General features: G+C 53.5%; 396 protein-coding genes, 1 tRNA gene, 3 rRNA genes, 4 pseudogenes and 5 riboswitches (2 of these 409 running past the window's edge). Of the genes and pseudogenes, 131 read left to right on the top strand and 273 right to left on the bottom strand.

Annotated features, from left to right (window positions below):
• The 11 genes from ilvA to NST08_RS04225 form a co-directional block, all read right to left on the bottom strand.
• Nucleotides 1-962: the 5' portion of a threonine ammonia-lyase IlvA gene (gene ilvA, locus NST08_RS04275; RefSeq protein ID WP_028407068.1), read on the bottom strand. It extends 307 nt beyond the left edge of the window; the window shows 962 of its 1,269 coding nt (coding positions 1-962); it begins with the start codon at nucleotides 960-962; its stop codon lies off the left edge, out of view.
• Between the two features lie 484 nt (nucleotides 963-1,446).
• Nucleotides 1,447-3,459, bottom strand: coding sequence for a DUF2264 domain-containing protein (locus tag NST08_RS04270; RefSeq protein ID WP_210095590.1), 2,013 nt, complete (start codon nucleotides 3,457-3,459; stop codon nucleotides 1,447-1,449).
• 163 nt (nucleotides 3,460-3,622) lie between these two features.
• Entirely contained in the window at nucleotides 3,623-4,759 is a 1,137-nt protein-coding gene (locus NST08_RS04265) for a glycoside hydrolase family 88 protein (RefSeq protein WP_210095588.1), read from the bottom strand.
• Between the two features lie 26 nt (nucleotides 4,760-4,785).
• Nucleotides 4,786-6,609, bottom strand: coding sequence for a heparinase II/III domain-containing protein (locus tag NST08_RS04260; RefSeq protein WP_007132701.1), 1,824 nt, complete (start codon nucleotides 6,607-6,609; stop codon nucleotides 4,786-4,788).
• Nucleotides 6,610-6,672: 63 nt separating this feature from the next.
• Nucleotides 6,673-8,307 carry a response regulator transcription factor gene (locus NST08_RS04255; protein ID WP_341341482.1) on the bottom strand — a complete coding sequence of 545 codons (1,635 nt, stop codon included), beginning with the start codon at nucleotides 8,305-8,307 and terminating at the stop codon, nucleotides 6,673-6,675.
• Complete coding sequence (locus NST08_RS04250) at nucleotides 8,300-10,300, bottom strand: sensor histidine kinase (protein ID WP_341342607.1); 2,001 nt, start codon at nucleotides 10,298-10,300, stop codon at nucleotides 8,300-8,302. The genes NST08_RS04255 and NST08_RS04250 overlap by 8 nt, the downstream gene beginning before the upstream one ends.
• 89 nt (nucleotides 10,301-10,389) lie before the next feature.
• Nucleotides 10,390-11,760, bottom strand: a complete 1,371-nt coding sequence (locus NST08_RS04245) for an ABC transporter substrate-binding protein (RefSeq protein ID WP_341341481.1) — start codon at nucleotides 11,758-11,760, stop codon at nucleotides 10,390-10,392.
• Between the two features lie 85 nt (nucleotides 11,761-11,845).
• On the bottom strand, nucleotides 11,846-12,685 hold the full coding sequence (locus NST08_RS04240; RefSeq protein ID WP_007132705.1) for a carbohydrate ABC transporter permease: 840 nt from the start codon (nucleotides 12,683-12,685) through the stop codon (nucleotides 11,846-11,848).
• Between the two features lie 16 nt (nucleotides 12,686-12,701).
• The gene (locus NST08_RS04235; RefSeq protein WP_341341480.1) at nucleotides 12,702-13,673 is read right to left on the bottom strand and encodes a carbohydrate ABC transporter permease; all 972 of its coding nucleotides are present in this window, start codon (nucleotides 13,671-13,673) and stop codon (nucleotides 12,702-12,704) included.
• A gap of 106 nt (nucleotides 13,674-13,779) precedes the next feature.
• Nucleotides 13,780-14,394 carry an alpha/beta hydrolase gene (locus NST08_RS04230; RefSeq protein WP_341341479.1) on the bottom strand — a complete coding sequence of 205 codons (615 nt, stop codon included), beginning with the start codon at nucleotides 14,392-14,394 and terminating at the stop codon, nucleotides 13,780-13,782.
• 212 nt (nucleotides 14,395-14,606) lie between these two features.
• Nucleotides 14,607-14,948, bottom strand: a complete 342-nt coding sequence (locus tag NST08_RS04225; protein ID WP_341341478.1) for a winged helix-turn-helix transcriptional regulator — start codon at nucleotides 14,946-14,948, stop codon at nucleotides 14,607-14,609.
• A 105-nt stretch (nucleotides 14,949-15,053) separates the two neighbouring features.
• On the opposite strand from NST08_RS04225, the gene NST08_RS04220 reads away from it, so the two are divergent.
• The gene (locus tag NST08_RS04220) at nucleotides 15,054-15,968 is read left to right on the top strand and encodes an arginase family protein (RefSeq protein WP_340897355.1); all 915 of its coding nucleotides are present in this window, start codon (nucleotides 15,054-15,056) and stop codon (nucleotides 15,966-15,968) included.
• Nucleotides 15,969-16,355: 387 nt separating this feature from the next.
• On the opposite strand, the gene NST08_RS04215 is transcribed toward NST08_RS04220, so the two are convergent.
• The 3 genes from NST08_RS04215 to NST08_RS04205 all read right to left on the bottom strand — a co-directional run bounded on the left by NST08_RS04215 (nucleotide 16,356) and on the right by NST08_RS04205 (nucleotide 19,599).
• Nucleotides 16,356-17,066, bottom strand: coding sequence for a PIG-L deacetylase family protein (locus NST08_RS04215; RefSeq protein ID WP_244152791.1), 711 nt, complete (start codon nucleotides 17,064-17,066; stop codon nucleotides 16,356-16,358).
• A 29-nt stretch (nucleotides 17,067-17,095) separates the two neighbouring features.
• Entirely contained in the window at nucleotides 17,096-18,055 is a 960-nt protein-coding gene (locus tag NST08_RS04210) for a GNAT family N-acetyltransferase (RefSeq protein ID WP_341341477.1), read from the bottom strand.
• Nucleotides 18,056-18,213: 158 nt separating this feature from the next.
• The gene (locus tag NST08_RS04205) at nucleotides 18,214-19,599 is read right to left on the bottom strand and encodes a serine hydrolase domain-containing protein (RefSeq protein WP_341341476.1); all 1,386 of its coding nucleotides are present in this window, start codon (nucleotides 19,597-19,599) and stop codon (nucleotides 18,214-18,216) included.
• A 461-nt stretch (nucleotides 19,600-20,060) separates the two neighbouring features.
• Between NST08_RS04205 and NST08_RS04200 the strand changes: the two genes are divergently transcribed.
• Entirely contained in the window at nucleotides 20,061-22,202 is a 2,142-nt protein-coding gene (locus tag NST08_RS04200) for an alpha-amylase family glycosyl hydrolase (protein WP_007132713.1), read from the top strand.
• Between the two features lie 1,320 nt (nucleotides 22,203-23,522).
• Here the strand turns inward: NST08_RS04200 and NST08_RS04195 are convergent.
• From NST08_RS04195 to NST08_RS04045, 31 genes are all read right to left on the bottom strand, one after another.
• On the bottom strand, nucleotides 23,523-25,559 hold the full coding sequence (locus NST08_RS04195) for a methyl-accepting chemotaxis protein (protein WP_213617273.1): 2,037 nt from the start codon (nucleotides 25,557-25,559) through the stop codon (nucleotides 23,523-23,525).
• A gap of 285 nt (nucleotides 25,560-25,844) precedes the next feature.
• Entirely contained in the window at nucleotides 25,845-26,687 is an 843-nt protein-coding gene (locus tag NST08_RS04190) for a sugar ABC transporter permease (RefSeq protein WP_007132715.1), read from the bottom strand.
• Nucleotides 26,687-28,000, bottom strand: a complete 1,314-nt coding sequence (locus NST08_RS04185; protein ID WP_007132716.1) for a sugar ABC transporter permease — start codon at nucleotides 27,998-28,000, stop codon at nucleotides 26,687-26,689. Before NST08_RS04185 ends, NST08_RS04190 begins: the two co-directional genes overlap by 1 nt.
• A 100-nt stretch (nucleotides 28,001-28,100) precedes the next feature.
• The gene (locus NST08_RS04180) at nucleotides 28,101-29,411 is read right to left on the bottom strand and encodes a sugar ABC transporter substrate-binding protein (protein WP_341034398.1); all 1,311 of its coding nucleotides are present in this window, start codon (nucleotides 29,409-29,411) and stop codon (nucleotides 28,101-28,103) included.
• Nucleotides 29,412-30,014: 603 nt separating this feature from the next.
• Nucleotides 30,015-30,749 carry an ABC transporter permease gene (locus NST08_RS04175; RefSeq protein WP_341034399.1) on the bottom strand — a complete coding sequence of 245 codons (735 nt, stop codon included), beginning with the start codon at nucleotides 30,747-30,749 and terminating at the stop codon, nucleotides 30,015-30,017.
• Nucleotides 30,750-30,763: 14 nt separating this feature from the next.
• A complete protein-coding gene (locus tag NST08_RS04170) occupies nucleotides 30,764-31,471 on the bottom strand; it encodes an ABC transporter permease (protein ID WP_341034400.1) in 708 nt (235 codons plus the stop codon).
• Nucleotides 31,468-32,388 carry an ABC transporter ATP-binding protein gene (locus tag NST08_RS04165; protein ID WP_341034401.1) on the bottom strand — a complete coding sequence of 307 codons (921 nt, stop codon included), beginning with the start codon at nucleotides 32,386-32,388 and terminating at the stop codon, nucleotides 31,468-31,470. Before NST08_RS04165 ends, NST08_RS04170 begins: the two co-directional genes overlap by 4 nt.
• A gap of 91 nt (nucleotides 32,389-32,479) precedes the next feature.
• Nucleotides 32,480-33,610, bottom strand: a complete 1,131-nt coding sequence (locus NST08_RS04160) for a sensor histidine kinase (protein ID WP_341341475.1) — start codon at nucleotides 33,608-33,610, stop codon at nucleotides 32,480-32,482.
• Nucleotides 33,607-34,323 carry a response regulator transcription factor gene (locus NST08_RS04155; RefSeq protein WP_341341474.1) on the bottom strand — a complete coding sequence of 239 codons (717 nt, stop codon included), beginning with the start codon at nucleotides 34,321-34,323 and terminating at the stop codon, nucleotides 33,607-33,609. The genes NST08_RS04160 and NST08_RS04155 overlap by 4 nt, the downstream gene beginning before the upstream one ends.
• Before the next feature lie 494 nt (nucleotides 34,324-34,817).
• Complete coding sequence (purD, locus tag NST08_RS04150) at nucleotides 34,818-36,086, bottom strand: phosphoribosylamine--glycine ligase (protein ID WP_341034404.1); 1,269 nt, start codon at nucleotides 36,084-36,086, stop codon at nucleotides 34,818-34,820.
• 200 nt (nucleotides 36,087-36,286) lie between these two features.
• Nucleotides 36,287-37,834, bottom strand: coding sequence for a bifunctional phosphoribosylaminoimidazolecarboxamide formyltransferase/IMP cyclohydrolase (gene purH, locus NST08_RS04145; protein WP_007132724.1), 1,548 nt, complete (start codon nucleotides 37,832-37,834; stop codon nucleotides 36,287-36,289).
• 624 nt (nucleotides 37,835-38,458) lie between these two features.
• Nucleotides 38,459-39,091, bottom strand: a complete 633-nt coding sequence (purN, locus tag NST08_RS04140) for a phosphoribosylglycinamide formyltransferase (RefSeq protein WP_007132725.1) — start codon at nucleotides 39,089-39,091, stop codon at nucleotides 38,459-38,461.
• Complete coding sequence (gene purM / locus NST08_RS04135) at nucleotides 39,091-40,131, bottom strand: phosphoribosylformylglycinamidine cyclo-ligase (RefSeq protein ID WP_341034405.1); 1,041 nt, start codon at nucleotides 40,129-40,131, stop codon at nucleotides 39,091-39,093. The genes purN and purM overlap by 1 nt, the downstream gene beginning before the upstream one ends.
• Nucleotides 40,132-40,592: 461 nt before the next feature.
• Nucleotides 40,593-42,071 (bottom strand): amidophosphoribosyltransferase, encoded by a 1,479-nt coding sequence (gene purF / locus NST08_RS04130; RefSeq protein WP_007132727.1) that lies wholly within the window; start codon nucleotides 42,069-42,071, stop codon nucleotides 40,593-40,595.
• Entirely contained in the window at nucleotides 42,056-44,299 is a 2,244-nt protein-coding gene (gene purL / locus NST08_RS04125; protein ID WP_007132728.1) for a phosphoribosylformylglycinamidine synthase subunit PurL, read from the bottom strand. Before purL ends, purF begins: the two co-directional genes overlap by 16 nt.
• Complete coding sequence (gene purQ, locus NST08_RS04120; RefSeq protein ID WP_007132729.1) at nucleotides 44,277-44,966, bottom strand: phosphoribosylformylglycinamidine synthase subunit PurQ; 690 nt, start codon at nucleotides 44,964-44,966, stop codon at nucleotides 44,277-44,279. The genes purL and purQ overlap by 23 nt, the downstream gene beginning before the upstream one ends.
• Before the next feature lie 4 nt (nucleotides 44,967-44,970).
• Nucleotides 44,971-45,216 (bottom strand): phosphoribosylformylglycinamidine synthase subunit PurS, encoded by a 246-nt coding sequence (gene purS / locus NST08_RS04115; RefSeq protein WP_007132730.1) that lies wholly within the window; start codon nucleotides 45,214-45,216, stop codon nucleotides 44,971-44,973.
• A gap of 50 nt (nucleotides 45,217-45,266) precedes the next feature.
• Complete coding sequence (locus NST08_RS04110) at nucleotides 45,267-46,157, bottom strand: phosphoribosylaminoimidazolesuccinocarboxamide synthase (RefSeq protein WP_144869532.1); 891 nt, start codon at nucleotides 46,155-46,157, stop codon at nucleotides 45,267-45,269.
• Nucleotides 46,158-46,416: 259 nt separating this feature from the next.
• Nucleotides 46,417-47,712: an adenylosuccinate lyase gene (purB, locus tag NST08_RS04105; RefSeq protein WP_007132732.1), complete on the bottom strand. Its 1,296-nt coding sequence runs from the start codon at nucleotides 47,710-47,712 to the stop codon at nucleotides 46,417-46,419.
• Nucleotides 47,713-47,715: 3 nt separating this feature from the next.
• Entirely contained in the window at nucleotides 47,716-48,903 is a 1,188-nt protein-coding gene (gene purK / locus NST08_RS04100) for a 5-(carboxyamino)imidazole ribonucleotide synthase (protein WP_007132733.1), read from the bottom strand.
• A complete protein-coding gene (gene purE, locus NST08_RS04095) occupies nucleotides 48,900-49,385 on the bottom strand; it encodes a 5-(carboxyamino)imidazole ribonucleotide mutase (RefSeq protein WP_007132734.1) in 486 nt (161 codons plus the stop codon). The genes purK and purE overlap by 4 nt, the downstream gene beginning before the upstream one ends.
• Before the next feature lie 297 nt (nucleotides 49,386-49,682).
• A riboswitch (purine riboswitch) is annotated at nucleotides 49,683-49,784 on the bottom strand.
• Between the two features lie 367 nt (nucleotides 49,785-50,151).
• Nucleotides 50,152-50,586 (bottom strand): universal stress protein, encoded by a 435-nt coding sequence (locus NST08_RS04090; RefSeq protein ID WP_007132735.1) that lies wholly within the window; start codon nucleotides 50,584-50,586, stop codon nucleotides 50,152-50,154.
• Nucleotides 50,587-50,720: 134 nt separating this feature from the next.
• Nucleotides 50,721-50,984: a DUF1294 domain-containing protein gene (locus NST08_RS04085; protein WP_007132736.1), complete on the bottom strand. Its 264-nt coding sequence runs from the start codon at nucleotides 50,982-50,984 to the stop codon at nucleotides 50,721-50,723.
• A gap of 342 nt (nucleotides 50,985-51,326) precedes the next feature.
• Complete coding sequence (locus tag NST08_RS04080; RefSeq protein WP_007132738.1) at nucleotides 51,327-51,464, bottom strand: hypothetical protein; 138 nt, start codon at nucleotides 51,462-51,464, stop codon at nucleotides 51,327-51,329.
• A gap of 102 nt (nucleotides 51,465-51,566) precedes the next feature.
• Nucleotides 51,567-53,705, bottom strand: a complete 2,139-nt coding sequence (locus NST08_RS04075) for a DNA topoisomerase III (protein WP_007132739.1) — start codon at nucleotides 53,703-53,705, stop codon at nucleotides 51,567-51,569.
• A gap of 267 nt (nucleotides 53,706-53,972) precedes the next feature.
• Nucleotides 53,973-54,797: an MBL fold metallo-hydrolase gene (locus tag NST08_RS04070; protein ID WP_210095581.1), complete on the bottom strand. Its 825-nt coding sequence runs from the start codon at nucleotides 54,795-54,797 to the stop codon at nucleotides 53,973-53,975.
• A gap of 85 nt (nucleotides 54,798-54,882) precedes the next feature.
• The gene (locus NST08_RS04065) at nucleotides 54,883-56,814 is read right to left on the bottom strand and encodes an ABC transporter permease (RefSeq protein WP_210095580.1); all 1,932 of its coding nucleotides are present in this window, start codon (nucleotides 56,812-56,814) and stop codon (nucleotides 54,883-54,885) included.
• Nucleotides 56,789-57,559, bottom strand: coding sequence for an ABC transporter ATP-binding protein (locus tag NST08_RS04060; protein WP_007132742.1), 771 nt, complete (start codon nucleotides 57,557-57,559; stop codon nucleotides 56,789-56,791). The genes NST08_RS04065 and NST08_RS04060 overlap by 26 nt, the downstream gene beginning before the upstream one ends.
• Before the next feature lie 270 nt (nucleotides 57,560-57,829).
• A complete protein-coding gene (locus NST08_RS04055) occupies nucleotides 57,830-58,816 on the bottom strand; it encodes a sensor histidine kinase (RefSeq protein ID WP_028406387.1) in 987 nt (328 codons plus the stop codon).
• Nucleotides 58,813-59,511, bottom strand: coding sequence for a response regulator transcription factor (locus NST08_RS04050; RefSeq protein ID WP_028406388.1), 699 nt, complete (start codon nucleotides 59,509-59,511; stop codon nucleotides 58,813-58,815). Before NST08_RS04050 ends, NST08_RS04055 begins: the two co-directional genes overlap by 4 nt.
• Nucleotides 59,512-59,585: 74 nt before the next feature.
• On the bottom strand, nucleotides 59,586-60,323 hold the full coding sequence (locus NST08_RS04045; protein WP_028406389.1) for an acyl-[acyl-carrier-protein] thioesterase: 738 nt from the start codon (nucleotides 60,321-60,323) through the stop codon (nucleotides 59,586-59,588).
• Nucleotides 60,324-60,533: 210 nt separating this feature from the next.
• Between NST08_RS04045 and NST08_RS04040 the strand changes: the two genes are divergently transcribed.
• On the top strand, nucleotides 60,534-60,791 hold the full coding sequence (locus tag NST08_RS04040) for a GlsB/YeaQ/YmgE family stress response membrane protein (protein WP_007132746.1): 258 nt from the start codon (nucleotides 60,534-60,536) through the stop codon (nucleotides 60,789-60,791).
• Between the two features lie 186 nt (nucleotides 60,792-60,977).
• Here the strand turns inward: NST08_RS04040 and NST08_RS04035 are convergent, their stop codons facing one another.
• Nucleotides 60,978-61,871 carry an SDR family oxidoreductase gene (locus NST08_RS04035; protein ID WP_007132747.1) on the bottom strand — a complete coding sequence of 298 codons (894 nt, stop codon included), beginning with the start codon at nucleotides 61,869-61,871 and terminating at the stop codon, nucleotides 60,978-60,980.
• Between the two features lie 134 nt (nucleotides 61,872-62,005).
• On the opposite strand from NST08_RS04035, the gene NST08_RS04030 reads away from it, so the two are divergent.
• Nucleotides 62,006-62,956, top strand: a complete 951-nt coding sequence (locus NST08_RS04030) for a helix-turn-helix transcriptional regulator (protein ID WP_028406390.1) — start codon at nucleotides 62,006-62,008, stop codon at nucleotides 62,954-62,956.
• Between the two features lie 100 nt (nucleotides 62,957-63,056).
• On the opposite strand, the gene NST08_RS04025 is transcribed toward NST08_RS04030, so the two are convergent.
• The 29 genes from NST08_RS04025 to bcp form a co-directional block, all read right to left on the bottom strand.
• On the bottom strand, nucleotides 63,057-64,028 hold the full coding sequence (locus NST08_RS04025) for a ring-cleaving dioxygenase (RefSeq protein WP_007132749.1): 972 nt from the start codon (nucleotides 64,026-64,028) through the stop codon (nucleotides 63,057-63,059).
• A gap of 454 nt (nucleotides 64,029-64,482) precedes the next feature.
• The gene (locus tag NST08_RS04020) at nucleotides 64,483-66,081 is read right to left on the bottom strand and encodes a response regulator transcription factor (protein ID WP_007132750.1); all 1,599 of its coding nucleotides are present in this window, start codon (nucleotides 66,079-66,081) and stop codon (nucleotides 64,483-64,485) included.
• A gap of 22 nt (nucleotides 66,082-66,103) precedes the next feature.
• On the bottom strand, nucleotides 66,104-67,447 hold the full coding sequence (locus NST08_RS04015; RefSeq protein ID WP_028406391.1) for an extracellular solute-binding protein: 1,344 nt from the start codon (nucleotides 67,445-67,447) through the stop codon (nucleotides 66,104-66,106).
• Between the two features lie 14 nt (nucleotides 67,448-67,461).
• On the bottom strand, nucleotides 67,462-69,183 hold the full coding sequence (locus tag NST08_RS04010; protein ID WP_007132752.1) for a cache domain-containing sensor histidine kinase: 1,722 nt from the start codon (nucleotides 69,181-69,183) through the stop codon (nucleotides 67,462-67,464).
• 78 nt (nucleotides 69,184-69,261) lie between these two features.
• A complete protein-coding gene (locus NST08_RS04005; protein WP_007132753.1) occupies nucleotides 69,262-70,125 on the bottom strand; it encodes a carbohydrate ABC transporter permease in 864 nt (287 codons plus the stop codon).
• Nucleotides 70,122-71,081 (bottom strand): carbohydrate ABC transporter permease, encoded by a 960-nt coding sequence (locus NST08_RS04000; protein ID WP_007132754.1) that lies wholly within the window; start codon nucleotides 71,079-71,081, stop codon nucleotides 70,122-70,124. Before NST08_RS04000 ends, NST08_RS04005 begins: the two co-directional genes overlap by 4 nt.
• A gap of 133 nt (nucleotides 71,082-71,214) precedes the next feature.
• Entirely contained in the window at nucleotides 71,215-72,579 is a 1,365-nt protein-coding gene (locus NST08_RS03995; protein WP_007132755.1) for an ABC transporter substrate-binding protein, read from the bottom strand.
• A 238-nt stretch (nucleotides 72,580-72,817) separates the two neighbouring features.
• A complete protein-coding gene (locus NST08_RS03990; protein WP_007132756.1) occupies nucleotides 72,818-73,882 on the bottom strand; it encodes a PhnD/SsuA/transferrin family substrate-binding protein in 1,065 nt (354 codons plus the stop codon).
• 319 nt (nucleotides 73,883-74,201) lie between these two features.
• Nucleotides 74,202-75,182 (bottom strand): ketoacyl-ACP synthase III, encoded by a 981-nt coding sequence (locus NST08_RS03985; protein WP_007132757.1) that lies wholly within the window; start codon nucleotides 75,180-75,182, stop codon nucleotides 74,202-74,204.
• A 124-nt stretch (nucleotides 75,183-75,306) separates the two neighbouring features.
• Entirely contained in the window at nucleotides 75,307-76,050 is a 744-nt protein-coding gene (locus NST08_RS03980; protein ID WP_007132758.1) for a GDSL-type esterase/lipase family protein, read from the bottom strand.
• A 425-nt stretch (nucleotides 76,051-76,475) separates the two neighbouring features.
• Nucleotides 76,476-76,592, bottom strand: a 5S ribosomal RNA gene (gene rrf, locus NST08_RS03975).
• Between the two features lie 220 nt (nucleotides 76,593-76,812).
• A 23S ribosomal RNA gene (locus NST08_RS03970) occupies nucleotides 76,813-79,740 on the bottom strand.
• A 388-nt stretch (nucleotides 79,741-80,128) separates the two neighbouring features.
• Nucleotides 80,129-81,682: ribosomal RNA gene (locus tag NST08_RS03965) — 16S ribosomal RNA — on the bottom strand.
• The 16S, 23S and 5S rRNA genes sit together here, the layout of an rRNA operon.
• Nucleotides 81,683-82,469: 787 nt before the next feature.
• Nucleotides 82,470-83,336: an IS3 family transposase gene (locus NST08_RS03960; RefSeq protein WP_244152659.1), complete on the bottom strand. Its 867-nt coding sequence runs from the start codon at nucleotides 83,334-83,336 to the stop codon at nucleotides 82,470-82,472.
• Nucleotides 83,337-83,371: 35 nt separating this feature from the next.
• Entirely contained in the window at nucleotides 83,372-83,803 is a 432-nt protein-coding gene (locus tag NST08_RS03955; RefSeq protein WP_007127449.1) for an HTH domain-containing protein, read from the bottom strand.
• Nucleotides 83,804-83,943: 140 nt separating this feature from the next.
• Complete coding sequence (locus NST08_RS03950) at nucleotides 83,944-85,314, bottom strand: NCS2 family permease (protein ID WP_007133020.1); 1,371 nt, start codon at nucleotides 85,312-85,314, stop codon at nucleotides 83,944-83,946.
• A 213-nt stretch (nucleotides 85,315-85,527) separates the two neighbouring features.
• A riboswitch (purine riboswitch) is annotated at nucleotides 85,528-85,626 on the bottom strand.
• A 274-nt stretch (nucleotides 85,627-85,900) separates the two neighbouring features.
• Nucleotides 85,901-87,439, bottom strand: a complete 1,539-nt coding sequence (gene guaA / locus NST08_RS03945; protein ID WP_007133021.1) for a glutamine-hydrolyzing GMP synthase — start codon at nucleotides 87,437-87,439, stop codon at nucleotides 85,901-85,903.
• Nucleotides 87,440-87,517: 78 nt separating this feature from the next.
• On the bottom strand, nucleotides 87,518-89,890 hold the full coding sequence (locus NST08_RS03940) for a transglutaminase-like domain-containing protein (RefSeq protein ID WP_007133022.1): 2,373 nt from the start codon (nucleotides 89,888-89,890) through the stop codon (nucleotides 87,518-87,520).
• Nucleotides 89,865-91,172, bottom strand: a complete 1,308-nt coding sequence (locus NST08_RS03935; RefSeq protein WP_007133023.1) for a DUF58 domain-containing protein — start codon at nucleotides 91,170-91,172, stop codon at nucleotides 89,865-89,867. Before NST08_RS03935 ends, NST08_RS03940 begins: the two co-directional genes overlap by 26 nt.
• Entirely contained in the window at nucleotides 91,169-92,176 is a 1,008-nt protein-coding gene (locus NST08_RS03930) for an AAA family ATPase (protein WP_085978431.1), read from the bottom strand. Before NST08_RS03930 ends, NST08_RS03935 begins: the two co-directional genes overlap by 4 nt.
• A gap of 323 nt (nucleotides 92,177-92,499) precedes the next feature.
• Nucleotides 92,500-93,333 carry a carbohydrate ABC transporter permease gene (locus tag NST08_RS03925; protein ID WP_007133025.1) on the bottom strand — a complete coding sequence of 278 codons (834 nt, stop codon included), beginning with the start codon at nucleotides 93,331-93,333 and terminating at the stop codon, nucleotides 92,500-92,502.
• 29 nt (nucleotides 93,334-93,362) lie between these two features.
• Nucleotides 93,363-94,316 carry a carbohydrate ABC transporter permease gene (locus NST08_RS03920; RefSeq protein ID WP_007133026.1) on the bottom strand — a complete coding sequence of 318 codons (954 nt, stop codon included), beginning with the start codon at nucleotides 94,314-94,316 and terminating at the stop codon, nucleotides 93,363-93,365.
• 29 nt (nucleotides 94,317-94,345) lie between these two features.
• On the bottom strand, nucleotides 94,346-95,665 hold the full coding sequence (locus tag NST08_RS03915; protein WP_007133027.1) for an ABC transporter substrate-binding protein: 1,320 nt from the start codon (nucleotides 95,663-95,665) through the stop codon (nucleotides 94,346-94,348).
• A gap of 154 nt (nucleotides 95,666-95,819) precedes the next feature.
• Nucleotides 95,820-97,376, bottom strand: a complete 1,557-nt coding sequence (locus NST08_RS03910) for a response regulator (RefSeq protein ID WP_007133028.1) — start codon at nucleotides 97,374-97,376, stop codon at nucleotides 95,820-95,822.
• A complete protein-coding gene (locus tag NST08_RS03905) occupies nucleotides 97,354-99,129 on the bottom strand; it encodes a cache domain-containing sensor histidine kinase (protein ID WP_007133029.1) in 1,776 nt (591 codons plus the stop codon). The genes NST08_RS03910 and NST08_RS03905 overlap by 23 nt, the downstream gene beginning before the upstream one ends.
• Nucleotides 99,130-99,680: 551 nt before the next feature.
• Nucleotides 99,681-100,859 (bottom strand): NAD(P)/FAD-dependent oxidoreductase, encoded by a 1,179-nt coding sequence (locus NST08_RS03900; protein WP_007133031.1) that lies wholly within the window; start codon nucleotides 100,857-100,859, stop codon nucleotides 99,681-99,683.
• Nucleotides 100,860-100,892: 33 nt separating this feature from the next.
• Nucleotides 100,893-101,351, bottom strand: a complete 459-nt coding sequence (locus NST08_RS03895) for a DUF1641 domain-containing protein (protein WP_007133032.1) — start codon at nucleotides 101,349-101,351, stop codon at nucleotides 100,893-100,895.
• Between the two features lie 271 nt (nucleotides 101,352-101,622).
• Nucleotides 101,623-102,963, bottom strand: coding sequence for a polysaccharide deacetylase (locus NST08_RS03890; protein ID WP_007133033.1), 1,341 nt, complete (start codon nucleotides 102,961-102,963; stop codon nucleotides 101,623-101,625).
• Between the two features lie 183 nt (nucleotides 102,964-103,146).
• A complete protein-coding gene (gene bcp / locus NST08_RS03885) occupies nucleotides 103,147-103,617 on the bottom strand; it encodes a thioredoxin-dependent thiol peroxidase (protein WP_007133034.1) in 471 nt (156 codons plus the stop codon).
• Nucleotides 103,618-103,758: 141 nt separating this feature from the next.
• On the opposite strand from bcp, the gene NST08_RS03880 reads away from it, so the two are divergent.
• The 5 genes from NST08_RS03880 (at nucleotide 103,759) to NST08_RS03860 (ending at nucleotide 109,158) form a co-directional block, all read left to right on the top strand.
• The gene (locus tag NST08_RS03880) at nucleotides 103,759-104,835 is read left to right on the top strand and encodes an LCP family protein (RefSeq protein WP_007133035.1); all 1,077 of its coding nucleotides are present in this window, start codon (nucleotides 103,759-103,761) and stop codon (nucleotides 104,833-104,835) included.
• A gap of 86 nt (nucleotides 104,836-104,921) precedes the next feature.
• A complete protein-coding gene (locus NST08_RS03875; RefSeq protein WP_007133036.1) occupies nucleotides 104,922-106,238 on the top strand; it encodes a glutamate-1-semialdehyde 2,1-aminomutase in 1,317 nt (438 codons plus the stop codon).
• Nucleotides 106,239-106,422: 184 nt separating this feature from the next.
• Entirely contained in the window at nucleotides 106,423-107,295 is an 873-nt protein-coding gene (locus NST08_RS03870) for an aminoglycoside 6-adenylyltransferase (protein ID WP_007133037.1), read from the top strand.
• Nucleotides 107,296-107,624: 329 nt separating this feature from the next.
• Nucleotides 107,625-108,224, top strand: coding sequence for an RNA polymerase sigma factor (locus tag NST08_RS03865; protein WP_007133038.1), 600 nt, complete (start codon nucleotides 107,625-107,627; stop codon nucleotides 108,222-108,224).
• Nucleotides 108,225-108,300: 76 nt separating this feature from the next.
• Entirely contained in the window at nucleotides 108,301-109,158 is an 858-nt protein-coding gene (locus NST08_RS03860; RefSeq protein WP_244152808.1) for a DUF4367 domain-containing protein, read from the top strand.
• A gap of 141 nt (nucleotides 109,159-109,299) precedes the next feature.
• On the opposite strand, the gene NST08_RS03855 is transcribed toward NST08_RS03860, so the two are convergent.
• The 8 genes from NST08_RS03855 to NST08_RS03820 form a co-directional block, all read right to left on the bottom strand.
• The gene (locus NST08_RS03855; protein ID WP_341341473.1) at nucleotides 109,300-110,559 is read right to left on the bottom strand and encodes a stalk domain-containing protein; all 1,260 of its coding nucleotides are present in this window, start codon (nucleotides 110,557-110,559) and stop codon (nucleotides 109,300-109,302) included.
• An 86-nt stretch (nucleotides 110,560-110,645) separates the two neighbouring features.
• Nucleotides 110,646-110,978: a hypothetical protein gene (locus tag NST08_RS03850; RefSeq protein ID WP_007133041.1), complete on the bottom strand. Its 333-nt coding sequence runs from the start codon at nucleotides 110,976-110,978 to the stop codon at nucleotides 110,646-110,648.
• Nucleotides 110,979-111,202: 224 nt separating this feature from the next.
• Entirely contained in the window at nucleotides 111,203-111,496 is a 294-nt protein-coding gene (locus tag NST08_RS03845) for a hypothetical protein (RefSeq protein ID WP_007133042.1), read from the bottom strand.
• A 206-nt stretch (nucleotides 111,497-111,702) separates the two neighbouring features.
• On the bottom strand, nucleotides 111,703-112,566 hold the full coding sequence (locus tag NST08_RS03840) for an inositol monophosphatase family protein (RefSeq protein WP_340897432.1): 864 nt from the start codon (nucleotides 112,564-112,566) through the stop codon (nucleotides 111,703-111,705).
• A gap of 261 nt (nucleotides 112,567-112,827) precedes the next feature.
• Nucleotides 112,828-113,829 carry a UV DNA damage repair endonuclease UvsE gene (uvsE, locus tag NST08_RS03835; protein WP_007133044.1) on the bottom strand — a complete coding sequence of 334 codons (1,002 nt, stop codon included), beginning with the start codon at nucleotides 113,827-113,829 and terminating at the stop codon, nucleotides 112,828-112,830.
• Nucleotides 113,826-114,143, bottom strand: a complete 318-nt coding sequence (locus NST08_RS03830; RefSeq protein ID WP_007133045.1) for a hypothetical protein — start codon at nucleotides 114,141-114,143, stop codon at nucleotides 113,826-113,828. The genes uvsE and NST08_RS03830 overlap by 4 nt, the downstream gene beginning before the upstream one ends.
• A 97-nt stretch (nucleotides 114,144-114,240) precedes the next feature.
• A complete protein-coding gene (locus NST08_RS03825) occupies nucleotides 114,241-115,335 on the bottom strand; it encodes a D-alanine--D-alanine ligase (RefSeq protein WP_007133046.1) in 1,095 nt (364 codons plus the stop codon).
• Between the two features lie 46 nt (nucleotides 115,336-115,381).
• Complete coding sequence (locus tag NST08_RS03820) at nucleotides 115,382-116,404, bottom strand: amidase domain-containing protein (protein WP_007133047.1); 1,023 nt, start codon at nucleotides 116,402-116,404, stop codon at nucleotides 115,382-115,384.
• A gap of 299 nt (nucleotides 116,405-116,703) precedes the next feature.
• Between NST08_RS03820 and acnA the strand changes: the two genes are divergently transcribed.
• Nucleotides 116,704-119,421, top strand: a complete 2,718-nt coding sequence (gene acnA / locus NST08_RS03815) for an aconitate hydratase AcnA (RefSeq protein WP_007133048.1) — start codon at nucleotides 116,704-116,706, stop codon at nucleotides 119,419-119,421.
• Nucleotides 119,422-119,605: 184 nt separating this feature from the next.
• Nucleotides 119,606-119,767, top strand: a complete 162-nt coding sequence (locus NST08_RS03810; protein ID WP_007133049.1) for a hypothetical protein — start codon at nucleotides 119,606-119,608, stop codon at nucleotides 119,765-119,767.
• A gap of 242 nt (nucleotides 119,768-120,009) precedes the next feature.
• Here the strand turns inward: NST08_RS03810 and NST08_RS03805 are convergent, their stop codons facing one another.
• Nucleotides 120,010-120,750, bottom strand: a complete 741-nt coding sequence (locus NST08_RS03805) for an IclR family transcriptional regulator (RefSeq protein ID WP_007133050.1) — start codon at nucleotides 120,748-120,750, stop codon at nucleotides 120,010-120,012.
• A 334-nt stretch (nucleotides 120,751-121,084) separates the two neighbouring features.
• On the opposite strand from NST08_RS03805, the gene NST08_RS03800 reads away from it, so the two are divergent.
• The 5 genes from NST08_RS03800 (at nucleotide 121,085) to NST08_RS03780 (ending at nucleotide 125,718) form a co-directional block, all read left to right on the top strand.
• Nucleotides 121,085-122,086 (top strand): alpha/beta fold hydrolase, encoded by a 1,002-nt coding sequence (locus NST08_RS03800; RefSeq protein WP_251535922.1) that lies wholly within the window; start codon nucleotides 121,085-121,087, stop codon nucleotides 122,084-122,086.
• Nucleotides 122,087-122,223: 137 nt separating this feature from the next.
• Entirely contained in the window at nucleotides 122,224-123,438 is a 1,215-nt protein-coding gene (locus NST08_RS03795) for a Fe-Mn family superoxide dismutase (protein WP_028406128.1), read from the top strand.
• A gap of 377 nt (nucleotides 123,439-123,815) precedes the next feature.
• A complete protein-coding gene (locus NST08_RS03790; protein ID WP_007133053.1) occupies nucleotides 123,816-124,112 on the top strand; it encodes a hypothetical protein in 297 nt (98 codons plus the stop codon).
• Nucleotides 124,113-124,135: 23 nt separating this feature from the next.
• On the top strand, nucleotides 124,136-125,410 hold the full coding sequence (locus NST08_RS03785; protein WP_007133054.1) for a lipase family protein: 1,275 nt from the start codon (nucleotides 124,136-124,138) through the stop codon (nucleotides 125,408-125,410).
• Nucleotides 125,411-125,445: 35 nt separating this feature from the next.
• Nucleotides 125,446-125,718: a hypothetical protein gene (locus tag NST08_RS03780; protein ID WP_007133055.1), complete on the top strand. Its 273-nt coding sequence runs from the start codon at nucleotides 125,446-125,448 to the stop codon at nucleotides 125,716-125,718.
• 176 nt (nucleotides 125,719-125,894) lie between these two features.
• Here NST08_RS03780 and folE read toward each other — a convergent pair whose 3' ends face one another.
• From folE to NST08_RS03755, 5 genes are all read right to left on the bottom strand, one after another.
• On the bottom strand, nucleotides 125,895-126,488 hold the full coding sequence (gene folE / locus NST08_RS03775) for a GTP cyclohydrolase I FolE (RefSeq protein ID WP_007133056.1): 594 nt from the start codon (nucleotides 126,486-126,488) through the stop codon (nucleotides 125,895-125,897).
• Nucleotides 126,489-126,684: 196 nt separating this feature from the next.
• Nucleotides 126,685-126,921, bottom strand: coding sequence for a YneF family protein (locus tag NST08_RS03770; protein ID WP_007133057.1), 237 nt, complete (start codon nucleotides 126,919-126,921; stop codon nucleotides 126,685-126,687).
• Between the two features lie 147 nt (nucleotides 126,922-127,068).
• Entirely contained in the window at nucleotides 127,069-128,937 is a 1,869-nt protein-coding gene (gene queG, locus NST08_RS03765; protein WP_007133058.1) for a tRNA epoxyqueuosine(34) reductase QueG, read from the bottom strand.
• 41 nt (nucleotides 128,938-128,978) lie between these two features.
• Nucleotides 128,979-129,581 (bottom strand): signal peptidase I, encoded by a 603-nt coding sequence (gene lepB, locus NST08_RS03760; RefSeq protein ID WP_007133059.1) that lies wholly within the window; start codon nucleotides 129,579-129,581, stop codon nucleotides 128,979-128,981.
• Between the two features lie 385 nt (nucleotides 129,582-129,966).
• Nucleotides 129,967-130,395, bottom strand: a complete 429-nt coding sequence (locus NST08_RS03755; RefSeq protein WP_007133060.1) for a GNAT family N-acetyltransferase — start codon at nucleotides 130,393-130,395, stop codon at nucleotides 129,967-129,969.
• Between the two features lie 403 nt (nucleotides 130,396-130,798).
• Here NST08_RS03755 and NST08_RS03750 point away from each other — a divergent pair, with 403 nt between their 5' ends.
• Nucleotides 130,799-131,596: a nucleotidyltransferase domain-containing protein gene (locus NST08_RS03750; protein WP_007133061.1), complete on the top strand. Its 798-nt coding sequence runs from the start codon at nucleotides 130,799-130,801 to the stop codon at nucleotides 131,594-131,596.
• Between the two features lie 146 nt (nucleotides 131,597-131,742).
• On the opposite strand, the gene NST08_RS03745 is transcribed toward NST08_RS03750, so the two are convergent.
• The 4 genes and pseudogenes from NST08_RS03745 to NST08_RS03730 all read right to left on the bottom strand — a co-directional run bounded on the left by NST08_RS03745 (nucleotide 131,743) and on the right by NST08_RS03730 (nucleotide 137,777).
• The gene (locus tag NST08_RS03745) at nucleotides 131,743-132,828 is read right to left on the bottom strand and encodes an efflux RND transporter periplasmic adaptor subunit (protein ID WP_007133063.1); all 1,086 of its coding nucleotides are present in this window, start codon (nucleotides 132,826-132,828) and stop codon (nucleotides 131,743-131,745) included.
• A gap of 36 nt (nucleotides 132,829-132,864) precedes the next feature.
• On the bottom strand, nucleotides 132,865-134,193 hold the full coding sequence (locus tag NST08_RS03740; protein ID WP_007133064.1) for an ABC transporter permease: 1,329 nt from the start codon (nucleotides 134,191-134,193) through the stop codon (nucleotides 132,865-132,867).
• Nucleotides 134,194-134,474: 281 nt separating this feature from the next.
• Nucleotides 134,475-135,167, bottom strand: a pseudogene (locus tag NST08_RS03735) (ABC transporter ATP-binding protein); the annotation flags it as partial.
• A 36-nt stretch (nucleotides 135,168-135,203) separates the two neighbouring features.
• Entirely contained in the window at nucleotides 135,204-137,777 is a 2,574-nt protein-coding gene (locus tag NST08_RS03730; protein WP_007133066.1) for a hypothetical protein, read from the bottom strand.
• Nucleotides 137,778-138,061: 284 nt separating this feature from the next.
• Between NST08_RS03730 and NST08_RS03725 the strand changes: the two genes are divergently transcribed.
• The gene (locus NST08_RS03725; RefSeq protein ID WP_007133067.1) at nucleotides 138,062-138,670 is read left to right on the top strand and encodes a superoxide dismutase; all 609 of its coding nucleotides are present in this window, start codon (nucleotides 138,062-138,064) and stop codon (nucleotides 138,668-138,670) included.
• Nucleotides 138,671-138,881: 211 nt separating this feature from the next.
• Here the strand turns inward: NST08_RS03725 and NST08_RS03720 are convergent, their stop codons facing one another.
• The 6 genes from NST08_RS03720 to NST08_RS03695 form a co-directional block, all read right to left on the bottom strand.
• Nucleotides 138,882-140,114, bottom strand: a complete 1,233-nt coding sequence (locus tag NST08_RS03720; protein ID WP_341341472.1) for an MFS transporter — start codon at nucleotides 140,112-140,114, stop codon at nucleotides 138,882-138,884.
• A 31-nt stretch (nucleotides 140,115-140,145) separates the two neighbouring features.
• Nucleotides 140,146-141,483: an A/G-specific adenine glycosylase gene (mutY, locus tag NST08_RS03715; RefSeq protein ID WP_341341471.1), complete on the bottom strand. Its 1,338-nt coding sequence runs from the start codon at nucleotides 141,481-141,483 to the stop codon at nucleotides 140,146-140,148.
• A 19-nt stretch (nucleotides 141,484-141,502) separates the two neighbouring features.
• On the bottom strand, nucleotides 141,503-141,904 hold the full coding sequence (gene acpS / locus NST08_RS03710) for a holo-ACP synthase (protein WP_028406117.1): 402 nt from the start codon (nucleotides 141,902-141,904) through the stop codon (nucleotides 141,503-141,505).
• 558 nt (nucleotides 141,905-142,462) lie between these two features.
• Nucleotides 142,463-143,272 carry an ammonia-dependent NAD(+) synthetase gene (gene nadE / locus NST08_RS03705; protein WP_007132425.1) on the bottom strand — a complete coding sequence of 270 codons (810 nt, stop codon included), beginning with the start codon at nucleotides 143,270-143,272 and terminating at the stop codon, nucleotides 142,463-142,465.
• A 111-nt stretch (nucleotides 143,273-143,383) separates the two neighbouring features.
• Nucleotides 143,384-143,818 carry a BrxA/BrxB family bacilliredoxin gene (locus NST08_RS03700; RefSeq protein ID WP_007132426.1) on the bottom strand — a complete coding sequence of 145 codons (435 nt, stop codon included), beginning with the start codon at nucleotides 143,816-143,818 and terminating at the stop codon, nucleotides 143,384-143,386.
• Nucleotides 143,819-144,140: 322 nt separating this feature from the next.
• On the bottom strand, nucleotides 144,141-145,868 hold the full coding sequence (locus tag NST08_RS03695; RefSeq protein ID WP_007132428.1) for an ATP-binding protein: 1,728 nt from the start codon (nucleotides 145,866-145,868) through the stop codon (nucleotides 144,141-144,143).
• 211 nt (nucleotides 145,869-146,079) lie between these two features.
• Here NST08_RS03695 and NST08_RS03690 point away from each other — a divergent pair, with 211 nt between their 5' ends.
• Nucleotides 146,080-147,348 (top strand): NAD(P)/FAD-dependent oxidoreductase, encoded by a 1,269-nt coding sequence (locus tag NST08_RS03690; protein ID WP_144878044.1) that lies wholly within the window; start codon nucleotides 146,080-146,082, stop codon nucleotides 147,346-147,348.
• 166 nt (nucleotides 147,349-147,514) lie between these two features.
• Here the strand turns inward: NST08_RS03690 and NST08_RS03685 are convergent, their stop codons facing one another.
• Both NST08_RS03685 and NST08_RS03680 read right to left on the bottom strand, forming a co-directional pair.
• Nucleotides 147,515-148,810 carry an ABC transporter permease gene (locus NST08_RS03685; protein ID WP_341341470.1) on the bottom strand — a complete coding sequence of 432 codons (1,296 nt, stop codon included), beginning with the start codon at nucleotides 148,808-148,810 and terminating at the stop codon, nucleotides 147,515-147,517.
• 14 nt (nucleotides 148,811-148,824) lie between these two features.
• The gene (locus NST08_RS03680) at nucleotides 148,825-149,559 is read right to left on the bottom strand and encodes an ABC transporter ATP-binding protein (protein ID WP_341341469.1); all 735 of its coding nucleotides are present in this window, start codon (nucleotides 149,557-149,559) and stop codon (nucleotides 148,825-148,827) included.
• Between the two features lie 250 nt (nucleotides 149,560-149,809).
• Here NST08_RS03680 and NST08_RS03675 point away from each other — a divergent pair, with 250 nt between their 5' ends.
• Nucleotides 149,810-150,277, top strand: a complete 468-nt coding sequence (locus tag NST08_RS03675) for a MarR family winged helix-turn-helix transcriptional regulator (RefSeq protein WP_007132432.1) — start codon at nucleotides 149,810-149,812, stop codon at nucleotides 150,275-150,277.
• A gap of 187 nt (nucleotides 150,278-150,464) precedes the next feature.
• On the opposite strand, the gene NST08_RS03670 is transcribed toward NST08_RS03675, so the two are convergent.
• The 5 genes from NST08_RS03670 to NST08_RS03650 all read right to left on the bottom strand — a co-directional run bounded on the left by NST08_RS03670 (nucleotide 150,465) and on the right by NST08_RS03650 (nucleotide 155,975).
• Nucleotides 150,465-151,985, bottom strand: coding sequence for a DHA2 family efflux MFS transporter permease subunit (locus tag NST08_RS03670; protein ID WP_028407415.1), 1,521 nt, complete (start codon nucleotides 151,983-151,985; stop codon nucleotides 150,465-150,467).
• A 155-nt stretch (nucleotides 151,986-152,140) separates the two neighbouring features.
• Nucleotides 152,141-153,844, bottom strand: coding sequence for an ABC transporter ATP-binding protein (locus tag NST08_RS03665; protein WP_341342606.1), 1,704 nt, complete (start codon nucleotides 153,842-153,844; stop codon nucleotides 152,141-152,143).
• Complete coding sequence (locus tag NST08_RS03660) at nucleotides 153,841-154,371, bottom strand: ECF transporter S component (RefSeq protein WP_050954094.1); 531 nt, start codon at nucleotides 154,369-154,371, stop codon at nucleotides 153,841-153,843. The genes NST08_RS03665 and NST08_RS03660 overlap by 4 nt, the downstream gene beginning before the upstream one ends.
• Nucleotides 154,372-154,635: 264 nt before the next feature.
• The gene (locus tag NST08_RS03655; RefSeq protein WP_341341468.1) at nucleotides 154,636-155,394 is read right to left on the bottom strand and encodes an energy-coupling factor transporter transmembrane component T family protein; all 759 of its coding nucleotides are present in this window, start codon (nucleotides 155,392-155,394) and stop codon (nucleotides 154,636-154,638) included.
• Nucleotides 155,395-155,396: 2 nt separating this feature from the next.
• On the bottom strand, nucleotides 155,397-155,975 hold the full coding sequence (locus tag NST08_RS03650) for a GNAT family N-acetyltransferase (protein ID WP_341341467.1): 579 nt from the start codon (nucleotides 155,973-155,975) through the stop codon (nucleotides 155,397-155,399).
• 222 nt (nucleotides 155,976-156,197) lie between these two features.
• Here NST08_RS03650 and NST08_RS03645 point away from each other — a divergent pair, with 222 nt between their 5' ends.
• Entirely contained in the window at nucleotides 156,198-157,187 is a 990-nt protein-coding gene (locus NST08_RS03645; RefSeq protein ID WP_144878041.1) for an alpha/beta hydrolase, read from the top strand.
• A 110-nt stretch (nucleotides 157,188-157,297) separates the two neighbouring features.
• On the opposite strand, the gene NST08_RS03640 is transcribed toward NST08_RS03645, so the two are convergent.
• On the bottom strand, nucleotides 157,298-157,603 hold the full coding sequence (locus NST08_RS03640) for a hypothetical protein (RefSeq protein WP_007132439.1): 306 nt from the start codon (nucleotides 157,601-157,603) through the stop codon (nucleotides 157,298-157,300).
• A gap of 186 nt (nucleotides 157,604-157,789) precedes the next feature.
• Between NST08_RS03640 and NST08_RS03635 the strand changes: the two genes are divergently transcribed.
• Together NST08_RS03635 and NST08_RS03630 are read left to right on the top strand one after the other, a co-directional pair.
• A complete protein-coding gene (locus NST08_RS03635; RefSeq protein WP_007132440.1) occupies nucleotides 157,790-158,275 on the top strand; it encodes a GAF domain-containing protein in 486 nt (161 codons plus the stop codon).
• Nucleotides 158,276-158,351: 76 nt separating this feature from the next.
• Complete coding sequence (locus NST08_RS03630; RefSeq protein ID WP_007132441.1) at nucleotides 158,352-158,696, top strand: hypothetical protein; 345 nt, start codon at nucleotides 158,352-158,354, stop codon at nucleotides 158,694-158,696.
• 117 nt (nucleotides 158,697-158,813) lie between these two features.
• Here the strand turns inward: NST08_RS03630 and NST08_RS03625 are convergent, their stop codons facing one another.
• The 4 genes from NST08_RS03625 to NST08_RS03610 all read right to left on the bottom strand — a co-directional run bounded on the left by NST08_RS03625 (nucleotide 158,814) and on the right by NST08_RS03610 (nucleotide 162,039).
• On the bottom strand, nucleotides 158,814-159,392 hold the full coding sequence (locus NST08_RS03625) for a hypothetical protein (protein ID WP_144878040.1): 579 nt from the start codon (nucleotides 159,390-159,392) through the stop codon (nucleotides 158,814-158,816).
• Between the two features lie 281 nt (nucleotides 159,393-159,673).
• The gene (locus tag NST08_RS03620; RefSeq protein ID WP_007132443.1) at nucleotides 159,674-159,871 is read right to left on the bottom strand and encodes a YwbE family protein; all 198 of its coding nucleotides are present in this window, start codon (nucleotides 159,869-159,871) and stop codon (nucleotides 159,674-159,676) included.
• 209 nt (nucleotides 159,872-160,080) lie between these two features.
• Nucleotides 160,081-160,929 (bottom strand): C40 family peptidase, encoded by an 849-nt coding sequence (locus tag NST08_RS03615; RefSeq protein ID WP_144878039.1) that lies wholly within the window; start codon nucleotides 160,927-160,929, stop codon nucleotides 160,081-160,083.
• 345 nt (nucleotides 160,930-161,274) lie between these two features.
• On the bottom strand, nucleotides 161,275-162,039 hold the full coding sequence (locus NST08_RS03610) for a pirin family protein (RefSeq protein WP_007132445.1): 765 nt from the start codon (nucleotides 162,037-162,039) through the stop codon (nucleotides 161,275-161,277).
• 241 nt (nucleotides 162,040-162,280) lie between these two features.
• Here NST08_RS03610 and NST08_RS03605 point away from each other — a divergent pair, with 241 nt between their 5' ends.
• The 8 genes from NST08_RS03605 (at nucleotide 162,281) to NST08_RS03570 (ending at nucleotide 170,847) form a co-directional block, all read left to right on the top strand.
• Nucleotides 162,281-162,967, top strand: coding sequence for a response regulator transcription factor (locus NST08_RS03605; RefSeq protein ID WP_144878038.1), 687 nt, complete (start codon nucleotides 162,281-162,283; stop codon nucleotides 162,965-162,967).
• On the top strand, nucleotides 162,964-164,520 hold the full coding sequence (locus tag NST08_RS03600; protein WP_341341466.1) for a sensor histidine kinase: 1,557 nt from the start codon (nucleotides 162,964-162,966) through the stop codon (nucleotides 164,518-164,520). Before NST08_RS03605 ends, NST08_RS03600 begins: the two co-directional genes overlap by 4 nt.
• A 208-nt stretch (nucleotides 164,521-164,728) precedes the next feature.
• Entirely contained in the window at nucleotides 164,729-165,430 is a 702-nt protein-coding gene (locus NST08_RS03595; protein WP_144878036.1) for a response regulator transcription factor, read from the top strand.
• Complete coding sequence (locus NST08_RS03590; RefSeq protein WP_144867632.1) at nucleotides 165,427-166,422, top strand: ATP-binding protein; 996 nt, start codon at nucleotides 165,427-165,429, stop codon at nucleotides 166,420-166,422. Before NST08_RS03595 ends, NST08_RS03590 begins: the two co-directional genes overlap by 4 nt.
• A 100-nt stretch (nucleotides 166,423-166,522) precedes the next feature.
• A complete protein-coding gene (locus NST08_RS03585; RefSeq protein ID WP_007132450.1) occupies nucleotides 166,523-167,293 on the top strand; it encodes an ABC transporter ATP-binding protein in 771 nt (256 codons plus the stop codon).
• Nucleotides 167,268-169,205, top strand: coding sequence for an ABC transporter permease (locus tag NST08_RS03580; RefSeq protein WP_007132451.1), 1,938 nt, complete (start codon nucleotides 167,268-167,270; stop codon nucleotides 169,203-169,205). The genes NST08_RS03585 and NST08_RS03580 overlap by 26 nt, the downstream gene beginning before the upstream one ends.
• Nucleotides 169,206-169,260: 55 nt before the next feature.
• Nucleotides 169,261-169,872 (top strand): DedA family protein, encoded by a 612-nt coding sequence (locus tag NST08_RS03575; RefSeq protein ID WP_007132452.1) that lies wholly within the window; start codon nucleotides 169,261-169,263, stop codon nucleotides 169,870-169,872.
• 132 nt (nucleotides 169,873-170,004) lie between these two features.
• Nucleotides 170,005-170,847: an undecaprenyl-diphosphate phosphatase gene (locus NST08_RS03570; RefSeq protein WP_007132453.1), complete on the top strand. Its 843-nt coding sequence runs from the start codon at nucleotides 170,005-170,007 to the stop codon at nucleotides 170,845-170,847.
• Nucleotides 170,848-171,409: 562 nt separating this feature from the next.
• Here the strand turns inward: NST08_RS03570 and NST08_RS03565 are convergent.
• From NST08_RS03565 to NST08_RS03550, 4 genes are all read right to left on the bottom strand, one after another.
• Nucleotides 171,410-171,730, bottom strand: a complete 321-nt coding sequence (locus NST08_RS03565) for a hypothetical protein (protein WP_028407405.1) — start codon at nucleotides 171,728-171,730, stop codon at nucleotides 171,410-171,412.
• 106 nt (nucleotides 171,731-171,836) lie between these two features.
• The gene (locus NST08_RS03560) at nucleotides 171,837-172,742 is read right to left on the bottom strand and encodes a helix-turn-helix domain-containing protein (RefSeq protein ID WP_007132455.1); all 906 of its coding nucleotides are present in this window, start codon (nucleotides 172,740-172,742) and stop codon (nucleotides 171,837-171,839) included.
• A gap of 231 nt (nucleotides 172,743-172,973) precedes the next feature.
• Nucleotides 172,974-173,960 (bottom strand): Gfo/Idh/MocA family protein, encoded by a 987-nt coding sequence (locus NST08_RS03555; protein WP_007132456.1) that lies wholly within the window; start codon nucleotides 173,958-173,960, stop codon nucleotides 172,974-172,976.
• On the bottom strand, nucleotides 173,957-174,955 hold the full coding sequence (locus NST08_RS03550; protein ID WP_007132457.1) for a Gfo/Idh/MocA family protein: 999 nt from the start codon (nucleotides 174,953-174,955) through the stop codon (nucleotides 173,957-173,959). The genes NST08_RS03555 and NST08_RS03550 overlap by 4 nt, the downstream gene beginning before the upstream one ends.
• 361 nt (nucleotides 174,956-175,316) lie before the next feature.
• Between NST08_RS03550 and NST08_RS03545 the strand changes: the two genes are divergently transcribed.
• On the top strand, nucleotides 175,317-176,780 hold the full coding sequence (locus tag NST08_RS03545) for a carboxylesterase/lipase family protein (RefSeq protein WP_007132458.1): 1,464 nt from the start codon (nucleotides 175,317-175,319) through the stop codon (nucleotides 176,778-176,780).
• Between the two features lie 213 nt (nucleotides 176,781-176,993).
• Here the strand turns inward: NST08_RS03545 and NST08_RS03540 are convergent, their stop codons facing one another.
• The 5 genes from NST08_RS03540 to NST08_RS03520 all read right to left on the bottom strand — a co-directional run bounded on the left by NST08_RS03540 (nucleotide 176,994) and on the right by NST08_RS03520 (nucleotide 183,295).
• The gene (locus tag NST08_RS03540; RefSeq protein WP_341034463.1) at nucleotides 176,994-177,812 is read right to left on the bottom strand and encodes a carbohydrate ABC transporter permease; all 819 of its coding nucleotides are present in this window, start codon (nucleotides 177,810-177,812) and stop codon (nucleotides 176,994-176,996) included.
• Nucleotides 177,812-178,678, bottom strand: coding sequence for a carbohydrate ABC transporter permease (locus NST08_RS03535; protein WP_040740190.1), 867 nt, complete (start codon nucleotides 178,676-178,678; stop codon nucleotides 177,812-177,814). The genes NST08_RS03540 and NST08_RS03535 overlap by 1 nt, the downstream gene beginning before the upstream one ends.
• 62 nt (nucleotides 178,679-178,740) lie before the next feature.
• A complete protein-coding gene (locus NST08_RS03530; RefSeq protein WP_341341465.1) occupies nucleotides 178,741-179,967 on the bottom strand; it encodes an ABC transporter substrate-binding protein in 1,227 nt (408 codons plus the stop codon).
• A gap of 219 nt (nucleotides 179,968-180,186) precedes the next feature.
• Nucleotides 180,187-181,047 carry a transporter substrate-binding domain-containing protein gene (locus NST08_RS03525; RefSeq protein ID WP_007132462.1) on the bottom strand — a complete coding sequence of 287 codons (861 nt, stop codon included), beginning with the start codon at nucleotides 181,045-181,047 and terminating at the stop codon, nucleotides 180,187-180,189.
• 283 nt (nucleotides 181,048-181,330) lie between these two features.
• Entirely contained in the window at nucleotides 181,331-183,295 is a 1,965-nt protein-coding gene (locus NST08_RS03520) for a methyl-accepting chemotaxis protein (protein ID WP_210094179.1), read from the bottom strand.
• A gap of 388 nt (nucleotides 183,296-183,683) precedes the next feature.
• Here NST08_RS03520 and NST08_RS03515 point away from each other — a divergent pair, with 388 nt between their 5' ends.
• From NST08_RS03515 to NST08_RS03505, 3 genes are all read left to right on the top strand, one after another.
• On the top strand, nucleotides 183,684-183,998 hold the full coding sequence (locus NST08_RS03515; protein WP_341341464.1) for a sigma factor: 315 nt from the start codon (nucleotides 183,684-183,686) through the stop codon (nucleotides 183,996-183,998).
• Nucleotides 183,923-184,435 carry a sigma factor-like helix-turn-helix DNA-binding protein gene (locus tag NST08_RS03510; RefSeq protein ID WP_341341463.1) on the top strand — a complete coding sequence of 171 codons (513 nt, stop codon included), beginning with the start codon at nucleotides 183,923-183,925 and terminating at the stop codon, nucleotides 184,433-184,435. The genes NST08_RS03515 and NST08_RS03510 overlap by 76 nt, the downstream gene beginning before the upstream one ends.
• Before the next feature lie 74 nt (nucleotides 184,436-184,509).
• The gene (locus NST08_RS03505) at nucleotides 184,510-184,920 is read left to right on the top strand and encodes a VOC family protein (protein WP_341341462.1); all 411 of its coding nucleotides are present in this window, start codon (nucleotides 184,510-184,512) and stop codon (nucleotides 184,918-184,920) included.
• Between the two features lie 183 nt (nucleotides 184,921-185,103).
• Here the strand turns inward: NST08_RS03505 and NST08_RS03500 are convergent, their stop codons facing one another.
• The 6 genes from NST08_RS03500 to NST08_RS03475 all read right to left on the bottom strand — a co-directional run bounded on the left by NST08_RS03500 (nucleotide 185,104) and on the right by NST08_RS03475 (nucleotide 191,370).
• Nucleotides 185,104-186,336, bottom strand: a complete 1,233-nt coding sequence (locus tag NST08_RS03500) for a sn-glycerol-1-phosphate dehydrogenase (RefSeq protein ID WP_210094349.1) — start codon at nucleotides 186,334-186,336, stop codon at nucleotides 185,104-185,106.
• Nucleotides 186,336-187,100 carry a glycerophosphodiester phosphodiesterase family protein gene (locus NST08_RS03495; protein WP_210094182.1) on the bottom strand — a complete coding sequence of 255 codons (765 nt, stop codon included), beginning with the start codon at nucleotides 187,098-187,100 and terminating at the stop codon, nucleotides 186,336-186,338. Before NST08_RS03495 ends, NST08_RS03500 begins: the two co-directional genes overlap by 1 nt.
• A 35-nt stretch (nucleotides 187,101-187,135) precedes the next feature.
• A complete protein-coding gene (locus NST08_RS03490) occupies nucleotides 187,136-188,479 on the bottom strand; it encodes an ABC transporter substrate-binding protein (RefSeq protein WP_341341461.1) in 1,344 nt (447 codons plus the stop codon).
• A gap of 96 nt (nucleotides 188,480-188,575) precedes the next feature.
• Nucleotides 188,576-189,316 carry a carbohydrate ABC transporter permease gene (locus NST08_RS03485; protein WP_232239462.1) on the bottom strand — a complete coding sequence of 247 codons (741 nt, stop codon included), beginning with the start codon at nucleotides 189,314-189,316 and terminating at the stop codon, nucleotides 188,576-188,578.
• 127 nt (nucleotides 189,317-189,443) lie between these two features.
• On the bottom strand, nucleotides 189,444-190,322 hold the full coding sequence (locus tag NST08_RS03480; protein WP_007132470.1) for a carbohydrate ABC transporter permease: 879 nt from the start codon (nucleotides 190,320-190,322) through the stop codon (nucleotides 189,444-189,446).
• Nucleotides 190,315-191,370: an ABC transporter ATP-binding protein gene (locus NST08_RS03475; protein ID WP_028407394.1), complete on the bottom strand. Its 1,056-nt coding sequence runs from the start codon at nucleotides 191,368-191,370 to the stop codon at nucleotides 190,315-190,317. The genes NST08_RS03480 and NST08_RS03475 overlap by 8 nt, the downstream gene beginning before the upstream one ends.
• 356 nt (nucleotides 191,371-191,726) lie before the next feature.
• Between NST08_RS03475 and NST08_RS03470 the strand changes: the two genes are divergently transcribed.
• Nucleotides 191,727-192,488: a DeoR/GlpR family DNA-binding transcription regulator gene (locus tag NST08_RS03470; RefSeq protein WP_007132472.1), complete on the top strand. Its 762-nt coding sequence runs from the start codon at nucleotides 191,727-191,729 to the stop codon at nucleotides 192,486-192,488.
• 283 nt (nucleotides 192,489-192,771) lie between these two features.
• On the opposite strand, the gene NST08_RS03465 is transcribed toward NST08_RS03470, so the two are convergent.
• Nucleotides 192,772-193,809 carry a lytic polysaccharide monooxygenase gene (locus NST08_RS03465; protein ID WP_341341460.1) on the bottom strand — a complete coding sequence of 346 codons (1,038 nt, stop codon included), beginning with the start codon at nucleotides 193,807-193,809 and terminating at the stop codon, nucleotides 192,772-192,774.
• 447 nt (nucleotides 193,810-194,256) lie between these two features.
• Nucleotides 194,257-194,556, bottom strand: a complete 300-nt coding sequence (locus NST08_RS03460; protein ID WP_007132474.1) for a hypothetical protein — start codon at nucleotides 194,554-194,556, stop codon at nucleotides 194,257-194,259.
• Between the two features lie 208 nt (nucleotides 194,557-194,764).
• Here NST08_RS03460 and NST08_RS03455 point away from each other — a divergent pair, with 208 nt between their 5' ends.
• The 3 genes from NST08_RS03455 to NST08_RS03445 all read left to right on the top strand — a co-directional run bounded on the left by NST08_RS03455 (nucleotide 194,765) and on the right by NST08_RS03445 (nucleotide 197,427).
• Complete coding sequence (locus tag NST08_RS03455) at nucleotides 194,765-196,180, top strand: NAD-dependent malic enzyme (protein ID WP_341341459.1); 1,416 nt, start codon at nucleotides 194,765-194,767, stop codon at nucleotides 196,178-196,180.
• A complete protein-coding gene (locus tag NST08_RS03450; protein ID WP_341341458.1) occupies nucleotides 196,173-196,778 on the top strand; it encodes a class I SAM-dependent methyltransferase in 606 nt (201 codons plus the stop codon). Before NST08_RS03455 ends, NST08_RS03450 begins: the two co-directional genes overlap by 8 nt.
• A gap of 130 nt (nucleotides 196,779-196,908) precedes the next feature.
• The gene (locus tag NST08_RS03445; RefSeq protein WP_341341457.1) at nucleotides 196,909-197,427 is read left to right on the top strand and encodes a DinB family protein; all 519 of its coding nucleotides are present in this window, start codon (nucleotides 196,909-196,911) and stop codon (nucleotides 197,425-197,427) included.
• 94 nt (nucleotides 197,428-197,521) lie between these two features.
• Here the strand turns inward: NST08_RS03445 and NST08_RS03440 are convergent, their stop codons facing one another.
• The 14 genes from NST08_RS03440 to NST08_RS03375 form a co-directional block, all read right to left on the bottom strand.
• A complete protein-coding gene (locus tag NST08_RS03440) occupies nucleotides 197,522-198,826 on the bottom strand; it encodes an LLM class flavin-dependent oxidoreductase (RefSeq protein ID WP_028407390.1) in 1,305 nt (434 codons plus the stop codon).
• A gap of 50 nt (nucleotides 198,827-198,876) precedes the next feature.
• Nucleotides 198,877-199,470, bottom strand: a complete 594-nt coding sequence (locus NST08_RS03435) for a DUF4825 domain-containing protein (RefSeq protein ID WP_028407389.1) — start codon at nucleotides 199,468-199,470, stop codon at nucleotides 198,877-198,879.
• On the bottom strand, nucleotides 199,467-200,150 hold the full coding sequence (locus tag NST08_RS03430; RefSeq protein WP_232239456.1) for a permease prefix domain 1-containing protein: 684 nt from the start codon (nucleotides 200,148-200,150) through the stop codon (nucleotides 199,467-199,469). Before NST08_RS03430 ends, NST08_RS03435 begins: the two co-directional genes overlap by 4 nt.
• The gene (locus NST08_RS03425; RefSeq protein WP_028407387.1) at nucleotides 200,137-200,499 is read right to left on the bottom strand and encodes a PadR family transcriptional regulator; all 363 of its coding nucleotides are present in this window, start codon (nucleotides 200,497-200,499) and stop codon (nucleotides 200,137-200,139) included. The genes NST08_RS03430 and NST08_RS03425 overlap by 14 nt, the downstream gene beginning before the upstream one ends.
• 222 nt (nucleotides 200,500-200,721) lie before the next feature.
• On the bottom strand, nucleotides 200,722-201,789 hold the full coding sequence (locus NST08_RS03420) for an anti-sigma factor C-terminal domain-containing protein (protein WP_341341456.1): 1,068 nt from the start codon (nucleotides 201,787-201,789) through the stop codon (nucleotides 200,722-200,724).
• 154 nt (nucleotides 201,790-201,943) lie between these two features.
• Entirely contained in the window at nucleotides 201,944-203,356 is a 1,413-nt protein-coding gene (locus NST08_RS03415; protein WP_210094186.1) for an alanine/glycine:cation symporter family protein, read from the bottom strand.
• Between the two features lie 272 nt (nucleotides 203,357-203,628).
• Nucleotides 203,629-204,393: a MerR family transcriptional regulator gene (locus NST08_RS03410; protein ID WP_341341455.1), complete on the bottom strand. Its 765-nt coding sequence runs from the start codon at nucleotides 204,391-204,393 to the stop codon at nucleotides 203,629-203,631.
• Nucleotides 204,394-204,578: 185 nt separating this feature from the next.
• Complete coding sequence (locus NST08_RS03405) at nucleotides 204,579-205,364, bottom strand: hypothetical protein (protein ID WP_144878029.1); 786 nt, start codon at nucleotides 205,362-205,364, stop codon at nucleotides 204,579-204,581.
• A 211-nt stretch (nucleotides 205,365-205,575) separates the two neighbouring features.
• A complete protein-coding gene (locus tag NST08_RS03400) occupies nucleotides 205,576-206,244 on the bottom strand; it encodes a hypothetical protein (protein WP_028407382.1) in 669 nt (222 codons plus the stop codon).
• 369 nt (nucleotides 206,245-206,613) lie between these two features.
• Nucleotides 206,614-207,813, bottom strand: a complete 1,200-nt coding sequence (locus NST08_RS03395) for an acyl-CoA dehydrogenase family protein (RefSeq protein ID WP_028407381.1) — start codon at nucleotides 207,811-207,813, stop codon at nucleotides 206,614-206,616.
• 87 nt (nucleotides 207,814-207,900) lie between these two features.
• Nucleotides 207,901-208,827: a bifunctional helix-turn-helix transcriptional regulator/GNAT family N-acetyltransferase gene (locus tag NST08_RS03390; RefSeq protein ID WP_007132490.1), complete on the bottom strand. Its 927-nt coding sequence runs from the start codon at nucleotides 208,825-208,827 to the stop codon at nucleotides 207,901-207,903.
• 162 nt (nucleotides 208,828-208,989) lie between these two features.
• Nucleotides 208,990-209,487: a pyridoxamine 5'-phosphate oxidase family protein gene (locus tag NST08_RS03385; protein WP_007132491.1), complete on the bottom strand. Its 498-nt coding sequence runs from the start codon at nucleotides 209,485-209,487 to the stop codon at nucleotides 208,990-208,992.
• Between the two features lie 344 nt (nucleotides 209,488-209,831).
• Nucleotides 209,832-210,953, bottom strand: a complete 1,122-nt coding sequence (locus NST08_RS03380; protein WP_007132492.1) for a sensor histidine kinase — start codon at nucleotides 210,951-210,953, stop codon at nucleotides 209,832-209,834.
• Nucleotides 210,944-211,663 (bottom strand): response regulator transcription factor, encoded by a 720-nt coding sequence (locus tag NST08_RS03375; RefSeq protein WP_028407380.1) that lies wholly within the window; start codon nucleotides 211,661-211,663, stop codon nucleotides 210,944-210,946. The genes NST08_RS03380 and NST08_RS03375 overlap by 10 nt, the downstream gene beginning before the upstream one ends.
• Nucleotides 211,664-211,850: 187 nt before the next feature.
• Between NST08_RS03375 and NST08_RS03370 the strand changes: the two genes are divergently transcribed.
• Genes NST08_RS03370 through NST08_RS03360 form a run of 3 tightly spaced genes read left to right on the top strand, consistent with a single transcriptional unit; the run spans nucleotide 211,851 to nucleotide 214,177 of the window.
• The gene (locus tag NST08_RS03370) at nucleotides 211,851-212,582 is read left to right on the top strand and encodes an ABC transporter ATP-binding protein (protein WP_028407379.1); all 732 of its coding nucleotides are present in this window, start codon (nucleotides 211,851-211,853) and stop codon (nucleotides 212,580-212,582) included.
• On the top strand, nucleotides 212,575-213,279 hold the full coding sequence (locus NST08_RS03365; RefSeq protein WP_007132495.1) for an ABC transporter permease: 705 nt from the start codon (nucleotides 212,575-212,577) through the stop codon (nucleotides 213,277-213,279). Before NST08_RS03370 ends, NST08_RS03365 begins: the two co-directional genes overlap by 8 nt.
• Nucleotides 213,280-213,310: 31 nt before the next feature.
• Nucleotides 213,311-214,177, top strand: a complete 867-nt coding sequence (locus tag NST08_RS03360) for a DUF4097 family beta strand repeat-containing protein (RefSeq protein WP_028407378.1) — start codon at nucleotides 213,311-213,313, stop codon at nucleotides 214,175-214,177.
• 23 nt (nucleotides 214,178-214,200) lie between these two features.
• On the opposite strand, the gene NST08_RS03355 is transcribed toward NST08_RS03360, so the two are convergent.
• Both NST08_RS03355 and NST08_RS03350 read right to left on the bottom strand, forming a co-directional pair.
• Nucleotides 214,201-215,175 (bottom strand): phosphotransferase enzyme family protein, encoded by a 975-nt coding sequence (locus tag NST08_RS03355; protein WP_028407377.1) that lies wholly within the window; start codon nucleotides 215,173-215,175, stop codon nucleotides 214,201-214,203.
• A gap of 37 nt (nucleotides 215,176-215,212) precedes the next feature.
• The gene (locus NST08_RS03350; protein ID WP_028407376.1) at nucleotides 215,213-215,776 is read right to left on the bottom strand and encodes an SMI1/KNR4 family protein; all 564 of its coding nucleotides are present in this window, start codon (nucleotides 215,774-215,776) and stop codon (nucleotides 215,213-215,215) included.
• 292 nt (nucleotides 215,777-216,068) lie between these two features.
• On the opposite strand from NST08_RS03350, the gene nfi reads away from it, so the two are divergent.
• The gene (gene nfi, locus NST08_RS03345; RefSeq protein ID WP_028407375.1) at nucleotides 216,069-216,743 is read left to right on the top strand and encodes a deoxyribonuclease V; all 675 of its coding nucleotides are present in this window, start codon (nucleotides 216,069-216,071) and stop codon (nucleotides 216,741-216,743) included.
• A gap of 136 nt (nucleotides 216,744-216,879) precedes the next feature.
• Here nfi and NST08_RS03340 read toward each other — a convergent pair whose 3' ends face one another.
• The 4 genes from NST08_RS03340 to NST08_RS03325 form a co-directional block, all read right to left on the bottom strand.
• Nucleotides 216,880-217,335, bottom strand: a complete 456-nt coding sequence (locus NST08_RS03340) for a DUF6630 family protein (protein WP_007132500.1) — start codon at nucleotides 217,333-217,335, stop codon at nucleotides 216,880-216,882.
• A gap of 14 nt (nucleotides 217,336-217,349) precedes the next feature.
• Nucleotides 217,350-218,324 carry a hypothetical protein gene (locus NST08_RS03335; protein ID WP_341341453.1) on the bottom strand — a complete coding sequence of 325 codons (975 nt, stop codon included), beginning with the start codon at nucleotides 218,322-218,324 and terminating at the stop codon, nucleotides 217,350-217,352.
• 206 nt (nucleotides 218,325-218,530) lie between these two features.
• Nucleotides 218,531-220,789 (bottom strand): dockerin type I domain-containing protein, encoded by a 2,259-nt coding sequence (locus NST08_RS03330; protein WP_341341452.1) that lies wholly within the window; start codon nucleotides 220,787-220,789, stop codon nucleotides 218,531-218,533.
• Nucleotides 220,790-220,955: 166 nt separating this feature from the next.
• The gene (locus NST08_RS03325; RefSeq protein WP_051425257.1) at nucleotides 220,956-223,748 is read right to left on the bottom strand and encodes an OmpL47-type beta-barrel domain-containing protein; all 2,793 of its coding nucleotides are present in this window, start codon (nucleotides 223,746-223,748) and stop codon (nucleotides 220,956-220,958) included.
• A gap of 470 nt (nucleotides 223,749-224,218) precedes the next feature.
• On the opposite strand from NST08_RS03325, the gene NST08_RS03320 reads away from it, so the two are divergent.
• The 6 genes and pseudogenes from NST08_RS03320 to NST08_RS03295 all read left to right on the top strand — a co-directional run bounded on the left by NST08_RS03320 (nucleotide 224,219) and on the right by NST08_RS03295 (nucleotide 229,284).
• Nucleotides 224,219-224,437 carry a hypothetical protein gene (locus NST08_RS03320; protein ID WP_007132504.1) on the top strand — a complete coding sequence of 73 codons (219 nt, stop codon included), beginning with the start codon at nucleotides 224,219-224,221 and terminating at the stop codon, nucleotides 224,435-224,437.
• Between the two features lie 340 nt (nucleotides 224,438-224,777).
• Nucleotides 224,778-225,271 (top strand): annotated as a pseudogene (locus NST08_RS03315) (sigma-70 family RNA polymerase sigma factor).
• Nucleotides 225,268-226,515: an anti-sigma factor gene (locus tag NST08_RS03310; RefSeq protein ID WP_341341451.1), complete on the top strand. Its 1,248-nt coding sequence runs from the start codon at nucleotides 225,268-225,270 to the stop codon at nucleotides 226,513-226,515. The pseudogene NST08_RS03315 and the gene NST08_RS03310 overlap by 4 nt, the downstream one beginning before the upstream one ends.
• 72 nt (nucleotides 226,516-226,587) lie before the next feature.
• A complete protein-coding gene (locus NST08_RS03305) occupies nucleotides 226,588-227,166 on the top strand; it encodes a sigma-70 family RNA polymerase sigma factor (protein ID WP_341341450.1) in 579 nt (192 codons plus the stop codon).
• On the top strand, nucleotides 227,156-228,262 hold the full coding sequence (locus tag NST08_RS03300; RefSeq protein WP_341341449.1) for a DUF4179 domain-containing protein: 1,107 nt from the start codon (nucleotides 227,156-227,158) through the stop codon (nucleotides 228,260-228,262). The genes NST08_RS03305 and NST08_RS03300 overlap by 11 nt, the downstream gene beginning before the upstream one ends.
• A gap of 29 nt (nucleotides 228,263-228,291) precedes the next feature.
• Nucleotides 228,292-229,284, top strand: a complete 993-nt coding sequence (locus NST08_RS03295; protein ID WP_210094189.1) for a hypothetical protein — start codon at nucleotides 228,292-228,294, stop codon at nucleotides 229,282-229,284.
• A 397-nt stretch (nucleotides 229,285-229,681) separates the two neighbouring features.
• On the opposite strand, the gene NST08_RS03290 is transcribed toward NST08_RS03295, so the two are convergent.
• The 11 genes from NST08_RS03290 to NST08_RS03240 form a co-directional block, all read right to left on the bottom strand.
• A complete protein-coding gene (locus NST08_RS03290; protein ID WP_251535962.1) occupies nucleotides 229,682-230,626 on the bottom strand; it encodes a DUF5643 domain-containing protein in 945 nt (314 codons plus the stop codon).
• A 43-nt stretch (nucleotides 230,627-230,669) separates the two neighbouring features.
• Nucleotides 230,670-231,878 carry a DUF4179 domain-containing protein gene (locus NST08_RS03285; RefSeq protein ID WP_341341448.1) on the bottom strand — a complete coding sequence of 403 codons (1,209 nt, stop codon included), beginning with the start codon at nucleotides 231,876-231,878 and terminating at the stop codon, nucleotides 230,670-230,672.
• Nucleotides 231,865-232,401: a sigma-70 family RNA polymerase sigma factor gene (locus tag NST08_RS03280; RefSeq protein WP_223260682.1), complete on the bottom strand. Its 537-nt coding sequence runs from the start codon at nucleotides 232,399-232,401 to the stop codon at nucleotides 231,865-231,867. Before NST08_RS03280 ends, NST08_RS03285 begins: the two co-directional genes overlap by 14 nt.
• Nucleotides 232,402-232,711: 310 nt before the next feature.
• Nucleotides 232,712-233,941 carry a serine hydrolase domain-containing protein gene (locus NST08_RS03275; RefSeq protein WP_040740216.1) on the bottom strand — a complete coding sequence of 410 codons (1,230 nt, stop codon included), beginning with the start codon at nucleotides 233,939-233,941 and terminating at the stop codon, nucleotides 232,712-232,714.
• Between the two features lie 99 nt (nucleotides 233,942-234,040).
• On the bottom strand, nucleotides 234,041-234,709 hold the full coding sequence (locus tag NST08_RS03270; RefSeq protein WP_084047061.1) for a pentapeptide repeat-containing protein: 669 nt from the start codon (nucleotides 234,707-234,709) through the stop codon (nucleotides 234,041-234,043).
• A 115-nt stretch (nucleotides 234,710-234,824) separates the two neighbouring features.
• A complete protein-coding gene (locus tag NST08_RS03265) occupies nucleotides 234,825-235,490 on the bottom strand; it encodes a TetR/AcrR family transcriptional regulator (protein ID WP_007132516.1) in 666 nt (221 codons plus the stop codon).
• 251 nt (nucleotides 235,491-235,741) lie between these two features.
• Nucleotides 235,742-237,547, bottom strand: coding sequence for an NPCBM/NEW2 domain-containing protein (locus NST08_RS03260; RefSeq protein ID WP_007132517.1), 1,806 nt, complete (start codon nucleotides 237,545-237,547; stop codon nucleotides 235,742-235,744).
• Nucleotides 237,540-238,217, bottom strand: a complete 678-nt coding sequence (locus tag NST08_RS03255; RefSeq protein WP_007132518.1) for a hypothetical protein — start codon at nucleotides 238,215-238,217, stop codon at nucleotides 237,540-237,542. The genes NST08_RS03260 and NST08_RS03255 overlap by 8 nt, the downstream gene beginning before the upstream one ends.
• Before the next feature lie 39 nt (nucleotides 238,218-238,256).
• Complete coding sequence (locus NST08_RS03250) at nucleotides 238,257-238,730, bottom strand: DUF3574 domain-containing protein (RefSeq protein ID WP_007132519.1); 474 nt, start codon at nucleotides 238,728-238,730, stop codon at nucleotides 238,257-238,259.
• A 190-nt stretch (nucleotides 238,731-238,920) separates the two neighbouring features.
• On the bottom strand, nucleotides 238,921-239,520 hold the full coding sequence (locus NST08_RS03245) for a TetR/AcrR family transcriptional regulator (RefSeq protein WP_007132520.1): 600 nt from the start codon (nucleotides 239,518-239,520) through the stop codon (nucleotides 238,921-238,923).
• A gap of 291 nt (nucleotides 239,521-239,811) precedes the next feature.
• A complete protein-coding gene (locus tag NST08_RS03240; protein WP_007132521.1) occupies nucleotides 239,812-240,996 on the bottom strand; it encodes a Gfo/Idh/MocA family protein in 1,185 nt (394 codons plus the stop codon).
• A 154-nt stretch (nucleotides 240,997-241,150) separates the two neighbouring features.
• Between NST08_RS03240 and NST08_RS03235 the strand changes: the two genes are divergently transcribed.
• Nucleotides 241,151-242,023 (top strand): AraC family transcriptional regulator, encoded by an 873-nt coding sequence (locus tag NST08_RS03235; RefSeq protein ID WP_007132522.1) that lies wholly within the window; start codon nucleotides 241,151-241,153, stop codon nucleotides 242,021-242,023.
• A 182-nt stretch (nucleotides 242,024-242,205) separates the two neighbouring features.
• On the opposite strand, the gene NST08_RS03230 is transcribed toward NST08_RS03235, so the two are convergent.
• The 14 genes from NST08_RS03230 to NST08_RS03165 form a co-directional block, all read right to left on the bottom strand.
• Entirely contained in the window at nucleotides 242,206-243,423 is a 1,218-nt protein-coding gene (locus NST08_RS03230; RefSeq protein ID WP_007132523.1) for a TraB/GumN family protein, read from the bottom strand.
• Between the two features lie 47 nt (nucleotides 243,424-243,470).
• The gene (locus tag NST08_RS03225; RefSeq protein ID WP_007132524.1) at nucleotides 243,471-244,769 is read right to left on the bottom strand and encodes an ABC transporter permease; all 1,299 of its coding nucleotides are present in this window, start codon (nucleotides 244,767-244,769) and stop codon (nucleotides 243,471-243,473) included.
• Complete coding sequence (locus NST08_RS03220) at nucleotides 244,762-245,664, bottom strand: ABC transporter ATP-binding protein (RefSeq protein WP_007132525.1); 903 nt, start codon at nucleotides 245,662-245,664, stop codon at nucleotides 244,762-244,764. Before NST08_RS03220 ends, NST08_RS03225 begins: the two co-directional genes overlap by 8 nt.
• A gap of 16 nt (nucleotides 245,665-245,680) precedes the next feature.
• A complete protein-coding gene (locus tag NST08_RS03215) occupies nucleotides 245,681-246,583 on the bottom strand; it encodes an ABC transporter ATP-binding protein (protein WP_251535981.1) in 903 nt (300 codons plus the stop codon).
• 3 nt (nucleotides 246,584-246,586) lie between these two features.
• Nucleotides 246,587-246,988: a GntR family transcriptional regulator gene (locus NST08_RS03210; protein WP_007132527.1), complete on the bottom strand. Its 402-nt coding sequence runs from the start codon at nucleotides 246,986-246,988 to the stop codon at nucleotides 246,587-246,589.
• 70 nt (nucleotides 246,989-247,058) lie between these two features.
• On the bottom strand, nucleotides 247,059-247,775 hold the full coding sequence (locus NST08_RS03205) for a hypothetical protein (RefSeq protein ID WP_007132528.1): 717 nt from the start codon (nucleotides 247,773-247,775) through the stop codon (nucleotides 247,059-247,061).
• Nucleotides 247,776-248,862: 1,087 nt separating this feature from the next.
• Nucleotides 248,863-249,327: a DUF420 domain-containing protein gene (locus NST08_RS03200; protein WP_007130408.1), complete on the bottom strand. Its 465-nt coding sequence runs from the start codon at nucleotides 249,325-249,327 to the stop codon at nucleotides 248,863-248,865.
• Between the two features lie 29 nt (nucleotides 249,328-249,356).
• Nucleotides 249,357-250,262, bottom strand: coding sequence for a cytochrome c oxidase assembly factor CtaG (ctaG, locus tag NST08_RS03195; RefSeq protein WP_007130409.1), 906 nt, complete (start codon nucleotides 250,260-250,262; stop codon nucleotides 249,357-249,359).
• A gap of 99 nt (nucleotides 250,263-250,361) precedes the next feature.
• A complete protein-coding gene (locus NST08_RS03190) occupies nucleotides 250,362-250,685 on the bottom strand; it encodes a cytochrome C oxidase subunit IV family protein (protein ID WP_007130410.1) in 324 nt (107 codons plus the stop codon).
• 3 nt (nucleotides 250,686-250,688) lie between these two features.
• Nucleotides 250,689-251,312, bottom strand: coding sequence for a cytochrome (ubi)quinol oxidase subunit III (locus NST08_RS03185; protein ID WP_028407358.1), 624 nt, complete (start codon nucleotides 251,310-251,312; stop codon nucleotides 250,689-250,691).
• A complete protein-coding gene (gene ctaD / locus NST08_RS03180) occupies nucleotides 251,309-253,156 on the bottom strand; it encodes a cytochrome c oxidase subunit I (RefSeq protein ID WP_050954040.1) in 1,848 nt (615 codons plus the stop codon). The genes NST08_RS03185 and ctaD overlap by 4 nt, the downstream gene beginning before the upstream one ends.
• Before the next feature lie 83 nt (nucleotides 253,157-253,239).
• A complete protein-coding gene (coxB, locus tag NST08_RS03175; RefSeq protein ID WP_144869931.1) occupies nucleotides 253,240-254,289 on the bottom strand; it encodes a cytochrome c oxidase subunit II in 1,050 nt (349 codons plus the stop codon).
• Nucleotides 254,290-254,691: 402 nt separating this feature from the next.
• Entirely contained in the window at nucleotides 254,692-255,441 is a 750-nt protein-coding gene (gene map, locus NST08_RS03170) for a type I methionyl aminopeptidase (RefSeq protein ID WP_007130414.1), read from the bottom strand.
• A gap of 298 nt (nucleotides 255,442-255,739) precedes the next feature.
• Complete coding sequence (locus tag NST08_RS03165; RefSeq protein WP_007130415.1) at nucleotides 255,740-255,928, bottom strand: hypothetical protein; 189 nt, start codon at nucleotides 255,926-255,928, stop codon at nucleotides 255,740-255,742.
• Between the two features lie 338 nt (nucleotides 255,929-256,266).
• Between NST08_RS03165 and NST08_RS03160 the strand changes: the two genes are divergently transcribed.
• The 4 genes from NST08_RS03160 (at nucleotide 256,267) to NST08_RS03145 (ending at nucleotide 260,238) form a co-directional block, all read left to right on the top strand.
• The gene (locus NST08_RS03160) at nucleotides 256,267-257,304 is read left to right on the top strand and encodes a serine hydrolase domain-containing protein (protein WP_007130416.1); all 1,038 of its coding nucleotides are present in this window, start codon (nucleotides 256,267-256,269) and stop codon (nucleotides 257,302-257,304) included.
• 92 nt (nucleotides 257,305-257,396) lie between these two features.
• Entirely contained in the window at nucleotides 257,397-257,672 is a 276-nt protein-coding gene (locus tag NST08_RS03155; protein ID WP_007130417.1) for a hypothetical protein, read from the top strand.
• A 166-nt stretch (nucleotides 257,673-257,838) separates the two neighbouring features.
• Nucleotides 257,839-259,794 carry an electron transport protein gene (locus NST08_RS03150; RefSeq protein ID WP_341341447.1) on the top strand — a complete coding sequence of 652 codons (1,956 nt, stop codon included), beginning with the start codon at nucleotides 257,839-257,841 and terminating at the stop codon, nucleotides 259,792-259,794.
• A 105-nt stretch (nucleotides 259,795-259,899) separates the two neighbouring features.
• Nucleotides 259,900-260,238: a DUF4870 domain-containing protein gene (locus NST08_RS03145; RefSeq protein ID WP_007130419.1), complete on the top strand. Its 339-nt coding sequence runs from the start codon at nucleotides 259,900-259,902 to the stop codon at nucleotides 260,236-260,238.
• A 140-nt stretch (nucleotides 260,239-260,378) separates the two neighbouring features.
• On the opposite strand, the gene NST08_RS03140 is transcribed toward NST08_RS03145, so the two are convergent.
• The 6 genes and pseudogenes from NST08_RS03140 to NST08_RS03115 form a co-directional block, all read right to left on the bottom strand.
• Nucleotides 260,379-261,737 (bottom strand): nucleobase:cation symporter-2 family protein, encoded by a 1,359-nt coding sequence (locus NST08_RS03140; RefSeq protein ID WP_341341446.1) that lies wholly within the window; start codon nucleotides 261,735-261,737, stop codon nucleotides 260,379-260,381.
• Nucleotides 261,738-261,780: 43 nt separating this feature from the next.
• Entirely contained in the window at nucleotides 261,781-262,350 is a 570-nt protein-coding gene (locus NST08_RS03135) for a xanthine phosphoribosyltransferase (RefSeq protein WP_007130421.1), read from the bottom strand.
• Between the two features lie 150 nt (nucleotides 262,351-262,500).
• A riboswitch (purine riboswitch) is annotated at nucleotides 262,501-262,601 on the bottom strand.
• Between the two features lie 298 nt (nucleotides 262,602-262,899).
• On the bottom strand, nucleotides 262,900-264,000 hold the full coding sequence (locus NST08_RS03130; protein ID WP_341341445.1) for a metallophosphoesterase: 1,101 nt from the start codon (nucleotides 263,998-264,000) through the stop codon (nucleotides 262,900-262,902).
• A 140-nt stretch (nucleotides 264,001-264,140) separates the two neighbouring features.
• Nucleotides 264,141-264,446, bottom strand: a complete 306-nt coding sequence (locus NST08_RS03125) for a hypothetical protein (RefSeq protein WP_341341444.1) — start codon at nucleotides 264,444-264,446, stop codon at nucleotides 264,141-264,143.
• 476 nt (nucleotides 264,447-264,922) lie between these two features.
• A pseudogene (locus NST08_RS03120) lies at nucleotides 264,923-265,705 on the bottom strand (TrmB family transcriptional regulator); the annotation flags it as partial.
• A gap of 106 nt (nucleotides 265,706-265,811) precedes the next feature.
• Nucleotides 265,812-266,615: a zinc ribbon domain-containing protein gene (locus tag NST08_RS03115; protein WP_341341443.1), complete on the bottom strand. Its 804-nt coding sequence runs from the start codon at nucleotides 266,613-266,615 to the stop codon at nucleotides 265,812-265,814.
• Nucleotides 266,616-266,988: 373 nt separating this feature from the next.
• Between NST08_RS03115 and NST08_RS03110 the strand changes: the two genes are divergently transcribed.
• Nucleotides 266,989-267,357 carry a hypothetical protein gene (locus tag NST08_RS03110; protein WP_341341442.1) on the top strand — a complete coding sequence of 123 codons (369 nt, stop codon included), beginning with the start codon at nucleotides 266,989-266,991 and terminating at the stop codon, nucleotides 267,355-267,357.
• Nucleotides 267,358-267,764: 407 nt separating this feature from the next.
• Here the strand turns inward: NST08_RS03110 and NST08_RS03105 are convergent, their stop codons facing one another.
• The 3 genes from NST08_RS03105 to NST08_RS03095 all read right to left on the bottom strand — a co-directional run bounded on the left by NST08_RS03105 (nucleotide 267,765) and on the right by NST08_RS03095 (nucleotide 272,889).
• Nucleotides 267,765-268,664: a M15 family metallopeptidase gene (locus NST08_RS03105; RefSeq protein WP_007130427.1), complete on the bottom strand. Its 900-nt coding sequence runs from the start codon at nucleotides 268,662-268,664 to the stop codon at nucleotides 267,765-267,767.
• Nucleotides 268,665-268,844: 180 nt separating this feature from the next.
• Complete coding sequence (locus NST08_RS03100; RefSeq protein WP_341341441.1) at nucleotides 268,845-269,570, bottom strand: hypothetical protein; 726 nt, start codon at nucleotides 269,568-269,570, stop codon at nucleotides 268,845-268,847.
• Nucleotides 269,571-269,787: 217 nt separating this feature from the next.
• The gene (locus NST08_RS03095) at nucleotides 269,788-272,889 is read right to left on the bottom strand and encodes a DEAD/DEAH box helicase (RefSeq protein WP_340897570.1); all 3,102 of its coding nucleotides are present in this window, start codon (nucleotides 272,887-272,889) and stop codon (nucleotides 269,788-269,790) included.
• A 190-nt stretch (nucleotides 272,890-273,079) separates the two neighbouring features.
• Here NST08_RS03095 and NST08_RS03090 point away from each other — a divergent pair, with 190 nt between their 5' ends.
• Nucleotides 273,080-273,292 carry a hypothetical protein gene (locus tag NST08_RS03090; RefSeq protein WP_007130430.1) on the top strand — a complete coding sequence of 71 codons (213 nt, stop codon included), beginning with the start codon at nucleotides 273,080-273,082 and terminating at the stop codon, nucleotides 273,290-273,292.
• Nucleotides 273,293-273,466: 174 nt separating this feature from the next.
• Here NST08_RS03090 and NST08_RS03085 read toward each other — a convergent pair whose 3' ends face one another.
• The 3 genes from NST08_RS03085 to NST08_RS03075 form a co-directional block, all read right to left on the bottom strand.
• Nucleotides 273,467-274,759 carry an ABC transporter substrate-binding protein gene (locus NST08_RS03085; protein WP_341341440.1) on the bottom strand — a complete coding sequence of 431 codons (1,293 nt, stop codon included), beginning with the start codon at nucleotides 274,757-274,759 and terminating at the stop codon, nucleotides 273,467-273,469.
• 138 nt (nucleotides 274,760-274,897) lie between these two features.
• Complete coding sequence (locus NST08_RS03080; protein WP_341341439.1) at nucleotides 274,898-275,734, bottom strand: carbohydrate ABC transporter permease; 837 nt, start codon at nucleotides 275,732-275,734, stop codon at nucleotides 274,898-274,900.
• On the bottom strand, nucleotides 275,734-276,615 hold the full coding sequence (locus NST08_RS03075; protein ID WP_341341438.1) for a carbohydrate ABC transporter permease: 882 nt from the start codon (nucleotides 276,613-276,615) through the stop codon (nucleotides 275,734-275,736). The genes NST08_RS03080 and NST08_RS03075 overlap by 1 nt, the downstream gene beginning before the upstream one ends.
• Before the next feature lie 153 nt (nucleotides 276,616-276,768).
• On the opposite strand from NST08_RS03075, the gene NST08_RS03070 reads away from it, so the two are divergent.
• Together NST08_RS03070 and NST08_RS03065 are read left to right on the top strand one after the other, a co-directional pair.
• Nucleotides 276,769-278,550 (top strand): cache domain-containing sensor histidine kinase, encoded by a 1,782-nt coding sequence (locus NST08_RS03070; RefSeq protein WP_341341437.1) that lies wholly within the window; start codon nucleotides 276,769-276,771, stop codon nucleotides 278,548-278,550.
• A 9-nt stretch (nucleotides 278,551-278,559) separates the two neighbouring features.
• Nucleotides 278,560-280,173, top strand: coding sequence for a response regulator transcription factor (locus tag NST08_RS03065; protein ID WP_007130435.1), 1,614 nt, complete (start codon nucleotides 278,560-278,562; stop codon nucleotides 280,171-280,173).
• Between the two features lie 324 nt (nucleotides 280,174-280,497).
• Here the strand turns inward: NST08_RS03065 and NST08_RS03060 are convergent, their stop codons facing one another.
• The 5 genes from NST08_RS03060 to NST08_RS03040 all read right to left on the bottom strand — a co-directional run bounded on the left by NST08_RS03060 (nucleotide 280,498) and on the right by NST08_RS03040 (nucleotide 284,191).
• A complete protein-coding gene (locus tag NST08_RS03060; protein ID WP_007130436.1) occupies nucleotides 280,498-280,878 on the bottom strand; it encodes a RidA family protein in 381 nt (126 codons plus the stop codon).
• 69 nt (nucleotides 280,879-280,947) lie between these two features.
• Entirely contained in the window at nucleotides 280,948-281,622 is a 675-nt protein-coding gene (locus tag NST08_RS03055) for an NAD(P)H-binding protein (RefSeq protein ID WP_007130437.1), read from the bottom strand.
• Between the two features lie 254 nt (nucleotides 281,623-281,876).
• Nucleotides 281,877-282,164 carry a hypothetical protein gene (locus tag NST08_RS03050; RefSeq protein ID WP_232239454.1) on the bottom strand — a complete coding sequence of 96 codons (288 nt, stop codon included), beginning with the start codon at nucleotides 282,162-282,164 and terminating at the stop codon, nucleotides 281,877-281,879.
• 22 nt (nucleotides 282,165-282,186) lie between these two features.
• Complete coding sequence (locus NST08_RS03045; RefSeq protein ID WP_007130439.1) at nucleotides 282,187-282,390, bottom strand: CsbD family protein; 204 nt, start codon at nucleotides 282,388-282,390, stop codon at nucleotides 282,187-282,189.
• A gap of 295 nt (nucleotides 282,391-282,685) precedes the next feature.
• The gene (locus tag NST08_RS03040) at nucleotides 282,686-284,191 is read right to left on the bottom strand and encodes an HD-GYP domain-containing protein (RefSeq protein WP_007130440.1); all 1,506 of its coding nucleotides are present in this window, start codon (nucleotides 284,189-284,191) and stop codon (nucleotides 282,686-282,688) included.
• Nucleotides 284,192-284,898: 707 nt separating this feature from the next.
• Here NST08_RS03040 and NST08_RS03035 point away from each other — a divergent pair.
• Complete coding sequence (locus NST08_RS03035) at nucleotides 284,899-290,622, top strand: WIAG-tail domain (RefSeq protein WP_210094193.1); 5,724 nt, start codon at nucleotides 284,899-284,901, stop codon at nucleotides 290,620-290,622.
• A 471-nt stretch (nucleotides 290,623-291,093) separates the two neighbouring features.
• Here the strand turns inward: NST08_RS03035 and NST08_RS03030 are convergent, their stop codons facing one another.
• Entirely contained in the window at nucleotides 291,094-292,332 is a 1,239-nt protein-coding gene (locus NST08_RS03030) for an MFS transporter (RefSeq protein WP_007130444.1), read from the bottom strand.
• A gap of 529 nt (nucleotides 292,333-292,861) precedes the next feature.
• Here NST08_RS03030 and NST08_RS03025 point away from each other — a divergent pair.
• Together NST08_RS03025 and NST08_RS03020 are read left to right on the top strand one after the other, a co-directional pair.
• Nucleotides 292,862-293,383 carry a sigma-70 family RNA polymerase sigma factor gene (locus NST08_RS03025; RefSeq protein WP_007130445.1) on the top strand — a complete coding sequence of 174 codons (522 nt, stop codon included), beginning with the start codon at nucleotides 292,862-292,864 and terminating at the stop codon, nucleotides 293,381-293,383.
• Entirely contained in the window at nucleotides 293,373-294,221 is an 849-nt protein-coding gene (locus NST08_RS03020; RefSeq protein ID WP_210094194.1) for a hypothetical protein, read from the top strand. Before NST08_RS03025 ends, NST08_RS03020 begins: the two co-directional genes overlap by 11 nt.
• A gap of 199 nt (nucleotides 294,222-294,420) precedes the next feature.
• Here NST08_RS03020 and NST08_RS03015 read toward each other — a convergent pair whose 3' ends face one another.
• The 3 genes from NST08_RS03015 to NST08_RS03005 all read right to left on the bottom strand — a co-directional run bounded on the left by NST08_RS03015 (nucleotide 294,421) and on the right by NST08_RS03005 (nucleotide 300,007).
• The gene (locus NST08_RS03015; RefSeq protein WP_007130447.1) at nucleotides 294,421-295,482 is read right to left on the bottom strand and encodes an NAD(P)-dependent alcohol dehydrogenase; all 1,062 of its coding nucleotides are present in this window, start codon (nucleotides 295,480-295,482) and stop codon (nucleotides 294,421-294,423) included.
• 19 nt (nucleotides 295,483-295,501) lie between these two features.
• Complete coding sequence (locus tag NST08_RS03010) at nucleotides 295,502-297,199, bottom strand: glycoside hydrolase family 13 protein (RefSeq protein ID WP_007130448.1); 1,698 nt, start codon at nucleotides 297,197-297,199, stop codon at nucleotides 295,502-295,504.
• Between the two features lie 558 nt (nucleotides 297,200-297,757).
• Complete coding sequence (locus tag NST08_RS03005) at nucleotides 297,758-300,007, bottom strand: excinuclease ABC subunit UvrA (protein WP_341341436.1); 2,250 nt, start codon at nucleotides 300,005-300,007, stop codon at nucleotides 297,758-297,760.
• Between the two features lie 183 nt (nucleotides 300,008-300,190).
• On the opposite strand from NST08_RS03005, the gene NST08_RS03000 reads away from it, so the two are divergent.
• Entirely contained in the window at nucleotides 300,191-300,745 is a 555-nt protein-coding gene (locus tag NST08_RS03000) for a 5' nucleotidase, NT5C type (RefSeq protein WP_341341435.1), read from the top strand.
• Nucleotides 300,746-300,763: 18 nt separating this feature from the next.
• Nucleotides 300,764-300,994 carry a hypothetical protein gene (locus tag NST08_RS02995; RefSeq protein ID WP_007130452.1) on the top strand — a complete coding sequence of 77 codons (231 nt, stop codon included), beginning with the start codon at nucleotides 300,764-300,766 and terminating at the stop codon, nucleotides 300,992-300,994.
• A 328-nt stretch (nucleotides 300,995-301,322) separates the two neighbouring features.
• Here NST08_RS02995 and NST08_RS02990 read toward each other — a convergent pair whose 3' ends face one another.
• The 3 genes from NST08_RS02990 to NST08_RS02980 all read right to left on the bottom strand — a co-directional run bounded on the left by NST08_RS02990 (nucleotide 301,323) and on the right by NST08_RS02980 (nucleotide 305,642).
• Nucleotides 301,323-301,598, bottom strand: a complete 276-nt coding sequence (locus NST08_RS02990; protein WP_007130453.1) for a phage holin family protein — start codon at nucleotides 301,596-301,598, stop codon at nucleotides 301,323-301,325.
• 487 nt (nucleotides 301,599-302,085) lie between these two features.
• Nucleotides 302,086-303,900 (bottom strand): ABC transporter ATP-binding protein, encoded by a 1,815-nt coding sequence (locus NST08_RS02985; protein ID WP_007130454.1) that lies wholly within the window; start codon nucleotides 303,898-303,900, stop codon nucleotides 302,086-302,088.
• On the bottom strand, nucleotides 303,897-305,642 hold the full coding sequence (locus tag NST08_RS02980; protein WP_341341434.1) for an ABC transporter ATP-binding protein: 1,746 nt from the start codon (nucleotides 305,640-305,642) through the stop codon (nucleotides 303,897-303,899). The genes NST08_RS02985 and NST08_RS02980 overlap by 4 nt, the downstream gene beginning before the upstream one ends.
• Nucleotides 305,643-306,050: 408 nt before the next feature.
• Between NST08_RS02980 and NST08_RS02975 the strand changes: the two genes are divergently transcribed.
• Nucleotides 306,051-306,383, top strand: coding sequence for a hypothetical protein (locus tag NST08_RS02975; RefSeq protein WP_144872333.1), 333 nt, complete (start codon nucleotides 306,051-306,053; stop codon nucleotides 306,381-306,383).
• 148 nt (nucleotides 306,384-306,531) lie between these two features.
• The gene (locus NST08_RS02970; protein WP_341341433.1) at nucleotides 306,532-307,122 is read left to right on the top strand and encodes a hypothetical protein; all 591 of its coding nucleotides are present in this window, start codon (nucleotides 306,532-306,534) and stop codon (nucleotides 307,120-307,122) included.
• Between the two features lie 184 nt (nucleotides 307,123-307,306).
• On the opposite strand, the gene NST08_RS02965 is transcribed toward NST08_RS02970, so the two are convergent.
• On the bottom strand, nucleotides 307,307-308,179 hold the full coding sequence (locus NST08_RS02965) for a LysR family transcriptional regulator (protein WP_007130457.1): 873 nt from the start codon (nucleotides 308,177-308,179) through the stop codon (nucleotides 307,307-307,309).
• 242 nt (nucleotides 308,180-308,421) lie between these two features.
• Here NST08_RS02965 and NST08_RS02960 point away from each other — a divergent pair, with 242 nt between their 5' ends.
• The 3 genes from NST08_RS02960 (at nucleotide 308,422) to NST08_RS02950 (ending at nucleotide 311,387) form a co-directional block, all read left to right on the top strand.
• A complete protein-coding gene (locus NST08_RS02960) occupies nucleotides 308,422-309,537 on the top strand; it encodes a nitronate monooxygenase (protein WP_028407334.1) in 1,116 nt (371 codons plus the stop codon).
• A 190-nt stretch (nucleotides 309,538-309,727) separates the two neighbouring features.
• On the top strand, nucleotides 309,728-310,654 hold the full coding sequence (locus NST08_RS02955; RefSeq protein WP_007130459.1) for a DUF2268 domain-containing protein: 927 nt from the start codon (nucleotides 309,728-309,730) through the stop codon (nucleotides 310,652-310,654).
• On the top strand, nucleotides 310,629-311,387 hold the full coding sequence (locus NST08_RS02950) for a MerR family transcriptional regulator (protein ID WP_210094201.1): 759 nt from the start codon (nucleotides 310,629-310,631) through the stop codon (nucleotides 311,385-311,387). The genes NST08_RS02955 and NST08_RS02950 overlap by 26 nt, the downstream gene beginning before the upstream one ends.
• A gap of 167 nt (nucleotides 311,388-311,554) precedes the next feature.
• On the opposite strand, the gene NST08_RS02945 is transcribed toward NST08_RS02950, so the two are convergent.
• The 4 genes from NST08_RS02945 to NST08_RS02930 form a co-directional block, all read right to left on the bottom strand.
• Complete coding sequence (locus NST08_RS02945; RefSeq protein ID WP_007130461.1) at nucleotides 311,555-311,944, bottom strand: YmaF family protein; 390 nt, start codon at nucleotides 311,942-311,944, stop codon at nucleotides 311,555-311,557.
• A gap of 20 nt (nucleotides 311,945-311,964) precedes the next feature.
• Nucleotides 311,965-312,726, bottom strand: a complete 762-nt coding sequence (locus tag NST08_RS02940) for a DUF2935 domain-containing protein (RefSeq protein ID WP_050954041.1) — start codon at nucleotides 312,724-312,726, stop codon at nucleotides 311,965-311,967.
• 824 nt (nucleotides 312,727-313,550) lie between these two features.
• Nucleotides 313,551-313,691 (bottom strand): hypothetical protein, encoded by a 141-nt coding sequence (locus tag NST08_RS02935; protein WP_341342605.1) that lies wholly within the window; start codon nucleotides 313,689-313,691, stop codon nucleotides 313,551-313,553.
• A gap of 83 nt (nucleotides 313,692-313,774) precedes the next feature.
• On the bottom strand, nucleotides 313,775-314,413 hold the full coding sequence (locus NST08_RS02930; RefSeq protein ID WP_341341432.1) for a carboxypeptidase-like regulatory domain-containing protein: 639 nt from the start codon (nucleotides 314,411-314,413) through the stop codon (nucleotides 313,775-313,777).
• 1,042 nt (nucleotides 314,414-315,455) lie between these two features.
• Between NST08_RS02930 and NST08_RS02920 the strand changes: the two genes are divergently transcribed.
• Entirely contained in the window at nucleotides 315,456-315,986 is a 531-nt protein-coding gene (locus NST08_RS02920) for a dihydrofolate reductase family protein (RefSeq protein WP_210094203.1), read from the top strand.
• Nucleotides 315,987-316,261: 275 nt separating this feature from the next.
• Here NST08_RS02920 and NST08_RS02915 read toward each other — a convergent pair.
• A tRNA-Thr gene (locus NST08_RS02915) sits at nucleotides 316,262-316,333 on the bottom strand.
• A 113-nt stretch (nucleotides 316,334-316,446) separates the two neighbouring features.
• Nucleotides 316,447-316,752, bottom strand: coding sequence for an MTH1187 family thiamine-binding protein (locus NST08_RS02910; protein WP_007130466.1), 306 nt, complete (start codon nucleotides 316,750-316,752; stop codon nucleotides 316,447-316,449).
• Between the two features lie 355 nt (nucleotides 316,753-317,107).
• Nucleotides 317,108-317,347, top strand: a riboswitch (cobalamin riboswitch).
• A 195-nt stretch (nucleotides 317,348-317,542) separates the two neighbouring features.
• Here NST08_RS02910 and NST08_RS02905 point away from each other — a divergent pair.
• Complete coding sequence (locus NST08_RS02905) at nucleotides 317,543-319,876, top strand: ribonucleoside-diphosphate reductase subunit alpha (RefSeq protein ID WP_007130467.1); 2,334 nt, start codon at nucleotides 317,543-317,545, stop codon at nucleotides 319,874-319,876.
• Nucleotides 319,877-320,697: 821 nt separating this feature from the next.
• The gene (locus NST08_RS02900; protein ID WP_210094204.1) at nucleotides 320,698-321,729 is read left to right on the top strand and encodes a ribonucleotide-diphosphate reductase subunit beta; all 1,032 of its coding nucleotides are present in this window, start codon (nucleotides 320,698-320,700) and stop codon (nucleotides 321,727-321,729) included.
• Nucleotides 321,730-322,000: 271 nt separating this feature from the next.
• Here NST08_RS02900 and NST08_RS02895 read toward each other — a convergent pair whose 3' ends face one another.
• Both NST08_RS02895 and NST08_RS02890 read right to left on the bottom strand, forming a co-directional pair.
• The gene (locus NST08_RS02895) at nucleotides 322,001-322,942 is read right to left on the bottom strand and encodes a GNAT family N-acetyltransferase (protein WP_341341431.1); all 942 of its coding nucleotides are present in this window, start codon (nucleotides 322,940-322,942) and stop codon (nucleotides 322,001-322,003) included.
• 152 nt (nucleotides 322,943-323,094) lie between these two features.
• Nucleotides 323,095-323,235, bottom strand: coding sequence for a hypothetical protein (locus NST08_RS02890; RefSeq protein ID WP_007130470.1), 141 nt, complete (start codon nucleotides 323,233-323,235; stop codon nucleotides 323,095-323,097).
• Between the two features lie 280 nt (nucleotides 323,236-323,515).
• On the opposite strand from NST08_RS02890, the gene NST08_RS02885 reads away from it, so the two are divergent.
• The 3 genes from NST08_RS02885 (at nucleotide 323,516) to NST08_RS02875 (ending at nucleotide 325,115) form a co-directional block, all read left to right on the top strand.
• Nucleotides 323,516-323,998 carry a DUF2975 domain-containing protein gene (locus NST08_RS02885; protein WP_007130471.1) on the top strand — a complete coding sequence of 161 codons (483 nt, stop codon included), beginning with the start codon at nucleotides 323,516-323,518 and terminating at the stop codon, nucleotides 323,996-323,998.
• A gap of 10 nt (nucleotides 323,999-324,008) precedes the next feature.
• Entirely contained in the window at nucleotides 324,009-324,227 is a 219-nt protein-coding gene (locus tag NST08_RS02880; protein WP_007130472.1) for a helix-turn-helix domain-containing protein, read from the top strand.
• A 90-nt stretch (nucleotides 324,228-324,317) separates the two neighbouring features.
• Nucleotides 324,318-325,115, top strand: a complete 798-nt coding sequence (locus NST08_RS02875) for a DUF817 domain-containing protein (RefSeq protein WP_050954042.1) — start codon at nucleotides 324,318-324,320, stop codon at nucleotides 325,113-325,115.
• Nucleotides 325,116-325,213: 98 nt separating this feature from the next.
• Here the strand turns inward: NST08_RS02875 and NST08_RS02870 are convergent, their stop codons facing one another.
• From NST08_RS02870 to NST08_RS02855, 4 genes and pseudogenes are all read right to left on the bottom strand, one after another.
• Complete coding sequence (locus NST08_RS02870) at nucleotides 325,214-325,972, bottom strand: AAA family ATPase (protein WP_007130474.1); 759 nt, start codon at nucleotides 325,970-325,972, stop codon at nucleotides 325,214-325,216.
• A gap of 194 nt (nucleotides 325,973-326,166) precedes the next feature.
• Nucleotides 326,167-326,757 (bottom strand): AAA family ATPase, encoded by a 591-nt coding sequence (locus NST08_RS02865; RefSeq protein WP_007130475.1) that lies wholly within the window; start codon nucleotides 326,755-326,757, stop codon nucleotides 326,167-326,169.
• A 96-nt stretch (nucleotides 326,758-326,853) separates the two neighbouring features.
• Entirely contained in the window at nucleotides 326,854-327,399 is a 546-nt protein-coding gene (gene ssuE / locus NST08_RS02860; RefSeq protein WP_007130476.1) for an NADPH-dependent FMN reductase, read from the bottom strand.
• A gap of 390 nt (nucleotides 327,400-327,789) precedes the next feature.
• Nucleotides 327,790-328,605: pseudogene (locus tag NST08_RS02855) on the bottom strand (VanW family protein); the annotation flags it as partial.
• Nucleotides 328,606-328,796: 191 nt separating this feature from the next.
• Here NST08_RS02855 and NST08_RS02850 point away from each other — a divergent pair.
• Together NST08_RS02850 and NST08_RS02845 are read left to right on the top strand one after the other, a co-directional pair.
• The gene (locus NST08_RS02850; protein ID WP_144878261.1) at nucleotides 328,797-329,705 is read left to right on the top strand and encodes an SDR family oxidoreductase; all 909 of its coding nucleotides are present in this window, start codon (nucleotides 328,797-328,799) and stop codon (nucleotides 329,703-329,705) included.
• Between the two features lie 70 nt (nucleotides 329,706-329,775).
• Entirely contained in the window at nucleotides 329,776-330,234 is a 459-nt protein-coding gene (locus NST08_RS02845; protein ID WP_341341430.1) for a hypothetical protein, read from the top strand.
• Between the two features lie 27 nt (nucleotides 330,235-330,261).
• On the opposite strand, the gene NST08_RS02840 is transcribed toward NST08_RS02845, so the two are convergent.
• Nucleotides 330,262-332,007 (bottom strand): NAD(P)H-hydrate dehydratase, encoded by a 1,746-nt coding sequence (locus NST08_RS02840; protein WP_341341429.1) that lies wholly within the window; start codon nucleotides 332,005-332,007, stop codon nucleotides 330,262-330,264.
• Nucleotides 332,008-332,204: 197 nt separating this feature from the next.
• Nucleotides 332,205-332,837: an NAD(P)-dependent oxidoreductase gene (locus NST08_RS02835; protein ID WP_341342604.1), complete on the bottom strand. Its 633-nt coding sequence runs from the start codon at nucleotides 332,835-332,837 to the stop codon at nucleotides 332,205-332,207.
• 356 nt (nucleotides 332,838-333,193) lie between these two features.
• On the opposite strand from NST08_RS02835, the gene NST08_RS02830 reads away from it, so the two are divergent.
• A complete protein-coding gene (locus tag NST08_RS02830; RefSeq protein ID WP_341341428.1) occupies nucleotides 333,194-334,087 on the top strand; it encodes a hypothetical protein in 894 nt (297 codons plus the stop codon).
• 382 nt (nucleotides 334,088-334,469) lie between these two features.
• Here the strand turns inward: NST08_RS02830 and NST08_RS02825 are convergent, their stop codons facing one another.
• Both NST08_RS02825 and NST08_RS02820 read right to left on the bottom strand, forming a co-directional pair.
• Entirely contained in the window at nucleotides 334,470-335,222 is a 753-nt protein-coding gene (locus tag NST08_RS02825; RefSeq protein WP_341341427.1) for a MerR family transcriptional regulator, read from the bottom strand.
• An 11-nt stretch (nucleotides 335,223-335,233) separates the two neighbouring features.
• A complete protein-coding gene (locus NST08_RS02820; RefSeq protein ID WP_341341426.1) occupies nucleotides 335,234-336,217 on the bottom strand; it encodes an alpha/beta fold hydrolase in 984 nt (327 codons plus the stop codon).
• Nucleotides 336,218-336,436: 219 nt separating this feature from the next.
• Here NST08_RS02820 and NST08_RS02815 point away from each other — a divergent pair, with 219 nt between their 5' ends.
• Nucleotides 336,437-337,327 (top strand): hypothetical protein, encoded by an 891-nt coding sequence (locus tag NST08_RS02815; protein ID WP_341341425.1) that lies wholly within the window; start codon nucleotides 336,437-336,439, stop codon nucleotides 337,325-337,327.
• A gap of 208 nt (nucleotides 337,328-337,535) precedes the next feature.
• Here NST08_RS02815 and NST08_RS02810 read toward each other — a convergent pair whose 3' ends face one another.
• The 4 genes from NST08_RS02810 to NST08_RS02795 form a co-directional block, all read right to left on the bottom strand.
• Nucleotides 337,536-337,760 carry a YezD family protein gene (locus NST08_RS02810; protein WP_007130487.1) on the bottom strand — a complete coding sequence of 75 codons (225 nt, stop codon included), beginning with the start codon at nucleotides 337,758-337,760 and terminating at the stop codon, nucleotides 337,536-337,538.
• Nucleotides 337,761-337,931: 171 nt separating this feature from the next.
• The gene (gene cysW / locus NST08_RS02805) at nucleotides 337,932-338,795 is read right to left on the bottom strand and encodes a sulfate ABC transporter permease subunit CysW (RefSeq protein WP_007130488.1); all 864 of its coding nucleotides are present in this window, start codon (nucleotides 338,793-338,795) and stop codon (nucleotides 337,932-337,934) included.
• A gap of 21 nt (nucleotides 338,796-338,816) precedes the next feature.
• Entirely contained in the window at nucleotides 338,817-339,674 is an 858-nt protein-coding gene (cysT, locus tag NST08_RS02800) for a sulfate ABC transporter permease subunit CysT (protein WP_007130489.1), read from the bottom strand.
• 29 nt (nucleotides 339,675-339,703) lie between these two features.
• Nucleotides 339,704-340,798 carry a sulfate ABC transporter substrate-binding protein gene (locus NST08_RS02795; RefSeq protein WP_213613143.1) on the bottom strand — a complete coding sequence of 365 codons (1,095 nt, stop codon included), beginning with the start codon at nucleotides 340,796-340,798 and terminating at the stop codon, nucleotides 339,704-339,706.
• 383 nt (nucleotides 340,799-341,181) lie between these two features.
• Here NST08_RS02795 and sleB point away from each other — a divergent pair, with 383 nt between their 5' ends.
• Nucleotides 341,182-341,841, top strand: coding sequence for a spore cortex-lytic enzyme (gene sleB, locus NST08_RS02790; protein WP_341034508.1), 660 nt, complete (start codon nucleotides 341,182-341,184; stop codon nucleotides 341,839-341,841).
• A 162-nt stretch (nucleotides 341,842-342,003) separates the two neighbouring features.
• Here sleB and NST08_RS02785 read toward each other — a convergent pair whose 3' ends face one another.
• Nucleotides 342,004-343,083, bottom strand: coding sequence for a lactonase family protein (locus tag NST08_RS02785; RefSeq protein ID WP_213613145.1), 1,080 nt, complete (start codon nucleotides 343,081-343,083; stop codon nucleotides 342,004-342,006).
• A gap of 242 nt (nucleotides 343,084-343,325) precedes the next feature.
• Between NST08_RS02785 and NST08_RS02780 the strand changes: the two genes are divergently transcribed.
• The 3 genes from NST08_RS02780 (at nucleotide 343,326) to NST08_RS02770 (ending at nucleotide 345,633) form a co-directional block, all read left to right on the top strand.
• Nucleotides 343,326-344,486, top strand: a complete 1,161-nt coding sequence (locus NST08_RS02780) for a copper amine oxidase N-terminal domain-containing protein (RefSeq protein ID WP_341341424.1) — start codon at nucleotides 343,326-343,328, stop codon at nucleotides 344,484-344,486.
• A gap of 174 nt (nucleotides 344,487-344,660) precedes the next feature.
• Nucleotides 344,661-345,038, top strand: coding sequence for a cytochrome-c oxidase (locus NST08_RS02775; protein ID WP_251536027.1), 378 nt, complete (start codon nucleotides 344,661-344,663; stop codon nucleotides 345,036-345,038).
• Nucleotides 345,039-345,222: 184 nt separating this feature from the next.
• On the top strand, nucleotides 345,223-345,633 hold the full coding sequence (locus tag NST08_RS02770) for a hypothetical protein (RefSeq protein WP_251536029.1): 411 nt from the start codon (nucleotides 345,223-345,225) through the stop codon (nucleotides 345,631-345,633).
• A 226-nt stretch (nucleotides 345,634-345,859) separates the two neighbouring features.
• On the opposite strand, the gene NST08_RS02765 is transcribed toward NST08_RS02770, so the two are convergent.
• The 3 genes from NST08_RS02765 to NST08_RS02755 all read right to left on the bottom strand — a co-directional run bounded on the left by NST08_RS02765 (nucleotide 345,860) and on the right by NST08_RS02755 (nucleotide 348,233).
• Nucleotides 345,860-347,257 carry a DUF4179 domain-containing protein gene (locus tag NST08_RS02765; RefSeq protein WP_341341423.1) on the bottom strand — a complete coding sequence of 466 codons (1,398 nt, stop codon included), beginning with the start codon at nucleotides 347,255-347,257 and terminating at the stop codon, nucleotides 345,860-345,862.
• On the bottom strand, nucleotides 347,250-347,780 hold the full coding sequence (locus NST08_RS02760) for a sigma-70 family RNA polymerase sigma factor (protein ID WP_213613151.1): 531 nt from the start codon (nucleotides 347,778-347,780) through the stop codon (nucleotides 347,250-347,252). Before NST08_RS02760 ends, NST08_RS02765 begins: the two co-directional genes overlap by 8 nt.
• A 264-nt stretch (nucleotides 347,781-348,044) precedes the next feature.
• The gene (locus NST08_RS02755; RefSeq protein ID WP_007130498.1) at nucleotides 348,045-348,233 is read right to left on the bottom strand and encodes a hypothetical protein; all 189 of its coding nucleotides are present in this window, start codon (nucleotides 348,231-348,233) and stop codon (nucleotides 348,045-348,047) included.
• Nucleotides 348,234-348,475: 242 nt separating this feature from the next.
• Between NST08_RS02755 and NST08_RS02750 the strand changes: the two genes are divergently transcribed.
• From NST08_RS02750 to NST08_RS02740, 3 genes are all read left to right on the top strand, one after another.
• A complete protein-coding gene (locus NST08_RS02750) occupies nucleotides 348,476-349,201 on the top strand; it encodes an MBL fold metallo-hydrolase (protein WP_341341422.1) in 726 nt (241 codons plus the stop codon).
• Nucleotides 349,198-349,770 carry a TetR/AcrR family transcriptional regulator gene (locus NST08_RS02745; protein WP_007130500.1) on the top strand — a complete coding sequence of 191 codons (573 nt, stop codon included), beginning with the start codon at nucleotides 349,198-349,200 and terminating at the stop codon, nucleotides 349,768-349,770. The genes NST08_RS02750 and NST08_RS02745 overlap by 4 nt, the downstream gene beginning before the upstream one ends.
• Nucleotides 349,771-349,982: 212 nt before the next feature.
• Nucleotides 349,983-350,474, top strand: coding sequence for a CcdC family protein (locus tag NST08_RS02740; RefSeq protein WP_007130501.1), 492 nt, complete (start codon nucleotides 349,983-349,985; stop codon nucleotides 350,472-350,474).
• 120 nt (nucleotides 350,475-350,594) lie between these two features.
• Here NST08_RS02740 and NST08_RS02735 read toward each other — a convergent pair whose 3' ends face one another.
• Nucleotides 350,595-351,608 (bottom strand): NADP-dependent oxidoreductase, encoded by a 1,014-nt coding sequence (locus NST08_RS02735; protein WP_007130502.1) that lies wholly within the window; start codon nucleotides 351,606-351,608, stop codon nucleotides 350,595-350,597.
• Between the two features lie 149 nt (nucleotides 351,609-351,757).
• A complete protein-coding gene (locus tag NST08_RS02730; RefSeq protein WP_007130503.1) occupies nucleotides 351,758-352,018 on the bottom strand; it encodes a metal-sensitive transcriptional regulator in 261 nt (86 codons plus the stop codon).
• A gap of 431 nt (nucleotides 352,019-352,449) precedes the next feature.
• On the opposite strand from NST08_RS02730, the gene NST08_RS02725 reads away from it, so the two are divergent.
• From NST08_RS02725 to NST08_RS02715, 3 genes are all read left to right on the top strand, one after another.
• Nucleotides 352,450-354,198 carry an alpha-glycosidase gene (locus NST08_RS02725; RefSeq protein WP_007130504.1) on the top strand — a complete coding sequence of 583 codons (1,749 nt, stop codon included), beginning with the start codon at nucleotides 352,450-352,452 and terminating at the stop codon, nucleotides 354,196-354,198.
• Between the two features lie 217 nt (nucleotides 354,199-354,415).
• On the top strand, nucleotides 354,416-355,171 hold the full coding sequence (locus tag NST08_RS02720; protein ID WP_341341421.1) for an alpha/beta fold hydrolase: 756 nt from the start codon (nucleotides 354,416-354,418) through the stop codon (nucleotides 355,169-355,171).
• Between the two features lie 7 nt (nucleotides 355,172-355,178).
• Nucleotides 355,179-355,763, top strand: a complete 585-nt coding sequence (locus NST08_RS02715; RefSeq protein WP_007130506.1) for a TetR/AcrR family transcriptional regulator — start codon at nucleotides 355,179-355,181, stop codon at nucleotides 355,761-355,763.
• A gap of 229 nt (nucleotides 355,764-355,992) precedes the next feature.
• Here the strand turns inward: NST08_RS02715 and NST08_RS02710 are convergent, their stop codons facing one another.
• Nucleotides 355,993-356,127 carry a hypothetical protein gene (locus tag NST08_RS02710; protein WP_260842868.1) on the bottom strand — a complete coding sequence of 45 codons (135 nt, stop codon included), beginning with the start codon at nucleotides 356,125-356,127 and terminating at the stop codon, nucleotides 355,993-355,995.
• Between the two features lie 256 nt (nucleotides 356,128-356,383).
• Here NST08_RS02710 and NST08_RS02705 point away from each other — a divergent pair, with 256 nt between their 5' ends.
• The 3 genes from NST08_RS02705 to NST08_RS02695 all read left to right on the top strand — a co-directional run bounded on the left by NST08_RS02705 (nucleotide 356,384) and on the right by NST08_RS02695 (nucleotide 359,462).
• Entirely contained in the window at nucleotides 356,384-357,316 is a 933-nt protein-coding gene (locus NST08_RS02705; RefSeq protein WP_341341420.1) for an AraC family transcriptional regulator, read from the top strand.
• A 172-nt stretch (nucleotides 357,317-357,488) separates the two neighbouring features.
• Nucleotides 357,489-358,571 (top strand): Gfo/Idh/MocA family protein, encoded by a 1,083-nt coding sequence (locus NST08_RS02700; protein ID WP_028404750.1) that lies wholly within the window; start codon nucleotides 357,489-357,491, stop codon nucleotides 358,569-358,571.
• A gap of 33 nt (nucleotides 358,572-358,604) precedes the next feature.
• Complete coding sequence (locus NST08_RS02695) at nucleotides 358,605-359,462, top strand: hypothetical protein (RefSeq protein WP_341341419.1); 858 nt, start codon at nucleotides 358,605-358,607, stop codon at nucleotides 359,460-359,462.
• 151 nt (nucleotides 359,463-359,613) lie between these two features.
• Here the strand turns inward: NST08_RS02695 and NST08_RS02690 are convergent, their stop codons facing one another.
• From NST08_RS02690 to NST08_RS02665, 6 genes are all read right to left on the bottom strand, one after another.
• Nucleotides 359,614-360,348: an ABC transporter permease gene (locus tag NST08_RS02690; RefSeq protein ID WP_007130510.1), complete on the bottom strand. Its 735-nt coding sequence runs from the start codon at nucleotides 360,346-360,348 to the stop codon at nucleotides 359,614-359,616.
• 1 nt (nucleotide 360,349) lies between these two features.
• A complete protein-coding gene (locus tag NST08_RS02685; RefSeq protein ID WP_341341418.1) occupies nucleotides 360,350-361,066 on the bottom strand; it encodes an ABC transporter permease in 717 nt (238 codons plus the stop codon).
• Complete coding sequence (locus NST08_RS02680) at nucleotides 361,063-361,983, bottom strand: ABC transporter ATP-binding protein (RefSeq protein ID WP_387733350.1); 921 nt, start codon at nucleotides 361,981-361,983, stop codon at nucleotides 361,063-361,065. Before NST08_RS02680 ends, NST08_RS02685 begins: the two co-directional genes overlap by 4 nt.
• A 1,562-nt stretch (nucleotides 361,984-363,545) precedes the next feature.
• Nucleotides 363,546-365,021: a sensor histidine kinase gene (locus NST08_RS02675; RefSeq protein ID WP_210094219.1), complete on the bottom strand. Its 1,476-nt coding sequence runs from the start codon at nucleotides 365,019-365,021 to the stop codon at nucleotides 363,546-363,548.
• Entirely contained in the window at nucleotides 365,018-365,692 is a 675-nt protein-coding gene (locus NST08_RS02670) for a response regulator transcription factor (protein ID WP_007130515.1), read from the bottom strand. The genes NST08_RS02675 and NST08_RS02670 overlap by 4 nt, the downstream gene beginning before the upstream one ends.
• A 146-nt stretch (nucleotides 365,693-365,838) precedes the next feature.
• Nucleotides 365,839-366,783, bottom strand: coding sequence for a helix-turn-helix transcriptional regulator (locus NST08_RS02665; protein WP_210094220.1), 945 nt, complete (start codon nucleotides 366,781-366,783; stop codon nucleotides 365,839-365,841).
• A 173-nt stretch (nucleotides 366,784-366,956) separates the two neighbouring features.
• Here NST08_RS02665 and NST08_RS02660 point away from each other — a divergent pair, with 173 nt between their 5' ends.
• Nucleotides 366,957-369,248, top strand: coding sequence for an excinuclease ABC subunit UvrA (locus tag NST08_RS02660; protein ID WP_341342603.1), 2,292 nt, complete (start codon nucleotides 366,957-366,959; stop codon nucleotides 369,246-369,248).
• A 112-nt stretch (nucleotides 369,249-369,360) separates the two neighbouring features.
• Here NST08_RS02660 and NST08_RS02655 read toward each other — a convergent pair whose 3' ends face one another.
• The gene (locus tag NST08_RS02655; RefSeq protein WP_144867133.1) at nucleotides 369,361-371,103 is read right to left on the bottom strand and encodes an alpha-amylase family glycosyl hydrolase; all 1,743 of its coding nucleotides are present in this window, start codon (nucleotides 371,101-371,103) and stop codon (nucleotides 369,361-369,363) included.
• 625 nt (nucleotides 371,104-371,728) lie between these two features.
• On the opposite strand from NST08_RS02655, the gene NST08_RS02650 reads away from it, so the two are divergent.
• The 3 genes from NST08_RS02650 (at nucleotide 371,729) to NST08_RS02640 (ending at nucleotide 375,960) form a co-directional block, all read left to right on the top strand.
• Entirely contained in the window at nucleotides 371,729-372,763 is a 1,035-nt protein-coding gene (locus NST08_RS02650) for a LacI family DNA-binding transcriptional regulator (protein ID WP_007130519.1), read from the top strand.
• A gap of 142 nt (nucleotides 372,764-372,905) precedes the next feature.
• Nucleotides 372,906-373,565, top strand: coding sequence for a beta-phosphoglucomutase (gene pgmB, locus NST08_RS02645; RefSeq protein WP_341034522.1), 660 nt, complete (start codon nucleotides 372,906-372,908; stop codon nucleotides 373,563-373,565).
• An 88-nt stretch (nucleotides 373,566-373,653) separates the two neighbouring features.
• On the top strand, nucleotides 373,654-375,960 hold the full coding sequence (locus NST08_RS02640; protein ID WP_213613165.1) for a glycoside hydrolase family 65 protein: 2,307 nt from the start codon (nucleotides 373,654-373,656) through the stop codon (nucleotides 375,958-375,960).
• A gap of 304 nt (nucleotides 375,961-376,264) precedes the next feature.
• Here NST08_RS02640 and NST08_RS02635 read toward each other — a convergent pair whose 3' ends face one another.
• Both NST08_RS02635 and NST08_RS02630 read right to left on the bottom strand, forming a co-directional pair.
• Nucleotides 376,265-377,308 (bottom strand): EAL domain-containing protein, encoded by a 1,044-nt coding sequence (locus NST08_RS02635; protein ID WP_028404740.1) that lies wholly within the window; start codon nucleotides 377,306-377,308, stop codon nucleotides 376,265-376,267.
• Nucleotides 377,309-377,520: 212 nt separating this feature from the next.
• A complete protein-coding gene (locus NST08_RS02630; protein ID WP_210094222.1) occupies nucleotides 377,521-379,059 on the bottom strand; it encodes a GGDEF domain-containing protein in 1,539 nt (512 codons plus the stop codon).
• A gap of 302 nt (nucleotides 379,060-379,361) precedes the next feature.
• On the opposite strand from NST08_RS02630, the gene NST08_RS02625 reads away from it, so the two are divergent.
• The 6 genes from NST08_RS02625 to NST08_RS02600 all read left to right on the top strand — a co-directional run bounded on the left by NST08_RS02625 (nucleotide 379,362) and on the right by NST08_RS02600 (nucleotide 384,573).
• Nucleotides 379,362-379,745 (top strand): VOC family protein, encoded by a 384-nt coding sequence (locus NST08_RS02625; RefSeq protein WP_007130524.1) that lies wholly within the window; start codon nucleotides 379,362-379,364, stop codon nucleotides 379,743-379,745.
• A gap of 199 nt (nucleotides 379,746-379,944) precedes the next feature.
• A riboswitch (TPP riboswitch) is annotated at nucleotides 379,945-380,056 on the top strand.
• Between the two features lie 120 nt (nucleotides 380,057-380,176).
• Nucleotides 380,177-381,217, top strand: a complete 1,041-nt coding sequence (locus NST08_RS02620; protein WP_341341416.1) for an ABC transporter substrate-binding protein — start codon at nucleotides 380,177-380,179, stop codon at nucleotides 381,215-381,217.
• 103 nt (nucleotides 381,218-381,320) lie between these two features.
• Nucleotides 381,321-381,614: a thiamine-binding protein gene (locus NST08_RS02615; RefSeq protein WP_007130526.1), complete on the top strand. Its 294-nt coding sequence runs from the start codon at nucleotides 381,321-381,323 to the stop codon at nucleotides 381,612-381,614.
• Nucleotides 381,611-382,366 carry an ABC transporter permease gene (locus tag NST08_RS02610; protein WP_007130527.1) on the top strand — a complete coding sequence of 252 codons (756 nt, stop codon included), beginning with the start codon at nucleotides 381,611-381,613 and terminating at the stop codon, nucleotides 382,364-382,366. Before NST08_RS02615 ends, NST08_RS02610 begins: the two co-directional genes overlap by 4 nt.
• A 187-nt stretch (nucleotides 382,367-382,553) precedes the next feature.
• The gene (locus tag NST08_RS02605; protein WP_251536040.1) at nucleotides 382,554-383,384 is read left to right on the top strand and encodes an ABC transporter ATP-binding protein; all 831 of its coding nucleotides are present in this window, start codon (nucleotides 382,554-382,556) and stop codon (nucleotides 383,382-383,384) included.
• 346 nt (nucleotides 383,385-383,730) lie between these two features.
• Nucleotides 383,731-384,573 (top strand): TatD family hydrolase, encoded by an 843-nt coding sequence (locus NST08_RS02600; protein WP_251536042.1) that lies wholly within the window; start codon nucleotides 383,731-383,733, stop codon nucleotides 384,571-384,573.
• A gap of 135 nt (nucleotides 384,574-384,708) precedes the next feature.
• Here NST08_RS02600 and NST08_RS02595 read toward each other — a convergent pair whose 3' ends face one another.
• From NST08_RS02595 to NST08_RS02580, 4 genes are all read right to left on the bottom strand, one after another.
• Nucleotides 384,709-384,885 carry an aspartyl-phosphate phosphatase Spo0E family protein gene (locus NST08_RS02595; RefSeq protein ID WP_028404736.1) on the bottom strand — a complete coding sequence of 59 codons (177 nt, stop codon included), beginning with the start codon at nucleotides 384,883-384,885 and terminating at the stop codon, nucleotides 384,709-384,711.
• Between the two features lie 270 nt (nucleotides 384,886-385,155).
• Nucleotides 385,156-386,706 carry an extracellular solute-binding protein gene (locus tag NST08_RS02590; RefSeq protein WP_007130531.1) on the bottom strand — a complete coding sequence of 517 codons (1,551 nt, stop codon included), beginning with the start codon at nucleotides 386,704-386,706 and terminating at the stop codon, nucleotides 385,156-385,158.
• An 88-nt stretch (nucleotides 386,707-386,794) separates the two neighbouring features.
• Nucleotides 386,795-387,679, bottom strand: coding sequence for a carbohydrate ABC transporter permease (locus NST08_RS02585; RefSeq protein ID WP_007130532.1), 885 nt, complete (start codon nucleotides 387,677-387,679; stop codon nucleotides 386,795-386,797).
• 30 nt (nucleotides 387,680-387,709) lie between these two features.
• Nucleotides 387,710-388,702 (bottom strand): ABC transporter permease, encoded by a 993-nt coding sequence (locus NST08_RS02580; RefSeq protein ID WP_373872009.1) that lies wholly within the window; start codon nucleotides 388,700-388,702, stop codon nucleotides 387,710-387,712.
• Between the two features lie 338 nt (nucleotides 388,703-389,040).
• On the opposite strand from NST08_RS02580, the gene NST08_RS02575 reads away from it, so the two are divergent.
• The 3 genes from NST08_RS02575 to NST08_RS02565 all read left to right on the top strand — a co-directional run bounded on the left by NST08_RS02575 (nucleotide 389,041) and on the right by NST08_RS02565 (nucleotide 392,863).
• On the top strand, nucleotides 389,041-391,368 hold the full coding sequence (locus tag NST08_RS02575) for a helix-turn-helix domain-containing protein (protein WP_251536044.1): 2,328 nt from the start codon (nucleotides 389,041-389,043) through the stop codon (nucleotides 391,366-391,368).
• Between the two features lie 161 nt (nucleotides 391,369-391,529).
• Nucleotides 391,530-391,961 (top strand): HTH domain-containing protein, encoded by a 432-nt coding sequence (locus tag NST08_RS02570; RefSeq protein WP_007127449.1) that lies wholly within the window; start codon nucleotides 391,530-391,532, stop codon nucleotides 391,959-391,961.
• A complete protein-coding gene (locus NST08_RS02565; protein ID WP_341035036.1) occupies nucleotides 391,958-392,863 on the top strand; it encodes an IS3 family transposase in 906 nt (301 codons plus the stop codon). Before NST08_RS02570 ends, NST08_RS02565 begins: the two co-directional genes overlap by 4 nt.
• Before the next feature lie 154 nt (nucleotides 392,864-393,017).
• Here the strand turns inward: NST08_RS02565 and nfsA are convergent, their stop codons facing one another.
• Both nfsA and NST08_RS02555 read right to left on the bottom strand, forming a co-directional pair.
• On the bottom strand, nucleotides 393,018-393,758 hold the full coding sequence (gene nfsA, locus NST08_RS02560; RefSeq protein ID WP_210094351.1) for an oxygen-insensitive NADPH nitroreductase: 741 nt from the start codon (nucleotides 393,756-393,758) through the stop codon (nucleotides 393,018-393,020).
• A 317-nt stretch (nucleotides 393,759-394,075) separates the two neighbouring features.
• Nucleotides 394,076-394,279, bottom strand: a complete 204-nt coding sequence (locus NST08_RS02555) for a cation transporter (protein WP_007130536.1) — start codon at nucleotides 394,277-394,279, stop codon at nucleotides 394,076-394,078.
• Between the two features lie 315 nt (nucleotides 394,280-394,594).
• Between NST08_RS02555 and NST08_RS02550 the strand changes: the two genes are divergently transcribed.
• The 5 genes from NST08_RS02550 to NST08_RS02530 all read left to right on the top strand — a co-directional run bounded on the left by NST08_RS02550 (nucleotide 394,595) and on the right by NST08_RS02530 (nucleotide 399,850).
• Nucleotides 394,595-395,212, top strand: a complete 618-nt coding sequence (locus NST08_RS02550; RefSeq protein WP_210094224.1) for a DUF5317 domain-containing protein — start codon at nucleotides 394,595-394,597, stop codon at nucleotides 395,210-395,212.
• Nucleotides 395,213-395,474: 262 nt separating this feature from the next.
• Complete coding sequence (locus NST08_RS02545) at nucleotides 395,475-397,331, top strand: bifunctional diguanylate cyclase/phosphohydrolase (RefSeq protein ID WP_144867119.1); 1,857 nt, start codon at nucleotides 395,475-395,477, stop codon at nucleotides 397,329-397,331.
• A 110-nt stretch (nucleotides 397,332-397,441) separates the two neighbouring features.
• On the top strand, nucleotides 397,442-397,672 hold the full coding sequence (locus tag NST08_RS02540; protein WP_007130540.1) for a hypothetical protein: 231 nt from the start codon (nucleotides 397,442-397,444) through the stop codon (nucleotides 397,670-397,672).
• 155 nt (nucleotides 397,673-397,827) lie between these two features.
• Nucleotides 397,828-398,955 carry an ArnT family glycosyltransferase gene (locus NST08_RS02535; RefSeq protein WP_144867117.1) on the top strand — a complete coding sequence of 376 codons (1,128 nt, stop codon included), beginning with the start codon at nucleotides 397,828-397,830 and terminating at the stop codon, nucleotides 398,953-398,955.
• A gap of 268 nt (nucleotides 398,956-399,223) precedes the next feature.
• The gene (locus NST08_RS02530) at nucleotides 399,224-399,850 is read left to right on the top strand and encodes a hypothetical protein (RefSeq protein ID WP_210094225.1); all 627 of its coding nucleotides are present in this window, start codon (nucleotides 399,224-399,226) and stop codon (nucleotides 399,848-399,850) included.
• Between the two features lie 31 nt (nucleotides 399,851-399,881).
• Here the strand turns inward: NST08_RS02530 and NST08_RS02525 are convergent, their stop codons facing one another.
• Nucleotides 399,882-400,061 carry a hypothetical protein gene (locus NST08_RS02525; RefSeq protein ID WP_210094226.1) on the bottom strand — a complete coding sequence of 60 codons (180 nt, stop codon included), beginning with the start codon at nucleotides 400,059-400,061 and terminating at the stop codon, nucleotides 399,882-399,884.
• Nucleotides 400,062-400,252: 191 nt separating this feature from the next.
• Here NST08_RS02525 and NST08_RS02520 point away from each other — a divergent pair, with 191 nt between their 5' ends.
• On the top strand, nucleotides 400,253-402,745 hold the full coding sequence (locus NST08_RS02520; protein ID WP_210094227.1) for a UvrD-helicase domain-containing protein: 2,493 nt from the start codon (nucleotides 400,253-400,255) through the stop codon (nucleotides 402,743-402,745).
• 281 nt (nucleotides 402,746-403,026) lie between these two features.
• Here NST08_RS02520 and NST08_RS02515 read toward each other — a convergent pair whose 3' ends face one another.
• A complete protein-coding gene (locus NST08_RS02515) occupies nucleotides 403,027-404,058 on the bottom strand; it encodes a LacI family DNA-binding transcriptional regulator (protein ID WP_245255846.1) in 1,032 nt (343 codons plus the stop codon).
• 358 nt (nucleotides 404,059-404,416) lie between these two features.
• Here NST08_RS02515 and NST08_RS02510 point away from each other — a divergent pair, with 358 nt between their 5' ends.
• From NST08_RS02510 to NST08_RS02475, 8 genes are all read left to right on the top strand, one after another.
• Nucleotides 404,417-405,730 (top strand): ABC transporter substrate-binding protein, encoded by a 1,314-nt coding sequence (locus tag NST08_RS02510; protein WP_210094228.1) that lies wholly within the window; start codon nucleotides 404,417-404,419, stop codon nucleotides 405,728-405,730.
• A complete protein-coding gene (locus NST08_RS02505; RefSeq protein WP_028404728.1) occupies nucleotides 405,730-406,608 on the top strand; it encodes a carbohydrate ABC transporter permease in 879 nt (292 codons plus the stop codon). The genes NST08_RS02510 and NST08_RS02505 overlap by 1 nt, the downstream gene beginning before the upstream one ends.
• Nucleotides 406,595-407,434 (top strand): carbohydrate ABC transporter permease, encoded by an 840-nt coding sequence (locus tag NST08_RS02500; RefSeq protein WP_210094230.1) that lies wholly within the window; start codon nucleotides 406,595-406,597, stop codon nucleotides 407,432-407,434. Before NST08_RS02505 ends, NST08_RS02500 begins: the two co-directional genes overlap by 14 nt.
• Nucleotides 407,435-407,493: 59 nt before the next feature.
• Nucleotides 407,494-408,441, top strand: a complete 948-nt coding sequence (locus NST08_RS02495; protein ID WP_007130549.1) for an MTP-1 family protein — start codon at nucleotides 407,494-407,496, stop codon at nucleotides 408,439-408,441.
• A gap of 125 nt (nucleotides 408,442-408,566) precedes the next feature.
• On the top strand, nucleotides 408,567-409,628 hold the full coding sequence (locus tag NST08_RS02490) for a BtaManbiosPhlase (RefSeq protein WP_028404726.1): 1,062 nt from the start codon (nucleotides 408,567-408,569) through the stop codon (nucleotides 409,626-409,628).
• 258 nt (nucleotides 409,629-409,886) lie between these two features.
• Complete coding sequence (locus NST08_RS02485; RefSeq protein ID WP_028404725.1) at nucleotides 409,887-410,294, top strand: VOC family protein; 408 nt, start codon at nucleotides 409,887-409,889, stop codon at nucleotides 410,292-410,294.
• A gap of 281 nt (nucleotides 410,295-410,575) precedes the next feature.
• The gene (locus NST08_RS02480) at nucleotides 410,576-412,081 is read left to right on the top strand and encodes an MDR family MFS transporter (protein ID WP_007130552.1); all 1,506 of its coding nucleotides are present in this window, start codon (nucleotides 410,576-410,578) and stop codon (nucleotides 412,079-412,081) included.
• 14 nt (nucleotides 412,082-412,095) lie between these two features.
• Nucleotides 412,096-412,671: a PadR family transcriptional regulator gene (locus NST08_RS02475; protein WP_028404724.1), complete on the top strand. Its 576-nt coding sequence runs from the start codon at nucleotides 412,096-412,098 to the stop codon at nucleotides 412,669-412,671.
• A gap of 84 nt (nucleotides 412,672-412,755) precedes the next feature.
• Here NST08_RS02475 and NST08_RS02470 read toward each other — a convergent pair whose 3' ends face one another.
• Nucleotides 412,756-413,586, bottom strand: a complete 831-nt coding sequence (locus NST08_RS02470; RefSeq protein WP_007130554.1) for an aldo/keto reductase — start codon at nucleotides 413,584-413,586, stop codon at nucleotides 412,756-412,758.
• 193 nt (nucleotides 413,587-413,779) lie between these two features.
• Here NST08_RS02470 and NST08_RS02465 point away from each other — a divergent pair, with 193 nt between their 5' ends.
• On the top strand, nucleotides 413,780-413,971 hold the full coding sequence (locus NST08_RS02465) for a hypothetical protein (RefSeq protein WP_028404723.1): 192 nt from the start codon (nucleotides 413,780-413,782) through the stop codon (nucleotides 413,969-413,971).
• 113 nt (nucleotides 413,972-414,084) lie between these two features.
• Here NST08_RS02465 and NST08_RS02460 read toward each other — a convergent pair whose 3' ends face one another.
• Nucleotides 414,085-414,456 (bottom strand): hypothetical protein, encoded by a 372-nt coding sequence (locus tag NST08_RS02460; protein ID WP_007130556.1) that lies wholly within the window; start codon nucleotides 414,454-414,456, stop codon nucleotides 414,085-414,087.
• 111 nt (nucleotides 414,457-414,567) lie between these two features.
• Entirely contained in the window at nucleotides 414,568-415,152 is a 585-nt protein-coding gene (locus NST08_RS02455) for a nitroreductase family protein (protein ID WP_007130557.1), read from the bottom strand.
• A gap of 531 nt (nucleotides 415,153-415,683) precedes the next feature.
• On the opposite strand from NST08_RS02455, the gene NST08_RS02450 reads away from it, so the two are divergent.
• Complete coding sequence (locus tag NST08_RS02450) at nucleotides 415,684-417,690, top strand: S9 family peptidase (RefSeq protein WP_028404722.1); 2,007 nt, start codon at nucleotides 415,684-415,686, stop codon at nucleotides 417,688-417,690.
• Nucleotides 417,691-417,902: 212 nt separating this feature from the next.
• Here the strand turns inward: NST08_RS02450 and NST08_RS02445 are convergent, their stop codons facing one another.
• The 6 genes from NST08_RS02445 to NST08_RS02420 all read right to left on the bottom strand — a co-directional run bounded on the left by NST08_RS02445 (nucleotide 417,903) and on the right by NST08_RS02420 (nucleotide 425,443).
• The gene (locus NST08_RS02445; protein ID WP_007130559.1) at nucleotides 417,903-419,120 is read right to left on the bottom strand and encodes an asparaginase; all 1,218 of its coding nucleotides are present in this window, start codon (nucleotides 419,118-419,120) and stop codon (nucleotides 417,903-417,905) included.
• A gap of 771 nt (nucleotides 419,121-419,891) precedes the next feature.
• Entirely contained in the window at nucleotides 419,892-420,713 is an 822-nt protein-coding gene (locus NST08_RS02440; protein ID WP_007130560.1) for a hypothetical protein, read from the bottom strand.
• On the bottom strand, nucleotides 420,703-421,245 hold the full coding sequence (locus tag NST08_RS02435; protein WP_007130561.1) for an RNA polymerase sigma factor: 543 nt from the start codon (nucleotides 421,243-421,245) through the stop codon (nucleotides 420,703-420,705). The genes NST08_RS02440 and NST08_RS02435 overlap by 11 nt, the downstream gene beginning before the upstream one ends.
• Nucleotides 421,246-421,386: 141 nt before the next feature.
• Nucleotides 421,387-422,808, bottom strand: a complete 1,422-nt coding sequence (locus tag NST08_RS02430; RefSeq protein WP_007130562.1) for a sucrose-specific PTS transporter subunit IIBC — start codon at nucleotides 422,806-422,808, stop codon at nucleotides 421,387-421,389.
• A complete protein-coding gene (locus tag NST08_RS02425) occupies nucleotides 422,805-424,301 on the bottom strand; it encodes a glycoside hydrolase family 32 protein (RefSeq protein ID WP_007130563.1) in 1,497 nt (498 codons plus the stop codon). Before NST08_RS02425 ends, NST08_RS02430 begins: the two co-directional genes overlap by 4 nt.
• A gap of 149 nt (nucleotides 424,302-424,450) precedes the next feature.
• Nucleotides 424,451-425,443: a LacI family DNA-binding transcriptional regulator gene (locus NST08_RS02420; protein ID WP_213613200.1), complete on the bottom strand. Its 993-nt coding sequence runs from the start codon at nucleotides 425,441-425,443 to the stop codon at nucleotides 424,451-424,453.
• Nucleotides 425,444-425,939: 496 nt separating this feature from the next.
• On the opposite strand from NST08_RS02420, the gene NST08_RS02415 reads away from it, so the two are divergent.
• On the top strand, nucleotides 425,940-426,341 hold the full coding sequence (locus tag NST08_RS02415) for a hypothetical protein (RefSeq protein ID WP_007130565.1): 402 nt from the start codon (nucleotides 425,940-425,942) through the stop codon (nucleotides 426,339-426,341).
• A gap of 195 nt (nucleotides 426,342-426,536) precedes the next feature.
• On the opposite strand, the gene NST08_RS02410 is transcribed toward NST08_RS02415, so the two are convergent.
• Nucleotides 426,537-427,931 carry an MATE family efflux transporter gene (locus NST08_RS02410; RefSeq protein WP_007130566.1) on the bottom strand — a complete coding sequence of 465 codons (1,395 nt, stop codon included), beginning with the start codon at nucleotides 427,929-427,931 and terminating at the stop codon, nucleotides 426,537-426,539.
• Nucleotides 427,932-428,089: 158 nt separating this feature from the next.
• Here NST08_RS02410 and NST08_RS02405 point away from each other — a divergent pair, with 158 nt between their 5' ends.
• A complete protein-coding gene (locus tag NST08_RS02405; RefSeq protein ID WP_007130567.1) occupies nucleotides 428,090-428,959 on the top strand; it encodes an AraC family transcriptional regulator in 870 nt (289 codons plus the stop codon).
• Nucleotides 428,960-429,259: 300 nt separating this feature from the next.
• A complete protein-coding gene (locus NST08_RS02400) occupies nucleotides 429,260-429,412 on the top strand; it encodes a hypothetical protein (protein ID WP_007130568.1) in 153 nt (50 codons plus the stop codon).
• Nucleotides 429,413-429,592: 180 nt separating this feature from the next.
• Here the strand turns inward: NST08_RS02400 and NST08_RS02395 are convergent, their stop codons facing one another.
• From NST08_RS02395 to NST08_RS02350, 10 genes are all read right to left on the bottom strand, one after another.
• On the bottom strand, nucleotides 429,593-431,176 hold the full coding sequence (locus NST08_RS02395) for a response regulator (protein ID WP_007130569.1): 1,584 nt from the start codon (nucleotides 431,174-431,176) through the stop codon (nucleotides 429,593-429,595).
• Nucleotides 431,151-433,082, bottom strand: a complete 1,932-nt coding sequence (locus NST08_RS02390; RefSeq protein ID WP_028404719.1) for a cache domain-containing sensor histidine kinase — start codon at nucleotides 433,080-433,082, stop codon at nucleotides 431,151-431,153. The genes NST08_RS02395 and NST08_RS02390 overlap by 26 nt, the downstream gene beginning before the upstream one ends.
• A 223-nt stretch (nucleotides 433,083-433,305) precedes the next feature.
• A complete protein-coding gene (locus NST08_RS02385; RefSeq protein WP_007130571.1) occupies nucleotides 433,306-434,979 on the bottom strand; it encodes an extracellular solute-binding protein in 1,674 nt (557 codons plus the stop codon).
• A 171-nt stretch (nucleotides 434,980-435,150) separates the two neighbouring features.
• The gene (locus NST08_RS02380) at nucleotides 435,151-436,032 is read right to left on the bottom strand and encodes a carbohydrate ABC transporter permease (protein WP_007130572.1); all 882 of its coding nucleotides are present in this window, start codon (nucleotides 436,030-436,032) and stop codon (nucleotides 435,151-435,153) included.
• Between the two features lie 22 nt (nucleotides 436,033-436,054).
• Nucleotides 436,055-437,053, bottom strand: coding sequence for an ABC transporter permease (locus NST08_RS02375; protein WP_007130573.1), 999 nt, complete (start codon nucleotides 437,051-437,053; stop codon nucleotides 436,055-436,057).
• Nucleotides 437,054-437,328: 275 nt separating this feature from the next.
• Nucleotides 437,329-437,502 (bottom strand): hypothetical protein, encoded by a 174-nt coding sequence (locus tag NST08_RS02370; RefSeq protein ID WP_007130574.1) that lies wholly within the window; start codon nucleotides 437,500-437,502, stop codon nucleotides 437,329-437,331.
• 188 nt (nucleotides 437,503-437,690) lie between these two features.
• A complete protein-coding gene (locus NST08_RS02365) occupies nucleotides 437,691-437,933 on the bottom strand; it encodes a cold-shock protein (RefSeq protein WP_028404717.1) in 243 nt (80 codons plus the stop codon).
• A 175-nt stretch (nucleotides 437,934-438,108) separates the two neighbouring features.
• The gene (gene cspD / locus NST08_RS02360) at nucleotides 438,109-438,309 is read right to left on the bottom strand and encodes a cold-shock protein CspD (RefSeq protein WP_006207896.1); all 201 of its coding nucleotides are present in this window, start codon (nucleotides 438,307-438,309) and stop codon (nucleotides 438,109-438,111) included.
• Nucleotides 438,310-438,646: 337 nt separating this feature from the next.
• Nucleotides 438,647-439,111: a pyridoxamine 5'-phosphate oxidase family protein gene (locus NST08_RS02355; protein ID WP_007130576.1), complete on the bottom strand. Its 465-nt coding sequence runs from the start codon at nucleotides 439,109-439,111 to the stop codon at nucleotides 438,647-438,649.
• 25 nt (nucleotides 439,112-439,136) lie between these two features.
• The gene (locus NST08_RS02350; protein ID WP_210094353.1) at nucleotides 439,137-440,762 is read right to left on the bottom strand and encodes a cellulase family glycosylhydrolase; all 1,626 of its coding nucleotides are present in this window, start codon (nucleotides 440,760-440,762) and stop codon (nucleotides 439,137-439,139) included.
• A gap of 301 nt (nucleotides 440,763-441,063) precedes the next feature.
• Between NST08_RS02350 and NST08_RS02345 the strand changes: the two genes are divergently transcribed.
• Complete coding sequence (locus tag NST08_RS02345) at nucleotides 441,064-441,597, top strand: AAA family ATPase (RefSeq protein ID WP_040738801.1); 534 nt, start codon at nucleotides 441,064-441,066, stop codon at nucleotides 441,595-441,597.
• 152 nt (nucleotides 441,598-441,749) lie between these two features.
• Here NST08_RS02345 and NST08_RS02340 read toward each other — a convergent pair whose 3' ends face one another.
• Nucleotides 441,750-442,937 carry an acyltransferase gene (locus NST08_RS02340; protein ID WP_210094231.1) on the bottom strand — a complete coding sequence of 396 codons (1,188 nt, stop codon included), beginning with the start codon at nucleotides 442,935-442,937 and terminating at the stop codon, nucleotides 441,750-441,752.
• Nucleotides 442,938-443,129: 192 nt separating this feature from the next.
• Here NST08_RS02340 and NST08_RS02335 point away from each other — a divergent pair, with 192 nt between their 5' ends.
• The 6 genes from NST08_RS02335 to NST08_RS02310 all read left to right on the top strand — a co-directional run bounded on the left by NST08_RS02335 (nucleotide 443,130) and on the right by NST08_RS02310 (nucleotide 447,730).
• Nucleotides 443,130-443,858 (top strand): amino acid ABC transporter ATP-binding protein, encoded by a 729-nt coding sequence (locus NST08_RS02335; protein WP_040738845.1) that lies wholly within the window; start codon nucleotides 443,130-443,132, stop codon nucleotides 443,856-443,858.
• Between the two features lie 99 nt (nucleotides 443,859-443,957).
• Nucleotides 443,958-444,767, top strand: a complete 810-nt coding sequence (locus tag NST08_RS02330) for an ABC transporter substrate-binding protein (RefSeq protein WP_007130581.1) — start codon at nucleotides 443,958-443,960, stop codon at nucleotides 444,765-444,767.
• Between the two features lie 132 nt (nucleotides 444,768-444,899).
• On the top strand, nucleotides 444,900-445,553 hold the full coding sequence (locus tag NST08_RS02325) for an amino acid ABC transporter permease (RefSeq protein WP_040738847.1): 654 nt from the start codon (nucleotides 444,900-444,902) through the stop codon (nucleotides 445,551-445,553).
• A gap of 65 nt (nucleotides 445,554-445,618) precedes the next feature.
• Complete coding sequence (locus NST08_RS02320; protein ID WP_007130583.1) at nucleotides 445,619-446,269, top strand: amino acid ABC transporter permease; 651 nt, start codon at nucleotides 445,619-445,621, stop codon at nucleotides 446,267-446,269.
• Nucleotides 446,270-446,569: 300 nt separating this feature from the next.
• A complete protein-coding gene (locus NST08_RS02315; protein ID WP_244152713.1) occupies nucleotides 446,570-447,079 on the top strand; it encodes a hypothetical protein in 510 nt (169 codons plus the stop codon).
• A gap of 216 nt (nucleotides 447,080-447,295) precedes the next feature.
• The gene (locus NST08_RS02310; protein WP_007130585.1) at nucleotides 447,296-447,730 is read left to right on the top strand and encodes a DUF6376 family protein; all 435 of its coding nucleotides are present in this window, start codon (nucleotides 447,296-447,298) and stop codon (nucleotides 447,728-447,730) included.
• 113 nt (nucleotides 447,731-447,843) lie between these two features.
• On the opposite strand, the gene NST08_RS02305 is transcribed toward NST08_RS02310, so the two are convergent.
• The 5 genes from NST08_RS02305 to NST08_RS02285 all read right to left on the bottom strand — a co-directional run bounded on the left by NST08_RS02305 (nucleotide 447,844) and on the right by NST08_RS02285 (nucleotide 454,596).
• Complete coding sequence (locus NST08_RS02305) at nucleotides 447,844-448,956, bottom strand: hypothetical protein (RefSeq protein ID WP_251536077.1); 1,113 nt, start codon at nucleotides 448,954-448,956, stop codon at nucleotides 447,844-447,846.
• Between the two features lie 249 nt (nucleotides 448,957-449,205).
• A complete protein-coding gene (locus tag NST08_RS02300) occupies nucleotides 449,206-449,832 on the bottom strand; it encodes a nitroreductase family protein (protein WP_007130587.1) in 627 nt (208 codons plus the stop codon).
• A 30-nt stretch (nucleotides 449,833-449,862) separates the two neighbouring features.
• Nucleotides 449,863-450,264 (bottom strand): DoxX family protein, encoded by a 402-nt coding sequence (locus NST08_RS02295; protein ID WP_007130588.1) that lies wholly within the window; start codon nucleotides 450,262-450,264, stop codon nucleotides 449,863-449,865.
• 307 nt (nucleotides 450,265-450,571) lie between these two features.
• Nucleotides 450,572-452,974 carry a LamG-like jellyroll fold domain-containing protein gene (locus NST08_RS02290; protein ID WP_007130589.1) on the bottom strand — a complete coding sequence of 801 codons (2,403 nt, stop codon included), beginning with the start codon at nucleotides 452,972-452,974 and terminating at the stop codon, nucleotides 450,572-450,574.
• Between the two features lie 395 nt (nucleotides 452,975-453,369).
• Nucleotides 453,370-454,596 carry a glycosyl hydrolase family 8 gene (locus NST08_RS02285; protein WP_007130590.1) on the bottom strand — a complete coding sequence of 409 codons (1,227 nt, stop codon included), beginning with the start codon at nucleotides 454,594-454,596 and terminating at the stop codon, nucleotides 453,370-453,372.
• 303 nt (nucleotides 454,597-454,899) lie between these two features.
• Between NST08_RS02285 and NST08_RS02280 the strand changes: the two genes are divergently transcribed.
• Entirely contained in the window at nucleotides 454,900-455,268 is a 369-nt protein-coding gene (locus NST08_RS02280; protein WP_210094232.1) for a hypothetical protein, read from the top strand.
• A gap of 97 nt (nucleotides 455,269-455,365) precedes the next feature.
• On the opposite strand, the gene NST08_RS02275 is transcribed toward NST08_RS02280, so the two are convergent.
• From NST08_RS02275 to NST08_RS02255, 5 genes are all read right to left on the bottom strand, one after another.
• The gene (locus NST08_RS02275; RefSeq protein ID WP_251536082.1) at nucleotides 455,366-456,940 is read right to left on the bottom strand and encodes an FAD-dependent oxidoreductase; all 1,575 of its coding nucleotides are present in this window, start codon (nucleotides 456,938-456,940) and stop codon (nucleotides 455,366-455,368) included.
• A gap of 42 nt (nucleotides 456,941-456,982) precedes the next feature.
• Nucleotides 456,983-457,981 (bottom strand): zinc-dependent alcohol dehydrogenase, encoded by a 999-nt coding sequence (locus tag NST08_RS02270; protein ID WP_341341415.1) that lies wholly within the window; start codon nucleotides 457,979-457,981, stop codon nucleotides 456,983-456,985.
• Between the two features lie 27 nt (nucleotides 457,982-458,008).
• A complete protein-coding gene (locus NST08_RS02265) occupies nucleotides 458,009-460,249 on the bottom strand; it encodes a helix-turn-helix domain-containing protein (RefSeq protein WP_341341414.1) in 2,241 nt (746 codons plus the stop codon).
• A 66-nt stretch (nucleotides 460,250-460,315) separates the two neighbouring features.
• Nucleotides 460,316-461,194 carry a carbohydrate ABC transporter permease gene (locus NST08_RS02260; protein ID WP_028406187.1) on the bottom strand — a complete coding sequence of 293 codons (879 nt, stop codon included), beginning with the start codon at nucleotides 461,192-461,194 and terminating at the stop codon, nucleotides 460,316-460,318.
• Nucleotides 461,188-461,373 carry the final stretch of an ABC transporter permease subunit gene (locus NST08_RS02255; protein WP_028406188.1) on the bottom strand. Its footprint extends 780 nt past the window's final position, so 186 of the gene's 966 nt are visible here — the last part of the coding sequence; the start codon falls outside the window, past its right edge; it ends in the stop codon at nucleotides 461,188-461,190. The genes NST08_RS02260 and NST08_RS02255 overlap by 7 nt, the downstream gene beginning before the upstream one ends.

Raw genomic sequence — 461,373 nt, 5'->3', positions numbered from 1 at the left:
ATGTCATTGTTTCCGCCGCTGATGATGCACACAACGGTTTTGCCGCGAATCTTATCCCGGTTCATGTCCAGTGCAGCCACCGCCAGCGAACCGGCAGGCTCAACAACGATTGCATTCTCGTTGTACAGCTCCAGGATGGTTGTGCAGGCTTTCCCCTCCGGTACCATCACGATGTCGTCCACCAGCTCATTGCAAATATCATAGGTCAGCTGCCCGACGCGCTTGACCGCAGCTCCATCCACAAACTTGTCGATTTCGTCCATCGTGACAACCTCGCCCTGCTTCTTCGACTCAAGCATGGAGGCCGCGCCAAGCGGTTCAACACCGATGACTTGTGTCGATGGGCTCACCGTTTTCACATAGGTCGCCACCCCGGCCGCAAGTCCGCCGCCGCCGATGGTCACAAATACATAATCAGCTGGAGCATCAAGGTCCTCCATAACCTCCATGCCGATCGTTCCGTTCCCGGCGATAATCTTCGCTTCGTCAAACGGATGGATAAAGGCCATTCCATGCTCCTCGCAAGCCTTGATCGCTTCATGATAGGCATCATCAAACGTATCCCCCGTCAAAATCACCTCAACACTGTCCCCGCCGAAACGCTTCACCTGCTTCACCTTCTGGTTCGGGGTGGTGCTTGGCATATAAATCTTGCCCTTGATGTTGAGCGCATTGCACGAGAATGCCACGCCCTGCGCGTGATTGCCGGCACTGGCGCATACGATGCCAGCACGACGTTCCTCATCGGACAAGCTGCGAATCATATTGTAAGCGCCCCGGATCTTGAATGACCGGACCACCTGCAGATCCTCTCGCTTCAAATACACATCGCAATTATATTTGGCTGATAATACGGCATCCCGCTGCAACGGGGTGCGGACGATCACTTCGCGAAGCACATGGTGCGCGCGTACGATATCTTCCATGCTGACGGCCTTGCGCTCAGCTTGCAATTCCTTCACTTCTCTCACTCCACTTCACCGTCCGGGCGGCAAAATCGCCTTTATCTCTACCCTTGAACTTTTTTTATTTCTCCTATTGTAACACTTTTCATCGTAATTTCTCGGGTCATTTTACACGAATTTTAGCCCGGAATACGCTGCTCCCTCTAATAATATCCATCGGGGAATACAAGAGACTCCTTGACTCGTTGACTAAGCAGCAATTTTGATCGCCCGCATACGCACGATTCTGACCTAGGCGAAAAACAAGGTGCAGCAGATGCTAAAAACATTTCCAATCTCCCATTTCTCAAAGAACAGATAGCTTCCAAAAAAAAGATAAGGCCGGAGAGTTCCCCGGCCCGATACATACATATTTTTTGCAGGAAGGGTAACCTCACCCGTACTGTAAATAAACGGCCAAGAGGTGAAATGCCTGCAACCCGCTTGAGACGTTGCGCTAATCCATCGTAGTCGTAATCTGGTTTGGACAGTGACACTCCGCCTAATCCATCGCGATCGTAATCGGGATTCCCGACAGAGAAGTGATAATAATGTTCCCCTGCCCGATGCGTACTCCAAGCTTCTCCGCGGCAGCCTGACCCGCACCTTGATCAGCACCTGCAACCAACGAGAAACGTTGCTGCTTCGCAGCAGGATCATTGCCAGCAATAACCTCCGAATGGACACCATGGGAGCGTGGTCCAGGGCACGCTTGCTCGGATGTCGATCCAAGATCCCGCGGTTTTCCGTATACGGCCGAAACCAGCCAATGGGTGCCTCGATCAAGCCTTGCTCTTAACGTTGGGATAACGGTGCGGGGATGCAGCAGATTCGTGTTTGCATGCGGATAGATCAGCTCAGCCGCGTCAAATCCGAGCAGGCCGTGCACGGAGCTTCCGCCCCAGAGGGTAGAGGCCGCAGCCCTTCGACCCTCAACGATAGCCCCCCCGCCTTCCGTCAAGCCCACACCACGCTCGCCAAGCCCTAAGGCAAAACCTCCCTCAGCCGCCTCCAGCGGCCTTTCCGTATGAATCCGGTGAATCCGAATATGCCAAGGCAGTCCCGCCACCAGCCAGGTACGGACTTCAACGTTCGCCCAAGGCTTCCATCTGGCATACAGCACCTGATCCTGAATCCACGCTTCCTCGCACTTTCGCTTCACCCTGAACAGTTGATCCCCTTCGCTGAGGGCGAGCATGGAATCGAAGGCACCTTGGGAGAGCCCCCATTCCGCACGCGGAACGCTGAACGCGAAGGCAGTTGAGTAGGCGAACTTCTCGTACTTGGCCGACGTGTGCGTATGCTCATTGGAGGACAAATGCCCCGTATTAAAAGCCGTCACATGACCGGTCTCCGGCTCCCGGCAGACGACCAGGTGCGCGGGCTCCTGCACGGAGATACGCTCCAGCGTTGGAAGCTCCTCTTCCTCCGCTGTCCAGAACGGGTCATTTTCGGCCAGCGCCAGTACGAGAAAGGTTTTTAGCGACCAGTAGGAGGAGCCTGGCGAATTATAATTTTCGGACATGATCTGGTTCGGGTAGGCATACCCGATCGTTAGGATGCCGCCGCGGTCGAAGATCGGCTGCCGGAACCACCAACGGAGGTTTCTCAGCACGAGGCCTTTGAGCTCGCCCGGCTTGAATCCGTCCATACCTGCGAATGCCGCCGCCGACCAGAAGGCGGATTGCGCGAACCGGTAGGTCAGGCTCCGGCCGTAGGGGATGGCGGCACCGTCCGGCGCATGCCAATAGACAAAGTCCGAAGCAAAGGCAGCGGCCCGCTCCAGATACCGCTCGGCGCGCTTCGGGTCCTCATTTGCCATCAGCCGGGCATAGACCAGACCATAGTAATGGATCGCAAAAGGCCCATAGTAATCGCAGTGTCCACCGACACCGTCACTGTACCACCCGCCTGACAGATAGAATTCGTCGATCCGGTTCAGGTTTCGTTCCACCTGCTCCTCATCGTAAGGAAGGCCCGCCTTCCGGAAGCCGATGTTAACCAGCACGTTGAAGAACAGCCAGTTGCAGTCATAACAAGGGTGCCTATTGATCTGATTCAACCATTGGTACAGATTGGCTTGCTCCCGCTCGTTCAGCGGATGCCAAATCCGGTCCGGCACAAGTGCCAGCGCCAAACCGAATACCGCCATCTCGACAAGCCGCTGATCATAATCGGTGACCTCTCCCCAGTACTCCTCATGTTCCGGGTCCGTGCCTGTGCGGATGCCGTCCAGGCACCGCTCCCACAGCTCCTCATGACCTCCGCCGGCAATGGCTGGTACAAGTCCCCAGAGCACCCTGGAGAAGCCCTCCATCTCGGCGACATTCGCCGAATACCCCGTGCCTGTGCTCCCGATGGACAGTCTCGCGTACCCTTTGCTGTAATACGGCTGCAGGGGTGCAAGGAGCTCGCCGAGAGCACGGTACATATCCTGCCGGGTCTTTAGCGGATTCCCCGCAACAGGGTGCAGGCCAGCGCCGGCTGCAGGCCAGTTCGTCCTATCTATGCTCATATTACCTTGAAGACTCATTTTGCTTCACGCTCCTTCGCCAAGCTTCATCTTTCCGGGCCCGGGACATATGGCCGGGCAGCGGCTTTACTTCAGACCATACACCATACCGTCCACACACCGTACCCATAGGAAGCCGTACGCACGGCGCGGCTACCTAATAAAGCTACTCCCAGTAAAACGGCCCCTGTCCCTGAAGCCGAGCCAAGCCTTCCACAAAGAAGTAGTCCCCATAGATGAGCGGCACGTCGATATTGCGCCCCTCCGGCACATGGCTTGTTCCGTGGAGGATCAAGCCCTCCTCGTTGTCATCGTCCCAAGCACCATAGTTTCGGTACAGCGATTCAAGAATTCGCTGAGCCGGTGTTCGGTAAATGGATGCCTCCACGGCCCCAGCCTTCTCCGCGAGCAGCAGCAGACCGCTGGCCGCGCACGCGCCGGCGGAAGAATCGCGGTAAATCCTCGCTTCATCCGGTGCGCGGAAATCCCAATACGGCACATGATCCTCCGGCAGATTCGCCAGGAAGAAATGCGCGACCGTCTTCGCTGTATCCAGATAAATTTGCTTTCCGGTATGATGATAGGCGAGCGTCAAGCCGTACAGCGCCCAGGCGGTTCCCCGGGACCAGGCCGATTCCGGCGCATAGCCCTGCCCGCCGAGGCCTTCCAGGCGTTCGCCGGTTGCCGGATCGTACCGGATAATATGATAGACCGATCCGTCCGGACGGACAAAGTCACGAACGACCGTATCCATATGCGCTTCCGCCACATGCCGGTACCGCGGATCTCCGCTGATCTCCGAAGCCAGGAACAGCAGCGGCGTGTTCATCGAGCAGTCGATAATCGCCAGCCCGGCGTTGTCCTCCCCTTCTATCCATGGGTTCCACGCCCGGATGTACCGGCCCTTAATATTAAAGCGTGCGGCCAAATAATTCGCCGCCTTCAGCGCCCGAATCTTCGACGTCTCGTTTCCGGTCAGCTTATAGGACGCCATGCTGGTCAGCGTCCACATGAAACCGAGATCATGATCCAGCCGCACGTAATCGTTCAGTACGTCATCCAGCCGTCGTTCGCAGGCTTCCGCAGCAGCGCGCAGCTCCTCGTCCCGGCTGCCGGTGTACAGCAGCCACAGCATGCCCGGCCAGAAGCCGGCAGTCCACCAGTGCGGCGCCTCCAGCTCATACCTTCCGTTCTGGCTTGCATGCGGGAAGCCGTCTCCAATGCGCTTGACGTTCCGCTGCGTCTTCGCCAGCGCCTTCATCCATGCTTCCGTCTTCCAATCCAATGCCGCTTCCGTCTTCATCTTCATTCTCCTTCGCCTATTTTGACTTAAATGAATCGAAACTCGAACGCCAGCGCCATGACCGTTTCGGGCTGCTTCACCTCAAAATCAACCGCATACCACAACGCTTCCTTGCCGTAATGATCACGATACGTACGTGCCTGAACGGCGGCCGTCAGCCGACCATCGTCATATCGGATGACCAATCCGCTTTTCCCTTTACTGCCCCCCAGAACGACCGCATGTTCCCCGTCCTCGAGCCGGATGTCCGGCTTCACCCGCGTAACGATTCGCTCAAGCAGGCTGTCCGGCGGTCGGTTGAAGCGATACTCGTCGATGACGGTCAGTTCGGGCTGCGGCCTCCTTTTGTTCCATACCATCGTCCGTATAAGTCCAAGCAGCTCGGGTTCGCGATATGCCTTCGTCAAATCGAGCCGCAGCCGAGCCTCTTCCGTTTCCAGTGACGCTTCGAGCACGATCGCTTCGCTGTCCGGCCCCTCGCTCTGCCCCCGGCCGTTGATCACCGGCACGGAATGCCCCTGGGAACCGTTGCAATCATAGCCGTACCGCCCTTCGCCGAAGTAGTCGGCCGTATATTCCCCGCATCCCAGATCCGAGCACCATACTTCCCCCGCACCGTACAGGATAAAGTGCCCGAGGTCGTTATGATTGTGAGGCTCGTCATTTCGTCCTCCCTTGGCCGCGAACCCGTATCGCTCATGACCGGACGCGACCCGGGAAATGAGCCACTGGGCGTCTTCCAAATAATAGTCGGCCTCCCCCCACTCCTTTCCCGTTCTCCCGGGATCCAGCCAGATGAGGTTCCGCAGGGCCGGTGCCCAGCGGCTGCAATGATCCTCCCGATACCCCGCCGAAAGGGAGAGGGGCGGAGATTCGAACGCCTCATAGATTCCCGCTAAGTAGTGGGACAAGCCGGTCTGGACGGCAGCACGCGGCTGGGAATCGGAGAAGTTTGCGACCGCCCCGCCGCCAAGGAAGCATTTTTGCTGAAACAAAGCGATTTTCGAAACCTTTTCCTCCCGGAGCCAGTCGATCGCTCCCCGGCTGCGTTTGCGCAGCAGATCGGCATAATAAACGAAATAACCGAAGCCGTAATTCCAGTAGCCGAGACCCTCCAGACAAGCGCCATCCGCACCGAAGCCCTGAAGATAGCAAGCCATGCTCGCTTCTGTACGCTTCAGGATTTGGGTTAGCCGCTCCGAATCCTGCACGAGCAATAGCGCGGCCGAGCCGACAGAGCCCGCACACACGGCGGACCAATTGTGGGTCGCCGTCTCCCAACCGTGCATGTGATCCAGAAAGGGCTTGAACAGCCGCTCGTTCACTTCGTCAGCTATCCTTGAATGAAGCAGCGGTGGCAGCATATCTCCGAGCAGCAGACGGATTTCACTCAAGGCGAACCCGGTCTCGGCGCTGAACAAATCGATGGTCCCCCGGATTTTCTCCGCAGACGAGGCATCCACATGCGCGGGCAGGCACCACGTATATTCGTCGCATATTGCCCACAGGATGTCGTGCAGAGACGTCAAATAATCCTCCCGCTCCGGGTGAAGAAGCGACAGAAGCGCGAACGTGTTCATTCTCCGTCTGCGTTCGAAGTAAACCCGCTCATACTCGAGCCTCGTCCCCTGCCGTTCATACAACGCGAACAGCCCATAGGTCAGCTGGGGGATCGAATCCTGCGACAAGCGCACGCCTTCCTCTTCGATCTCCCGGAGCGCGCTCCGGTATGCCGGATGGCTCAGGACGCCTTGCCAGAAGCGTCGCTGATCTCCGCCCGGGTAATAGAGCCGCAGATCCGCCGGGGCCATCCCGCGAACGATAGAGCCAAGCTCCCGATTCTTCTCCATGTGTACCGTTCCCCCTCCAATTTTCGTCCAGCCTTCATCAAACGCTTAAAATGCTCAAAACAATCAAACGCTCAAGCGGCTCCGATACTCCACCGGGGTTACCCCGGCATGGGACTTAAACGTCTTCGCGAAATGGCTTACATTATCATAGCCGAGGCTCTCGCATATTTCCCCGACGGTATGGTCGGTGCGCAGCAACTGTTCCTTCGCGCGCTCCATCTTCATTCGGGTGACATACTCAATAAAGGTGATTCCCGTCTCCTTCCGGAACATCCGGCTGAAATAGCTTGGATTCAGGTGCAGGAAGCCCGCAACCTCATCAAGCGAGATCCGCTGGTCCAGCCGAAGGGACACGTACCTGCATGCCTCGGCGACCTCGGTTCTTCGGCTTCCTCCCCATCCTCTGCCGGCCTCGCGGGCCGTCGATGCGAGATACGCCTTCAGCCAGACATGCAGCTCGCTCAAAGCATCCATGTCCATCATCTCTTTATGCAGCGTATCGGCCGCATAGGTCTGCGGCATGGATGGCAGCAGATGGAGCCTCAGCTTCAGCTTGAGATCAAGCATGAGCTTAAGTAGCCAGTCCTTGACGGCTTCGGGAGCGTACTCGGCTTCGCGGATGCGCGAGATCCACCGGTCCGCCGGGTCCTCATCGCTCGGCCCGGCTTTGCCAAGCAGCATCTCCAGCAGTTCCCGGCTGGCCTGTTCATAGCAGTCGTACAGGCCGGAGGCGCTGCCCACTTTGGCGCCGCCTTGCTTCGGCTTGATTTTCTCGATCGTCCCGGGCTCCATATAAAACCGCTGATGCTCGCTGCCCAGCAGCTCCCCGAGGCCCAGCTTCAGCGACTGAGGGCTGTCGCAGCCGGTCCCGATGATGAAGGACATGCGGATCTTCAGGATCCGGAAGAGCGTGGACTGCACTTGTCTTAGACAGGCTCCGACCTCATCGTAAACGTTATGCCGGAGACCGGGGCGGTAGGAGAACAGCAACAGCGAGCATCTTGGGTCATACCGGATATGCACGGCCTCCGGCTTCAGACTCCCCAGCACCTCGCGCAGCACATTGCCAAGGGCGAAGTGGAGGGTCTGCTCCGAAGCGAAGCGCTGCTTGATCTGCCGCAGCTCCTCCAGATAGCCGATCACGGGAAGGCAGTGATCATTCCCCCGGAGCACGCCGAATTCCGACAGCTCATGCCGCCATTTTTCCGGGGACAGAAGCGGCTGTTGCACGAAATCCTTCATGCGCTGCTCCCGCCGCAGCTCCTGAGCTTCGGAAGCCAGATGCCGCATCCGGCTCTTCTCCCAGCCCTGCTCGGCTTCCTCATCCATCCCCTGCTTGAACCGCACAAGCAGCCGGGCGAGCTCGCTCGGGTCCAGCGTCTCCTTCAGCAGATAATCCTGGATGCTTAGCCGCATCGCTTGCTGCGCATAATGGAATTCGCTGTGGCAGGACAGAATGGCGATGCGCACATCCGGCTTCACCTCGCGAATCCGTTCCGACAGCTCCAATCCGTTCATCCTTGGCATGCCGATATCCGTGATCAGAATGTCCGGCGGCTGCGTCTTGGCAAACTCCCAGGCGCTTAATCCGTTGTCGTAGCTTCCCATCAGCCGGAGGCCCATTTCCTCCCACGGTATCGTCTCCGACAGCAGCTCGATCACCGGATAATCATCATCGACCAGCATCACGTTATACATCGGCATTCCCTCTTTCCGGTATATACATTTCGATCACCGTCCCTTGACCCTCTTCGCTGTAAACAGCGCATTGAAACCCGGAACCAAACACCATTCGCATTCGTTCCATGACGTTGGACAGGCCGATGCCGGAAAAGCCGCTCCCCGGCGCATCCATGGGAGACGATGTGCGAAGCGCTTGAGAATCCGAATCCGAACCCGCATCCGAACCTGAACCGGCCATATCGCCACCGGCAGCGCCGGAAGAACTCGCAGTCACCGTACGATCTCCCGTCCCTGTCTGCCCTTGCACTTGGGAGCCTTCAGGGACGACCGCGCTCGGCCTGCCCCGTTCGGCATCTTCCGCAGCAGCAATGGCGTCGCCCGCGCCGAGGCGCAAGCTGCGGGCGATCCGCTCCCGCACCGAAGGGTCCATGCCGGCACCGTCATCCTTCACGCGCAGGATGATGCCCCCCGGCTCCACCACAGCCGTGATCGAGATGACCCCTGCCCGCCGGTTCAGCCCGTGGATGAGCGCATTCTCCACGATCGGCTGCAGGAAGAAGCGGGGCACCTTCAGCAGCAGAGCCTCCGAAGCGATGTCAAGCTCAAGCCTGACCTCCTCCTTCTGTCGCAGATTCATAAGCGCCAGATAATGAGAGATCAGCTCAAGCTCTTCGTGGAGGGCGATCTCATCCTCCTGCCGGCTGATCGTCATCCGGAGCAGCATCGACAGCGAGCCGATCATTCTGGCGCTTTCCGGGTCTCCCCGCTTCATGACCTTCATCCGGATCGAATTCAGAACATTGAACAAAAAATGCGGATGAATCTGCGCCTGCAGCATTTTCAGCTCAGCCTTTCGTTTTCTCGATTGATTGTCGGATATTTCGAAAATCATGGTCTGGATGCGGCTCAGCATATCGTCAAACAGATGCCCCAGACGCCCGATTTCGTCGTTGCCCCGAACATGCGAGCGCACCTCCAGGTTTCCCCGCTGAACGGCAGCCGCCGCCTTGCCGAGCCGGACCAGCGGTTTCGTAAACGTACGTACAAGTCCGATCAGCAGCATGAGAAAAACCAGAAAGGAGCCCATTTGAAGCAGAAACGCGCGGCTAAAGATCGCATTGATATTAACGATCGCATCCTTATAAGGCTGCATCAGCACCAGCCGCCACCCGGCAAAGGGGATATCCTGCTCCACCATTAAATGCTTCTCGCCGTCCATCGGCATGATCGCGTAAGGAGCCGATCCGCTCCATTCCTCCACGTACGGGAACTTCGTACCGATACGTTCAGGATGATGGGAGGATACCACCATGCCGCTGCCATCCAGCATCAGCACGTCGCTCCCTTCGGATAGGGAGTCGAAGATCCGGCTGATTTGATCCTCCGTAAAGCTTACGATGACATACCCGTAGATATCCGAATCCGGAAGCCGGAGCGTTCGAACGACGGACAGCTGATACGGATGATCCATCCGGTCGGAGCGAAATACCGTCTCCTCGGGTCCAACCCAGAGCGACTCCAGCCCCTGAAGCCGGTGGATCCGGTCGAACCAGGGCTGGTCCATATAATCAAGCGGATTGTAATCGCTTACGGAATAGTTCATGTAATAGGCGCCGCTGGTCAGCAGCACCGTGACATAGCTGGGCTCGCCTACGACCGTCAAGCTTTCGATATGCTCCAGCACACGGCGGGATTCCACGAACCGATCGTATGGATCGGCCTCCTCATTGCCGGAGGCGACCTGTTTGAAATACGAGTTCAACGTGGAATTCACCTGAATGTAATTGGCGATATTCAGCTTGCTTGAGAGCAGATTCGTCACCGAGCCGCGGATCAGCTGGAGCGCGTCATTCGCATTCTGTACGGCCTGCTCCTTCAAAGCCTCCTTCGTCATCGCATTGTAGAGTATTAAGCTGACGAGTGCCGGCACCGCGATGCAAGCGACCGACGCCCAGATCAGCTTATGGCGGATGGAGCTCGGCACCCACCTCTTCAGCCGGGTCAACATGTCCTTCACCCCGAGATCCTCAAACTTTCTGTTGATGCCAAGAAGGGACGAAGATTTCGCCCCTTTGGTTTTTCTGTCATTATATCAGATCATTTTTGGTTGGATTCGATAATTTTGTTCACACGTTCTTGGGAATTGCGGATCGTCTGATCGATATCCTGATTTCCGAGAATGAGCTTCTCGTACTCCTCATTAATCGCCTCATAGACCTCGGCTTGATACGGAGCCGGCGGAACGATGGCGGAAGCCTTGGAAGCAACCAGGGTATCGATGAGCGATTTCTTGTCGACCTTCTCCGGACTTTTCGTTCCGGCGAGAATGGTGTCGATGATTTTCTCGACCTGCTCGCTCTTGACACCCTGCCATGCCGGAATGTTCTTGCCTTGGACAACCTGACCTTCGGTCGTGTACCAGCGGACGAACTTGTAAGCCTCCTCCTTATGCTTGGACTTGGCGGCAACAGCCACGTAGTCGGTCGTTACCGGCGTAAGTCCGGTCGGATCGCCCTCCTTGTTTTTCGGGAACGCGGCGACGGCGACCTCGAACTCAAGGGGCACTTTATCGGTTCCTCCGATCTCCGTGTTCATCCAGCTGCCGATCGTGATCATGCTCGCCGATTGATTGAAGAATTGGGTCCGGTAATTCAGCTTCTGCGAAATCATGTCCGTGTACGGCACGGAGGATTGATCCTCCTTCTCCATGCGCACCCGAAGCTCCAGCGTCTCACGGAAGGTCGGGTTATCCAGATTGGAGGTGCCGTCGGCTTTCAAAAAGTCGGTGTCCTGCGGCTGGTTCGCCATTTTGAGCTTCAGAAACTCCAGCCATCCGCCGCCCTGCGGCCCGTGAAAATACGTTCCGTAACGCTTGGCAGAGCCCTCGCCTTGGGTCAGCTTTTTCGCGTAATCCGCATAGTCGTCCCAGGTCCAGTCGGTCGGAACGGCAAGTCCCGCCTCCTTAAGATGGTCCTTGTTCAACAGCACGTACCACGGATTGAATTTACCGGGAAGCGCATACACTTTTCCGTCCAGCCGAGTGTCGACCTTGTAGTCCTCCTCCACGCTGAAGCCGTCCTTGGCGATATATTCATCCAGCGGCTCCGCCATGCCAAGCGCCACCCGCTGGGCATAACCGGCCGGGTCGCTGAACATGAGGATGTCCATCTGCGCCGACGATGCCGCTTCGAGATCCAGCTTCTTGAACGCCTCCTGGGTGTCCCCCTTCTCGCTGAGCTGGACGAGCTCGATCGTCACGCCGGGCGTCTTCGCCTCATATGCCGCCAGCGTCTCCTTCCAATTGTAAGCTTCCTCCGTGCCGTACGTATACAGTCTGAGATTGATCTTGTTGCCCTCTTGCCCGCTCTCTCCCTGCGCCGTTTGCTCCTTCGCGCCGCCGCACCCGGACAGCAGCCCGAGCAGCAGCGTGCCGGCCAGCAAGCCGGCTTGCCATTTCTTATTCAACATTCGATTGCAACCTCCCATGTTTTCGATTGGATCCCGTGATGATGGGTCGTAGCTGTTGATCTATTGCAGGCCGGCCGATTCGGCTTTAGCCCTTGACGCCTCCTAAAGCAATGCCTTCAATGACGCTCTTCTGCCCGATGATGAACACGATGAGCAGCGGAAAAATCGCCGAGACCGCAGCGGCCATGATCAGGGAATAGAATTCGCCGCTTAATGACGTGAATTTCTGCATCGCCAGCGGAATGGTGAACAGCCCGTCGGTGCGCAGGAAAATCAGCGGATTCTGATAGTCGTTCCAAGTCCAGATAAACCGGAGAATGGCGTAGGTTGCAACGGCTGGCTTGACCAGCGGCAGCGCGATCGACCAGAAAATGCGCGGATGGCTGCCTCCGTCGATTTTCGCGGATTCGATAAACTCCTGGTGCACGCCCATGAAAAATTGCCGCAGCATGAACGTTCCCAGCACGCTAAAGCTGCCGAGCACGATCAGGCCGAAATGGTTATCGAACAGACCGATATTGCGGTACAAAATAAACTGCGGAATGAGGATTGCCTGACCCGGAATCATATAGGTGAAAAGTACGATCAGAAACAGCCATTTTCCTGCGGCGAACTGGATTTTCGAGAAGCCGTAGGCCGCCAGCGCCGACACCAGCGCCGAAATCGCGGTGGTCAGCAGGCTGACCTTGATCGAATTCCAGTAGTAGAGGTAGAACGGGTAATCGCCGAACCACACCTCCTTGTAATTTTCAATGGCGTTCCATTCCCTCGGGATCCATTGGATCGGGTAAACGAAGACGTCCTTTTCCACCTTGAAGGAAGTGATGAGCATCCAGACAAAAGGGAGCAGGAACAGAATGCTGACCGCGAACATGACCGCCGTCACGAACGCCTTGCGCCAGTCGGCCCGAAGTAACGTGTGCATGGTTTCCTCCTCCTCTCTAGTAGTTGACCCATTTCTTCTGGGCCGCCCACTGCCCGAGCGTGATCAGCATGACGAAGCCGAACAGCACGGCCGCAATGGACGATGCATACCCAACCTTCAAATTCACAAACGCCGTGTCGTACAAATACCAGACCATCATCGTCGTCGATCCGATCGGCCCGCCCTGGGTCATGACAGCGATAATGTCGAACACCTTGAAGGTCGAGATGATTCCCGTTACCAGCAGGAAAAAGGATGTCGGCGACAACAGCGGCAGCGTAATCCGCCTGAATTTGGTCCATCCATTCGCCCCGTCAATCTCGGCAGCCTCGTACAGGTCCTTCGGTATGGATTGCAGGCCGGCGATGTAGATAATCAGATTGAACCCGATCGAGATCCACACCGAGATCATCATGATCGAGACGAGCGCATAGTTCGGATCGGCGATCCATTTGGGCGGGCTCGCGATGCCGATACTTCGCAGCACCTCGTTAATCGGACCGTAGGAAGGCTGGAACAGCACCTGCCACACGACCGCAACCGCGACGATGTTCGAAATGTAGGGCATGAAGTAAGCGACCTTGAAGTATCCCTTCATGTACACATGCCGGTCGATCAGGATCGCAAGCGCCATGGAGATGATCATGTAGATCGGGACCGTCAGCAGAAAGATCATGTTGTTTCGGATGGACTTTAAGAAGATATCATCCTCGAGCAGACTGCGGAAATTCTGCAGTCCGACCCACCGGATGCCGTCCCAGCCCTGCACGAAATTCCAATCGGCAAAGCCGAGCACCAGCGTTGCGATAATCGGGAACAGGACCAGAATCATGACGCCGATCAGCATCGGACTGATAAAAACCATTCCCCATAGCTGCTCTCCCCGCCGGAGACTCCTTCCGAAGCCCCTGCGCCTGTTGGTGCCGGCCCTGTTGGTGCCGGCCTCGTGCAGGCCCAGAGGAGGCGAGCTTTTCATTGTGCGTGCCATGTCTGACCACCTCGATTGTTTCGGATGGTTTCAGTATAAAAAAAATACCGTCAACGCATTGACGGTATTTTGATCAGATTCCCTTTAATTTTTACCTTTGCTCCCCTTACAGGAACTTCTCTTTAAACCATGAGGACGCCATGCCGACCTCGGACCGGCTCAGCTGATGGCCGCCGTTCTCCCAGTGCAGCTTCACGTCGGCGCCCGCTCCGCTCAGGAGCTCATTCAGATCCTCCGTCTCCTGCGGAGGACAGATCGGATCGCGCCGTCCTGCCGCAATGAACACCGGCACGCCGCTCAAATCCGGCAGCGTCTTATCGCGAAGCGGAACCATCGGGTGATGGAGAATAGCCCCTTGCAGTGCATCCCCCCGGTGGAAGAGCAGGCTGGCCGCGATATTCGCGCCATTGGAATAACCGATGGCCACGATCCGGCTGCGGTCGAATTCATACTTCTCCGCCGCCCAGTCCAGAAACGCATGCAGCTCCTGGGTCCGTTTTACGAGATCCTCCACGTCAAAAACGCCTTCGGCCAGACGCCGGAAAAATCTCGGCATCCCGTTCTCCAGCACATTCCCGCGGACGCCCAGCACGTTCGACGCCGGCGACACCATCTCGGCCAGCGGCAGCAAATCCTCCTCGTTTCCCCCGGTACCGTGCAGCAGCAGCAGGGTCGGCGCCTCGGCGGACGTGCCCTTCCGATAAATATGTTGATGCTCCATATGACAAATCTCCTTTCGGTCCATTCAGCTTATTTTCATAGAATACCCATAAAGCATTTACTGATTATCTTTAATTTAAGATTCTTTAATTACATCATACCATGGATTTCATGAATTACAAGTGCGAAATGGACTCGAGGAAGGTCAGGCTCTTATTGCATCCGGTACCGTACGCTGATTATCGTTCTTGAGGCTTCACAGGCCTCCTTGATTCAATGGCTGCGATTCTTCTCTCCCCACTCGCATAATCCTTCCAATACCGGTAATAGCGTTTCCGCCTTAGCAGTAAGACTGTACTCGACTTTAGGGGGAACCTGAGGATACTCCTTCCGGTTCACCAAACCGTCCGCTTCCAGTTCCTTTAGCTGGGAGCTCAATGTTTTATAAGTAATCGCTCCTATTTGCCTTCTCAGATCATTGAACCGGACCGGTTGGTTTTCTGCCAAAAGGTAAATAATAACCATTTTCCATTTGCCGCCAATCACCGACAAGGTGTAACCAAATGGCGTGTCTTGAATATGCTTCACCTTGCCCTTATATTCAGCCATGCTCATCTTCACACTATCCTTTCAGGTAGTACCTATCAAATTTGTGCGTACTACATTTTTATTTGTGCTCATTTTATACTTGCCTTACTTTGAAGTAAAGGAGATAAAAACATGACTCAAAAAACCATTCGTCTGTTAATGCCGCAATGGCAAGGAGGCAATAACCCTAACTACTCTTTTGGAGCAGAGCTGCTTGCCTGGCTGGCTCCCGACAATGACCAGCCCCTTATTCATGTGCCTGTTCAAGCATATGATGGAACTCCGCTTGAGAAGGAGAACGGCATGCATGGAAGAACCCAGCTGCTCGAACAATTAAAATCCGCACAGCATCTCATTGATGCTCATAAACCGGATCGCATTGTCATGTTTGGCGGCGACTGTTTAGTGGAACAAGCCCCGTTTGCCTATTTAAACGAACGATATGGCGGCGAATTAGGTTTAATTTGGATCGATGCTCACTCTGATTTGGTTAATTACGTCGGGTACGATAACGGACATGCGCTGCCGCTCGGAAATCTTTTGGGAGAAGGAGATAAGGATTTCGCACAACATGTAAAAGTCCCGCTAAAGCCTGATCATGTCTTTATCGCCGGATTAGCGGCGCCTACAGAGCAAGAAGCGGAAGTGATTTCAGAGGCATTTCAAAGACTGGGAATAACTACTGCAGAAGCAGATACAGAGGTCATCCAAAGATTAGGTATTCGAACTGCCAGTTCTGAAGAGTTAGCGAACAGTACGGAACCGATCAAAAAATGGATCAAAGAACACGGCATTAAGCACCTGGCGATTCATCTTGACCTAGACGTGCTTGATCCAAAAGCATTTCGTTCTCTATTATTCGCAAATCCTGAAGATCCCTTTGATCTGTCTCCTGCCGGAACCATGCAACTGCCTCAACTGCTTAAACTATTGAAAGAGCTTTCTGAGGAAACGGATGTCGTAGGACTAGGTATAACGGAGCATATGCCGTGGGACGCCATATATTTGAAAAATTTGCTTGGAGAACTACCTATTTTAAACAAGTGAACAAGCGCATGCTCCATTACGGATCCATACGGGCATCCAGTCCCTGAACGGCACCCTGCCGACTTAAAAAGGAAAAGAGGCCTTCCGAAATGGAAGGCCTCCCTTGTTGTATTCTCTATATGATTCCGTACGTGTTCCCCCGTAACAGAGACCATTATACCAGAAGATAAGATCTATGTCAGCGAGTGATTTGTCATTTCTCACAATTTTTTTGCGGTTTTATTAGTTAATCTTCCAGATCGATGGATGGAATAGCATATTTTTTCAGGATTATGCAAAATTTGATTCCAGCCGCTCCCGAGTACGATATATAGACGAATTAAACCGTTTCGCTCAATATATCGCTGATTGAAGTTGCTCTTTGGATTTTTGCAGCATAATCCCCATTTAGAAAAATTGCAATCGTTTTGTTAAAGCCCCTTGCGGTACGGCGAATGCCTGCGCCCGCTTGAAGTTGTTCGGGGCACCCCGAACGATGGTCAGCGCCTTGTAATATTCAATAAACGGAAAGCCGTAGGTTTCTCCGCGCGCATAGGCATATACATTCATGGCCTTGACCCATGTCTCGTAGGCTTCATCCGGAATATCAATAAACACCTCGGGATGAAAATCGTACGGATCCTCCCAGTTGTCGGCGTAGTACAAATGCTGCGCATAATGCGAAGGCAGCTCGCGCTCGATCGTCTTCAGGCCGGCATAAAAGCGGGCGTCCTCCACAATGTAATGCGTATTGGAATGATCTTTATGAATGCTTCCTTTCCAATGGGTAATGATGATATCCGGCTTCACTTCCCGGATGACGTCGGCAACCTGGTACTTGACCTCCTCGTTGAGCGGAAGCTCTGCGTCCTTATAGGCAAGAAACCGGACATCGGCCCCGACGATATCAGCGAATTGGTGCGCCTCCTCTATCTTCTGCTTTGCATAATCTTCGGGGGTCATACGGGGATGCCCCTTTTCTCCAGGTGTCAGATGCAAAAATGTCGCTTTATGTCCTGCCTGCGTATATTTAGCAATAACCGCGCCTGCTGTCAGATCCATATCTCCCGCATGACCACCGATCGCCAGAATGTGTTGCTGCTTCGCTTCCGTCATCATAAGTCCTCCCCTTATCGTTCGCGTACGATCTATTGCAATGACTTGCTCATAATGTCAAACCGGCGTGTGATCTGAAAGCCCGCTCTCCGATACAGATGCCCTGCCGGGCTTTGCTCGCCGGTCCACAAAAACCAGGTGCCGTGGAGTCCCTGCGCCCGCATTAGGGCGAGGCAGTCGTACAGCAGAATTTTTCCAAGCCCCTTGCCTTGCATGGAAGGATCGACGCCAAACGGGCCGAAGCGCTCGGCAACCCCTTCGTACCCGCCATGGAGGCAAAAACCGACCAGCTTCCCCCGGTCCCTCGCAATCAGAATCTGATCCAGCTTCAAGCGCTGAAGCAGTCCTTCGCGGATCGCCCGGCCCCAATCGGGATTAAATACGTCCGTGGCAAAAGATATCAGCTCCACCAGATCGCTGTCGGAAGCCGCTCCAAACGTAAAGCCCTCGTTCTCGCGCTGTCGCTTCAGCTCCGCTACGTCCGGCGGTACGCGGAAATCGATGAGCGAGCGGTTCATTGCAGCCGCCGTGTAGTTTCTTGTGAACCCCGCCGCCTGCAGGAAGGCAAGTCCCTCGGGGTAGCTTTCACCGTCGATCCCCGGAACGATATAATTCGGCGCGTACGAGGAGAAGAACACCTTGCTGCGCCCATGACTGCGAAGAAACGCTTCCGCCTCCTCCAGCAGCCGCTTCGCAATGCCCTGCCTGCGCGACGAAAACGCGGTTCCGAAGAACGTGATCCATCCGTGTGCGGGTTCTAGCTCCGTGCCGATCATCGGCAGCCTTCTCCGCACGGCATACAGCGCACCGGTAATGGTTCCCTCCTCCTCAGCGACCCGCAGCCCCTCCGGATCAAAATTCGGATCGAGCAGGACCAAATTGCGGAACCGCAGCCGGGTAACCGGATCTCCCGTTAAGCAGGCATTCCACAGCGCTATAATCCCTTCCTCGTCTCCAGGCCGGTATGACCGATAAATGATGCCGCTCACCATGCACCGCCTCCATCCCTTAGGTATATCTTATGAACACTTCATTGCCCAATAAGCAAGTATTTGCAGCACAGCGTAATGATTCAGTAACTGACTGCCCCTGACGAATGCCGACCTAAGCACAATCCCGCTTGGTGTATTCGTTGAGCCAGCATACGAGGCTAATTCGGATCGCGAACTGCGCCGGTGATGGCGTTATGCACTTGGACCCGCAGCTCTTTGACGCTGCTGCTCCGTCCGCAGTACACCCGGTTGGTCATCAGCACGACGGCAAGATCATACGCGGGGTCGATCCACAGGCTTGTACCGGTGAAGCCGGTATGGCCATAGGCGCGTTCGCTCATCCAATCACCGGAGGCATCCATGCGGTCGCCCTTGAGGACCCAGCCAAGTCCGCGGTTCGCACCCGGAATCGCTGCCGTATGCGGCTTGATTGCCGTTCGCGCCGCAGCAGGGGACAGGATGCGTGCAGGCGACGATGCTCTTGCGGCAGGCGACTGGATGCGTGCCGATGACGATGCTCCTGCGGCAGGAGACAGGCTGTGCGCCGGTGACGATGCTTCTGCAGCAGGAGACAGGCTGTGTGCCGATGACGATGCTTCTGCGGCAAGTGACAGGCTGTGCGCCGGTGACGATGCTTCTGCAGCTACCGCTGTTCCGGTCTCGGTACTGGATGCTGCCCCCGCATCGGCTTCGATATCCGTGAGAACGGCTGCACCTTCATCAGTCTGGCCACTTGGTGCAGGAACCGCCCCCTCAAGCAGCCACATATGGGCATATCGCAGCAAATCCCCCGCCGTCGCGAATAGTCCGGCATGACCGCATACGCCGCCCAGCGCTCTCGCCTTCTCATCATGCACCACACCGCATAAATGGCCCTGGAATTCCTCGTCATACTCGGTCGCCGCGTACCGGCCGAGCTGCTCCAGGGATGGCGTTAAGGTGGAATCAAGCATGCCGAGCGGTTCAAACACCCTTTGCCTTATCGCCTGGTCCAGCGGCATCTGCAGCAGCTCCTCGGCGATGCGCCCGAGAGTCAGGTATCCCAAATCACTGTATACAACGTTCTTGCCCGTTTCACTTGAGAGCGGGGAAGTCAGCACCGCGTCCCACATCTGATCCCGGCTCCAGCCGCGGGAATGAAGATTCATATCCGCCGCAAGGCCCGAGGTATGCGTCAGCAGCTCGCCTACCGTAATCGCCATCTTACCGGAGGCTCCGAATGCCGGAACAATATCAGCCGCTTTCGTGCTGAGCGTAATCCTTCCCTCATCCACCAGCTGGAGAATCAGCGGAAGCGTGACCGCAACCTTCGTGATGGAGGCGCAGTCATATAGCGTGTCCTTGTGGACAGTTACTGGTTCGCCTTGCTTCGGATCCGGATCGGCAAACCCAGCCGCATAAAACCACGTCTCTCCGCGATGCAGCACGCCCAGTACAGCGCCGGGCATAATCCCTGCATCAATGGCCCGGTTCACGGCCGCGCAAGCGGCCTGAAGACCGTTCATGTCCAGCCCCAAACGCTCCGCGCCCTCGTTTCGATTCACAACGCAACCACTCCTTTCCGTCAATATGCTCTTTTTTGACCAATGCTCCCGACCTTTGTAAATTCAGCCCGCACTCTCACCATTGTAAACGCTTTACAAATCCATTATATGACTTGTGAAATTTTGTATCAACAAAATATATACAATATAAAATTTTATTTCGTGGCAATCATCGATTTTCATAAAGTGGCAATCATCGATTTTCATAAAAATGATATTTTTTTCATCAGAAAGGTTTGTTATATATTGACAGTTGAATTCGCTTTCATTAAAATATGGGTGAATATAACGCTCGCACAAAATAAGGGCCATGCATTCCTTAACCGTACACCCGGTATGGAACAACCCCGGTATCTCAATTCGAGAAGCCGGGGTTTTTTGTCGCCGGATTTCATAAGGAGGTGATGCAATTAACTGCGGACAAGCCTTACCACTTCTAACGATTACATAGGAGGTAGAGTATGAAGAAATTGATGAAAATGACAGCCGCGCTGTCCCTCGCGTTATCCCTGACGCTGGGAATGTTTACCCCTGCCCATGCAGCGCCGGATACCTCGGTATCCAATAAGCAGAACTTTAGCACCGACGTCATCTATCAAATTTTTACGGACCGGTTCTCGGACGGCAATCCAGCGAACAATCCGACCGGCGCGGCGTTTGACGGGACCTGCACGAATCTCCGATTGTACTGCGGAGGCGACTGGCAGGGGATCATCAACAAAATCAATGACGGCTACCTGACCGGAATGGGCGTTACGGCCATCTGGATTTCCCAACCGGTTGAGAATATTTACAGCGTCATCAATTATTCCGGCGTCAACAATACGGCCTATCATGGCTACTGGGCGCGGGACTTCAAGAAGACGAATCCGGCATACGGCACGATTGCTGATTTCAAAAACCTGATTGCCGCTGCACATGCCAAGAACATTAAAGTGATTATCGACTTCGCTCCGAACCATACGTCTCCGGCCTCTTCCGATCAGCCATCCTTCGCGGAGAACGGGAAGCTGTACAATAACGGCACGCTGCTTGGGGGATACACGAACGATACCCAAAATCTGTTCCACCATAACGGCGGCACCGATTTTTCCACGACCGAGAACGGGATTTACAAAAATCTTTACGATCTCGCCGACCTGAACCATAACAACAGCACCGTAGACGTCTATTTGAAGGATGCCATCAAAATGTGGCTGGATCTCGGCATCGACGGCATCCGCATGGATGCGGTCAAGCATATGCCGTTCGGCTGGCAGAAGAGCTTTATGGCCACCGTCAACAACTACAAGCCGGTCTTCACCTTCGGCGAGTGGTTCCTCGGCGTCAACGAAGTCAGCCCGGAAAATCACAAGTTCGCCAACGAATCCGGCATGAGCCTGCTGGATTTCCGGTTTGCTCAAAAGGTTCGCCAGGTGTTCCGGGATAACACCGACAATATGTACGGCTTGAAATCGATGCTGGAGGGCTCCGCAGCCGATTATGCCCAGGTGGATGATCAAGTGACGTTCATCGATAACCATGACATGGAGCGGTTCCACAGCAGCAATGCAAACCGCCGGAAGCTGGAGCAGGCGCTGGCATTTACCCTGACCTCCCGCGGCGTCCCTGCCATCTATTACGGCACCGAGCAGTATATGTCAGGCGGGAACGACCCGGACAACCGGGCACGGATCCCTTCCTTCTCTACGACAACCACCGCCTATCAGGTGATCCAAAAGCTTGCTCCGCTGCGCAAATCCAATCCGGCGATCGCCTACGGATCGACGCAGGAGCGCTGGATTAACAATGACGTGCTGATTTATGAGCGCAAATTCGGCAATAATGTTGCGGTCATTGCCATCAACCGCAATCTGAGCACGCCGGCTTCCATCTCCGGCCTGGTCACTTCTCTGCCGCAGGGCAGCTACACCGATGTGCTGGGCGGCCTTCTGAACGGCAACACCTTAACCGTGGGCTCCGGCGGAGCCGCTTCGAACTTCACGCTCGCCGCCGGCGGCACAGCCGTATGGCAATATACAACGGCCACGACGACCCCAACCATCGGGCATGTCGGTCCGATGATGGCCAAGCCGGGCGCATTGATCACCATCGACGGACGCGGCTTCGGTACCAGCAAAGGCACCGTCTACTTCGGGACGACGCCGGTAACCGGCGCGAACATCACGTCCTGGGAAGATACGCAGATTCAAGTAAAAATCCCTGCGGTTGCAGGCGGCATCTACAATATTAAAATCGCGAACGCCGCCGGAGTGTCGAGCAATGTCTACGACAATTTCGAAGTGCTGTCCGGCGATCAGGTTAGCGTCCGCTTTGTCGTTAACAATGCGACAACCTCCCTGGGGCAAAATGTGTTCCTGACAGGCAATGTCAGCGAGCTGGGCAACTGGGATCCGGCCAAAGCGATCGGCCCGATGTACAATCAGGTCGTTTACCAGTACCCGAACTGGTACTATGATGTCAGCGTACCGGCAGGAAAGACCATTGAATTCAAGTTCCTGAAAAAATCAGGCTCCACCGTCACTTGGGAAGGCGGAAGCAACCATACCTTTACCGCACCAACCAGCGGCACGGCAACCATTAATGTGAATTGGCAGCCGTAAGGGATTGAATTTATACAAAATAAAGCAACAGCAAGCGGCTCTGGAGATTCTCCGGAGCCGCTTTGCTTTTAGCTTGTTTCTACTTTGAGCAGCCTTGAGCCGGTGAAGTCCAGCTTCAACAGAAGCAGACGGAACCCTGCTGCAGACATAAGTGCTTCCCTGTACCTGGCCAAGCGCACGATGTAGTGGAGAGGACAAATCGATTCCGGAAAAGCGGAGCGGTCGCCTTTGTCTCCGATATTCCACCATTAGCAAATTATATTCAGGAATATCGGGGACAACAGCGATTGGAGGAACGATATGTACTCGGAACGTACACCAAAACAAGCTCCGCTGGACTCCTTAGGGAACTGCACACGAAAACAAGCTCCGCAGAATGATATCGCGGAGCTTGTCTATTATCCCTCCCCAGCTTGAGCCGGTGAAGTCCAGCTTCAACAGAAGCAGACGGAACCCTACTGCAGACATAAGTACTTCCCTGTACCTGGCCAAGCGCACGATGTAGTGGAGAGGACAAATCGATTCCGGAAAAGCGGAGCGGTCGCCTTTGTCACCGATATTCCTCCATAGCGAAATATATTTCAGGAATATCGGGGACAACAGCGATTGGAGGAACGATATGTACTCGGAACGTACACCAAAACAAGCTCCGCAGGATGATATCACGGAGCTTGTCTATTATCCCTCCCCAGCTTGAGCCAGTGAAGTCAAGCTTCGACAGAAGCAGACGGAACCCTGCTGCAGACATAAGTGCTTCCCTGTACCTGGCCAAGCGCACGATGTAGTGGAGAGGACAAATCGATTCCGGAAAAGCGAAGCGGTCGCCTTTGTCTCCGATATTCCACCCTTGCGAGTTATATTTCAAGAATATCGGGGACAACAGCGATTGGAGGAACGATATGTACTCGGAACGTACACCAAAGCAAGCTCCGCTGGACTTCTTAGGGGACTGCACACGAAAACAAGCTCCGCAGGATGATATCGCGGAGCTTGTCTATTATCCCTCCCCAGCTTGAGCCGGTGAAGTCCAGCTTCAACAGAAGCAGACGGAACCTTGCTGCAGACATAAGTGCTTCCCTGTACCTGGCCAAGCGCACGATGTAGTGGAGAGGACAAATCGATTCCGGAAAAGCGGAGCGGTCGCCTTTGTCTCCGATATTCCACCGTTAGCAAATTATATTCAGGAATATCGGGGACAACAGCGATTGGAGGAACGATATGTACTCGGAACGTCTCCCGTGCGCAAAACACCCTTCAGAAGCACTATGCACATAAATATTACGTCTGCTCGCAGAGCGAAACTTCAACCGTGCGCAAGACTCACGTTTTGAATTGCACCAACGACTGACGCAGCCGCTCGGACAGCTCCTCCAGCCTTCCGGACAGGGCGACCAGCTTCTCGCTCACCTTAAACTGCTCCGATGACATCGAGGCGACCTCTTCGGTAGCCGCGCTCGTCTCTTGCACGATAGCACTCGCCTCTGTAATGGAACCGGTCAGCGTATGCTGAGAATCCATCAGCTGCTCCACGGCCGAGGCGGAGCCAGCAATCTCCGCAAGCAGCACATCCATCTCCCGGCGCACATTAGCGAATACCTCTTGCGCTTGCTGCACGGAGTGCAGCTGCTCGTCAAACAGAGGCGATGCGGACCTTAGCGCATCCACTGAGCGCTGGACCTCTGCCTGGATTTCCAGGATCATCTTGCCGACCGTCTGAATGGATTCCTTCGACCGGTCCGCCAAGCTTCGAACTTCATTGGCAACGACCATGAATCCGCTGCCAGCGGCGCCGGCCCGGGCCGCCTCGATCGTTGCATTGATGGACAGGATATTGGTCTGATGCGTGATGTCCGACATCAGCTCCAATATTTTATGAATGGATGCGGTATTGGTCTGGAGTTTCTCCGCATTGTGCACGATGCTTCGATTTACCTGGTGGATTCTCTCCGACTGTCCCACGAGGCTATCCATATGGAGAGCACCGTCCCCCGTTACATCAAGGACGCGGTCAGCCGCCGACTTGATGATCCGATTCGATTCCGACACCCTATTCATCTGCATGCCAATATGCTCGGCCAGCTGATTTTCACGCTCCGCCTCCGCGGCGAGGTGTCCGCTGCCCTGAGCAATTTGCTCCATCGCTGCGGCAATTTCGCCGGCGGTGATCGAGGTTCCTCTGGACGCCTCGGCCAGCTCCCCGGCTGTCGCCAGCACTTCACGCGCGGAGACATGGGTCTGTTCAACGAGAGCCGAGATTTGCCCCATCATGCGGTTGAAGCCGTCGCCCAGGCGGCCGATCTCATCGGCCCGCTGAAAGTCGGTGCGAACCATCAGGTTCCCCTTCTCTCCTTCCTCCATTAGACTGCACAGCTGATTTAGAGGACGTCCGACCGTACGCATCATATAATAGCCAATCAGCACCGCAATGACGATCGCTGCTGCGATGACCCCAAGCGTGATGCTGAGCAGCTTGTCCGTAGCCTTTACGAAATCGCTGACCGGCGCGAATCCCACCATATACCAAGGAGCTGTTTTTAACGGCGTGTACACGACCATCTGCGCATCGTCGGTATAATAGGTCCCGCTTGCTTGCGCCCCTTGGGGAACCGTTATGGTTGAAGGCTGCATGAGCTGCGTGAGATCCGCGTCATACACGATTCGGTTATCCGCCGCGACCATTCGCATCCGCCCATGTTCCCCGATCCTCAGGTTGGACAGGACCTCGCCGATCGCCTGCTCCTTAATATCTATCAGCAGCACGTACTGGGCATGAGGCTGCTGGAGATTTTTCAGCAGCCGCCCCATCGTTATGGAGGCCAGCTTCTCATTTCCCATGAACCCTTTCGCCTCCGCCGGGAACCAGACGGGTTCGCCGTCCGCTTGAAGGATGCGGTCAATCTTGGTTTTTACCGTATCGGCCGACGATAAGCCGGAAATCCCCGTGGAGTTATAAGAGCTCTGCACGGTCATAGCCGGCGAAATCAATCGCATGCCGACAAGCCGGCTGTCCGACGAAGCGAAGCCGTTCAGCTTCTCCCGAATCCGATTCTCCGCCTCGGTTTTGGCCCGGATGCCGACGTCCGGCGTGCTGACCGTAACCAGATCTTGGCGAAGCACCGTATCCAGCGCCCATTGCCGGGATACCCCTTCATATTGGGCCAACAGGAAATCAAGCTTGTCCGCCGCCTGCACCATTTGTCCCGACGTCGCCTCGGACACCTGATCCATGACCGTATCCTTTGCTATGGAATACGACAGCAGACCAAGCCCTGCGGACAGCGCAACGACGGTTGTAAAAAAAATGACGAACAGCTTCATGCCAACCGCTTTAAATTGAAAGCGCGTTTTAACATTCATCGTTATGTACCCCCTGCACCCAAATTCATGCAAATGAGAATTTTGCAAAAATCCAAAGAGCAACTCCCATTCTGTAATATATGGAGCGTCGATTTTGCTCGCCCATCGAATACAGCCGGAAGCGACGGAATCGATTTTTGCAGTATCCCAGAAATGAAAAAGAGACACAGCAAGCGTTAACCGGCTGTGTCTCTTCGCTGTGATCCCTCTAAAGTTTGCTTCTTTCTATCTAAAGCGCGAATGGATGTAACGCTTATCATCTGGCTCTTTAGCTTTGGATCCAGCTTAACCTTTGCTCGCGCCTGCCGTCATGCCGTCAACCAGCAATCGCTGCAGGAAGATAAACAGGATCGTAATCGGCAATGCAATCAGAACCGAAGCCGCCGCGAACAGCGTAAAGTTACTGTCCTGGGTGGAGTTGACCAAATCCCATAGACCGACAGCCAGCGTCCAGTTCTCTTTCGTCCGCAGTACGAGACGGGCAAAGATGAAATCTACCCATGGTCCAACGAATAGCGTCAAGCTCATGTACGTAATCATCGGCTTCGACAGCGGCAGAATGATTTTGCGAAAAATCTGGAAGTTGGTCGCACCGTCGATTTTGGCCGCCTCATCCAAGCTGCGCGGAATCGTATCGAGGAAGCCTTTCATGATAAGCGTTCCTCCCAGCGGCGCCCCGGCCGCATACACGATAATCATCGCCGCATGCGTATTCAGCAGGTTCAAGGAGTTGAGCAGGATGTAGATTGCAATCATACTCATGAAGCCCGGGAACATGCCTAGCACGAGAATCGTGGACAGCGCGTTCTTACGGCCTTTGAACCGGAAACGGGAAACCGCATAACTCGTAAGCAGTACGAGGATCGTACCGATCACCATCGAGAAGAGTGCGATTTTGAGCGTATTCATATACCAGGTTTCGAACAGGAAGCTCTGGGACGTGAACAGCTCTTTGTAATGATCCAGCGTAAATCTTTCAGGAATCAGGGACTTGCTATAGAGCGACTTTCCGGGACGGAAAGAGGACAGAACAATCCAGAGCGCCGGGTAAATACAGCAGATCGCGATAATAACCAGCAAAATGTAGCTAGCCGTTAACCGGATCGCGTTTCTCATTTTAATTCCCATTATTGGATCATATCCTCCTCTTTAAATGATCTGGTTCGGCGATAGTTGTAAATCGAGAAGGTCGCGATAATCAGGAAGATAATGATCCCGATCGCCGACGCCATATTATATCGCTGCTGATCCAGTGTCAGCTTGTAGAGCCAGGTTACCAAGAGGTCCGTTGCTCCCGCATATTGATAGTCGCCCACCACCGGGTTCCCGTTGGTGAGGAGGAAAATCAGGTTGAAGTTGTTGATATTACCGGCGAACTGCGTAATGAGCACCGGTGCCGTCGAGAACAGAATCATCGGCAGCGTGATAATTTTGAATTTCTGGAAGCCGGATGCCCCGTCAACGTCAGCCGCCTCGTACAGGTCCTTCGGAATCGTTGTCAGCACGCTCATAACCAGCAGCATGGATACCGGAATGCCGACCCACATGTTAACGATGATGACGGTTACCTTCGCCCAGAACGGATCGGTCAGCCATGGAAGGCCGTCCATACCGAAATATCTTAAATACTGGTTAATCGGTCCGAATTGGCCGTTGAACATGTTGCGCATCACGAGCAAGGAGATCAGCTGCGGAATCGCATACGGAATGATCAGGATGACGCGCCACAGGCCTTTGAAGCGAATGCCTTTTTGCTGAATAAGCAGCGCTACCAGCACCCCGCCGAAATACGTGGTCACCGTGGCAAGCACCGCCCAAATGATCGTCCAGGTCAGTACTCCGAAGAAGGTGTGGCTCCACGTTTTTAAGGCAACGAGATTCGTAAAGGTTTTAAAGCCTACCCAGTCTACCAGATTGGCAGGCGGCAGATTGTTCGGTGCGGAATAGTTCGTGAATGCCAGCAAAATCATGAATATGATCGGCATGATCGTAAAGAACATGATACCGATAGCCGGCAAGGTCAGAAACGACTGCGCAAATTTGATTTCAAAAATATAGTTAAGGGTTTGTTTAAAGTTATTGGGTGCGATCCCCATGTCCCTTTGTTTTCCAGCGTTATATGCGTTCTTGATATTGGCATAGTATCCAACAAGGAATACGGCCAGCATCATGACTGTAATTAGACCTTCAATCAACAGATTGATGGAGTGGTCGCCTGCTACCATTTGGGTTAATCCGTTAACCTTCGCTAAATGGCTTCCCTGGTCCCCCAGCGTTGCCATGCCCCAGATTGCGTCTCCGAGGTTATTGATAAAGTAATACAAGCTGAATACGCCTACGATAAGCAAAAGAATGCCTTTAATCCATTGACGATTGTAAAGCTGACCCAGACCCATGCATATAGCTGACAGTACAGCCGCTATCGTACGATGTTGACGCATGCTCCCTCCAATCTCCTCTACCGTATAATCGAGGAATCACCCGCCGACCATCGGCGGGTGAACTTCTTCATCTTTTTCGTGTTATGAAGCTGTATGTCCCTTACTCGCCGCCTCCGCCGCTGTTCAGGTCTTTAACTTGGTTTACGGCTTTATCAAGCGTTTCTTTAATGTCTTTATCGTTATCCCAAATTTCAGACAGGGCAGCGCCTACAGGAGACCATACGTTAGCCATTTCCGGTACGGAAGGCATTGGCTGGGAAGACTTGAACTGCTCCGTGAATGCCGATACGTACTCGTCATTCTTGATTTGGTCATCTTCTTGCGCTTCGATGTTCGTTGGAACCGAGCCTACCAGGGCGCTCAGTTTCAGTTGAGCTTCTTTGGTCGTTGCAAAATCAGCGAACAATCTTGCAGCTTGCGGATATTTCGTGAACGAGCTTACATACCAAGCTTTGATACCGGAGAACGATACGGCAGGCTGTCCGCCGATGGCCGGGATTGGAGCTACGCCGAGCTTGTCGCCGAGCGCTTCTTTATATCCGCCAAGCTCCCATGGTCCGTTGATATCCATTGCCAGATCGCCGGAAGTGAACAATCCGCGCTTGATGTCAGGCGTGATGTCGCCGGATTTAACCGGAAGGATTTCTTTCAGGCTAGCGTATACTTCCATACTCTTTACGGCACCCTCGTTGTTCAGACCGATGTCATTGACGTCCGTGCCACCGCTTCCAAAGATGTAACCGCCGTTGGATGCGAGGAATGGATAAGCAAAGTACAAGTTACCGGTTTCAAACATGAAGCCGTATTTATTCTTGTTCTTGTCTGTGAAGGTTTTGCTGAACTCGATGACTTCTTCCATCGTTGTAGGAACTTCCTTCACCAGATCCTTGTTATAGTACATCAGGTAAGTTTCAGCCGCACGCGGGTATCCGTACAGCACGCCGTCGTAGCTGACACCTTGGATCGCTGCTTCCGTGTTACTGCTCTTTGTTTTTTCCTCGAATACGTCGTTTGGCAGAACCAGGTTCGTCGTAACGGCTTTACCCAGGTTGTCGTGCGGGAACAATACGATGTCCGCAGCCAGTCCGGATGGTCCGTCCTGCGCAAGCTTGGTTACTTGGTCGGTTGGGGACAATTCTTCGATCGTAACTTCTACGCCGTACTTCTCGGTAAATTCCTTGGCAATCTCATCCGTATAGGCTCTTTCGTCACGGCTCTCCCATACGACCAGCTTCGCGCCTTCTTCAGGCTTCAGTTCTACGGTTTCTGTATTTTCAGCCGGCGTCTCTGTCGCAGGCGGGTTCTCTGCAGGCGCTTCCGCAGCCGGAGTACCCGAGTTTCCTCCGCATGCCGTAATGGAGAATGCCAGCGTGAAGGTTGCAGCCAGCGTCAGAATTTTCTTCATCTTCATTCCATGATTACCCCTCTCAATAATGATCAGAAATGTTGGAAATCTGCGCAAACGATTTCAGAAAATTTTCAGCCTCTCTTTTTCTATGTAACGTTTGGCGAGAAACCAAGGAAAAATTCCGGTGAGAAAGCGCTTCATCCACTGTAGACATCATACAACATTTCGGATTGATTGCAAAAACGTTTGCACAGATCGTTTATCCCCGATTTTCGGCCAAAATCCTATAATATCTCGCTTATTCACCCTATATCGTAGGTTATCGTAAAAATATGTGCGCAAGATCCTGTGCAATTCAGTCATTTTGCTCTCCAAATCGGACAGGTTCGCCCGGAAAATGCTTCATTGTTGCACAAACGTTTGCACATTTGCAAATACCTCTTTTACCGCTGATAAGATGAACCGTGAAACGCCATGGCTATGGCGTTTCTATTCAGTTCGCCCTAGTTTCAGCCAATATTTTTGCCCAAAGCGACTGCGAATAACGATGCAACCGCAGGTCCCAAATGCAACAACCCCTGTCGAAGCGCAGGGGTCAAAGATATATACCAATTATAGTGGTTAGCAAGCTCCGCGGCTTGACGCACGAGACCGAAAGATATTGAACTAGATCCAATCTCTTTTTTCAACAAACCGCTTTCCAAACAGCAGATACACGATACCTGTAAACAACACAATGGACCACAGGCTATAGGGCTCAACCCTTGGCGCATAAATTGCTGCTTGCGGCATCATGACATAGTAGGGAATCGTGAATGGAAGCCAGGCCCCAATCGCCGAGTGAAAGCCTGTCAGCACAATATTCGGCACGACATAACCGAGAGACATCGCCAGGGAGGCTCCAAAATTCCGTATTCTTATTGAGACAATCAGTTGTAATGCAGCGAGCGGCAAAACACCGATCCATCCCCCAATAACTGAATACAGCAGTGTCTCCAACGGAATCTCTCCGGGAGCTTCAACAAGATAACCCGCAACAACATATCCGAGTAAAAATACGACCTGAACCAGCGCCATAATCCCGATTAACACAATGTATTTCGCATAAAAGATTCGGCTGCGGGGAATTGGCATACTCATGGTTATTTTCCAGCCCCCATCCCGATGCTCGTACAAACACAATAAGGAGGCTATAATCCCGCTATACAGAGGAAAGAAAAACATAGAGTGCAGATTGACGCTGTGTATATAGAGCGTAGTCCAGCTAGGCGGGAAAAACTCCTTTAAACTCTGGAGCTGCATCGCTCCCATCGCTGAGTTGATCAGCGTATCCAATACGATGAGCGCAAGGATGACACTCCATTGAAGCTTCATTCCTTCAGCACGAATTAATATTCCCATGATCCGGCAACCCCCTATTCAAATTCTCTTCTGGCAAACAGGTGAGCACCCAGCACCGACAACATCATTCCCATTCCAAGTGAGATTCCGATCCACTGCATATGACCGGGGATAAGCGGGCTGGATAATGCCGGATACGACCAGGGAAGGATTTTAATCATGAAGGAATCGCTTCGTGCTAAAAACAAGCTGGAAATGGAACCGAATATCCCTAAAGCCAGTGGTAATGCCTGGTTGGAAAAAACAGTGGACAGCCAGAGCTGTACAGCCATCATCGGCAGTGTTGATAAGCATGCGAATAGAGGCTGCAACATCATCATTCCCCACGGTATGGGTTCGTTGGAGTATAGGAGCCAGACCACGCACATCCCAACAATCGTGATGACTACGGTACATAACTGCAAAGTAAAGATCCATGCCAATTTTGCCAGGTATACGGAACCTTTCGGAACAGGCATTGCTAGAAGCTGCTTCCAAGCCTTTGTTTCATGCTCGGTACTGGCCATCATGCTGGCAAGAAGCGTAATGCCCAATAAAAAAACGAACGACAAAAACATGTACATGACTGCAAAGCCGGCGTAGATCCCCCCGGGTCCTTGACGGAAATAAAGATACCACTCCAAGGCCGTCATGCTAACCAGAATCATGCCTTGGATAACAGGCATCCACCGGCATAATCTCTTCAGCTTTACTCCCTCTGCACATATCAGCTCCAGCATCATAAGCTGTTCTCCTGACCGGTTAATTCCAGAAAGATTTCCTCAAGGGTCTTCTTCTTCTCCGTTACCCGATAGACATCATATTGCCGGTTTACGAGGAAGCGAATCATTTCCGACGATTGCGGCCGGTTGATCATGGAGGTTCGGATCTGGCCTGTTGCGATGTCCGGCTCCGCATCCCATCCATGGTCATTTAGAGCTGCTGCCGCTTCCAGCGGGCGGTCCATCTCAATCCATACATAAGGCTTACTGCGATCGGTTAATTCCTGAAGCGGCCCTTGAAAAATCATTTCCCCTTGATTAATAATTCCCACCCAGGTTGCAACCTGCTCGATTTCGCTCAATAAATGGCTTGAGAGCAGCACCGTTATATCAAAATCACGGGGAAGTCTTGTAATGAGCTCTCGTATTTCCTGAATGCCCGATGGATCAAGTCCGTTCGTCGGTTCATCCAGAATCAATAATTTGGGATTCGTAATCAGCGCCATCGCGATCCCTAGCCGCTGCTTCATGCCAAGAGAATAACTCTTGACCGGCCGATGGGCTGCCTGGTTCAGCCTCACCCATTCCAACACCTCTTGAATCCTGGATTCCTGTATTCCATGGATTAGGGCCATGATCTTCAAGTTTTTATATCCTGAAAGATGAGCATAGTACGACGGAGATTCTACGAGAGAACCGACATCCTTTAAAATATCCATTCGGTTCTTCTTCAGATCCTTGCCAAGGATCCGAATCTCTCCGGAAGACGAGCGTATGAGTCCCAGAAGCATCCGAATCGTTGTTGTCTTGCCCGCTCCATTCGGTCCCAAAAATCCATAGATCTCCCGCTTGGGGACCTTCAAGTTAATCTGTTTAACCGTTTCCCGCTGCCCGAATCGTCGGGTCAGCTGATGTGTATCGATTGCATATTCGTTCATCTCTGTTTCCTCCTGCTTGGCATCGCTAATACTTCGAGTTTAGCAATGGGAAATAAACAGCAGGTAAACATGAAATGAACGATAGGATAATTCAAGGACGGATCGGTAATATAATGTCAACCTGGGTGCCCTTACGATCAGCCGGCAGAATGTTCATCCGGCCAGAATGGGCTTCGACAAAAGCATTGGCAATCGCTATTCCTTTACCCGACTGATTTAGGATGTGTTTTAATTGCGTTTCTTCGATCCCGATTCCATCGTCCTCGATCTTAATGTAACAATAGCCTTCCTTTACAGAGATATTGCATTGAACCTGGGTGCCTGGCGGGTTATGGCTAACCGCGTTCATGATTACATTTTGAAGGGCTCTGCCTAACAGCCTTCTGTCAAACTCTACCATGCACCCGCTCTCTTCGGTATTAAACATAAAGGAAGTTTGCTCGGCTAACGGATGGTTTGCGATATCGATCATCAACTCGCGCAGAAAATCGACCACATCATCTCTCTTTTTATTCATAGGGAACTGTTCAACAGACCACCGGCCCGTTTGGTTCAAGTCATGGATGAGCTGCTTCATTTCCGCTGTCTTGCCGCTGATCTGCCTGCTAAAATTCTGCTTCTCTTCATCGGTCCATACATAATCGGCAGCCGTGAGCATATGAGCATACCCTTCGATATAGGACAAAGGCGTCTTAAGATCATGGCTAATAGCCGCGATCCATTCCCGCTTCTTGGCCTCCAAATTCAGTCGTTCGGTCTCGCTGCGCTGCAGTTGGATCGACAATAAATGCATTCGATCAAATAATTCTTTATATAGGACATACGGATAACGATAATGGTTATGGTGTAGCGAGCCATCGGAGCCATCGGAGCCATTGATGCCATCGTGGCTATCTGTGCCATCCAGGCCCCGACCACCCTTCGGCTGGCGGAAGTGTTCCAGCGGTAGGCTGTAGTTCCCCTCAGATAATCGGTTGATCCAGCGGATTAAATAGGTGAGCGGTTTGCCCACGCACCAACCGAAAGCAATGAAAAAAATAACCGTCAGCACAAATCCTGTAACAACTAAAAAAGTTTTCATTGAAATCGCGCCTCGGGGATTCATCCAATCCAGAAGATATATATATATCACTGCGCATAAAATAAAACTTAAGATAGACATTATCACCAACATGAGGGTTACCTTGATAAAGCGAAAAGCCATTCTCACCATCGGATTCATTCTTGTTCCTTCCTTGGGAGCAGCATTTTGTAGCCAAGTCCCCGGACATTAACAAGAAACCGGGGGTTTCCGGGGTCGGGTTCCATCCTTTTACGCAGCCGGAAAATATGGATGACCACAGTTTTCTCATCGCCAAGGTAGGGCTCGTTCCACACCGATTCGTATAATTGGCGCGTACTGAAGATCCGGTTGGGATGACGGCACAGGAATACAAGCAGTTCCCATTCGCGTGCCGGGCACTCCACTTCCTTGCCATTTACGATCAGCTCCCCTGCCTCAAGATCCAAACGAAAATATCCAAAATCGAGTTGGGTTATCCGTGACTGGGCAGACCGCTCCTGTTTTAATTTATATTTCAGGCGGGCTTTGATGCGGGCAACGACCTCGAGCGGATTGAACGGCTTCGTCATATAATCGTCTCCCCCGATGCCAAACCCCATCAGCTTATCCAAATCGGTATCCCTGGCGGTAAGAAAAAGAATCGGCGCTTCGGTAATTTTGCGGATTTTTCGGCACACCTCGAATCCGTCTTCATCCGGGAGCATAACATCCAGTATGATCACATCCGGATCAAGCTCCTTTAGCAAGCGCATGGCTTCCTCGCCAGTCCCGGCACTCCTGACAAACCGAAAGCCTTCCTTCTTGAGCACGGCAGTCAACATATCGCATAACCCTTGCTCATCGTCTACAAGCAGAACAGAAATGTTATCCATCGCATTAGTCTCCATGTGATTTGAAATTTCCACAAACTGTTATCTGTATTATATAACAGACTCGTCTGCCAACGCCCCGAATCCCTACGATCATTCTTCTATCACCTCTTCCGTCCCTCTAGCGCCCCTGTGCTCATCATTCTACGATCCACGATATTCCATCATGAACTCTCTATGATCACTATACGGTCCGGCTTTGTTTCCTCCGGGATCTCACTATGATCCCTCTCCCATTCTTCTAGCATTTCTCTGCTATTCTCCTAACATCCATCTGACCGCCCCCTCTCATCCTATCGATATAAAATTAACTTTAGGTAAACAAAGGCTGAACAAAGGGTAAATGATGCTTGATTATTCCATCGCAGCCTCGTCACGCGATCCCCTCTAACGACGCATAAATCAGTACCGCCTACATACAAAAGGAGCCTTCGCGATGAAGACTCCCTTGTTTGTAACCCTGTATTTTTTATAAGCCTTAAAAAGATCTTAGAATCTTAGACCAACGCCTTCAGCGCGATATCCGTCCGGTTATGCTTCCCCTCGAACGCAATCGACTCCGCCCGAGCATAAGCCTTCGCCCGAGCGGCAGCGATATCCGCTCCAAGACCGACCACGCCGAGCACACGCCCGCCATTCGTTCTCCAGGTTCCATCGGCATCGCGGGAGGTTCCTGCGTGAAATACAATCGTCCCTTCCTGCTCATCGTCCAGGCCGGAGATTGCAATGCCTTTCGGATAGGATGCAGGATATCCGCCGGAAGCCAGGATGACGCATACCGCTGCGTCTTTGCTCCATTCGAGCTCCAGATCCGCAAGCTTTCCGTTCACGGTTGCAAGGAACACCTCGAGCAAATCCGTTTGGAGGCGAGGCAGCACGACCTGGGTCTCCGGATCGCCGAATCTTGCATTGAACTCGATCGTTTTCGGCTTGCCGTCCGGCGTAATCATCAAGCCGGCAAACAATACGCCGCGGAACGGACGTCCCTCGGCTACCATCGCTTTCGCCGTCGGCTTGATGATCGTTTCGACCGCTTCCTCGATGATGGAAGGATCGATATGCGGCAGCGGAGAATAGGTCCCCATGCCCCCGGTATTCGGTCCTTGGTCGCCGTCATATACCGGCTTGTGATCTTGGGCGGCAGACATCGGTTTGACGGTTTCCCCGTCGACAAAAGCCAAAATCGACATCTCCTGGCCCTCAAGAAACTCCTCGATCACGACCCGGCTGCCAGCTTCCCCGAACACCTTGGATTGCATAATGTCGCTGAGCGCCTTCTCCGCTTCTTCCAGCGTCCGTGCCACGGTTACGCCTTTGCCGGCTGCGAGCCCGTCGGCTTTCACCACAATCGGCGCCCCTTGGCGGCGCAGGTAGACCAGCGCCTCCTCGTAGTCGTCGAATTTCGCATAAGCTGCCGTCGGAATGCCGTACTTATGAAGCAGATCCTTCATGAACGTCTTGCTGCCCTCGATTTCAGCGGCGTTTTTGCGCGGACCGAATACCGGGATGCCCGTGCTGTCAAACGCATCCACGATGCCATCCGCCAGCGGGTCGTCCGGTCCTACCACGACGAGACCCACCTGCTTCTCCACCGCAAAAGCGGTCAGCTTGTCAAACTCCGAAACGGCGATCGGCACGCATTCGGCCAACTGGCCGATTCCTGCATTGCCGGGCGCGCAATAAATCTTGCCTGCCTTCGGGCTCTTCGCCAGTGCCCATACGATGGCATGCTCCCTGCCGCCGCCGCCGATGACCAGAATATCCATGCTACCCCTCCTCATATTCCTATCCATTTTGGAAAAGCCCCTATCGGTTCACTGGGTAAATCGTCTACTCCGCACGAGTCCGTATCATCTACTACGGTATCGTTATCCCACACAAGTTCGTATCATTTCACTCCGTAAATCGTTTATCCCGCAAATGATGTGAGAACCCGAGCAGCGATGGGCCCGGGCTCCTGGTGTTATTAATGTTTGAAGTGTCTTACGCCGGTGAATACCATCGCGATGCCATGCTCGTTTGCAGCCTTGATGGACTCTTCATCCTTAATGGAGCCGCCCGGCTGAATGATGGCGGTAATTCCTGCTTTCGCGGCCAATTCAACCGTATCTCCCATCGGGAAGAATGCATCCGAAGCCAGGACAGCGCCTTTTGCTTTCTCGCCTGCCTGCTCAACCGCAATGCGCGCCGAGCCTACGCGGTTCATTTGTCCTGCGCCGACACCCACGGTCATATCGTCTGCCGCCAGTACAATGGCGTTGGACTTCACGTGCTTTACGACCTTCCATCCGAAGAGCAGCTGCTTCAGCTCCGCTTCGGTCGGCTCGCGGTCGGTCACAACCTTCAGGTCAACCGGATCCAGGGAATGCACGTCGCTCTCCTGAACGATCATGCCGCCTTCAATCGTCGTAACGGCGAGCGTGCTTTGACGCTCCTTCGCCGAACCGAACTCGCCCATTTTCAGCAGGCGGATGTTTTTCTTCTTCGTCAGAATTTCGAGCGCTTCCGGCGTAAAATCCGGGGCCAGGATAATTTCAAGGAAAATTTCCTTAAGCAGCTCGGCCGTAGGCGCATCGATCGTCCGGTTCGCGGCTACGATCCCGCCGAAGATGGAGGTTGGGTCCGCGTCGTACGCTTTTTTGTAAGCTTCCAATACATTTGCGCCAATTCCGACGCCGCACGGATTCATGTGCTTCACGGCAACGACCGCAGGCTCGTCGAATTCCTTAACGATCTGCAGCGCGGCATTCGCGTCATTGATGTTATTATAGGACAGCTCCTTGCCGTGCAGCTGCTCGGCTGTCGTAAGCGTACCGGCAGGTGCCAGCGGCTTGCGATAAAATGCCGCTTTTTGATGAGGATTTTCGCCGTAACGAAGATCCTGGATTTTTTCATAAGTGACGCTGAAGCGTTCAGGGAGCGGATCGCCGGTTACGTTCGACAAATATTCGGAGATTAATGTGTCGTAAGCGGCCGTGTGGCGGAACACCTTGGCTGCAAGCCGTTTGCGTGTTTCCAATGTCGTATCCCCGCCTGCACGGACCTCCTCGATCACCTGGCCGTAGTCCGCTGCGTCGACAACAACGCTTACGAATGCATGGTTTTTCGCAGCCGAGCGCAGCATCGTCGGCCCGCCAATGTCGATATTCTCGATGGCATCCTCATACTCGACATCCGGCTTGGCAATCGTCTCCTGGAACGGATACAGATTCACGACCACGAGGTCAATGTAATCCAGGCCCAGCTCCTTCATCTGACGCTGATGGTCTTCGCTGTCGCGAATCGCCAGCAACCCGCTGTGCACCGCAGGATGGAGCGTCTTCACGCGACCGTCCAAAATTTCAGGAAAGCCCGTCACATCCGAGATGCCGATGACAGGAACGCCTTCTTTGGCGAGCAGACTCTTGGTTCCTCCTGTCGAAATAATCTCTACACCCAATGAAGACAACTCACGGCAAAATTCCACGATGCCGGTTTTATCCGAAACGCTGACCAATGCTCTTTTGATACCCACGTCCATACCCCCTCATTTGAATGAAAAAAACTCTTACCTTACGACATCCGCCATCTTGCTCGACACTGCTCAATCCCTTTTTCCCCTTGAAAAAGGGATCGTCCGTCGCATCCTAGCCGCACTGCGACTTCGGCTCAACAAGTACTTAAAAGGGAATTGTGCGCCGTACTTCGGCACTTTTCCGGCTCAACAAGTACCTAAAAGGGTCTTGTCCACAGCACTTTGGCTCCTTTTCGACCCAACAAGTACCTAAAAGGGTCTTGTTTGCGGCTACTCTTTACCTCGCCCCGCTGCGCGGTCCGAGAAATGCCCGTCCTACTCAACATAACGTTTTCTGTCGCCTCGTTCTGCAAAAACGGCCTGTCTTGAATCCGTAGATGCTGTCGATACACGATAATTCCAAATTATTTCCCGAGAAATATCGAACATGTCGATTGCCTGTGCAAGCTTGTTCTCTTTTAGAAGAAAACCGTCTGGAAATAATCCATCCATATCCGTCAGCACTCGCGTTAAAGGAACAAATCACCGGCATCGAACCTGCACGAAACTGTAGCGAGCCTACAGCGAACCTGCCAGAATACCAACATACTAGATTTACTAGCCCTAAGTTAGATTTTACGCAACCTAATGTTCGACTTCCTGTACTTTATCAGCTATAGTCACATGCCGCCCGTTCAGCGAAACCCGACCCTCGGCGAACCACGATACGACTTCATAATACAGCTTCTGTTCGACCTCATGGATCCGTTCCGCCAGCGCAGCTGCGTCATCGCCTTCCCGTACTTCGACAGCCCGCTGGGCAATGACGGGACCGGTATCCATGCCTCCGTCTACAAAATGCACGGTTACCCCCGTCATCTTCACGCCGTACTCGATTGCCTGGCCGATGGCATCCTTGCCAGGGAAAGCCGGCAGCAGGGACGGATGGATATTGACGATTCGCCCGCTGTACGTTTCGACAAACGATGGACTGAGCAGCCGCATGTATCCGGCAAGCACGAGCAAATCCACGTCCCGGCGGTCCAGCTCCGTCACAATTTCGCGCTCATACGCTTCCTTCGAGGCATAAGCTTTCGGTTGAAAAACAAACACGTCAACATCCGCTGCCTTCGCCAGCTCTACGACGGGAGCCTCCGGCTTGTCGCAGACTAGCAGCCGGATTTCCGCTCCCAGCAAGCCCTTTCGCTGAGCCTCCACCAAAGCCTGAAAATTACTGCCTCTCCCGGAAGCGAATACCGCAATCCGATTGGCCTTCATTACACTTTAGCCCCCGTAAAGGTGATGACACGCTCGCCTTCCGTAACGCGGCCGATCACGTAAGGCTCTTCACCCGCCGAGCGGAGATACGCCAGCGCTTGATCCGCATCGCTCTCGTTCACGACAAGAACCATGCCGATCCCCATATTGAATGTCGTAAACATGTCTTTATTGGAGATGCTGCCCTTCTCCTGCATCAGCTTGAAGATCGGCAGAATCGGCCAGGTTCCGTACTCAATGTCGACATTGACGCCATCCGGCAGCATACGCGGAATGTTCTCGATGAATCCGCCGCCCGTAATATGTGCCATGCCCTTCACTTCGATCTCTTTCAGCAAGCCCAGCAGCGGTTTGACGTAGATTTTGGTCGGTGCCAGCAGCACGTCGCCAAGGCGTCCCCCCAGTTCGGGAATCTCCTGCTGCAGCGAGTACCCGGAATCCTCCAGAAGCAGCTTCCGCACGAGCGAGAACCCATTGCTGTGCACCCCGCTGGAAGCCAGGCCGATCACGGTATCGCCCGCCGCGATATTCGAGCCGTTAATCATTTTGGGCTTGTCGACAATGCCCACCGTGAAGCCGGCAATGTCATACTCCCCCTCGCTGTACATGCCCGGCATTTCCGCCGTCTCCCCGCCGATCAGGGAGCAGCCGGCTTGGTTGCAGCCATCGGCAATGCCTTTGACGATCGATTCGATTTTGGCAGGAATCACCTTATCGCAGGCCAAATAGTCGAGAAAAAAGAGCGGTTCCGCGCCTTGCACCACAATGTCGTTCACGCACATGGCTACCGCATCGATTCCGATGGTGTCATGCTGGTCCATCGCGAATGCAAGCTTCAGCTTCGTGCCAACGCCATCGGTGCCCGAGACGAGTACCGGCTCTTCATATTGTTCTTTATTCAGCTTGAACAGGGCGCCGAAACCGCCGAGATCTGTCATGACTTCAGGTCTGAATGTCGTTTTGACATGCTTTTTCATCCGCTCTACCGCTTCGTTGCCTGCTGCGATATCTACGCCTGCTTGTTTGTAAGTATCCGACACGCGTCTAACACTCCTTTTCATTTAAAAGAAAGAATCAGTGCACTAATCATTTATGGCCTTAATCAATCATCCGCTAAACGGTGCAACACAACAGCCAAATACGGAGATAAGTCCTGTTCGCCATTCCCCTTGGTCTCAAGTCCCTGCGTCGATACTCAATAGGAATGACGTGACGTATCTTGGGCCTCATACCAGGTATCTCCATGGTTTTGTACGAAAAGTCGGCTCATGAGGTCCCGCTTCCCGAGAACGCCACTAAGAAAGAAAAGACAGGAGGAAGATAGGATTGTTATCGTTGGCCATGAAGGCTAGTGACGCCCCCCTTAGCAACCGCAGTCTGAACACTTAGCTCATAGCTCATAGCTCATAGCTCATAGCACTTGGCCCAAGACTGAGCACTGAGCTCACAGCACTCTAGCTCATAGCACTTAACTCAGCACTTAGTACTTAGCAGCTAACCCTTAACAGCTGCAGCCCATCTTCTCTTCCCCGTCAAAATCAATTGGTGTCGGGTAATCATTGTCGAAGCAAGCAAGGCATAAACCGCCTTTATAGCTCTGCTCGTCGTAACCGCCGATGGCCGAGATCAGCCCCTCCACACTAAGGAACGACAAGGAGTCGGCATTGATCTCCTGGCAAATTTCCTCGATGCTCTTGGAAGAAGCGATCAGTTCCCTGCGGTCCGGCGTGTCGATGCCGTAGAAGCAGGGATTTTTGAACGGCGGCGAAGTAATCCGGACATGCACCTCGGTTGCCCCCGCTTCGCGAAGCAGGTTGACGATCCGGCGGGAGGTGGTTCCCCGCACGATCGAATCGTCAATCATGACGACCCGTTTGCCTTCGACCACGCGGCGCACGGCGCTAAGCTTCATCTTCACGCCCTGCTCCCGCAGCTCCTGGCTCGGCTGGATGAACGTCCGGCCCGTGTATTTATTCTTGATCAGACCCAGCTCATAAGGAATGCCGGTCTGCTCGGCGTAGCCGATGGCTGCCGATATGCTGGAATCGGGAACGCCTGTCACGACGTCCGCGTCGATAAAAGACTCCAATGCCATCCGGCTTCCCATCCGCTTGCGGGCCGAATGCAGATTCGAGCCGTTCAGGTCGCTGTCCGGGCGGGAGAAATAAATGTATTCCATCGCGCACAGCGCTTTGCGGCCCGGCGCCGTATAACGCTCCTCACGCAAGCCTTCGCGGTCAAGAATGAGCAGTTCCCCCGGAGCGACATCGCGAATCGTCTCCGCGCCGATCACTTCGAGAGCACACGTCTCGGATGTGAAAATATACGCGTCGCCGAGGCGTCCCATCGTCAGCGGACGCAGTCCGTTTGGATCGGAGGCAACCAGCAGCTTGTCATTGGTCATCAGCAGGAATGCAAAGCCGCCGACTAGACGCTGCAGCGCGTCCTTCGCCGCTTCGACGAAATCCTTCGGCGAACGCGCGATCAAGTGCGCAATGACTTCGGTATCGCTCGTCGTCTGGAAGATCGAGCCTGCCTTCTCCAATTCGCGCCGGAGCATCGGCTCATTCACGATATTGCCGTTCGTGGCAATCGCCAGATTGCCTTCCCGGTATTTGAAGACAAGGGGCTGTGCGTTGGTAATCCGGCTGTCTCCGCTGGTGGAATAACGTACATGCCCGATCGACATGTTTCCCTTGAGCGATTCCAGCTTATCCTTGTCGAATACTTCCTTCACGAGGCCCATGTCGCGGTGATAATTGAAACTGTCCCCGTCGGCCACGCAGATGCCTGCGCTTTCCTCTCCCCGGTGCTGCAGGGCATGCAGCCCGTAATAGGATAGGGAGGCGGCATCGGGATGACCAAACACCCCGAATACGCCGCACTCTTCTTTTAGTGTATCGAATATATCGCTCTTACCTGTTCCCTCATTGTAGTAATCCCCTGTCCATAATCCTTCGGGTATCAGTTCATGAGACATGGAATGGCATCCTCCCAGACGGATTTCAAAGCCTCCACGGATTCATTCAGCGCAGAAGCACCGTTAATGTTCATGCTGAGCTTGCTTCCGCCAACAACGCCAAGCGCGTGGAATGGAACGCCGGACTCTTGAAGGAGGTTCTCCAGCGCATTTTTATGGTCCGGGGATACGGACAATACGATCCGGGATTGGCTTTCGCTGAAGAGAGCGATATCGCTGCGAAGGTCGGTCGACCATTCGATCGTCGCGCCGACATTGCCGCTGATGCAGCTCTCCGCAAGCGCTGCGGCAAGTCCGCCTTCCGACACGTCATGCGCCGATTGAACGAGGCCGGCTTGGATCGCTTTCAGCACGCCGCTAAGCAGCTTCTTTTCTTTCTCCAAATCGAGCTGCGGCGGCCGTCCCTCGGACACGCCATGCACCACGGCCTGGAACTCGCTGCCGCCAAGCTCGGCATAGGTTTCGCCGAGTACATAAATCAGGTCGCCTTCGTTCTTGAAGCCTTGCGTCGTAATATGATCCGTGTCGTGGATCAGGCCGACCATGCCGACAACCGGCGTCGGGTAAATCGCGCCTTTGGCGTTCTCGTTATACAAGCTAACGTTGCCGCCGATCACCGGCGTCCCCAGCTCGCGGCAGGCTTCCGCCATGCCGTCCACGGCCTTCTCCATCTGCCAGAAAATATCCGGCTTCTCCGGACTTCCGAAGTTCAAGTTGTCCGTGATCGCCAGCGGCTCGGCGCCGGAGCATACGATATTGCGCGCCGCTTCGCTGACGGCGATCTTGCCGCCGAGCTCTGGGTCAAGATATACATAACGTCCGTTGCAGTCTGTTGTCATCGCCAGCGCCTTGCGCGTGCCGTGAACGGTCACGACGGCCGCATCCGAGCCCGGACGAACGGCGGTGCTGGTACGGACCATATAATCGTATTGGTTATACACCCATGCTTTGCTTGCAAGGCTTGGCGAGCCGAGCACTTGCTTCAGCGCTCCTCCCAGATCCTTCACTTCGTCATATCGGAGCGTGTCGACCGAGGCTTGCTCTTTGTAATAAGCAGGCACCTCGGACGGTTTATTATATACAGGGCACTCGTCGACGAGAGCCGTAACCGGCATGTCGCCGACGACTTCGCCGTGGTGGAACAGCTTCAGACGGCCGTCATCGGTCACCTTTCCGACCTTGGCGCAAATCACGCCCCAGCGTTCAAAAATTTCACGCGCCTGCGCTTCATGCTGAGGCTCGACAACGAACAGCATCCGCTCCTGCGATTCCGACAGCATCATTTCGTAAGGCGTCATGCCTTCCTCGCGCTGCGGAACTTGATCCAGATACAGCTCAAGCCCGTTACCCGCTTTGCTTGCCATTTCCGCGCTGGAGCAGGTCAGGCCTGCCGCGCCCATATCTTGAATGCCGAGCACGATGCCGGAGTCGATCAGCTCAAGGCAGGCTTCCATGACGAGCTTCTCCATGAACGGATCGCCAACCTGAACGGCCGTGCGGTTCGCTTCGGACTCCTCCGTCAATTCGACGGAAGCGAACGTTGCCCCGTGAATGCCGTCGCGTCCGGTCGGCGGTCCGACGTAGAAGACCGGATTGCCGACCCCTTTAGCTACACCGCGCTGGATTTTGTCATGATCGATAATGCCGACGCACATCGCGTTGACCAGCGGATTGCCTTCATAGCTCTCGTCGAAGACAACCTCGCCTCCGACCGTCGGAATTCCGATGCAGTTGCCGTAGCCGGCAATCCCGGATACAACATGCTCAAACAAGTACTTCACGCGATCGCTCTCCAGCTTGCCGAAGCGAAGGGAGTTCAGGATCGCAACAGGTCTTGCACCCATGGAGAAAATATCGCGGATAATGCCGCCCACGCCAGTAGCAGCGCCTTGGTATGGCTCAACGGCCGAAGGGTGGTTATGGCTCTCGATTTTGAATACAACCGCCTGGTTGTCGCCGATATCGACGATGCCCGCGCCTTCGCCGGGTCCCATCAGAACGCGTGGTCCGCTGGTCGGGAAGCGGCGCAGCAGCGGCTTGGAGTTTTTGTATGCGCAGTGCTCGGACCACATGACGCTGAACACGCCGATCTCGGTATAGTTTGGCTTGCGTCCCATGAAGGAACAGATCAACTCGTACTCGCTGTCCGAAACTCCCATCTGTTTGTAAATCTGATGCTCTGCAATCTGTTCTGCCGTCGGTTCCTTAACGGACGTTTGCTGCGCCATGAGTATCCCTCCATGCCTGTAATATGGATGTGAACATTGCCTTGCCGTCCTCCGAACCGAGCAGGCTGCTTACCGCCCGCTCCGGATGCGGCATCATGCCGATCACGTTGCCGCGTTCGTTGCAGATGCCTGCGATATCCGCGACGGAGCCGTTCGGATTATCTTGATACGTAAATACGATTTGCCGGTTGTCCCGAAGCTTTTTCAGCGTTTCTTCATCACAGTAATAGTTGCCCTCGCCGTGCGCGATCGGAATGACGATCTCCTGACCTTCCGCATACTCGCGCGTGAACGGCGTTGAGTTGTTGACCACTTTCAGGACACTGTCATGGCAGCGGAATTTCATCGTTTCGTTGCGGCGCAGCGCCCCCGGAAGGAGCCCCGCCTCCGTTAAAATCTGAAATCCGTTGCAGATGCCAAGAATATATTTGCCCTCTTCTGCCGCCTTCGCCACCTCGTTCATAACCGGGGCGAACCGGGAAATCGCACCACACCGCAGGTAATCCCCATAGGAGAACCCGCCGGGCACCAAGATGCAATCGTACGCGGATAAATCCGTTGCCGTATGCCATACATAATCCACCGGCTGCCCGATTGTCTCTTCCACCGCTTTGTAACAGTCAATATCACAATTGGAGCCAGGAAAGACCAGCACTGCAAATCTCATGGTTTTAGCCCTCCAATTCATAACGGTAGTTCTCGACCACCGTATTCGCCAGAAGCTTCTCGCACATTTCCTTGACGCGCTGCTCAGCCTCTTCACGGTTATCCGTATTCAGCTCAAGCTCCATATACTTACCGATCCGCAGGCTCTCCACTTCCTTGTAGCCGATCGAATGAAGCGCCCCCTGCACCGCGACCCCTTGCGGATCCAAAACGCTCTGTTTAATCGTGACGTAGACCTTAGCTTTCAACATGTTCTCCTGCTCCTCCTCGAAATAATAAATGGTATAAAGGACTGCTCGTATTACAAGCTTGCTGCCGTCAGCCGGCGGTAAATATCGGTATAACGGCGTGTCGTCTCCTCCACCACATGCAGCGGAAGCGGATCCGGCTCGCTGTTCTTGTCCCAATCGGAAGAAGCGAGGTACGTGCGTACAGGCTCCTTGTCCATGCTGTCGATCTCAATGTCCAGCGCATAGTTCGCTTCATCCCAGAAACGGGAGGAATCCGGCGTGAAAATTTCGTCGATCAGGACGATCTCGCCGTCGATCAATCCGAACTCGAACTTGCAATCGGCAAGAATGATGCCGTGCTTCCGGCAGTAGTCGCGGGCGAATGTGTAGAGCATCAAGCTTTTGTCCTGCAGCTGCAGAGCCAGCTCCTCACCCACAAGCTCCTTCATCCGGCCGAGCGAGATGTCTTCGTCGTGACCGACATCGTTCTTCGCAGCCGGCGTGAAGATCGGCTCCGGAAACGCCTCGTTCTTGCGCAGGCCCTCCGGCAGCTTAATGCCGTTAACCTCGCCCGTGGACTGATATTGCCGCCAGCCACCGCCGGTAATATATCCCCGGACTACGCATTCGATATCAATGCGCTCGGCCTTGCGGCATACCATGATCCGTCCGTCCAGCAGCGTTTTGTCCTTCACGGCATCCCCGAGCCGGTTCACGTCGGTATGCACCATATGGTTGGCGATCAGGTCCTTCGTCTGTTCAAACCAGAAGGCGCTCAGCTTATTCAGCACGGTTCCCTTAGCCGGTACGGGCGGCTCCAGGACATAGTCAAAAGCGGAAATGCGGTCGGTTACTACGATGAGTACATGCTCACCCAAATCATAAAGCTCACGGACCTTGCCCTTATAAAGCAGCGGTGCGTTGATCAGGTGGGCGGCGGTCGATAATGCCGGTAATGTCATAGGATCCTCCCATTAGACTACAGATTGTCTGCCTGTTTATTACACGATCTTGCAAAATTCGTTTCCAGCGCTTCGGGGCACAGTCCCCGGATTCCCGCAATTGCTCGTTGAAATCCGGGGACGGCCTATGCTTGCAATGCCAGCATTCCGTTTGGAAGGCTTTTATTCAGGAGACTGCTGCACTTCTAAATCATTCTGATTTGCAGAAATCGATCTTCTCCATGCTTATTGTAAAAAGCGGATAAATCCGCGCCTTAAACTATTCCAGGCCGAGCTTGGCAAAAATCGTATCGACATGCTTCAGATGCCAGCTTGGATTAAAGGCATCCTCGATTTCCTCGGGACTGAGCACTTCCGTAATAGCGGGAGTCGCCTCTACGATTTCGCGGAATTGACGCTGCTCCTCCCATGCCTGCATGGCACGCGGCTGTACGGTATCGTACGCCTGCTCGCGGCTGAAGCCCTTGTCGATCAGCTTCGTCAGAAGGCGGCCGGAGAATGGCACGCCGTACGTACGGGCCATGTTGCGCTTCATGTTCTCAGGGAAGACCGTCAGGTTCTTCACGATATTGCCGAAACGGTTCAGCATATAGTTCAGCAGCATCGTGGCGTCCGGCAGGATGATGCGTTCCACGGAGGAGTGGGAAATATCCCGCTCGTGCCACAGCGACACATTCTCGTAAGCGGATACCATGTGGCCCCGGATCACGCGAGCCAGACCGGAGATGTTCTCCGAGCCGATCGGGTTGCGCTTATGCGGCATAGCCGAGGAGCCCTTTTGCCCTTTTGCAAAAGCTTCCTCCACCTCACGCACCTCGCTCTTCTGCAGCGCGCGCACTTCGGTTGCAAACTTCTCCAGCGATGTCGCGATCAGCGCCAGCGTCGCCATATATTCCGCATGGCGGTCACGCTGCAGCGTCTGCGTGGAGATCGGCGCAGGCTTTGTGCCCAGCTTGCGGCAGACGAATTCCTCAACGTACGGGTCGATGTTGGCATAGGTGCCGACCGCTCCGGAAATTTTGCCGTACTGCACGCCGTCGGCAGCATGGCGGAAGCGCTCCAGGTTGCGGATCATTTCCTCGTGCCACAGCGCCATTTTCAGACCGAACGTGGTCGGCTCTGCGTGAACGCCATGCGTTCTGCCCATCATCGGCGTGTATTTGTAGGCAATGGCTTTCTCCTTCAAAATACCGATAAACCGAAGAATGTCCTGCTCCAGAATTTCATTTGCCTGCTTCAGCAGATAACCCATCGCGGTATCCACCACGTCCGTGGAGGTCAGCCCGTAATGAACCCATTTCCGCTCGTCGCCAAGAGTCTCCGATACGGCGCGGGTAAAGGCGATCACGTCATGCCGCGTTTCCTGCTCGATTTCATAGATCCGTTCGATATCAAAGGATGCATTCTGGCGAAGCTTCACCGTATCTTCCTTCGGGATTACCCCGAGCTCGGCCCAAGCCTCGCATGCGCAAAGCTCAACCTCCAGCCATGCTCTGAATTTGTTCTCCTCGGTCCAGATCGCCCGCATTTCCGGTCTGCTGTAACGTTCAATCATCGTTTAATCCTGCCTCCAAATATTAGTTTTCTCTACCCACTCCAAGGCGTCCCTGACATCCCCGCATAACAGGTTGATGTGTCCCATCTTGCGATTGGCCTTTGCCTCGCTCTTGCCGTACAGATGAAGCTTCGGCACGACGCCAAGCGACTCGGCGAGCTCGTCATGTTCGCCGAAGCGCTGCACCGCTGCTTCCAAATGCTGACCCAGCACGTTCACCATGACCACAGGGCTCAGCAATGTCGTATCACCTAGCGGCAGATCGCAGATCGCTCTGACATGCTGCTCGAATTGCGACGTTGCAGAGGCCTCCATCGTATAGTGGCCGGAGTTGTGCGGACGGGGCGCAAGCTCGTTCACGTACAGCTCCCCTTCCTCCGTCACGAACATCTCCACGGCCAGGAGCCCTACCGCGTTCAAGCCCTCTGCCACGCGTTCGGCAAGCTGGCGGGCCCTGAGCTGAATATCGCTTGGCACTCTCGCAGGGACGATGGATAGATGCAGTATATTGTTGACATGCACGTTCTCCGCCGGCGGGAAGCTCTTGACGCTGCCGCTTGGCGTGCGCGCCGCGATAACGGAAATCTCGCAGGCGAACTTCACGAACTTCTCCAGCACAAGCTCAGCCCCGCCGACCGCCAGCGTCTCGTACGCCGGCTGCAATTGCTCCTCGCTGCGAAGAACGGCTTGCCCCTTACCATCATAACCTCCGGTAGCCGTCTTTAGCACGCATGGAAGTCCAAGCTCGGCTGCTGCGGATTGTAAATCTTCCAAACTGTTGATCTCACGATACGGGGCGACCGGCACGCCTGCCGCTTCAATCGCCGCCTTCTCGCGCAGCCGATGCTGCGTCGTATACAGAAGCTTGCTGCCCTGGGGCACGTAAGACTGCTCCTCCAGCAGCTTGGCCACGCCCGCATCCACATTCTCGAATTCGTACGTAATGACATCCGCCTGCTCCGCTAGTTTGCGTGCGGCTTCCACATCGTCATAGCCTGCCGTAATCTGCTCGGAAATCTGTCCGAGCGGCGAATTTGGAGTCGGGTCGAGGGTGACGAACGAATACCCCATTTTGACTCCGTCCAGCGCCATCATGCGGCCCAGCTGGCCGCCGCCGAGGACGCCGATCACCGAGCCCGGCAGAAGCCGTCTCCCGGCAGCCGTCTGCTGCAATGTCTGACGCTCCGTCATAGGCTATCGCCGCTTTCCAGTACTTCGTCGCGAATCCGATCCCGGCGTGCCTGCACTCTGGCACGGATATCCGCATCCGAAGCGCCCAATATTTGCGCGGCGAGCAGCCCTGCGTTGACGGCACCCGCCGTACCGATCGCGACGGTAGCGACGGGAATGCCACCAGGCATCTGCACGATCGACAGGAGCGAATCCAGTCCGTTCAGCGATTTGGATTGCACCGGCACGCCGATGACCGGCAGCACCGTCTTCGAGGCCACCATTCCCGGAAGATGCGCCGCGCCGCCGGCGCCGGCGATAATGACGCGAATTCCCCGGCCCTCCGCCTCTTCGGCGTACCGGAACATCAGGTCCGGCGTGCGATGCGCGGATACGACCTTTTTCTCATACGGAATTTCCAATTCATCTAACACCTTGCATGCCTCGGACATCGTCGCCCAATCCGACTTGCTGCCCATAATGACTCCAACTTGTGCTGCCATGAGTACCCCCGCTTTCTCATGATTAATCTCGGTAACATTGAAATTCCCTGCAAAGCCTCCGGCGCTAACCGCTGTTTCCTCGAAAATCTTTGCGGGAAGCCAGTCACGCGCATTCGATACAGATGAAAAAAGTCCGATCCCGTAAACACAAAGCTGTGCAGGTCTCGGACAATCAAGGAATACGACGCTGCCGCCCGATGTCAAAAAAGACATGGTGGGAAAACGAGCTTAACGATCAAGCTGACCCGCCCAAGAAGCGGTCATCAAGCTTTGAAGCCCTGGCCCGCTCATCCTGCCGCACCGTGTGTACTCCCTCGTAGTCCGAAAATTTACGGTTTCCGGGTAGAGACTTCCGGGCCATATCCCCGGCTTTATACGAGAAATATTTAATTCTAGAATTTTTGTAAAACCCACAATTTCATTAATCTTGCTCAATCATTAATCACACTAAATAAGTTCTTTTGAACCTCAACATCCTCAGTTTATCAATCTCTGACACCCCATGTCAACCTAAACCCGAACATTCTCAAATATTGAAAATATAATGTTCGTATTTAACCAAACATATCATCATGGCTGCGTTAACATGTAAACAGAATCCCTGCGCGGGGATTGAACCATGCATACCGACCACAAGCCATCGGGAGGAACGCCCACATAACAACACTTCGCATCTCAAATGAAAAAAAGAAGGCACTCTCGCAAGATCCATGATCTGCTAGAGTGCCTCTATTATTGTATGTCTCACATTTGATTGAACCAGCCTCTATTTCACAACAAGCACCGGGATGGTTGCATGCTGGACAACATTGTGGCTTACGCTCCCGAGCACGAACTCGCGAATGCCGCCTAAGCCGCGGCTGCCGATCACGATAAGATCGATGTCGTTCTGTTTGGCATATTCCAGAATCACTTCGGCAGGGGCTCCCTGTATCATGTTGACCTGGCCGTTCACACCCGAATGCTCGATGCGCTCCTTGATTTCTTCTGTCGTCTGCACCGCAATATCGTAAACGTCTTTATTCAGTGAAGCCGGAATCGGAGCCAGTCCTTCCCCGACAAAAAAACGCGGAAAATCATAAGCATGAACCACATGCAGCGTAGCGTCCGGATTCGCCTGGGTCAGCTCGACCGCGCGTCCGAGTGCTTTATTTGCCGCTTTGGAGCCGTCGTAAGCCAGTAGAATGTTCGTAAACAGCATACAGGCCACCTCTTTCCTATGTGATAAGACTGAAGACCTACTGTAATATTATTTATTTACCCATAATGCCTCTGTTTGAACCGAGCCGTCTAACTTGCTTTAAGTGTAATCTCGTATGTAGGAACCGACTAAGATTACCTCCAGAAATACCCGTACAGCACCGCGTTCAAAAACAACAGCAGCGGTATGCCGATCTTGAACGATAAATGCCTTGTTTTATGACGCTTCCGATACATCGCTATCCATGCGCCTAAAGCGCCGCCGACCGCAGCCAGCAGAAACAGCGTCCGTTCCGGAACGCGGTCCCGTCCCAGCCTGGCACGCCGCTTGTCCTCGGACATCACCAGATAGGCAACCGCATTAATGAATATAAACCATACAATCAACGCGGTTCTCACGAATGCTCCCGCCCCCCATGACCAGCCGGTTCAATCGGTCTTTTACGCACGACCCCGGCCTGTATACTAACGTTCTCACCATATTATAAATCTGCATGATATAGAAGTACACCGGAAAACTCCCCTCCTTGGTGAGTGAGGGATAGCGTGTGTGACGTTGTGACACGATCGCATGTGTTGAAGATCCATGCCGTCGCAGCGATCGCATAATTCCTTGGCGGGATATGCAGACGAAAAGCGTAAGAAGCCGCCCATAAGAGCGACGCCGGCCGAATAAAGCGCCGGGCCTTCTTATAAGACGGCAAAAAAAGAATGATTAAAGGGTCTGTCCCGTCCCAAAGCTTACGATTCACCCTTCGGAATCTCATTCAGGCTCGGAACATAGTCCGCAGCCTTCTTCGGTTTCAAGGTTTTGCTCTCTTCGAGAATGCTTGCCTTGTTTTGCTGGTTCTCCGTTTTTCTTGCTTTATGGTTCGGCATGCCCTTCACCTCCTGTCCGTAGAATGGGCTATTGTCCCGGAGGTTATGCGGACAGGAGCAAAGATTAACGAAATACGTTTTGCCGTGCCTTGCGCTCCGTACCTATTCCTTCCCCTTCTGCTCAAGCGCAGCCTTCAGCAGTTCGCCGAGGTTCGAGCCGATCGACTCCGGCTTGCTGTATTGCTGGAGCAGCTTCCGTTCCTCGCGCTTGTTCACATGCTTCGCGTCCTTTTTGAGCGTTTCGGTAATGCCGCAGCCAAGGCACTGGACATACATGCCGGCCTTGCCTTCCTTCAGCTCCATCTTCTTATGGCACTGCGGGCAGCGCCGGTTCGACAGCCGCTTCTCGCCGGAGCGCTTGTAGCCGCAGTCCTCGCTCGGGCAGACGAGCAGCTTGCCGCGCTTCGTCTTCTTCTCGAGCAGACGCGTGCCGCAGTCCGGGCAGTGGCTGTTCGAGACGTTATGCGGCTTGTATTCCACATCGCTTCCCTTGACCTCGGTTACCAGCTTCTTCGTCATATCCCGGATGCCCCGCAGGAACGGCTCGGGCTTGCCCTGCCCCTTCGCGATCCGCTCCAGCTCGGCTTCCCAGCGGGCGGTCAGCTCCGGCGTCCGCAGCTCCGGCGCCACCAGCTCGATGAGCTGCTTGCCCTTCCCGGTCGGATGCAGGGACGAGCCCTGGCGCTCGATCGTATCCGAGCTGACCAGCTTCTCGATGATGTCCGCCCGCGTCGCCGGCGTGCCGAGGCCGTGCTTCTCCATCTGCGACAGGAGCGCCGCCTCCGTGTAGCGCTTCGGCGGCTGGGTGCGCCCCGGCTTCAGGATGCAGCGGGCAACCTTCACCGGCTGGCCTTCCTTCAGCTCGGGCAGCAGCTTGCCTCCCGGAGCCGAACCTTGTGCGTCGTCATCCTCGCCATCAGCGTCATCGTCATAATCGCCGCCGTACACCTCGCGCCACCCGCTGTCTTTGACCGTCGTCCCTTTCGCATGAAACGTCTCGCCTTCGATCTGAACGGTGACGGCGACTTGATCGTACCGTGCCGGCGGATAGAACAGGCTGATGAAGCGGCGGACGATAAGGTCGTACAGCTTACGCTCATCCGCCGTGAGCTGGTTCAGCAGCACCGTCTGCTCCGTCGGGATAATCGCATGGTGATCCGTTACCTTGCTGTCGTCTACGACCCGCTTGCCCGGCGACAGGCTCTTGCGGAGCAGCGGACGGGCCAGCGCCGCATAGGGCCCCACCGCGATGCTCGACAGCCGCTCCTTCAGCGTTCCGACCATGTCGGAGGTCAAATAACGGCTGTCCGTACGCGGATAGGTCACGAGCTTATGCTGCTCGTACAGCCGCTGCAGGACGTTCGACGTCTGCTTGGCCGAGAAGCCGAACCGGCGGTTCGCATCCCGCTGCAGCTCGGTCAAATCGTACGCTAACGGATGCGGCTCGTTCTTCTCGCTCTTTTTCACGCTGACAATCTTCCCCGAGGCGCCCTCCAGCTTCTGCTTGAGCTTCGCTGCGCGCTCCTTCTCGAACAGACGGCCGTCTCCCCCGGCTGCCCGCCAGGAAGCCTCGAAGCTGCCGAGATCGACCTGCAGCGTCTCATATTCCTGGGAGCGGAAGTTTATGATTTCCTTCTCCCGGTCCATAATCATGCCAAGCGTCGGCGTCTGAACCCGGCCCGCCGAGAGCTGGGCATTAAATTTCGTGGTCAGCGCCCGCGTCACGTTCAGCCCGACCATCCAATCCGCCTCCGCCCGGCACCGCGCCGACTCGTACAGGCGGTCGAACTGCTGGCCCGGCTTCAGGGAAGCAAAGCCTTCCTTGATCGCCTTATCCGTCTGGGATGATATCCACAGCCGCTTGAAGGGCTTGTTCCACTTCGCCATTTTCAGAATCCAGCGCGCCAGCAGCTCGCCCTCGCGGGCGGCATCCGTCGCAATGATCAGCTCGCCGATATCCTGGCGTTTCATCAGATGCTGCACGTTCTTGTATTGATGGCTGGTCTCTCTGAGCACTTTAAGCCGCATGGAATCCGGCAGAATCGGCAAATCCTCCAGCGCCCAGGTCTGATATTTTTTATCATAGTCCTCCGGCTCCGCCAGGCCGATCAAATGCCCGAGCGCCCAGGTTACGACGTATTTCGGTCCTTCGAAATAGCTCTTATGCTTCTCGCGGCTGCCCATCACCCGGGCAATTTCCTTAGCCACGGACGGCTTCTCCGCCAATACCAATACTTTCATAGCTCTCCCCTTCCTCTGTATCCCTATTATAACCTCCTCCCCGTATTTTCCACAAAAAAAGAGGCGCGCTTTGGCTCCACCTTAAGGCGGCAGCAAAACGGCCTCATATCACTTATCCGATACTTCGCTAACCCCATACTCCTCATGTCCTGCAATCGCAAGGACAAGCTCTGATAACATCCAAGGCTAGCCGATATTACACCAGCCCGTTAACGATTAACCTCATGAAGAGTTAGGTTAGGAGAATTTTTCGTCCTATCGGTTCCTCTATTGCTTCTGATTCTCTTCCACGTAACGCCCTTGCTCCGGCACAGCCAGCTCGTCAAAATCCCGGGCCAGGCGCTTCAGCGATACCGACAGTTCATCTCCCGACATCGGCACCCCATGCCCCGTCACCGCAAGTGCAGGATTCAGCGCTTCCAGCCGGCGCACCGATTCCCTTGCCGCATCCCAATCCGGGGTAAAATACATCGGCGGTCCGTGAAGCTCCTTCTCCTGGCTGATCACCGCCAGCGCGGATTCCTGCTGGACCGTAATGATCGCGTCTCCCGCAATCAGCGTACGGTCCCGTTCGCGGAACAGCGAGATATGCCCCGGGCTGTGCCCCGGCGTAGGAATCCAGCGCCATTCCGGCAAGCCTGGCACCGTGCCGTCCATCGGCAGCGGGTGGATCCGCGAGCCGAGATCGATCGCCCGGTTCGGATACATTGGCGCTAACCGCGCCATCAAGCCGCCGCCTACGCTCGGATCGCCGGGAGGATAGTCTTCGCGCCCTGTCAAATACGGCAGCTCTAGCTCATGGGCATAAACGGGCACCCCCCAGCGGTCCGCCAGCTCCTTCACATTGCCAACATGGTCGAAATGGCCATGCGTTAGCACGATACTTACAGGCGGCCGCCCAAACCGCTTCTCCGCCGCCTCGGCAATCGAGCCTTCAAAATTACCGATGCCGGTATCCACCAGCACCCAGTCGCCCGAGCCGGGCGAACCGACCATCTGAAGATTGACGATCATCGTGCGAAGATTGATAAGATCGGGCAGCACCTCTTCGGTATCCACCGCTCCTGTATTCAGCATGCTGTGTTCGTTCATGCTTCTAACGCCTCCTTTTTTCCGTTAATGCGCTCTTGGTTATAACATACCCGTTTTCGCGCATTTCAACGTGAGAAGGGAGCGGTTATTGAATGATTTTGTTCAATCGTTCCAGATAACGCCAGCGCGTTATAAAGAAATACACGATCTGGACGGTCAGGAAGAACAAGAAAATCTTGAGGCTGTGGCCCACAATCGAGAAATCGACGAGCTGCTGAAGCGCGACGAACGCAACCCCGCTGTGTATAAGCGCGATAAGCATCGGCAGGAAAAACATGATCAGTAACTGCCTGGTCACGATGGTTCCAAGCTCCTTACGGCTCAATCCCACCTTCGCGATCATTTGGTACTGCTGCTCATCCCGTGCCAGATCGGCATACAGACGGAAATAAACAAAGCTTGCCGCAAAGGTGAAGAAGACGATGCCGACCAGGCCGCTGACCATCAGCAAAATGCCGTTTTTCTGCTGGGCGCTTTTCCAATCAATGTACAAGGAGTTCAGGTAATAGCTGTAATCGCCGCTTTCGTTGAACCGCTCCACCATCGCTCTTGTCGCATCCCCGGTATCCTTCCAGTTTTTAACGTAAAACGCATGGAAGATGACGAAGCCGTACTCCCCCTGCTCCTCCTGTGTTTTTTTCACCTTCTCGTACAGGCTGTCCGATACGACAAACTGCTCGCCATAGCCCTGAGGCACGGCGATAAACGTTTCCGCTTTGGCTATCTGAAGCGTGACCGCCTCTTTGCCGGTCTCAAGCTCGATCTCCTCATACGCTGGCCCATGGATTCTGTAGCTGTTTTTTTCCGTAACGGTGCTGGGCGTCAGAATCGCCTCATGCTCGCCTAAAGTCTCCGCCGGGTACCCGAGGGATCGGATCAGCTCATTATACTCGCTAAGCTTGACCAGCTTCATGCCGTTCGCCGAGAAAATCGGCTGCACCGACGTTTCGTTATAGTTGAATCCGCCCTTCTCCAGCTCCTCCCTGATGATCGACAAATGCTGATTCCCAAGCTTCGCTTCCTCCTCGAAATAGGGATACGTATAAGCATATGGATTTTCCATGGCCGACAGCCCCGGATCCCCGATCGCCAGCGTTGTTCCGATTCCCGTAAAGGCTGAAGCCGAGATGATCGACACGAGGAAGAACATGACGGCGTTATCCTTGATCCGGTACATCAGCTCGGAAATGGTCAGCAGATTGGTTTTGCGGAAGAAAAATCTCTCCTTCTTCTGCAGATACCGCATAAAATAAACGCTGAACTGGGTGAAGAGGAAATACGTTCCCAGAATGACCAGCGCTACCCCACCGAACAGGAGCAGGAAGTTGAAGATTTGCAGTACGGCAAACGCCATAACCACGCCGTATCCTGCAGCGATCAGCAGCACCGCCAGGACAGCCAGCCAAGGCGAAGCCTTCGGCTGCGGCTTGGGACTCTCCTCCGCCTTAACCAGCGCAAGCAGCGTTCCCTTTCGAAGCATGACCGAGGAGAACAAGGCGATCAGGAGGAACAGCACCGCATAAGCCGCCGCCGTCAGCAGGAGCGCCTTTAGCGGAAAATAAAACGGCAGCCCGTTATCCACCGCCAGCACCTTGGCGCTAATCAACAGAATGAGCTTGGAGAACAGCACGCCGGTTCCAATACCTGCCACGATCGCCGCCGCCCCGATCAGGAGGTTCTCGATGAACAGCATCCGGTTCAGCTGCTTCCGGGACATGCCCAGGATCAGCAGAATCCCGAACTCCCGCTTGCGGACCTTGATGAAGGCCCCGACGGAGTACAGCAGGAAGAAGAATGAAAAGATGAATACGATATATTGCGACACCGTCATGCCTATCGTTCCGAGCTCGCTCATCGTGCCGCTGGAGGAAACGATCCCGTCCTTGAGCTCGGGGTGAAACGCTAGCAGGCCGTAGGTGAAGAAAATCATCACGGAGAAGGCGCTGCTCAGAAAATGCGCAATATAGGTCCGCTTGCTCCGCAGAACGTTATTAATGGCGAACTGGCGAAAATTCATGTCCCGAACCTCCCAGCAGTGACAGCACATTAATAATTTTCTGATAAAAGGCGGACTGATTGTCCCCGCTCGTTATCTCGTTATACAGCTGGCCGTCCTTGATAAAAATGACCCGATTGCAATAGCTCGCCGCTACCGGGTCATGCGTGACCAGGAGCATCGTGACCTTGTCCTCTTTGTTTCGGCGGTCCATGATCTCCATCACGTCCCGCGCCGACTTGGAATCCAGGTTGCCGGTCGGCTCATCCGCGAGCACCAGCTTCGGCACGTGGATCATCGCGCGGGCGACGGCCGTCCGCTGCGCCTGCCCGCCCGAAATCTCGTAGGTCCGTTTGTTCAGGATGGAGGTAATGCCGAGCTTATCGGCCAGCACTTCGACACGGCGGTTCATTTCCTCAAGTTCGATACCGTCAAGTGCAAGCGGGAGCACAATGTTCTCCTTCACCGTGAGCGTATTGAGCAGATTGAAGGACTGAAAGACGAAACCGAGCTCGCGGCGGCGGAACATCGCCAGCTGATCCTGCGACAGCCGGAACGGATCTTCTCCGCCGATCCGGATCTCTCCGGAGGTAGGCCGGTCGATCGTCGAGATCATGTTGAGCAGGGTTGTTTTCCCGCTGCCAGACGGCCCCATAATGCCGACGAACTCCCCTTCCTCGATGCTTAAATTAATATTCGACAGCGCTTCGTGGGACACGGCCGCCTTATAGACTTTGCCCAGATTGCGCACGGATAGAATTTCCATGAAATAAACCTCGCTTTCAAAAATTGGCTTTCGCTCGTAAGGCTAGTGTAGCGCATGCCCCTCTAAGCTCCTATCGATCCGTCTTTCACGAATCTTACATCGATGTAAGATTCGTTTTTAGTGCCCGTGCATCATCCCGGCACAACGTTCAAGAACGCCTTGCGGACACAAAAAAACCTTATCGCCGGGTTCAAGATGTCCGCAGGGGGATCATCATGATCATCGGGATAAGGTTCGCGGCTGGATCCTTCTTCCGCCTTATAATCCGAATCACTGCAGAAACAGGAGCCTTATGGTCGTCCCCTGCCCGGGCTCGGATTCCAGCTCGATTCGATGGTTCATTTTCCGAACGACCTCGCTGACCAGGTAAAGGCCCATCCCGGTCGACTCCTTCAGCTTCCTGCCGTTCTCCCCCGTATAGAACGGATCGAATACCCGCTTGATATCGGATTTCGGAATGCCCATCCCCCGGTCCGTCACCTCCAACACCACTTGGCGCCGATCCTTGGAGTAGAACGCCTGGACCGTAACCTTTAGCCCGGAACCGGACGAATACTTGATGGCATTGGACAGCAGCTGCATGAGAATGAAGCGGAGCCATTTTGCATCCGTCTGAACAGTGAGAGCGGGATCGATGATCACCTCCGGGTAGACATGGCTGTGAATGAAATAGCGCTTGTTCTCATGCACTGCGTCCACCGCAGCCTGGTGAAGCTTGACCGGCTCCACGCTGAAATCCTGTTCGAAGGTTTCCAGCCGCGACATGTACAGCACCATATCCAGGCCGCGCCGAATGCGGTCGGACTCCTCGGAGATGCTCCTGTAGCCGTCGTTGTCGTCCTCCTGGGTAATCATCTCGATGACGGAGAGCGGCGTTTTCATCTGATGCACCCATTGGTTCATAAATATGAGATGCTCCCGCCGCCGGCGCTCCCATTCCTCCATCTGGTTCCGGTATTGGCGGTATTGCTCCTCCATGAGCTCGCTGAGAGCGGTCGGCAGCGGGGCCGATTCGTTGTGCTTGATGGATTCCTCCAGCGAGATTAGGGGCTGCGATAAACGCTCATAGAAGTCCCGGTGGGTGTAAAACCGGAATGCCAAATATCCCCCCATCACGGAAAGCCCCAGCAGCACCGCGTACGAGGCCGTCACGGGATGATCATAGCCGTCGTACCAGAATACGAGGAGCACCACCAACAGCTCCGCGGCCGTAAACAGGATCAGCGGCAGATGCTCGCGCCAGAACAGCCTCTTCATTGCGGCCTCTGCCAGACGGGATGCAGCCTGTACCCGGAGCCCCGTACCGTTTCTAACGCGCCTTCGATGCCCAGCTCCATCAACCGTTTTCGTACCCGGTTAATGTTTACGCTGAGCGTATTGTCATCCACGAATGTATCGTCCCACAGCTTCTCCAGGATCGTCTCGCGGGTGACAAGGCGCGGGCTCCGGGCCAGCAGCGTCTCCAGCAGGATCGTTTCCTTCTTCGTAAGCGGCGCCGTTTGTCCGTTCAGCTGGAGCTCCATCCGTTCAGGGTAAAGGACCAGCCCTTCCTTCTCCACCGTTCGTTCGCCGGAGCCGGGGGCATAGTCGCCGTATACCCGCCGCAGCTGGCTGTGGATCTTGGCAATGACGATGTCATACGCGAACGGCTTCGTAATGTAATCGTCGGCTCCGTTCTCCAGCGCCCGCAGCTGGTCGGGGGTTCCGTTTCTTGCGGAAATAAATATAATCGGGCACGTGGACATCGACCGGATCTGGCGGCACCAGAAATACCCGTCATAGCTGGGCAGATTGACATCCAGCAATACGAGATGCGGCTTGATTTCCCGGAACCGCTCAAGCACATGATCGAACTCCCGGATGATGATGCCTTCATTTCCGTACCTTGCGATCTGCGATTCAAGCAAACCCGCCAGCTTCGGATCATCCTCCACGATCATGATTTTGTACATCATCCTTCCCCCTCATGGCATGCAAGGCCAGAAGCGTAATTATCGCTTCACCTCGTCTTTTACTGTTTCGTCTTTTACTGTTTCCTTTTAACGAGCGCGGCTTCGAAAAAGTTTGTTCCCTCCGGGGAAACGCCCTGCACAAAAATCCGCCCTCCGGTTTCGCCGGAGCGCCGGACGATGATCGTGTCCTTCAGCCTTGCCTCGTGGTTGTAGGTAATTTTGAATCCGGTGACCTTATCGCCCTGCAGCTCCGGCTCATCCAGCACGTCCATGCACAAGTCGGCATAGCGTGCGTTATTCAAATGACCATTCACGTCGATTCCGCTGTATCGGACCACGGTCGTATAGGCTTCCCCGAGCTCGATGCCTTCCGGCAATACCGCCTTGCTCGGCAGCTCCCCTACGGAATCCTGCCCGATGGGAACGTCATACGGAAACATGGATGGACGCAAAATTTTCCGTTTCTGAATATCCACCAGCGTCCATACCGAACGGGCGCCGCCCACCTGCTCCCCATGATCGTTCATAATCCGGTAATCCCGGTGCCAGAGCACCCCTTTGGAGCCGCGGCTCCAGGTCTCCACATGTATGGTTTCCATATCGCGTGGAATGCTTGTCATATCCGCTTCAAGCGTAATGAGCATCCAGCCGAGTCCCCGCTCAATCATCTCCTCGCGATCGATTCCCAGCGCCTCGATATGCTTGTCCGCCGCTCTTTGCATAATGCTCAGCAGCGACGACCAGCGGCAGTCTCCCCTGAAATCCGCATCCACGGATTGAATCGTATACGTCTCGGTCCATTTCTCTACCATAGCCTTAACTCCATCTCCTTTTATTAGCCTAAGCCCGCTGCAACATTTCAAGGATATCAATTCCCGTCCGTTTTTCAAAGCAGTACTCCCAAAGGTTGAGGCTGCTGGAATAAAGTAATACATTCGAGTTTTGGGGTTACCCGGTTTAAAAGTCACTTCTTTGGTTAATAGTAAGGCACAAACAACTATAACTTATACGAGGTGATAAACATGAGTTTTCTGTGGTCATTAATCGTAGGCGGTATTATCGGATGGATCGCGGGCTTGATTATGGGAAGAGACATCCCTGGCGGTATTATCGGTAACATCATCGCCGGCTTTGTCGGCGCATGGCTCGGCGGCCTGCTGCTGGGCGAGTGGGGCCCTGAGATGGGCGGCTTCTACCTCGTGCCTGCATTGATTGGTGCCGTGGTGCTCGTCTTTATCGTCAGCCTGATCATGGGCTCGATGAGACGTAACCGTTCCTAATCTTTGCCTCGGGTTAAACCCCATTGGCGCGGGCATGGAGAACGTTCCTTTGCGTTCAAACATAAGGGACCAATGAATAGCTCCAGCCCTTCAATATTGGGTATACGTTAAAAGATGCAGAAACAGGGTGCCGCAAGCCTTCAGCTTGCTTGGCACCCTGTTTTGCTGCGATTGAAGTCCACTCCTTTAGGGGAGGGGCAATCCGTGCTTCTTAGCGTAGTTCCCCCAATGAGGCTTGCGGCCGTCGATATCGGAGAAGCCGTATTCATCCGATAAATCCCAGCTGGTCAGCGCTCTCCCGCTCTTCTCCGACACCTTCGGATCTGCGGCAAGCGCCGCCACCGCCTGTCCGATCAAGTAGGGCGTCTCCGACTCGATGAAATGCGGATCCTTCGCCACGGCATCCTGCCAATTATCCTCGCCGACCCCGAAATGCGCAAGCATTTGCTCGGATCGGAGGAACCCCGGGGTAACCGACAACGCCGTCACGTTATAGGGACTAAGCTCGGCCGCCATTGCTTCCGCCAGGTGGATGCCCGATATTTTCGCAAGGCTGTAATATAGATTGCCCCGGTAACGATAAGTGGAGCCGTCCGTGATTTCAATGACAAGTCCGCTCCCTTGCTGGACCATAAGCGGCACACCGTAATAACTGGTCATGAGATGGGAGGTAACGGCCCGCTCCTGCATAAGCAGGCCGTCCGACAGGAACTGCTCCCAGAAGGGAACGTTCCAATGCGTCAGATGCTCGCCGCCCCATACATCGTTCACGAGAATGTCCAATTGACCGTTTTGTTCTTCGCTCACGCGCTCAAACAAAGCCTTTACCTGCGCCTCGACTGTATGGTCGCATTTTACCGGAATGCCGACACCGCCGCGCTCCGTCACCATGTCCGCCGTATCCTCAATGGTCTCGGGACGATTTATGTCCGATTTCTGTCCTCGGACGCTGCGGCCGGTGCAATAAACGGTCGCTCCCGCTGCTCCGAGCATAACCGCAATCGCCCGGCCCGCTCCCCGGGTTGAGCCTGCTACGACCGCAACCTTCCCCTTCAATGGCTTCGTTTCCAAGGTTTCCATGGATAATACCTCCCGCATGTTTGATTTCGAAATTCGCATGCTTACGGCCATTATTTTATCCTTCATATATGACATCCATTGTCTTATATCCATGCTACAATGAATGAAATTATCGAAATCGAGGTGACGCCTTCATGCGAGCTGACCGTCTGCTGTCGATCATGCTGATGCTACAGAACGGGGGGAAAAAGAATACGCGTTATCTGGCCGAGCAGCTGGAGGTATCGGAGCGGACCATCATCCGCGATATGGAGAGCCTCAGCGCAGCCGGCATTCCGGTATATGCCGAGCGGGGCCAGGCAGGGGGATGGATGCTCGAGGAAAGCTATCGGACGAATCTGACGGGGATGACGCGGGAGGAGCTGATTTCGCTTCTCATATCAAGCCACAGCCCGCTGATCGGCGACCTGGAGATCGGCAAGCAATTTGATGCCGCCTATCAGAAGCTGCTGGCGTCTTCTCCACGGTCCATTCGGCAGGACGCCGAGATGATCCGGGAGAAAATCCATATCGATGGCGCTGGCTGGCACTCCTTCAATCAATCGCATCCATACTTAACGGTCATTCAGGAGGCGCTGTGGGAGAACCGCAAGCTGCGGATCCATTATATGAAGGGAGACGAACGGGTGGAGCGCATCGTACATCCGCTCGGCCTTGTCGCCAAACGAAATACCTGGTATCTTGCTGCCGATACGCAGGAGGGACTCCGGACATACCGCGTCTCAAGAATAGCCGATGCCTTGGTGCTTGAGGATACGTTCATCCGGCCGGAGGGCTTCGATCTCGGTCGTTATTGGGAAGAGTCGGTCGCGAGCTTTAAGCGGAACTTGCCCAGCTACACCGCACGGGTCGAGATGACGAAGTCCCTGATCAAGCGCTTTGAAAGAGAGCGGTATGTCAAAATCCTCCATCAAGAGCCCCTCGCACAGGAAGGCTGGATCGAAGCCGATCTGGAGCTTGAAACGCTGGAATCCGCTTCGGCCTTCCTGTTAAGCTGCGGCGCGGAGATTAAAGTGCTCGCCCCTCAGGAGCTCCGCGATCATGTAAGCTCGGCCGCGAAAGCGATATGCCGGCTGTACGAGTAAAGGCATGGGCAAGACGAAAGCCGGCCGACTCTCGATGAACAGAGAGCGGCCGGCGTTTTAAGAGGATCATTTTATGGGGTGAATATGATAGGGCATGAATTTATCGTTTGGTGTTTAACGGCTTTAAATTCGCTTCGATCGCTTCACGCTTCCCTTCGAGGAACGGCGGCAGGGCGAGGGTTTCTCCCAGGTGGTCGACATGCTCATCGGTATCGAATCCCGGGCCGTCGGTAGCCACTTCGAACAAGATGCCGTTCGGCTCCCTGAAATACAGGGAACGGAAGTAGTATCGGTCGACATATCCCGAATTCGGGAAGCCGACGGCGCCGATCTGCTGAATCCATGCCTTCAGCTCCTCCTCGTCCTCTACCCGGAAGGCTACGTGGTGAACGCCCCCGCGTCCGAGGCGCTCCCGAGGGAGGTCAGTCCGCTCTTCCACATGAACCTCGGCACCGGTCCCCCCTTCTCCGGTCTCGAATACGACAATGTCCGGCTGACCCTGGGCCGGGGAGGCGTACTGGCCTTTGCGCCGGAAGCCCATCAGCTCCGTGAGCACCTGCACCGTTGGCTGCGCGTTCGGTACGGTCAGCTGAACGGGACCCAGGCCGATAATCGCGTATTCCGGCGGCACCGGCCCTTTTGCCCACGGACGGCCCCCGGCTACGCCCTCATTGTTCTCATCGGACACAAGTATGATCCGCTGTCCCTCAAAGTCCCTGAACGCCAAGGTAAGCCTTCCGGCGCGTTCCTTCACGTCCTCGCGCTCAACGCCGTGCTGATCCAGACGCTCCGCCCAATAGGTCAGCGCTTGATCGCTCGGCACCCGCAGCGAAGTGGCGGAAATGCTGTTGTTTCCCTCACGCGTCCGTCCCGCCATCGGAATTTCGAAGAAGGTAAGCTCTGTTCCGGGATTCCCCTTCTCATCGCCGTAAAATAAATGATATACCGACACGTCGTCCTGATTGACCGTCTTCTTGACGAGTCTCATCCCCATAATTTCAGTATAAAAGTCAAAATTATTGGAAGCCGACGCGGTCAGTGCGGAAACGTGGTGAATGCCTTTAAACTCCATGATGATTACCTCCTTGGGTGATCTGGCTTGATCTTGATTGCCGTGAATTCGGGACAGGTTCAGCGGTTCTCCTGTTCGTTCAGCCTTGCGGTTCGCGGGACGGAACGACTCCTTGACTCGTAACGATGCCGTTGTAAAATTGACGCCCGGCTCCTTCGAAACAACGCCTTGCTCTTATTTGAGTTTTGAGGTGCTTGTGGAATCAGTTTAGACCCAAAAGGAATGAACGTCAAGTCTTAATTTTAAGATTTATAAAATAAAGATATATTCGGTGTAAAAGGCATCCATATTAACAACATAAACATCAAAACAGGTGCCCCTCCCTTATCGTTAGGAAAAACACACCTGTTAATGCACCCTCGCATTCTATTTCATACCGCACTTCTTCATACCATACTTCGTTACACCATACTTCGTTACACCATACTTCGTTACAGCCGCCTGAAGCCCCGACTTACATAGCCGTTGTGGCCTCCTCACGGTATTCGGAAGGCGTCTTGCCCGTTATTTTCTTGAACACCTGCGTAAAATACCTCGGATCCTGATAGCCGACAAGCGGCGCAACCTGATACACCTTAACATTGGTATTACGCAGGATGCTCTTGGCCTTCTCGATCCGGCACTCCGTCAAATACTCCAGGAAGGTATACCCCGTCGTCTGCTTGAACAGCGTGCAAAAATGGCCAATGCTCAAATCGGACAGCTCGGATACTTCCTCGATGCTGAGATCCTTCTGGTAATGCTCGGCAATGTACGCCTTGGCTTTGCCGATGACAGCCTGGACGTTGTCCCGGGAGTGGCCGGTTCGGCTATCGGTCATCCATTGGCCGAAACGCGATTTCATGACATCCATCAGCTCCTGCAGCGTCTGGGATGATTGGAACTGCTGCAGCAGTTCCTCCAGAGACCATTCGAACGTCACCTTCATATGCTCGAATTGCCGATACAGCACGACGCTCAGCTCAAACAGCAAACGTTCCGCCATTTCGCGGCTGATGGCATGCTCGCCGATATACGCCTTGGTTTCGTCCAAGAGCTCAAGCAGACGCTCCTTGTTGAGCGTACGGATGCTTTCCACCATGAGCGACTCCAGCTGCTTGGGATATTTCAATCCGCCTGACTGCTCCGCTTCGGATTCCCCTCCTCCCGGGAACACGCCCTCCGCTCCCGTATAAAACCGCCGGTACAAAGCCCTCACCGCCGTTTCGTACGCCACGCCGAGCCGGTCGATACCGGCCATGCCGCCGCTGAAGCCGACGGAGCAGGACAGCTTCGTATATCGCTTGATCAGCCCGACCAGATCCCGCCCGATTGTCTCCTGCCGGTCGCGGGTCAAGCTTGGGAGCAGCAGCACCCACTCCCCGCTGCGGAACGGAAATACCGTTAGGCCTCCATTCATCACCGACCATTCCTCCAGCACATTGCGCACCGCAAACAGCCACAGCCGCTTCTCGTCCATCGACCACTGCTGGTTCAGCCGCGGATAGTGATCCAGCTGAATCACGGCCATTGTATAGCCGTCCTCGAGCTCGCTGTCTTCGAGCCACTGCATATGCTGGAGCGGGCTTCGGCTGCCCTCGATGAATTCCGTCAGCATCCGCTCGCGGGCAAGCAAGGACAGAACCTTAACCGAATGCAGCATCCGGTCGTCGGCCATTTGCCGCTCCAGCGTCTTGGCGGCCCTGGCAATCGTCTCGGTCAGCTCCTCATGATCGATCGGCTTCAGCAAGTAATCGAAGGCGCCCTCACGGAGTGCTTCCCTTGCGTATTCGAACTCGCCGTAACCGCTGATGAAGATAATGAGGCGCCTGGATTGGTCGGCCTTCAGCTCTTTCATCAGCGTAATCCCGTCCATGCCCGGCATGCGGATATCGCTAATGACCAAATGCGGCGAAAGCTCTCGCGCGAGCTTCAGCGCACTGTCACCGCTCTTCGCTTCCCCAACGACCTCGAGGTCGAGCTCATCCCAAGGAATCGCCGCCTTCAGGCTGCGCAGTATCATCGGTTCATCGTCGACCAGCATCACTCTGAATTTTCCGTCCGACCCTCCCATAGCCGTCCCCCCTTGCCCCCTATTATTCGATTACCGCATTTCTTCGCAGCTGCCAATACCGCACCGAGGACGCCTGAATTTCCTCCAGCGCCGCCGCAGCATCCATCCGTCCGCCGATCATCTCCTCGACCACTTTAAGAAAGGTCCGCGTAACCTCCGGCGACAGCTGGTTGTCATAAGGTATGAAGGTGCTGGGCGACTGCTCCATCAGCTCGATCACCTGGGCGAAGACCGGCCCCGTCTCGTTGGCGTCAAACGTAATTTTCATCGAAGGGACGCGCAGTCCCTCATACACTAGGCGGGTCTGGACCTCCGGCGTATAGAACATCTGCAGCAGCTCCAGCGCTGCCTGCTTCTTCAGCTCATCCATATTAGAGGACAGACCGATTCCGATCGTATATCCGCCGGCCAAGGAGCGGGCTTCGCCTGGGCGGAGCGACGGAAACGGAATGACGCCGACCTCCTGCTGAAATTCAGGGCGGTCCTCATTCTGAAACAGCGTGATGTCCCAGCTGCCGTTCAAATACATCGCCGCCTTACCTTCGGTAAACAAAGCGATCGCCTCTTCCGTGGAAAGATCATTGGCTCCCTCGCTGAAAGCGCCTTGCCCGATCCACGATTCAAGGTCATGGAACGCCTGAAGATAGGGCTCGTTATGAAAGCTCACCCCATCCTGTCCCTCGACCAGCCTGCCGATCAGCCCGGGACCCGCATGGCGATCCATGAAATATTGCGCGAATATCCCGGCCGGCCAGCGGTCCTCGTTCCCTAGCGCAAACGGAATCAGCCCGTTCTCCCTCAGCACCCGGATCGCCTCGCTCAAGTCGCTCATCGTCTCCGGAGGCTCAAGCCCCAGCTTCCGAAACAACGTCCTGTTGTAATAAATCGGCTCCGCATGGCCTTCAAACGGCAGACCGTACACCCTGCCTTCCAGCGTCCAGTGATGAAGATCCTTAAATTGATCCGCGAGGCCGTTCTCCTTTAAAAAGTCCGTCAAATCCATCAGCCGGTTCGATCTCGCGTAAGGGATGATCTCCGCACCTCCGAACAGCACGAACATATCCGGCGGCGTTCCCGTCACCATCTCGCTCTTCAGCTTCTGCTCGCGGTGGATCGTCTGATCGATGCTCTCGAAGTTTATTTTCACGTTTGGATGCGCTTTCTCATACGTGCGCACGATGGATTCGAAAATATCCAGCACCGGCTTGTCATGCTCCTTGTTCCAGAAGTGGCGGAACGTCAGCGTTATTTTCTCGGGTGCGGCTTCCTGTGCCGGCTCATGCTGCCGCAGCGTAATCCACACGACGGAGAGCGCCAAAAGAGAGGCGTACACAACAATCCAGCCCCAATTCCAAAACCATCTCAAGTGGAGCTCCCCCTTCATGTGAGTATTTTCGGAATCCGAATACGAATCATCGATCCGTAGCCGGCCGAAGAGCAGATCATGAGGCCGTATCGGCTTCCGAACCGAATGCGGAGCCGTTCGTGGACATTCTTGAGCCCGACGCCGTTCTCGCGGTATTTTTTCAGCTGCCCCTGGTCTTTATTCCACAGCTCGATCAGCGTTTCCGGGTCGAAGCCCGGTCCGTTATCCGTGACATCAATGACGATATCGTCCCGCTGCTCGGATACCTTGATGCTGATATAGCCGCTTTCCTCCATCGGCTCAATGCCGTGATACAGCGCGTTCTCGACAATCGGCTGCACGATCAGCTTCTGGGTGACAAAGTGCCTGAGCGAATCCGAAAGCTCGATCTCGTAATCGAATTTTTCCTCAAACCGGAACTTCTGGATCCGCATATAATGCCGGACATGCTCCAGCTCCATGCTGAGCGGAATGAGCTCATGGTGCTCGCTGATGCTGATGCGCAGCAGCTTGCCGAGCGAGATCACCATTTTGCTGATATCTTTGTTTCCTTGCAGAACAGCCATCGAGTTAATCGACTCCAGCGAATTGTATATAAAATGCGGATTGATCTGCGCCACCAGCGCCTGCAGCTCCGCTTCCTTCTTACGTGCCTGCTCGGTCTCCACTTGAGCCAGCAGCTCCTGAATCTGCGTGCTCATCCGGTTGAAGCCGTCGATCAAGAGCCCCGTCTCGTCTTGCGCCCCGTGATGCGGCGGAATCGGGACGAAAATCCCCTGCTTCACCCGCTTCATGCCGTTCACCGCGCTGATGATGCTTCGGACCATGCGCCGGACAAAAAAACGGTCGAATAAAAAAGCCGATACCAATGAAATCAGCCCCAGGATCAGCGCAAGGTTGCGGATGGACACCGATTCGGCGGCGATCAGCTTGCTCGGCGTAATCGCGACCAGAAACCAGTCCTTATTATGGGAAGGCATATACGTGATCAGCGACTTCTCGCCTAAGTAGCGGTCGACGTAATGCCCTTTGCCGTTCACGCCCTCTTCGGCCAGAAAAGGAAACTCCGCCCGTTCCCCGATATGCTCCCCGGACTTGTTGAAGACGATCCGGCCCTGCTTGTTAACCAGCAGGATGTCCCCCTGCTTTAGCGTTGCCGCTTCCCAGAACACCTGATCCAGCAGATCCGGCTTCACGTAAATCACGAAGGTTCCGATATCCTCCAGCGAGTAATAGTCTTTGATCATCCTGGCCTGGATCAAGACCGGGGCACCCGATTCGGCCGAGCCGTTCTCGCCGGGCCCGACCCACAGCGGGCGCCCTTCCGCCTCCCCGACCGCCTTATACCAATCCTGCCCTCTCAGCTCGGCAAGCGGCATGCCTCCGCTTGTATGATAGACAAGCTGTTCGTTCGAATACAGCGCAAACGACGCAATCATCGGATGATTGACGAGGTTATTGATCTCCTGCCGCCGCTCGTATGTGATCGGATAATCCGGCTGCTTCAGCATCTGCTGAACGGTCTGCTGGGTTATCGCCGAATTGGAAATCGTCGTAATCTCGCTTAATGCGAATTTCAGCTTGCTGTCCGTTTCCAAGAGCGATATCGAATAGAAATCGTTCGACTTCTTCTCCATGGCTGCGGAGAAGCTGTAATAGGATACGCCGCCCAGCGCAATGACGGGGATGAAGACAAGCAGAATAATAGCCAGCAATATTTTTCGGCGGAGCTTCATGGCCGGTTCTCCCCCCAATCTCTATCTCTATTATTCTTCGCGCCGGGCGGCATTCCTTGTCGAATGCCCTCTTGTCGATTAACTTTTTATGGCGCCTGATGTCAGGCCGGCGATAACCCAGCGGCTGAACAGCAGGAACACGATCAGCAGCGGCAGCGTTGCCGTGAAGGTCGCGGACATGATCATCCCAAAATCAAGGCCGTCCTTGTTCGTGAACAATTGCTGAAGCGCGATCTGGATCGTATAGTTTTCCCGGTTCTTGAGCACGACGAGCGGCCAGAAGAAGTCGTTCCACACGTTCATGAAGTTCAGAATGCCAAGCGTTGCCATCGCCGGCGTAACGACCGGAATGGCTATGTTCCAGAAGATGCGGAAATGGCCGCCGCCATCGATCCGGCCCGCCTCGATCAGCTCGGTATGGACGGCCGAGGCGATATACTGCCGCATCCAGAAGATTCCGAAGGCGTTGACCATGGCGGGCACGATCAGCGCTTTATAGCTGTCGATCCACTGCAGCTTGGCCATGATGACATATTGCGGCAGGACGCCGAGCTGGGCAGGCACAAGCATGGTCGCGATGACGAACACGAACAGCGTTTTTTTCAGCGGAAACTCATATTTGGCAAAGGCATAGCCGGCCAGCGTGCACAGAAATACGACCGAAAGGGTAACCGCCGTCGATACGACGACCGAATTGAGCAGCGCCCGGAAGAACTCGGTCCGCTCCAGCACGCGTGCGAAGTTATCGAAAAAGGCCGTTCCCGGCGTAAGCAGCGGCGGAATTTGAAAGGCCGCATCCTTGCCGTTGGTTGCGACGACGAACATCCAGTAGAACGGAAATATCGAAACCAGGGCGCCGAGGATCAGGAATACGTAAAATAACGTCTTGGCGACGATACCGGGTTCATCCGGCTTTTTGCGGGTGACTGAAAGTGTGCTCATGCTTTTTTCCTCCCCGTATCTCCGCCCATCCGGCTCGACAGCATCATATTCAGGACGGAGAACACAATCGTTGCGATAAACAAAAGGACGGCCGTAGCAGCTGCGGTTCCGAAGAAGCCGTTCTTGAACGCCTCATTGTATAAATAGGTGACCATCGTGACCCCTTCCTGCCTCGTGGAGCCTGTACCCGATTGCCCCAGGAACACATACGGCTCCGTGAACAGCTGCAGCGCGCCGATCGTGGACACCAGGGTGACGAATAGAATAAAAGGACGAAGCAGCGGCATGGTAATGTATATAAACTGCTGGCGGCGGCTGGCGCCGTCGATCTTCGCGGCTTCGTAAATGTCGGTGGGGATGCTCTGCAGCCCGGACAAGAAAATAATGGCGTTATACCCCATCCAGCGCCACATGACCATGGTCGAAATGGCGATTTTGACGCCCCACCAGCCGGAATTGAACGGAACGCTTTCCATGCCGAACGTGTTCAGCATCCAGTTGACCATCCCGTTGTTGCCGAACATCGTGCTGAAGACAAGCGTAACGGCCACAATGGACGTAATATTCGGCATGAAATATAGGACGCGGAACGTATTCTTGAACTTGTTCAGCGCAGAATTCAGCATGACCGCAACGAACAAGGCCACGATGAGCTGCGGTACGGTACCCATAAGCGCCATAAGGAGCGTGTTGCCGAATGCGATCCAGAACGTTGGATCCCCGGTGACGAACTCATAGTTTTTGAGGCCGACATATTTCATCGGACCCAGCGCGTCCCACTTATAGAATGACAAATAGATGGTAAACACGATGGGATACAATCCAAAGATGGAGAACAAAATAAAGAATGGTGAAATGAATGTATACGCCGTAAAACGGCTGCGCCGGGTCTCGGTCAAAAACCGCCTTTTTTGCGGCAGCGGCTGCGGCCGTTCGGCTGTAGCGGTATCCGCCATGGATGCACCTCCAGGAAGTAAGTGATAAATCCGAATCCGGGAGAGGATGCTTCAGAAGATCCCCTCTCGAATTCGGACGCTTTAAGTTTCATATGGTTGTCATGCGTTGGGAGTGGGTAGCCCTCCCGCTGCCCTAGCTGCGCTCAACCAATGTTTTGATTTGCTGCATGGCGCTCTCCCATTCCTTTTGCGGGTCAGCCTTCTTCTCGAGCACGTTTTTGAGCGCATTTTTAATAATCGTGTCCGTCTGGTCATGCAGCGGTCCGTAGTATACCGGCTTGACGCGCTCCGCGGATTGGGCATAGGCTTCCGCAATCACCTGGCCGCCGAAAAATTCGTCCTGGTCTTCCTTGAACGTCGGTTCGTCGTAAACGGCCGGAATCGATGGGAACAACCCGCTGTCTTTAAACGATTTCAGCTGGTTCTCTTTGCTGACGATCCAAGAGATGAATTCATAGGCTTCCTTCGGATGCTTCCCTTCCTTCGGCAGCGTCAGGAACGAGCCGCCCCAGTTGCCTGCGCCTTCAGGCAATTGGGCGATTTTCCACTTGCCTGCGCTGTCCTCAGCATTGCGAATGGTGCCTGCGATCCAAGCCGGGCCGAGCATGACCCCGAAATCGCCGTCATTAATCGCTTTCTGCCATTCCGGAGACCACAGAATCCAGTTGCCGATCCAGCCTTCCTGGATGCCCTTGACGGTGAAATCATAGGCCTTCTTCACTTGCGGGTTGGTCTCGCCGATAAAGCTGCCGTCTTCTTTATTGAAATAGATCTGATCCGGCGACTGGTCGCGAACGCCGTTATAAACCAGATCCGTCAGGTCGGCAAACGGCTTGCCCGTTTTATCCTTGAACTGCTTCGCCACGGTTGCAAACTTATCCCACGTATCGATTGCGGCACTGAAGGCTTCCGGATCCGTCGGCAGCCCCGCTTGCTCAGCCAGGTCCGTACGGTAATACACGACCGTAGGGCCGATATCCGTTGGAAGGCCGAGCTGGAAGGAGCCGTCCACGGATGTTGCCTGCTTCCATTTCCATTCGAGATAGTTGCCTTCAATGTCTTTCGCGCCGAGATCATAGAGGTTGTGGAACTTGTCCTGGTTGTTAATGAAGCGCTCCATGAAGGCGATTTCAAGCATGAAAATGTCAGGCGCGCCCGAGCCGGCGGACAATGCTGTCGTCAGATTGTTATGATGGGCCGTCTGATCGGACGTGTTCTGGAACTTCACGGTGATGTTCGGATGCTCCTTCGTATACTCCTTGGCCAAATCCTCATAGTTGGTCGTACCCAGCGACCAGAAGGAAAGCTCGATTTTCTCTGTAGAGCTGCCCTCATTCGAGTTCCCTTCGTTTGAGCCGCCTTCGTTCGTGCTGCCTCCTCCCTCTTGGTTGGTACCGCCTCCTGGCGATTCCGCAGAATTGCCGCCACCGCAGGCAGCCAGTGAGAAGACCATGATGATGCTCAGGAGCAAGGCGCTCCATGTTTTGAATCTACTCATGCTTTTACCCCTCTCATGTAACTTATTTTCTTTTTTAGTCTAATGGGAGACGGGCGACATTTTGAGGAGGCAAACTTCCGAATTCAGGTTGAATTTATTACGATTCAGTTCGATAACCGGAAGAAATTCATCCACGACAAAAAAGACCTTATGCACTCTAGAGGCATAACGTCTTGATTGGGTTTCTTGTTTCAACTGCTAATACCGCCCGCTCTGATCGGGACGGCTATACCCTCCCTTAATCAGTTAGCTCCCGAATCGGGTGGAACCATGCATCATCGACGGGAAGAAATCGCTCCATTCCGGATGTTTGCTTGAACAGTCCCGATCCCTCCGCGTCTTCCGGCAGGAAAATGTGCGGATTCCCGCTGACTTCATCGGAAGTAAAGGCATCCAGCAGCTTTTGCTGATCCTCGCTGCTAACGGTATCCGTATTGATCGCAAAGGGAGGATTCAGCACGGGTGTGACCGATATAATCGTAAACGCTTTGCCGGCCAGCGCATGAAGGGGCTCTGCGGCATCTGTCTTGACCTTATACACGGCCCCTGGCATATTCGCCGTTCCGGATGACAGCTCGATATCGTCAGACACGCATCGATCGCAGAAGGCCGCTGCATCAGCTTTACCTGTCAATAAATTCTCAAGCGAGCCCTGATGCGTTCCCCCGTACAGCACTTCACGAAAAACCTGATCCTTACCGCCCTGAAGCAAGTCATCCGTTGTCAAATCCTGATACTTGTCCATCCTGCCCAAAGATCCGATCATTTCATGGGCAGGTATCTTAAACCCGGACATGGAGGTTTCGGACACAAATGATATTTTTTTACCGGCAATAGGCTCCAAAGCATAACCGTTTCCGCGTTTATACGCCCCCTCCTCGCCTTGTCGCACGCTCACCCAGCTAAAATAGAAAGCGTCTTCGAGCGTTCCGGTTTCCCCGCTTGCGACGACCAGCGGCTGGACCATCGGATTTGCGGCGTTCGCTCTGACATAGCCCTCTGTCCCGATGAATGCCAGATCGGCTTGTCCGTTCACAATCGCATCGATGGCATCCGTATCCTCCGTAAAGATGGCATGCTCGACTTGTTTACCCGTCGCTTTCTCGATCACTTTGCCCAGCTCATCACGGGCTTCCTTCACCACGGCCCCGGATTCGCCTTGAAGCCAGGCGATGGTTATCGTGCCCTCGGATTTTGGGCCTGCCCCTGCCCCTGCTACGTGTAACGCACCGCCATTCGTTCCGCAGCCTGTCGCTGCCACCAGCACAACCAGCGAAATCATGAGCAGCCAAATCTTCTTCATCAAACAATCTCCTCTCGGGGACCACCGGTCGTTTGTCTGCCATGCATCAAGACCGGAAAAACGTGCTGTATTCCACAGCTCCGAAGACACTGTTTCCCCAACTTCCCTATATGAAATCAGTCTAGCCTGTTGCTGGGTCGCAAGGGTCAATGCAGTGTAATAATTATGTAAAACCAAGGTAAACATGAGGTTGGGCAAATAAAAAAACAAGCCAGGACCGAATCATCCTGACTTGAATTTTCTTGACGGATTTATGGAAAGCTCTAGCTATTTAACTCTGCGTTTCTCGAATAAAAAAGGTTCACTGTCGGCCATCGCCTTAGATCATCCATCGAATGATGGATCCCGCATAAGTCATGCCGCCGCCAAAGCCGTAGAGCAGCACGTTGTCCCCGCTCTTCAGCCGGCCTTCGTCAATAGCCAGCTGCAGCGCCAACGGGATGGATGCGGCCGATGTGTTCCCGCGGTATTCGACGCTTGTCAGCGTCCGGTCGAGCGGCATCGGCCCACGTTCGCATATCGCTTCGATCATTCGGAGGTTGGCGCTATGCGGGACGAACCAGTCGATGTCTTCCGGCGACATGCCTCCTTTATCCAGAAGCTCGCGGACGCCGTCCGGAATATTGCGGACGGCCCATTTATAAATTTCGCGGCCGTTCTGCACGAGACAGCCGCTCTTTAGCTCCTCGCCGTCCATCTTTTCGGACAGCGCGGTTTTATATAGATGAATGCCGCCTTCGCCGAATGTGCCGGACGTGGACGCCAGAATGCCCGGCCGGCTCTCATCCGCTTCCAGCAGCACCGCGCCGGCCCCGTCTCCGAACAGGACACATGTCGTTCGGTCGGTGTAATCCGTAATTTTGGAGAGCGTCTCGGCGCCAATGACCAAAATTTTCGAGTAGGCACCGCCGGATATAAGCCCGTCCGCCATCTGCAGTGCATAGACGAAGCCGGCGCATGCCGCATTCACATCAAGGGCGCCCGTACTGACGATGCCAAGCTTGGACTGGACTCTCGAAGCCGTGCTCGGGAAGGAATACTCCGGCGTGCTGGTTGCCACAAGAATCATATCCGCATCCTTCACGGTAACACCGTATCGATTGACCATATCTTCCACGGCCTTGATTGCCAGATCGGATACAAATTGATCCTCCGCAGCGATGCGGCGCTCTCTCATCCCCGTCCGCTGAACGATCCATTCGTCGCTCGTATCCACCATCTTTTCTAAATCCGCATTGCTCAGGACGCGGTCGGGAACATACGTCCCGATGGCCGTTATTTTTGACTTGGATTGATTCATGATGACACCTCCATTTTTATTTACGTCTATTATAACACCAAGTATTAGGACTTGGTACTAATTTTATTTGGATAGGCGCCATTAGAACTCCCCTTCCTGAAAATCAAGGTTATCCGCAAGGGCGTCAACCGTCCTTCGGGACGTCGAGATGTTCAAGATATTTCTTCAAATTTTGTAACACGACCGCGTATCCGTCAGGAAACATGTGAATGCCGTCAATGGCATACTCCTTGTACAAATGGCCCTCGGCATCCGTCAACCCGTCATTTACGTCAATAAAGGTATACCCGTGCTTGGCCGCCAACTGCTTGATCGCATCGTTTGCTTCCCGAATCGCCTCATTCGTTCTTCTCTGAAAAATCTCCTCCATCGAAGCTCTGGACACAAACGGAAAGTCGTCTTTGGCATTAACGGGATAGTAGGCCATGACAAATACCCTACAATCGGGCAGCCTTGTAGCGATGCGGGTCAAAATCTCGTCATAGTTTGCAAGCAGACGCTCCAGCTTATAATCAGGCGCGCTGATATCATTGGTCCCAATGTTGATGAAGATGTTGGAAGGCTCAAGGTCAAAAACACAAGTTTCCATCGACGCTAATAATTCCGCAGTGACATAGCCCGCAATCCCGCGATTGTAGATGCAATATGGGAGTGCCAGCGTCTGCTGCAGCTCATTGATCGGGAAAAATTCCATCAGCGATGAGCCCACCATCACCACCTGCCCTTTCAGGGCCAATCGATTGAGCTTCTGGTAGTGCAGCAGCTTCATCTTCTTTTCATCGTTCGCTTCAGGCCATGTGTCTTCCTGAATCCCCGGCTCGCGATCCTCCGCCGTGTGCCACCCTTTATTTTCGTCCGCTGATGCCATTTATATCCCTCCTCTTTCAAAGGTTCAGATTTTGATTTTGTTTACCCTTTCATTCTAAGCCTTTTCACGTTTCCCGCAATGCCCTTGATCGTTTGGAGTGATGTAATACGCTGATATTCACCGAATAAATAAAAAAACAGGACCGGACAAGGCTATGCCCTAAATCCGGTCCTGTCTTCGATACGTCGTCCCCTGCAGCTACGAAATGGTGGCCTGGAGGCTCCATGACGGCCTGCAGCTCCATTATGAGCGGGCGAGCGGGCAGACACCCTCGCTCAACAGCGCGTGCCCAGAGCGTGCACGAGCACCTTATGAGCATTCACACGCTTTTGACGTGGCAGGAATCGCAAACCTCCGATTATGCGTGTAACCATACAAAAAAACAAGCGCGTTATCGACATATCGATAACGCGCTTGTTGGTTGTGCTTGGCGGCGTCCTACTCTCCCGGGACCCTTCGGTCCAAGTACCATCGGCGCTGGAAGGCTTAACGGTCGTGTTCGGTATGGGAACGCGTGGAACCCTTCCGCCATCGCCACCAAACGTGATTTTTGCGCTGCACTTTGCTTCAATGATTGCTCACCAGCAAAATATCAAGCCTTAGAAAAGGCATGCAGCTTCAAAATCGTTTCAAGATTTTTTGAACCTTGAAAACTAGATACGAAACGTCTTTGCGTTGTTTAGAATCCGTAGCATTGTCCCAAAGTACTCCTCCGATGCAAAGCGTAACGCTTCCGAAGTGAGTTTTCCTTTGGAAAACTTTTAGGATAAGCCCTCGACCGATTAGTATTGGTCAGCTCCATGCATTGCTGCACTTCCACCTCCAACCTATCTACCTCGTCGTCTTCAAGGGGTCTTACATACTGGGAAATCTCATCTTGAGGGGGGCTTCACGCTTAGATGCTTTCAGCGCTTATCCCGTCCGTACGTAGCTACCCAGCCATGCTCCTGGCGGAACAACTGGTGCACCAGCGGTACGTCCATCCCGGTCCTCTCGTACTAAGGACAGCTCCTCTCAAATTTCCTACGCCCACGACAGATAGGGACCGAACTGTCTCACGACGTTCTGAACCCAGCTCGCGTACCGCTTTAATGGGCGAACAGCCCAACCCTTGGGACCTACTTCAGCCCCAGGATGCGATGAGCCGACATCGAGGTGCCAAACCTCCCCGTCGATGTGGACTCTTGGGGGAGATAAGCCTGTTATCCCCAGGGTAGCTTTTATCCGTTGAGCGATGGCCCTTCCATGCGGTACCACCGGATCACTAAGCCCGACTTTCGTCCCTGCTCGACTTGTAGGTCTCGCAGTCAAGCTCCCTTATGCCTTTGCACTCTTCGAATGATTTCCAACCATTCTGAGGGAACCTTGGGGCGCCTCCGTTACTCTTTAGGAGGCGACCGCCCCAGTCAAACTGCCCGCCTGACACTGTCCCCGTACCGGATCACGGTACCAGGTTAGAACCTAGATACGATCAGGGTGGTATCCCAACGTCGCCTCCACACAAGCTGGCGCTCATGCTTCTTAGGCTCCCACCTATCCTGTACAGATCGTACCCAAATCCAATATCAAGCTGCAGTAAAGCTCCATGGGGTCTTTCCGTCTTGTCGCGGGTAACCTGCATCTTCACAGGTATTAAAATTTCACCGGATCTCTCGTTGAGACAGCGCCCAAGTCGTTACGCCATTCGTGCGGGTCAGAATTTACCTGACAAGGAATTTCGCTACCTTAGGACCGTTATAGTTACGGCCGCCGTTTACTGGGGCTTCGGTTCACAGCTTCGGGACTAATCCCTAACCGCTCCCCTTAACCTTCCAGCACCGGGCAGGCGTCAGCCCGTATACTTCGCCTTGCGGCTTCGCACAGACCTGTGTTTTTGCTAAACAGTCGCTTGGGCCTTTTCACTGCGGCCCCCTCGGGCTATTCACCCTACCGAGGCACCCCTTCTCCCGAAGTTACGGGGTCATTTTGCCGAGTTCCTTAACGAGAGTTCTTCCGCGCGCCTTAGAATTCTCTTCTCGCCTACCTGTGTCGGTTTGCGGTACGGGCACCTTCACCTGACTAGAGGCTTTTCTTGGCAGTGTGAGATCATGACCTTCGCTACTGTAATTTTCACTCCCCATCACAGCCCAGCCTTAACGATGTGCGGATTTGCCTACACATCAGCCTCACTGCTTGGACGGACATCCATCAGTCCGCGTCACTACCCTCCTGCGTCACCCCATCGTTCATAACGGTTTACGGTGGTACAGGAATTTCAACCTGTTGTCCTTCGACTACGCCTTTCGGCCTCGCCTTAGGTCCCGACTTACCCTGAGCGGACGAGCCTTCCTCAGGAAACCTTGGGCTTTCGGCGGATCAGATTCTCACTGATCTTTTCGTTACTCATACCGGCATTCTCACTTGTGTACTCTCCAGCGCTCCTTACGGTACACCTTCAACGCATACACAACGCTCCCCTACCCCTGATGCAAGCATCAAGCCATAGCTTCGGTGGTGTGTTTAGCCCCGTTACATTTTCGGCGCAGAGTCACTCGACCAGTGAGCTATTACGCACTCTTTAAATGGTGGCTGCTTCTAAGCCAACATCCTGGTTGTCTGTGCAACTCCACATCCTTTCCCACTTAACACACACTTGGGGACCTTAGCTGATGGTCTGGGCTGTTTCCCTTTTGACAATGGATCTTAGCACTCACTGTCTGACTCCCGGATATAAGTCTATGGCATTCGGAGTTTGACTGAGCTTGGTAACCCTTGCGGGCCCCGCACCCAATCAGTGCTCTACCTCCACGACTCTAATTTCCGAGGCTAGCCCTAAAGCTATTTCGGGGAGAACCAGCTATCTCCGAGTTCGATTGGAATTTCTCCGCTACCCCCACCTCATCCCCGCACTTTTCAACGTACGTGGGTTCGGGCCTCCAGTGCGTGTTACCGCACCTTCACCCTGGACAGGGGTAGATCACACGGTTTCGGGTCTACGTCCACATACTAAGTCGCCCTATTCAGACTCGCTTTCGCTGCGGCTACGGCTTCTCGCCTTAACCTTGCATGGGAACGTAACTCGCCGGTTCATTCTACAAAAGGCACGCCATCACCCATAGATCGGGCTCTGACTTCTTGTAAGCACACGGTTTCAGGTTCTATTTCACTCCCCTTCCGGGGTGCTTTTCACCTTTCCCTCACGGTACTGCTTCACTATCGGTCGCTAGGGAGTATTTAGCCTTAGCAGATGGTCCTGCTGGATTCATACGGGGTTTCACGTGCCCCGCACTACTCGGGATCCGTCTCGGAGGGTTCACATTTTCGATTACAGGGCTTTTACCTTCTATGGCCGGCCTTTCCAGACCTGTTCGTCTAATCTAAACCTTTGTAACTCCATGTGAGACGTCCCACAACCCCAGAGAGCAAGCTCTCTGGTTTAGGCTGTTCCGCGTTCGCTCGCCGCTACTGACGGAATCACTCTTGTTTTCTCTTCCTCCAGGTACTTAGATGTTTCAGTTCCCTGGGTATGCCTCCTCGCATCCTATGTATTCAGATACGGGTAACTGGCTATTACACCAGCTGGGTTTCCCCATTCGGACATCCCCGGATCGAAGCTTGCTTACAGCTCCCCGAGGCAGTATCGTTGTTCGCCACGTCCTTCATCGGCTCCTAGCGCCTAGGCATCCTCCGTGTGCTCTTAGTAGCTTAACCTCAAAGTTTCGCTTGCGAAACTAACTTCGAAAGCATAAACTATCGCTCCAGTTTCGTGCCATGTGCTCTGTTGTCCGCTTGTTTCCTAATTGGATAAAACCACTCAATGGTGAAACAAGCTTCCAAAGGATCACCTGTCACGAATCTTTCGCTCTAACGCTACTCTTTCACTTCTTGGTCAATCACTTGACACAAGTCGTTAGAGAAGGATATTTCTAAAACGCAAATTCGTTTCGTTATCTAGTTTTCAAGGATCAAATGAGAGGTTGAACTCTCAAAACTGACCAACGAGTGAGTAGGTCGACTTTACTTCGTAAAGCCTATTTATCCGGCAGCTTACGCTGACCGTATTTGTACCGCTTCGCTACGGAAGCGAGGTACTCCATAGAAAGGAGGTGATCCAGCCGCACCTTCCGATACGGCTACCTTGTTACGACTTCACCCCAATCATCTACCCCACCTTCGGCGGCTGGCTCCCTTGCGGGTTACCCCACCGACTTCGGGTGTTGTAAACTCTCGTGGTGTGACGGGCGGTGTGTACAAGACCCGGGAACGTATTCACCGCGGCATGCTGATCCGCGATTACTAGCAATTCCGACTTCATGCAGGCGAGTTGCAGCCTGCAATCCGAACTGAGACTGGCTTTTTAGGATTGGCTCCGCCTCGCGGCTTCGCTTCCCGTTGTACCAGCCATTGTAGTACGTGTGTAGCCCAAGTCATAAGGGGCATGATGATTTGACGTCATCCCCACCTTCCTCCGGTTTGTCACCGGCAGTCACCTTAGAGTGCCCACCCGAAGTGCTGGCAACTAAGATCAAGGGTTGCGCTCGTTGCGGGACTTAACCCAACATCTCACGACACGAGCTGACGACAACCATGCACCACCTGTCTCCTCTGTCCCGAAGGCCGCCCCTATCTCTAGAGGATTCAGAGGGATGTCAAGACTTGGTAAGGTTCTTCGCGTTGCTTCGAATTAAACCACATACTCCACTGCTTGTGCGGGTCCCCGTCAATTCCTTTGAGTTTCAGTCTTGCGACCGTACTCCCCAGGCGGAATGCTTAATGTGTTAACTTCGGCACCAAGGGTATCGAAACCCCTAACACCTAGCATTCATCGTTTACGGCGTGGACTACCAGGGTATCTAATCCTGTTCGCTCCCCACGCTTTCGCGCCTCAGCGTCAGTTACAGCCCAGAGAGTCGCCTTCGCCACTGGTGTTCCTCCACATATCTACGCATTTCACCGCTACACGTGGAATTCCACTCTCCTCTTCTGCACTCAAGTTCCCCAGTTTCCAGTGCGTCCCGAAGTTGAGCCTCGGGTTTAAACACCAGACTTAAAGAACCGCCTGCGCGCGCTTTACGCCCAATAATTCCGGACAACGCTTGCCCCCTACGTATTACCGCGGCTGCTGGCACGTAGTTAGCCGGGGCTTTCTTCTCAGGTACCGTCACTCTCATAGCAGTTACTCTATGAGACGTTCTTCCCTGGCAACAGAGCTTTACGATCCGAAAACCTTCATCACTCACGCGGCGTTGCTCCGTCAGGCTTTCGCCCATTGCGGAAGATTCCCTACTGCTGCCTCCCGTAGGAGTCTGGGCCGTGTCTCAGTCCCAGTGTGGCCGTTCACCCTCTCAGGTCGGCTACGCATCGTCGCCTTGGTGAGCCGTTACCTCACCAACTAGCTAATGCGCCGCAGGCCCATCCTCAAGTGACAGATTGCTCCACCTTTCATAAATCCGCCATGCAGCGAATTTAATTATCCGGTATTAGCTACCGTTTCCGGTAGTTATCCCAGTCTTGAGGGCAGGTTGCCTACGTGTTACTCACCCGTCCGCCGCTAAGCATCAGGAGTGCAAGCACTCCATCAGCTCCGCTCGACTTGCATGTATTAGGCACGCCGCCAGCGTTCGTCCTGAGCCAGGATCAAACTCTCCAATAAAGATCGTCCGAAGGACGATCGACCTCGCCGGATTTGGGTTCCACTCGGATGAGTGAATCAAATCTGGTGAGTCTTGAAAGAGCGATTAAGCTCATTTAGAAAAACTGACGAGAATTTGTTCAATTCTCTATTGTAACTCCCCGCCGAAGCGGTTCGTTTTACTCACTCGTTGTTCAGTTTTCAAAGATCAACCTTTTCGTTACCGGCAAATCTAGTTCGCATCAGCAACTCTTATAATATACCACATCCATTTGAGTTTTGCAAGCTTTTTTTGAATTTAATTTTTCGTTCATTCATTTCAGCTTGTGATTCAAATGTTGTCCCTGCCTTTTTCTCGGCCGGAAATAGAATATAACACATCTTCAAGAAAGAATGCAAGCATTTTTTTAAAATAATTATAAATGGAGTTTCAATACACCTATACCGATACAAAGTAATCCGCCAACTGGGCTATATGGAGGATCATTAGTAATCGTCCCTCGCTTCATCATACGGCATATAATACAGCCTGACCTCTTCATTAATAATAAGATTTGTTCGTACATCCACCAGCTAAGCTTCTATTTAAATGATGAACGGGCTCGGGGACAGAGCCAACGTATGGTGATGTCTCGGCAAAACAAACGTTTAGGAATCGAACCGCTGCTAATTAATAAACGTGTGAAGAAGCAACCGGTCCTGATGAAAAATTGAAAAAATATAAAAAATATAAAACAAAAAACCGCCTCTATTGAACTGTTGAACTGTGACCCGATTTGTGGACAGTTTGAAATAAACCGCCTAGAGCTTAGCTAGCAAGCAGATGACCTCTGAATTCATCGGGGGTCATCTTTTTTAATGTCCACTGGTATCGTTCTGAGTTGTAGTAGCTTATGTACTCCTTCACTCGCACCCTCACTTCATCAATAGTTTGGCAATCGCTAAAATCAACGTCGTCTTTCAAGTGACCGAAGAATGATTCCATCGGGGCGTTGTCCCAGCAATTGCCTTTGCGCGACATCGACTGCTTAAATCCTGCCTTAGCAATGAGAAGACGGGTTTTAGGATGCGTGTAGTGCATCCCTTGGTCGGAGTGCAGAATCGCTTCTGGATGAATGTTTCCATCTAATCGCTCTAAAAGACGCTGTAGCGTCCGCTCGACAATTGGAAGCTCGAGTGTTGCTGCCACGCTGTCGGCAAGGATCTGCCTGGTCGCCCCGTCCTTCACGCAGGAAAGGTATGCCCAGTGTCCGCTTCCATAGCGCAAATAAGTGATGTCAGTGAGAAACACTTTCTCAGGTTCGCCTTGGTCAAACTTTCGCTCCAGCAGGTTCGGACACGTCTTGTGCTCTTGAGTTGCCTTAGCCATCTTGCGGTAGGGGTTCGCCTGACGGATTACGGCTACCAAGCCTGCCTTTTTCATAAGCCGGCGAATCTTCTTGTGGTTCATGACAACGCCGCTTATCTGTTCCAGCCGCATCTTAATCACAAGCGCACCTGCTTTGCCGCGGAGCGCGTCAAAGTGCTGCTTGATGAGAAGGATGTCCTGCTCGTCGGCGGCAGCACGAAGTTGACGATCTTCTTCCGTCCCCAGCCACCTGTAATAGCCGCTTGGACTTACTTCCACGAGCTCGCATAGATAGCGTGTCATTCGTTTCAGGCCATATGCCCGAATGGTGCGATTTATGATCTCATAGCGCTCGGAGGGCGTCAGCGTTTCTTCTTCTGCCGATCGAGCGCTTCGAGCTTTTTTAGCATGTCCACTTGAGCTTCAAGCAGTTTGATCTGGGCCTTAGCCCGTTTCAATTCTTCTTCGGCTGACAACTGACCAGTTGGCTTGCGCCCTGTACTGCCCTTACCGCGCCGCTCTGTAGCCAAACCTTCCTCACCGTACAGTTCGAAGGTTTCACGCCACCGTTTTAAGCTGTCCTTGGGCTTCTTATGACCAATAACGTCCAGGTCGAAGCCGGCACGAATAAAGATTTCTGAAGGTGTCTGCCCCTGCTTGTAGGCTTTCAGCGCCTCCAGCTTGAATGCAGGTGTGTATGTAATGGCCGCCTCGGTCACATGGTGTACGTTTGGATTCTCCTCCAGCTTCCTCATTTGCTCCTCGGTAAAGAGCACCCGTTTCAACTTCCCCATTCTCGTATCACTCCTCGTCACATACCTTGATTAAAACACAAATGACCCACAAGAAGTCACTTTTTTCAAAGTGTCCATCTTATGGGTCACAGTTCATATATAAATAAGAGACGGTTTTATTATGCGTAATTGACGAATGATTATTCGGCCCCGAGGAACGCGTAACGAACCAAGATGATCACGAACAGAATCCACATCAGCCAGTGCACCTTCGTGTCGGTGCGCCCTGTCAGCTTACCGAATACGGCAAGCACGACGTAAGCAATGATCCCCGCCGAAATCCCGTTGGCGATTCCGCCCGTGAACGGCATCAGGATGATGGTCAGGAATGCAGGGAAGGCTTGCATGAAATCATCCCATTCAATATCACGAACCTGGCTCATCATCAGCACGCCGACAACGACAAGCGCCGGAGCCGTAGCAGCAGAAGGAACAACCAGAGCAAGTGGAGCCAGGAACAGCGCAAGAATGAACAGCACGCCTGTCGTTACGGCCGTCAGACCGGTACGTCCGCCTTCGGCAACACCGGAGGTGCTCTCTACGAATGCCGTAATTGTACTTGTACCAAGGAATGCGCCGGCACTCACGCCGCCCGCATCGACGAGCATCGCTTTACCCAGCTTTTTCTCGCCTTCTTCTTTATTCTTGAGCAATCCTGCACGGCCTGCAGTACCGACCAATGTACCGAAGGTATCAAACAGTTCAACGAACGTGAAGATAAAAATGACCTCGATGAGCCCGATTCCGAGCGCGCCTTTCAGATCCATCTGGCCAACGGCCAAATTATCAAAGGATGGAATCCAGCTTGCGGTGCTAAGACTGGACAGGTCGGTTACGCCCATCGGAATACCGATCAATGTTGTCAGCACGATACCGATCAGCAAAGCGCCCTTCAGCTTCATCACCATAAGAATCGCAATCAGGAACAGCCCGATTAGAGCAAGCAGCGTGTCCTTGTGCTCAACGAAGTTCCCAAGGCCCATATTAAACGCGCCTCCCGGTACCGGCTGGCTAACATCCGTACCCGGGTTGATCGACACGGTAACCAGATTGCCGAGCTTCAATCCGACAATGGTAATAAACAAGCCAATCCCGACCGTAATGGCAATTTTAAGGTTATTCGGAACGGCCGTCAGCAGCATTTGGCGAACCTTCGTTACCGTCAGAATGATGAAGACGATACCTGAAATAAATACGGCTCCGAGCGCAGCCTGCCATGTAATGGCTCCATTCGAGCTCAGCACGACGGTCATGAAATATGCATTCAAACCCATACCCGGCGCCAGCGCAACCGGAATATTAACGAAGAAGCCCATCGCCATCGTTACGAGTCCCGCACCGACCGCAGTCGCGAAGAAGACGCCTTCCTGCGGAATGCCTGCCCCGTTAGGACCGAGAAACAGGTTGTTAACAAGCAGGATGTAGGCCATCGTCATAAACGTCGTAAGGCCAGCGATAATCTCGGTTCTTACTGTTGTTCCGTGTTCCTTTAGCTTAAAGAAACGCTCCATTATAGAGATATCCCCCTTAAAATTAATGACCCGCAACAACAAATAGACCCTAAGGATAAATCCCCAGGGCCGCTGCTTGGAAAAAAGAGCCGCAAAACAATAGCCATCGGAACACAGGCTAACAATCGCTTCGTGAAAACCGGGCGCACTGCCGGAAAGCATCTTTCCTGACAGTGACAGCCGGCTTTAGAAACGCAGTACGTGTCCGCATTATATTGCCGCTCCTCTTTTCGTAGCAAGATCATTACGGTGACCTGTAGAGACTCCCGGGCCCATTCCCGGGATTATACGAAAAAGCTCGTTATTTGTTGTTGTCGTGTCGATTTCTACTCATATTCTAGGACGAGATGCCCAAGCTTGTCAATAACAAAAACGAATATTACACTTGTTAATTTAAAGTAATGTTCGGGATTTGGGGAGAAATCCATAATCATTGTGGGTCGACAGAACTATTTGTAAAAAAACACCCCTGCCATCAAGGCATATCATAACCTGATATCCCCGGTAGCAGAGGTGTTCACTTTCATCCTTTTCGTCTCTCGACTTCAACGAATCGGTTTATATCGTTCGATCTCCCGGAGTACTCCTACTCCCACTCGATCGTTGCAGGCGGCTTGGACGTAACGTCATACACGATCCGGTTGACGTTCTCCACTTCGTTGACGATGCGCACCGAAATCTTCTCGAGCACATCCCAAGGAATGCGGGCCCAGTCAGCCGTCATGCCGTCGATGGAGGTTACGGCACGGATGCCGACCGTGTAGGAATACGTACGGGCGTCGCCCATAACGCCAACGCTCTTCATGTTCGGAAGCGCGGTGAAATATTGCCAGATTTCGCGGTCCAGTCCGGCTTTCGCGATCTCTTCACGCAGGATGTAGTCGGAATCCCGCACAATCTTCAGCTTCTCCTCGGTCACTTCGCCAAGCACGCGGATCGCGAGTCCTGGTCCCGGGAACGGCTGACGGTGCACGATCTCGTCCGGCAGGCCAAGCTCCTCGCCGACTTTGCGGACCTCGTCCTTAAACAGGGCCTTCAGCGGCTCGATGAGCTTGAACTTCATGTCTTCAGGAAGTCCGCCTACGTTATGGTGGGACTTGATGGTATGCGCCGTATCCGTTCCGCTCTCAACGATATCGGTATACAGCGTGCCTTGAGCGAGGAATGCAAAATCGTCGAATTTGCTGGATTCCTCGTCAAATACGTAAATAAACTCGTTGCCGATAATTTTGCGCTTCTTCTCCGGATCATCCACGCCCTTAAGCTTGGACATAAAACGGTTGCGCGCATCGATCTTGACGACCTTCATATCGAACTTGCCGACGAAGGTTTCCATCACGCTCTCAGCCTCGCCCTTGCGCAGCAAGCCGTGGTCAATGAACATGCAAGTCAGCTGATCGCCGATCGCTTTATGAATCAGCATGGCCACAACGGAAGAGTCAACCCCGCCGCTCAGGGCACACAGCACCTTCTGGTCTCCGACGACTTCGCGGATTTCGCGAACCTGGTCGTCGATAAAGGTCTCCATGCTCCAGTTGCCTTCGCACTGACATATTTCATAAAGGAAGTTTTTGATCATTTCATTCCCGTGCACGGAGTGGCGTACTTCCGGATGGAACTGCACGGCGTACAGCTTCTTGTCCTCGTTGCTCATCGCAGCAATCGGAGCGGATTCCGTACCTGCATCCAGCTTGAAGCCGGTTGGCAGTGATACCACATGATCGCCGTGGCTCATCCATACGGTCTGCTTCTGCTCCAGACCCTTAACGAGCGTGGTGTTCGGATTAAATTCCAGCTCAGCCTTTCCGTACTCGCGCTTGGAAGCACGCTCTACTTTACCGTCCAGCTGGTGGGCCATCAACTGCATGCCGTAGCAAATTCCGAAAATCGGAACACCCAGGTCATAAATGGCAGGATCGACATGCGGGGCATTTTCGGAATAAACGCTCATAGGGCCTCCCGAAAAAACAATCCCGCGCGGTGCCAATTCCTTAATCTTCTCCACGGACGTATTATAAGGCAAAAGCTCGCTATATACGCCAAGATCGCGGATCCGTCGTGCTATAAGTTGGTTATACTGTCCACCGAAGTCCAAAACAACGATGATTTCATTAGGCTTATTCATTACCGGGCCTCCCTTGATTAATGAAATTAATTATACGCAACCCGAATTCATACCGTCAAGAAAGAGGCCCCTTCGTTTTCATGCCAGTTTTTTGACAATTCGAAGACACTGGCGTAAAAAGTGTACCTTTTCCGTCCGGGTCCACGGTTCATTTTGAAAAGCCGCCCTCTCCCAGCGCCAGGCAAACTGCATTAATTCAAGCCGGAAAGCCTCATCCGTAACCGATAACGACGAAATATATTGACGGACAGTCTGGCCCCTCTCGAACGCTCCGAACCTGCGCTGGATTTTCTCCCATACGGGAGCCGAGGCAGAGACAAGCCCTTCCCTTGGAGAGACCGCGATCCGGCTTGACAGCATCAGGAAGAAAAGCCTCTCCCGAATGGACGGAATGCAGTAGATCGCTGCCGCAGCCGTCGGAACGAGGATCAAAAGCCCTGCTCCAAAAGAAACAGGCCCAAGGGTAGAGATCAGCATCAGCACGTTGGCGGCGGCATCCAGCATACGATCCCATAAGCCGGACCACGGCAGATGCGAAGCCGTAATCTCGTCCGATGTCGCTGGAGGCGTGGAAGGCTCGGTGCCGAATCCAGGGGTAGGGTCGAACATCACCCAGCCCGTTCCGGGGAAAAATACCTCCACCCAGGCATGGGCGTTCTTTTCGGCAACGCGGTACGTATGCTCCTTCCCCTCCACCGGTTCACCCGGCGCAAATCCGGTCACGTAACGGGCGGGGATTCCTTCGCTTCGCAGCATGACGGTCATCGCCGTTGCAAAATGCGCGCAGTACCCTTCTCTCGACTCAAACAGAAACTGATCGGTAAAGTCGCTGCCCTCCGGGGGGATGGCCGTCTGCAGCGTATACGTATAGTTCCGCTCCAAATAGGATTCGATAGCCTTGACCATTTCATACCTGTTCGAAGCATCCGACGTAACCGTCTTCGCCAAATCACGGACCCTGCCGGGGAGTGAATCAGGGAGCTGCAGATACAGCTCTTTCATATACGACGGATCTTTGCCGGCTGAAGCACGAAGACCTTGCATATCCGGCTGGATATATAGGGATTCCACGGTATAGCGGGATAGTGCAGCCTCCCCTTGCATGGAGACGGTCTCGGACATCCGCTCCACAGAGAGCCCCGGCTCCCGCTTCCCTCCGGCAGTTTGTACATCAGATACCCGGGAAATAATTCCTCCGGCCAGCAGCGGCTTCACCTGGGAAGGCTCCTCAAACTGCAGGGTCTGCACCAGTGTTCGTCCTTCTGACCGCTCCCAGAAGGGGAGCTTGTCCCTTAAATTGTCCCTCAGCTTAGCAGTCGTTCGGATGGCGCGATCCTGGTCCCATTTCCGGCCGTCGTACAAGCTATAGGCTTCGCCCCGCCAATAGGTCGGAATCGGAGACTTCGCCGTGAAGAACACCTCATCGCTCATCGATAGCGGACCTCCCAAATCGCCCATCACAGGTGAGTATCCGATCATTCGCGCGGCAGGCAGTGCATCCTCCGCCGCCTCCCGGACGTGCTCCCCTATGCCCGAGATCCGCTCAGCGAGATCCGTTAACGTCAAGCCTGCGCCTTCATAAGGCTCGTTGAAGGATCCGCCAAGACGGGCTGCCCCGATTGCCAGTACGGCCGTCACGATCACGGCCATGCTCCAGCGCAGCATGGGCAGAGACGCATACTGACCAGATGGCCTCAGGTTTGTACAAGTACCCGAATGAACAGTTCGTCTCTGGTTTGCATCTCCATCAGAATGAACAGCTCGTCTCCGGTTTGCTTCATCATCTGAGGCTTCCCGGCCCAGCCTCACAATATGCATCAGCCCTTGAGCCATCAGAAGGTAGAGCATAGCCAGCCCCATGTCGGAATACAAGCTTCGCTCCGACACGGAGGCAAGCACGGCCAAATAGACCAGCGTCGAGCCTCCGAACAGCCAGACGGACAGGCGGTAAAGGGATAGCATATGAATGGCCGATACCATGATGCCCCAGCCGATCAAGAGAACCATCGTTCTGCTCTCCTCGCTGAGCCCGGTAAACGCCCGCGTGTTTATGACGCCCGCCGCATCCCCTGGAAGGATGACCGAAGCATATTCGTGCAGCCATTCCAGCGGATTGGCGTAGTTAAACAATTGGGCGCACAGCCAAATGACCAGCAAAGCGTTCAGCGGCAGCCACACCCATTCACGCCAGGTGGACAGGCCTTGAAGGAGAAGAATCGCCGCAAGAAGAGCCAGTGCTTGCAGAATCAGGTCCCCGCCCGCCCCGTTAACGGCCTGCAGCGGGAGCAGCCACTCCGACAGCAGTCCTGCTACCGGCAGGGTAATGAGCGCACGCTGAAGCAGGGTCCCGGGAAACGTTCTGGAAACGAGGGAAGAACGGAAATGCCCGGCGGGATGGCTCCCGGGCCCAACGCGTTCTTCCGCCTTATCGTGCAAGCTGACCGGATCCATTCCCATTCCCTCCCTTCAACGATCCATCTGCCGGAGCTTCCGGTATTCCGCCAGCAATAACCAGCCTTCCTCCCAGGCGGTAATACTCCTCGGCCCGCTCCTGTCCCGTCGAACGAAACGGATGCCCGCCATCCCCGGAAATGCGGATGGCTGTCCGCTGCTGCCCGCTGCGCAAGCAGCATATCGTAACGTCCCGAACACCGCTATTCAGCAGTTTGATTCCAAGCAGGGCCGCTTGCTCATTCATGGTCCCTGTTATAATCGTCCAAGCCGTATCCCTCTCCAATACATCCGTCGACATCCGCGCGTATTCCTCATGAGGATCAGCCGCTTCTACCCCGCCCGATATCCGGACAGATGCCAGCGGAAGGAGGATATCCCGCCTTTGCGCAGCGTTATCGCCTCTATATTCGGACACAGGCGTCAGGGATTGGTACGCGCTTGTCCATAGCTTGTAAGGTACTCGGCGGTCATGAAGCTGACAGAGGAACCCGGCTGCGACAGCAACCGTATCCTCGAAGGCCTCCTCGTACGTGCCTCCCTCTCTTCCAAAAACACCTTGGCGCTTCGTATCTAACACGATACCCTGGCGGATGCCGCTCCCTTCCTGCGGCAGGAACGATTGCAGACGCCCCAGCTTGGCGGAATTTTTCCAGTGAATCCGGTTCATCGGATCCCCGGGAATATAATCCCGCAGGCCGCTGCCCCGAATGTCCGTCCGCCTCTTCGCGAAGGTCCGTTCATCCTCCCGATCGGCTGACCCGCCGCGGGGGACAGCTTGAAGCTCAGGGCCAGCCGCCGGCCGGGGAAGAACGGAAATCCCGGTCATTTCACCGGCAAGCTGACGGCTGAACCGGAACCATCCGAACAGGTCCCCCCAAGCAATTTCGCTGGAGGCCTCCGTCCAGATGCCGCGGGGAAGCCGGTCAAGCTGATAGCTGTAAGTGAGATTTTTGCGTAATCCGGGAAACAGCAGTTTCCGATGCGAGCAGCCTCCGATCGTATCCTGAACCATCATCCAAGGCACGGGCAGCACGGTTTTATAATCAATCCGAACTGTGACATGAGCGGAGTCTCCCCTATAGATGTATGCCGGAGTACATGTCCGGCTAACGGTAATCCGGGACGGTCCGAGCAGCCTGAGCGCGGCCCCTCCGATCAGAACCAGCGTGCACGCGAGCCACAGCAGCCGGAGAGCTTCGCCCCCCAGCCACACATAAAGACCCAGCGCTACGAGCCATATGGCCAAAGCTCTCATCCAATCCGCCAGCTCCCGCTTCACCGCGAGCCGCCTTTCCGGCTGCGCTGGCGCGGGAGCTCGAACTGGGCAAGGATGGCGTTCACCATCTCCTGCTGAGTCAGTCCCGCAGCCCGTCCTTCATGATTCATATGAATCCGGTGGGCAAGCACCGGGACGGCAACGCGAAGGCAGTCATCCGGAATGACGTACATTCTCCCATCCATATAGGCTGATGCTTGGGACGCCCGGTACCAGGCCAAGGTGCCCCGCGGGCTGATGCCAAGCGCCACTCCCCGCTGCCGGCGGGATGCATCAGCGACGCTGACCATGTAGCGTTTGATGCTCTCATCAACGAACACCCGCGCCGCCGCCTGCTGCATCGCCATCAGCTCGGAGCCTGCCATTAATGGCTTCAATTTATCCGCCATGGCGCTGCTGCTCCTCCGATCCAGCAGCACCATCTCACCTTCCATATCGGGATAGCCCAGCGACATTCTCATGAGGAAGCGGTCGAGCTGGGCTTCCGGCAGCCGGCTCGTCCCCTCATATTCATAGGGATTTTGGGTTGCAAGCAGGAAGAATGGGGCGGGCAGCGGGTAAGTCCGGCCGTCGACGGTGACCCTGCCCTCCTCCATCGCTTCCAGCAGCGCAGACTGCGCCCTGGGCGATGCCCGGTTAATTTCATCGGCTAACACGATGTTCGCCATGAGAGGTCCGGGGCGAAAGACAAACTCTCCCGAATGCGGATAATAAACGGAGGCACCGGTAATATCCCCCGGCATCAAATCGTACGTAAACTGAATCCGATTGAAATCGCAGCCGATCAACGCGGCCACCGTTTTGACCAGCATCGTCTTCCCAACGCCCGGAACATCCTCCAGCAGCACATGCCCACCGGCCAGCAGTGCGATCATAGTGAGCGAAATCTGTTCCTCATGCCCGACAATGACGCTGCCGATCCGGCTTCTAACTTTACCGAGCAGGTCCGGAGCCCACTCGGGATCCATTCGCTCCTCTTCCATCATGGATGAACGCAGCAAGAACATCACCCTCCAACCTTCCATATTCATAGAACAAAACATAGTTGATAGCCTTAGTTATGAATCTATGAATAGGTTTTCCAAGATGACTCCAAGATAGACATCGGCAATGAGGCGAATAGCGGTGTTAGCAGGAAATTCCGTAAGGTTCAAATCCGGTCTGCCGCTATGAGAAGCATCGATAGTGCATCAGCATCGGAGCATAGCTCGGCTTTATTTTGTGGATAGCGGACAGAAGAAAGCCCGCAAGAAGAAAGCGGCTATCGCTTCCTCTTACGGGCCTGCTCCGGCTCGTGCGTTCGTTTCCTTTATGAACCCCTTGCTGTAATCTACCCCTTAATTCCAGACAGGGTCACGCCTTCGATGATATATTTCTGCCCGATGATATATACGATCAACACCGGAATCAGCGCGATGGAAGCACCCGCCATCATCAGCGTCCAGTCCGTGGAATACATGCCCCGGTACAGGTTCAGCATCATCGGCACGGTAAATTTGTCCGTGCTGCTGAGAAAAATCAGCGGGTTGAAGAAATTGTTCCACATCCCGAGAAAGGTGAAGATTCCAAGCGCCGACAAGGCTGGCTTAATAAGCGGCAGCATGATTCGCGCATAGATGGTCCACCGGTTCGCACCATCCACGATGGCCGCCTCCTCCATCTCCTTCGGTATGCCTCTGAAGAACTGCCTGAGCAGAAACACGCCGAAGGCGTTGAGCAGGGCGGAGGGAACGATGATTGCCAGATGCGTATCCAGCCAACCGATATTTTTCATGATGAGGTACAGGGGGATGATCGTGACTTGCCCCGGCACCATCATCGTGGCCAGGAACAGGATAAACAGCGGCTCCCGGAACGGAAACGATATTTTGGCAAAAGCATAGGCGGCCATCGAACAGGTTACGAGCTGCGATACCACCACGATGACGTTGATATAAAAGCTGTTCAGATAAGCTCTCCCGAAGGGCAGCGCCGTCAGGGAGTCCTTGTAGTTGGACCAGACGAACGGGTCCGGAATCCATTTGGGCGGCACGACGAACACCTGGGATAAATCCTTGAGCGAGCTGAGCACCATCCATACGAACGGCAAGGCCATGATGCAGGCGCCGATGATCAGGACGGTGTGCAGCAGGACGGTCGACGCCCGCAATCCTCGGTACGGCATGTAGCTTCTCCTCCTTCCTCTTACGTCCATTAATCCTCGTAATGAACCCAGCGCCTCGACATCTTCATCTGGAACAGGGTCAGGGACAGAATCATCAAGAACAGGATGACCGCCGCCGCCGTGCTCTTGCCGAAGGTGAAGTCCGCAAAGGCCGTTTCATAAATGTGATAGACAAGGGTATAGCTGGCTTTCGCCGGACCGCCGGACGTCATGACGAAGGATTGGTCGAACACCTGGAAGGAGCCGATAATCGACATAATGGTCACGAAAAAGGTGGTCGGCGACAGCAGCGGAATCGTAATGTGGATGAGCTGCTGCCATTTGCCGGCCCCGTCGATTTCAGCCGCTTCATAATAGCTTCTAGAGATACCCTGTAGCCCGGCCAGGAACAGCACCATGTTGCCTCCAAGCCCCATCCACACGCTTAGCATGGCGATCGAAGGCATGACATATCTCGAATCGGTCAGCCATGACGGCCCCGTAATGCCGAACCACTGCTTCAGATACATGTTGATAAGGCCGAAGTCGGCGTTGAACAGCCACATGAATACGACGGCGACCGCTACCGACATCGTGATGTTCGGCATGAAATAGATCAGCCGGTAAAGGATTTTTCCGCGAACCCGATTCAAGCCGACGGCAACGAGCATCGCCAGCACGATCCCTGTCGGCACGGACAGAATGGTGTAGTACACCGTATTGACGAGCGCGATGCGAAACTCCTCGTCCCGAAGCTGGCCGATGAAGTTCTGAAAGCCGACGAACTGCTTCGTCCCCATCCCGTCCCAATTCATCATGCTGATCACGAAGGCCGAGACGAGCGGAATTAATGAAAAAGCGACCAGTCCTAGCAGTTGCGGGAAAATGAATAAATATCCCCACAATCCTTCGGATGTTTTGCTGCTCAGGGAAGAGCCCCTTCTCTCCGGGAGCCGCTCCGGAGAAGGGGCGGCTCCCGGGCTTCCTGCAGGCTGCACGTTCATGTCTACTCACCCTTCCTCTCGGAGCTGGATTATTTTTTGCTGTTCTTGTAATCCTGGATCTTCTGGTTGGCCATGGTCTGTATATCCTTAAGCGAGCTATCAAGCTCCTGATTCTTCAGCCATAACGCTTCGAACTTCGAAGTAATATCCTGGCTTAGCCCAGGGATGCCGGCCTCGAACGGCGTCAGCGCATAACCGACCTCGCGCGCGTCGAGGAACAACTGGGCATGCTCCGGCAGATTGCCCTCGAGCACGACTTCATCGGTGCCTGCGACGGACGGAACCGCATTGCCGCCGCCCTGCAGGCGGAAACGCTGGCCGTCTTTATTCAAATATTCGGAGAAGAACGTATACGCGGCCTCTTTATTCTTCGAGGCTTTATTCATCACCAGGTATGCCGTAGGAATGCCGGCCGGCTCGATTTTGTTGCCCGTATTGGTCGGCCAGGTAACGACGTCGTATTCAAGGCTCTCATTTTTCTTGAACAATGGGAGATACCAGCGCCCGGCACCCACGAAGCCTACTTGATTGGACATGAACATGGCATCCCCGCCCTGTCCTTTCGGCAGCGTGCCGGAGAACGTGATATTCTTCGACTTTACGTTGTCATACAGGAACTGGAACGCTTCCTTCGCCTTCGGATCGTCGGCCGCGACGAAATTTCCGTTCTCGTCATACACCCGGCCGCCGTTGGAGGTAACCCAGCTGTGGTAGCTGTTCCAGGAGTTATCCAGCACGTAGCCGTACTTATTGCTCGCCCGGATCTTATCGGTCATCTCCTTGAACTTGTCCCAGGTCCATTGCCCGCTTGCCTGCAGCTCCGCCGGCATCTCGGTAATTCCCGCTTCTTTGAGTACTTTCTTGTTGTACCAAAGCACCATCGGGTTGCAATCCACCGGAACCCCGTACGTCTGTCCGTCCCGGACCGCCGCCCCCCATAGTCCTTCGAAGTAGTCCTCTTTCTTGATGAGGCTGTCCGGAGCCTCCATATACGGGGTCAGGTTCTCGATGCTCTGGTTTTCGATCAGCTTAACGATCAGGCCGTCGCCGGCATAGAAAATATCCGGAGCCGTTCCGCCTGTCAGCTGCGTCAAAATCTTCTGGTCATACTCGCCGGGAATCGGAATAAACTCCACTTCGATCTCCGGATGCCGCTTGTTGAAGTCCTTCGTCATCTCCTGAAATCGGGTGAGCTCCCCGGGGTTGCCCCATGTCGCCCATTTGATCTTGACCTTCTCGCCGCTTGCCGAGCCGCCCCCATCCGATTCACCGCCACCGCATGCTTGAAGCAGCATGGACAGCACTAGAATGACAGCAAGCAATGCCCCTCTTTTACGCGTTCTTGTCATTTTCATTTCCTCCGTTTCCGACCGATTTGGACTAACCTGAAAAGACTCTTGTAAACGCTTTAATTATAAAATTTTGGCAAAAAGCTTTGGAACGGATTATGTTCCGAATAAGTGGCTTCTTTTCCGATCCTGCAAGAAACCTGCTGCCGCCTTGTCATTTGCGGTTCAATCCCTGATACTCGGCCGGCGTCATCCCGACCAGCTTCTTGAACAGCTTGCTGAAATACTTCACATCGTTAAATCCTGAAAGCTCCGCCACCTCATACACCCTGAGCGAGGTTGCAGCCAGCAGCTCTTTGGCACGCTTTACCCGAAGATCGATCACGTAGTCGATAAAATTGCTCCCCGTCACCCGTTTGAACAGCTCGCTGAAGTAATTCCGGCTTACGGCGACTTCATCGGCGACCTCCTGAAGGGAGATCGGCTCCGTGTAATGGGCGTTAATATAGGAAATGGCCTGAAGGACGATCCGCTCGTGAAGCGTGGCTTCCGGAAACGGACCGCGATTCGGCTCGTCCCGAACCGCCTGAAACGCGTCCAGCATGACGCTCCGCACCTCTTCGACAGACCGAAGCCGGGTTAGCTCAAACGCCGGGGATACAATCGGCAGGGCGGACAGGCTGTACGTGGACAGCATGCCAAGAAGCTCCTCCGCTTCAACGAGCACCTCCTGCTTCCCCATTCGGGACGGCATCCATCGCTCCATTACCGACTGCAGAAGCACTTCGCACCTCGGCAGGTTTCCGACGGCCAGCGCAGCCCTCAAGGCCTGCAGCTCGGGCTTTGCCTGCTCCGGTCCGCCACGGTCGCCCAAGGCACCAATATCCTCCGCGTGAAAGATGCGCCCCTCCCGGTAAAAGAAAGAGGCTTCCAGGCTTGCACTCGCCTCTACGTAGGCCTCGGCGAGCCGCTGGGGCCCGGCATACCGGCGGCTGAGCCCGATGGTGGCGAAGGCGGCAAGCGGACGGAGGAGATGATCGCAGCGAGGATCCTCTGAACGCTCCATGCCGTCAACGGGCACCCAGACCGCCAGTAAATCCGGTCCCGTTCGGACCGCAAGCGCATCCGGCAGCTGCTCATATAAGCAGCTCTTGAATCGTTCCATTTCTTCTTCTCCGTCCAACGGGGCTGCTCCGAAGCCGTCTGATCTCGGCCCTCCGTCCAGTCGGCAGACTGCCACGACGAATTGGCCGTCACTCCGGAACCCGGCCAAGTTCTCCAGGGCGGCAGCTTCCCCGTGCAATGCCATATACAGCGTCTTCTCATCGGCCCGTTTCCGCTGTTCCCGCTGCTGCCGCTCATGCTCGGTTACGATACGCTCAAGGCGCTTCTCTTCCTCCAGCTTCTGCCGCATCCGCTCCAGCACATCCTTCAGCGACGCTGAATCGAGCGTCGGCTTCAGAATGTAATCGGCCGCGCCGAGCCGAATGCCTTCCCGGACGTATTCAAAATCGCTGTGGCAGCTGAGCAGCAGCACTTTCACCCATGGGCATAGCTGCCTTGTCCGGCGGGTAAGCTCAAGCCCGTCCATGACCGGCATCGCGATGTCCGTAATCAGAATGTCGACCTCTCCCGCCTCGATCCACTTCAAAGCCTTTTGACCGTTCGATGCCTCCCCGACCAACCGATAGCCGTATCCCTCCCAGTCAAAAGTGGTCCGGAGCCCTGTGCGGGCAATCGCTTCGTCATCAACGAGCAGCACTTTGTACATGAATATCCCCTCCGTTCGCCGGAATCAAGATGGTCACCCGCGTGCCTCCCTCTTCCTTCCGCTCGACGTTCAAGCCGTAACGACTGCCGTAATACAGCCTCACGGTTTGATGGACATGCGACAGTCCGATGTGGGTCATTCCCTGCTTGGAGCGGTTGCGCTCATAATCCAGCAGCCCGGCAAGCTTCTCCGGCTCGATTCCGATGCCGTTGTCCTCGATGTGGATCATGGCATCCTCCTGCTGCCGCCGGATGACAACCCGGATGACCCCCTTGTCGTCCAGGGGCGCAATCCCGTGGAAAATCGCATTTTCCACAATCGGCTGAAGCAGCATGCGGGGAATTTGCACGTCATCCATGCCAGCCGGACAGTCGACGACCAGCTCAATCGGATGGTCATAGCGGTATTTCTGGATGATCATATATTGGCGAAGAAGCTCCAGCTCATCGCCAAGGCGTATAAATACCCCGCTGCGCCCCAGGCTGCCTTCAAGAAGATGCACGAGCGCCGCTACGGCCTTGTCGACATCATTGGTGCGGTTCAGCTTGGCCATCCACCGGATGGAGTTCAGCGTGTTATATAGAAAATGCGGATTGATCTGATAGCGAAGAGCCCGGATTTCAGCTTTCTTCTTCTCCGATTCCTCTGCGGCAATCCGCTGGATCAACAGGTCAATCTGCTCGATCATCTTGTTGAAGCTTCTGCCGAGCTGACCGATCTCGCTTGGACCGACATTGCGGCACCGGACGCTCAAGTCCCCGGCTTCGCTGCGGCGCATCAGCCGGCTTAAATGAACGAGCGGATTGCCGATTTTCCGCGTCATGTAGTATCCGATCCCGATGGCCGCCAGCATCGAGCCGAGCACGATCCATACGGTAAAGCTGCGGATGCTGGCCGAATCGGCCGTCAGCTCCTTAAGCGGAACCATTCCTACGACATGCCAGCCGTTATTCAGCCGGGAAGGGATCATCAGCGTTTTCTTGTCGTTCCACTCGTATTCCGTCGGCCCTGTCGGCAGCTCCACAGGGGAGCGCTTCCCGTACATGGCCGGATCTGGATGATAGAAGAAGCGGTTCTCGTCGTTGGCGACATACATGTAACCCGTATCCCCGAACTGGACGTGGTTCAGCTCGTCAATAAGCACATCCCCCATAATTTCGAAGAACATGACGCCGACGATCTCCCCCGTATCCCAGCTGCGGATCGCCCTTCCAAGCCCAAATACCGGAAACCCCATGCTTGTCTGCTTCAGATAGGAGGTGTCGGACAGACCGAACCACACCGTTTGCCCGCGAGCCTCCAAAATCGACTGAAACCACGCCGATTCCCATTGACTCGGAATGGACATCAGCGAGTCGGCGCTGAGGACGGAATTGTTCCGCTTGATATCAAAGACGTACACGTCGATGATTTCCGGCGAGTTGATCATAATGGAGGTCAGCAGATCCTTGCCCTCTTTAACCTTGAGGTTCAGGTCATATTGGCTGAGATCCGGATCCTCCAAAATGCCGTGGACGACTTTGCTGTTCAGCACCATCATCGAGGAATCGTCCAGCTTCTTGAAGAACATATTCAGCTTGTCGCTGACCTGGGTAATCGTCAGCGATGCCACCTTGCCCACCTGCTCCTCCACGATGGATGCCGACTTGTGGAAGGATAGGAAGCCCATCATCAGAACCGGCAATGTCGTACCGATGAAAAAGAACAAAAACAGCTGTGTTACGATTGAATGAAGACGGCGGTATCCCCGCATATGCAAACTCCCTCCTCTACCAGATCAGAACATGAATTACATTTTTTTGACAGCGCTTTCAACTTAAGAGGCTTTTGTGTTCTTGTACATCTGTCGACAAGCTTCCAGGCATATCTGTACCTTATGTTGGTTCCCTCCGGCCCCTCCTTTCCTTGCTTCCCTTCCAATCTTTCCTTCAGCGTCCGTTAGCTTCCGGCTGCTACTGCTCCCCTTCCCTTCCTACCTTTCCTTCCTCGCGTTCGCTTCTGGCTGCTCCTGCTCCCCTTCCCCTACCTCAACCTCCCATGCGTTCGCTTCCGGCTGCTACTGCTCCCCTTTCCTTTCCGCCCATCCTCTTCCCGCTCCGGTCTCCTTCTGGCCCCCCCGCGAAACCTCAACTTCAAGTAAGGTCCGTCCGGAGTGTATTCATCGTAATATGTTTGACAAAGATTGTCCCTATGTCCATCTTCTTATGTTTTTTGCCTTCCCTCACCGCAAACGCAAAAAAGAGACGGACCCCAATATCAGGGCCCATCTCTTGATTTAAATTCATATTCATGCAAGCCTTCGGCTTAGTATGCCAGCGTAAACAATCCATTGATGTGAGAGAGGTAGCGCATGTTGCTCGCTTCCTTCATCAGCGTCGCAGGCAAACCTTTCAATTGCGTTTTGTTCGCGCCGATCGTTCCGATGGCATCCTTGCGTCCCAAGCTGCCCAGCGTACCGGAGAATACCGGCTCGAAGGAAGCTTGTGCGCCGCCGTTCAGATTCGCGAAGATGTTGTAGCCGATCAGCTCGCCCATCTGCCATGCCAGCTGTGCTGTCGGCGGGTATGGACGGCCTTCCGGTCCCATAACAACCGCGCTGTCGCCAGCGACATACACGTCAGGATGGGAAGCGGATTGCAGGTACTCGTTAACGACCGCACGACCGCGGTTCACTTCGATACCGCAGTTCGCTACAACGGAGTTACCCTGTACGCCGCCGGTCCATACCAGCGTGCTTGTTTCGATGGTGCTGCCGTCTTTCAGCTCAACGGTTGTACCGTCCATCTTCGTGATCGGCAAGCCGGTGAGGAAGTTCACGCCGCGCTTCTGCAGGCTTGTTGTAGCACGGTCAACCAGCTCTGCAGGGAAGCCTGGCAGAATGGAAGGAGCCGCTTCTACGCAGTAGAGCGTAATTTCCTGTGGATCGAGCCCGTGCTTGCGTGCAAGCTCGCTGCGCATATCCGCATACTCGCCGACAAGCTCGACGCCGGTCAAGCCGCCGCCGCCGACAACGATCGTTGCATCGGCCTTGTTCTTCGTTTTAGCATATTCCGCGATGCGGGATTCCACATGGGCACGCAGACGATTCGCATCGTTCACCGACTTCAGAATGAAGCTGTTTTCTTGAAGTCCCGGAATGCCGAAGAATGCAGTTTCACTGCCCAGTGCGATAACGAGAATATCATAAGTAAAGTTTCCGCCGTCATCCAAGGATACCGAGCGCTCATCCGGCTTGATCTCCTTGACGTTGCCAATGCGAAGATCCACGTTGGCGTTGCGAAGCAATTTATCCAGCGGCAGGGCCACTGCTTTCTCTGCGATGTTGCCTGCTGCCAATCGATGCAGTTCTGTAATGATCTGGTGAGTTGGGAAACGGTTGACCAGCGTAATTTTAGCGTCGTTGACGCCAAAATGCTCGCGCGCAGAAAGTGCGCTCAGCAAGCCGCCGTAGCCCCCGCCCAATATTAAAATATGTTTAGACATGACCATCCTCCGTTCTTCTTAAGATATATGGAATTAACGCTTGTTCTGTTGGTCGCGCTCGTTCAGAACGTCAAGAAAAGCCTGAGCATAGCGAAGACCCTTTTGAACTTGAGGATCCTTCAGCATTTTCATCAGACCGAATACGCCGATTTGCGCATGATCACCCTGGGCATGAATACGGTCGCCGGCTTCGATTGCGGCAGACGCAATTGCTTTTGCCTTGTCGGTAACAGGCTTCGTGAATCCAGCGAGAGAAGCCATGGTGTCTTCCGCCAGCACCGGATCAGTAGCTACGGACTTGCCGAAATCATAAGCCTTCGTGAAGAATGTGAGCATTTCCGTAAGCTTAGGCAGGTTATCCACGAGCGTAGTCAGCGATTCCTGTACCTCAGGCTTTAGCAATTGTTCGAGCAGCACATCAGGACGGCTGGCCTGGTTTCCTGCAACGTTATCCGGCGTTTCGGACGGTTGCGGGTTAGATGTTTCTGTCATAGAGAATTGCCTCCTTTTCTTTAAGTGAACTCCCAAGATGAACTTGGCGACGATCGAACCGGTTAGCTTTAATTTCGGGATAACCGGTATCTATTATGCATCACTGACATAAAGTGTGAACTTCAAGGTGACTCACTCGCGCCAAAATAAAGGCAGGGGGATGGCTCCCCCCTCCTTTACGAATAACGTTCTCAGGGATTGTGATTATTATCTCTAAGTACTAGTCTATAACTTGTGCAGCATAATTACAAACATAAAATACAAATTCCGACTACAAAGTTATGACTCGAATCTCGCCATCTTCATATGTCACTCTTGTAACAGGGTGCCCGGATGCAGCAAGGGCGTCACGGAGCGGAATCCAGGCCGTGCCGCCGATCAGGCGCACATCGGACGGCAGCGGCCTCCCCCAAGTTTCAGCCGGACTTATCGAGCGTCTCAGCGGGTCCGCTTCCCAGCGTTTCCCTCCGAGGGCCACGCTGACGGTCTTGCTGTGAGCCTTCCAGGAGACCGTCCCCCCGAGCCGCTCGGACAAGGCGCGCAGAGGAACCATCAAGCGCCCGTCCTCCATTTTATACTCGCCCGGCTCGAATGCAGTCTCCATGGCCCCAAACTCGACCGCAAGCGTTCGGCCCGTTTCGAATAGTTTGGCATTGGCCAGAACATGATCCTTGATCCATTGCCGGGAAGGCTGCGAGGCCTTAACCGCGCCTTGCTGCGCCTTGAACTGGACCGGCTGCATCTCCGGCGTAAGCACATCGAACGCATAGCCCTGCTTTTTGTAATAACCGATGATCTCCGGCAATGCCTTCACGCTCTCCTCATGGCCCTTGCTGTCATGCAGCAGCACGATCGCCTCGCTGCCGCTGACCTTTGCCGTTGCGCCTTTTACGATATCCTTGGCCGGAACCCCCCGGCGTTTCGAATCCCCGCTGTCGACATTCCAATCGAATACGCGATATCCCCCCTGCTCCATCAGGTCGAAATACGACTGGTCAAAGTGTCCGGCTGTCCCGCCCGGCGCCCTGACGAGCTGCGGACGTTCGCCTGTAATCAAGCGGATCAGCTCCTCCGTCTTCTTGATCTGCGCCCAGAAATCTTGAAAATGACCGTAAAGCTTGTCATAACGATGATCATATGTATGATTGCCGATCGTGTGTCCTTCCTCATATATGCGGTTGATAATTTCCGGACGGGCTTCAGCCTGCTCCCCAAGCACAAAGAACGTTCCCTTAATGCCTTCCTTATGCAATATGTCCAGCACCTCCAGCGTCAAATCCGAAGGACCGTCGTCAAAGGTAAGATAGACCTTCTTCTCAGCTTTCGGGTCAGCTTTCGGGACCTGGGCTTGCGCTGCTGCAGCGGATGCGGCTTGCTTGCCTGCTGCCGCTGTGTAAACCGCTTGCTTGATTTGCGTTTCACCGCTTTGGCCTAACAGCGCCTTCGTCTGAACCCCCGTGGTGGATGCCGGAGCCAGCAGCGCCTGCTCCATATATACCTTCATATCGTCCGGTTTCGTTTCTCCCTCGGGAAATCCGGCCCAGACCGTTATCAGTAACGCCAACACACCAAAAAACAAGGCAATGGATGCAACTCTCGCTACAATATTCATGATTTCTACCTCCATCATTTCTATGAGTTCGGCTTTCTGCTAGATTATATGGAGGTATTTTCGAAAAAAGACTATCAGCCGATATATATTTTAGCGAGAATTGCGAGAGAAGGACGGGTGAACAAAAATAGCCCCTCGCGGCAAGCCTGTCCAGGCATGCGGAGGGGCAAATCTTCATATAGCTTATGACAGCACAGCTTCGAGGACCGCTTCCACATGGCCCTTCACCTTGACCTTGCGCCATTCGCGGGCGAGCCTCCCCTTCTCGTCGATCAGGAAGGTGGAGCGCACGATCCCCATGTACTCGCGGCCAAACATCGTCTTCAACTGCCACACCCCGAACAGCTCGCTTACCTTATGCTCTTCATCAGCAAGAAGCAAATAGGGCAGGCTATGCTTATCGATAAATTTGGCATGGGATTTCAGCGGATCGGGACTGATGCCGATGACGACCGCCCCCGCTTCCTTCAGTGCGCCGTAGTGATCGCGGAAGCTGCAGGCCTCCTCAGTGCACGTGGGCGTCATATTTTTCGGATAAAAAAACAGCACGACCTTGCGTCCGCGAAAGTCGCTCAAGGATACATTCTCTCCGCTTGAAGCCGGGAGGGTAAAATCAGGGACCGGGCTCCCTACTTCAACATGTGATGGTTTCACGATTAAGCTCCTCCTGCTGAACGGGACCTTAGACCCGTAAAATTGATTGTCTTTTCGAAAAAAATTATAATAGAGTGAATGTCGAATGTTCAAATGTTCTATCGATTTTATTCACCAGCGCAATCCGAAAGGAAGAACACAATGACCAAAAAAACAAAGAAGACGATTATATGGAGCATATGTATCGTACTTGCGGCTGTCATCGCCTACGGCACTTATTATGCAGTTTCATTCTATGACGGCCTGCAAAGCTTGAACAAAAGCGGTGAATCCTCTCCGTTCCATGAAATTGAGAAGGTGGATGCCAAAGTCCCTGCGCCTCCGGAATGGGAAGGCACCGAGCCGGTGAATATCCTGCTGATGGGCGTCGATGCCCGCGGCTTCGAGGAAGGGGAAATCCCCCGCTCGGACAGCATGATGGTAGCCTCCATCGACCCGGTTAAGAAAAAAATGTACCTGTTCTCTATTCTGCGCGATACGTACACGGACATACCCGGACATGACCCGAACCGGATCAACACGGCGATCACCCATGGTCCCAATACCGCGATGAAGGCGGTCGGCGATCTGCTCGGCATCCCGATCCAATACTATGTCTACACCGACTTCCAAGGATTTATCAAGCTGGTGGATTCCGTCGGCGGCGTTGATTTTTACGTTGAGAAGGATATGAATTATTCCAGCAAAGCGGACAAGAATGAATATGACATCAATCTGAAGGAAGGCATGCAGCATCTGGACGGCAACGCCGCGCTCCAATACGTCCGTTTCCGTTACGACGCTATGGGCGACTTTACCCGTACCGAGCGGCAGCGCGAGCTGATTAAGGCGGTCGCCAAGAAAATGCAGACGACCACGTCCATTATGAAGCTGCCGGATATTTTGAAATCCGTCAGCCCTTACATCGACACGAATCTCGAGGTCGAAGACATGTGGAAGCTGGCCACCGTCGCATACAAGAGCAGCATGAGCGGCAGCGAGCAGGTCCCTCCGATGAAGCTGCTGAAGGAAGAAACGATCGGCGGTGCAGCTGTCTTGACGGTCGGCAATCCGGACACCTTAAAGCAGTACATTCAGGATATCATGAGCCCGCCGGATCCTGACCCGGAGACCGAGGAAGGCCAAAGCGAAGGCAAGGAGAGCGATCCTGCCGGCAAAGAAAGTAATCCTTCTGCATCGACGTCCACGTCTACATCCACAGAGACAGACCGCAACTAACTTAGCACACTATATAGCATGCAGGACAGGCAGCTTGGAATCTTGGCGGCCTGTCCTGCTTCATGAAGAAAGGAAGTTTTTACACGATGAACACATCCAGAACCCGTTCCGAAGCCTTATACCAGGAAGCTCTTCAGCATATCGTCGGCGGCGTCAACAGCCCCTCCCGCTCATTCAAAGCGGTCGGCGGCGGCGCCCCCGTCTTCATGAAACGCGCAAGCGGCGCCTATTTCTGGGATGAAGACGGCAATCGCTACATCGATTACTTGGCGGCCTATGGACCGATTATTACCGGCCATGCCCATCCGCACATTACGGCCGCCATTACGGCGGCAGCCCAGAACGGCACGCTGTACGGGACGCCGACCGAGCTTGAAATCAAGCTTGCCAAAATGCTGAAGGATGCCATCCCTTCCTTGGACAAGGTGCGCTTCGTCAATTCCGGCACTGAGGCCGTCATGACGACGATCCGCGTTGCACGCGCATATACGAAGCGCAATAAAATCATCAAGTTCGCCGGCTGCTACCACGGCCACTCCGACCTCGTGCTTGTCGCCGCAGGATCAGGACCTTCCACGCTCGGCATTCCGGACAGCGCCGGAATTCCGACAAGCATTGCCCACGAGGTCATTACGGTTCCGTTTAACGATCTTGACAGCCTGCGTGACGCCTTGGAGCAATGGGGTGATGACGTGGCCGCGGTGATGGTCGAACCGATTGTCGGCAATTTCGGCATGGTAATGCCAAAGCCAGGCTTCCTGGAAGGACTGTGCCGGTTGGCCCATGATAACGGCTCGCTCGTCATCTATGACGAGGTCATCAGCGCCTTCCGCTTCCACTACGGCTCTTCCCAGACATACGCAGGTCTGGCGAATCACGAAGCCATTCAGCCGGATCTGACCGCGCTCGGCAAAATCATTGGCGGCGGTCTTCCGATCGGCGCTTACGGCGGCCGGAAGCACGTTATGGAGCAGGTTGCCCCGCTCGGACCTGCATATCAAGCAGGAACGATGGCCGGCAATCCGGCGTCGATCGCCGCAGGGATCGCCTGTTTGGAGGTGCTGCAAGGCGAAGGCGTGTATGAGGAAATGGAGCGTCTGACGATCAAGCTGACCGAAGGGCTGAAGAGCTCGGCGGACCGCCATGGCATTCCGCTCACGATCAACCGGATTCGCGGCTCCTTCTCCACTCATTTCTGCGATCATCCGGTGACCAACTATGATGAAGCCCAGGATACGGACGGCGAGGCCTTCGCTTCCTTCTTCCGCCATATGCTGGACCGCGGCATTAATCTGGCCCCTTCTAAATACGAGGCCTGGTTTATGACGACTGCCCATACGGAAGCGGACATCGATGCAACATTGGAAGCCGCAGAGGCTTCATTTCAAGCCATGAAAGGTTAATGGCATTGATATTTCATGTAGGGTAAATCCTGGAAAGGGGAACCGGAATATGAAGAAGCTGCTGAACAAGTTATAACATGCTGCGTGTCCATATCCCGCTTCCACGGTTCGCATCCGCGGACCTCCTGCCTTAACGGTTCATAAGATTGACCCATTCCAATGAAAACGAAAGGCGGGAACAACGATGAGAAGCGAGCAAGAAATGATGGATTTGATTCTGGGTGTGGCTAAGCGCGATGAACGTGTTCGCGCCGTGACCCTGGAAGGCTCAAGAACGAACCCTAATGTGCCGAAGGATGTATTTCAGGACTATGATATCAGCTTCCACGTCACCGACATGGACAGCTTCATTCAAGACCCGGGCTGGATTGACGTCTTCGGGGAACGCATCATTTTGCAAACGCCCGAAGATATGGCGATGTTCCCTCCTGATCTGGGGAACTGGTTCTCCTATCTGATGCTGTTTACGGACGGGAACCGGATCGACATGACCCTGATTCCCATCGAGGAAAAGGAATCCTACAGCCAGCATGACAAGCTGATCAAGGTGCTTATGGACAAAGACGGGACGTTTCCCGAAATACCGGAGCCGTCGGATGAGGACTATCGCGTCAAACGTCCGTCCGCCGAATTCTTTGCGGACTGCAGCAACGAATTCTGGTGGGTCACCACTTATGTAGCCAAGGGCTTGTGGAGAGAGGAAATTCTGTATGCCCAGGATCACCTGAACAATATCGTTCGGCCGATGCTGATCAAAATGCTGGAATGGCAGGCCGGGGTTCTGACCGGCTTCTCGCTTAGCGTTGGCAAGAATGCCAAGTATCTGAAGCGATACTTGCCCGAGGACAGCTGGAACGAGCTAATGGATACCTACGCCGGGGGAACCTATGACGAGGTCTGGGACGCCCTCTTCGCCGCCGGAGCACTTTTCCGGAAGACGGCGCTGTACGTCGGCGAGCAGCTGGGCTACACGTATGACATGGGACAGGACGGGCGCGTTACCGGCTTCCTGCACCATGTCCGCCAGCTGCCGCGGGATGCGAAGGAAATCTATTAAAATCATGCGGGAAGCTGCTATGCCCGTAATTCGGGTAATAGGATAAGGCAGCCGCTCTCGGCCAGGGCAGACCGGGGACCCGTTTAACCCGGCTCCCAAGGCTATGGGAAGCAGCAAAGAGAGACGCCATTCGCGGCGTCTCTCTTTTATTTTGTACGCTCCCTGTTTTCCCCCTAGCCTCACTTCAGACCTTCGCTCCATCTGCCGGGGCCTCATATTGATCCAAGCCGTTCTCCTGCAAAGGAAAACTCGGGAAGTTCTGAGAGAGCCTGTTTGTCACATTAGCACCATGCTGATACGTAATACAGATTGTAAAGGGGTGAAACCACTTGGATGAACCAGCATTCCATCAGATCGTTGCTGATGTTTTGAAGGGAGAGATCGACCAATACGAGCTGATCATGAACCGCTGCAACAAAGCCATCTTCAATTACTGCTACCACATGCTTGGCGATTATGCCGAAGCCGAGGATTGCACCCAGGAGGTTTTCTTGAAGGCGTACCGCCACTTGTCCAAATATGAAACGGACAAGCCCTTCGAGGCCTGGCTTTACCGCATCGCCTGCAACCAATGCATCGACTTGCTGCGGAAACGCAAGCTGTATCGGTACCTCCCCTTTCTATACCAGAAAGACCAGGATAACCGGCATGTCGATCAGGTCATCGAGCACAAGTACTACAATCCGTCCGTGCTCCGGGCGCTGGCCAGGCTGACCGCCGAGGAACGAAGCCTGCTCATCCTGCGCTGCGTCGAGGACAAGAGCTATCACGAGATCAGCCTTATTTTGCAACAAAGCACGACCTATCTCAGGAAAAAGTTCGAGCGGGCCGCCGCCAAGTTCCGCAAACATTACGCCATGGCAGAGGGGGAGGAAACGAATGAGCATGGACAGCGACAAAGACCTGAAACCACTCTTTCAAAGGGTTGAGCCGCCCGGAGCCGCCCTCCAGAAACGCGTTATGCGCCAAATTCGGGAAGAACATATTCAAAAGGAGCGATTGTTCGTGAAAAACAAAGTAAGCATTCTCTTGATCGCCGGCATGCTGCTTACCGCATCGACCGGCTTCGCAGCTGTCAAGTACCATTCTTTAACCAACGGCAAGGGAGAAGTCGTCTATGAGGAGAAATCGAGCGCAGTGTCTCCTCCGCTTAAGGATTATTCCAAAGAGGAACTGGATCGCATCCATCTTATGAATACCGTCTGGGATGAGCAAATCAAGCCGGGCGAAGCAGCCGCCATTTATATTGTGCCGAATAATCCGAACCACGTCATCGATATCAAATCCACTCCGCATGCCGTCAAGGATTTCGATAAGCTGACAAGCATGGTGAACGTGCCCGGCGTACCGCTGGCCAAGGAGATCTCCGCTTCCGCCTCGGACAAATATATGTTCAATAATGCCAGCGTGCACATGGAGCGCGAGACTGACGCAAAGCCGCTGACCGAGCAGGAAAAGGCCGACATCGCGAAGAAACTGCTTACGAAAGCCAAGTCTTCGGGCAAGGATTACGCCCTGATGCCGATACAGTTTACGGACAATTTCTGGCTGTCGACGGTTTATTACACCAGCGGCAGCAAGGAGATCGCCCTGACGATTCTGAATAACGGAGACCACGGCAGCGTGACCTCTTACTGGGACGAGAATATGGACATGATCAACCGGAAGATCGAGATCAACGGGCAGGACGTCCTGCAAAAAACATGGAACGATGGAAGCACGACGCAGCTGGACTGGGCTTATGAGGATCCAAGTACCGGACACCACTACTTGTATACGCTCAGCTCCATGGAGGGAGATGTCCCAGCCGAGGAACTGATCCGTATCGCCGAAACGATCATTCCGAAGGCGGCTTCCAAGTGAGCAGCCGGCTCATATATCACTTGACGCTTTAAAATCATAGACAATTAAACGGAGAATTTGAAAAAGGAAAAGAGAGGCGCCAAATCGGCGTCTCTCTTTGGTTCCGCAGCTATGATCAACCTTATCTTAGGGCGGATGCATTTATAAATTAATGAATGCGGTACGCTGTTTGGCGCTGTACTGAACATCAAAGCCAAGACCCGATGCAATGACGGCAAGCGGAACATAGGTCTTGTCTTCCTTGCCTACCTTATGCAGAAAAGCAGGCGTATCGATCGGAACGTTCGTGCCGTTTACTTTCACAAACTTCTTGCCGATCGTGACTACAACCGTTTTATCGCCGTATGTGATGGTGACGCTTGAGGTTTTATTCTCCCACTTCGTCGTTGCCCCCACCGCATTAACGATATCTTGAATCGCCACGTAGTTCATATTGTCGCGAAGAATCGGTTTGTACGGCGTAGTGAGCTCCTGTCCCTTGACGACGATTCGCATCGGCTGACCCTGCTCCTGCACCGGCGGCTGCTTATAGCTGCCCCAGATCGTCTCCGCAAATACGGTTGCCATCGTCTCGTAACCGTACTGGTTCGGATGGATATCATCCTTAAGGATATGCGTCATCGTAATCTCAGATCCCACGAAGGCTTCCGCTACATGCGCTACCTTGATATCCGCGCCTTGGTTCGCGAAGCTCGCAGCGATGTCATCCACGAGCTTGGTGAAATGGCCGGCCGCTTCCAGCAGCTTCGCATAAGCAGCCTCGCCCGCCAGTTTAGGGATCGGATTATACTGGTCCGCGATGACGATGGTCGCATCCGGATTCAGCAGCCGCAGATTACCGATGACGGCGGTGACGTTCTCGGTGTACTGTGCAAACAGCTCCTGCAGCTTGGCTGCGAGCTGCTCCTCACTCAGCTTATCGATCGTGCCGACCAGGCTCATCATATCATTGCCGCCGATGGTAATGGTAATCAGATCCGCTTCGGCGATTGCGGCTTTCGCTTTGGGTGCGTCCGCTCCGATCTGCTTCGCGCGCGGGTCCGCCAGCCCAGGCTGCAGCTCCTCGGCTGTTAGAGAACGTCCATCAACGATGGCCTGGAGGTAATGGTCCAGTCCGTCCGTCTTCAATCCGGCTATCCCTAGATTCGTCACTTCGGTTCTTCCGTAGAAAAGCCCTTGTTCATATAAACGTTCGACGAAACCATACAGCTTGTTCAAATCCACTCCCGGCTCATAACCGACCGTGAGCGAGTCTCCCAGCGCTACAATTCGGTATGTAGTATCCTCCTTTACGCTGCCCCCATCGGCAAACACCGTGGCTGCACCCGGGCCAAGCAGCGTTACGGCCAGCATCAGAAATCCTGTTACCGCTGCCAGCCTCTTCTTCCATTGTTTGAACATGCCTTCACTCTCCCTAGATTTATTCGATACCCTCCTTATTTTACCACCTGCGTCCCTGATTGGGTACAAAGCCCTCCCTTGCAGAACTATCCCTTCCCATTTCTTTTCATGAGCAGGTAAGCAATTAAATAACCTGCGGACGTTACGCCGAACAACGCGAAGATGCCCGGAGTTCCAGCCAAGTACAGACTCGGCAGCACCGACCATAAGAAGGCAATCAGCATTAACGGTTTCCACGGTCCGAACAGCGAGATCAGTGCGATCACACCAGGTAGAAAGAGCATGAGAAAGGTGTTCCGTGCCGCATCTGCATTTACCGTATCCGTATACGGATTGAAAAATATAAGGATGCACCACAACAGCATGGAGCCGATGCCCGATACGGCACCCGCAATATGAAACGTCCGCAGCCCTCTCATCTTCATGCCTCCTCACTATAATCCTGTCCTTGAATACATATCTGCTTTTTTGCTCCTGCAGAAAACGCGTGTGCTTTATGCCCTCCGAAGTTCCGCTACTAAGAACGGTATACAAAAAAAAGAAAATGGACAGCCTCCTTAATCGCGCTGTCCATTCCTGTAATGCTTATGCAGTTGCTTGCCGTATTCACGGCCTCTAACCGGGCAGAGCCTGACTCCATTCATCAAGAGGACGCATCCCCTTGCTCCTTGCGGCCCTTCTCCAGCTCGGCCTTCGGCTCGTTGCTTTTGCCTGCCTGCTCCATGTATTTGTCGTAACGGCCATCGATTTCCTTCGCGATGCTACGGTATTTCAGTGTTTCTTCAACGATGGGGTCGAGCTGGGTCTGAATCCGGATCTCGTATTTCGGAGAGACCTGACGGCGCTCCTCCTGCTCCCGATCCTTCCTCTCCATCTCGCCTTCAGTCAACATCTCGCTAAGCCGGCGTTCCAAATCCTGATCTGATTTCTCATTCATCTCACGCATAACTCCTTTAAGAGGTTGTTCAAAAATTCGCCTGAAAAACCGACTTTTTGAACTCGCACTTTACTCAAGCTGTTGTAGACGCTGCCACCTTCATCCTTGATACCTTCTATCTTACATTACCCTCAACCGCCGGTATCTTATCCGGCCTTTCGTGATTTCCATCTGACCTTCTGCATATTGCTTAGGCCAAGTCAGTCTTAACGAACGGAGCCCTCGCCCGCTTCCTTCAGCGTATCCAGCAAGCCTTGGTGGATCAAGCCGTTGGTCGCCGCTATATTCCGTACGGACAGATCGAACGGACGGCCATCGGTGTCCGTCACCGCTCCGCCGGATTCCTGAACCAGCAGGGCCCCTGCGGCGATATCCCAGGCGCTCAGCCCGTGCTCCCAGTATCCGCTTAAGCGTCCGGCGGCAACATACGCCAGATGAAGGGCGGCGGAGCCCCCGGCTCTTACATTGCGCACCTTCGGCAAGAGGGCGTGAAGCTCGGCCATGTTCAGCGGCAGATTAACCTTGCTGTCAATCGGGAATCCGGTCGCAAGCAAGCTCTCCGACAGCTGGCTCTCCTTGGATACATACGTAGGATTGCCGTGCACATAGGCCCCTTTTCCCTTCTCGGCCACAAACAATTCGTCCCGCGAAGGATCGTAAATCACCCCGACGATCACTTCCCCGCGATGGGCTAGCGCGATGGAGACGGAATAGAACGGGAAACCATGGACGTAATTCGTCGTCCCGTCAACCGGGTCGATAATCCAGAGATACTCCTCTTCCTGGGCCGCCTTCAGCGCCCGTGCGGCAGCTTCGGCCCCAGGCTCAACCCCTTCCTCTCCTAGAATCACGTGGTCCGGGAAGTGAGTGAGAATCAGCTTCCGGATCATCTGCTCGGCCCCTTTGTCCACTTCCGTGACAATATCTTGAGGCGATGTTTTGGTGCTGAGCTGTTTCACGGATCCGAGTCTGCTCTTAATCCACTCCCCCGCCTTCGCGGCACAATTAATCGCAACGGCAGTGTAACTCTTACTGCTGACTACATAAGGAGTCTTGTCATTCTCGTTCAAAGCGCTCACTCTACTTTCTATATCAATCTATTGATTGTTAACATCCCTTTATCCTATTCCGGTATTACGAAACAGGAGCGGGCAGCGTTTCTCAAAATTTCGCCTATTTCAACAAAAGTCCGTTCCTTGCGGAGCAGTGAATGCTTGGCGAGAACGAACTTTTCTGCGTGTATGTCATGGGAATCATCCTCTATCTTCCACTTTCACCGTACCTTAAAATCCCTCCGGATGCAAGAGGACCGTCCGCTCGTTCTACTCGTTCTATGGATGGATCTCCACAGAGGCCCCGTCCAAGATCGTGACGCCCTCATTCTTATACTCTGCCAGCTCCTTCATGAGCCCGAACAGAGCGCCGTCCTTCATCTTCGCCTCGATCATGACATCCACCCGCGGCGTTTCTCCTGCAATGTTCCGTAAAAAGGCCAGCAGCGGCACCACGTCCACCCCATCGGCATGGCTGCGGATGTCCGCCGGGCTTTTCGGACTGGATACATGGATCTTCGGGGGCAGCGGCTGCCCGGGATCCGACCCGGCCTGGGCGAGCGGCGTCTCCCAAGTGCGAAAGATCTCAGGCCACAGCTCCCATGGCGCTTCGCCGTCATTGTTCACCCATTGGTGGTGAATGTCGAGCACCATCGGAACCCCCGTCGCTTTGGATACCGCCAGCGTCTCCTGTGCCGTAAAGGTCTTATCGTCGTTCTCCAGCGTCAGACGCTCCTTGATACGCTGGTCAAGTTCATGAAAGTGCTCGATGAACCGGGAGGCCGCCGATGGCTTGTCCCCATAAGCGCCTCCGATATGGATGTTGTTTTTCATCGCTGCCGGCAGCCCCATCGCTTCAAGCATATCGACATGTGCGTTCAAGTCGCGTATGGAACTAGCGAGCACCTCAGGCCTGGGCGTACTGAGCACCGTAAAATGGTCCGGATGGAAGGATACCCTCATGCCGTGCTTTTTCACGTAGTCTCCGATCGCCCGAAAACCTTCCTGCAAGGCAGGGAACGGATCCCAGTCCCGCATATCGTTATGGGTTGCCAGCGGAATCAGCTTGGAGGAAAAGCGGTACACCATAATATCATGCGCTGCGTTGTGCTTCAACAGGCGAAGCGTATTATGAAGATTTTCATTCGCGATCCGCTCCAGCTTATGTATGCCGGCCTCGCGGTCATTCAGCTTCAGAAAACTCTTCATCGTCATGGTCTTGGAGGGAGAAGCATTCTGAACGACCGTGGACATGGCTACATATCCGAATCTTACGATCATGCATGGTCCCCGAAGAACATTTCGTGAGCCAGCGCCGTCTGGACGCGGGATTCCTCATCCGTCAGCTTGCGGATCAGCTGCAGCTCGACCGAAGTGACTTCGCGTCCTTGGAAATTGATCTCGGATACGCATGCCGTAATCAGCACGATGGCTACCGCTCGGTTATCCGGCGTGTAGGCAATCACCTTCTGTCCTGTCGGAAACACACGAAGGCCGTCCTTCAGCATTTTGCCTCGTCCGTATTCCAGCAGCTCGTAGAGCTCTTGCTCGCTCTTAAACTTGCAGACGGAGTTAAACTCGGTTTGAAATCCCATAAGACCTCTTCCTTTCCTGCTTAAATATTAGACTCAAGGGGAGCCGTGATCAGTTGTTCGCGGACTCCCCCTGGCTATTCATATCCGATTGTAAGTCTTAAGCCTGATTCTCGTAAATCAACGCCTGTTTGCGGTTGTAGCGCTCCAGGCCGAGCTCAATCATCCGGTCAAGCAGCTCGCGGTAAGACATGCCTGTCTCCCGCCACAAGAGCGGATACATGCTGAACGGCGTAAAGCCCGGCATCGTATTGACCTCATTGATCAGAATCGCGCCGTCCGATCGGCGGAGGAAGAAGTCCGCGCGGGTGATGCCGCTGCCCTCGATCGCCTTGAAGGCCGATATGGCCAGCTCGCGCAGCCGGTCGGCCGTATCCGGATCGATATCGGCAGGGATCTGCATCTTGGACTGTCCGCTGATATATTTTGCCGCGTAATCATAGTATTCACTCGAAGAGACGATTTCACCCGGGACCGAAGCCATCGGCTCATCGTTACCGAGTACGCTGACCTCCACCTCGCGGGCATCCACGAATTCTTCAACAATGATCTTGTTGTCGAAGCGAAGCGCGGTTTCAATCGCGGCTTTCAGCTGCTCCCGGTCCTTCGCTTTGGATATGCCGACGCTGGAGCCCAGATTGGCCGGCTTGACGAAGCTCGGGAAGCCCAGTTTGTCCTCAATCCCTTGAAGCAGCTCATGCTGATTGCGCTCCCACTGGGATCTGGTAAAGCTGCAGTATTCGCATTGCGGCAGTCCCGCCTGGGCGAACAGCTTTTTCATGACGACTTTATCCATGCCTGCAGCAGAGGCAAGCACCCCGGTTCCGACATAAGGAATATCCGCCATTTCGAACAGTCCCTGAATCGTTCCGTCCTCACCGAACGTTCCGTGCAGCAGCGGAAACATGATGTCAACTACCGGCTCTTCACTTCCATACAGTCTGCTGAACACCGCATTCAGCGCGGTACGGGTGCCTTCCCCCTCGGCGAGCTTGAGCTCCTCCTGATCGGAGAACGGCGCCGTCAGCTTCGTGCCGATCCTCCATGCTCCCTGCTTCGAAATATAAAATGGCATGATATCATATTTGTCGAAATCAAAAGCGTTCATGACGGCGAAGGCTGTCGACAGCGACACCTCATGCTCCCCCGATTTCCCTCCGTATACCAAGCCGACCGTTAATTTATCCTGTCCCATGAATAACCTCTCTCTTGTACGTTTTGCAGCATGATGCGCGCACGCCTTAAAAATAATCGGGGATATGATAGAACCGGTACTTGGTCTTGTCATTCCACGCATACGAATCGCGATAGTCCCAGTACCGGTGGCGACTGGACACCGTATGGGCATTCACCAGCGGCATGCCGCCTGCGTCAAACGCCGTGACGATCGTGCTGTGCTGGAAGGCGCCGTCGCCGTCCCAGTCGTACACGATCACATCGCCGAGCATAAGCTGCTCCGGCCGTTCGACCAATTCGCCCCGCAGACCCGTCGTGCTGGTGTACAAGTAATTCGCAAAGCTGTTCGAAACCGCCCAGCTGTAGCTCCACCATTCTCGGCCGCCCACATATCCCTTGTACCACCATCCCGATTCTCTTTTACCAGTATAGTGGATTGGGGCTTTGCCTGCAAAGAGGCACTGGGATATATAATTCGTGCAATCCACATCGAATTCGGCGAACTCCGGATTTCCCGAATCCCACCAGCGGTCCGCATAAGCTGCGGCTGCCTCCCGCTCGTAGCGGCCCGATCTCGGGCTCATTCCCGCCGCATACACACGTCCGTTCATGAACGGAAGCGAAGGCTCGCGCCCGGCCGCAGACGGGTCTGCACTCAGGTTCCCAGCCTGCTGCAGCGGATGGCGTTCGTCCTCCAGCCGCTCGATGCCGACGATCAGCCAGGCGTCGCCGTCGCGGATCAGGGTAAGGCGCTCGCGCGTAACGATATCCTCCCGATGCGTCATCCCTCTTTTTTCATAATAAAAGACGCTGCTGAGCCTGACGTCGGCAACGACGTCATCCTCCGTCTCCCTTAGGATGCGCTGAAGCCGGGCCCGGGTTTCGCTCTTGAGCGGCACAACCTCCCGTTCTTCGTACCATGCTTGGAGCCGGAACTGCCTCTCGCCTCTCTCTACCAAGTAATTCAAATCCGCTACAATTTGCTCTTTCAGGCCTGAAGAATAGTCGACCCGGTTTTGGTTGTATTGATTGACATAAATATATAAGCTTTGCTTCCAAGGCTTCTCCGCTTGCTGCAGACTGCTCATACCTCTCTCCTCCTCTTAACCTGGCCTAACGCACGGTTCCCTATCACAACTATATGAAGCAAGGAAGCGGGCTATGAACCCGCTCCAAGAACAGCCCTCCATGACCGCTTCGGCAGACGCTTGCAGGGACGCTGAAAACAGGCGGATTTTCACCGTTTTGAAATACTTTTCTTCTATAAAAAATGCTTTACGTAGCGGCTTGAAATCGTTATACTTAGAGTGTGTGAATTATGAAATTGGGTTTCATCTAGTGAAACAACTGACAGTTGAACTCAGAAATGACTCAAGGAGGTTCAGGTATGCCAGTAAAGGATCAATTCTCCATCTCGCGCAACCTCGAGGTGGGCGGTAAAAACTATCGTTATTTCAGCCTGCAGGCGCTCGAAGAGCAAGGATACGGCAGCGTGTCCAAGCTTCCGTTCTCGATTCGGGTGCTGCTTGAGGCCGCCGTTCGCCAATTCGACGGACGCGCCATTACAGAAGATCATGTAAAGCTGTTGTCCAAATGGAACGAAGGACGTGACAACAACAAGGAAATTCCGTTCATCCCTGCACGCATCGTACTGCAGGACTTCACCGGAGTACCGGTTGTCGTCGATCTTGCAGCTATGCGCGACACCGTTAAGAAAGCCGGCGGAGATCCGAAGCAGATCAACCCGCTCGTACCGGTTGACCTCGTTATCGACCACTCCGTTATGGTTGATGCTTTCGGTACGGACCAAGCTCTTGAATATAACATGAAAGTCGAGTTTGAGCGCAACGAAGAGCGCTACCGCTTCCTCCGCTGGGCTCAAACCGCTTTCAATAACTTCCGTGCGGTTCCTCCTGGAACAGGTATCGTTCACCAGGTTAACCTGGAATACCTGGCTTCCGTAGCGGCCACGAAGACGGTAGACGGCGAAACGCTCGTATTCCCGGATTCCCTCGTCGGCACCGACTCCCATACTACCATGATCAACGGTCTTGGCGTCGTAGGCTGGGGCGTCGGCGGCATCGAGGCGGAAGCCGGCATGCTCGGCCAGCCGCTCTATTTCGTAACGCCTGAAGTTATCGGCTTCAAATTGACGGGCAGCCTGGCCGAAGGCGCAACGGCAACCGACCTTGCCCTTACCGTCACCGAGCTTCTCCGTAAAAAAGGCGTTGTCGGCAAATTCGTGGAGTTCTACGGCCCTGGCCTCGCCAACATCAGCTTGGCTGACCGTGCAACCGTAGCCAACATGGCTCCGGAATACGGCGCAACCATCGGCTTCTTCCCTGTTGACGACGAGACGCTTGCTTATCTCCGCAACACCGGTCGTACCGATGAGCAGGTTGCACTCGTTGAGAGCTACTACAAAGCGCAGAACATGTTCCGTACGGCCGATACGCCGGACCCTGAGTTCTCCGACGTGATCGAGCTCGACCTCGCTTCCGTCGTGCCGAGCCTTGCCGGTCCGAAGCGTCCGCAAGACCGTATCGAGCTGACTGCAATGAAGCAGAACTTCAACGATATTATCCGTACGCCGATCGACAAGGGCGGATACGGCCTCAGCGACGAGAAGATCGAGCAGACCGTTACCGTTAAGCATAAAGACGGCTCCACAAGCGAAATGGGAACCGGTGCGGTTGTCATCGCGGCTATCACAAGCTGTACGAACACCTCCAACCCAAGCGTTATGCTCGGCGCAGGCCTGCTGGCGAAGAAAGCCGTGGAACGCGGCCTCAAGAAGCCTGGCTATGTGAAGAGCAGCTTGACTCCAGGCTCCCTGGTCGTAACCGACTATCTGGAGAAAGCCGGTCTCCTGCACTACTTGGAATCCCTCGGCTTCTATGTAGCAGGCTACGGCTGTGCAACATGTATCGGTAACTCCGGTCCGTTGCCTGACGAAGTCAGCGAAGCGATCGCCGACAATGACATGACGGTTGCGGCCGTACTGTCCGGTAACCGGAACTTCGAAGGCCGCGTGCACGCTCAGGTTAAAGCCAACTACCTGGCTTCTCCGCCGCTTGTTGTGGCTTACGCGCTTGCAGGAACGGTTAATATCGACCTTCAGAACGATCCGATCGGCTACGATCCAAACAACGAGCCGGTATATTTGAAGGATATCTGGCCAACGAGCGCCGAAATTCGTGAAGCGATCGGCTTGTCCGTCAGCGCGGATGCTTTCCGCAAGAAATACGAGAACGTATTTACAGCCAACGAGCGCTGGAACAAGATCCCTGTGCCGGAAGGCGAGCTGTATGAGTGGGACGATCAATCGACGTACATTCAAAATCCGCCGTTCTTCGAAGGCCTGGGCAATGGCCTGAGCGACATTCAGGACATCAAGGAAGCGCGCGTGCTTGCTCTCTTGGGCGACTCCGTTACGACGGACCATATTTCGCCGGCGGGCAACATTGCAACGAACAGCCCGGCAGGCAAATACCTGAGCGAGCGTGGCGTTGAGCGCAAAGACTTCAACTCCTACGGCTCCCGCCGCGGTAACCATGAAGTCATGATGCGCGGAACGTTCGCCAACATCCGCATCCGCAACCAGGTAGCTCCTGGCACCGAGGGCGGCGTGACCACGTACCTGCCTACGGACGAAGTCATGTCCATCTATGACGCTTCGATGAACTATCAAGCCGGCGGACAGAACCTGATCGTTATCGCCGGTAAGGAATACGGTACGGGAAGCTCCCGCGACTGGGCGGCTAAAGGTACCTACCTCCTCGGCGTCAAAGCCGTTCTGGCCGAAAGCTTTGAACGGATCCACCGCTCCAATCTTGTGGGCATGGGCGTACTTCCGCTCCAGTTCCAAGAAGGACACGGCTGGAAGAGCCTTGGTCTGAACGGACGCGAGACGTTCGATATTATCGGCCTTAGCAATGATGTGAAGCCGGGTCAGGAATTGACCGTTGTCGCTACTCGCGAAGACGGGACCAAGTTCGAGTTCCCGGTAATCGCTCGTCTTGACAGCATGGTCGACGTGGACTACTACCATAACGGCGGTATCCTCCAAACGGTGCTTCGTCAAATGATCGCATCGAACCAGTAACACCTCTCTCTAAAGGCACTTAAGTCTCAGGAACAAATCCCCATCTTTCGGTCTCGGAAGATGGGGATTTTCATATTTGCAGTACCATATTCCTGTTTATTGGAAGTCCCGTTTCAAATAGAGCCGGGAAGGTTAATGGGTACAAACATTGCGGATACTCGAGTGATCCAGGAGGTTTGTACCGATGATCAAAATCCATACGATGACCCCGTTCCACCATCAATATCAACGCCCGCAGCCAATGGTTGCGCCTAAAGCAACAACGAATGCCAAGACGGCTACCTTTCAAGAGATCTTGAATCAGAAAATGAGAGAGGCGACGAAAGGACACCAAGCGAAACGATGATCACCAGGCCTGATTTGTGCGTCCATGAACGTATACTGCCAACGTCTACATAATAGAAACCGCAAACATGAATATCCATCGCTTGGAGCTTGGAACTAAAAAAGGAGATGCACCGGATCTAGTCCGGGTCATCTCCTTTTTTAGCGTACAGGCGGTACTGTTTCCCTGTCCACTTTCACACTTGGGACGAATCCTTCGTCCCTTGAACGATATGCGTACGGCTTAAGATTCCTGGGCAGCCATCACATCATCATTCCCATCTCCCGAGCCGCTTCCTTCAGCACAGGCGCATACTCGCGCAGCTTCTCGGCTGACAAGCGGGTGACCGGCCCCGACATCGAAAGCGCCGCTGCCGCCTTGCCGTAACGGTCGAAGATCGGCACCGATACCGCTGCCGCCCCCGGCTCGCGCTCCTCGATACTGATCGCATAGCCCTTCTGCAATATTTCGGCCAGCTGCTTCCGATACGTCTCACGGTCTACCGACTCGGGCCAATCCGGTGCATTCAGCAGCTCCTCCTGATCCTCCGGCGGCGCAAACGCCACCAGAACCTTGCTGGAAGCGCCGACGGACAGCGGCAGCCTCACGCCTACCTGGGCGACCCGCCGGATGGCCTGGTTGCTCTGTACCGCCTGAATGCGCAAACGCTCCGCACCGTCCCGCAGATACAGGCTTACAGTTTCGCCAAGCCGATCCCGCAGCGCCTCCATTGCCGGCAGCAGCCGAATGGCCGGATCATCGCTCTGTGACAAGTGCATGGACAACTCCCATATTTTCAGACCCAGCCTGTATTTCTCCGTCTCCGGATTCCGCACCACGAATCCCTTGTCTTCCAGCGTTGCCAGCAGGCGGTGAACCGTGCTCTTGTGCAGCCCGATCAGCGAAGAAATCTCGGTCAGAGCGAGCTCACTGTTCTTCGTAAAGCATATTAATATATCAAGAGCCCTTTCAACGGCACGTACAGTTAATTTGCGGTCTTCCATCCCCGACCTGCTCCTCTCCTGTTTCATCACATGAAACCTGGTTACAAGAATTATATGAAAAATTACGGCAGAAGTAAACCATTTGCCAGCTTTACAATTATCGCGGGATTTTGTAAAATTCGCTTCCATCGGCTCCCGGGTACAATATGTAGATGAATAAAACGGTTTTGCTATCTATTGCTGATTGAGGGTCGCCCTTTGGATTTTTGCCAAATCCTCATCTAACAAACTTTCGATTTACATTGACATAATAGGCATCCCGGCATACGATTATTATAAAAAATCATCGTTTTTCACTTTCGCGCAATAAAACTATGGTAAGGAGGGGCCATCCATGAGCATGGTAACTGGTCGTAATGCCCCACTCTCCCAAGTCAATGACGCCCCGGCCGAGCTTTCTACAGGCTTGGTACGGTTCAAGCATATTTTGCTAGCTTTGATTTTATCCGTCGTCTTTTTCCTTATCTTCTGCTTTATAGCGCTGCACGCCTATATTGCCTGGGTGCTGTCGAATCCGACGGTGGCTCCCCTTTACTCCAATCCGAAGCTTGCCAAGGAAATGGATTACGAGAGCGTCACCTTCCATTCCATTGACGGCAAACGAAATATGAACGGCTGGTATATTCCTGCGGATCATTCCGATAAGACGATTGTGCTCAGCCATGGATATGGCGCCAATCGTGAGGAGACCTGGGTGCCGATGTATGATATCGCTCATTACGCGCACAGCATGAATTATAATGTGCTGATGTTCGACTATGGCTTTGCATCCCAAACCAGCAAGGAGGTAGCTACCGGCGGTAAGGAGGAGAAGCGTCAGCTGCTAGGCGCGATTGAACATGTGAAGCACCGCGGCGCGAGGCAGATTGTCGTCTGGGGGTTCTCGATGGGCGCGGGCACCGCATTACAGGCGGGGCTCGAGACGAAGGATGTTGACGCGATGATTCTGGACAGCACCTTTTTGCTGGAGCCGGACACGCTTTATCACAATATTCACAACCAGATTGATCTTCCAAGGCATCCTTCCTTGGAAATTCTGGAGCTGCTCTTCCCGGTGCTGAATGGAACGAGTCTCGATCAAATCCCTTATAACGAGGTAAAAAAGCATGATTATCCGTTCCCGATCCTGTTCATCCACGGAACAAGGGACGATAAGGCGCCTTACCCGATCGCCGAGAAAATCGCCGCAAACCAGACCCATGAAGATTCCGATTCATGGATTGTGAAGGATGCGCACCACGAGCTTATCTTCCGAGAGCATCCGAAAGAGTATCTGCGCAGAGTCTCCACCTTCCTTGGCAAGCTCGAGGGCCGGGAAGGGCTGCAAGCCCAATAAGTGCTGTACCTTTATAGTGGATGACCTTCTCCCCTGCTGCCGGAACCGGCAGCGGGGGTTTTTATATTGCCTTACATAATACAAGCCCGTCCCGGAATATAGTGACTATGGTGAATGCTATATGGGGAGGGAAATCGATGTTATATATTTACGGCGCGAAGCTGCCGGCCCGTATTCTGGAGGAGATTGCCTTCTGGAAGCTCCAGGAGATGGAGCATACGGATGTCATTAAAGCGATTGTTCCGGGGCTTGAGGAGCCCTACGTGAACGTTTTGGACCAGTGGGCCGTCGTATTCGATCATACGCAAAAAGCCGCCGATGTCCTGCTGCAATATGTTCTCCGCCATCCGGGGCCGCCATCGCCCGAGGTCATCGCACAGGTCGAGCATCTGCTGCGCGTCTCCTTCGAGCAGTCCAGGGAATTCATCCGCCAGCTGGAAGGCATGAAGGATAACAGCCCTGCCGTTCGAACCGTGCCGCTTGCGGAGACGGTATTGCTTCATATCATCCGCGAATCGGAGTACTTCCTTGGCGTTCTGGACACTTTGAATTCTCCAGGAGCGGTGGAACGGTTCATGGAAGAAGCGGCAGCGCCCCCTCCACCCGCGGAAAATAGGGAGCCTCGAGAAAAACGGGAAGATCGGGAAGAACCAGCTTCATCGGCTTCATCAGCCTCCGCTGGGCCCGAGGCCGCGATCCACGGCTTAGCGGATTCGGGCAGCAAGCCGGTCCCGATCGGCGGCCACCGCCTCCCTCCGCTTCCGTACCCGTACAATGCCCTCGAGCCGCATATCGATGAAGCGACGATGCGGGTCCATCACGATGTTCACCACCAGAGCTATGTGGACGGGTTGAACAAAGCCGAGAAAAAGCTTGAGGAAGCGCGCAAGAGCGGCAACTTCGAGCTTGTGAAGCATTGGGAGCGTGAGCTCGCCTTCCACGGCGCCGGACATTACCTGCATACCCTTTTCTGGAGCATCATGAACCCGAAGGGCGGCGGCATGCCAGAGGGAGAGCTTGCCCAGCAGATCAAGAAGGATTTTGGCAGCTTTGAACGGTTCAAGAAGCATTTTAGCGAGGCGGCTGAGAAGGTGGAAGGCGGCGGCTGGGCCATCCTTGTCTGGAGCCCGCGCAGCCATCGTCTGGAAATATTACAGGCCGAGAAGCATCAGAACCTCTCCCAGTGGGATGTGGTTCCTCTCCTCGCTCTCGATGTATGGGAGCATGCCTATTACTTGAAGCATCAAAGCAAGCGTAAAGACTACATCAGGGATTGGTGGAACGTCGTGTACTGGCCCGAAGTGGCCGAGCGGTTCAAGCATGCAAGCAAGCTGAAATGGAAGCCGTTTTAATGATGAACCGATCCTAACCGCTTCATGGCACCCCGTAAGAATTGAGACTGCTATCAGAGTCCGCCCTCCTTGCTTCGTAACCGAGGCTTAGGGAGGGCTTTTATCTTCCTTCTACCTAATCTGGAAAGCTCAAAAATAGGTATTGCCGCGCGGGCTCGACAGGACTTTATTACCATGTTTCTGGTTATTTAATACGTTGTTTGCTGCAGTCCCCCAGTCTATGATAATACAGTAAGCATTTTACTGGAACTTAGCATGGGTATGAGGATCAAAGAGTCTACTGAAGGGATGAAACGAGGATGGATATGCGTTCCGGATGGAAGATCCTGTTCATTTGTTTTATTTTAGCCACGTTCATGATAGGAGGATGCCAAAGCATGAAATCCGGTAAATCCGGCGATCCGGAGGTTGCGGCGAGCGAGGATCAGCTCATGGCCCAGACGAAGGAGACCGCCATTCAATTTTTCAAGGAGCAATACGGCCTGGAGGTCGAAGTTACAGGTCAGAAGAAGATGCCTTCCTATGTAGCGGATGAGATCGATGTCGAGGGCCACGTCAAAGGGCATAAAGATCAGACGTTCAACATTTCGGTGAACTACAAGACGTTTGAAACCAAGAACTTTGTCATGAGCCCGGAGCTGAAAGAAGTCATTGAAGCCAATAAGAAGAAGTAAACTTCAATTATGGAGGAAGCGTCATGGTCGATGATGAAACGTATAACACGTTATCACGGTTAGCTTATAAGGACTTAAAGGAAGGCGCACAGATCGAGGATCTGCCCGATTGGGAAGTGCTGGAGGATACGAAGAGCCATGCCGTTTCGGGATTCGATGCCGTTACGTTCGTGAACCGGCAGACCGGTGAGGCTGTCATCGCTTACCGCGGAACCGAGGGAGAAGCCGAGTTATCCACCTCCGGTCCTGACCTGCTAAATGATGTTGGGATCGGCCTTGGAGAGCTTGGAAGAAAGGTAGAAATCGAAAGGCCGTTCGATGAGCAGATCACCAAATTCGAGGACGCTGTGGGAATCACAGGCCTGAACGATTGGGTCGGTGAACAATCCAGAAACCTTATGAAAAAAGCCGATGTCCTCGGCACAAACCAAATGTTTCAGGCTGAAGACTATGCCAGGGAAATGCAGGAGAAGCACCCGGACTTAAACTTCACGCTGACCGGCCACTCGCTTGGCGGCGCCAACGCCCAGTATGCGGCAGCTTATACCGGCCTGCCCGCCGTCACCTTCAGTGCCCCCTCCGTCATTGGGAGCCTTTCCCCGGAAGCCCGGAGAATGGCCGAGAACGGCGAGTTTGATTCCCAGATCATTAACTTTGCCCACCCGGGCGATATCGTTGCCAGCGGCACCTTCGGCGGGTATGAGGGTCATGTGGGATCGACTTATTACATCGACTCCAACTATGAGGATGCCAACGACGGGGTCAGCCTGTGGGACAAGATCGGCAACACCTTCGGCGGGCCCAATTACCACCAGCTCGATCGCTATAAATTCGAGAATGGTTACATATCCAACCCGCTCTATGACGGTGAAACCGGTAAGCCTGTCGATTCACCCCGAGTTCCTTCGGACAGCGGGCTCTTCCAATCGCTTCATGGGATGATGAACGGAATGATGGCTGGTATCCACGGCTCGCTTCTGGGCGCAGCCGGAGCAGCCGCAATGGCGGGCCAATCGGCAGGAGCCGGCACCATTGAGGTGACCCCCGCGGAGCTGCGCAGCGTTGCGGAAACGTGGAGGGCCAATGCCCAGCAGAGCCAGAGCGAGCTGGAGGGGATCCGTCAGCGGCTTGCCAGAACGATGTATTCCAGCCACAGCAGACGGCTCCAGCCGATTGTGCAGCAGCTGGATGCTTCGATTATGTCGTTGAGCCAGTGGCATATACAGCATACGACCGACATGGTCCAGTACATTAAGTACAAGGCGGATCTGTTCGAACAGACGGATCGCAGCGGATAACAGCCCATTTACAAGTCTTCTGGAGGGATCAATTGATGAGTCAGGAAATATTGCTAGAGCTGGATGACTTGCTTCAGGCTGAACGCGAGCTGTCCAGGCTGCTTGCCCTCTTTCGGCAGGATGAACAGGAAGCAAGGGCGATGTACGCCCGCCTCTCGGATTGGAGGGGGCAATCGGCCAATGTGCTGCGCGATCAGATCGAGCTCTTCTTCAGTGAGATGTCCAGGCGGATTCATGAGCTGGAGCTGCAGAAAGCGGAGCTGATCCGTTACGTCCAGCATATGAAGCAGGTGGATGGCTCAAGATAGCCGGCCGTGATGCTGTTTAACCTTAAGCGCCAAGACATCCCCTATAGAGCAATCATGGATCTGCCGAATCTAAAAGAACGGAGCATCCCCCATAATCCTTTCGTTTCCTGAAACGGTGGAATAACAACAACGGCTGGACCATCTACGGGTCCAGCCGTTGTTCACTGCACTATGGTTTATTCCTTGATTAATGACAGAAACTCCGAACGCTGTGCAGCATCGCTTTGGAACGTTCCCCGTACGGCAGAGGTCACCGTCTTGCTTCCCGGTTTCTTCACGCCGCGGGCGCACATGCACAGATGCTCCCCTTCCACAACGACCATTACGCCGCTCGGTTGGAGCTCCTCCACAATAATGTTCGCAATTTGCGACGTGATGCGTTCCTGAACCTGAAGACGGCGCGTAACCGCCTCAACCAGACGAGCCAGCTTGCTCAGTCCCGCGATCTTCCCGCTCGGCACATAGCCGATATGAACCTTGCCGAAGAATGGAGCCATATGATGCTCGCACTGGCTGTAATATACGATATCCTTCACGATGACAAGCTCTTCATGCTGTTCATCGAAGGTTACTCCCAGTACATCCTTCGGATCCACGGAATATCCCGCGAAAATCTCCTCATACATCCGGGTGACACGGGCCGGTGTCTCCAGCAGCCCTTCACGCTGCGGATCTTCACCGATCAGCTTCAAAATTTGCTCGATATGGTATTCGATCTGCTCCCGGTTTTCTACAACTTTATCGTTAACATAATCCTTTACACCTGCCACAGTACATCCCCCTTTCCGCCTACAACCAGGTAAACGGTATCCGTATTTTATGCTTGTTCAATCCGTATGCTTACGCTGCCGGGCAGCACCCGAAAGCGATCGAATGAACAGCCACATATAACCGCTGTTAGCAGTCTTCACTAAATAGAAGCGCCCCCTCCGTCAAATGGATAAACGAAGGCGGCCCTCCTATTCATTAGCCTTTGCGTTTGCGGCCTTGCCCTTTGCCGGGCATCGGCTGGTTTTTCATCATTTGCTGAGCGCGCTGCATCTGCTTGCTGTTCAGGTTGTAGCCCATTTGCTTTGCCATTTTTTGCAGCATTTCCGGATCGTTCTGCATCTTCTCCAGCTGCTTACGCAGATAGAATGCCCCGATAAAGAAGCCCGCAACCAGACCCACGATCAGCGTAACAATCGGAATGACGATATTCATGCTTGACCACCTTTAATCATGCTAATATTTACCATTTCATGGCACATACACGAACTTATCATAGCATGTCCCATGAAGGACAGCAAATGAAAAATCCGGATATGCGCGGGCGGCCATACGAGGCATTCCAAGAAGAATGACGCGCGTTTACCGGCCCAGCGTAATGCCCTCGATCGCCAGCAAGGTCCGTTTGATTTCCGGTCCGCCGGCGTAGCCGATCAGCGCACCGTCCGCTCCAACGACGCGGTGGCACGGCACGACGATTGGCACCGGATTTTTGTTGTTGGCCCCGCCGACCGCCCGAACCGCCTTCGGACGTCCGATCGATTCCGCGATGTCCTTATAAGAACATACGGTTCCATAAGGAATGGATTTCAACGCCTCCCATACCTGGAGCTGGAACGAGGTTCCCCGCATATCCAGCGGAAGGGTGAATTCCTTCAGCTCTCCTGCAAAATACCGCTTCAGCTGATCCGTTACCGGAGCCAGGCGGGCTTCATCCCGCTCATAGCCACCGTTGCCGGACCAGGTGCGGCACCACTGCTGAATGACCGCTTCCTTCACATGGAAGCTCCCGAATTCGATAAGGCACAGTCCCTTCTCCGTCGCGCAGACGGTCAGCGTACCGATCGGGGATTGGAGCTCATCATAATACAATACCTCCGGCCCTCCCTCGGGAACGGCCATCGGCTCAACCCCCTGGATAGCAGGCCGCGGCTGCTCCGGCTCGGCGGCTGCATTCCCGGCTGAAGCTTTCCCTGCCGCCGCTCCGGCAGAGCCTTGTTCCTCCGCTGCCTCCGGCACCGGGGCAGCCGATTCGCTCCGTGTATTCTCCGATGTCGCTGCATCGGCATTGAGTTTCGCTAAGGCTTGCTGCAGCATGTCCCGTACTTGGGGATCCCCTTCGGTTTTCATGCTTTTCTCTAAGTTGTTCAACGCTTCTTCGCCTCCAATGCGGCCCAGAGCCCATGCGGCGGTTCCCCGCAGCTCAGGGCGCGGATCCTTCAGCAGCACCTCGCTCAGCTTCGGTACTGCCGAAATGTCTTTAAAATTGCCAAGGGCAATGACGGCATTGCGCTGGATCGGCTTTCTGCCTCTCCAGGCCGCAGCCGTATCGCCGAACGTCTCCTTGAATTCGCGGTTGCTCATATCCAGAATCGGCAGGAGCAGCGGCTTGGCTTTTTCCGGATCGGGCTGGAGCTCCTCATGATGCGTCCAGTTCTTCCCCCGATTCTTCGGACAAACGATTTGACAAGTATCGCAGCCGTACAGACGGTTGCCGATCTTCCGCATCACTTCTTCGCTCAGAAACCCTTTGGTCTGCGTCAGGAAAGAGACACACCGCTGGGCATTCAGCTGTCCGGGTCCGACCAGCGCGCCCGTTGGACAGGCGTCGATGCATTTGGTGCATTCGCCGCAGTCTTCCGTAACCGGCTGATCCGGCGGAAACGGAATATTCGTGACCATTTCGCCAAGATAGATCCATGACCCGAACTTGGGAGAGATGATCGCGCAGTTCTTGGCGCTGAAGCCGATTCCGGCCCGCTCCGCAACCGCCCTGTCGACCAGCGCACCCGTGTCGACCATGCTTTCCAGCACCGCATCCGGCACCCGCTCCCGTATAAAAGCTTCCAGCCGGCTCATCGCCTCCCGAAGCACATGGTGGTAGTCTCTTCCCCAAGCAGAACGGGCCATTATCCCCCGGTACTTGCCGGGTTCGGATTTCGGCGGATTTTCCATCTTGGAGGGGTACGCCACCGCAATAGCGATTAGCGAAGCAGGCTCGGTTCCCGGCAAGGCGGGCGTGACCCGCTTATCCAGATCCGGCTCCTCGAATCCCGATTCGTAGCCCTTGTCGCGATGGTTCTGTAATATGCCTCGCAACGATACGAACGGCTCCGCCGAAGCGAACCCGATATCATCGATGCCCAGCTCCGGTGCAGCAGTCTTAAGCTCCTGCTTGAGCTCCTCCCATACCGAAGGCGGAGGAGCATACGAGCCAAGTGTGTAGGTCATCTCCAGCGCCTCCTTTCGTTAGGTTGAAGCTTTATTTTTGGCTACAGCTTTTTAATTTCCGACAGCGGCCAGAATATGAATTCGGCTCTGCCCACAATATCCGATTCCTTAACGCTTCCGAACATGCGGCTGTCCTTGCTCTTTCCGAGGTGGCGGTTGTCGCCCATCACGAAATACCGTCCCTCTTCCAGCTTCACCGGTTTAAAGCCCGGATCCTCAATGGGGACGTCCGTATACTCCTCGTCCTGCGGGACACCGTTCACATACAGCTTCTGATTCTTCACCTCAATTGTATCCCCGGGCACGCCGACAATACGTTTAACAAGAAACTCTTTCTTATCCGGACCGTCGCTCGGGTCCTTCAGCACGATGACATCACCATGCTTGGGCTCTGCAAAGCGGTAGACCACTTTATTGATAAACAGCCGCTCCGATGCGGTCAGCGTTGGCTGCATGGATTCGCCCTTAACCGTCGACAAATTAAACACAAACATATTAAGAAGCACCATAATAACAAAGGCAATTGCGATCGTCTTGACCCAATCCCATAGCTCGGCGGCCCAGCCGTTCTTTCCGCCAGTCTGCTGGCGCGGCTCGCTGCTTTGTCCGTTCTCGGCTGAATCCGGAGGAATCACTTGTCCCATACTACACCTACTTTACTTCGATTTCACCTTCGAACCTCGACAGGCGGCACCTTCAAAATTGGGGTACATTAATAGAAAAGCATATCTCCCCTCCATTTGCAACGGCTGAAAGATATGCTTCATATAGAGGTCATTCAAAAAGTCCCCTTTTGATCACGAAGAAGATCAGGCGGCGGATTCCTAAGCGAATCCGGCATGCATGCTCGAAAAATCGCTGCTCCTCCGGCGTTCCTGCGATTGCCGCTGCTGTGCTTCTGACGGCCCTTCGCCTTCATTCGCGCTGAAAAGTTGGCTTTTTGAAATCACACACTATGGAAAAATTTAATGATTTATCTCTGTAGAGGTCTTAGGCTGCCGTGTGCCCGCATAGAACGCCAAGAGGCTCTTACCGGGGCCCCACCACAATGCTAAGCTTCTGAAACGACTGCAGAATCTTGCTGGCTCCGTAGCCCATCGCTTCATAAAACGGCATCGCTGCGGCATTATGCTCGTCTCCGGCTACCAGGATCCGGCTTACTTTGCGTGATTGGAAACGCTGCTCCATAGCGGATACCAGGGCTTTGCCGATCCCTCTTCTACGGTAATCAGGATGAATAGCAATGCGATAATAGCAGCCATGATTGCGCTCGATGGTCCCGATTAGGACACCGACAATTTCGCCGTCTTCCTCCGCAACCATGATCAGGTCGGAGTCCCAAGCAAGCTGCCTGGAGAAGGGCTCCATCGTGTTTTCGTAGCATTCTTCCGATAAAGCAATCTGTAATAGCTCGGTTACGGGGTTACAGTCACTCAACTGAAAGGAACGAACATGCATTTCAAAATCTCCCTTTTCGTTAGCATGATGCGGTTTACCCGGTTTACAAAGAACAAGTATTCCGTTTACGCAAACCTGACATTAATGTTTTACTACAAAAAACCCGAAAATCCTGTTTCCTTGTCCATTAAACCACAACTTTCTCCTAAATTCACGAGTTTTCTTCTGAAAGCGCTTCATTTGAAGCGTTTACATTTTACAACTTGGATAAAACTTCTTATATTTGTTAAAAGCATGTTAAAAATTCAAAGGAAAGGATTAGCTTGATATTAAGATTTATGCTATGGACAAGGAATTGAATCTCCTTGTTTTGAAGGATATAATTGACAGTCCGGCCTGGAGGGTGGTAGATTGGCGTAATACCCATTTTGAGGAATGGGTCTTATTTTAAGGAGTGGTTTCAATGCAATTGCCTTTACACGAACAATTCCTGGAACAAGCCAAGGCGAAGCTCAGCCAAGACCATCGACTGCTGGGTCTGCTTGCTGGCGGGTCCATGATGACGGGAACGATGGATGAATACAGCGATTTGGACCTCGTTATCGTGTATGACGCTGCTTACCTTAGTTCAATCATGGAGGAACGGATTCAAATTGCAGAAGGGCTAGGCCACTTGCTATCGGCCTTTACTGGAGAGCATGTCGGCGAACCCCGCTTGGTTATCTGCTTATATGGCCCGCAGCCGCTCCATGTCGATCTCAAATTCATCACCTCGGCGGAGCTTACAACGCGGATTGAGAATCCGCTCATCATATGGGAGCGAACGGGAGAGATCAGCTCGATCCTTCAAGCGACCTCCCCCTCGTATCCAACTCCCGATCCGCAATGGATGGAGGATCGCTTCTGGGTATGGATCCATTACGGCGCCGCAAAGCTGGGGAGAGGGGAGATCTTTGAGGCCATCGACCTGATCACCTTTATTCGCGGCACGGTATTAGGCCCATTGATCCTAATGCAAGAGGGACATTTGCCCAGAGGGGTCCGAAGGCTGGAGGAGCATGCAGAGAGCGAACTGGAGGAGCTTAAGCGAACCCTTCCTGTTCATGACGCCAACAGCTGCTACCATGCGTTGAAAACCACGATCCGCATGTACCAACGCTTGCGGCCAGCCTCGGATACCTTCATAGCCAGATCAGAAGCCGAGCAGATCTCTATTTCTTATTTGGAGCATATTTATGACACGATAATCAAAAATAGTTAATGCATAAATAGAAAAACGCGAGGAGGCTGTCCCAAAGGTCATTAGACCTGGAGCAGCCTCCTGGTATGTGTGGAAGAAGCCGCACATGCGAATCATCTCTTCGCCCGCCTGCTGCTCTTCCTGCTATGAATAGTCGGTCTTTCTTCCTATTGAAGAACCACGGTATCCCCCGGCTTCAGTCCGGACAGTACCTCGATTTTATCCAGCGTCTGCATGCCCGTCTCGATATCCTGCCGTTCAATATGACCGCCGCCCTTATCGACCATCACATAAGAGATGTCGCCTTCGGTCATAACAGCCAGCTTCGGCACGACAACCGCCTTCTCTTTGCGTTCGGTAACGATGTCTCCGGTCAAGGTCAGTCCGCCGATCAAACGGTCGTTTTTTGGCAGGGAGATGATCACTTTGAATTGCGGCGTCTGGGATGTCTGCTTTTCCTGGGAAGTCGTCTCCGCGAATTTGGCCACCTCTTCCACTTTTCCCTTCAGCTTCATGTCCTTAATGGAAGGCATTTTCACTTCAACCTCCATCCCCGGCTTAATGCTGAACACCTCGCTCTCCCCGACATAGGCAGCGAACCGAAGCGAGTTCAGATCAACGATTTTGCCGATATATTGATTGGCCGTCACCGACTGCGGCTGCTTCTGCGAATTGTCGAATAGAAAAATGCCCGCCGACGGCGCCCGGTATATCGATTGCTTCAGACGCTCATTCAATTCTGCGATCGTCTGAGCCTCGATCATCTCGTTGACCCCGTCCAGCTCACTGCTCAGCTTGGCGGTTTCCTGATCGGCCAGCAGCTTCAGGCGCTCTGCTTCCGTCGCTCCAACCGGGGCATTGTCCAAATCCTGATTGAGCGTGAACTCCTTCAGCTCCTGCTCCAGCTTCCGCTTCTTCCGCTCGGCCTCCTTCTGCTGTAGCTGCTGGTGAATGGTCTTCTGCTCTAGACTGAACAGCGTATCGCCTTTCTTGATCTGCTGCCCGTTCGCAACGTTCCAAGATTCCACCTTCGCCTCAAAAGGGGCGTATACATTCGTTTCCTTTCCATATTCCGAGGTACCCTTGACCTGCACAGTGGTCACGATCGTCTCCTCGGTGACAGGAAATGAAATCACCTGCGGCTCTTCCATCATGGGTATCGGCGCTTCCTTAGGCTTTACCTGTCCGTATCCCCAATAGCCGACCAAGCCGATGACCGCTGCAATAACCAACCATTTTATTATTTTTTTCATACCGTATATTAGCGTCCTTTCCGATCCGGTAGTCTCCTAATCCCGCTTGATCGCGAGCAGCGCATTGGTTCTGGCGGCGCTGATCGCCGGATAAATCCCTGAAAAAATCCCCGTCGTCACAGCGAATGCGATGCCGATCGGCAGCGTATTTGGGGTCACCTCAATCTGCAGCCCCGCCATGCCCGCGGAAGCCGTAATGAACGAATTCAGCCCATTAACGATAAAATAAGCGAATACGATACCGAGCAAGCCGCCAAGGAAACCTAGCAGGCTCGCTTCAACGATGAACATGACGCGGATCTGACCCGAATTCGCCCCGAGAACCTTCATGATGCCGATTTGCCGGCGGCGCTGATGCGTCGACATGGTCATGGCCACAATGATCGATATGGACGCCAGCAGCAGAATGAAGACGCCGACGCCGAGCGCAATCGCTTTGAAGGTATTCAGCTGGGAAGCGATCTGATCGCGCGCGGCCAAGTTGTCGCTGGCATTCAAGGCCAGCTTCGATATGAGCTCCTCCAGCTGCTGGATGTGCTGAAGATCATCCACCTTGACCGTTAACGTATCGTACGTCCGCTGTTTCATGGCGGCTCCATTATTGGAATTCAAGGTGTCATTCAGCCAATCCGCCGTTTCGAACGATACATAGGCCTGGCGGTCGTAGATGGCAAACTCGGCATTCTGCCCCTTCGGAACATCGAGCACGCCCCCGATATAAAGGCGCGGGCCGAGCGCTTTCTGTTCGCCTTCCATCCGCTCGGGCTGGATGCTCTTGCCCATCATATCCGTAATGGCGCTGTCGTACATATATAACTCTTCCCATATTTTCGGATTGTTGGGATCGCTGTTCATCATGTTCATCAATCTTTCGCTGGTCTCGGCATCCTTCCAGCCTGACGTTGCGCCATAGTTGAGCACCACCGCACCCATCTGATCCAGCGGCCCGCCCTGCGCGAAACGGTTGCCCTGCTCCTTAAGCTTCGTCAAATCAACGGCCATGATATTGATGCCGTCATGAACCAAATTATCGGAAGAGAGGAACCGGAAGTACCCCATCTGCTTGGCGGCAATGACCGACTTCACATGATGAAAGCCCTCAATCACTCGAACCTTGTCATCGGTCAATAGCCCCCGCTCCGCGCCAGGCCCGCTGCCTCCATCCGAAGAGCCGCCCGAGCCTTGAGGGGTTACCGTAATCTCATCCAGCTTCAAGCCGCCTATGATCTCCTTCTCCAGGTAGCTTTGGGCGCCGTTTCCGATGCTGATCGCTACAATGATCGCCGCACATCCGATCGATATCCCGGTCATGCACAGGGCCGTCACCACTTTGCGGCGCTTGATCTGGCCCCAGGCAAGCCGCATACTGTCTACAAATTTCAGCTTTCGTCACCTGCCTTCTCCGGCCCGGACGGGACGGCTTGCAGCTCTTGGGCAGCATCTGCCGGCTCGGGAGCTGCGGGTTCCTCGGAAGCTGCAGGTACGACGACTTCAGGCTGACGCGCCCCGGGCTCCTCGGTAACCGCGGGTGCGATGACTTCAGGCGAATGCATGGCTGGCTCCTCGCTAGCTGCGGGTGCAACGACTTCTGGCTTATGCACAACTGGCTCCTCGCAAGCAGCCAGTGCAATGACTTCAGGCTGACGCGGCGCTTCCGGTCCCGATCCTTCCCCCGGGGTGACGAGGTAGCCGTCGCGAAGCATGATCGTTTTCTTCATTTGAGCCGCCACTTCCATTTCATGCGTGACGATAACGAACGTCGTGTTCATCGATTGGTTGAGCGTCATCATGATGCGAAGAATCTCCTCTTCCGTCTTGGTGTCGAGGTTGCCGGTCGGCTCATCCGCAAAAATAACGGAAGGCTCCGTGATCAGCGACCGCGCGATGCTGACCCGCTGCTGCTGCCCTCCCGAGAGCTGGGAAGGATACATTTCGGCTTTATCGCCGATCCCCGTAATCTCCAGAAGCTCCATCGCTTTCTTGCGACGCTTCGATCTCGGGACGGATTGAAAGACGAGCGGAAGCTCTACATTCTCCCGCACCGTCAGCGTAGGGATCAATTCATAGGCTTGAAATATAAATCCGATATGCTTCCGCCGAAAGACGGCAAGCTTGTTCTCGCTATATTTGACGATATCCTGGCCGGCGATATAAATATGGCCCTCCGTCGGCTTCATGAGCCCGGCCATCAGGTTCAGCAGCGTGGATTTGCCCGAGCCCGAGCTGCCAAGAAGGGCGATCATCTCGCCTTCCTTGACCTCGAACTCGATATTATGAAGCACCTTTAATACCTCGCTGCCGTTTTTGAAGCTGTGCGATACATTTTCCAAACGCAACATGTTCGCCTTTCCTCTCCCTGGTCCTTGGTTTCCCTCTTACTCTTCCGGCGGCTCCACAACATTCGGATAGAACGTCACATTGTAGCTTTGAGTGCCGAGGGTGATCCGTTCATTCTGGAATTCGTCCGCGAGCGTCAGGGTAAACCATCCGCCTTTCAATTTTTTGTACTGCTCATCCGTCATTTCAAACGAAAGCGTCCTCGTGCCCGGAACCTGGATATCCGTCCCCGGCGTAAGGATGCGCTCCTGCGTCTGTCCCAGGGTGTCCTTGATCGTCAAAATCAGCTTGTGGCCGGCATCCGCAGCGGTAATGCTGTCGCTTCGCTTCACGTCCACCGTCACATTCATGGAGATGCTCGAGCTGCCCTCCTGCAAATGCCCCATCGCTTTCGTCACGGAAATGCTGTACGGATACCAGTCGAGCCCCGTCAGATTGGAGCTTGCGGCCGGACGAACCGGATTCAGCTGCATCTTCTTCACGCCGAGGACGCCGCTCACGTCTTTGCCCGGCTCGGCAAGCTTGCCCCCGGACATCGCAGTGCCCAAGGCAAGTCCCAGGCTTCCGGCCGTCCCCTTCGGCACTCTGGCCCAGAATACGACCGATTGTTTGCCTCCCGGCTGAATTGGCGTTTCCGGCTGCACGGTATCGGCCTCGTAAATTTTCCCGTCCGTACCTTGGAAATATCCTTTCAGCAAAGCCGCTTGTACCCGGCGCGCCTCCCCGCTGGTCAGCGTCAGTTCGGAATAAATGATATCCGAATCCGCTCCTTCGTAAATCAGCGTCCGTCTCTCCTGCGCTTCTGCCCGTTTCCCGGCCGTCGTGACGGTATACGGCTTCCCTTTCTCCAGCAGCTCAATCGACTGCGTATGTCCCGGCGTCGTCAGGGTAAGGAAAGGTGTCTTCACGCTTTCCTGCTGGGCAAACAGCTTGAAGCGAAGCGTGCGGATATCCTTCGTGTACGGAATTTTGGCCAGGACGGACACCTCCGTGGATGCTCCCGGCGCGATCAAGGAGCCCTGCTCCCCGGCAATGACCTCGGGACTTGCGAGTACGGTCTTTTCGTCCGCGGTGACATCCGCCTTCAGCTCAGGCAGCTGCAGGGCGTTCGTCTCATGGGTATTGCGCAATCGCAGTTTGGCTACAATAAGATCCGTATCCTGCCATGGCAGGCGCTGAATGGATTCCAGCGTGTAAGCAAACCCGCCGGCACTCTGGGGCGCATACTCTACCCCGATGGAGGACTGGCGTTCCGTTTGATAAGGTATGCTGAAGTAGGCCAAAGGCAGACTCGCTTTGCTTGGAGCATCCGAGCCTGTGCTTCCCCCCGGCTCCTCCTGACCCGCAGGCGGAGAAGGTGTGCGCTCATCTCCCGATGCTTCGATCATCTGCAGCTTCAAGCGGTCCTGCTTGAGCTCCATCGGCAGGGAGATTTCCATCGTTACGGTCTTCTCCTGCCCGGGCCGAAGCGTCAGCATCAGGCTCCCCGGATCTCCCGGCGCATAAGGATGATAGGAGCCCTCCGACGCCTTGATCGCATACTCATACGCCGGAATCTTGGCGGTTTTCTTCCCCTTGTTCTTGAAAGCCATCTCGATATTCCATATCCCCTGGTCCCCGGAAGAGCGAAGCGTGGCTTGACGGATTCTCGCTTCGACAGGCTGGCCGCTAATCGTCAGGGACTTGGCCGCACCTGCAGGCACGTCCCATTTAGGAGCGGTGGCAGCAGGCAGCCGGAACGAGCCTACAGGCAGGCTCAGCTTCAAGGCTTCATCGGTTTCCGTCCATAAAAAACGCAAGCCCGACGGTTTTAGATACGTTGGAACTTCTGTTATGTAATAGACCAGCTTCCGTTCTTTCGGCTGAATCGGTGTCCCCTCGGGCCCTGCCTCGCGCTGAAGCCGGAAGGAGCTGCCGCTCTTCGTGACCAGGAACGGGTCATAACCGCGGTCCGACCATGCGCTGCTGCCGTTATTCGTCATCGACATGCCTACCCTGGCGATGACTTTGCCGTCATATTTGATGATCTCCAGCGATTCCGATTTTACGGTAACCGGAGTTCCGCTCAGGCTCAGCTTTGCATTCACGCCTGAAGCAACCGCGGCTGAATAATTGGAAGGCAGCCTGTATGACCCGACACGCTCCAAATAGCCTTTAACCTTCGGATTCCATACGTCCATAGCAAGCTTCATGCCAGACAAGGAAGGGGTGTCCGTCTTGACGTAATAGGTTACGGTCAGGCTTTGACCCGGCTCGACCTTCTTCTTCGCAAGGTCTTTGGATATCGGATTGGCGGCCTTGACCGAACCTCCGGGAAGCACCGCTTTGGGGAAGTACGTGACGAGCCTGGCCGCGGCTTTTCCTCCATTTTTGTATTGGAGGGTAAATACGGCCACGCTGTCTCCGTTCTGCTGCCATACGTCGGCTTGCTCAAGCGTCGCCGTGACGCCGCCGCCAAGCTTCACACGCCAGTCGAGAGCCGGACTTTGGGCCGCAGCAGATCCGACAGCCTGCGATGACGCCGTCTTAGACGCAGCCGCATCGGCATGCGGCGCGGCCGCCAATGTTGCAGCCAGCAGAATGGCTGCCGCTGTGTACCTTTTTTTATTCATATTATGAAACTGCTCCTTTCCGCCCAAGCACCCCCGATCGATTCCAATCGACGGATTGTGATGGCTATACTAGAATAACGATAGATTCGCGGAGAAAGTTTGGACTGCCGTTCCAACGAACTTTCAGACTTTTCAAACATAAAAGTTGATTTAATCCCCCCAAACGGTTTAATATAAGTAGTGTAGCCTATGTTACATACTGCAGTGCCCGGATGATAAGGACTTCCTGAACAAGGACGGCCTTGATCATAACCAAAAAACTAATTTACAGGAGGTTTTCATTTATGGCATTCCAATTACCACCTCTTCCTTACGCAAACGACGCGCTCGAGCCTCACATCGACGCACAAACGATGGAGATCCATCACGATCGCCATCATAACACGTACGTTACCAACCTGAACGCTGCCCTGGAGAGCGCTCCAGAGCTTCAAGACAAATCCCTTGAAGAGCTGATTTCGAATCTGGACGCCGTTCCTGAAAGCATCCGCACGGCAGTCCGCAACAACGGCGGCGGCCATGCTAACCACTCCCTGTTCTGGGAAGTTATCGGACCAAACGGCGGCGGACAGCCTACCGGCGCTCTGGCTGAAGCGATCAACAACGAGCTCGGCGGCTTCGATAAATTCAAGGAAGACTTCACGAAAGCAGCTACAACCCGTTTCGGCAGCGGTTGGGCATGGCTCGTTGTGAAAGACGGCAAATTGGCCGTAACTAGCACACCGAACCAAGACAGCCCGCTCATGGAAGGTCAAACGCCTCTCCTCGGCCTTGACGTTTGGGAGCATGCTTACTACCTGAAATATCAAAACAAACGCCCTGATTACATCTCCGCATTCTGGAACGTTGTAAACTGGGAAGAAGTCGGCAAGCGTTACGAAAGCGCGAAGTAATCCAGCGTTCTCGCTCTAAGCGAAGCCGATTATAATAAGGAGCTGTCTCGCAAGCAGATCATTCTGCTGCGGGGCAGCTCTTCTTTATGTTGAATATAAAAAAAAGTGGAGTACAGGCGGGCTCACAAATGAGCAGCTGTTCTCCACTTTTTTAGTGTTTTTATCGAGGTGCGTTCAAGCAGATTGGCTGATCCTCTGCCTCCCTGGTCGATCAGCTTGAAGCTCCGGCGGACGGCTGGGACTCGTAGTGGAGAGCCTTGGACGGGACATAGGCCGCAATAAGCAGGATTATTGAGACCGCGCATGCCGCACCGGCACCGATGAGGCATACCGTCTGCAGGGACCAAAGATCTGCGGCAACGCCGAGCAGCAGCGTCAGCAAAATCTGCACGATTCCTTCCAATAAACGTGTCACGCTGCTGAAACGTCCCATGAGATCGATCGGAACCTGGTTTTGAAAAAACGTCATACAACCGGCATTCGCAAACGATGAGAAGAAGCCGAAAATGACAAATCCCGCTGCCGCCATCGCATATCCGTTCGAGGCATAGAACACGAAATAGCCGGCACTCGACAGCAGCGTTCCCGCTCCGATCAGCATGCGGACCGAAAGCCATTTTACGGTGAACGATGCCGCGGCGGAGCCTGCGAGGTACCCTGCCCCCGCAACGCTCACAAGCAAGCCATAATCCTCGTCACCCAGCTGAAGGACCTGCTTGATAAAAGTCGCTTCCTGCGAGTCCAGGGCGAAGCCCAGCAGCATCGCCGATTGGAACAAGATATAGATGAGCACAAAATAAGCCGCAGCCTTCCCGAAGTCAATCACGGCAATCCAATCCTGGACCAGCGTCTTCAAGGTCATGGCTGCCCGTTTGCCGGCCTTGCTCCCTTGTGCATCCACATTCGGCAGGAAATAAATCGCCAGCGCGCACAGGAAGAAGGAAACGGCGTTGATGATAATGCTGATGCGGATATCCGTGTAGGCGATCAGGACGCCCGAGATAGCCGGACCCAGCAGAGCCGCGCCGGACGAGGCAAAGCTGGACCAGGCGTTAAAGGTCTTTCGCCGCTCAGCCGGGACGAGCTTCGTGACGTACGTAATTGAGGTTGGTCCAAAGAAGGCGCCCGCCACGCTGATTAAAAACATGATCGTATAAATCCCCCACACCGACGTCATAAACGGGATCAGGGCGATGAGCGCGCCACGGATCACGTCCGTCACGATCATCAGCGTGCGCTTGTTGGCCCGGTCGATGATGCTCCCCGCCCAGGAATTGGTGAGCAGCGTAGCAAGCGGACGGATGATAAACAAGCCGGCCACTGCGGCCGGCGATCCCGTCATATTCAACACAAGCAAATTGATAGCAACGAGATAAATCCAGTTCCCCAAGTTCGAAACGCCGATTCCGGCGATATATAACAACGCATGTTTCCAGCTATGCAAGCAGCATCACAGCTCCATTTCGTCTTATCCTCTATCGCGAACCGGCACCATCCATCTTGGAGAAATAGGAAGTAAGGATGCGGATGAACACGTTCGGAAAGGCGTATCGCTCCATATCGCCGGCATCGATCCAGCGAAAATCGTTCGTCTCCCCCGCTTCATACGCAGCAGCGCTCTCAGCGGCCTGCAGCCCGCTGAGTGATTCCGGCTCCTCCTGCCATACACAGCGGTAGACGGACATTTTCCATTGGATATGGCTAAACGTATGCTCGGCATCCATGTAATGGCCGATCGGCCGTACCGGAACCCCTTCCGCAAGCAAGCCATCCGTAAGCCGGATGACCGCGGCCTTCTCAGAAGGCACCGCTACATTGGACGGCACCATGACAGTCTCCGAAGGCACCGTGGTCACCTCTGACCGCTCCGCGACTGCCTTGGAATGAACGGAAGCCGTATCTGATGCCACCGTACCCCCCTTGGTCGATACCGCGCTCAGACCGGACTGCTCCGTGGCTCCCTTGGTTGATACCGCGCTCGCACCGGAAGTCACTTCAATATGCGGAAGCTCCCACATCCCGGCAAGAAGTCCTGACGCCGGCCGTTTGCGGATCAGGATCTTCCCTTCGTGCACCCCGGTTCCTTCCACGATGGCTGCCAGTCGATGCTCGGGACGCGGAGGCTTTGCCTTCGTCTTAACGGGAAGCGACTCTTCCTTCCCTTCAAGCCTGCCTGCACAGTGCTCCATTACCGGACATACCAGGCATTTGGGGGATTTCGGCGTACAAATCAGCGCCCCGAGCTCCATTAGTGCCTGGGTAAAATCCGAAGCCCTCCCCTCCGGAACGAGCGTAAGCACCAGTTCCTCCATCCGGGTTCGTGTTTTTATCTTCATAATGTCATCTTCGATTAAAAAATATCGGGACAGCACCCGCATCACATTGCCGTCCACTGCTGCGGCGGGGATGTTGAACGCTATGCTGCGGATCGCGCCGGCCGTATACGGCCCGACGCCTTTTAGACCGGCGACTTCCTCCTTGCCGCTCGGCATGACCCCGCCGTACTGCTCCGTAATCTGCCTGGCAGCACTCTGCAGATTGCGGGCTCTAGAATAATACCCGAGGCCTTCCCAGCATTTCAACACGTCGTCTTCCGGCGCATCCGCCAGCGCCTCGATGGTCGGGAAGCGCTCAATAAACCGGTGGAAGTAAGGAATCACCGTATCCACCCTTGTCTGCTGCAGCATAATCTCGGATACCCATATATGATAGGGATCCCGGGATCTTCGCCAAGGCAGATCCCTTTTGTTAACGTCATACCAATCCAGCAGCTCGCTGCTGAAATATCTATCGTGATTGCGCTCTGTGTGCATGCTAGTCTATCTCCTTCTGTTATCCTTGCCTGATCCTTTCCACGACTGCGAACGCAGAGGCCAGCTCCGGCTGGTGGGAAATGGTCAAATGGATGGCGTAGTCGGCTGGATCGCCGATCGACAGACGGCTCCACGCTTCAGGAGACAGGCTGGCGATCGGCCGCCCGCCCGGATGCGGGAGCACTTCAATATCCCAGAAGCCGATGAGGCTTCCGATCCCGCAGCCGAAGGACTTCGATATCGCTTCCTTCGCCGCGAAGCGGCCGGCAACGAACTCGGTGCGCTTGGCGCCTTTCTGGAGCGCGATCTCCCGCTCTGCTTCGGTCAACACCCGTTCCACAAATTTCTCGCTATGCGGGCCAGTCATCAAAATTTCCACTCTCCGCATATCCAGCACATCATGTCCGATACCATAAATCACAATCGCTCGCGCCCCTTCTCTGATTTCTAGTCCGACCATTATTCTGCCTCAGACTATTGTATCAGTGCTTGTACCCCAAAAGCGAGATTTTCGTTGCACAATATGATTTATTGAAAAAAATTATCGTTCGAGCGTTTAAGGCCGGGTGCACAAATTAGGGTCGATAGTAAACAAAACAGGGCTGACCCAGCAGTACATCTACTGATGGGTCAGCCCATTGAATGTGGGAGTGTAAAGGAGAGCTCGGGGCCCAAGGTCCGAGCAAGTCCTTAAAAGGGACTTGTTCGCGCTTTTCAGGCCCACAGGCCGCGCAGCAAGCCCCAAAAAGGGACTTATTCGCTCTCTTCAGGGCCCCAGACGCAAAACAAGTCTCGAAAAGGGACTTGTTCGCGCTTTTCAGGCCCACAGGCGCACAGCAAGCCCCCAAAAGGGACTTGTTCGCTCTCTCCAGGGCCCCAGACGCAAAACAAGTCCCGAAAAGGGACTTGTTCGCGCTTTTCAGGCCCACAGGCCGCGCAGCAAGTCCCCAAAAGGGACTTGTTCGCTCTCTCCGGGCTATTAAATGCCCGGGATCGTATTCCGTTTATGCGCCGTTCTGCGATAGTAGCTCTCCAGCTTCTCCTGGACCTCCGGAGCTACCTGCTTGCCCTCCAGATAGTCGCTGTTATCCTCGTAGCTGATGCCGAGCTCCTTCTCGTCCGTCTGCCCTTCCCATAGGCCTGCCGTAGGCGCCTTGTCCAGAATCGATTGCGGCACGCCCAAGTAGGAAGCCAGCTGGCGCACCTGACGCTTGTTCAAGGAGCTAAGCGGCGTTATATCCACCGCGCCGTCGCCCCATTTGGTGTAAAAGCCGGTAATCGCTTCGGATGCATGATCCGTCCCAACGACGAGCAGATTCTGTTCGAACGCAAGCGCGTACTGGACAACCATCCGCACTCTGGCCTTCACGTTGCCTTTGCCGGGGATGCTGATATGCTTGTTGACTCCGATGTTTTTCAAACCATGTTCCACTTCAAGCGCAATCTCGTTGACGGCTTCCTCGATGTTGGTCTCAACCGTATATTTCAGATTAAAAGCCTTCGCCGTCGCATAGCTGTCCGAGATGTCGGCCTGCTCGCCATATGGCTGAAATACACCCAGCGTTTTATATTCCTTGCCGGTCTCTTCCGTAAGCTCATCGGTTGCCCGCTTGCACAGGCCTGCCGCAACCGCGCTGTCGATCCCGCCGCTAATCGCGATAAGCAGCCCCGACGTGCCAGAATTGGTAACATAGCTCTTCAGAAAATCCACCCGCTTGCGGACTTCTTCCTCCACATTGATCGATGGCTTGACGCCCAGTTCGGCAATAATCTGTTCCTGTAGACTCATCGTAAGACTCCTTTCAGAATGGCTTCTCTCTTCTCCAATGACGGCACTTACAACAAAAGCCCCGCGGCTTCGGAATAGGCCGAACGCTTCGGGGGCTTTGTTGCTGCCGGATTACTGGCAGTAGCGATTGAATGCGTCTGTCAGATCAGCTGCGATCTCCTCGGCGGAGCGGTTCTCAACTTGATGACGCTCAATGAAATGTACCAGCTCCCCATCCTTCAAAAGAGCAATCGAAGGCGAGGATGGCGGATATGGCGCAAAATATTCACGGGCCTTCGCCGTTGCTTCCTTATCCTGCCCGGCAAATACCGTGAACAAATGATCCGGCTTCACCTCGTTTTGCAGTGCAAGTGCAACGCCTGGACGCGCTTGACCAGCCGCACAGCCGCAAACGGAATTGACAACAACGAGCGCCGTTCCTTTAGCTGCCTCAAACTGCTCTTCCACTTCCTCCGGCGTTGTCAGCTCGCGGATCCCCAGAACCGTGAGCTCATCGCGCATTGGCTGAACCATGTCGCGCATATATCGGTCAAAAGACATACCCATAACTGCTTCACTCCTTATATAAACAAGATTATTCGATTGATAACAACTCATCGCTATCTATATTATACAATCACGAAGAGTGAAAGCAAGAAAATACAAAACGAGCAGCATCCAAGGTAGGATGCCGCCCGCCGATAAAGAGGTGATGCAAGCCTAGGTGGCCGGGTAATTAATCCCGTCCTGCTTTTTGTCCACGATGGGCTCACCGCGGCGCTCTTTGTTTTCACGCTTTTGCTGCTCTTGCTCCTTGGAATTGTTTTTGCTCATCCGAATCCCTCCTTTACCGTTGGCTCTGTCTTATGATGCCAATCCGTCCATCCGATTATTCGAATGCAGCTGCGCTTTGGGGTTCAATCATCGTCTGCGGAGAGGAGCGGACGGGCAGCGATATGATAAAGACCGTGCCTTGTCCTTCACTGGATTTGACATCAATCGTTCCGTTGTGCCGCTGGACCACGCTCATGCACAGTGCCAGCCCAAGCCCGGTGCCTTTATTCTTCGTTGTAAAAAAGGGCTCGAACAACCGTTGCAGTACATCGTCCGGAATTCCTATCCCGGTATCCTTGACGAATAGCTTGACCTGTTCGCCTTCCAGGCGGGTCTCGATCGTCAGCGTTCCCTTCTCCCCCATCGCTTCCATTCCGTTGCGGCATAAATTCAGGATCAGCTGCTTCATCTCTTTTGGATTCAAAAGAAGCTTCGGCATCATCGATCCCAGCTTGAGCTCGATGGACTGTCCGCGCAAATTGGCGTCCGCCCATAACAGCGGGCTCAGCTCGTGAATGATATCGTGAAGATGACACTCTTCCTTCTCGGCCGTACGATTCTGGGCCAAGGATAGAAAATCGTTAATGATGCTGTTCGCACGGTCCAGCTCTTCCATCACAATACGGTAATAATGATCAAGGGTATCCGGGCTCTTCTCCTGCATCAGCTGCAAAAATCCGCGCACAACTGCCATCGGATTCCGAATTTCATGCGTAATGCCGGCCGCCATCTGACCGACTAAGCTGAGACGCTCCACATTGATAAACTCGGAGCGCAGCTTATCAAGTTCCGTTATGTCTTCAATAATCCCAACCGCCCCCGAAATTTTGCCTGTTTGATTATGTATAAGGGGGTAAATCCCTGTCGAGTAGACTCGGGAGGCGTTACGGACAATTTCTCCCGGCGTTTCGATACCTTGAAGGGCCTTCTCGATCCTCGTTAGCAAATGCTCCTTCTGAAACATACCGTCCAAAGCCTCGTGTAACGGTTTTCCGACGATATCGCTCCTTGACAGATGCGGATAAGCAGCTTTGCTCAAGTCCGTGATCAAATGGTGGTTGGCTGCTATGATATTGCCCTTCAGGTCAACAGCTATAATGCCCAGCGGGATGAGATCCAGAAACGGACTCACGGATTCCTTGCTCATCAAAGGGCTGTTATGTCGATTGGAAGCGAGCCGCTCCGCGTTCATTTCAATCCAGTATACAATCAATCCGGAGTGGAACATGCCGATCAGCATATAGAGAACCGCTACCAGAATCATATCGGGATTCAGGTGATGATTATTGACTTTTCCGTCAACGGCCTCGTGGCCCACAATGAGAAGCATGGATGGAACAAGGGCGCTCCATAGCCAGCATATCTTTTCAAGGATTGAGCCCTTCTTGAAATGAGTCGATACCCGAGGCAGCATTGAGTAGCATATGATTAGCATATTTAACAAGAGGCAGGCCAACGGCAACCCGTAAATCAGCCCATGGGTTGTTATATATACGACTGCAAGACATAACCCGGAAAACCGGCTCCCATATAAAATGCCTAAATACAGGGGAACGACTCCAAGATGAATCGGAACATAATAATCGCTCATTGCCGAGAGCAGGACACATAGAATGATGCTGATTCCGCATGCGATGACGATATGATCGCGGAATCGCAGCACAACATCCGGTTTCTTCTTGTACAGGCAATTTACATGTCTGTCGAGGAGAAGCGGCAGATGAAAGATGAGCGTACCATACAGCAGAACTTGCAGCAGAATATCTTTCCATAGGCTCAGCACAACGCTAAATCACCTCAATTCGACAACGCCTCTAATATTTTTGATTAAATCACAGGCGACACCAGATTACAATATCTTGTAAGTTCATGTTGAAATGACGAAGAACAAAGGCTTTTCGTCCTATGCTGAAGGACTTAGGATAATTCACGGTTACCGTATATAATAAGGATGATCTACTAGTGATATACCCTTAAAGGAGCTAAGAGCAAACATGCCGGATTATGATGTAATTGTGATCGGGGGCGGACCGTCCGGGCTTATGGCCTGCGTGGCGGCCGGAGAGAGAGGAGCCTCCGTTTTACTCGTGGATAAAGGGGACAAGCTTGGCCGTAAGCTCGGCATATCGGGCGGCGGCAGATGCAATGTGACCAACGCGAAAGAACAGGATGAACTGATCGCCAATATTCCGGGTAACGGCCGGTTTCTGTACAGCGCTTTTCAGCATTGGAATAACCGGGATATTATGGCCTTCTTCGAAGGGCTCGGCATTCCGCTTAAGGAGGAAGACAACGGGCGGATGTTCCCGGTAACGGATAAGGCTTCAAGCGTTGTCAACGCCTTGATCGGCAAGGTCCGTGAGCTGGGCACCGATATCCTGACGAACAGCCCCGTGCACCGGGTTCTATTCGAGAACCATCATGCGGCGGGCATAGAATTAAAATCAGGAAGGACCATAACCTCCTCTTGCGTGATCGTTGCGACCGGCGGCCAATCGGTACCGCAAACTGGCTCCACCGGCGATGGCTATCCGTGGGCCGAGGCAGCCGGCCATACCATCACCGAGCTGTACCCGACGGAGGTGCCGATCGTGTCTACGGAGCCATGGATTGCCTCCAAGGAGCTGCAAGGACTCTCGCTGAGGGATGTAGAGCTGTCGGTCTGGAACCCGAAGGGTAAGCGGATCATTGCCCACCGCGGCGACATGCTGTTCACCCACTTCGGCGTATCCGGTCCGATCGCGCTCCGATGCAGCCAGTTTATCCGCCAGGTTCAGCGGAAATTCGATATCGTGAATGTGGACATGGCCATCGATATGTTCCCGGACCGATCCGTCCCGGAAATGGAACGTGAAATTAGGACATACCTTGAGGAGGAGCCGCGGAAAAGCATTAAGAATGCGCTCAAAGGATATCTGCCTGAACGCATGATTCCCCTGCTGCTGTCCAAGGCCGGGATCGACAGCGATACGGTCTGCAGCGGCATCTCCAAAACCGCTGTAGCCGGACTGGCCGCCACCCTTAAGAAATTCATGTTCCGGGCTTCCGGAACGAGATCGCTGAAGGAGGCGTTCGTAACGGGAGGCGGCGTAAGCCTTAAGGAGATCCAACCGAAAACCATGGAGTCCAAGCTGATGCCGGGCCTCTTTTTCTGCGGTGAAATATTAGACATCCACGGCTACACCGGGGGATACAATATCACGGCAGCCTTCTCCACCGGATACACGGCTGGCAAGCACGCTGCAGAGGCCGCTTCCGGATAGTTACCGCCCTCCTTCGGGCGTATCCTAAAAGCCGACGCCCTAACTGCCCCATCAACATGGAAAAGCGCTGGTCAGCTCCTTAAGGACTGACCAGCGCTTATTTTCATTCTCCAAATGCAATCCTACTATTATAAGAAGCGGCAATTCATGGTACCGATCGAACCACTCATGCCGATTCGTCGCCGACTTCTTCCTCGTTCTCTCTTAAAGTCCGTTCCTCCTTGTAGACCGGCAAGGACGTCAGGGTCGGTGCAACGATGACGGCCACAGCCGTACATGCAAGCCCGGCCAACCACCCGGCCGCTCCTGGAAAGAGCGTCAGGCCCGCTACCAACGAATATAGTAACGCCGGCAATACCAGCAGGGTCCGAACCACGACCACGCCTGCCGACCGGTAATGGCGGTTGTTGAACGGAAGGATATGCATGAAATCCGCTTTGGCAAACTGCGCCCAACGGGTATGAAGCCAATACGATATGAGAATGACCATGGCAATGTAGACGATCACTTTGACTACATGCGGCGGCATCCAGATCGCCGGAACTCCGAGCAATGTGATCTGGAGGTACACAGCCAGATTTTCAGACTTGCGCAGGATCGCCTTCAGACCGGCATCCGCCAGCCGCTTCTCTGCGGCCCCCTTAAAAATGCGCCCCGATTTGCGGAACAACCAGGTCTTGCTCCGGATGCTTGGGGGCTTGCCGACCGCTTGGATCATAATCATCTCGGTTAATTGGATGCGCGTGCTCGCATCCTCCCGCGTATCGGAGATGAAGGTTCCCTTCATGCGCAATCGGTGCCTGCCGAGCAGGAGCAGCAGCACGAGAAAAATCACAGCGCCTAACCATAAAACAAGCGGCGTTTTAAGTCCGAAGGTCACGCCTACCATGAACGTGCCGAAGAAGAGCCAGCGGCTGAAATAGCCCGCAAGCCGCCTTGCCCATCCCTTATAACGAGAACGGATCATCCTACCCGCCAGATTGGCGCACCAGGCGCAGGCTGCGGCTGCCAGCAGCAGGGGGATTAATGTCGCTTCGCCAAATCCATAGCCTCTTACAAGAAACGGGAGGGCAAGCCCCGTGAACAGCAGCCCTTTAACCGCGGAAACAGAAATGCTGTATCCCATCCCGCGGACCATCAAGCCCTTGATCCATTGCGGATGCTGGCGGAGGAACAGCACGTCGGCCTCCTCGAGAAACAGCAGCACCCTGCCGAAGAACATCAGCAGCAGAAGCGAAGCAGCTCCCTGCACCGGGATATAATCAACCCAGACGGGAAGCGGTCTTGTCCATAGCTCCCGATAAAGCCCTCCGCCAAGCAGCAGACCCGGCACAATGATGTACAGCATCACTGTCCAATCTGCCACGGTAGCGAGACTTGCACGCTGATGCTTCCAATGGGATCGTACTCTTGTCCAGAACAGGGAGCCCGGGTTCTTCACATGTCGCGACCGTACCATCATGTCCTCCTCCCCGTTCATGTCAGTGCATCGAAGCAGTCAAACAAAGAGGCACCCGGAAGGTCCGCTGCGAGCCGGATGTCATCCAGTGTTCCCTGTGACGCTACTTGACCTTGTGAAATGAGGACAAAGCTGTCGCAGATTCTTTCCGCGGTATCTAGGACGTGAGTGGACATCAGTACGCCTGCCCCGCGCTGCCTCTCCTCCATAAGCAGGTTCAGAAAATCCCTCGTTGCCCTTGGATCAAGTCCGATAAACGGCTCGTCCACAATATAGACATCCGGCTTGGACAGGAAGCCGATCATGAGCATCATCTTCTGCTTCATCCCTTTGGAGAAGCCTCCGGGGAGCTCATGACGTACCGACTCCATGCCAAACTGCCGTAGAAGCGTCTCCGCCTGCTCCTCGAACCGTCCATCGTCGATCCCATATGCGGCCGCAGCCAGGTCCAGGTGCTCCCAAAGCGTCAAATCCTCGTAAAATACGGGCTGCTCCGGGACATATGCGTATCTTGGCGGATCGCCGGCAATCTTGACTTCGGCTTTGCAATCTTTCAGTAAACCAAGGACCGCTTTGATCGTCGTGCTCTTTCCTGCGCCGTTGGGGCCGATCAGCCCGAGCAGCTCGCCGGGAGCGACCCGGAACGAGATATCGCGTATCCGCGGCCGCCCGGGCTCATATCCGGCTTCCTGAATGTTCACGGCGAGAACGGGGTCTGGTTGTGATTCATGATTCTCCCGTATCATTTCCATCTCGTAAATCCCCCATCCATTTGAATTCCTATTTCAGGTAATACGTAAAGGGATGGAATTCGTTGCAAGAGGATCCATTCTGATTGGCCGTTCGGACCGGAGACGTAGCAGGGCACCGGGCCGGATATTGAAAATATTTTTATTGGACTGTGACAAATCGCATGTTTCAACGGCCTGTGATTCGAGTAATCTTAGATTTGAAGGAATTATGGTGGACATGTCATATCCAAGTTAAAGGCGGGGAAAATTAATGAAGGTATCCATGGATCGAAAGACTCAGCTGGCGATGAGCCTGTACAAAGTGCTTGCCAATTCGTTCAAAAGCGTGAGCGAGCATGTCGTAAACGGCGGTAAAACCGAAGGCTTAAACCCGACGTCTTTTGCCGTCATGGAAATATTGCATAATGCAGGCCGCCTGCCTATTCAGCAGATCGGATCCCAGCTGCTCCTGCAGAGCGGCAACGTGACCTATGTCGTCGACCGACTCGAAGAGAAGGGGCTCGTGCGGCGCAGCCCTTGCCCCGAAGACCGACGGGTGATCTATGCCGAGCTGACCCCGCAAGGCGAAGCTCTTATGCAGAGGCTTTATCCTGAGCATGAACGCCAGATCTTATATGCGCTGGAAGGGTTAAATGAAGAGGAGAAGCTCCAGCTCATCCGGCTCCTTCGAAAAATGGGGGAATATGCGAAGCAAGCCCATTCTTCGGCACGTCGGTAGTGTCCTGAAAAAAGGACAACATAGGAAAGAACCCTGTCCTCCATGGGAGACAGGGTTCTTCGTATTTTTCAATGATTAATATAGCCGCATCTTAAAAAGTCCTAACGAACATTTTATGAATACATCCATCGGACATTTCGCTCATGCAAATTCAGTCTGTGTCTATGTTAATGAAACAGCCGCGTGGTCAGTTCCCCGGTGACGCCTCTCCGTCGGTCTCATCCTCAGGCTGAGGAGGCGCATTGCGGAAGGCCGCTACAATCAGCATACAAACAACAGCCATGACGGCCATGCCGATGAACAAAGAGTTCAAGCTTCCTTCCAAAATGCCGCTCAGCAATCCGCCTGCTCCCTCCGGAAGCTCCGCCGTCCCGTGCGGAGAAAGCAGCTTGTTAATATCGTCACTGGTAATGCCGACCGCATCCGGTTCAGCTGCAAGCCGGTTTGCAATCCCGGCATTCACCCATAATCCGAACACCGCAACGCCAACCGTCTGGCCAAAGGTCCGGATAAAGGAATTCAGCGCCGTCGAGGCTCCCCGCACCTGATAACCGACCGATGACTGGGCAATAATCTGAAACAATGTCGAAATATACCCGAAGCCCAGCCCGTAAATGAACGTAAACGTCAGCAGCAGGGCGAGTGCCGTCTCCTTATGCATAAATGCCAGCCCGACGGCCCCGATGATGAGAAAAACGACACCGATCAAAGCGGTTTTGCGGGATCCCGTCTTCACGATCAGGCGTCCCCCGATCACCGATCCGATCAGCCAGCCGATGGACATCGGAGCTAGCGACAGACCTGACAAGGTGGCATTGCCTCCCCTGACGCCTTGAATCCATAGCGGCAAATAAGTGGTTAATCCGATGATCAGTGCGCTTACGAGAATATTCGCCAGCGTGGACACGGAAATATCCCGGATCTTGAATAAATTCAGCGGCAGCATCGGCTCTTTTACGCGGCTCTCTACGATCAAAAAGGCAATGAGAAGCACCACGGAACCTCCGATAAGGCCGAGCATCATCGGGGATGTCCAGGAATAGCCCTCTCCCCCTCCGACAGCCAGCGCGAAGAGAAGCGCCGTCATGCCGACCGCAAACAATGCCGCGCCGGTATAATCGATCGAAACCTGGCGGGTTGTACGCTCTTCCCGGAAATAGCGGAGAATCAACCAGATGGAAACAACGCCGAACGGCATATGGAATACAAAAATCCAGTGCCAGGACAGAAAGTCGACAAAGTATCCTCCAATCAATGGACCGATCAGGGAAGAAATGCCCCATACGGAGCTGATCATTCCCTGAACCTTCCCTCTCTCCTCCAGGTTGTAGATGTCCCCGATAATCGTAAAGGTCACGGGGATAACCGCCCCGGCCCCAATCCCCTGGATCGCCCGGAAAATAATGAGCTGCGTCATGCTCTGCGAGAGGCCGCACAGCAGCGACCCCGCCAGGAATATGAGGGAGCCGTACAGAAATACCGGCTTTCGCCCGTACAGATCGCTAACCTTGCCGAAAATCGGCGTCGTAACGGCCATCGTTAGCAAGAACGCCGTAAAGATCCAGCTCATTAGACTAACACTGCCGAAGCTGCTAATAATCGCCGGTCCTGCAGGACCGACAACCGTTCCTTCGATCGCGGCCATAAAGGTCGACAGCAAAATACCGACCAGGATATAGCCCCGCTTATTTTGTTTCAGTGCATTCACGTATCCTTCGTCCCCTTTACTTTGAACAGCTCTTGACCGCCCGCCCCAGGGCGCCCATCCCCCGGCGATTAAGGATATGCGAAAAAGAGCTGACAACAGTATAAAAAGCGCCTCCCAAAAATGCAGGAGCGCTTTTCGCACATGTAATATTTCTATTATAAATGCTGCTTGGGGATATGCACAGACTCTTCTTGGTTTCTGCCCCGAAGATGAATCACGGAATCGGCGTACGGCCGCATGATGTCCGGATCGTGCGTAATCATCAGGATCGCAGCGCCCTCGTCAATGACAAACCGGCAGAGCTGGACGATGCGCTCCATAGCGGCATAGTCCATGCCGGAGGTCGGCTCGTCCAAAATATAAAGCGGCCTGGCAAGGATCATTTGGCTGATCATGCTGAGCAGCCGCTTCTCTCCTTGGCTAAGCAGGTAAGGGGACATATGAAGGCGCTTGGCTAAGCCTGCCGTTTCAAGCAGATGGTTCGCTCTGCTCCGCTCGGCGTCTGTCAGCTCCGGGCGCTTGGCTGCAGACAGTCCGCCATGCAGGCTGTAGACCAGCTCTTCCCAGACATTCGGAGCCGTAAACATATATTCGGGCTGTTGGAACACATAGCCGATCCGCTCGGCCCGGCGATGCACCGGAATCCCGGTGAGATCTTCCCCCCGCCACAGAATACTCCCTTTCGGCGCCGGCAAAAGGCCCATGATCAAACGGCTCAGCGTCGTCTTGCCCGAGCCGTTCTCTCCCGTCAGAAGCGCCCAGCTGCGAGCCTCCAGAACGGCATCGACAGGGCTGAGCGCCTCCCGCCCGCCGGGATAGCTGTAATGGAGCGAGCGCAGCTCGAGCAGCGGCTCAGGGGGCCTGGCTGCGGGTGCTGCGGCGGGCGCATTTGGCGCGGCCGCGGTGGTGGGCGCAGCCGACGCCGATTGTGACGCGGCGCCTTGCATGCCTGCGGCATCTTCCGCTGGCGCCGTGACAGGCGCGGCGATTGGCGCGGCGATTGGCGCGGCGATTGGCGCGGCGATTGGCGGGGCGGCTCCGCCGCGAGCTACCTGCGGCGCCACGGCGCCCCGCGCGGCCGCGCCGCCAGCTGCCTCCCCTGCGGGGCGAGGCAGCAGCCCCAGCTGCGCCAGCTGCTCCCCGCAGCGGCGCAGCAGCTCCTCCGGCGGCCCGTCGAGCACGACGGTGCCACCGTCCAGGACGATGACGCGCTGCGCGGCGCGCGCGGCATCGTCAAAGCGGCCGGACGCCGTAATGAGCGTCCGGCCCTCGCCCTGCAGCGCTTGGCACAGCTGCAGGAATCTCGCCTGCGCAGCCGTATCCAGGCTCGCGCAGGCGTCGTCGAAGACGTACAGCCGCGGCTGCAGCGCCAGCACCGCGGCAATGGCGGTGCGCTGGCGCTGTCCGCCGGACAGGCTGCGCACCGGATCGGACCGCCGGTCCAGCAGATCGACCGCGGTCAAGGAGGCCGCGATGCGCCGCTCGATCTCTTCCGGCGCAACCCGCAGGTTCTCCGGCCCGAATGCTGCCTCATCCTCGACGATGCCCTGGACAAGCTGCGCATCGGGATCCTGAAACAGCACCCCCATCGCCTCCGTAACATCGGCGAGCGGGGCTGAGGCAGGATCCATCCCGTCCAGCAGCAGAACGCCTTCCCGGGTTCCGCCCCCGCTTCGCGGAAGAAGACCGCTGAGCAGCTGGCACAGCGTGGATTTGCCGCTTCCGCTTGCCCCGATCACGGCCGTCCACTCGCCCGGCTGCACCGTGAAGCTAAGCTGATGCAGGACCGGCCGCTCCTCGCCGTCGTACATAAAACCGACGTCCCGGCACTCCACCTTCGTTCCGATCAAGCGAATCATCCCTTCGCGCTGACGGCAAATCTGCGCAGCAGCCCCGTCTTCGCCAAAGCTTCGCCCAGCACTTTCGTCAGCAGGCCGCACAGGAAGATGCCGCTCAGGATCCGCACAACCAGCGCAATCCCCAGAACACCGATCGGCCATGCCGTGTAGCCGAACATATTCGCGGCAAACACGAACCAGAGCGGCACCATCGCGCCGCCGACCAGCATAAGCACACCCGTGCTCCAATTCCGGTAACGCACAGCCGCAAATATAATCTCCGCGATGACCATGTAGCATGCGGCGGCGACAAAGCATGACGCAATGCCGTAAACCGTTCCCGTCATGGCCTGGATCGTCCCTCCGATCGCATAAGTGACAACCGCCGTTCCGGGTTTACGGATGATGTAATAAGCCAACAGGCCGTACACCATGTAGATGCCCGTGGTCGTCGATGTCGCGATCGGTCCGCCAAGGCTGCTCAGCAGCTTGTTGACCGGCCCGATATACACGGTGATGACGGCGTTGACCGCAGCCAGCATCGCCATCAGAATAATTTCCTGGGTCGTGAATGCAAACCATTTTCGTTTCGTTGATGAATGATTCAAAATTAATCCTCCTTAGGTACCGTCCAAATCGGCCAGCGCGAGCTGATATGGTTCACAGGGGTCCCGCAGCCAACCGAATATGCTAGTCCGAAAATTAAGCTGCTAGACTACAGATTTCGGCCAAGCTGGACGCTTTGCTAAGTCATATTTTGCATATATCCGTGCTTATCGTCAACCACATTTTAATATAATCCGGTTAACAATTTAAACAATCCACCCCAATAATGCCGTTAACAAGACGTAGGCGAATGCAGAAATTACATGCATCGGCGAAATGTTAACCGTCTGGCGAAACGTTCTGTCCGGATTTGCTCCAAAGCCCTTGGCCTCCATTGCGCCGGCTGTCTGCTGAACCCGCCGCAGCGCATTTAACAGCACGGATGATACGAATGCCAGCACATAGCGGATTCGGCTCATGAGCCCCTTGGGAGGCTGGTGTCCCCTAACCTGCTGAGCTGCCCGAATCTGTGCTCCCTCCTGCTCCAAGAGCGGAATAAACGTGAGCGCGGCGGAAATGCCGAAGGCAAAACGGTACGGAACGCCAAGCCTGCGATTCAGCTCTGCCACCAGCTCCCGCGGGTCGGTCGTAACGATATAAGCCATCGAGGATAAAAACAGCGTAAACATCCGAAGCGTCATCGCTCCCGCGGCATTCAGCCCTTCGGTCGTAATCGTCAAAGGTCTCCATTGCATCCACACGGTTTCCCCCTTCACCGTCAAGCCGGTCAAGATGAAATACGGGATAGCCACGACGGCAATCAGCCGGATGCCCAGAAGCAAGCTTCTCCAGGTTAGTTGCCCGGCGAATCGCGCCGTGCCGATGCATAGAAGCAGAAACACCCCCTGCTGCCAGGCCTGGTCCAGCATCATGGCGATGACCGCGGTACACAGCAGAATGACCAGCTTGCTTAACGGATCGTATCGATGAAGGAGAGAGCTTCCCCTCCTGTACTGAATCAACATGCCTATCCAACCTCTCCCTTGCGATGATTCCAATCCCTTTTCAACATTGAAAAAACTACTGCATCTACATATCCCGTGGAGGTATGCCGGTACTCCCGCAATACGCCTTCCAGCGTATAGCCTAAACGCTCAAAAAACCGTACCGCTCGCGCATTGCCCGGTTGAACAAAGGCTTCGATCCGATTCAGGCCCATCTCTTGAAAAGCAAACCTCATCGCAAGCTCGGCTGCTTCCGTCATAAAGCCTTTTCCCTGACAATCGCTAGCCAGCTCGCAGCCGAATTCCCCCCGGTACGCCCCAGCCAGCTGCCATTGGTTCAGTCCGCAGCTGCCAATGACCCGTCCGGAGCCGGTAAGCTCAATGCCCCACCTGAGCGCATCCTCCTCTTCCGACATGGCGTTTAGCCATGCGATGAGCGCCGCCGCATCCGCTGCCGCGTGCATAGCCGGCAGCTCGGTAAACTTCCTCGTATCTGGATCGGACCAGCACCGGAGCATATCCGCAGCGTCATCCTCAGTAAGCCTGCGGAGCCGGACCCGATCGCCCGCGAGCTCCGGAATATGACCTTCACATGCATACACCGCGTCCACCCCTTTACAAAAATGCTGACTTGTATTTAACGTTTTCGGTGATACTAACTGCGTGTATTAAAGATGTATAGCTTTAAGATTCCTTTGGCCCGGGATGTGCAAACATCCGCATGAAGGCTTCGATGCTATCTATATTGATGGATTCGGGAGGCATCCGTCAATATGCGTAGCATCCCCCGTTCATCAGCATAGAACAGAGGAGGGATATTCGATATGTATATTACTTTAGTCGTTCTGATCGTTGTTGCTCTTATCGCCGCAGCCATCACGGAGATCGGATATCTCCAAATCACGCGGATGAAAGTCAAAAATGACCTGAAGCTGTTCACCGTCCTTGAGCAGGCGGGATTGTACACGCGTGAAAAGTATGATTCGCTAAGCAAACAAGAGGTGAACATAACCAGCTTTGACGGGTTGAAGCTGTGCGGCGCATCCATCGAAGCGAATCCCGGCTCTAAGCACTGGATGCTCATCGTTCACGGGTATACCGGTTCCCGGGCGGTATCCACCCAGTTTATCGATATGTTCACGGAGGAAGGCTACAATGTGCTGCTGATTGATCAGCGCCGTCACGGCCTCAGCGAAGGCCGATACACGACGTATGGATATTATGAAAAATACGATATCCAGGCATGGATTCGCTGGCTTACCTCACAATACGGGAAGGATATAGCCGTTGGACTGCATGGGCAATCCCTTGGCGGAGGCACCGTACTGGAATATTTATCGATTGCGGATCCGCAAGTGAAGCTTGTCATAGCGGATTGTCCCTATTCCGACCTGACGGACCTCATCCGCCATCAGCTGTCCTCGCTTAATAAAATCCCGGCCAGACCTTTCCTATCCTGGGTCGATGCCCGAATACGGCGGAAAGCCGGCTTTAGCCTAAATCAGGTCAGCCCGATTCGCGCAGTGCGGGAAAGCACGCTGCCCGTCATGTTTATTCATGGGGCGAAGGACAATTACGTGCCAACCCGGATGAGTCTTGAAATGTATGAGGCGAAGCCTGAGCCGAAGAAGCTGCTGCTTGTCGAAGGAGCTATTCATGCCAATGCCTATCATATTGACCCGAAAGGCTACAGAGACGGAGTCCAATCGTTTCTGCGGGAGTATATGGGTCAACCCCAGGCCAGCCCGCAGCCCCGGCTGCATCAAGCAGAAATGAGCGCCGTACCGATGGACCGTTCGCTTGAAAGCGTGTAGACATCTTGAATTACGGAGCATGCAATCAAAAAAGCAGCCCCGCGTCGGCCTAGGCCTGACCATCATCCAGGGCTGCTTTCATGTTTTTTTCGAAAAAGGGGAGCCGTCCGTTAAGCCATGGTGTCCGCTTTCTTCGCGTTGACCGGCTTCAGCACCTCGTTGCAGAGCTCCTTCAGCTTGCTCTGAAGCTCTTTGAATTCTTCGATGCCAGCCCCCGTCAGACTATATGCATCCCCATGAGCCGTCAGGAAATTTTCCTGCGTCAAGCGTTCAAGCTCATTCTTGACCTCCCGGTCACCAACCTTATACCCGTGGCGTTCGAGCTCGGGCTGCATTTCGCTGACGGTAAGGTCCCGTTCGTGAGCGTGATATAGCATGTGAATACCGATAAACAAATTTTGTACGTCTGCACGCATTCTGATCCTCTCCTCCTTGACATTAGGTTGGCACCTATTCTGTCATTCATTACCCCTCGGAAGGTGCGGGGAATCAGCGGATTCTGATCGATACGGCCCGGACCGGATGCCAATGCTTGACGAATATCTTATACTTATACTATCGTGAGTGAACGATAACATGATTAAGGAAGGACGGGGAACACGATGTTTCAAAATACGCCATACGAGGGTACCCGGAGCGAGCAGTACGCCCAGGTCCTTCAACAATTGAAGGCATTGATTCATGACGAGCCCAATGCGATTGCCAATCTCTCAAACGCCTCGGCCTTGCTGAAGCATTTTTTAACAGATACCAATTGGGTCGGCTTCTACCTCTATGACGGCAAGGAGCTGGTGCTCGGTCCCTTCCAGGGTCTGCCGGCCTGCATCCGGATTCCGATGGGCCGCGGCGTATGCGGAACCGCCGCTGCCAAGCAATCCACCGTCCTGGTAGAGGATGTACATGCATTCCCGGGACATATTGCGTGCGATGCCGCATCCAACAGCGAAATTGTCGTTCCGATCGTCGTTGACGGAGCGCTTTACGGTGTTCTGGATATCGACAGTCCGTTGAAGGGAAGATTCGATCAAGAGGATCAGCAGTTCCTGGAGGAATTCGTCCACATATTGGAAGGCTCTCTATCCCTGTAGACCGGATGTTTCCCCGTGTTGTTCCGCACAATAATCAAGGGTTCATACCTACAAACTCTTGAGGAGGAATACGCGCATGTATTCAACGAACAACACGCAAATTTCGCAGCAAATCCGCCAGTGTGAGCAGTTGCTGCAGCAGCTGACGCAGCAAACGCAGCAAGCTTCCGCCATGTACCAGCAGATGATGCAGCAGGAGCAGCAGAACGCCGCCAGACTGGAAGAGCTTGCACAACGCGAGCGTCAAGCAACGCAAATGATCCAGTCCGCGCTGCAAGGGCACCAGACAGCGATTCAGCAGTTCCAGCAAATCTCTCAGCTGGTGAAGCAAGTGGAATATTCGGCGCGGGCTAATCAAGCCCAGCATATCCAGCCTACCTTCGGCCAAGGCTTCCCGAATACACATCAAGGCTTCCAATAAGCCTTTAAGCACGAGACAAATAAGGGGCTCCCTCAAGGTTCTTCTCGACCCGGGAGCCCCTTATTTTAAGTCTAGACTTCGATATAACCTTCTTCCGGTCCACCCCCGCCGCCTTGCTTACGGGCTTACCTCAAATTCAATCTCCGCCTGAATCTTGTACTTTTCGGGTTCTTCGCCCGTCTCTCCTTCGGCCGGGTGAATCACGAAATCAGCCGAGCCATACACGACATAACGTCCCTCGGGAAATCCATCCTTCAAGGAACGTATGAAATTTTGATAATCCTTCGTATCCTGTTCGCTATAACCTCCGCTGCCTGTATAATCCTCCCGCAACGGCTCCCCCTTCTTCAGGGTCGTTGTAATGTACGGCTCGTTCATCATATAGTCAATGCTGTAATTTCGGGTCAGCTCCTTCATCGGAAAATAGAAAGGAGAGGCGGCATGGCCAATGGTAATCTCATCCTGTTCCCCGACATATTCAAGCTCTGCATAAATCTTTAGCTTCTCTCCTTGACCGTAACGCTCGCTTTCGCTGACCAGTCGGTAGACGAAATCCCCTTCCTTCATTTCGGTACGGCTGGGCCGGACTGCTTGATCTGAGGCAGGCTCAGGCTTGGCAGGCGCAGGTTCTCCTTTCTGGGCGCATCCCGTTATAAATAGCATCACAATAGCCGCAGCTATCAGGTATTTTCGCATATTTGATCACCTCAACCTCCAGACGGCCGAAGCGGGAACAATGTTGCATGCTCAATTAAAAAAAACCGTTTTTGGAAATCCCTCCCACATGGAGGAGCTCCAATAACGGCTTCCAAACTTAGCTTCACATGACCATATCGTGAACTCTATGAGGGACTTTCAAGGACTTTCAAGCGGCAACGCGGGCCTGCACCAAAAACCGGACCACGAATGGCCATCATCGGTAAGACGCTGTGCATCATCGATTTAAAGAATCTTTCTCGGCCCATGGGCCGAGGCGTTTACGGCTCGTAGATATGTTTAACGCGCCCGACTTGTCCATCCTGCAGCCGAACCTTGATGCCGTGCGGGTGGCTGGGAGAATTGGTCAATATGTCCTTAACCACGCCGCGTGTAAGCTTCCCTGTTCGCTGATCCTGCTTCAATACGATATCCACCTCAAGTCCCGGCTTGATGTTGGAACGCTGTCCGCCATTCATTTTCTGATCACTCCTGTTCATGTGGTGTATAGCCTCTGATGCAATGAAAGTTATGTACACCATACTGAATACGGCTTTCAATTGCAAATACCCGTCTTATGCCTTCCCTACGCACAGCAGGGCCGCCCCTTCTTGGATACGAACATCCATTCAAGGAACGGCCCTATTGTCAGACACATATGATAAAGATATGACGATTCATATTGGTGTTACAGTACGCTGCCGCCATAGAGGAAGCGGTTCTTCCAGGAACTGCTGAACTCGCCTACCAGGACGCCTCCGGATTTTTTGGAGTACGTATGCAGCAGCTTGTTATCGCCTAAGTAAATCGCTACGTGCGTAATTCGCTGAGTTGCTTTATTTACACCGGCATACGCGGATGCCGAAGAGCCTCTGTAGCTCATAAAGAACACGAGGTCGCCCCGCTTCAATTGGCTGATGTTGTATACATCGGTTCCTTTATCCTTGATCCATTGGCCTTGAGTCCGGGAGTTGCCCGGGAGTGTAATGCCGGCTCCGTCCATATATGCGCGGCGGACGAATGCCGAGCAGTCAAAGGTCTTGGTTGAGCTGCGGTTGGAGCCGAATTCGTATGGTGTACCCAGGTACTTCATGCCTGCGCTGATGACTTTTTCAACACTGGCATTGGCGGACGGCTTGGCAGCGCTTTCCGAACCGCTTCCGGAATTGGAGTTTGAGGAGCCGCTTTTCTGGGTAATGAACTTGGAAGAAGCATACCCTTGTTTGCCGTCCGAATTTTTAATTTTATACCATCCCGAGCTGACACCCAGAATTTGAACGCTGTCGCCTTTATAGACACGGTCAAGCACTTTGCCCGACGTCGAAGGCTGGCTGCGCATATATACATTCGCATTCGCTACGCCGCTAGCTGCAGACTGCACGCTTGCAGCAGCAACCTCATTCACAGACCCATATCCGTAAGAACCAAGAACAGCTGCTGACAGTAGTGCTCCGGCCATCAATCTTTTAACACTTGTTTTCGAGAAAATATGAATCTCCCCCGTCTCGTTTGATTTTAGGAATGACGAAATTGTCATATTTCGTGATCCCGCAATCATTATAGACAGGCTATGTCTCGGGACGCATGCAACTATTTTCATAAAACAGCATGCCAAGTATTGGTAAAGAGGAGGACTTTAGTCGCTTTTTAGACCTGTATTTTGAATAAATAACACATATTTGAAGAAATAAATGCCAAAATAACCCATGCACCGGAAGCGTCCTAAACGTTCTTCGGTATGCTGGGTCTTTATTCTTACGGTAGTATTCGAATGCGGAAGGGATAAAATCAGAGCTTGTCCGATCGTTTTCCTATCAGACAAACTCTAGTTTATCGCACGACTTATATCTTATTCCACTACAATTTTGTAATCTTTAGGGCTTTATGGCCTCTTGGCGTACAGCCGGTATCCAGGATCTTCCGGCACATCGATAAGAATCATGCGCAGATTGTCCTGAGCCTTAAGGGTCAGCCATTCTCCCTCCTCTGATTTCATGACTACAAAGTCCCGATGATGGAAAACCAGCTCGTCCTCTCCTGAATTGAATTTGCCCTTCCCCCGAACCGTCAATGCGGCAGCATACCTTCCGGGCTTCAATTCATACTTGGCTTCATGTCCGGCTAAAATCTGAATATCCAGCATCCTTGCATCCACCGATACGTCGACCGGGGAACCGCTGCCAATTAACGTCGTCACCGAGCCCCCTTGAATTCGATTCACCGGAAACACGTCCTGCCGATACTGCCGGCTGGCCGGATTCTGCTTCAGCGAATCGCGCAGATAAGGCTCAAGCCAAATTTGAAAGCCTTCCGCATCCGGTCCGGTATAATGCTCCTCATGCTTCAGCCCCGAGCCCGCTCTCATCAGCTGCAGGCCTCCGGCTCCCGTTTCGCCGCGCAGGCCTTGCGAATCCTGATGCACCGCAGTGCCCTGTATCATATAAGTTACGATTTCAAATCCTTGATGAGGATGTTCTCCCACAGTGCCTTCGATAGGCGAACGAAACCAAGACCAGTAGAATATCGGCCCGACACGATTCACGGCTGACCCTTCCCCTGAGAGGCCGATCGGCTTCAGCTCGGCAATTCTTCCTCCGTCTAAAGAGCCTTTCCCATAGTTCTCCGGCATATATACTTTGCCTATCATGTTCAGTCTCCCCCTTTAACCTATCCCGCAAATTCCCTATGAACAGGTGACTTGCCCAGATCATCTCGACTTCAAGATAGCATCGCTGATAACAGATTATATATCAACATCCTATTTTTCCCTGTCTCCGTTTTAATGCAGCAGTCGATTTTTTAGTTTTTTTTCAGGTTAGGTTCAGCTCGGCTTCAGTTAGACTACTTATGATAGGCTTTAGCTAACAGATAGGGGAGCGCTGTAAGAGATGGAATCATTCAACGGAATTCGCGTATTGCTCGTCGATGACGAGCCGCATATCCTGCAATTTTTGGAGCTCGGATTACGCAATGAGGGCTTTGATGTAAAGACGGCGTTTGACGGGGAAAGCGCGCTGGCGGCCGTGCACAGCTATCAGCCGCATGTCATTATTCTTGATGTCATGATGCCCGGAACCGACGGTCTAACGGTGTGCCGCAGGTTAAAGGAGGAAGAAGCGGACATTGCGATCATCATGCTGACGGCGAAGGATGAAATCGATGACCGCGTCAAAGGACTCTCGATCGGGGCCGATGATTATATGGCCAAACCGTTCAGCTTCGAGGAGCTGCTTGCCCGCATCCAGGCGCGGCTTCGAAATCAGTTCCCCAGCCTGCTCGGAGAAATCCGGCTGGGGCCGTTTGTCATTGACGATCGCAAGAAGGAAATCGCTTTTCGCGGAGAGGCCCTCGGGCTATCGCCTACGGAATATAAGCTGCTGAAGCTGCTTGTAACCAAGCACGGCACCGTGCTTAGCAAGACGAATATTTTGAATATCATATGGAACTATGATTTCGGCGGAGAGGATAATATCGTGGAAGTGTACATCCGATCGCTGCGTGAGAAGCTGGGGGACAAGGAGCATCGCATCATCCGGACCCTGCGCGGGGCGGGATACCGCGTGGACCTGCCATGAGCCAGCAAACCAAGCGACGGCTGCGGCTCAAAGGGCCTAGATCGCTGCGCATGCAGCTGCTGTCCAGATCCCTCATTGTCCTCGCGGTGCTGCTGATTCTGATCGGCATGCTGCAATATGTCTGGATGAAGAACGCCATGCTGCAGAACCAGGCGGAAGCGCTGGCCCTGCAGCTTCGCTCGATCCCAAGGGAGCTGTGGGATCCGGATCTTGGGAACGCCGCGCGGCAAGCGATATCCGGCCCCGGCGCCGACAATACGGAGAACGAAATGACAGGCGGTTCGAAGGATACGGCGGATCATGCAGGCAAGGGCTGGACATCTCCGCCGCGTTCGGAGAGACCTCTGATGTTTCTGCCGAACATGTCGCTTGCCCGAATAGAAACGAACGGCAGCCATACCGATCTGTCCTCGGATAGCAGCGGACGGTCCGCTCCCAAGCTATCACCAGATACCTATAGTCAAATCCTTCAGGAGTTCAAGGAGCACCGGCCCGTGAAATACAAGGTTGTCGACGATGCCGATGGCAACGAGCAGCTGATCGTATTCCGGCCGCTGGGAACTCCGGGATCCCCCACCGGCCTGCTTCAGCTCGGGATCGACACGGACGCGCTGCATGCCGTGCTGATGCGGCAGCTGGTCATCTTCGCTCTGCTCGCCTTTCTCGCGATGGCGGGGGGCGTGGCGCTGTATCTGCCTCTGCTTCGCCGGACGCTCCTGCCCCTGAACCGGATCGTGGATACGGTCAAGCGCACCGATGCCGGGAATCTGGCGGAACGGTTTCCGGCAGCCCAAGGCCAGCAGGAAATCGACCGTCTGGCCGAGTCGTTCAACGGCATGCTCGAACGGCTGGAGCATGCTTTCGAAGCCGAACGGGAGGCGAAAGAGCACATGCGGCGGTTTGTTGCCGATGCTTCGCATGAGCTGCGAACGCCGCTTACCTCCATACACGGCTTCCTGGAAGTATTGCTGCGCGGGGCGGCCGATCACCCGGAACAGCTGCATGCGGCGCTGTCCAGCATGCACGGGGAATCCCGGCGAATGAAGAAGCTGGTCGAGGATCTGCTGCTGCTGGCCAAGCTTGACCAGAGGCCGAAGCTTCAGGTTCAACACGCAAGACTGGATCTGCTGCTCCGCGAAATGGAGCCGCATTTGCGAATGCTCGCCCAGAACAGAGCCGTAGCGTTTCAGCCCCTTCCTGTCCAAGGCCGCTGCGACCCCGACAAGTTGAAGCAGGTCATCTACAACCTCTTTCAAAACGCGGTCCAGCACACCGACCCGATCGATGGCGCTATTACCGTAGCCTTGAAGCAGCAAGGAGATCACGCCGTGCTCATCGTAAGCGATAATGGGCCCGGCATTCCGGAAGAGCATCTTCCCCATCTGTTCGAACGTTTTTACCGCATTGACCGATCAAGAGCCCGCATCCAGGGCGGGGCTGGCCTCGGACTGGCCATTGCCCATTCCATCATGACTGCGCACGGCGGGAGCTTGACCGTCGCCAGCACCCTCGGTAAGGGAAGTGCATTTCGCGCGGAATGGCCGGCGGAATAGGGACCGAAGCGAGAGAATCTCCATCGTTCTTCGTATTTGCGCTCGTGAGGCCTGGTGGCCATACTTCGAGCCTGCATAGGGGCTGTCTTCAGGGTTTTTCATTTCCAAAAAATCCGGTTGGACAGTCCCTTTGCTTTTCCCTGTAACCTGACAATTTGGTACAATAACAGACGTTAGTACAATGTCAATTGAAGGGAATTTTATCGATATGTTCAAAATCTTGATTGTTGAGGACGACACCCGTCTCGTCAGCCTGCTGAAAGAGCATCTTCATAAATTCGGATATACGACCCAGTCCGTGGATGATTTCGAAACGGTCCGCGATCAATTCGAGGACTTCGATCCCCATCTCGTGCTGCTGGATATCAATCTGCCCAAGTACGACGGTTATTACTGGTGCCGTCAGTTCCGCAGCCTCTCCACCTGCCCGATTATTTTCATTTCGGCCCGCGACGGCAAGATGGACCAAGTGATGGCGCTTGAAAACGGTGCGGACGATTACATTACCAAGCCGTTCGATTACGAGATCGCCATGGCCAAGATCAAGAGCCAGCTTCGCCGCGCCTACGGCTCCTACGCCGCCGGGCACAACGAACGGACGCTGTCCGTTTCTGGCCTTACGCTGGACGTCGAGCGTCTCTCCCTGTCGCTGGAACAGGCTCATACCGAGCTCAGCCATACGGAGGCTAAAATTTTGGACGAGCTGATGAAGAAGCCCGAGCAGGTTGTCAGCCGTGACCGCCTGCTTGAGAAAATCTGGGATGACCAGGCCTTCGTTGATGATAATACGCTAAATGTGTACATCACCCGTGTTCGCAAAAAACTGGCGGCGCTTGGCATCCAAGAAGGACTCCAAACCGTACGCGGGCGCGGCTATCGCCTCATACCGAACTGGAGGGATGACGCATGAGACTGTTCCTGCAAGAGCAGCGCCCTTTAATCGTCGTCTACATCGCCCAACTGCTGCTCGTATCGCTTATCTACCGGCTGGACGGCTACCGCAACGGCAAGGTCGTCCTATACGCCTACATGATCAGCCTCCTATTGCTGCTGGGCTATTTGGCATTCCGCTATATCGCCAACCGCTCCTTCTACCGCCGGCTTGCCCAGCCGATCGCGGGCGAAGCCGTTACCGGCGAATCCTCGGCCGAATCCTCCCATACGCCGCTTGCCGAAGCCCTGCAGCAGCTTCTGCGCAGCCAATTCCGCCAGTACTCGACCGAACTGCACAACTATAAGCATAAAATCGAGGGACATCTCCACTTTATCAACCAGTGGGCTCATCAGATGAAAACACCGATCTCGGTCATCCACCTGATCCTTCAGGACGATGACGACCCGCGCTTCGCCGCCATCGGCGACGAGCTCGACCGGCTCAAAAAAGGCCTCGACCTTGTCTTATATACTGCAAGGCTCGATACCTTCGAGCATGATTTCTATGTTGAGCAGCTGCCGCTGGAGCAGGTCGTCCGCGGGGTAACCTCCGAACAGAAACGGCTGTTCATCCGGCGCCGAATCTATCCCGCCGTACGGATCGAGAGCGGCTTGACGGCCGCCTCGGACGAGAAGTGGCTGTCCTTCGTGCTCACGCAGATTTTGACGAACGCGGTTCGGTATACGCTAAAGGAGCAAGGCACGGTCCATCTGACCGGCTATGCGCGAGGTGAGCAGGCCGTGCTGGAAATCCGGGACGAAGGCATAGGCATTCCCGCAAGCGACTTGCCGCGCGTCTTTTACCCTTACTTCACCGGAGAGAACGGCCGCCGGTTCCAGGAGTCGACAGGCATGGGGCTTTATCTTGTGAAACAGATACTGGACAAGCTCGGTCATGCTTTGGAGATTGAATCCAAGGTGGGTGAGGGCACCACGGTCCGCATTATTTTTGAACGTTCCGTTTGCTAAAAAAACCTTACAAGGTTGTAAGGAAACTGTAAGTTACGGACATGGCGGAGCCGGATGCAGGTATTTTACAATGATAGCAACGTACACAAGGAGTGAAGTTATGCCGATCCTTAGCGTCAAGCACCTATCCAAAATCTACGAAGGCAAAGTGGCGTTCCAAGCGCTGAACAACATTCACTTCGCGGTTGAAAAAGGAGAGTTCGTCGGGATCATGGGCCCATCCGGCAGCGGCAAAACGACGCTGCTGAACCTGATCGCCACCATCGATCAGCCGACGGCGGGCGAGGTCATCATCGGCGGACGCAATCCCCATCTGCTGAACCGGACCGAGATGGCACTGTTCCGGCGCCGGGAGCTGGGCTTCGTGTTCCAGCATTTCAACCTGCTCGATACGTTGACAGTCGAGGAAAATATCGTGCTGCCGCTAACCATGGAGGGGATGCCTTTAGTTGAAATGGAAGCTAAACTGAAACGAATCTGCGGTCAGCTCGCTATCGAGCCTATCCTGCACAAGCGCACCTATGAAATATCCGGGGGGCAGATGCAGCGGACCGCCATTGCCCGGGCGCTCATTCAAAAGCCGTCCCTCATCCTGGCCGACGAGCCGACAGGGAATCTGGATTCCAAGGCATCCAAGGACGTCATGCAGACCTTGTCCGCCGCCAGCCGGGAGGCTTCCGCCACCGTGCTGATGGTGACGCACGACCCGGTTGCCGCCAGCTATTGCGACCGCGTCTTGTTCATCAAGGACGGGCAATTATATAATGAAATGTATTGCGGCGACAACCGCCAGGCTTTTTTTCAGAAAATTATCGATATGCTCGCCCTGCTGGGAGGAGGAAGCCATGACCTTTCGACAATTCGCTTTTAGAAATGTCTTGAGGAATAAACGGACGTATGCAGCCTACTTCCTGAGCAGTGCATTTTCGGTCATGATTTTCTTTGTGTGCTCCCTGTTTTTGTTTCATCCGGAGCTTTCTCGGCAAATGTTCTATCCGGTTGTTATTCAGGCCATGGTTGGCGCCGAGCTGATCATGTACGTGTTCTCGTTCTTCTTCGTGCTGTATTCAGTGGGGGCGTTTTTGAAGACGCGAAAGCGCGAGTTCGGCATTTTGTTCATGCACGGCATGACTGACCGCCAATTCAACCAGATGGTGTTCCTGGAAAATATGATCATCGGCATCAGCGCCATTGCGACCGGGATCTTGTCCGGCATCATCACCGGCAAGCTGTTCCTCATGGCCGGCTCGGCTTTTCTCGGGGTGCCTCCCCTGCCGTTTCGCCTGTCGCTGCGGGCGCTGGGGCTGACCATCGCCAGCTATGTGCTGCTGTTCATCGTGATTTCAATGTTCACCTCCAGGCTCATGCGGCCCAAGGCGCTCATCGACCTGTTCCAATCCGGGCAGCGTCCGAAGACAGCTCCGAAGACGTCGCCCTGGCTGTCCGTTCTCGCAGCCGTGCTGCTGATCGTCAGCTACACGCTGGCGGCCACGACCACGGCGTCTACGCTTGCTCTGCGGATGTTTCCGGTAACCTTGATGACGATGCTCGGCACCTACCTGTTCTATTCGCAGCTTGGCGTAGCTCTGGTGCGGCGAATGAAGAACAGCCGCCGATTTACCTGGAAACGGACCAAGCTGATCCTGCTGTCCAGCCTGCACTACAGGCTGAAGGACAATGCACAGATGTTTGCCATGGTCACCATCGTGCTGGCCGTCTCATTCTGCTCGGTCGGCGTGTTCGCCTCCATCCCGGTGCTCACCAAGCAATTTAACGAGGATTTCCCTGCCGCCATCGGCTACATCGCCAAGGAAGGAAACACCGCCGAGAGGGAGCATCTTCAGACCATCCGGCAGGAGCTGGATGAACGTAAAATACCGTTTGAAACGTTGTCGTTTCACGTTAAATATACCGAAGCCAATCCCGATTCTTCCCGGTCGGAGGTCCCGCTCACCCTGCTGTCCTTCTCCGACTACAAGGAGGCTGTCCTGATGGCCGGACTGCCGTTTAACGAGCCTCCGCTGGAGGCTGACGCTGCCCTTGTCCTTGTCGCATCGCAGAACGACCGGGCCTATATCCGGACCCGGCACCATGTATCGTACCAGATTCCGGATACGGATATCCGGCTGCGCGAGGTCGGGTATTCGGAGCATGCCGGCGTCCCGGAATATTTGCTTCCGAAGCTGGATGGAGACGACCGCTTTGGCGGTCTGGTCATCAGCGATGACATGTTTGAGCGCATCCCTCCTTCCCGGACAGAACGGTACACCGGCTTTTACATCGAGGATTTCCGGCAGACGGAGGGCGTCGCATCCCAGCTTGCGCCCAGAGGGGCCGTCCGTTATGAAATGAACCGTCCTTACGCGCTTACCGTAAGCGGAACCCTCTTCGCCCTGCGCGATAGCCTGTACAATATGCTGCTTTTTGCCGCTTTGCTCGTCGGAACCGTATTTTTTATCGCTGCCGGCAGCTTCCTGTATTTCCGCCTGTATGCCGATCTTGACTATGACCGCAGGCATTATGCCACCATCTCGCGGCTTGGCATGACGGACAGGGAGTTTCGTCGAATCGTCACCGGACAGCTGGCTCTGCTCTTTTTCGTTCCGATCGGACTTGCGATCACGCACAGCATCTTTGCGTTCATCGCGCTGCAAAGCTATTTCTATCTGTCCATTGCGGCCGAAATGGGTATCGTGCTGCTGAGCTTCCTCATGATGCAGATCCTGTACTTCTACTTCATTCGAAGCCAGTATTTGCGCAAGCTGAAGCAGACCCTGATCTAAGAGGACCAGCGATCGACGTTCCCAGGCCTTTAACTATGTGAAAGAGGTGTAACTTTTGGAAAACTGGATTACGGATATTATGGAGCAATTCGGCTATGTCGGGATCTTCCTGATGATTGCCCTGGAAAACGTGTTTCCTCCGATTCCGTCCGAGGTGATCCTCACCTTCGGCGGGTTTATGACCACCTATACCAAGCTCAGCGTTCCCGGCGTCATTCTTGCTGCGACCCTCGGCTCCGTCGTCGGGGCCGTCATCCTGTACGGCATCGGCCGCCTGCTGGACGTGGAGCGGCTCGAGAAGATTGTGGATCGGTGGGGACATATTCTCCGTGTGAAAAAAGAAGATATCCGCAAAGCGGATGCATGGTTCGATAAATACGGCTACTGGACGGTGCTCTTCTGCCGCATGATTCCGCTGATCCGGAGCCTGATTTCCATCCCGGCGGGCATGTCCAACATGAAATTCGGCATGTTCCTCCTCTTCACCACGATCGGCACCTTGATCTGGAACGTCATTCTGGTCTCGGTCGGCGCCGCGCTTGGCGAATCCTGGGAAGATATCGTCGCCTTCATGGACGTATACTCCAATATCGCTTATGCTGTAATAGCTGTGGCCGTTATCGCATTCCTGATTATCTTTTTCCGCAAGCGGAGAAAATCCGCTTAATCGTATCATGTGAACAATTATGGTACGTGAGGTCCGCGTGACCGGTCGACCTCCGGCTTCTTCATGCGATGAATCATTAACGGCGCTGCATTTTTACATTTTTATTTTTTAGTAAGGGAGAGACTGCAGGTCATGGATTTTATAACTATCCTCAAAGCAATCATTCTGGGAATCGTCGAGGGACTGACCGAGTTCGCTCCCGTTTCCTCTACCGGCCATATGATCATCGTAGACGACATGTGGCTGAAATCCGAAGAGTTTCTTACGAAATACGTAGCCAACACCTTTAAGGTCGTCATTCAGCTTGGCTCGATCCTCGCGGTCGTTGTCGTATTTAAAGATCGCTTTCTTGATCTTCTCGGCCTGAAGCGCAAAAAGCCCGAAGCCGGCGCTCCCGCCGGTACCGGCCGCCTGAAGCTGAGCCAAGTGATCGTCGGCTTGATTCCTGCTGGCGTGCTGGGCGTATTGTTCGAAGACTTCATCGACGAGCATCTGTTCTCGACGGAAACGGTGCTGATCGGCCTTGTTCTCGGGGCAATCTTTATGATCCTCGCTGACAAAATGAGTTCGAACAAGGAAGCGAAGGTCGTAACGGTCGATCAAATTACGTACAAGCAGGCTTTCAGTGTCGGCCTGATTCAATGTCTATCGCTCTGGCCGGGCTTCTCCCGTTCAGGCTCCACCATCTCCGGAGGCGTCATGCTCGGCATGAGTCACCGCGCAGCGGCCGACTTCACATTCATCATGGCTGTGCCGATCATGTTCGGGGCAAGCTTGCTGTCCTTGCTGAAAAACTGGGAGTATTTCACGATGGATGCACTGCCGTTCTTCATCGCCGGGTTCTTGGCGGCCTTCGTGTTCGCGCTGATCTCGATCCGCTTCTTCCTGAAGCTGATTAACCGGATCAAGCTGGTGCCGTTTGCGATTTACCGGATTGTGTTGGCAGCGGTTATTGCGCTTGTGCTTTATCTGTAAGAATACGAGAGTATCACGCGCCGGAGACGCTTCGCGTACGTATCGTTCCTGCGATCGCTGTTGTCGACGAATTTCTCGAATTGTCATTGGTATAGGGGAAATCCGTCGACAGCCTATGCTTCCGATGCGAGCTTTCCTTCGGAAAGCTTTCAGGCGAACACTTCGTTTCTACGGAATCGATTCGTCCGCTCCGCTGGTGCGCACAAGAAGAGCTGCAACATCCCGCTGCCTATGTTTGGGGAAATAAAGGAGGGCAAGATTCCATCTCTTGCCCTCCTTTTTGTTATGCTCCGGATTTCGAGAAGTCAAAAAGCTGTAAGCTGCCCTTGAGGGCGGTACGTAAGGGGAGTCCCTTGTTCCTCTTGTTCCTCTTGTTCCTCTTGTTTCTCTTCTCTCACTTGTCTCCGTACTTTCGCTCCGCAAGTCCTCCGCGTCGTATCGTTCCGCCTATAGCAAGTATGATCCTCACCCAGGTCCGCTTCCTCCTCACGCTCCGCCTACCGTCCTGACTGCACTCCTTCGCCCTTCGAGGACCCTTAACGGCTTCAACTATCACTAATCGTCAGCCCTCTGGCAGGATCAGCGGCTCCTTGGAATAGTAGCGCACCGCTTTCCCCTGCGAGCTTGCGTATTCGATCTCGCCCCGGGTGCTCTCACCGATATATCCGTTCACATCGATGACGTAGATCTCGTCCGACATGTCGATTTTACGGAAGTGCAGCTCCTTAAGCCGCGCCTCCTGCTCCGGCGTGATGTCGATGCCGTCGCTCTGCTCGAAAAAACCGACGCTGAGCACGATATGCCCGCTCAACGTCAGGGCCGCCTCGGCCTCTCGGAATTGAGGCTTGAACCTGGTTGACCCGCATAATGTAATGACCTTCATTGCTGCACTCTCCTTTTCCTTAAAGGTGATTGAGGGAATTATCTAAGCTACCCGCTTTTCGAAAGCTTCCAAGATCCCTTCTCTAGTGCCAATGGGCGCAATCGCCCTACTCTTCAAATGACAGGTTGGACGGTTCGTCCAACAGCTCATAATGTACGTCCAAATGAGTGGTTGGGACACTCAGGTCCACTTCTTCGAATCGGAAGCTGTCCACCCATACCTGGCCCGCTCCCATCAGGAGTACGCCGATCGAGATCGTGGCGCTCTCCTCCGGTACATCCAGCACAATGGCGTAATGGTTCCAATTCGTGCTCCCGGTGATGCGGCGATCATTCATGTTATCGAACTGGAGCACGTCCTCGGCGTGGTTGTCGATACGCATCCACAAGCCGCAATACTCGGCGACGTTGTCGGTTTTGACAAAGCCGGAGAATCTCATCCGCTTCCCCCTGTATTTATCGGCTTTGAACTGCTGCATCATCGTGGCGAAAGCGCCGGGATCCATCGGCGTCAGGGCGCGTAAATAACCGGATGCGCTACCTTGGTGCACGACGGTCCGATCGACTCCCATTTCATAATCCTGCGGGTGGCTTCCGCTCAGGAACCAGCCCTTTAGAGCGGATGGATTGTTTGTTTGTTGATTCATGCTATCATCTCCCTTGGCTTGGATTGAGCTTTGCGCGTGGAGCAAGAAGATTTTCCGGTAGCGTCCGGGCGGAATGCCGTACATTTTCTTAAACGCTCGCGTAAAAGACTCCTGGCTCTCAAAGTGGCAGTGCAGCGAAATATCGATGATCGGCGTCTCGGTGTGGAGCAATAGCTGCGCTGCCAAAGCCAGCCGGCGTCTTCTCAAATAGTCCGCAATATTCAAGCCGATCTCTCGCCGGAACAGTCTGTGAAAATGGTGCGGCGAAAATCCGGCATACGAGGCGATATCCGCCAGCGTCAGCGGCTGCTCCAGATGCTGCTCCATATACGCAATGCTTTTTTGGATGATCTGTTTCGTGTTCAAGGCGGGCCCTCCTTTGCCCCTAAGGATAACAAAACGAGCGTCGTCATTTTTGATCTTTTTTGCCAAAAAAGAAAGACCTCTTCAATCAAAGAGGCCTTTCTTCGAATTTTTAGGGTATGCGGTGCGGTATGCAGCTAAAACCCGTTGATTCGCCTATTTGCCACTGAGGCAGTCCCGGAACAGATACCGCTGGAACTTTAGGTTTCTGTACCGGAAGGTGCGGGGAATCCCTTACTTCAGGCGGACCGTTTGTTTCGAGCTTGCCGATTCATACGCCGCCAGTGCCACCCGCGCCGAATAATATCCGTCTTCACCGGAAATCGCAACCGGCTTGCCGTCCCGAATGCTGTCCACGAAGCTGTTAATGAGCCCTTCATCCATATCGTCCCCCCAGAAGCTCCAGGCGGCTTTGCCCGTGATATCGCTGTACACATCGTTCTTCTGGGCGAACGAATCGATGTTAATCACGCCCTTGGTACCGATAATCTCCAGCGTGACATCCCCCCAGGTCGGGAAGGTCCGGTTTCGGGACCAGCTTGGATCAAGAACAGCCACAACGCCGTTTGCAAATTTGACATGGACCATGCCGGCATCGTCAATATCGGTTTCATGAAACAGTGTTTCCGCATGGGCGTACACTTCCTCCGCGACGCTGCCGGTAAACCAGTGCATCAAATCCATTACGTGAACGGTATGGTCCAGCACCGCTCCGCCGCCGGAATGCTCGCGCTCGATAAACCATCCCCCCGGCATGGTGCCCCGGTTGGTTCCCTTCATCGCCAAGATCTCGCCGATCTGACCGGCGTCGATCGCTTCCTTCGCCTGCCGGACCGACGTAATGAACCGGCACGGGAAAGCCGTCATCAGCTGCACGCCGTTGTCCTTGCAGGTCTGAATCATATCCAGCATCTCGGATTCGGACAGCCCGAGCGGCTTTTCGCAGAGAACGTGCTTGCCCGCAGCCGCCGCCCGCTTCGTGATCTCCGCATGACGGGCATTCTCGGAACAGATCACAACGGCGTCCAAATCTTGTGCCAATAGTTCATCGTAATTCGCATAATACGGAATGCCCCGCTCCACCGAGTAAGGGCGTACCCGCTCCGCATTCTCATCGGCAATGCCGACCACCTCAACGTCTTCCCGTTTCTGCATGGAATTCAAATAGCTGACCGCATGCATATGGGCAAAACTGATAAATCCGACTTTAATTTTGTTCATGATGCATTCCCTCCCATAATCACAGGCTGTCCCGTCCGGGCCGAACGCTCTGCCGCCAAAGCGATTTCTACCGCATAGCAGGCATCCGCCGCGCTGACCCTAGGTTCGCTGCCGTCTTGAATGCACTTGATGAAATGCTGCACCTCATCATAATACGGATCGTGGAGGCTGGGGCTTGAAGGAATCTGAACGGCTGCCTGTTCTCCCGACGGTCCGGCGGCAAGCTTGATATCCAGCGACTGCACCTGATTGCTGTCAAACCGGATGATCCCCTGGTCTCCCGCAATTTCAAACTGGGTTGTAAACGGTCCGGGATAACCCCAGTATCCGGTTAGGTTCGCAATTGCGCTGCTTTTGAATCGAAGCGTGACCTGAGCATATTCCATCTCAGGCTCTTCCCGTTTGATCACGGAAGCGAAGACGGACTCTACTTCGCCGAACAGCCAGCAGGCAAAATCAATATCATGAATCATTAAATCCAGAATGACGCCGCCGCTTTGATCATGATTGCTGTACCAGCCGTCCATTCCCTTCGGATAGGAGCCGTATCGCTTGAAGTGGGCCATCTTCGCCGTTCCGATCACGCCCGAGTGCGCTTGACGGTAAGCATTTGCATAATTCGGGAAGAAGCGCACGACATGCCCGATGAATAACCGGACGCCGTGCTTCTCGCATGCAGCCTTCATTTCAAGCGCATCCTCTAGCGTGAGCGCTGCAGGTTTTTCGCAGATGATATGGAGTCCCTTCTCCGCCAGCTTCAGGACAAACGGTTTATGCAGATAGGTCGGCAAGCAAATCGCAACCGTTTCCAACTCTTCCTGCTGAAGGAGCGTATCGACATCCGTATATGCCTTCGCACCGGACACGGCTGCAGCCTTCTCCGCCCGCCCGGCGTTAATGTCTACAACACCCGTAACCTTGACTCCAGGCATGGCTGCAAGATTGCCCGCGTAAGCCATTCCCATCGTTCCACAGCCTATGATCGCTATGTTCACGTTAAATTACCTCCATTATCCTTGAATGATGATCTCCTCGCACCGTTTTTTTGTTGGTGGCCAGGACGGTAGTGCCTTTTGAAAATATGGCTGACCTACATAACATTCTTCAACGTTCTTCGCATTCCTGCTCAAGAAGACGGATTATGTCATTTTTTGAAACCCGGTCGTTAACTTGGTAAAGTGTATATAGATGCTTCCATAAACACAGAATTTTCGATCCAGGGCAAGAGGTGGGGAGTAACAATGCACGTCGGACTTTTACCGTTCCTCCTTCCGAATTCGGGCGCCGCTTGCCGGATCCTTCATGTTTAGACACAATTACCGATACAAGAAAGAGAGAAAGGGTGTAGAGAACAATATGACGAATCCCGTTGTATCAACCAAGTATGGACGAATTGAAGGCCGTTTGGAGAACGGCGTCCGCATATGGAGAGGCATCCCCTATGCAGAGCCGCCGATCGGCAAACTTCGCTTCCGCCCTCCTGTACCGCCGGCAGCCTGGGAAGGGATTCTGGATGCACGCCAGTTCTCTCCAATGTGCCCGCAGCCCGTGGAATCCTCCTCCAGCATGATGACCGGTGCGGTTACGAAGACGATGTCCGAGGATTGCCTGTACCTGAATGTATGGGCACCCGGGCATCAAGCCGGGGAGCCGCTGCCGGTCATGGTATGGATTCACGGCGGCGCATTTGTAACGGGCTCGGGCAGCCTGCCGACTTATGACGGCCATTCCTTCGCCACGCGAGGAAACGTCATACTGGTCACGATCAATTACCGACTGGGGCCGTTCGGCTTTGTCCATCTCAGCCCTTTTCACGAAGCCCTCTCTTCCAATGTCGGTCTGCTGGACCAGATTGCGGCGCTGACGTGGGTTAAGGACAATATCGCCGCATTCGGCGGGGACCCTGACCGGGTTACCGTCTTCGGCGAGTCGGCTGGCAGCATGAGCATTGCCGCGCTGCTCGCCATGCCGGCAGCCAAGGGGCTGTTTCATCAAGCGATCATGCAGAGCGGAGCTTCGCAGGCGCTGCCTTCGGGACAGGCGCAGCAGATTGCCGACGGCCTGCTCCAGGAGCTTGGCGTAACCGCCGATGGGCTGGATCAGCTGGAGGCCATGACTGCGCAGCAGATTTTCGAGGCCGGTGAACGACTGAAGAAGCGGATCGGGCCCGGCGTGAACATGATCTTCCAGCCTGTCGTCGAGCCGGACACGCTGCCGCTAGAGCCGCTGCAGGCGGTGCAGGCCGGGTCAGCCGCATCCGTGCCGCTGCTCATCGGAACGAATCTCGAGGAGGGAGCTTTGTTCTTCCGGCCTAACTCGCCGCTGATCAAGGAAGAGCATCTGGTGCATGCTGTCGAAGCGATGACCGGGATTCAGGACGCGGGCGCCTTTACGAAGCAATATCCTTACACCATTGATGGCCATGCCCAAATCATGACCGACCTCTATTTCTGGCGCTCTGCCGTTCAATTCGCGGCAGCTCACAGCGGGCAGGCTCCGGTCTGGATGTACCGGTTCGATTGGACGCTCCCGGAGCATCCGGTTCTCGGCAAAGCGATGCATGCTTTGGAAATCCCGTTCGTGTTCAACACGGTACGACTGTTTCGCAACATTGGCGTTGAAGTTGACCGGGACACGCAGTCGCTTGCAGAACGGATGCAGGATGCCTGGGCCGCATTCGCCCGCACCGGATCCCCGGACACGCCGTCGCTGCCTTGGCCACAGTACGACCGGAGCGAACGGTCGACGATGATTTTCAACCGCCACAGCGAGGTTGCCAGCGATCCGGATTCGGACAAGCGCATGATGCTGGGATTGTAGAATTACGGGGCAAGGCGGAATGATTTCCCTAGTCAATCCCGATTTGAGAAGCACCGGGACCGAGACAGCATTCGGGCAGCCGGATCTCGAACAAGCTTTCCAATCGATTAACCGAACAAAAGCTGTACGCCGCGCATGAACCACTTAGCGCGAGGGCGTACAGCTTTTTTTGGCGTACAGCATATTTAATTTTTTATTATCCCATCTCTCCGTCTACTTGACCGCTCCCTGCGTAATACCGTTAATGATCCATTTCTGGGCGAACAGATATATGATGATCATCGGCAGCATGGCCATCAGGTACGAAGCAAAGGCCAGATTGAATTCGGTATTGAACTGCCCTTGGAAAATGTACTGCACCAGCGGCAGCGTGTAGGAATCCGTGTCGCTGATGATGATGAGCGGGAGCAGGAAGTCGTTGTAGGTGGACAAGCAGATCAGGATGCCCACCGTTGCATTGATCGGCGCCATAATCGGGAAGATGATCCTCCAGAACGTGCCCCACGTGGACGTCCCGTCAACCCGAGCCGCTTCTTCAAGAGCAACCGGTATAGACTTGATGTAGCCGACATAGACAAACACGTTGAACGCGAGCGCATAGACGGTGTGCAGAATCGTCAGTCCCACCAGATTGGTCATGTTCAAGCCGGCCGTCAATTTCACCAGCGGCAGCATAATAATCGGAAACGGAATGAACATCGCGCTGATGAAGTAAAAGTAGAGCCCTTTGAAAAACCTCCGGTTCATGTTACGCGCAATCGCATAGGCCACAAGCGAATTCGTAAGCAGCGTCAAGACGACCGTTGCGGTCGTTACCATGGCGCTGTTGCCCAGCGCGTTGAAGAAGTTTGTCATGGCGATCGCATTGGCGAAATTCTCGAAATGAAGCTCCTTCGGCAGGCCGAACACCGATGTCAACATATCCTGGGGCGATTTGAGCGCTATCGTAACCGTCATGTATAACGGAAACAGGATCAGCACGGTGCCCAAGGCGATGAGGATCATGACCGGCCAATTGGTTCTGGTCCGCATTACATCTCCGCCTCCCTTCGCTGTAAAAACCGGATTTGCGCAATGGACACGGCCGCGATCAGAATAAAGTAAATGACCGAGTTGGCGGATTGATACGCGAACTCGCCGCCCTCGAAGCCCCCCGTATAGATAAGATGCGAGATGGACTGCGTCGCACGCCCCGGGCCGCCGTTTGTCAGCGCCACGATCTGGTCGAACACCATCAGGGAATTCTTCATCGCCAGCACCATGTTAATCGTGAAGAACGGGGCGATCAGCGGGAAGGTGATCTTCCAGAATTCCTGCCAGCGGTTCGCGCCGTCCAGGTTCGAGGCCTCATATAACGTGCCCGGAATCGTCTGCAGCCCGGCCAAATACAAAATCGTATTATAGGCGACGCCCTGCCACACTGCCACGATGACGATGCCGATCCAGGCGTGCTGCTCGCTCCCCAAAAGGTTGGTCGAGAGCCAGCCAATGCCGAGGTTCTGCCCCCATATCGTAAAGACGTTCGAGAATAAATAGTTGAAAATGTAGCCGACGATCAGGACGCTGAGAATATTCGGCAGAAAGTAGATGCCCCGAAAAAAATTCCTCGCCTTGATCTTTGCGTTCAGTCCCATGGCGATCAGGAGACTGAGAATATTGATCAGAATCGTGACCACGACCGCGAACTTGAACGTGAACCAATAAGCGTTGCCGACATTGCCGTCTTTGAACAGATTCACGTAGTTTTTGATTCCAATGAAATCATAATGGTCGCCGAATCCGTTCCAGTTTGTGAAGGAATAATACACGCCCTGCAGCGCAGGCAGGGTCAGAAATACGAAGAACAGCACAACTGCCGGTACGGTCATCAAATAGTAAGGCATAAGCCGCTTGTTCATGCTTGAATCCTCCTCAATGTTCATTGGAATGGCGTTGGTCAGGGCTGTCTGTTCCTCAACGTCTAGCGCCTGTCCGCAACCTTGTCCCATTCCGTATCCAGCTTCTTCAGATAGGCGTCAATATCCCGATTTTGAAGAAAGGACTGGATAATGGAGTTCAATTGAACGGCAGCCGGGATGTAGTGGTCGGCAAAATCGACCACTTGTCCTCGCTCCAGGTAAGGCAAAAGCTCAGCCACGGCCGGATCGTCCTGCGCAACGCCCTGGACGGTTGAGAACAGCGTCTGCTCCGAGATGTACTGCTTGCTGTTCTCCGGCTCAAGCAAAAATTCGATAAACCGCATTGCCTCCTCCTTATGCTTGGATTCTTCGGCGACCGCCAGCAAGGTGTCCACTCCCGAAATCAGCTTGTTCGATTCCGGATCGTCGCCGGTCGGCAACGGAAGGAAGCCGATCGGCGCCTCGGGATTGGCCTTCCGGATTTCGGAAATCGCCCAAGTCCCCTGAATGTACATGGCCGACTCGCCTCTGGCGAAGGCGCGGTTGCCGTCGGCGTAGTTTTTGCCGAAGTTGTCCCCATGGCCATACTCCATCAGCTCCAGCTGCTTCTCCGCAATCTCACGGTACCGGTCCGCGAACGTGACCTTCCCTTCCCTGCGATCCAAATAAAACTCGATGCCTTCCAGATTGGAGGCCAAGGCGTTGAACGGAAGCACCGTCTGCCAATCGTCCTTGTATGTGAAGTAGAACGGGATCGTTCCCCCGTTCTTTGCCTTCTTCGCGGTGGCCAGCAGCTCGTCCCAGGTGCGCGGAACGGACAGGCCCAGCTTGCTGAAAATCTCCTTGTTGTACATCACGCCGTTGGCGTTCGTGGAATATGGAATCCCGATGACTTCCTCCATGCCGGAAACGTCCCTCAGCATTTGCACGTAGGTTTCGTCTATCCGGCTCAGCAGCGGACTGCCGGTCATATCCATGAAAATGCCGCTCTGGGCGAGCAGAGAATATGTATCGGTTGCCCCCATGCCGACGATGTCGGGAATATCGTCCTTAACGACCCGTGTCTTCAGGACCGTCTCCGCGTCCGGCGGATTGACTTGAACGACCGTAATGTCGGATTGGGATTCGTTAAACTTCTGAATCAATGCATCGAAGGAGCCCTTGGCTTCAGGCTTGTTCTGGAAAAATTCAATCTGCACGCGCCCGGATGTGTCACTGCCGCCGCAAGCCGTGAGCATGCATATCAACAGGATGCTTACGCTTGCCGCCAACCCTTTTCCAAACTTCATCGTCCGCCCTCCATTTCAATTCCTGATGCTGTAACAGGTACGCTTGCTTCATACCTTGTCTATTTACTACCCTTATCGCTTGGTTGCTAAACGGCGCTAGGGGCGCGACCGGTCATGCGGATCGAGCGGACGAACGCAAAAAAATACCGGCAGATCAGGAGTTTCATCCTGTTCTGCCGGCAGATATTGGTGCCTGTTGCTAATCGGTAAGGCTAAATCCTACTCCAGCCACTTTTTGTGGATTGCGTCGAATTTGCCTTGCAGCTTCATTTCATCGATCCACATTTCCAGGTAGCTTGCGTACTCGAAGTCGCCGCGAGGAATCATGTAGCCCTTCTCGCTGTTAGTGAAAGGCTTATCCGTCAATGCAGCGTACAATCTGGAGTCAGCCTTCGCATAAGTGATCGCTTCGATCGTATCGGTGATCATTACGTCATACGTGCCGTCCGCAACCAGATGCGGGATGTCCAGGTTGTTAGGAACAACGGTTACGTTCGCATTCTTCAGATGCTCGCGCACGAACACTTCGTTTGTACCGCCTGGGTTCACGCCAATACGTACGGAAGGCTTGTTGATGTCTTCAATCGTCAAGTATTTGTCCTTGTCTTCAGCGCGGATCAGAGGCGCTTTACCGAAGGAGATGTAGCCTTGGGAAACGTATGCTGTTTTTTGTCTAGCTGTGTTACGAGTAACTCCGCCTACGGCGATATCGAATTTATCGTTCTGCAGATCCTTCATCATCGTGGACCAAGTCGTGTTCACGAACTGAACGTCTACGCCAAGATCTTTACCCAGCTCTTTCATCGCGTCAACGTCGTAGCCTTCGTACTCTTTGGTCTCCGGATTCAAATATGTAAACGGCTTGTAGTCTCCGGTCATGCCTACCCGAATATAGCCTCTTTCAATAATTTCATCCAATTGGGATTCCGCTTGTTTCTTAAGCTGTCCCGGTGCTTGGGATGAAGCGGATTTTGCGGAAACGTCCGGTGTTCTCAGAACCTCGTTTGCCGCAAAGCCTGTTGCTACGAGGGATAAGCTGACTACCCCTGCCAGTAATACCTTTTTCCAATTCTTAGCCATGGTTTCAATTCCTCCAGTTTTCTTCTTGTTGTAATTCTTGCTTTCTTGCATAGCTAGCTTCTGCTTGCTTGCCTACCTAACTTCTGCTTTCTTGCATACTTGCATCTGCATACTTGCTACATTCTTGCATCTGCATTCCTGCTTCTGCTTTCTTGCCTCTGCATTCTTGCTTCTGCATTCTTGCTTCTGCATTCTTGCCTGTTTTGCCTCGTACCCCTGTTTCCTGCTTGACTCTCTTAACGCTTTCCTACAGGCATCCCCCCTTTCAAGCAGCCCGGGGAGACTACAATTTGAATTTTGCCAGCTCTTTGCTAAGCTCCTCGGCTACGCTCTCAAGCTGCTTAACCGAATTTGAAATCTCCTTGATCGTCACGATCTGCTCTTCCACAGCGTCTGCCACATTCTTCGCATCGCTGGACGTATGGTCGGCGATCGATTTCAGCTCTTCAATGGAAGCGCTGACCTGCTCGGAGCCTGCCGACATCTCTTCGGAAGCCGCCGAAACCTCGAGAATATGATCAGCCACGTTCCGGGTCGCATACAGGATGTTATCGAACTTCTCGCGCACCTCTTCAATAAGCGCGATGCCTTCCTGTACATCCTTACGGCTGACGTCCATCACTTCGACCGCGTTCAGCGTGTCTTCCCGAATCTCGGTGATCAGCTTCGCAATCTGATCGGTGGACGCTTCCGATTGCCCTGCCAGCTTCTTCACTTCTTCAGCGACGACTGCAAAGCCTCGGCCATGCTCCCCTGCTCTTGCCGCTTCAATCGAAGCGTTGAGCGACAGCAGGCGGATGCGGGAAGTGACCTCCGTAATAAAGCTCAAAATCTGCTCGATTTCCGAAGAACGTTCGTTCAAACGCTCGATGGCGGTTCCAACCTTGGATGTCCCCTCGCCGATGTTGCCGATCTGCTTCACGGCCTGCTCAACGACGACAGAGCCGCTCTCCGCCTGCGTTGCCGCTTCCTGCGCAGCCTCGGACACCATGGATGAAGTTTCCGCAATTTTCACGATGCCGCTCGCCATATCGCTCATCGATACAGCGATCTCGGAAGAGCTTGCAGCATGGGCGTTCGCTCCGCTTGCAATTTGGCGAATGGACGTTCCAATCCGGTCGACGCTGTTCAAAGCCGTATCGACTCCGCCTGAGACAACCTCGGTTACGGTCAGCACCTGCTTGGATGAATCGTTCACTCCATCGACCAGATGCTTCAGATGGGATACCGTCTGGTTGAAATCGCCGGAGAGAACCGCGACCTCGTCCTTGCCCTTCACTTGAATCGTCTTGGTCAAATCCCCTGCGGCCACTTCCTTCACGGCCGCATTCAGCTTACGGATCGGCTGCACAATCTGCGACGTCACCCAATATGCTGCAGCGATAGATACAAGCAGCGCTCCTGCCGAGATGGCAACGAGCGTTACCGATAGCTTGGAGATCGGAGCGTTCAGCTCCTTGCTTGGCGCCGTAACGAATACGCCCCAATTTAATTTGGACGGGGCATAGGCTGCCGTATATGCCGTTCCGTCCAGTGCATATTGGAATTCTCCCGGCTGACCTTGGCTCACCTTTTCATAAGCTTTCGTCAGTTCCGCATCGACATCCTGAACCTTGGTTTGCAGGACAAGCTCCTCGGACGGATGCCACATGAACGTTCCGGTACGGCTCAACAAGAAGGCATAGCCGGTTTCGCCGAAGGATTGATCTGATACTTTCTTCTGTACCTCGTTAATCGGAAGCGTCGAGCCCATATATCCATACTGCTTCCCGTCCTTCATGAGCGGAATGATCATCGTCACGATGTTATTTCCGGTCCGCTTGGACAGCACAGGCTCCGACACGACAATCTTGCCCTCGCCCTTTCCGGCTTCCTGGTAATGAACCCGGTCGGACACGTCGGTAACCTCTCCAAGGAAGTTGATTACGTTCTTTCCTGTCAGATCATAGGAGAAGAAGAAGGTTTCGAATTCGGTATTCTGTTCCTGCGCCTTCTGAATCAACTTCAAATCCTGCTCTTTGTCCCCCGTAATGAACTTGCCGACGGTTTCGATCTTCGCAATTTCCGCGTTCAGAAAGTCGTCGATTTGCAGCGCCAGATTCTCGGCGCTCAAGAGCGCTTCCTTGTCCAGACTGTCTCCCAGCAAATTGGATGAGCTGTTATAGGTTACCGCGAAGACAGTGCCGAGACTGACAAGCAGAATCAAACAAATCATCGTTATCATCTTTTGCTTAAGGCTCTTTAGCATGGCTCTAAAATCCTCCCCAAAAATGGTTCCGGGGTCCTACTCATTCCTGTGTCCAAAATTTTTGCGTATGCTCTCTTTTTGTGTTAAGGCGCGCTCACTACAAAAACAAAAACGAACAAGCGGTATCGAAAAAATATTGGTATAAGCTGGACTGTAAGACTCCGCTTAGTTTGTTATCGGCAGCTTAGGAGAGGAATTTAAGAGCTTCATTTCACTTTTTACAAAATTCGACTTCTTCGTTCGCATACGAAACGCATTTGGTGGATTTAGGAAAAAAGGACCAATGTAGTCTATTCATCACATCATCCATAGACCTATGGCAGGTTCGGCAGGACTTATTCCAAGCTTTATGGAATGTTAAAGGCAGGATGATTAGGAGTGAATACATATGGCTTTCGATTCCGAATTTTCAAGCCTCATAACCCCGTTTGTGCCTCTTCTTCGACGCTACTGTCTACAACTTGCATCGGGCTCTAGTTGGGATGCCGAGGAGCTGCTGCAGGAATCCCTGATCAAGCTTCATCGATCGCTATCCCGATCGCAGGATCGCCCGATACCAAGGCGTATTTATACCAGGTCGCCCGCAGCGTCTGGATCGACAGCTATCGCAAGCAGCGCCGTCAGGCCATGCTCTCTGGAGACGACTTACCGGAAAGAGAATACGAGGAGGACGGTTTCCTTATCCGGGAGACGATCGAACTGATCGCCGGCCGGCTTACTGCCAAGCAGACGGTGCTGGTCATTCTGGTGGACATTTTCTTGTTTACGGCCAAAGAGGCGGCTCAGCTTATCGAGAGCACCGAAGGAGCCGTGAAGGAAGCATTGAAACGGGCCCGCAAACGGTTAGCCAAGCTGCAAGCGGAGAACGGAGCATCCGTTCCGCCTTCTCCGCTGCAGGAGCCTTCCGGCTCACCGGCTTGGTTCAAGGCGCTGATTCACGGCTTTCAAACGGCCAACCCGTATGCCATTGCCAATGCCTACCTGTCCATCAGCGCAAACCGCATCACGCTGCGCCAGGTCCAGCGTTCCGGACAGGCGCTGTTCTTTACGTTCCGGGATCCTGACGGACATTTGCTTGCCTTTAGGACAAAATTTTTTTTCGAGCCCGTTTCTTTTTCCGCATCGTCTTCCGTTTCTTAGAGTGATCACACCTATGGGAAGGCGTAGATGAGAAACAAGTTAACCAATTGATATGAGGAGCGTGAAAGTAAACCATGGCAATTACACCGCACCGCGTTGCCGTAATTCAATGGCCGGTCAAAGACGTGGAGAAATCGCTGAAATGGTATCAGGAGCTGCTGGGGGTACAGCTGTCTTTCCCCTATACCCCTGGAAATCCCGCCGCTTGGCTGTGCATCGGCGATGTCGGATTTGGCCTCGTACAGGCCGAGGACATCCCGAGACTCCAATTTACCGATTCGCAGGGCAAGCTGCAGTCCATCGTCCAGCTTCAGGTCGATGAGATCCAGGAGGTGTACCGGCATCTGCAGAATAACGGGGTGGCCGTCAGCGAAATGAGGTATATTGAGGACGGCGGCTACAGCTTCAGCTTCACCGATCCGGACGGCAATCACGTTAGTCTGTGGGGCGGCTGGCCATCAACTGACGAAGAACGGCCCGAGTAGACAACCGGAATTTTAGCCTATCACGACACAAAAAAGCTGTTCTCCATAGCGATTCGTTCGCTAAGGGAACAGCTTTTTTGGTGCGGCTGGCCGCTACCAGGTGACTACTGTCAAGTTATTGAAGACAAGGTGTGAGAAAGACAGGCAGGCGCCCCTAAGGCATAAGCCCGCAGAAGTTTCGTCTTATCGGACATATTCGTTATAGATATGAAGCAAGGTTTTCCTGCTCGAACGAACGTGATGCGCTTCGCGAAGACTCCGCTGGAGCAGATCGCCGGATATCGGAAGCTCCGACACCGATGCCGGGCCGCCGACGCTGCGCATCAGCTCACTAAGCTCGAGCGGACTCGGGATTTGTTCCAGAAGCAGCCGGATGCCGTTCCAGTGCTCGGATACCCGATGACGGATGCGGTCCGCTTCCTGCTCCGCTTTCGTTCCCGTTTCCCCGAAACGCCCCGCGCGGATTTCAAGCCCTTCTTCCTTTATCGCATGATACAGACGCGAGATTTCAATGCAGGCTGCGCCCACCTTGGCGCCGTGGAGCAGCTGTTTCTTGCCGAGCCGGATAAACTCCATCTCCCAATAATGGGACAGATGATGCTCCGAGCCCGATGCGGGATGCGACTGACCGAACAGCAGCATCGCAAGGCCAGACTCGATCAGCGCCTCCATCAAGGTCCGGATTCCCTCCTCGGTCCGTCTCGCGATCATTCCCGCCGCATCCACGCATTTGCGGAGTGCCGCCGCCGTGATGTCCGCGGATCGGTCCAGGTAAGGCTCATCAGCGATCAGGCTGCCGAATCTCCAGTCGAAGAGCGAGGTGTATTTCCCCAGCATATCCCCGAACCCGGCAGCGGTGAGCGGTGCGGGGGCCTGCATGAGAATGTCGACATCGGCAAAAATCGCGCTTGGTCCGATGGCGGGGATCGTCCTTTTTTCCCCCCGCACGATAATCGGCGCTCCCTTGGACGTAAAGCCGTCCACGGATGCCGCCGTCGGCACCGAGACGAACGGAAGGCCGGCTGTATAGGCCGCATACCGGCTAATATCGTGAATCGTTCCGCCGCCCACCGCAAGCACGGCGCCCGCTCGGCTCTGCTGAATATCCAGAATAACCTGGATCAGCGAGGCTTCATCGGCAATGACATCATCTTTGGCATCAGGGCGAAGCAGCGTTACCTGCACCTGAAGCGATGCTCGGACGAGGAGCTCCTCCAATGATTTGCCGGCCTTCTCGTACGTATTGCGATCCGCGACCAAGACGGCCGAGGTCCAGCCTTTCTGCTCCAAGAAACCGGCAACGCCGGACAAAGCCCCGGATTCTATCCGGATCGCCTCGACTTCATCGAGATTGGCGAGATGCTGCGCCGGCAAATCTGCCGTCTGCTTCCTAATGTTCGATAACAAAGAGCTCATCATTGGTCACCCTTCTTTCGGGTTAGCGCAAGCGCCGGAAGCGGATCGTTGCAGGTCATGCCGGTTACGCCGCATTCCAGCGAAGCTTGCACCCCCTCCTCATCGTCAGGGCAGTAGCTCCAGACGAGCAGCCCTTGCTCCTGAAACCGCGCGACGATCGCCGGAGACAAGAGCGACATCTCAATGCCGATGGCCCACATTTTTGCATATGTGCCGTCTTCGCCAGGGACGAAATGCGACATTTTCTCTCCGGGAAAGCCTTGGGTCTTCATTCCGTAAGCATCGTGTATATAAGCAAGCACCTCGGCATCAAAACAGGTAAACACGCAGCGCTCCAGGTATCCGTGCCGGCCTAATATCGCGATCGTCAGATCCGCAGCTTCCTTGGCATCCGGACTTGGCTTAATCTCCACGTTGCACAGCACCTCGGGATATTCTGCCAGCAGCTCGCACAGCTCCTCCAGGGTCGGGATGACGTGGCCCTTGAACGCCTGCCCGAACCAGCCGCCCGCATCCAGCGCCTTCAGCTCCTCCAGCGTAAAGTCGCTTACCTTGCCGGTGCCATTGGTCGTCCGGTCGACGGTTGCGTCATGAATGACGACAACCTGGCGGTCCTTGGACAGCCGGAGGTCGAATTCCAGCATGTCGACGCCGAGCTCCAGCGCTTTGCGAAATGCCGCCAGCGTATTTTCCGGATAGGCCGCTTTGTAGCCGCGGTGTGCGGCCACCATGATGCCGGCTTGTTCCTGCAGTCGTTCGATCATAAGTTCTGCCACTCCTTTTTTCCTGTTGTTATCGATTACTGAGCCAAAATCCGCTCCGTTTCTTTCTTGAACGTGTCCAGCGTGGACGGGATATCCTTACTGTCGTACATGATGGCTTCGATCGCCGAGAAAAACTCATGCATAATTTCAGGCCATGCTACATCCTTGTTCGTATCGACGGCAAACTCCAGCTGATCGTAAGCAACCTTGCGGTTCGGCTCCTTCGCCCACAGCTCCTGCATCTGCTCCGATTCCACCATCTGCTTCGTAAACGGCAAATACCCGGATTGCAAAATAAACTCGAGTCCGCCTTCCTCCTCCATCTCCATCCAGCGGATAAACTCCCACGCGGCGTCCTTATTCTTGGAGGAAGACAGCATCGTGACATTCGCCCCTCCCGTCGGATTGGCGTACACTTCATCCTTCGGCAGGAAAGCCGTCACATAATCGAAATCCACCGTGCTGGCCAGACCGCCGATCGAGCCTGTGGATTGAAAGATCATCCCGACCTTGCCCTCCACGAACATGCTGTTCACAATATTCCCGGAATCCTGGGCCGGCGGATAATAAAGCGCGCCTGTGCTCTGCAGGTCCTTCAGGTAAGAGAATACCTTCTCTCCGGCTCCGTTATCGGCAAAGCCGATCGAAGTATTATCTTCATTGAAGAAGGAGCCGCCGGCCTGCGAAATCATCGCGATCGGGTACCAGGTATCATAAGGCATGCTGACCCCGTACCGCTTAAACTCGTTCCCTTCCTTCACCACAAGCGCGTTCGCGACTTCCTTCATCTCCTCCCATGTCGTCGGAACGGAGAGCCCGAGCTCATCGAGCAAGGTCTTATTCACATGCAAAATCGGAGTGGAGCGATTCAGGGGCAGCGAGACAAGCTTGTCGTTAAAATACGAGTGGCCCATCAGCCCCGGCGTAAAGTCATCGGCGCTGATCCCGGACTGCTCGAGATACGGGGCCAGATCCTCCAAAACTTCAGCATCGGCAAACATCTGCACGTAAGCCCGCTCCAGCATGCTCACGTCCGGGCCCGTGCCCGAAGCAATGGCCTGCTGCAGCTTGGTTACCGTCTCGTCATAGCTTCCCTGGAAGGTGCCGACAACCTCAATATCTTCATGCGATTCATTGAAGCGTTGGATGAGCGCATCCATATACTCCCCGTTCTTGCCGCCCAGCGAATGCCAAAATTGAACGGTCGTAACTCCTTCGCCGCGTGTCGGGGATTCCGCAGCGCCGTTTCCCGGGCTCTCGCCGGTACTGCCGCTACCACCGGTATTGCCGGTATTCGCCGTGCCCCCTCCCCCGCCGCACGCAGCCAGCAAACTGAACAGCACCATGATGGACAACAGCGTAAACCACTTGGATTTCATTTTTTCATTCCTCCATTATGTTTCGATAATTGCATGTAGTTTCCTGTCAAATTTAAGAGATTGTTCAAAAAGTCGCCTTTTGATTTACGAAATGTTTTATTTAATTCCTGAATACACGAACGCCTTCACGATATGCTTCGAGCAGAATAGATACACCAGCAGGATAGGTACGACCAGCATCACGTTGCCGGCCATGATGATATGCCAGTTGCTGATGCCCTCGGTTTCCCGCAGCATCGCGATCCCGAGCGTCAAAGGCCGAACCGCGGCCGAATCGGTCATGACGAGCGGCCAGAAATAATCGTTCCAATGACTGACGAAGCTGAACAGCGCAATGGTTGCGAGTGCGGGCCCCGACATCGGGATCATGATTTTCCGCATAATGTTGAACTCGCTGGCATTATCCAGCCGGGCCGCCTCGATGATTTCTTCCGGAATCTGCATGAAATACTGCCGCAGCAGGAAAATGCCGAATGCATTCGAAACGAACGGGATGATTTGCGGCAGCAGCGTCTTCACAAGCCCCCATTCCGCCATCATGAGGTAGACGGGAATGAATGTGACCTGGCCAGGAATCATGAACGCCAGCAGAATCATGCCGAACAGGACCGTTTTCCCCGGAAATTTATACTTGGCGAACGCATAAGCCGCCGGGATCATGACAAGGAATTGCAAAATAATGATGGAGCCTGTCACGACGACGGAGTTTTTGAAATACGTCAGAAACGGCCCGGCATTCATCGCCTCGACGAAGTTGCCCCACTGCGGCGAAGCAGGGATCCATGTCGGGGGAAACGCCATCGTCTCGCGAAGCGTCTGCAGCGACGTGGAGATCATCCACAGAAACGGAAAAATGAACAGGATCAGTACGGCGGCCTTCAGCACGATGCTCAGTGCTTGCCCAATGCTCTTCCATTCCAGGGTCTTCAAGCTTTTCCTCCTTTCTGCCTTAACGCGGCGGGGATTATTGATAATGGACCTTCTTGGCCAGCAGCCGGAAATAAACGAAGGTAAGAAGCCCGATAACGGCCATCAGCAGCACGCCCGTGGCAGACGCATACCCGATATTGGTCGTACGGAAGCCATAGATGTAGTACACCAGCGTCGTAGTGGCATTGTTGGGCCCCCCGCCCGTCATGACCTGAACGGTATCGAACACCTTGAACGAGCCGATGGTCATAATAATCAGGATGAAGAACAGCTGCGGCGAAATCATGGGCAGCGTGATTTTGTAGAACACCTTGAACTTGCTTGCGTTATCCAGCGCAGCCGCTTCATAGATGCTGGGCGATATGCTTTGAAGAGCCGCCACGATAATGAGCGTATAGTAGCCGATGGCCTGCCATACGGACACGATGATGATCGACATCAGGGCGGTCTTGGAGCTTTGCAGCCAATCCGAAGGCGGGAGCCCGACCAGTTTGAGAACATAATTGAGCAGTCCTTGATTCGGCTCCATCAGCCACAGCCACACGAGCGAGATCGAAACGATCGAGACCACATGGGGCGTAAAAATTCCGGCCTGCACGATGGAATTGAATCGTCCTTTCTTGTTCAGCCATACGGCGAACAGCAGCGACAGCAACATGGTCAGCACCACGACGCCGGCGGTGTAGATCGTGGTATTCCACAGCGCCTTATAGAAATCGCCCCGCCCCAGGATCTGCGTGAAATTATCCAATCCGACGAATCGGCTCTTGTCTTTGTTGAGCAGATTGTATTTGAAGAGGCTCAAATAAATCAGGTAGCCCACCGGATACATGACGAACAGAAAGATGCCCGCCATCGCCGGCGCGATGAGAACGTATGGACGAAATCCTTCCCAAATCCGCTTCTTATCCATGACTTTGCCCCCGCAGCCGCTCCAGGAAATCCAGGTAGCGCGCGTCCCGCTCCTCAATGCGGTTGCCATCCGCCCCGAAGAAGAACAGCTTATCGGCCGGCACGCCAAGGTATACCTCCTGATCGACATGGAATATATCGTCCGGGCACTTCACCATAAAGGACCGCCCATCCCCCGTCTTCACCTGGTAGATCGTCTCGGAGCCAAGCATTTCGCGCGTGGCAATCTCCCCTTTGGCAGAAAAATGGAACGATCCCGGCTCGGCGGCAAGGACGGCATTCTCCGGACGGAAGCCGAATGTGCTCCGGTCTTCGCCGAGCGGAGCGATATTCATCGGCGGCACGCCGATGAACTGAGCGGCGAACAGATTGCTCGGCTTCCGGTACACCACTTCCGGCGGCGCTTCCTGCTGAATGACTCCCTTATTCATCAGCACGATCGTATCGGCCATAGACATCGCTTCTACCTGATCATGCGTCACATAGACAAAGGTGGTGCCCAGCTTCTTGTGCAGCTCGATCAGCTCGATGCGCATCTGCACTCTCAGCTTCGCATCCAGATTCGACAGCGGTTCGTCCATGAGAAAGACGGACGGATTCTTCACCATCGCCCGTGCAAGCGCGACCCGCTGTCGTTGTCCCCCGGACAACGTGGAAGGCTTTCGGTCCAGGTAATCGGCGAGGCCGACCGTTTCTCCGATCGTCTCGACAAGCCGGGTCCGTTCCGCCTTCGGTACCTTGTTATTGACCAGCCCGAACTCAATGTTCTCCCGGACCGACATCGTCGGGTAAATGGCATAATTCTGGAACACCATCGCCACTCCGCGTTTGCCTGGAGCAATGCGCGTCACGTCCTTGCCATCGATGAGCACGGTTCCGGAGGTTTGCGGATCAATCCCTGCAATCATGCGCAGCAGCGTGGTCTTTCCGCAGCCGGACGGGCCGACGAGGACGGTGAACGTGCCGTCTTCGATTTTGAGATCCAGATCCTGTATGACGGGCTGACGGTCGAAGTATTTGCTTACCTTCACGAATTCAATGGATGCCAAATGCGATCCCCCTCACCTGTGTAATAATCTGATCATGCTGTACAGCGTAATGAACAAATCATCATGCATGAAATCCCTTTCAATCCCTGCTTATTTGTACGCATAAAATGAGCAGATAATGATCATTTTTGTTCATTTTTATTCAAATTGATTGTAGATCCGCTTTATTAGGAGAGTGTTAGCTTGGGGTTCGGTTTGTGTAAATTCGCGCGGCTCCTGCAGTTTTAACATTGGCTTAACGTTAGAAGGGTACAATGAGAGGGGACTAAAACGGTGAGCATAAAAGAGCAATAATGCGCATTGTATATAAAAATGCCGTGAGCCTATGCTCGATTCAGGAAGGGAGATATGATCGGTTGCTGGCACATGAAAGAAAGCGAAGAATCATTGATTATGTAAGGCAATATCGAACGGCTACGGTCGCCCAGCTTGCGCAGGAATTCGGCGTTCATACCGCAACCATCCGCCGGGACCTGGCGGAGATTGAACAGGAAGGCGCCCTGAAGCGCACTCATGGCGGGGTCATCATGGAGCAGTGGACGCGGAACGAGCCGTCCTTTAATGAACGTGCCAACGTTCACCGTGAGGAGAAAATCCGAATTGGCCAGCTGGCGGCCTCCCTTGTCGAAGACGGGGAGAATATCATTATCGATTCAGGTACAACAACGCTGCATATTGCTACCCATTTGATTCATCGGTCCGACATTACCGTTATAACCAACGATATGAACGTAGCCGTTGAGCTGCGGGATGCTCCTGGCATTAAGGTCATTCTGACCGGCGGGGAGCTGTACCCCTCCAGCTATATGCTGAACGGCATGTTTACCGATCACGTGCTTGGTTCGCTGCATGTGGAAAAGGCCTTCATCGGAACGCCTGCCTTGCACCCGCAGCATGGGCTGATGCACCCAGAAGCGCTGCTTGTCCCCGCCAAACAGGGCATGATCCGCGCCGCAGGCGAAATCGTCGTTGTTACCGACCATTCCAAGATCGGCAAGCTGTCCCTGCATACCGTAGCCCCAAACAGCGCAATTCACACCCTTGTCACGGGAACCGAAGCGTCCGATGCCGATATTCGGCCGTTCCAGGAACGGGGCATCACGGTGTACCGGGCGTAAGGGGATTAAACTTAAGGCAACGGCCTATCTTGACTGCTCGATGAAAATACAAGAAGGGACCCTGCCGGAGGCCCCTTCTTGTTTCATTATTGTCGCATGGAACGTCCCGAAATGTGTTATGTATGAATCGTTCCTCCCATCGAAGATGGAACGCTAGGGAGTCCTAACGCTTTCGCTTTTCATCACAATCCATAAAAAAGACTGTCCCGCAGTAGAGAAATCTACTTAAGGACAGTTCATTATTCATTCACATTAGAGAATCCTTGATAATCGAAGGAAATGCTTATGGGAGAAGCTTCCACACTTCGGCAGATCCCGGAGTCTCACCAAGCGTCCACCATCTTGCTTCATAGTTCTTCCCGTTGTACGAAACCTTGTCGCCGCCCAGATACACGGTGCTTGCGCTCCAAGCAGGGTAGGTTGCGGAGCTGCCGGATGTCGACACCGAGAGCGGTGCAGATGCCGCGGATTTGCTGCCGTTGCTGCTGACAGCGACCACGGTGTACGTGTAGGACGTTCCAGCCGTCAGGCCCGTATCATTATAAGAGGTTGTTGCGGATGTACCCACAAGGGTTCCATTACGATAAACCTCATAGCTGGAAGCTCCAGTGGAAGCTGTCCAAGCCAGGGAAACGCTGCTGCTTGTTTGAGATGGAGAGGTCAGACCTGTCGGAGCTGGTACGCTCGGGTTCGGGTTACCGTTACCGCCGCCAAAGTCAACATCGATGACGTTGTAGAATGCATTCGCCGTATCAGCTACTTCCCATACAGCCAGAATGACATGATATCCGGATTTTGCCGGAACGTTACAGGTTGATGTGTAATCGGTTGGCGGTTTTACGCCTCCGTAGTTAATCGAGCAGAACGGTGTCAGGTCGAAGGAGGCTCTGCTCAGCGGAGCATTTTGATCCCAGCCGTCCTTCGTAATGTAGTACTTCCAGCTTGCCGACACATGCGGAGCTGTCAAATGCCATTTGAACGTCGTCGTTCCTGGAGAAATGCTGACTTTGCTCCAGCGTGTAGCGGACTGCTCGTCAAGCTTAGGGAATGCTCCGCCTGCACTTGCAATCTTGCCGTCAGCAGGACCTGCTGCAGGCCAGCCTTTAGGAGCTTCCAAGCTCTGCGGCTCATAAACGATCGCGCCGCAATCGGAGTTAACCCCTTGCTTACACAGAAGCGCGCGGCTCGCCGGGGACTCAACATACCCGTGGGCAAATGCCTTATCCGCAAATAAAACCATGAATAAAGCCATCAACAGCATCGTGGAGCCTGCAATGATTACATGCTTGAGCCAAGATTTGTTCGGCAAACTTAATGTCATACAATGTTCCTCCTTTTAATTGTAAAATTCAATCAACTGCCGCAAGCGATTGTCGATCCCCTCTGTCTTGCACCCCTCCTTTGTCCGTAGCTCCGAGCGCAGAGCCGTTCCCTAAGTTCTGTCAAGCTTGGAAGAATCATTATAATGTCCAAGCTTTACCATCCCTATCATCATTTTAATGGATCTGCTTCCGGTATCCCATAATAGAAAACAACGATTTTTTACACAATCCAATGAGAATTGGATAATATTGTATCCCACATCAGACAAGCTTAGCTCGTCCACGACAATAGCTGACAGGTTAGCAAGCAAGAGCGCACGATCCCGGATTCCGTGTTTCGCGTTATAAATCAAAAAAAGAACTGCCCATAGTAGAAAAATCTACTTATGAAACAGTTCTCTTGTACGCTTGCCGCACCGGAAGCGAGCCGGCCGTCTTTTAGGAGATCACTCAACGCCATCCTTGAAGTTCTTCTCGTACCGCTTATCCCCTTTGTGCTCCAGGTCTTCGATCGTCATCTCCAGCGTGTGCACGATCAGCTCCTTCACCTGGTTAAGGGTATCAAAATAGACACTCTCTTCGGAGCCGACGATCCGCACCCCGCTGAGCGCTTGAACCGCTTGGTACCTTCGATGCTCTTCAGCCAGATCGTCCACGGCCTGAAGCGTATGCTTCATTTGAAGAAACAGGTCTTTATGGTGCTTGCTCTCCAGGCGTTTCTCGAGTTCCTCGATTCGGGCATTCATCGTCTTCTCTCCTTCACCGTGTAATGATTTGGATCCAATCCCCGTATACGCTGCTCCCTGCCATTAATTTCTTTATGCGGATCCGGGATTGTTCGATCCGGGAAACAGGAAATTGACCAGCGTTTAGCGAAAGATCTTATTGTTAACATTATACACCGTTACACCCACTAACAATCATGTCAATGATTAAACACACATGGAGGTAGCAATGGAAAAAAACGGACTCGGAGGAAAGAGCATTATTCTCAGACTGGAAATGAACACGCAAGACATCAAATTCGGCCAGGTTGCATCCGCGATTTTCGAAGCCGGGGGAGATATGGTGGCGATCGACGTCATCCAGTCCAGCGGCCATATCACCGTCCGCGATATTACGATTACGGTTACTGACAGCGTCGATATCGGCAAGATCACCGACACCGTCAAAAATTTAAAGGGCGTTCGGCTCGTCAACGTATCCGACCGCACGTTCCTTATGCATCTCGGCGGCAAAATCGAAACTCAGCCCAAAATTCCAATCCAGAACCGCGATGACCTCTCCCGAGTCTATACGCCAGATGTCGCCCGTGTCTGCGCAGCCATACAGGAAGACCCCAAGAAGGCCTATACCCTGACAATCAAAAGAAACACGGTCGCCGTCATCTCCGATGGAAGCGCTGTACTGGGACTCGGCAATATCGGTCCTTATGCAGCGATGCCGGTAATGGAAGGCAAGTCCATGCTGTTCAAGCAGCTGGCGGGCGTGGATTCGTTCCCGATCTGTCTGGACACCCAGGATACAGAGGAGATCATCTCCTGCATCAAAGCGTTGGCGCCTGCCTTCGGCGGCATCAATCTGGAGGACATTTCGTCTCCGCGCTGTTTTGAAATCGAGCAACGACTGCGGGATGAGCTCGATATCCCCGTGTTCCATGACGATCAGCACGGCACAGCCGTCGTATTATATGCGGCGCTCATCAATGCCTTGAAAATCGTCGGAAAATCGATTGATCAGATCAAGGTGGTCGTCTGCGGAATCGGTGCCGCCGGGGTCGCTTGCAGTAAAATTCTCCTCTCGGCCGGAGTCAAAAATCTCATCGGCGTCGACCGCGAAGGGGCATTAGTTGCCGGTGGCAATTACAACAATTCGATGTGGCAGTGGTACGCGGAGCATACGAACCCGGACAAGGTGCAAGGCTCGCTGCAGGAAGTTATTCGCGGCGCCGACGTATTCATCGGACTGTCTGCAGGCGGCCTGCTCCGCCGCGAGGACGTACTGGCGATGGCCGACGACCCGATCGTCTTCGCCATGGCCAATCCAACGCCGGAGATCCGGCCCGAAGAGGTGGAAGACATCGTTGGCGTCATCGCTACCGGACGCTCGGATTATCCGAACCAAATCAACAACGTGCTTTGCTTTCCGGGAATTTTCCGCGCGGCGCTCGACTGCAGAGCGACCACGATTAACGAGGAAATGAAGCTTGCAGCAGCGGAGGCTATCGCGTCGGCTGTACCGGATGATGAACGGAACCCTTCCTACATTATTCCGAGCGTATTCAATCAAAACGTCGTAAAGGCTATCCGTGAGCTTGTTGTAAAGGCTGCGATCAAAACCGGCGTAGCACGGAGAATTCCGCGTGAATAAAGGGGCGCTGATCCGGAAGTTCAACAAGCAAGCCGCCATGTACGAAAGAAACTCCAGGCAGCGTTATATCGGGAGATGGCGGCAGCGGCTGCTTCAGGACGTCTCAGGACAAGTGCTTGAGGTCGCCGTCGGTGCCGGTGCGAACCTTCCGTTCTATCAGCGGGACAAGGTCGAGTTGACCGCGGTCGACTTCTCGCCGGAAATGCTGAGCCGCGCGCGGCAATTTGCGGTGGAGCTTGGCATTCAGGCGACTTTTCTTGAGCATGATATCGAGACGCTGGAGCTTCCGGAGCGGTCTTTTGACTGCGTGGTGTCCACGCTGTCGCTATGCGGCTACGAGGATCCCTTGGAAGCATTGCGCCGCATGAACCGCTGGGCCAAACCCGGCGGCCGCGTCTATCTGCTGGAGCATGGGGTCAGCGCCAACCGGCTTATCGGCCTCGCCCAGCATCTGGCCAATCCTGCAGCCCGGCGGATATCCGGCTGTCACTTCAACCGCGATATCCTTCGCATCGTGAAGGACTCACCGCTGAAGGTGCTTCGATCCGAACGCTATTGGAACGGCATCGTCCACTTGATCTGGGCGCAAGCAACCTAATGGCGCACTGATCATTCTGGCGCTTGATTGAGCATAACATAAGCCTTCCTGACGAATCATCATTCTGGCGGCTCTATCTGCATATGAGTCTATGTATGAGACAGTAAATTCTTAAATCGGGGGAATCGTTATGAATACAAGACCGGATTCAACAGAATATTTGCCTTTGGCTGAAAAGTACATCAGCCTGGTGCCTGACGGAAACATAGTGGATGTGCTGCAGGAGCTGCATGACGATACATTAAAGACGCTGAGCGATCTAACGGAGGAGCAAGCAGAGTACCGGTATGCCGAGGGAAAATGGAGCTTGAAGCAGGTGATGGGCCACATCGCGGATGGGGAGCGTCTATGGAGTTATCGTCTGCTTCATATAGCCCGCGGGGACGCCCGGGAATTTTCCGGCTATGACCGGGAGGCATTCGTTCAAAACTCGCCCTTTGCCAGCCTGCCGCTGAAGGAAGTGCTGCGGGATTACTCCGCGGTCAGGATGTCGACCTTAACGCTCGTGGGAAGTCTGACGGAGAAAGGGATGCTTGCGCAAGGCAGCTTTAACAACTACCCACTCTCCGCCCGAGCAGCCGCTTATATCATTGCCGGTCACGAAATTCATCATATGAATTTGATTCGCGATAAATATTTAAGGTCATGAATGAAAAAGGGCATCGGCACCGGAATCGCCAACATTCCGGTACTGGATGCCCTTTTTTATAAGGATGTACAGGTCAACCCGATCGGTCTTCCGCTTATCTAAGTCTGATCCCCAGATGCTCTCTCAATGTGCGCCCCGAATATTCTGAACGAAATATTCCCCTTTGCTGCAGCAAAGGCACCACCGAATCCACGAATCGCTCCAGCCCGCTTGGCAATAAAGGCGCCATAACATTAAAGCCGTCGCAGGCTCCGCTCCTGAACCAGTCCTCGATCATATCCGCGATCTGATCAGGACTTCCGGTAACGGTCATATGGCCTCGTGCCACAGCATAATGCCGTCCCAGCTCCTGAACGCTCATTCCGCTTCGCTTAGCCGTCTCTATAATCATGACCGCCCGGCTGCTGTTCCCTTCCTTGGGGAGATCCGGTAACGGCCCATCGGCCGGGTATCCGCTCAGATCCGTATTCAATAGCTGTGACAGATATTTAACCGCAGCCTCCGGCAAAATAAGCTCGCTCCACATCTGCCTGGATTCGCGGGCTTCCTCCTCGCTCTCCCCGAGGAATACGAGCAGGCCCGGCATTACTTTTACATCATCCGGTTCACGCCCATATTCGGTCAGCAGGCTCTTAAACCGTTGATAGTACCTGATGGCCTCCGCCTTATCCTCGCATGCCGTAAATACAACATCCGCCGTTCGCGCAGCCAGCCGTTGTCCGGCGGCCGAGGTGCCTGCCTCGATAATCACGGGTCTGCCTTGCGGCGATCTTGGCATGTTCAACGGCCCTTCGATGCGAAAATATTCCCCTTGGTGATGAACCCGGTGGATTTTATCCGTATCGGCAAACACGATTCCTTCCCGATCCACAACTACAGCATCTTCCTCCCAGCTGTCCCACAGGCCGGTAACCGCCCGCATGAATTCTTCCGCCCGTTCATACCGCTTCCCATGCTCCAGCAATGCAGCTGATCCGAAATTCCGCGCTTCCGCATCCTTGGTGGAGGTGACAACATTCCAAGCTGCCCTGCCACCGCTAATATGGTCCAGCGTTGAGAGCCTTCTGGCCAAGCTATAGGGCTCGTTGAAGGTGGTTGAAGCGGTCCCCGTCAGGCCGATATGTGAGGTCACGCCCGCCAAAGCGCTCAGCATCGTCAAGGCTTCAGGCTGAAGAAAGCTGACATTGGTTCTTAAATCCCCTATTAAAGGAATCGAGTTGTTGTCCGCAAGGAATATCATATCGAATTTTCCGCGCTCAGCGGCAAGAGCGCAATCTTTGTAAAAGGCTAAATCGATCGGCCGGACTTTCGACGACTCCGGATGACGCCATGCCGCGATATGATGACCGTAATTCATCAGAAAAGCACCGAGACTCAATCGTCTCTCCTGTTGGCTCATCGTTATTCCTCCATACATTCAGACACTGTGAACTGAGGTCTTACACACTTCTATATCGATGATCTATCCTTCTTTTGCGAACTTGGTCTCACAACACTCGTGACAAAGTCGGTAACTTGGTCTTCATCAGCTATGCGGGATTGGACGTGGGTCCTCCACAAATCGATATCGCGCAGAAGCGCAACGCTTCCTACTTCCCGGTACCATGTCTCAACCTCATCCCGCCGAATCGTAAAGCTTTGATCTTCAAAAGTGAATATCAGCTCCTCGAGGTTATCGATCAATGCAAAATTCGCCGTTGAATTATACATGAACAATGCATTCAGCTTATCAGGGGCAAGCTCCCCTGCTCTAGCCTGATACAGAATCTCGGCTGTCAGCCGGTCAGGGTACATCTGAAAGGTTCTTCCGATGCTGCGAAAAGGCAGGGATGCGTTCAGATTGGCGAAGTTCGCCGCATTCCCCATATACTTGTTCGAATACGGTATCGATTGACGGATGTCATGCGTTAACGGATCGTTTTGCTCAGCCTCGTATCGAACCGCCTGCGCATTCGCCCTGGGCTTGATGAAGCCTTCCAACGCGATGAGGCCGCTGATGCCGATCATCAACAGTACAACGATCCATACATTTTTTCTGCTCATGCTTCCTTCACCTCATGTTTGTCGGTTAATCTGGAGGCCCGATGAACCAGCATCGGGACGATCACCGATGTCAAGGGAAGGGCAAGCTGCATTGCGAGGACATACAGCGAATAGGGCCCATCTACCTTAAGGGGACGGCCAAACCAAATATCACTGCCGAAATGCAAAATAAACGTATACGCGGTAACGACGACCATGAATATCCCCCAGATCGCCCACGCCGTCTTGGGCCAGTGCGACCGTCCGGCCGAATGGACGACAGCCGTTTGCGTGTCATCTCGTTTTAGATGCGAGGACACGACTAAAAACATGATGCCGGCAAGGGCGGCCAAGCACAGCAGAAGGGAATTAATCATCACCCCGCTAGGCATAATCCGTGCAGGCAGAGTCAGTATCCATGCCAGCAGAATATAGATCAAGGCACTTTGCAGAAGCTCATAACGATAACGGGTAACATACATCCTCGGGTTGTCATCGAGCAGGTCATCGATTCCCTCGATGCCATCGATCGCTAAACGGATTGCCGCTTGACGGTCCATTCCATGAGCCATCTCATCGGCAACCTTTGCCTCCAGATTACTAAGAATCTCCTGCTTCAGCTCCAGCGTCTCCCTTGTCTTCCGATGATTCGCAAATAACCGATTAACGTAAACCTCCAATTCATGTTCATTCGACATCATGATCCAGCTCCTCTCCATATCCGATCAAGTCATCGATAACGACCCGCGCAGCCTTCCATTCACTCCTGTTTCTTAAAAAACGCTCACGCCCTTGCGGTGTAAGATGGTAATATTTCCGTCGTCCTCCTTGGGTCTCCTCCCCCCAATACGAGCGTATAAGCTCCTGCTTCTCTAGCCTTCGCAGACTGGAGTACAGCGTTGGCTCCTTAAGCTCGAATCGTTGGCCGCTTCGCCTTGCAATTTCTTTAATGATTTGATACCCGTAATTATCTCCGTCCATGAGCACGCGAAGAATAAACGTGTCGATGTTTCCCCGTATCAAATCGCTGTTATGTAATGATTCAAGCAACGTTTCCGAAGCCTCCTCTGACGGAAAGAATGGGATTAATATAACACACATTACTATGCGTGTCAAAGTAATATCAAAGACATAATAGTTCCTGATTCATGCTTCCGCTGAATGCTGGGACAGAAAAAAGGGGCTGCCGCCGTCCTAGTAGACGCTCTTGCGGCAGACCCTTCGATTCTCTTATTAACATGCTGTCTTTCTCTTCCATTTTGCCGTTGCTCGTTAATCCCAGTTCCATACCTCGATGCGGCCCAGCCGGAATTCGCGAAACTCCGGACGCTCTTTAAGCCGCTGCAGCTCCTTCACCGGCCCCGTGACCGTCGCCCCGTACACCTGAACCCCGTTTTTCTGAATATAGGCAAGCCGCTGTTTATCCTCATCCTCCCCGTTATACGAAGCATTGTTGATCATCCATTCGATGTCCGACTTCATATGCTCCACATGCTCGGACATATTGTGTTGATCTTCTTCCGGCTTAAAATAAATCTGCCACATGGACAGGCTGTTATCCTCCCTAAAGCCGTATCTAGGCTTTAGCGACAAATGCGAAACATAGTAATCCTTGCTGTCGCCCAGCGAATAACCAACCTCAAACTCTTTAAGCTCCCCTGCATATACCGGCATCCCCGTTATGGCAAGATCATAATCCGCAAGAAGCTTGAGCAGCTCCTCCGGCGGCATTAATGTTTTCGTTGAGAATGACAGCTGCGCAACATGACCTTCTCCGATCTGATCCAGAAGTTTAAGATCGCTTTCCGTCTTCGGGTTTGCCTCTATCGTCTCCTCAAACATAACCGAATAGGGGAGGATAAATGCAGGCCGATCATCCTGATTAAGATAGGGACTTGTTCTCGCGACCGAATAGGTCAGCTTGCCGGAGATGCTTAGTTTCGCGTGAACCTCTCCGGTGATCACCTGCCATTTGCCCACATCCCGATACAGTTTCAACGTTGTTTTTTGGGTGAGGAACGGGGTAACCTCAATATTCGGAAAGGCCGGCTTCTCCACCCGAAGGCCATCCTCGTGAAGCTCAATAACCGATAGGACTGCCCGGTTAAATTGCTCACTCCTCCCTGATCTTTCCAAGTAAATATGAATAGCCGAAATATAAATGCTATAAAGCAATAACAACAGGATAGCTGCGCCAAGCACGTTCGTCAGAAACTTCACCCTTGTCGGCCAAATCATGCGGTTACGCCGATCCTTAATCCGTTTTCCGGGCTTCGACTGTCCTTGCTCGTCAACAAAGAGCACCTGCCCCTCCTCATCCGCTCCATTACGATCGCTCATAAAACACCAGACCTCCCTCCTTCTACTCATATAGACAACGGGAGTATTCGCTTAATGTTACGAAAAAACATAAAATAAAACGCTACGGCTGCAGCTTCCCGCTGCAAACCGTAACGATTTAATGCTGAATTTTATATAAAATGAGTAGATCCGTTCAGAGCGAACCGGGCTTTCCATCCCAGCACTCCACATCTTCCAATCCCTTGATGCTCGCTTTGGTAAAGACCGGATCCAGCCCTTCCCGCCGCTGCTTCAAGTAATCCTTCAAGGCGGCAAAAGCCACCTTGGAAAGCAGCGTTATCGCAATCAGGTTTACAATAGCCATCAGCCCCATGAACAAATCGGCAAGATCCCATACCAGCTTGACGCTGGTAACGGAGCCAAAGATCACCATGGCCAGCACACAGGCACGATAGAGCCATATCCAGGCCCGATTCGATTTCAAAAATTCGATATTGGTTTCGCCATAATAATAATTGCCCAGAAGCGTGCTGAACGCAAACAGGAAAATCATGATCGCCAGAAAATCCGACGCCCATGCCCCCATCTCCATGCCGAGCGCCGCTTGGGTCAGGGCAACGCCATCCAGCCCGGTCTCTTTATATGCGCCCGTAAACAAAATGATGAATGCCGTGCTTGTGCAGATAACGAGCGTATCGATCAGCACGCCAAGTGATTGCACGAGCCCCTGCTTCGCAGGATGGCTCGTCGTTGCGGTTGCGGCAGCGTTCGGGGCGCTACCCATCCCCGCTTCATTGGAGAACAATCCCCTTTTGATGCCGTTCATTAGGGCCGCCCCGAGGGTGCCGCCTGCAATCTGCTCATAACCGAACGCGCCTTTCACAATCAGCGTGAGCACCTCCGGCAGCTTCGTAATGTTGGCCAGAATGATATACAGCGCGGCACCGACATACAGAACAGCCAGCACGACGACGATCAGCTCCGACATTTTCGCAATTCTCTTCACACCGCCAAAAATAATAACGGCGAAGATGGCAGCCATCACAAGGCCCACCGTTAAACGGCTCGAGCCGAATGAATTTTCAAAGGCGATCGTGATCGTATTCGACTGAACGGCATTAAACACCAATCCGAAGGATAATGTGATCAGCACGGCAAACAATGCGCCCATCCAGCGCTTCTTCAGGCCTTGCTGAATGTAGTACGCCGGACCGCCGCGGAAGCCTCCTGCGCCGTCCTTTATCTTATAAATCTGCGCCAAAGTGCTTTCAATAAAGCTGGAAGCCGCTCCGATAATGGCAATGATCCACATCCAGAACACGGCGCCCGGCCCTCCGAGCGATATCGCGATCGCAACCCCCGTAATATTTCCGGTTCCGACCCGCGCCGCCATACTGATGGCAAATGCTTGGAAGGGAGAGATGCTTCCTTTGGCTTTCGGTTTGGATTCCCGGATCACCCGGAACATTTCACCCAGCAGACGGAACTGCAAAAACTTGGTGCCGAACGTAAAATACAGCCCTCCGGCAATAAGCAATACAATGAGCAGCTTGGACCACAGAAAATCATTGATGATGTCCACCGCATGTTGAATAAACAGCTCCATAATTCCCCCCGTTTTATATGAGATAAACACCGATTGGTGCAGGATTTGTGAAAATTAGTCCAAAGATCATCTAACCATTTTTACCCTGCGGGTGACAAGGAACAGATTGTGGAAATTGGCCGGCCTTTTGAGCCGGGGGATCAGGGGGAATGGAGCCTATGGCACTGTATATCCGGACATAACGAAAACCCCTCTACTGCGGGTTAACCGCACGCAGAGGGGAGCTTCTCTTGAAGCTGATGACATCAGCCTCGTGTCATGGCGATGGGTCCTTAAGATTTCATGCCGGTGTAAATCAATATCGCGTCGCGCAGAAACGCCGCCGTTCCCGTCTGCTTCGCATCATAATGTGCCGTAAACCGCTCATCATCCACATACATCTGGGCAAGCCCCGCATGGGCCTCCTTGCTGTAATCGCTCCAATAATACGTGAGCCACTGCTTATGCAAATCCGCCGCACGCTGTGCCAGCTCCCCGGCCGGATCCCCCTGTTTGAACGCTTCGGCAAGCGTTGCATACAGATCGTCAGCCAGACGGGTCACTTCCTCGTACTGCTCCTGCGTCATGCCCTTCAATTTCGCATTGGACCGGTCTACCGTCTCGTCACCATATTTTTCACGGATTTCCTTGCCGTATTGTTGCTCATTGTCGTCAATCATCTTCTGCTTAAAGCCTTCGAATTTCTCTTGATCGCTCATGGTTATTCTCCCTTCAGTGGAGGCAATCGACTTCTCCACATTCGCAATCAGCAGATCGAGCTGCCGTCTCTTGTCAAGAAGCTGCACATGGTGCTCCTTCAGCGCCCGGACCCGGTCAAAGGATGGCGAGGCCATGATCGCCTTAATGTCTTCCAGCTGAAGCCCCAGCTCCCGGTAAAACAAAATCTGCTGCAGCCGGTTCACTTCCTCCTCCCCGTAGATTCGATATCCTGACGAGCTGATTCTGGCCGGCTTCAGAATGCCAATCTCATCATAATATCGGAGCGTCCGGGTGCTGATCCCAGCCAGCCGTCCAAGCTTCTGTACGGTATATTCCATGATTTCACCTCCTGACATCCTAAACTGTACACCTTAACGTAACGTTAAGGTCAACAGGATCATTGCAAAACATTCGCCCAATTCGTAAAAAGAAGACTGCGGGACCCATCGCCCCTGCAGTCTCCAGTATATCCGGTCCCCCCGGCTTGTACATTCCATATCTTAAACCATCCATGAGATCTTAACTATTCGGCGGCTGACTCAGCTTCCGTATCCGTCTTCGATGCATCAGATGGATTCGAATCCGTGCTCTTCTCATGGATCCATTGCTTTAAAGGCTCCGTCAATTGCTCCTTCAGCTTCTGCAGCAGCTCTTCCTCCGTCATGCCTTTAGCGTCCGCCAGCTCGGCCAGCGATTGCCCGCCCTCAAGGCCCGCCTTCAATTCGTCCTCCGTCATCCCGAGCAATGCTGCGATTTCCTCAGGCTTGCCGAACTTTCCAAAGCCGCGGCCACCTTTGCCATGCCCCTTCATCAGAAGCTCTTGCGCACTCCCATCAACCGCTTCCGTTAATCGTTCGTTCAGCCCTTCCTTCAGCTCCGCCGCCTTTGTGTCCGATATGCCGTCCTCGCTTAGACGCTCATCCAGCTTCGCGGATTCCAGCGCGACCAGCTTCTGCACAAAATCGGATTTGGACATGCCGTTATTCTCAGCAATCTCTGCTAATGTGCTGCCAGCTTCGAGCGCTGAACGGATATCGCTTTCCGTCATACCAAGCACCTCCGACGCCTCCGTCATCAGATGGCCGCCAAACGGACCGCCGCCCCGGATTCCTAAACGCTTCCCATCGCTGCTCTTCACGGCATCCGTGTCCGTCCCGGCGTTTGTGCCTGCCTGTCCAGCCTCTGTTGCGGAAGCCGCTGCATCCGTGCTTGCTGCGGCGAAGACCTTGCTTTGCAGGTATCCCGCTCCTCCCAAAACTAGAGCTGCCGCCATACTGCTTACCATCACTTTTTTGCTTATCGGATTCATTGCAATCTCTCCTTGTGGGTGATTTAGATTTGCTTACAATCCGAAGTATAGAAGGCGAAGCTGAAACAGGGCTTAGAGCAGCCTTATGCCTGGCTTAGGCCAAGCTGAAGGTTTGCTGAATGCAGCAATGGGGCACGCCATCTGCATATCACGGAGCCGATCTCTATTGCAAAGAGCCTGATCCCGAGCTTCGGGATCAGGCTCTGCCAGCCTAACGAAAGGACCAAGTGCGAGCATTCAAGACTTTGCGAACCGTCAGCCACAAGGTAAGAAGCAACAGCAATTCGAACACGTTCGTCACGACAGAGCTTTCAACCGGGATTGGAATGGCGCTTCCCGCCGCCATCAATATGGTGCCGATGAATAGCAGGGGCGACCGTTCTCTGCGCCATACGGTCACGCCTGCAAGCAGCAGCGGCACAAGGACGATCATGACCATCAGCGGCGGGCCGGACGATTCGGTGGATACGTATCGAAGGGCACCGTATTGATGTGAAGGGGCAAGCGACAGATCCATCGTTACCGTGACAACCTCCAGCACGATGAGAAGGACGGTCACGAGCCAAGCCCCCCAAGCGGCCCCCGGCTTCCGGGCCCAGGCGCTTCCCGACCGCCGGATCAGATCGAAGGACACCAGCGCCAATAAAGGCGTTGCCAAAGCATGCACCCAGTAGCGCGATAGATTCAGCTGCTCAAGCAGCCTCCCTTCTCCGATCCACCTGCCAAGTCCGATAACTCCGTTGTCCCAAACCAGCCCCGCCGTCACCACGAGCAGCAGATACCGCAGCCCGGGCGATGGATCCCGCTTGAACAGCACCAGGCCATAAACGAACAGCGCCATATACAGAGCGGCCAATATCAAGTAGAGTACAGCATCCATACTTGTGTCAGCTCCCTTCCAGTCCATCATCTTTTCGCTTAAGCCTATCGAAATCCGTTACCATTTATACCCTGTAAACCGCCCCGTTAACCGCATCCTCGGGGTTGTTATCGGCTAAGCGGGAAGCGGGCTCTGAGAAATAACGGCTTTATCATCATAATGCCCAATCATTGCCGTCATGCATGTAATAACAAAAAAAGCGCCAGAAGGAGCTCTCCCCCTCTAGCGCTGCATGTTATTCTAATTCTCGCATCACGTTCGGCCTCCGTGGCTGAATACCGTTATATCACGCCAAGCGCCGCGCTCCGGAGCTTAGTACGGTGCTAAATGTGCTTCGCCATAGGCTTCAGATGGTCATTGTCGGCCGGGTCAACCTTGATCCGGCCGTTCCTCCCGCTCTCGAATCGCCTGCTTGGCCAGATTCGTCAGAACCATATCGTCCATCGGCGGATTATGAAGCCCTGCCCGCACGTCCCGGTACATCCGTTCGAGCGGGAGCTTCCGGGACAAGCTGCTTCCGCCGACGATCCGCATCGCCTGATCCACAATGCGGACAGCCGCATTGGTCGCCGTATATTTAGCCAGCCCCAGCTCCGCCTTAAGTGAGGCCCGGTTGTCCGGCTCCCGGTCCCAGCGGTCGGCCACCTGGTACAGATAGGTCCTGGCCGTAATCAAATCGGCCTCGATCAGAGCGATCTGCCTTTGGATATGCGGCAGCTCCGCAATCGGCACCGTCAGCGAATTGGGCCGGTACCGCGCCGCAAAATCTATCGCAAAATTCCGGGCCGCATAAGCGATCCCCAGATAACAAGCCGGAATATGAAGCAGCGTTCCTTCAGTCGGTACGGGAGAGGACGGCATCTCGTAATTCTCGTCCCGAATCACTTCCGAATCCGGTACGAATACGTCCTTCAGGACGACGTCATGACTTCCCGTCGCACGCATGCCCATCGTATCCCAGGTCTCCTCTAGCTCCACGCCGGGACCGCTCCGAACGAGAAACGCCCCCTTACGCTCGCTGCCTTCGATTCCCGCCGTAACGACAAATACCTTTAGAATCGGGCTTAACGTGCTGAAGGTTTTGCGGCCCGTGATGCTCCAGCCTCCATCGACCTTTACCGCCGTCGTCTCGGGCCGGCCTCCCCGGCTCGGGCTTCCGGTAGCCGGCTCGCTGGCCAGCTCATTGATCACGATGCCTTCCTTGACAATCGATTCGCACAGACTTTCAAACAATGCCTCGGGCCATGCCCGGGTCAGACGCTGCTTAAGTATGAGGCTGATATGCCAGCCGACAGCCAGTGCGGTGGAGCCGTCTCCGCGCGCCAGCCGTTCCTGGGCCAGCACCATTTCATAGACGGAGGCTTCCTCTCCGCCAAATCGCTTGGGAACGGTTAGTTTTAAATAGCCTGACGCCTTGAGATCTTCAAAGTTCTCGTACGGAAACGATCCTTCCCGATCATGCTTGGGAGCTCTCTCCGCGAATATGGCGGCCAGCCGGTCGGCCCGCTCCGCAATGTTCGCCTCGCGTTCATTTCGTATGAATGGATCTGCGGCATAAGATCGGTTCAAGCTCGCCCCCTCCTTTTCAATACCGTGTATTCCGGTAGCAATATAGAAATTGTAGCAACCCGGATTTGGGGTGTCAATGAAGGGACGCTATGGCAAGTGAAGCTCGAAGACCTGCTCGACGTGGCTTACGCCCCATGCTTCGTTCGGACGCTCGCCGGTCTTGCGGAAGCCGACGTTCTCGTACATCCGAATCGCATTCTTCTGATCCTCGGTCGTCTCCAGGAACACGTTCCGGTAGCCCTTTTCCCGGCAAAACTTGACGGCCTCGTTCAATAACGTCTTGCCAAGTCCCCTTCCCCTGAAATCGGGGTGCAGGATGAACCATCTGAGCTGCGCTTTGTCCGGCGTATGCCCGACAATGGCGATGGCGCCGACGATGCGGCCGTCCGCCTCCGCCAGCCAGAACCGGTCCTTCTCCCGGTCATAACGTTGGAAGAATTCATGAAAGGTCTTGCAAACATAGCCCTCGAATCCATGATTATAACCGCATTCCTCCGCGTACAGCCAGCCGTGCAGATGGATCAGAACGCCAACGTCCCCCGGTCGCAGCTCGGTGCGGATGACCACGCCCGGGCCGCGATCCTCTTCGCCGGAGAGGGAGCTTTCAATGGCCGTCATGCTCTTGGCAATCAGGCCCTTTCTGTGCTCCGGCAGTCCCTCAATCAACCGGCGGACCTGCTCATCGGATAGCGCATCAAGCTTGTGCAGCATCTCACGGCCTTGATCGGACAAGTAATGGTAGTAGGACCTGCCGTCTTTATCGGATTGAACGCGGTAGGTCAGCCCGAGCTTATCGAATCGCTTTAAAATGCGGCTTAAATAACCGGCGTCGATGCTCAGCTTGTCGATCAGCATTTTGGCCGTGCAATGCTCCGTATTCTGAATTTCATACAGCACCCTTGCCTCGGAGAGAGAAAAATCGCTGTTCAACAAATGTTGATCGAGAAGTCCGAGCACATTCGTATAAAAACGGTTAAAGCGCCGGATCGTCTGAATGATGGTTGCATCTGACATGATGAGTGAGCCCCTTTCTTTTTATTCGGTTAGCAAAAAATTAACATTTATACTTGACTAAGTCAATTATCAATTTGACACAGTCAACTAAATAAACGACAAAAAGCACGGAATCCGTAAGTTCCGTGCTTTTCCCATGGTGACCCGCTCCAACCACCTTGCCTACTTGTGCAGGTCGACGGTTTTATTCAATTCGGAATCCTCTTCCTGGCGCTGGCCGGTCATTTTCCGGAAGAACGCTTTTACGGTCTTCATTCGGTCTCCCGTTTCCCAGTATTCGGCCGTCTCGGTCCGGATTTTGATCAAGATGATGTTTGGATCATCATAGGTCGTGTCCAGAAATTTTTCGTACATCTTATTCCAAAGCTCTTTCTTCCTGTTCAGATCATCCACGATTTCCGCGGTGCCGCGAATGGACACATACGACTTGCCGACATAAGCGACGTTCACGTTCGGATTCTCCAGGATTTCCTTGTATTTGCTCGTATCCTTCTTGGTCAAGAACCACAGGTCTCCGTCAAATTCGATATCCTGCGTCTGCATCGGCCGGGAATTAATGCCGCCCTCCGATATGGTCGACAGCATGGCGGTTTCAACGTCTTTGATAATATCCTTAACAGTCTCGACCGCTTCTTGGTTGATTACTGCATCCTTCGACATGGTATCACCTCATTCATGTAGTTATGTTGGTCGATGTTTTGCGTTTAAGGCAGCTATGAAAAATGTTCTTCCGATCACTCATTTCTCACTCTTGCCTCTTTACAAAATTCTTTAGTTCAACTTTGTAATTAAACGATTCTTAAACCTGCAATCGAATCTTTAAACAAACAGCAACCGGGCAGCCGCCCTCGCCCTATCCTCGTTTTCCCAAGAAGCGCAGATATGGGTAGGATGCGTTATTTCGGCGAAACTATACGGTTTTACCGCCAGGGGCCATCAGCCATGCCATGAAAAAGCCCGTCAAATCTTGGACGATTTGACGGGCAGATCGTATGATTATTCGCTTATTGCTCACTGCCCGAAGAGGACAAGCCCTTTTTCGGCAGCAGAACCGTAAAGGTAGTGCCTTTCGATGGCTCGCTCTCCACCGTAATCGTACCGTCATGGGCCTGGACCAGCTTGTAGACAATCGCCATTCCGAGCCCCGTCCCCTCAGAGGAAGAGTCCGTGGTGGTCCCGCGGTAATACTGGTGGAATAAATGCTCTACCGTATGAGCCGGCATGCCGACGCCGTTGTCCTTGATGCGAATAACGGCATGTTCTCCCGAGTCCGCGATCTGTACATAGATATCCGTATGCTCAGGATTGTGGAGGACGGAGTTCATCATTATATTTTGCAGGATGCGCTGCATGAATTTCGAATCAAAATCAACATGAATGGCAGGAGAATCCGCTTGAAAATGTAAATGATAGCTGCCCGCTTGCGGATTGTTGCTGATATCGGCCACTACCCTTTTCGTAAATTCGACGAGATCTTGATTCGTCTTCTGTAAGGGGAGCGCGCCATCAGCGCGATTCAGCTGCGTGACTAAGCTTAGGTCTTGAATCAATTCCTCCATATGCTTACCCTTGTCATCCATTTCCCGGATAAAAGAAATCGCTTCTTCCTTCGACCACTCGTACTGCTCATTCAATAAAAGGGCCGAGTAGCCCTTGATATAGGTTAACGGCGTCTTCAAATCATGGGAAATCCCCGCGATCCAATCCTGCTTCGCCTGCTCGATTTGGGTTCGCTCGATTTCGTTCGCTTGCAAAATGCTGCCCAAGGACTGCAGATGCTCCAGCACCTCCCGATAGAGGCGAAATCGCATGCGAAGCTTGCCTTTTCGGGTATATATCTTGGATACATTAGCAGGCGGCTTGTAAATATCCTGTGAAAGTCGATGAATCCAGGACATGATGAAGCCGAGCGGGCCGCCGAAATACCATCCGAACAAGGCAATGCAGAGCAGCGTGCTGGCCCCGAAGATTCCTCCTACAACAAGACCTTCATCGTCCATGCTGATATGGATACCGAGCACGGGAAGAAGCCCTTCCAGCATAATGACAATGAGCAAACCGGTCCCCAGCATCCATAGAATAAGTCCTAATGCCAAATGGATCGTGAATCGTGTTTTTATTCGCATAGCCGTTCCTCATTCGGGGGGATGAATTTATATCCGATTCCCCTTAAATTCACGATGATTTTCGGCTTTCGGGTATCGTCACCGAGTTTTTTCCGCAGCTTGGAGATATGGATCGTGACCGTTTTTTCTTCTCCGAACACATCATTTCCCCACACCAATTCGTATAGCTGCGCCGTCGTAAAGATATGATTCGGATGCTTGCAGAAGAAATGCAGCAGCTCCAGCTCCTTCGCCGTGCACTCTACAGGTTGACGCTTTACGGTTAACGTTGCCGACTCCGGATGAAAAGAGAAGTATCCGTAATCGTACGCCGTGTTTTGTTGAGCCGCATTCTCCATGAGTCTCTGCCGGCGAAGAATCGCCTTGATTCGGGCAGTGACCTCCAGCGGATTAAACGGCTTGGTAATATAATCATCCCCGCCAAGCCCCAGCCCCGTAATTTTATCGAAGTCGGTAGAGCGAGCGCTGATAAAAATAATCGGCGTATTCGTATGCCTCCGGATCTCCGTGCACAGCTCAAAACCGCTAAGGTCCGGGAGCATGATATCGAGCAAAATCATATCATATGTCTTCTCTTTGACACGCTGCAGCGCTTCTTTGCCCGATGAGGCGGTATCAATATGGGTGAAGCTCTCCTTCCGGAGCGTAATCTCCAGCAGCTTCAAAATCCCAATTTCATCATCGACAGCTAATATGGATGCAGATTCCATTATCAATTCTTCCCTCATTTCATATGTATCCTCAAACATGCTGTCTCTCTATCTTACTCTATTTAAAAAGGCAGGGGCTCCATCGAAGTAAAATGTTACGAGCTTTTTCCGCACCGTTTACTTTGTTTTTACTTTCATTCCCTAAGCTTAGGGTAGCACATCACTACGAAACGGGAGGTAATCAGACATGGACGCCGTCATTCAAATCAATCAGATAAGCAAGGCATACAAAGGCACGGAAACGATTAAGAACGTCAGCATGCGTATTAACCGAGGGGAGATTTACGGGTTTTTGGGTCCGAACGGAGCCGGCAAAACAACCGTGATGAAAATGATATTAAACCTGGTGAAGCCGTCTTCGGGTGAAATCCAAGTATTCAATCAGCGGATTCAACCGTCATCGGTTCAATACTTAAAAAGAATCGGCAGCATCATTGAATATCCCGTGTTCTACGACCGGCTGACGGCCGAGGCCAATTTGGAGCTTCATTGCAGATACATGGATTATCGCAATAAGCCGGCAATCCAGGAAGCGCTGGAGATCGTAGGTCTTCACGGCGTGGGGAAGAAGAAAATCCATGAATTTTCACTAGGCATGAAACAGCGGCTGGGGATCGCGCGCGCCCTGGTTACGAAGCCGGACATCCTCATTCTGGACGAGCCGATCAACGGACTGGATCCGATCGGGATCAAGGAGATGCGAGAGCTTCTCTTGCTGCTTAAGGAGAATTACGGTACGACCATTTTGATCTCGAGTCATATCGTGTCCGAAATCGAATCGGTCGCCGATGCGATCGGCATTATTCATCAGGGAACCCTGTTAAAGGAAGTAAGGATGGAGGACATCCGAAGGCAGCATGCCGGATCGCTCGAAGACTACTTCATTCATCTCATTCATGGAGGCAAACGCTATGCTTAAACTCATAAAGCTGGAATGGCAAAAAAGCAACATCACCGGTTATTTTAAAGGATTAGCCGTTTGCATCATCGCTATTTTCGCCGCCGTCAGTTTGATGGCTCTGGGCTCGCGCGGTGAAAGTGAACCGATGTTTGAGAATTACGCCGCATTTATGTCTTTAGCGGATATTTTGACGCGCATCACCTATATCATTTTCGCAAGCGTGATTTTGTCGCGTTTAGTGATTGAGGAATACAAGAGCAACATGATCCAGGTGCTGTTCACCTACCCGCTGCAGCGAAAAAAAATCATGCAAGCCAAGCTATCGATTGTATTTGGGTTTTGCTTATTCAGCATCCTCGTCACGACGGTTGTCATCAATCTGTTAACGTACTTCTTGAATCCGAAGATCGGGTTATTTGAAGGATCGGTTCACGTGGATGAAATGATGGCTACCCTTCCGGCAACGCTGCTAAACGCCTTTATGATCGCCGGAATCAGCCTGATTCCTTTATTGTTTGGCATGAGGAAAAAGTCGACGGCTTCCACGATTACCTCGGCTGTCATCATTAGCTTCGTGATTAATGCCACGGTGTCTAACGGAGGAAGCTCGACCAGCCTGTTCCAATTCATTGCCGTCCCGATGACGCTCTGCCTGCTTGGGCTGATCCTTGGCTATTTTTCTTTTTACAGAGTGGATCGATGCGACGTGGCCTAAGATGTACCGTAGATACCTGGAGGAATCGAACATGAGAAAAATCATAACCGCTTCGCTGGTCTTGCTTGCCGTTGGCGGGTTAGCTATGGGCTGCCGAGGCCTAGGAACATCACAATATAACCATGAGGTATCCTTTGGGGCCGACCGAATTGATGAAATTGAAGTCAACAACGATTCTTGGGATATCGAATTCAAGCATTCAGATTCCCCAAGCATCACCATCGCTTGCGATGGGAAGCGGCAGAACAATAAGAGCGAACCAGTAACGATAGATCTTGACGGGAATAAAATCATCGTGACCCAGGAGGATCAAGGGGATGGCATGGGAGGCTTTACTTTTGGCAAAAAAGGCACGATCACCCTATCCATTCCTGACCATGAAGTCGATACGATTACATTGAATAACGACGCGGGGGATATCCAGCTGCAGGATGTCGCGGCCCCTCGCGTGGTCTTAACCAACCATTCGGGCTCAGCCGATCTCGAAGGGCTCTCGGCGGACCATGGTGAGTTTACTTCCATAGACGGGGATATCCAGCTGACAAACAGCTCGCTAAACGAATTAACGGTAACCACAGGCAGCGGCGGCAGCTATATTACCAACGTGACCAGCCCTGAGATGATAATAGCCTCAAATGATGGGGAGGTATCGATCAAAGCGGCCGAAGAAGGAAGGCTGCTGCGCGTTGAGACAGAATCCGGTGATATCGCCGTCTCCTATACAACGCCCCCGGCATCATTAAAGCTTACCGCGAACAGCGGCTCATCGGATATCAGCGCCCGATTAGACGGCTTTAAGGAAACACGGCGCACGGAACAATCCGTGGAGGGCACGATTGGAGACGCATCGAATACCTTAGAGCTAGTCAGCCAGGACGGAACGATCAGTGTAAAATAGTTGGGTTCCTGTGGGGGCAGGAATTAAACGGAATAAAATATACGTTCACCCGACAAATAAGGTGTACAGTATTCGGCACACAGCTTCGGCATCCGCTCGCGCATCCATGCATGCACGGCTTCATTCTCCATCTGGAAGACATAGTATCCGATAATGGCCAGCAGCATGAAGCCTTCTAACAGAACGAGTTCCTCTGCTCCCGTATGATCACTGCCATAATACCCTTTCAAGAATCGATCCCGAAGCTCCGATGGAACCATCATGGCCCCCATAGCAACATCCGTGTAACAATAACCCGGCCCGAAAAAACCAAAATCGATAAAACTCAGCTCCCCTCCCGGGGTCATGATGATGTTCCCCAAGCTTAAATCGCCGTGGATGAGTCCCCAGGCATCTTGCTGTCCGCCAGCTTCAAGCCGGGCATTTACCAGCAATACCGTTTGTTCAATAAGGGAAACATCGGAGGAAGCGAACAATCCTCTCCCTAGCCCTTTCTTTATAACCTCGATCATATATTGATTATAGCCAATCCCCTGACTCGGACGCTTGTCCAGGCCTTCCTGCTCGTACTGGCTATAGAATTGGTGCAGCTCTGCAATGCGAGTCCCCAGCTTCTCGACCAATATCGGGTCGCTTACGTCTTCTTTCCGCAGGTCTCTTCCCTCCAGCCAAGACAGCACAGAGCTGTTCCACCTCTTCCCCTCGAGCTCGATGATCGTAATCAGGTCACCTTTCCGATTACGCAGCGGCCTCTGGACGAGAAGATGATCCCGGTCTGACATCGCCTCCAGCATCTGCAGTTCACCCAGCAGACCGTCATAGGTATGCTGCAGACCGGCCATTCCGTCTTTGACCGGTTGATGAATGCGCAGCAGATACGGGCTTCCGTCATGGCCTTTTACTTTATAGGTTCGATTCTCATTATGCCTGATAAACGTAATCTCCGATTCCCGGATGCCGTATTGAATTAGAATATCCTGCAGCTGTTCATTTTGCATGTGGGCTTCTCCTTACCCTTCATAATCATTGACTATATCACCCTCCGAGGAATGTATGGTCAAAGTACGCCTTGAAGTCCGGATACAGATAATCCAGCGATGCTTGAAGCTCGACCCGGTCCGTTTGCTCCTCATCCAGATCAAATAAGATTTCATGCTCGATCTCATAGATGGCCCCGAAGCCTTCGCCAGCCTCTTCATTTACGTCGATGCACCATATCTTGGCGTATTCGGAATCCCATGTGAAAGGCAGATAGCCCAGCCGGCACAACAAGGGATTGTACATATCCCTGACGTTATCCAGCGGCTCGTCCACCGGTTGCTCAGGGATGACGTCAAAGTAATGATGATATGTAGAGATAAATGCTTTATACCACTCGAGAAATGTCAATCCATACTCGTCTTCCAGCTCCCTAATATCAGCTTCACTCACAACGGAAGGAACCAGCTTCCAGATGGACCACTCCTCGTCGGTATCGGTGGCCTTCATCTCTGCAGGAACGTCCGGGCGCATCCACCTGCAGAAGCCGTCCTCCGTAACCTGGCTGTATTTTGCGTAATAGGCATCAAAGCCTCGTTGGATATAGTCGCGTATGTCCATGTTCCAAATCTCCTTATGCAGAAAATACACTCCGCTCAGCGCTGCTAATCTATACGGAGCGGGAAGAGAACGTGCTTCGTCTCCGGTTCGAAACCGAAGTTTCCTTCTTCCTTGATCCCTATCCTTGATTCAATCAACGAATCTTCCATATTATAGCATGACAAGGAGCCCTGCTTGGACCACAAGATTCCCTCTCTACCCTCCTGCACAGGCAATACCTAACATGTGCGTATTTATGTACCTGTGGATATTTGATAAAATATTACGATCAACCATTGGAGGATCACGTGTAATGAAATTAAAAACTACGCACAGGTGGGATTTAGACGAGCAGGAAGCCATTGAGTTACAGCATCAATTGGCTTTGCAAGTGATGAAGGAAGATGCGCTGGAGCCGGTTCGTTATGTCGCAGGCGTGGACGTTGCCTATAGTGAGCAGAATGATAAGCTTATCGCTGCGGTTGCGATTTTAGAGGCCGACTCCTTAACCCTCGTTGACACCGTTATGGTTGAAGAGAGCGTTTCGTTTCCGTATATTCCGGGGTTGTTTTCCTTTCGGGAGCTTCCGCCCATCATGAAAGCCTTTGAGCAAATCAGCATCTCGCCCCAGTTAATCGTTTGCGACGGTCAAGGGCTCGCACACCCGAGACGTTTTGGGCTGGCCTGCCATCTAGGGGTTCTTTATGATATTCCAACCATCGGCTGCGGAAAAACAAAGCTCTCGGGAAGTTACATTGAACCCGATATCCAGAGAGGCTCATATTCACCGCTCATGGATCAACATGAAATAATCGGGAATGTATTGCGCACCCAGGATGGCGTTAAACCTGTGTTTGTCTCTATCGGCCACCGCATTTCTCTGGCGACAGCATGCGAATGGATTTTAAAGCTCTCCCCCACATACCGCCTGCCGGAAACCACCCGTCAAGCGGACCAAATCGTTAGAAAGGGATTAAAGCTTACCTAAATAGCAAAGGATGGGATTTGTCCCCATCCTTGTTATGTATAGTATTACTTTTCACGGGTAAACCGAGATGTGTAGTATACGTGATTTGTTGTACCAAACGATGTTGAATCTGCGATTTACGCCGCCTCCAGCAAGCCTACCTGTAATACTGGATACACCTTTCTAGAAAAGGGATTCTATCATCGAGCAGCAATTCTTCTTGCAGTAATGTTGTTATATTCTCTAATTTTGCAATGAATAGTGCGTAAAAATCGCCCGATGTGGGATATGAAAATAGCCCATACCCCTTAGGTGACAGTATCTTGTTAACCTCTCTGATTTTATCAGGTAAAAATTCATAGTTGTACGCTTCTAAATGCTCAAGGTCTTCTTTGGCTGCTAATTCAATATGATGGGCAAATTCATAGTCGAGAATAAAATTGACGATCTCTTGATATTGCTCACCTTTATAGTCCACGTATAAAAATTGTTTCGTTTTCAGACCAAATTTTAATAGGTCCTCATGGATGTCATCACTTCCTTCATCTCTCAAAAACGGTTCGAGATCCTTGTTATCAGGGAATAGCAGCTGTGCTATCTCTTGATCCTGCATACTTCTTCTCCCCCTTATTGAAACAACTCCCCATGCCGGTTAGGAATGTATTCGGGATAGTTTTCACGATAGAATTGATCGATCTTTTGAAGCATCGGGTCCCATTCAGGGTATGGCTCAGGGTCTCCAAACACCATTTTCGCTTCCGGGGTATTCATGAGCAATCCATCTGGCTGAGAGGGAACCGGCAACCCCAGTTTTCTTCTTACATGGAGCAAGAATAGGATTTCAAATGGATAAAATCCATATCGAAACTCACCAAACTCACCCAGCTGTCCAATTTCAGAAGCTAATGCAGAATGATACAGGGACATTGTCGAAATCAGAGATTCTATTTCCTGCAATTCACCTGTGGACCATCGTTCAAGCACTTCCTCATAAACGTCTAGATCATCAGGGATTGATCCGCATCGCTGTCCAGCTTCCTTAAAGCTATTTTTCACGGCTAGATGCAATTGTTTATTCGTTCCCATGATGGTTTTATTTCTATACTGCAGGTACAGCTCAAGCAAAAACCAAATATGTCTGTTCTCTTCATTGGCATCGATTAAATGTCCACCGAAGTGATGAACCACAAAATCATATAGTATATTTTCTTCTTTCTCCCATCCATACATAGTGAAATGTACCAAGGTGATAACGACTTCTTTAAACGAATATCCCAAGATCATCTCCGGATACCTGATTGTATAAAGGTCCTGCCCCATACATTGATAAAACACGACCTTCTGCATGTTCTTTAATCCTTCTGGGTTGTTTTCACCGCTGATCAATACTTCGTGTTTCCATTGTGACAAGTAATATGAGAAAATTTTATTTAGATTTATTAATAGGATATGATCTTTCTCTGTGTCATTTTGCTCTACGATTTTCTCAATCTTGCTTTTGCTGGCATCATATTTATCTTTAACATCTTCAAATTTGATCCCATCCACAAAATTTTTACTATATCTTTTATATGCCATTTCAAATTTCTTTTGGTTTAGCATTACATCCTCCCTATCAATGAACCTAGCTGAATAAGAGAAAGAGTTCCATGGATTTTAGATTTTAGAATTTCATATTCGAGATGGATAGTACGAAACCCTTGCAACAGGCCAAAATAACCCCATGAAAATGATGCGCATGCCCCGCTTACCCTTTACGAAGTCCAACCTAATAAACAGCCGCCCGAATCGGGCGGCCGCTCCATCAATTATGGTTGCTTTCGTTCCTCATTCATTTTCGCCGTAACGCTTCTGACATCCAGCGCGTTGATAACGCCATCCCGGTTCACGTCCAGCTTCCGCAAATCGCCCGCCGGTTCTTTACCGATATGCCTTGCTACCAGTCTGACGTCCCGGTGATCCACGATCCCGTTGCCGTCAACGTCTTCAGGCATTGCGGACTGCGTACCAATCTGAATCCGCGATAAGAACGTACGGTCCTCGCCATCCGAATAATACAGATACCCGTCATCGCCGATCGTAAAGCTGTAGGCGCTTGTTACGGTTCGGAAGTCCATGGTAACCGGATCCACCGCCACCAGTTTCGTGCCGAAGAGGGCGTACAGAATGCCGTCGGAATCCCACTCCAAAGGAACGGACGACCATGCCCCGTAGTTGAACGGACCGCTGTGAATCTGCTTGTGCTTAACGATTTCCTTGGTCGCCGGATCCATCGCGAATATCGTTCCGTTAACAGCTCCCCAAATAAGTCCGTCATGTGGCCCGACCGTTAGACGACCGATAAATTCAGGCTTATCAATACCTTCAAGCTGAATGGACCATTCGTCGAGCTTCTGACCGGTCACGGCATCCATGGTGAACAGCTTAGCTTCATTAGCAGTCGGGTTGCTTCCAAGGCCGTTATGGATATTGGTGGACCCGAACAGAATGCCATCCTTATACGCCAGCCCGACGACGCTTTGATCTTGGACTACATTTCGGATCACCGTAACGCCGGTCTTATTCTCGGCATAAGCCTTGGGATCAATAATCGTCACGGCACCGCCGTTCACGCCGTATGCGGACACGCTGCCAAAATAAATGCGTCCCCCTCCGGATGTCGCTTCAATTAGGCGGTCCTGATGAGCCTCCGGGTCAACCTGCAGGAACAGGGAGGGATTACCGCTTCCCGGCTCCCTATTTTGATCATATTTGTGAACATTGGCCTTAGGGTATACCCCCATATACATGGCATCCTCATGATAAACCATGCTGTCGGCCTGACCGAGCGAGATCGGCAATACTTGCTGTTGCTCCGGATCGTAAACAGCTCCTGTACCTGCACCGAGCGTACTCATAAACAATTGATTGTCCTTGCCCTGTTCAATGACATGAATGTTCAGGGGAGTCCCCTCTACGACGGGAGGCGTCACCGTCAGCTTGTTCTGCGAGACGTTGAAATAGACAATCCCTCCTCCAAACTGCATGGTCACCAAGTTCATCCCGATTAGATCGGGATTGTCATGGCTGGCAATCTCCATCCAATCCGCGCCCCGGAGCCCGCTTCCATATTTCATGCCGGTGGTTCCGATTTCGCCGGTCGCCAGGTTATAATACTTCAGCGTATTGTCTGCCACGAAGTACACCTTGTCTTGATAGGAGTCAGTTACATGCAGTCCCGTTACGTTGGACAATACGACATCGAGCCAACGAGAGGCTTTCACGTCATAAATGTACATATTTTTGGACTCGGAATATCTTGCAAATATATACCGGTCATCCACCAGGTTCATATCGTAGACAAAGCCGGTTTCTTGTTTGTTCATCAGCGGCTCGGCGATATTGACTTTAACTCCCGATTCCAAATCCAACCGAATGATCTGACCGTGGGCGGTCCCTGCGTAAATATGCCCGCCTTCCTCATCCAGAGCGATTGACCGGACATATTCTTGAGCCTGATTGCCCAACATTCTGCCGTAATCCTTCGTTACCGTCCCCGCCCCTAAATCGTACTTGAACACCTTTCCTCCAGGGTAGGTGCCGATATATGCATTTCCTTGGCTGTCGGTTGCGAGGGACCACGGGCCTTCCTCACCAAAGTCATGCACCAGCTTCATTTCCTGGGTTTCCGTCGAATACAGCCACAATGTTCTATGGGAGGTTACATACACATGCTTGCCGTCCGGTGTCACTTCATGATGCCAAGCGTCCCCGCCCCCTCCGTGCATAATCGTCTTATGGATCACCGTATTGGTTGCCATGTCCACCACGTTGAACTGGGCCGGAGAACCTTTGACCGTCGTAAACATCACCTTTCTTCCGTCCTGTTCGCCAACCGCGCCGTCATAGATGCTGATCCCCCGAATCGGCTGCGCCAGACGCTCCGGCTCCCCGTATACCTTATCCTCCAAGCGAACGGCACCGCCCTGAACGGAATCCTGGGCGTAAGTCACGTTAACCGGGTGAATCGAAGCCACGCAAGCGCATGAAAGCATAACCATAAGTCCCATCTTTACACTCATCTTCATCAAAATCAGCACCTTCCTTCCACTAAATAATAAATTCATAGGAAACAGAAAAACTGCTGCGTGTCATGATGATCGCCGGTCTCTTGTAATTCATGAGGTCCTTAAAAGGAAGGGCATCTGGTCTACGAAGTTCATTCCAGATGCCCTTAAGAAGCTTAAAGAACGTTTATAGGAGTGCCGAGGCCGCCTGAATCAAATAAGCTGCGGCTTCCGTGGAAATATGCTTGCCTGCCTGCGCTTCGACTTGGTCAATGAATGAAGAAACGTTGCCTTTGGCGGCCTTTGTTGCCAGGCTGTTCGCAATCCCGTGATTATCGATCCAGCCCTGCTCCGCAAAGCGTTGCACCAGCTTTTCCAGACTTTCGAAGCTGTTTTCAATCGTAAACGTAATATCATGCACCGATTCATTGCCCGCCACATCGCTTGCCCGGATCGTCAACGTATGCTGGCCGAGCGGAAGACGGAACAACGGAATGGAGGAGGAATCCGAATTTATTGGCTCGCCGTCCAGCGTGAGCGACGCGGTGTTCGAAGCAACCCCTGACCATTCATCCCGAAGCTCGAAACCGATCTCAAGATCGTCCGAGCTGCTGATCACCTCAGGCACCGCCGATTTCCAATCGATGAAGGGCCCCTCGTGATCCAACCGCCATTGGATCGATTTCGCAGCTTCTTCATTTCCGGCTTTGTCGATGGAACGATAGGTGAGCTCATAGCGTCCGCTCTCGTTCACTTGCAAAGGCGAACCGGCATAGGACGTCCAGGTTTGCCCGCCATCCCACGAGTATTCAGTGGAAGCGATCCCGCTTCCTTCATCGTAAGCCGACAGCGTTACCGTTACAGGGCTGACATGCCACCCCTCTTGTCCATCAGGCTGCTCCGGGCTGACCGTGGCCTCTGTCGTTGGAAGCTGGGTATCCTCCTCTTCCCCAACATCGGAAACAGGGATCATGTACATCCGTGTTTCTTGCGCGTAGTATATGTTTCCGTCATTCCCTAGGGTAAAGAGCGCCGTATTAATCCCTAATGCCTCATGCTCCATCGTCTTCGGATCCAGAACCGTCAGCTTGCCATAGAGATCGGTATAGAGCAAGCCGTCCTGTCCCCATCTCAGATGGATCGGCCGCCACATCCCGTAATCCGTGACGCCCGGATAGATAACCTTGCTCTTCACTACCTCCTGCGTCTCGGGGTCAACGGCAAACAGTATGCCGTCCGCGGCAGCCCAGAGGAGGCCGTCTTGATCGAAGGTCAGCCCGCTGATCATGATCGGTGCCTTCACCGCTCCCGGGATATCCGGCGTAAACTCGCTAAGCTTCACCCCGCTTACGGCATCCCATACAAACATCTTCGCTTCCGATTCGGTCGGATCGATTCCGAGACCTCCCCGGATGCTGGTCGAACCGTAGACCTTGCCGTCCCTGTAGGCCAAGCCCACAATGCTCTGGTTATGCACGACTTGGCGATGTACATCGAATGTATTCGATGCCGGGTCGTACGCAACTAGGGCTCCGCCCAATTCCCCGTAATACGGTATCGTTCCGAAGTATACCTTTCCGTCTCCGGACGTCTGAACATAAGGGCGATCTTGATCTTCACCCATGTAGAACAGGGATACCGGATTCGGGTTCGGCTTGCTCGGATCCGTCTGGATCGGCTTCGTCGTATCCAATTTGCGGATCTCCGCCTTCGGATATATGCCGAAGTACAGATCATTGCCGAGCGAGCCGATGCTTTCGGCTTGACCCATCGGATACGTCGAATGGGTGCGCGTAACCGGATCGAATGCTCCTCCCAGTGCGGAGGTCATGCCGCTTGTATAAATTTTGCCGTCCGGCCCTTTCTCCAGAGCCTGGATCAGCGTAGGCTGCCCTTCGGCGACGGCAGGCAGCATCTTCTGTATGCCCGATTCAAAATTGAACAAGGCCGCCTTTCCGCCGAATTGGATCGTAACCAAGGTCTCCCCCGGAAGCTCCGGATCGTTCGGAAAACGAACCCATCCGCTGGAGCGGAAGCCGGTTCCGTAGGCAAGTCCCGTATCCGTCACCTGCTGCGTCGTCATGTCAAAAGCCTGGACCTTCCGATTTTGAACGAAATATACTTTCCCTTCATGTTCAGGCGATACATCGAGGCCGCCGTATCCGTTGTAAACCTCATCCAGCCACACGCCCCGCGCCATATCGTATATAATCAACGCGGTTGTTCCGTTGCCGTTTAAGTAAGCGAAGAGATAATCACCTCTTGCATCCAGACCGTATACGAACGGAAGACTGCTAACGCCCGGAATATCCCGAATCGGCAGTTCCTCCTTCTCGCCGGTAACCGGATTCAGCTTGACGATATGTCCAACCGTCCCGATTCCTGCAAATACGATGCCATCGGCGTAAGCGATGGAACGAACATATCCTTGGCCCTCCACCATCGTGCCGTAATCCGTAAACGTCTCCGTTCGAGGATCGAATTTAAACACTTTGGCGTTTGGATACGTACCGCCGTACAGATTTCCCTGCTCGTCCGTAATCAATCCCCAAATCGAAGTTTCACCCGGAATCGCGACCCCAAGATCATCAAGCTCTTTCGTTTGAGGGGAATAGCGGTAAACCTTGGATTGACCTGCTATAAATAACGTTCCGTCTTCGGCTACGGCTTTTGCCCAAGAGCTGTCCGCATCCGGAAGCGGGAACGTGCGGAGCAGTTTATTGTCTGCGAGATCGATGACATTTAACATCGCCGGCTTCCCATTGACCGTGGTGTACATTACGTCCCGGCCGTCCTCTTGGCCATAAGCGCTTTCAAAAATCGCGATTTGCTGGATCGGAGCCCCCATGGAGACCGGCTCACCGAATTGTTTGTTAATCGGCGAACTCGCTTGCGCAGGCGATGCCTGCAGCGCAAATCCTACCAGCATGACCGTAATTAGCAGCAGCTGTTTCTTCAATTGTTTGATTCCCAATATCATTAAGGTTCCCCTTTCTTTCATATCGTTCCTGGCTCACACTTGGCTTTTAGGTGCACTTCGTTTACAGGCTTACCTCTTTTAGCCTCCTTTCTTATTGAAGTGGAGGGGCTTAGAACCGATAAACCAGGCCCTCGCTCCGTTCTTGCTGATTATTATAAAAACAAGCGAACGGTTTGAGAAATGTCTCATTTTCATGGAATTTGTAATTCTTCCTTGCGTTCTGGACGTCACCCCAAACTGCGCTTGATTCAAGAGGATGGAACGCTTGTGGAGATTTCAAAAGAAGTAGAAATCGCTTAACTGCCTGCTTTACTTGCATCCAAATCCAGCCTTATTTAAAGGGGAGCGTTTAGCAAAAATAATCAAACCTGCCGCTCGGAGGTCTGCTACGATCTAGTCAAAGAGGGCGGGACTCGGATAAGCTTCAAGCCATCCATCCCCCCGACGTTTGAATAGGAGGAACCATGCGGATGAAACATCTTGTACTTGTAAAATCCATACTGATCGGGTTGTTATGTGCCCTGTTATTTTCCTGCCTCAGTTATGCGCTCGATTGGACTATCCATATGATGCAGGACGAAGCTCCCGGCAGTCCATTCACCATAGCCTACGGCGCTCGCTTCATTCTCGTATTCTGCTTTGCTGCAGGGATGTGCCTGGATCATTATCGAAAAAAAGGATCGGATTAAACCCGGAATCTCCGTCTGTTTCCCTGCTTAAGCATATTACAAGCATTTTCTGTGTAGAGATGATAGCCCGTAGTAGCTTGCTATTATGACCTTCAAGTATCGCTCACTGCATCGCATGCCCATCTGCTAATGGAAGCCCGCTCCCGGCGGGCTTTTACTTTTGGTATTTGTTTTTGCGGTGTATGGGTAGCTGCGGTTAAGGTGCATTTCGAGAACCGGCTCTCCAGGTATATTTAGCTTTTCGAATGTGCAACAAAGCCCTGTTTCATTTTTTTACGGCGAAAAACTGTAACTTTATGCTCCGCTTATACGTGAATTACATAGAGAGGAGGGCAGGAATCTGAACAGTCTGGAATCGATATATCAATATTACGTCAAAGACGTTTACCGTTACTTGTACTCCCTCTCTTATGATCACCATACGGCAGAAGACCTGGTACAGGAAACCTTTTACCGGGCGTACCTGTACCTTGAGGATTGGAAGAATGAACGAATCAAGCCATGGCTATTTCGCGTTGCCCATAACGCTTATGTGGATTATCAGCGCAAGGCAAGCCGCAGCATCGTCAAGGATGCCGCTTTTTTCGCTCGGATGGTCGACCGGGATACGCCGAGATCACCCTGCTCCAGCAAGAAGTCCAAAGAGAAATTGGACGAATGTTGGCCGATATTCCGGAGAAGCAGCGGCAAGCGGTGCTCCTGGTGGATTTTCACCAATTCACCTACCAGGAAGCTGCGGATATTATGGGCATCACCTTATCCCATATCAAAATCACCTTATTTCGAGCCAGGCAGCGGCTGCGGGAAATGAAACGAAAGGACGGAAGGTTATGAGCGAAGATTTCAAGCAGCGATTGAGAGATTATGCGGACGGCAAGCTGACGGACGAGGAGAAAAACGAAATCGAACGGGAAATGGAGAAGCTGGAGGAATATCAGGCTTATTTAAACGAATGGATGGATAACGAACCGGACAATGCTGGATCTAAGCGCCCGGCCGATGTTCAGAACGACCTCTCACCCAAGAAGGAAAAACGCATTGTTCGCAGGGCCAAATGGAAAGCCCGAATCTCAAATACGTTGACAGTGATAACCGCATTCCTGGTGATTACCTTTCTTAGCTCGATCGGTACCGCGCTGTTCTACGGTGTCGGCGATCCGAGCCGAAACGATAAATATCGGGATGCCATTGCTTCGGCCATCTCGATCACCATGCCTAACATTAACGTTTCACTGAACAGTCAGGGCAAAACCTATTTCATGCAAGAGATATACGGAGATATGGAAAAGCAAGTAGGAAGCGAACGAGTGACTGTCGGTGAGTACACCGTCAACTTCCTGTTTGGGCTGCCTTCCGTCAATGCGGATTGGAAGAATGGCAGCTCGCGTCAATCGCAGATATTCTATCGGCCGGACCCTACTCCAGAGACTTCTTCCGCGAATCCAAATGAAGATCCCAGGGAACAGTCAAACAAACAGACAGCAAGCGCCTCTTCCGCAAAAAGCGGTGACTGGTCCCGGCTCGAGAAGCTTCCCGAAGGCACCGTGGCCGAAGCCTATGTATCGTTTAACCGTTTCTTCACTACGGATGAGCTGCTGAAGCAATTCGAGAAACGGAACATGGAGCCCGTCTGGTTTGCCGTGGATACCGGACCGGAGGACCGGTTCGGCAATCATGATGGCGTAATCACCGACCCTGTCGGCTTTCCATCCTATCCCGTCTGGCATCATGACGATTTGACGATCACCTCCTATAAGGAAGAAAAGCGCGGCTGGTTCGGCAAAATCGTGTCCAGCGGCGGACATTATCCGTCATTGGACACCTACGGGGACGGGAAGCTGCGGAATGCTCACTACATCAAATCACTGCGGCTTATGCAGGAGTATAAACTCATTAGCGAGCGGGTAGCTCCGTTCATTGACGTCGACGCTTCATTGGCTTACGTAGAGGAGAATGGCGTTCATCTCTATGGTGCCGTCATTACCGGTCCCGTCAAGGAGCTGCTGACGCTGCGCGAGGTTTCCTGGGTGCATGACCTGCGTGTCGGGGAAGTACGGCTGTGGAATTGGAACGAGTAATTATTTTTCACCGAACCTCTTGGCGACTCGGAGCGAATATATAGGTGAGGTCACATTAAAGGAGGAGCAAGCTTGCAAGGTTCAGACTTAACGCCGTGGCTGCAGCGACTAAAGGAGGGGGACAAGGAAGCATTCCGGTATGTTTATGACCGAACCGTCGATAATGTGTACCGAACAGTGGCTCTTCTTGTATCCGGCCGGCAGGATATAGAGGATATCATGAATGAAATTTATTTTAAGCTTTGGCTCTCGTTACCCAATTATGACCCCAAGCGTCCCTTTCGGAATTGGCTGCACGGAATCGCGATCCGGCAGGTTCAGGACTGGAGGCGCCGAAAATGGCGTAGATTCCGCCTGTTCGAGCGCCAAAAAATGCTTGAAATCCAGCCCGAGCATCCACGGACGGACCGGGTCATTGTATGGAACGAGACAACCCGCGAGTTGCTCGAGCTTCTAAATCATTTATCCTACAAGCTTCGGATTGTCGTTGTTCTCCGGTACTATCACGAATACAGCCTAACCGAGATTTCCGAGCTGCTCGCGGTTCCGCTCGGGACCGTGAAGTCGAGGCACCATCAAGCCTTGAAAGAGCTTCGCAAACATTCTGTAGAGCTGGATTTAGAAGAGGGAGGTGATTGCTTTGTCCATTGAAGAACGTTTGAAGGATCACATGCATCAGGCGGCCGATCATCTGAATATCCCTCAGGATCTGTATGACAGCATATTACAATCGACCGAGGAGCGCATTTCCGACAGAGAACGGTTAACCCGAAAATCACGTAATCGCAGCATCATTCGTAATGCCTTTGTGATCGGAACGGCAGCTGTTTTCATTGTCGTTGTCATCGTGTCCTCTGCCTTCATTTCCCCCGTGATGGCCGAAACCCTAAGCCGCATTCCAATGATGCATAATGTGTTTAAGCTAGCAGGCGACTTAGGATTAAAGGCAGCTGAGCAGAAAGGGTTGGCCACGGAAACGGATTACTATGACACACACGAGGGCTACACTTTGACGGCATCACAGGCTATGTTCGACGGCATGCGCGGAGCTATAGCGCTTCAACTGGATGAGGCAGGACATCCCGCCTCCCTGTTTGATCCTTTCGCTCGCGGCCAATCCGAAGCTTCATCACTAAAAAGCAAGGGTTCCTTTCAAGTGATGAGGGCCTTCATCAATGGAACAGAAGAAAGCATTACTTGGGATATCGGCCCCGGCAACGATGCGGAATCCGCCATTGTCACGATTACCGGAGCGTCTTCGGACCAAGCTGCCCGCAGGCCTGTGCTGCCGGAAACGTTTAATTTGGCGCTTGAGGTTAGGCTCGAGATGATCCCGGAGCCGTTTATCCTGCAAATTCCGATGCGCAAAAATACAGATAATCATATCCTATATCCGGAAGCGGAGAAATCATCAAGGCAAGTTAGCTGGAGGCTGGAAGAAATGGAGCGCTCCCCAGTCTCCACTCGCATGGAGCTGGTATTAAAAGAGACTTCTTCGGATGAACGGACCATTTACTTTGAAGTCGTAGGTCAAGACGGCACAGAAATAAAAATTATTGACCTCTACGCTAACGATATGAAACAAGGTTACCGTCGCTTGGACATGCTGTACGAGCCCCTTCCTTCCGATCATCAGTCATTCACGATAAAGCCGTTCCGTTATGTGTATGGAGACTCCCCTGACGCTTGGGAGAAAGAATACATCAAGGATCTGGAATTGACTGTACCGATCGAGGGAAATGACTAAAAAATTTCGAATCACTGGAGGAAACATACATGAAAAAATCGATAAAAGCAATGACGATCCTGACGGCTGCAGGCCTTTTAATGACTTCCGCACCGCTGTTGACTACGCATGCCGCAGCCAAAGCCAATACTTCTGCTGCCGCGGCTTCTTCCCTCAAAAAAATCGATCCCAAATTAATATCCGAGGCACAGAAAAAGCTGAAAGATGCAACCGGTAAAAGCTATTCTTTCAGCAAAGTGGAAAGTTGGAAAACTGGAAATGATACCGGCTGGACGCTTACGATTAAGGGAGCTCATTACAGTTACGTCAACATTACCAATAATAAAATAGACTCCATTCAACTTGAACAAAAATGGGCGGATCTGCAAAGCTCCAGCAAAGAGACTATCCAATCGGTGCTCAAGGATCTGGATGTGGAGTCGCTGCCCGAATCAGCCACGCTTACGGTCAGCTATTCCGGCAAGCAAGCCGATTCAGGCAAGGTTGAAGTGTTTACACACGTAGATAATCATTACATTACACTTCTTGACGGCAAAGTTAAGCGGGTGATGTCCACCATACCAGTTGAGTCGGTATCTCAGGACATACAGGATGCAGCGAGCGAGGTTACCAAAGGATTCCAGGGCTTGAGCCTCGGCAAACTGACGAAGGCGTCCTATGTTACCGAAAAGGGCAAATCTCATTTCGAGCTGACATTCCAAGGAACTTCCGCAAAAATGCCGATCTTTATAAGCATTGACGAAGCGTCGCGGGGAGTTACGATGTTTGAAGTATCCAGCCTTCAGGATTCCGCAGCCGAATATACCAAAGGGTATAAGAATCTAATGAATATGAGCGAGGACAAGCTCTTGCAGGCTGCCATTCCACTTGCCCAGAGCAGCATGAATCTGGATTTGACCGGGTACAAAGCTGCCAAGGATAAAGATCTTCCAGGAACCGTCCATTTTACTATGAAAAATAAACAAAGCGTAGAAGGCGTGTATAATTCGAAAGGGCAAATCTATGCTCTCAAGTTAAAGTAACCGCTGCTCCTTCTAAGACGGCTCTCTCCATAAAGTATGCCCTGATCATCGAGGAATTGAGCCCAGTGGGAGATCAATTAAAGCGTTGAAAAAATGGGTGTCGGTACGCTGATCTTCCCCCCATCAAGTAGACAGCATTAAAACGGATAGGCTTTAAGCAACCTTGGTACGGAGTTCCACCGTATCAAGGTTGTTTAAATTTTTCTGTGGCCACCTTCGGAAGTGACTTGATCCAACGCGCACCCGACGCTTCATTTTATTATAGTTGAAGACGATTAACGAAACGAAACAGCCAGTCGCCGGATATTCGGCGACTGGCTGTTTGTACATGTGCTTGTAAGGTTTTAAGCTTTTTCTCATAAACGGGTCTGTCCCCGGCGATCCTGCAAGGCGTTTGCTACTTTACGGAAACGGCCATTTCGAGCTCTTTGATATATTGTTTGACAATCTCGCCGTTTCCATCTAGCTTGAATCGACCGGAGCCGTCATCTATCACTACCGGTTTGAACGGCTTCACCGTCATGGACTTGGCAGATTTTCCGACAGCTTCTAACACGAAATCGTAGTACATATCCCCTTTCGCGTTGTTTTCGTCTGTGCCGGATCCGGAGATACGTTCGATGATATGGCCTTGATCGTCCACAAAATCAAAGAGTATGTCCTGATTTGCTTCCGGATGCTGCTTGTACCCCTCCATAATCAATTGCAGCCTGGACGAAGTCGATGTGAGTGTTGCCTTGTTCAGCTTGATGGTTACATTGCCTGATGTTTTGGTAACGTTAGGTTTCACTACAACCGGCTTTTCGGCAGTCTTTTGGACAGGAATCTTCAGCTTATACGGCTTTTTGTGGCCTTCCAGATCAACCTCGGCGGTAAACTGGAACTTGTCCGGGAATGCTTCGAGATTACCTCCGAGCTGGGAGGCATCCGTCAAGTAGATGACGGCCGTATCATTACCTTTTGGTCCCCATACCAGGGTTGGTCTTTTCGCGTGATCGCCGCCGCCATACTCGTTAATCGATTTGCCGTTAATGGCTATCCTGATATTGCTGATCGATCCCTTGCCAAGCAAGTAGTCGCCTGTCTTCTCGTCAATTTTCCCTCCGACAAGCTTCCCGTCAAATCCTTTCCCGCTGCGCTTAAGCTCAATACGGACATGGTTTCCGTCATACAGCGCTTTGGCAACGCTCAGGGTTACCCCCTCTTGGGTTACACGTTCGGATACCGCAGACTGCGCTTTCGCCGAAGGTTGGTTGGCTGCCTGCGCCGTCCCCCATGCCGCACCGCTTATAATCATCCCGGCCAAAGCCACGGAGCTCATCACTTTATATGCCTTTTTCATATTGATTCCTCCTGATTAAGTTTGTTATCGTCCTGTATCATCTTTATTGCTGTCGATCGTCATACAGCTGCTTCAAGCCGGCCTGATCGACCGGAATCGTGATTTCAAGCTCGTCCAAGTACGTCTTTAATACGTCCCCGTTTTCGTCGGTTTTAAATGATCCGCTCTTTTGGGAAGGATCCACGAGCTCGGGCTTAAACACTTTGAGCGTGACCGTTCGGGGAGCCTCCGCAAAGCGGTCAAACAGCAGCTCCTCCCGTTCTTGCCGGTGGTTGTCCTCCGAATATATCCCCAATCCGCCCACCATTTCCAGAACTCTGCCCTGCTCGTCCCACACCTCAAACAGCAGGGTCTCATCGCTGAGCGCTTTGTCCGGATTCGTCTGCTCAATATTCATCAGAATGCCGGTCGTGATCGGCGTGAATTTAAGCTGCTCCAGCGTTAATTGAATGCCGTTCCACTCCCTGGTTTCTTTGAGAGGCAGGGTGATCTGATCTGTGCTTTTGCGGACAGGAATTTCCATCACGAACGGCTTCGCAATCCCTTCCAGCGTGATGTTCACTGTCAATTGAAATTCGTCAGGCATACGGATCCCGGCCTCGTCCAGGGACATATTCAGCATTTCGAATAATGCGCTGTTCGGGTCCGAAGTCGGCTTGCCCGATAGCCCTGGTCTTGCGCCCAGGTCATAGTCATCAATCGAGGTGCCGTCGATTTGCATTTCGACCCGGGTAATCGCGCCTCTTGGATAGATATCTTTCGGAGTATTGCCTTCCTGCTTGGTCGTATGCTCCAGGATAGCGCCCACCAAGCCTTCACCCTCCCGTTTAACGGCCATCGACAGACGGGTTCCATCATAGACGACCTCCGGTATGCTGAGCTTTATGCCTTCTTGCTCGGCGCTGACGCTCAGCGGAGTAACCAGCCCGCGCTCTTCCGCCGTCTGCAGCCCCAGGTCGTTAACCATCTGAAAGATGCTCCCGATCAGCGGGACCTTTTTGAGCGATTCCGCCATAATCGGAGATACATAAGCGCTGCTCATCACCCCGATAAAGGCTGCAGCCGCTGCGCCAATGGCGAAGGTACGCATCCTGCCCGAGCGCTGCTTCCGGCCGGTTCTGGTCTGCATCGGCAGGTCGGCCAGCGATGCATAAACTTCATCCTGACGCTGCCGAATCAAATCCGGCACCCCGGCCGCCAGCTTTTCTTTTCCTGTCTTCCGGAGTTCCTGGTCTAAGTCAAAAGGCTTCATACGCCAGCCTCCCTTCCCGTGATTGCTTTACCCGTTCCGCTAGAATCCCGCGCGCCCGGTGCAGGCGTGCCCGGACAGCCCCCTCCGAAATTTCCAGTATGCTTGAGATCTGCTTAATGGGTAAATCCTGAAAATAAAACAAATGAATGACGATTCGCAATGATTCATCCAGGTGATCGACGGCTTCACGAAGGTCCAGCTTGTGGCTGTCCCCGTAATAATCCGCGGAGCTGGCCGTTTCCGGAACCTCGGCCATGGCAACCGTTCGTTCCCGGCTGCGAAGCAGCTGGTTGCACTCATTGATCAAAATCCGGATCACCCAGGTTTTAAAATACTTCGGCTGCTGCAATGTCGACAAAGCTTTATATGCCTTCAGGGTCGTTTCCTGAAAGACGTCCGCACAATCTTCATCGCGTCTTACAATGGTCTTTGCCAAGCAGTACAGCTCGGGTTCCAGCTGGCGGAAGAGTCGAATAAACGCTTCCCGATCTCCCCGCTGTGCCCGCTTGACCTCCGATTCCATGTTCTGCACGATTTTATTCATCTCCTTTTGAGGGCCCTCTATAAGATTAGATGGGCTTGTCTTGCGAAAGGTTATATTTCGAGCAAAAAAAGATCGCCAGGCTCCTGACTCTAAGATCAGGGAGGGCGATCTTCTTGCGATCCAACCATATTCTGCTGCTTCAATTTTAACATACCAGCTATCAAAAATGTCCTAAACATATGAATTCATTCGTAAAGATGATCAAGGTTTAGAGAAGTACTTTCTCCAAAAGCCGTTATTGGTTGGTGTCGTGAGTTATCGGCGGACTGACCAGCCCGCGGGCTCGATATCAGTCTTCGATTGCCTGATATACCATGGTCCAGAAGTCGTGGATAAGATGCGCCGAATCCGGGGTGGACATCCCGACCTGGGTGAGCAGGATTCCGGTCAGCTGTTTGGCCGGGTCCGCGTACGCCGAGGTGCCGCTTCCGCCGTCCCAGCCGAACTGACCGATGGACGCATAGTCGCCGCGGTAGGTGCGCACCGCCATTCCGAAGCCCCAGCCGCCGTGCTGCCCTTGGCCATGCGACAGGTGGACGTTGTTTTTGGCCAAGTCGTCCCGGAATGCTTGCTGCTCGGGCGTGAGTCGGTTCGTGCTCATCAGCTCGACAGCGGGCCGGGACAGGATCCGTTCGTTCCCGTGCATCCCTTGGTTCAGCAGCATTCGTAAAAATGCGTCATAGTCGTCGACGGTGGAGAGCAGTCCGCCGCCGCCTGCTTGGAACGCTGGCGGCTTACTGTAGCGTCCGCCGCACGCCTCATCCCATACGATGAACTCGCCGGTCTGCGGATCGGGAACGTAGGCCGGAGGCAGCCGGTCAATTTTGCCTTCGGGCACGTAGAAGCCGGTATCCTTCATCCCCAGCGGATCAAAGATGCGTTCGCGCAGGAACGTCTCGAATGTCTGACCGGTAACCCTCGCAACGAGTACGCCGAGCACTTCGTTGCTCATGTGGTACTGCCACCGTTCTCCGGGCTGGTAGCATAGCGGGAGCGTACCCAGGCGGCGCATCCACTCATCCGGCTCCGGCATCTCCTGCCCTGGCGTGTCAAATAATCCATTCTCGAAGATCGCGTTTTGGATCGGGGAGCCCATTAACGTCATATCCACTCCGAGTCCGAACGTAGAGGTCAACAGATCCCGCACGGTGATCGGTCGCCGTGCCGGCACGGTTTCGTCCAGCGGGCCGTCAGGTCGCTTCAGCACCTGCCGGTTGGCGAGCTCGGGCAGCCACTTATCTACCGGGTCATCCAGATGCAGCTTGCACTCGTCGAGCAGGACCATCACCGCCGCGGCTCCGATCATCTTGGAAGTGGACGCCATCCGGAAGATCGTGTCCCGGCGCATCGGCGCGCCGCCGTCATGGCGCATCGTGCCGATCGCTTCGACGTGCGTCTCCCCGTTTCGGCTGACGAGGGCGACGAGCCCTGGTATCTTCCCGGAATCCACATGACTTGCCAGCACGTCGCGCATTCTGCGCAGCCCTTTGTCGGTAAATCCTTTGTTGCTATGTCCCATTGCAATCTTATTCATTTGATATCCCTCACTTAAATTTTTTTTGTAAATCCCATTGTTTTTAAACTACACTTTCGCCCGGCTTGGCGTTTTCCATTTGTCTTAAACAACCGTAACCTTGGACAGATTAGCCTCCAAGCCTTTAAGCGCCGCATAGGTCAGCTTATCCATCGTTGCGCCGTCAAAGCAGATGGTTTTGATGGCACGGTAATACTTCTTGGACAACGAAGATCCTTGGAAAGACGAATTCTTGATTACCGCCCCCTTGAACGAAACGCCGTTCAACCCCGCCTTGTCAAACCTGACGCCGATGAAGGTTTGGCCGTCAAGCACCAGCCCTGTCAGATCGCTATTTGTGAAGTCTGCCCCGTCGAACATACAATTTTCAAAGACGGTGTTTCTAAGATCGGTCATCGTCAGATTGACGTCGGTCAGCTTGGCATCCAGGAATGTTGCTCCGGCCAACCTCGACTTACTGAAGTCGGTGCGCACAAGGACCGTTTTATTGAAGCTTGCATTGGCCAGGTCAAGGGTAGACAGGTTGCAGTCCGTCAGATTCGTGCCGTCAAAATGGGCACCGTGTACGTCGCTGCTCTTAAACGAACTGCCGGTCAAATCAGCGCCCGAAAAGTCGGAACCCGAGAGCGAGCTGCTTTTAAACTGTCCATTGTGGGCCGTAACGCCTGCAAAGTCGCTTTTCGCCAGATTGCTTGCGTTAAAGCTTGTCACTACTTGCCGATCCTGCGAGTTAGAGGTTTTGGTTTGATTCATAAATATTCACATCTCCCTTATAATTAGTTTTCTAATGATCACTTTTGAGCCAGGTCACCTATTCATACCAACCGATGGTATGTATAGGCTTAAAAATAAGCTGCCTCTCGGCAGTTTAGTTTTCTTTGCTGACTTCTCTCGCTGACACTCGAAACAATTCCTCGTATCGTTGATACATTTGCTCATCGAACAGATCAAGCCCCAGGCCTTTCAATATTTCATCGAAAAATCTTACCTTATGCAGCATCATCTCGGGGGAAGCCTCAATGACCTCCGGGTTTAGCCAAATATTGGTGAGAATCACCAGGACTTCGCTAAGCTCCCTTGGATAGTCGGTTCGGATCGAGCCGTCCCGCATTCCCTGTTCGATAATGGGCTGGATATAGACGGGTACGGCTTTTTCGAGGATGTTCTCGATCTGGGCCGCCAGCAGCTTCGGATTACGCAAGAGGTTCGGCCCCACCGATGCCAGTTCGTTGCTGGCAGCATTGTCGAGAGAGGCTTGAGAAATCTTGCGGAGCTTCTCCAGTCCGTTCAGCCCTTTATCATCCCGGATGCCGGACAGCATCTCGTCAACGCCTTTGAACGCATGATCGATGACGGCCTGCCAGATCTCTTCCTTCGACTTGAAGTGATGATAAATTGCTCCTTTTGTCAGTCCGCCCAGCTCGTTGATAATATCCTGAATGGAGGTCTGCTCGTATCCCTTTTGCATGAACAGGTTAAGAGCCACGGTTAGGATTTGATTGATGGTTTCTTCCGGATATTTATTTCTTGCCATTCGTTTTCACCTTTCATACATTCGGTTGGTATGTATTGAATATATCCGATGAATCTTTTGGTGTCAACCTCTAATTCGTTATTTTTATAAAATTCTTTGTCGTTATGTATCATGAACAACTTTCGCCGGCTGCTGCACCATTAGTCAACCTTCCTGAAATCAATATTTGATTATCCGCCGTCTTCAGTAGGGGGTCGTGGGGACCCGCAAAAAGGATTGAAAACCGGCCTGCAGCAGGCCGGTTCAATGCTTTACGGCGTAAGAACGCCGTCGCCGATAATAATTCGCTGGGTCTCGCCATATTTGCCGGGAGTAGGAGCGATGATAAACTCCAGCGTGCGGACGCCGCTCACATTCACATCAAGGTCCAGCGGAGCGGACTTTGCCGAACTGAACGACAGTATTTTCAACACTTTTCCGTCGCCCATGACCTTGACCTTGCTGCTTCCGTACTCGCCTCCGGCGGTCAGCTTGTCGACTGCGGCTTTCGCGGTCAATCGCTTATATTGCTGGTTCAAGCCGACTGAAAAGGAGGGTGACTCGGTCCAATGATATTTCTGGATAAAGGCGATTCCGTCGGCGAACAGATTGCCGCTCCCGTCTTCCAGAAACGTATCGTTCCATTCATCGAAGCCTTCGGTGACGTCCGTTTCTTCGCCGGGAACGATGATCTGCTGCGTTAATAGTTCTTGGCCCAACGGAGCATATTCCTTCCCGGTCGCGAGGTCGATGTTTACTTGAACTCCCGCAATGTAAAATTTCAGGTACTTGGCTTCAGCTGGAATTCTGTGACGTAAATCGAACTGTACGGCAAACTCTTTACCCACCCCGGCGAACAGTTCCTCGTTCATCCAATTAGAGTCGAAAAGTTCATGGGACGGCACGTAGAGCGACGCAGGGGTTTCAAGACTGACATCTGCGCCCGACGTCAGCTTGCCTTCGACGGTTACCGTACGTTCCTGGATGGCGATCTTGCTGATCTCGACCGTCATCTTGCCGTTCACGGCGCTCAAGGAAGGCTGGAGCTCCGTGTCCGGCAACGCCGCGACCTCCTTGAGCGTTGCCGTCTCGCCTGCAGGTCCGATTTCGGCTTTTTTGTACGTTTCGTCTTCGTTCATACCGAATCGATAGTCGAGCCGGACGAGCGTGTGGGCCGGATCATCCGACACCGGCTGGTATGCAATGGTGTGGTCCGGAAAATGGCGGAACGTGGTGTCATCCTCGTCCAGCTCGACCGAACTGCCGTCACTGAATACGGCCTGGATTTCCGGGGCAACCTTCGTGGACGCAAGCCGGATTTCCCCTTCATATTTGTAAACCAGCACAAGCTCGTTCTGTCTTACCCCTTCGCCAAGGAACGTAATTTTGCCTGCATCATTTTGCAGGAGCACTACTTCCCGATTGTTGTACGTGACCGGAAATTCGATATACTTCGCTTTTTCCATCTCGATCCGGGAGGAAAAATCCTCCGGAATGCTCCCCACCACCTCGGAGAAGCCGTCCGCGAATTGTCGCAGCTCCGCTACGCCGCTTTCGGCAACATCAAACTCGAGTTTCCCGATACTGGCTTCGATCCCGCTCACAATCGGATCGATTCTCTTGGTTTTGATGTCATTCATGAATTGATTTCGCAAATCCGAGATTTCCTTGTACAAGGAGGTCGTTGAGAACTCTTCGAGGTTTGATTGAATATCGTTTAGCTCCCCGTTCATTCGGACGACTTCCTCCGCCTCTGCATTCTCGATATCGAGGCCTGCTACCGCCTTTTTCACTTCCTCGGTGCGCGATTTCAGTTCATCCAGTCGGCCCTTCAGTTCTTCAGCGTTCATCAGCAGCTCACTGGCGATAACGAGCCGTCCTTCGCCGTACTTCAACTTTTCAGGGTCCATCTCCGTTACTTTGCGGTACTGGGCAATGGCGGTATCCACGTCCAGGCTCTCCATCGCCTTATCGGCCGCCGCCATGAGCTTCTCGTACTCTCCGCCGCCGCTGCTGCAGCCGGCCAGCAACCAGAGGCATCCCAATATCCCGACCCATGCACGATTTCGGTTACGCATTCGGAGCGTTTCCTCCTTTCGTCCCGGACGCTGCGTTCCGGAACCGCCCTTTCCGATAGATGATATACGCCGCGATGATGACGGCCAGCAGCACGCCAACCCATACCATCCACGACCTATTCGCAGATGGTTCGTAGACGATGACCGCTTCATCTGAGGCCAGTTGGAGCGTTCGAGGCTTGCCTTCGGCAGCGGTTCCGCCGGTGGCATACAGAATATTGCCCGGCACCGTAACCGTAATTTCCATATCATCGTCCAGGTTCAGATAGACGACAGGCTTATCCGCAATCTTCTCGATGTCCCCGGGCGCTTCGACCAGCTCGTTGATCCGCTCGGGATAGAGCCTCTTCATATCCGCAACCGTCGCCAGCAGCGAGTCTTCCCCGCCACTCAGCGCGGTCAGGCTATCGAACGAAACCGTTGCGTCGACTTTTCCGTCCTTCTCCTTGAAACTGTCCAGCCGGATGACTTCTTTCCCGGCATCCGCGTTCGCGTTCGTGATCTCCTTCTCGAGTTCCTCCTTCAGTTCATCGGCGGATATCATCCCCGAAAGATCGACCGAAAACTTCCCTTTACCCGAGCCGTCATCATGGATGACGAGATCCAGCTTTCCGCATCCCGTCAAGACGACAAGCATCATAAGGGACAAGGCGATTACGATTTTTCTCATCTTCTATCTCCCGCCTATCGATAGTTGTGTACCAGCAGCTTACTCGATAAAGTACATCTTGCCGTCCACTTCGAGCGATACGGAAGATTGGCCTAGCTCCACTTTCATTTTTTTGGCATAATCGACAACCTGATTAATTGCGGCTTTATCCAGCTTCTCCGCGAACGCGTAGACAATCGTCACTTTTTCCTTGATCAGCTTCTTATTGTCGTCCACCCAGGCTCCCGTACCTTCAACCGCCGTAGCCCCTCCGAACCAGCCTGAAAACTGGGTAAGCGCTTGGTCGACGAACTTTTCGTGCGCCTCTTCGGTAATCGGAATATCGCCGTTCACCGTGGAAGGAACGTAAATTTTCACAACGTGCCCGAGTTGAAACTGGCCGTCCAGGGCGCTTCCGGCGGTGCCGTTCGCACCGGAGCTGCCTTCCGCTGAACTGAAAGACTGCTGCACGGGTGCAATGAAAAAAGCCAATACGAAAACAACAGACAGCGCGGCAAGCCACATCTTCTTCATGATTTTCAGATCTCCTTTGTCAGGTCAAATTAAATACCTACCGGTCGGTATTTACTTCACCAGTATAGAATGTGCAGATTTCATGCACAATGGGAACTTAGTCTTATAAAAATGGCCGTTTGGTTCCAAAGACAACGGTGGAATCGGACCGACGGAAAACGCGGCAATGAGGATATGGAGCGAACAAAATTCACTCCTTCGTAAGCTGATCAGATTGTAATACCCCTAAAAAAACCTCCATCATATCTTCCAACGGTACTTGTTCGTCGATGTAATGCTGGATATTGTACCCCATAAACAAAGCGACTCCTACCGTAAATATTCTTTCGGAATCAAGCGTTTTGTTGATGAACCCTTCCTTCTTCATCTCGTCGAAATAGGGGATCAGATTATGCTTCCATTCATCGATCAACGCCTTCAGTTTTTCATGGACGTTAGGCAATTGCCGGGAAACCATCGCCGATTGCAGCAGAAGCTGGGAGAAACCCTTTTGATATGATTCTTTTAATGTCAGCTTGGATGATTCCATATAACTATCCATTAAGTTCTGATTCTTCCGGTCCAAAATATGCTGCAGTCCTTCAAAATATTCGCGAAAGCTTTCTCTCAGAATCCGGATCAGAAATTCTTCCTTCGATTCAAAATGGGCATAGAACGCCCCTTTGGACAATTGCGCTTTCTTGACGATTTGATCAATGCTGGTGCTTGTATATCCCTGCTCCGAAAACAAATCGATTCCGACCTCGATGAGCTTCCGCACGGTACGTTCGGACATTTCTCTGTGTTTCATTGCATACTCCCCTGTAAATTATTTAATATATCCGAGTATAACATAACGCGGTCCCGCCGCCGAAATAGGGTCACATCAGGTCGATGTGCCATCACAAATTCTGCTGCCCCGATTTAACATAGCAGCTGCAAAAAGAAGCCAAGAGCACGCCTGCTCTTGGCTTCTTAATCACCAACAAATGAAAAATGAAGCTCCAATGCTCCATATGATTACGCTTGTTCGTTCCTAGACTTGTTCAGATTGCCGTTTCCCAAAAAAACGTCGGGGCGTCGTTCATTCCATCGCTTTTGATCATTGTGATATGCCTCCAACATGATCCTTTTGTGCGCCATAATTGCTTCCTGTCGTGATTTTCATCTCCGTAAAATTCTCAACGCTCTTGCCCTTTTCGTAAAAATAAGGAACATTCCCTTTAACACCATCCTGCGTATAGAAAGGATCGTCCTTTCGCAGCGGAAGCTGCACGTTCTCTCCCGTGCTCGCGGATTTGTAAATGCTCATGATCAACTCCAATGTGCTGCGGCCGCTTTCTCCGTCGATGAGCACCGGTGTTCCATGCTCGATCGCGCTCAGCATATTGTCGATCTGACCGGTATGGCCCTCGTACGGCAAATCCGGCAATTCGTCATAGTATTTCTGAATTTTCTCTTCCAGCTTCAGATCGCGTTCAGGGAATCCGTTCGGCAAAGAAATGGAGGCCGTGACCCGCCAAGGTGCGGAAATCCGGGCAAACTGCCCTTGGAAGACGTATTGCTGCTCTTCGCCGTGGTGAACAACCGAGCTGGTAAGCTGCCCCAAGGCTCCATTCGGATATTTCATCATCGCAATGGATAAATCCTCAACCTCCGCATTATCATGAGCAACGTTGCTCATATAGGCTTGTATTTGGCTTGGACGACCGAGCATCCAAAGCAATCCATCAATATGATGTACGGCATGATTTAGAGTAGGGCCTCCCCCTTCTTTCTCCCAAGTGCCGCGCCACCATAAGTCGTAATAACAATGGCCTCGCCACCAGAAAGAATCCACTTGAGCATGCAGAATCTTGCCGGCCATGCCGCTGTCCAATATGTGCTTCAGCTTCATAATCGGGTTTCTGAATCGGTTCTGGGCGATAACGGACAACAGCTTACCGCTATTCTGTGCCGCTTCGATCATATCGTCACATTCCTTAAGCGACGCTGCCATAGGCTTCTCAACAACGACATGGCTTCCTGCATTCAGAAAATCGACCGTAACCTGCGCATGAACATACGGAGGCATACAGATGGAAACGAGATCGATTCCGTCTTTGAGCAGTTCTTTATAATCTTGTACGATTTTGGCATCTAGTCCGTACTGCTCCCGCCTCGCTTCTGCCTTCTCGGGATAAAGATCGCATAGGGCAACAATTTTACAGCGGTCCTCGAATTGCAGATATGCTTCGATATGACTGGGTGAAATTGCTCCCGTACCTATAATTGCAACCTTTAACATACGTTTTTGCCTCCCAACTTTGTTTTATATAAAGAAGTGTAGCTGGGGCAGCCTTGCAAATGTATTTTGTTATGGGGGGAAAATAACGCTGTGTTGCGGATTGTATGGTATATTCAATGCAAGCACGAAGACGAGGAAGAAGGAGGCGAATAACTTGCCGTTGGTTGCAAGCGACGACAGGATCTCTCCCTTGTACTTTGCCTATAGACGTAAAAGCGAAAATTACGAGCATAAAGAGACTTTCCATTCCCACCTTGGACTTGAAGTGTTGTTCATTCATCAAGGAAGAGGAACCATGATCGTAAATAACATCAGCTATGAGATTAAGCCGGGCATGCTTTGTATTTTTCAGCCTTGCCAACTCCATCATCTAAAGCTTGAATACGACAACCAACAATGCTTCGAACGATCGATTGCGATTTTCGAACCGACCGTGTACGAGTCTTATTTTAAACAATGGCCCGCACTCCACGAATTTTACAATTTTATATACTTAGGCAATCTCCCCTTCCCTTGTCTCTATGAAGTCGATGACCCTTACCTGGACAGTGCATACAAGAGCATGCACGATCGATTCCCGACGCTGACCGGCACGGAAAAATATGAAGAAATTTCGCTGTTTCTTGTCGCACTGTTTCGCTCCCTGAAACAGATATGGGATAAGCGGAAAGAACGAGGCACAACATACCCAGCCCGCCGTAAAAATCATCGGGTGGAGCACATTTTGAACTGGATCGAAACGAACTATTCGGTTCCTTTCCGATTGGACGATATGGCCAAGTCGCTGCATCTGTCTCCCTACCATTTGTCACATCTCTTTAAAGAAGCGACAGGGATCAGTATCACGGAATACATTGCAGCCCGAAGGATTCATCAATCCATCCAGCTGTTAGCAACTACGAAAAAACCGATCTCACTCATTGCGGAGGAGATCGGTTTAACGAATAGCTCCTATTTTTGCAAATTGTTCAAGTCGCATATGGGAATCACGCCGCATCAATATCGAAAGAAATGGACGAGTACATGATTCTTCTGTTTAGATATCATAGTCAGCAACTACAAGAAGCCAAGAGCACATCCCTGCTCTTGGCTTCTTGTTCACCATTGATTTAAGCTAATATAATCCAAATTATTACGAAGTATGATTCGATAAGCCTTACTAGCTTCTTTCCAAACCCGGTGTTAGAGCCTCAACTTTTGCAGGCCAATCTATTTACGAACAACGGTGTACCCTTTGTCCTCCAGCAGCTTGACGATCCCATGCTCACCCAGATAATGGGCTGCACCAACCACGATGAAGTACTCTTCGTTTTTGCCGTTTTTCAGGTATCCGTCGATTTTCTCGGCCATTCCGATGTTTCGGTCAATCAGCATCGCTTTGTTGTATTCCTCATCAACAGCCATGCTGTTGGTGAACTCCAGCAGCGCCTCATCATTGCCCGTCTTCCACATTTTAGCCAATTGCTCCACGCCGTCATCCAGCACGTCGAAATTGTCCAAGGCGATGTTGAGATTCTTCTCCTGCAGCTCTTTGGAGAAGCCGTTAAACATGCCCAGCTGCAATTCATAGGATTCCAGCTCGATTACCGGAATTTTGCGTTCGATCGCTTTCTGGACGAAATACAGATCGATCCCTTGAGCGGCTTCATATCCAGCCTTCACCGCTTTCAAGCTGCTGATCGTGGATTCCACTACCCAAGGCTTGAACGCATCCAAGGCATTCGGCTTCATGCCGCTCTCCGTCAGGATTTTGCCGAGCTTGGCGTACGTCTCGCTGGACACATGATCCTTGAGCGTTGTTCCATCCTTATACATGCCCATATCCATGATCAGCTGCTGCTGCGCGTCGTCGGCTGCCTTGCTGACATCCACCTCGACACCGAGATAATCCGCTTCGGCAAAGGCTTCCTCAAATTCCGGACGCAGCGGGTAGAAGCTGTCATCCGCAATATGCATGGAGCCCACCAGATACACTGTGTTCCCATTGCTCTCTACTTCCCACATAAACCCGCGGCCGCCGGTCTGCGCGGTTTCAGTTGCCTTGGAAACCAGCACCACCGTGCGCGTTTTGGCATCCCAACGGACCTCATATCCGGCCGCATCGCCGACCACCCGAATTGGGGCATAGGTTACGCCATTGATGCGCTTGAGCTTGCTTTTCAGCGTAATCGTCTTGCCGTCCACAACGGCGTGAATCGTACCATCTGCGGCATTCTTAAGCTTCGCATCCATTGCCTGGAGCGTCGTTTTCAGCGGAACATACGTTGTTCCGTGATCGATGACCGGAGTACCTCCGGCATATGCTACGGTCTGATCATTCACCTTAACTGCCGGCTGCTTGGGAGCAGCCATTGCAGGTGCAGCCGCTGTGGTGATAATTCCCGCTGAGACGATGAGCGATAAGAGCATTCGTTTCCAATTTTTCATGTGTGGTTCTCCTTAATATTGTTGGTGTTGTGGGATTGCGATCATGGTTACATCTTATAAGCCTTCATTGCTTTGCGAAGCTCTTTAAAGGTCGGACGCTTGCCGTACATCAGCACGCCGGTGCGGTAGATTTTCGCAGCCAGCCAGCCAAAGATCAGGATTGCGACGAACAGAATCGCCAGCGACAGCAGGATTTCCCAGAGCGGGATATCTCCAAGGCCGATTCGGATCAGGATCGTTGTCGGCGAGATGAACGGAATGTAGCTGGATACCTTCAGCAGCATCGAGTTCGGCGTGCTTAGACTAAAGATTGCGATGTAGAAAGCGACGAGCGACAGCATCGTGATCGGCATAACCGCCTGGCCCAAATCCTCGGTACGGCTGACGATGGAGCCGATAGCTGCATACAGCACCGCATAGAGGAAGTATCCGAAAATATAGAAGATCAGACCGAACACGATCAGCATTGGATCAATGGCCGAGACATCCAGGTTCATATCCTGAAGTGCGCCGATATTATGCGGCAGCATCACGTTCACGGCAATCACGACAGCAAATACAGCGATTTGCGACAATCCCAGCAGGAACATTCCGATGACTTTGCCAAACATTTGGCTAAGCGGCGATACGCTGGTTATGAGGATCTCCATAATCCGGGAGCTTTTCTCGGTTGTAACCTCTGAAGCGATCATATTCCCGGTCCCCATGAGCGTGAAGAAGAACAGGATGACCAGTGCATAAACCACGATGTAGTTCATAACCTCGGAAGCTTCGTCTTCGGCAGCAGCACCGCCGGCCTTGCCGGCTTCGTTAGCGTCAATGCTGCGAGTATCGATCTGAACCGGCGTATTCAGCGCGTTGATCTGATCATCCGTCAGATTCAGCCCCGCAACGATCGTCCGGGTCTTTGCAACTTGGAGCGCCGCCTGCAGGTTGGATTGAAGCTCCATGTTGATGCCCTCATCCTCCGAGCTATAGACAACCGTCGGGAAGGCATTGCCTTCTTGGGTTTCGAATGTCAGGTACCCCTCGATAACCCCGTCTTTAATATCTTGCTTCAGCGCAGCCTCATCATTTGCCTCGTATTTCACCAGTTCATACGTAGTCGGCAGGTTGCCCCATGTGGTCTGTAATTGTTCAGCAAGGGTTTGCTCTTGTCCGTAAACAAGGCCGATGCGTACCGCTTCCCCGGAGTCGTCCTTGTCACCGGTAAACCATTGGATCAGGAACGGCAAATTGATGCCGATGGTAATAATGAGTGCAAAAATCAAGGTCGATACAAGAAACGATTTCGTTCTTGCCTTATTCATGAATGTAAATCGAATAACCGTCCACATATTATTCATTGGATTCACCTACCGCCTTTATGAAGATTTGGTTGAGCGTCGGCTCCTTCACTTCAAACCGATGCACGACGCTCTGCGATATTGCCTTATTCAAAATTTGCTGCCCAGCGCTTACGTCAGAGATCCGGATGGAATATCCGTCCTCGGTACGGTTCACCGCCGTAACACCCGGTACCGACTCCAGTCCTTGAACCTCGCCCGATGTGCCAAGAATGACTTCCTCGCGCGGGTACTTAGCTTTGATTTCCTTCAGATTGCCTTTCACGACCGTGTTGGATCGATGCAGGATCGTTATGTTTTTACACAGCTCCTCGACATGCTCCATACGGTGGGTTGAAAATAGTATGCTGGTGCCTTGGTCGCGAAGCTCTTTAACGGTGGATTTCAGCAGCTCTACGTTAACTGGATCAAGACCGCTGAACGCCTCGTCCAGAATCAAGATTTGGGGGTTATGGATGACGGCTGCGATAAAGCCCATTTTCTGCTGGTTCCCCTTCGACAGCTCTTCGATCTTCTTATCGTAATATTCCGGTACTTCAAACCGCTCAAGCCAGTATTTGAGGCTCTTGTCGGCGTCCTTGGCGGACATGCCGCGAAGCTGGCCGAGATACGTAATCTGCTCACTGACCTTCACCTTCGGATACAATCCGCGCTCTTCCGGCAGATAACCCATAATATGTCTAAGTTCCTTACTGTAAGGCTTGCCATTGTATAGAATCGTCCCGTCATCCGGGTAGATCAGGCCGAGCACCATCCGCATGGTCGTTGTCTTCCCTGCACCGTTGGCGCCCAGGAGTCCGTAAATTTCGCCTTCCTCCACTTGTAGCGAAATCCGGTTCACCGCGGTTTTGTCCGCATAAATTTTAACGACATTATCTAATAGTAATCGTTGCATTTCTTTTTCCCCTCTCCTATTTCTGCATGTCGGCAGGTTGATGGCCATCGATCCATAAACGAAGAACTTCGTCCAGCTCCAGCGAGCGGGTCTGGATAAAGGTCATTCCTGCTGACCGTAGAATATTCTCAACTTCCAAGCATTCCGTCGTCACAAAAGATATCGTTGTCGCATTCTCCTGCCTGCTGCTGATAATCCCCGGCAGTTCACGCACGATGGAGGCATCGCCTTGAATCCAGCATTCCTTCCAATTATCGAGCAGCGAATCCTTCTCGACCATGCCGAGCAGCTTGCCATGATGAATCAGAATCACATAGTCCGCAAGACGCCGGATTTCATCCACCACATGGGTGGAGAGGATAATCGTCGTGTCGATGGACTTCATCAGCTTGTGCAGCTGGTCAATCATCTGCTTCCAGGCAAACGGGTCAAGTCCCGACGACGGCTCATCCAGCAGCAGCAGCTTCGGCCTTGGTGCCAGCGCAGCGGCGATCTCGAATTTCCGCCGTTCGCCCTTCGACATTTTGCGGAGCTTCACGCCGCGTGGAACATCGAACCTTGACATCAGCTCGTCAAAAAAGTACCCGTCCCAATTGTCATACCAGGATGCGCGAAAGGTAGCCGCCTGATCTGCCGTCATATGCTGTTCTTCCACGCTCAGCTGCTCAGGCACAAAAGCCATCTGCTTTCGAACCTCGATCGGCAGCTCCTTCGAATGCGATTCACCGAACCAGGTAACCTCCCCTTCATCCGGGAACACCGTCTGGATCATCATGTTCAGCAAGGTGCTTTTCCCCGATCCGTTCGGTCCCACCAGCGCAACGATATACCCTTGAGGAATCGATAATTGGATGGGTCCGATGGTTTTCGTTCGACGCCGTTTCATGACGTTACGAAACTCAATGACATGTGGTTCCATTCGTTAATGACCTCCCCGTGATTGATATCGTTCGCGGACAACTTCCATGAACAGCTCGATTAACTCCTCTTGTTTCATCTGGACGGCAAGCCCTCGATCTACGGCCAGGTTCAAGGCTTCGATTACGGCATCGCGTTTAAATTGCTCTCTTGCCTGGTCGCCGACACCGGCAACGAAGGTTCCCGTACCCTGTCTGGTGCGAAGAAGGCCCTCACTCTCCAAATCCTGGTACACCCTGCGTACCGTGATCACACTACAATTCAGATTTCCGGCAAATTCCCGTATAGACGGCAATAATGTCCCCTCCTCGATCTGACCGCTGATGATTAGCGAGCGCAGCTGTGTCTCAATTTGGTGATATAAAGGCTCTGCGCTATTTTCGTTAATCTGAATCGGAATTCGCACCTTCTACCACCTCGCTTTTTCCATATCCTTATGGGGTCCCCCTATTTCTTCTGCTTATAAATCCAATTAATTACGATAAATCCCGGGTTTGCTGCCGGATATAGGTCAGTCTGCTCATCAGCAGCATTCCGCCTAACCCAATGATCAGTGATCCCCACATAACCGGGGACAGCAGCTTCCATCTCATGGCCGAATCCATAACGAATTTGAACATGCTGTATCCAAGCAAGCTGAGCGTACCTGCTGCCACGACCGTGACGATCATGAGTATGAGGGTTTTCCCCAGGTAAGCCTTGCCGCTCCCCATGTTCTCCCAGTATATATAAAATCCAGTCAATAAAAATCCAATGCCGATCCAGCTGATGACAAATGCGGCGTAGCTGGCGATATCCACCGCCTCTCGCATTTGATTGGCGATCGCGTAGGCGACTCCGAAAAATACGATGCCGTTAATCACATAGGCGATGATCGCGTTAATGATCCGGCTGATAAAGATCGCATAGGCCGGAACCGGGAGGCTCCGGTAATAGTACAGCATCTGTGTGTAAGAATCCTCGTTGATATACCGGAACGACCTGCGATTAAACGTGAGGCCCATCAGCGGCGCGTAGAGGACTAGCAGAAAATCTACCAGCGGGTTCACATATTCGTTCAAATGCTCGAACTGCTCGTTCATGACTACGCTTGTCGCGAATCCCATGTATATCATAAAGATCAGGGTCCATAATATTTGAAGCTTATCGCTGGCAAAATCTTTCCTGACGATTTTCATCGCGTTATGAAGCATGTGCTGCAACTGGCCTCATCCTTTCCCCACATTAACCTTGTTAATATTTCGCGTTATGAATTGGTTTGATTGATCCGATACTGTGATTATGTAATGATCACTGTGCTCACTGTGTATATCTTTATACACAGTATACAGTGTGTATATAAACAGTGTCAATAGCATTTGTAAAATAATGTGAAGGCGACCGGAGCGACTGTACTCCCCGGGCTAATTTCCTGTTTCTTCCTGCAGCTGAAACCGCGAAGCTGCTGCACCTGCCCCCCTCCTACACCAAACACCCGCAAGAGTGATCCTTGCGGGTGTGCCTCCATTGACTCGGCTGCGGCTCGGTCGTCGGGCTTCCCTGCTAGAGGGGAGTACAGGCGCGGAGGAGACCTGGCGTTCGCCTTTGAAATCGGGAAACTCCATTAACCCTCATTAACGTTCAGGTTTCCCGATTTCAACAGCGACCGGAGCGACAGTTCTCCCCGGGCCTGCAAGCTGTTTCCTCTCACAGCTAACTCCCGGGCCAACTGCCTGCCCCCTCAGCAACAAAACACCCGCAAGAGTGATCCTTGCGGGTGTGCCTCCATTGACTCGGCTGCGGCTGGGTCGAGCTTCCCTGCTAGAGGGGAGTACAGGCGCGGAGGAGACCTGGCGTTCGCCTTTGAAATCGGGAAACTCCATTAACCTCATTAACAATTCAGGTTTCCCGATTTCAACAGCGACCGGAGCGACTGTTCTCCCCGGGCCTGCAAGCTGTTTCCTCTCACAGCTAACTCCCGGGCCAGCTGCCTGCCCCTCCGGCAACAAAACACCCGTCAGAGAGATCCTTGCGGGTGTGCCTCCATTGACACGGCTGCGGCTGGGTCATCGAGCTTCCCTGCTAGAGGGGAGTACAGGCGCGGAGGAGCCCTGGCGTTCGCCTTTGAAATCGGGAAACTCCATTAACCTCATTAACATTCAGGGTTTCCCGATTTCAACAGCGACCGGAGCGACTGTTCTCCCCGGGCCAGCTGCCTGCAATCCCTGGTCCCACTGCCTGAAATCCAGCCTTATAAATGTAAAAACACCCGCCAGATCGCTCTGACGGGTGTTCCTCCATTTATAAGCCAAAAATAACTTTCCACACCGGCTGGGTATGTCCCCCCGGATACATCAGGTAGAGCAGCGTGTATACCGCAACGCCTGTGATCGCTGTAATAAACCAGATGATCGAGGTCACTCGGCCCCATTTGCGATGCTTCGCATACTTTTCTTTGAAGCCGAGCACCAGCGTGGTGATTCCGAAGACGGCAGCCACCGTGGCCAGCACGATATGGAAGATCAGGAATGTCTGATAATACGGCTTCAGACTATCCGGACCGCCCCACGAGGTGTTCCCGATGAACACCGTCCGGGAAGAATAAATAATAAAGAAGATGATAGCTGCCACGGCAGCCCAAATCATCGTTTTTTTGTGAGCCTCCCGTTTTCCCTTGATAATCAGTCCCCAACCGATGGCGACCAGCACGGCGCTGATCACGATGAAGGTTGTACTGATCGTGGGAAAGAGAAAGAACAAATCCATGTAGATCCCCCTTCAAAAAATAATCCTCATTATGCCTGGTTCAGCTTGCCCGGCGGAACCTCGGTAGGCAATGGATCGTCCTCCTTATTTTCACGCTTGTACCAATGGAAGAATACGTATGCGAGCATGGAAGCGAAGATAATCTCTTGGAAGAATTTCATGATGATCCCGCCGACCCGCTGGTCAATCGCAGGCTCCAAATATCCGAAATACTCCGGGCCTCCGAATTGAGTGAGCAGTCCGGACGTATCGGATACGCAGTATCCCATCGCTTTTGCCCAAATGGCAGGATCGCTGTAGGTCGCATACATCGGCTCGCTCGAAAAGATGATCAGCGCACAAGCCGGCGTCAGCAGCACCATATTGAGGAAGATGTATCCCATCTTCGCCAGCCCTGTCGTCTTGTCCTTTTCAGGGATCGGATTCAGAATCGCCCACCACATCACAAGTGAAGCAATGAACAAGATCAGATAGTACAGACGATGCACCCAGAAATTGAGCATGACAAAGTCATGAATCACCGGGAAGTGGTAGAACGAGAACAAGCCGTTGAATAAAATCGCAGCCACAACCGGACGAGTGAGGAAACCGAGCTTCTTAAACGGATTCACTCTGTCAAAGGCGCGCCACATCCATACCGGGATACCCAGAATCAGGAGCGGAGTAGCCATCAGGTAGGACATTGCCATGCTGACCATATGAAACGAGAACATCGTATGGCCCAGCAAGCTGATCGGTCCGCCCTGGGCAAGGTAGAGCGTGAACATACCTGCAACGAATAAGGTCTTCCGGCCTGCCGACACCGGAGCATGGCCTTTAAACCGGCTGCTCAGCGGTCCCGTGAACAAGAAATAGGCAGCGGTCACAAGCAGCATGAACGCCAGAAACAAAGGACTCCATTTATCCGCAAAACTAAAATATTCTAAGCCCAGCATGCAAAAACCTCCCCATAACGGGTTAAATTCTAGTCGAAATTGTGACACCTTCCTACGACTTAAAAAAAGAGGGGGCTATTAGCCCTCCTCTTTTTCATTTTACCACCAAACCCAGAACAATGCCATGATGATACAGGTGCTTGCTACGAAGAAGCCCCCGATCATGAACACGATCGGCATCAGATGACCTTTATCCTTAAGGTGCATCCAGTACCCCATCTGCACGAATACTTGCAGGATCGCCATCACCAGCAAAAGAATGATGGTAAATGCAGGATTCACGCCCCCGGCCGCAACCGCGGCAAACGCGATGGCAGTCAGGATGATGGAGAAGATAAAGACAATAATATGTTTCTCAGGGCCTTCGGTACGATGGCGGTGCTTCACCGTATGCCCCTCATTGGATTGTTGATTCGCTGTCATATCTTAGCCCACCTTTCCAAGAAGGTATACGACCGAGAAGATGAACACCCATACAACGTCGATAAAGTGCCAGTACATCGCAGACACGTAAACCTTAGGTGCTGTCACGACGGTTAACCCTTTTTTGAACAGCTGAGCGATCAGCAGGCTGATCCACACAACCCCGAATGCAACGTGGGCACCGTGGAATCCGACTAATGTGTAGAACGAGGACGAGAATGCACTCGTCTTCATGTCGAACGATTCATGGGCGACATACTCATAGAATTCATAAATCTCAAGTCCAAGGAAGCCGAGACCAAGAACAACGGTAACGATCAGCCAAAGCTTCAGCTTCTCGAGATTATGCCGGTGCATAGCCTGGATGGCAAACACACTGGTCAGGGAGCTGACAAGCAAGATCAGAGTCGCTGCTGCCGTAATCGGCAGCGAGAACAGTTCGGCTGCTGTCGGGCCCTCGTTGTTCTGATGGCGCAGGGCCAAAAATGTTGCAAACAGCGTACCGAAGAGCACGGCTTCACCGCCAAGGAAGAGCCAGAAGCCCAAGACCTTATTGCGGCCCTCGAGCGTTGCCTTCTCCGGCTCGTGAGGAAGCTCTCCATTTACATGTTCAGCGTGTGCGCTCATGCTTTCCCCTCCCCTTCGAGTTCTTCAGTCTCGATGTGATAACCATGGTCATCGAATACGGAACGTGCAATCATTGCAGCGAACGTAATGACAAGACCGACGATCATAACGATGTATTTGTTAAAGATTAGGCTCATGAACGAATTCGAGAATTCCTCTGTGCTGAACATGAAGCCAAGACCCGCGATGAACAAACCAAGCGACATGACGAACGGAAGAATGCTTGGCGACGGCATGTGGATCGGGCCGAGCGGCTCCGACGGAGTCATCTCCTTGTTGCCTGCCATTTTCTCTTTCCAGAAAGCGTCAAGACCGCGAACAAGCGGGATTTGCTTAAAGTTATACTCAGGCGGCGGAGAAGGAATACTCCACTCGAGGGTACGACCGTCTTCCCATGGATCGTTCGCAACACCGGAAGGTTTTCTCGCCGTCACGACGACGTTAGCCAGGAAGAGCAATACGCCGACGCCCATCAAGATCGCACCGATTGTACTAATAAAGTTCAATGTGTCAAAGTTTTGGTTCGGCAGGTACGACACGATCCGGCGTTGCATACCGAGCAAGCCCAGGAAGTGCTGTACAAAGAACGTCAGATGGAAACCGATGGCGAACGTCCAGAACGTCCATTTGCCAAGCGGTTCGTTCAGCATTCGGCCGAACATCTTAGGCCACCAGTAATGAAGTCCGGAGAACAGACCGAATACCAAGCCGCCTACAATAACATAGTGGAAGTGCGCGACTACGAAATACGTGTCGTGGAACTGGAAGTCGGCCGGAGCCGATGCCAGCATAACCCCGGTCACGCCGCCCATAACGAACGTCGGCACGAAACCGATCGCGAACAAGTTCGCGCTCGTGAAGCGGATTTGTCCGCCCCACATGGTGAAGAGCCAGTTAAAGATCTTAATACCCGTAGGTACTGCAATCAGCATCGTTGCAATGGCGAACAATGCGTTCGCTACCGGTCCAAGACCTGTCGTAAACATATGGTGAGCCCAAACCATGAAGCCCAGGAAGGCGATCAGGATGGTCGCAAACACCATGGAGCTGTATCCGAACAACCGTTTACGCGAGAAGGTCGGAATGACTTCGGAAATGATACCGAAAGCCGGCAAAATCAGAATATATACTTCAGGGTGACCGAAAATCCAGAAAATATGCTGCCACAATACGGGGCTTCCGCCTGCCGCAACATCAAAGAAGTTCGCGCCCAGCAACCGGTCGAAGCTGAGCAATACGAGACCTACGGTAATCGCAGGGAATGCAAACAGGATCATTGCCGATGTAATGAAAGAAGTCCAAGTAAACATAGGCATTCTCATGAAGGACATTCCCGGAGCACGCATCGTGATGATGGTAGCCAGGAAGTTGATACCGCCGATCAATGTACCAAGACCTGCTATCTGCAAGCCGATGGTATAGAAGTCTACGCCGTGCGTAGAGGAATACTCAGTTGTGGATAATGGCGTATAGGAAGTCCAGCCCGCATCCGGAGCGCCGCCCATAATCCAGCTAAGGTTAAGCAATAGTCCACCGAACAAAAACGTCCAAAAGCCAAGCGAGTTCAAAAACGGAAACGCGACGTCCCGCGCGCCGATCTGAAGCGGAACCACCGCGTTCATCAAAGCGAAGATGACCGGCATGACGCCGAGGAAGATCATCGTCGTTCCGTGCATCGTAATCAATTCGTTAAATACCTGAGCCGATACCAAATCGTTCATCGGTTTGATCAGCTGCAGGCGGATCAGAATTGCTTCAATACCGCCGATACCAAAGAACAAGCCGCCCGCTATCAGGTATAATATTCCGATTTTCTTGTGGTCAACGGTTGTAAGCCAATCCATTAACCCCGAGTAGCGCTTGACGCTATGGCTATGAGCATGAGCATGAGCCAAGGTTTGTACCCCCTTTTAAAGTTCTTGCTGTATTAATAATCCAACTTATAATTGGCCAGGTAATCGGCGATTTGCTCGATCTCTTGATCGGTAAAGCCGAGATCCTTCGGATTAGGCATCGTGTTTCCAGGTTTTACAGCCTGTGGCTCCGACAGCCATTCCACCAGGTTGTCCTTCGTCGGCTTCGAGCCTGGTTCGCCGCTTATATCGTTCAGCAAGATACTCGCTACGGTCTCACGTGATCCCATACCGGTCAAGTTTGGACCCACCGATCCGCCTTGGTCGCCCACAGCATGGCAAGAAAGGCAGTTGGTCTTGAACTTCTCGGCAAGTGCCGGATCTTCTGGAAGCACAGCAGGTGCTTTAAATGCTGCTACCCAATTGTCAAATGTCGCATCATCAACCGCTTTCACCCGGAATTCCATGAATCCATGGGAAGGCCCGCACAACTCTGCGCATTTACCAATGTATGTATCCGCCTTGTCGGCAATCAGGGTCATGTAGTTGACGCTGCCTTCTGTGTTCGTATCCATCTTGCCGCCGAGCGACGGCACCCAGAAGGAGTGAAGCACATCGTTCGTTTTCAATTGGAAAGCAATTTTCTTACCTACAGGAATGACAAGCTCTTGAGCCGTCTTAACACCGTAGTCGGGATAATTAAACTCCCACCAGAATTGGTGAGAAGTAACCTCTACCTTCACTGCATCCGGATTGTTCCAGTCGTTTTCGCCGTAAGCGAACACCTTTTGAATAGTAGGAATTGCAAGCACGAGCACCAGGAGCAGCGGAATAGCCGTCCAAATAATCTCAAGCTTGTGGTTCCCTTCGACTTGCTCCGGAATCTTATCCTGTCCCTTTTTCTTGCGGAATTTAACAAGCACGTACGCGGCGATGCCAAATACAACGACCATTACGACGATCATAATCGAAATGGCCAGCTTAATTAAATCCAATTGACCCTGCGCCACCGGACCTTGAGGTCTAAGGACCGACAAATCCTCCCGGCCGCATCCGGATAACACCAAAGCAAACATGGCCAACAAGGGAAGAAGACGCTTTACAGCCTGCCACCGTTTCATCATTGATCTACCCCACTTTTCCGATTTTCGTAGACTACCATCCGGCGCAAACAGCGGTAATCTACCTGCACAATCACGGATGAAGTAATCCTGTCAACTAAAGCAATCACTTATTAAATATAAGTTCACGGGTTGCTTTTGTCAATCATTCACAGGGAGTTCACAAATTGTTCGAAAAGTCGTCAAAGTCCCGCCGTTACTGAATTTGCAATCGCTTTCACGTCTTATCTCCCATCCCGTGCCCTATGGTTCGACAATCTTCACCGGAGCTTGTACGACAACGTTCTATGCATTATATACAGTCATTTCTCCGTTTTGAATCGACCATCGAAAAGGAGGTCCCTTAAGCAAGCCATCTCCGGCCAGCAAGGTTCCTCCTATCATTATGCGATATTTTTCCGAATCTTAATCCGTCAGAACGAACGGACCTTCCTTCGTGATGGCGATCGTATGCTCATACTGAACGCCGATCGACCCGTCCGCGCTCGATATCGTCCAGCCGTCGTCCCCCCAGAATACCGCACCGGAGGACCCTAACGTAAACACCGGCTCGATTGTAATGACCATCCCCGCCTTCAGCTTTAATCCTCTGCCTAATGTGCCATAGCTGGGGACATCCGGCGGTTCATGAAGCTGCCGTCCGATCCCGTGCCCGACCAAAGACATCACGATCCCGTAGCCTTCCCTCTGCGCAACCTCTTGGATCGCATGCCCGATATTCCCCATGGCGGCCCCGGGTCTTGCCTGCTCAATTCCCTTGAATAGGGCTTCATGCGTTCGCTTCATCAGCTTCATGACAGCAGGATTGACTTGGCCAACCGCATAAGTCCAGCCCGAGTCCGCCAGCCAGCCATTCTTGTTCACGACCATATCGATCGTCACGACGTCTCCCTCCCGCAGCGGCCGGTCATCCGGAAACCCATGACACACCACCTCGTTAACCGAAGCACATGTGGCATAAGGAAATCCTTTATACCCCTTCTGTTCGGGAGTCGCCCCCTTTTTCTTCAGAAAGTCCTCTACACGCCCATCAATCTCCAACGTGCTCACGCCCGGCTTGATGTGCTTTGCAATCTCCCGGTGGCATGCCGCAAGTATGCGGCCGGCTTCCCGCATATATCCGATCTCTTCGGCGCTCTTCAGCTGTATTCTCACATCCGCCCACTCCCTTATATGGCTTCGCCAACTGCTATCAATATATGTCCGGGACAAAGCGATAATTAACCGCAGGGATGAAAAGCCTCGAATGCCTATCTTGGATGGATATTCTCTGAAGGCCCGTTCCCGTCTTATAAAAGAGCCAGCTGTGCACAGCCTTTACGGAGGACGACTTAAGCCCCAATAAGCAAAAAAACCGCCTTCGGGTAATACCCGAAAACGGTTTAACCATATACGTAGTAACAAGGTGAAACATGCTAATAGCGATATTTCTATCGTTCAGGTGCGCTAACGGTCAGGATACGGAGGAATTCATCTTCCCAAGCTCATGCTCGACGACGAGGGTGAGCTCTTCTTCATAACCTCCCATAATATGGTATTTCCGGACATACTCCTTTACAAATTTTTTCGGATCTTTAGGCCGGAAAATTCGTGTCATTTCCCGCAGACTTTCCTTAACCTCATTGTGACCTTTCGTTGCCATGATGGATCCCTCCTAAAACGTGTGGAATTAAAAAACTCCGTTTAAAGAGAATGCCGAAAAGATCTACCCCATTAATTAAAGATGAAGCCATATTGCAGTTCTTACGGTGACCATAGGTTGATATTCAGCAACTAACCAAGTACACCTGACACTATACATACCCTAGCAGCATGCATCTGAATCATTAATATATTGTATCATATTCTTCTGTTTGTTTCATCTTTCCCAAAAAAATGTTTTTTTGCCCATATTTTATGTACAGCTCCCTCATGCGTAAATTTGGTTAAGATACATACAACCATCCCTATTTCTTGTACATGAAGGAGGTCTGGAAGGACATGATGAAGCCTAAGCCGATCATGCGCGCTCCCGTCATTGCCAGCTCGCCGTTTCCAGCTGCCGAACCGGAGGAGCTCGGGCTTGCCCGCGATCCGCTGGACAAGGTGGACAGCCTAATCCGGAATCAGTATCCGAAAATGCGGAGCTTCCTGTTCGTTCATGCCGGCAAACTGTTGTATGAGCGATACTACGGCGGGCATACGGCCCAGTCATTGAACGATCTCAGGTCCGCAACCAAGAGCTTCACATCAATCCTGATTGGCATTGCCGTTTCCCGATCCGAGCTCCCGGATCTGGATACACCGGTAACGGATGTGCTCAGCAGGTATATCCCAAGTCGGGCGCATCCCCTCCTCGGTAAAGTGACGCTTCGTCATCTGCTGACGATGACCTCCGGCTTCGCCTGGCAGACGGGCAAAAAGCTCGGGGAGCCGCTCATTCACCGCTTTCATCGCAGCCGCAGCTGGACCTCCTTCGCGCTTTCGCTCCCGATCATGGAGGAGCACATGGGCGTGTTTCAATACCGCAGCACGGACTCGCATCTGCTCTCCGTTGCCCTGACCGAGGCCTGCGGCAAAGATGCGTATGCCTATGGCAGAGCGAATCTGTTCGAGCCGCTTGGCATCGATCACGCAGCCTGGACCCCGAGCCCGGAAAGCCACAGCATGGGGCACATCGGCTTGTACCTGACTTCTAGGGACATGGCCAAATTCGGGCTATGCTGCCTGAACGGCGGACGATGGGAAGGTCATGAGCTGATCCCGGAAGGCTGGCTGAGCGAGGCTCTGACTTCTCAGGCTGAGGGATACCCCGCCTTCGGCGATTATGGATATCAGTGGTGGACGGGCACCCTAAGCGGAACTCCCTTCGCGCTGGCCCACGGCCATGGCGGTCAGCAGATCTATTTGCTCCCCAAGCTCGACGCTGTGGTCGTTTTTACGGCTGACAGCAAGGTAAGCCGTTGGCGAAATCCAAGAATTCTTCTGGAACGGCACCTTATCGGGCTCTTGCAGTCCAAATTCAACTCGTTATCCTGAAATCTCGAATGATACGGATAGTCCTCCCCGGTTCTGGTTACTTTATGCGATATGAATCATTACTAAATTTCAAGCTGAGAGGAGCATGCAACATGGCCGGCAAGGACAAAGATCTGCCACCGATTTCAAGGGATGAAGTTGAAGTAGACGGCACCTATACCAACGAATGGGGCCGGGAGGAATATTTAAAGCGCGGAGAGACCTTTCCTTTCGATCCGCAAAAAGGCTCTACGGAATGGAAGCTGTCCGAATACGATTTCGAGAACCATCACCAGGGACGAACCGATGAACGTCTCGTTCCGAAAGAGAAAGGGCCGGACAAGCAGGTCAATATCGATTCCCCGTTCCGCCACGTAGAAATCGACTGACACGGTTTATTTTAAATGAAACAAAACGATGCGGCCGATTCAGCGGCGAACAAACGAAACTGCGATGCGATATACTTCAATGAACAGACATCCGGATCCGCGGTAACTGTTCTTCCGTGAGCAGAAGCACATTCGTACTGCTCTCATGCAAAGGGTGAATAAGAATATGACAACATCCAGATGGCTTAGGCTTCTCATCCCACTGGCTGTCATCTGCGGAATATGGCTCGCCGTCGATATCAGAGGGCTTGAATATGCCTATATTCCGCCCAAAAGCAAGCTCGAAAATACTCAAGCTCTTCAAGTTCTTCTTCAGCGTAACGCAATACGCCAGTATGATATCTGGGGCAAGACGCTGACCGTTCCGGGAACCGCTCTGCAGGATCCCGATCCCCGTCTCAAGCCTGGTAACGGAGCCGTCGAGATCACAGAGGATTTACTTGCGCTCGGCAGGCGCACGCTTTACAAGGAGTCGTTCGGCAATGAAGTGTTCTTAACGGATATCGTGGGCATCATTGACGGCCCGATGAAGCTGAAAGGCATTCTCAAGGCCGTCGCCGACTTGAAAGGAAAGGGAACGGACAATCTTCAGGTTGAACTGGATGAAGACATTACGGTCGGGGGAAAAACGTTCCGCAAAGGAGATAAAATTGCCACCGGCTTCGATGTACCCAAAGGAGCCCATGCCCCGATCGGAGTCACCTTCCGGTACGTCGAGGGCAGGACCAAGCTCGGCGTCAGCTGCATGGCATGCCATGCTACGGTCAACCGGGATACCGGTAAAATTGTGGAGGGTGCTCCGAATTCCGATCTGAACCTGGGACTGCTGCTCGCGCTGGCTCCTAACAGCTCAGCCTATTTCACGCATACCGATGTAGCCAAGCTTGTGGATTATGTGAAAGACCAGAACCGGACGGTGATCAACTCCAAAGGAAAGGCAGAACCTTTGCCCGACCCGGATATGCTCGAGAAGGCCGTTGACGATAATCTGGTCAAATGGGTGCCGGGAAGCTTCGATACAACGGTGGATATGATCAGCAACGTTACCCAGATTCCCGACATGTTCACTAAAGGCGGCCACCCGTTCAGCTGGAGCGGCTTTGCCATGGCCGGCGGGTTCAGCGGGTTAAGCACCTTCGGCAACAACGTCCACGCCCAGAATACGGATACGCTCAGCCAGACCGAGGTGAGCGAGATTCTACTCGGTATCGATAAGGAACTTTACGTCGGTACCATCTTGCAAAATGCCCCAAGCCGGAAGTTCCGCTATGACCCCAACAGCGGGCTTACACCGACCGAATTTTTCAACAAGCAGGACCCGAATCCCGGAACGCCCGGCGTTAATGAGGTCATTAAAATGCCGAACTTCCCGAAGGTATCGCCGATTGCTCCGAATGGTCTATATATCAGCTCGCCCGGCTACAGGGCAGGTGAACAGGTCACTGCCATGTCCGCTTACCAGAATACGATCCGGCCTCCGGAGACAACTAAGAAAGGTGCAGACGCCAAGACGATAAGCCTCGGGGCTGAAGTATTCAAAAAAGCACAGTGCATTACGTGCCATGCAGGCGATTATTTTACGAACAATCGCATCCTGCCGGTTAATGAGGTCGGCACCGAGCCGTCCAGAGCGAAGGCCTTTCAACGGACGAAAAAGGACTTCGGAGAAGCGCTGTTCTACGCGCCGGACACGCCCGTGCCCATCCCCCCTGACGCCAAGGTGGTCAAAGTGCCGATGGAGCACATCGATCCGAAGCAGATTGCGCTTGGATTTGGGCATAACGGAAGAGGCGGCTATAAGGTGAAAGGACTGATGGGTCTGCGGTGGTCAGCACCGTATCTCCATGACGGCGGTGTGGCCGTCGGCCCCGAGCTGTCGCAGGCAGGGCTTTCCGAAACCCTTATGAAGGGAATCAAGCCGGACCCCTACAACAGCTTGAAGGCGATGATCGACCGGCGGCTTAGACAGCAGGTCATCGATGCCAACCGGAAGGATTCCCGGCTCAGGGACACCCATGTCACGGGGCAAGGCCATGAATTTTGGGTGGATGACGGCACAGGCTTTACGAAGGAGCAGCAGGATGCGCTGGTGCACTATTTGCTCAGCCTGAAAATGAAATAGGATCGGGGACAATAAGCATCATACTTTGTCCAAACCGTTCATAAGGTAAGGTATACAGCTTGACCTGCCGAAATGAACGGTGCTCAAGACAAGGAGTTGATGACATTGTCCCCTTTCAAATCGTCCACAGGACTTCCCGAGAATCTGGCTGCAACGCTCTGCTACCTGTTCCCCATGGTCGGAGGAATTCTGTTTCTGGCGTTAGAGAAAAGAAGCCGCTACGTAATCTTCCATGCGCTGCAGTCCTTAATGACCTTTGCGGTTCTGGCGATTGCACATCTGCTGTCAGGCGCAGTTCCGATTATCGGGCTGCTCGCTTCGGCTCTGCTGGCGCTGGTCGGCGTGGTGCTGTGGCTCGTGCTGATGGCCAACGCCATTCAGGGAAAATGGTACAAGCTTCCCTGGATTGGAGCCATCGCCGAAAAGCAGATGCAGCGGATTTGAGCAATCCCCGCTCTATGAAAACGGCCGCAAGCCCTGTTCACAGGGCTTGCGGCCGTTTTGTGTCATCATTTATATAAGGAAGAATTCCATGGATATCTATTAAACCGGCGCAGCCAGCCTTAGCTTAGGAGCTGCATCCTTTATGCGGCGTGCCCTTCGGCTGCATCGCCCTGCTTCATAGCAGGCTTCGTATATTTCAACCCGTTAAAGATCAGATTGAGCACGATCGCCGTCACGCTGCCGACGACGATGCCATTATCGGCAAGAATGCGGAAGTTTTCCGGCAGGCTCTCGAACAGCCCCGGCACCGTTGTTACCCCAAGCCCCATGCCGACAGAGCAGGCGATAATGAACAGATTCTCATGACGGTTCAAATCCACCTGGTCGCCCAGCATGCGAATGCCAGAGGAGACGACCATCCCGAACAAGGCAACCATAGCTCCGCCGAGAACGGATGTCGGTACAAGCTGGGTCAATGCCGCAATCTTCGGCACGAAACCGATCAGCACGAGCAGGCCGCCCGCAACGACAATGACGTCGCGCGTCTTCACGCGGCTCATTTGAATCAGGCCGACGTTCTGGGAATACGTCGTGTACGGGAACGAGTTAAAAATACCGCCGACCACAATCGCAAGACCTTCCGCGCGATAGCCCCGGGCCAGGTCCTTGGATTTGATATCGCGGTCCACAATTTTACCGAGAGCCATAAATACGCCCGTGGATTCCGCCACGCTGACAATCGCAACCAGAATCATCGTCAGAACCGGCATCAGCTTAAATTCCGGAGTACCGAAATAGAACGGCTGCGGTGCACGGAACCAGCCCGCTTCACGCAGCGGGGTCAGATCAAGCCCTCCGAACAGCGCTGCAGCGATCGTTCCGAGGATAAGGCCGAGCAGAACGGAGATCGAACGCAAGAAGCCTTTGGCAAAGCGATTCATAATGATAATGAAAGCAAGGACGCCAAAGCCGAGCGAGATATTCAAGGCACTGCCGAAATCCTCGCTGCCTTGACCGCCGCCCAGATCATTAAGAGCTACCGGAATCAGCGTCAGGCCGATAATCGTAACGACAGAGCCCGTTACGACCGGCGGGAACACCTTGATCAGCTTGCCGAACAGACCCGAGAAGAGAATGACGAACAAGCCGGAGGCGATGATCGCTCCATATATAGCGGACAAGCCATGCTGCTGGCCGATGATGATCATGGGACCAACGGCTTGAAACGCGCATCCGAGCATAACCGGAAGCCCGATGCCGAAATACTTATTGCCAAATACCTGAAGCAATGTCGCCACACCGCAAGCAAGCAAATCGATCGCAATGAGGTAGGTCAGCTGCTCCGTCGTCAACCCAAGCGCGTTCCCCACGATGAGCGGTACAATAATGGCTCCCGCGTACATGGCAAGCACATGCTGCAAACCAAGTGAAAAGGTCTTGCCCGGATTCCGGCGTTTATCAAAGATCGGCTCCAGCACCGCTTGTTTCTGTTCTTCCATGGCTCTTGAATTCCTCCTAATTGATTGTTGTATGGCCTGTTACCTATGCAAAAGTTACTGTTCCGTCTTCAAGCGATGCAATGCGTACGAGCGATTCCACCCGGTAGCCTGCTTCCGCGAGCAGCCGTCCGCCCGGCTGGAACGCTTTTTCGATCACGATGCCGATGCCGACAACCTCGGCGCCGGCCTGCTCAACGATTCGGGCCAGGCCGAATGCAGCCTCGCCGTTGGCCAGAAAGTCATCGACGATCAGGACGCGGTCGCCCGGCTTGATGAATTTCTTTGAAACGGTAATTTCATTCGTCTCTTGCTTGGTGAAGGAATAGACTTTCTCCACGAAGATATCCTCACGGAGCGTCAGCGACTTCTGCTTCCGTGCAAAGATCATCGGCACGTCCATCTCGAGGGCGGTCATGATGCCCGGCGCGATGCCCGAGGATTCAATGGTCAATACACGGGTGACGTTCTCATCCTTGAACCGCCGCGTAAATTCCTTGCCTACCTCTTTCATGAGTACCGGATCCATCTGGTGGTTCAGGAACGAATCCACTTTCAGCACCTGTCCGCTAAGTACGATGCCTTCCTCTTTCACTTTGTTCTGCAGTAATTGCATGATGCTCCCCCTTCATTTTTGTACACATTCCAAGCACGAAAAGCCCATCTCCTTCTTTCGCCGTTATCGCCGGGAAAAGAAACAAATGGGCATAAGCAGCAATAATACGCCGAAAGATGCAAGATGGGCCGTGGCCCTCATAGCTTGTCCGTCGCTGCCGCTGTATCCCGTAGTCCAATCATTTCCGGTGATCGGGTAGAAACATGCAGGCCAATCCCTGCACATATACGAGAACACGTATGTTCAGCATTTTGCAACAATTCAATTCCAGCCGCTCCCAGGTACAATGTCATAGGCGACCAAACCGTTTCGCTCTAATAATTGCTGATTGAAAGTCGATTTCGATTTGTGCAAAATCTGCATGGTAAGAAAAAAATCAATCTCATGCTTACGTGTAATGTGATAATTCCGAATGAATGAAGTATAACGCAATTAGTATGAAAAAATAAAGTGAAAATTTACGGAAATCTATTCAACGAAGAGCTAAGCGGCCAAATCTTGAGCATTTGAGCACCAAAAGGCCACCGTTAACCGGTGGCCCACGTTGTATTATGGCTGAAACGCGACATGAATTTCCACGATTTCGGAGCGGGAGCCGAGCCGGATCGGCGGTCCCCAAAATCCATAGCCCGAGGAAACGATGGAGTGCATTTGTCCTTTTTTCAAATAACCCCAATCATTTTCAAACAACGCCCCGGTAATCAGGTGAGCCGGGAATACCTGCCCGCGGTGGGTATGGCCCGATACGACCAGGTCCACGCCCTGCTCCTTGGCCTCATCCAGCGCATTCGGCTGATGATCCAGAAGAAGAATGGGCCGCGTCTTGTCGGCCTCCTTCAGGATCTCGGATAATGGGGCACGCTCCGTATCCTGCTTGTCCCGTCGCCCGGCAATCATCAAGTCCTCGACGGCTGCCGCCTCATCATACAGCACGGTCATCCCGCTGCGCTCCAGTGCTTCAATCAGCTCTTTAATGTCACCTTCGAAGCGGTCATGGTTGCCAAGCGAAGCATATACCCCGTATGTAGAACGGATGCCTGACAAGATTCCGTCAATGCCTTGGCCAAGATAAGCATCCAGATCGTCGTCGATCATGTCACCCGGGAACAGCACCAGATCCGGCTTTAACGCATTAATTTCCTCAACCATCCGCTTCGCATGGCCTTTTCCCGACAGCAGTCCGAAATGCATATCGGAGGCCATGACGATATTAAGCTCATCCATCGCTCCGGCATCCTTGGCAATATTCACGCTGTATGCCCGTATCGTCGGGCTATAGGCATTAAACGTACCAAGCCCGATCAACAGCAGTAAGAGAACCAACACGAGCAGACCTGCCCTCTTCCCCGCGCCGTCCCGGCGGAGCTTCGTTCGGCGCAGCACCCACATCGTTAAATGCAACAACGGGAGAACGAGGATCAGCACGTAAAAGACCGCCATCCAATAGGCACCGATTACGTTCAGCACCGTAAGATTGCCGAGGAAACGCCCTGATATAAAAGAGGTCGATACGACCGTCAGGACGATAATGTACAGTGTCTTGAACAGGGCGGATTTCCCGGGCCCCATCCAGCTCCATACACTTCGCCCGATATAATAGACGAGCAAGCCGTAAATGATCAACGCTATGATTCCTATGAAAATATACATCGCCATCTCCTTTTCATACACTCATTATATCAAGGCTAATGAGCAAATCCCAGCACTCGCCGGTAAGGAAGACAGCATCCGTAATGATACATTCATACTTGAGATCGTATGCTATATTGGTGCTTGTTCATAATTATAGGCTACAACCCCGTATGCTTTCGCGGAATGAGCTCATTCAAGATCGATTTCAGGTTGCGATCCTCGGTATAACGCTCCTGACCCATATCCAATTCATTGACCCGGATGTAGGAGTACGTTGCATCCGGAGTCACCGGCTTGAACAGCAGCTCATCGCGCTCATCCGGAACGACGTTGTATTCCATATCGTGAAACATATCCAGAAGCTGCTGTCCGGTAGGCTGCTTCCCCTTATCAATAAAGATCAGGCCCCTTAATTTCTTGGGTCCTTCCTTGTGCCCGACTGTAAAATGAACGATGCATTCCATGCAAGCCACTCCTCTCGCTTCGTTGTCTGAATATCCTGCCCCTTACTCATGATATCCTGCATCGCGGGGGTATAGTCCCTTATGCAAATAAACGCCAGGATAGTTCCCGGCGTTCGTTAAAGTTTGATTGTATTTTATCATAAAATTACGGATCGGGCTGTGATTCATGTCATTGCCGATTCATACAATGCCATTGCGCTGGTGTGCGCAAGCCTAGTATAGATGAACTAGCGATTTCAGGCGCAGCATCTAATACGGACAGATCGTGCATGTCACGATCAGCTATCTGTCCCTTTGGATGCGTGCTCAGATGACGGCTCCTGCTCTGCCTCCGCGTTAACGCCGGATTCAGCTTCCGCTTCCAAGCCGGTCGCCGCTTCTTCAAACGCTCCCGTCTCGGGTAAAGCTACCCTTAAGGCATCAAGATCAATCGCACGTTCATCCTCTTCCCCGTACGGGTCGGCATAGCCTTCCGGCGTGACGTACTCGCTTTGAATGAGCCCGAAATTCCGGCCGTACCGCGACTCCAGCGTGTCTCCCATATCCTGCTCAAGCTGGAACAGCACCATCTCTTGGGTGAAATGATGCAGCAGCAGCTCAGCCATCACAGGGTGTTCCGTAATTACGGCACCGGTCTCGAATTCACCGCCGCGCATCCCGAGCATGCACCACTCGCGGTCCACGACGAAGGAGAATTTGCGGCCGCCCCGCTTTCGTTCCTCGAGGCCCCTCCAGCCCGGCCAAGCAAGCGTCCGCGACAAGCTCTGCTCAGGGCCGTCGCATGCCCACAGCACCTTCACGCCTCTAGCCTCCGCTTCGGCCAGCGGCTCGCGAAGCAGCGCAGCCTCCTCCCGCCAGACATCGACCACAATCTCGCGCTCTGCCCGTCCCAGCTCCCGAACGAGAGCATCTAGCACGGCTTGATCTCCTTCCATGCTGAGGAACGGGGCAGCCGTACCGCTGCTGCGCGGCAGGCTTTTCTCCACATAGGCAAGGGAAGCCTCCACTCGTCCCGAGATCATGCGCGTCAATTCCTCCGGCTTCAGCGACCGGTATCGGACGGGTTCTCCGTTCATGCGCTCGAGCGCTCCCTGCCGTTCCAGCCGCTGCATGGCCGCATACACATTGGACCTGGAAGCCCCGAGGCGCTTCGCCACCTCGTAGCCTCCGGCGGGTCCATGCTCGGCAAGGTCCACCATAATTTTCGATTCGATCTCGGTAAATCCTAAATTGCGCAGATGATGCAGCAATTGTTCCATAATTTCTAGTCCCCCCAAAGATGCTCGAACGCTTGCTCTATCATACACACGATTGTTGTTGAACTTGCGCTTAAGGCCATGGTCGTCCGATTCCCTTACAATTCAATTAGATTTGCTCCGCTCCGCAGCGCGGGCACCATTTCGAGCCCTTCGGCAGGTCGACGCTGCAAATTTGGCATTTTACCGTATCCCGCACCGTCTCTTCTCCGGACACGTAATCCTGGTTCTGATTGTTTTCCTGCCAGAAACGAATGCGCCGGTCCAGCTCCAGCTGTCTTTCCCGTTCACGCTCGAGCTCTTCCCAGTGGCGGCGCTCCTTCTCCTGCTCCTCCTGCTCAAGACGAAGCTGCTCAGGATCCACCTCCGGCTCAAGAAGCTCCTCATCGACAGGGCTAAACGGCTCCGGACCTTGGCGATACGTGAATGGCTCATGGTCTAGCTCATCGGCAGCTGCCGCATAAGCATCGGCCTCATCTTCATCCTCGAAATCGAATCTAACCTTGTTCAGCTCAGGCTCCTTCACCGCTTTTTCAATCGGTTCTTCCTCTTTCGGAGCGATGCTGGCCAGCTTGTGGCCGCAATTCGGACAGAAATTGGCATCGAGCGCCACCACGCGTCCGCATTGGCAGACCCGCTCATTTTTCAGCACCGCAATCCGGTTGCGGATCTCTTCAATCTTCTCCTGAAGACCGTCGCAGGTCTTGGCCAGCTCTACCATTTCCTGCTCGGCAACGGACATATCCTGCATGCGGTAGCCTTCGTAGAATACTTTCCCCATTTGAAGGTAGTACGAATTTTTCTGCTGCTCGATCTCCGCAATTTGGCTGTTCAGTTTATTGACTTCTACCACGTGCTGAGCTTTTTCCGTTGCCCGGTTCGCACCGTCCTTAAGCCTCTGTAATATATTCATCCTTATTTCCTCCTCTTCCTTATACCCGCATCATAACTGCGCTTCCTAAAGCAGCGCATAGTTAACATCATGAATTAATTAAACGCTCACCCCTAACCGGTCCTCCGGTTCCCGCATGCCGTCGATCGGGCCATGCCAGGAAGGCGGACATCTCATCTATCCAGTATACGGCGGTGACGGTGATTCTATCATACCAAATTCCTTGCTTCTTGTGAAAATCGCCGTCTTCCTGTCATTTCAAGTGATTCAACCCGATTCCGGTTGTGTAAAGAATAGAAAAAAGCCAGCACCTGCCTCAAGCCAGCGTTCAATCTGGCATCGAAAGCTTACCGGCCGTGCGATAAGCCGGCTGCCATTACTGGAGGGATAACGCATGACAACCGATAAAAAAACCTATTATGTCTCCGTCAACCATAACCTGATCCGGGATGTCCCGGGAGATTCCAATGAATTCATCGTCATGCTCAGCAAGGACGAATTAACCCGGCTGAAGGACTTGATCAATGATTTCAGCAGCACCGACCGCTATGCGTTCCAACGGACCTTTGTACCGTATAAATCGGCTGATCACGATGAAGCCATTGAGCAATTCGATGAGCGGACAATCGACCTGTACGCATTCCTCCATGAGCATGGGGATGAACGTACGCGCCGCATGATCGAGGATATGAACATTATCCGCAAAATGGATGACACCGGCTATGACGATCCGGGCTACGAGAATGCCCCGCTTAATAAATAAACGAAATGACAAGCCATAAAGCAGCACCCATGTGAAAAAAAATCCTGGTAGGCGGCTCTTCTTACACAATTTCAGCGGCCGAAGGGCATGACAAGCCTCTCGCTGCTTGCATTAGGCGGGAATCCTGCATGAGACCGGAAGCTTGCATCAGGCGTGAAGCTTTCATCACACTGGAACCCTGCATCATGCGTGGAGCTTGTGCACCTGGCGTGAGGCTTGCATGCCGGGAACCGCTCGCAGGATTGATCCAAAGAAACCCCGAAGCACAGCTCCGGGGTTTCTTTGCGATTGCTTAGCATTCCCGACGTCCAATTAACCTGAAAGCTCGTTCAACGGTTTAGCTCTTTTCCGGTCATGGCAATGAAGGGATTGCGTATTCCCCCGGCTCCGACCATTTCACACGACAGCTACAGCTTCAGGTTAGCTTCGTCGAAATACTCCTCCAGCGTCAGGCCGCTCTTGGCAATGTCCGGCGCCAGATCCTTCCCGACATAGCGGATATGCCAAGGCTCGTACACGTATCCCGTAATATCCTCCGCCCCTTCCGGGTACCGGATGATGAATCCGAATTCCGGCGCGCGTCTGGCCAGCCACTCGCCTTCCTCCGTATGGCCGAACGCTTCCTCCAGCGCGTTCCCTGCGCTTGGACTCGACACGTCAATCGTCAGGCCGGTCTGGTGCTCGCTCGTGCCGGGCACTGCGCTGACCCGGTTCGCCTCCGCTTCTCCCTTGGTGCGGACATTATTTTCATATATCACCTTCTGGCGGTCATATGAACGGTAACCCGAAACCGCGCGAAGCTCCATTCCGTCCGCCTCGGCCGCTGCAAACAATTCCTCAAGCGCCTTGGCTGCCTCTTGTCTCAACATCCGTTTCTCATGGGGACCGTCGAAGGAAAACGGAACGTTCGGCTCCACAAGATCATTCGGCTCGTAGCCGTCCGGGAGACTGCGCTGCTTGTTCACCACTACGGTGACGGCATCCGGATTGGTCACGACCTGCTTGCCTTTCTCCTCCTGCACGGTTGCCTGGAGCGCATTCTCGCTCCGCTTGGCCATCACGGGATCCGCCTGCTCGTTCCCGGCCTCCGCGCTTGCGCCCTCCCCGGTTCCTTCCGGAAGCGTCGTGCCTTCCTGGCCCTCGGCCGGCGATTGAAGCTCCTGTCCCTGCTCTTTGCCTGAACCCGCGTCATTCGATTGGCATCCAGCCAAAATGCTCCCCGCTACCAGCAAAGATGACAGCATCAGGCTTGTCCAGCGTATCCTTTTTCCATAAAATGCATTCATCGCTGCCTCGTCCTTTCCCATCTTCATTGTCCTCATTGTACCTTATCCAAGCGTTACAGGACAAACGCTGTCATGTCGAAGAATGACGCGCTATGCCGTCATTTCTCCGAATTTGCGGTGCCGAGGCCGCGCTTTACGGCCATTAGGCGTGAAAAAAGCAGCCATGCGCCTGGCCGCTCCTTTCGAGAGGTGCGGCTACAGCTATGGCTGCTCTATGCGGCGGCGCTTCTGCTCGGCCCGCTCCGAAGCCGCACGGGCAATGAGGCCGAGCGCCTGGGTAACGCCGCTTACCCCCGGCAGCAGGCCCGCCCAATCGCCGGCGGGCCCAAGCTCCCCGGGCGGCGGCGGGGACAGCGGCACCGCCAGCTCGCCCAGCTGCGGCCCTGGCCGGTGCAGCCGGCCTTCGGCCGCAGCCTCGGCCACCCATTCGCCGGGAGAAGGGCCGGAAGGCCCCTTCTCCTTCACGCGGGTGGCCGCGTCCCCGGCGGCGCCGCCGGGCCGCGGCGGTACGGCCTTGGCCCAGGCGTCGAAGACGCCGGCCAGCAGCGCCTCCCGCGGCAGCCCCAGCAACGCCAGCAGCTGGAGCGGCTCCGCCGCAAGCTTCTGCCGTGCGGCGTCCAGCACGGCCGCGGCTTGACCGCAGGCTTCGCGCCCGCATGTGCAAGGCACGCCCTCCCCTTCGCCCGGCAGGGGCGAAGGAACAAAGCCCGCCAGCCACGGGGCTTCACGGCCTGCGAGGAGCGAGTACAGCTCCAGCGGATGATCCGTAAGGTAGGCGATTATCGTATTGCGGGCATCGCTAGTAAGCGGCTCGATCGTCACGCTGATTCCGCAGCTCCCGCCTTGCTCCCCGTCCGGACCGGTCCAGCCCTGAAGCCGCCCCGCAGTCAAATCAAACCGGGGCTCACCAGTCTTCGTCGGTTCCATAACAGCACCCTCCTCTTCGCCGTAAATCCTTTTATGTCATCCAAACATTCAAAATTGTTTCGCTCGATATAGCAGCCTGATCAGAAGAGAATCTGGGCAAGCATCCTGAACGAAAGAATTTGGCTAGCGTCCTGATCGAAAGAGAACTTGGACAGCATCTCAATCAAAAGAGAAAATCCGTATAGCACCCTCATTCATAATCGAACGGGATGCCCGTTTACATCCAATCCTGTCCTTGAAGCTCGATCAGTCGGCGGAGCTCGCCGTCGGACATTTCCGTCAGCCATGTCTCGCCGGAGCCGACGACCTGCTCGGACAACGCCTTTTTCTGTTCGATCAGCTCGTCAATCCGTTCCTCCAGCGTCCCCTGGCAGATCAGCTTATGCACCTGCACATTGCGGTGCTGTCCAATCCGGAACACCCGGTCCGTTGCCTGATTCTCCACCGCCGGGTTCCACCAGCGGTCGTAGTGGAGCACATGATTCGCGCGGGTCAAATTCAGCCCCACGCCGCCGGCCTTCAGCGACAGCACGAAGAATTCCGTGCCTTCGCCGTTCTGGAAGGCCCGGACCATCTCGTCCCGTTCGCGCTTCGGGACGCCGCCATGGAGAAAATGAGGCTTCTTCCCGTACTTGCGTCCGAGCACGTTCACAAGCAGCTCGCCCATGCCGACATACTGGGTGAAGATGAGCGCCGATTCCCCCATATCTGCAATCTGGTCGAGAATCTCGAGCATCCGCTCCATCTTCCCGGAGGCTTCCGCGCGCACCGCTCGTCCCTCCTCCTGCCGCAGCAGCTGAGGATGATCGCATATTTGCTTCAGCTTGGTCAGCGAGGACAGCACCAGCCCCTTGCGGGCCATGCCCGTCTGGGTTTCGATCTGTCCCATCATCTCATCCACGACGGCCTGATACATAGCTCCCTGCACCTCCGTCAGCGTGCAGTAGGACTTCACCTCCAGCTTCTCCGGCAGATCCTTGCGGATGTCCGGATCGCTCTTCAGCCTGCGCAGCATGAACGGCGATACGAGCCGGTGAAGCTCCCGGTACCTCTCCTGCTGCCCTTCGCCGGCTGCATACCGCTGACGGAAGGCATGGAAGGAGCCCAAATACCCGGGATTGAGAAAATGGAAGATGGACCACAGCTCTGCCAGTCGGTTCTCCACCGGCGTACCGGTCATGGCAATCCGATGGGGGGCCGACAGCTTCATGACGCTCTGCGCCTGCTTGGTACGGTAATTCTTAATATACTGGGCCTCGTCCAGTACAACGCTGGACCATCTGATGCCGGACAGATCTCCTCCGTCACGCCCGGCCAGATGGTACGTGGTCAGCACGACGTCGTACTCCTTGGTCTTCTGCGTGAACTCTTCGCCCCGAAGCCGCCGGACACCGTGATGAACATGAAGCGACAGCTCCGGGGCGAACCGCTGGAGCTCCCGCTGCCAGTTCCCAAGCAAAGACGTCGGGCATATGATCAAGACCGGCCCGGTCTCCCCGTCCGATTCCCTCCGGTCCAGCAGGCATGTTATGACCTGAATCGTCTTGCCAAGCCCCATATCATCCGCAAGGCATACGCCAAAGCCCATGTCGCGCATCATGCTGAGCCATTGATACCCCCGCTCCTGATACGGCCTCAGCTCCCCATGCAGCGTCGAGGGGACAGGCCGGGGAGGAACCTTCCGGATGAACTCGCCTTCGAGCAAGGAGGACAGCAGACCTGCGGATTCCACCTCCTCGATAAAGAGGCCCTTCCACAGCCGTTCCCCGTCCATCTCGGCGGTCAGATGCATCCATTCCGCGAGCTCCATCTCGCCCTTTTCGTGGCGCTTCATGAAACGGAGCACCTGGTTGATCTCCTTCAAGTCGACCTCAACCCATTCACCGCGGAATTGGACGTACGGCAAATTCTGCTCCGCCAGCGATTTCAGCTCTTCCCGGGTGAGACGCTGGCCTCCCATGGCCGCGGAAATTTCAAAGCGAACCAGATGCTCCATCCCCATCACAGGGAGCGGATGCATCCCGCCCGGCGATCTCGCGTCGGACATCATCTTTAGGGACAGCCCGACCCGTCTGCGGCCTTCCTTGCTCCACCTTGACGGCATTTGGACCGTCACGCCTCTTCGGGCCAGTCTCGGAACCGAATCCTTCATAAAGGAAGACAAGGCGCTGAGCGGAATCGTCGCCCCATCGGGTGCCGGTCCGCGTAAGCCCTCCGCCAGCTCCGGCGCAAGCTCCGCGGCTTCGCCAAGCCTTAGCAGCAGCTGCTGCTTCACGGAGGAATAGATCCGTCCCCGGATCAGCGGATCCGGCTCCGCCATTCCCCAGATGCTGCCTGCGGGGAGCAGCAAGCCCTCATCCTCCAAGCCCCGTGCCCAAAACGAGATTTGCCAATCCTGCCGGTTGTCCGTAAGCGGAGGCTCAAGCCGAAGTCCGAGCCCGACCGTTCCGCTCTCCGGGGGCGCATCCTCGCCCGCGGCATACGGAACCGACGTTCCTCCCGCCGCCTCCACCGCCGATGTCAGCTCCCCGATCTCTTCGACTGTTCCTTGAACCGGGAGCTCACGGTTCACCGTCAGCAGACTGTTCCACCACAGCTCGGCTAAGGGAGAATGCCCGCGGCGATAATTCGCCAGATGGGGCCGCAGCTTATCCTGGGTTTCCCGCACCGCCTCCCGGGCCTCGCTGTTCAGAATGCCGCACAAGAACGAGTACAGCACGATCGCGCCCGCTTCTTCCCGGGTTGACGGGTCATGCCCGGCCAGAGCTGCCGGCACGCCGATGCAGACCGGCGGAATATTGGCCGCCAGGTGCATGAATCGCTCCGAGTCCTCCCCGGAGAGCTGCGGCTTCCATACCGCACGGATGCTCTGCATCGTGGTGCGCCGTCTTCCGACCGCCGGCACTTCGGCTGTTCCGGGCGCAAGCTTGCCTTGAAGCAGCAGCTGCAGCGCAAAGCGGCTTGCTTGTATCCAAAATTCCATCTCTTCTCCGGCTGCGAGGCCCTGTGCTTCATAGTTTGCCGGCGTAAGCTCGAGCAGCATTTGGAACGCATCCCCCGGCGTCAGCGCCAGTCCTTCCATCGTCCGGCCGCCAACCATCTTCCGCTCCGGACGACGCGTGCTTCTCGCCCCATAGGTCGGGGACGGATATCTGAGCTCGGCCAGCCGGAGAGTTGCATGTGCGAAGGGACGGCTTCCATCCTGCATCCGTACGGCACGGACAACGCGGCTCCATGCATCTACCTTGGGCTCGGATACCTCTCCGGAAAAACAAAAGAATGCGTCACCTAACCATACGCCATAAAGCGGTTGATTCATCGTTGTCTCCCGTCTTTTCCTGCTTTTTATAGATATTATTACTATCTTATACGATCGCCGCATAATTTCAAAACGGTAACCAAAAGAATTTTCGGGCAAATAAAGGATGCCGCTCCCCTAAATGTTGCCACCTATCCGGTCCTTCATGCGTATTGAATAAATAAACCTACATTTGTCAGGAGGAGCTCGTGTGGACATCTTATTTGCCGGAAGCATTATTGGGCTGGGCGTTATATTAATAGGTATTTTATTTTTTATTATTCACATCTTGATTTGTATATGGGGATACCGCGATGCGCGCCGTCTTGGCAGAAGCCCTGAATTCGCGCTGCTTGTCGTCCTCGGTCTGCTGTTCTTTCCGATTGTCGGACTCATCATCTATCTGCTGATCCGAAGGGCTTAGAGCTTGTCAGCCGTCGTCGCGGCATATCCAGCGAACATTCCGGGATCATTTGGCGATCGCAATGATGCGAGGACATCACTCTATTCCTGCGCGCCTGCATTCCCATAGCTGCCCCATACACGCAGAAGAGGCCGCTCCGACTAATCGGAGCGGCCTCTTCTCGCTTCTATTCGTTTATTTCGCCTTCAGGCTCTCCCAGGATTTCTGGATGCCCTCGAACAATTGGTCTTTATTCACATTGCCGGCAACATAGCCTTGCATTTGGCTGCCGAATTCGTTCATGCCGCCATCCGGGAATTTATTGAACTCCCAGCTGAGCGTCTTGCCTTCCTTGCTGTATTTCACGATATCGTTGCCGAGATCGCCCAGTGTTTCGCTCTTGGTTTCGATGCTCTTGAAGGCCGGGATGAACTTAAATTCGTCCGTGATGTACCGTTTGCCGGTTTCCGAGGTGACAAGCCAGTTCAGGAATTCCTTCGCTTCAGGCTTTACCTGGGATTTGTTGTTGACTACCCAGTTGTTCGGCACGCCGACCGGAAGCTTATCGTTCTCTTCAGCGTTGTCGTTGATCGGCATCGGCAGGAAGCCGATGTTCAGCTCCGGATTGATTCCGTCAATCTGCACCTGGGTCCAGTTGCCGTTCTGTGTCATGGCGGCTTCCCCGCTGGCAAACATCGTGATCTCGGTGTTGTAGTCGGTCGTCAGCGGGTTCTTCTGGCCATACTTTACCGTCAGGTCAAGCAGGCGGATCCATTCGTCGAATTTCGCATTGCCCGCAATCTTCTCCGTTCCTTCGTTCAGGCCTTTGACCAAAGCATCCGGATTCTCTTGATGGGCAAACGGGATATTCAGCAGGTGGTTGGCCAAAATCCACGTTTCCTGATAGCCGTTGGCAAATGGCGTAATGCCTGCCGCTTGGAGCTTCTGCGCAGCTGCCTCAAGCTCGGTCAGCGTCTTCGGCAGCTCGGTGATGCCGGCTTGCTTGAACAGGTCCTTGTTGTAAATGAAGCCGTAGCCCTCAATGCCGAACGGCTGCCCATACAGCTTGCCGTCTTTCGTCATAGGCTCCTTCGCTACGTCCAGCACATCGTCCACCCATGGCTGGTCGGACAGATCTTCGATATTCTCGAACCAGGTTTCCAGGTCACGGTACCCGCCTACGTTGAAGATGTCCGGCTCATCGCCTGAAGCAAACTTTGCCTTCAATGCCGCGCCGTAGTCAGAGCCGCCCCCGACCGTCTGAATGTCCAGCTTGATGCCGGGATGCTCCTTCTCATATTCCGCCTTCAGCTGGTTCAGCGCCTCCGCAATTTCAACCTTGAATTGGAAAATCTTAATGGTCTTCGTTCCGCCCTCAGCGCCGCCTTCGGCTCCCTGGCCGCTCTCTTTCGAGCCGCCGCCGCATGCTGCAAGCAAGGTGGAGAACGCCAGGATCATGACCAGCAGAAGCTTACCTTGTTTCTTCATGTTATGAATCCTCCCTTTTGTATAGGTGTATCAGTTGCTATGAATGGCGTTTTGCTTCTTCAGTATAATTAACCTTTTTTCGATTCATCAGGTACGATATTGATCTCTCAGGTGGATGAAATTGACCGCTTTACCGGTTTATCCCTTGACAGCCCCGTGGGTAATTCCTTCAATAATGTATTTCTGCATCGCCAGGAAGAAAATGATGATCGGCAGAATGCCGAGCACCAGCGCCGGCAGCGCCAGATCCCACTGCTTGGTATATTGCCCGAAGAAGGCGAAGGTCGCAATCGGTATCGTCCGCAGCTCGGCGGATTGCAGGATCAGCGACGGCAGCAGATAGTCATTCCAGATCCACAGCGTGTTCAGAATGATCACGGTCACGAACATCGGCTTCATGAGCGGAAATACGACCCGGAAGAATACGCCGTAGCCGCTCGCTCCGTCCACCGTTGCCGCCTCCTCGATCTCCAGCGGAATCGACTTCGTAAATCCATGGAACAGAAATACGCTGAGCGGAACACCAAACCCGAGATAACAGATGATCAGGCCGTACAGGCTGTTATTGATGCCCATCGTTGCGGTTACCTTCACCAGCGGAATCATGATGGACTGGAACGGAATGACCATGGCTGCAACGAACAGGGCGAACATAAGCCGGTTAAAGCGCGTATTGCGCCGCACCATCTGATACGCCGTCATGGCGCTCAGCATCGCCAGCAGCAGGTTGCTGGCAACCGTGACGACCAGGGAGTTCCAGAGCGCCGACGGAAAGTTCGTAATATCCCATGCCCGCGAATAGTTGCTCCATTCAAACGTTGTCGGCAGCCCCGCCGAATCGGTCAGCAGCTTGCCGAAGGTTTTGACCGAATTGACGAACAGGAAATAGAACGGTACCAGGAAGAGCAGAGCAACGATGATCATGATGAGCTCGGTAGCCAGCGTATTCAGCTTGTATTTTCTAACGGTCTCCATTAAGCCTCGACCTCCTTGCTCTTCGTGAACCGAACCTGCAGGCTTGTGATGATGGCGACGACGATGAAGAAGATGACCGCCTTCGCTGTGCCGAGGCCCAGACGGTTATTCGTATACGCTTCGTTATAGATGTTCATGGCCACCGACTCCGTGGAGCCGAACGGCCCGCCCTTGGTGAGCGACAGGTTCAGGTCAAACATCTTGAACGACCATGAGATCGCCAGGAACAGGCATACAGTGACGGCAGGCATCACGAGCGGTATAATGATGGACCGAAGAACTTGTCCCCTGCTTGCGCCGTCGATTTCGGCCGCCTCCAGAATATCCTTTGGCACGTTATTGAGCGACGAAATATAGATGACCATCAGATAACCGGCCGTCTGCCATACGAAGACGATGACGATCGCCCAGAAAGCCGTCCCCTTCGTCCCGAGCCAAGGCAGATTGAAGAATCCGAGATTCGTCGCGTTGCCGATCGCCGCGAAGCCTTTTACGAAGATGAATTGCCAGATGAAGCCCAGAAGCAGGCCGCCGATCACGTTCGGCATGAAGAAGATCGTTCGCAGCACGTTCCTCGTCTTGAGAGGCTTGGTCAGAAAATAGGCCAGCACGAAGCCGAGAAGATTCGTAAGAATGACTCCCAGCACCGTGAACCTTGCGGTGAACCAGAATGAGCTGCGGAATTTATCGTCGTTGGTAAATATCGTTACGAAGTTATCAAAGCCGACCCAATCGATTTTATTCGATACGCCATTCCAGTTGGTGAAGGAATAATACAGTCCTAGAAGGAATGGAATGATCATGATCAGGATGAAAAAAATAGTGGAGGGTCCCACGAACAGAAACTGCTGGAGCAGCGCCGATGATTTTTTTCGATTCATCCCTGTGATCTCCCCTTTGCGATAAGATGTTGTATGATGTATAGCCATTATGAGGTAACCTGTTATCATTGAACACGGAGAATCATGAACCGTTAGGTGTAAAATATTGACCATACGCTTTTGTACGATTGATCCTATCTGAGGTGAGCCGCCATGAAATTCCGCAGTATTCAAACCCGGCTGATTCAATTCATGCTGGCCGTTACAACGATTCCGCTTCTGCTCTCCTTAATCATCACATTCTCGCATACCCGCGAATCCGTGAAGGAACAGACGGTTAACGAGAACATCCGGCTTATTTATCAAGGAGCGACCAATTTAAGAAACTATATGAACAGCATCAATCGGGCTTCGCTCTCCGTCTATTCGGACTCCTATTTTCTGCGCAATCTCGCCCTAGATCCGGACAATCACCGCGTCATTGCCGAGCTCTATGCCACCCTGCAGGCGCTTCAGACAGGGATGGAGGACATTCATCAGATCTACCTGCACAATTACTTAACCGGTCAATCGACCCAAGTGTCGAGCAATCTTCCAAGGCGCGAGTTCCGGAAGGAGCCTTACCGCCGGATTGAGCAGTTCGGTCCCGGCCCTGCCGCGGTCGAGCCGATCCATGAGGTTCATAACTACGGATTTCCCCGCAGACCGGCCGACATTACCGATTTCAAGGTGATCACCTTTTACCGGTCGATCAACAACATTCCATCTCCCGAGCAGTACGCTCTAATGGCGATTGATGTGAAACTTGACAGTATCTTGGCCATTTGCGACCAACTGTATGCCAAGGGGGAGGAGCAGTTATACTTGATTGATGATACAGGCAGCATCATGTATAGTCCGAATTCCGATGAAATCGGGCAGCCCTTTGCCGATCAGACGCTGCTGAATGAAATCGCCAAGGGAAAACAGGGCTATTATGACGGCAAGCAAGCGATGGTGATCTATGAGAAGCTGGATCTGCCGTATGCCCCCTGGACTTTGGTGAAGCAGATACCGCATAAAACGCTGTACAAAAATTCGACAGAACTGACGGGGATCAACGCGATTATTGCCATTTTTGCTCTACTGGTTGTCATTTTCGGCACCCTATGGATATCCATTCGGATTACAAGACCCATTAAACAGCTCACGAGTTATATGAATCAGGTACAGACCGGGCGGCTGGATGTCGATATCGATGTAATGAGCCCGGACGAGATCGGAATTTTATCCCGGCGGTTCCGGAATATGATGGACACGATCAACAACCTGATCCTGCGGGAATACCGGCTGGAGCTGGCCAACAAGACCAACCAGCTGAAAGCGCTGCAGGCACAGATCGACCCGCATTTTCTGTACAATGCGCTTCAGTCCATCGGAACGTTGGCCCTTCAGCATAAGGTGCCGCGGATCTATTCCCTGCTCTCCTCCCTCGCCAATATCATGCGCTACAATATGCGTAACAGCGAGGCGAAGGTAACGCTGCAGGATGAGATCCATCATGTGCGGCTCTACTTGGAGCTCCAGAAGCAGCGTTTCCGCGATCAGCTTGAAATTACATGGGATTTGGAGCCGGAAAGCCTGCAGGCTCCCGTTCCGAAGATGATTCTGCAGCCGATCGTCGAGAACTATTTCAAGCACGGCATGAACACCAGGGATACCGTGGGACGCTTATCGATTTCTTCGCGTATTACAGAGGAACATAGACTCGTCGTCGTGGTCGAGAATAACGGCACGTCGATTGAGGAAGACAGACTGGCCGCTATCCGCCGCATGCTGGCCGATCCTTCGGGCTATGAGCCGCGAAGCGGCGATGCCGGGGATATCTCCATCGGGCTTATGAATGTGCTGATGCGCCTGAACCTGTATACGGACAACAAGGCTGTTTTAACCATCGAGAATGCAGTGCCGCATGGCGTCATTGTCACGCTCAATATCAACGCTTGGGGAGAGTGAGCAGAAGAGATGAAAGTATTGATCGTAGACGACGAACAGCACGTAAGAGAAGCGATTGAGATGCTTGCGGACTGGGAGCGTCATGGCATAACGGAAATCTATCAGGCTGCCGACGGCGAGGAAGCGGTTCGGCTGATTGAGGAGAAAGATCCCCAGATCGTCATGACCGATATGCGGATGCCGAATTCAAACGGCCTCGAGCTGCTGACCTGGCTGCACACATCCAGACCCGACATCAAGGTGCTCGTCATCAGCGGATACGATGATTTCGAGTATGTCCGGCATACGATCCGCTCGGGGGGATCGGATTATATTTTGAAGCCGGTCGAGGCGGAAAGTCTGAACGAGGCGCTCGGCAAAGCGGCGGATGCCTGGCGGTTGGAGGAAGAAAAGCGGAAGCAGATCATGAGCCAAAATATCGAGATGAACCAGATGACCCCGCTCTATATGGACCGGCTTCTCTCGGATCTTGTGAACGGATACGGCAGCAGAGAGAGCATCGTAGCCCAGCTGCGAAACCGGATAGCTCTGCCTCAGACAGGAGCTCTCTGTCATATCGTCGTTATAAGCGATGTTCAGTTTGACAAAGACCTGCTGTCCAAATTTCGGAACCGGCGGCATCTGCTCTCCTTCACCTTGATTAATATCTGCAACGAGCTGCTGCGCGATCAGGGTGTCGCTTTCCGCCATATCGACAAGCCCGGTGAAATGATTGTGCTGTACTGGAACCCTCGTCTGCCCGTCAACGATATGCTCGAACGGATCAACGACGGATTGTTCGCCATTCTCCGGCGCCGGGCCCATTTCGGCTATGCGGCAGCAGCTTTCCCTGCTGAGCTGCCGAAAGCATACTTGAACGCCGTCCAGGCCTTGTGGAGCCGCAACCTGCTGACAGGCAAATCGCGAGTTCACAAAGACCGCGTCCCGGAAAGCGAAGGCTCCCGTACCCCTCGCTTGGCCACGTATGAAGAGAAATTCAAATTAGCCGCCCTGAGCGGGAGCAAGGAACGGATCGAAGCAGCCGCGGATGAGTGGATGAAGGATATCCGGGACATGGATCGGGTGTCTCCGGAGCAGCTGCTGCGCATAAACTCCGAATGGGACTGGATGCAGCAGCATTGGACCGAGAATGAGGTAAAGAGCGTACAGGAGCCCGTGGAGGACGCGGAAATCTCCCAAGACCTGCCGTCCCCTCTTCCCTTGAATGAGGACGGCATGCTGTGCTGGGACCGCTGGCGGGAACAGATTTGCGGCCGACTCAACGCAGCCTCCAGAGTGCTTACCCAGATTCATTCGAAGGACAGCCATATTATTCATGATATCGCCCGGTATTTGGAAAACAGCTATCATGAGGAGATTTCATTGCAGCAGATTGCCGGTCGCTTCTTCCTCAGCAGGGAGTATATCTCCCGCAAATTCAAACAGGAATTCGGCGTGACCCTCTCCGATTTTCTCGGACGTGTACGCATCGACAAGGCCAAGACCCTGCTGCTCAATCCTCAGCTCCGCATTGCCCAGATTGCAGAGATGGTCGGTTACCAGGATGAAAAGTACTTCAGCAAGGTGTTTAAAAAAATGGAGGGCGTGACGCCCAACGAATATCGGAAGGTGCACCAGAAGTAAGAAGTAACAGCCGGAATATTTGCTACGGGAACACCGGCTTGAGCCTGGGAAAACACCGGGTCACGGGACTGGAACACCTACTGCGGCCTCGAAAAGACCGGGGGGCACGGAACGCCCGCTTGGGTTCCTGGAAACACCGGGTCACGGGTACGCCCGCTTGGGCCCGGGAAACACCCGCTTGGCGACGGCAACGTCCAGTCTTGTTCCTCGCGCTCCCAGTTGAACTGGCCGGCTCCCATACAAGTAAAGCTGACCCTGACAAAAAAAGAGCTCCCGGCCGCCTCTAGGGCGCCGGAGCTCTTCCTTACGTTTTCCTTCGATCCATTATCCCTTGACTGCAATGACTTCGATTTCCACCAGTCCGTCCTTAGGCAGGCGGGCTACCTCCACCGCGCTCCGCGCCGGATAAGGCTCGGAAAAGAAGCTGCCGTACACCTCGTTTACCGCTGCGAAATCATTCATGTCCTTCAGGAATACGGTTGTTTTGACGACCTGGTCCAGGCTTGTCCCTGCCGCTTCAAGAATGGCCTTTACATTGCTTAAGGACAGCCGCGCCTGTTCCTGCACGCCTTCACCGAATTCCCCCGTTTCCGGATTCAGACCGAGCTGGCCGGAGGTGTATACGAAGCCGTTGATCTCTACCGCCTGGCTGTAAGGGCCGATCGCGCCTGGCGCTTTAGGCGTGGAAATAATATGTTTGTTCATGGATAAGGCTCCCTTCTATGTAATTCTGTTATGTTCACATTGTAAACGTCCGGCTGCAGACTGGCAAATTTATTCAGCCGTATCGCCCAGCACATGAATGACTTCATTCGGATAGATGTGATGCCCCTTCATATCGGTAAGCCCGATCCTCACCATGGCGCGGGCCACCTTCAGTGAAGGGACTGCCCGGTATGGAGCGAGCTTCGGACGCCTGAACAGCACATCCAGAGAAGTCATCAATGCCGCAGCTGCCTGCTCGCCGAAACGGCTGTCCGGCCGCTTTCCAAGCAGTAAAGACGGACGGAACAGATGCAGGCCATGAAAGCCCATTTCGGTCAGGCCTTCCTCCATTTCGCCCTTGGTCCGAAGATAGAAATTCCGCACATCCGGGCTTGCCCCCATCGAGCTGACCGCCAGGAATTGGCGAACGCCGTGCCTTCTGGCAAGGGTCGCCGACTTCAGCACGTATTCCACATCGACCTTCCGGAATTGCTCCCGGGAGCCGGCCTTCTTGATCGTTGTCCCGAGGCAGCAATACACGCTGTGAACACCCGCGAAGGCTTCTTCGAAGCGTTCGAGCTCATCCCAATTCACGGGAATGCTCCGCAGACTCGGATGGGTAGCGTCAGGCGGTCTTCTCACCAGCACCCGGACCTCATTCATCTCGGGTCTCTTCAGCAATTCCTCGGTAACCTGTCCCCCTACAAGCCCCGTTGCCCCAATAACGAGTGTTATCCGTCCCATCTAACTGCCCTCCTTAATTATTCATCATCTAAATCATTCATCAGGTTAAGACCGCGGCTTATGGACAACCTGGACAGCTTAGATGTGGACAAAACCTCCGTCAAAGTTAGGCTGACCGAACTCCTGCTACTGAGATCATTCTACACCCCATAACGGAGCTGTCAACATACTTGAATCAGGTGAAACCACTCATGGACCATACAGCCGTTTACAGGAGGATGAGCCGCAGCTTAAATACAGAAAAAGAGTGCAAATCAGGCACGATTCGCACTCTTTCTCCAAGCGGTTATCAAGTTAAGCAGCGGCTTCCAATCTCTGCGGAACCAGCCGGGGGCTTCGGCATGCGCCGCGTCCCCCTCCGGCAAACCGCCCGTTATGGACGCCTCGCTCAAGCCTTCGTGAATAGGGAAGGGCTCCTCCTCCATCCAGACATAGTACTTCATATCAAACGTACTGACCATGTCTCCATGAAGCGTAAGCACCTTATCGTTACGAATATCGATCACCTTGCCGGTCACAACCCGGTTCTCCAACACGATCATTCGCCTCCCTTAATCTAAGGCTTTAATCCCGAAATCTGGCGCTCCAATCCGCATATTCGCGCTCTGCGGCATCCTTCGAATGTCCGTAGCGTTCCTGCAGCTTCCCAACCAATTTATCCTTCTCTCCGGCGATGACATCCAGGTCGTCATCGGTCAATTTGCCCCATTGCTTCTTCGCTTCACCCTTGATCTGGTTCCATTTCCCTTTAAAAACGTTGTTATCCATAGATATCTGCCTCCCTATCAAGTAATGACTCCTGCATTCATCTATCGTCTGTACATTGTGTTTACCCGCCTGCTGCCGCTCTGAATCCTTGAAGGAAGCTGTCATGGAAGGATCACCTTCTACCGCTTGCCTCACCTGGCGCCAATTCTGTAGGGAGGGTCACTGCTTTATCATCCATGCTATAGCCAAGGCAGCAGAGGGGCGAACACAGCAAAATGCCCCGCGAATCCATGAGGACCCGCAGGGCATCTATCTATCAACTGTACTTGAGGTCTGATGTAACAGCCTCTCATTCTTAGCGAATCGAGGCCACCTTTGTCTCGCTTTTCATATAATTCACGAACATGCCTGCAAAATCCGGATCCCACTGGGTCCCCTTGCCCTCCTCCAATATATTCAGCGCATCCGCCGATCGCATGCCGCTGCGGTAAGGACGATCCGACGTCATCGCATCATACGCATCCGCGACGGCAATAATCCGCCCGAACAACGGGATTTCCTTGCCCTTCAGGCCATCCGGATAACCGCACCCGTCATATCGTTCGTGATGGGATCGCACCCCTTCCAGGTAAGGAGCCATGGCGTCGGCCGGTTCAATCTGCAGCAAAATATTCTCGCCCTGCTGCGGATGCGTCTTGACCTGATTGAACTCCTCTTCCGTCAGCTTCCCTTCCTTCAGCAATATATGATCACGCACACCGATTTTGCCGATATCATGCAGAAGCGCCGTCTTACGCAGCAGATCGATCTCCTCCTCGCTGAGACCGGCCAGACGGCCGATCAGAACGGAATATTCCGCAACCCGAAGCGAATGACCGGCCGTGTAAGGATCTCTTGCATCAAGCGCGGCCGCAAGCGCCGCGAAGTAGCTGTCAAGCAGCTTACGGTTCCGTTCCTCGCGCACCTGAAGGCCGCGAACCATCATATTGAAGCCCGCGATCAGTGTAGAGAATTCGTCGGAATATAGATTCGAGGTCTGGATAAGGCGTCCTTCTTTAATTTCATTCATCGCCCGGTACAGCTGGCGGATGGGGCGCTGTAAATCCTGGGTTAAAAGCCATGCTCCGACATATGCGAATCCGACGCCGAGCAGCAGGACGAACCCTGCCCAACCCCAATACTGCTGCGGAGCAATTTTGTTAAGCCCCTCCAGCCTAATCTGGACGGCCAGCGAGAACAGAAAGAGCGGAAATGTGCCGATGAGCATCGTGCTTAGCAAAAATTTGGTGCGAATCGCCATGAATACTTGCCCTTCCAGCGAGAAATCGACACCATACCTCGACAGCGCATTCCGCCTTATTCCCTTGATCAGCGGGCGAATGGCGGCAATCGTCAGGAAGAACTCAATCATGGCATGGCAGCTGGCAAGGAGAACGGCTCCAAGTGACGCAAGCCATATGTAAAAGGCAGGAAAGCTCAGCTTCCCCTGCTCCATCATCCATAAGGTCAGGAGAATGGCCGGCAGCGACAGCCCGAGCAGATGGGGGCCGAATATGCGATAAACGGCGAGGCGCGGCATACGATGCACGTGTAAATAGGCTTTTTCAAGCAGATCCAGATCCGGGTTTTCCTCTTCAAAGACCGCACGGATCGGCTTAAGCTGCTTCAGGAAGACGCTGAGCTCCGAAACGCTCATGATCATGAACGAAATGGCAAGGATGACCATCAGACGCGCGCCTTCCTCGAAGGAAATTTCCAGGGTCGTTACCAATAATACGCCGCCGACGACAAGAACAGCCGCAATCGAGCCGATCATATAATTCCGAACAAGCTGATTAAGAAATGACTTATACAGTTGCATGGTCCGCCTCTACTTTCGTAACAGAAATAAACACCCCGTTTAAGCCGAACATCGGTCTGCAGCATCATTCACAAAATCCCGCATGAAATGAGGATAATTATCGAATTTGCTAAAATTGTCGTTACTATGAATATCGTTGGAAATGCCAAAAAAATCAAGAACTTTAAACCTCATTCGCCAAGATTCTTGAATATTTTTGCTTATCGGGCCCAACTATGATATAATAATAAACTGTTACATGAAGTTTAACCCCGTAAGTTCCTCGAAAATTGATATTACATCTCAGATGAAGTGGAAAATTCCTATTTAATGACCCTAAGAGTAAGAGTTTTAAGGAACGTTTTCTGATTCACACTGGAGCGGTCATCGGAGCCGCAAGGACGAAAGAGAGGCAGGGCTTTTGTTGTTTTGGAAGTAATGATTCTTGAATGACTTCACACACGGAACCGACTGTACAGACCGCATGCGTCTGTCAGGGGTTAAATTTTATAGGCGGCGCATTTCACGCCGCAATAAGGGACCTGGCTGCACAGCCGGGTCCCTTTTCCATTTTACCGGCAGCTCCCCATGGCGACTTCTATCGGAGAGGCCCCCTGATAAAAGCCCCGGCCGTTCGTCTGCTAAGCTCCCGAAACATCTGTGACAGCCGCCTACGCGTCTGCATAGGATATCGGAGACGATTTAGTATTCAGAAGGAGTGTGCCGTTTTGAAAAAAAAGAAGAAAACCTCATCCTCCTCTACCCAGCCCTTCAGAGTCGATCCGAGTACCCGGGAGATTGACCTGCTGGGGCGAGGTACGGGACGCAACTCCAAAAAAGACAAGGAGGCCCGCATCCTGTCCGCGGCTTCCGTCTTGGATTCCGAGGAAGACCTTGTTGGTCTAGCTGAACTGAAGCAGGAGAAAGAGAACGAACAACAGTTTGAACAGGAGATAAGGCAGGAACAGGAAGAGATACAGGAACAGATACAGGAACAGATACAGGAACAGATACAGGAACAGATACAGGTCATCCACGATATTCTGCCGGAACAGAACCCGAGCAATCCATTGAGCGAAGTTTTCCCGAGCCAAGAGAAACCTGCCGATACCTCATCCTTTGCGGCCATACATGCTGAACAAGAGCAGCTGCTGGCCGATAGGGAAATGCCCGGAGTGAAGGGAGCATTCATATACACCGAAGATATCGGCGAATATGCGATTACCGATAGCCGCATTGCCTCCCGGGCCGTGACCGCCTCCAAAATCGCACCCGGTGCCGTAGGAGCCGAGGCGCTTCAGGATTACAGCGTGAGCAGCATCCATATCACGGACGAGGCCGTTACCTCAAGCAAGATCGCCCCCCTGTCCATTACCAGCGATCACCTGATGGACGGCTCGCTATCCACTCGGAAGCTCCGCGACGGCGCAGTAAACGGAAGCAAAATCAAAGACGGCGCAATCACTGCCCAGAAGCTCGCGGATCATTCGGTCGAAGGGAATAAAATTGCCGATGGCGCCGTGACGGCCCGCCACCTGCAGCATCTGATCGTGACGACGGAGCTGCTTGACGATCAATCTGTCAGAGGCGACAAAATTGCCTCCAGCGGGATCGAAACCCGGCATCTGGCCAACGGAGCCGTGCACACCTCCAAGCTCGCTGACTACGCAGTCACGACAACCAAAATCCGTGACGGCGCGATCAGCAGCGAAAAGATTGAATATGGTGCCGTTTCCGGCTCACATATCCAACAAGGCTCCGTAGACAGCGGGCATTTGGCACCCGGATCGGTCACTGCCGAGCATTTAGCTTATGGCAGCGTCGGTTCTAGCCAAATCGCCGAAGGCGCCGTTGGTTCGGCACATCTACAGGCTGGCACCATCCTCTCCCGCCATATCGCGGACGGCGCGATCGGTACCGAGCAAATCAGACATGGCTCTATTGGAGATGAGCAACTCGCTTCTGGCGCCGTGGCTTCTCGGCATCTTGCCGATTCCAGCATTACAAGCTTCAAGCTGGCCGACCAGTCTGTCCATACGGCGAAGCTGGTGGAGCAAGCCGTCACTGCCTCCAAGATCGCAGACCAAAGCGTTCTCCCGAGCAAAATTGCTAACGAAGCGGTGCAGACCCGGCATTTGAGCAAAGGATCGGTAGAATCGGCCCATATTGTAGATCAAGCGATTTCATCCCAACATCTGGCTGAGCAAGCGGTGAAAGCGTCCCATATCGCGGAGGGCAGCCTGACGCCGAAGCATTTTGCAGCGGAAAGCGTAACCGGATCCGCCATAAAGCCTAAAGCGGTCGGACCGCAGCATCTGGCCGACGGCGCCGTAGCCAGGCAGCATCTTCAGCCTGAATCCATTGGCGAAAAGCAGCTGGCTTCTGGCAGCGTCACAAGCAGCAAGCTGGCGCTCGGCTCTGTCGGCGGAGCGATCATTGCGCTTGATGGCGTCACCTCCGTCAATATCGCCAAACAGTCGGTGTTGCAGCATCACCTAGCTCAAGGCAGTGTCGGAACCAGCGCTCTTCAGGAAGAAGCGGTGCGCTCGGCCCATCTGTCCGACCAAGCAATTGAAGCAAGGCATCTCAAGGCCGAAAGCGTACAGAGCAAGGCGCTTGCGCGAGGCTCGGTCACGGCGGACAAAATCGCGGAGGGCAGCGTGACCGAATCGGCCATCGGGAATGGCGCTATTGCCCCTCGCCATCTGGGCGACCACGCCGTTACATCATTAAAGCTGTCGCCAGAAAGCGTATCGACCGACAAGCTTGCGGATCTTGCCGTTACCTCCTCCAAGCTTGCAGAGGGCAGCATCACTGCAGATAAGATTGCCCAGAAGGCCGTACAATCAGCCCACCTGTCCCCGGGTTCCGTAACGGGAGAGGCGATCCAGAACCAGGCGGTTACTTCAGACAAAATTGCACCGCAGGCAATAGAAGGCGCTCATCTCGGCCTGGAATCCATCTCGGGCAAGCATATTGTTCAGGAAGCCGTCCACGGTTACCACCTGAAGAAAAAATCCGTCACATTAAATCACTTGGCGGACGAAGCCCGCTCTCCGGAGATGTTGTTTAATGACGGCAGCATTCCGGGTTCCAAGCTGGGAGATCAGTCCGTCTCGGAAGCCCATCTCTCCCCTGCGTCGGTATCCGAACAGGCTTTGAAACCAAACTCTGTCAGCGGGGACAAAATCAAGCCGCTCTCCATCAGCGCCGGGCACCTGCAGCAGGAGAGCATCCTGTCCGACCATCTGGGGGCAGACATTGTCAAATCAGAGCATATCGGAAACAATGCCGTAACGGATCGCCATCTTGCTCCGGATTCGGTCAAAACGCATCATATTCAGAACTCGAGCATTAAATCGGACCATGTCGCCGTTCAAGCCATTTCGGCCCGGCACCTGGCTGAACAAGCGGTAAATCAGGCTCATATTGCGGAGGGCTGCCTGATTCCGAAGCATTTTGCACCGGACAGCGTTACCGAATCCGCCATCGCGAACGGCGCCATTGTCCCCCGCCATCTGGGCGACCACGCCGTTACATCGCTGAAGCTGTCGCCGGAAAGCGTATCGACCGACAAGCTTGTGGATCTTGCCGTTACTTCCTCCAAGCTTGCGGAGGGCAGCGTCACCGCAGATAAGATTGCCCAGAAGGCCGTACAATCGGCCCACCTGTCCCCAAGTTCCGTATCGGGAGAGGCGATCCAGGACCAGGCGGTTACTTCAGACAAAATCGCACCGCAGGCAATAGAAGGCGCTCATCTCGGCCTGGAATCCATCTTGGGCAAGCATATTGTGCAGGAAGCGATTTACGGTTACCACCTGAAGAAAAAATCCATCACATTAAATCACTTAGCGGACGAAGCCCGCTCTCCGGAGATGTTGTTTAATGACGGCAGCATTCCGGGCTCCAAGCTGGGAGATCGGTCCGTCTCGGAAGCCCATCTCTCCCCAGAGTCGGTATCCGAGCAGGCTCTGAAACCAAACTCCGTGAGCGGGGACAAAATCAAGCCGCTCTCCATCAGCTCCGGGCACCTGCAGCAGGTGAGTATTCAGTCCGAGCATCTAGGGGCAGACATTGTCAAATCAGAGCATATCGGGAACAATGCCGTAACGGATCGCCATCTTGCTCCGGATTCGGTCGGGTCGCACCATATTCAAGAAACAAGTATTACTTCTTCCCATCTCACGGAAGGAAGCATTCTTGCAGGTCATATCGCGGAGGACTCTGTAAACAGCCAGCATATCGCAGAAGGTTCTGTCGGTTCCAATCATATTGAGCTGTTCGCGATTCAGAGCCATCACCTGGCGCCTTATTCCGTTAATGCCGCCCATCTGGGGAATCAATCCGTAGGGCACGTGCATCTGCAGCCAGACAGTGTCGGCGTGGATCAACTGCAGTCGGGTTCGGTAAGATCCCGGCAGTTAGCCGAAGGTGCGGTCCTTCCCCACCACCTGCAGATGCACTGCATCAGTACAGAGCATATCGAAGCCGGGGCGATTACGGCGGAACTCATAGCTGAAGGAACGATGACTGGAGATAAGATCGCGGATGGAACCATTGCAGGCTCGCACATTTCCGACGGCGCCATCGAGAGCAGACATCTCGGACCGGACGCCTTCAGCGGATTTACCCTCGCCGATGGAGCCATTGACAGTGCCAAGCTGGGAATGAGGGCAGTGACCAGCGCTCATTTGACCGACGCCGCTGTCACCGGAGTCCACATCGCGCAGGGCGCTATTACGGGATCGCATGTTGCCGATGGGTCGCTCGGCGGCGCGCAAATTGCTGATGGCTCCATTGAAAGCCGCCATCTGGGGCCGGATGCCTTCGACGGATTCACCCTCGCCGATGCTTCCGTTACCGGCGACCATATTGCGCAGGGTGCTATTACAGGTTCTCATATTGCCGATGGGTCTCTGGGGGGCACACAAATTGCCGATGGCTCCATTCAAAGCCGCCATCTCGGACCGGACGTCTTCAGCAGCTTCGCCCTTGCCGATGCTTCCGTTACCGGCGACCATATTGCGCAGGGTGCTATTACAGGTTCTCATATTGCCGATGGGTCTCTGGGCGGTGCGCAAATTGCCGATGGCTCCATCGAGAGCCGCCATCTCGGCCCGGACGTCTTCAGCAGCTTCGCCCTCGCCGATGCTTCCGTTACCGGCGACCATATTGCGCAGGGTGCTATTACAGGTTCTCATGTCGCTGACGGTTCTCTGGGTAGTGCACAGATTGCCGATGGCTCCATCGAGAGCCGCCATCTCGGGCCGGATGCCTTCGACGGTTTCACCCTCGCCGATGCTTCCATCACCGGCGACCATATTGCGCAGGGCGCTATTACGGGGTCGCACGTCGCTGACGGTTCTCTGGGCGGTGCGCAAATTGCCGATGGCTCCATCGAAAGCCGCCATCTCGGGCCGGATGCCTTCGACGGTTTCACCCTCGCCGATGCTTCCGTTACCGGCGACCATATTGCGCAGGGTGCTATTACAGGTTCTCATGTTGCCGATGGGTCTCTGGGCGGCACACAAATTGCCGATGGCTCCATCGAGAGCCGCCATCTCGGACCGGACGTCTTCAGCAGCTTCGCCCTTGCCGATGCTTCCGTTACCGGCGACCATATTGCGCAGGGTGCTATTACGGGGTCGCACGTCGCTGACGGTTCTCTGGGCGGTGCGCAAATTGCCGATGGCTCCATTCAAAGCCGCCATCTCGGGCCGGATGCCTTCGACGGTTTCACCCTCGCCGATGCTTCCGTTACCGGCGACCATATTGCGCAGGGTGCCATTACAGGTTCTCATGTCGCTGACGGTTCTCTGGGCGGTGCGCAAATTGCCGATGGCTCCATCGAAAGCCGCCATCTCGGGCCGGACGCCTTCGACGGTTTCACCCTCGCCGATGCTTCCATTACCGGCGACCATATTGCGCAGGGCGCTATTACGGGGTCGCACGTCGCTGACGGTTCTCTGGGCGGAAAGCAGATTGCCGATGGCTCCATTCAAAGCCGCCATCTCGGGCCGGATGCCTTCGACGGTTTCACCCTCGCCGATGCTTCCATCACCGGCGACCATATTGCGCAAGGTGCCATTACAGGTTCTCATGTCGCTGACGGTTCTCTGGGCGGCACGCAAATTGCCGATGGCTCCATTCAAAGCCGCCATCTCGGATTTACGCCAGTGCGCGGTACGGCCGGCCAGGCGAAGCTCCAACAATATGGAATGACGCCTTTCGTTTTGAGCGGCCCCGAGGCCAAAGCCGAAGTGGGGGTTCAATTTGAGGAGCCTTTTGGCGGCATCAACTATGTCATCGTAGGCATGAGCAACAATCCCGGCTTCCAAATTTCGCTGAAATCCCAGCAAGAAGACAGCGCCGTGCTCGAGGTTGTGCGCCAGCCCGGCTGCAATCTGGCCTACGGCTTCATATCTTGGATTGCGATTGGCCCTTCCCTGTAGAACGTGCATAATTCTTTATAAGACTCCCCCGATCTCAGCGTCTTGGGGGAGTCTTTTTGTACACGGCTGCAGCTAAAGCTGCCCATCAGGGGATGTGCATGATTGTAAGTGTAAGCAGCAATTCCCGACCTATGAAAAGCACGGCAATCTGCTAACATCCTCCGCTCCTGGACAGCTTATCAAATGGTCTATATTATGCCAAAAAAGACGAGCCATAGAGCTCGTCTTTCAATATGAATGATAATCCCTTGATCATCCGAAATCGGGCGGACCGAGTAGCCCCCTGCCTTCTGCAGTTGAAAACAGGACCCTTTTAAGTACTTGTAACGCGGCAATCGCCTTTTACTGCCGCTACAGGACCCTTTTAAGTACCTGTGGCGCGACAATCGCCCTCTACTGCCGACACAAATCCCTATTCGGTACATATGACGGACCCGTGCTGCATTACGAAAAAATGCCCCAGCGTATTTTTCATTGCGCCTTATCTGGAGCGTTTTTACCCGACGGCCATCGGGACCGTGCCCCGAACGCGTAGCAGCCAGATAAGAACAATATCCCTGCCGCTGCCATAAAGGTCGCCCTGACACCAAACCGGTCTGTGACATACCCGAACAACAGCGTAGACGCTCCAAAAACGAGTGAGATCAGCGAGCTTTGGGCCGCATACACTTTGGGCATCAGCTGCAGGGACACGCTCCGCTGAAGCATGGTTTGCAATGAAACCGCCTTGAGCTGATCAAACAGACCAAACCCTGCCGAAAACATCAAAGCCAGCCACGGCATCGAGGTCATTCCGAAGCCAAGCGTCATCAGGCTGATGCCGAAGGAGGAATATACGGTTAAGCTGCCGATATGGCGATCAATCCACCTCGAGCCCTTCATGCCGCACCATCCGCCTGCCATCAATCCCAGAAAAAAGCTGGCGTTAATATATCCCCACCAAGCCTCTTCCTTGTGCAGCACCTCGGACACGTATACATATAGGATAGCAGCGATCCACACGACTCCGGCAATGGATTCCAGCACATATATGACGTGGATCGTCCGCAAAGCAGGCTGTTTCCAGATGAGTACCCAGCCTTCACGCATGGAGCTCCAATACGGAGGACGGTCCCTCCGTTCGCTTGAGTCGCCTGAAACGAGCGGATCCTCCATCCTGTTCATCAAAACAGCTGCAGCCGCTGCCAGTACGACGGTCAGCCAAATGACCTGACCGCCTCCGACCATGGCGACCAGCATTCCTCCGGCAGCCCAGCCGCCTAGCTGAATGATCTGGTCAACTACGGCAACGAAGCTGTTCGCCCGGGTTAATTCATCCCGCGGAACAAGCCGCGGGAGCATTGCATGGCTCGCCGGAGCGGCCCAGCCGTCCAGGAACGAGATAAGGAACACCATGCCAAGAATCACATACACCGTCATCTCTTGATTCCCCAGTGCATATCGGGTCATGACGAGCAGCAGCAGTGCTGTTGTTTTTCCCCATTGCGAGATGAGAAGCAGCAACTTCAGGGCATATTTGTCCATCAGTACGGGCGCAAAGCCCCCGCTAATAAATCGAGCAAGCGTAGTAACAAAAGGAATCATAGCCATATACATGGCAGATCCCGTGATCTCATGGACGATCGCCATTAGCCCGACAACGTAAAATAAATCGCCGCAATTGGCGAGGGCCTGACCGGTCCAGAGATAGCGGAAAGATTTGTTATTCATGGTTCTACCCCGTTTCTTTCAGTATTCAATTGTATGGGTGGTGGGGTAGTAACCTACATGTTCCGGCCTCGCTTCCTAATCTTATATGCTCACATGTTAACATTATTCCCTATCGCTTGTTAACCCCAAGAAACGAAATCACCCCAGGGAATTCCTTGCGTGAAAGATGTCTTCTACTCTGGCGTCTAAGGGTTTCCTGAAACTCCCATGACTTTTTAGTCATGCGCTAAAACTATTTCGGCTCCTACTCGGTCTAATAGTCGGTGTGGCTAACAAGCATGAAGCTGGCCAGCCAATGATGCGCGCGCGAGCATCGATCCTGTACAGCAACAACCGATTATATGAGCGGCAAGATTTGACGCAGAAACAATCCGTGTTTTAAGCAGGTGTAACGGAGTTTAGACAGTAGCAATCGTGTTTATGCAGCTTCGGCCGAGTTTCATACAGCGGCAGCGACTTGACGCATAAGCAATCGGTTTATGCTGCAATCGATCCTGTACAGCATCATTAAGACGTTAAATAGCAAGGAGTGAGTGAACTGGCCAAGGCACTTTCGCAACAGCAGTTCAGCGAACATATTACGAGGTGCAGCGGCAAGCTGTACCGGGTGGCATATTGTTATGTCAAAAATGAGCAGGACGCGCTTGATATCGTCTCAGAGGCGACTTACAAGGCTTATCTTTCCTTCGAGCGGATGAAGACGCCGCAGTATTTCGAATCCTGGATTACCCGGATCGTGATTCACTGCGCGCTCGATCGTCTGAACCGGAACAAGCGGATCGCCTTTATGGAGGATCAGACCCAGGAGTACGCGGCCGCCGAGCTTGCCGTTCCGCTGGAAGAGAAGCTGGATTTATATGAGGCAATGGACCGGCTTGCGCCGGAGGAGAAGGCGTATATTATTTTGAAATTTTTCGAGGACCTGCGCTTCAGAGACATGGCCGATGTCCTGGAACTGCCGGAGAACACGGTCAAAACCCGGTTTTACCGAATCATCGGAAAGCTTAAACAATATTTGATCGAAGGAGAGGTCGAGGGATATGACAGGTAAGGATCGTTATGAACAGATCGAGATTCCGGCTCAGCTGGCTAATGTGATGGAGTCGGCCCGGCACAAAGCGGCCGCGCGCAAAAGATCCCTGCGCTTGATGCGATACTCGAGCGTGGTTGCCGCAAGCCTCGCCCTGTTGTTTGTCGTTAACATACCGGGCGTTGCCAATGCCTTGTCCAAAGTCCCGGTTGTGGGCAGCATTGTGCAGGTGCTTCAGTTTGGCGGGGGCGGTGAGCGGACCGATGGCGTAAGCGTCAACACCGAAACTGTAGCAGATGTGCTTCGCATCAACTTCGACCAGGCAGGCGAAACGGTATCCAGCGTGCCCTCCTATACCGTAGAGCACCGGGAAGCGCCGAACCGGCTCATTTTTACGCTCAACGGCGTTCGAAATTTCGATTACGATGCAGTCAAGAGCGATCTGCTGGCTCTTTCGCTTGTGGAGGACGTCTATGAAAATATCATCCTGGATGATTCCGCCATGCGTTTTGTGGTAGAGTTGAAGGATGGTGTGACCCACAGCGTGTCGGAGTATCGGGATCCGGGGTATATCGAGCTGAAGCTTGCCTTTACCGGCAAACAGGCAACGCCGCGCGAAGTGTTTTATATCCGTAGTGAAGCTATGCCGCAGGGAGAGTCCCTCGCAATCCTCGAGGAGATATACTACGAAGATGACGTAACGTTCATTAAGACAGCCGGCGGTGGTTTCATTGCCGCGATTGGCGGATTCGATACCCGGGAGGAAGCGGAACAGAGGCTCAGCGAAATCTCATCCCGTGAAGGCTACGCCGGGGATCTGCGCATTGACAGCTGGATGAGCAATGCCCATCCGGAATAAGAGGCTTGGGAGGATTTCACCCCTTTATTGGGAAGACATACATTTAACGAATCCCCAAAATGTACAGCAGCCCGGCTCCATGATGATTGGAGCCGGGCGCTTGCTGCTAAGTAACTTTTGGGATTAGGCACTAATGAAATTTAGAGAACCGTATCATCCAGAGTGCTGCTGTGCCGAGAAACGAACGAATGGGCGCTTTTTATGACGTCCGTCCCGGATATATCATAACCTTCACGCTGGTGTCCTTCTGCGTCCGGGCCAGCTCCACGGCCTCCTGGATCCGGTCCAGCGGGAATTCATGGGTAATGATATCCCGGATCCGGCTGCTGCTGCTCTGCAGCAATCGAATCGCCGCCGGATACGTATTGGCATAGCGGAACACGCCGTACACGTCCAGCTCGGCATCCACCAGTGCGCCGATATCGACAGGAATGGCGTCCTTCGTCGGCAGGCCGACAAACACGATCCGTCCGCCACGGTTCACGTAGCCGATGGAGCTTCCAATCGCGACTGCATTGCCGGACGTCTCGATGATCAGGTCGACGCCTTCTCCTCCAGTCAGCTCCTTCAGCCGCTCAGGCACGTCATCCGACAGCGGATTGATTACGCCAGCGGCTCCGATCCGCGACGCCAAATCGCGCCGGAATTCCACTACATCACTTCCGTACACCTGCGATGCCCCGGACAGCTTGGCCGCCTCGATGGCCAAGAGGCCGATCGGTCCGAGGCCGAGCACCAGCACCCGGTCCTCCGGGCGGATCCGGCCGCGGCGAACCGCATGGAGACCAACGGACAGCGGCTCCAGCAGCGCCCCTTCTTCAAAAGACATATCGTCCGGCAGCTTAAACAGAAAATCGCTGCGAACCGCCACGTATTCCGCCCATGCCCCATCCACCGGAGGGGTAGCCATGAATACGACATCCGGGCAGAGGTTGTACCGGCCGCTCTTGCAATACGCGCAGCGACCGCAGGTTACGCCCGGCTCGACGGCGACACGGTCTCCTACCGATACGTTCGTCACTCGATCCCCGGTCTGAACCACAATGCCTGCTAGCTCGTGTCCCAGAATCAGCGGCTCCTTAACCTCATATCTGCCGATGCGCCCATGTTCATAGTAATGGACATCCGAACCGCAAATGCCGATGCAGTAAACCTGAATGAGCGCTTCATCCGGCTTCGGCTCGGGAACGGGAACCTGCTTCACGCCGATCGACATCGGCTTGTCCAGAACGGCCGCTGCCATCATTTTCGATTGTGACATACTGACAACACCTCGAATCTCAAGTAATCGCTTTCCCCTGTAGTGTAACACGATATACAACCGCTTCATAAGGGCGCAGCGTGAATCGGTCCTGTAGAATTTCGGCTGGCGTATAATTGGAGAGAACGACTTCGAGCTTGCGCTCCCGCCACGGGGAGGGCATGCGAAGCTCGGGGGTGTTTCCAAAAAAGTTCAAGACGATCAAATAAGCCTCATCCTCTAAGCTTCGGGAATACATGAAAATTTCCGGATGTTCCTCCAGCCAATCGTCATAGGTGCCGTAAATGAGCGTTTGACTGGATTTCCGCAGGCGAATCAATGCTTTGTAAAAGTTCAGGATCGAGTCCGGATCCTTCTCCTGCTGCTGTACATTGATCTCATGGTAATTCGGGTTCGTGCGGATCCACGGCACAACGGTCGAAAAGCCTCCGTACAACGAGTCATCCCACTGCATCGGGGTTCTTGCGTTATCGCGTGCCCGATATGCGATTCTCCGCATCGTCTCCTCCACGTCCTTCCCGTCCAGCAGCCGCTCCCGGTAATAGTTGTAGATCTCTACATCCCGGTATTGGCTCAGCTCGCTGAAATCCGCATTGGTCATGCCGATCTCCTGTCCTTGATAAATGAACGGCGTCCCCTGCTGGAGCATGAAGAAGGTAGCCAGCATCTTGGCGGATTCCTTATGGAAATTCACGGGATCGCCGAAACGGGAGACGGAGCGCGGCTGATCATGATTCTCCATAAACAGCGCATTCCAGCCGACGCCCTCAAGTCCCTTCTGCCACTTGCGGGTAATACGCTTCAGCTCCGCCAAATCCCACGGGGCAAAATCCCAGCGGCCCTCCGCTCCGAAATCCATGCTGACATGCTCGAATTGAAAAATCATATTGAAGGCCCCGTTCTCCTCACCGATCCACAGATCGGCCTCGGAGACATCGGTTCCGCTGGCCTCGCCCACCGTCATAATGTCATACTCCGCAAAGGCTTCGCGCTTGAACTGCTGTAAAAAGTCATGAATGCCTTCAATATTGCGGTGGCCCGGATTCGCATCGACATAGCGGAAATTGCCCGGATTCGGCATGTCCGGGAGACCCGGCGCTTTTTTGATATGCGTTATGGCATCCACGCGGAAGCCGTCAATGCCCTTGTCGAGCCACCAGCGGATCATCCGGATCAGCTCCTGCCTCACCTCCGGATTCTCCATATTAAGATCCGGCTGCTTTCTCGAGTAGAGATGCAGGTAATATTGGTCGGTTTGCTCATCGTACTCCCAGGCGGAGCCGTTGAACATCGACGCCCAATTGTTGGGCTCGGCCCCTTCCTTGGAGTCGCGCCATATGTAATAGTCCCGTTTGGGGTTGTCCCGGGAAGACCGGGATTCAATGAACCACGGATGCTCGTCCGACGTGTGGTTCAGGACCAGGTCCATGATCACCCGCATGCCCCGGTCGTGAATTTCCGCCAGCAGCCGGTCAAAATCCTCCATTGAGCCGAATTCCTCCATGATGGCATGATAATCGCTGATATCATAGCCATTGTCATCATTGGCCGATTTATAGATCGGGCAGATCCAGATCACGTCGATGCCGAGCTCCTTCAAATAATCCAGGCGGGAAATGACGCCAGGAAGATCGCCGATGCCGTCTTCGTTCGTATCCATAAAGCTGCGCGGGTATATCTCGTAAGCGACAACTTCTTTCCACCATACTGTTCGCATTGTTAGTATCCCCCGTTATGTATGCGGCCCGTGCGGTAGCTGACAGGACGCTGCAATGATTGAATGGTGCAGGCAGGAGAGGGCTGGCGTAACTGCAGCGGGCGTAATCGCAGCTAACGTAACTTCAGCTGACGGAACTTCAGCTGGCGTAATTGCAGCTAACTTAACTGCAGCCGGCGTATCTTCAGTTGGCGTAACTTCAGTTGACGCATCTTCAGCCGACGTATCTGCACCCGGTGTAAGAGCGGCCGCTCATCGTTCGGAAACTGCTCTCCATGCCTCTCCTGTACCTGCCGCTGCATCCAGTATTGCCGGATTGCCCTGCTTATAAGCCCTCCATGTGGGAGACCATCCTGAGTTGGTCGGTGAGGCTTCCTGAAACGAGCTGTTAAGGCGACTTCTTCATTGGCACTGTTTGAGGACTTCGTGTGAATCGGAGACGTTGGGGGGCCTCCTGAATCGGAGCTGCTGGGGGACTTACTGAAAAAGAGCTGCCCCGCAGCAGTAAACACCACTGTTTGGGACAACTCCAGCATCGCAGGTCTTAAGGATGATTAATCACACCACATACTTGGCGGTGAGCGAATGCTTCGCCTTCACCAGCTGCGCAGGCGTCCCCTCGAACACAACCGTTCCGCCCCGGCTGCCGCCCTCCGGCCCCATATCGATAATCCAATCCGCCTGCCGGATGACGTCCAGATTATGCTCGATGACGATCACCGAGCTACCGTTATCCACCAGCCGGTTCATGATTTCGATCAAATGCCCGACATCGGACATATGCAGCCCGGTCGTCGGCTCGTCCATCACGTACACCTTGCCCTGCTTGTGCAGCTCGCTCGCCAGCTTGATCCGCTGATTCTCTCCCCCGGAGAGGGTGCTGAGCGGCTGACCAAGCGTCAAATAATGCAGCCCGACATCATGCAGCGCCTGGAGACGAAGGATGATCTCCTTGTTTTCGAAAAAGTCCAGCGCCTGCAGCACCGTCATATCCAGCACCTCGGTGATCCTTTTGCCATTCAGCTTGTATTGGAGCACCTCGTCCCTGAAGCGTCGTCCCTCGCATGTTTCGCATGGCGACACAACGCCTTCCATAAAGGCCAAGTCCGTGTAGATAAAGCCCAACCCTTGGCATTCCGGGCAGGCTCCCTTCGAATTGAAGCTGAACAGCGACGGGCTCTGTCCATTCGCCTTGGCAAACCGTTTCCGAAGATCGTCCATGATTCCGGTGTAGGTGGCCGGATTCGAGCGAATCGAGGTGCTTACGGCAGACTGGTCAATGACAATCGCTTCGGGATGCTCCGGCAGGAAGGCATGGTGAATGAGCGAGCTTTTGCCCGACCCTGCTACCCCAGTGACAACCGTCAGCACGCCTTCCGGAATATCGACCGTCACGTTTTTCAAATTATGCACGTTCGCGCCGGAAATCCTCATATGGCCGGAGGGCTTTCGGAAGCTTGTTTTAATCGGCAAGCTCTGCTTCATGAAGCGCCCGGTTAAGGTGTCCTCCTGGCTGTACAGATCTTCCACCGTTCCTTGAAAAACAATCTCTCCCCCACGGGTTCCCGCGTAAGGCCCGACATCCACCACATGATCGGCGATTTCGATCACATCCCGGTCATGCTCCACGACCAGCACCGTGTTCCCTTTATCGCGCAGCTTGCGCAGCATCCCGTTCAGTCGCTGCACATCCCGCGGATGGAGCCCGACGCTCGGCTCATCGAAGACATACATCATATCGGTTAAGCTGCTGCCCAGATGACGGACCATCTTGACCCGCTGGGACTCGCCGCCGGACAAGGTGGTCGTCTCCCGATTCAAGGTCAGGTAATCCAAACCCATATCGATCAAATGCTGCAGCCGTTCGGTTAAGCTGTCCACCATCGTCTGCGCGATCGGCTCCCGAATGCTCTCAATGACCTTCTTCAATTCCGGGATTTCCATCGCCGTGCACTCGGCAATATTGTAGCCGTTGATCCGGCAGCTTAAAGCCGCTTGGCTGAGCCGGGTCCCTTTGCATAACGGGCAAGAGGCGTGCGTGATGAAATTTTTGACATGGTTCATCGTCCGTTCGGACAGCTCGCTGCTGTCCCGCTGAATGTAGAGCCGATTAAATTTATGAACGAGCCCTTCAAATTCGGCTTCGATCGGCCCGCCCTTGGACGGAAACGACACCTTGCGATCCTTGCCGTACAGCAGCAGCTCCCACTCCTCGTCGGTATAGTCCGAGAGCTTCTTGTCATTATCAAAGAAACCGGAATACGTGTAGTTTCTTAAATACCAGCTGTCTACCGAAAAGATCGGGAACAGCACCGCTCCCTCGTTCAGCGATTTCGACGGATCCAGAAGCTTATTAAGATCCAGCTCGACCTTCTTGCCGATCCCCTGGCATTCCGGGCACATCCCTTGCGGGTCATTAAACGAGAACGCGTTGGAATACCCGATGAACGGCTTCCCCACTCTGGAGAACAGCAGCCGCAGAATCGAATACAGATCCGTAATCGTTCCAAGCGTCGACCGGGAATTGCCGCCCAGCCGCTTTTGATCGATGACGATGGCCGTGGACAGATGATCGATCGAATCGACATCCGGCTGCTTATGCCGCGGAAGGCGATTGCGGGCGAATGCGGTAAAGGTCTCGTTCAGCTGGCGCTGGGCCTCCGCGCTGATTGTATCGAACACGATCGATGATTTGCCGGAACCGGACACGCCGGTAAACACCGTGATTTTCCGCTTCGGAATTTGCAGTGACACGTTCTTCAGGTTGTTCTCCCTTGCTCCCTGAATGTCGATAAACGAATGTGACATCCTAAAATCCTCCTATGCCTTGTAATGTGCTTCCATTATAAGAATGAATCATGACATGTACCGTCATAATTGAAGGAAACCTCTAAAAAATGATGAATGGTTTGCCAATGTGCATCCAGTCCGTTACAATTACGGGAAAATCATATTTATTCCGGTTCCGGATTATGGGAGAATAATAGAGATATGAGTAAAAAAATCGTAGCGATTGATATGGATGACACGATCTGCCACCTGATTCCTAAAGCCATTCACTATCATAATTTGCAGTATAAAGACCCGCAGCTTAAGCTGGATCAGATTACGGACTACAACCTGAGTGAAATCTGGCATCCCGAATGCTCGGAGGATTTCTTCTTCGGAAAGCCCGGTTTATATGAGGAGCTCGACATTTTTGATGAATATACCATTGACGAAGTCGAGCGGATGACGCACGATTATGACGTCATTATCATTACGGCTGCCCGCCCGTCCTCCGTGCCCGAGAAATGGAAATGGCTGCAGACGCATATGCCGTTTATACCGTTCGATAATTTTTTCGTCGCCAAACGCAAATATTTAGTAGAGTTCGATCTCCTGATCGACGACGGTCCGCATAACGCGATTGCGGCAAGGGAAGCGGGGAAGCAGACGATCCTCATCCCGCGTCCATGGAATGCGCATATTCAGCATGAATTCATCCTGAAGGATTCCTGGAAGGGCATGAACGAATTGGTCGGCCGGATTTTGTCCGAAAAATAACACTCAAGGGGATAAACAATGAATATAGAACGAAATAGTAGGTACTTGTCGCAAGACGTTCATTTCTTTGCAGCTGCGCTGTCGGAAACGCTCGTATCCGTGTGGGAAGAGGATCCCGCCAGCGTGTATGTGGAGGTTGAGCGTGGATACATCGAATGCTATACGCCGGACGTAGTCCGTGTCCGGAATGAAGAAACCGGTCTGGTCAGCCACTACAGTCGGGATACGGCTATGTTTCAGCGCATGTAAGGATTTTATGAGGCAGTCCCGTAATTCTCATTACCTTATTACAGTCTAAAAATGCCGAGCATAACACAAGAAGGTGCCCCATAAGATCGTTAGATCTTAGGAAACACCTTCTTTTTTGTGGGTAGAAATGCTTCGGTGCACGAAGCATTTCTACCCGGGATTCGAGCGATTACCCAGATTGCGTTTGACACCCGCCCTAACGATTCCTCCCTCGTCTGCTTGTCCGATGCTGTTTAGGAAGAAGAGCTGGATTTTTTATCAGTCCTTATGCCTCCAAGGCGTATATCCGCCTCTAATCGCTTGGAGTACTCGAAGATAAGCCGGGCATTTACTTCTTCTTTCCGGAAATCGCCTCTGCCGTCTGCTTTACAGCCTGATGGCCGAATACGGCAAATGCGCCCGCAATAATACCTTGTATGATATTTTCAACGCTCCAGCCTATAAGGCCTGCCGTGAACAAAATGGATACCACGATAACGACATAGATGATGCTCCAATTCGGAACCTTTGGCGTTTGCTTGAGCACGTAGCCGATGACCCAGCAGGCGACAACTACCAAGGACAGCCTCGGGTCGATCATCTGTGCAATAATGCTCCATTCCATGGCATATCCCTACCCTTCCTCTGATGTCTTTCTACTACATCCTATTCTCGGAATCTATCGATTTGCTTGGACTCATGCCCTGTAACCCCCTACCTTGTGCATTCCCGCTAACCAAGCCTTTATTTGGCTGTCATTGTTTGATTCTTTGCATTTCTGAGTGCATTTTTGAGGCATGCCAAGCAGTCTCTGCGCCACTGTTAACCGTCCATAGCTGCCAAGCACCCAATGCGTAATGAAGAATTTCGCTTGGGTACTTAGGGTTACTTAACGTACTCTTCCTCTACTATCAAGGTATGCGGGACAGGAGGTGGAATATTCAGAGTTTTTGAGAAGAAGCGGATGGATATAGCACAACTTGATCGATCCTTGCTTCCGCTTCAGCCCTTGCCCGACCACATAAAAAAAGACGCGCCCCGTATTATACGGGTACGCGTCATCTTCTTCTTGCCAATCCCCAATTCCAATAAAATCTTACGTGTTGCGTTCGTTACCTGAGAACGACTTTTTCGCTTACCGTGACCTTCGGCTCTTCACGCTCCGCGGCCGTTTGTTCTCCCGCCCACAGCAGCCTCATTTCTTCGCTTGTCGCGAGCAGCTCGGATAACGTGCCTTCCGCCTCAATCCGGCCGTCCTTCATGACGATGATATGATCCGCTTTGGCGAGCGCCGCCCTCCGGTGCGATACCGCGATGCAGGTAACATCGCTTTCCTGGAAGAGCCCCTCCCATACCTGCTGCTCCGTCTCGACATCCAGCGCGCTGGACAGGTCATCGAAAATATACAGATCCGCCCCCGTCATCAGCATGCGCGCCGTAGCCGCACGCTGGATCTGTCCTCCCGAGAGCATGACGCCCCGCGGGCCGACGAAGGTCTCGAGGCCCTGGTCGAGGTCCTGGATATCCTTCTCCATAACGGCGAGACGGATTGCGCGATTCAACGCCTCGTCCGCATGGTCTCTTTTGCCCTGGACGATGTTCTCCCTCAAGGTATCGCTGAACAAACGCGGCACCTGCGGCGTATAGGCGGCTCTCGGCGGAACCAGGAACGCAGCGGGATCCACCTCCGTGCCGTTCCAGCTGATTGCCCCCTCCTGCTTCGGCAGCAGACCGAGCAGGGTCCGCACAAGCGTGGACTTGCCCGCACCGATCCGCCCTGTAACCACCAGGAACTTGCCGCGCTCAAGCCGGAAGCTGATATCCGATATGCCGCTCTCGGAACCCGGATACCGGTAAGTTAGCCCGCTCACCGTAAGTTCCTTAAGCTGCAGCTTCGGATCCCTGACGGGCTCCTGCAGTTCCGGCGGCTCCCCGTTCAGGTACGTTTCCCGCGCTTCAATGAGCCGGTCCTCTTCGCCCGGCCGGAACAACATCCGCATCCGGTCGAAGGATACCTTCAGCCGCTTATGCTGGAACACCATGTAACCAAATAAGGAAATGCTGAATCCGATGTTCGCCAAATAACTCGTGAACAAGGCGAAGTCGCCGACGCTAAACCGTCCGGCCTGCATTTCCGCAGCGCACATCAGCAGGATTAATCCTGTGCAAATGCTGAGCACATGCTGGTTCAGCGACCGCATCCACTGCTTGAACAGATTATCCTTGAGCGCTGCCTGGCGGCGCTCCTCGTTCAGCTTCGTAAAGCGCTCATGCACGTGATCCTCAGCCTGGCCGAGCTTGAGCGCCTGAACCGCGCCGAAGGTCTCCGCGATAAAACTCGTGATTCGGCCGGTCGCTTCCCGGTTCTTCTGACCGTATCTCCGCGCCCGGTTGCCGGACAGATTGTTCAGCAGCGTTACGATGACCAGCGGCAGCACCGCGACCAGCATGATTTTCCAGTTAATGCTCGCCATAATGACAACGGACACCAATGCAAATACGAGACGGCCCCAGAAATCCACCCAGGACTCAACATATTCGACAACCTCATCCACGTCATCGCGGAAGCGGCTCATCGCCTCGCCCGGCGAAGCGGGCAGATTCCGCCCCGGCCAGCGCATAATGCCGGCCAGCATATTCGTGCGCAGAATCGCCTGAATGTGGTAGATATAGGTTACCCATTCATAGAACGCGGCGAAGAAAGTCCCGACTCTCGCGACCCGCACAGCCGCAATAAAAATCAGCGGCACAGCCAGCCACAGGTAGTCGGCAGCCCCGGAGCTTGCAGTCGCCCGGTCGAAGAACCACTGCATCCCGAGCCCGATCAACAGCGGCAAAGAGTGGAATACGCACCACAAGACGCCGTTAATCAAAAACAATGCGGGGCGGAAACGAAACAATCGCCCGATAAAACCGGCTACCGTCATGCAAGCTCCTCCTCTCTGCCTGTCGTCAGCAGTCTGGCATAATGGGAAGACGGATCCTGGGCCAGCGCCTCACGCTCCCCGAATTCCAGGATGCGTCCGTCGCCGAGCACCATGATTTTATCCACCTGCTCCAGCGTTGCCAGCCGGTGCGCAATAATTATTCCCGTGCATTGACGCATCAGCTGATCCACAGCCGCCTGCAGCATCGTCTCCGTGGCTGCATCCAGGCGCGAGGAAGGCTCATCCAGAATGACGAGACTCGGCTGTGTCAGAAAGACTCGCGTTAACGCGAACAGTTGGGCTTCCCCGGCAGACAAGGATGACCCTCCCGTCGATAGATGGGTGTCCAGCCCTTCCGGCTGCGCATCAATCCATTGACGAAGTCCAAGCCGCTCCGTCGTTTCCAGGATGAAGTCATCCGATACGCCGGCATCGAACAGCGTCAAGTTGTCGCGGAGCGTGCCGTCGAACAGCTGAACGTCCTGCGTCACCATCCCGACCCGCCGGTACAGGGCCGGGAGCGTCAGCTCCGTAATATCCGTGCCGCCCACGCGAATGACCCCGCCGTCGATATTGTACAGCCGCAGCAGCACCCGGCTCAGGCTCGACTTTCCGCTTCCGGTGCGTCCGATGATGCCGAGGCGCTCCCCTGGCTTCACGGTAAACGTAATGTCCTTCAGGACAGGCTTATCCTCGTTGTAGCTGAAGTTCACCCGCTCGAACTCCAGGCCGAGGGGCCCCTCCGGCAGCTGTTCCTTCTTCCCGTTTACAATCTCGCTGCGATTCGAGAGCAGTTCCCTGGAGCGGAGCATGCCGGACTTGGCTTTTTGAAATTCCTGCACCTGGTCGCCCAGCATCTCAATCGGATCGTTCAGCATCTGCGTGTATTGATAGATGAGAAACAACGTCCCGAGGCTGATCTCGCCGATGAGATAGTAGCGAACTCCGAGCAGAAGCACGCCCGTGACCGCAAGCGCGAACAGGATAACCGTGGTGTTCCAAGGGATGACGCGAAGCATCCAGGCCTTCCGCCCTTTCAGGAACACGGCCTGCATCAAACGGTAAAACCGGTTCATCACATACGGTACGTTACCATTTGCCTGCACATCCTCGATCCCGGCAATGCGCTCCTCAATCAGCCCGAACAGGGATGCGCTTGCTTCGCGCTCGTTCTTGGACGATTGAACGCCCAGGTTGCGGATGATCACCATAAACATAATCGACAGCAGCGTGAAGACGGTCATGACAATGGCAATCGGCAGATTGACCGTAAACATGAATCCTAATATGCCGGCGAGGAGCACGAAGCTGCCGATAACCTGCACGATGAACATCGCGAAAAAATTGGAGATGCTGGTCACATCGCCGTCCACGCGTTCGATCATGACGCCGGGCGTTTTCGTATTATGAAACTGCATATCCAAGCGGAGGCAATGCTTCAGCAGATCTCCGCGCAGCCGGTTCGTCGCCCGCCAGGAAATGTCGTTGCCTAAATAGCTGACCGCCACCGTAATCAGCTGATTAACAACGGCGACAATCAGAAACAGCCCTGCCAGCTGCAGCAGGGTGCCAAGCAGCCCTCCGCCCGCTGCCGTGTCGATGAACCGCTTCACGATCTGCGGATTCAATAGCTGCAGACCGCTTGATGTCAGCAGCATGACGAGCAGAATGATCAGCCTTCCCTTGACCGGACTCAAGTACCGCAGGAGCCAGGACATGGATATCTTTTCTTTTTTGGGCACAGTGCCCACCCCCATTATGCAACCAATATGGATGTCGACCTTTACGAAGCCATGATCGGATCAAGCCGCTCACCAGTAAATCATTACCAGTTTACATGAAAAACCCGGCCTTTCCTAGGTAAAGAATGATTATAAAGTTCCTTCCCGGCGCAAGCAGCCAGTGGTATAGTATATGGATCATTGACAACAGTCTGTCATGTAGATCGGTCATGAAAGGAGATTCTAACGCTTCCGTTGATTCTGATGATGGTTCATGAGGTTAAATAAGCAAAAAAGCTGACCTTCCCAACACATAACAACCACCTTATGCATAAAAATCGAAGTCGGATATTTATAAACTCGTAGATATAATGAATGGATCAATACCACGTACGCCATCGCTGCGTGATCTTACCGGAGGTGCACATCATGAATACGGAGATAAACCCATTGGATGGGCTTAATGAAGAGAAGCTGCAGGAAATTCGGGATAACGCCTCGAAGCTGTCCGAGATGCAGCAGGAAGTGCCCGTTGAGGAAGTGTTCACGGATGCTTTCGTGCAGCGGCATACCGGATTTCCCTCCATTGGAGAGCTTCTGAAGTCCGCCGGATATCAAGGAACAACCGACGAGGATTTCGACCGCTTCATTCAGCATTCCTCGATTAGCCGGTTCATGGCGGAGCACACACCATTTGATAACTGGCAGGCATTCCAAGACCAGGCCGTGACCGCCTACATCACCCGATTGCTGGGATTATAAGATTGTTGTGTAAGAAGGCCTAATCCGCTGCATAAGCCCTATACGCGAAGAAGCCCCGCCGATGCTCACTCGGCGGGGCTTCCAATCTATTGTAAGGGGTGTCTTTATCATAGTTCTCGAATCTTAAAGGAAGCTTAAAGCTGGATTAGTGAAAGATAAAAAACTTGCGGGACCATTGCCTATTTTCAAGAAACTTACATTGTCTATTTTTGCGCTAAGCCTCATCTTTTTATCAGCGAACTTGTCTTACGCTGAACCACACAATCCAATGAAAATACTGAATCAGAAATACCCTAATGAAAGAGTAAAGATAATAAAATCTGCCGACCTTAATAACGACAACAAAAAAGAGTACTTCATACTTACCGAAGCGGGTAACTTTTATCTTCTTAATTCAAAAGGAATCCTTGTATTGATAAATACAGGAATTTTGAGCGATGATGACGCTGATGACCCATCGATTCAGATCTTCTCCGCTACGAAGAAAGAAATGCATGTTGCGGTCTCGTTTAACTATTTCCCTTCCAATACAAGAATGTACGTATACCGATTACAAAACGGAACCTTGATAGAGAAACTAAACATTATGGGGGATTTGCAAGTGTTCATAGACTCTAAAAGCAGAGTTGTCGAGTACTGGAAGAAGTACTTCCCGGAAGGCGGATGGGAAGCCGCTAAAGCGGTTTACACCTGGGACCCAAATAAGCTTAAATATAAGGGTTCTGGACAACTGCCATAATAGCAAAGAGACCTGTCGCATAGAGGCGACAGGTCTCTTTTAGAATCTCCCGATTCCTTAATCACTCACCTGATGCTGAGAACAAAAAGTATAAGTTAGGACCGATAGCTGATTCCCTGCTGCAGCAACCACAAAGACACGGCCCCCCAAATCCAGAAAATCCGCATTCTCTACGTCTTGTTTATTAAATATCGTTGAACCTTTCTCTGGAAATCCTAATGAATTCGGATACCGCTGCTGTTTTAAAGGTATCTTTACGTCGTATAAACAATGTAGGTGTTCTGAGGAACTCATCCGAGATGTTGTGAGCTTGTAAGTTATATTTCATCATGGCTCTTTCGATTACCGACCGAGGCAAAAGCGAAACGCCGAGCCCGGCATGAATACATCCCAGAATCCCCTCCAGAGTTCCGAATTCCATGATTTTTGCGGAAATGCCCTTACCATGCAGCCAATCCTCGAGTATTCGACGGTAATGACATCCAACACGAAATACCAATATGGTCAGATGGCGTAGATGTTCCGGCCGATGGATCGGGTCAGTTTGCCCGCCTGATAGGAGAACAAGTTCCTCAGCCCCAACTTCTACGGTTTCAAGCTCTGCATGCTCACCTGGTGAGGACACAAAAGCTCCGTCCAGCTCGTATTTCAGTACCGAATGGACAAGCTCCTCCGTCGTCCCCGTTCTGAGTACTAAATCGACGTCGGGATATGAATGATGGTATTCAGCGAGAATCGATGGAAGCCGAATCGCCGTTGTGGTTTCAAGCGATCCGATTCGAAGAGGCCCCCGAGGGATTGAACGATCGGATACGACCCGCTCTGCTTCTTGGGTAAGGAAAATAATTTTTTCAGCATAAGATTTAAGCGCCTCTCCGGATGATGTGAGCCGAACTCCCTGACGACCGCGATGAAACAGTTCTGTGTTTAGTTCGCTTTCAAGCTGCTGAATCCTTATGCTTATGCTTGACTGAACGTATTCTAACTTCTCGGCTGCTCGGGTAAAGCTCCCCTCATTGGCTACAGCCAAAAAAATCTGCATGTCCCGGATGTCCACTGCATACCTCCGTATTAGGCATTAAAATTTTTAATGTTAAACATCATTTAGATTCATTTTACTTGATATGTGAAGGCAGGTAAAATAAGCAGTAATCTTACTTACGTTTTATCATCTGTGTTTCGTAATGGATGCCCAGGTGGCGCTCAATCTAAGCTCAACCTTAATCTGCAGTTATAAGCTAAACATGTCCTCGCCATATGGAGGCACGAAATATGCATGATTAACAGGAGGCATTAAAAATGTTTGAAACAGCGATCACAAGCAAGCTCAACATTCACTATCCGATTTTTCAGGCACCGATGGCAGGCGGGCCAACGACTCCTGAGTTAGTCGCAGCCGTTTCAAACGCAGGTGGACTAGGCAACCTAGGGGCCGGATATTTAACCCCTGAACAACTCCGTCATGCCATCCGTAAGATCCGAGCGTTAACCGACCGGCCTTTCGGAGTGAATTTGTTTGTCCTGGAGCAACCGGAGGAATCCGAAGAAACCATTGCCAAAATGGCTGAATACCTGAACTCCTGCCGTAAGGAGCTTGGAATCCCGCAAAATCCACCACTTCCCCAATATTCGGAATCGTTTGAAGAGCAGGTGCAAGTACTGCTGGAGGAGCGCGTTCCCGTTTTTAGTTTCACGTTTGGTATACCATCACCGGGTGTTATTCAAAGTATGAAGCAGCGTGGAACATTTGTAATGGGTACTGCTACGACAGTAGATGAAGCTATACAATTGGAGCTATCGGGGGTTGACGCTATTGTAGCGCAGGGCAGCGAAGCAGGGGGACACCGAGGAACATTTCTGAAGAACGGCTCCGATGCTTTAATAGGACTCATGGCTCTGGTTCCCCAAATTTGTGATCATGTTTCGATTCCCGTGATCGCATCAGGGGGGATCATGGATGGACGGGGTCTCGTAGCCAGCCTTGCTTTAGGAGCAGCAGCGGTTCAAATGGGCACTGCTTTCCTGGCCTGTACAGAGAGTGGCGCACATCCTACGTACAAACAAAAGATACTTTCGGCAAACGAGGACGCTACCGTAATTTCATGTGCTTACTCAGGCAAAGCAGCGCGTGGTATTCGTACAGAATTCATACGCGGTATGCATATGTATCCCGGCAAGATCCCCCCTTATCCCATTCAGCATGTCATGACACGGGATATTAGGCAAGCTGCGGCAATGGCAAACAACCCGGAGTATATGTCACTCTGGGCTGGACAAGGCTTGAGGCTGGCTAAAGCCCGACCTGCCGCTGCCATTATCAAACAAACAATGGATCAGGCAATTCTGCTTGCAAACAAGCGTTTGCATTCTAAGAATGATCAAAGTATTCATGATTCTCACCCATTAGACGAATAACCTCGCACAGAACGGAGCAGCGATCAAACGATACGCGGCTTCCGTTTTTTTATTGAACGGGGAACTGGAAGATGAATGCATCGGGGTACGTCTTTACCTAATTTTTCATGATTTGATTCAAAGCGCTTGACTATGACGTTAGGTCATAGTGCATAATCTCGCTATGAAAACAAAACTAGGAGTGAAAGATATGAACATACAAACACTGCGTTCAGACAAAATTTATCAAAAAGTTGCCCAAGCTCCGCCCGAGGAAAAGCTAGAATTATTCAGAAACGAAATGATGGCTCCCTTTATGAAGCAGTGGCAAATTCAACAGCTCCCTTTTAAAGCTGAAGAGGCCAACGGTTTTGACGTGATTACGTTTAATAGTATGATGCATCGAGCCCCTCATCAGATTAGCCCGCAGATTTCGGCAGAGATCGAGCTGATTTCGTCCGAAGCCTTTTGGTTAGAGTGTGAGCATGCCGTGAAGAAAAGCTTGAATCTATTTGTTGAGCACGATATAAATCTTCCCGTTTCCGATTATTTGTTTACCATTCAACTCGGGAATCCGGAAAACCGTGCCTTAACCATAAACGAAGGATATAGCGGTTTTGGTGGCATTCCCGGGTTTATCTGGGGTACGCTCTTGCCAAATGAATACACGATGCCTCGAATGAAGGCTGCGCTGGCGCACGAATGCAACCATAATGTGCGATACCAATTTATCCAGTGGGATCACACCGTGAATTTGGGCGAGCTCATTGTAAGTGAAGGATTGGCTGAAAATTATGCTACGTTTATGTTTGGGAAAGGATTGCTCGGTCCTTGGGTAACGAAAACAAACGCAGAAACGCTTAACCGGCGCATAAAACCTGTGCTTAGAGAGCAGCTGCAGTTAACGGGGTTTGATCAAATTGCTCCGTATCTTTACGGTGACGAGATCGCGAAGCTTCAAAATTCTCAACCAGTCAATATGCCTTATAGTGCCGGATACGCCTGCGGATATTATTTGATCCAATATTATTTAAGAAAAACAGGAAGAACGATTTTTGAGGCCACCATCACGCCTGCTGCTCAAATACTGGACGAAGTAAAAGGATTCTGGGATGAAGAAACCATTATTAGCGGTTAAGGATATTGTTCAGATTACAGGCATTACAAGTCGGACCTTGCATTATTACGATAGAATTGATTTATTCAAACCGACACATCTGACGGAAAAAGGGTATCGACTATATGATCGAAGCAGTTTGGAAAAACTTCAAACGATTTTGTTCCTAAAGGAATTGGATTTTTCCTTGAAAGAGATTGCGGACATTTTAAAGCTGACCAGGCAAGAGCAGAATCAAATCTTAAAGGAGCAGCGACAAGCCTTAATACTGAGAAAAGAAAGATTAGAAACGATCATGGAAGCTCTCGAAGAATACGTTTCGGGAAATGATATTAGTAATCTGCAGCTCTTCAACAGCACTTCCGTCCTGCCATTGAAAGAGCAGTATGCAAATGAGGCGAGATTCTTTTATGGCGAAACCGAGGCGTATAAAGAGTTTAATGATTCGTTGGAAGAATTGTCACCGGATGATAAAGAAGAAAGCTTTCAAGCCATGGAGGACATATTCAAACGAATTGCGTCTTGTATCGATCAGGATCCTTCCTCCAATGAAGTTCAGCGATTAATCGAGGAATGGAAAAATAATCTGATGCAATTCATGACATGTGATGCAGAGTTACTGGCTTGCATTGCCCATACTTACAAATTCGATGCACGATTCAAAAACTATTTTAATCAATATGGCAATGAAGAGTTGGCCGATTTTCTCTACAGTGCAATTATGCATAATATCAACCGTGAAACATCTCAATGAATGGTAAATGCTCTGGATTGGGCGATCTTGTTACCTCAATAAAAAAAGAAAGCAAACACTTTCCCTAAAGGAAAATATGTGTTTGCTTTCTTTCGTTGATCAAGCTTTTTCTTTTTCTGATCATTAGAACCAACCTCATACAAAATGCATCTATACCGAATCACTGGTCAGCCGTATTCATTGCCTGTATTTCCACTATATCGATGAGCATGCGGGATTCTGCCATCAACGGTGGTATAACCTTCAAAATAATGATAGTGCCCACCACCTGCCAAGGGAATGGCAGGACCCGTAGTTCCTCTAATCATGTGCTTGTGCTGGTCATTAAACGATGTTTGAGCATGATAGTTATGGACGTGTGGAACACCACTCGGAGCTGGTTCAGTTACACCCACGTAATGATGGTAATGTCCAACATCAAAGGACGTATCTCCTTCAAAGGGATGAACATGAACGTTAACTGGCCTTCCATCCCAAGATGTAAGAAAAAGTTGATGTGAATGTCCGGAACCGGAGTCATCGGAATGAACAACAAATCCCGTTACTTGTATTTCCATCACTTAAGGCCTCCCTTACATTAAAACAGGATTTCTTTCTTGTTTACCTTCATGCCGCTCAATGACCGGTCGAACATGTCGAGTATGAATAAGAATCGTTCGGCTTCACGAAACACGTGATCTGCTAATAGAGGGTGAATGATGCTTTTGATTCGACACTGCTCAATCAAATCGCGCGCAGTCTTCTTAAAATCTCGCAAGGATTTGACTGAAACGCGGTTTTCATCAACAAATTGACTAAGCAGTGGATGTGTTTGCGATTGTGGACGCATGGAACTTAAGTCGATGGCTTGAAACATCAACGTATCGAATTCTTGGCTAAACTCTCTAGCCTGTTCCACTAATTTTCGCTCGGATGGATCAAGCAGATGACCTATAAATTTTGCATGGTCAGCCATTATTTTCAGGAAAAAGACATTTTCATCAATAATCGCATCAGGCAATGGTTCAAGTCTCCCGCTATTGAGCTCCTCCAACCGATTTCTAAAGTAATTTGCTTCCCGGCTAACATGATCGACAAGCAAGGGAAAATTGTTTCCCCCAGGAAGCTGGCACCTAAGTATAAGCCCAAGGACCTTTCTCTTAAATGCCCAAATGTGTGAAGCTGCATTGCGGACTTCTGAATTAAACTGTCTAATGGTTTCGGGATCCGTATCTGCTTGATATGAATGTGCTCTTCTTTCAATATCCTCAAATATTGCATAGAATTGGTTAGCCTCATTAATTAACTGCGTATCTTCACACCTAAATCCAAGTCGAAGAAATAAAGAATGTTCTTTCATAATGCGTGACCAAAAACGTATTTCGTCTAATGATCTGATTACAAAAGGATCCGACAAACCATCTCCCACCTTTCGGCACACTACAAGACAACAACCATAGATATTGTCATGTTATCAGAGCGTATGAGGATGGCATGTTTCAATATGCTACTGGAGAACAAAAAATCAATTAAAGAGCTAATTCACAAAAATTCCTCATCAGATATCCTGCTGGGACAGGAAAATTTCGCCGGGGTTTCCCGTCGCGTTTTAGTTCCCTTTGGGAGCGGCGCGTTTATTAACGTTACCTTTCAAATCGGAAGCCCGCTTATCTTGGTACTTCCACTGCCTGACCGGTGCCTCCCCAAATAGAAAGAGCGTCCATTTCAACGCTCAAATCACATGGAAGCTAGCCACAAAAAATAAAGACGTTCTTCTAATTGCCGAAGAACACCTTTAGCACTTTAATTTATTCGGATGATTAAAAAATGTGTTTTATATAACAGCTTTAGTTTTCTTGCGGCTTACCCGTTTATTATTCCTCACCGACACCCCCAGTTTGATGTCTACCGGGCATATTCTACGGTATTTTAGGCATGAGTTTCGCTCTCTTTTACTGCTCCATTTTATTGTGTTTCTGCAACCTGCTTTGCTGCGAATGTAGAGCTGAAACCGATGCTTATAGACGGTTCGTTTTTTTCTGACAACCAAACAAAACGTGACTCGAACGGGACTGAAGCCATGCCGGACGGAATGATTCTTGCCCTTAAGCGCCAGCGGAACCCATCTACTTTCTTCAGCACCGATTGAAAAAACAGAACTGCCTGTAAGAATTTTAGTCTCCTTCATCCTGTATTCACCTGAACGGTCCCTTTCACACGATAGGTTCCCGGGGGCAAATCGCCAAATAGGTAGAGCCCCCCTTGATTCGTACGCGTAATCTGGATGATCTGTTCCACTCCTGCGTTTAACCTATAGAGCGCCACTAGGGCATTGGGTATCGCTGCTCCAGTTGCTTGGTCTGTCACGATACCACTTACAGTCCCTGTATTTGCATCCGGATCGACTGTCAGGTTGATGTCAAGGGGGCATATTCAGGACCTTGGATCGTTACAGTGGCACTTTGGCTTGATAAAAATCCGGCTAGGGTAGCCTGAACGAAATAGGTACCGTCCGGAAGCTCAGCAAACAAATACTGTCCGGATGCGTTGGATGTCAAGGTTCCGATCGGAGTAACCGTGCCCCCATTGATTTGAAAAAGACTAACCAAAGCATTATTCACAGGTTCATTATTCGAAACGTTCCTTACGATGCCAAACAATGCTCCTCTCGTTGCTGCGGGGTTTGGCTGTAAAGTAATCGAAACTTGTGTTGGTCGACCTTGGGTAACTGTTAGCGGAATACGGACAGGTGTCAGGTAGCCAGGTTCAGCAGCAGTGATTAAATAAGAGCCTACTGGAATATCTGGTATGATATATTGCCCCTGAGGGTTGCTGTTAACATGCTCAAATGGCACCCCTTGAGAAGTATATAACTGTACTGTGGCAAAGGGGATCGGATTTCCATTCGGCAGCAGCACTGTCCCCTGCACGACACCAACGGAGGTGTTGGGTGAGGCTTGAAGTGCTAAATTGACACTCTCTTCTTCATGTCCATCTACGGTAACTGGAGCACTTGGTTGAAGTTTATACAAGTCGGAAATCGGCAAAACAACACCTCCTTTCACCAATCGTTCAACTCAATATATGCTTGGGCGTTTATAAGCGACTGGTCTATTGACGATACTCTTACTTTTTAAGCAGTTACTAACCTGAACAACGTCGAAAAAGCTTTCTGTCGATGATTTTGCCTCTTGCTTATGTATTTGGCATTCCGAATAAGCTGACTATCGTGTAGGAGAGCTTTCATGGGGACGGTAAATCGCCGCCCCCAAACCAAAGGGATGATCCATGAGTTTGACATGACATCACAACAGAGATAATGAATTCTAAACAAATTTACAATGTTTTTCTTGCCGTTGTGTGATTAAATCCAAAAAGTTCCTAAGATAATAACCAAGAGAATAAATAAAACCAGGACAATACCTACTGTATTCCCATAGCCGTTGTAACAAGGTTTTTCGTAACCCACTGATATTTACCTCCTCGCATTTTGGAATAGTACAGTTTATGAGCATAGACGCCCTTAGACTGGACATTTCGGTAATAATGTTCAGAATGTGCGAATGTATCATGGAGATAGATTTCTGATCAACCATTTAATTCATTTCACGAACTATCACGCCCCTGCAGGAAATAAAAAAACGCGGAATTGAACCCCCGACCTACGCATTACAAGTGCGACACCGTAGGTTTCGGAAAGGTTCTACAGGGTTCCGGAGGTCTATTAGTTATGGGCTTTTATGCGCCTAAATCCGTTTAAGGTTCTCGAAGTATTTCTTGGCCGTTAGAAGATTTGTTAGAAGTTCTGTTAGAAGACTGAAGCCCGTGAGCTAATACTTCGGGGATTTTTAATGGGTATTCGGATTTTATGGTTGAAGTCAATGATATAACATCAGCAATGTAAATCGGGATAAATGGTTGAATCGTCTAAGCTAACGTTGGTATCCGGTCGGGCTGTGCACATTAGCAATCCATGAGAAACCGGGCATGCCGTTGGATGATAAAATTTTAGACATAGAGGAGGCTGCATATAGAACGTGTAATCCTGATGATGAATGTGCAAGAAAAACAGGGAGGAGAGTCAATCACATGGCAAAAATCGTTTTCGCGTTGAATCAGTCTCTGGACGGGTTCGTCGACCACATGGCACTTCAGCGCGACCCCATGCTATTCCTTCATTTCATCGAAGACGTGCGCGGTCTGACGGGTATGCTGTACGGGCGCCGTATGTATGAGACTATGCGATATTGGGACGAAGACCCTTTTGAATGGGATGCGCAGGAACGGGAATACGCAGCTGCGTGGCAAAGCAAACCGAAGTGGGTGGTGTCGAGGACGTTAAAGTCCGTCGGACCGAACGCTTCTCTGATCGAGGGCGACCTCTCAGCGGCCATACGGGGGCTGAAGGCTCAGCATGAAGGGGACATTGAAGTTGCCGGGCCGGAGTTGGCGCACAGTCTAACGGAGCTCGGTCTCGTTGATGAGTATCGACTCTATCTCCATCCCGTCGTGCTGGGTCACGGCAAGCCGTTCTTCGCCGGACCGCGTCCGCCCCTGCGCCTCGTGGCAAGCGATCGCATTGGCGAGCAGGTGATCAGGTTGACCTACGTTCCAGTTTAGTTTTGCGGTTGGTCCAGCGACCTAAGGGGACGATAGTTCGATAAACAGCGGCGGTCTATGACTTTATTTTTTCATTCTTGGCTACCGCTGTTTAGGTTACTGTGTGTTAGTCTAGAACTTATTTTTCAAAAGGATATTGAATCCCTAATTGATGGCGAAAAACCCACTTCAATTGACTAAAAGGGTAGAAAAATGGTAAAAGATCGGCCAAAAACACGAAAAAGACGCCGTCTCCGAAAACTCGGAAAACCGCGCCGTTATTGACTTTCTAAGGATGCTGGTGAAGGGAATTGAACCCCCGACCTACGCATTACGAGTGCGTTGCTCTACCCCTGAGCTACACCAGCGAATTTGTTGAAGTTATCATTCGTTTTTGGAACAACAAAATATATTATATTCCTTCGGCGGGAAAATGCAAGCCCCTCATTAATGGAAAAAACACCCTATAGGAGGGGTTGCATTACCCGCCTAATTTCTCCTGCACCGATTGGATCTTCTGCTTGCTTGAGGATGCCCGGTCGCGCCGGTCGTCGATTTTGACAGAGGTGGATACCCGCTTGGCACCCGACAAGAACGGCGCCTCGTGCAACGCCTCGATCGCACGCCAAATCATAGGGAGCTCCCCTTCAATAATCGTGCTCATCGAAGTCAATTCGTACGTAATTCCCTCCTGTTGCTTCAATATACGCTGCATTTCCGCCACATATGAGCTTAAGCTGGTCGTTGCCGTTCCGATCGGAATGACCGTTACTTCTGCAATTGCCATCACAATAACCTCCCTCGAAGCATTCCATTCATCCACAACGTGGTTGAATCCGATATAGATATCATATCAATTCCGGGGCGTCTTTTCAAAATTTCGCAAAGTCGTCAACACACAATATCTTGTATGTCCAAGATCAAATTTTTATATGGGTCATACGATCCGTTGTCAAAACGCAACCGATGCGGAATCCGCGCAAAAACCGTCGCATTTGGTCACAATCCATGGAATCTTGAGCAGTTTTGACGGTTGGCCAACTAGCATATTACCTGTCCGTTTGCTATAATTCTCCTTGCGTTTATTTTTAAGAAATCGGTTTACAGATACAAGATATTGGGTTACATTAGATTAACGACAACCAAATATAGTGTATACAGGTGCCGCGCTAGCCTATCAGGCAGCCCGGCTTAATAGGGAAGCATGGTGAAAATCCATCACGGACCCGCCACTGTAAAGGCCTCGGGGCTGTTATGCATATGCATATGCAGCTGCCGGCAGTTTGGCAATACGTCACTGAAGTTCCCCGAAAGCGAACTTTGGGAAGACGCCGAATATGTACGGCCTAAGTCAGGAGACCTGCCTGTATACTTCAGACACCGACCTACGGGGTTATAGGGATGTGTTCGTGAAACTTGCGTCTGTACATAACATCATGCCCGAATATGGGCTTATGTCAGCTTTATTCAAACCATCCACAGCGCACGGACATTTTCAAGCCTGCCCTTAGGTTTTAGAAAATGTTTTTTTCATGTTCTTTTTTCAATTTCCCCCAAAGAAAGCGAGGATTTTTTGTATGCCCCAGCTCGTAGTTAAACCAAACAACCGTCAGCTTGCCTTTGATGAAATTCGCCTCTCCGTCTATGCCGACCGGATCCTGAAGGGATTGGACATGCTAGACAAGGAGCGCCTGCTTCGAGGCGTGAATTCCAAACTCCGCGGTGAGCAAGTTACCGGCGAGGAAATCAGCAATGCCTTTACGATGTCCGCGCTTGAGCTCGTATCCAAGGAAGAGCCTGACTGGAAATTTGCGGCGGCTCGTTCATTCCTGACATCTTTATATAAAAAAGCGGCCCACAACCGCCGCTACAAAGCCTATCCGGAAGAGCCTTACGGCGCTTTCTATCCGCTCATTACGGAGCTCGTCCAGAAGGGCATCTATCGTGAAGACCTTCTGACCTGCTACACGAAGGAGCAAATCGAGGAGCTTGGCGAGTGCATTGATCCAAGCCGCGACCTGCTGTTCGATTACATCGGTCTCTTGACGCTGGCCGAGCGTTACCTTGCAACGGATTTCGACGGGCGCGTGATGGAGCTCCCGCAGGAGCGCTACATGGTCATTGCCATGTTCCTCATGCACCAGGAGCCTGAAGACAAACGCCTCGAGCTTGTTAAGGAAGCGTACTGGGCAATGAGCAATCTGTACATGACGGCCGCAACGCCAACGATGTCCAACGCCGGCAAGAAGGTCGCAGGCCAGCTCTCCAGCTGCTTCATCGACACCGTTGACGATTCCCTGGAAGGCATCTTCGATTCCAACACCGACGTAGCCCGTCTTAGCAAAATGGGCGGCGGCATCGGCGTCTACCTCGGCAAGGTCCGCGCACGCGGCTCCGATATCCGCGGCCACAAGAACACCAGCTCCGGCGTCATCCCTTGGATCCGCCAGCTGAACAACACGGCGGTGAGCGTTGACCAGCTCGGCACACGCAAAGGCGCCATTGCGGTCTATCTGGACGTGTTCCACAAGGACATTTTGTCCTTCCTTGATCTGAAGCTGAACAACGGCGATGAGCGCATGAGAGCCCATGACGTGTTCCACGGCGTATGTCTGCCTGACCTGTTCATGGAGGCTGTTGAAGCCCGTGAAGAATGGAGCCTGTTCTGCCCGCATGAAGTGAAGAAGATCATGGGCTGGAAAGATGAGAACGGCCGCCCGCTCGGTCTTGAGGACTTCTACGATCAAACGCCGGGTCAAGGCGCGTTCCGCGAGAAATATGCGGAGGCCTTGGCGAATCCGAACCTGCCGCGCATTACCGTACAAGCGATCGATATTATGAAGCGGATCATGAAATCCCAGCTGGAGACCGGAACTCCGTACATGTTCTACCGCGATACGGTAAACCGTGCGAACCCGAACTCCGCACACGGCATGATCTACTCTTCGAACCTGTGCACGGAAATCATGCAGAACCAGTCGCCAACCGTGGTTGAGCAAGAAGAGCTCGTCACCAAAGACGGCCAAACCCGGATCGTGATTTCGAAAATCCCTGGCGATTTCGTTGTCTGCAACCTGAACTCCATTCACTTGGCGCGTGCAGTGCCTGCCGGCGTGTTGGAGCGGCTCGTACCGATCCAGGTTCGCATGCTGGACAACGTAATCGACATCAACAATATCGAAGTGCTGCAAGCTCAATATACGAACAGCCAGTACCGCGCTGTCGGACTCGGCACCTTCGGCCTGCATCATCTGCTGGCTCTCGAAGGCATCCGCTGGGAATCCGACGAAGCGGTTGAATACAATGATAATCTGTACGAACACATCAATTACCTGCTCGTGAAGTCCAGCATGGAGCTGGCCAAGGAAAAAGGCCACTATCCGAAATTCAAAGGCTCTGCCTGGGAAAGCGGCGAATACTTTACGTTCCGCGGTTACACCGACGGCGAGCATGAAGGCAAATTCGTAACGACCGAGCAGTGGCGCGAGCTGCAGAAGGAAGTTCAAGAAAATGGCGTCCGCAACGCGTGGATGTTCGCGATCGCACCGAACGGCTCCACGTCGATCATTGCCGGTTCTACGGCAAGCATCGACCCGCTGTATGAGCTGCTGTCTTATGAAGAAAAGACGACATATAAAGTAGCCAACCCGGCTCCGGATCTGTCTGAAAAAACAATCTGGTATTACAAAACAGCCTTCCTGATCGACCAGCATTGGTCCATTAAAATGGCTGCTGCCCGTCAACGTCATGTGGACCAGGCGCAAAGCTTCAACCTGTATGTTCGTCCTGACATCCGGGCATCGGAATTCCTGGACCTGCACCTGCATGCCTGGAAAGCCGGCATCAAGACAACGTACTATGTGCGCAGCCGTGCGCTGACGATTGAAGAATGCGAAAGCTGTGCTAGCTAACGAACCCACCCAAACCCTCCCTTCCAAGGGAGGGCCCCAAGGGCTCTGCCCTCTGGACACCCGCAAGCTTGTGAAATGAGACGGATGCGGCGCTTCTTCCAGGTACTTTGGTGCTAGGAGCGCTTTCTCCCTGCGGGAACGCTGGAATGTTGGTGCAGGGACGAATGATTTCATGCGTGCTTTGATGGTGCGACTTCCTGCAAGGATCGCTCTCCCTTTGGGATTCGCTGCTCATGCGGCGCGAACACAATGAGCGGGCTGCTTGCGTGTTTGGTGCGACTTCCTGCGGGGATCGCTCTCCCTTCGGGATTCGCTGCTCATGCGGCGCGAACATAATGAGCGGGCTGCTTGCTTGTTTGGTGCAACTTCCTGCAAGGATCGCTCTCCCTTCGGGATTTGCTGCTCATGCGGCGCGAACACAATGAGCGGGCTGCTTGCGTGTTTGGTGCAACTTCCTGCAAGGATCGCTCTCCCTTTGGGATTCGCTGCTCATGTGGCGCGAATACAATGAGCGGCTGCTTGCGTGTTTGGTTCAACTTCCTGCAAGGATCGCTCTCCCTTTGGGATTCGCTGCTCATGTGGCGCAAACACAATGAGCGGGCTGCTTGCGTTTAGTCGAGCGCGAAGCGAACATCCGTTGAGTAAGCAATAAAAAAGACTACAAGGGTAAGGGTATCCAATCGGAGGAGTTTACGTCCGCCTTTGGGAGCCCTTTGCACCCTTCACAATACATTCAGGCAAAGGGCGGACAACAGCGGCCGGAGAGTGGATACCCGTCCTGTTGATACCCGCCCTACTATAAATGCAAGGAGAGAATGGTTATGCAAATGCAAAAAATATTCAATACCGAAGCACCTAACCGCTCCACACGGATCATTGAGGGCGAATGCTCAGGGATCCTCAACTGGAACGATATTCGGATGCCTCATATGTACAAGCTGTACAAGGTGCTGCTGCTGAACCACTGGATCGCGGACGAAATCCCGATGTCCAAGGATGCGCAGCAATTCCCGCACCTTGATCCGGAGGAGCAGCGCACCTTCAAGATCAACATCTCCCTGCTGGCTGTGCTGGACTCCATGCAGACGATGTTTGTCAGCGACGTGAAGCGCTATTTCACCGACTCCTCGCTTGAGGCCATCTCGGCCATTATCGGGCAGCAGGAAGTCGTTCATAACCAATCCTACTCCTATGTGCTCTCCTCGATCGTTACGGAGCAGGAGCAAAAGGAAATTTTCGAATACTGGAAGCATGATCCGGTTCTGCTGGAGCGCAATCAGTTCATCTCGAACATTTACCAGAGCTTCCGGGACAATCCGTCGCCGCAATCCTTCTTTGAAGCGATGGTCGCCGACCTGATTCTCGAGGGCATTTTCTTCTATAGTACGTTCGCCTTCTTCTATAACCTGGCCCGTGATCAGAAGATGATGGCAACGAGCCAAATGATCTCCTACATTCAGCGTGACGAGAACCAGCATTGCTACTTCTTCGCTGAAGTGTTCAAGCAGCTGCTCAAGGACTTCCCTGAGCTGAACACGAAGGAGAACATCGATTACGTGTACCGCACGATCGATCGCGCGGTCGAGCTGGAGACGAACTGGGCGCATTACACGCTGAGCAATGTGCGCGGCATTGATCTGAACGAGCTGTCCGATTACATCAAATACATCGCCAACCGCCGCATCACCATGATGGGACTGGAGAAAGCGTACGAAGGCGTGGACGTGAACTGCATGCCATGGATCAAGCCGTTCTCCGACGAAGCGCTGAATGCAACGAAGACTGACTTCTTCGAAGCGAAGTCCCGCAACTACGGGAAAGTCGGCGACGACAACGGGTTTGACGATCTGTAAGCTGTACTCGCAGGTAAGCCCGGATCTGCCAAGCTTTTATCTCTCATAGACAAAACCTCCGCTATCCCTGCAAAGGGATGGACGGAGGTTTTTTACATGGATGACAGGGTGGATGATGAATTTACTTCGATGACATGATGGATGCCATCATGATTTTACTTGGGCGGATGAACTGTTGAATATATTTGGATGGGCTATATGGATGAATTACTTGGACGGGTTACATGAATGAATTCCCTCTGGACGCGATCCCTCTCCTGCCCGCCTTTTCTTATCCGGCAGCCGCCCATACCTCGATCTCGACCTTCAGCTCCGGCATCGCAAGCCCCGGCACATAAGCCATCGTCATCGCCGGCGGCCGACCGCCATGGAACTTCGCCCACACCTCATGGAAATGGCTCCAATCGACCTCTTCCACTGCCCAAATATTGATTTTGACGATATGGTCCGCCGTGAGCGATTCGGCTTCCAGCAACCGCTGAATATTCGCAAGCGTATGCTCCACCTGCTGCTTCATGTCATCCGGCAGCTTCCCTTCCGGATCGGTTCCAACTTGGCCGGAGAAGACCAGCAGCGCGGCTCCCTGCGGCACCTTGGTGACATGGGTGTACGGACCGAGCGGCGGCGCAATGACGGGCGGGTTGTAACGTTCAATCAAGGGGTTCTTCTCCTCATCGGCTTCGTTTAGGATCGCCAGCGTTTGATGGTCCTCCCACCGTCCATTGATGTTGACGTTTTTTCGGGCAATGCCTTCCTTATGGAACCCGGCCTTCAGCAGCACTTTCATCGAACCGAGATTATGCGGCATGACCCCCGCCTCGATCCGGTGGAACCGCAGCTCCTCGAAGGCATGGCGGACGACCAGCCGGACGGCTTCCGTCATGTACCCCTGCCCATTGAATGACTTATCCAGAAAATAGCCGATCCAGCAGCTCTGCAAATTCCCACGGATCGGCTCGGTCAGCATGACTTCACCGATGATCTGCCCGGTGTCCCGCAATACTATGACATACAAGTAGCCTTGATCCGTTCCCCCATCGTCCACCGCCTTCCGGATCCGTTCGATCTGTCCCTCCTTGGTAAAAAAATGCTCGTCACGCTTTCCCGTAAACCGCTGGAAAAAATCCCGATTCTCCTTCTCCAGCTTCAGCAGAGCTTCGGCATCCGAAAGCTCCACAGGCTTCACAACAACACGTTCCCCTTGCAGCTGCATACAAATCTCTCCTTCTTCGATAGGATGATATGACCGCATCTCCTATGCGGCAAAACAAAAAACACCACAGGTTATACCTGTGGCGTACGCTGCCGATCCATGCACCACAGGTAAGCGACCTGTGGCGTTTATTCCACTGTATCCTTACATGATCATGAGGCCGATCGCAGGATAACGGTCGCGTTCAGTTTCCAATTGTGGACACACTTCTCCCGTGATTGGCCAAGATCAAAGAAAACAGCGGTGGAGTATCCGATGCCGGGGGACAACGAAACAAGCGATCTCTTCTTCATCCGAATACTCCTCCTCTTCGTTAAAAAATGAACTTTCCTAACCTGCCGTACGTTCTTAATCCCCCATAGAATACATCATTTCAAAACGGTTGGCAAATCGCCGTCGCATCCCCTTACCATCCCGATTCTACCTGGACTGAAGGTCTAATCGCAGCTATGGATTTATGACGACAGGAATATTCCATAACAACAATAATATAATATTAATCAATATTAATTTATTGATAAACGATAAAAGTCGTGTTATTATGATGAACAATAAATAAGCGAGGTGCATGTTATGAAACAAGGAACAACACTCTTTTTAAGAATAGCGGTTATTCTGATTGGAATTCCGGTTCTTGCTTTGTGCATATTTGTGGTGCCTAATATCGCGAGTTTCGCGGCTGAATTGTATCCGGACCATGTTTATCTAAAATATCTCGTTTCCATCGATTTGTATGCATCGGCGATCCCCTTTTACTTAGCTCTGTATCAGGCTTTTAAGCTGTTAAACTACATCGACCAGAATAAAGCCTTCTCCGAATTGTCTGTGAAGGCATTAAAGAGTATTAGGAACTGCGCCATTACGATCAGCATTTTGTATGCGGCCGGCATGCCGCTCTTCTATCTCCTGGCGGAGAAAGATGATGCCCCGGGGATCATCGTGCTCGGACTGGTCATTATTTTTGCTTCATCCGTGATCGCCGTCTTTGCCGCTGTTCTCCAAAGACTTTTACAAGAAGCGATTCATATCAAATCCGAAAATGATTTAACGGTCTGAGGTGAAAACAATGGCAATTATAATCAACATTGATGTGATGCTGGCCAAACGGAAAATGAGTGTTACCGAGCTGTCGGAGAGGGTAGGAATCACCATGGCCAACCTGTCGATATTGAAGAACGGAAAGGCCAAAGCGATTCGCTTCTCAACGTTAGAAGCCATTTGCAAGGCTTTGGACTGCCAGCCCGGAGATATTTTAGAATACCGCGATGAAGACGTCCAGGATTAAACGGGATTCATACCTCAGGGAGTTAGTTCAATGAATCCATTCCAGAAGAGGAGCTTGCTCATGGACCATTCAAAAATGGAGACGCGCAGCATGAGGGCACTACGACAGCTCGTTCGTTTTGGTTGGGAGCAGGCCTTATCGTGCTTGTTTCCGGTCGTTATTTTTGCCTCATTGGCCTTTACGAAATTCGTGCCGCTTCCCTTCCTTCCGCGCTACGACTGGCTTCTCATTATCTGCCTGCTGATGCAGTGGTGGATGGTGCGTTCCGGGCTTGAAACACGGGATGAACTCAAAGTGATCACGTTGTTCCACCTGATCGGACTCGCTCTTGAAATTTTCAAGGTTCACATGGGCTCTTGGTCATACCCGGAGGAGGGATATTTTAAAATCTTTGGCGTGCCTCTGTATAGCGGATTCATGTACGCAAGCGTAGCAAGTTATCTGTGCCAGGCTTGGAGGCGGCTGAAGGTTGAACTGGTGAAATGGCCTCCTTTCTCGCTCGTTGTAACGCTGGCAGCCGCGATTTATTTAAATTTCTTCACGCACCACTATTGGATCGACGTTCGATGGTGGTTATCCGGACTCGTCATCCTCGTCTTTTGGCCATCCTGGGTCACCTACGAGGTGAACGGGACTCGTTATCGGATGCCGCTTGCCCTTTCTTTTGTACTGATCGGATTTTTTATATGGGTTGCCGAAAATATCGCAACATTCTTTGGCGCGTGGAAATATCCAAACCAGGCCGAAGCCTGGAGTCTCGTTCATCTGGGGAAGGTGAGCTCATGGCTCTTATTGGTGATTGTCAGCTTTCTGATCGTGGCAACGTTAAAGCTGGTCAAAGGAAAGGGAAAGCATTCCGACAGGAAAGATCACTGGTATAACGGTTAGGGACCCTGCTATTAAAAAAGTCGAATCCTTACATGGTAAGGTTCGACTTTTTTAGTGCAGCGTTCTGCTGAAACACGGGTTTTACGAATAAAATCACGCTATTCCTCATCGTCCGCAAACAGTTCGCGCAGCATCGCTCCCCGGTTGTTTACGAATTCCTTGGTGATCATATAATGGTCCGTCTCCTCCAGGCTGGACTCCTCTACGCCCTCAGGGGTCAGCTTATAGATGACCGAGTCCGGGTAAGCCATGACAATCGGGGAGTGCGTCGAAATAATGAACTGCGAATCCTCCTGAACCAGATCATGGATTCTCCGAAGCAGCGCCATTTGGCGAAACGGGGACAGCGCCGCTTCCGGCTCATCCATAATGTACAGCCCGCTCCCGCGGAACCGGTGCAAAAAGGTGGCAAAGAAGGATTCCCCGTGCGACTGCGCATGCAAGGATTTTCCTCCGTAGGAATCGTACAGCCCGGGAATCTCCCGCTCCATCGCATCGACCTCGGACGCAACGTTGTAGTAGCTCTCCGCCCGGAAAAAGAAGCCGTCCCGCGGTTTGCGGACGCCCCGGACCGTTCGGATGTATTCATACAGCCTCGAATGGGTTTCCTCGGTAGCGAACGAGAAATTCATCGTTCCCCCTTCCGGATTGAAGCCGAGTGCCGCCGCAATCGCCTCCAGCAGCGTCGATTTGCCCATTCCGTTCTCCCCAACGATGTAGGTGACCTTCGGATGGAACGTCAAGCCGTCCATCGCATTTACAGCCGGCAGATTGAAAGGATATTCCCGAAATGAAGGTATCCGGTCTCTCATAAGCACAACGCTTCGTAAATAAGCCAGCATGGCAGAGCTCTCCAAGGGCCTTCCCTCCTTGCGTCCTATGATTAAAATCTACGATTCGGCGGGTTACATAATGCTCGGCACCTGCTTATCCTGCATCTCCCTATACGACAAGCGCGCATGACGGCTTCATGAAGATAGCCTGCCATGCGCGCAGCATAAGCTTCGTGGTGAACGAAAAGCCGGTCCTTTTGCCAAAAAGGGGGGCCTTTCTATTCCTGCACGATGAATTGGTACAGCTCGTCCACCTTATCCTCGGTAAGATCACCGCTGTTGTCGAATACTTTGATCGACGTCTGCGGAATGTCCCAATTCACTTCCGGCACGAAATCCACCCGCTTCTTGAAGTCGTCCCAATGGTCCAGCTTCCACTGGTCCCGCTCCGTTTGGCGATCGATAATCCGCTCCTTCTGCAGATCCATATCCTTTAACGTCACCACGATCACCTTCACGTCCACATCGCTCTTCGTCAGGCCAGCGGCCGTGATGACCTCCTCGATCCACTCGCGGTTCTTAAGCTCGGCGGTAAACGGCGAAATCATGAATACGTTCTGCCCCGCATTCAAATTCTCGATGCAGATATCCTTCGTTGTATCATATTCGAGGTCGCGCAGATTTTCCTTATAGAAGGAAGAGTCCCGGTCATTCGGATCCAGTCCGTTGCTTTCCAGGAATTTTTCAACAAAACGGCCGCCTACCGTATCGCGGTCAAGAAAAGCGGCCGGTATACGTACCGCAAGTTTCTTGGCAACGGTGGTTTTCCCCGTCCCTGCGACTCCGACAAAAAACACTAGCTTCTGCAATTGCTATCCCTCCACGGTTTGATGTATATAGGTTTGATGTATATAGGTTCAAAGTATCTTGGTTCCATCTATCAAGTGGCCAGCAGCGGCAAGCGGTTAACCGCGCTCGGTCCGGTAACGAGTCTCCTCGATCAGCTCCTCTATCGCTTGAGCCAGGCGCTCTTGAAGCACCTCCGCTACATCAAAGCCGCCATCCTCCGTACGAGCCACCTGGGCGTCCACCGCATACACGCCGCCGAGAATATGGCGGGCTCCGATTGAGGAGAGCACGGGCTTCAGTGAATAATCAATCGCCAGCAAATGTGCCAATGAACCGCCGATAAAGAGCGGAAGCACGATCTTCCCGGCCAGGCCCTTCTGCGGAATCAAATCCAGAAACGTCTTAAGCACCCCCGTATAGGAAGCCTTATATACCGGACTCGCTACAATGACGGCATCGGCCTCGGCGACGAGGCCGTTCGCTTTGACGATATGCTCGCTCTCGAATTTGGTATGAATCAGATCCTCAGGCGGAAGTGAAGCAACATCAATTCGGCTCACCTCGAAATTCGCGGCAGTCAGCGCCTGCTCGGCATATTCCATAATCGCATTCAAGCGGGAGCCTGCTGTCGGACTCCCGTTAATGATGACAGCTTTCGCCATTTTTCTCACCTCGGTTATTTTCATAATGTTTCCCGTCATCCCCTTCCGGACGACCTCGCTAATGTCCCCCTTCAGGAACGATCGGACGGTATGTATGCTCCACTTCCATATACCAAGGCTTTACATAAACGCACCCGCAAAGTCTTCGTTCATCAATAAGGGCCGTTTTAGCCCTCCCGGAACGTTACGGAATGTCAAATCAGAGCAAATTAGTCAGAATTAATATCATCGTATCAATGTGTCTGCGTCTTTGTCAATGGACGCCTACGACATATAACGCTCTGCAGGCAGTGCATGAACATGGACGATTCATCAGCCGGTAAAAATGGTTGCTTTCTCTGTACTCTCTGTGTTCTCTGCTGTCTGTGCTGCTTGTGCTTTCTCTGTACTCTCTGTGTCCTCTGCGTTCTGGGCAAGCAGGGGAGAATACATCATAAGCGCATGATTCTCCGTAATCCATTCATCGTCAAGCAGCTCGCCTTCCCGGCTGAACACCTTCCGGCCGATCACGTTATGCCGCGCATATCCGCCCCACGATTCCTGCGTGATGCGGTGCTCCCGCTCATACACTTGATAGCGATAGAGCGGCTGAGCCGTACAGCGCCACTCCCCGATCAGCTCCTCGGCTGATACATATACCGACAGCTGATAAATATCCTCCGTCGGATTATAAATCTGTAGATCCAAATAATTGTAAGCACAGGTCGCTCCGCTGCCGAACGGCTGGGTGCGGCCAGAATCCGGGAACACGTCGTAGCTGTGGCGATGGCGCTCTGTCACCTGAAGCGGCGTATGCAGCGTCATCCAGTATATCAAATTCGAGAGCTGGCACAGGCCTCCGCCGATGCCTGCCCTAAAGCCGCCGTAAAAGAGCACCATGCCATCCACATAACCTTTGCGCCGGGTAGGACGGCCGATCATTCTCCAATAGGACATGGTTTCGCCGGGACGGATGAGAAGGCCGTCCAGACGTCGCACCGCAAGGCGCAGATTGATTACTTTATTATGCTGGTACCACATGTCGACATCCTTCAGCCGGCGCATCAGCGGCGTCCGATGCTCAAAGACGGGATAGTGCAGCGGCTCGGAAGACCTTATCCGTGCCATGCCTCTTCTGCCTTGCTTCAGCCATTCCCAATAGCGCCGGCAGGTAAAATACTGTTTTCCCGCCCAAAGCCTTAGTTTAGAGCGTTTCACCGGTTTCATGACTTCCCATTCTCCCCTCGCGGACCATTCCCGTTAATCCCAACACTTCCATCAATTTGGAAACAGTTTAACACACTATTTGCAGGATGTTGTGAATATCTTGTAATGAGGCCGCACCCCGAACTGGGCGAATGCATAGAGATAAAACATCACCGTGGATGCAATGTCATCTATGCCCGAGGAGGATTGTCATGAATGCTGAGCAGCCCATCCCTTATATCGGCTTCAAAACGGTATGCAAGGAGCAGCCCATTGCGTTCCCGCCGCAGCATCAACCCGTTCAGCCCGGTCTTGAAAGCTTGATGAAGCCGGTTCCCATTACGGAAGACCCGGCTTATCGCGGCAGCGGCAAGCTGGAAGGCAAAGTCGCCATCGTGACCGGAGGAGACAGCGGAATCGGCAAGGCGGTAGCCATCGCTTTTGCCAAGGAAGGCGCCGATCTGGTCATCCCCTACTTATATGAGACATCGGATGCGGAAGTCACCAAAGCCCGAATCGAACAGCATGGGCAGCGCTGCATCCCGATTAAAATCGATTTGCGCTACAAAAAAAATTGCGAGGCTGTCATCCGGCAAACCCTTGCCGAGTTCGGCAGGCTGGACGTGCTCGTTAACAATCATGGCGTCCAATATGTCCAGCAGAGTATTTTGGACATTACGGAGGAGCAGCTGTACCAGACCTACCAGACGAATATTTTCCCGTTCTTCTTTATGATCCAGGCCGCTCTGCCGCATCTGAAAGCCGGCGCTTCGATCATTAATACGGCATCGATTACCGCCTACGCGGGCTTCAAGGAGCTGATCGATTATTCCTCCACTAAGGGGGCGATCGTCTCGCTTACCCGGTCGCTGGCCCTCTCGCTGGTCGATCAAGGCATACGCGTCAACACGGTTGCGCCCGGCTCGGTCTGGACGCCGCTTATTCCTTCCAGCTTCCCGGCCGAGGAAGTCGCCGTATTCGGCACCGATTCGCCCATGAAGCGGGCGGCACAGCCCTATGAGCTTGCTCCGGCTTATGTATACCTGGCCTCCTCCATCGATTCATCGTTTGTGACCGGTCAAGCAATCCATGTAAACGGAGGTCAGATGGTGACCAGCTAATCCGGGGCCGCTAACTTCAGAAGCTCCATAGCTTCAAAACTTTGTCATCATATACAGAGGATGTGTCGGTATGAACAATGGAAATGCCCAATGGTCCAGTGGACGGATGGACGTCGGACTCTACGCATTAAACAAGCTGGCCAGCGCCGGCGTCGTACTGCTGCTGCTCACGGTAATCGGTCAGGTATGGCCCTCCGGGACGGAGAAGCCGGCCGAGCTGCTCGGACTTTCCATGGAGCAGAAGGAATGGGTCTACGGCTATGCGCTGATTGCCTCGCTGGTTGCCGATGCCCTGCTGTCCCTTCTGCCCAAGCGCGCCAAAAGCCTGCAAATCGGGCTGTATGCGGCGGCCGGATTTGGCTTCTTCGCCTTGTTCAATGGCGGAAGCCCGGACCAGCTGTGGATCCGGGCTTCCTTGGGAGCAGTGACGCTGCTGCTGTTTCTATGGGGGAAATATGCCTTCCCTGCCCATTCTTTGATCACGCCGATCTTTGCCATTGCCGTACCGCTGCTGTGCTGGGCGATCTAAACGCCCGTGCCGTCGGAAGCGTATGTTTTAGAGGGCATCGATGACGTCGCCGGCAAGGATGGAAGCCGGGTGCCCGCGGCGTCTGGCCGCCTCTTCGCCGGCCCGCCCGTGCAGCCACACGCCGAGCGCAGCGGCACCGGGACCGGAATATCCTTGCGCCAGCAGGCCGGCGATGATGCCGGTCAGCACATCCCCGGTTCCGCCGGTCGCCATGCCGGAGGTGCCGGTTGTGTTGATATAGGCGCTGCCGTCCGGTGAGGCGACAATGGTTCGCGCGCCCTTGAGGACGAGCGTAACCCCGTACCGGACCGCATATTCGGTAGCGACGCCGATTCGGTCCCGCTGCACCTCGGCCGTAGAGATGCCGAGCAGCCTGGACATCTCGCCGGGATGCGGAGTGAGCACCGTTGCCGCCGGACGAACCTTCCAGGCGTCAACGACGTCTGCCGATGACAGCATGTTCAGCGCATCGGCATCCACGACCATCGGCCCGTCCCAGCCTTCCCACAGCTTGCGCAGCCATCCGGTGTCCCCCTCGAAGCGGCCAAGCCCGGGACCTACTGCCAGTACGTCCCGCGTCTTTGCCAGCTCCAGCACCCGCTCGGCGGAAGCTTCGTCCCAATAGCCTCCGCTCTCCTCGCCTGTAGCGGGGGCGAGCATGACCTCCGGGGCCGCACCGCTTAGCGGCAGCACCAGGCTTGCGGGCAAGGCCCAGGTCACGAGACCGGAGCCCGCGCGCAGGGCCGCCCGGGAAGCGAGCAGGCCTGCACCGCTCATCGTGCGGCTGCCTCCTACAGTAAGCACGTGCCCGTAGGTGCCCTTATGCCCTTCCGGAGAGCGGGGACGGGCAACATCGGCATCAAGGACCGTCCGCAGAACATGCGGCGTCAGCAGGTAGGTGCCGATGCCAAGGTCCCGGCAGAGGGAGGCGGGAATGCCGATGGATCGCACGACCACACGGCCCGCGGCCCCGGCGCCGGGATATTGCACCAGTCCCCGCTTCAGAAAGGCGAGGCACACCGTCACCTCGGCCGAGATGCACGGCTCGTGCAGCGCGCCGGTGTCGGCGTCCAGGCCGCTCGGAATGTCCGCGGCCACGATCGGAAGGCCGCTCGCATTGGCGGCCTGGATCAATTCGGCGTAAGCCCCGCGGGGGGCACCCGCCGATCCCGTGCCCAGCAGCGCGTCCACGATCCCGGTGAACGCGCGGAAGTCCACGGCATCTCTGCCGTGGACCAGGACCTGGATGCCGAGCGCAGCTGCGGCATCCCGCTGCAGTGCCGCCTCGCCGGCAAGCGTCGACGGCTCGGCGGCGTAAAGCAGCGTGACGCGCATGCCGGCGTCACGCAAATAGCGGGCGGCGGCTGCGCCGTCGCCGCCGTTGTTGCCCTTGCCCGCCAGGATGAGCCAGTGCTCCTGCCCGGCCGCTTCGGCCGGCAGAAGCTCATCCACCGCCACAGGCGGCGGGCAGGCAGGGCCCAAGCCCCGAAGCGGCGCTGCCGCGCCCGCTTCGGATGCGCCGGCGGGCGTACAGGCGCCCCGCCGCGCAGCACCATCCGCAGCGCCGTATTGCGGCGCAGCATCATTCGCCGCCGGGCCATGCCAGGCTTCCGCCATCCATCCGCTTCCGGCTCTCTTGTGCAGGCATAGCTTCAGCACTTCCTCTGCGATCACCCTGCCCGCATTCTCCATCAACGCTGCCGCCGGAATGCCGATCTTCTCGATCGTATGGCGGTCGAGCAGCCTCATCTGCTCCGATGTTACAACATACATCCAAGCTCTCCCCTTCGCTTCGATATATTCCTGTGCTTCGGTTCTGGCACAATCGCCCTGTGGTTCGCTTGTTCGCTGGATCGAACCATCAACGATTGAAACATGCCTCCAAAGGATCAAGGATCCCAAAACCTTGGGCTGCTTTTATTGAAGCTTGTTCGACACAAATTCAGCTACAGCAGAAGGCTCAGGCGTATCTAGTACGCTACCGTGAAGCGGGCCCGGATAAATTGCGGATCCTCCAGCTCGTCGATCATGGCTACCGCATAATCCTCCACGGATATGCGGCTTGCACCGCTCTCGTCCGTCACCAGCCGGTCCATCCCGATGCGGAACTGGCCCGTGCGTTTCCCCGGCTCTATGATCGCCGCCGGGCTGACATATGTCCATTCAAGATCACTCTGCGCGTACAGATCGTAAGCATCCGCATGGGCACGCGCGAGCGTCCGGATCTCCTCAGGAAATTCGGGCGTCTCCATGAGCGGAACGCCGCTGTCCGTGATCAGGCTGCCCGCGCCGCCGACGATGAGCAGACGGGATACGCCGCCGCGTCTTGTCCCTTCCACGATCGTGCGGGCCGCAGCGACCAGCTCTTCCTCCTGTCCGAATGACGGGCCGAAGGCGGAAATCACCGCCTCATGACCTCGAATGGCCTCTTCCAGCGAGGCAGGGTCCATGACATCCGCCTTTTGCTTTTTCAGCCGCTCATGCTCGGTGTCAAGCCCTTCCGGGTTGCGCATAATCGCCGTCACCTCATGGCCGCGCCGCAAAGCCTCCTCTGCAATTCGCCGCCCGATCGTACCGCTTGCTCCTATCAATGCTATGTTCATCATTCATCGCTCCTTCTGTTCACAATTATAGTACATTTCAGTCGATCGAATATGGAACAATCCATTCACCACCAAGCTTCTTTTGGCAGGCTGACGCAAGACGCAAGACGCAAGACGCGCCTTCTATTTACTTATCCCCAGTCAGCGGGGTTCAAACTCCCACAATTTCATTTTTTCTCCAAACATAGAGACTATAGACCTATATAAAGCATGATGTACATTTCCGATAGTAAACGTAAGTGCATAATTACGAAATTCGATTGCATATAAAATCGATCATCCGCCCTGACAACGTTTCTTCGATTGTCGAATTATGCTAGGTATACCCGATTTTTTATTAAAGGAGCCATTCAACAATGAAAAAGCACGCCCTTCGCTTCCTGACGCTCTGTCTCGCTTGCGGATTGCTGATGCTGACCGGCATGTCCGTCCACCCCGGGCCTGCGAAGGCACAGTCCCATCTCAAAGCCACCTGGTTATGGCACACCTCGATGATCCAAAGCTCGGCGGATGATATTATCGGCTTCGCTTCCCGTCAAGGCGTCAATCTCATCTATCTCCAAATGAATCAAGATGTACGTCCCGAGCATTACCGCAAATTCATCCGGCTTGCCGGGGAGAACGGGATTCAGGTTCATGTGCTCGGCGGCGCGTCGAATTGGGCACTGGAGTCGGAGCGGCACCGGATCGATACGTTCCTCAACTGGACCGCCGAATATCAGGCTGCTGCCGCTCCTGAAGAACGCTTTACCGGCATTCATGTCGATATCGAGCCGCATACGCTGCCTCAATGGAAAACGAATCGCGCTTGGCTCGTTGAGCAGTGGCAATCCAATGTCCGCTATCTGGTCAGCCGGGCCCACTGCCTGGACCTGCCGGTTGGCGCGGATATTACGTTCTGGCTGCATACGTATAGCCTTCCGGATCAATCGATGACGATCAGCCGCTGGATGATCGGCCAGTTCGATCAAATCGCGATTATGGCTTATCGCGACACGGCCGCGAATATCTATAACCTGGCGGCTGCGGAGCTTAAAGAAGCAGATGCCCTCGGAGAAGAAGCGCTGATCGCCGTCGAAACGAAATCCAGCAATGAAGGGGAGTTTATCACCTTCTACGAGGAGGGCGTCTCCTTTATGGAAGAGCAGCTGCTCAAGGTCGACACCATGGCGAGCTCGCATTCCTCCTTCTCCGGTTTTGCGGTTCATGAATTCCGTAGCTGGAGAGCGCTGTACGAATCCGGTCTCTAACGTGCTGGAGGCCCGCCTGCCGGTAAGTTGCCGGCAGGCTTGAATTTATGGATTGACAGCATAAAAAAGATGGCGTATTCAAGAGGCTGTTCCTCTGACGCCATCTTTTTTGCTGGCTTCCCAATTCGACCATTCCGCCGTGCATCTCGCCCGGTCCGATCTCAAACGGTTAACAAGAGAAGCAAGACATATCCCACCGTCATCTTCGCGCGGCAAAACGGCGCTTTTTTCACCTGCATTTCCATGATCCCGCCCCTCCCTCTCTTCCCTGCAAGCAGTGATGATTTAGTTCATTATATGCGGCTCGCCCCCTTTTGTTTCCCTAAGGAAACACTGTTTATTTGGGGCAATACCATAAACCTAAAAGTAATGTGTTTCAGCTTTACAGGTCGTCAGGATAGCGCTTCAAGACTTCTTGCAAATATTCCTCGGCCTCTATGATCAGGCGGCGCTCTCCGGCATTCCATCGATCTCGATTATGGTCGACTGACGTGAAGGCGGAGAGGATCCGTTCGTCACCCTGTGTCGCGTGGTGGACCATTCCCTGCCATTCCTTCGCCAAGGTTCTGGCTAATTCGGACTCGACGGGAACGCCGGATGCGTTATACGCTGCCGCTTGGAGCGATATTTTTCGGAACCTATTGTAAAAATCCAGGGCCGCCTGCTCCGAATCAAAAACTTCCTGAAACAAACGCAAGTCTTCTTCCGAATATTCGTACTCTCTCCACGTCGACATATCGACCTCGTCCAGGGATCGCATAAGATGGGATAACAGCTCCCAAGGAACCTCGTAACCTTCGCTCATCAATTCCTTGGCCACATGCAAGCCGTCAAGCTTGGCCTGTATGCTCTCTTTTTGCGAATACAGCACCGATGCCTGATAATCCAGAATACGCTCGATGTCTTTGACCTCAGTACCTACGATCAATTGTTCTTTGATCTTGCTTAATGAAAAGCCGATCGCCCGAAAGAACATGATCTGTTCCAGCAAATATAGTTGTTTTTCATAATAAACCCTATGACCCGACTCGTCCCGTTCCGCCTTCAAAATCCCTTCATTGTCGTAATACTGAACGGTTCGCGGCGTGATTCCCGACAATTGGCTGATTTCTTTTACGGAATATTTTTTTCCCATAATCCCATCCCTCACTCGAGTTTATCTAAGAAGGCTTCTATCGTTTCAGACAACGCCTCGGGATATTCCCCGTTAATGGCATGAGAGGCCTCTTCAAAAAGCACCATCTTGCTCAAAGGGTCTTTCAAGGAATTCACGCCGGCCTCATAAGACTTCTTCGAATCGTGCATCGTTGACTTTCCGGCCAATATACCGAGCACCGGCATCTTCAATTCGGCTAATTGTTCCGGCTTGATGGTTTCCGGCATGGGCAGCTTGCTCTTAAACGTCCGCATCCCGGTTTCGATTAATTTGGCGGTCGGGTCGCTATCATCCACTTCGGCTCCGCCGGAGATATAACTGAGCATCTTCTCCCGGATCGGTTTGGGTACAATGGGAACGGTCGCAGGAATGGATGCTAAGATCATTTTAAAGGGAATCGGGCCGAACACATAGACCGGATCCACCAAGATGAGCGACTGAATGTTACCGGGATGCTTGAGTGCCGCATTAGCCGCGCTCCACCCGCCGAACGACAGTCCCAGCAAATGGAGTTCCGATTCCGGCAGCTGGTCCAACACTTGCTGCAGCCAGGCGGCTTGATCAGCAGCCGTACGAATGCGGCTTGTTTCCGTGCTCAATCCAGGTTCTCCGATCAAATCAAGCGTATATACAGGGCGATGCTCAAGGAAATCGTTCAGGTTGGCTTCCCACATGGGGGTTGCGGATCCCTTTCCAGGTAGCAGCAGCAGCGGCGTTTTATCCGGCGTGTCACCGTTTTGGAACTTGTAGACCTGCACCTCTCCGAAATCCGTACGGATCTTCAGGGATTCCGCCGGTTTCGGCAAGTGACCCATCGCCTCGCGATAAGCCGCCATATATTCCTTGCGCCCGTCTTCTGTAACAAAGCCGCTCATCGAACCATCATCTCTGAATAGAAAACCGATTAGCGTCAGTATAGCCAGTATTGCAAAGAGAATGCTGCCCAGGACGATCCATCTTTTTTTTCGTTTCATTTCAAATCCCCTCCTGAGGCCACTATAGTCTATAACGTAACGTTATAGGCAACCCCCGCTGAACCCTTGCCTACTCGCGTTCTCCCCTTCCAGGGTTAATCATAATTATGTCGTTTGCGTTTATGTCCCCCTAATCTGTCCCTATCGATCTTCGAATCGGCTTGAAATCATTTCCTTCTTATGCAATAGTGAAAATAGAATAATGAAGGAGGGATCCGCTTGTCCCTTACGGATTGGATTTACGATCTGTTCGGCTCGCTGAACGGGCTGCTGGCGGTATTGCTTGCTGCTGCCGTATTTTCGGGCCTCTACATATATAGCGCATCACGGCTGCTGGGAGCGCGCAAGGACTCGCTCTCCCGCATCCGGCAATCCCTATCGCTCTATACGAAGCTGGCAGGCCCGCTTAGCACAATGATTGATCATCCGGGCCGAAGCGCTGTTCCCGAGGAGCAGCTGATCCGGCTGCTGCAGGAATGCAAAACCGCGGATCGGCTGACACACGAGCTTCACGGGCAGATCGATATCTTTCTGAGCGATCGCGATGAGTCGAGGCTCATGATGCTGTATAAGCAGCTGAACCGCGAGATCAATCATTTGGTGCAGGAGCGCGACGAGCTTGTAAAACGGCTGGAGCAGCCGGGCTGGGGCATGGGACTGTGGCTGCTGCTGAAGCCGGCCATACCGGCTTTATCCCTGGCGGCGGCTATTGTGTGGACCGCAAACCTTGTCCAGGGACTACAGGAGCACCAAGGCTGGACCAACCCTTATGTATGGTGCTTATGGCTGTCGAATATGATTGCTACCGTTTCTTTTTACCGGCTGCTCATGGACTCCCGCAAGAAATCCCACGGGCTGATCTACATCCTGCTTCATCTGCTGATTGCCGCTTTAGCCTTGCTCAATCTGGTATGGGCCGAAGCCTCGCCCTATGTACTGACTACCCAGATTCTCCTGTACATTGCCGGATTTCGCTTCACGGTGACGCGCAGAAGACGGGAGCGTCCGTATGCGGGGCATCCGGAGCTGCTTGATCAGTTCGTGCAGCAGCCGGGCACCGCTCAGACTGGCGGCGATCCGGCATCCCCGGACGAAGAAGGCGGACGCTAAAGCCGCAGACTTCCGTGCTAATGCCGCAGGCTGGTGTGCGTTCATTCCATGTGCGCGACCTGCTGACGGTACCCGGCCAACCGGGTTATAGTGGATACAAAAAAAAGCACCTCCGCTTCGTAAGTTAGCTTACGATACGCGGAAGTGCTCTTTTTCTCTATGTCACTTGTACTTCACGTTGACAATCCGGTTCTGCCGGCCCCAACGATTATTTCACGTTGGCACTCCGGTTCTGCTGACCCGAACCCCGGGACTGCCCTGCCGATTTGGCCGCTCCGGAGGCCGTATTCTCAAACCGCTTACGCTCCGTTCGTTCCATCTGAACGATTTGTCCCTCATGCACCACAATTTGCAGCGAACCAAATTCCATGTCGTTTAGCAGACCTGCAATGCGTTCAAGCCACTTTTCATCTACTTTAAGAGGTTTAGCCATGGATACGCCTCCTTAACGGGCAGGGCCCAAAATATGTGAATATGCGGATGCTTGATCTGTTTATGCTTGCGGGGGTACAAGATAACATTCCTGCATCCGAAGGTTTATTCTTTCTTTTCCAACCCGTATACTATGAATTAACTTTACATTAGCACGGGATGGAAACGACTGTCAATGGACATTTTTCCGAGTAAGCCAATTTTTAAATAATAAGGTGATTAGCGCCAAAAGCAGGAGCAGAGAGGCTGCGGCAAACGATGCCGAGAACTGGTATTCATTGTATAAAATCTCGACATGCAGCGGCAGCGTGTTGGTCTCTCCGCGGATATGACCGGAAACGACCGAGACTGCGCCGAACTCGCCCATGGCTCTCGCGTTGCACAGAATGATGCCGTACAGTAGGCCCCACTTGATGTTGGGCAGCGTCACCCGCGTGAAGATTTGCCAGCCCTTCGCGCCGAGCGTCACGGCCGCCTCCTCTTCCTTCGTGCCCTGTTCTTCCATGAGCGGAATGAGCTCCTTGGCCACGAACGGGAATGTCACGAACAGCGTTGCCAGCACGATGCCGGGGACGGCAAATATGATTTTGATATCATGGCTCGCAAGCCATGGGCCAAACCAGCCTTGACGGCCGAAGACCAGCACGAAGATCAGCCCGCCGATCACCGGCGATACGGCAAAAGGAAGATCGATCAGCGTAACGAGCAGCTGCTTGCCCTTGAAGCTGAACTTCGTAATCGTCCAGGCTGCGATGACGCCAAAGATCGTATTGAGCGGCACCGCAATGGCGGCCACCAGCAAGGTGAGCCGAAGCGCGGACAGCGCATCCGGGTCGGACAAAGCCGCGATATACACATCCCAGCCCTTCTTAAGCGCCTCCGTCAGCACCGTGACGAGCGGCAGGACGATCAGCCACAGCAGCACGAGTCCGGCCAGGCTGATCAACGTCCACTTCACCCAGCGCTTCTCCTCGGCCGCCGGGGACGCCGAGGCCCCCTTCTTCACGGATGCCGCCGCAGGAACAATTCCAGCCATCGTCATTCCCTCCTTCCAAGGTCAGCGCGCGGTCTTTCGCGTCCAATGCTGCAGGATGTTAATGCCGAGCAAGAGCACAAAGGAGATGAGCAGAAGCAGCAAAGCCACTGCCGTTGCCCCGGCGTAATCAAACTGCTCCAGCTTCGACATGATCAGGAGCGGCGCGATCTCCGTCTTCATCGGCATATTGCCCGAGATAAAAACGACGGAGCCGTATTCCCCGATGCCGCGGGCGAAAGCAAGGGCAAAGCCCGTCAGCAGGGGCGGGATCAGCGTCGGAAGGATAATCGTGCGGAAGGTCCGCCATCTCCCCGCGCCAAGCGTTGCAGCCGCTTCTTCGGTATCCCGCTCCGCGTCCTCAAGCACCGGCTGCACCGTTCGCACGACAAACGGAATGCCGATGAACATCAGAGCCAGCGTAATGCCTAGCGGCGAGAACGCGGCTTTGATCCCGAGAGGTTCAAGCAGCGACCCGATCCAGCCATTGGCGGAATAGATCGCCGTCAAGGCGACGCCGGCCACCGCCGTCGGCAGGGCGAACGGCAGGTCGATCAGGGCATCCCACAGCTTTTTGCCAGGAAAGTCATAGCGGACCAGCACCCATGCCAGCAGCAAGCCCAGCACGGTATCCGCGAGAGCCGCCAAGGCGGCGGTCGTCAGGCTGACCCGATAGGATGCCAGTACCCGCGGGTCGGCTGCGACCGACCAGAACTTCTCCCAGGTCAGCCCCGTCTGATTCAGCAGCAAAGCCGACATCGGCACCAGCACGATCAAGCTCATGTAAAATACCGTAACTCCCATGCCGACCCCGAATCCGGGAAGCACGCTGCGATTGCCGCTCCTTTTCTGTCGCTTAAGCACAGCCATTATCTCACTCATTCCTTTCCGCCTTCGGCCTTTTAGGCCGATCAGCTGCCCGGCACGTAAATTTGATTGAAGATTCCGCCGTCATTGAAATGCTTCGTCTGCGTTTCCTCCCATGTTCCGAAGACGTCCTTCAGCGTAAACAGCTCGATCTCCGGAAACTTGTCCTTATACTTCTCGCTTACGCTAGCCAGCGTCGGCCGGTAGTAATTGTCAGCCGCAATCGTCTGTCCTTCCTCGCTGTACAGGTACTTCAGATAGGCTTCAGCGACCTCCCGTGTGCCGCGCTTGTCGACATTCTTATCAACAACGGCGACCGGCGGCTCGGCCAAGATGCTGACGGACGGATTGACGATTTCGAATTTGTCGGGACCGAGCTCGTTGATGGACAGGTAGGCTTCATTCTCCCATGCCAGGAGCACATCGCCGATGCCCCGCTCCACGAAGGTGGTTGTCGCGCCGCGCGCCCCGCTGTCCAGCACCGGTACATGCTTGAACAGTTCCTTCACGAATTCCTGCGCCTTCGCTTCATTGTTGTTGTTCGCCTTGAGGGCATAGCCCCATGCCGCGAGATAGTTCCAGCGTGCTCCGCCGGAGGTTTGCGGGTTCGGGGTGATAACCTCGACGCCCTCCTTGATCAGATCCGGCCAATCGTTGATCCCCTTCGGATTGCCTTTGCGAACGAGAAACACGATCGTAGACGTGTACGGGGAGCTGTTATGCTCGAACTTGCTCTCCCAGCCTTCTTCGATTAGCCCGGCCTGGCGGATCGCATCGATATCATAGCCGAGCGCCAGCGTTACAACATCGGCCTCCAGGCCGTCGATAACCGATCGGCTCTGCTTGCCCGAGCCGCCGTGCGACTGCTTAAACGTAACCTTCTGCCCCTTCTCCTTCTCCCAATACGCGGCAAATGCCTTATTGTACTGATCGTAGAGCTCTCTCGTTGGATCATAGGACACGTTCAGCAGCTCTACGCTCTCCTTGGCGCCCTCTGGTGCGGGCTCCGAAGCTTTAGGTGTATTTCCTTCCGCCGCATTCTTGCCCTCTCCCTGCGTACCCGATCCGCACGCCGTGAGCATGACGGCGAGCAGCATCGTTAATCCTGACAGAACCCCTAATTTCAACGCTTTGTTCATACCAGACCACTTCCCTTATTTTTCTCTACTAAACAGGCCGCAGGATCATCAGTCCAAAAAAAAGACAGAGGAAGGCTCGGCAGCATGAAATGAGCGTGGGACCCGGCCTGTTAAAGCTTAGGACCCTGCTTCATGCTTGGGAGCGTTCCTCCGTCCGTACGGTGAGAACGATATATAATAATTCCTACCTGTTTAGTGTGTTATTTGTAATTGTAATGAGTCACGGTGCTGCTGTCAAACCTTTTTTTTGAATAAAATCCAGTAAATTTATGCTCGGTCCAAAGCACCATTTTTCATGGAAAATCCCCCGCCGTTACGCGATTTTCCATATCCTGATGGTTGTATGCCGCCGCTTCCGTCCTTATAATTCAACCCGAAAGGAGATGATCATCATACGAACGAAATTGCGGAAAAACATTTCTGCTCTTATCTTAAGCTTTCTTCTGTTTATCCCCGTGTTCGCGCAGCCGGTACAGGCAGCAGCCACATTAAAGCCCGGAAGCGCCAGCGGAGATGTATGGGATCTTCAGTATCGCTTGAAAACGCTTGATTTCTATACCCAGCCGCTCGATGGTAAATACGGACCGAACACCAAAGCAGCCGTCCTGCGTTTCCAAAAAGAGTACGGCGTGCCTGCCGACGGCATCACGGGTCCGCAAACCTGGAGACAGCTGAAAAAATATACGCTGAACCAGTCCGAAATGGACATTATGGCCAAAATCATCTACAGCGAAGCCCGCGGCGAGCCCTATAAAGGTCAGGTCGCGGTCGGAGCCGTTGTCATGAACCGTATCCAGTCGTGCGAATTCCCGAATGACATTAGGGGAGTCGTATTCCAGCCGCGGGCCTTCACAGCCGTGGATGACGGCCAGTATTGGCTGACGCCGAACCGAACCGCCTATAGGGCGGCACTTGATGCGGTGCGGGGTTGGGATCCGACCTACGAGTCGCTCTATTATTTCAATCCGGTCACGGCGACCAGCACCTGGATCTGGTCCAGACCGCAGACCGTGCAGATCGGCAAGCATATATTCGCCCGATAACCTCCGGCTGGCCGAGGTCTGCTCCGGGCATACTGTGACCGGGAATTACAACTACGTTAATGGGTATACAGCAAGGGGCAGCTGCACCGTCAGGCGGTGATCGCTGCCCCTTTATCTATGCGCGGGAAGAGCCTCTGTTCTCGGCCGTCTTCCTTCAATATGCTACCCCCTAATCACTTTCGCTTTCGCCTTTTCCACCGGGCAGATGCATACCGGACGTGTAACCTCCAGCGTATAGCCGGTCGATACCAGGTTTCCGTTGTCCGGATCGATCCGGTAGCTCGCGATCAGACTGCTGTCCTGATTCGCCGCAAGCAGAAATCCTCCCGGGAGAATATTGAAGTGGCGCGGGGTTTTTCCACCGGAAGAAACCCAATTCACGGCTCTCAGCATACCGGTATCCTGGTCGATGACATACTGGACAATGCTGTCATGCCCCCGGTTGGAAGCGTACAGCCAGCGGCCGCATGGGGATACCAGCAGATGGGAGGACGTGTTGTTGTCCATCACGACATCCTCCGGCAGCGTGGACGCATGCTGAAGAATTTTCAAATCCCCGAATGTTGCATCATACGCATAAGCCGTTACGGTGCTGTTCAGCTCATTGGTGCCGTACACCCATTTCCCGCTCGGATGGAAGGCTACATGGCGCGGACCTGAACCCGGCGGCAGGCTGATTTCGCGGTGTGTCACCAGCTTGCCCTCATCCAGCCGATATAAATTGACGTCATCCATGCCAAGATCGCTGACGACGATATATTTATGCTGCGGGTCTTCAAACACCGAGTGAGGATGCGCCTCGGATTGGCGGTCATCGCGAAGCCCGCGTCCGCTGTGCTTAATCTTGGAGACGATTTCGCCCACTTTGCCGTCCTTCTCCAAAACCAGCACGGAAATATGCCCGTCGCTGTACCCCGTCGTAAGCAGATATTTCCCGTCGGACGTGCGCGACACATGACAAGCACCGGACGAGCCGGTAGGCTGGACGTTCAATATGGTCAATTCACCGGTTACGAGATTCGCAGAATACGCGGCCACCTTGCTCTCGCCGATCTCGCTGGCGGCATACAGCACCGAGATGGACTCGTCAAAATCCAAATAGGTCGGATTTTCGATGCCAGCGGTACCGCCGAGAAGCCTCAGCTCTCCGGTATTCCGATCCATCGCTCCCCAATGAATGGCATTCTCTTTCTCGGAATTATACGTTCCTATGTAAAATATCAGTTCCTGTCCTGCTGTCATGTGATCCACTCCTTTATCATTGGATAGAAAAGCCAATCCATCAGCGTTTGTCTTCGCTCACTATGTATTACCCAGCATCGCCCCGGTCTTACCGTTACTTGAGCAAAAAACGGGCAAGCGTAGACCGCAGGGCATTCCATATATTAGTCCCATAGAAAAGTATTGCCGGAGCTGGTTTTATCATGTACGATTACCACGATTACTACTCTATTCTATCATTAGATGAGGGAGATGACAGTAACTTGTACAAAAAAATCAGCCTTCTCGCCATTGCCTTCCTTCTGCTGTTCGGCGGTGCTGCCCAGGCCGTGCAGGCGAAGGAACAAAGCCGTATCCGCGTGTACCTGGACGGCCAGGAAATCAAGTTCCAGGCCCCGCCGATCATGAAGAACGGGGTAACCTACGTCCAATTCCGGCCGCTGTTTCAGGCACTGAACTACACGGTTGGATGGGATGGAGCCAAGAAGCAAATTACGGGGACATACATCGATCAAAAGCTGCAGATGACGCTCGGCCAGTCCGTAGCTTATGTCAACAGCGTGAAGAGCAAGCTTCCGGGCGCTCCGTTTACTCAAGGAGGCAACACGCTCGTTCCGCTGCGGTTCGTCGCGGAAGCGACCGGCCTGCCGGTCAAATGGGATGCCAAGGCGCGCACGATCAAGATCGACCGCCAAGGGCCGACCGCCAAGGCGAAAGCCGATATCGAGAAGCTGTACCGCACGCTGGATGCGGCCGAGAATGCCAAGGATCTCGCCAAGGCCAAAACGGTATATCATCCGCAATCCCCGCTTCTGGCAGGACTTGACGAATATTATAAGGATCAATTCCAATTTGACCTTAACGTATCCAGCGAGGTATCGGACGTCATGCTTGCGGGCACAACGGCTGAAGCGTTCGTCTCCACGACCGTCCAGCGCGTCTCGGGGCCCTTCACTTGGGACACTACGATCTACAGCTATAACTACTTCAAGAAGGACGCCTCCGGCGTTTGGAAGCTCGCGTTCCCGGGTGAGTACGAGCAGGAATACAACGTCTCCGATGAATTCCTTGCCTCCCGGGCTAACGTGCCTGAAGCGGAGCTGAAGGCGATTCAGGATGTGATCGATACCCAGTACAAGGGCTTCAACACCGAGAATGGCCCGCTGCTGATGTCTGTCATTCACCCGAACTCCGAATATTATGAGCTGTTCCAGGGCAGCATCGCAGACGGCATCTTCGATGAGCTGAACTTCAACCTGAAGGCCGAGGTGACCCATCCTCTCTTCTACGACGGGGAGGACGCGGTCTTGTATATCGAGGAAAGCGATGATGCCGACGGCGATATGATATCTACCACCTATCTATACTGGCTGACGAAGTCGGAAGGCAAGTGGATGATCTATGATGTGCTCGAGTTGGAATAATAGAATTCTTATTAAACCTGCTTGCCCGGCCTATGAATCGGGCACATGCTTAACCGGCGGTTCCCTACGGAATCGCCGGTTTTCTATTTTGGATAGATAAATCCCGCCTTCCTTCGGTTCTACTTCGCCGCAGCGGACATATATCATAGTAGTTATCCATGAAGGGGGCCTATTATGGGAATCAAACTCATCAAAATTGCAGCCGTCTATTTCGTCATCGGTGTCCTGCTCGGCATGTATATGTCGATCTCCCACAGCTATACCTACAGCTCGATTCACGCGCACATCAACCTGCTCGGCTGGGCGTCTTTGGCTCTGGCAGGGATCGTTTATTATCTGTTCCCCGCCGCAGGGGAGTCAGCCGCAGGGAAGGTTCATTTCTGGCTTCATAACATCGGCCTGCCCATCATGATGATCGGTCTGTTCCTGCTGATGAGCGGAACCGAATCGGTCGAGCCGGTCGTCGCAGTAGGCGGAGTCTTGGTCACGCTTGGTATTCTGGCTTTCCTGTATAACGTGTTGACAAATGTCCGGGAAGGTGCAAGACGGTAGGAGTTGTTCTTGGCCGAGCGAAGCTGCACGGGCCATCCAAGGAATGCGGCTTCAACGCAGAATGCCCCTTGGATGACCCGTTTTTTCGTGCCGGGCGGGCAGCCTGTCATGGTCCGTGTGGGTCACCTCCACCAAGTTTTGGGTAAGGATAGGTACCGTTCTCTTCGAAGGAGGCATCCAAGACATGTTGACCAATACTGAAGTACACGTCACCTTCCGCTGTCGCAAGTGCGGCTGCGAAGTAGAGGCCTATTTCCATAAGGAACCGTTCATCACGGTTCACTGTCCGCGCTGCGAGCACAGCTACTCCCTCATGCGGCCGACCATTGGGGAAGAAATACTCCTCGATTGGGAGAAGGAGGCCGTCTTCCACAAGATTCGGGCCGACCAGTCCGAACGGGACAAGCTCGAGCTTACGCTCCTGGTGATTAAAGTCGCCGAGCTGCTGACCTGGAAGGACGAGGGGAACGGCCACGTCCGGGCTATTGAAACGCTGCGGCAGTGGCTGCTGCTGAACGGCGTGCCGAAACCGCTCATCGAGCTGTTCGACGCCAAGCGTCCGGAAGGAAGCTCGCCGACCGAACGCAGGAAGTAGATCGATTGAGATAATGATACAAAAAGCCCCCCGGGAAATCCCGGAGGGCTTCGTCATTTTGGGGGCGGGAAAAAAGGCAGGCCGTATGCACCCGCAGCCGAGCGTCGGCTTGCGACTGCACCGGGAGCAGAGCATGGGCAGAGACTGCACCGTGAGCATCGTGGAGCTTCCAAGCTGCACCGAACGCACTTCTCGGGGTCCCGACTTGAACTGCCGATCGAGCCCGTTACTGGATCGGTACTTCGATCGCCTGCTCGATGACGCCGGGAAAGCTGCTGACGTCAAAGGTCAGCGGCTGCGGATAATCCTCCGGCTCCAGATACAGGTACAGCGTCGTACGCCGGTAGCCGTTTCCCGCGGTCGATTCCGCATTGGTCCTGGAGCCTTCCGCTTCATTAAATGCATGTCGCTTTCCTTTCCCATCCGTAAAACCCAGAGAGTCGATGGAGACTGCTCCATGATTGAAATCGCGTTCTTCATATTTTAGCGATAGCGTATATTTATCCTTGCTCTTCGTATAGTCTCCGAACTGAATACGATCCTCCGGCGAGCTCAGCACCTTCTTCTGCTTAACGTCCACGACGATCTGCATCTCCTCTTGGTTTACAGCTTGCATCCCTCCAGCCTTCAAAACGAGTGTGTCCGGCTGATCAAGTGCATCGCTCTCAAAGAAATACGTCATGTCTCCTTGAGCACCCGGCATCCACGTCAGGGGATTGCCGAGCTGCACGGCAGAGGAACCTTCTTTGCTGGACTCGATATACGGCTGGAACAGTCCGGACACCTTCATCGAATTTTCTCTTGAAATATTTGCCTTCACTGTGATGCCCGACGGCGACAGTACGGCCTCCTTAAGCGTCATGGTCTGCCCCTGGATTTCAATCACTCGGTTTAACGGCACGGTGCTCGTAAACCGTCTCATCGTTTCCAGATCGAGGCTCAGGTCCATCTCCATGACCTCCTCATCCGGGGACTTCCTGCTGTACACCGTATTCGTCGAGTACGGGGCTACCGCGACGGCGAAGGTGACTGATTCAGGTATTGGAGTACTTTCATCAAAATAATAATTCACCTGTTTCGTCGACATACCTGTCTCAAGAAACGACCCGCCTCCAGTGCTGGATCCGTATGACAACTTATAGTCAGAGCCCGGCTGCTTCAGCTCTTCCCGGAGCACCATTGCCTTCCGGCCTGAGTGATTCTCTATCGTGTAGAAGACCTGCAGCCGCTGAGGCCCCGTCAGTACACCTTGAACAGTGACTGTGTACTCGCCTGATGACTTGGATTGGTTCACAGGCTGAATCAAGCCATGCCGATTCGCCGTGCTAGCCGTAATATCGCCCGCGATATCGAATCCTGTCAGCGGCGGATACAGCCCTTGGGCGAGCTGCGGCGAGGGTCCCGGCGTGCTGCCGCCTCCCCAAAGGGTCAGCAGCAGCACGGCGGCGGCAGCGATGACCACGGCAGAAGCAGCGCGAAGGCGATACCGCTTCTTCCCTCTCCGCTCCCCCGCTCGAATCCCGCTCCGAATCGCCGAATCCAGCGCCTCATCGGGCACCATCATGGATTCCTTCTCCGTTTCATGCTTCATTTCAGCAAGCAGCCGCTCTTCCTTCTCAAACATGGAATAAGGCACCTCCCGGCTCCCCGATTTTCTGCCGCAGCAGCTTTAGTCCCTGATGGATCCGCGTCTTAACCGTGCCCTCAGGGCAGTCCAGAATGCCGGCGATTTCGGGTACGGTCATGTCTTGATAGTATTTAAGAATCAGCACATGCCGGTATTTGGGCTTCATCCGGCTTAACGCACGCTCCAAATCCAGCTTGCTGTCATGGATCATCTCGAACATCGTCCCGGATTCCAGCACATGCTCCACCGGCACCGTTCGCGCTTTTCGCTTTTGCTCATCGATGCAGCAATGAATCAAGATCCGAATCAGCCACGGAACGAACGCTTCCGGCTGCTTAAGCTTCCGGCGCTTCATCCATGCCCGGCACACCGTCTCCTGTAGCGCCTCCAGCGCATCAATCTCATTATGCAGATAGCTGTACGCGATCCCGTATAACCGTCTCCGGTGCTTTGCGACAAGCGTGTAAAACGCTTCCTCATCCCCCCGGCATGCAGCCAGCGCAAGCTCTTTCTCGTCCATCCGCCGCTCCTTCCCCCCATGAATCCTGCAGCTTTTGTATAAAGTGTCACATTTGCAAAATTCGATTCCGGCCGCTCCCGGGTACAATAAATTACGAACTCAACCGTTCGCTCGATTTATTGCTCTGTTTGAAAGTTGCCCTTTAAATTCTTGCAAAATCCTCACTATAGTAAAGACCGTACAGCATCGGGAATCGTTTTATTATTTTGAAAAAGACAGCAAAAAAGCCTGTCCGGCGGTCGGACAGGCGAATACGGCCATCTGCTAGCTTCTTCTGCGGCCCTTATATAAATAATGATAGCCTAAGTAAGCAATTCCGCACAGCAACAGCAAGAGCGCCGAGAACCAGATGACCGGAAGCAGATACGGCGCATGCTCGCTGGCCACGTACAGCAGCACTGCCGAGAAGGTATACATCAGCATCAACAGAACGATACGCTTGAAAAAGTCCATCTCGTCCGCCCTCTCACCCTTTGCATAAATGTTTAAAAATAATCTACATTTTTTTCCGGAATATCTATTCTTTATGGTAACGTATACGCTATAAAATTGCACTCAAATTTTGGTAAAATTATAAATTTTTTAGTGTCGCATCTTGCATGTTCAAGAAATATTTAAAATCAGGCTTGCTAAAACTAATGATATTAGTTAATATACTAACATAATTAGTTTTGAGCGAGAGGGGATTGATTTCCATGTTAACCCGCACGATCGAACAGGTTACCCAAGTTTCGTTTCTGCCCCGCCTATTTCCCGTTAATGTCTATCTCGTTGAAGAAAATGACGGCTTGACGCTGATTGATGCCGGCATGCCGTTTTCCGAGAAAGGCATCCTCGAAGCCGCAGCGGCGATCGGAAAGCCGATTACGCGCATCCTGTTAACCCATGCCCACGATGACCATATCGGCGCCCTCGACGGGCTGAAGAAGGCGCTGCCTCAGGCCGCCGTCTATATCTCCAGGCGGGATGCGCAGCTGCTCGCAGGCAATCGGGATCTGCTCCCGGGCGAGCCGCAAACCGCGATCCGCGGCGGTGTGCCTAAGCCTAAAGCGGTAAAGGCGGTGCCGGATGTACTGCTTGAGGACGGCGACAGCGTCGGCTCGCTTAAAGCGCTCGCGTCGCCTGGCCACACGCCGGGACATATGGCGTTTCTGGACCAGCGCAGCGGCATTCTGATCGCCGGGGACGCCTGGCAGACCCGCGGCGGGCTGGCAGTCTCCGGCGTGCTCCGCCCGTGGTTCCCTTTCCCGGCAATGGCAACCTGGAGCAAGGAGCTGGCTCTGTCGACCGCGATTGCCCATGCAGCGCTTCAGCCGGCCGTGCTGGCCGTCGGGCATGGTCCGATGATTACACAGCCGGAGGCGCGCATGCAGCGTGCAATTGAAGAGGCGCAAAGACGCATCGGGAGGGCTGCGCAATGAGTCCAAGACCCGGCATTGATCGCCACCAGCTCCTACAGGCCGCGGCGGAGCTCGCCGACCAGGGCGGCTTCCACTCCGTTACGCTGGCCGCGCTGGCCGGGCGGCTAGGCGTCAGATCCCCGTCGCTGTATAACCATGTCGACGGGCTTCCCGGCCTGCATGCCGCTTTAACGCAGTATGGCCTCCAGATTCTGCATGAGCGGCTGCTGAAGGCTGTCGCCGGCCGTTCCGGCGAGGAGGCTCTTCGACACGTTTGCATCGCCTATGTCGAGTTCGCCAGAACGCACCCCGGCCTATATGAGGCCGCTCTTCAGCCGATCCAACCCGACCATGCGGACACGAAGCAGATCGGCGATGACATTGTCGGGCTGCTGCTGCAGGTGCTCGCCCACTACGGACTTGAAGAAGCCGAGGCGCTGCACTCGGTCCGGACGCTCCGAAGCCTGTGCCACGGCTTTTCCTCCCTGGAACGGGGAGGCCAGTTTGCCATGGATCTGTCCCTGGACGAAAGCCTCGCGTACATGATCCAGATATTCATCCAGGGACTGAACGCACAGCGCAGAGACTGAACGTTCATTCAGACTCCACTTCCTCTCCGTGTGCCTGTCCAGGCGGCGCAGTACAATGATAGCTCCCGCCCGATGTCTCGCGAACCGGTGGACGGACAACTAAGCTTGCGACAGCTTCTCTCGCCCCTCATTTTGCCTGTCATGAGAATATGCTATAATCAAGGAACAGAATATAGCCATCTCATCTTACTTAGGGAAAGAGGTTCTGAATTGTGGTTGATTTCAATTCCCCAATTCTTCAAATAGGCTCCACGGTCGCGATGCTCGTCATGGCCTTGACGGTGATATTCATTCGGATGAAGGCCAGCCACCGGCCGGTAACCGTTAGGAAGATCATTATTCCGCCGCTCGCGATGAGCACAGGATTTCTGATGTTCGTGGAGAAGCAGGTGCGAATCCCGATATGGTGGGGGATCATCGCATTTCTTGTCGGCTGGTTTATCTTCTCCTATCCGCTCATTCGGAGCACCCGGTTCGAGAAGGTGGACGGGCAGATCTTCATGCAGAAGTCTCGCAGCTTTGTCTACATCCTGCTTGGCCTGCTGGCCTTCAGGCTCCTGCTGCACGGGTATATTGAGCAGCATATTTCCATTCCGCAGACCGCGGCGCTGTTCTTCCTGCTCGCATACGGAATGATCGTACACTGGCGCATCTCCATGTACCGCCAGTATCAGCAAATCACGGGCCCCGAAGCGGCCATGTGAGACAGGGCGTGTCACGAAAAAAAGAGTGCCGATCGCACGGTGCAAGGGCTCTTCTTTGAGCCAAGCCTTTGTGCGGCCGCCACTCTTTTTTCTATTTGCCGGATGCCCGAATCCAATGGGTCAATTCTGCTCCTCGCTTACTTTCACCAGCTGTTTTCCGAGATTCTCCCCGCTGAACAGCCCCAGGAACGCCTCCGGCGTATTCTCGAAGCCTTCGATGATATTCTCGGCATACTTAATCTTTCCGTCCCGCAGCCACTCGGCCAGCTCGTGAAGCGCTTCATTGTACCGGCTCTGATAATCGCCGACGAGAAATCCCTTCATCAAGGCCGTATTGGTCAGCAGCAGGCTTTGAATCCGCGGACCCGTATCCGGCTTCTCCAGATTGTACAGCGCAATTTGTCCGCAAATCGGAATGCGCGCATTTTTGTTAATCAGACGCAGCACCGCATCGGAGACTTCCCCGCCGACGTTATCGAAGTAAATGTCCACGCCGTCGGGACAAGCCTCCCGAAGCTCATCCTCAAACGTCTCCGAGCGATAATTCAGAGCCGCGTCAAAACCCAGCTCCTCCGTTAAATACCTTATCTTCTCATCCGATCCGGCAATGCCGATCACCCGGGTTCCCTTAATCTTGGCGATCTGTCCAACGATCATGCCGACGGCCCCGGCGGCCCCGGATATAACGACGGTCTCGCCAGCCTGGGGCTGGCCGATGTCGAGGAGCCCGAAGTACGCCGTCAAGCCGGTCATCCCGAGCACGCCCAGTGCGGTCGATACGGGAGCCAGCTCCGGATTGATCTTGCGCAGTGTGGATGAGCTCACAACCGCGTATCTCCGCCAGCCCCAATTGCCTGCAACGAAATCGCCTTCCCGAAATCCCGGGTGCGTGGATTCCATGACCTGGCCGACCGCGCCGCCCTGAATGACCTCGCCCACCTCATAAGGCTTGACGTAGCTTTTCGCTTCGCTCATTCTTCCCCGCATATACGGGTCAACCGAAAGATACACCGTCCGCACCAGCACTTCGCCGGCCTGCGGAACAGGCATGGGCTGTTCCTCGAACGCAAAATCCGCCTGATTCGGCATCCCTTGCGGACGCTTGGCCAGAATAATTTGCTCATTGACAGACATCTGAGTACCCTCCTTTAAGAAGTCATTACATTTATTTACCCATTTTGTCCGATCCTGATCCATTTCATGAACCACTCGCAGCAAATTAACATTTAAGACACAGTGCCCCCCGCTTCTCCCCTTCTCACCGCTTGGGATTGCCGGGAGGCCTACCTGCTCTTGACGAGGAGGTTCACCGCTTCTTGCACGAGCTTCTCGGTATTCTCGCCGTCCAACTCGGCCTTGCGCACGCAATCCACCAGATTGGCGCTGACCACGACACCAATCGTGCGGTCGATCGCCGTTCGGGCAGCCGTTAATTGCGTAATGACCTCCCGGCAATCCTTCGCCTCCTCCATCATTTTCAATATCCCCCGAAGCTGTCCCTCAATCCGCTTCACGCGGTTCTTCACCTGATCATCGTAATGCATTCTTTGTCATCCCCTTTATCGTTTATCCGTCCAGGCTTGTCCCTCTTCTTCTAATTATAGCATCATTCATGCCCCTGAAACCCGCAATCATACCCGTACTGGCACAGGCACGGTACTATGATTGGCTGCTGAAACTTGATTGTTCCCGGCTTAGGGCTTGTATCGTCGCAGACCGCATGGTATATTTTTAGCAGAGTCATCAAATTCATAATTTAAAGGCAATGTTATCTTACTTGAGGTTTTGCACAAATCCATAGTTCAATCATCAATATAGAGATCGAAACGGTTTAATTCGTCTGTATATTGTGGCCCTGAAGCGGCTGGAATCGGATTTTGCAAAATCCCCTACTTACAAAAGGTACAACCTCGGCTATTTTTTAGTCCTGGGTGTGCCTTTTTTTAATTTTATCAATCAAGGGAGGAATTTATCGATGTTCTTGGAAGCCATTTATCATCGCCCGCGCAAAAACTGGTCCTACGCCTATGACGGAACGACCGTCCACCTCAGAATCCGTACGAAAAAGGATGATCTCACCGAAGTCTACGCGCTTGCCGGCGATAAATACATGTGGGATCAGACGATGGAATACATTCCGATGACCAAGCTGGCCACGGATGAGCTGTTCGACTATTGGGAGTGCGAGGCTACGCCGCCATACCGCCGCCTGAAATACGGCTTCCTGCTCCAGAAGGGGCAGGAGAAGCGCTGGATGACGGAATATGACTTCCTGACGGAGCCGCCGGCTAATCCGGATCGTCTGTTCGAGTACCCGTTCATTAACCCGGATGACGTATTCCAGCCGCCGGCTTGGGTGAAGGACGCCGTATTCTATCAGATTTTCCCTGAGCGTTTCGCAAACGGCGACCCGGGCAACGATCCGGAAGGCGCACTGCCATGGGGAAGCGCAGAGCCGACGCCGAACAACTTCTTCGGCGGTGACCTCCAAGGGGTGATCGATCATTTGGATCATCTGAGCGAGCTTGGCGTCAACGCGATCTATTTCACGCCGCTGTTTAAGGCAACGACCAACCATAAATACGATACGGAAGACTATTTGGAAATCGACCCTCAGTTCGGGGATAAAGATACGCTGAAGAAGCTGGTGGACCTGTGCCACGCGCGGGGGATCCGCGTCCTGCTGGATGCGGTCTTCAACCATTCCGGCAGAACGTTCGCGCCATTCGTGGACGTGCAGAAGAACGGTGAAAAATCGAAATACAAGGACTGGTTCTATATCCGTTCCCTGCCGCTTGAAGTGGTGGACGGCATCCCGACATACGATACCTTCGCCTTCGAGCCGCTCATGCCGAAGCTGAACACGGAGAATCCGGAGGTGCGGGCTTACCTCCTGAAGGCTGCCGAATACTGGATCAAAGAGACAGGCATCGACGGCTGGCGCCTGGACGTTGCCAACGAGGTCGGACACAGCTTCTGGCGCGAATTCCGTCAGGTCGTGAAAAAAGCCAATCCTGACGCCTACATCCTGGGTGAAGTATGGCACGAGTCCTCCATCTGGCTCGAAGGGGACCAGTTCGACGCCGTCATGAACTATCCGTTCACGAATGCGGTGCTGGACTTCTTCATTAACCGCACTGCGGATGCGGAGAAGTTCTCCTTCATGCTGGGCAAGCAGCTTGCGGGCTACCCGAGACAGGCAAGCGAAGTGATGTTCAATCTGCTGGACAGCCACGATACCGCGAGACTGCTGACACAGGCCGGCGGCGACAAGCGCCTGATGAAGCTTGCGGCCATGTTCCAGTTCACTTATTTCGGCACCCCTTGCATTTACTATGGCGACGAAATCGGCATGGACGGCGGACACGATCCGGGCTGCCGCAAATGCATGGAGTGGGATGAGACCAAGCACGACAAGGATCTGTTCACGTTCTACCAGACCCTCATCAAGCTGCGTAAGTCCCATCCGGCGCTGCGCACAGGCTCCTTCAAGTTCCTGCAGGCGGAGAAGAACGGCGGCAAGCTTGCCTACCTGCGGGAGGACGACAACGAAACGATCATCGTGGCGGTCAACAACGATAGAGCCGGCAATACCATTTCCTTGCCTGTGCAGCACCAGCAATGGACCAACCTGTGGAACGGTCAATCGCTTAGCGCGAAGCAAGGCCAGCTGACCGTGAAGCTGCCTGCGTACGGGTTTGCGATTTTGAAGGCCCAGCAATAATTCATATTCTACAATAAGAGATGCAGCTCCCTTCGAGCACCGTGCTTACGGCTCGGGGGGAGCTTTTTGAATGCCGGCGCCCGTGGTTTCGGTGTCAATTTTTCGTTGATAGGTGATCGTATTCCTCTGTTTTTTTCTATTGACTAACCAGTCAACCAATAATAAAATAAACGCATCGGCCGATCCATATTTCGGAAAATGAATGGAGGGTGTTCACATGGATTTGTATTACGAGATTCACGGCAAGGGGAAGCCGATCTTGATGATTCACAGCGGCGGCGCCGATTCGCGGGACTGGAGCCTCATCACGCCGCTGCTCCAAGATCGCTTTCAAGTGATTGCGATGGACGGTAGAGGAATCGGCAACTCCCCTTCTCCTGTCGGGCAGCCCAACTATATTCTTGATGTACTGTCCCTGCTCGACTACCTTAACCTTCCGCAGGCCGCCATCGTCGGCCACTCCATGGGCGGCCAGATTGCCACCGAATTCGCGATCCATTATCCTGAAAGAGTATCGGAGTTAGTCCTGATCGCACCTGCCTTATCCGGCTATCCGTATTCCGATGAATTCCAGGACTATATGAAACACGTGGGCGAAGCCGCTCCGGACGTAGAGCTGATGATTGAGCGTTCGATCGGCGCCCCGTCCTATGAGGTGGCCAGGAACAGCCCCCAGCGGGAGCTCATGGTTGACATGCTGCGCCGCCATTTCTTGCGTACTTTTACGTGGCCTGCCGCCGCCTTTGCGCCGATCTGGCCGACGCCGCCTGCCTACGAGCGGCTCGAAGAGATTCAGACCAGAACGCTATTCATCATCGGAGACCAGGAACTTCCTGATAACCTGCTGGTCGCCGAAAGCTTTCAGAGAGTTCCGGATATCCGATTCGTCAGGATAACAGGGGCCGATCATATGGTCACGCTGACTCATCCTGAAGCTGTATCTCAGCATATTACCGATTTTGTGGAGGACTGAAGGATTCATGCCGCGGACACCTAGCGAGAACGAACGCATTCGACAAATGGCGAAAGCCAACATTTTGGAGGCCGCGATGGACTTGTTTATCCGCCAAGGCTACCACGCCACCTCCATCAGCGATGTAGCCCGCCATGCCGGGATATCCAAAGGCCTTATGTATAATTACTTTCAAGGCAAGGAGGAGCTGCTCGCCACGATGGTAACGGAACGCATCGGGGCCATCGCGCAAGTCATGCAGGATGCAGCTGCGCTCACCGAACCTATTGAGCAGCTGAAGTTCATTATCGGGCACGCGATCGACAGCGTCTACCAAAAGCCGGAGGAGCACCGGTTCTATCTCCATCTCCAGACTCAGCCCGAAGCTGATCAGGAGCTGATCAAGTACAGCAGGCTCCTCGTAGAGGAAGCGGCGCGGCAGTTCGAGCTCCAGTGCAGGATATTCGAGCGGCTCGGCGTCGCCGAACCGCGCAAGCGCTCGCTTTATTTTTCCTCTACGCTCCAAGGCATCATGCTCATGATCTCCACCTATCCCCAGCAATTTCCGATCGAGGAGATCAAGGCGCAGATGCTGGACGAATTCCGCCGCTAGCAACCCTATTGCCGCCATACCGCTCTGTGCTGAAATGCAGTGGGCATGCTTCATCCATTGAAATGCCTGTGTGTTGTTTTCATGCTTTTGTGGTATACTTTGGTTAAAGATGCGTAAACTTAAAAAGCCGCGATGCTGGACACATCGCGACTTCTAACAAAGGCCGGTGGGCGACCACGGCGAGGATTTCACAATTCAATGAAAAGCCACCGGATAGCTAGGCGCCAACCTATTCCCGGTGGCTTTTCTTGTTTGGCCGCGATCGTTTCCGGGAGGCGTTAACTAAAGCATTCAGGCCAGTAATAATGCCGACCAGCTTTAGCATTCCGTCCAGGAGCTTGAGCGTCAATTCAAGAAGGGACACGGCGTCACCCCCTTTCGGGTTAGCTTCGCCGCGTCACTCCCACCGGTTACCTTGTCTCTTCAATTATACCATAATTCCCCTGGTAGAACTTTTATTTCCGTCGCTTGAACGCATAGGACAGTTTGTCGCTCATATCTTGCCTGATTGATACTATATTTCCCTCTTCCTTCATGCCATGAATGCGTTATGCTATGAATAGTCTATAGGATGAAAAACTATCAAATTCAGCGAAGATATCTTTCAGGAGGACAACGAGATGGCCATTCACTGGATCAAGCCCGATATTGCCGAATGCACCCGCCGGGGCATCGCCTACTTTACGTCGGAGCTGGAGATGATCAGCGGCCTGCCGTGCAAAATATACCGGATTACCGAGGAATTCGGCAGCCTGTCGGACCATATGCACGACTACTTCCAAATCTGGTACATCAGCCGGGGAGAGTTCGACCACACCCTGTTCGGCCAGAAATACCGGATGACCCAGGGCAGCATATTCGTCCTTCCTCCCTACAGCGTGCACAGGGTTGAAATGCTTCCAGGAAAAGAGCTTGAAGTGCTCGGCTGCGAGTTTATGCCCGAGTTCATTAACGAGCATCTGCATGCCCGCACGGAAGAATCCGGCGGGTTCGACCAAGCCTTTATCGAGTCGTTCATGGTACCTGAAGACAAAATCCCGCTCAAAATCATGCTCTCCAGCAGCAGTGATCTTGCCGTCAGGGAGCTGATGACCGAGATGCTTGCCGAATTCGGACGGCGAGGCCCCCGCTTTGAGCTGCTGCTTAAGGCGAATCTGCTCAAGCTGCTTGGCATCCTGAGCCGGGAGCTGGAGGAGAACGGGGCCGCCGGATTGACGGGTCCCAACAACCAGTATCGCGAGCCCATTATGAAGTCCATCGAGTTTATCCATAACCATTACGATAAGCCCCTCAGCCTGCAGGAGCTGTGTGCCGTCACGATGATGTCCCGGACGAACTTCTGCCGGCATTTCAAAGAGGTGACCGGCCGTACCTTCAGCCAGTATGTGACCAACTTCCGGGTCCGCATGGCGATGAGACTGCTCGCGCAGCCCGAGCTGACCGTCACGGAGGTATGCTATAAGGTGGGATTTAACGAGCTGCCCTACTTTTGCCGCATCTTCAAGAAATATACCGGCACAACTCCGGCTTACTATAAGAAGAACGCCTATTAGATCGCGAACCTTGTTTTTTTTAACCCTGAACGATAATCCAATAAATAAACACAATAGTGAAATCCGAATGCATGCAGCCCATGGTATACTCTGTGCAAGAAACTAATGAAAGTTCAATTCGGCGTCACCATTACGCAGGCTTTAACAAATCCACGATTTTGGAGGAGAACCGATGAACAAAATTACAATTGCCGTCATTGGCTGCGGCACGATTGCCAACAGCGCTCATATTCCCGCCTACATAGCCAACGAAGATGCTGAAATCAAATACTTCTGTGACATTGCCCTGGACCGGGCGGAGGCTGCCGTTTCCAAATATGAATGCGGCCAAGCTGTTTCGGATTACCGGCAAGTGCTGAACGATCCGGAGGTTGACGCTGTATCCATCTGCACGCCGAACGATGTTCATGCCTCGATCGCCATCGACTGCCTGCGGGCCGGCAAGCACGTATTATGCGAAAAGCCTGCAGCACGGACCTATGCCGAAGCACTCGAGATGCAGAAGGTTCAGCACGAGACCGGCAAGACGCTCAATATCGGGGTTGTGAACCGTTATAATGAAAGCGTTAACCGTATCAAGAACATGATCCAAAACGGCGAGCTCGGCGAGCTGTACCATGTCTATGCCAGCTTCCGTGCCCACCGCTCCATCCCGGGTCTCGGCGGCGCATTTACGACGAAGGCGATCGCCGGCGGCGGCGCGCTGATCGACTGGGGCGTTCATTTCCTGGATGTCGTCATGTACTGTACCGGCGATCCGAAACCGCAAACCGTTTCCGGCCAGGCTTACTGCAAGCTCGGTAAGGATATGGAGGACTACACCTTCCTCAAGATGTGGGCAGGCCCGCCGAAATACGATGGCACATATGACGTCGACGATTTCGTTACGGCCCTCATTCGGACGGAAGGTCCTACGATCTCCTTAAACGGAGCGTGGGCGCAAAATATCGGAGCCGAAGAAATGTTCATCGACTTCCTGGGCGACAAAGGCGGCATCCGTCTGAAATACGGGGCCGAGTTCACCTTCTATACCGCGAAGGACGGCGCGCTGCTTGAAACGACGCCGAAATTCAATATCGGCAACATGTTCCAGAACGAGATCGATGGCTTTATCCGCTCCATCCAGACCGGGGAGAAGCAGCCATCGCATATCGATACGGTCATTCTGTCCTCTCAGATCATCCAGGCGATCTATGATTCGTCCGACAAGGGAGCAGAGGTATCGCTTCAGCCCGTAGCCCAGAGCAGCAACTAACCCAGTTCGAAACGTCAGGGAGGCGTAGGTTTTATGAAAAAAATCGGATTTGTCGATCTGCATCTCGACCAGTTCCATGCGAATAAATATCCCGGTTGGATTGAGCAGGCAAGCAACGGAACCATGAAAGTCGTCTGCGCCTACGGCAAACAGGACAAAGAAGGCGGCCTCACCAATGAAGCTTGGTGCAAGGAGAACGGGATCGAGCAGGTGCATTCCATCGAGGAGGTCGTTGAACGAAGCGACTATCTGATCGTTCTGTCCCCGGACAATCCCGAGTACCATGAGGAGCTGTCGCAGCTGCCGCTGGCTTCCGGGAAGCCTACGTATATCGACAAAACGTTTGCGCCTGATCGCGAGACGGCCATCCGTCTGTTCGAGCTGGCCGGGAAGCATGGAACGCCGATGTACTCGACCTCGGCGCTTCGCTTCGCCAGCGAGTATGCCGAGCTTGAACCCGCAGGGATTCAAACGATCAGCAGCTGGGGACCCGGTGCTTTCTCGAATTATTCCATCCATCAGATCGAGCCGATCGTCCAGCTGATGGGCTCGAATCCGAAACGCGTCATGTTCACCGGAACCGAGGCGTCTCCCGCCCTGCTGATCGACTTCGGCGAAGGACGCCAGGCTGCAGTGAACCACCTCGGGGACAATTGCCCATTTACGCTAGGTGTTCGTTACGACTCCGGCAGCTTCAAGCAGGCAACGGCGAACTCCAACTTCTTCGGGGCGTTCATCGAGAATCTGGTGCACTTCTTCGAGACAGGCAAGCCTGCGGTCGATCCCGCCGAGACGATTGCCGTCATTACGATCATCGAGTACGGGCTGAAGGCATCCACGACGCCGTATGTTTGGGTGGAGCTGCCGGTATTCGCGAACAACTTGCAGTAAAGCTTAACAGAATTTTGCATAGTTCATAGGGTTCATTTCCATCATGGAAAAACAAGAGCTGTTCTTAGGACGCGTCCTCAAGAACAGCTCTTTTTATGTCGAGCAAGATTCCGTCTGCGCAATTTCGGTCGGTTGGAGAGTCCTCCACGAGCTATATTTCCTTCCGCTGAAAATAGATAAGACCCGCGATAAAGAACAGCAGGAACCCGCCGACCACCACCATCATCAGGCTTTCGAACGGCAGATTGAACGCTCCGAAGCCGGCCTGTCCCTGGGGCATCATGGCCAAAAACGGCTGAGCCCATGGATAATACGGCGCATAGGTTTCCGAATTCGCCACGAGCATATTCGGAATCGTAAACACCACGTTCAGTGCCAGCGGAGCGGCAAAGCTGCTCCAAGCCGTGGACACGCCAAGCTGTAAGGCTGCGAGCGGCAGGCAGGCCACCCAGCCGCCAAGCAGGCTGCGTCCCATCATGTCCCACGGAATCGAAGCGTCGATCCCCTTGATCATCCCTGCTCCCAGCACCGCTGCGAGGAACAGTGCCTGCACGACTGCGAGCAGCAGGCTGACTACGGTAAACTTCGCAAAATAAACCGCGCTGCGCGAGACAGGCAGCACCAGCAGCTGCTTCCAGCCTCCGCCCGAATGCTCATACCGGCACACCATTGCGCTGAAAATCCCCGTCATGATGGGCAGAAAGAGCATCGCATGCAGGATGCTCATTATGCCGACCAGCGCTTCCCAAGGCGCGATCGGATTCGATGAGCCTTCCACAATGCCGAGCAGCATAACCAGGGCCGCGCACATAAGAATCTGTACCCACAGTCTTGACTTCGATAATTTTAGCCACTCGCAGGACACCGCTCTTGTATAGGCCGTCATCTCAATCCACATCCTTCCGGTTAAAATGAATCAGCCCGGCGCAAGCAATGACAACGCCCAGCAGCAGGCCCGCACCGATTACTTTCGCGTCGCCCGGCCCCATATACGCTAGCAGCGGCCACTTGAGCGGCATCCAATTCGGAAATTGGAAGGCGAACATGGACACGACCGATGCCGTAATGCCGATGCTTACCGGCAAGCCCTGATTCTTCAGCGTCAGCGACAGCCACAGCTGGAGCGCAAGCATCGGTAGTGCGGCGAACAACTGGACAAAGCCGATCCGCAGCAGATCCAGATACGGCATCTGCTCGACGCCCATCCCCAGCAGCAGCCCCAAGCCAGCCGTACCTAATGTCAGCAAAATGCAGGAAACGCACAGAATCAGGAACGCCTGCACGAATTTCGCGCTGAACACGGCCGTTCGTGAAATCGGCAATGCCAGCAGCTGCTTCCAGGAGCTGAGCTGGTGCTCGACGTTTGCCATGAGGGAGCAGACCAGCGTGATGCCAAGGAACAGCGCGATCGGCACGAAGAACAGTACGTTCTCCAGCAAGCCGCCCCACGGATCATCCGCATAGGACTTCATCAAGTAGTCATACCGCAGTCCGAAGTTTAGGCCCTGCATCGCCACCAGCCCGATCGGTCCCAGCGCGGCGAGAAACCAAATGCCTTTGCCCCGGATTTTCAGCCAATCGGCTGACAGTGCTCGGACCATCATGGGCGGCTCCCCTCCCCTACGATTTGCATGAAGATATCCTCGAGCGACTTCCGCTTCTCCTCGACCCGATATACCGCATGCCGATTCTCGACCAGCCGCTTGACGAGCAGCGCCACCTTGGCATCCTGCATTGATTCCAGCTCGAGCACATGGTTTCTGAGCGTGCCTTCGCAGCCAAGATCCAGCGCGAGCTGCAGAGCGTCCTCCGGCTCCGACACCGTCAGGCGGAAGCCGCTGGAAGCCGTCCGGATCAGGTTATCGATCGAATCCTGGAATACCATTCGGCCTTCACGGATGATGCCAACCTTGTCGGCCATCTGCTCGACCTCGCCCAACAGATGACTGGAGACCAGAACGGTGATGCCGTATTGTCGCGGCATGTTTTTGATCAGCTCCCGGATTTCATGAATCCCGGACGGGTCCAATCCGTTGGTCGGTTCATCAAGAATCAGCAGCTCCGGATTGTTCAGCAGGGCAGCCGCAATCCCGAGTCGCTGCTTCATGCCGAGGGAATATCCCTTCACCGGGCGCTTCGCCTCTTTCGTCAGAGAGACGATTTCCAGCACTTCCGCAATGCGGGATTTCGGGCTGCCGGTGATCCGGCGGATGGCCTCCAAATTTTCCACCGCCGTCAAATGTCCATAATACGACGGATATTCTACAAGCGAGCCGGTACGGCGCAAGATGTCCATTTTCTCGCTCTTCAAATCCTTGCCGAATAGATGAATGGCTCCGCGCGTCGGCTGGATCAGCCCGAGCAGCATCCGGATCGTCGTTGTCTTTCCGGCCCCGTTCGGCCCGAGAAAGCCGTAAATGTCACCGCGCGCGATCTCCAGATTCAAGTCCTCGACTGCTGCGCGTTTTTTGTATGTTTTATAAAGTCCCTTTGTTTGAATGACGAGTTCCGTCACGTTCATCACCTCGTAAACCATCGTACTTGGTCAAGGTTAAACGGCGGTCGGGGGCAAGTTTAAATTTTCTTTAAAAAAGCGAATCAGGGTAGAGCGCGCTCCTAGCTTCGTGCAACTAAGGCCGCTTCGGTGGCGGATCGTTCTTCCGATCGCTGTTAAATCCGGGAAACCGGAATGATCCTAAACGAGGTTATTTCCCGGATTTAAAGGCGAGCGCTCCGCTTCTCCAGACCGATTCCTCCCCCTCCGCTGGTGCCTGCGAATATCAAGTTATGCTTTACAATGTTTCTATGAGCCGGCACTCAAACTCTCATACAGTTGCTCGCTCTGCCCTTGATCGCAGTGCGGGGGATGGGTAGGACAACCACCACCGCTTCGAGTGGTGGTCATAAACTCTTCCTGCAACGATGGCCGCTTCGGTGGCGGATCGTTCTTCCGATCGCTGTTAAATCCGAGAAACCGGAATGATCCTAAACGAGGTTGTTTCCCGGATTTAAAGGCGAACGCTCCGCTTCTCCAGACCGATTCCTCCCCCTCCGCTGGTGCGACGGGTATGAGATATGTGCTATCCGAGGTTTCTAAGTTTCCATGCCTCTGCTCGCTGTCAGCGCACATCGCTCCTTCTATAAGGCACTCAGACTTCTCATGCAGCTACCTAATGCCATACTACTCGCCTTACCCATGATCGCAGTGCTGGGGGATGGGTAGGACAACCACCACCGCTTCGAGTGGTGGTGATAAAACCCCCGTGCAACAAGGCCGCTTCGGTGACGGTCATAAACTCCTCCTGCAACTAAGGCCGCTTCGGTGACGGTCATAAACTCTTCCTGCAACGATGGCCGCTTCGGTGGCGGATCGTTCTTCCGATCGCTGTTAAATCCGGGAAACCGGAATGATCCCAAACAAGGTTGTTTCCCGGATTTAAAGGCGAACGCTACGCTTCTCCAGACCGATTCCTCCCCCTCCGCTGGTGCGACGGGTATGAGATTATGCAGTACAGGGCTTCATTCCCTAATAATTGGTACGTCGATTGATGATGATCTAAAATTTACTGAAACTTCCAATCCCTCATTACGTATGGTCACTTAGGGCTTAATCACTGAATGCGTGCTAGCTGACGCTGGCCAACAGGATAAGGGCATGTTACAGCCTAAGGTCCGAGCTGTGCTTGTTTCTGGTAGTGGTGCTGCTTCTATAGGCACTGTCGGCTGGCTATCGTCCCCCGTTCATGGATATATGCCCGACAATTCAATTCGAAATGAGGTCATTCGCATGAAAAAGGTAACCTGGCCTGGAAGAACCAAGCTAGACAACTTCTCCAATTACGTGACTTTGATCCTGGATGTGATCTTGTATATCCCACGTTGGATTATGAGATTGTTTTAAATAAAGGGAGGATTAGCCTTCCCCTAGGTAAATGCCGCAGTTAAGGCGGCAAACAGCACAAAAAAAGGACCCGGAAACGTCCGGCTCCTTCATTCGCACCTCAATGATTTGTCTTGTTCACGGCGCTGCGCGTCATCACGATCATCAACTTCCGAGTGAGCTTTACAGGCCGTCGCGGCTTATTACATATCGTCCACTTCAAACCGGACCTGCTTCCCTCCGGGATTAAGCTCCTGCCCTGGGTAAACGCCGCCGCTTCCCGGCTTCCAGATGGTGATTCTCGTTCCTTCGCCGGAGCTCTCAACCTCGCATTTTAACCCCATTTCCTTCGCTAGGAAATCCACGACCGCAAGCCCGATGCCTGCGCCCTTGTTATGGGACTCGCTGCCGAATCCCGGGCCGCGATCCGAGATGATCAGCGCTCCGGTCTCTTCACCGCCTTCGACTTGGCGTTCCTCGGTATAAATGCCGATATACTTACCGGATTGGGCATGGCGCACGACATTTTGAAACAAATTGTCGAGCAGCCGCCGGAACCATAACACATCGACATTCCAGATCAGCGGCTCTTCGCGCAGAGCAATGTCGGGCTCGATGCCTGCTTTTTCCCATACCGGATACCATGCGGCCGCACTCTCTTTGACCAGTCTCAAAACGTCCTTCGCATCAAGGTTTAGCTGCACCTTGCCGCTCGTGAGCAGATTATAGGATAGCAGGTTATCAATTAATCCCCCCAAATCGCCGATTTTGGCCTCGATGAGGGAGAGCGATTCCTTGCCCCTCCCGCTGAGCGGCTCCCGCTCCAAAGAGAAAATATGGCTTCGTATAACCGTCAATGGCGTCCTCAAGTCATGCGACAAGCTCGCAATGAGCGACTTGCGCAGCTCCTCCTCCTCGCGCTGGCGGCGCTGGCCCTCTTCCAGCTGGCTCACCATATCGTTGTAGCCCTCTTCCAGCTGCCCGATCTCATCCAGCTTGGTCAACGTGACCGGCTGCGGGATGCCTGTTGCTTCATTCGGGGATGTCATTGCGTTCCGGAGGCGCAGCAGCCGCTTGCGGATGCGTACGAAGAACAGCCAGGACACCAGGATGAAGAGGCCGGACATGGTCGCCATGAATAAACCGTACAGGGTCGTCTCGCTGGCGATCGGATCCTGTACGCTGATATATTTTCTCGGAATCCGCATCACCATGAAGCCCTCGTCCGCTCCCTCATCCCCGATAAAAGCGACCACCGTGAACGGATCGGCCCCGACGGAATTTTTCATAAATTGTACGGTATGCTGGGCGCTCCATAACGCGGGCATATCCTCCTGCACAGGGAGCTCGATCCGCTTTCGACTATCGCTGTCCACCCACAGCATCTGAACTTCAGGATAAGCCTGCCGCAGCGATTTCAGCCTCTGCTCGATCTCCTCCGGCGATGCGCCTTCTAATTGGGTTGCTTCCTTATGCCACATTTTCTCCAATACGGTCCCATTCTCATATTTTTTGTCGGGAAGCGGCGGCACGTCCATGAATGTGTTGGCAACGAACCAGTAGAACACGGAGGCGAGCGGGAACAGAATCGGCATGAAAATCATGGCCACCGAAATAAGCAGCAGATACCGATTCGTCAGGGATTTGCGAAACCGCCCCTTCGCTCTCCACCCTTTCATGCTTTCACCCGGTAGCCGAGCCCGCGGACCGTCTCGATAATTTCCGGGGACGCCGGGTCCCGCTCCAGCTTCTCGCGCAGGTAACGGATATGAACCATCAACGTCTTGTCCCCCTCGATATAAGACTCACCCCATACCGATTCATAGATCTGCTCCTTGGTCATGACGCGGCCCTGATGCTGAAGCAGGTACATAAAAATCTGATACTGCTTGCCGGTCAGCAAAATTTCCTCTCCGGTATCCTCATTGACGATCCGGTTCTCGCCCTCATAAACCGTCAAATGCTTGACCCTCACCGGTTCGGCGGATTGTACGGCAGAACGGCGCAGCAGCACCTCGACCCTTGCCGCCAGCTCGTCCGGGTGGAAAGGCTTGGTCAAGTAATCGTCCGCGAATTCCAGACCCTGGAGTTTGTCGTCGATGGACGTTCTGGCCGACAGCATCAGAATCGGCAATCCGGGGTACGCCTTCTTCAGCCGCTGTCCGACCGTAAACCCGTCGAGCCCGGGGAGCATGACGTCCAAGACGACAACCGCGCATTGGGCAGCTTCTTCCACTGCCTTTTCTCCGCTCTGGAGCCATTTCACCCCATAGCCCTTTTCCTTCAAAAAATCACTCACCCATCCGCCGATATCGCGGTCATCCTCGATATATAAAATGCTTGCGCTCATGGATATCTCCCTTTCCACCACCAAAATGTCGGCAATGCTTCTTCCAGCCGCTAACGCAAGGTGCGGGTCAGCGATTCGTTCCTCCGGCACCTGTCTTTTGTCATTGTAACATGTAAAAAAGGAAGAGCTACACCTCTGCAGCCCACTCACAACCGTCCCTGATCATAGTGGGCGATGAGCCGCCTTGCCTTATCCCGGATCAAATCCACAATCTCCTGAGGCTCGATGATCTTCGCTTCCGTTCCAAGCCTGAGAAACACATCGGCTATGTATTCAAAATCGCTGCGGTCTACCGTCACGTCGACAACGCCGCGATGCTCTTCAAGCATAACCACCTCATCCTCCAGCCAAGGGATGCTCGCGCATTGCCGGGCCCCTTCTCTTGTGAGCTCCGCATACAGGCGGACCGGCTGCCGGATCGGGTATTCCTGAAGCCATTCCTCCAGCGTCATATCAAGCTCCCACGACCGGTCCGTCGGGGTCCAGGACTCGATCCGGTCAGCCCGAAACAAGCGCGGCTCCTCCGTCTCCCCCTCGGCGGCCAGCATGTACCACAGACCGTCGCGGGCATACACGCCGATCGGCTGAATTTCCCGGTCGCTCGTACGGTTCTTTGAGCGGTACCCGATCCTCACAACGCGCTGGTATAGGGCTGCTTCGATCATTTCTTTCAGAAAAGGGGAACCTGCCGTTCGGCGCGGACTCCAAAAGGCCAGCACGGATTCCAAGCGGCTGATCATCGCTTTGGCATCCTCGGGAAACCCCGCCAGCAATTTCCGTGCGGCCGAATCCATGTTCAGCTCAAACGGCAGTGACCGGTAGCGCTTCAAAGACTGGAAGGCAAAGAAGATCGCAAACACCTCATCCTCATCAAACAGCACCGGCGGAAGAACACGGCTGCTGAGCGTACGGTAGCCCCCATGACGTCCTTGCTCGGTATATAAGGGAACGCCCATATCGCTGATTTCGGTCAAATATCGGTGCGCAGTGCGCACCGAAACGCCAAATTCATCGGCGACCTCCTGGGCGGTAAAGCTTCGTTTGGCATTGACGAACAGAATCACATCCATCAACAGCTTGGCTTTGGACACCGCTTGCTCCTCCTTTTCGGTCTTGCCAATAAGTAGACAATTATTGTCATGTTTATAAGATATGCTATTCCCGTAAGCAGGTCAAAGACTGGAACCGGAAAGGAGAATGAATCATGAGCTCAGACATGAACTCGGGCAAAAAATCAGACATGAACTCGAACACGAAATCGAGCATGAGTCCAGGCTTGATTTCGGACAAGAGCAACGCTTCAAATCCGAACAATGTCATTCGCGTTATCGGCGCCAAGAATAAAAATTTGCGCAGCGTCAGTCTCGATATCCCCAAAAAGCGAATTACGGTATTCACCGGCGTATCCGGCTCCGGCAAGTCCGCCCTCGTCTTCGATACGATCGCCGCCGAGTCACAGCGCCAGATGAATGAGACCTATTCCAGCTTTATTCGGCACCGCCTTCCCGGATACGGGGAACCGGATGTCGAATCGATCGAGCATCTATCCGCAGCGATCCTGATCAACCAAAAGCGGATCGGCGGCAACGCAAGGTCCACCGTCGGAACGGCTACGGATATCCATGCTTTGCTGCGGCTGTTGTTTTCACGGATCGGTCAGCCTTTTGTCGGGCACTCGGACGTCTTCTCCTTCAACAATCCGCAGGGCATGTGTCCGCGCTGCGAGGGGCTTGGCAAAGTCAACGTCATCCGGATCGATCGCCTGATCGACAAGGAAAAATCACTGAATGAAGGAGCGATCCGATTCCCGACCTTTCGTCCCGGCGATTTCCGCTGGAAGCGGTATACGGCCACTGGATTATTCGACAATGACCGGAAGCTGAAGGATTATAGTCCGGAAGAGTGGGACCTGCTCCTGTACCAATCCGGGTTCAAGCCGCCAAACCCGACGCCGGAATGGCCGCCGACCTCTTATTATGAAGGCGTCATTCCGCGAATCGAGCGGTCATTTCTAAGCAAGGATTCCCGAGATGCGCAGCTGTACAGGGAAGCGATCAACGATGTAGCCCCCCGCTCGGTGTGCCCTGAATGTCAAGGGGGCAGGCTCAATCAAGAGTCGCTGTCCTGCAAAATCAACGGCTATTCCATCGCCGACTGCTCACGGATGCCGGCGGATGAGCTGATTGCATTTTTGCGGAGGATTCGCGAGTCGGAGGCTGCACCGATCGCAAGCGCCTGCATAACCCGGCTGGAACAGCTGAAGCTGGTCGGAATCGGGTACCTGTCCATGGATCGCGAGACCGCAACATTGTCGGGCGGAGAGTCGCAGCGCATCAAAATGGTCCGGCAGCTCGGAAGCAGCTTGACCGATCTCACCTACATTTTCGACGAGCCGAGCACCGGTCTTCACCCTCATGATGTCCATAACATGAACAAGCTGCTGCTCCAGCTTCGCGACAAGGGCAATACGCTCCTGATCGTGGAGCATGATCCGGATGTCATCCGATTGGCCGATCATATCGTCGACATGGGCCCCGGGTCCGGTGTTGCCGGCGGCACGATCGTTTACGAAGGCGATTACGAAGGACTTCTGGAGTCCGGCACCTTGACCGGCAAGCATCTTCAGCAGCGGGCACGGTTAAAGGAACAGGTGCGGGAACCTTCCGGGTGGCTGACGATTTCGAACGCCGCCTTACACAATCTGCGCGATGTCACGGTTCGCATCCCCACCGGGGTGCTGACGGTTGTCACCGGCGTCGCCGGATCAGGCAAAAGCACGCTGATCAACCACGTGCTCCCTCAGTGCTATCCGGAAACGGTGATCGTCGACCAGGATGCCATCCATGCCTCAAACCGCTCCAACATCGCCACATATACCGGCATCTTCGATCCGATTCGGAAGCTGTATGCCGCTGCTAACCATGTCAGCGCATCCCTGTTCAGCTTTAATGCCAAGGGCGCTTGCCCGGCCTGCAGCGGTGCCGGAACGATCACGACCGATCTCGCCTTCATGGATCAGCTGGTCACCGTCTGCGAAGCATGCCGGGGCCGCCGTTTCCGCGATGACGTTCTGCGGTACCGCCTTCGCGGCAAAGACATCAGCGAGGTGCTGGCGATGTCGGTTGACGAGGCGATGTCCTTCTTCCCGGAGAAGGACATCCGCCCCGCTTTGCAGCGCCTGCACGATACCGGCCTCGGTTATATGACGCTGGGCCAGCCGCTCAGCACACTGTCGGGCGGCGAGCGGCAGCGAGTCAAGCTGGCGGCGGAACTGGACAAGCACGGCGAGATCTATGTGCTCGATGAACCATCGACGGGGCTGCATCTGTCCGACTGCGAGAAGCTCGTATCGGTCATCGAGCGGCTGGTGGAGCAAGGCAGCACCGTCATTGTCATCGAGCATAATCTCGATATCATCCGCCAGGCGGATTGGATCATCGATCTTGGCCCCGGCGCGGGCATGGACGGCGGGCAGCTGCTTTTCTCTGGCAAGCCGAGGGAGCTGTTAGAATGCAAAGACTCCTTAACGGCAAGATACCTAGAAGCGTACCGTTGATTGCAAGTCATGAAGGTATCCCGAAATTGCAAGCATAAAAAAAGCCCCCCGTGCCCTCATATACGAAGGCTCGGGGGGCTTGCTGCAACTGTAGCCGCTTCCCTTACGGACGCTACTCCAACACGGCGGTTGTATACGGCGGCAGCGTTAAGCTTGACCCGTTTAATGCCGCTCGGTCATCCGTCGTTTTGGCCAGCGCCTTGAACGGATCGCCGCCGCTCGTTCCCGCCAGCTCCACACGCTGCTCCTTGCCGGACAGATTGTGGACGACTAGCGCTTTACTGTCGTTCGTCCGACGAACGTAAGCCATCACGCTCTCGTTGCCGGAGGCAAACGATTCGATCGTTCCCCGATTTAGCGCAAGCATTTCATGGCGCCATGCGATCAAGGTACGGTAGCGGGACAACAGGGAATCGGGATCGCCCGTCTGCTGCAGCACACCTTCGACCTGATCGCCCCGGTTATGCTTGAGCGGCTCCCAAGTGGTCTGTCCCTTGTCGCTGCCTGTATTGGACCAGATCATCGGCTCGCGGATCTGTTCATCCGGCTTCGCTCCCCGCATACCGATTTCCTCACCGTAGTAAATAAACGGGTTGCCCGGCATGGTGAGCAGAATGCCCGCAGCCATCTTGGCATGATCCAAATTGCCGTTCAGCTGGGTCATTACACGATTCATGTCGTGGTTGGTAAGGAACGCCGCATCCGAAAACGAGCCTCCCGATACCTTGCTGAACAAGCCGTATGTCCGCTCCAGCGTGAAGGCCAGATTGTTATCCTTCTCATTCGTTACGGCCCCGATCATGCTTTCGCCGAGACCGAAATTGAAGCCCGAATCAAATGCCTTATCCAGGTACGGGGCAATAACAGCTGCCGAGTTGTCCCAGATCTCCCCTACGATGTAGGCATCGGGGTTCACCTCGTTCATGCGGCTGCGGAACTCCTGCCACCAAGCGGTATTTTTGGCTGTCGTGGCCTCGCCCTTGTCGGACATCAGATCCTCATAAATATGCTTGGCCGCATCGATGCGGAAGCCGTCTACTCCCATCTCCAGCCAGTAGGCTCCAATATCCTTCATCTCTTCCCTGACCTTGGGATTGTCGAAGTTCAGGTCCGGCATGCCGCCCCAGAACGTCCCCATGTAATGGGCTCCGTTTAACTCATGCCAAGGGGTGCCGCTGCCGGCTGCGCTCGAGCCCGTCGGCTTCTTGCCTTGGTCCTCGGCCCATACATACCAATCCCGGGTCGGCGATTTCGAATCGGCGGCTGCCTCCTTGAACCATGGATGCTCCGTGCTTGTATGGTTGACGACCAGGTCCATGATGACCTTGATTCCGCGCTTCTCCGCCTCGGCCAGCAGCGCTTTGAAATCCTCCAGCGTTCCGTAGTCAGGATGAATCGCCCGGTAGTCGGTCACATCATATCCGTGATAGCTGGGTGATGGGTTAATCGGCATGAGCCAGATGCCGGTGACCCCCAGATCATCGGTCGTGTCCGGATTGCCGTCGTTTAAGTAATCGAGCTTCTCGATAACTCCCCGCAAATCGCCGACACCGTCTCCATCAGAATCATAGAAGGATCGCACGAAAATTTCGTAGTATACATCGGACGGCTGTTCATCCACCTCCGCCTGCGCGGACTCAGATGAGCTCGTATCCCCTCCTTGCCCCGGCTCTTGGGCAGTCTCCGCCTTGCCGGGGTTCTGTCCCTGCTCCTGCCCGGTTCCCGCCTTCGACCCGGCTTCTTCCTGCGCCGAAGTCCCTCCGCTGCCGCTGCACCCGGCAAGCAGAACACTTACAAGCGCCACGCAGCTAAACCAGACGGGCCAAGATCGCCTGCTGCTCCATTGCTTCATCATCTCCACTTCCTCCTGTTTGTCTTATTCTTAAATTTTGCCTTAATCTTAAAGTTAGAGCGGTTTGCCTACAGCTCATAACAACGCGCAAACGTTTGAATTTATTTTCCTAACATCTACCAATAAAACGGTTACAATTCTTAAATCAACATACCGGATTTCCTTTTACAGCCTGGCCCAACTGCCCATGCTATGCTTATGATCATTTTGTAAAATACTCGAGCTTCTCCTATCATACATCACTTCACGAAATTGTTAAATCGTTTGCACAAGTCCGTATTGTGTTGTTTTCAGCAGTTTTCCAAAAATAATATACGGTTTTCTCTCGATATCTGTAAATATCTTCGTTTTTGTTGCGTTTGTGAATAATTGCGCTCGGCGGATCCGGATACGTATTTACAAGCATTTCGATTAACGTTAATATTACAGTGTGAAACCGTTTAAAGTATCGCATGAATACGGCTTATTATCAGCTTGAACCTTGTATAATTGGGGCCTTACAGACCCAACATGGAAATGAAGAGGAGCACCGCGGCTCGCGCAAGAGCTATTGATTCTGTTCTAAAAACAGCGGCTGCCCTTTTCTTGTTTTCAAAAAAACGCAAACGGTTCCACTGGAGGTCCTATTATGTCTGTGACGATTAAAGATGTCGCTAAACGAGCGGGCGTATCCCCCTCTACCGTCTCTAGGGTGCTGTCAAATCACCCGAGAATCAGCCGCGAAACCTCGCGGAAGGTCAGAGACATTATGGAGGAAATGGGCTACCACCCCAATATTATGGCAAAAAGCCTTGTTTCCAAAACAACGGAAAGCATATGTGTCATTCTTCCCAAACCGGCTGAAGAGCTGTTTCTCAACCTGTTCTTCATGGAGCTGATCCGCGGGATCGTCGCCCAAGCCAACCGCTCCGGGTACGATGTCCTGATCAGCTCGGGCGGCAATGAGAAGGAGGAGGTCGAAGCGGTATCGCGGCTGCTGAACGGCCGCCGCGTCGATGGCGCGATTCTGCTATATTCCCGGCAGGATGATGCCGTTGTCGATTTCCTGAAATCCAACGATTATCCGTTCGTCCTGGTCGGACGCAGCGAGAAGTATCCGGACCTGCTATCGGTCGATACGGATAACGTCCAGGCGGCGTATGATGCGACGAAGCATCTGATCTCCCTGGGCCATAAACGGATCGGCTTTGTCAGCGGTCCGCCTAACCTGATCGTATCCCAGGACCGGATGAAGGGCTATGGCAAGGCGCTTGCGGATGCCGGGCTCGACATGCGGAAGGAGTGGGTTGTCGAAGGCGAGTTTCTCCAGGAAAGCGGCTATCGTGCCATGTCCTTCTTCATGAATCTGCCGGAGCGCCCTACCGCGCTCGTTATCGTCGACGATATCGTGGCGTTCGGCGTGCTTCGGGGCCTGCACGAGCTTGGATACAAGGTTCCCGAGGACGTGTCGATCATCAGCTTTAACAACATTTCGTTGACCGAGCTGTCGACACCGCCGCTGAGCAGCGTGGACATCGGGATTTACAACCTTGGCTACACCGCCTCCCAGGCGCTGATCCAGTCAATCCGCCACGATGGCGAGACGGTCTTGCCCCATCGCTATATTATCCCGCATCGCTTGATGATCCGGGAGTCATCGATGTACTCGATGCCGAAATCATAAGCTTGGCGGCTATTGCCGTCAGGCCACCAACAATTTTTGTAAAATAAAGAAGCCACCTAGTGCTTCCTTTATTTTTGACGTTTGGTTCAAACGTTTGCACTAATTCGCATTTCAACGATTTTACGCAATGAGGAGGAATTGCATGTCATCGATCACCGCATGCTTATTCGACCTGGACGGCGTCTTGGTTGATACGGCCAAATACCACTATATCGCATGGAAGCGACTTGCCGAAGAGCTGGGATTTGAGTTCACGGAGCAGGACAATGAGCGACTGAAGGGCGTAAGCCGGATGGCTTCCTTGGACATCCTGCTTGAGATTGGCGGGCTTGCCCCGGATGAGGAGACCAAGCTGGATCTTGCCGCGAAAAAGAACGCCTGGTACGTGGAGTATATCTCCACCATGGACGCCTCGGAAATTTTGCCCGGCGCGCTGGAGTTCATTCAGTCGCTGAAGGAGCGCGGCATAAAGGTCGCGCTCGGGTCCGCCAGCAAGAACGCGATGCTGATTCTGAACAACACGGGGCTAACTCCCTACTTCGATGCCATTATCGACGGCACGAAAACCCAGCAGGCTAAGCCGGACCCGGAGGTCTTCACGCTCGGTGCCCGGGAGCTTGGCGTACCGACTGAGAGCTGCGTCGTATTCGAGGATGCCGAGGCTGGAATCGAGGCCGCCACCCGGGCCGGCATGCGCTGTGTCGGCATCGGATCGCCGGAAACGTTGGGGCGCGCCAATCTGGTAATCTCCTCACTCGAAGGCTTTACGGTGGACCGTCTGCTCGGATTGCAGGAGAAGTAAAGCAGTTCTCCCGCCGTTTCCGGCAGCGATCATCCATATATTTTTTGCATTAGCAACCATTTTCCTAAAATCAAAGGAGCCGATGATTGTGAAACAATATTTAAAGCTTGATGAATGGTCAATTATTGAAGAAGGCTTTGACCCGCATACGCATGAAATTTCGGAAAGTATTTTCAGTATCGGCAACGGCTTTATGGGCCAGCGCGCCAACTTCGAGGAGTCCTACAGCGGCCCCTCCCTGCAGGGCAGCTACATGGCCGGTGTGTATTACCCGGATAAGACCCGCGTGGGCTGGTGGAAGAACGGATATCCCGAATATTTTGCCAAAGTGCTGAACAGTACGAACTGGATCGGGATCGGCATTGAAGTTGACGGCACGCCGCTCGATCTGGCCAAGTGCACGGTGAAGGACTTCGTCCGCGAGCTGAACATGAAGGAAGGCTACCTCGCCCGTCGCTTTACTGCGCGTATGGAGGATGGCAAGGAATTGAAGGTGGAAGCGATCCGTTTCGTAAGCATCGTGCGTCATGAGATCGGGGCCATCCGCTACAAAGTAACTCCTCTGAATTTCAGCGGTGAGCTGACGATCACCCCATACCTCGATGGGGATGTGAAGAACAAGGATGCCAACTATGACGAGAAATTTTGGCTGGAAGTGTTCAAGGAAGCTTCTCAGGGCTCTGCCGCGCTGACGGTCAAAACCAAAAAGCTCGATTTCCACGTCACCTCCGTCATGTCCTACGATATTGTGAAAAACGGCGAGAAGCTGAGCCTGCAAGCGGAATTGGTAGAGAAGGAAAAGTATGCGGCGAACCGACTGCGCGTTCAGATCGCTCAGGATGATGAAATCACCGTCTATAAATATGTGGCTAACGTGACTTCCCGCAACCACGGGCTCGGTGAGCTGCTTGACGCAGCCCGTTCCGTGCTGGCGCCTGCGGTCCAGACCGGGTTCGAGCAATTGCTCAAGGAGCAGGCTGACGCCTGGGGCGATAAATGGAAAGAGAGCGATATCGTCATTGAAGGCGATGTGGCGGCACAGCAGGCGATCCGCTTCAACATTTTCCAATTGAACCAGACATACAGCGGCGAGGATGACCGCCTGAATATCGGTCCGAAGGGCTTCACTGGAGAAAAATACGGCGGCAGCACATACTGGGATACCGAGGCTTATTGCCTGCCGTTCTATCTGAGCACGGCCGATGCAAGCATCTCCCGGAATCTGCTCATCTACCGTTACAAGCATCTGGAAAAAGCGAAGGAAAACGCCAAGAAGCTCGGCTTCACGAAGGGCGCCCTCTATCCGATGGTCACCATGAACGGCGAAGAGTGCCACAACGAATGGGAAATTACGTTTGAAGAGATTCACCGCAACGGCGCGATTGCCTATGCGATCTATAACTATGTCAACTACACCGGCGACCTCTCGTACCTGGGCCAATACGGGCTTGAGGTTCTCGTGGAAATTTCCCGTTTCTGGGAGGAGCGCGTCAATTACGTGCCTGCGAAGGACCGTTATATGATCCTGGGCGTCACCGGCCCGAACGAGTATGAGAACAACGTGAACAACAACTGGTACACGAACCGGATCGCCAGCTGGACGCTGGAGTATACGCTGGACGTTCTGGCCTACGTCAAGGAGAACGAAGCCTCCCGCTATGCCGAGCTGATCGATAAATTGGAGCTCGAGGGCAGCGAAACCTCCAAGTGGCAGGACATCATCAGCAAAATGTACTATCCGGAGGATCCGGAACGCGGTATCTTCCTGCAGCAGGACGGATTCCTGGATAAGGAGCTGGTACCGGTCAAGGAGCTTGATCCTGCGCACCTGCCGCTGAATCAGAATTGGTCCTGGGACCGGATCCTGCGTTCCGTATATATCAAGCAAGCCGATGTGCTGCAAGGTCTGTTCTTCCTGGGCGATCGGTACGATCTGGAGACAAAGCGGCGCAATTTCGACTTCTACGAGCCGTTCACCGTACACGAGTCCTCCCTCTCCCCTTGCGTGCATGCGATACTTGCCTGCGAGCTCGGGTATCAGGAGAAGGCTTATGAGATGTATTTGCGCACGGCTCGACTTGATCTCGACAACTATAACAACGATACGGAAGACGGCTGCCATACGACCAGCATGGCAGGCACATGGATGTCCGTCGTGCATGGCTTTGGCGGCCTGCGCGTGAGAGACGGCGTCCTCCACCTGAATCCGTTCATTCCGGGCCACTGGTCCTCCTTCTCGTTCAAGGTGATGTTCCGCGGATCCCGCCTGAAGGTTCAGGTGACCGACAAGGAAACCATCATCGTTAACGAGACCGACACGCCTGCCGTGCTGAACGTCAGCGGTAAGGAATACGGCATCGCCGGCCGTGGCGAGGTAAAAGCACCGCGAGCTTGATCGGTTTATTCGGGCAGACCCAAGCAGCCCGGGCTTCATGTAGGACCGACTGATTGTAGGATCCACTGATTGTAGGATTGAGGGCTTGTAGAAACGAATAATGCTCGGGACGGTCTGAGGATTTACTTCACCGTTCTCTGCCCTATCACGAAAAGGAAGAAGCTCCGTCACCTGTGTGCGGAGCTTCTTCCTTTATATAAACGGATATTCCGCTTGCCGTTGGCACGCTAGGACAGGACCCGTATCTTCACTAAGGCTATAATAATACTGTGATGATCAGGCTAAGCCGCCGGGCTAGCTTTGGTTAAATGAGCTGCGGCTCCGGACCGCATGGGGGTCGCTGGGACGGTTTTCCGAACAGATATCCTTGCGACAGCTCGATTCCGATTTCCCGGCAGAAATGGAATTCCTCCCGTCTTTCAATCCCTTCGGCAAGCACCATCGCCCCGAACTCGTGAGCCATATGGGTAATGGTCACAAGCTGCCTTTGCTGGGTTGGATTCTGATCACAGCCGTCGATCAGGCTTCGGTCTATTTTGACATAATCCGGTTTCAGCTTGATCATTTGCTCCAAGGTGGAGTAGCCTGCCCCTACGTCATCCATCGCTACCGAGATCCCGTGGCTGCGATAGGCCTCGAAGATCGATTGCAGGTGCCCGACATCATCGACCTTCTCGGTTTCCACCACCTCGAATACGAAATCCCCGGGATCGAGCCCGAGTCGTTCAATCGTATGGAAGGTATGGTTCAGGCACATCTGGGCGTCGTAGATCGAAGATGGCAGGAAATTCACGAAGCGCTTCACGCCCTTCGGAAGCCATTGTGCGCTGGTTTCAATCGCAGACGTTCTGGCCGCTTGATCCAGAAAAACCTGCAAACCGGTCTTGCGTGCCGTTTCGAACAGCTCATGGGGCTTAAACGGGATCCCGCCTTTGAGCGGACGCAGCAGAAATTCATAGGCAACAATATGCTCGGACGGATCCACGATCGGCTGCATATAGCTCGTAAATTCTTTATGTAATATAACGTTCACCATATCATAGTGCTCCATCTGCAGCTCAAACCTCTGCATCGGCGTCCAAATATGCCGGGTCTTCGGAGCTTCCCCTCCAGTGACACAGAAGGACAGCTCATCACATAGATTTCGCGGAAGGGATTGCAGACACTCCATAATGGAGATCAGATCGGAACGTTCCTTATAGTTCACAGCACAACTCTCATTGTGTTCCTGCACCGTGTAGCCGTTCTGTGCAAGCAAGCGCACAAGCTCTTGCCGAGCAGGCTTCATATGAACGGTTCTTCCTTGGTCCTCAATCGCTTCAAAGGTGCTGCAATTGTCGCAAATCATGTTCGTCCTCCTTGGCAAGCAAGCTCTCACTATGCTTTATCGGCATTTAGAATATGATTTCTTTGCATTTTATGGATTTCTATCAAACTTATGACCTAATTTTACTGCAAATGCGTAATATCTATGTTAAAGCGACTCTTGATATAGCAAAAATCGACAAGAATTGCCGATAACAACTGACTTTCGACGATCCGACAAAGGAATCGCACCTTTTAATCCGCTTTCTTATGAAGAAGCTGCAGCAGCATGGTCTGCTCTACGTCAAAATGCCACCGGGCATGCCGCTCCTTCGCCGCATACATCGCCGTATCCGCACGGCCGATCAGCTCCTGGTCATCCTTGGCATGATCGGGGTAAACCGCAATCCCGATGCTCGGCGAGGTGTAAATTTCGGTTCCTTCCAGCTCATAGGGCTCGCTCAGCAGCGTCCAGATATCCTCCGCCATCCAGATCAGCTCCTGATCCTCTCCGGCCGGATACAGCATAACCGTAAATTCATCGCCGCCGAGCCGGGATACGATTACGCCCTTTGACTCCAGCGAATGGAGGCGCTGCGCCACCTTCTGGATCAGCAAATCCCCCGCACGGTGCCCATACTTGTCATTCACGCGCTTAAAACGGTTCAAGTCCATATACAGCAGTCCGACACGGAAACCGGCCCGATCTGCTTCGCCCAAAGCTTCCGAAAGCCTGGCGTTAAAATAACGACGGTTATACAGGCCCGTCAAATCGTCGCGGTGCGCGAGCGATTCACTCTTCTGCAGGCTGACATGCAGCCTTTCGAACAAGCGGTCATTCTCGACCTGAATCAGGATTTGCCTGATCAAAATGAGAATGAAGCAGAGGGTCAAGCCGGTAAATAGACCGCTCCATCCCCCGAACCGATGGGCCATCAGGGCAAACATTCCGCCAAGGACGCTGTAGGGCAGCAAATATCGTACGATCAAGGTTCCTGCCGGCCACGGCTTCTTCTCGGATAGGGATCTCCTCCCCCTTCGAGGCAGCGTTTGTCCACCCGCAAAGCCGATAAAGCATGCAGAGAGGGTGTGCAGCGGATATACATATAGGCCAGCTCCGATGTTCATGAAACTATCAAGAAAGATCCGAAGGACATCCCCGAGCGCAAATGCGCTTCCACCAAGGCACAGGAAGATGACCGCCCGCTTGTGCAGCTGCTTAGTGTTAAAATACACGACCAGCGTAAAGAACATCAGTACGATTCCGCACAGCGGATAGAGCATCGCTCCTCCGGCCGACCTCCAGACGGTATCCGTCCCGCTCTCCATCTCCGGCTTAATGAGATACTCCCACCCCACCGTCATCAAGGTAATCGCAACAATGATGATGTCCAGGGTAAACCGAGCGCCCCGCAGCGGACCCTGCACTCGTCTGAACAGGTAAATCAGGGCACCGGCGAACAATAGAGCTTCCAAGCTCCAGAACAGTTCCGCCAGCCGGATGGATCCGCCAAACACCCCTCCAATCCATTCATCACCCGCATACAGGATGCGCCCTATTGCATCGCCGGCCAATCCGGCTGCAATCAGAAGCCAAAATCTGCGAAGATGGCCTTGCTCATACCGACTGCCAATCACCCCGATCAAATACGCGAATGCGGCTATCGGAGCCATAATGGCTAAGATGCGGTGAAGCAATAAAGCGTCCGGCATCCACAGGGCCAATATCCATTGGATCAATGCGTATCCAATCGCGAGCCGAATATATATGGAATCGGATGGACCCGGGCTCATTCATATCCCTCCCTGAAACAAAAGGTAGGCTTGGTCATTCATGATGAATAGGTCTTTCGAATTAAAGCGTTTCCATATCCAATCATACTTTTAGCCCGAGGAAAAGTAAAGAAAGAAGCGCCCAACAACTGGATATTTATAGGCATATAGGCCGCGTAGAATCGTTATTTGCGGAATTGTCCCGGGATTGTAGTCACTCAATCCCCACTTGACACATGGGGTTTATGTAGTATTATTCTTTCATATCAACGTATCTTTGGTTTTATATCCTAGCATAGTTTCATGGAAGGGGTTCTTGTAAAATGGGACAAAGACGATTGGACCATGTAGGCATTGTCGTAAGGGATCTGGAAGCAACGATCGCTTTCTATACGAAGGTGGTCGGCCTTGAGCTCAAGGACCGTCTGACGCACACGAACGGTGTCATCCAGCTGGCTTTCCTCGGCTTTAACGGCAGCGATGAAACCGAGGTCGAGCTGATTCAAGGATACAGCGACTCCCTTCCTGCGGAGGGAACGGTGCATCACTTTGCCGTCAGCACGGACGACATTGAAGCGGAATATGCACGGGTGAAAGAGCTGGACGTTCCGCATCTGGATGAGGAAATCGTCACGCTGCCCAACGGCTACCGCTATTTCTTCGTGCACGGTCCGGAAGGCGAATGGATTGAATTTTTCCAGCGCTAACAGGCCAGGTCTAAGGTTGCCCGCCCGCATATAGAGACTCCTATGGGTCGCCTGGATCATTCGGGTCTTCCATGCCTGGACAGCCACTCACCCCGGCGACCTATACGAACGTAGAAAATCGCCTTCAGGCATGGGGCGTTCCCGTACTGGACAGGTGCTTCCGGTAGGTCTATAATAACGGAAGTATAACCCGTAACTTCATAAATACCGGGGGAGCTGGAATCGGCCGGCTGAGAGTGTATCCCATAGAGATACTGACCCTTATACCTGATCTGGGTAATGCCAGCGTAGGAAGCCATAGGATTGCGGCTGTTCATAAGCCGTAGTATATACTTACGCCGTCATGCGCTCCGATACGATCGGGGCGTTTTTTGTTGTTGTTATGAAGTTAATACGGAAAATGGAAGACATATAAGGAGAGGAGAAACACGATGAAACAACGTACATGGCTCTCTCTGCTGCTAGCCTGCGTCCTGCTTCTGGTCGCTTCCGGCTGCGGGGCAAGCGGCCAGAACGGCGGAAGCGCGCCCGGCAAGCAAGAGACTGCCGGAGAAGGAGAACAGCCGGCCAAGCTCCGCGATGTCCAATTGATGCTGGACTGGTCGGCGAACACGAACCACACCGGATTATATGCAGCCAAGGAGCTCGGATATTATGAGGAGGAAGGGCTGAACGTGCAAATCGTACAGCCGGGCTCCGGGGGAACCGATGCGATGGTCGCTTCCGGCAACGTACCGTTCGGCATCAGCTATCAGGAGGGCGTAACGCTCGCCCGGACACAGGGGCTGCCGCTGGTTTCGATCGCAGCCATCATTCAGCATAATACGTCCGGATTCGCTGCACCGAAGGATCGGGGCATCAAGAAGGCCTCCGATTTTGAAGGAAAATCCTACGGAGGCTGGGGCTCTCCGATTGAGGAAGCCGTCATGAAATCGATCATGGAGATCGATGGAGCCGATGTGAACAAGGTCAACATCGTGAACATCGGAGACGCCGATTATTTTACGGCGGTTAAGCGGGATATTGATTTCGCCTGGATCTACTATGCCTGGACAGGCATTGAAGCCCAGCTTCGCGGCGAGCCGCTGGACATGATCTACGTGAAGGATTATTCCGAACAGCTGGATTATTATACGCCGGTCATCGTAACGAACGAGAAGCTGATCGCGGATGACCCGGAGCTTGTCAAAGCGTTCATGCGCGCAACGTCCAAAGGCTATCAATATGCGATAGACCATCCGGAAGATGCCGCGGCACTGCTGTCGAAGGCAGTTCCCGACCTGGATGCCGAGCTGGTGCTGGAAAGCCAGAAGTGGCTCAGCCCGCGCTATCAAGATGACGCGCCGCGCTGGGGCGAGCAGAAGGCCGAGGTTTGGTCCGGATATGCCGACTGGATGTTTGAGCGCAAGCTGCTGGAGAAGGAATTGGACGCGGAGCGCGCGTTTACGAATGAGTTTTTGCCTGACAAATAGGAGAAGCACTCCCCGCAGCATTGCAATGCTGCTTCGCGGCTCATCGGCATGAGGCTTAACGGCCGTGCAAATGAGAACCCATATACGAAAGGACGATTGACTCATGGCGAATACACTGCTGAGCATTCAAGTCATTCCGCGTACGCCGGACGGCGGAGACAGCATCCCTTATGTGGATGAAGCCATTAAGGTAATCCAGGATTCCGGCGTCAAATACGAGGTCCATGCTTTGGAAACAACGATGGAAGGCGAGCTGTCCGAGCTGCTCCGCATCGTGGAGCGAATGCATGATGCGCTGGTGAAAGCCGGGAGTCCGAGCATCATCTCCCAAGTCAAAATCGCACATCATCCGCAGGGCATCAGCATGGATAAGCTCACGGAGAAATACCGTCCATGAAAAGCTGGTGGAGCTCGATATGGCCGCCCGTCGTGGCGGTCCTCTTCTTTTTGATCGTGTGGCAGGCTGCGGTCTGGATGTTCGATATCGAGAAATTCATTCTGCCTGCGCCGACGGCTATCGGGCATGAAGCCATCACCGGGGCGTCGGGACTTATGGAACACACCTGGGCTACCCTAAAGTTAACCGTGATCGGATTTGCCATCGGAACCGGTATCGGACTCCTGCTCTCTTTGGCTCTGCACAGGGTCCCTTTTCTCAAAACAGCCCTTTATCCGCTTCTCATCTTAAGCCAGAACGTGCCGACCATCGCCTTGGCCCCGCTCCTCATGATCTGGTTCGGGTTCGGCATGCTGCCGAAGGTCATCGTCATTACGCTCGTTTGCTTCTTCCCCGTAGCCGTAGCGGCCCTCGACGGGCTGGCACGGACCGACCGCACGATGATGAATTATATGCAGATGACGGGAGCCACGCCGTGGCAAATCTTCACCAAGCTGGAGCTTCCGCACGCGCTGCCATCCATCTTCTCCGGGATTCGGATCGCGGCCACGTATTCGGTCATGGGGGCGGTCATCGGGGAATGGATCGGGTCTGACCGGGGAATCGGCTATTATATGATGCTGCAAAAATCCGGGTACCGGACCGATCGCGTATTCGTGGCCATTCTGGTTATCGTGCTGCTCAGCCTGCTCATGGTAGGCGTTATCACCCTGCTGGAGAAACGGCTGATCCGCTGGAACCGGAAGCATTGATTGGCATGGCTTGGCCATATAGATGCTCTCTGCTTCATGAGTTGAACGATTGAACCGGGAGGCGGGGCAAATACATGCAGGGTTCCTCTTGCATCGCGGCTGCTCCCAGCTTTAAATGGTTCTTTCATATTCAGATTACAGATAAGGTTGAAATCAGGGATCTTAATAAAGAAGGGAGGCTGCCCATATGACGCAGCAAGCGCCTGATTCCGTCTTGAATTCGACCGGCGGCGCAGCCGCTCCCCCCGCTCCTGCCCTGGAGGTCCGGGGGATTCGCAAGGTGTTCCGCGAGCGGCGCAGTGAAGTGCATGTGCTGGAGGAGCTGTCGCTTAAGGTGCTTCCCGGGGAATTCGTATCGATCATCGGCCCTTCCGGCAGCGGAAAAAGCACGCTCTTTCACATCATCGGCGGATTGATTGCGCCTGATGCCGGTCAGGTCCTCATGGAGGGACTGGAGGTCACCGGGGAGAAGGGCCGCATCGCTTATATGCCGCAGCAGCCGGCCTTGTTCCCGTGGCGGACGATTGAGGACAACGTCCTGCTGCCGGAGGAGCTCCGGGGGACCTCTAAAGCTTCCGCTCGCGCCCATGCCCGCGCTTGGATGGAACGGGCCGGGCTTGGCGGCTTCGAGCAGGCTTATCCGCATACCCTATCAGGCGGGATGCAGCAGCGCGCGGCATTTCTGCGGGCGCTCATGAGCCCGCAGGAGGTCATGTGCCTCGATGAGCCGTTCAGCGCGCTCGATGCCCTGACCCGAAGCGACATGCAGCGCTGGCTGCTCGATATATGGGAGGACACGCGGCGCTCGGTGCTGATGATCACCCATCATATTGAGGAGGCGCTGCTGCTCTCGGACAGCATCTATATTCTGTCCGCGCGTCCCGGCTCGGTTCTGAAACGGGTCGAGGTTCCGTTCACCCGTCCTCGCCGGGAGGATCTGCTGCTGGATCCGTCCTTCATCGAGCTGAAATCCGAGATTTCAGCCGTGCTGCGGCAGGAGCAGCAGAAACGCAATTGACTAGCAGGGACTGCTATCAGGACGCTGACTTGCTATGCTTCCGGCTGCATTCAAGATGCTGACTTGTTATGTTCCAGCCGCTGTCAGGTGCAGATTTGTTATGCTTCAGCCGATTGTAGGAAATGTTAACTTGCCATTCCTCTTGAAGCTGCTGTATGCTGCATAACAATTTCATTTGATGCGGATTATAGATTCCATTCCTCAGACGGAACAGCCGGCTGCATGCATAAGCAAGCGGCCGGCTGTTATAGGTTCCGGCACGGAGCCGGATAAGTAAAGAATAGCTTCTATATAATATATGTAGAGACAAACTGTAAGAACATTGGATACGAAAGGAGGGCTCATTATGGCATCCGGAACAGCTTCAACCTCATTACCGCTTGAACCGTATGATCGAGTGGATATCCCGCTCATCGATACGCATATCCATCTCGACAGCTATTCGCTTGCCGATCAGGAGAGCATCGCCTCGGCGCTCGCGATGGGAAACGTCCAATACATCATCACCGTGTCCATGAATCTGCCCTCTTGCAAACGCAATCTGGAGCTGTCGCGAATCTACGGGGACTCCATTAAGCCTGCTTTCGGCTATCACCCGGAGCAGCCTCTCCCCTCTCCGGACGAAACCGAAGAGCTGCTTCGCTGGATGGAGAACCATGTCCAAGACATGGTGGCGGTCGGGGAGGTCGGCCTCCCCTATTATGCAAGACTGGAGGCGGAGTCAGCAGGACATTCGTGGGACAACGCGCCTTATATCGAGCTGCTCGAAAGATTCGTCGCCTTTGCGAAGAAGCACGATAAACCGATCATTCTGCACGCCGTGTATGAGGAAGCGGATACCGCATGCGATCTGCTCGAAGCCTACGGGATCGCCCGCGCTCATTTTCATTGGTTCAAGGGCTCACGCGATACGTTAGACCGGATGGCCGCAAGCGGCTATCATATCTCCTTTACGCCGGATATCCTTTATGAAGAAGAGATCCGCGATATTGCGAGAATGTATCCTCCGCAGCTGGTCATGACCGAGACGGATGGTCCTTGGCCGTTCGAGGGTCCCCTTCAAGGGCAGACGACCCGACCGGAAATGACCGCCCTTGCCGCTGCCGCTTGGGCCGAGCTGCAGGGGATTTCCGAACAGGAAGCGCGCAGACAGCTGTATCGAAATGCCGCACGGCTGTACGGACTATAAAAGCGAACGATACATGCTGGCCGAAGGCAGCTTTTCGTTGGTTTCGACGGTTGATATACTATCCATGGTTCGCGAAGTAATGTGAAATCGGAATCTATGAATCTTGCGTTTCGGTAAACCGCTTCAAGTCAATCTTTATGCAATCGGCTTGTCCTCCCGAAGGAAGCGGTTATACTGATTAATCAGCTCGTCCAGCACCGCCGATTGCTCGAGGACCTTGGGATGATTAAAATCACGATATCGCTGCTTCATCTTATGAAGCTTATTTCTCTCTCGCTCGATATCAAATTTCATGCCGTCCTTCGTTTTCATGATTTATGCCTCCCTTATGTAATATTTTATACTTTAATGTAAAATTCTAGAATGTTTGATGTTAGACATCAGGGAGGCATAACACAGAGGCTCGGAAGCCTGTTATAATACGGAATAATCACTGCAGGGCTTGAAGTAGCGCGCCCCTTCACATAAAAACAAGGCCGTCCATGAGCAGAGTCTTCTCTGCCCGGACGGCCTTTTTCATATATAGATGCGAGTTCAAGTCGCCGGCTTTTCAGCACCGAAATTTGAACAGCCTCTATAAAATTATTTCAGGTACTTCTCCTGGTACGCCTTAGTCATTTCTTCCGTAATTTCCGCCATCTTCGGATCATTCTTGATCGTTTCGATCAATTGATCATACGCTTCAATCGGCTCCTTGCCCGTAATGACCATGACGCGCATGTCTTCCACTTTCTTGGAGATTTCAGGATAATATTTATTATACGCCTCCGAATACAGCTCTGCCGAAGGATTCGGCACCTTGACCGTCTTGCGCTCCGTTACGATCTCCACGTTGCGCTGATATACCTCATCCGGCATCCCCACGGCGCTGATCGCCATATCGTCGCTCACCAGATGAATCATATTGTTCAGGTTTCCGTCTCCCGTCTTATCGATTGCCGCTTGCGGCGTTGCCACCTTCTTGCCGTTCTCTACCTTGTAATGAACGCCCTCGAGGCCGTACGTCAGCATCTCGTTGCCTTCCACGCTGTAGCCGTAGTCAAAGAACTCCAGAATTTTCTTCACCTTGGCTTCCGGAACCTTCTTCGGGATCAGATATACGCCATAATACGGTGAGCCTGAAGGAGTATATTTCACCCCATTCGCATTTTCCAAATAAGCCAGCGGCATCAGGTCCGCCTTCGGATCAACCTCCTTCACCGGTTGACCGGTTACCCAGGCATGGTTCATGGACATGCCCCCGACTCCGGCCTTGGCGCTGCGCATCGTATCCATGACCTGCGAGAACTTCATGATGGCGAAGTCCTTAGGGAACAGGCCATCGTCATAAGCCTTTTTGATCCACAGCATAGCCTCCCTCGACGCATCCGACGTGATGATCGGAGATAGCGTATTATCCGGCTCCAGCTTCCAGCCCCCTTGCGTCTCGTTGAAAATATTATAAATATAAGCAAGCGCGCCCGGGTTGGCCGCGTACGGAATTTCATCCGCTTGGCCGTTCCCGTTCGGATCTTTCTCCTTAAAGGCCTTTAGCACGTTATAGAATTCGTCGAGCGTCTTGGGCGTTTCCAGTCCCAGCGCATCCAGCCAATCCTTGCGGATCATCGGGAACACGCCGCCGCCATAGCTCGGATAGTAGCGCGGAATAACCATGTTCTTGCCGTCTACCTTCGTGATCTCCCACATTTCCTTCAGCTCTTCGCGGTTTAAATTCGGATAATCCTTAAGGAACGGGGTCAAGTCCCAGAACACCCCTTGCTTCAGCATTTTCTGCAGCTGCGGGTTCTGCATCGATTCGACGAACGTTACTTCCGGCAGGTCGCCGGACGCAAGCATGACGTTAATTTTCTCCTCCGCCGTGGAAGGGGACAGCCAGGTGATGTTCAGCTTGGTGTTGGTTCGCTTCTCCAGCTCCTTCCAGAGAGGATTCGTGTTATCGATGAATTCAGTCGCGTAGTTCAGGGTCTGAATCGTAATGCTTGTCGGCTCTCCGCCATCCTTTCCGCCTCCGCTGCCGCTGGCGGTGCCTCCCGAGCCGCCACCGCATGCACTGAGCAGGAGCGAGCTGGCCAAGATCAGTAAGCTGGCCGTCTTAACAAGCGATTTTCCAGGCTTGAGCTTCATTGTTTTCATAAAATGGACCTCCCTTTATCATTGGATTGGCTTCTGTCTGAACCTGATGGATAATGGATGTTGTATCCATGTGTAACCATATATCGAATCATTCCTTGACGGAGCCTACCATCGCCCCTTTGGCGAAGTGCTTCTGCAGGAATGGGTACACCAGCATGATCGGCACGGTTGCAATAACGACCGCCGCCATTTTCAATGTTTCGGTCGGAACCTGCCGGTTCACTTGGAACGCAAACCCTCCGCCATTGCCTGATCCCATCGTTGTCGGATCGACGAGCATATTTTGCAGCAGCACCTGCAGCGGCCACATCTTCTGGTCGTTAATGAACATCAAGGCGTTAAAGTACGTATTCCAATAGCCGACCGCGAAGAACAATCCGAAGGCAACGAGGGCAGGCAATGACAATGGCAGAATGATGCGCCAGAACACGCCGATATCATTGGAGCCGTCGATCATGGCGGCTTCCTCCAGGCTGACCGGAATGCTGTCGAAGAAGCCCTTCATGAGCAGGACATACCATGCACTGGTCAAGCTCGGCAATATAAGCGACCAGACGCTGTCGATCAGTCCCAGATTACGGACGACCAGGTAGAGCGGAACGAGCCCCGGCGTGAAGAGAAACGTGAGCAGCACCATGATCATCATCGCTTTGCGGAACCGCAGGCGTTTACGGGACAATGCATACGCCATCCCGCCCGTAACGAGCAGGCTGAGGAGCGTGCCGATCGTCGCCAGGAACACGCTCACCGATATCGAGCTGACAAATAATCCGTTCGACAGCAAATGCTTGTACGCATCCAGGGTCCAGACCCGCGGCCATAAAATCAGGCTTCGTTGATAATACTCCACCGGATCCGTAAACGAAAGAATCACGGTATAGTAAATGGGAAATATCGTTGCCAGACCGACGACCAGCAGCAGCCCGTTATTTACGAGGCTAAAGAGCCGCGTCTTCCAACCTTTCTCATGCATGCTTCCATCCTCCTTGTCTTCGTCGATGTTCTAGTACAAGCTTTCCTGGCCGTATCGTCTGGCCAACCGGTTGGCGGTGACGACCATAATGACGCCGACGATCGATTTAAACAATCCGATAGCCGTGCTGTAGCTGAACTCTCCCTGCCGGATCCCCACCCTGTAAACATAAGTGTCGAACACTTCGGCCACCTGGGTGACAGGCGCATTCATCATCAGATAAATCTGCTCGAATCCCGTATCGAGGATCGTTCCCAGGCGGAGTATGAGCAGGATCATAATCACATTGCGCATGGCCGGCAGCGTAACATGCCACATTCGTCTAAAGCGCCCCGCGCCGTCCATGACGGCCGCTTCATACAATTGAGGATCAACGCCGGCGATGGCCGCAAGGAATATAATCGTTCCCCACCCGACCTCTTTCCAAATGGACTGTGCCGTAAGCATGGCCCAGAAATAGTTCGGATTGGAGAGAATATCGACCGTCTCCCAATTCATGGACATGAACCACTTGTTGACCAAGCCCTCGGATTGCGAGAACATCAGATAAGTCAGGCCATAGATCAGCACCCATGACAAAAAGTGCGGAATATACACTAACGATTGGATAGTTCGTTTATAAAGGGAGCTTCGAACCTCATTCAGCATCAGAGCCAGTATGATCGGCGCCGGAAAAAAGAAAATCAAGCTCAGGAAGCTAATCGCAAGCGTATTGCGCAGCAGCATCCAGAAATCATTGTTGGAGAAAAAGCGGATGAAATGCTCAAAGCCTACCCAAGGGCTCCCCAGCACCCCGAAGTACGGCGAATACTCCTGGAAGGCAATGACGAGATTCGTAATCGGAACGTATTTGAAAATGATAAAAAAGATAAGGCCCGGCAAGGCCAGGACATACAAATATTTATCGCGCGCTACATCCGCCCATAGCCGTCCCCACTTCGTTTTGGACTTCCCGGAAGTGGGAGCTTTCCTGCTTGCTCCCCTGTTCTTCGGTTCGATCTGAACGGTCTCCAGTTCTTTCATCGTTATTCCCTCGCTTTCAGCCTCGTCATCTCGTTTCGATCTGCCGTTCATTTGGAACGCATTCTAAATGTAAACGGTTCCAACATTCCCTGCAATTTCACTTTTTTTCCGCCGGCCCTCCCCCTCGTTCCAATCGATGCAGCATCCGCGCAAAGCTTGATACGTCAAGTGGTTTGGCTTGTCCATTTCCTTCTCTTGCACTTTTTTTCCTGGAGGTGATTTAGGCAGATACGACCTTTTCACTGCACCGCTCATTCGTTATGATAATACTTAATCCATCCCGGCTTACTTCGACCAAGCCTTTGATTTCGTTTATAACCAACCAGGGGGTTCATGCAATGAGGGCAAGAAATCTTGAAACCGATTTCAAAGGAATTATGTATTGGAGAAGCATAGCGCTTGCCGTGCTCTTAACATGCCTTCCCATCTCGGCCATAACGGCCGTTTATCTGTATGTAGGGAATCAGCATATGATCAATCAATATCAACAGCGGAACGAGGAAACCTTGGTCGACGCTGCGAGGCAAGTGGACGAGCAGTTCACGCAGCTGGTCCAATATGCGCTCAATATGGTGGTGAAGCCCCACTTTAAGCCTTCCTTGTCAGATATGGATTTTGTATCGAATATTGAAGAGACGGACGAGCTGTTCAATACGTTGAACCTGGTGGAGAATGCCGATCCTCTTGTCGACCAGGTATACCTCTATATCAAAAAGCAAAATAAAATCATGGAGCCTGATCTCGGCCTCCGATCGCTGGACCGGGAAAAGGATGCGGCCAGCTTCAAGAGTCTGATGGACGGGGATGCCGATATGTTCTGGGTGCATGATCTTGAGCGTCCTTTCAACAAAGGGGGCTCCACCCATGCGCTCGTGATGAGGCTTCCGTTCAACGGCCATACGCCGTACGGGGCCATCGTCATTTACATTGACCCATCGAAGCTGCACGTTATCCGCAATAGCGAGAATGTATCCTTCCTGCTGGATGACCAGGGCCATGTGATCGGGGAGTCCGGGATGAGCAGCCAAATGCCGGAGGCGATGCAAGCGATCCGGGAGCAGTTGATGCTGCGCGGACGCGAAGACGTCCAGACCTCCAATCAGCTGCGGATGAAGGTTCGGATCCCACAGGATGTATTGCTTGTAAATACCGTTCAATTTGAAAAGATGCAGCGGCAATGGACCTATGTATCCGGCACGCCGCAATCGGCAATCATCGCACCGACAAAACCGTACACGCATATCATTCTGATCTGCTTTGCTTTTGCGCTCGCGGCTTCCTTGGCAATAAGCTGGTATGCGTCCAAGAGCATGTACCGTCCAATCCGGAAAATGCTCCATATGATCGGCAGCGATAAAGCCAAGCCCGGCGCAAGGTATAATGAGCTCGATTACATAGAAAATGAGTGGAAGCAGTACCGGTTCTCCCATTCCACGCTGCAGAGCCAGTGGAGCCAATCGCTGCCGGCGATTCGCGAGGCTTATATCAATCAATTTCTGAGCGGACAGGCTGCCCATCTGACCGAGAGCGAATACGCGGCAAAGCTGCAGGAAATGGAGCTCGATATTACCGACAAGCAGTTTGCGGCCATTGTCCTTCAGCAGCATACGCACGGGGAAGACCGGACACCGTTAACGGAAAATGATGAGCATCTCCTTACCTACGCCGCCCTGAATGTCATTCAAGAGCTGGCGGAGGATTTGAAGGCCTACGTTCATCCGATCAACTTCTTTGACGGCTCCTTCGGCGTCATCCTGATCGTCCCGGCCTCCTCCGATGCAGATGACGGGCGTGCCGACATCATCAAATCATTGTGCGATCAGATCATGCGCGCCCTGCGGGATACGCTGCGCATGACGGCAACCCTTGTGCTTGGGGGGCCGAGCCGGAAATGGACCGATGTTCCCCATCTGCTGGAGCAGGCCAAGCGGGCGCTGCATTACCGCTCCTTCGATGCCGGCAGTCAGGTGCTTGAGGCCGAAACGGTGCTGTCCCAGAAAAATGACTGGGTCGACTTTCCGCTGGAGCTGGAGCAGGAGTTCATTCATGCCTTGAATTTGGGGCTGCACGACAATGCACGGCGGTCCCTAAGCCGGTTCGTCACGGCCCTTCAGGCGGGAGGCGGCTCGGAATGGCATGTCCATCATGGACTGATGCGGCTGCTTACCAGCGTTCATCGCTCCATGCTGCAGGCCGGACTGAACCCTTACCAGGTGTACGACTTCTCCAATCTGCAGGAGCAGCTGTCCCTGCTCCGCGATTCCAAAGCTTGCGTGGACTGGTTCCAAAGGGAGATTATCGAGCCCTATCTCGATCAGCTGAAGAAGAATTTCAACAGCTCCATGAAATCCCTGGTGGAACACGTGCTTGAGCAAATCGAACAGAACGGGATGCAGGATCTGTCCCTGGATACGATCGCCATGGAAGCCGGCGTCAGCGTATCTCAGCTAAGCAAGGCGTTTAAGCAGATGACGGGCACGAACTATGTGGACTATCTGACAACCGTGCGCATGAACCGCTGTAAAGAGCTCCTGCTCACGACCGACCTGCGGATTCATGAAATCGCGGAGGCCGCGGGGTACCAGCCCTCGTACTTCAACCGAATGTTCAAGAAGCTCGAAGGCGTGACGCCCGGCCAATACCGCCAGCAGGGCTCCGCCAATTAGTGTAATTGTACAAGAACCCCCTCCTCGACTGGAGCAGAATGAAAAAACCGCAGGTTGGCTGCATCTGAACTGTGACCCATAAGATGGACACTTTGAAAAAAGTGACTTCTTGTGGGTCATTTGTGTTTTAATCAAGGTATGTGACGAGGAGTGATACGAGAATGGGGAAGTTGAAACGGGTGCTCTTTACCGAGGAGCAAATGAGGAAGCTGGAGGAGAATCCAAACGTACACCATGTGACCGAGGCGGCCATTACATACACACCTGCATTCAAGCTGGAGGCGCTGAAAGCCTACAAGCAGGGGCAGACACCTTCAGAAATCTTTATTCGTGCCGGCTTCGACCTGGACGTTATTGGTCATAAGAAGCCCAAGGACAGCTTAAAACGGTGGCGTGAAACCTTCGAACTGTACGGTGAGGAAGGTTTGGCTACAGAGCGGCGCGGTAAGGGCAGTACAGGGCGCAAGCCAACTGGTCAGTTGTCAGCCGAAGAAGAATTGAAACGGGCTAAGGCCCAGATCAAACTGCTTGAAGCTCAAGTGGACATGCTAAAAAAGCTCGAAGCGCTCGATCGGCAGAAGAAGAAACGCTGACGCCCTCCGAGCGCTATGAGATCATAAATCGCACCATTCGGGCATATGGCCTGAAACGAATGACACGCTATCTATGCGAGCTCGTGGAAGTAAGTCCAAGCGGCTATTACAGGTGGCTGGGGACGGAAGAAGATCGTCAACTTCGTGCTGCCGCCGACGAGCAGGACATCCTTCTCATCAAGCAGCACTTTGACGCGCTCCGCGGCAAAGCAGGTGCGCTTGTGATTAAGATGCGGCTGGAACAGATAAGCGGCGTTGTCATGAACCACAAGAAGATTCGCCGGCTTATGAAAAAGGCAGGCTTGGTAGCCGTAATCCGTCAGGCGAACCCCTACCGCAAGATGGCTAAGGCAACTCAAGAGCACAAGACGTGTCCGAACCTGCTGGAGCGAAAGTTTGACCAAGGCGAACCTGAGAAAGTGTTTCTCACTGACATCACTTATTTGCGCTATGGAAGCGGACACTGGGCATACCTTTCCTGCGTGAAGGACGGGGCGACCAGGCAGATCCTTGCCGACAGCGTGGCAGCAACACTCGAGCTTCCAATTGTCGAGCGGACGCTACAGCGTCTTTTAGAGCGATTAGATGGAAACATTCATCCAGAAGCGATTCTGCACTCCGACCAAGGGATGCACTACACGCATCCTAAAACCCGTCTTCTCATTGCTAAGGCAGGATTTAAGCAGTCGATGTCGCGCAAAGGCAATTGCTGGGACAACGCCCCGATGGAATCATTCTTCGGTCACTTGAAAGACGACGTTGATTTTAGCGATTGCCAAACTATTGATGAAGTGAGGGTGCGAGTGAAGGAGTACATAAGCTACTACAACTCAGAACGATACCAGTGGACATTAAAAAAGATGACCCCCGATGAATTCAGAGGTCATCTGCTTGCTAGCTAAGCTCTAGGCGGTTTATTTCAAACTGTCCACAAATCGGGTCACAGTTCAATCAGCAATCAACCTGCGGCTTTATTTTGCCTTCGTAAACATGTTGTTTCATATTGGAAGCAACGTGTGCGTTGCCGGGCATGGGCCTTCCCATTCTGCCGCTCGCCTACCGCTTCATGAAGCCCTTCCCCTCCAGGAATTCCTTCATATGCAGTCTCACCGGCTCGGCGAGGCGCTTGCCCATCAGCTCCGACCAAGGCGTGCGATTCTTGCCGTTCGTCCGCTTGGACAGGTATTCGGCGGAGATTTGGTCATATCGCTTCGCTTCTTCAATTGTCGCCCGGTCGTAGCTTTCCCGGTGCAGCACCGCTTCCACGGGGAGACGCGGGCGGAGGCCCGGCTGCTGGTCCGGATGGCCGAGACACATGCCGAATACGGGATAGACCAGCTCCGGCAAATCGAGCGCTTCGGCAAATTCGGCAATCCTGTTGCGGATCCCGCCGATATAAACGATGCCGAGTCCGAGCGATTCCGCGGCGATGGCGGCATTCTGCGCAGAGAGCGCAGCGTCTACCGTCGCAACGATGAAGTTTTCGGTCGAATCCTCATACGTCGGCTGGTCGCCGACATGGGGCTCAGTTATTTTTTTCAGCCGGTACAGATCCGCGCACCATACGAGAAATACGGGACATTCCACAATATACGCCTGATTTCCCGCTAATTCCGCCAATCTTCTCTTCTTCTCCGAATCGGTAATCGCGATAATGCTGTAAGCCTGGACATTGCTGGACGTGGATGCCATCTGCCCGGCCGCCACAATCGTCTTCAGCTGCTCCTCCGTCACAGGCTCGTCCGTGAACTTCCGAATCGATCGATGATTCATTAACAAGGACAACGTATCGTTCATCATCTATTCTCACTCCTAGGTATTTGTAATATGGGTTATACTATCCTCCCGGCAAATGCTCCAACCATGATGGCGCACCCGCACGAAAGCTGATCGCTCGGACCGACTTGCCATGCATAGTTGTACCAAAAGTCATTATCCCCTTGCGTGGTACTTTCAATCTATTATGTAACTTTGGACTTGGAGCCGCAAGCTTCCGCGCCCCGCCAGCATACGAAGGGAAGCACCGCAAAAAAACCGGCGTGCTATGGCGAGATAGCAGCCGGTTTCTATTCAGCCCGAAGCTGACAGCCTACGGATTATTCCATTGCCTTCCCTTAAGAAACGACGTCGTATCCCTGATCTTCGATGGCTTCCTTCAGCGCGTCAAGGCTTACCTTGGAATCATCATATTCAATGCTTACGGTGCCTGATGCAAGATCTACGGTTCCCGAAGCTCCGGCATTCTTCAGCGCGCCTTCAACCGAATTTACGCAATGATTGCAGGACATGCCTTCTACGGTTAATGTCACTTGTTTCATGATGCTCCTCCTCCTATCGATCGTTTCATCTTACACATCTTCACTGTACTATACCCCCGGTAGGTATGTAAAGTCCATGATTACGCATGTTTCTGCAATAAAAACACGAAAAAAGTAGGAAGATTTATCCTTTAATTTTGCTATAATGAAAACAATATCAACGCTTTAATTGCAATTCATACAATTTCGGACAACATCTCCCCAGCATCCTCAAAATTTTTTCCATAAAATTTGAATATTGTTGCAGGAATTACCAATCGAGTGTCGAACTCTCTTATTACGGAAGTAATGAATGATGAAAGTAGGAATTCGATCATGGTATTTGACGGTATTATATTAGGGATACTTGTCGGACTGATTCGGGGCGGTTTCCGTCACGGACTGCAGCAATTCAGCAAGATTCGCCTGAAGGGCGGCCTTATATTCCCGATCCTCCTGATTGTGCAGCTGCTCATATTCCGCTTTCAAGAGAATATCGGTTGGTTGGCAGACGCGAGCGGATATATATTTATGCTCATCTACGTTGCAGGCATGATTTTCCTATGGATGAACCGGGATCAGAAGGGCTTCGGCAGCATACTGGCAGGGGTGTTCCTTAACTTCCTCGTCATGGCCGTCAACGGCGGCAGAATGCCGGTGTCAATGAGCGCCGCATCTGTCCTGGATCCTGTCTATGTGGACATGCTCATGGATGCGACGGCGACAACCAAGCATTACTTGATGGATGCATCAACGCGTCTTGCATTCCTCGGCGACATCATTCCATTATCTCCGCCATATCCGAGAACACAGGTTATCAGCATCGGCGATATTATCATGAATATCGGAATATTCTTCTACATCGTTCATCTCATGACTTCCGGTAAGAATACCGCCGTTAAGAACATCATGCGCAAGCAAGGCAAGCCTGAACATGTGGAACCGCAAAATTAATCATACATCAAACTACCTGGAAAGGAGGGAGAACTATGAAGAAAACTGATAAAATCAAGTATTCCCGCATCGTGCTGAATGCGATCATCGTTGCTTCCGTTGTTGTCGCCCTGACTTCCGGTTACAGATTGGGATAATAAGCATCTCACAAAAAACAGGCTGGAATTTTCAGCCTGTTTTTTTACATCTTTTTCGTTGTTTTGCCCTGCAATATATCTTAAAATGTGTAGAAAACAACATGCTTTATTGAGGAGAAACCATTATGTCCCTATTCAAGCGCGCTCAGATCTCCAGAGAGCTATCAGGACAGCTGTACTTTGTGTTTATTTCACTGATGGGCTGTATAACCTTTATGATCGTACATCAAGGAGAATTTTTAAATTACGCTCCTTCGCAGTGGGTATGGGTTTATGCCATGTTAGGCGCCGCGCTGATATTGAATTATTTCACCTTCCAGCTCCCTCCTGAAGGCAACTTGCAATCAATGGATTCCTCCGTTTATTTGGCGTGCATATTTATTTATGGCGCTCCGTTCGCTCTCTCTGTCATCCTGTTTAATACAATCGCAATCGCTCTCTATGACAGGAAGGTGCCGTTCTGGAAGCATTTTGTTAACTTCTGCATATACACCCTTATGATCGTCGGCTCCTCTTTGGTGTTCAAAGCCGCCGGAGGGCAGACAGGGCCTATTCTCAACAATCATTTCGGCGCTTATCTGGCAGCCCTTCTCATCTATTTCATCATTAATGTGCTTCTGCTCGGATTCTATTATTATTTACTGTACAGAGGCTCTCTATATGATATTCTCAAATCCTTTATCAAGGATACGCTGCTGGTCTACTTGAGCACACTGATCCTTTCCCTGGTTCTATCCGTTCTGATCGTACATAACGGCGTCTTCGGGCTCACGCTGTTCATCGGGCTCAGCGTCATGCTCTCGTATTCCTTCAAGCAGCTGTTCCTGATGTACAACGAGGTTCAGGAGAAGGCCATCAAGGACCAGCGGACAGGATTGTATAACCACAGCTATTTCGAGAGCCTGCTCGAAGACGAGATCAAAAAAGCGAAGGCCAGTCAATCTCCTTTGTCTTTGGCGATGATCGATATTGATGATTTCAAGAAATACAATGATCAGTTCGGACATTTGAAGGGCGACATGCTGCTCGGCTTTCTCGGAAATTATCTGAAGGTTGAGGCCCAGGCGGCCGGAGTTGTGGCGTCCCGGTTCGGCGGCGAGGAGTTTACGCTGCTTATGCCAGGGTATGACGAAAGCAAAGCCGAGGTATTCATCAACAGGCTCCGCAAAAAATTGAATGATTCGTATTTCGACGGCGTGGAAATCTTCCCGTCCGGCTGCCTCTCCTTTTCCTCCGGGATCGCTCCATACCGGATGGATATCCACGATAAATCGCAGCTGGTCGAGCAGGCCGATCAGGCACTGTATTACGCCAAAAAACAGGGCAAGAACAATGTCCATGTGTACGGAAGCGGCGAGAAGAAGGAATTCGAGATCGACTTTGCGGAGGATGCGCGGGATATCGAGCAGCAGTTGAAGCTGTTTCTTTACAAGGATGTGGATACGTTCAAGCACTCGAAACGGGTATTCCGCTACGCGATGGATATGAGCGAGGTGCTTGGCCTCGACAGTGTCGAGCGCCGCAATTTCGTGCTTGGAGCGCTCATCCACGATATCGGTAAGCTCGAAATTCCATGGGGAATCCTCAATAAACGGGACAAGCTTACGGCAAGTGAATGGGAAACCGTGAAAAGGCATGTCAGCTGGGGCAAGCGCATCGCCGAAACGAACGAGAAATTCAAGGAGCTCGTTCCGTATATAGAGCTGCATCACGAACGGTATGACGGCGGCGGTTACCCGCACGGATTCAAGGGAAGCCAAATTCCGAAGCTGTGCCGGATGCTTACCATTATCGATTCCTTCGATGCGATGACAACGGAACGGCCCTATCAAAAAACCAAAACGTTCGAGGAGGGTATTGACGAACTCCGCCGCTGCGCCGGAACGCAATTCGACCCCGATCTTGTTGAAGTTTTCATCCTCTACATTGTGGACAAGATCGCAGGGCAGCAGCAGCCCGCTGCAGGTCTGGAAACCAATTAACATAACGACGGACAAGGCGACTCTTTAGCTTGATTCTCCCTGATTTGATGTTTGATATGCCTTGAAAAATGGTAAAAGGTAGTATCCCAACAAAGAATGAGGTGAGTTTCATGGCTGATCGCAAAAAGGAGCTTCCCCTTGATCACGGTCCGGGCCATATGGACCATCCTGAGCAATATCCGACGGAAGAAGAGAGCTTGTTCGACAAGTTCGAAAGCGAGCGTCATGTCGATCCGATTCCGATGGAGGATGCTGCATTGGAGCGCCGGGAGGAGAAACGGCGGGACGGCACATCCAAGGACCAATCCTCCAGTCCAGGCAAGTATCACAGCGGCTTTTAGGCCGGTAAACGAACCATCGTCTTCCCCCTCTCTCCCTTAACATGCGGGCTCCGTTCTGGCGGAGCCTTTTTATTTCCGTCTTTTTTCTTTAATATAGAGGAGGATAGATTATTGGCAAACGCCCTAGAGATTATAAAAGAGTGGAGTTGGACCTGTTGTTTTCCATCTGGACATTGAACCGCCTGACGCGGAGGATGCTGCTGTCACTGATCGGAGCCGTTCTGGCCCTTTCATGCCTGCTGGTGATAGCCGGCGGCCATGAAGCCTCTCAAGGCATTACCGCCGCCATCGAACAGAAATATATCGACAGTGCGGCCTTGATCAGCGATCCGGGGCCTGCCCCCGAGGAGGCTTCGGGCGTCATGCCCGGCGTACCGCTTATGATGGCCGGACTGATCGGGCTGCTCGGAAGCATGGATGCGGCGCTAATCATTTATCAGCTTCTCCAGTGCATCTTCCATGCGTTCTCTGTCTATCTGGTGTTCGTGCTGTCACGGTATATGTTTAATCCGCGGATCGCTTTTCTGTGCTGCTTCATCTATGCCCTATTCTGGCCGGCTTACGGGGCCGTACGGCTGATCCTGCCGGATACGACGATGCAGATGCTGATGCTGCTTCTCGTCTGTGCCGTCATCGGCGCGCTCGAGCTGAAGCAGGCCGGCTGGTACGCCGCTGCAGGGGCGCTCACAGCGATTATGGCGTGCTACAATCTTCAGGCGCTGCTGTATCCGCTCCTATTCATTCCGTTCTGGATCAAGTACCGCAGCCCGGCAAGCATCATCGCCGGCGGAACCCTGCTCGTTATGGCTGGTTATTTGCTGATCCTCTCGCCGTGGTGGCTTAACATCCCCCTCTTCAACCGGCTGGCGACCTACCTGCCGGGCCCGTGGAATCTAGCATCCTTATGGCTGGACTCCAGATACATCGAGGGCAACCCGCTGGTGCATCTGTACCGGAGCATATTCGAAGGCCGGACCTCCAAATATGCCGCCGCACTCGGCAACGAAGAGGCACGCAGAGTCGTGCAGTCCGCCCTCGACGCCGTCCGGCTGGTGCTTCTCTACGCCGGGGTAAGCGGCGTAATCTGGTCGGTATGGAAATACCGGCTGAAGCGGCAGCTTCCCGTGCTGCTTACGCTCCTGTATTTCATTACGGCGGAATGGCTCGTCCCAAGCCTCGACGGCACCGGCTTCCCATATGCGGTGTTCCTGCTGCTGTATGTCGGGTTTCTGGCGGACAAAGCCATTATATACGCGCATAAGACCCGCCTACTGCGGTCGTAGAACATACGGCCGTAAGACAGATGATCCGCCGGATCGTCCCCGCCCCGCATCCGGCAGGCAAGGACCTATAAATATTTCATACTCAGCCTGAAAGCACGGATGATAATCGACAAGTGCCTTCAGGCTTTTTTATGTGCGGGTACAATTTCCCTTACATTTTCTTCTAAAAGAGTAATTTTCTCGATAACCTTTTGTCGGCTTTAAACGTCTATAAAGGTAAAGACAATCTGACGATCTGACGACTACTTATAAAGGAGGATGGTCTTCTATGAAATTACAACGAAAATCCATGATGCTCCTCGGCATTGCTGCTGCCTGCGTGCTTATCGTCAGCCTGATTCTTTACTTTGGCGATCGCTCGAATCCTGCGGAGCTGCGAGGGCGTGGAGCTGTGGAGAATGCTTCCGGACAACCGCTGGTTCAGATCGGGCCCGTTTTCATTACGGAGGCTGATCTCATCCGATATAAAGAACATATGCAGTTTACTTCGGCTACCCCGGCTGATGACCCCACGCTTGTGAAAGAGCTTGCCATCGACCAGTTGATGCTGTATTTGGCTGATGCACAAGGGCTGACTGCAACCCGTGAGGAAGGGGTTCGGGAGGCTGAGCGGATGCGGAAGACACTACAGGAGCAGCCGTCCGATGTGCAGGAGCAGCATGCTAAGTTTATCGATGAGCTGAAGGTTAACGAGGAAACATACTGGGAGGAATACGCCGCACCGTTTTATCAAGAGCAATTATCCAAAGAGAAATTGGTGAGCGCGCTGGTCGCCAAGCAGAAGGAGGACGGACGGGACGTGATCGCCACCGGCCAGGCGCTTCGAAACGAGCTGCTGGAAGCCGCCTTGAAGGATGGTACGGTGAAAGTGCTGGATCCGGACATGCAGTGGTAACATCTATCATTTGACGGAGAACGCCCTACCCTTACTGCAGCTCGTTTTCCGAAGCCAACTGCTCCATCCGCTGCTTCCTCTCCCGCTCTTCTCTCGCTTTGCGATCCCGCTCCAGTGCTTCCGCGATATAATCGCGAGGCTTAAGCTTGCCATTCATATTCAGTAGTATAGCAATCATGACAAGCTGAAGGATGACGATAATAGCCAGCACAACATCACCCCCTAACGTTAAAGTATGGTTCACCCAAAGCTGCCTTTAATAAATAAAACACCTTGTTCCTACGGTTGGTTTGGAGCTTTGCCAGATTTCCGCGAATCCGGTAAACTGGATAGGCATGTTTTTTAACTCCGATTGCTGAATCGGACCCCAAATATCGGATGACGAAATGATTGGTGAAGCTTATGACAACCTCAACCGTTAGCATACCTTTTTATAAACGCCCGTTCGGCACGAACCGCTTGGATGTTCCCTTGGCAAAGCTGGCCACCTTGGAAAACAGCCGGGATCTGGTGGCCCACGATGCGCCGGACGCGGCTTTTTTTCGCGGATTGGAATCGCAGGGTCTATTCTTGAACCGCGCCCAGATCCAGGCCGTACGGCATACGCAGGGCCCGCTGCTTACCCTTGCCGGAGCAGGCTCCGGCAAGACGTCCGTGCTGGTCAGCCGCACCGGCTACCTGATCGCCTGCCGCAGGGCCGCCCCGGCCTCCATCCTGCTCGTTACGTTCTCATCCAAGGCCGCGGCCGAGATGAAGGAACGCATCATGGCGCTTCCCGGGCTGAGAGCCGGAGAAGCGGCCAAAGTGACGGCAAGAACATTCCACTCCTTCTTCCTGTATCTGCTCCGCACGCGAGGGTATCGCCAGGAAATTCTGGGAAACGCAAGGCATCAGCAATTCATCATCAAGCGCATACTCCGGGAAATGGGACTGCAGGACCGCTATGAGGCTGAAACGCTGCTCTCGCTATGGTCCGCTTACCGGATGAACATGACCGGGATGAATGAGCTGCCCGGCAGCACGCCGGCGGAAGTGGAGCAGCGCGAAATCTTCGCCCGCTACGAGGCGTGGAAGGAAGCGCACGACCAGATGGATTTTGACGATATCCTGGTGCTGTCGCATCGTCTGCTTACAACCGAGCCGGCATTGCTGGCCTCGCTGCAAAGGCGTTACCGGTATGTCATGGTCGATGAATTTCAAGACACCGGGCTGCTGCCGTATGAGCTTCTGAAGCTAATCGTCGCCCCGCACCGCAACCTCATGGTGGTCGGCGATGACGATCAGACGATCTACGGCTTCAATGGCGCCCGAAACGAGTTTATTCTTGAATTCGATCAGACCTACCCCGATGCGAAAATCATCACCCTGGATATCAATTACCGCTCCCTCTCCTCGATCGTCGGGCTCGGCAATGAAATCATCCGGGTCAACCAGCGGCGCCGTCCCAAGCAGCTGCGATCCACCCGCAAGAGCGGCAGCGTGCCGCTGTACTTGCGTCCCGGCGACCCTGACCAAGAAGCCGAGCTGCTGCTGAACCATATTACGGAAGAGATCCGGGAGCGCGGCAGGTCCTATCGGGATTATGCGATTTTATACCGGACCGCCAGCAATAGCAGAGCCATATTTGAACAGCTGGTGATGCGGGAAATTCCGTTCATTCATTATGAAAATGGCGAGCTGTTCTACGAGCAATGGGTCGTCAAGCCGGTGATGGACCATCTGCGCCTGTCGCTGGACCGCCGCAATTTTAACGCTATGGAGGGAATGCTCCATACCTTGTATGTGAACCGGGACAAAGGCATGGCCTTTATCCGGGAGAAGGATGCGCCCCGTCCCAAGAAGGGACCTCTTGCCCATCTGCTGAGCTATCCCGGCCTGAAAGACTTTCAGGTCGAGCAAATCCGGGAACGCTCCAAGCTGATTAAAGGGCTGCAGGCCATGGAGCCGGTATCGGCCATTCAAGAGATCCGGCGGCGCTTCTATGACAAGTTCCTGGAGGCGGATGAGCGGCAGGAGCTGACGCTGCATAAGGAGCTGATTCAGGAAGGGCTTGATGAGCTGGAGGCCTCAGCCAAGCGGTTCAAAGAGGTTGCCGAGTTCGTCGGCTTCGTGGACCGTCTCATTGATATCCATCGGGAGATGGCGGCAATGAAGCGGGACGAGGAAGCGGATGCGATCCGGCTGATGACGATTCATAAATCGAAGGGGCTGGAATTCCCTTCGGTCTGCCTGATCGGGGCAAGCGAGGGCATTTTACCCCATTCCTCTTCGCTCCTCGCCGAGCATTTGGACGATCACCATCCGTTGTCGGACAAGGAAGATAAGGCACTGGATGCGCTGGAGGAGGAGCGCCGGCTGGCTTACGTGGCGATCACCAGAGCCCGGGATGAGCTCATCATAAGCTCACCGGCTTACTATCGCGGGCGTAAAACCGACGTGTCGCGCTTCTTCCGGGACGTCTTCCTTACGGAAGAGCAGCGCGAACAAGCACGCGGGAACGCTTCGGAAGCGGCCGAAGCCCGGAGAACCCGCGGAAATGGCTTTGAGACAGCCCGCAGGCCGGCATCTTCGGGACGGCCCGTGTCAACGCGGACGGCAGGCGGCGGCTCCGACAGAGCATCACGGGAGCATAAGCGGAAGCCGATTCCGGTAACAGTTCCCGGTACGGTTAACCCGGAGCGACGGGAGCCCCAGCCGCCCGTTGAAATGGAAACCGTCAACGTATGGCTGTGCACGGGAGCGGGCTGCAAGGGCTGGCAGCGGATCCAGCCTGCCGGGCAAGCTCCTGTCCGCGGCTCCCGGGGTTCTGAGGGCAAGGCATGCCCGCTATGCCAAGCGCCGATGAAGCAGGGCCGTAAAGAGGTGCCTGTCCCGAAGCGTGTGCGAAGGTCGTAATTGCAAGGCTTCCCGGTGAATCGAACCATGGAGGCCGTAAGGGCCATGCCTACAACATCCGAAAATTTCGACACCATTCGATGTTTCCTTATATAATAACGAAAGATTCAAAAGAGCCTCCTCTCTCGCATGCTGGGATCCGAGAGAGGAGGCTCTTTGGTCTGATTATCCGGCATTTTTCGTCCCGGTGACGCTTTAGGTCGTTCCGTAAGTGTCGTGCATTTCCGCCCCGGTGAGCTTTAGGTCATTCGCAAGCGCCGTACATTATCGCTTGATCCTGCTTACGCACGGGGAGATGACGTGGAATCGCGCTCAATCAGCGTCGTAGGCAGCAGCAGCTCCATATACGGGGCCTCCGGCTGCTCCATCCGCCAGAACAGCTGCCGGATCGCGGTCTGACCGAATAGCGCCAGATCGACGGCCATCGTAGTCGTTTTCGGCGTTGCGAGCCTGGACAGCTGCCCGTTATCGAAGCTGACGATGGATATATCCGTCGGAACCTGATAACCCATATTCTGAACGGTCGAATTCACGATGAAGCCGAGACCGTCATTGACGCAAAACCAAGCGGTCGGCTGTTCCCCCATCGCCCCGATCCGCTTCTCCAAGAACTCCGGGTCCTCCAGCGCGTCCGAAACGATCCACTCCGGATTCACGATCAGCCCAAGCTCATGGTGGGCAAGATGGAAGCCCTCGAGCCGCTCGTAATAACTCGGCGAAAAGGAGGTGTTTCCGATAAAGCCCATTCGGGAATGCCCCAGCTCAGACAGGTACTTCACGGCCCGGTAAGCGCTAAAGCGGTTGTTCGTCAAAATGGCGTCCGCGTGCACGTCGGGATGATGATGATCGATCAGCACCGTAGGAATGCCGGTGTCTACCAGCTTATTCATATAGTCGGTGCTCAAGTGGGAGAGGATGAGAATGCCGTCGACTTCCCGTTGTTCAATGAAGGCCGGCAGCGCCTCTTCGTCCATCATTTGCTTGGATATCGATTGAATCTGCAAGCTTTTGCCCCTCTTCTGCACTTCCTTCTCGATCGTCAAGTAGATTTCCCCGAAGAAACCTCTCATGGAAAAGGCAAAGTCCGTCGCAACAAGCGCAATGCTGCCGGTTCCTCCCGTCTGTTCCGCCTGACCTGCGCTCCGCTTCCGGCTCCCCGTATACACGTAACCCAGTTCATCCGCCGTCCGGAAGATCAGCCTGCGCGTTTCCTCGCTTACCCCCGCCTTGCCGGACAAGGCCTGGGAAACTGAATTTTTCGAGATATTCAACCGGTCTGCGATATCCTGCATCGTAATTTTTGGCTTCGTCAAGGATAACGTTCCTTTCTCTTATATGAAGAATAGTAGCATCGCATCGAAATATTGGATTCTCATCCTACTATACCGAAAACCGATAGAGATTTGAAAGATTCGCCCAATAACATTACAATTAATATTGTAACGTTACAATAAATCATTGTAAAGCAAAACCGTTCTACACCTTCCGTCAATAAACGCACGAAATCTGATAATTTTCACAACTATATCGTTGACAAACCGAGTTTAAATCCATAATAATGTGGATATAGCGCTTTCAGTCATGTTATTAATCGAATTAAGTAACGTTACAAATCAATTTATTGTCATTCTCCCATTGGAAGTCATACGTAAATTAGGAGGACAGGTCAACATGAGGAAAAAGAGAATCGCCATGCTTCTTGCCATGACATTGGTAGGCGGCGCTGTGCTCACCGCTTGCGGAGGCGGCGGGAAAGCCGCTGACGGGACGACCACCGTAGAATTCTGGGCTGCCCCGAACCCGCCGCAGCAGGCCTTCTGGCAGGAGATGGCCAAGGAATACGAGAGCGTTAAGCCGGACGTGAAGATCAACGTCAGCCCGATCAAGGAATCGCCAAGCTCGGAAGCAAGCATCCAGGCAGCCATCGCAGGCGGCAATGCGCCGACGGTAGCCGAAAACATCAACCGCGGCTTCGCGGCCCAGCTGTCGAACAGCAAAGCGCTCATTCCTCTTGACGAGCTGCCCCAATTCCAAGAGATCGTCAGCTCCCGCAACATGAAGGGGACGATCAAGCCCTGGGTATTCGCCGACGGTCATCAGTACGTGCTGCCGATCTATTCCAATCCGATGCTGATCGGATGGCGCACCGACCTGCTCCGCGAAATCGGCTACAACGAGCCTCCCCGTACGTATGGCGAGATTTTGGATGCCACGAGCAAGCTGAAGGAGAAGCATCCGGATAAATTCATGTGGACGAAGGGCGCCGACCTGGCGGATCCGACCGCATGGAAGCGCTGGTTTGACTTCTTCCTGCTGTATAATGCAGCCTCGGACGGCAACAAGTTCGTCGAAGGAACCAGCCTGGTTGCGGATGACAAAGCCGGCGTCGAAGTGCTGAGCTTCGTCGATGAGCTGCGCCAAGCGGGCGGCATTTTGTCCCAGAACGCGACCGACCCGTTCGAGACCGGAGCCGGCGTATTCACCGATATCGGCCCTTGGACCTTCGATATGTGGAAGACGAAGTATCCGGAGCTTAAGTACGGCGAGAATTATGAATTGACGCTGCCTCCTGTTCCGGACGGCATGGACCCTGCGGATGCGAAGACTTATGCGGACGCCAAGGGCCTCGTCATCTTTCGGGGAGCACCGGAAGCATCCCGGCAAGCGGCAGCCGAGTTCCTGAAATGGGTGTATTCCAAGGAAGAGCATGACGTCAAATGGTTCGAGCAGACCAATCTGCCGCCTGCACGCGATGATTTGACGGAGCTGGAAGGCTTCAAGCAGATTCTCGCGGAGAAGCCGGAGCTTGCTCCTTACGCCGAAGCGGTGTCCAAGGGCGTGCCGGCGATGGACAATCCGAAGTTCAACGAGATTCAGACGCTCATCGGTCAAGAGGCGTTCAATAAAATCATCCGGGGTGAAACCGATCCGCAAACCGGCTGGGACAACATGAAGAAAGCGATTGAAGGTGAGCTTCAATCATGATCGATAAGCGAAATGATAAATTGGGCTGGATATTCTCCAGCCCCTACCTTATTTTCGGACTGGTGTTCTTCCTGGGGCCGCTCGTTTGGTCCCTCTATCTGTCCTTCACGGATTGGGATCTCATCGCTCCCGAATACGATTATGTAGGCCTCGACAACTTCCTGAAAGCCATGGCAACGCCGGGGGTTCAGGCTGCCTTCTGGGTCACCTACAAATTCATGATCATCTTCGTTCCTTTGGTCACGGCCATGTCGCTGGCCGTCGCCGTCGTCATCCAAGGCTTGCCCCGGTTCAAAAGCGTATACCTGATCGGGTTCTTCCTGCCGTATCTGTCCTCGGGGGTCGTCGCATCACTGATCGTGCAGGGCTTCCTGTCCTATAACAGTCCGGTCAACGAATTTCTGAGAGGGACGTTCGGCATCCAGATCGACTGGCTCGGCTCTCCTCTCTCGGCGCTGTTTATCGTCGGTTTGATTTTGGCTTGGAAATTTACGGGCTACTATGCGCTGATCCTGACGTCGGGGCTGGAAAGCATCGATCAGGAAATCTATGAAGCTGCGGCGATTGACGGGGTCTCGGACAGACAGCGGTTCTGGAAAATCACGCTGCCGCTCCTGTATCCTGCGCTGTATACGACGCTTATTCTCTCGTTCGGCGTTACCTTCGGCATCTTCACCGAGGTGTACCAGCTAACGGGCGGCGGTCCGAACTTCGCGACGAACACCTGGCAGATGGAAATTTTTAATCAAGCCTTTACGAATCTGCAAGCGGGATATGCTTCGGCGATCGCCATTCTGGCATCCCTGGTAACCTTCATCTCCATCTTCGCAATTCGCAAAGTGCTGGAAATGTGGGGGAAACGCAATGGTTGGGTCTAATAAAAATAACAAGCGGCGTCTTGCGGTCCGTTATGTCTTGGCAACCCTGCTGCTCCTGGTCATGGTCTATCCGTATCTGTACATGGTGCTCAATTCGTTCGCCGATTGGTCACAGGTGGACCGCCAGCTGCTTCCGAGCCAATACTCGCTTCAATCCTATGAATGGCTGCTGACCGGGGGCGAGGTCGGCATTGCCAGACCGTGGACGAACGCATTCCTGAACAGCGTAATCGTATCAGTCGCCTCCACCTTCTTGATGATGCTCTTCGGGATCATGGTGGCTTATGCCCTGTCCAAGATGAAGTTCCGAGGCCGGGACACCGTCAACAACTTCGTGCTCTTTCATATGTTCTTCCCGGCCATCATCCTGCTGATCCCCAACTTCCTGATTATTCAGAAGCTGGGGCTGTACGACACGTATTGGGCGATGATCATACCGAAGGCGGTCAGCCTGTGGGCCATCTTCATGTACACGAATTTCTTCAAGGCGATCCCGGATGCGTTCATCGAGGCGGCCAAGCTGGACGGCGCTTCAGACTTTAAAATTTTGTATAAAATCATGGTACCGATGTCCAAGTCCATTACCGCGGTCATCTTCCTGTTCCTGCTGATGGAACGGTGGACGGAGCTGCTCTGGGATATGATTGTTGCGCGCAGCGACAACATGCTGACGCTGAACGTGCTCCTGTCCCAGATGTTCGGGCCGTACGGCAGCTATCCCGGACCGCTGTATGCGGCATCCGTGCTGCTGACCGCGCCGATCATCATCCTGTTCATCATTTTCGGCAAGAAGTTCAAGGAAGGCATGCAGTTCAGCCTGAAATAAGGCCACTTGCTGCGGCCAAAACCCATCATTACGTTTACTGTCCAAGGAGGCATACTGCATTGACTATGAACCGTTCAACTATAAAAACATGCGAGATCCTGCTGCGCGAATACCAGGATAAGCCGAAAGGCGTCAATAACCCGGTGAAGCTGTCCTTCACCGGCGTTGGCGGCAAGGATGTGTATAACATTACGGCGCCGTTCACGCTGGGCGGGAAGACCATCCTCGCCGGCCGGGTGGAATCCCGGGACAGCGAGCGTTCGGAAATCCGCTTCTTTACCGAGCGCCCGGACAGCAGCTGGGCGCCTCTAAGCGGCGCTCCCGTCTTTATGCTGCAGGATCCGTTCTTCACCTTCATTCAAGGGGAGCTGATCCTCGGCGGTGTCGAAGTCTTCCCGCATCCCCTCAAGGCGGATGCGCCGCTGTGGCGGACGGTATTGTACAAGGGAAAAACGCTCCATGAGCTGACTCCGTTCTTCACCGGCCCCGACGCCATGAAGGATCTGCGCATCGCCGAGCTGCCCGGCGGGGAGATCGCGGTCTTTACCCGGCCGCAAGGAGCGAAAGGCGGCCGGGGCAAAATCGGGTACGCCGTCGCCTCCTCGCTGCGCGACCTGACCGTAGAGCTGGTCAACGAGGCCCCGCTGCTCGCGGACCAGTTCATCGACGCGGAATGGGGCGGTGCCAACGAGTTGCACCTGCTCAAGAACGGGCGGATCGGCGTACTCGGACACGTCGCCTGCTTCGATGACGCCGGAGACCGGCACTACTACCCGATGGTGTTCGCGCTCGACCCGGCTACGGGTGAGCATTCCGACATGGCCCTAATCGCAGTCCGGGCCGATTTCCTGCCGGGCGAAGCCAAACGTCCCGATCTCGCCGATGTCGTGTTTAGCGGCGGGCTCATGCGCAAGCCGGACGGAACGGCGGACCTCTACGCGGGAATCAGCGATGCCGAGGCGCAGCGAATCAGCATGCCCGATCCTTTCCTGCGATTTGAGTCCTGAAGCCGTTGCTTGTTACTTTTGACTGATGCTCGATTCCCGAAACAACTGTTTTCGGATCGCTACCCGAACTTGGACATGATTCATCTTCTTAATTATAAATCTGCTTAATGATTGGGGTTGCAGCTATGAATATATATCGTTATGAGGAGAACCCTCTGATCACGCCGGCCGACGTAAAGCCGTACCACGAGGGCTTCGAGGTGATTGGCGCCTTCAATGCAGGCGTTGCCGAATACAACGGTGAAGTGCTGCTGCTGCTGCGCATTGCGGAGCGTCCGGTGAGCAGCGACCCTCGCATCGTGAAGGCTCCCGTATACAACACCCGAACCCGGGAGCTCGACATTCTGGAATTCCGCACAGACGATGAACGCTATGATTTCTCCGATCCCCGGGTCATCCGCAACGTCCATCAAAGCGCATCGTTCGAGTATTTGACCTCTCTGTCCTATATTCGGCTGGCGCGCAGCAAGGACGGCCACCGCTTTACGATCGAGGATCAGCCGCTCGTGTATCCGGCCCAATGCCTTGAGACGTTCGGCATCGAGGACCCGCGGGTAACCCAGATCGAGGACACTTACTATATCTACTTCTCCGCCGTCTCTCCCGTCGGGATTGGGGAATCGATGGTGTCCACCAAGGACTTTGTCACCTTCACCCATCACGGCATGATTTTCGGACCGGACAACAAGGACGTGCTGATCTTCCCGGAGAAAATCGGCGGCAAATACTATGCGCTTCATCGTCCGACCACCAAAAGCACCGGCAATCCGGAAATGTGGATTGCCGAATCCGACAATCTTGTGTATTGGGGCAACCACAAGCATCTTGCCGGACTCCGCGAAGGCATGTGGGACAGCGGCCGCATCGGCGGCGGGGCCGTTCCCATCCGTACGGAGAAGGGCTGGCTGGAGCTCTACCACGGCGCTACCAAGGAGCACCGCTATTGCATGGGCGCGCTGCTGCTGGATCTGAACGATCCGTCGAAAGTGATTGCCCGCTCGAGCCGCCCGATCATGGAGCCTGAAGCAGACTATGAGAAGAACGGATTTTTCGGCGACGTTGTGTTCTCCTGCGGTGCCCTTGTCGATGGTGACGTTGTAAAGATGTATTACGGCGTCGCCGATACGTCCATGGCTTGCGCCGAGCTGAGCCTTAGCGAGATTTTGGACAGCCTTGCCTATGAGTAATGCGCCGGCTCACCTATGAGTAACGCGCCGGATGACTGATGCGCATGAAGCCGAGACCCACTGAAGCAGGCTCGGCTATTTTTTTACGGGATAAACCCTCTCCATAGAACCGGCAGATTCATCCCAAAAAATAGCTATGGAAGCGCATTCGAATTGCGTTACAATAGAAGGCAAATGAATTCCATTTTGACGCTCCAGGTGCGCATGTGAACCCTTTCCCTGAAATGCTCCCTGGAACCCTAAGGAGGAATCGACGGCATGATTCAAGGCATTGCCCATATGGCTTTCGATGTGGCCGACATGGAGAAATCCCTGCACTTCTACTGCGGCATTCTCGGATTCACCCGCGCGTTCGATATTCCGGACGATCAGGGCCGGCCATGGATTGAGTACATTAAGGTCAGGGACGGACAATTCATCGAATTGTTCTACGGCGGCCGGAACAAGCCGGAGCGCGTGCAGCAGCCGATCGGCTTCTCGCATCTCTGCCTGGAGGTGCGGGATATCCATGAAATCGCCGAGCATCTCCGCAAGCATGGCGTCCCTCTCGACGTGGAGCCTGTGCAGGGCAAGGATCACAACTGGCAGTGCTGGGCCAAGGATCCTGACGGGAACCGGATCGAATTCATGCAGCTGGATCCGAAATCGCCTCAGATGAACTGCTAATGAATTTTTTTACAAAAGAGAACTCATTCCATGAGCCGGCATAGTGACGTACCGTCCTAGCGGTTGGCATAAACATCCGGAATCATCGACTCAATTAGAGCTCTTCCGCGGGAGTACGTTCCCTGCTGAACAGCTCTTTTTTTCTCCGCATAAATCCGGCTGTTCCCCTCCCTCCTAACCTCTTGCCAACTTCTGTTAATCCGGCTACAATAGAACCACCGTATTATTCAAATTTGAATAATATGAATCGATTTGCATATAAAAAAAGGAGCATACATATCATGAATGCACAGCAAAGCAACATCAAACTCGTTGTGGCCGGGCTGCTGCTCGGGATCTTCATGTCCGCAATCGATAATACGATTGTCGCCACGGCGTTATCCACCATCATTCGCGATCTGCAAGGATTCGATCAAGTGGTATGGGTAACCTCGGTGTATATGGTTGCCGTCATGGCCGGTACGCCGATCTTCGGCAAGCTGTCCGACATGTATGGACGCAAGCGGTTCTTCATTTTCGGGCTTGTCGTCTTCCTTATCGGATCCGCCTTATGCGGAATGGCCGGAAGCATGACCCAGCTCATTATTTACCGGGCCATTCAGGGCATCGGGGGCGGCGCCCTCATGCCGATCGCCTTTACGATCGTGTTCGACCTGTTCCCGCCGGAGAAACGGGGGAAAATGACGGGTCTGCTCGGCGCCGTCTTCGGGACCTCGAGCATCATGGGGCCGCTTCTTGGCGCCTTCATCACCGACAGCATCGGCTGGGAATGGATTTTCTATGTCAACGTTCCGATCGGGATCGTATCCTTCATCTTCATTATGACGGCATACAAGGAATCCCCTGGGCACACCAAGCAGAAGATCGACTGGACGGGAGCGGCTACGCTCGTCGGTGCCATCATCTGCCTTATGTTCGGCCTCGAGCTCGGCGGCCAGACCTATCCTTGGGGCTCCCCGCAAATTCTGGGACTGTTCGCAGGCTTCCTCGTCCTATTCATCGTGTTTCTGTTTGCGGAGACCCGAGCAGCCGAGCCGATTATCTCGTTCAAGATGTTCCGCAAGCGTCTGTTCGCTTCAAGCAATCTCGTCGCCCTGTTCTATGGCGCAACCTTCATCGTGGCGACCATCTACATTCCGATCTTTGTCAGCGGCGTATACGGCGGCAGCGCCACCAATTCCGGGCTGATCCTGATGCCGATGATGCTTGGCAGCGTAGTCGGGAGCCAGCTGGGCGGCATGCTGACGACCCGTGCCGCATTCCGGAACATTATGATTCTGTCCGCGGTATGCTTTATCGCCGGGATCTTCTGCCTCAGCACCATCGGCCCGGATACCCCGCGTTATTTGCTGACGGTTTATATGGTATTGACGGGCTTTGGCGTCGGATTCTCCTTCTCCGTGCTCAGTATGGCCTCCATCCATAACTTTGACGCACGGCAGCGGGGCGCCGCCACGTCTACGAACTCCTTCCTCCGCTCCTTCGGAATGACGGTAGGGATTACGATATTCGGCATCATTCAGCGTAACGGCCTGAATAATCGTCTTGCCGATCTGGGCGGAAACGCCCCTGCCGGCGCCGACCTGAGCGCCGATGCCATTCTGTCGCCTGAGGTAATGAACCAGATGCCTCCTCAGGTGCGGGAGCAGATCATCGGCTCGCTGGCGGATTCCGTTGCAAGGACCTTTATGTGGGCCTTGGTGCCGGCCGTCCTCGCTCTTGTCTTCGTGCTCATGATGGGCAAAGAGCGGGTCATCGTACCTGGCAAGAAGGCCAAGAATGCGTAAGAGGGCATAAGCCTATGTCGATGAAGCTGGCCATTCTCGGACTGCTGCTGGAGGGCAACTACCACCCTTACGAAATCCACAGCATCATGAAGGACCGCGGCATGGACCAATACACCAAGCTCCAATTGGGCTCCCTATACTATGCCGTGGACCGGCTGGCCGAGGAGGGCTATATCGAAGCGGTAGAAACGATTCAGAGCGACAACCGGCCGGACAAAACCATTTACCGGATCACGAATGCCGGCCGCAAGCATTTTGAGCAGCTGCTGCTGAAGAAGTTCAGGGATATCGAGCCGGTGCATCACCCGCTCTATATCGCGCTCCCCTTCTCCCGACATGCGGATCCCGAAACCCTCGGCCCGATCCTTCAGGCCCGGATTCGGGATGCCGAGCATCGGGTCAATCAGGCGTATCAGTTGTATGTGGAGCACCGCGGCTTCGTTCCCCGAAGCACCCAGCATCTGATGGTCGGAATGTATGAGCACGCGAAGACTGATCTCAACTGGCTGAAACGGCTATATGCGGATGTGATCGATGGACGGCTCGGCATAAAGGGAGAGCCGCTGCCGCTTGATGAGGATGAACGATGATCGGACATTGAACGGATGTTAAAAATGACAAAGAGCGAGACGCCCCTGCCGGGCGGTCTCGCTCTTTTTTGTTTATTTTCAAATTTAGAACAGGAACTCGTCCGGATTGGAGCCAAAGCGCTTGTTCTCGTTCAAGCCGTCGATAGCTGCCATATCCTCGGAAGACAGCTCGAAATCGAAGATGTTGGCATTTTCGCGGATACGATGCTCTTTGATTGACTTCGGTATGACGATCACGCCGTTCTGAATATCCCAGCGCAGAATGACCTGCGCCGTCGTCTTGCCGTATTTCTCGGCGATCTGCGCCAGCACCGGATGATCCAGATTGCCCTGCATCAGCGGGCTCCAGGCTTCGAGCACGATGTTGTTCTCACGCGCATAGGCAAGCAGCTCCTTCTGGGAGAGCAGCGGATGCAGCTCGACCTGGTTCACGACCGGAACGACGCCCGTTTCCTCGATAATATGCTTCAGATGGCGGATTTGGAAGTTACTCACACCGATCGAGCGGACAAGCCCCTCTTTTTGCAGGTGAATAAGTGCCTTCCATGTCTCCAGATACTTATCTCTACCCGGCCAGTGAACCAGGTACAAATCCACGACTTCCAGACCCAGTTTCTTGCGGCTCGTTTCGAAAGCCTGCAGCGTCTTCTCGTAGCCCTGATCGTCGTTCCACACCTTGGTTGTAATGAACAGCTCGTCCCGAGAAACTCCGGATTCGCGAATGGCTTGTCCTACACCCTCTTCATTGCCGTAGATCGCAGCTGTATCGATCATGCGGTATCCGGCGGCAATGGCGGATTTTACGGACTGAATAACCTCTTCGCCTTCTTTGGTCTTCCATACGCCGAGGCCCAGCCAAGGCATCTTGACGCCGTCATTCAAAGTAGGTCCATCGGTAAAAACTTGATTGGCCATTCTGAAATCCCTCCTGATTATGTAATGTCATGCGGTTAGCGGCCGCTTCCTCCAGTATATCAAATTCCAAGTATCCCGCTCAACGTTAGTCGTTAACCGCCTCGGCCTAAGTGATTTCTAAACTTGCTTTAAACGGGATTTAAACTTGGACATGTACAATAGAGACAGCTAAGAACACAGGGAGGAATGCCGGATGGAAAAAATAACGCTGGTCATCGCGCTTGCTGCCCTTGCGGTTGCCGCGATCCTTTTTATAGGCAACATCTGGAACAACGGAATTGCATCCGCCTTTTCCATGAATGCCCGCGCCAAAAAATACGCCGTAGCGTCATTATGCATCTACGCCGTTTCCATCAGCTGCTTCGTGCTTCTCAGGAATATCTGACTTGGATAGGTCCTGGAGCTGAACGCGAAAAGGGCTGATCTCAAGGCAAATAGAAAATATGCCCCAAAGACCAGCCCCCGCTTTTGGATGAACACGCTGCCCAAACCCGTCAGTCAATATTTACGCATGAAGATGCCGAATGTCAGCAGGCCGCAAGCAACCATGAACAGATACGGACCTGCTGCAGCGCCCCGGATCGTTTCCCCTAAGAATTCGATCGTCCTGGACGACACGTACATGATGGTGAACAGCACGGCCAGCAGCGCGAAGCTGTATGCGATAATCTTGTTCATCCGCTTTTCTCGTACTACCTTCACGAACGGATAAATATAGCACACGATAAAAAACACCCCGCCCTGAAGAAACCCGTTCTCCGCGTCGATACCGATATCCAGCCAGTTGAAAAAGAAAGAGGCCAGCGCGAGGCAGGTGGCGATAAAAATGATTTTGCCGCCCAAATCCCATTCCATAAACCGAAGCTTCATTCATTACACTCCCCTAGCCCGCGTCCATCGCCGCAAAAGGGCGGATGAACCGTGGACTTCAACAAAGTCAGGGATAATTATACCGGATTTTGACCGGGGACGGTAGAGAAACTACACGTCCTTAGAGCTGTTCAGCCAAACGGTCTTGTCGGCTGCCGGCTGCCGCTTGCCTTGCTTCGGCTCCATATCCGGATATCCGATGTACAGGAAGCCGAGCATTTTCCCATTCGGGCTCAAGCCGAATGCTTCATTCATCAGGGCGTGGAAGCACGGCTCTCCCGTTCTCCATACAGCACCCAGACCAAGACCATGAATCTCAAGGAGCATGTTCTGAATGGCGGCGAATACCGCGCCGTACTCCTCAACCTCAATCACTTTAGGATCCGTTGAGGGCTCGACAGCAACCCCGATCACGACCGGGGCACGGTATGCCTTCGTGCGTCCCGACTCACGGGCGGCGGCGATCCCTTCTTCGCTGGTGTCGCCTGCACCTGCAGCTTGAATGTCGCCAAGAGCGTTACCGAGTATATCCCGGCCCTCGCCCTGCATCACAAAAAATCGCCAAGGCTCCGTCATTTTATGGTTCGGCGCCCAGGTGCCCGCCTCAATAATTCGTTCCAGCAGCTCCTGCGGCACGGCGTCAGGCTTTACTTTGCCGATACTGCGGCGCGTGCGGATCGCTTCACTTACGTTCATATCCTGTATCCTCCTAAGCATATTATCGATATTAGGCCTTCCTATGCGGCCGCATAGTAAGCAGATTCATTTCTCTTCAGAATCGGCTTACGCCGACTCCTAGTTCAGATTTTGCAAAATTCGATTTCAGCCGCTTCCGGGTACATTATATAGATGAACTAAACCATTTCGTTCTATATATTGCTAATTGAAAGTCGCTCTTTGGATTTTTGCAATATCCTCAATTGAGAGTCTATCTCAATTATACCAAAAAGAGAAGAGGCTCACGAATTGCCTGGGACGCTCCCGAGACGCATCCGGGTCAGGGCCGGAATGCGCAGGTAAAACGAGGATAAATTGACCGTCTGATAATTAATAGAGTGAATTCAACCTTAGCAGGAGGCAGCTCCCCCTTCATTTCTGTCATATATTCCTGATATCTTCGGTTTTGCATGAAAATTACCAGGTTAATTCTCTCGATTTTCATCTAGTAATTCATGCCATTATCTGGGATAATGAGCATTAATATATACTAGAATTGGAGGATGATTTATGACTGCAAAGAGACGGATGACCCCTGAGGATCTGTACCGGATGAGCTGGGTGAACGACCCGGTCGTATCTCCTGCCAGCGGCGCTATTGCCTATGTACATAAGACCGTTAATGAGAAAAAGGATGGCTACCGCACCCATATCCGGCTGTTTCCAGCCGGCGCGGATCGGGACATTCCGTTCACCGCGGGCGAAACGGATGGCGCCCCGGCTTGGTCGCCGGACGGTCAACAGCTTGCTTTCCTACGGAAAAAGGATGACAAGCCTCAAGTATGGACGATGCCGGCAAGCGGCGGCGAAGCTCGCCCCGTTACCGATTTGAAATATGGCGTCAGCGCCTTTAAGTGGTCGCCGGACAGCAAGATGCTGCTCGTGCGAAGCGAAGTGGCGGATGCCGCGCAAGAGAGCGGAGAAGAAGAATCGCAGGAGCAAGGCGGGAAGGATAAGCTGCCGGAAGAGAAAATCTACAACCGTATCCGATATAAAGCCGATGGCGCGGGATTGTGGAACGGACGCCGGTCTCATCTGCACCTCGTGGATCTTGCGGCCGAAGAAACCAAGCAGCTTACGGATGGCGAGTTCGATGTGCAGTCCTTTGCCTGGTCGCCGGACGGCACACGTATCGCTTATAGTGCCAGCACCGCTTCCGAGGCTTTTCCCGATCCGGACTTCCGACTGACGAACGATGTATTCGTAGCCGAGGCATCCGGCTCCAACGCCCGCCAAATTACGGATGGGTCGCTATCCATCGGAACGATCGCTTTCACGCCGGACGGCCGTCACATTCTCCTGCTCGCCAGTGATCTGTCCTGCGGATTCGCCACCCTCTCCAAGATTCATCTGGTTCCGCTAGCGGGTGGAGAATCCCGTATGCTCTTCCCGGACATGGATATCCAGCTGGGCCATGCGGCAGTCAGCGATATGCGTGCCGGCGCCGGCACGCCGCCGCTGTTCAGCAGAGACGGCCAATCGGTATATCTCCAGCTCAGCCAGGACGGCGGCGTGTACATCGGCCGTTTTGCACTGGACGGCTCCTCCTACGAGCTGGTCGTATCCGGGGAACGCGAGGTTTATCAATTCGCCCTGACTCCGGAAGAGAACATCGTATTCGCCGCAGCCGATTCCCTGCAGCCGGGCGATTTGTTCCTCTACTCGTCAGACAACGGCAGGGAGAAGCAGCTTACGGAGTGCAACAAGGAGCTGTGGGATGAGCTTGACCTCAGCAAGCCGGAGGTATTCACGTTCCGCACCTCCGACGGTTGGTCGATCCAAGGCTGGATCATGAAGCCGGTTGATTTCAGGGAAGGCTCGAAGGTTCCGGCGGTGCTTGAGATTCACGGGGGACCGCAGGCGATGTACGCGCACACATTCATGCATGAATTCCAGCTGCTGGCTGCTGCCGGTTATGCGGTATTCTACACCAATCCCCGCGGCGGTCATGGATACGGTCAGGTTCACGTCAACACCGTCCGGGGAGACTATGGCGGCCGGGACTACCAGGACCTCATGGAAGCCGTGGATTATGTCCTGAATACCTATGATTACGTGGACGGCTCCCGTCTCGGCGTAACCGGCGGCAGCTACGGAGGCTTCATGACCAACTGGATCGTCGGCCATACCGACCGGTTCCAGGCGGCGGTCACGCAGCGCTCAATCTCGAACTGGATCTCCTTCTACGGCGTCAGCGATATCGGGTATACGTTCACGCATGACCAGATCTGGGGCAACCCGTGGGACGATCTGGAGAAGCTGTGGAAGCATTCCCCGCTCGCCTACGTGAAGAACGTGAATACCCCGCTCTTGATTCTGCATGGGGAGCAGGATCTTCGCTGTCCGATCGAGCAGGGCGAGCAGCTGTTTATCGCCTTGAAGAAGCTCGGCAGAAAGACACAGCTCATCCGCTTCCCTGGCGCTGACCATAATCTGTCCCGGAGCGGCCATCCGCATCTGCGGGTAAGACGTTTGAGCCACATCGTTCGCTGGTTTGAGGAGCATATCGAGCGTTAAGATCGATATCATCGGCTGCTTCGCCCCTAACTTCACAATGCCCCTTGCAATGTTCATTGGAATGCATCGCTTGCAAATGAACATTGCAGGGGCGTTTTTTTGTGTTCAAACAAAAAAAGTCCGCCAGGGATGCCCTGGCGGCAAGTGTATAAAATGGTGGAAGGAACTTCATAAGTTCAGTAGGATGACCGAGCCAACAGACAACAACGCGTTTACACTTCAGGCGTACCGTACGTTTCGAACCAGCCCTTGATCGTATTGAAATCGTCGGTAAAGGACAGGGAGAGCAGCAGCAGGATCCGTGCTTGCTGCGGGCTTAGGTTGTCGCCCGAAATAATGCCTTCTCCCCCGCCGTAGACGCTTCCCGAACCGGTGCGGGTGGTCGTTACGAACACAACGCCTTTCTCAATCGCCTCCTTTCGTGCGGCGCTCATCTCACGGGAGATGCCGCCGGCTCCGGTGCCTGCCGTGACGATGCCCTTCGCGCCGTCGGCGACAAAGCCCTTAATCGCGCCGCCCCCAGCTTGCTGGTAAGAGACCGCGATCTCCACCTTGGCGAGATCGGCTTTCGAAATTTTGCTCAGATCGAACACCGGCTTGCCCTCGCCGTCCGCCTTCGTTGCCCGAAGCGGTGCGCGGTAAATGCGGATATTCTCCTCATCAATGTAGCCGACGGCCCCGAGCATCGGCGTCTCGAACGTGTCCGTACGATAGTCGTTGGTTTTCGTGACGCCACGGGCCAGATGTATCGTGTCGTTCAGCATCAGCACCGTCCCGAACGAGGCGGTGCGTCCGCTGCCCGCCAGCTTGATGGCATTGTACAGGTTGGCCTGGGCATCGGAACCGATCACCGTCCACGGCCTCATCGCTCCTGTAATGACGACCGGCTTGTCGCTCTGCACGGTCAGATCAAGGAAATACGCGATTTCCTCCATCGTGTCCGTCCCGGTGGTTACCACCACGCTGTCATACGTCTCAAGCGCTTTGTCCACCGTCAGGGACAGGTCGTATAAGTCTTCCATCGTATAGGCGCTGGAGCCGGAGTTGCCGAACTGGAGCGCCGTTACATCGGCAACTTTATCCTTGTTCGGCAGCTCGCCGACCATATCCTCAATCGCCAGCGTTCCTGCTCTGTAGGACTGGAAGCTGGTCGCATCCGTCGACTGCCCGGCAATCGTGCCGCCTGTTCCGATGACGAGCACATTCGGACGCGTCGACTGTTTAGAAGCCTCGGACAACGGCGGAACCGTCGTATTCCGTCCCGGCGCCGCAGCTGTCGATGCAGATGCAGGCGTACTAACCGTCCCTTTGACCTCCGTTACCGTCTGGGCATATGCCGCATAGCTGCCGACCGGGGTTAACGAAATGACTAGTGCGGTTAAAGCTGCCGTGCTCCAGACGGCTATAGGGTGATTGGTTCTGGACTTCATGATCGCACGCTCCTCTGATGTCATATTTCCTAACTCAATGCTATGTATTTATTGAGTTCATTCTATTTTATGTTAATTAATATCACAAACAATAAATTCCTTCAATTAAGCGATTACATCTAGTTAATTCATGGTTTATTTCCGATTTATCGGCTTTTATCTTTAAATTTCGATTTGCGGACACCATATCTGTAACTACATAATCTTACTTTATATGTGATAATAAATAACATAAATGACGTATGTTATTTTCACAACATAAAAAAGCCCGCCACTAGGCGAGCCGCTTTTATATGCTTGTTTGAATTTTCAAATTTTGTACATTGTACATCACTCGTTCTGTTGGTCCCGTATCTTATTCAACTGAACCCCCGCCGCCCATTGTCCCGTCAGATCAATCTCAATCTCTCCCGGCAGGCTCCTCAACGGCTCCGTCTTCCGTTACCCGATACTCCATAATCTCCCCATCCGCCATATAGTACAGCGAGGCAGACTGCACGGTCCCGTCCTCCCCGAATGTCACAAAGAGCTGTTCCTTCATGCTGCCGTTCGACAAGCCTTGGACATCGACCGATACGGCCTTCTCCGGGTACCGGTAGCCCTCCTTGGCGAAGTCGTACTGTCATGTTGCGGTGCCGCCGGCTTTGCCCGTCGTCTTAGGCTCCCCCAGCTGCGCCCGGATGTCGTCATTGTCTTGCCGACGAACGGAACATCCTTAACGAAGCGTCGGGGGCGCTCTCATCCAGCACCAAGCTGAAATTTCTCATCTCTTTATTCTCCTTCTCCCGCCTGTTTTTCCCCGGCATTCGTCGTAATATGGAACTCCTTCATCATATTGTGGAAACGCGCCCCGTAGCCTTCAGCCGCTTCAAGGAAATACTGCTGCTTCACCACAAAGCTTCCGCCCTGTCCGTTATCGAAAATATAGTAGCGCACGATCGGATCATTCCATTCCTTGCCGCCCGTCCCGCCTACCGCCCGGACTTCGAAGCCGTTAACCGGCTCCTGAATGGCTTCCGCCTCTACCTTCGGCTGATCCGACAGCTCGGCTTCCAGCCGTTCGGATACCACCTTCGGTGCTTCTTGGTCCTGCGAGATCTCCATGTACACTTCCGGATAGCGGTCATCCTCCGGCTTATGAACCGGCTCGATCCGATCCACGCCTTCGCCTTGAATCATCTTGAACCGGCTTTCGTCAATATAGATGACATAATCGGCGCTCTCATGCAGGGAATCCACGCTCGTCTCCGGCGACCCTTCCAGCTCCTGCTCCACCGTCTTCTGGGGAGCGAACCACTCTTTCACCTGGTCGATAAATGCTTGCACCGGCGGCGTCTGAACGCTTAATGCCAGCACAATCACCGCCGCAGCGGCCGTTCCGACCATCCAGCTGGCCGTCTTTCTTCCCGAACGGCGCGCCTTCGTCTTCCGCGGGGCGAACGGCACCGCGGCCGGCTCCGAAGACTGCGATGCGCGCTCGCTGTCAATCCGCTTCTTAATCGACGCCCATATTTCATCCTGCTGCTTCATCGCGTCCTCCGTCCCTTTTTCCAGGCCGTCCTTCAACTCTTTCTCCCATGGCTCACGTCCCATGCTGACTCCCTCCTTGTCTCTGCAGCATCCATTCCTTCAGCTTCTTCCGCGCCTTGAACAATCTTGATTTCACCGTATTGACGTTCAGCTCCATCATGTCCGCGATATCCTTCTCCGCCAGATCATTCAAGTATTTCAGCACGATGGGGATCCGATGCTCGTCATCCAGCCGCTGCACCATCTCATAAACATCGCCGTGGCGGTCAAATTCGTAAGTGTCCGTCTCAGGTGGAAGGTCCGTCTCCTCCGAAATTTCCGAAGGTACCATCCTCGCATGCTTCTTCAAATAACGGTTGCATTCGTTATAGAGAATCCGGTGAAACCAAGGGTCAAACGGTCTGCTCAGATCATACATCCCCAAATTGCGGTATACCCGGATAAAGGTCTCCTGGACGACATCCGCGGCGCTCGCCGCGCTGCCGGTGATCGCCGTTGCCGTTCGGATCGCCCGATCCGCATACAGCCGGTATAGCTGTTCGAACAGCTCGTCACTATATTCCTGTTGTAATCGTTGTATCAGGTCGTGTACCAACCGCGCCTGCCTCCTTTCCAATTGGCCAATCACTTAAGATACCCCGGCATGGTTGCGCAAAGTTTGCGATTTATAATTTTTTCTCATGACAAAAAAAGGATACCATGCTGCAGTGCAGTCACAGTACCCTTTTCGTGTTTGTTATTTCGCTTCCGTCTTCAAGTCGTCCAGCATTTTATCGTTAAAGCCGAACATCCAGGTCAGCACGAAGGTAATCGCCATCGCCGTCAGGTTGCACAAAATGTAGAGCGGCAGCTGGCTGTTCAGATACAGGAGCGTCCCCGGAATAACTGTAATCGCCATGCCGGTTGCCTTCAAGTGGAAGATCGAAGCCATGAAGCCTCCAATGCCCCCGCCGATCAGACCCATGATAAAAGGCTTCACATATCGCAGGTTCACCCCGAATATGGCCGGCTCCGAAATGCCGAGAAATGCCGAGAACGAAGATGGCAGGGAAAGTGCCTTCAGCTTCTTGTTCTTCGTCTTCATGCCGACGGCAAGGCAGGCTGCGCCTTGAGCCGCCATCGCGCTGGTAACGATCGCGTTGAACGGATTGCTTCCCGTCTGCTCCAGCAGCTGGATTTCCAGGAAGTTAAAGATGTGATGAACCCCCGTCACGACGATGATCTGATTGAAGAAGCCGATCAACAGTCCGGCGATGCCAAACGGAAGATCCAGCAGATACGTGACCGCGCTCAGGATGACGTCTTCAAGCGAGTGGAAGATCGGGCCGATCGCAAACAGGCCGAGAATGATCATCACCAGCAGCGTGACGAATGGCGTCACGATCAAATCGATCGCTTCAGGAATGCGCTTCCGCAGATAACGCTCGAACTTCGCCCCGAGCAGCCCCATGAAAAATGCCGGCAGAACCGATCCCTGATAGCCAACCACCGGGATAAAACCAAACATAATAAGTGCTTCCTCGGACCCGTTAGCCACGCTATAAGCGTTAGGTAGAGCCGGGTTGACGAGCATCAATCCCAGCACGATGCCGAGCACCGGGCTTCCGCCGAATACTCTAAAGGTCGACCAAGCGACAAGGGCAGGCAAAAACGCAAACGCCGTATCGGTCAGCACCTGGGTGAACATCAGGAAATTAGCCGAAATATCGTCAGGCGCCATCCCGAACCAGGCAAGCACCGTCTCCTGGGTCAAGAGGCCCCGCAGCCCCATGAACAGTCCCGTAGCGACCAATACCGGGATGATCGGAACGAATACATCGCCAAATGTGCGGATCGCGCGCTGAAGCGCATTGCCCGATTTTTTCGCTTCGGATTTCAGCTCTTCTTTGCTTGTGCTCTCCAGCCCAAGGTTCTCAACTTCTTCAAAGATTTGGTTGACGGTACCGGTGCCGAAGATGATCTGATACTGGCCGGAGTTGAAAAATGCACCTTTCACCTTGTCGATATTCTCGACCTTCTTCTGGTCGATCTTCTGCTGATCATGAACCATAATGCGAAGCCGGGTGGCGCAATGGGCAAAGGAAGCGATGTTCTCCCTGCCGCCGATGGCTTCAACGACCTGCTTAGCAATCTCGCGGTTATTAGCTGCCATGCTCATTCATTCCCTTCCATATCATTTACGGCTTGCGCCAAATCCCATTTGGCTACCTTCAAGCCGGCACTGCCGTTATTGGCGAAAAACCGAATGCCCGTGCTGTCGGGGTGTGGAAAAATACGACTAGTAAACACTTCTTCCCCGTCGTTGATAAAACACTCCACCGAGGAAGTGTCCACAAACAAATGAAGCTTGAGGGACTTCGTCTGCACTCTGCATGACCGGGTCGAGCCGTACTTGCTGTTGATCCTCTCGCCGGCCTCCGAGCGATCAAACGTCAGGATTTGCCGCTCGAAGTCATAATGAATGACGGTACGCTCCGTTTCACCGGCCCGAAATTCGATGCCTACGGATTCGGCGTTCACATCGGCAAATTCGCAGATCAGCTCGAATGCGGTTCCGCTCACGCCTGCATATGACTTTTTCTCATTCGTTAGGGTGTCCTGTACCTCGCGGCGCTCTCTTCTCAGCTTCTCCAGCTCCCGCACCGGCTGCTGCACCAGCTTGCCGTCCCGAAGCTCCAGCGTCCTCGGCAGCGTCAGGCAGTGCGCCCAGCCGTGCGAATCCGTCGGGTAGCCGATCTCCGCCTGCCCCATCCAGGCGACCAAGATCCGGCGCCCCTGATCATCCTCCATCGTCTGCGGCGCATAGAAATCAAAGCCTCTGTCCAGCTCATGAAAGGCGCCGTGTTCAAAATCCAGCGTCTCCCGGTTCAGCGGCTTGCCGACCAGGTAACCGGATTGGTAAACATTCCGGAAGCGATCTCCTTGCGGCTCTATCCCTTGGGGACAGAAGAGAAGAACCCCCTGGCCATCGAGCTCAAAATAATCGGGGCATTCCCACATGTAGCCGAAATGCTTCAGCCCGGTCTTGATCTCCCCGGCGAAGCGCCAATTGAGCAAATCCGAAGACTCATACATGACGGCGGTCCCGGTGGCATCCTCTCTCTGGGCGCCGATGACGCAGCGGTACAGATCGGGATCCTTCCACACCTTCGGATCGCGAAAGTGCTCGGTATATCCTTCCGGCACATGATCGATGAGAGGCTCGGGAAGCTTGGTGACAGCTCCCGCTGCATCCATGACGGCCATGCACTGGAAGGAGCGTCTGTTCCAGTCACGATCCCTGGTATTTCCCGTGTACATCAAGTGCAGCTTGCCGTCCTTCACGATACCGCTCCCCGAGTAGGCGCCATACCAATCATGCGGATCCCGCGGCTCGATCGCGATTCCGGCATTGCGCCAAAAGACCAAATCCTTCGATGCCGTGTGGTACCAATATTTGAGCCCGTGGTAGGTTCCGAGCGGAAACCACTGATAGAACAGGTGATACTCACCTGCAAAATAAGCAAACCCGTTCGGATCGTTCAAAAGGCCGGTGATCGGCTGAATGTGATACGTCTGCCTCCAGCCGCTATCCTCCACCTTCTTCCTCAAGGCGGACATTTCTTCGGGAGAAGCCTGTTCCAGGCGGCGGTATTTCTGTTCTCTGTTCATATCCTTCTCCTTACTGGTCTGTTCTTAACAACATCACAACAGCGACATTGTAGTGGAACCGGTTCCAACCCGAGGTAAAAATAAAGGACGCAGTTCCAAAGTGTTTCAACGCTTTGGAACCGGTTCCGATGCTTTGAGTATAATCGATTCTATTCGATATTGTCAACGCTTTCGCGCTCGATAAATTCATAATCCAGTACCGTCAGGGTGTCGACGGATTCCTCTTGGACAAGCTTCATGACTTGACGCGCGGCCAGACGTCCCCCCGCTGCGTAGCCATATTTAACCGTTGTGAGGCCCGGATGAATCACTTCAGTCACATCGTAGCCCCCAAAGCCGGTAACCGAAATATCCTCCGGAATCCGGATTCCCCGCATATGCGCCGCCTTCATCACTCCAAGCGCAATATTGTCCGTTGCGCATACGATGGCCGTCGGACGCCGGTCCCGGTTATCCAGGATACGGGAAGCCGCTTCTACCGCTGCCGACATCCTAAACCCGCTCTCATAAAAATCGGCCGAGGCGCCGGCCTGCTCCTTCAGCGCTTGCTGGAACCCATGCTTGCGCCGCACTCCAACGGCCACATCCTTCTCGGTTACCCCCAAATAAGCGATATCCCGGTGTCCTTTGGCTAAAATATACCGGCCGATCTCATACCCCGCCGTGTAATCGTCATAAATAATGCTGTGGACATCCTCATGCTGCTGACCGAGAAAAATGACCGGGATCCCGATTTCCTCGATCGCCGTCAAATGGGATTCCGTAATCTGCGTAGCGAACAGGACGATCCCCGATATTTTTTGCCTTGCCAGGTCATACAGGGCCTCGATCTCCCGCGATAGATTCTGGCTTGTATTGATAATCAGCAGCTGGTAGCCGTTCTCCCTCAGCTCCTCATCCATGCCCGTCACCGTCTGAGATGCGGCGAAGGAATCCAGCCGGGGTACGATCGCGCCGATCATGCTCGTCTTCTTGGCCTTCAAGCTTTGGGCGAAGGAGTTTGGAATGTAGCCCGTTTCCTTGATGACATGCTCGATTTTCCGCCGGGTAGCCTCGCTGACGGAACCGCCGTTCAGGTAACGGGACACCGTGCTCTTGGCCACGCCTGCGATTTTGGCGATATCTGAAATGGTAGTGTTCATTCTTGTCCTCCACCCATGACGTCAACGGCCTGTCCAGCCCCGAGAATGGTTGCGATATGTCTGTACACAGTATTCTCTCCTTCATCCTCTGTTTCCCCTAAATATAACATGCAGGCAGGGATGCGGGAAACTAAGGGGGCTTGGCGGCAAAAACTTAGCTGTAACGGGAGTTACCTTGAATTTTATTTGAGCTTCAAAACCAAATTCCTTGAGCGCGCTCTCAATGCGGCTTCCCTCTCTCTTCCCTGCCCCATTCTCCAACTTTGTAACTGTTCATACCAAGGATGGATCGAAACACGGTCTATTAGAATGGAAATTTTTACTCCAAGGATGTAACATTGATCAATTTCAAACTGTTATGTAAGTTAGATGGAAAAAGAGGAACTCGTATGCTGCTGTACCTTTCTAGGTAATGATAGCATCCGGTTCTTAACCCAGATACCGCCAAAACAGATGCTGATCATGATCCACCTCATCTTTTAAATAGGAGGCAGCTATGTGTTATTTTATGCATATTGTAATAGATCGTAATATCCCAGATTCTATTATCGGGAAATTCATCGACATGAATATCTATATTAGGGACATTACACAGGGTGTGGAACATAAACATCCAGAGAAGTACTATTATGATATTACCAACCAATGCTCCTGCGATTTTGTCTCTTCTGACCCAAAAAGAAATCAGGCTAATGAAATAAAAGAGTTATTTCAAGCATTACATTTATGTACGGATATTACCTTCTGCATTATCTTAGATAACAATAAATATACCAACTTACAATTGGAAATACAGGACATTATCTCTTCACTACCAAATGAAGAATTGGATTTTAACACTTTTATGGATTTATATCCTGACCAATTGGAAAAGGATAGAGCTTATCTAATTCGTTGAAACGATGGTTTATGTAGAGATGAAGATTTAAATTGTATAAAAGAAAAAGCCCGCCTGATGCAATCGCCTCTCTAAAAAAAGTGTGTCCCAAAGTCTTCACGATGACTTTGGGACACTTTTTTGGCCAACCCCCGCCAACTAAAACAATTGCAATCTTCTTTCTACCTCTACGCTTGCAGCACAATGATTTATACGCTACACTCCGGCGGCTGCCACCGATTCCCCTGGCATTTTCACGGAATCCGCAGGTGCCTGCGATTCCGCTTTGCGCAGACACTTCTGTCCCCGCCAGCGGAAATAGGATAAGACGCCCCGCAAGTATTCATCGGCAATCATGCAGGAGTAAATGCCGATGAGTCCCCATCCCATATAGATCCCCAGTACGTAGGACAGGACCGTTGCGACGATCCACATCGAGCCGAGGGAGATATACATCGTAAACCGCGTATCGCCCACTGCATTTAGCGAGTTGCCGAGCGCCATATTGAGCATTTTGCCTGGCTGAAGGATCAGGTTCATGCCGAGCAGCGACGCGCCGATCGCAATGATCGTCTTGTCATCCGTAAACAGTCCGAGCAGCTGCTTGCCGAACACATACAGCACGAACGCATTCACGATCACGTAGATCGCGCCGATGCCGAGCGCACGATATGCGCTCCGGTACGCTTCCCGGGTCCGGCCGGCCCCGTACAAATGCGCGATCTGGATCTGGGCCGCCATCGCAATGGAGGAGCCGAGCAGGAAGCAGAACGATTCCAGCGTGTTCATGTACGTACGCGCCGCCAGCTCCGCTGCCCCAAGCTGAGCGATGAACGAGTAGATGACCAGCTGCGAGAATACCCAGCAGGACATATTGATGCCGAGCGGCCAGCCGATCTTCAAAATTTCGCCGAACAGCGGACGGTCAAACACCCGGAACTCCTTCCACTTGATCTTGTATTCGAACGCGCGCAGGAACATGTACAGCAGCATCAGCACCGCGAGCAACCGGCTGGCCACCGTAGAAATCGCCACCCCGGTCAAGCCCCACTGCGGGAAGCCGAAGGCGCCGAAAATAAAGCCGTAGTTCATGATGACATGAATAACGTTCATGCCGATCGCCACGTACATCGGTCCGCGGGTATTGCCCGTGTTGCGAATGACGGTGCTCATCGTTGCCATCATGGCGATCAGCACCATGCCCCCGCCGACAATCGAGATATAGGTTCCGGCAAGCGGCAGCAGGCGGTCCGGCAGCTGAAGCATGGAAGCAATCGCCTCAGGCATGGCAAACAGAATCACGCTGCACACAAGGCCGATCAGGGTCGTGACGCTCACCGCCATGATGCCGATCGTCCGGGCATCGCCCGTTTTGTATGAGCCGATCTTCTGCGCGATCAGAATTCCCGCCCCGCTCGCCACCGTCATGAACAGCGTCGTCATCGCCTGGAACAGCTGGTTCGAGAAGCCGACCACCGCTACCGCGTCATCGGAAATGCGGCTGACCATCAATGTATCCACCGCTCCCAGCAAAAACTGCAGGAACAGCTCTATAAATATGGGCCATGCCAGAACCCATAGCGTAAATTTTTTCGTATCTTTATCCAACATTCCAACCTCCACCCATGATGTAAGGGTTACACGCCCAATTCGCTTCAAACGGCGATAACCTTTTCAAATTATAGATGGTATACTAGGGTTATAATATCAGTATCCGAACGTAAATTATAAAAAATCCAACCTCACTCATCACGAAAGGGCTTTTCTTTATGACGATCCTGAATTTTACCGTTCCGCCGCTGCCGGTCTATATTCATAGCGGACTCACCCGTGCCCCCGTGAATGGAGGGCATCCGAACCGTAAAAACATCGGCATCTTCGACCTGCTCGTCGTCGTCAAGGGGCAGCTTGACGTGACCGAGAACGGCCATCCCTATGAAATCAGGCAGGGCATGTTCCTTATTCTGCGTCCCGACACCCATCACTTCGGTACAAGAGGCTGCACGGAGGAAACCGATTATTACTGGCTGCACTTTCAGTCGTCGGGGCCATGGAGCGCGGAGGAATCCGGCGATGCTACGAGAAGAGAAGACATCGTTGAGCTGAAGGCGATGACGCCGAACTATTTTTCCGTCAAAATCCCGCAATTCGGAAGCCTCCCGCAGCCGGAGAAGGCGGCAGAGCTGCTGGCCACGCTAAACGCCTTGGTCCAGCATGGGCAGCAGGCCAAATTCCTATGGCGGCAGCAGGTCGTCTTTCAGGAGCTGATCGAACAGCTTGCCGCCGCCCTGGATGCACCGGTCTCCACGCCTTCCTCCGCCTGCGCCGAACGGGCCGCCGCTTATTTGCGGAAGCACTACAAGGAGGAATTCAAGGTGCAGCAGCTAGGGGACCGGATCAATTTCCATCCGGTGTATATCGCACGCTGCATGCAGAAGGAATACGGCTGCTCTCCCGTCGAATATTTGCAGCGCTACCGGATCGAGCAGTCGAAGCTGCTGCTGCTTCAGACGGACCTGAGCATCAGCCGCATCGCCGAAGAGGTGGGGTTTAACCATGCGGCCTACTTCACCTCCTGCTTCACCAAGCAGGAAGGGATCTCGCCTCGAAAGTACAGGCAGCGTTTCTTTATGAGTTAATGTTTTTTTGATGCCGGATAGGAAAATCACTTGCAATTACGCGGGAAGTCTTTATAATAAACATTAGTTACATGATAATGATTATCATTACCGGACAAGTGAGAATGAGCTGAGAATGGACGCAGCGGCCGCCTGGCTGCTGTAGCGGTGGATGCAAGCAGTTAGTTCTATAGGGCAATAAGCGCGGAGGGCTCAGACAGACATCCGTGCGGGTCTGGAACATCCGCTGCTGGCAAGACCGCCTCCATGACCGCCATTCCTGCTTGAAGAATTGAATTATAAAGGAGAGCCGATGGTCTTATGAAAACGACTTCCCGCCGTTGTTCACTGCAGATTGACGATTACCTGGATCTGCTGAATCTTGCCATCCAGCTTGGCGATGTGAAATGGCAGAGAGAAATTACCCGCAAGATGGAAATGACGCTGTCCTCTCTGGAAACGACCTCGAAATAATCACATCCATGCATTTAAGGATTATGGCCACATGATCCCATATATACGAAAGACACCTGGACGTCTGTGCCCCGGAAAGTACCGTGGCCGTGAAGAGCGTTTAAGGTGTCTTTTTTTGACGTTAAGTGACGAGATGCTTTGAATCCTCAGCATGGCAAGGGACGGAGCGACTCCACTTCTCTATCCCCGCCCCAGCTCCGCGTCAGCCTGCAGCTTCATGCGGTATTCATGCGGCGATATGCCTTCCAGCTCCTTGAACACGCGCGAGAATTGCTTCGTGTTCTCGAATCCGACCGCCTTGCCGATATCGGCCAGCTTCATCGCCCCGTCCTGAAGCAATGCCTTGGCCCGCGAGATCCGCAGCTTCTTCAAATAAGCGACAAAGTTTTCGCCCGTATGGGCTTTGAATGCCTCGCTGAAATACGAATAATTAAGCGACACGTGATTGCTGACCATCGCCATGTTCAGCGGTCGGTGATAGTTCTCTTCCATATAAGCGATGGCTGCCTTCATCTCGGAATGCTCGCTATGAGCGGACCGGATGCCTTGAATATATTCGTCCACACTCAGCAGCAGATGCTCGAGACTGCGGTAATACGCATGAAAATGACGGTAATTATCCATCGTCCCTACCCTCCGGTAGAGCTTGAGCACCTCGACCATCGACTCCCCGTATACGCGGAACACTTCATCGAGCACCTGCTCATTGATCTGCTTGCCGACACGCTCCAGATAAGCGATATCGACATGCGGCATATCCCCGATATGAAAAATATCCAGCAGCAGCGTCTTGATCTCCCGGTCGCGCCCGGTGCCCAGCATATTGCCAAGCTTGCGGATATCCTCCTCCGGCATCGGATAGCTGCGCAGCTCACCGTTTATGTCCTCATGATTCATCAGCCTGATGTTCGGTTGAATGAAGGTGTAGCTGAGCGCGTGGAGCGCCTGACTATAGCAGATCCGGACATCCTCGATCCGGGAGCCTTCCCGGCTGATGCCGACGAATAATCCGTCCATCTCCCGCTCCGCAAACTGCCGCGCCAGCTTCTCGAACTGTCCATCGGGACTGCCGACCAGCACGAGCCTCCCCCGGCCGTCCAAAACGCTGGCGCTGATCCGCCCCTCGACGGATTCCATCATTTTCTCCACGAGCTGCTTCAGCTCATCCTTGTTCATCGTGTTGCCGTCTTCGTACTTATATTTCATGACAGCCACCCGAAACGGCTTGACGTACGCTTCGAAGCCGATCGATTCGGCTGCTGCCGCCAAATCAATGTCGGTATCCTCCGGCTGCTCCAGCAGCTCCTTGAGACGGTGAGACTGCAGCTGCTGCAGATACACGTCGGTGGCGGCCATGCGGCTGTCCACTTCGGCCTGCCGAATCAGCGCTTCCTCCGTCTTGCGAAGGGCGGCGAAGAGCTCCTCGCGCCGGATCGGCTTCAGGAGATATTCCTTCACCTGATACCGGATCGCTGCCTTTGCGTATTCGAAGTCCTCATAGCCGCTCAGGATCAGCACGACCGGCTTGGCTGCCCCCGTTCCTTCCAGCTCGGCCAGCGACTCGATTAGCCGGATGCCGTCCATGACCGGCATCCGGATGTCGGTTATCACGATGTCCGCCGGCTGGGCGCGAAGCAGCTGCAGCGCTTCCTCCCCTTGCGAAGCCATCCGGATATCGTACGCCTCCGGGAACTCCCGCTCGATCATCATCTTCAATCCGAAGCGGATGTTCTTCTCGTCATCCACGATCAACAGATTTCTCATGTCCGCCTCCTCCTCCCGTTAACAACACCTTCGGAAACGTCATCGTCACCTGCGTAAACCCGCCTGCTTCGCTATTCACGTCCAAGCCGTATTCATTCCCGTAGAACAGCTTGATCCGCTGATGCACGTTCCGGAGCCCGATGCCTCCGGCCTGGTGCCCGCCTCGCCCGTAATCTCCGGACGGAAGATCCTCATCATGCACCGTGCGCAAAATTTCGCGCAGCCTACCCAGACGGTAGGCTTCGATGCCAACCCCGTTATCCTTCACGTAAATCGTAATCCGGTCCTCCTCCCAGGCCACCACATCGATCTGGATCCGCTTCGCTTCGGCCGAGCCGTCCGGCCAGCCGTGCTTCACCGCATTTTCCACGATCGGCTGCAGCGACATCTTCAGCACCTCCAGCTCCATGAATTCCGAAGGTATATTAAGCTCAAACTCAATCGGCTCATCGTACCGGATATTCATAACGTCAATGTAATTGCGAATATGGCGGATTTCATCCCTCAGCTTGACGTATTCCCCCGACCACTTGAAATTGTAGCGCATCATGCCGCCCAGCGAGGTTAACGCATCCGAGATCGTGCGCTGTCCCTCGATTTCGGCCAGCATCTTGATATTTTCGAGCGTGTTGTACAGGAAATGCGAGTCGATCTGGCTGTGCAGCGTTCGGAGCTCTGCTTCCTTCGTGACGGCTTGCTTCCGGATCCCTTGAGCAATCAGCTCATTAATCGTGCGGATCAGCTTATTGAAATGATGCGCTAGCTCGCCGACCTCGCCGCCGCCCCGGATATCGATGCCGGAGGAAACCTCGCCCTTGCGGACCTTCTTCATCGTGTCGGTCAGGCGCCGCAAATTTTTCAAAATAATCGAGTTCAAATAGTACGTGATGACCGACAGCAAAATGATCAGGATCACGTTCGCCGCTATGATCTGCCACTGTGCCTTGGAGACATTGTTTAACGCGCCCTCCAGGGAAACGACATTCAGCACATGTGCCTGCAAACGCTCCACCGGCGCGGCGATGAGCAGGTACGACGCCCCGTCCACGCTGAACCGGGAATGGACGATGCGGTCCGATTCAGGATCGGTTTCCTCCTTTAGGAGCTTCTTGAACTGAGTCTCGACCTCGTCTCTCAGCCCCTCGCGGCTTGTCATGAAGGACTGCCTGCGATCCATGAAGAACTGGCCGTCCCGATCCACGATCACCATCTGCGAGCCGGTATCATGAATCCCTCCGAACGTCTTCGGCGCGAAATACTTAAGCAGCATATCGACCTGAATAAGCCCGTCCTCGGCACTGCTTCCGACCCGCCGGATCAGGGACACCTTCGGCTGCTCCTCGGGCACGTCTGTAGCGTAGCGCTGAAGAATGTCCGGATCCCGGTGATTGAATACCCACAGCTCGCTAACGCCTTGCGACTTCATCGGGGCGAACCAGGGCTCCGCGGCAATGCGGCTCTCCTTGAATATAATCGGCCACATTTCCATGACATGCTCATTGCCGGTGAACAAGCGGAGGTGTGCGATGTTGGGATTATTCGTCTGAATCCGCTGGATGTCCTTGGACGGCCCCCACGCCACCTCCATCAGCGCAGCCGAGCTGAGCTCCTCCTCGATCCCCAGGTAATCCTTGATGGCCTGGTCAGAGATCGCAAGCTGCGCCGCCATCTCGATCGACTCGATCTGGCTCTGCATGTTCATCTTCTCGGTCTCCAGCAGGAACGTGTTTTGGTTCAGCGCATCGCTGATATACGTATCCCGAATCTGTTGAAAAAAGTAATTCGACACGATGATGCTCGGAATGAGCAAAATCAATATATAGGCGGCCACCAGGCGGCTCTGCATGGACCTGCGCCCGACCCAGTACATAAAGGATGAAATTAGCTGCACCCATCGTTTTCTCATGACGGTCACTTCCTGTTTCGTTAACGTCCGCGCTTCCATCGTGAAACTGACGCTCTTCCTGCGACAAGCCGGATATGCTCCTATCATATCGCTTGACATGCCAAAAGGCACCCTATTTCGACATCAAATGAAATAGGGTACCTTCGCATCTATTGGAGCAACTAGTTAGCGTCAACCTCGCCGCAAATAGTAGCAGCCGTTCACCTCAAGAGGGTTCCTTTCATTATTTCAGGAATTCCTCAAGCTTTTTCACGTTCTCCTCGTATTCTTTCTGTCTGTATTCCTGCACTTTCGCAAATCCGAGCGACTCGCGTTTAGCCAAGTAATCGTTCCATGCTTGGTCAAACTCCGCATCCGAGGAGGAGAGCAGCAGCTTCGGCAGCGTCTTGCCCCATTCCGTCAGGACCTTGTCGTTAATGATCCCTTCCTCGGAGCTGCCGTCCGGATCAAGCTGGTCAAATTGCGAGAAGCTGTGGGCCTTGCCGCGCGTCCAGTCTTCCATCTGCTTGAACGGCTCGACGGCCGGAGGCGCCCATGCCGGAGTCATGTTCGTGTCCATCATCATCCAGAAGGTGTGGGACGCGCCGTATTTTTTGTCAAACGCGCCGCGGTCGCTGTTCAGCAGCTCCACAACCTCAGGGAGGAACTGGTCCTTGCCGTCAATCGTATCCCAAGTAACGCCTTGCTTGCCGAGATACAGGTCGCGCTGTCCTTCTTCGGAGATCAAATAGCTCAGGAAGCGGATGGCGCGCGCTTTGTCTTTAACATCCTTGGAGATCAGCGTCAACGTCCAGCCGGAGATCGATGGTCCCGACAGCGTCGGCTGATCCAGATTGGAGTTGGCCGGTCCGTCTACCGCAATATATACGGAGTTCGGATCGTTCGCGTAAAGCACGTTCTGCTGGTTAGCCATGTCGCTGCGCTGATACAGCATCGCGAAATAGCGGCCTTGCGCAATCTTCTCTTCCATCTGCGGACGCTTATCCACGAAGATATCCTTGGACAGCAGCCCTTTCTCATTCGCCTGGCGCAGCGTCTTCAGCCATTTCACGTATTCCGGATCGGTGGAGCGGTCATACAGCTTGCCGTCCTTCTCCAGCGGGATCGCCAGGAAGTTTTGGATATAGCTCTCTAGCGAATAGTTGCCCTTCTCGTGGAAGTCGTGCAGGCCAAGCGGAATCAGCGGCTGCCCGTTCACGTCCGGGAACATCTTCTTTGCATCTTCAAGCGCTTTCAAGAAACCTTCAGGCGTGCGCATATCCGGCTTGCCGAGCGCCTCGTACATATCCTTGCGCACGAGGAATGTCTGGTTGGACGTGATGTTGTCGCTGAACTTCTCGTAATCCTTCGGCGAAGAGGACGCGTTCGGATAGCCGTAGATGTTGCCGTCGTCCTTCGTATACCACGATACCTTCCCGGGATCGGTTACTTTAAAGAAATACGGATCGTATTGCTCCGCCAGCTCATTCAGCGGCAGGACGAGCTCACCCTCGATCATTTTCTTAACCGCGTCATTGTTCCAGTCCAGCGTGATGAAATCCGGAAGCGTGCCGGAGGCGATCATCGTGTTCATCTTCTCGGTCTCATTGCCGGCAGGGACGATAAAGTTGATGTTAACCCCGGTTTTCTCCGTTACGTATTGGGAGGTGATGTCCTCTCCCCATTTGTTCGGGAACCAGGCGAAGTTGATGTACCAGTCGAACGTGATCGGCGATGTGTCCACCTTCCAGCCCGGATCGTCCTGGGTCAGCTTCACTTCCTCTGCAGGAGGCGACTGCTCCCCTTCCTTCTCGGAGGCGTTTTTGTTATCGCCGCCGGACGAGCATGCTGTCGTAAAGGCCATGACCAGCGCGAACATCAACAGCAGAAGGCTCTTTGGCTTAAGCATCTTGCTCATGTGTTTTTCCCCTTTTCTTATTTAGAGATATGATTATATAGAACCCTTGCCAGGAGTGGCAAGAGAAACTACCCTTGCTTCGGCAGTACACTCCAGCGGTTGCCCCGCCGGCCGTCCGGAAGCGCCGCCCTTGCTGCATACATGCCCTGGCGCTCCGCGGCCGATTACGGTTTAACCCTTGATGGAGCCGATCATCATCCCTTTGACGAAATAACGCTGCAGGAATGGGTAGACGAACACGATCGGAAGCGTCGTCACGACCATAGTCGCCATTTTGATCGACTGCGAGGTCACCGTCTTGGAGATGCCTCCCGGCACCTGGGCCATCATCTGGTTCGAACTGGACTGCGCGATGACCTTGTACAAGTAGGTCTGGATCGGCTGCAGATCCGTGTTGTTGATATAGATCACACCCGTGAAATAGTCGTTCCATTGGTACACGCCGTGGAACAGGGCGATGGTGGCGATGACCGGCATCGAGACCGGCAGCACGACCCGCAGGAAGATCGACCAATCGTTCGCCCCGTCGATCTTCGCCGCTTCTTCAAGCCCGTCCGGAATTTCCCGGAAGAACGTCATGAAGATGATGAGGTCGAAGAAGCTGAACATGGCGGGAATGATATACACCAGGAAGCTGTCCAGCATATTGAGATCCTTGATCAGCAGGTACGTCGGAATGAGCCCGCCGGTGAAGAACATCGTGACCGTACCGAGAAAAATATACAACTTGCCGCCGATCAGCCCCTTGCGGGAGAATGCGTAGGCTACCATCGCCGTAAACAGGACGTGGACAAAAACGCCGACGACCGTCTTGGCGACCGTAACGCCCATGGCCGTCATGATGCCGGAGCTTTGGAAGACGGCCTCAAAATTTTGCAGACTGAACTCCCTCGGCCACCAGTAAATGCCTCCGCGCATGGCGTCCTGCCCGTCGTTGAAGGCATTGACCAGCACGTACCAGATCGGGTAAATGGTCAGAAAGCATACGATCAGCATGCCGAAATTGTTGAACATGTCGAAGATGGCTTCGCCCTTCGTTTTGCGTTTAAACATCGTTTGCCGCTGCCTCCTTTCGTTAGAACAGGGATGTATCGTTCAGTTTTTTGGTAACCCGGTTGGCAATCAGCAGCAGGATGATCGCGATGATCGACTTGAACAGCGAAACGGCCTGGGCGTAAGAATAGCGTCCGTTCTGCAAGCCGGTATGGTAGACGAAGATGTCGATAACGTTGCTTGTACTTTCGTTCAGCGGGTTGCGAAGCACCAGGATCTGATCGAAGTTGGAGCTCAGCACGCTACTGACGGCCAGGATAAACAAAATGGAGATGGTCGCTTTAATGCTCGGAAGCGTGATATACCACATTTTCTGAAAGCGCCCCGCCCCGTCGATTGTAGAGGCCTCGTACATCTCCGGCGAGATGCTCGCGATGGCGGCCAGATAGATGATCGCGGACCAGCCGAGCTCCTTCCAAATATCCGACGTAATGACGATGCCCCAGAAATACTTCGGCTCAGCCAGGAACGTAATCGGCTGATCAATCATGTTCAGCGCGAGCAGGATTTTGTTAATGACGCCGGTGTCGGCAAGCCAGGTCATCAGAATGCCGCCCAGGATAACCCAGGAGATGAAGTGCGGCAAATACGATATCGTCTGGATCGTCCGCTTGTAACGGAACGACCGGATTTCGTTCAGAAACAGCGCGAAAATGATCGGCAGCGGAAACCCGATGAACAGCTTCAGCAAGCTGATCCCGAGCGTGTTGCGCATGACGCTCGTGAAATCGTCGTTGGCGAAAAATTCCTTGAAATGCTCCAGTCCTACCCATGGAGCCTCGCCAATGGACTTGATGATGTTGAATTCCTTAAAGGCGATGATGACGCCGTACATCGGGATATAGTTGAAAATAATCATCCAGATGACGCCGAGCAGCGCCATGATCTGCAGATGCCGCTGGCTGTAAAGCTTCTTGAGCCATCGGCTTCGGGCAAGCTTCCTCGCGTCCTCAAGGGGCGGCGCAGGCGCCCGGCCCGCTCCGGTCTCTGCTGCAGGTTCGGCATGGGGTTGATTGCGCATGGTTATGACCTCCAGGTTGATGTCTCTCTATTTTTGTAAACCCTTTCAAATGTTTAGCTATATTGTAGTCCCACACGGCATCCTCTCGTAAGGTTTCAGATTTCGTATCGGGGTGCTCATTTTTCGGGTGATTTCGGCAATCCGCCTTGCTTAGACTCTTTCAGCATCCGATGTCCGTAACGCCGAACAAAAAAATTGCACAAAAAAACATGAGCGGGAAGCTAAAGCTCGCTCCCGCTCATGTTCTCAATCTATATTAAGCTGTTGTAATTCGGTTATTCCGATTTCTCCTGCTCGCGCTGTTCGTGCTTGCTCTCATGCTCTTGCTGAAACTTTTCGCGCATCAGCTTCTGCATGATGAATTTTTCCTGATCATTGAGGCTTCCTTGGTTATCCTGAATGATCATGTTGTCGATGTTGCGCTTGAGTACCTCGGTATGCGTGTTCAATATGATTCACTCCTTTTAAATAATCACACCCCTGCAGATTCGTCCAAAAATCTGACAACCTGTGACAGGGACATGTGTATTACCTAACCAAACTCCATCCGATGAATCAGTTTCGGCCGAATTTCCAGGTATTGGAGCATTCGTGAGCGAACCCACGCTCTCCCTTCTTCCGGCTCTATCTCTGGGTATTAGCTGCTGCTTCCGTTAATCTGGATTCCCTTGCTGAGCGATTTCTGCTGTTTGTTCGTATTGATGAGCTGGGGAAGCTTTCTCGTTTCCTTGACCATAGGGGAATGACACAAGTGGCACACAGGCTCCGTGTCGAACGCAAAATCGTCCCGCATCCACCCTTTGCAGTCTTCCTTCGTGCATGCCCACACTTCCGTAATTTCCTCAGGAATACTCTCCATCGAGTTTTTACGCGAATACATATAACGCTCCTCCTTGTGCTTGTCGTTAGAAATCGAAAAACATCTCTCCTGCAAACGGGCGCTTGCCTGCAAGCCAGCCCGCCTCCGCAGAGGCCCCTGAACATCCGGCTTTTGTTGAAAAACGAAAAGAGGACTGCCCTTAATGTGACACATTAAGGGCAGTCCTCGCTCGTACTTACAGTTTTACAACGTTCTCAGCTTGTGGTCCACGGTTGCCTTCAACGATGTTGAACTCAACGCGTTGGCCTTCGTCCAGCGTCTTGAAGCCATCGCCTTGGATCGCGCTGAAGTGAACGAATACATCGTTTCCGCCTTCAACTTCGATGAAACCGAAGCCCTTCTCAGCATTAAACCATTTAACAGTTCCTGTTTGCATGGGGGAATCCTCCTTGATTTGTATTTACATGACCTTTTTTTCTTCGCAAGCGGAATAAAAAAATTCACATATTGCACAAGGTTATCTGAAATGACAACCCTCTACAATATGTGAATTCAGGTCGATTTCGATATTCATATCTTACCACATCTGCGCTTCGATAGCAAATAATTTGAAAAAATAATCGTACACCATAATGAACCGGTGCGCAAGCCCGATCTGACGGGCAATCGCCGCGTTTTATCCGCTCTGAAGACCGAAGCAAGACACCCCCGGTTTTACCGCCGGGGATTTCTTGCAGCTGTATATCTTCATCGAAAGGGCCGTATTATTGCCATTATTGCCGAAGCTCCTGCAGCGTTTCGCGCCATCTCTCCAGCACGTCATTCGGGTCATGCAGCCGGATCGTAACGGCGGACAGGATATCCGCATACTTCGCCCGGTCTTCCCGAACCGCCACAACCTCGGCGCTAAATCGCTGCCGGGGATGGCGGGCGTCCGGCACATCCGGAAGTGCGCGCAGCGCAAGCCGCACGTAGTGGGCCGCCCCCTCATGAATGGCGACCAACGTAGCTTGGCCTGAACGAAGAATATTGCCCGTCGTTACCGTGCCCGGCCACAGCGCGATCCGGATCGTGCTCCGGGTTAGTGCCAGCACCTCCCCGGCGCTGACCATGGCGGTATGCGGCCATAAATCCTCCGTAACGGTCAGCAGCATCATTGCCGTATGCTGCTTGGATTCCAGCTCCAGGCCGTTCAGCCATTGGCATAAACCTGCCGAGATTGAAGCCCTCTGCGTCACAGCGACATCCTCTCCTTCCTTGTTCTTACGAAAACTCCACCCAATCCAGCTCGACCCAACCTTGGCTTACGCCGATCACGAGATGGACCGGCCCTTGTTCGACCACAAGCTCCGAAGCAAGCCTGAACACCTGCCATCCTTCACCGCTGACAGACAGCTTCCCCAGCTCCCTGTCCCCGATCCGCAGCGTTAACTCTGCGCTGCCTTCCGGAAGCAGCGCCCGGACATCGAGCTGGTATGCAGCCGCTTGGGCGCACAAAGCTTCATAGGCGAGCCAGTCTCCTGCCTGCAGCTGCACGCACACCAGATTGTCCGTCTCCCACGGCTTGCCGCCTTCCGGCGCGTAGCTCGGCTTCTCGGCCTTGCCGGTCACCATCCGCATCGGGACGCCGTCGCTTACCCGCAGCCCGATGTTTCTTTCTGCCTTCGTGCCAACGTGATAAGAAACGCCTTCCCCGCGGTAGCCGTAAAATTCAGCCGGAATCTGGATCGGCAGCTGCCGGAACAGCGAACGCGATACATTCGGATGGGCGTCGCAAGCTTCCAGCGGAAGGCTGTCCAAATACGCCTGAAGGATGGCCTCGGCCTCTTCTTGGGAAGGCTTCGCTCCACCCTCGAGGTAGCCCGTCAGCTTATCCCAGCCTTCCGGCCTCCGGATCGAGTACGGCGAGTTGCTTGTGTCCATCTTCTTCCATGTCCAGAAATTCCATGAAATATTGTGGTCCTCGAACAACCGGAACGCACCCGTATACCACTGAGGGTTGTTCTCGCCGCCTTCGCCCATAAAGATGGGCAAATTCCATTGCTCACGGTGATCCAAATACTTCTGAATGCTCTCCGTATCCGGATTGTTCCAATATTTATGGAATTGCAGCAGCAGATTATCGTCAAAAGGTTCATCGAATATTTGCCAATCCGTCGACCAGTGCACGCCTTCCAAAATGATCATATGGCGTTGATCCACTTCCCGAATCGCTGCCGTAATTTCCCGATAGAGCGGCATGACCCGGTCGTTATACTCGCTGAACCAATCCGGCAGCGGCTCGTTCAGAAGATCATAGCCGGCTACGATCCACTCATCCTTGTAGCGCTCGGCGAGCATCCGCCACAGCGCCACCGTCCGCTCGGTATTCAGCGGATTTGTGAACAGCTCCGGCAGATCACGCGCTGAATCATCAATATTCGCTCCCGTCTGTCCTCCGGGCGCTCCATGTAAATCCAGAATAACATACAGCCGGCACGACCTGCACCAATCGATCACCCGATCGATCAACCGAAGATGGCCCTCATGGAAGTGAAAAGGCTTCTGCTGCCCCTCCTCCATAATAACCCTGGCATTGATCGGCAGCCGGATGGAGTTAAAGCCCTGCTCGGCGATCTGCCGAATATCCGCTTCTCCGATATACCGGTCATAATAGGTTTCCCAGAAGAGCGCTGCTTTCTCTTCTCCGATCAGATCCTTCACCATAGCCTCGATCCGCCGCGGCCGGTCTCCCTGCTCGGGCATCTTCCACATGTATCCTTCAGGCAGCAGCCAGCTGCCAAGTCCTACGCCGCGAAGCAAAATTTCTTGTCCTTCCCCGTTCACAAGACGTTTGCCGTCTGCACGAATGAAACCGTTTACCAATGAATTGCCGCTCCATCCCATCATGTCATCCTCCCCGCTTTCTTGTCTGTAACGAATGTACTTGACTGCCGATTTCCCAGCCGCCGCTTCCGATGACACGGCGATATACCTTCGGCTCGTAACGCATAACACCCAAACTTTATACGATGGCCGGGATGCCAATCCTTCTGCTGCCGAAAATCAGGGAAACATCCTGAAATTTCGTGCCGCTGCTTCTTAGGCCATGGTATACTGCAAGCGAACGGAACACGGTTTCTGAACGGAACAGCTTATGTGCTGTATAGCCCTAAACCCCGGTAAATTTCGGCCGCACGCTTTGGAAAGGATGATCCCTTTGACAAAAGAAACGAATCTGAGCCTGCTGTACTTGATTTCGGGTCCGCTTGGCGTTGGAAAATCAACGACAGCGAAGATGTTGGCAGAGCGCGTGGAACGATGCGTGCTGATTGAAGGTGACCTGCTGCTTCACATGCTGCATCATGAGCTCCCGCTTTCATGGGATGAACGCTTAAGCTTAACATGGAAGAACCTCCTGGCACTAACACAAAATATGCTGCGCCAAGGCCTGAATGTCGTTATTGATTTTGTCGTAGAGGATGAGCTCGAGTGGTTTTGCGAGCAGTTATCCGACCTGGATGTAAGCATAAAGTATGCTGTGCTGCATGCAGACAAGGAGAAAATCGCCGAAAGGCTGACAACAAGAGGGGATATTGATTCCCTGGAGCGCTCACTATTTTTGCTGGACAAATTGGTATCCATGCCGCAGAACCGGCAGTTCCTGTACGATACGGCGCTGAAGCGGCCCGAGGACACGGCGGAAGCAATACTCCTGGAGCCCCGTTTCCAGGTGCTTTCATGACATCGGCAAAAAAATTGCAGTACGTTCGTGCGACACAAAAAGGGTGGTTCCCCATTGGCAGATGCCTTCTGCCGGGAGCCACCCTTATTTCTTCTCCGCGTGCTTAGCCGCTTACGTCATCCTGCGGATGAGCTGCGGCTAATCCCGAGCGTTTACGGTGCCGCCTTGGTAATCCCTGGTGTAGAAGCGGCTGAAGCCGGAATTCCCGCCGAGCCCCTGCGCTCCCCGCCCGGCAGTTTGCCGAACAGGACCCATGTCCAGCCCCCGAGCCGGCGAATGCCGTACACCAGCAAGTAGGAGACTACCAGCGCCGCTGCCAGTCCGCCAGCATACCATGCAAGCAGAAGCCAGGAATTATCCGTCTTCGGCCGATAGTCCCGGTAAACGAGCAGCACCAGCGGGTGCACCAGATAAATCCCGAAGGAATACACCCCGATTCTTCGAAAGCCGCGAACCAGCAGGCTCCGCTTGCCGCCGAGGCGCAGAGCGGTCTGCATCATGACCAGCGCCGTGGTCAGCGTATGCACGTTCCAGAACGCGTCATAGACAAGCGGGTGAACCTCGATTCCATGCAGCCTCTGATTATAACGCAGCCCGATATGAACCAGCGCACTGGCGATCCACGTTGTCCACAGCGCGGCCCAGCCGAACCTTCGAAGCAGCGGCCTTGCAGCATGCTTGGCATCGGTCAGCCAGGATTTGACGCGCTCATAGTGAATCCCCATCCAGGCACCGAGGAAGTAATATGACAGAAACGACAGCGACCAGCTGTTTCGGTTCGTCACATGCCACCACGCGTCATTCCCCAAGTAGAAAATCCACTGCAGCACGATCCCGACCAGTACGCAGATGGCAGCAAAGCCCCTGAAGCGCTTCAGCAGGAGCAGTACCAGCGGAAACAGCAAGTAGAATTGAATGTTGATGAAAATAAAATACAAATGCGTGTACGATTTTCCCGTAGCCAGCTTAGGCCAGAAGCTATCCAGCATCGCAGAGACGTCGGTCACGCCTCCCCGATGGTACCAAGCCACCGTAAAAAACAGCACCGAGAAGATAAAATACGGCACCAGAATATACATCAGCCGGTTGCGGTAAAACCGGGCAAGGTCTTTGCCCCGAAACGGACGGTGATAGTAGTTGTAAAACAGCACGAAGCTGCTCAGAAAAATAAACGTCGTCGTACCGACTTTAGAAAATATGTTCAAAAAGTTGTATAAGCCAAAAAAATCGTCCCCGCGCATCTGGACCGTCGCGAACGATGTCGCATGCACCATCAGCACGCCCATCATCGCAAAGCCTCGAACCAGGTCGATTTCCGTAAGTTTGGCGCGTTTCTCCATTCATTTCCCCTCTTTTCCGAACGCCCCCTATTATAGCCTACGTTACACCCCCTTGGTACTTAAATTTTTCTGAATTTGGTATGGAACAAGCATTCTTTGCCATACCAGTGTAAAAAGAGCCTGGCAGGAAAGTCTGGACAACAACCGGCTCAGGCTGCATTTCAACATTCAGCGAATAGGAGGAGATTTCTGCTGATCGAATTCAAACGCGTCAACAAATTTTTCGGAAGCTTTCACGTTCTGAAAGAAATCGACCTGACCGTTTCGCAAGGGGAAGTCGTGGTCATCGTCGGGCCGTCCGGCTCGGGGAAAAGCACGCTGCTGCGCTGCATCAACCGGCTCGAGAGCATCACGGACGGCGAGCTCGTTGTAAACGGCGTCAGGCTGCATGACAAGCGAATCGATATCAACCGGTTCCGGCGGGATATCGGGATGGTATTCCAGCATTTCAACCTGTATCCGCACAAAAAGGTGATCGATAACATCATTCTTGCACCGATGAAGGTGCTGGGTATGACCAAAGCCGAAGCCACGGACAAGGCGATGACCTATCTCAAGCGCGTCGGCATTGCGGATAAAGCGGACAGCTATCCTTCCCAGCTGTCCGGCGGGCAGCAGCAGCGCGTGGCGATCGCCCGCGGACTGACGATGAATCCCAAAATCATGCTGTTCGACGAACCGACCTCGGCCCTCGATCCCGAGATGATCGGCGAAGTGCTGGACGTCATGCGTTCGCTTGCCCACCAGGGCATGACCATGGTCATCGTCACTCATGAGATGGGGTTTGCCCGGGAAGCGGCGGACCGGATCGTCTTCATGGATGAAGGCAAGATTATCGAAGACGCTACGGCGTCCGAGTTTTTCTCGCAGCCGCGCGAAGAGAGGGCGCGAACCTTTCTAAGCCGGCTGCTGCATCATTAGCCCGAAAATCAAGCGAGGCTTCCTTGGTCTCGGGATGATTCATTCATGACCTTAATGATTGATACCGTGAAGAACATTGATTTTGAAGGGGGATCCGAAATGAATAGAAAATTGTCCAGAACGTTCAGGTGGAGCGCGGCGGTGCTGTCGCTGATCATCATGCTGATCGCCGCGGGCTGCGGCAGTTCAGGCGAGGTTGACACGCTTGAGGCGATCAAGAAGCGCGGCAAGCTGGTGGCGGGCGTGAAATACGACACGAAGCTGTTCGGGCTGCAGGACCCTGCTACCGGCCAAGTGGAGGGCTTCGATATCGATATGGCCAAGGCCCTCGCGAAAAAAATCCTGGGCGACGAGACCAAGCTCGAGCTGAAGGAAGTCACCTCCAAAACCCGAATCGACATGCTGCGAAACGGGGATATCGATATTATCATCGCCACCATGACGATAACGGAGGAACGCAAGGAGCAGGTCGACTTCAGCGATGTTTATTTCGAGGCCGGCCAGTCGCTTCTCGTGAAGAAGGGCAGTCCGATCACAGGACTGGAGAGTCTGAACAAAGACACGAAAGTGCTCACCGTTAAAGGCTCGACCTCTGCGCAAAATATCCGCGAGAAAGCGCCGGACGCCGAGATTCTGGAATTCGAGAACTATCAGGATGCCTTCACCGCGCTCCGGGCAGGTCAAGGCGATGCGTTGACCACCGACAATTCCATTCTGCTCGGTATGCAGAAGCAGGATCCGAATTACGAGCTCGTCGGCGGCAATTTTACGGATGAGCCATACGGCATGGCCATTAAAAAAGGGAATCCCGAGTTTGTGAAGACCGTCAACGAGCTGCTTAAAGAAATGAAGGAAAGCGGCGAATATGACAGGCTGTATGAGCAGTGGATGGGCATCAAGCCGGAATAATCCGCTCATGAATGCAAGGCGTTCCAGGTATGCGCATACCGCCCCTCCTCTTTATTGATCGGGGGAGGGAGCGATTTTAAGCCTTACCGGACGCTGGCCTAATCCCCCTATCGGAGGTGAGGAACATTGAACCTGTGGGATTTCAGCATCCTGATCGATTATTGGGATGATTTTATGGCAGGCCTAGGTCGGACGGTTCTCGCAAGCCTCCTCGGGCTGATCGGCAGTTTGGTTCTCGGCACCTTGATTGCCATCCTCCGAATCGCTCCGTTTCGCATACTCAATGTGGTCGGGACCGTCTATGTCGAGTTCATCCGCAACATTCCGCTGCTGGTGACCGTTTTTTTCTTTTTCCTCGGGGTCCCTGCGCTCGGGATCGCCATGGAACCCTTTACCGCCGGCACGCTCGGTTTAATCGTCTACACTGCCGCTTTCGTTGCGGAGTCCATCCGGGCCGGTATCCAGGCTGTTCCTTCAGGACAATCCGAGGCGGCACGCTCCTCCGGGCTCAGCTATATTCAAACCATGCGCTACATTATTCTCCCCCAAGCGGTCAAAATCGTGCTGCCGGCAATCGGCAACCAGATGATTAATCTCGTGAAGAATTCTTCCGTGCTGGCCGTCATCGCCGGTCTTGACCTGATGTACTACGCGGACATCATCAATCTGAAAACGTTCAAGGGTATTCCGGTGTATACGCTTGTTGCCCTGTTCTACCTGCTGCTGACCATACCGCTCAGTCAGGCGGTTCATTACATGGAGCGGCGCTTTGCCAAAAGCAACTGATATCTTTTGAAACTTGCCGATCTCAGGATTTTGCAAATCCTCATCTATAAGGGAGGTGGCACAAGATGGATTTTATTGGCGCATATTCCTGGCCAAATTTGCGATATCTCCTTCAAGGCTTTTGGATTACGGTACAGGTTGCCGGCTTGTCGATTCTATTCAGCTTTATCATCGGAACCGTGCTGGGAACCGTCAGGTATACGAGGGTTGCCTTCGTCTCGAGGACGGTCGCCATCCTCGTGGATGCCATCCGTAATCTGCCGCTCCTGTTGATCATTTTTTTCATCGGCATGATTCTGCCTCAAGCCGGCATCCGCATTCCGACCTTTTGGGCGGCGGTCGTCGGGCTGAGCATCTTCGAAGGGGCGATGATCTCCGAAATCGTACGCAGTGGTCTCGTATCCGTCGATAAGGGGCAGATCGAGGCAGCCCGCGCCTCGGGTCTATCCTACATGCAGACGCTTCGGCATGTTATCCTCCCGCTCGCGCTGCGCCGAATGTCCCCGCCGATGGTGAGCCAATTCATATCGCTGATAAAGGACACATCCCTGGCCATCATCATTTCGCTGCCGGAGCTGATGCGGAACGTAAAGATTCTAAGCGGATCCAGCTTCTCTTATGTCATTCCGGCGCTTGTATTTGCGTCCCTGCTCTACTTCACCTTGAATTATTCGCTGTCGCTGGTTGCTAAACGGCTCGAGGCCAGACAGATTTAAGGAGACGAAGACCCTGGGCGCTTGCTCCGATGAAGCCTTCGTCAAGGAGGCAGGAGCTTCGCAAACCGCAAAGCTGCTTCTTGATCCCCAAGGCTATTCCTTGAAAACCTAAGGCTGCCCCTTAAACCGCAAGGCTGCTTCTTGAACCGCGAGGTCTTTTACGCCCTGCGGTTCTTTGCCGTTCCGTCATACTGGTCATTCTGGGGAAATTCGGATGATTTTCCAAGCGGACTGCAACCCTGTACGTCAACACATCGTCTAATGGGCATACATGCTAATCATTCACAAAGGAGTGCTAAGATGATGAAGAGAGGATTGCAGCTGCTGGTCGGCGTTTCCCTGATGGCCGGTCTTTGGCTCGGCCCGGCGAGCCCGGAGGCCTCGGCCTTATCTTGTGCTGAGCCCCGAAAAATCACCGAAGAGCTCAAAGTATCGGATATCGTGTTCCGCGGAACCCTCGTCTCCTACGACGAGAACGCCGACTTCATGAAAAGCACCTATACATTCTCGGTTTCGGAATGGTGGAAGGGCGATCTGGAGAAAGGGACGATCACGCTCCATCCTACCGGCTGGGACACCTTTGAGGAAGGAAGGGAATACATCGTGTTCGCGAATGCGGGTAAAGAAAGGGTCAAAGCCCGACTCTGCGGGAATACGGGGCCTTCCTCATCGGTCGACACCTCTTCCTTGGGCGAAGGCAAACAACCTGCAGCTTCCGAACTGCCCGAAAGGACGGCATCCGGGGCGGGATTCGGAAACCTCCTTGGCAGTGTGATTGAGATTATCCGCTTCCTATGCAGCAAATATTAAAACCGACTACCTCAAGCCTCGTGCCATCTCCACAAGAAACCCCCTATAGACGTACTCCCACAGAAGACAGACCGCGTTTAGCAGTATTTTTTCTTGCGATATCAGGCAGCAGATCCTCCGAGGTTATACTTTCTGATATCTTCAAAAATATCGAACCAATCCTCCGAACATGCGTATATAACAATAAGATTGCACAAGCTGACAGGAGGATGAGAGATGATCAAGAGATTTTTGCTGCTAACGCTTCTACTGGGGGTTCTCTCGGGCTGCTCATTGCTGGACAGCGTGAACAATTCCCTGGATTATACGAAGGAAGCCGGCACGTTCATCAATGAGGCTTCACAATTCGCCCAGTCCATCCCGGATCTGGCCCAACAGGCGGCTACGAGCGCGGATGCCAAAGAGACGCTGACCAAGGAGCTTGAAGAGATGAAGACCCGCATCTCGGAGTTTAACGGGATCGAGGCTCCCGCTTTTGCGCAGGATATACATGAGCAGCTTGTAGCTTTAAACGATACGCTGCTAACCGACATCAACGGATATATGGACCAAATCCAAAACGGTGTGACCGACCTCCAAAATTCCGGCATTGTTGAGACGGTGAACAAAATCAACGAAACGATGGACCTCATCCAAAACCTCCAGCCATAATCGAACATTCGCACAGCAATAAGGCTGTTCCCGAAGATCTCGCAGATCTCGAGGACAGCCTTATCGCTTGTGTCCGAAGACAGATTATGTCATGCATAGAGATCAATTTCGACTCACTGAACAAAGAGCTGAAGATTGCCCGTAAAAGCTTCACGAACGACATACCGGGTCTGGTCCGTGCTGGGAGTCAAAATCCAATACGTGCCGCGCCTCTCCGCCGGATCCTCCGGTTCCCAGGCCGCAATGAGCTGCCAGTCTTCTCCGTACCGCTCGTCGCAGGATTCCCGAAAGGCTTCGGCAATCCGGTCATGGGGCAAGAGCTCCAGCGGGAACGCCTGAACGCTGCCATAGGCCTTCATCCAGTCAGCGAACGGCACCATATCCGATGCATACAGCTGCGCATAATATCCTTCTCCTCCACCTGCTATGGCTGCAAAGGCTTGCTCGTCGCCTTCCTGAGCAGCCTGGTACAGCAGAGAAACCGTCTGAATCGGCGTCCAGAGGGGCGTATCATAATTGGAGGCCAGGAACTCCCTGTATTCCGCAGCCGACTGAATGCCTGCCGCAACGAGCTCCTCGAAGGACGCCTCCCTTCCCAGCTCATACGCTCCCGGATAAATCGCCGTCTGGTCGATCACCTTCGGTCCGTCCGGAAACACATTGACGAACCATACATTCTGATCCCCATAGCTCAGCTCTTCCAGCACAAGTTCGACCTGACTGCCGTAATGGATGGACAACAGCCGCCTGCTGTCTTCCGCCAGAGTCAGCTTGTCGAAGGACCGAAAGCGCTCCGGTTTCAGCTCGCGCTTCCCTGCTTCCTCGATCAGCACATCCAGCTTTGACGGCGTCATGCGGACACTGGCAATGTCCGCATACCGGAAATACGCTTCGCGATCCTCCGCATGCAGCGCTTCGTACATCTGCAGAACGGTATCGACAGCCATGCGGTCCCGTCTGTTCTCCAGCTGGCCGAGGCTCTGCGAAACCGTGCCCACTCGCTCCTTATCCTCGTTTGCCGTACGCTGGACCTCGGACTTCTCCGCTGGCGGCTGCTGCGCCCGAGCCGTTGAGAGCTCCTCGACGGAAGCCGGCATAGCGCTGGACAAAGGCTGCGGCGATGCCCCCTCTTGACTGCACGCCGCAGTCAGCAGCATCAACGCAATCCACAGGGATAATCCTCCCTTACGGCGGTACCGCCTTATACGATCATTCAGCTTGTACACCCCCTCGTAACGACAACCAACGATTTATATGTAATCTTTGTGTCAATCCCTATATATTCATCATCGTCATTCCCGAAGCGAATGTTAATTGCTGCAGCAATAAAAATCGCACGGATGAAAGAATTCACCCGTGCGATAGCTGCCATTGCCCCAGCGGCATCCTCGCCCAAACTCACGCAAGCCCAAACTTACGAGCTTATCGGGGATATAGGAAGGGCCTGCTGCTGCATCATGAACCATTGCACATCTTCAAAACCGGTCATAGCTGACAAACTCCAGCACCGGCTTACGGTAGCCTCTCGGACGAGGCTTGGCTGCATCTTCCTTGCCGATCGCAATCAGCATGGCGGGAACATATTCAGCGGGAATACCGAGCGCCTTACGAAGCAATTCGGGATCAAAGCCGATCATCGGACAGGTATCCCACCCTTTATCCTTCGCCACGAGCATCAGCATCATCGCGGATAAGCTTGCATTGCGAATGGCCTCATCCCGCATGAAGGACTCTCCCCGTTCCTTGTAGAATCGGGTGACCTCCTCAACCGTCTGGTCATATTCCAGCTTGTCGATGATCCCCAGACTGAGGAATCCCTCGTTCATCCGTCCAACCTCCTCATAGGCCCGCATATTGCCAAGCACAACGATTACCGCAGAGGCCGTTCGGATCTTATGCTGCTTGTTTGCGGCTTCGTACACCTTATCCTTAAGGTCCGGAGCCTTCACCACCACATAGCGGGCATGCTGGAGATTGAAAGCCGAAGGAGCGTATTTCACCTCGTTAAATATGTCGTCCAGCGTTCTGTCCGGAATGTCGATGCCTTCGATGAACCGATTCGCCGACCTCCGGCTTTTGATTAAGGTTGTTAAATCATTCATTTTGTACGCCCCTCCAATCGAATTCTTTCATTAAAAGATCAATGCATCCAGAGAGTAAGTTCCCGCACCGGTAAGAGCAAGCGCCACCGCAGCTGCGATCAGCAGCAGATTATACTCGTAACCATTCGCAGTAGACCAGTAGCCGTTCTTTCCATGAACTTTAACGATTGCCCCAAGCATTGTCAGCGTGATGAGGGCAGCTCCAAGCACGGTCAGGAAGCCGGAAGCGAGCAGCAGCCCGCCCGCCAGCTCCATCAAACCAGCCATTACAGCCGCTGCAACTCCTGGCTTGATGCCGATCGATTCCATCCAGCCGCCGGTTCCCTTCGGACCGTAGCCGCCGAACCAGCCAAGCAATTTCTGTGCGCCATGGGCCATAAATGACAGCCCGATGACCAAACGAAGAATAAGCAAACCTAAATCCATCGTCATTATAAAAACCTCCAAGTTATTTGCTTTATTTAAAATCATTTCTCATGATCGATTTATTTTTACATTCTGAATCGCAGATAAAGCCGTACGGAACCATTCGCTCATAGCCGCTAACGTTTATACAACATCAACTCACTCCTTTATACTTACTATATTTTTTATAGTTATTTGTCTTGATATTAAGATAAATCATAGACTACCCTTCTGTCAACCACTGATTATGAAAATGACGGATTCCCATCAGAACAACGAAAAAAGCACTCCTGCATGCAAAGAGCAGGAATGCTTCATCGGATCTTTTCCTATATTATTCCGCCAGCTTCTTGATTTCGCTGTCGGTTAGCGCCATGTTATAAATCCGAACCTCATCCAGGCTTCCATTGAAGTACGGATCGGCTGCAAAGCGGCTTTTGCCCAAGTAAGCTTCCGTGGTCAACAGCCCGCTTGGGTTCAGCTTCATATGATCGCCGGAGGCAACAAGCTGTCCGTTTACGTACAGCTTGCCCGTATCCCCCTGAAGGGTCACGGCTACATGCGTCCATGCATTTACCGGAAGCGGCGCGTCAGCAAGGAGACTCTGGTCGCCGCCGTTGCCGTGAATCGTAAACTGAAGGACGCCGGTGTGCTGGGACGGGGTCAGGAACATATGCCTTGCGAGCCCGCTGCCGGCATCGAGCACCCGCTGCCACGGAGCCCCTCCCTTCCAATATACCCATGCCGCGAACGTTAGATCATCCGTGTCTGTTACCAGATTAGGCAGCTCAATATATCCGTTCTTGCCGTCAAAATCAATGCCCCCGCCCTGATAGCCTCGCTCATTCCACTGAACGCCGCCGTGCGTCCGCCCGTCATATCCGTTCGGGGAGCTGTCGATCACGACGCCCTCTCGGTTCTCACCGAAGCCATAGTTCAATAGCATCGGTCCGGCCGACTGCTGCAGCACGGTCACGTCAAAGGACCGGGAAGTCTTGTAGCTGCCCTTGACGATCCCGGCAGTCAATGTAACCTTCGCATTTCCGGAGCCCGCGGCTGGACGCGTCACCTTGCCGTCAGCGGTGATCACGTTCGGATCGGAGGTCGACCACTGGATCGTTGTGCCGCCGGATGCCTCGGAAGGCAGGGTCAAATCGTAGAAGATGCCGCTCACATCACCGAGCGACAGGTCTGCTCGAACTTCCTCCGCAATCTGCTTATCGCTGCGCTCCGGCTCCTTCGCTCCCCAAACGGTTGTTCCATCCGGCGATAAAGCCGTAAAGGTCATGAGCTGCTGCCCGGCCTCGGGATTCCATTGCGGCGCGAACACGCCCTTATACACAACACCGTCCAAAGTCAGCGTAACCTGCTGCTTTCCGCTAGTTTTCCATGTGCCGGAGACGCTTCCTGTCACCCGGCCGTTCATATGCAATTGGATCGGCTGCGACTCCTTGATGTTTGCGGAAATATCCTTCCCATGGTTGATCAGCTTGTATTCCCCTGCTGCATCCTTCGGGGTTACCTTCTTGTCCACTGCTTCCTCTCCTGCATAACGGAACGGGGCTGCGACAGGCCAACCTTCCTCGTTCATGTACAGTTCATGGACGCGGATTTCATGCTCTTCGCCGCGCTGCGGAAAGCGGCTGTGGAAGATCAGGAACGTTCTGCCGGTTGCTTTATCGTAGTATACCGAGTTATGTCCAGGGGATACCGCACCGGTTCCCAAGCCCGTTCCCGGATCGCCAATCAAACGCTTGAACAGATAGTTGCCCATCAGCTTGGTCCCGAACGGCTCGATCGACCGGTCATCGAAGAGCGGCAGGGACGGATCGGCCTTCACCTCTCTCATGTCGTTTCCTTCCGCATCATAGAACGGGCCGTCGGGGTTCTTGGATCGGACGACCCGCATATTGTACCCGCCAACCGCATCAAGTCCGCCGTACGAAAGATACAAGTAATAATAATCCGTCTCCGGATTGTAGAGCATATACGGTCCTTCGATCCGGCTATGGTTGCCCCCCAGCAGCTTTTTGCCATAGCCCTGTCCAGGAAGCGGCTTGCCGTTCGCAGGATCCATCTCCATAATGAAGATTCCCCCGGAATAAGAGCCATATACCATCCACAGCTTTCCATCCTTATCAAAGAAAACATCCGGATCCACCACATTCGGATGCTTCGTTGCATCGTACACGGTGCCGTCCTCACTCGGCTCGCCCCACATGCCGGATTTCAGAATAATGCCGGTGTCCTTATAAGGTCCTTCGATCCGATCGGCTACGGCAATCCCCATCGCCGAGCGCGGGGAGTCTCCTTTGCAGGCATTGTAGTACATATAAAATTTGCCGTCGGCAAGCTGGATCACATCGGCCGCCCATAGCGTATCGCTCTGAGCCCACGCCAGCGTTTCCTTCAGTTCCTCCGTTACATTCGGAATCAGAGGATTCCCCTCAGCAACCCCGGAAGCGATCATGTCCCACTTCATGAGGTCCTTGGATTTGGCCGCTGCCAAATGGGAGCCGAATACATAGTAGGTATCGCCCGCCTTGATCACGGATGGATCGTGCACAGAGGCCTCCCGGAATACCGGAGCGCTTGGCTCCTTCTTTTTGGCCGCCGCCTCCACTTTCACGCCTAAGCTCCCCGTCTCCGGCCCCTGCCCAAATGCCATAGCGCTTCCCGCCAATAAAACGCATACAACAGCTGCGGCAGCTCCAGTTCGAATCATGTTCTTTCGCATACGACGCTCCTTTCAACCAATCGCTGATTTTTTGTAAACCCTTTCAAAACAGACAAACAAGAGTGACATGAAGCCTGAACCACGATAATTTTAATTCATTAAAACATAAAACGTTTTATATTATATATAAGATATTATCATTGCAGTTGCTCCAATTTCAATCCCCTTTTCCATTTATTTTATCCGAAGCGAATCGGTATGGTCTTAAAGACCCAGTATAAGAAAATGCCGAATCCCCCTAGAAAAACCTGCCCTTGTTATATTTTCACCCCCCTCTCCGCCGCTTGCACGGAGCATGGGATCTTAATGAACGAACGAAACCCCGACCACAAACGGAGGTCGGGGTTTTGTTTTATGTTTTTATGAATCAAATGAATATAACAGCTATTCTGAGATTAGTAGGTCCACCAATTCCCGGACATGACCAGCATCGATAACAGCTTGATGCTTTCTTCGTAATATCCCTCGGCCGACGCATTCGCCGTATAGGTCCACACGGCGTTCAGCCAGCTTTGGTGGTTCTGGGAGACCATCGCGCTGACGCCGAACGGAGCGTAGAATGCGCCGCTGTTATACGACACAAGCGGGCTTCCGCCGAGCGTATAGCCAGCCTTGATATTTGCCGGCTTCTGGCTCGTGTTCGATTTGATGAACGCGTTCATCTTCTCGAGCTGACCCAAGGCCCTCGTGTCGCCGGTCATCAAATAGTCGGTAGCGATTCGCCAAGGCGTCCGCGCCGAATTGTAATAATAGTTCCCGTCGTTCGCGCCTTCAAGGAAGTCGGCCGCCGCAGGCTGATAGCTTCCCCCCTGCAGCACGACGAAATCCGGAAGCAATCCCGTATTCGGGCTATAGCTGCTGTGGACGGAGTTGATAATACTATACGTTTTGTTGATCACCTGATCCCATCTGGCATCGCCGGTAGCCTTCCGGAACGCCTTCAGATGATTCAGCATGAAATCGGACGGGCGTGTGGCGGTATTGAAGCTCCCGCTCGTTGCCCAGTCTCCCAGACGAAGGGTCCATTGCGATTGATTCACGTCATGGCTCATGATGGCGCCTATGATGTTTTTGGCGGCTTGCAAATAGTTAATGCTGCCGCTGCTGCCCCACTGCTTGTCTGCCAGCAGCAGTGCGTATGCGATATCCATATCGCCGTCCGTCGCCGAGTTGGCCCCCTCAATATTCTGGAAGCTGCTGTTCTGCTTCCATGCCATTAAGTATGGATTCTGGTTGCTCGGATGAGCCTTATAGTATCGGTATAGTCCGTCGAAGTAGGTCTGAGCGTTGGCATCGGCTCCAGCCATCATGACGGTCAGGATCATCCCGTAGCCATGTGCCTCCGATACCGTTTCTCCGGCCGAGTTGTATTTAACGTAATATTGACCCGTGCCGGCAGGCTTGAGGAAAGAACTCTTCCAGCTGTTCCACTTGGTCTTTACAGCATCGTCCATCGCCGTCTGCGTCACATGATTGGGCTTGATCGAGCCGCTCGTATAAGTCGTATGCTGCGGAAACGGCTTTTGATTCGCCGCCATGGACAATCCCGCCGGCAGCATCAGGAGGACGACACAGAACAACAGCGCGCTCTTGCGGATGACTCGTTTACCGCTTGATTTCATCAACCTCATCTCCTTCATAGATTCGAATTGAAAATTCGGTTACCCTTACCGCTTGTCCGGCCGATTTCGCTTCGATCACCACCTTTCATCACTGGATGACACGGTGACGGAGAATCTTTATGTAATCCAAGTATAATCTAAAATGGTTAATTATGTAAGTCTATAGTCTCGTTTTTCCGTCAGTTTTTCAAAAAAAAGATAGAAAGCATCGAACTAACCCCCTGCTCCAAGCGTTTGTAAATAGCGAAGGGGAATTACGGGGAGTATCCGAAAAGGAACACCCTTAAGATAAAGGTGGTGGGTATGATGCCTTATTATATATGGCTGGTTGTTTCTGCGCTGCTGTCCTTGTACGGCGTAATCACGTATTGGCCGAACTATTCGCCGGATGACGAAATGGTTCTGTTCAATGACGTTGCGACGGCCATCTTCTTCACGCCTTCTTTCTTTATTCTGTTTCTGTCCATGATCCTTCAGGCTGCCATCCTGGGTTTAAAGCGGTATCGTGCGTTCAGGCGCGTGCTCTATATTCTGATCTATCCTGCCAACGTTGCCCTCTTCTATGTCATCACGATGAATCTGATGCCGATCTCGACGATCATTATCCTGGTACTGGCGGGATCTGTGGTTGCCGTTCTGCATTACTTTTTGTCTTATTTATTCAAAAATTAGGGCAAACGGACCGCGTTCTTCCGGTCTATAGATGTAACCTAAAATGGGCGGTGCAGGATCATACCTGCACCGCCCTATATTCCTGCACCGCTCTGGTTTAAACCGCGTGAATGGATGGCCACGACAGCTCGATCCCCTGCCGCACCAGCAGGTGCTGGAACGCCTCCAGCCGCTCTGGATTACTGCGGACCTCGGACGGCTTCAGACCATGCTCCACGCAATAAGCCGCTAAATACCCCGCCGACTCTCCGATGTTCCACTCGACCGGATGAAGGCGGTAACAGCCGTTCGTAATATGTGTCGTGCCGATATTTTTGCATGCGGCCAGCACATTGCTCACCCGCACCGGAATCAGGCTTCCCATCGGAATTTGGAAGGGGAGACTCGAAATGTCGATATAGGTGCGCTGTCCCGTGCTTGGATGCAAATCGATCCGGTAGCAGCCGACGCCGACGGAATCGAAGAACTCCGCTGCCTTTCCATCAGGCCGGCAATCGCTGGCGACATGCTGCTCCTTTACCGTAAATTCAGCCCGGATTCGGCGCGACTCGCGAATGTACGGCGCCTTTGCCAGACCGTCCTCTGTGCCGAGCACATCGGGACGGAGTCTAAGCCCCGGATAACCGGCTCCTCCGTCCGGACGAGGAGCCTCCGTCTGCATCCAATAGAGAAGCGACAAGCTTAGGCTCCGGGCCTCTTTCAAATGCTTCTCCCGCTCCTCCGGGCTTACATCAATGATCGGTCCCAGCCAATAATCGTTCTGCGGCCAGTTCACGATCGTCACGCTGCTATCGAAAGCGCCTGCGGCGAAATGCTCCCGATCCAGAATCTGTCTGTATTTCCACAGCGAGAATGACTTGCCGTCCGGAAACAGGCTGTAGGTGACAGGCTCCAGCGTATGCGGGACGAGCCCGCTCCAGCTGAGCATGCGATCGGGCCAGAAATCGGCTTGATACGCTTTCCAAAAGTCATACCTATCCGGCTTCGGAATCGTATGATCTTCACCTTCAAGGTAGTCAACCGCGAAGCACCACGTGAACGCCTGCATATCCATCGGGTCCGGCGAACCGGACATAGCATGGGGCTCCCCGGTATCCTCCATGGATTCCGCGCCGGTGACGTACTCGATTCCCGCAAGCGGCAGCAGATCCCCCTCTTCGGTCGCATCCAGAAACAACGCGCCGGTAAGGGTAACCTCATTGCCGGATTTTGCGTTCCGCAGCGAAACGGCCGTGACCCGGTCACCGTCGCTCTCTGCTCGGGTTAGGACGTGCTCCGTAAGGATAACGAGCCTACCGCTGTGGACGTACGGAGCCAGCATATCCCGCAGAACGGCCAGGGCTGCCCGGGGTTCATGAGCGATCGCGCTCACCAGCGCGCTGCCGGGGTTGAAGTGCTCGGCCGCTCTGGCTTCCGGCTTTAACGGAAACCATGACTGATAATACTGCCGAACCCGGCTGCGAAATTCACGATAGCTCGCCGTACATCCGAACTGTTCAATCCAAGGATGCTCATCCGGCGGCACGCCCTGACTGGTAATCTGCCCGCCTAGCCATTCTTCGGCCTCCGTCATGATGACGCGTTTCCCGCTGCGGGCCGCCGCCAATGCTGCGGCACATCCGCCCAGCCCCCCGCCGAGGATGATAATGTCCGCCTCTCTATGTTGACCCACGTCTGTTCACCTCGTATCGATAATGTTATTTATCCGCCAGGACTAGCTGTATTTAAAAATCGTTCCGAGCGTGGTGGAGCCGGGCCCGTACCGCTCATATGCGCCGGCCGCTTGCTCTACGGGAACGACGTGGGAAATAAGCGGTCTTACGGATATTCTTCCTTCCGCAAGCAGACGGATATATTCGGCGACATTGCGCCCTTCCGTCCAGCGTACGAAGCCGATCGGATAATCATGGTTCTCGAGCTCGTAGTTCGCATCGTAGCGCCCTGGACCGCCTGCCCGCGAGATGAGAACCTGCGCCTCCTTGGCGAACATCTTTCCCCTGGAATAAACGGTCGTCAAATCGCCGACAATGACGATTTTCCCCTTGTCCCGGATCCAACCCATCGAGGCGTTGATCAGCTCCTCTCCGGGGCCGCTTGCGCACAAAATAACGCTGTCCACGCCATGCCCGCCCGTCAAGCTCCGGATGCTCTCCTCCAGCTGCTCACGGCTATCGGCGGCATGCGGTATATACGCACGCATCTCCTTCACCCGCTCCGAATTCAAGTCGAATCCGGCGACAGGGAAAGCGGCCGCATGGGCAATCTGGGCAATCAGCTGGCCGAGAATACCAAGGCCCACGACAACGGCAGATTCGCCGAAGCGTAAGTCGGCCACCCGCAGCGCATGAATCGCGATCGCTCCGAGACCCGCGAATGCCGCTTCCTTGGGATCGACCCCATCCGGCACCGCTGCCGTCAAATTCGAAGGAACGGTCAGCACCTCGGCATGGCGTACATAAGGCGCCCCGTAACAGGCGACGCGCTGGCCGACAGACAGGCCGCTGACGCGCTCCCCGATCGCTTCAACTATCCCGACTGCACTGTAACCCATTACCACAGGCTGATCGGAAGCTCTTTTGATAAACGTCATTTCGGTTCCCGGGCTCACGGCCGAATATTCGGTGCGTATTCGAACATGCTCTGCCGGCACTTCAACCGGCTCCTCGAGATCGGCAATGATCACATTGCCTTGAATCGTAGCCACCGCCTTCATATGATGCCTCCTGCTTCCTTGCGGCCCCTATTTCCCCGAGGCCTTACGGTACTCGCTCGGGGAGACGCCGCAGTACTTTTTGAATGTCGTTGTGAACGTGGACGAGTTCGAATAGCCCGTCTTCTCGCCGATTTCAGCGATGCTGAGCTCCGTGTTGCGCAGATATTCCCGGGCATGGGCCAGCCGGACCTTGTTCAAATACTCCACGTAATTGACGCCGAATGTCTTCTTGAAATAATTCGAGAAATATTTGGAGCTTGTATCTAGCACCTCCGCCATATGGTCCAAGTACAGGTTCTCCATATAATGAAGCTCGATATATTGAGAGATGAATGCCGGATTCAGCTTGCTGCGCGGATCGTGATTGCGCATATTCGCGACCACGCGAATCACTTCAACCAGCGCCTCCTGAATTTCCTTGTACGTAAACGCATGATCGACCTTGCGGATAAAGGCGCTTTCCAGCTGGAACAGCTCGCTGCGGTCCGCGGAAGAGGATTCCGCCTGCTTCAGGACAAAGAAAAACATGCTCTTGGCAATATGGACCATCTGATGATGATGAATTTGCAGCGAGACGTTCTCCTGAATGATCTCATTGACGATCCGCAGCCCTTCATCCACCTTGCCGCTCAACATGCAGTTGCTCAGCTTCTCGATCTCCTGAAGCGGGAAATACAGCTCGGGGACGTACCGGATGCGTTCCGTGTCCACTATGACAGTCCCCTCGTTCACATGCCGGTACAGCAGCCCTTCCTTAATATTTTCATAGGCTGCGCGGCAGTTGCTGATCTTGGACTCGTAAGCTCGGCTGACGCAACCCCATACCCCGAATGCCTGCAGATACCCTTGCTTCGCTGCCCCGAGGAATTCCTCGAACCGCTGCACCAGCTTCTTCCGTTCCGAAGGCTGGTCAAGGCCGATCAGCGCCAGAAACTGCAAATGCTCGATATGATACACAACCGCATGCTCGTAGCGCGCCGTCAGATCGCTTCGAATCGCTGCCGTCAATTCCTCCAGCACGAATCCGCCCTCCGAGTCCGGCTTGTCTTCCGGCTGCAAATAGATGGCCGCCATCACGAAATGCCTGCTCTGGAAAAAATGCGTGTACTGCTTCTGCATCTGAATTTCCTGCTCCCGCGAATGATTCTGACCATCAAGGGTTTGCAGGAATACGCCCCTTCGTATTTCTTCGTCGACAAGGTCCATTTGCTTCTTCAGCGATTCGTTCTCCCGCTGGACCTTGATAATGCCGCTTTGAATTTTTACGAAATCGTTCCCTTTCAGCGTGCTGCCGCCAAGCAGCTTGACGATATTTTTGACAGGCCGGTACAGGTAGACGCTGAGCAGCAGCGACATCAGCACCGCCAGTACAATCGCCCCGTACATAATCCACTGATTGGCATCGGTGACGGAATCGATATTTTGAAACTTGTAAGGCAGCTTGTTGATATAGATATATCCGTTATACTCGGACTTGTAGAAATTGTACTCGTAATTGCCATGCGTCAGGGAAGCTTCCTGGGACGGGTTAAAATACACATCGTTCAAAATATCCACCAAATCCAGGTCCTTCTCCGTGCTCAGAATGACGTTACGGTTCGCATCCAGCACGATGAGCGAAGCGCCGGGGATCATCGAGTTCAGGTCGATGCCCTTCAGCAGCTTGTTCACGTTGATCAGAATCATGAGGTTCTTGTTCGATAACCGGACCTTGTTGCTGTCCACCGCAATCATCAGATTGCGCCCGTACCCGGTGCTCTGATCCATGTAAACCTCGGCCGGAAATACCGTAAACTCGTGCTCGGAACGGGTAAGGTTCTTCCAGAACATCGAATTGTAGCGCTGGGATGTGTAGCGTCTGTCAAAGAGGGCATCCAGGTTGCTCGTTCCCCGGGTCGTAATGGCAAGATCATGATCATCGAACGAGATGATCACGTCCTCCACGATATCAACATTGGACACGATGCTCGTCAGATTGTCCTGCAGGGTTATGACCTTCTCCATGTCAAGCCCTCCGCTGTCCGCCTGAATCCGGTCCGAAGGAAGCGCATGAATGTTGAAGATCAGGTTGTTGATGGAGGAGAAGCTGGTATCAAACGATTGAATGACGTTTTTGATCACCATGCGATTGTTATCGCTCACCTTGTCATAAATTCCGCTGATGGAATTTTTGTACACGATGTAATTGAATATGAACATGATGCCGATGACCAGTTGCAGAGCGAAGAAAATCTGAAGCAATCCTCTGTTGGCGATCAGTCGATTCATTATGGATTCACCTCTCTTGATGTCATCCCTTCATATTCAACACACATGGCCCGGGTCCCTTCACGATCAGCCTTTTTCAGAGCCGAGCATAACCCCCTTGGCAAAATACTTCTGCGCGAACGGATAGATCAGAAGCACCGGAATCATCGACAATACGATCGTTGCGTTCTTCATCGCCTGCGGGGCCAGCGCCGCCGCGTCGACCAGGCTCGGATTGCTGCCGTTCTCGCTGAAGATCAGCATATCGCGCAGCACCACCTGCAGCGGGTACAGCACCGAATCGTTCAAATAAATCATCGGAATGAAAAAGCTGTTCCAGTGGCCCATGAAGTAGAACAAACCGATAGAAGCGAGCGCCGGCTTCGAGAGCGGGATCACAATTTGGAACAGGATCCGGTACTCGGATGCGCCGTCGACAACAGCCGCCTCGCGCAGCGATTCCGACATATTCTCATAGAAGCTCTTCAGAATCAGCAGCTCGAAGGTCCAGATCGCATTCGGCAGCACCAAGGCCCATACGCTGTTAAGCAGCCCCAGCTCCGAGACGATCAAATAGTTCGGAATAATGCCCGGGTTCAAGAACATGGTGATGATGATGGCCAGCAAAAAGAACTTGCGTCCGAAGAAATTTTTGCGTGCCAGCGGGTAGGCCGCCACGGCCGTTAAGAGCAGGTTGATGGCCGTCCCGAGCGCCGTGTACATGATCGTATTCAGGTACGCGCGCGGTACCCGGTCGTCATTAAGCACCTGGGCATACGCGTCGAGATTGAAGCCCTTCGGGAACAGCGTAACATTCCCCTGCACCACCTCGGACGTCGCGCTGAGCGAAACGGCTGTAATATATATCACGGGATAGACGGTAATGATAGCAAGACACGTCAGAATGATCGTGTTTACGATGCCAAACAACGAGATGTTTCGAAGACTGAATCGTTTGTTTACCATAGTCCGCTGCCTCCCAATCGCTTGCTGAAGTAATTAGAGGATAACAGCAGGATCATCGCGACAACGGCTTCAAACAAGCCTACGGCTGCGCCATAGCTGTAATTGCTCTCCATGAGTCCCTTCCGGTAGACGTAAGTCGAGAATACGTCGGCTACCTCATACGTCATCGGGCTGTAGAG

It is taken from the genome of Paenibacillus sp. FSL K6-1566, from assembly GCF_038050475.1.
Taxonomy (GTDB): Bacteria; Bacillota; Bacilli; order Paenibacillales; family Paenibacillaceae; genus Paenibacillus_AQ; species Paenibacillus_AQ lactis.
The sequence above is the reverse complement of the archived record's forward strand: the minus strand, read 5'-3'. Positions and strand labels throughout refer to the sequence as shown.

What these genes read in the sequence shown, in the direction of transcription:
- NST08_RS04270 (WP_210095590.1), bottom strand. Translation starts at nt 3,459, where the DNA reads ATGAGCATAGATAGGACGAACTGGCCTGCAGCCGGCGCTGGCCTGCAC.
- NST08_RS04265 (WP_210095588.1), bottom strand. Translation starts at nt 4,759, where the DNA reads ATGAAGACGGAAGCGGCATTGGATTGGAAGACGGAAGCATGGATGAAG.
- NST08_RS04260 (WP_007132701.1), bottom strand. Translation starts at nt 6,609, where the DNA reads ATGGAGAAGAATCGGGAGCTTGGCTCTATCGTTCGCGGGATGGCCCCG.
- NST08_RS04255 (WP_341341482.1), bottom strand. Translation starts at nt 8,307, where the DNA reads ATGTATAACGTGATGCTGGTCGATGATGATTATCCGGTGATCGAGCTG.
- NST08_RS04250 (WP_341342607.1), bottom strand. Translation starts at nt 10,300, where the DNA reads ATGTTGACCCGGCTGAAGAGGTGGGTGCCGAGCTCCATCCGCCATAAG.
- NST08_RS04245 (WP_341341481.1), bottom strand. Translation starts at nt 11,760, where the DNA reads ATGTTGAATAAGAAATGGCAAGCCGGCTTGCTGGCCGGCACGCTGCTG.
- NST08_RS04240 (WP_007132705.1), bottom strand. Translation starts at nt 12,685, where the DNA reads ATGCACACGTTACTTCGGGCCGACTGGCGCAAGGCGTTCGTGACGGCG.
- NST08_RS04235 (WP_341341480.1), bottom strand. Translation starts at nt 13,673, where the DNA reads ATGGCACGCACAATGAAAAGCTCGCCTCCTCTGGGCCTGCACGAGGCC.
- NST08_RS04230 (WP_341341479.1), bottom strand. Translation starts at nt 14,394, where the DNA reads ATGGAGCATCAACATATTTATCGGAAGGGCACGTCCGCCGAGGCGCCG.
- NST08_RS04225 (WP_341341478.1), bottom strand. Translation starts at nt 14,948, where the DNA reads ATGAGCATGGCTGAATATAAGGGCAAGGTGAAGCATATTCAAGACACG.
- NST08_RS04220 (WP_340897355.1), top strand. Translation starts at nt 15,054, where the DNA reads ATGACTCAAAAAACCATTCGTCTGTTAATGCCGCAATGGCAAGGAGGC.
- NST08_RS04215 (WP_244152791.1), bottom strand. Translation starts at nt 17,066, where the DNA reads ATGATGACGGAAGCGAAGCAGCAACACATTCTGGCGATCGGTGGTCAT.
- NST08_RS04210 (WP_341341477.1), bottom strand. Translation starts at nt 18,055, where the DNA reads ATGGTGAGCGGCATCATTTATCGGTCATACCGGCCTGGAGACGAGGAA.
- NST08_RS04200 (WP_007132713.1), top strand. Translation starts at nt 20,061, where the DNA reads ATGAAGAAATTGATGAAAATGACAGCCGCGCTGTCCCTCGCGTTATCC.
- NST08_RS04195 (WP_213617273.1), bottom strand. Translation starts at nt 25,559, where the DNA reads ATGAATGTTAAAACGCGCTTTCAATTTAAAGCGGTTGGCATGAAGCTG.
- NST08_RS04190 (WP_007132715.1), bottom strand. Translation starts at nt 26,687, where the DNA reads ATGGGAATTAAAATGAGAAACGCGATCCGGTTAACGGCTAGCTACATT.
- NST08_RS04185 (WP_007132716.1), bottom strand. Translation starts at nt 28,000, where the DNA reads ATGCGTCAACATCGTACGATAGCGGCTGTACTGTCAGCTATATGCATG.
- NST08_RS04180 (WP_341034398.1), bottom strand. Translation starts at nt 29,411, where the DNA reads ATGAAGATGAAGAAAATTCTGACGCTGGCTGCAACCTTCACGCTGGCA.
- NST08_RS04175 (WP_341034399.1), bottom strand. Translation starts at nt 30,749, where the DNA reads ATGGGAATATTAATTCGTGCTGAAGGAATGAAGCTTCAATGGAGTGTC.
- NST08_RS04170 (WP_341034400.1), bottom strand. Translation starts at nt 31,471, where the DNA reads ATGATGCTGGAGCTGATATGTGCAGAGGGAGTAAAGCTGAAGAGATTA.
- NST08_RS04165 (WP_341034401.1), bottom strand. Translation starts at nt 32,388, where the DNA reads ATGAACGAATATGCAATCGATACACATCAGCTGACCCGACGATTCGGG.
- NST08_RS04160 (WP_341341475.1), bottom strand. Translation starts at nt 33,610, where the DNA reads ATGAATCCGATGGTGAGAATGGCTTTTCGCTTTATCAAGGTAACCCTC.
- NST08_RS04155 (WP_341341474.1), bottom strand. Translation starts at nt 34,323, where the DNA reads ATGGATAACATTTCTGTTCTGCTTGTAGACGATGAGCAAGGGTTATGC.
- purD (WP_341034404.1), bottom strand. Translation starts at nt 36,086, where the DNA reads ATGGATATTCTGGTCATCGGCGGCGGCGGCAGGGAGCATGCCATCGTA.
- purN (WP_007132725.1), bottom strand. Translation starts at nt 39,091, where the DNA reads ATGAAGGCCAATCGGATTGCGGTATTCGCTTCCGGGAGAGGCAGTAAT.
- purF (WP_007132727.1), bottom strand. Translation starts at nt 42,071, where the DNA reads ATGTCTCATGAACTGATACCCGAAGGATTATGGACAGGGGATTACTAC.
- purL (WP_007132728.1), bottom strand. Translation starts at nt 44,299, where the DNA reads ATGGCGCAGCAAACGTCCGTTAAGGAACCGACGGCAGAACAGATTGCA.
- purQ (WP_007132729.1), bottom strand. Translation starts at nt 44,966, where the DNA reads ATGAGATTTGCAGTGCTGGTCTTTCCTGGCTCCAATTGTGATATTGAC.
- purS (WP_007132730.1), bottom strand. Translation starts at nt 45,216, where the DNA reads ATGTTGAAAGCTAAGGTCTACGTCACGATTAAACAGAGCGTTTTGGAT.
- NST08_RS04110 (WP_144869532.1), bottom strand. Translation starts at nt 46,157, where the DNA reads ATGACATTACCGGCATTATCGACCGCCGCCCACCTGATCAACGCACCG.
- purB (WP_007132732.1), bottom strand. Translation starts at nt 47,712, where the DNA reads ATGATTGAACGTTACAGCAGACCGGAAATGCGGGCGATCTGGACCGAG.
- purK (WP_007132733.1), bottom strand. Translation starts at nt 48,903, where the DNA reads ATGACGGAGCGTCAGACATTGCAGCAGACGGCTGCCGGGAGACGGCTT.
- purE (WP_007132734.1), bottom strand. Translation starts at nt 49,385, where the DNA reads ATGGCAGCACAAGTTGGAGTCATTATGGGCAGCAAGTCGGATTGGGCG.
- NST08_RS04090 (WP_007132735.1), bottom strand. Translation starts at nt 50,586, where the DNA reads ATGCTGTTTACGAACATTCTACTGGCTTACGACGGCTCCAAAGCGGCA.
- NST08_RS04080 (WP_007132738.1), bottom strand. Translation starts at nt 51,464, where the DNA reads ATGCCGAACCATAAAGCAAGAAAAACGGAGAACCAGCAAAACAAGGCA.
- NST08_RS04075 (WP_007132739.1), bottom strand. Translation starts at nt 53,705, where the DNA reads ATGAAAGTATTGGTATTGGCGGAGAAGCCGTCCGTGGCTAAGGAAATT.
- NST08_RS04070 (WP_210095581.1), bottom strand. Translation starts at nt 54,797, where the DNA reads ATGAACGAACACAGCATGCTGAATACAGGAGCGGTGGATACCGAAGAG.
- NST08_RS04065 (WP_210095580.1), bottom strand. Translation starts at nt 56,814, where the DNA reads ATGAATTTTCGCCAGTTCGCCATTAATAACGTTCTGCGGAGCAAGCGG.
- NST08_RS04060 (WP_007132742.1), bottom strand. Translation starts at nt 57,559, where the DNA reads ATGGAAATTCTATCCGTGCGCAATCTGGGCAAAGTCTATAAGGCGGCC.
- NST08_RS04055 (WP_028406387.1), bottom strand. Translation starts at nt 58,816, where the DNA reads ATGAAGAGGCTGTTCTGGCGCGAGCATCTGCCGCTGATCCTGTTTACG.
- NST08_RS04050 (WP_028406388.1), bottom strand. Translation starts at nt 59,511, where the DNA reads ATGTACAAAATCATGATCGTGGAGGATGATCCGAAGCTGGCGGGTTTG.
- NST08_RS04045 (WP_028406389.1), bottom strand. Translation starts at nt 60,323, where the DNA reads ATGGTAGAGAAATGGACCGAGACGTATACGATTCAATCCGTGGATGCG.
- NST08_RS04040 (WP_007132746.1), top strand. Translation starts at nt 60,534, where the DNA reads ATGAGTTTTCTGTGGTCATTAATCGTAGGCGGTATTATCGGATGGATC.
- NST08_RS04035 (WP_007132747.1), bottom strand. Translation starts at nt 61,871, where the DNA reads ATGGAAACCTTGGAAACGAAGCCATTGAAGGGGAAGGTTGCGGTCGTA.
- NST08_RS04030 (WP_028406390.1), top strand. Translation starts at nt 62,006, where the DNA reads ATGCGAGCTGACCGTCTGCTGTCGATCATGCTGATGCTACAGAACGGG.
- NST08_RS04025 (WP_007132749.1), bottom strand. Translation starts at nt 64,028, where the DNA reads ATGGAGTTTAAAGGCATTCACCACGTTTCCGCACTGACCGCGTCGGCT.
- NST08_RS04020 (WP_007132750.1), bottom strand. Translation starts at nt 66,081, where the DNA reads ATGGGAGGGTCGGACGGAAAATTCAGAGTGATGCTGGTCGACGATGAA.
- NST08_RS04010 (WP_007132752.1), bottom strand. Translation starts at nt 69,183, where the DNA reads ATGAAGCTCCGCCGAAAAATATTGCTGGCTATTATTCTGCTTGTCTTC.
- NST08_RS04005 (WP_007132753.1), bottom strand. Translation starts at nt 70,125, where the DNA reads ATGAGCACACTTTCAGTCACCCGCAAAAAGCCGGATGAACCCGGTATC.
- NST08_RS04000 (WP_007132754.1), bottom strand. Translation starts at nt 71,081, where the DNA reads ATGGCGGATACCGCTACAGCCGAACGGCCGCAGCCGCTGCCGCAAAAA.
- NST08_RS03995 (WP_007132755.1), bottom strand. Translation starts at nt 72,579, where the DNA reads ATGAGTAGATTCAAAACATGGAGCGCCTTGCTCCTGAGCATCATCATG.
- NST08_RS03990 (WP_007132756.1), bottom strand. Translation starts at nt 73,882, where the DNA reads ATGAAGAAGATTTGGCTGCTCATGATTTCGCTGGTTGTGCTGGTGGCA.
- NST08_RS03985 (WP_007132757.1), bottom strand. Translation starts at nt 75,182, where the DNA reads ATGAATCAATCCAAGTCAAAAATAACGGCCATCGGGACGTATGTTCCC.
- NST08_RS03980 (WP_007132758.1), bottom strand. Translation starts at nt 76,050, where the DNA reads ATGGCATCAGCGGACGAAAATAAAGGGTGGCACACGGCGGAGGATCGC.
- NST08_RS03955 (WP_007127449.1), bottom strand. Translation starts at nt 83,803, where the DNA reads ATGGGGAAGTTGAAACGGGTGCTCTTTACCGAGGAGCAAATGAGGAAG.
- NST08_RS03950 (WP_007133020.1), bottom strand. Translation starts at nt 85,314, where the DNA reads ATGGAGCGTTTCTTTAAGCTAAAGGAACACGGAACAACAGTAAGAACC.
- guaA (WP_007133021.1), bottom strand. Translation starts at nt 87,439, where the DNA reads ATGAATAAGCCTAATGAAATCATCGTTGTTTTGGACTTCGGTGGACAG.
- NST08_RS03940 (WP_007133022.1), bottom strand. Translation starts at nt 89,890, where the DNA reads ATGGATCCGGTCAGCTTGCACGATAAGGCGGAAGAACGCGTTGGGCCC.
- NST08_RS03930 (WP_085978431.1), bottom strand. Translation starts at nt 92,176, where the DNA reads ATGTTCTTGCTGCGTTCATCCATGATGGAAGAGGAGCGAATGGATCCC.
- NST08_RS03925 (WP_007133025.1), bottom strand. Translation starts at nt 93,333, where the DNA reads ATGCCGTACCGAGGATTGCGGGCGTCGACCGTCCTGCTGCACACCGTC.
- NST08_RS03920 (WP_007133026.1), bottom strand. Translation starts at nt 94,316, where the DNA reads ATGAACGTGCAGCCTGCAGGAAGCCCGGGAGCCGCCCCTTCTCCGGAG.
- NST08_RS03915 (WP_007133027.1), bottom strand. Translation starts at nt 95,665, where the DNA reads ATGACAAGAACGCGTAAAAGAGGGGCATTGCTTGCTGTCATTCTAGTG.
- NST08_RS03910 (WP_007133028.1), bottom strand. Translation starts at nt 97,376, where the DNA reads ATGTACAAAGTGCTGCTCGTTGATGACGAAGCGATTGCCCGCACAGGG.
- NST08_RS03905 (WP_007133029.1), bottom strand. Translation starts at nt 99,129, where the DNA reads ATGCGGGGATACCGCCGTCTTCATTCAATCGTAACACAGCTGTTTTTG.
- NST08_RS03900 (WP_007133031.1), bottom strand. Translation starts at nt 100,859, where the DNA reads ATGTCTAAACATATTTTAATATTGGGCGGGGGCTACGGCGGCTTGCTG.
- NST08_RS03895 (WP_007133032.1), bottom strand. Translation starts at nt 101,351, where the DNA reads ATGACAGAAACATCTAACCCGCAACCGTCCGAAACGCCGGATAACGTT.
- NST08_RS03890 (WP_007133033.1), bottom strand. Translation starts at nt 102,963, where the DNA reads ATGAATATTGTAGCGAGAGTTGCATCCATTGCCTTGTTTTTTGGTGTG.
- NST08_RS03880 (WP_007133035.1), top strand. Translation starts at nt 103,759, where the DNA reads ATGACCAAAAAAACAAAGAAGACGATTATATGGAGCATATGTATCGTA.
- NST08_RS03875 (WP_007133036.1), top strand. Translation starts at nt 104,922, where the DNA reads ATGAACACATCCAGAACCCGTTCCGAAGCCTTATACCAGGAAGCTCTT.
- NST08_RS03870 (WP_007133037.1), top strand. Translation starts at nt 106,423, where the DNA reads ATGAGAAGCGAGCAAGAAATGATGGATTTGATTCTGGGTGTGGCTAAG.
- NST08_RS03855 (WP_341341473.1), bottom strand. Translation starts at nt 110,559, where the DNA reads ATGTTCAAACAATGGAAGAAGAGGCTGGCAGCGGTAACAGGATTTCTG.
- NST08_RS03850 (WP_007133041.1), bottom strand. Translation starts at nt 110,978, where the DNA reads ATGAGAGGGCTGCGGACGTTTCATATTGCGGGTGCCGTATCGGGCATC.
- NST08_RS03845 (WP_007133042.1), bottom strand. Translation starts at nt 111,496, where the DNA reads ATGAATGAGAAATCAGATCAGGATTTGGAACGCCGGCTTAGCGAGATG.
- uvsE (WP_007133044.1), bottom strand. Translation starts at nt 113,829, where the DNA reads ATGATCGTAAGATTCGGATATGTAGCCATGTCCACGGTCGTTCAGAAT.
- NST08_RS03830 (WP_007133045.1), bottom strand. Translation starts at nt 114,143, where the DNA reads ATGGGATTTCAAACCGAGTTTAACTCCGTCTGCAAGTTTAAGAGCGAG.
- NST08_RS03825 (WP_007133046.1), bottom strand. Translation starts at nt 115,335, where the DNA reads ATGGGACAGGATAAATTAACGGTCGGCTTGGTATACGGAGGGAAATCG.
- NST08_RS03820 (WP_007133047.1), bottom strand. Translation starts at nt 116,404, where the DNA reads ATGAGCAGTCTGCAGCAAGCGGAGAAGCCTTGGAAGCAAAGCTTATAT.
- acnA (WP_007133048.1), top strand. Translation starts at nt 116,704, where the DNA reads ATGCCAGTAAAGGATCAATTCTCCATCTCGCGCAACCTCGAGGTGGGC.
- NST08_RS03810 (WP_007133049.1), top strand. Translation starts at nt 119,606, where the DNA reads ATGATCAAAATCCATACGATGACCCCGTTCCACCATCAATATCAACGC.
- NST08_RS03805 (WP_007133050.1), bottom strand. Translation starts at nt 120,750, where the DNA reads ATGGAAGACCGCAAATTAACTGTACGTGCCGTTGAAAGGGCTCTTGAT.
- NST08_RS03800 (WP_251535922.1), top strand. Translation starts at nt 121,085, where the DNA reads ATGAGCATGGTAACTGGTCGTAATGCCCCACTCTCCCAAGTCAATGAC.
- NST08_RS03795 (WP_028406128.1), top strand. Translation starts at nt 122,224, where the DNA reads ATGTTATATATTTACGGCGCGAAGCTGCCGGCCCGTATTCTGGAGGAG.
- NST08_RS03790 (WP_007133053.1), top strand. Translation starts at nt 123,816, where the DNA reads ATGAAATCCGGTAAATCCGGCGATCCGGAGGTTGCGGCGAGCGAGGAT.
- NST08_RS03785 (WP_007133054.1), top strand. Translation starts at nt 124,136, where the DNA reads ATGGTCGATGATGAAACGTATAACACGTTATCACGGTTAGCTTATAAG.
- NST08_RS03780 (WP_007133055.1), top strand. Translation starts at nt 125,446, where the DNA reads ATGAGTCAGGAAATATTGCTAGAGCTGGATGACTTGCTTCAGGCTGAA.
- NST08_RS03770 (WP_007133057.1), bottom strand. Translation starts at nt 126,921, where the DNA reads ATGAATATCGTCATTCCGATTGTTACGCTGATCGTGGGTCTGGTTGCG.
- queG (WP_007133058.1), bottom strand. Translation starts at nt 128,937, where the DNA reads ATGACCTACACACTTGGCTCGTATGCTCCTCCGCCTTCGGTATGGGAG.
- lepB (WP_007133059.1), bottom strand. Translation starts at nt 129,581, where the DNA reads ATGGGACAAGTGATTCCTCCGGATTCAGCCGAGAACGGACAAAGCAGC.
- NST08_RS03755 (WP_007133060.1), bottom strand. Translation starts at nt 130,395, where the DNA reads ATGCATGTTCGTTCCTTTCAGTTGAGTGACTGTAACCCCGTAACCGAG.
- NST08_RS03750 (WP_007133061.1), top strand. Translation starts at nt 130,799, where the DNA reads ATGCAATTGCCTTTACACGAACAATTCCTGGAACAAGCCAAGGCGAAG.
- NST08_RS03745 (WP_007133063.1), bottom strand. Translation starts at nt 132,828, where the DNA reads ATGAAAAAAATAATAAAATGGTTGGTTATTGCAGCGGTCATCGGCTTG.
- NST08_RS03740 (WP_007133064.1), bottom strand. Translation starts at nt 134,193, where the DNA reads ATGCGGCTTGCCTGGGGCCAGATCAAGCGCCGCAAAGTGGTGACGGCC.
- NST08_RS03730 (WP_007133066.1), bottom strand. Translation starts at nt 137,777, where the DNA reads ATGAATAAAAAAAGGTACACAGCGGCAGCCATTCTGCTGGCTGCAACA.
- NST08_RS03725 (WP_007133067.1), top strand. Translation starts at nt 138,062, where the DNA reads ATGGCATTCCAATTACCACCTCTTCCTTACGCAAACGACGCGCTCGAG.
- mutY (WP_341341471.1), bottom strand. Translation starts at nt 141,483, where the DNA reads ATGCACACAGAGCGCAATCACGATAGATATTTCAGCAGCGAGCTGCTG.
- nadE (WP_007132425.1), bottom strand. Translation starts at nt 143,272, where the DNA reads ATGAGTCTACAGGAACAGATTATTGCCGAACTGGGCGTCAAGCCATCG.
- NST08_RS03700 (WP_007132426.1), bottom strand. Translation starts at nt 143,818, where the DNA reads ATGGGTATGTCTTTTGACCGATATATGCGCGACATGGTTCAGCCAATG.
- NST08_RS03690 (WP_144878044.1), top strand. Translation starts at nt 146,080, where the DNA reads ATGCCGGATTATGATGTAATTGTGATCGGGGGCGGACCGTCCGGGCTT.
- NST08_RS03685 (WP_341341470.1), bottom strand. Translation starts at nt 148,810, where the DNA reads ATGATGGTACGGTCGCGACATGTGAAGAACCCGGGCTCCCTGTTCTGG.
- NST08_RS03680 (WP_341341469.1), bottom strand. Translation starts at nt 149,559, where the DNA reads ATGGAAATGATACGGGAGAATCATGAATCACAACCAGACCCCGTTCTC.
- NST08_RS03675 (WP_007132432.1), top strand. Translation starts at nt 149,810, where the DNA reads ATGAAGGTATCCATGGATCGAAAGACTCAGCTGGCGATGAGCCTGTAC.
- NST08_RS03665 (WP_341342606.1), bottom strand. Translation starts at nt 153,844, where the DNA reads ATGATTCGCTTGATCGGAACGAAGGTGGAGTGCCGGGACGTCGGTTTT.
- NST08_RS03660 (WP_050954094.1), bottom strand. Translation starts at nt 154,371, where the DNA reads ATGGCGATGCTGGCTGCGGTCAACGCCGTCATCACCGTGTATATCGGG.
- NST08_RS03655 (WP_341341468.1), bottom strand. Translation starts at nt 155,394, where the DNA reads ATGTTGATTCAGTACAGGAGGGGAAGCTCTCTCCTTCATCGATACGAT.
- NST08_RS03645 (WP_144878041.1), top strand. Translation starts at nt 156,198, where the DNA reads ATGTATATTACTTTAGTCGTTCTGATCGTTGTTGCTCTTATCGCCGCA.
- NST08_RS03640 (WP_007132439.1), bottom strand. Translation starts at nt 157,603, where the DNA reads ATGCGTGCAGACGTACAAAATTTGTTTATCGGTATTCACATGCTATAT.
- NST08_RS03635 (WP_007132440.1), top strand. Translation starts at nt 157,790, where the DNA reads ATGTTTCAAAATACGCCATACGAGGGTACCCGGAGCGAGCAGTACGCC.
- NST08_RS03630 (WP_007132441.1), top strand. Translation starts at nt 158,352, where the DNA reads ATGTATTCAACGAACAACACGCAAATTTCGCAGCAAATCCGCCAGTGT.
- NST08_RS03625 (WP_144878040.1), bottom strand. Translation starts at nt 159,392, where the DNA reads ATGCGAAAATACCTGATAGCTGCGGCTATTGTGATGCTATTTATAACG.
- NST08_RS03620 (WP_007132443.1), bottom strand. Translation starts at nt 159,871, where the DNA reads ATGAATGGCGGACAGCGTTCCAACATCAAGCCGGGACTTGAGGTGGAT.
- NST08_RS03615 (WP_144878039.1), bottom strand. Translation starts at nt 160,929, where the DNA reads ATGACAATTTCGTCATTCCTAAAATCAAACGAGACGGGGGAGATTCAT.
- NST08_RS03610 (WP_007132445.1), bottom strand. Translation starts at nt 162,039, where the DNA reads ATGATAGGCAAAGTATATATGCCGGAGAACTATGGGAAAGGCTCTTTA.
- NST08_RS03605 (WP_144878038.1), top strand. Translation starts at nt 162,281, where the DNA reads ATGGAATCATTCAACGGAATTCGCGTATTGCTCGTCGATGACGAGCCG.
- NST08_RS03600 (WP_341341466.1), top strand. Translation starts at nt 162,964, where the DNA reads ATGAGCCAGCAAACCAAGCGACGGCTGCGGCTCAAAGGGCCTAGATCG.
- NST08_RS03595 (WP_144878036.1), top strand. Translation starts at nt 164,729, where the DNA reads ATGTTCAAAATCTTGATTGTTGAGGACGACACCCGTCTCGTCAGCCTG.
- NST08_RS03590 (WP_144867632.1), top strand. Translation starts at nt 165,427, where the DNA reads ATGAGACTGTTCCTGCAAGAGCAGCGCCCTTTAATCGTCGTCTACATC.
- NST08_RS03585 (WP_007132450.1), top strand. Translation starts at nt 166,523, where the DNA reads ATGCCGATCCTTAGCGTCAAGCACCTATCCAAAATCTACGAAGGCAAA.
- NST08_RS03580 (WP_007132451.1), top strand. Translation starts at nt 167,268, where the DNA reads ATGACCTTTCGACAATTCGCTTTTAGAAATGTCTTGAGGAATAAACGG.
- NST08_RS03570 (WP_007132453.1), top strand. Translation starts at nt 170,005, where the DNA reads ATGGATTTTATAACTATCCTCAAAGCAATCATTCTGGGAATCGTCGAG.
- NST08_RS03565 (WP_028407405.1), bottom strand. Translation starts at nt 171,730, where the DNA reads ATGAAGGTCATTACATTATGCGGGTCAACCAGGTTCAAGCCTCAATTC.
- NST08_RS03555 (WP_007132456.1), bottom strand. Translation starts at nt 173,960, where the DNA reads ATGAACAAAATTAAAGTCGGATTTATCAGTTTTGCCCATATGCATGCG.
- NST08_RS03545 (WP_007132458.1), top strand. Translation starts at nt 175,317, where the DNA reads ATGACGAATCCCGTTGTATCAACCAAGTATGGACGAATTGAAGGCCGT.
- NST08_RS03540 (WP_341034463.1), bottom strand. Translation starts at nt 177,812, where the DNA reads ATGCGGACCAGAACCAATTGGCCGGTCATGATCCTCATCGCCTTGGGC.
- NST08_RS03535 (WP_040740190.1), bottom strand. Translation starts at nt 178,678, where the DNA reads ATGAACAAGCGGCTTATGCCTTACTATTTGATGACCGTACCGGCAGTT.
- NST08_RS03530 (WP_341341465.1), bottom strand. Translation starts at nt 179,967, where the DNA reads ATGAAGTTTGGAAAAGGGTTGGCGGCAAGCGTAAGCATCCTGTTGATA.
- NST08_RS03525 (WP_007132462.1), bottom strand. Translation starts at nt 181,047, where the DNA reads ATGGCTAAGAATTGGAAAAAGGTATTACTGGCAGGGGTAGTCAGCTTA.
- NST08_RS03520 (WP_210094179.1), bottom strand. Translation starts at nt 183,295, where the DNA reads ATGCTAAAGAGCCTTAAGCAAAAGATGATAACGATGATTTGTTTGATT.
- NST08_RS03515 (WP_341341464.1), top strand. Translation starts at nt 183,684, where the DNA reads ATGGCTTTCGATTCCGAATTTTCAAGCCTCATAACCCCGTTTGTGCCT.
- NST08_RS03510 (WP_341341463.1), top strand. Translation starts at nt 183,923, where the DNA reads ATGCTCTCTGGAGACGACTTACCGGAAAGAGAATACGAGGAGGACGGT.
- NST08_RS03505 (WP_341341462.1), top strand. Translation starts at nt 184,510, where the DNA reads ATGGCAATTACACCGCACCGCGTTGCCGTAATTCAATGGCCGGTCAAA.
- NST08_RS03500 (WP_210094349.1), bottom strand. Translation starts at nt 186,336, where the DNA reads ATGAGCTCTTTGTTATCGAACATTAGGAAGCAGACGGCAGATTTGCCG.
- NST08_RS03495 (WP_210094182.1), bottom strand. Translation starts at nt 187,100, where the DNA reads ATGATCGAACGACTGCAGGAACAAGCCGGCATCATGGTGGCCGCACAC.
- NST08_RS03490 (WP_341341461.1), bottom strand. Translation starts at nt 188,479, where the DNA reads ATGAAATCCAAGTGGTTTACGCTGTTGTCCATCATGGTGCTGTTCAGT.
- NST08_RS03485 (WP_232239462.1), bottom strand. Translation starts at nt 189,316, where the DNA reads ATGATCTCCACGTCGCTGCAGACGCTTCGCGAGACGATGGCGTTTCCC.
- NST08_RS03480 (WP_007132470.1), bottom strand. Translation starts at nt 190,322, where the DNA reads ATGGATAAGAAGCGGATTTGGGAAGGATTTCGTCCATACGTTCTCATC.
- NST08_RS03465 (WP_341341460.1), bottom strand. Translation starts at nt 193,809, where the DNA reads ATGACATTAAGTTTGCCGAACAAATCTTGGCTCAAGCATGTAATCATT.
- NST08_RS03460 (WP_007132474.1), bottom strand. Translation starts at nt 194,556, where the DNA reads ATGAATGCCCGAATCGAGGAACTCGAGAAACGCCTGGAGAGCAAGCAC.
- NST08_RS03455 (WP_341341459.1), top strand. Translation starts at nt 194,765, where the DNA reads ATGGAAAAAAACGGACTCGGAGGAAAGAGCATTATTCTCAGACTGGAA.
- NST08_RS03445 (WP_341341457.1), top strand. Translation starts at nt 196,909, where the DNA reads ATGAATACAAGACCGGATTCAACAGAATATTTGCCTTTGGCTGAAAAG.
- NST08_RS03440 (WP_028407390.1), bottom strand. Translation starts at nt 198,826, where the DNA reads ATGAGCCAACAGGAGAGACGATTGAGTCTCGGTGCTTTTCTGATGAAT.
- NST08_RS03435 (WP_028407389.1), bottom strand. Translation starts at nt 199,470, where the DNA reads ATGAGCAGAAAAAATGTATGGATCGTTGTACTGTTGATGATCGGCATC.
- NST08_RS03430 (WP_232239456.1), bottom strand. Translation starts at nt 200,150, where the DNA reads ATGATGTCGAATGAACATGAATTGGAGGTTTACGTTAATCGGTTATTT.
- NST08_RS03420 (WP_341341456.1), bottom strand. Translation starts at nt 201,789, where the DNA reads ATGAGCGATCGTAATGGAGCGGATGAGGAGGGGCAGGTGCTCTTTGTT.
- NST08_RS03415 (WP_210094186.1), bottom strand. Translation starts at nt 203,356, where the DNA reads ATGGAGCTGTTTATTCAACATGCGGTGGACATCATCAATGATTTTCTG.
- NST08_RS03410 (WP_341341455.1), bottom strand. Translation starts at nt 204,393, where the DNA reads ATGGAATATACCGTACAGAAGCTTGGACGGCTGGCTGGGATCAGCACC.
- NST08_RS03405 (WP_144878029.1), bottom strand. Translation starts at nt 205,364, where the DNA reads ATGAATCCGATAAGCAAAAAAGTGATGGTAAGCAGTATGGCGGCAGCT.
- NST08_RS03400 (WP_028407382.1), bottom strand. Translation starts at nt 206,244, where the DNA reads ATGGATGCTGTACTCTACTTGATATTGGCCGCTCTGTATATGGCGCTG.
- NST08_RS03390 (WP_007132490.1), bottom strand. Translation starts at nt 208,827, where the DNA reads ATGTCAGATGCAACCATCATTCAGACGATCCGGCGCTTTAACCGTTTT.
- NST08_RS03385 (WP_007132491.1), bottom strand. Translation starts at nt 209,487, where the DNA reads ATGTCGAAGGATGCAGTAATCAACCAAGAAGCGGTCGAGACTGTTAAG.
- NST08_RS03380 (WP_007132492.1), bottom strand. Translation starts at nt 210,953, where the DNA reads ATGCGAATAAAAACACGATTCACGATCCATTTGGCATTAGGACTTATT.
- NST08_RS03375 (WP_028407380.1), bottom strand. Translation starts at nt 211,663, where the DNA reads ATGGAATCTGCATCCATATTAGCTGTCGATGATGAAATTGGGATTTTG.
- NST08_RS03370 (WP_028407379.1), top strand. Translation starts at nt 211,851, where the DNA reads ATGGACGCCGTCATTCAAATCAATCAGATAAGCAAGGCATACAAAGGC.
- NST08_RS03365 (WP_007132495.1), top strand. Translation starts at nt 212,575, where the DNA reads ATGCTTAAACTCATAAAGCTGGAATGGCAAAAAAGCAACATCACCGGT.
- NST08_RS03360 (WP_028407378.1), top strand. Translation starts at nt 213,311, where the DNA reads ATGAGAAAAATCATAACCGCTTCGCTGGTCTTGCTTGCCGTTGGCGGG.
- NST08_RS03355 (WP_028407377.1), bottom strand. Translation starts at nt 215,175, where the DNA reads ATGCAAAATGAACAGCTGCAGGATATTCTAATTCAATACGGCATCCGG.
- NST08_RS03350 (WP_028407376.1), bottom strand. Translation starts at nt 215,776, where the DNA reads ATGGACATACGCGACTATATCCAACGAGGCTTTGATGCCTATTACGCA.
- nfi (WP_028407375.1), top strand. Translation starts at nt 216,069, where the DNA reads ATGAAATTAAAAACTACGCACAGGTGGGATTTAGACGAGCAGGAAGCC.
- NST08_RS03340 (WP_007132500.1), bottom strand. Translation starts at nt 217,335, where the DNA reads ATGCAGGATCAAGAGATAGCACAGCTGCTATTCCCTGATAACAAGGAT.
- NST08_RS03335 (WP_341341453.1), bottom strand. Translation starts at nt 218,324, where the DNA reads ATGCTAAACCAAAAGAAATTTGAAATGGCATATAAAAGATATAGTAAA.
- NST08_RS03330 (WP_341341452.1), bottom strand. Translation starts at nt 220,789, where the DNA reads ATGAAGATGAGTGTAAAGATGGGACTTATGGTTATGCTTTCATGCGCT.
- NST08_RS03325 (WP_051425257.1), bottom strand. Translation starts at nt 223,748, where the DNA reads ATGATATTGGGAATCAAACAATTGAAGAAACAGCTGCTGCTAATTACG.
- NST08_RS03320 (WP_007132504.1), top strand. Translation starts at nt 224,219, where the DNA reads ATGAAACATCTTGTACTTGTAAAATCCATACTGATCGGGTTGTTATGT.
- NST08_RS03310 (WP_341341451.1), top strand. Translation starts at nt 225,268, where the DNA reads ATGAGCGAAGATTTCAAGCAGCGATTGAGAGATTATGCGGACGGCAAG.
- NST08_RS03295 (WP_210094189.1), top strand. Translation starts at nt 228,292, where the DNA reads ATGAAAAAATCGATAAAAGCAATGACGATCCTGACGGCTGCAGGCCTT.
- NST08_RS03290 (WP_251535962.1), bottom strand. Translation starts at nt 230,626, where the DNA reads ATGAAAAAGGCATATAAAGTGATGAGCTCCGTGGCTTTGGCCGGGATG.
- NST08_RS03285 (WP_341341448.1), bottom strand. Translation starts at nt 231,878, where the DNA reads ATGAAGCCTTTTGACTTAGACCAGGAACTCCGGAAGACAGGAAAAGAA.
- NST08_RS03280 (WP_223260682.1), bottom strand. Translation starts at nt 232,401, where the DNA reads ATGGAATCGGAGGTCAAGCGGGCACAGCGGGGAGATCGGGAAGCGTTT.
- NST08_RS03275 (WP_040740216.1), bottom strand. Translation starts at nt 233,941, where the DNA reads ATGGGACATAGCAACAAAGGATTTACCGACAAAGGGCTGCGCAGAATG.
- NST08_RS03270 (WP_084047061.1), bottom strand. Translation starts at nt 234,709, where the DNA reads ATGAATCAAACCAAAACCTCTAACTCGCAGGATCGGCAAGTAGTGACA.
- NST08_RS03265 (WP_007132516.1), bottom strand. Translation starts at nt 235,490, where the DNA reads ATGGCAAGAAATAAATATCCGGAAGAAACCATCAATCAAATCCTAACC.
- NST08_RS03260 (WP_007132517.1), bottom strand. Translation starts at nt 237,547, where the DNA reads ATGCGTAACCGAAATCGTGCATGGGTCGGGATATTGGGATGCCTCTGG.
- NST08_RS03255 (WP_007132518.1), bottom strand. Translation starts at nt 238,217, where the DNA reads ATGAGAAAAATCGTAATCGCCTTGTCCCTTATGATGCTTGTCGTCTTG.
- NST08_RS03250 (WP_007132519.1), bottom strand. Translation starts at nt 238,730, where the DNA reads ATGAAGAAGATGTGGCTTGCCGCGCTGTCTGTTGTTTTCGTATTGGCT.
- NST08_RS03245 (WP_007132520.1), bottom strand. Translation starts at nt 239,520, where the DNA reads ATGAAACACAGAGAAATGTCCGAACGTACCGTGCGGAAGCTCATCGAG.
- NST08_RS03240 (WP_007132521.1), bottom strand. Translation starts at nt 240,996, where the DNA reads ATGTTAAAGGTTGCAATTATAGGTACGGGAGCAATTTCACCCAGTCAT.
- NST08_RS03230 (WP_007132523.1), bottom strand. Translation starts at nt 243,423, where the DNA reads ATGAAAAATTGGAAACGAATGCTCTTATCGCTCATCGTCTCAGCGGGA.
- NST08_RS03225 (WP_007132524.1), bottom strand. Translation starts at nt 244,769, where the DNA reads ATGAATAATATGTGGACGGTTATTCGATTTACATTCATGAATAAGGCA.
- NST08_RS03220 (WP_007132525.1), bottom strand. Translation starts at nt 245,664, where the DNA reads ATGCAACGATTACTATTAGATAATGTCGTTAAAATTTATGCGGACAAA.
- NST08_RS03215 (WP_251535981.1), bottom strand. Translation starts at nt 246,583, where the DNA reads ATGGAACCACATGTCATTGAGTTTCGTAACGTCATGAAACGGCGTCGA.
- NST08_RS03205 (WP_007132528.1), bottom strand. Translation starts at nt 247,775, where the DNA reads ATGCTTCATAACGCGATGAAAATCGTCAGGAAAGATTTTGCCAGCGAT.
- NST08_RS03200 (WP_007130408.1), bottom strand. Translation starts at nt 249,327, where the DNA reads ATGGATTTGTTCTTTCTCTTTCCCACGATCAGTACAACCTTCATCGTG.
- ctaG (WP_007130409.1), bottom strand. Translation starts at nt 250,262, where the DNA reads ATGCTGGGCTTAGAATATTTTAGTTTTGCGGATAAATGGAGTCCTTTG.
- NST08_RS03190 (WP_007130410.1), bottom strand. Translation starts at nt 250,685, where the DNA reads ATGACAGCGAATCAACAATCCAATGAGGGGCATACGGTGAAGCACCGC.
- NST08_RS03185 (WP_028407358.1), bottom strand. Translation starts at nt 251,312, where the DNA reads ATGAGCGCACACGCTGAACATGTAAATGGAGAGCTTCCTCACGAGCCG.
- ctaD (WP_050954040.1), bottom strand. Translation starts at nt 253,156, where the DNA reads ATGGATTGGCTTACAACCGTTGACCACAAGAAAATCGGAATATTATAC.
- coxB (WP_144869931.1), bottom strand. Translation starts at nt 254,289, where the DNA reads ATGATGAAACGGTGGCAGGCTGTAAAGCGTCTTCTTCCCTTGTTGGCC.
- NST08_RS03165 (WP_007130415.1), bottom strand. Translation starts at nt 255,928, where the DNA reads ATGGCAACGAAAGGTCACAATGAGGTTAAGGAAAGTCTGCGGGAAATG.
- NST08_RS03160 (WP_007130416.1), top strand. Translation starts at nt 256,267, where the DNA reads ATGATGAAGCCTAAGCCGATCATGCGCGCTCCCGTCATTGCCAGCTCG.
- NST08_RS03155 (WP_007130417.1), top strand. Translation starts at nt 257,397, where the DNA reads ATGGCCGGCAAGGACAAAGATCTGCCACCGATTTCAAGGGATGAAGTT.
- NST08_RS03150 (WP_341341447.1), top strand. Translation starts at nt 257,839, where the DNA reads ATGACAACATCCAGATGGCTTAGGCTTCTCATCCCACTGGCTGTCATC.
- NST08_RS03140 (WP_341341446.1), bottom strand. Translation starts at nt 261,737, where the DNA reads ATGGAAGAACAGAAACAAGCGGTGCTGGAGCCGATCTTTGATAAACGC.
- NST08_RS03135 (WP_007130421.1), bottom strand. Translation starts at nt 262,350, where the DNA reads ATGCAATTACTGCAGAACAAAGTGAAAGAGGAAGGCATCGTACTTAGC.
- NST08_RS03130 (WP_341341445.1), bottom strand. Translation starts at nt 264,000, where the DNA reads ATGTATATTTTCATAGGAATCATAGCGTTGATCATTTACGGCTTGCTC.
- NST08_RS03125 (WP_341341444.1), bottom strand. Translation starts at nt 264,446, where the DNA reads ATGGAATGCATCGTTCATTTTACAGTCGGGCACAAGGAAGGACCCAAG.
- NST08_RS03115 (WP_341341443.1), bottom strand. Translation starts at nt 266,615, where the DNA reads ATGAATATATTACAGAGGCTTAAGGACGGTGCGAACCGGGCAACGGAA.
- NST08_RS03110 (WP_341341442.1), top strand. Translation starts at nt 266,989, where the DNA reads ATGACAACCGATAAAAAAACCTATTATGTCTCCGTCAACCATAACCTG.
- NST08_RS03105 (WP_007130427.1), bottom strand. Translation starts at nt 268,664, where the DNA reads ATGGGAAAGGACGAGGCAGCGATGAATGCATTTTATGGAAAAAGGATA.
- NST08_RS03100 (WP_341341441.1), bottom strand. Translation starts at nt 269,570, where the DNA reads ATGGAACCGACGAAGACTGGTGAGCCCCGGTTTGATTTGACTGCGGGG.
- NST08_RS03095 (WP_340897570.1), bottom strand. Translation starts at nt 272,889, where the DNA reads ATGAATCAACCGCTTTATGGCGTATGGTTAGGTGACGCATTCTTTTGT.
- NST08_RS03085 (WP_341341440.1), bottom strand. Translation starts at nt 274,759, where the DNA reads ATGAAGAAACAAGGTAAGCTTCTGCTGGTCATGATCCTGGCGTTCTCC.
- NST08_RS03080 (WP_341341439.1), bottom strand. Translation starts at nt 275,734, where the DNA reads ATGGAGACCGTTAGAAAATACAAGCTGAATACGCTGGCTACCGAGCTC.
- NST08_RS03075 (WP_341341438.1), bottom strand. Translation starts at nt 276,615, where the DNA reads ATGAATCGAAAAAAATCATCGGCGCTGCTCCAGCAGTTTCTGTTCGTG.
- NST08_RS03070 (WP_341341437.1), top strand. Translation starts at nt 276,769, where the DNA reads ATGAAATTCCGCAGTATTCAAACCCGGCTGATTCAATTCATGCTGGCC.
- NST08_RS03065 (WP_007130435.1), top strand. Translation starts at nt 278,560, where the DNA reads ATGAAAGTATTGATCGTAGACGACGAACAGCACGTAAGAGAAGCGATT.
- NST08_RS03060 (WP_007130436.1), bottom strand. Translation starts at nt 280,878, where the DNA reads ATGAACAAACATATTATTTCCACGCCTAAAGCGCCAGGCGCGATCGGC.
- NST08_RS03055 (WP_007130437.1), bottom strand. Translation starts at nt 281,622, where the DNA reads ATGGGACGGATAACACTCGTTATTGGGGCAACGGGGCTTGTAGGGGGA.
- NST08_RS03050 (WP_232239454.1), bottom strand. Translation starts at nt 282,164, where the DNA reads ATGATCGTGTTGGAGAACCGGGTTGTGACCGGCAAGGTGATCGATATT.
- NST08_RS03045 (WP_007130439.1), bottom strand. Translation starts at nt 282,390, where the DNA reads ATGGATAACAACGTTTTTAAAGGGAAATGGAACCAGATCAAGGGTGAA.
- NST08_RS03040 (WP_007130440.1), bottom strand. Translation starts at nt 284,191, where the DNA reads ATGCAACTGTATAAGTCATTTCTTAATCAGCTTGTTCGGAATTATATG.
- NST08_RS03030 (WP_007130444.1), bottom strand. Translation starts at nt 292,332, where the DNA reads ATGAATAACAAATCTTTCCGCTATCTCTGGACCGGTCAGGCCCTCGCC.
- NST08_RS03020 (WP_210094194.1), top strand. Translation starts at nt 293,373, where the DNA reads ATGACAGGTAAGGATCGTTATGAACAGATCGAGATTCCGGCTCAGCTG.
- NST08_RS03015 (WP_007130447.1), bottom strand. Translation starts at nt 295,482, where the DNA reads ATGTCACAATCGAAAATGATGGCAGCGGCCGTTCTGGACAAGCCGATG.
- NST08_RS03010 (WP_007130448.1), bottom strand. Translation starts at nt 297,199, where the DNA reads ATGCGAACAGTATGGTGGAAAGAAGTTGTCGCTTACGAGATATACCCG.
- NST08_RS03005 (WP_341341436.1), bottom strand. Translation starts at nt 300,007, where the DNA reads ATGTCACATTCGTTTATCGACATTCAGGGAGCAAGGGAGAACAACCTG.
- NST08_RS03000 (WP_341341435.1), top strand. Translation starts at nt 300,191, where the DNA reads ATGAGTAAAAAAATCGTAGCGATTGATATGGATGACACGATCTGCCAC.
- NST08_RS02995 (WP_007130452.1), top strand. Translation starts at nt 300,764, where the DNA reads ATGAATATAGAACGAAATAGTAGGTACTTGTCGCAAGACGTTCATTTC.
- NST08_RS02990 (WP_007130453.1), bottom strand. Translation starts at nt 301,598, where the DNA reads ATGGAATGGAGCATTATTGCACAGATGATCGACCCGAGGCTGTCCTTG.
- NST08_RS02985 (WP_007130454.1), bottom strand. Translation starts at nt 303,900, where the DNA reads ATGACGGTAGCCGGTTTTATCGGGCGATTGTTTCGTTTCCGCCCCGCA.
- NST08_RS02975 (WP_144872333.1), top strand. Translation starts at nt 306,051, where the DNA reads ATGAATACGGAGATAAACCCATTGGATGGGCTTAATGAAGAGAAGCTG.
- NST08_RS02960 (WP_028407334.1), top strand. Translation starts at nt 308,422, where the DNA reads ATGTTTGAAACAGCGATCACAAGCAAGCTCAACATTCACTATCCGATT.
- NST08_RS02955 (WP_007130459.1), top strand. Translation starts at nt 309,728, where the DNA reads ATGAACATACAAACACTGCGTTCAGACAAAATTTATCAAAAAGTTGCC.
- NST08_RS02950 (WP_210094201.1), top strand. Translation starts at nt 310,629, where the DNA reads ATGAAGAAACCATTATTAGCGGTTAAGGATATTGTTCAGATTACAGGC.
- NST08_RS02945 (WP_007130461.1), bottom strand. Translation starts at nt 311,944, where the DNA reads ATGGAAATACAAGTAACGGGATTTGTTGTTCATTCCGATGACTCCGGT.
- NST08_RS02940 (WP_050954041.1), bottom strand. Translation starts at nt 312,726, where the DNA reads ATGAAAGAACATTCTTTATTTCTTCGACTTGGATTTAGGTGTGAAGAT.
- NST08_RS02920 (WP_210094203.1), top strand. Translation starts at nt 315,456, where the DNA reads ATGGCAAAAATCGTTTTCGCGTTGAATCAGTCTCTGGACGGGTTCGTC.
- NST08_RS02910 (WP_007130466.1), bottom strand. Translation starts at nt 316,752, where the DNA reads ATGGCAATTGCAGAAGTAACGGTCATTCCGATCGGAACGGCAACGACC.
- NST08_RS02905 (WP_007130467.1), top strand. Translation starts at nt 317,543, where the DNA reads ATGCCCCAGCTCGTAGTTAAACCAAACAACCGTCAGCTTGCCTTTGAT.
- NST08_RS02900 (WP_210094204.1), top strand. Translation starts at nt 320,698, where the DNA reads ATGCAAATGCAAAAAATATTCAATACCGAAGCACCTAACCGCTCCACA.
- NST08_RS02895 (WP_341341431.1), bottom strand. Translation starts at nt 322,942, where the DNA reads ATGCAGCTGCAAGGGGAACGTGTTGTTGTGAAGCCTGTGGAGCTTTCG.
- NST08_RS02890 (WP_007130470.1), bottom strand. Translation starts at nt 323,235, where the DNA reads ATGAAGAAGAGATCGCTTGTTTCGTTGTCCCCCGGCATCGGATACTCC.
- NST08_RS02885 (WP_007130471.1), top strand. Translation starts at nt 323,516, where the DNA reads ATGAAACAAGGAACAACACTCTTTTTAAGAATAGCGGTTATTCTGATT.
- NST08_RS02880 (WP_007130472.1), top strand. Translation starts at nt 324,009, where the DNA reads ATGGCAATTATAATCAACATTGATGTGATGCTGGCCAAACGGAAAATG.
- NST08_RS02875 (WP_050954042.1), top strand. Translation starts at nt 324,318, where the DNA reads ATGAGGGCACTACGACAGCTCGTTCGTTTTGGTTGGGAGCAGGCCTTA.
- ssuE (WP_007130476.1), bottom strand. Translation starts at nt 327,399, where the DNA reads ATGGCGAAAGCTGTCATCATTAACGGGAGTCCGACAGCAGGCTCCCGC.
- NST08_RS02850 (WP_144878261.1), top strand. Translation starts at nt 328,797, where the DNA reads ATGAATGCTGAGCAGCCCATCCCTTATATCGGCTTCAAAACGGTATGC.
- NST08_RS02845 (WP_341341430.1), top strand. Translation starts at nt 329,776, where the DNA reads ATGAACAATGGAAATGCCCAATGGTCCAGTGGACGGATGGACGTCGGA.
- NST08_RS02840 (WP_341341429.1), bottom strand. Translation starts at nt 332,007, where the DNA reads ATGTATGTTGTAACATCGGAGCAGATGAGGCTGCTCGACCGCCATACG.
- NST08_RS02835 (WP_341342604.1), bottom strand. Translation starts at nt 332,837, where the DNA reads ATGAACATAGCATTGATAGGAGCAAGCGGTACGATCGGGCGGCGAATT.
- NST08_RS02830 (WP_341341428.1), top strand. Translation starts at nt 333,194, where the DNA reads ATGAAAAAGCACGCCCTTCGCTTCCTGACGCTCTGTCTCGCTTGCGGA.
- NST08_RS02825 (WP_341341427.1), bottom strand. Translation starts at nt 335,222, where the DNA reads ATGGGAAAAAAATATTCCGTAAAAGAAATCAGCCAATTGTCGGGAATC.
- NST08_RS02820 (WP_341341426.1), bottom strand. Translation starts at nt 336,217, where the DNA reads ATGAAACGAAAAAAAAGATGGATCGTCCTGGGCAGCATTCTCTTTGCA.
- NST08_RS02810 (WP_007130487.1), bottom strand. Translation starts at nt 337,760, where the DNA reads ATGGCTAAACCTCTTAAAGTAGATGAAAAGTGGCTTGAACGCATTGCA.
- cysW (WP_007130488.1), bottom strand. Translation starts at nt 338,795, where the DNA reads ATGGCTGGAATTGTTCCTGCGGCGGCATCCGTGAAGAAGGGGGCCTCG.
- cysT (WP_007130489.1), bottom strand. Translation starts at nt 339,674, where the DNA reads ATGAGTGAGATAATGGCTGTGCTTAAGCGACAGAAAAGGAGCGGCAAT.
- NST08_RS02795 (WP_213613143.1), bottom strand. Translation starts at nt 340,798, where the DNA reads ATGAACAAAGCGTTGAAATTAGGGGTTCTGTCAGGATTAACGATGCTG.
- sleB (WP_341034508.1), top strand. Translation starts at nt 341,182, where the DNA reads ATGATCATCATACGAACGAAATTGCGGAAAAACATTTCTGCTCTTATC.
- NST08_RS02785 (WP_213613145.1), bottom strand. Translation starts at nt 343,083, where the DNA reads ATGACAGCAGGACAGGAACTGATATTTTACATAGGAACGTATAATTCC.
- NST08_RS02775 (WP_251536027.1), top strand. Translation starts at nt 344,661, where the DNA reads ATGGGAATCAAACTCATCAAAATTGCAGCCGTCTATTTCGTCATCGGT.
- NST08_RS02770 (WP_251536029.1), top strand. Translation starts at nt 345,223, where the DNA reads ATGTTGACCAATACTGAAGTACACGTCACCTTCCGCTGTCGCAAGTGC.
- NST08_RS02765 (WP_341341423.1), bottom strand. Translation starts at nt 347,257, where the DNA reads ATGTTTGAGAAGGAAGAGCGGCTGCTTGCTGAAATGAAGCATGAAACG.
- NST08_RS02760 (WP_213613151.1), bottom strand. Translation starts at nt 347,780, where the DNA reads ATGGACGAGAAAGAGCTTGCGCTGGCTGCATGCCGGGGGGATGAGGAA.
- NST08_RS02755 (WP_007130498.1), bottom strand. Translation starts at nt 348,233, where the DNA reads ATGGACTTTTTCAAGCGTATCGTTCTGTTGATGCTGATGTATACCTTC.
- NST08_RS02750 (WP_341341422.1), top strand. Translation starts at nt 348,476, where the DNA reads ATGTTAACCCGCACGATCGAACAGGTTACCCAAGTTTCGTTTCTGCCC.
- NST08_RS02745 (WP_007130500.1), top strand. Translation starts at nt 349,198, where the DNA reads ATGAGTCCAAGACCCGGCATTGATCGCCACCAGCTCCTACAGGCCGCG.
- NST08_RS02735 (WP_007130502.1), bottom strand. Translation starts at nt 351,608, where the DNA reads ATGTCTGTCAATGAGCAAATTATTCTGGCCAAGCGTCCGCAAGGGATG.
- NST08_RS02730 (WP_007130503.1), bottom strand. Translation starts at nt 352,018, where the DNA reads ATGCATTACGATGATCAGGTGAAGAACCGCGTGAAGCGGATTGAGGGA.
- NST08_RS02725 (WP_007130504.1), top strand. Translation starts at nt 352,450, where the DNA reads ATGTTCTTGGAAGCCATTTATCATCGCCCGCGCAAAAACTGGTCCTAC.
- NST08_RS02720 (WP_341341421.1), top strand. Translation starts at nt 354,416, where the DNA reads ATGGATTTGTATTACGAGATTCACGGCAAGGGGAAGCCGATCTTGATG.
- NST08_RS02715 (WP_007130506.1), top strand. Translation starts at nt 355,179, where the DNA reads ATGCCGCGGACACCTAGCGAGAACGAACGCATTCGACAAATGGCGAAA.
- NST08_RS02705 (WP_341341420.1), top strand. Translation starts at nt 356,384, where the DNA reads ATGGCCATTCACTGGATCAAGCCCGATATTGCCGAATGCACCCGCCGG.
- NST08_RS02700 (WP_028404750.1), top strand. Translation starts at nt 357,489, where the DNA reads ATGAACAAAATTACAATTGCCGTCATTGGCTGCGGCACGATTGCCAAC.
- NST08_RS02695 (WP_341341419.1), top strand. Translation starts at nt 358,605, where the DNA reads ATGAAAAAAATCGGATTTGTCGATCTGCATCTCGACCAGTTCCATGCG.
- NST08_RS02690 (WP_007130510.1), bottom strand. Translation starts at nt 360,348, where the DNA reads ATGACGGCCTATACAAGAGCGGTGTCCTGCGAGTGGCTAAAATTATCG.
- NST08_RS02685 (WP_341341418.1), bottom strand. Translation starts at nt 361,066, where the DNA reads ATGATGGTCCGAGCACTGTCAGCCGATTGGCTGAAAATCCGGGGCAAA.
- NST08_RS02680 (WP_387733350.1), bottom strand. Translation starts at nt 361,983, where the DNA reads ATGAACGTGACGGAACTCGTCATTCAAACAAAGGGACTTTATAAAACA.
- NST08_RS02675 (WP_210094219.1), bottom strand. Translation starts at nt 365,021, where the DNA reads ATGAAAGGGTGGAGAGCGAAGGGGCGGTTTCGCAAATCCCTGACGAAT.
- NST08_RS02670 (WP_007130515.1), bottom strand. Translation starts at nt 365,692, where the DNA reads ATGAGCGCAAGCATTTTATATATCGAGGATGACCGCGATATCGGCGGA.
- NST08_RS02660 (WP_341342603.1), top strand. Translation starts at nt 366,957, where the DNA reads ATGAGTCCAGGCTTGATTTCGGACAAGAGCAACGCTTCAAATCCGAAC.
- NST08_RS02655 (WP_144867133.1), bottom strand. Translation starts at nt 371,103, where the DNA reads ATGATGAAGCAATGGAGCAGCAGGCGATCTTGGCCCGTCTGGTTTAGC.
- NST08_RS02650 (WP_007130519.1), top strand. Translation starts at nt 371,729, where the DNA reads ATGTCTGTGACGATTAAAGATGTCGCTAAACGAGCGGGCGTATCCCCC.
- pgmB (WP_341034522.1), top strand. Translation starts at nt 372,906, where the DNA reads ATGTCATCGATCACCGCATGCTTATTCGACCTGGACGGCGTCTTGGTT.
- NST08_RS02635 (WP_028404740.1), bottom strand. Translation starts at nt 377,308, where the DNA reads ATGATTTGCGACAATTGCAGCACCTTTGAAGCGATTGAGGACCAAGGA.
- NST08_RS02630 (WP_210094222.1), bottom strand. Translation starts at nt 379,059, where the DNA reads ATGAGCCCGGGTCCATCCGATTCCATATATATTCGGCTCGCGATTGGA.
- NST08_RS02625 (WP_007130524.1), top strand. Translation starts at nt 379,362, where the DNA reads ATGGGACAAAGACGATTGGACCATGTAGGCATTGTCGTAAGGGATCTG.
- NST08_RS02620 (WP_341341416.1), top strand. Translation starts at nt 380,177, where the DNA reads ATGAAACAACGTACATGGCTCTCTCTGCTGCTAGCCTGCGTCCTGCTT.
- NST08_RS02615 (WP_007130526.1), top strand. Translation starts at nt 381,321, where the DNA reads ATGGCGAATACACTGCTGAGCATTCAAGTCATTCCGCGTACGCCGGAC.
- NST08_RS02610 (WP_007130527.1), top strand. Translation starts at nt 381,611, where the DNA reads ATGAAAAGCTGGTGGAGCTCGATATGGCCGCCCGTCGTGGCGGTCCTC.
- NST08_RS02605 (WP_251536040.1), top strand. Translation starts at nt 382,554, where the DNA reads ATGACGCAGCAAGCGCCTGATTCCGTCTTGAATTCGACCGGCGGCGCA.
- NST08_RS02600 (WP_251536042.1), top strand. Translation starts at nt 383,731, where the DNA reads ATGGCATCCGGAACAGCTTCAACCTCATTACCGCTTGAACCGTATGAT.
- NST08_RS02595 (WP_028404736.1), bottom strand. Translation starts at nt 384,885, where the DNA reads ATGAAAACGAAGGACGGCATGAAATTTGATATCGAGCGAGAGAGAAAT.
- NST08_RS02590 (WP_007130531.1), bottom strand. Translation starts at nt 386,706, where the DNA reads ATGAAAACAATGAAGCTCAAGCCTGGAAAATCGCTTGTTAAGACGGCC.
- NST08_RS02585 (WP_007130532.1), bottom strand. Translation starts at nt 387,679, where the DNA reads ATGCATGAGAAAGGTTGGAAGACGCGGCTCTTTAGCCTCGTAAATAAC.
- NST08_RS02580 (WP_373872009.1), bottom strand. Translation starts at nt 388,702, where the DNA reads ATGAAAGAACTGGAGACCGTTCAGATCGAACCGAAGAACAGGGGAGCA.
- NST08_RS02575 (WP_251536044.1), top strand. Translation starts at nt 389,041, where the DNA reads ATGAGGGCAAGAAATCTTGAAACCGATTTCAAAGGAATTATGTATTGG.
- NST08_RS02570 (WP_007127449.1), top strand. Translation starts at nt 391,530, where the DNA reads ATGGGGAAGTTGAAACGGGTGCTCTTTACCGAGGAGCAAATGAGGAAG.
- nfsA (WP_210094351.1), bottom strand. Translation starts at nt 393,758, where the DNA reads ATGAACGATACGTTGTCCTTGTTAATGAATCATCGATCGATTCGGAAG.
- NST08_RS02555 (WP_007130536.1), bottom strand. Translation starts at nt 394,279, where the DNA reads ATGAAACAAGTGACATTAACCGTAGAAGGCATGTCCTGCAATCATTGC.
- NST08_RS02550 (WP_210094224.1), top strand. Translation starts at nt 394,595, where the DNA reads ATGGTATTTGACGGTATTATATTAGGGATACTTGTCGGACTGATTCGG.
- NST08_RS02545 (WP_144867119.1), top strand. Translation starts at nt 395,475, where the DNA reads ATGTCCCTATTCAAGCGCGCTCAGATCTCCAGAGAGCTATCAGGACAG.
- NST08_RS02540 (WP_007130540.1), top strand. Translation starts at nt 397,442, where the DNA reads ATGGCTGATCGCAAAAAGGAGCTTCCCCTTGATCACGGTCCGGGCCAT.
- NST08_RS02530 (WP_210094225.1), top strand. Translation starts at nt 399,224, where the DNA reads ATGAAATTACAACGAAAATCCATGATGCTCCTCGGCATTGCTGCTGCC.
- NST08_RS02520 (WP_210094227.1), top strand. Translation starts at nt 400,253, where the DNA reads ATGACAACCTCAACCGTTAGCATACCTTTTTATAAACGCCCGTTCGGC.
- NST08_RS02510 (WP_210094228.1), top strand. Translation starts at nt 404,417, where the DNA reads ATGAGGAAAAAGAGAATCGCCATGCTTCTTGCCATGACATTGGTAGGC.
- NST08_RS02500 (WP_210094230.1), top strand. Translation starts at nt 406,595, where the DNA reads ATGGTTGGGTCTAATAAAAATAACAAGCGGCGTCTTGCGGTCCGTTAT.
- NST08_RS02490 (WP_028404726.1), top strand. Translation starts at nt 408,567, where the DNA reads ATGAATATATATCGTTATGAGGAGAACCCTCTGATCACGCCGGCCGAC.
- NST08_RS02485 (WP_028404725.1), top strand. Translation starts at nt 409,887, where the DNA reads ATGATTCAAGGCATTGCCCATATGGCTTTCGATGTGGCCGACATGGAG.
- NST08_RS02480 (WP_007130552.1), top strand. Translation starts at nt 410,576, where the DNA reads ATGAATGCACAGCAAAGCAACATCAAACTCGTTGTGGCCGGGCTGCTG.
- NST08_RS02475 (WP_028404724.1), top strand. Translation starts at nt 412,096, where the DNA reads ATGTCGATGAAGCTGGCCATTCTCGGACTGCTGCTGGAGGGCAACTAC.
- NST08_RS02470 (WP_007130554.1), bottom strand. Translation starts at nt 413,586, where the DNA reads ATGGCCAATCAAGTTTTTACCGATGGACCTACTTTGAATGACGGCGTC.
- NST08_RS02465 (WP_028404723.1), top strand. Translation starts at nt 413,780, where the DNA reads ATGGAAAAAATAACGCTGGTCATCGCGCTTGCTGCCCTTGCGGTTGCC.
- NST08_RS02460 (WP_007130556.1), bottom strand. Translation starts at nt 414,456, where the DNA reads ATGAAGCTTCGGTTTATGGAATGGGATTTGGGCGGCAAAATCATTTTT.
- NST08_RS02455 (WP_007130557.1), bottom strand. Translation starts at nt 415,152, where the DNA reads ATGAACGTAAGTGAAGCGATCCGCACGCGCCGCAGTATCGGCAAAGTA.
- NST08_RS02450 (WP_028404722.1), top strand. Translation starts at nt 415,684, where the DNA reads ATGACTGCAAAGAGACGGATGACCCCTGAGGATCTGTACCGGATGAGC.
- NST08_RS02445 (WP_007130559.1), bottom strand. Translation starts at nt 419,120, where the DNA reads ATGAAGTCCAGAACCAATCACCCTATAGCCGTCTGGAGCACGGCAGCT.
- NST08_RS02440 (WP_007130560.1), bottom strand. Translation starts at nt 420,713, where the DNA reads ATGGGACGTGAGCCATGGGAGAAAGAGTTGAAGGACGGCCTGGAAAAA.
- NST08_RS02430 (WP_007130562.1), bottom strand. Translation starts at nt 422,808, where the DNA reads ATGAGCATGGCAGCTAATAACCGCGAGATTGCTAAGCAGGTCGTTGAA.
- NST08_RS02425 (WP_007130563.1), bottom strand. Translation starts at nt 424,301, where the DNA reads ATGAACAGAGAACAGAAATACCGCCGCCTGGAACAGGCTTCTCCCGAA.
- NST08_RS02420 (WP_213613200.1), bottom strand. Translation starts at nt 425,443, where the DNA reads ATGAACACTACCATTTCAGATATCGCCAAAATCGCAGGCGTGGCCAAG.
- NST08_RS02415 (WP_007130565.1), top strand. Translation starts at nt 425,940, where the DNA reads ATGTGTTATTTTATGCATATTGTAATAGATCGTAATATCCCAGATTCT.
- NST08_RS02410 (WP_007130566.1), bottom strand. Translation starts at nt 427,931, where the DNA reads ATGTTGGATAAAGATACGAAAAAATTTACGCTATGGGTTCTGGCATGG.
- NST08_RS02405 (WP_007130567.1), top strand. Translation starts at nt 428,090, where the DNA reads ATGACGATCCTGAATTTTACCGTTCCGCCGCTGCCGGTCTATATTCAT.
- NST08_RS02400 (WP_007130568.1), top strand. Translation starts at nt 429,260, where the DNA reads ATGAAAACGACTTCCCGCCGTTGTTCACTGCAGATTGACGATTACCTG.
- NST08_RS02395 (WP_007130569.1), bottom strand. Translation starts at nt 431,176, where the DNA reads ATGAGAAATCTGTTGATCGTGGATGACGAGAAGAACATCCGCTTCGGA.
- NST08_RS02390 (WP_028404719.1), bottom strand. Translation starts at nt 433,082, where the DNA reads ATGAGAAAACGATGGGTGCAGCTAATTTCATCCTTTATGTACTGGGTC.
- NST08_RS02385 (WP_007130571.1), bottom strand. Translation starts at nt 434,979, where the DNA reads ATGAGCAAGATGCTTAAGCCAAAGAGCCTTCTGCTGTTGATGTTCGCG.
- NST08_RS02380 (WP_007130572.1), bottom strand. Translation starts at nt 436,032, where the DNA reads ATGTTTAAACGCAAAACGAAGGGCGAAGCCATCTTCGACATGTTCAAC.
- NST08_RS02375 (WP_007130573.1), bottom strand. Translation starts at nt 437,053, where the DNA reads ATGCGCAATCAACCCCATGCCGAACCTGCAGCAGAGACCGGAGCGGGC.
- NST08_RS02365 (WP_028404717.1), bottom strand. Translation starts at nt 437,933, where the DNA reads ATGTATTCGCGTAAAAACTCGATGGAGAGTATTCCTGAGGAAATTACG.
- cspD (WP_006207896.1), bottom strand. Translation starts at nt 438,309, where the DNA reads ATGCAAACAGGAACTGTTAAATGGTTTAATGCTGAGAAGGGCTTCGGT.
- NST08_RS02350 (WP_210094353.1), bottom strand. Translation starts at nt 440,762, where the DNA reads ATGATGGGATGGAGCGGCAATTCATTGGTAAACGGTTTCATTCGTGCA.
- NST08_RS02345 (WP_040738801.1), top strand. Translation starts at nt 441,064, where the DNA reads ATGATCCCTTTGACAAAAGAAACGAATCTGAGCCTGCTGTACTTGATT.
- NST08_RS02340 (WP_210094231.1), bottom strand. Translation starts at nt 442,937, where the DNA reads ATGGAGAAACGCGCCAAACTTACGGAAATCGACCTGGTTCGAGGCTTT.
- NST08_RS02330 (WP_007130581.1), top strand. Translation starts at nt 443,958, where the DNA reads ATGAATAGAAAATTGTCCAGAACGTTCAGGTGGAGCGCGGCGGTGCTG.
- NST08_RS02320 (WP_007130583.1), top strand. Translation starts at nt 445,619, where the DNA reads ATGGATTTTATTGGCGCATATTCCTGGCCAAATTTGCGATATCTCCTT.
- NST08_RS02315 (WP_244152713.1), top strand. Translation starts at nt 446,570, where the DNA reads ATGATGAAGAGAGGATTGCAGCTGCTGGTCGGCGTTTCCCTGATGGCC.
- NST08_RS02310 (WP_007130585.1), top strand. Translation starts at nt 447,296, where the DNA reads ATGATCAAGAGATTTTTGCTGCTAACGCTTCTACTGGGGGTTCTCTCG.
- NST08_RS02300 (WP_007130587.1), bottom strand. Translation starts at nt 449,832, where the DNA reads ATGAATGATTTAACAACCTTAATCAAAAGCCGGAGGTCGGCGAATCGG.
- NST08_RS02295 (WP_007130588.1), bottom strand. Translation starts at nt 450,264, where the DNA reads ATGACGATGGATTTAGGTTTGCTTATTCTTCGTTTGGTCATCGGGCTG.
- NST08_RS02290 (WP_007130589.1), bottom strand. Translation starts at nt 452,974, where the DNA reads ATGCGAAAGAACATGATTCGAACTGGAGCTGCCGCAGCTGTTGTATGC.
- NST08_RS02285 (WP_007130590.1), bottom strand. Translation starts at nt 454,596, where the DNA reads ATGAAATCAAGCGGTAAACGAGTCATCCGCAAGAGCGCGCTGTTGTTC.
- NST08_RS02280 (WP_210094232.1), top strand. Translation starts at nt 454,900, where the DNA reads ATGATGCCTTATTATATATGGCTGGTTGTTTCTGCGCTGCTGTCCTTG.
- NST08_RS02270 (WP_341341415.1), bottom strand. Translation starts at nt 457,981, where the DNA reads ATGAAGGCGGTGGCTACGATTCAAGGCAATGTGATCATTGCCGATCTC.
- NST08_RS02265 (WP_341341414.1), bottom strand. Translation starts at nt 460,249, where the DNA reads ATGAATCGACTGATCGCCAACAGAGGATTGCTTCAGATTTTCTTCGCT.
- NST08_RS02260 (WP_028406187.1), bottom strand. Translation starts at nt 461,194, where the DNA reads ATGGTAAACAAACGATTCAGTCTTCGAAACATCTCGTTGTTTGGCATC.